Annotated in this window: 397 protein-coding genes, 4 tRNA genes, 7 pseudogenes and 1 riboswitch (2 of these 409 only partly in view); of the genes and pseudogenes, 191 read left to right on the plus strand and 217 right to left on the minus strand. The window is 40.4% G+C overall.

Features of this window, described 5'->3' with window-relative positions; genetic code table 11:
• Nucleotides 1-56, plus strand: the 3' end of a protein-coding gene (locus NSMS1_RS08560) for an IS5 family transposase (RefSeq protein ID WP_224085439.1). The gene continues 1,447 nt to the left of window position 1, outside the view; the window shows 56 of its 1,503 coding nt (coding positions 1,448-1,503); its start codon lies beyond the left edge, outside the window; it ends in the stop codon at nucleotides 54-56.
• Nucleotides 57-147: 91 nt separating this feature from the next.
• On the opposite strand, the gene NSMS1_RS08565 is transcribed toward NSMS1_RS08560, so the two are convergent.
• Together NSMS1_RS08565 and NSMS1_RS08570 are read right to left on the minus strand one after the other, a co-directional pair.
• The gene (locus tag NSMS1_RS08565; RefSeq protein WP_224092524.1) at nucleotides 148-564 is read right to left on the minus strand and encodes an HNH endonuclease; all 417 of its coding nucleotides are present in this window, start codon (nucleotides 562-564) and stop codon (nucleotides 148-150) included.
• 150 nt (nucleotides 565-714) lie between these two features.
• A complete protein-coding gene (locus NSMS1_RS08570) occupies nucleotides 715-969 on the minus strand; it encodes a hypothetical protein (protein WP_224092525.1) in 255 nt (84 codons plus the stop codon).
• Nucleotides 970-1,397: 428 nt separating this feature from the next.
• Here NSMS1_RS08570 and NSMS1_RS08575 point away from each other — a divergent pair, with 428 nt between their 5' ends.
• On the plus strand, nucleotides 1,398-3,458 hold the full coding sequence (locus NSMS1_RS08575; RefSeq protein WP_224092527.1) for a tetratricopeptide repeat protein: 2,061 nt from the start codon (nucleotides 1,398-1,400) through the stop codon (nucleotides 3,456-3,458).
• Between the two features lie 12 nt (nucleotides 3,459-3,470).
• Here NSMS1_RS08575 and NSMS1_RS08580 read toward each other — a convergent pair whose 3' ends face one another.
• Together NSMS1_RS08580 and NSMS1_RS08585 are read right to left on the minus strand one after the other, a co-directional pair.
• Nucleotides 3,471-7,217: a HEAT repeat domain-containing protein gene (locus NSMS1_RS08580; protein ID WP_224092529.1), complete on the minus strand. Its 3,747-nt coding sequence runs from the start codon at nucleotides 7,215-7,217 to the stop codon at nucleotides 3,471-3,473.
• 139 nt (nucleotides 7,218-7,356) lie between these two features.
• Entirely contained in the window at nucleotides 7,357-8,103 is a 747-nt protein-coding gene (locus tag NSMS1_RS08585) for a Uma2 family endonuclease (RefSeq protein ID WP_224092531.1), read from the minus strand.
• A 317-nt stretch (nucleotides 8,104-8,420) separates the two neighbouring features.
• Here NSMS1_RS08585 and serA point away from each other — a divergent pair, with 317 nt between their 5' ends.
• The 3 genes from serA to prmA all read left to right on the plus strand — a co-directional run bounded on the left by serA (nucleotide 8,421) and on the right by prmA (nucleotide 11,221).
• Nucleotides 8,421-10,001 carry a phosphoglycerate dehydrogenase gene (serA, locus tag NSMS1_RS08590; protein WP_224092533.1) on the plus strand — a complete coding sequence of 527 codons (1,581 nt, stop codon included), beginning with the start codon at nucleotides 8,421-8,423 and terminating at the stop codon, nucleotides 9,999-10,001.
• A 129-nt stretch (nucleotides 10,002-10,130) separates the two neighbouring features.
• On the plus strand, nucleotides 10,131-10,298 hold the full coding sequence (locus NSMS1_RS08595; protein ID WP_224092535.1) for a hypothetical protein: 168 nt from the start codon (nucleotides 10,131-10,133) through the stop codon (nucleotides 10,296-10,298).
• A 2-nt stretch (nucleotides 10,299-10,300) separates the two neighbouring features.
• A complete protein-coding gene (gene prmA, locus NSMS1_RS08600; protein ID WP_224092538.1) occupies nucleotides 10,301-11,221 on the plus strand; it encodes a 50S ribosomal protein L11 methyltransferase in 921 nt (306 codons plus the stop codon).
• Nucleotides 11,222-11,282: 61 nt separating this feature from the next.
• Here the strand turns inward: prmA and NSMS1_RS08605 are convergent, their stop codons facing one another.
• From NSMS1_RS08605 to NSMS1_RS08625, 5 genes are all read right to left on the minus strand, one after another.
• Nucleotides 11,283-11,990: a response regulator transcription factor gene (locus tag NSMS1_RS08605; RefSeq protein WP_224092540.1), complete on the minus strand. Its 708-nt coding sequence runs from the start codon at nucleotides 11,988-11,990 to the stop codon at nucleotides 11,283-11,285.
• Between the two features lie 248 nt (nucleotides 11,991-12,238).
• Nucleotides 12,239-14,998 carry an ABC transporter substrate-binding protein gene (locus NSMS1_RS08610; protein WP_224092541.1) on the minus strand — a complete coding sequence of 920 codons (2,760 nt, stop codon included), beginning with the start codon at nucleotides 14,996-14,998 and terminating at the stop codon, nucleotides 12,239-12,241.
• 87 nt (nucleotides 14,999-15,085) lie between these two features.
• Nucleotides 15,086-16,156 carry a DUF1822 family protein gene (locus NSMS1_RS08615; RefSeq protein WP_224092542.1) on the minus strand — a complete coding sequence of 357 codons (1,071 nt, stop codon included), beginning with the start codon at nucleotides 16,154-16,156 and terminating at the stop codon, nucleotides 15,086-15,088.
• 34 nt (nucleotides 16,157-16,190) lie between these two features.
• Nucleotides 16,191-16,913 carry a hypothetical protein gene (locus tag NSMS1_RS08620; protein ID WP_224092543.1) on the minus strand — a complete coding sequence of 241 codons (723 nt, stop codon included), beginning with the start codon at nucleotides 16,911-16,913 and terminating at the stop codon, nucleotides 16,191-16,193.
• A gap of 423 nt (nucleotides 16,914-17,336) precedes the next feature.
• The gene (locus NSMS1_RS08625) at nucleotides 17,337-18,635 is read right to left on the minus strand and encodes a dicarboxylate/amino acid:cation symporter (protein WP_224092544.1); all 1,299 of its coding nucleotides are present in this window, start codon (nucleotides 18,633-18,635) and stop codon (nucleotides 17,337-17,339) included.
• A gap of 170 nt (nucleotides 18,636-18,805) precedes the next feature.
• Between NSMS1_RS08625 and NSMS1_RS08630 the strand changes: the two genes are divergently transcribed.
• On the plus strand, nucleotides 18,806-21,436 hold the full coding sequence (locus NSMS1_RS08630) for a DNA polymerase III subunit alpha (RefSeq protein ID WP_224092545.1): 2,631 nt from the start codon (nucleotides 18,806-18,808) through the stop codon (nucleotides 21,434-21,436).
• Nucleotides 21,437-21,698: 262 nt separating this feature from the next.
• Here NSMS1_RS08630 and NSMS1_RS08635 read toward each other — a convergent pair whose 3' ends face one another.
• Both NSMS1_RS08635 and def read right to left on the minus strand, forming a co-directional pair.
• Nucleotides 21,699-21,902, minus strand: a complete 204-nt coding sequence (locus NSMS1_RS08635) for a hypothetical protein (protein ID WP_224092546.1) — start codon at nucleotides 21,900-21,902, stop codon at nucleotides 21,699-21,701.
• 12 nt (nucleotides 21,903-21,914) lie between these two features.
• On the minus strand, nucleotides 21,915-22,478 hold the full coding sequence (def, locus tag NSMS1_RS08640) for a peptide deformylase (protein WP_224092548.1): 564 nt from the start codon (nucleotides 22,476-22,478) through the stop codon (nucleotides 21,915-21,917).
• Between the two features lie 576 nt (nucleotides 22,479-23,054).
• On the opposite strand from def, the gene NSMS1_RS08645 reads away from it, so the two are divergent.
• On the plus strand, nucleotides 23,055-23,537 hold the full coding sequence (locus NSMS1_RS08645) for a PD-(D/E)XK nuclease superfamily protein (RefSeq protein ID WP_224092550.1): 483 nt from the start codon (nucleotides 23,055-23,057) through the stop codon (nucleotides 23,535-23,537).
• Here the strand turns inward: NSMS1_RS08645 and NSMS1_RS08650 are convergent.
• Complete coding sequence (locus NSMS1_RS08650; RefSeq protein WP_224092552.1) at nucleotides 23,534-24,361, minus strand: DNA adenine methylase; 828 nt, start codon at nucleotides 24,359-24,361, stop codon at nucleotides 23,534-23,536. The two genes, NSMS1_RS08645 and NSMS1_RS08650, sit on opposite strands and share 4 nt — an antisense overlap.
• A gap of 167 nt (nucleotides 24,362-24,528) precedes the next feature.
• On the opposite strand from NSMS1_RS08650, the gene NSMS1_RS08655 reads away from it, so the two are divergent.
• The 3 genes from NSMS1_RS08655 (at nucleotide 24,529) to NSMS1_RS08665 (ending at nucleotide 26,666) form a co-directional block, all read left to right on the plus strand.
• Complete coding sequence (locus NSMS1_RS08655; RefSeq protein WP_067771504.1) at nucleotides 24,529-24,735, plus strand: DUF751 family protein; 207 nt, start codon at nucleotides 24,529-24,531, stop codon at nucleotides 24,733-24,735.
• Between the two features lie 90 nt (nucleotides 24,736-24,825).
• Entirely contained in the window at nucleotides 24,826-25,230 is a 405-nt protein-coding gene (gene rbfA / locus NSMS1_RS08660) for a 30S ribosome-binding factor RbfA (protein ID WP_224092554.1), read from the plus strand.
• A gap of 1,199 nt (nucleotides 25,231-26,429) precedes the next feature.
• Nucleotides 26,430-26,666, plus strand: a complete 237-nt coding sequence (locus NSMS1_RS08665) for a DUF4327 family protein (RefSeq protein WP_067771501.1) — start codon at nucleotides 26,430-26,432, stop codon at nucleotides 26,664-26,666.
• A 484-nt stretch (nucleotides 26,667-27,150) separates the two neighbouring features.
• Here NSMS1_RS08665 and NSMS1_RS08670 read toward each other — a convergent pair whose 3' ends face one another.
• Nucleotides 27,151-27,867 (minus strand): ROK family protein, encoded by a 717-nt coding sequence (locus NSMS1_RS08670; protein WP_224092556.1) that lies wholly within the window; start codon nucleotides 27,865-27,867, stop codon nucleotides 27,151-27,153.
• A 201-nt stretch (nucleotides 27,868-28,068) separates the two neighbouring features.
• On the opposite strand from NSMS1_RS08670, the gene NSMS1_RS08675 reads away from it, so the two are divergent.
• Both NSMS1_RS08675 and NSMS1_RS08680 read left to right on the plus strand, forming a co-directional pair.
• Nucleotides 28,069-28,935, plus strand: coding sequence for a TIGR02452 family protein (locus tag NSMS1_RS08675; protein ID WP_224092557.1), 867 nt, complete (start codon nucleotides 28,069-28,071; stop codon nucleotides 28,933-28,935).
• Between the two features lie 117 nt (nucleotides 28,936-29,052).
• Nucleotides 29,053-29,856, plus strand: coding sequence for a creatininase family protein (locus NSMS1_RS08680; protein WP_224092558.1), 804 nt, complete (start codon nucleotides 29,053-29,055; stop codon nucleotides 29,854-29,856).
• Between the two features lie 111 nt (nucleotides 29,857-29,967).
• Here the strand turns inward: NSMS1_RS08680 and lepB are convergent, their stop codons facing one another.
• The 4 genes from lepB to modA all read right to left on the minus strand — a co-directional run bounded on the left by lepB (nucleotide 29,968) and on the right by modA (nucleotide 32,681).
• Entirely contained in the window at nucleotides 29,968-30,540 is a 573-nt protein-coding gene (gene lepB / locus NSMS1_RS08685) for a signal peptidase I (RefSeq protein ID WP_224092559.1), read from the minus strand.
• A gap of 251 nt (nucleotides 30,541-30,791) precedes the next feature.
• Nucleotides 30,792-31,070 (minus strand): hypothetical protein, encoded by a 279-nt coding sequence (locus tag NSMS1_RS08690; protein WP_224092560.1) that lies wholly within the window; start codon nucleotides 31,068-31,070, stop codon nucleotides 30,792-30,794.
• 6 nt (nucleotides 31,071-31,076) lie between these two features.
• Nucleotides 31,077-31,568: a hypothetical protein gene (locus tag NSMS1_RS08695; RefSeq protein ID WP_224092561.1), complete on the minus strand. Its 492-nt coding sequence runs from the start codon at nucleotides 31,566-31,568 to the stop codon at nucleotides 31,077-31,079.
• Between the two features lie 315 nt (nucleotides 31,569-31,883).
• A complete protein-coding gene (modA, locus tag NSMS1_RS08700; RefSeq protein WP_224092562.1) occupies nucleotides 31,884-32,681 on the minus strand; it encodes a molybdate ABC transporter substrate-binding protein in 798 nt (265 codons plus the stop codon).
• Nucleotides 32,682-32,779: 98 nt separating this feature from the next.
• Here modA and NSMS1_RS08705 point away from each other — a divergent pair, with 98 nt between their 5' ends.
• From NSMS1_RS08705 to NSMS1_RS08715, 3 genes are all read left to right on the plus strand, one after another.
• Nucleotides 32,780-33,226 (plus strand): molybdopterin-binding protein, encoded by a 447-nt coding sequence (locus NSMS1_RS08705; protein WP_224092563.1) that lies wholly within the window; start codon nucleotides 32,780-32,782, stop codon nucleotides 33,224-33,226.
• Between the two features lie 201 nt (nucleotides 33,227-33,427).
• Nucleotides 33,428-33,814, plus strand: a complete 387-nt coding sequence (locus NSMS1_RS08710; protein WP_224092565.1) for a DUF760 domain-containing protein — start codon at nucleotides 33,428-33,430, stop codon at nucleotides 33,812-33,814.
• A gap of 305 nt (nucleotides 33,815-34,119) precedes the next feature.
• Entirely contained in the window at nucleotides 34,120-36,456 is a 2,337-nt protein-coding gene (locus NSMS1_RS08715; protein ID WP_224092567.1) for a response regulator, read from the plus strand.
• A 108-nt stretch (nucleotides 36,457-36,564) separates the two neighbouring features.
• On the opposite strand, the gene NSMS1_RS08720 is transcribed toward NSMS1_RS08715, so the two are convergent.
• The 6 genes from NSMS1_RS08720 to NSMS1_RS08745 form a co-directional block, all read right to left on the minus strand.
• Complete coding sequence (locus NSMS1_RS08720) at nucleotides 36,565-37,170, minus strand: DUF4360 domain-containing protein (RefSeq protein WP_224092568.1); 606 nt, start codon at nucleotides 37,168-37,170, stop codon at nucleotides 36,565-36,567.
• Between the two features lie 701 nt (nucleotides 37,171-37,871).
• Nucleotides 37,872-38,552, minus strand: a complete 681-nt coding sequence (locus tag NSMS1_RS08725) for an antibiotic biosynthesis monooxygenase (RefSeq protein WP_224092569.1) — start codon at nucleotides 38,550-38,552, stop codon at nucleotides 37,872-37,874.
• A 95-nt stretch (nucleotides 38,553-38,647) separates the two neighbouring features.
• Nucleotides 38,648-39,550, minus strand: a complete 903-nt coding sequence (locus NSMS1_RS08730) for a helix-turn-helix domain-containing protein (protein WP_224092570.1) — start codon at nucleotides 39,548-39,550, stop codon at nucleotides 38,648-38,650.
• Nucleotides 39,551-39,761: 211 nt separating this feature from the next.
• Nucleotides 39,762-40,112 (minus strand): DUF1257 domain-containing protein, encoded by a 351-nt coding sequence (locus tag NSMS1_RS08735; RefSeq protein ID WP_011321426.1) that lies wholly within the window; start codon nucleotides 40,110-40,112, stop codon nucleotides 39,762-39,764.
• A 141-nt stretch (nucleotides 40,113-40,253) separates the two neighbouring features.
• Nucleotides 40,254-41,762 (minus strand): AAA family ATPase, encoded by a 1,509-nt coding sequence (locus NSMS1_RS08740; RefSeq protein ID WP_224092571.1) that lies wholly within the window; start codon nucleotides 41,760-41,762, stop codon nucleotides 40,254-40,256.
• A gap of 88 nt (nucleotides 41,763-41,850) precedes the next feature.
• The gene (locus NSMS1_RS08745) at nucleotides 41,851-42,198 is read right to left on the minus strand and encodes a hypothetical protein (protein ID WP_224092572.1); all 348 of its coding nucleotides are present in this window, start codon (nucleotides 42,196-42,198) and stop codon (nucleotides 41,851-41,853) included.
• A gap of 333 nt (nucleotides 42,199-42,531) precedes the next feature.
• Here NSMS1_RS08745 and NSMS1_RS08750 point away from each other — a divergent pair, with 333 nt between their 5' ends.
• From NSMS1_RS08750 to NSMS1_RS08770, 5 genes are all read left to right on the plus strand, one after another.
• A complete protein-coding gene (locus NSMS1_RS08750) occupies nucleotides 42,532-43,017 on the plus strand; it encodes a hypothetical protein (protein ID WP_224092573.1) in 486 nt (161 codons plus the stop codon).
• A gap of 291 nt (nucleotides 43,018-43,308) precedes the next feature.
• On the plus strand, nucleotides 43,309-44,463 hold the full coding sequence (locus tag NSMS1_RS08755; protein WP_224092575.1) for an NAD-dependent epimerase/dehydratase family protein: 1,155 nt from the start codon (nucleotides 43,309-43,311) through the stop codon (nucleotides 44,461-44,463).
• A gap of 245 nt (nucleotides 44,464-44,708) precedes the next feature.
• Entirely contained in the window at nucleotides 44,709-45,845 is a 1,137-nt protein-coding gene (locus NSMS1_RS08760) for a glycosyltransferase family 4 protein (protein ID WP_224092577.1), read from the plus strand.
• Between the two features lie 122 nt (nucleotides 45,846-45,967).
• Nucleotides 45,968-48,547 (plus strand): GAF domain-containing protein, encoded by a 2,580-nt coding sequence (locus NSMS1_RS08765; protein WP_224092579.1) that lies wholly within the window; start codon nucleotides 45,968-45,970, stop codon nucleotides 48,545-48,547.
• 61 nt (nucleotides 48,548-48,608) lie between these two features.
• Nucleotides 48,609-49,355 carry a creatininase family protein gene (locus NSMS1_RS08770; RefSeq protein WP_224092580.1) on the plus strand — a complete coding sequence of 249 codons (747 nt, stop codon included), beginning with the start codon at nucleotides 48,609-48,611 and terminating at the stop codon, nucleotides 49,353-49,355.
• Nucleotides 49,356-49,588: 233 nt separating this feature from the next.
• Here the strand turns inward: NSMS1_RS08770 and NSMS1_RS08775 are convergent, their stop codons facing one another.
• Nucleotides 49,589-51,631 carry an elongation factor G gene (locus NSMS1_RS08775; protein ID WP_224092581.1) on the minus strand — a complete coding sequence of 681 codons (2,043 nt, stop codon included), beginning with the start codon at nucleotides 51,629-51,631 and terminating at the stop codon, nucleotides 49,589-49,591.
• 305 nt (nucleotides 51,632-51,936) lie between these two features.
• Between NSMS1_RS08775 and NSMS1_RS08780 the strand changes: the two genes are divergently transcribed.
• Nucleotides 51,937-52,896 (plus strand): tetratricopeptide repeat protein, encoded by a 960-nt coding sequence (locus NSMS1_RS08780; RefSeq protein WP_224092582.1) that lies wholly within the window; start codon nucleotides 51,937-51,939, stop codon nucleotides 52,894-52,896.
• A 176-nt stretch (nucleotides 52,897-53,072) separates the two neighbouring features.
• Here the strand turns inward: NSMS1_RS08780 and hemB are convergent, their stop codons facing one another.
• Nucleotides 53,073-54,053 carry a porphobilinogen synthase gene (gene hemB, locus NSMS1_RS08785; protein ID WP_224092583.1) on the minus strand — a complete coding sequence of 327 codons (981 nt, stop codon included), beginning with the start codon at nucleotides 54,051-54,053 and terminating at the stop codon, nucleotides 53,073-53,075.
• A 695-nt stretch (nucleotides 54,054-54,748) separates the two neighbouring features.
• Between hemB and prfC the strand changes: the two genes are divergently transcribed.
• From prfC to NSMS1_RS08800, 3 genes are all read left to right on the plus strand, one after another.
• Nucleotides 54,749-56,377: a peptide chain release factor 3 gene (gene prfC / locus NSMS1_RS08790; RefSeq protein WP_224092584.1), complete on the plus strand. Its 1,629-nt coding sequence runs from the start codon at nucleotides 54,749-54,751 to the stop codon at nucleotides 56,375-56,377.
• A 162-nt stretch (nucleotides 56,378-56,539) separates the two neighbouring features.
• Nucleotides 56,540-58,723, plus strand: a complete 2,184-nt coding sequence (locus NSMS1_RS08795) for a M48 family metalloprotease (RefSeq protein WP_224092585.1) — start codon at nucleotides 56,540-56,542, stop codon at nucleotides 58,721-58,723.
• An 842-nt stretch (nucleotides 58,724-59,565) separates the two neighbouring features.
• The gene (locus NSMS1_RS08800) at nucleotides 59,566-60,066 is read left to right on the plus strand and encodes an RNA recognition motif domain-containing protein (RefSeq protein ID WP_224092587.1); all 501 of its coding nucleotides are present in this window, start codon (nucleotides 59,566-59,568) and stop codon (nucleotides 60,064-60,066) included.
• Between the two features lie 542 nt (nucleotides 60,067-60,608).
• Here NSMS1_RS08800 and NSMS1_RS08805 read toward each other — a convergent pair.
• A complete protein-coding gene (locus tag NSMS1_RS08805; protein WP_224092589.1) occupies nucleotides 60,609-62,864 on the minus strand; it encodes a RelA/SpoT family protein in 2,256 nt (751 codons plus the stop codon).
• 285 nt (nucleotides 62,865-63,149) lie between these two features.
• Between NSMS1_RS08805 and patD the strand changes: the two genes are divergently transcribed.
• The gene (gene patD / locus NSMS1_RS08810; protein ID WP_224092590.1) at nucleotides 63,150-63,494 is read left to right on the plus strand and encodes a heterocyst frequency control protein PatD; all 345 of its coding nucleotides are present in this window, start codon (nucleotides 63,150-63,152) and stop codon (nucleotides 63,492-63,494) included.
• 50 nt (nucleotides 63,495-63,544) lie between these two features.
• Here the strand turns inward: patD and NSMS1_RS08815 are convergent, their stop codons facing one another.
• On the minus strand, nucleotides 63,545-64,156 hold the full coding sequence (locus NSMS1_RS08815; protein ID WP_224092591.1) for a TetR/AcrR family transcriptional regulator: 612 nt from the start codon (nucleotides 64,154-64,156) through the stop codon (nucleotides 63,545-63,547).
• Between the two features lie 160 nt (nucleotides 64,157-64,316).
• Between NSMS1_RS08815 and NSMS1_RS08820 the strand changes: the two genes are divergently transcribed.
• On the plus strand, nucleotides 64,317-65,906 hold the full coding sequence (locus NSMS1_RS08820; RefSeq protein WP_224092592.1) for a DHA2 family efflux MFS transporter permease subunit: 1,590 nt from the start codon (nucleotides 64,317-64,319) through the stop codon (nucleotides 65,904-65,906).
• A gap of 197 nt (nucleotides 65,907-66,103) precedes the next feature.
• Here NSMS1_RS08820 and NSMS1_RS08825 read toward each other — a convergent pair whose 3' ends face one another.
• Together NSMS1_RS08825 and NSMS1_RS08830 are read right to left on the minus strand one after the other, a co-directional pair.
• Nucleotides 66,104-66,487 carry an aspartyl protease gene (locus NSMS1_RS08825; protein WP_224092593.1) on the minus strand — a complete coding sequence of 128 codons (384 nt, stop codon included), beginning with the start codon at nucleotides 66,485-66,487 and terminating at the stop codon, nucleotides 66,104-66,106.
• Complete coding sequence (locus NSMS1_RS08830) at nucleotides 66,478-66,798, minus strand: hypothetical protein (protein ID WP_224092594.1); 321 nt, start codon at nucleotides 66,796-66,798, stop codon at nucleotides 66,478-66,480. The genes NSMS1_RS08825 and NSMS1_RS08830 overlap by 10 nt, the downstream gene beginning before the upstream one ends.
• A gap of 52 nt (nucleotides 66,799-66,850) precedes the next feature.
• Here NSMS1_RS08830 and NSMS1_RS08835 point away from each other — a divergent pair, with 52 nt between their 5' ends.
• Together NSMS1_RS08835 and NSMS1_RS08840 are read left to right on the plus strand one after the other, a co-directional pair.
• Nucleotides 66,851-67,045, plus strand: coding sequence for a hypothetical protein (locus NSMS1_RS08835; protein WP_224092595.1), 195 nt, complete (start codon nucleotides 66,851-66,853; stop codon nucleotides 67,043-67,045).
• A 119-nt stretch (nucleotides 67,046-67,164) separates the two neighbouring features.
• Nucleotides 67,165-68,817 carry a dipeptide ABC transporter ATP-binding protein gene (locus tag NSMS1_RS08840; RefSeq protein ID WP_224092596.1) on the plus strand — a complete coding sequence of 551 codons (1,653 nt, stop codon included), beginning with the start codon at nucleotides 67,165-67,167 and terminating at the stop codon, nucleotides 68,815-68,817.
• A gap of 55 nt (nucleotides 68,818-68,872) precedes the next feature.
• Here NSMS1_RS08840 and NSMS1_RS08845 read toward each other — a convergent pair whose 3' ends face one another.
• Complete coding sequence (locus NSMS1_RS08845; RefSeq protein ID WP_224092597.1) at nucleotides 68,873-69,790, minus strand: hypothetical protein; 918 nt, start codon at nucleotides 69,788-69,790, stop codon at nucleotides 68,873-68,875.
• Between the two features lie 385 nt (nucleotides 69,791-70,175).
• On the opposite strand from NSMS1_RS08845, the gene NSMS1_RS08850 reads away from it, so the two are divergent.
• Nucleotides 70,176-70,667, plus strand: a complete 492-nt coding sequence (locus tag NSMS1_RS08850) for a GNAT family N-acetyltransferase (protein ID WP_224092598.1) — start codon at nucleotides 70,176-70,178, stop codon at nucleotides 70,665-70,667.
• Nucleotides 70,668-70,704: 37 nt separating this feature from the next.
• On the opposite strand, the gene NSMS1_RS08855 is transcribed toward NSMS1_RS08850, so the two are convergent.
• The 5 genes from NSMS1_RS08855 to NSMS1_RS08875 form a co-directional block, all read right to left on the minus strand.
• On the minus strand, nucleotides 70,705-71,280 hold the full coding sequence (locus tag NSMS1_RS08855; protein WP_224092599.1) for a Uma2 family endonuclease: 576 nt from the start codon (nucleotides 71,278-71,280) through the stop codon (nucleotides 70,705-70,707).
• A gap of 127 nt (nucleotides 71,281-71,407) precedes the next feature.
• Nucleotides 71,408-72,973, minus strand: coding sequence for a glycosyltransferase family 39 protein (locus NSMS1_RS08860; protein WP_224092600.1), 1,566 nt, complete (start codon nucleotides 72,971-72,973; stop codon nucleotides 71,408-71,410).
• A 394-nt stretch (nucleotides 72,974-73,367) separates the two neighbouring features.
• Nucleotides 73,368-73,808: a hypothetical protein gene (locus NSMS1_RS08865; RefSeq protein WP_224092601.1), complete on the minus strand. Its 441-nt coding sequence runs from the start codon at nucleotides 73,806-73,808 to the stop codon at nucleotides 73,368-73,370.
• Between the two features lie 146 nt (nucleotides 73,809-73,954).
• Complete coding sequence (locus NSMS1_RS08870) at nucleotides 73,955-76,972, minus strand: valine--tRNA ligase (RefSeq protein ID WP_224092602.1); 3,018 nt, start codon at nucleotides 76,970-76,972, stop codon at nucleotides 73,955-73,957.
• Between the two features lie 62 nt (nucleotides 76,973-77,034).
• Nucleotides 77,035-78,033, minus strand: coding sequence for a putative 2-dehydropantoate 2-reductase (locus NSMS1_RS08875; protein ID WP_224092603.1), 999 nt, complete (start codon nucleotides 78,031-78,033; stop codon nucleotides 77,035-77,037).
• A gap of 160 nt (nucleotides 78,034-78,193) precedes the next feature.
• Here NSMS1_RS08875 and NSMS1_RS08880 point away from each other — a divergent pair, with 160 nt between their 5' ends.
• The 4 genes from NSMS1_RS08880 to psaI all read left to right on the plus strand — a co-directional run bounded on the left by NSMS1_RS08880 (nucleotide 78,194) and on the right by psaI (nucleotide 83,264).
• Nucleotides 78,194-78,595, plus strand: a complete 402-nt coding sequence (locus NSMS1_RS08880; protein ID WP_224095176.1) for a fasciclin domain-containing protein — start codon at nucleotides 78,194-78,196, stop codon at nucleotides 78,593-78,595.
• Nucleotides 78,596-78,943: 348 nt separating this feature from the next.
• Complete coding sequence (locus NSMS1_RS08885) at nucleotides 78,944-80,167, plus strand: M20 family metallopeptidase (RefSeq protein WP_224092604.1); 1,224 nt, start codon at nucleotides 78,944-78,946, stop codon at nucleotides 80,165-80,167.
• Nucleotides 80,168-80,393: 226 nt separating this feature from the next.
• Nucleotides 80,394-82,970, plus strand: a complete 2,577-nt coding sequence (locus tag NSMS1_RS08890; RefSeq protein ID WP_224092605.1) for a hypothetical protein — start codon at nucleotides 80,394-80,396, stop codon at nucleotides 82,968-82,970.
• Between the two features lie 153 nt (nucleotides 82,971-83,123).
• Entirely contained in the window at nucleotides 83,124-83,264 is a 141-nt protein-coding gene (psaI, locus tag NSMS1_RS08895) for a photosystem I reaction center subunit VIII (RefSeq protein ID WP_224092607.1), read from the plus strand.
• 177 nt (nucleotides 83,265-83,441) lie between these two features.
• Here psaI and NSMS1_RS08900 read toward each other — a convergent pair whose 3' ends face one another.
• From NSMS1_RS08900 to NSMS1_RS08925, 6 genes are all read right to left on the minus strand, one after another.
• On the minus strand, nucleotides 83,442-83,567 hold the full coding sequence (locus NSMS1_RS08900) for a photosystem II reaction center protein J (protein WP_224092611.1): 126 nt from the start codon (nucleotides 83,565-83,567) through the stop codon (nucleotides 83,442-83,444).
• 67 nt (nucleotides 83,568-83,634) lie between these two features.
• Nucleotides 83,635-83,754 carry a photosystem II reaction center protein L gene (locus NSMS1_RS08905; protein WP_010997988.1) on the minus strand — a complete coding sequence of 40 codons (120 nt, stop codon included), beginning with the start codon at nucleotides 83,752-83,754 and terminating at the stop codon, nucleotides 83,635-83,637.
• A 20-nt stretch (nucleotides 83,755-83,774) separates the two neighbouring features.
• Nucleotides 83,775-83,912, minus strand: coding sequence for a cytochrome b559 subunit beta (gene psbF, locus NSMS1_RS08910; RefSeq protein WP_011318656.1), 138 nt, complete (start codon nucleotides 83,910-83,912; stop codon nucleotides 83,775-83,777).
• 9 nt (nucleotides 83,913-83,921) lie between these two features.
• Nucleotides 83,922-84,170: a cytochrome b559 subunit alpha gene (gene psbE / locus NSMS1_RS08915; protein WP_224092614.1), complete on the minus strand. Its 249-nt coding sequence runs from the start codon at nucleotides 84,168-84,170 to the stop codon at nucleotides 83,922-83,924.
• 105 nt (nucleotides 84,171-84,275) lie between these two features.
• Nucleotides 84,276-85,298 (minus strand): photosynthesis system II assembly factor Ycf48, encoded by a 1,023-nt coding sequence (locus tag NSMS1_RS08920; protein WP_224092616.1) that lies wholly within the window; start codon nucleotides 85,296-85,298, stop codon nucleotides 84,276-84,278.
• Between the two features lie 154 nt (nucleotides 85,299-85,452).
• Nucleotides 85,453-85,788 carry a rubredoxin gene (locus tag NSMS1_RS08925; protein ID WP_224092617.1) on the minus strand — a complete coding sequence of 112 codons (336 nt, stop codon included), beginning with the start codon at nucleotides 85,786-85,788 and terminating at the stop codon, nucleotides 85,453-85,455.
• A gap of 195 nt (nucleotides 85,789-85,983) precedes the next feature.
• Between NSMS1_RS08925 and ndhC the strand changes: the two genes are divergently transcribed.
• The 5 genes from ndhC (at nucleotide 85,984) to NSMS1_RS08950 (ending at nucleotide 90,662) form a co-directional block, all read left to right on the plus strand.
• A complete protein-coding gene (gene ndhC / locus NSMS1_RS08930; RefSeq protein ID WP_067764642.1) occupies nucleotides 85,984-86,346 on the plus strand; it encodes a photosynthetic/respiratory NAD(P)H-quinone oxidoreductase subunit C in 363 nt (120 codons plus the stop codon).
• The gene (locus NSMS1_RS08935) at nucleotides 86,337-87,074 is read left to right on the plus strand and encodes an NADH dehydrogenase subunit K (RefSeq protein WP_067764639.1); all 738 of its coding nucleotides are present in this window, start codon (nucleotides 86,337-86,339) and stop codon (nucleotides 87,072-87,074) included. The genes ndhC and NSMS1_RS08935 overlap by 10 nt, the downstream gene beginning before the upstream one ends.
• Nucleotides 87,067-87,594: an NAD(P)H-quinone oxidoreductase subunit J gene (locus tag NSMS1_RS08940; protein ID WP_224092619.1), complete on the plus strand. Its 528-nt coding sequence runs from the start codon at nucleotides 87,067-87,069 to the stop codon at nucleotides 87,592-87,594. The genes NSMS1_RS08935 and NSMS1_RS08940 overlap by 8 nt, the downstream gene beginning before the upstream one ends.
• A gap of 157 nt (nucleotides 87,595-87,751) precedes the next feature.
• A complete protein-coding gene (locus NSMS1_RS08945) occupies nucleotides 87,752-89,044 on the plus strand; it encodes an ATP-binding protein (protein WP_224092621.1) in 1,293 nt (430 codons plus the stop codon).
• Entirely contained in the window at nucleotides 89,037-90,662 is a 1,626-nt protein-coding gene (locus tag NSMS1_RS08950; protein ID WP_224092624.1) for a tetratricopeptide repeat protein, read from the plus strand. Before NSMS1_RS08945 ends, NSMS1_RS08950 begins: the two co-directional genes overlap by 8 nt.
• A gap of 375 nt (nucleotides 90,663-91,037) precedes the next feature.
• On the opposite strand, the gene NSMS1_RS08955 is transcribed toward NSMS1_RS08950, so the two are convergent.
• Together NSMS1_RS08955 and NSMS1_RS08960 are read right to left on the minus strand one after the other, a co-directional pair.
• The gene (locus NSMS1_RS08955) at nucleotides 91,038-91,229 is read right to left on the minus strand and encodes a type II toxin-antitoxin system VapB family antitoxin (RefSeq protein WP_224092625.1); all 192 of its coding nucleotides are present in this window, start codon (nucleotides 91,227-91,229) and stop codon (nucleotides 91,038-91,040) included.
• Nucleotides 91,207-91,395, minus strand: a complete 189-nt coding sequence (locus NSMS1_RS08960; RefSeq protein WP_224092626.1) for a hypothetical protein — start codon at nucleotides 91,393-91,395, stop codon at nucleotides 91,207-91,209. Before NSMS1_RS08960 ends, NSMS1_RS08955 begins: the two co-directional genes overlap by 23 nt.
• A gap of 426 nt (nucleotides 91,396-91,821) precedes the next feature.
• On the opposite strand from NSMS1_RS08960, the gene NSMS1_RS08965 reads away from it, so the two are divergent.
• Nucleotides 91,822-92,703, plus strand: a complete 882-nt coding sequence (locus tag NSMS1_RS08965; protein ID WP_224092627.1) for a hypothetical protein — start codon at nucleotides 91,822-91,824, stop codon at nucleotides 92,701-92,703.
• A gap of 112 nt (nucleotides 92,704-92,815) precedes the next feature.
• On the opposite strand, the gene nadA is transcribed toward NSMS1_RS08965, so the two are convergent.
• Complete coding sequence (gene nadA / locus NSMS1_RS08970; RefSeq protein WP_224092628.1) at nucleotides 92,816-93,790, minus strand: quinolinate synthase NadA; 975 nt, start codon at nucleotides 93,788-93,790, stop codon at nucleotides 92,816-92,818.
• A 327-nt stretch (nucleotides 93,791-94,117) separates the two neighbouring features.
• On the opposite strand from nadA, the gene NSMS1_RS08975 reads away from it, so the two are divergent.
• From NSMS1_RS08975 to NSMS1_RS35445, 3 genes are all read left to right on the plus strand, one after another.
• Nucleotides 94,118-95,038: a TIGR04168 family protein gene (locus NSMS1_RS08975; protein WP_224092629.1), complete on the plus strand. Its 921-nt coding sequence runs from the start codon at nucleotides 94,118-94,120 to the stop codon at nucleotides 95,036-95,038.
• Between the two features lie 108 nt (nucleotides 95,039-95,146).
• A tRNA-Ser gene (locus NSMS1_RS08980) sits at nucleotides 95,147-95,231 on the plus strand.
• A gap of 215 nt (nucleotides 95,232-95,446) precedes the next feature.
• Nucleotides 95,447-95,845, plus strand: a complete 399-nt coding sequence (locus tag NSMS1_RS35445) for an HNH endonuclease signature motif containing protein (protein ID WP_224092630.1) — start codon at nucleotides 95,447-95,449, stop codon at nucleotides 95,843-95,845.
• On the opposite strand, the gene NSMS1_RS08990 is transcribed toward NSMS1_RS35445, so the two are convergent.
• Entirely contained in the window at nucleotides 95,823-97,163 is a 1,341-nt protein-coding gene (locus NSMS1_RS08990; protein ID WP_224086359.1) for a transposase, read from the minus strand. The genes NSMS1_RS35445 and NSMS1_RS08990 overlap by 23 nt on opposite strands.
• An 80-nt stretch (nucleotides 97,164-97,243) precedes the next feature.
• Here NSMS1_RS08990 and NSMS1_RS08995 point away from each other — a divergent pair, with 80 nt between their 5' ends.
• Entirely contained in the window at nucleotides 97,244-98,953 is a 1,710-nt protein-coding gene (locus NSMS1_RS08995) for a DEAD/DEAH box helicase (RefSeq protein WP_224092631.1), read from the plus strand.
• A complete protein-coding gene (locus NSMS1_RS09000) occupies nucleotides 98,920-99,690 on the plus strand; it encodes a hypothetical protein (RefSeq protein WP_224092632.1) in 771 nt (256 codons plus the stop codon). Before NSMS1_RS08995 ends, NSMS1_RS09000 begins: the two co-directional genes overlap by 34 nt.
• Before the next feature lie 55 nt (nucleotides 99,691-99,745).
• On the opposite strand, the gene mnmE is transcribed toward NSMS1_RS09000, so the two are convergent.
• The gene (gene mnmE / locus NSMS1_RS09005; RefSeq protein ID WP_224092634.1) at nucleotides 99,746-101,137 is read right to left on the minus strand and encodes a tRNA uridine-5-carboxymethylaminomethyl(34) synthesis GTPase MnmE; all 1,392 of its coding nucleotides are present in this window, start codon (nucleotides 101,135-101,137) and stop codon (nucleotides 99,746-99,748) included.
• 255 nt (nucleotides 101,138-101,392) lie between these two features.
• On the opposite strand from mnmE, the gene NSMS1_RS09010 reads away from it, so the two are divergent.
• Entirely contained in the window at nucleotides 101,393-101,590 is a 198-nt protein-coding gene (locus NSMS1_RS09010; RefSeq protein WP_067764614.1) for a hypothetical protein, read from the plus strand.
• A gap of 68 nt (nucleotides 101,591-101,658) precedes the next feature.
• On the opposite strand, the gene NSMS1_RS09015 is transcribed toward NSMS1_RS09010, so the two are convergent.
• Nucleotides 101,659-102,369 carry a Uma2 family endonuclease gene (locus NSMS1_RS09015; RefSeq protein WP_224092636.1) on the minus strand — a complete coding sequence of 237 codons (711 nt, stop codon included), beginning with the start codon at nucleotides 102,367-102,369 and terminating at the stop codon, nucleotides 101,659-101,661.
• A gap of 158 nt (nucleotides 102,370-102,527) precedes the next feature.
• The gene (rsmI, locus tag NSMS1_RS09020) at nucleotides 102,528-103,394 is read right to left on the minus strand and encodes a 16S rRNA (cytidine(1402)-2'-O)-methyltransferase (protein WP_224092637.1); all 867 of its coding nucleotides are present in this window, start codon (nucleotides 103,392-103,394) and stop codon (nucleotides 102,528-102,530) included.
• An 85-nt stretch (nucleotides 103,395-103,479) separates the two neighbouring features.
• Between rsmI and NSMS1_RS09025 the strand changes: the two genes are divergently transcribed.
• The 5 genes from NSMS1_RS09025 to NSMS1_RS09045 all read left to right on the plus strand — a co-directional run bounded on the left by NSMS1_RS09025 (nucleotide 103,480) and on the right by NSMS1_RS09045 (nucleotide 107,247).
• Entirely contained in the window at nucleotides 103,480-104,364 is an 885-nt protein-coding gene (locus NSMS1_RS09025) for a sugar kinase (RefSeq protein WP_224092638.1), read from the plus strand.
• Nucleotides 104,361-105,221, plus strand: a complete 861-nt coding sequence (locus NSMS1_RS09030) for a 3'(2'),5'-bisphosphate nucleotidase CysQ (RefSeq protein WP_224092639.1) — start codon at nucleotides 104,361-104,363, stop codon at nucleotides 105,219-105,221. The genes NSMS1_RS09025 and NSMS1_RS09030 overlap by 4 nt, the downstream gene beginning before the upstream one ends.
• Nucleotides 105,222-105,480: 259 nt before the next feature.
• Nucleotides 105,481-105,804: an RNA recognition motif domain-containing protein gene (locus NSMS1_RS09035; RefSeq protein WP_224092640.1), complete on the plus strand. Its 324-nt coding sequence runs from the start codon at nucleotides 105,481-105,483 to the stop codon at nucleotides 105,802-105,804.
• Between the two features lie 266 nt (nucleotides 105,805-106,070).
• The gene (gene rpsU, locus NSMS1_RS09040) at nucleotides 106,071-106,265 is read left to right on the plus strand and encodes a 30S ribosomal protein S21 (RefSeq protein ID WP_067764598.1); all 195 of its coding nucleotides are present in this window, start codon (nucleotides 106,071-106,073) and stop codon (nucleotides 106,263-106,265) included.
• A 283-nt stretch (nucleotides 106,266-106,548) separates the two neighbouring features.
• Nucleotides 106,549-107,247, plus strand: a complete 699-nt coding sequence (locus NSMS1_RS09045) for a hypothetical protein (RefSeq protein WP_317986586.1) — start codon at nucleotides 106,549-106,551, stop codon at nucleotides 107,245-107,247.
• 91 nt (nucleotides 107,248-107,338) lie between these two features.
• Here NSMS1_RS09045 and guaA read toward each other — a convergent pair whose 3' ends face one another.
• From guaA to NSMS1_RS09070, 5 genes are all read right to left on the minus strand, one after another.
• On the minus strand, nucleotides 107,339-108,961 hold the full coding sequence (gene guaA, locus NSMS1_RS09050; RefSeq protein WP_224092642.1) for a glutamine-hydrolyzing GMP synthase: 1,623 nt from the start codon (nucleotides 108,959-108,961) through the stop codon (nucleotides 107,339-107,341).
• 228 nt (nucleotides 108,962-109,189) lie between these two features.
• Nucleotides 109,190-110,305, minus strand: a complete 1,116-nt coding sequence (cbiD, locus tag NSMS1_RS09055) for a cobalt-precorrin-5B (C(1))-methyltransferase CbiD (protein WP_224092643.1) — start codon at nucleotides 110,303-110,305, stop codon at nucleotides 109,190-109,192.
• A 74-nt stretch (nucleotides 110,306-110,379) separates the two neighbouring features.
• Nucleotides 110,380-110,676, minus strand: coding sequence for a hypothetical protein (locus NSMS1_RS09060; protein WP_224092644.1), 297 nt, complete (start codon nucleotides 110,674-110,676; stop codon nucleotides 110,380-110,382).
• Nucleotides 110,677-110,714: 38 nt separating this feature from the next.
• Nucleotides 110,715-111,311 carry a DUF3177 family protein gene (locus tag NSMS1_RS09065; RefSeq protein WP_224092645.1) on the minus strand — a complete coding sequence of 199 codons (597 nt, stop codon included), beginning with the start codon at nucleotides 111,309-111,311 and terminating at the stop codon, nucleotides 110,715-110,717.
• Nucleotides 111,312-111,597: 286 nt separating this feature from the next.
• Nucleotides 111,598-111,834: a Calvin cycle protein CP12 gene (locus NSMS1_RS09070; RefSeq protein ID WP_224092646.1), complete on the minus strand. Its 237-nt coding sequence runs from the start codon at nucleotides 111,832-111,834 to the stop codon at nucleotides 111,598-111,600.
• 377 nt (nucleotides 111,835-112,211) lie between these two features.
• Here NSMS1_RS09070 and NSMS1_RS09075 point away from each other — a divergent pair, with 377 nt between their 5' ends.
• Entirely contained in the window at nucleotides 112,212-113,429 is a 1,218-nt protein-coding gene (locus NSMS1_RS09075; protein ID WP_224095177.1) for an FIST N-terminal domain-containing protein, read from the plus strand.
• 51 nt (nucleotides 113,430-113,480) lie between these two features.
• On the opposite strand, the gene NSMS1_RS09080 is transcribed toward NSMS1_RS09075, so the two are convergent.
• Nucleotides 113,481-114,644 carry a metallophosphoesterase family protein gene (locus tag NSMS1_RS09080; protein WP_224092648.1) on the minus strand — a complete coding sequence of 388 codons (1,164 nt, stop codon included), beginning with the start codon at nucleotides 114,642-114,644 and terminating at the stop codon, nucleotides 113,481-113,483.
• Nucleotides 114,645-115,007: 363 nt separating this feature from the next.
• Between NSMS1_RS09080 and NSMS1_RS09085 the strand changes: the two genes are divergently transcribed.
• Nucleotides 115,008-115,430, plus strand: a complete 423-nt coding sequence (locus NSMS1_RS09085) for a hypothetical protein (RefSeq protein WP_224092649.1) — start codon at nucleotides 115,008-115,010, stop codon at nucleotides 115,428-115,430.
• A complete protein-coding gene (locus NSMS1_RS09090; protein ID WP_224092650.1) occupies nucleotides 115,394-115,891 on the plus strand; it encodes a transposase in 498 nt (165 codons plus the stop codon). Before NSMS1_RS09085 ends, NSMS1_RS09090 begins: the two co-directional genes overlap by 37 nt.
• Nucleotides 115,892-116,015: 124 nt before the next feature.
• Here NSMS1_RS09090 and NSMS1_RS09095 read toward each other — a convergent pair whose 3' ends face one another.
• From NSMS1_RS09095 to NSMS1_RS09115, 5 genes are all read right to left on the minus strand, one after another.
• Entirely contained in the window at nucleotides 116,016-116,177 is a 162-nt protein-coding gene (locus tag NSMS1_RS09095; RefSeq protein ID WP_224092651.1) for a type II toxin-antitoxin system RelE/ParE family toxin, read from the minus strand.
• A complete protein-coding gene (locus tag NSMS1_RS09100) occupies nucleotides 116,174-116,431 on the minus strand; it encodes a type II toxin-antitoxin system ParD family antitoxin (RefSeq protein WP_224092652.1) in 258 nt (85 codons plus the stop codon). Before NSMS1_RS09100 ends, NSMS1_RS09095 begins: the two co-directional genes overlap by 4 nt.
• An 89-nt stretch (nucleotides 116,432-116,520) precedes the next feature.
• A complete protein-coding gene (locus tag NSMS1_RS09105) occupies nucleotides 116,521-117,456 on the minus strand; it encodes an alpha/beta fold hydrolase (RefSeq protein WP_224092653.1) in 936 nt (311 codons plus the stop codon).
• 171 nt (nucleotides 117,457-117,627) lie between these two features.
• Nucleotides 117,628-118,005: a DUF4112 domain-containing protein gene (locus NSMS1_RS09110; protein ID WP_224092654.1), complete on the minus strand. Its 378-nt coding sequence runs from the start codon at nucleotides 118,003-118,005 to the stop codon at nucleotides 117,628-117,630.
• An 84-nt stretch (nucleotides 118,006-118,089) separates the two neighbouring features.
• Complete coding sequence (locus tag NSMS1_RS09115; RefSeq protein WP_224092655.1) at nucleotides 118,090-118,992, minus strand: YihY/virulence factor BrkB family protein; 903 nt, start codon at nucleotides 118,990-118,992, stop codon at nucleotides 118,090-118,092.
• Between the two features lie 175 nt (nucleotides 118,993-119,167).
• Here NSMS1_RS09115 and NSMS1_RS09120 point away from each other — a divergent pair, with 175 nt between their 5' ends.
• The gene (locus NSMS1_RS09120) at nucleotides 119,168-119,389 is read left to right on the plus strand and encodes a helix-turn-helix domain-containing protein (RefSeq protein ID WP_224092657.1); all 222 of its coding nucleotides are present in this window, start codon (nucleotides 119,168-119,170) and stop codon (nucleotides 119,387-119,389) included.
• Entirely contained in the window at nucleotides 119,389-120,276 is an 888-nt protein-coding gene (locus NSMS1_RS09125; RefSeq protein WP_224092658.1) for a hypothetical protein, read from the plus strand. Before NSMS1_RS09120 ends, NSMS1_RS09125 begins: the two co-directional genes overlap by 1 nt.
• Here NSMS1_RS09125 and NSMS1_RS09130 read toward each other — a convergent pair.
• Complete coding sequence (locus tag NSMS1_RS09130; protein ID WP_224092659.1) at nucleotides 120,273-121,148, minus strand: DNA adenine methylase; 876 nt, start codon at nucleotides 121,146-121,148, stop codon at nucleotides 120,273-120,275. The two genes, NSMS1_RS09125 and NSMS1_RS09130, sit on opposite strands and share 4 nt — an antisense overlap.
• Before the next feature lie 206 nt (nucleotides 121,149-121,354).
• On the opposite strand from NSMS1_RS09130, the gene NSMS1_RS09135 reads away from it, so the two are divergent.
• The gene (locus tag NSMS1_RS09135; protein ID WP_224092660.1) at nucleotides 121,355-121,831 is read left to right on the plus strand and encodes a hypothetical protein; all 477 of its coding nucleotides are present in this window, start codon (nucleotides 121,355-121,357) and stop codon (nucleotides 121,829-121,831) included.
• Between the two features lie 18 nt (nucleotides 121,832-121,849).
• On the opposite strand, the gene NSMS1_RS09140 is transcribed toward NSMS1_RS09135, so the two are convergent.
• On the minus strand, nucleotides 121,850-122,551 hold the full coding sequence (locus NSMS1_RS09140; protein ID WP_224092661.1) for an ATP-dependent Zn protease: 702 nt from the start codon (nucleotides 122,549-122,551) through the stop codon (nucleotides 121,850-121,852).
• Between the two features lie 170 nt (nucleotides 122,552-122,721).
• Between NSMS1_RS09140 and NSMS1_RS09145 the strand changes: the two genes are divergently transcribed.
• On the plus strand, nucleotides 122,722-123,918 hold the full coding sequence (locus tag NSMS1_RS09145; RefSeq protein ID WP_224095178.1) for a DUF4336 domain-containing protein: 1,197 nt from the start codon (nucleotides 122,722-122,724) through the stop codon (nucleotides 123,916-123,918).
• A 52-nt stretch (nucleotides 123,919-123,970) separates the two neighbouring features.
• Here NSMS1_RS09145 and NSMS1_RS09150 read toward each other — a convergent pair whose 3' ends face one another.
• The 7 genes from NSMS1_RS09150 to NSMS1_RS09180 all read right to left on the minus strand — a co-directional run bounded on the left by NSMS1_RS09150 (nucleotide 123,971) and on the right by NSMS1_RS09180 (nucleotide 135,773).
• Entirely contained in the window at nucleotides 123,971-127,489 is a 3,519-nt protein-coding gene (locus NSMS1_RS09150) for a hybrid sensor histidine kinase/response regulator (protein ID WP_224092662.1), read from the minus strand.
• A gap of 94 nt (nucleotides 127,490-127,583) precedes the next feature.
• The gene (locus NSMS1_RS09155) at nucleotides 127,584-130,886 is read right to left on the minus strand and encodes a GAF domain-containing protein (protein ID WP_224092663.1); all 3,303 of its coding nucleotides are present in this window, start codon (nucleotides 130,884-130,886) and stop codon (nucleotides 127,584-127,586) included.
• 207 nt (nucleotides 130,887-131,093) lie between these two features.
• On the minus strand, nucleotides 131,094-131,567 hold the full coding sequence (locus NSMS1_RS09160; RefSeq protein WP_224092665.1) for a chemotaxis protein CheW: 474 nt from the start codon (nucleotides 131,565-131,567) through the stop codon (nucleotides 131,094-131,096).
• A gap of 43 nt (nucleotides 131,568-131,610) precedes the next feature.
• Complete coding sequence (locus NSMS1_RS09165) at nucleotides 131,611-131,973, minus strand: response regulator transcription factor (RefSeq protein ID WP_224092666.1); 363 nt, start codon at nucleotides 131,971-131,973, stop codon at nucleotides 131,611-131,613.
• Between the two features lie 432 nt (nucleotides 131,974-132,405).
• Nucleotides 132,406-133,617, minus strand: a complete 1,212-nt coding sequence (locus NSMS1_RS09170) for a response regulator (RefSeq protein WP_224092667.1) — start codon at nucleotides 133,615-133,617, stop codon at nucleotides 132,406-132,408.
• Between the two features lie 968 nt (nucleotides 133,618-134,585).
• Nucleotides 134,586-134,659: transfer RNA gene (locus NSMS1_RS09175), tRNA-Met, on the minus strand.
• A gap of 331 nt (nucleotides 134,660-134,990) precedes the next feature.
• On the minus strand, nucleotides 134,991-135,773 hold the full coding sequence (locus NSMS1_RS09180; protein WP_224092668.1) for a class I SAM-dependent methyltransferase: 783 nt from the start codon (nucleotides 135,771-135,773) through the stop codon (nucleotides 134,991-134,993).
• 181 nt (nucleotides 135,774-135,954) lie between these two features.
• A riboswitch (cobalamin riboswitch) is annotated at nucleotides 135,955-136,085 on the plus strand.
• A gap of 39 nt (nucleotides 136,086-136,124) precedes the next feature.
• Here NSMS1_RS09180 and cobG point away from each other — a divergent pair.
• The 3 genes and pseudogenes from cobG to NSMS1_RS09195 form a co-directional block, all read left to right on the plus strand.
• Nucleotides 136,125-137,534 (plus strand): annotated as a pseudogene (cobG, locus tag NSMS1_RS09185) (precorrin-3B synthase); the annotation flags it as partial.
• A 24-nt stretch (nucleotides 137,535-137,558) separates the two neighbouring features.
• Nucleotides 137,559-138,185, plus strand: a complete 627-nt coding sequence (locus tag NSMS1_RS09190) for a precorrin-8X methylmutase (RefSeq protein WP_224095179.1) — start codon at nucleotides 137,559-137,561, stop codon at nucleotides 138,183-138,185.
• A 2-nt stretch (nucleotides 138,186-138,187) separates the two neighbouring features.
• Entirely contained in the window at nucleotides 138,188-138,889 is a 702-nt protein-coding gene (locus NSMS1_RS09195; RefSeq protein WP_224092669.1) for a precorrin-2 C(20)-methyltransferase, read from the plus strand.
• A gap of 14 nt (nucleotides 138,890-138,903) precedes the next feature.
• Here the strand turns inward: NSMS1_RS09195 and NSMS1_RS09200 are convergent, their stop codons facing one another.
• Nucleotides 138,904-140,325, minus strand: coding sequence for an FAD-dependent oxidoreductase (locus NSMS1_RS09200; RefSeq protein ID WP_224092670.1), 1,422 nt, complete (start codon nucleotides 140,323-140,325; stop codon nucleotides 138,904-138,906).
• 386 nt (nucleotides 140,326-140,711) lie between these two features.
• Here NSMS1_RS09200 and NSMS1_RS09205 point away from each other — a divergent pair, with 386 nt between their 5' ends.
• Nucleotides 140,712-142,259 (plus strand): mercuric reductase, encoded by a 1,548-nt coding sequence (locus NSMS1_RS09205; RefSeq protein WP_224092671.1) that lies wholly within the window; start codon nucleotides 140,712-140,714, stop codon nucleotides 142,257-142,259.
• 64 nt (nucleotides 142,260-142,323) lie between these two features.
• On the opposite strand, the gene NSMS1_RS09210 is transcribed toward NSMS1_RS09205, so the two are convergent.
• Entirely contained in the window at nucleotides 142,324-144,783 is a 2,460-nt protein-coding gene (locus NSMS1_RS09210) for a putative bifunctional diguanylate cyclase/phosphodiesterase (RefSeq protein WP_224092674.1), read from the minus strand.
• A 483-nt stretch (nucleotides 144,784-145,266) separates the two neighbouring features.
• Here NSMS1_RS09210 and NSMS1_RS09215 point away from each other — a divergent pair, with 483 nt between their 5' ends.
• Complete coding sequence (locus NSMS1_RS09215) at nucleotides 145,267-145,956, plus strand: SDR family NAD(P)-dependent oxidoreductase (protein ID WP_224092675.1); 690 nt, start codon at nucleotides 145,267-145,269, stop codon at nucleotides 145,954-145,956.
• 106 nt (nucleotides 145,957-146,062) lie between these two features.
• Here the strand turns inward: NSMS1_RS09215 and NSMS1_RS09220 are convergent, their stop codons facing one another.
• Nucleotides 146,063-146,443, minus strand: coding sequence for a hypothetical protein (locus NSMS1_RS09220; protein ID WP_224092676.1), 381 nt, complete (start codon nucleotides 146,441-146,443; stop codon nucleotides 146,063-146,065).
• 119 nt (nucleotides 146,444-146,562) lie between these two features.
• Between NSMS1_RS09220 and NSMS1_RS09225 the strand changes: the two genes are divergently transcribed.
• The gene (locus tag NSMS1_RS09225) at nucleotides 146,563-147,261 is read left to right on the plus strand and encodes a glutathione binding-like protein (RefSeq protein ID WP_224092677.1); all 699 of its coding nucleotides are present in this window, start codon (nucleotides 146,563-146,565) and stop codon (nucleotides 147,259-147,261) included.
• A gap of 103 nt (nucleotides 147,262-147,364) precedes the next feature.
• Nucleotides 147,365-148,528 (plus strand): MFS transporter, encoded by a 1,164-nt coding sequence (locus NSMS1_RS09230; RefSeq protein WP_224092678.1) that lies wholly within the window; start codon nucleotides 147,365-147,367, stop codon nucleotides 148,526-148,528.
• A 207-nt stretch (nucleotides 148,529-148,735) separates the two neighbouring features.
• Here the strand turns inward: NSMS1_RS09230 and NSMS1_RS09235 are convergent, their stop codons facing one another.
• Nucleotides 148,736-149,440 carry a mobilization protein gene (locus NSMS1_RS09235; RefSeq protein ID WP_224092679.1) on the minus strand — a complete coding sequence of 235 codons (705 nt, stop codon included), beginning with the start codon at nucleotides 149,438-149,440 and terminating at the stop codon, nucleotides 148,736-148,738.
• 24 nt (nucleotides 149,441-149,464) lie between these two features.
• Nucleotides 149,465-149,962: a hypothetical protein gene (locus tag NSMS1_RS09240; RefSeq protein ID WP_224092680.1), complete on the minus strand. Its 498-nt coding sequence runs from the start codon at nucleotides 149,960-149,962 to the stop codon at nucleotides 149,465-149,467.
• Nucleotides 149,963-150,252: 290 nt separating this feature from the next.
• Between NSMS1_RS09240 and NSMS1_RS09245 the strand changes: the two genes are divergently transcribed.
• Nucleotides 150,253-150,744, plus strand: a complete 492-nt coding sequence (locus NSMS1_RS09245; RefSeq protein WP_224092681.1) for an orange carotenoid protein N-terminal domain-containing protein — start codon at nucleotides 150,253-150,255, stop codon at nucleotides 150,742-150,744.
• A gap of 392 nt (nucleotides 150,745-151,136) precedes the next feature.
• On the opposite strand, the gene NSMS1_RS09250 is transcribed toward NSMS1_RS09245, so the two are convergent.
• Both NSMS1_RS09250 and NSMS1_RS09255 read right to left on the minus strand, forming a co-directional pair.
• Nucleotides 151,137-151,469 carry a hypothetical protein gene (locus NSMS1_RS09250; RefSeq protein ID WP_224092683.1) on the minus strand — a complete coding sequence of 111 codons (333 nt, stop codon included), beginning with the start codon at nucleotides 151,467-151,469 and terminating at the stop codon, nucleotides 151,137-151,139.
• A 399-nt stretch (nucleotides 151,470-151,868) separates the two neighbouring features.
• On the minus strand, nucleotides 151,869-153,269 hold the full coding sequence (locus NSMS1_RS09255; protein WP_224092684.1) for a sugar porter family MFS transporter: 1,401 nt from the start codon (nucleotides 153,267-153,269) through the stop codon (nucleotides 151,869-151,871).
• A gap of 358 nt (nucleotides 153,270-153,627) precedes the next feature.
• Between NSMS1_RS09255 and NSMS1_RS09260 the strand changes: the two genes are divergently transcribed.
• Both NSMS1_RS09260 and NSMS1_RS09265 read left to right on the plus strand, forming a co-directional pair.
• Entirely contained in the window at nucleotides 153,628-154,233 is a 606-nt protein-coding gene (locus NSMS1_RS09260; protein ID WP_224095180.1) for an anthranilate synthase component II, read from the plus strand.
• The gene (locus tag NSMS1_RS09265) at nucleotides 154,233-155,000 is read left to right on the plus strand and encodes an MBL fold metallo-hydrolase (RefSeq protein ID WP_224092686.1); all 768 of its coding nucleotides are present in this window, start codon (nucleotides 154,233-154,235) and stop codon (nucleotides 154,998-155,000) included. Before NSMS1_RS09260 ends, NSMS1_RS09265 begins: the two co-directional genes overlap by 1 nt.
• 102 nt (nucleotides 155,001-155,102) lie before the next feature.
• On the opposite strand, the gene NSMS1_RS09270 is transcribed toward NSMS1_RS09265, so the two are convergent.
• Nucleotides 155,103-156,329 carry an FG-GAP repeat domain-containing protein gene (locus NSMS1_RS09270; protein WP_224092687.1) on the minus strand — a complete coding sequence of 409 codons (1,227 nt, stop codon included), beginning with the start codon at nucleotides 156,327-156,329 and terminating at the stop codon, nucleotides 155,103-155,105.
• A 340-nt stretch (nucleotides 156,330-156,669) separates the two neighbouring features.
• Nucleotides 156,670-156,816: a hypothetical protein gene (locus tag NSMS1_RS09275; RefSeq protein WP_224092688.1), complete on the minus strand. Its 147-nt coding sequence runs from the start codon at nucleotides 156,814-156,816 to the stop codon at nucleotides 156,670-156,672.
• Nucleotides 156,817-157,174: 358 nt separating this feature from the next.
• On the opposite strand from NSMS1_RS09275, the gene pepP reads away from it, so the two are divergent.
• A complete protein-coding gene (gene pepP / locus NSMS1_RS09280; RefSeq protein WP_224092689.1) occupies nucleotides 157,175-158,485 on the plus strand; it encodes a Xaa-Pro aminopeptidase in 1,311 nt (436 codons plus the stop codon).
• Nucleotides 158,486-158,741: 256 nt separating this feature from the next.
• Nucleotides 158,742-159,302 (plus strand): thermonuclease family protein, encoded by a 561-nt coding sequence (locus NSMS1_RS09285; RefSeq protein WP_224092690.1) that lies wholly within the window; start codon nucleotides 158,742-158,744, stop codon nucleotides 159,300-159,302.
• Between the two features lie 42 nt (nucleotides 159,303-159,344).
• On the opposite strand, the gene NSMS1_RS09290 is transcribed toward NSMS1_RS09285, so the two are convergent.
• Nucleotides 159,345-159,800, minus strand: a complete 456-nt coding sequence (locus NSMS1_RS09290) for a response regulator (RefSeq protein WP_224095181.1) — start codon at nucleotides 159,798-159,800, stop codon at nucleotides 159,345-159,347.
• Nucleotides 159,801-160,744: 944 nt separating this feature from the next.
• On the opposite strand from NSMS1_RS09290, the gene NSMS1_RS09295 reads away from it, so the two are divergent.
• From NSMS1_RS09295 to NSMS1_RS09310, 4 genes are all read left to right on the plus strand, one after another.
• Nucleotides 160,745-161,947 carry an AAA family ATPase gene (locus NSMS1_RS09295; RefSeq protein WP_224092691.1) on the plus strand — a complete coding sequence of 401 codons (1,203 nt, stop codon included), beginning with the start codon at nucleotides 160,745-160,747 and terminating at the stop codon, nucleotides 161,945-161,947.
• 68 nt (nucleotides 161,948-162,015) lie between these two features.
• Nucleotides 162,016-162,852, plus strand: coding sequence for a GNAT family N-acetyltransferase (locus NSMS1_RS09300; RefSeq protein ID WP_224092692.1), 837 nt, complete (start codon nucleotides 162,016-162,018; stop codon nucleotides 162,850-162,852).
• 33 nt (nucleotides 162,853-162,885) lie between these two features.
• Nucleotides 162,886-163,845, plus strand: coding sequence for a threo-3-hydroxy-L-aspartate ammonia-lyase (locus NSMS1_RS09305; protein ID WP_224092694.1), 960 nt, complete (start codon nucleotides 162,886-162,888; stop codon nucleotides 163,843-163,845).
• Between the two features lie 134 nt (nucleotides 163,846-163,979).
• Nucleotides 163,980-165,242, plus strand: coding sequence for an amino acid permease (locus NSMS1_RS09310; RefSeq protein ID WP_224092696.1), 1,263 nt, complete (start codon nucleotides 163,980-163,982; stop codon nucleotides 165,240-165,242).
• A 61-nt stretch (nucleotides 165,243-165,303) separates the two neighbouring features.
• Here NSMS1_RS09310 and NSMS1_RS09315 read toward each other — a convergent pair whose 3' ends face one another.
• The gene (locus tag NSMS1_RS09315; RefSeq protein WP_224092698.1) at nucleotides 165,304-166,701 is read right to left on the minus strand and encodes a hypothetical protein; all 1,398 of its coding nucleotides are present in this window, start codon (nucleotides 166,699-166,701) and stop codon (nucleotides 165,304-165,306) included.
• A gap of 185 nt (nucleotides 166,702-166,886) precedes the next feature.
• On the minus strand, nucleotides 166,887-168,956 hold the full coding sequence (locus tag NSMS1_RS09320) for a prolyl oligopeptidase family serine peptidase (RefSeq protein ID WP_224092700.1): 2,070 nt from the start codon (nucleotides 168,954-168,956) through the stop codon (nucleotides 166,887-166,889).
• A 230-nt stretch (nucleotides 168,957-169,186) separates the two neighbouring features.
• On the opposite strand from NSMS1_RS09320, the gene NSMS1_RS35045 reads away from it, so the two are divergent.
• The 3 genes from NSMS1_RS35045 (at nucleotide 169,187) to NSMS1_RS09330 (ending at nucleotide 170,054) form a co-directional block, all read left to right on the plus strand.
• Nucleotides 169,187-169,315 (plus strand): hypothetical protein, encoded by a 129-nt coding sequence (locus NSMS1_RS35045; RefSeq protein WP_263432566.1) that lies wholly within the window; start codon nucleotides 169,187-169,189, stop codon nucleotides 169,313-169,315.
• Nucleotides 169,275-169,541: a hypothetical protein gene (locus tag NSMS1_RS09325; protein ID WP_224092702.1), complete on the plus strand. Its 267-nt coding sequence runs from the start codon at nucleotides 169,275-169,277 to the stop codon at nucleotides 169,539-169,541. The genes NSMS1_RS35045 and NSMS1_RS09325 overlap by 41 nt, the downstream gene beginning before the upstream one ends.
• A 306-nt stretch (nucleotides 169,542-169,847) precedes the next feature.
• Nucleotides 169,848-170,054 (plus strand): hypothetical protein, encoded by a 207-nt coding sequence (locus NSMS1_RS09330; RefSeq protein ID WP_224092704.1) that lies wholly within the window; start codon nucleotides 169,848-169,850, stop codon nucleotides 170,052-170,054.
• Nucleotides 170,055-170,212: 158 nt separating this feature from the next.
• Here NSMS1_RS09330 and NSMS1_RS09335 read toward each other — a convergent pair whose 3' ends face one another.
• The gene (locus tag NSMS1_RS09335) at nucleotides 170,213-172,510 is read right to left on the minus strand and encodes an IMS domain-containing protein (RefSeq protein WP_224092707.1); all 2,298 of its coding nucleotides are present in this window, start codon (nucleotides 172,508-172,510) and stop codon (nucleotides 170,213-170,215) included.
• A gap of 859 nt (nucleotides 172,511-173,369) precedes the next feature.
• Here NSMS1_RS09335 and pdhA point away from each other — a divergent pair.
• The 6 genes from pdhA (at nucleotide 173,370) to NSMS1_RS09365 (ending at nucleotide 179,830) form a co-directional block, all read left to right on the plus strand.
• On the plus strand, nucleotides 173,370-174,404 hold the full coding sequence (gene pdhA / locus NSMS1_RS09340; RefSeq protein ID WP_224092708.1) for a pyruvate dehydrogenase (acetyl-transferring) E1 component subunit alpha: 1,035 nt from the start codon (nucleotides 173,370-173,372) through the stop codon (nucleotides 174,402-174,404).
• 128 nt (nucleotides 174,405-174,532) lie between these two features.
• Nucleotides 174,533-175,402 (plus strand): aldose epimerase, encoded by an 870-nt coding sequence (locus NSMS1_RS09345; RefSeq protein WP_224092709.1) that lies wholly within the window; start codon nucleotides 174,533-174,535, stop codon nucleotides 175,400-175,402.
• Nucleotides 175,403-175,463: 61 nt separating this feature from the next.
• Nucleotides 175,464-175,535: transfer RNA gene (locus NSMS1_RS09350), tRNA-Lys, on the plus strand.
• 304 nt (nucleotides 175,536-175,839) lie between these two features.
• Nucleotides 175,840-176,562 (plus strand): hypothetical protein, encoded by a 723-nt coding sequence (locus NSMS1_RS09355; protein ID WP_224092710.1) that lies wholly within the window; start codon nucleotides 175,840-175,842, stop codon nucleotides 176,560-176,562.
• A gap of 33 nt (nucleotides 176,563-176,595) precedes the next feature.
• The gene (locus tag NSMS1_RS09360) at nucleotides 176,596-178,458 is read left to right on the plus strand and encodes a hypothetical protein (protein ID WP_224092711.1); all 1,863 of its coding nucleotides are present in this window, start codon (nucleotides 176,596-176,598) and stop codon (nucleotides 178,456-178,458) included.
• A 10-nt stretch (nucleotides 178,459-178,468) separates the two neighbouring features.
• Nucleotides 178,469-179,830 (plus strand): DUF1802 family protein, encoded by a 1,362-nt coding sequence (locus NSMS1_RS09365; protein ID WP_224092712.1) that lies wholly within the window; start codon nucleotides 178,469-178,471, stop codon nucleotides 179,828-179,830.
• Here the strand turns inward: NSMS1_RS09365 and NSMS1_RS09370 are convergent.
• From NSMS1_RS09370 to NSMS1_RS09380, 3 genes are all read right to left on the minus strand, one after another.
• Nucleotides 179,827-180,938 (minus strand): IS630 family transposase gene (locus tag NSMS1_RS09370; protein ID WP_411908649.1). Its coding sequence is split into 2 segments (ribosomal slippage): nucleotides 179,827-180,518 and nucleotides 180,518-180,938, totalling 1,113 coding nucleotides; the frame shifts between segments, so codons are not numbered across the junction. The two genes, NSMS1_RS09365 and NSMS1_RS09370, sit on opposite strands and share 4 nt — an antisense overlap.
• A gap of 290 nt (nucleotides 180,939-181,228) precedes the next feature.
• Nucleotides 181,229-181,627, minus strand: coding sequence for a translation initiation factor (locus tag NSMS1_RS09375; protein ID WP_224092713.1), 399 nt, complete (start codon nucleotides 181,625-181,627; stop codon nucleotides 181,229-181,231).
• 32 nt (nucleotides 181,628-181,659) lie between these two features.
• Complete coding sequence (locus NSMS1_RS09380; protein WP_224092714.1) at nucleotides 181,660-182,154, minus strand: hypothetical protein; 495 nt, start codon at nucleotides 182,152-182,154, stop codon at nucleotides 181,660-181,662.
• Nucleotides 182,155-182,639: 485 nt separating this feature from the next.
• Between NSMS1_RS09380 and NSMS1_RS09385 the strand changes: the two genes are divergently transcribed.
• From NSMS1_RS09385 to NSMS1_RS09400, 4 genes are all read left to right on the plus strand, one after another.
• Nucleotides 182,640-183,293: a Nif11-like leader peptide family natural product precursor gene (locus NSMS1_RS09385; protein ID WP_224092715.1), complete on the plus strand. Its 654-nt coding sequence runs from the start codon at nucleotides 182,640-182,642 to the stop codon at nucleotides 183,291-183,293.
• A gap of 136 nt (nucleotides 183,294-183,429) precedes the next feature.
• A complete protein-coding gene (locus NSMS1_RS09390; protein WP_224092716.1) occupies nucleotides 183,430-184,941 on the plus strand; it encodes an AAA family ATPase in 1,512 nt (503 codons plus the stop codon).
• A gap of 88 nt (nucleotides 184,942-185,029) precedes the next feature.
• Entirely contained in the window at nucleotides 185,030-185,503 is a 474-nt protein-coding gene (locus tag NSMS1_RS09395; RefSeq protein WP_224092717.1) for an SH3 domain-containing protein, read from the plus strand.
• Between the two features lie 425 nt (nucleotides 185,504-185,928).
• Nucleotides 185,929-187,215 carry a peptidoglycan-binding domain-containing protein gene (locus tag NSMS1_RS09400; protein ID WP_224092718.1) on the plus strand — a complete coding sequence of 429 codons (1,287 nt, stop codon included), beginning with the start codon at nucleotides 185,929-185,931 and terminating at the stop codon, nucleotides 187,213-187,215.
• Between the two features lie 5 nt (nucleotides 187,216-187,220).
• Here NSMS1_RS09400 and NSMS1_RS09405 read toward each other — a convergent pair whose 3' ends face one another.
• On the minus strand, nucleotides 187,221-188,561 hold the full coding sequence (locus tag NSMS1_RS09405) for a transposase (RefSeq protein ID WP_224086359.1): 1,341 nt from the start codon (nucleotides 188,559-188,561) through the stop codon (nucleotides 187,221-187,223).
• Between the two features lie 461 nt (nucleotides 188,562-189,022).
• Here NSMS1_RS09405 and NSMS1_RS09410 point away from each other — a divergent pair, with 461 nt between their 5' ends.
• Nucleotides 189,023-190,549 (plus strand): phytoene desaturase family protein, encoded by a 1,527-nt coding sequence (locus tag NSMS1_RS09410; RefSeq protein WP_224092719.1) that lies wholly within the window; start codon nucleotides 189,023-189,025, stop codon nucleotides 190,547-190,549.
• 188 nt (nucleotides 190,550-190,737) lie between these two features.
• On the opposite strand, the gene NSMS1_RS09415 is transcribed toward NSMS1_RS09410, so the two are convergent.
• From NSMS1_RS09415 to sbcC, 4 genes and pseudogenes are all read right to left on the minus strand, one after another.
• A complete protein-coding gene (locus NSMS1_RS09415; protein WP_224092720.1) occupies nucleotides 190,738-191,316 on the minus strand; it encodes a TetR/AcrR family transcriptional regulator in 579 nt (192 codons plus the stop codon).
• 2 nt (nucleotides 191,317-191,318) lie between these two features.
• A complete protein-coding gene (locus tag NSMS1_RS09420) occupies nucleotides 191,319-192,164 on the minus strand; it encodes an alpha/beta fold hydrolase (protein WP_224092721.1) in 846 nt (281 codons plus the stop codon).
• A gap of 46 nt (nucleotides 192,165-192,210) precedes the next feature.
• Nucleotides 192,211-192,969 (minus strand): annotated as a pseudogene (locus NSMS1_RS09425) (transposase).
• A gap of 21 nt (nucleotides 192,970-192,990) precedes the next feature.
• Nucleotides 192,991-196,017: an AAA family ATPase gene (sbcC, locus tag NSMS1_RS09430; protein ID WP_224092722.1), complete on the minus strand. Its 3,027-nt coding sequence runs from the start codon at nucleotides 196,015-196,017 to the stop codon at nucleotides 192,991-192,993.
• A gap of 366 nt (nucleotides 196,018-196,383) precedes the next feature.
• Between sbcC and NSMS1_RS09435 the strand changes: the two genes are divergently transcribed.
• Entirely contained in the window at nucleotides 196,384-200,598 is a 4,215-nt protein-coding gene (locus NSMS1_RS09435) for a PAS domain S-box protein (protein WP_224092723.1), read from the plus strand.
• Between the two features lie 137 nt (nucleotides 200,599-200,735).
• Complete coding sequence (locus NSMS1_RS09440) at nucleotides 200,736-201,431, plus strand: conjugal transfer protein TrbI (protein ID WP_224092725.1); 696 nt, start codon at nucleotides 200,736-200,738, stop codon at nucleotides 201,429-201,431.
• A gap of 157 nt (nucleotides 201,432-201,588) precedes the next feature.
• Here the strand turns inward: NSMS1_RS09440 and NSMS1_RS09445 are convergent, their stop codons facing one another.
• Entirely contained in the window at nucleotides 201,589-202,200 is a 612-nt protein-coding gene (locus NSMS1_RS09445) for a hypothetical protein (RefSeq protein ID WP_224092727.1), read from the minus strand.
• Between the two features lie 151 nt (nucleotides 202,201-202,351).
• Nucleotides 202,352-203,854: an IS5 family transposase gene (locus NSMS1_RS09450; RefSeq protein WP_224085439.1), complete on the minus strand. Its 1,503-nt coding sequence runs from the start codon at nucleotides 203,852-203,854 to the stop codon at nucleotides 202,352-202,354.
• Nucleotides 203,855-204,005: 151 nt separating this feature from the next.
• On the opposite strand from NSMS1_RS09450, the gene NSMS1_RS09455 reads away from it, so the two are divergent.
• From NSMS1_RS09455 to NSMS1_RS09470, 4 genes are all read left to right on the plus strand, one after another.
• Nucleotides 204,006-204,416 (plus strand): hypothetical protein, encoded by a 411-nt coding sequence (locus NSMS1_RS09455; RefSeq protein ID WP_224092729.1) that lies wholly within the window; start codon nucleotides 204,006-204,008, stop codon nucleotides 204,414-204,416.
• 141 nt (nucleotides 204,417-204,557) lie between these two features.
• Nucleotides 204,558-206,525, plus strand: a complete 1,968-nt coding sequence (locus NSMS1_RS09460) for an ArnT family glycosyltransferase (protein ID WP_224092730.1) — start codon at nucleotides 204,558-204,560, stop codon at nucleotides 206,523-206,525.
• Between the two features lie 328 nt (nucleotides 206,526-206,853).
• On the plus strand, nucleotides 206,854-207,516 hold the full coding sequence (locus tag NSMS1_RS09465; RefSeq protein ID WP_224092731.1) for a TVP38/TMEM64 family protein: 663 nt from the start codon (nucleotides 206,854-206,856) through the stop codon (nucleotides 207,514-207,516).
• Nucleotides 207,517-207,528: 12 nt separating this feature from the next.
• A complete protein-coding gene (locus tag NSMS1_RS09470) occupies nucleotides 207,529-208,518 on the plus strand; it encodes a glycosyltransferase family 2 protein (protein ID WP_224092732.1) in 990 nt (329 codons plus the stop codon).
• 190 nt (nucleotides 208,519-208,708) lie between these two features.
• Here NSMS1_RS09470 and NSMS1_RS09475 read toward each other — a convergent pair whose 3' ends face one another.
• Nucleotides 208,709-209,725 (minus strand): ribose-phosphate pyrophosphokinase, encoded by a 1,017-nt coding sequence (locus tag NSMS1_RS09475; RefSeq protein WP_224092733.1) that lies wholly within the window; start codon nucleotides 209,723-209,725, stop codon nucleotides 208,709-208,711.
• Between the two features lie 1,343 nt (nucleotides 209,726-211,068).
• Here NSMS1_RS09475 and NSMS1_RS09480 point away from each other — a divergent pair.
• The 3 genes from NSMS1_RS09480 (at nucleotide 211,069) to NSMS1_RS09490 (ending at nucleotide 214,674) form a co-directional block, all read left to right on the plus strand.
• Entirely contained in the window at nucleotides 211,069-212,754 is a 1,686-nt protein-coding gene (locus tag NSMS1_RS09480) for a serine/threonine-protein kinase (protein WP_224092734.1), read from the plus strand.
• Between the two features lie 285 nt (nucleotides 212,755-213,039).
• On the plus strand, nucleotides 213,040-213,717 hold the full coding sequence (bioD, locus tag NSMS1_RS09485) for a dethiobiotin synthase (protein ID WP_224092735.1): 678 nt from the start codon (nucleotides 213,040-213,042) through the stop codon (nucleotides 213,715-213,717).
• 165 nt (nucleotides 213,718-213,882) lie between these two features.
• A complete protein-coding gene (locus tag NSMS1_RS09490; RefSeq protein ID WP_224092737.1) occupies nucleotides 213,883-214,674 on the plus strand; it encodes a Uma2 family endonuclease in 792 nt (263 codons plus the stop codon).
• Nucleotides 214,675-214,880: 206 nt separating this feature from the next.
• Here NSMS1_RS09490 and ftsH3 read toward each other — a convergent pair whose 3' ends face one another.
• The 3 genes from ftsH3 to NSMS1_RS09505 form a co-directional block, all read right to left on the minus strand.
• Entirely contained in the window at nucleotides 214,881-216,722 is a 1,842-nt protein-coding gene (ftsH3, locus tag NSMS1_RS09495; RefSeq protein ID WP_224092738.1) for an ATP-dependent zinc metalloprotease FtsH3, read from the minus strand.
• 87 nt (nucleotides 216,723-216,809) lie between these two features.
• Nucleotides 216,810-217,601 carry an aminotransferase class IV gene (locus NSMS1_RS09500; protein ID WP_224092739.1) on the minus strand — a complete coding sequence of 264 codons (792 nt, stop codon included), beginning with the start codon at nucleotides 217,599-217,601 and terminating at the stop codon, nucleotides 216,810-216,812.
• 85 nt (nucleotides 217,602-217,686) lie between these two features.
• Complete coding sequence (locus NSMS1_RS09505) at nucleotides 217,687-218,472, minus strand: hypothetical protein (RefSeq protein WP_224092740.1); 786 nt, start codon at nucleotides 218,470-218,472, stop codon at nucleotides 217,687-217,689.
• A 358-nt stretch (nucleotides 218,473-218,830) separates the two neighbouring features.
• Between NSMS1_RS09505 and NSMS1_RS09510 the strand changes: the two genes are divergently transcribed.
• The 3 genes from NSMS1_RS09510 to NSMS1_RS09520 all read left to right on the plus strand — a co-directional run bounded on the left by NSMS1_RS09510 (nucleotide 218,831) and on the right by NSMS1_RS09520 (nucleotide 221,261).
• Nucleotides 218,831-219,292, plus strand: coding sequence for a hypothetical protein (locus NSMS1_RS09510; RefSeq protein ID WP_224092742.1), 462 nt, complete (start codon nucleotides 218,831-218,833; stop codon nucleotides 219,290-219,292).
• 99 nt (nucleotides 219,293-219,391) lie between these two features.
• Nucleotides 219,392-220,303 (plus strand): hypothetical protein, encoded by a 912-nt coding sequence (locus NSMS1_RS09515; RefSeq protein ID WP_224092744.1) that lies wholly within the window; start codon nucleotides 219,392-219,394, stop codon nucleotides 220,301-220,303.
• Nucleotides 220,290-221,261, plus strand: coding sequence for a hypothetical protein (locus tag NSMS1_RS09520; protein ID WP_224092747.1), 972 nt, complete (start codon nucleotides 220,290-220,292; stop codon nucleotides 221,259-221,261). The genes NSMS1_RS09515 and NSMS1_RS09520 overlap by 14 nt, the downstream gene beginning before the upstream one ends.
• Nucleotides 221,262-221,367: 106 nt before the next feature.
• Here the strand turns inward: NSMS1_RS09520 and NSMS1_RS09525 are convergent, their stop codons facing one another.
• Nucleotides 221,368-222,585, minus strand: a complete 1,218-nt coding sequence (locus NSMS1_RS09525) for an acetate kinase (protein ID WP_224092749.1) — start codon at nucleotides 222,583-222,585, stop codon at nucleotides 221,368-221,370.
• A gap of 100 nt (nucleotides 222,586-222,685) precedes the next feature.
• Here NSMS1_RS09525 and NSMS1_RS09530 point away from each other — a divergent pair, with 100 nt between their 5' ends.
• Both NSMS1_RS09530 and NSMS1_RS09535 read left to right on the plus strand, forming a co-directional pair.
• The gene (locus NSMS1_RS09530; RefSeq protein WP_224092750.1) at nucleotides 222,686-223,048 is read left to right on the plus strand and encodes a hypothetical protein; all 363 of its coding nucleotides are present in this window, start codon (nucleotides 222,686-222,688) and stop codon (nucleotides 223,046-223,048) included.
• Nucleotides 223,049-223,548: 500 nt separating this feature from the next.
• The gene (locus NSMS1_RS09535; protein ID WP_224092751.1) at nucleotides 223,549-223,713 is read left to right on the plus strand and encodes a hypothetical protein; all 165 of its coding nucleotides are present in this window, start codon (nucleotides 223,549-223,551) and stop codon (nucleotides 223,711-223,713) included.
• A 45-nt stretch (nucleotides 223,714-223,758) separates the two neighbouring features.
• Here NSMS1_RS09535 and NSMS1_RS09540 read toward each other — a convergent pair whose 3' ends face one another.
• The 4 genes from NSMS1_RS09540 to NSMS1_RS09555 all read right to left on the minus strand — a co-directional run bounded on the left by NSMS1_RS09540 (nucleotide 223,759) and on the right by NSMS1_RS09555 (nucleotide 228,545).
• On the minus strand, nucleotides 223,759-224,757 hold the full coding sequence (locus NSMS1_RS09540; RefSeq protein ID WP_224092752.1) for a transaldolase: 999 nt from the start codon (nucleotides 224,755-224,757) through the stop codon (nucleotides 223,759-223,761).
• Nucleotides 224,758-224,994: 237 nt separating this feature from the next.
• On the minus strand, nucleotides 224,995-226,425 hold the full coding sequence (gene pyk, locus NSMS1_RS09545; protein ID WP_224092753.1) for a pyruvate kinase: 1,431 nt from the start codon (nucleotides 226,423-226,425) through the stop codon (nucleotides 224,995-224,997).
• A gap of 204 nt (nucleotides 226,426-226,629) precedes the next feature.
• The gene (gene gap / locus NSMS1_RS09550) at nucleotides 226,630-227,661 is read right to left on the minus strand and encodes a type I glyceraldehyde-3-phosphate dehydrogenase (protein WP_224092754.1); all 1,032 of its coding nucleotides are present in this window, start codon (nucleotides 227,659-227,661) and stop codon (nucleotides 226,630-226,632) included.
• 353 nt (nucleotides 227,662-228,014) lie between these two features.
• A complete protein-coding gene (locus NSMS1_RS09555; RefSeq protein WP_224092755.1) occupies nucleotides 228,015-228,545 on the minus strand; it encodes an orange carotenoid protein N-terminal domain-containing protein in 531 nt (176 codons plus the stop codon).
• Nucleotides 228,546-228,765: 220 nt separating this feature from the next.
• On the opposite strand from NSMS1_RS09555, the gene NSMS1_RS09560 reads away from it, so the two are divergent.
• Nucleotides 228,766-229,140, plus strand: a complete 375-nt coding sequence (locus NSMS1_RS09560) for a hypothetical protein (protein WP_224092756.1) — start codon at nucleotides 228,766-228,768, stop codon at nucleotides 229,138-229,140.
• Nucleotides 229,141-229,295: 155 nt separating this feature from the next.
• Here NSMS1_RS09560 and NSMS1_RS09565 read toward each other — a convergent pair whose 3' ends face one another.
• The 4 genes from NSMS1_RS09565 to queG all read right to left on the minus strand — a co-directional run bounded on the left by NSMS1_RS09565 (nucleotide 229,296) and on the right by queG (nucleotide 233,669).
• Complete coding sequence (locus NSMS1_RS09565) at nucleotides 229,296-230,909, minus strand: alkaline phosphatase D family protein (protein ID WP_411908671.1); 1,614 nt, start codon at nucleotides 230,907-230,909, stop codon at nucleotides 229,296-229,298.
• Between the two features lie 330 nt (nucleotides 230,910-231,239).
• Nucleotides 231,240-231,791, minus strand: coding sequence for a PEP-CTERM sorting domain-containing protein (locus NSMS1_RS09570; protein WP_224092757.1), 552 nt, complete (start codon nucleotides 231,789-231,791; stop codon nucleotides 231,240-231,242).
• 293 nt (nucleotides 231,792-232,084) lie between these two features.
• Nucleotides 232,085-232,720 carry an HAD-IA family hydrolase gene (locus tag NSMS1_RS09575; RefSeq protein ID WP_224092758.1) on the minus strand — a complete coding sequence of 212 codons (636 nt, stop codon included), beginning with the start codon at nucleotides 232,718-232,720 and terminating at the stop codon, nucleotides 232,085-232,087.
• Nucleotides 232,695-233,669, minus strand: coding sequence for a tRNA epoxyqueuosine(34) reductase QueG (gene queG, locus NSMS1_RS09580; RefSeq protein ID WP_224092759.1), 975 nt, complete (start codon nucleotides 233,667-233,669; stop codon nucleotides 232,695-232,697). The genes NSMS1_RS09575 and queG overlap by 26 nt, the downstream gene beginning before the upstream one ends.
• Nucleotides 233,670-233,884: 215 nt before the next feature.
• On the opposite strand from queG, the gene NSMS1_RS09585 reads away from it, so the two are divergent.
• Together NSMS1_RS09585 and NSMS1_RS09590 are read left to right on the plus strand one after the other, a co-directional pair.
• Nucleotides 233,885-234,403 (plus strand): orange carotenoid protein N-terminal domain-containing protein, encoded by a 519-nt coding sequence (locus NSMS1_RS09585; RefSeq protein WP_224092760.1) that lies wholly within the window; start codon nucleotides 233,885-233,887, stop codon nucleotides 234,401-234,403.
• Between the two features lie 497 nt (nucleotides 234,404-234,900).
• Nucleotides 234,901-235,320, plus strand: coding sequence for a ketosteroid isomerase family protein (locus NSMS1_RS09590; protein ID WP_224092761.1), 420 nt, complete (start codon nucleotides 234,901-234,903; stop codon nucleotides 235,318-235,320).
• A 147-nt stretch (nucleotides 235,321-235,467) separates the two neighbouring features.
• Here NSMS1_RS09590 and NSMS1_RS09595 read toward each other — a convergent pair whose 3' ends face one another.
• On the minus strand, nucleotides 235,468-235,902 hold the full coding sequence (locus NSMS1_RS09595; protein ID WP_224092763.1) for a hypothetical protein: 435 nt from the start codon (nucleotides 235,900-235,902) through the stop codon (nucleotides 235,468-235,470).
• A 346-nt stretch (nucleotides 235,903-236,248) separates the two neighbouring features.
• Nucleotides 236,249-236,509 (minus strand): annotated as a pseudogene (locus NSMS1_RS09600) (transposase); the annotation flags it as partial.
• A gap of 505 nt (nucleotides 236,510-237,014) precedes the next feature.
• Between NSMS1_RS09600 and NSMS1_RS09605 the strand changes: the two are divergent.
• The 3 genes from NSMS1_RS09605 to NSMS1_RS09615 all read left to right on the plus strand — a co-directional run bounded on the left by NSMS1_RS09605 (nucleotide 237,015) and on the right by NSMS1_RS09615 (nucleotide 240,812).
• The gene (locus NSMS1_RS09605; RefSeq protein WP_224092765.1) at nucleotides 237,015-237,893 is read left to right on the plus strand and encodes a lipid kinase; all 879 of its coding nucleotides are present in this window, start codon (nucleotides 237,015-237,017) and stop codon (nucleotides 237,891-237,893) included.
• Between the two features lie 213 nt (nucleotides 237,894-238,106).
• Nucleotides 238,107-238,739, plus strand: coding sequence for an exopolysaccharide biosynthesis protein (locus tag NSMS1_RS09610; RefSeq protein WP_224092767.1), 633 nt, complete (start codon nucleotides 238,107-238,109; stop codon nucleotides 238,737-238,739).
• Between the two features lie 348 nt (nucleotides 238,740-239,087).
• On the plus strand, nucleotides 239,088-240,812 hold the full coding sequence (locus NSMS1_RS09615; protein WP_224092769.1) for an MHYT domain-containing protein: 1,725 nt from the start codon (nucleotides 239,088-239,090) through the stop codon (nucleotides 240,810-240,812).
• 251 nt (nucleotides 240,813-241,063) lie between these two features.
• Here the strand turns inward: NSMS1_RS09615 and NSMS1_RS09620 are convergent, their stop codons facing one another.
• The gene (locus NSMS1_RS09620; protein WP_224092650.1) at nucleotides 241,064-241,561 is read right to left on the minus strand and encodes a transposase; all 498 of its coding nucleotides are present in this window, start codon (nucleotides 241,559-241,561) and stop codon (nucleotides 241,064-241,066) included.
• Nucleotides 241,525-241,782: a hypothetical protein gene (locus tag NSMS1_RS09625; RefSeq protein ID WP_224092771.1), complete on the minus strand. Its 258-nt coding sequence runs from the start codon at nucleotides 241,780-241,782 to the stop codon at nucleotides 241,525-241,527. Before NSMS1_RS09625 ends, NSMS1_RS09620 begins: the two co-directional genes overlap by 37 nt.
• A 160-nt stretch (nucleotides 241,783-241,942) precedes the next feature.
• On the opposite strand from NSMS1_RS09625, the gene NSMS1_RS09630 reads away from it, so the two are divergent.
• Both NSMS1_RS09630 and NSMS1_RS09635 read left to right on the plus strand, forming a co-directional pair.
• A complete protein-coding gene (locus NSMS1_RS09630; RefSeq protein WP_224085439.1) occupies nucleotides 241,943-243,445 on the plus strand; it encodes an IS5 family transposase in 1,503 nt (500 codons plus the stop codon).
• A gap of 372 nt (nucleotides 243,446-243,817) precedes the next feature.
• Nucleotides 243,818-245,125, plus strand: a complete 1,308-nt coding sequence (locus NSMS1_RS09635; RefSeq protein WP_224087574.1) for an NF041680 family putative transposase — start codon at nucleotides 243,818-243,820, stop codon at nucleotides 245,123-245,125.
• 263 nt (nucleotides 245,126-245,388) lie between these two features.
• On the opposite strand, the gene crtH is transcribed toward NSMS1_RS09635, so the two are convergent.
• On the minus strand, nucleotides 245,389-246,915 hold the full coding sequence (gene crtH / locus NSMS1_RS09640) for a carotenoid isomerase (RefSeq protein ID WP_224092773.1): 1,527 nt from the start codon (nucleotides 246,913-246,915) through the stop codon (nucleotides 245,389-245,391).
• 419 nt (nucleotides 246,916-247,334) lie between these two features.
• Here crtH and upp point away from each other — a divergent pair, with 419 nt between their 5' ends.
• From upp to NSMS1_RS09655, 3 genes are all read left to right on the plus strand, one after another.
• Nucleotides 247,335-247,985 (plus strand): uracil phosphoribosyltransferase, encoded by a 651-nt coding sequence (gene upp, locus NSMS1_RS09645; protein ID WP_224092775.1) that lies wholly within the window; start codon nucleotides 247,335-247,337, stop codon nucleotides 247,983-247,985.
• A gap of 64 nt (nucleotides 247,986-248,049) precedes the next feature.
• Nucleotides 248,050-248,382 carry a hypothetical protein gene (locus tag NSMS1_RS09650; RefSeq protein WP_224092777.1) on the plus strand — a complete coding sequence of 111 codons (333 nt, stop codon included), beginning with the start codon at nucleotides 248,050-248,052 and terminating at the stop codon, nucleotides 248,380-248,382.
• A 170-nt stretch (nucleotides 248,383-248,552) separates the two neighbouring features.
• A complete protein-coding gene (locus NSMS1_RS09655; protein WP_224092780.1) occupies nucleotides 248,553-248,831 on the plus strand; it encodes a YggT family protein in 279 nt (92 codons plus the stop codon).
• 83 nt (nucleotides 248,832-248,914) lie between these two features.
• Here the strand turns inward: NSMS1_RS09655 and NSMS1_RS09660 are convergent, their stop codons facing one another.
• Both NSMS1_RS09660 and NSMS1_RS09665 read right to left on the minus strand, forming a co-directional pair.
• Nucleotides 248,915-249,403, minus strand: coding sequence for a biotin carboxylase (locus tag NSMS1_RS09660; protein ID WP_224092782.1), 489 nt, complete (start codon nucleotides 249,401-249,403; stop codon nucleotides 248,915-248,917).
• Nucleotides 249,404-249,438: 35 nt separating this feature from the next.
• On the minus strand, nucleotides 249,439-249,942 hold the full coding sequence (locus NSMS1_RS09665; RefSeq protein WP_224092784.1) for a GNAT family N-acetyltransferase: 504 nt from the start codon (nucleotides 249,940-249,942) through the stop codon (nucleotides 249,439-249,441).
• 173 nt (nucleotides 249,943-250,115) lie between these two features.
• On the opposite strand from NSMS1_RS09665, the gene NSMS1_RS09670 reads away from it, so the two are divergent.
• From NSMS1_RS09670 to NSMS1_RS09680, 3 genes are all read left to right on the plus strand, one after another.
• Nucleotides 250,116-250,310, plus strand: a complete 195-nt coding sequence (locus tag NSMS1_RS09670) for a hypothetical protein (protein WP_224092785.1) — start codon at nucleotides 250,116-250,118, stop codon at nucleotides 250,308-250,310.
• A gap of 396 nt (nucleotides 250,311-250,706) precedes the next feature.
• Nucleotides 250,707-254,396, plus strand: a complete 3,690-nt coding sequence (locus NSMS1_RS09675) for a PAS domain-containing protein (protein ID WP_224092786.1) — start codon at nucleotides 250,707-250,709, stop codon at nucleotides 254,394-254,396.
• 63 nt (nucleotides 254,397-254,459) lie between these two features.
• Nucleotides 254,460-255,530, plus strand: a complete 1,071-nt coding sequence (locus NSMS1_RS09680) for a hybrid sensor histidine kinase/response regulator (RefSeq protein WP_224092787.1) — start codon at nucleotides 254,460-254,462, stop codon at nucleotides 255,528-255,530.
• 100 nt (nucleotides 255,531-255,630) lie between these two features.
• Here the strand turns inward: NSMS1_RS09680 and NSMS1_RS09685 are convergent, their stop codons facing one another.
• The 4 genes from NSMS1_RS09685 to NSMS1_RS09700 form a co-directional block, all read right to left on the minus strand.
• Entirely contained in the window at nucleotides 255,631-256,290 is a 660-nt protein-coding gene (locus NSMS1_RS09685; protein WP_224095183.1) for an HAD-IA family hydrolase, read from the minus strand.
• Nucleotides 256,291-256,392: 102 nt separating this feature from the next.
• A complete protein-coding gene (locus tag NSMS1_RS09690) occupies nucleotides 256,393-257,622 on the minus strand; it encodes an NAD(P)/FAD-dependent oxidoreductase (RefSeq protein WP_224092789.1) in 1,230 nt (409 codons plus the stop codon).
• Between the two features lie 41 nt (nucleotides 257,623-257,663).
• On the minus strand, nucleotides 257,664-258,236 hold the full coding sequence (locus NSMS1_RS09695) for a GNAT family N-acetyltransferase (protein WP_224092792.1): 573 nt from the start codon (nucleotides 258,234-258,236) through the stop codon (nucleotides 257,664-257,666).
• Nucleotides 258,237-258,386: 150 nt separating this feature from the next.
• Complete coding sequence (locus NSMS1_RS09700) at nucleotides 258,387-258,632, minus strand: ChaB family protein (protein ID WP_224092795.1); 246 nt, start codon at nucleotides 258,630-258,632, stop codon at nucleotides 258,387-258,389.
• Between the two features lie 407 nt (nucleotides 258,633-259,039).
• On the opposite strand from NSMS1_RS09700, the gene NSMS1_RS09705 reads away from it, so the two are divergent.
• Entirely contained in the window at nucleotides 259,040-260,098 is a 1,059-nt protein-coding gene (locus NSMS1_RS09705; protein ID WP_224092797.1) for a J domain-containing protein, read from the plus strand.
• A 128-nt stretch (nucleotides 260,099-260,226) separates the two neighbouring features.
• Here NSMS1_RS09705 and NSMS1_RS09710 read toward each other — a convergent pair whose 3' ends face one another.
• On the minus strand, nucleotides 260,227-260,370 hold the full coding sequence (locus NSMS1_RS09710) for a hypothetical protein (RefSeq protein WP_224092798.1): 144 nt from the start codon (nucleotides 260,368-260,370) through the stop codon (nucleotides 260,227-260,229).
• On the minus strand, nucleotides 260,343-260,825 hold the full coding sequence (locus tag NSMS1_RS09715; RefSeq protein ID WP_224092799.1) for a helix-turn-helix domain-containing protein: 483 nt from the start codon (nucleotides 260,823-260,825) through the stop codon (nucleotides 260,343-260,345). Before NSMS1_RS09715 ends, NSMS1_RS09710 begins: the two co-directional genes overlap by 28 nt.
• Nucleotides 260,826-260,852: 27 nt before the next feature.
• Between NSMS1_RS09715 and NSMS1_RS09720 the strand changes: the two genes are divergently transcribed.
• Nucleotides 260,853-261,248, plus strand: coding sequence for a hypothetical protein (locus NSMS1_RS09720; protein ID WP_224092800.1), 396 nt, complete (start codon nucleotides 260,853-260,855; stop codon nucleotides 261,246-261,248).
• 21 nt (nucleotides 261,249-261,269) lie between these two features.
• Here the strand turns inward: NSMS1_RS09720 and NSMS1_RS09725 are convergent.
• A pseudogene (locus NSMS1_RS09725) lies at nucleotides 261,270-262,062 on the minus strand (IS5 family transposase).
• A gap of 72 nt (nucleotides 262,063-262,134) precedes the next feature.
• Between NSMS1_RS09725 and NSMS1_RS09730 the strand changes: the two are divergent.
• Nucleotides 262,135-262,950 (plus strand): annotated as a pseudogene (locus tag NSMS1_RS09730) (S41 family peptidase); the annotation flags it as partial.
• A 92-nt stretch (nucleotides 262,951-263,042) separates the two neighbouring features.
• Complete coding sequence (locus tag NSMS1_RS09735) at nucleotides 263,043-263,813, plus strand: hypothetical protein (protein WP_224092801.1); 771 nt, start codon at nucleotides 263,043-263,045, stop codon at nucleotides 263,811-263,813.
• Between the two features lie 137 nt (nucleotides 263,814-263,950).
• Here the strand turns inward: NSMS1_RS09735 and NSMS1_RS09740 are convergent, their stop codons facing one another.
• A complete protein-coding gene (locus NSMS1_RS09740; protein ID WP_224092803.1) occupies nucleotides 263,951-265,480 on the minus strand; it encodes a YifB family Mg chelatase-like AAA ATPase in 1,530 nt (509 codons plus the stop codon).
• A gap of 67 nt (nucleotides 265,481-265,547) precedes the next feature.
• Here NSMS1_RS09740 and NSMS1_RS09745 point away from each other — a divergent pair, with 67 nt between their 5' ends.
• Both NSMS1_RS09745 and psbA read left to right on the plus strand, forming a co-directional pair.
• The gene (locus tag NSMS1_RS09745; protein ID WP_224095184.1) at nucleotides 265,548-265,898 is read left to right on the plus strand and encodes a histidine triad nucleotide-binding protein; all 351 of its coding nucleotides are present in this window, start codon (nucleotides 265,548-265,550) and stop codon (nucleotides 265,896-265,898) included.
• Between the two features lie 173 nt (nucleotides 265,899-266,071).
• Nucleotides 266,072-267,154 (plus strand): photosystem II q(b) protein, encoded by a 1,083-nt coding sequence (gene psbA / locus NSMS1_RS09750; RefSeq protein WP_224092805.1) that lies wholly within the window; start codon nucleotides 266,072-266,074, stop codon nucleotides 267,152-267,154.
• A gap of 142 nt (nucleotides 267,155-267,296) precedes the next feature.
• Here psbA and NSMS1_RS09755 read toward each other — a convergent pair whose 3' ends face one another.
• Nucleotides 267,297-268,550, minus strand: coding sequence for a bifunctional folylpolyglutamate synthase/dihydrofolate synthase (locus NSMS1_RS09755; protein ID WP_224092807.1), 1,254 nt, complete (start codon nucleotides 268,548-268,550; stop codon nucleotides 267,297-267,299).
• A gap of 117 nt (nucleotides 268,551-268,667) precedes the next feature.
• Here NSMS1_RS09755 and NSMS1_RS09760 point away from each other — a divergent pair, with 117 nt between their 5' ends.
• Complete coding sequence (locus NSMS1_RS09760) at nucleotides 268,668-269,858, plus strand: transposase (RefSeq protein ID WP_224091739.1); 1,191 nt, start codon at nucleotides 268,668-268,670, stop codon at nucleotides 269,856-269,858.
• Between the two features lie 152 nt (nucleotides 269,859-270,010).
• Here the strand turns inward: NSMS1_RS09760 and NSMS1_RS09765 are convergent, their stop codons facing one another.
• Nucleotides 270,011-270,136, minus strand: a complete 126-nt coding sequence (locus NSMS1_RS09765; RefSeq protein ID WP_224092809.1) for a photosystem II protein Y — start codon at nucleotides 270,134-270,136, stop codon at nucleotides 270,011-270,013.
• A 413-nt stretch (nucleotides 270,137-270,549) separates the two neighbouring features.
• On the opposite strand from NSMS1_RS09765, the gene NSMS1_RS09770 reads away from it, so the two are divergent.
• The 4 genes from NSMS1_RS09770 to NSMS1_RS09785 all read left to right on the plus strand — a co-directional run bounded on the left by NSMS1_RS09770 (nucleotide 270,550) and on the right by NSMS1_RS09785 (nucleotide 274,786).
• Nucleotides 270,550-273,399: a PAS domain S-box protein gene (locus NSMS1_RS09770; protein ID WP_224095185.1), complete on the plus strand. Its 2,850-nt coding sequence runs from the start codon at nucleotides 270,550-270,552 to the stop codon at nucleotides 273,397-273,399.
• 54 nt (nucleotides 273,400-273,453) lie between these two features.
• Nucleotides 273,454-273,834 carry a response regulator gene (locus NSMS1_RS09775; protein ID WP_224092811.1) on the plus strand — a complete coding sequence of 127 codons (381 nt, stop codon included), beginning with the start codon at nucleotides 273,454-273,456 and terminating at the stop codon, nucleotides 273,832-273,834.
• 221 nt (nucleotides 273,835-274,055) lie between these two features.
• Entirely contained in the window at nucleotides 274,056-274,493 is a 438-nt protein-coding gene (locus NSMS1_RS09780) for a hypothetical protein (RefSeq protein ID WP_224092812.1), read from the plus strand.
• Nucleotides 274,490-274,786 carry a Mo-dependent nitrogenase C-terminal domain-containing protein gene (locus tag NSMS1_RS09785; protein ID WP_224092813.1) on the plus strand — a complete coding sequence of 99 codons (297 nt, stop codon included), beginning with the start codon at nucleotides 274,490-274,492 and terminating at the stop codon, nucleotides 274,784-274,786. The genes NSMS1_RS09780 and NSMS1_RS09785 overlap by 4 nt, the downstream gene beginning before the upstream one ends.
• An 86-nt stretch (nucleotides 274,787-274,872) precedes the next feature.
• On the opposite strand, the gene NSMS1_RS09790 is transcribed toward NSMS1_RS09785, so the two are convergent.
• The 3 genes from NSMS1_RS09790 to NSMS1_RS09800 form a co-directional block, all read right to left on the minus strand.
• Nucleotides 274,873-276,228, minus strand: a complete 1,356-nt coding sequence (locus tag NSMS1_RS09790; protein WP_224092814.1) for a UDP-N-acetylmuramoyl-tripeptide--D-alanyl-D-alanine ligase — start codon at nucleotides 276,226-276,228, stop codon at nucleotides 274,873-274,875.
• A 145-nt stretch (nucleotides 276,229-276,373) separates the two neighbouring features.
• Nucleotides 276,374-276,829, minus strand: coding sequence for a tellurite resistance TerB family protein (locus NSMS1_RS09795; protein ID WP_224092815.1), 456 nt, complete (start codon nucleotides 276,827-276,829; stop codon nucleotides 276,374-276,376).
• A 172-nt stretch (nucleotides 276,830-277,001) separates the two neighbouring features.
• Nucleotides 277,002-277,139, minus strand: coding sequence for a hypothetical protein (locus NSMS1_RS09800; RefSeq protein ID WP_224092816.1), 138 nt, complete (start codon nucleotides 277,137-277,139; stop codon nucleotides 277,002-277,004).
• 686 nt (nucleotides 277,140-277,825) lie between these two features.
• Here NSMS1_RS09800 and rfbB point away from each other — a divergent pair.
• Both rfbB and NSMS1_RS09810 read left to right on the plus strand, forming a co-directional pair.
• Nucleotides 277,826-278,923 (plus strand): dTDP-glucose 4,6-dehydratase, encoded by a 1,098-nt coding sequence (gene rfbB / locus NSMS1_RS09805; RefSeq protein ID WP_411908672.1) that lies wholly within the window; start codon nucleotides 277,826-277,828, stop codon nucleotides 278,921-278,923.
• A gap of 333 nt (nucleotides 278,924-279,256) precedes the next feature.
• The gene (locus NSMS1_RS09810) at nucleotides 279,257-279,937 is read left to right on the plus strand and encodes a PEP-CTERM sorting domain-containing protein (RefSeq protein ID WP_224092817.1); all 681 of its coding nucleotides are present in this window, start codon (nucleotides 279,257-279,259) and stop codon (nucleotides 279,935-279,937) included.
• Between the two features lie 153 nt (nucleotides 279,938-280,090).
• On the opposite strand, the gene ylqF is transcribed toward NSMS1_RS09810, so the two are convergent.
• The 5 genes from ylqF to rpsO form a co-directional block, all read right to left on the minus strand.
• A complete protein-coding gene (ylqF, locus tag NSMS1_RS09815) occupies nucleotides 280,091-280,972 on the minus strand; it encodes a ribosome biogenesis GTPase YlqF (protein ID WP_224092818.1) in 882 nt (293 codons plus the stop codon).
• 40 nt (nucleotides 280,973-281,012) lie between these two features.
• The gene (locus tag NSMS1_RS09820; protein WP_224092820.1) at nucleotides 281,013-281,429 is read right to left on the minus strand and encodes a VOC family protein; all 417 of its coding nucleotides are present in this window, start codon (nucleotides 281,427-281,429) and stop codon (nucleotides 281,013-281,015) included.
• Nucleotides 281,430-281,595: 166 nt separating this feature from the next.
• Nucleotides 281,596-282,657: a 3-deoxy-7-phosphoheptulonate synthase gene (aroF, locus tag NSMS1_RS09825; RefSeq protein ID WP_224092822.1), complete on the minus strand. Its 1,062-nt coding sequence runs from the start codon at nucleotides 282,655-282,657 to the stop codon at nucleotides 281,596-281,598.
• A 325-nt stretch (nucleotides 282,658-282,982) separates the two neighbouring features.
• Entirely contained in the window at nucleotides 282,983-283,453 is a 471-nt protein-coding gene (locus NSMS1_RS09830; RefSeq protein WP_224092823.1) for a PAM68 family protein, read from the minus strand.
• A 12-nt stretch (nucleotides 283,454-283,465) separates the two neighbouring features.
• Nucleotides 283,466-283,735, minus strand: a complete 270-nt coding sequence (gene rpsO, locus NSMS1_RS09835) for a 30S ribosomal protein S15 (RefSeq protein WP_067763439.1) — start codon at nucleotides 283,733-283,735, stop codon at nucleotides 283,466-283,468.
• A gap of 213 nt (nucleotides 283,736-283,948) precedes the next feature.
• On the opposite strand from rpsO, the gene NSMS1_RS09840 reads away from it, so the two are divergent.
• A complete protein-coding gene (locus NSMS1_RS09840) occupies nucleotides 283,949-284,881 on the plus strand; it encodes an alpha/beta fold hydrolase (protein ID WP_224092825.1) in 933 nt (310 codons plus the stop codon).
• Nucleotides 284,882-284,894: 13 nt separating this feature from the next.
• On the opposite strand, the gene NSMS1_RS09845 is transcribed toward NSMS1_RS09840, so the two are convergent.
• Nucleotides 284,895-285,254, minus strand: coding sequence for a BON domain-containing protein (locus tag NSMS1_RS09845; protein WP_224092827.1), 360 nt, complete (start codon nucleotides 285,252-285,254; stop codon nucleotides 284,895-284,897).
• A gap of 319 nt (nucleotides 285,255-285,573) precedes the next feature.
• Between NSMS1_RS09845 and ilvN the strand changes: the two genes are divergently transcribed.
• Entirely contained in the window at nucleotides 285,574-286,095 is a 522-nt protein-coding gene (gene ilvN / locus NSMS1_RS09850) for an acetolactate synthase small subunit (protein ID WP_224095187.1), read from the plus strand.
• A 124-nt stretch (nucleotides 286,096-286,219) separates the two neighbouring features.
• Here ilvN and NSMS1_RS09855 read toward each other — a convergent pair whose 3' ends face one another.
• A complete protein-coding gene (locus NSMS1_RS09855; protein ID WP_224092829.1) occupies nucleotides 286,220-286,603 on the minus strand; it encodes a hypothetical protein in 384 nt (127 codons plus the stop codon).
• A gap of 1,070 nt (nucleotides 286,604-287,673) precedes the next feature.
• On the opposite strand from NSMS1_RS09855, the gene NSMS1_RS09860 reads away from it, so the two are divergent.
• Nucleotides 287,674-289,236 (plus strand): phytoene desaturase family protein, encoded by a 1,563-nt coding sequence (locus NSMS1_RS09860; protein WP_224092831.1) that lies wholly within the window; start codon nucleotides 287,674-287,676, stop codon nucleotides 289,234-289,236.
• A 114-nt stretch (nucleotides 289,237-289,350) separates the two neighbouring features.
• On the opposite strand, the gene NSMS1_RS09865 is transcribed toward NSMS1_RS09860, so the two are convergent.
• Nucleotides 289,351-293,514, minus strand: a complete 4,164-nt coding sequence (locus NSMS1_RS09865; RefSeq protein ID WP_224092832.1) for a HEAT repeat domain-containing protein — start codon at nucleotides 293,512-293,514, stop codon at nucleotides 289,351-289,353.
• A gap of 219 nt (nucleotides 293,515-293,733) precedes the next feature.
• Entirely contained in the window at nucleotides 293,734-294,063 is a 330-nt protein-coding gene (locus tag NSMS1_RS09870) for a hypothetical protein (protein WP_224092833.1), read from the minus strand.
• Nucleotides 294,064-294,176: 113 nt separating this feature from the next.
• Here NSMS1_RS09870 and NSMS1_RS09875 point away from each other — a divergent pair, with 113 nt between their 5' ends.
• A complete protein-coding gene (locus NSMS1_RS09875; RefSeq protein WP_224092834.1) occupies nucleotides 294,177-294,680 on the plus strand; it encodes a hypothetical protein in 504 nt (167 codons plus the stop codon).
• A 243-nt stretch (nucleotides 294,681-294,923) separates the two neighbouring features.
• On the opposite strand, the gene NSMS1_RS09880 is transcribed toward NSMS1_RS09875, so the two are convergent.
• The 4 genes from NSMS1_RS09880 to NSMS1_RS09895 form a co-directional block, all read right to left on the minus strand.
• Nucleotides 294,924-296,564: a tetratricopeptide repeat protein gene (locus NSMS1_RS09880; RefSeq protein WP_224092835.1), complete on the minus strand. Its 1,641-nt coding sequence runs from the start codon at nucleotides 296,562-296,564 to the stop codon at nucleotides 294,924-294,926.
• Complete coding sequence (locus NSMS1_RS09885; protein ID WP_224092836.1) at nucleotides 296,527-296,697, minus strand: hypothetical protein; 171 nt, start codon at nucleotides 296,695-296,697, stop codon at nucleotides 296,527-296,529. The genes NSMS1_RS09880 and NSMS1_RS09885 overlap by 38 nt, the downstream gene beginning before the upstream one ends.
• A 16-nt stretch (nucleotides 296,698-296,713) precedes the next feature.
• Nucleotides 296,714-297,280 carry a phycobiliprotein lyase gene (locus NSMS1_RS09890; protein ID WP_224092837.1) on the minus strand — a complete coding sequence of 189 codons (567 nt, stop codon included), beginning with the start codon at nucleotides 297,278-297,280 and terminating at the stop codon, nucleotides 296,714-296,716.
• Nucleotides 297,281-297,451: 171 nt separating this feature from the next.
• Nucleotides 297,452-298,135, minus strand: a complete 684-nt coding sequence (locus NSMS1_RS09895) for a HEAT repeat domain-containing protein (RefSeq protein ID WP_224092838.1) — start codon at nucleotides 298,133-298,135, stop codon at nucleotides 297,452-297,454.
• Nucleotides 298,136-298,358: 223 nt separating this feature from the next.
• Between NSMS1_RS09895 and NSMS1_RS09900 the strand changes: the two genes are divergently transcribed.
• Nucleotides 298,359-298,910 carry a ferritin-like domain-containing protein gene (locus tag NSMS1_RS09900; RefSeq protein WP_224092839.1) on the plus strand — a complete coding sequence of 184 codons (552 nt, stop codon included), beginning with the start codon at nucleotides 298,359-298,361 and terminating at the stop codon, nucleotides 298,908-298,910.
• Nucleotides 298,911-299,040: 130 nt separating this feature from the next.
• Here NSMS1_RS09900 and NSMS1_RS09905 read toward each other — a convergent pair whose 3' ends face one another.
• The 10 genes from NSMS1_RS09905 to NSMS1_RS09950 form a co-directional block, all read right to left on the minus strand.
• Nucleotides 299,041-299,640, minus strand: coding sequence for a DJ-1/PfpI family protein (locus NSMS1_RS09905; RefSeq protein ID WP_224092840.1), 600 nt, complete (start codon nucleotides 299,638-299,640; stop codon nucleotides 299,041-299,043).
• A gap of 154 nt (nucleotides 299,641-299,794) precedes the next feature.
• Nucleotides 299,795-300,256 (minus strand): nitrate reductase associated protein, encoded by a 462-nt coding sequence (locus NSMS1_RS09910; protein WP_224092842.1) that lies wholly within the window; start codon nucleotides 300,254-300,256, stop codon nucleotides 299,795-299,797.
• Between the two features lie 47 nt (nucleotides 300,257-300,303).
• Nucleotides 300,304-300,753 (minus strand): phosphate-starvation-inducible PsiE family protein, encoded by a 450-nt coding sequence (locus NSMS1_RS09915; RefSeq protein ID WP_224092844.1) that lies wholly within the window; start codon nucleotides 300,751-300,753, stop codon nucleotides 300,304-300,306.
• 247 nt (nucleotides 300,754-301,000) lie between these two features.
• The gene (locus NSMS1_RS09920) at nucleotides 301,001-303,184 is read right to left on the minus strand and encodes a molybdopterin oxidoreductase family protein (RefSeq protein ID WP_224092846.1); all 2,184 of its coding nucleotides are present in this window, start codon (nucleotides 303,182-303,184) and stop codon (nucleotides 301,001-301,003) included.
• Nucleotides 303,185-303,272: 88 nt separating this feature from the next.
• Nucleotides 303,273-304,772, minus strand: a complete 1,500-nt coding sequence (locus NSMS1_RS09925; RefSeq protein ID WP_224092848.1) for a NarK family nitrate/nitrite MFS transporter — start codon at nucleotides 304,770-304,772, stop codon at nucleotides 303,273-303,275.
• A gap of 56 nt (nucleotides 304,773-304,828) precedes the next feature.
• Entirely contained in the window at nucleotides 304,829-305,659 is an 831-nt protein-coding gene (locus tag NSMS1_RS09930; protein WP_224092849.1) for a nitrate ABC transporter ATP-binding protein, read from the minus strand.
• Between the two features lie 118 nt (nucleotides 305,660-305,777).
• Nucleotides 305,778-307,751: a nitrate ABC transporter ATP-binding protein gene (locus NSMS1_RS09935; RefSeq protein WP_224092850.1), complete on the minus strand. Its 1,974-nt coding sequence runs from the start codon at nucleotides 307,749-307,751 to the stop codon at nucleotides 305,778-305,780.
• Nucleotides 307,752-307,849: 98 nt separating this feature from the next.
• Nucleotides 307,850-308,689 (minus strand): nitrate ABC transporter permease, encoded by an 840-nt coding sequence (gene ntrB / locus NSMS1_RS09940; RefSeq protein ID WP_224092851.1) that lies wholly within the window; start codon nucleotides 308,687-308,689, stop codon nucleotides 307,850-307,852.
• 96 nt (nucleotides 308,690-308,785) lie between these two features.
• Nucleotides 308,786-310,108, minus strand: coding sequence for a CmpA/NrtA family ABC transporter substrate-binding protein (locus tag NSMS1_RS09945; RefSeq protein ID WP_224092852.1), 1,323 nt, complete (start codon nucleotides 310,106-310,108; stop codon nucleotides 308,786-308,788).
• 76 nt (nucleotides 310,109-310,184) lie between these two features.
• Nucleotides 310,185-311,771 (minus strand): ferredoxin--nitrite reductase, encoded by a 1,587-nt coding sequence (locus NSMS1_RS09950; RefSeq protein ID WP_224092853.1) that lies wholly within the window; start codon nucleotides 311,769-311,771, stop codon nucleotides 310,185-310,187.
• 590 nt (nucleotides 311,772-312,361) lie between these two features.
• On the opposite strand from NSMS1_RS09950, the gene NSMS1_RS09955 reads away from it, so the two are divergent.
• The 7 genes from NSMS1_RS09955 (at nucleotide 312,362) to NSMS1_RS09985 (ending at nucleotide 320,440) form a co-directional block, all read left to right on the plus strand.
• Nucleotides 312,362-312,781, plus strand: coding sequence for a ubiquinol-cytochrome c reductase iron-sulfur subunit (locus tag NSMS1_RS09955; protein ID WP_224092854.1), 420 nt, complete (start codon nucleotides 312,362-312,364; stop codon nucleotides 312,779-312,781).
• A gap of 133 nt (nucleotides 312,782-312,914) precedes the next feature.
• Nucleotides 312,915-314,111, plus strand: coding sequence for a HEAT repeat domain-containing protein (locus tag NSMS1_RS09960; protein WP_224092856.1), 1,197 nt, complete (start codon nucleotides 312,915-312,917; stop codon nucleotides 314,109-314,111).
• A 417-nt stretch (nucleotides 314,112-314,528) separates the two neighbouring features.
• A complete protein-coding gene (locus NSMS1_RS09965; RefSeq protein WP_224092857.1) occupies nucleotides 314,529-316,394 on the plus strand; it encodes an iron uptake porin in 1,866 nt (621 codons plus the stop codon).
• Nucleotides 316,395-316,599: 205 nt separating this feature from the next.
• Nucleotides 316,600-317,538: a LysR family transcriptional regulator gene (locus NSMS1_RS09970; protein ID WP_224092858.1), complete on the plus strand. Its 939-nt coding sequence runs from the start codon at nucleotides 316,600-316,602 to the stop codon at nucleotides 317,536-317,538.
• Nucleotides 317,539-317,713: 175 nt separating this feature from the next.
• Nucleotides 317,714-318,820 carry an anthranilate phosphoribosyltransferase family protein gene (locus NSMS1_RS09975; RefSeq protein WP_224092859.1) on the plus strand — a complete coding sequence of 369 codons (1,107 nt, stop codon included), beginning with the start codon at nucleotides 317,714-317,716 and terminating at the stop codon, nucleotides 318,818-318,820.
• 306 nt (nucleotides 318,821-319,126) lie between these two features.
• Nucleotides 319,127-319,810, plus strand: a complete 684-nt coding sequence (locus NSMS1_RS09980) for a uracil-DNA glycosylase family protein (protein WP_224092860.1) — start codon at nucleotides 319,127-319,129, stop codon at nucleotides 319,808-319,810.
• Nucleotides 319,811-320,008: 198 nt separating this feature from the next.
• Nucleotides 320,009-320,440, plus strand: coding sequence for a DUF4332 domain-containing protein (locus NSMS1_RS09985; RefSeq protein ID WP_224092861.1), 432 nt, complete (start codon nucleotides 320,009-320,011; stop codon nucleotides 320,438-320,440).
• A 32-nt stretch (nucleotides 320,441-320,472) separates the two neighbouring features.
• Here NSMS1_RS09985 and NSMS1_RS09990 read toward each other — a convergent pair whose 3' ends face one another.
• Nucleotides 320,473-321,087 (minus strand): TetR/AcrR family transcriptional regulator, encoded by a 615-nt coding sequence (locus tag NSMS1_RS09990; protein WP_224092862.1) that lies wholly within the window; start codon nucleotides 321,085-321,087, stop codon nucleotides 320,473-320,475.
• Between the two features lie 151 nt (nucleotides 321,088-321,238).
• On the opposite strand from NSMS1_RS09990, the gene NSMS1_RS09995 reads away from it, so the two are divergent.
• The 3 genes from NSMS1_RS09995 (at nucleotide 321,239) to NSMS1_RS10005 (ending at nucleotide 325,376) form a co-directional block, all read left to right on the plus strand.
• Nucleotides 321,239-322,825 (plus strand): M16 family metallopeptidase, encoded by a 1,587-nt coding sequence (locus NSMS1_RS09995; RefSeq protein ID WP_224092863.1) that lies wholly within the window; start codon nucleotides 321,239-321,241, stop codon nucleotides 322,823-322,825.
• Nucleotides 322,826-322,862: 37 nt separating this feature from the next.
• Nucleotides 322,863-324,353 (plus strand): M16 family metallopeptidase, encoded by a 1,491-nt coding sequence (locus tag NSMS1_RS10000; protein ID WP_224092864.1) that lies wholly within the window; start codon nucleotides 322,863-322,865, stop codon nucleotides 324,351-324,353.
• Between the two features lie 168 nt (nucleotides 324,354-324,521).
• Nucleotides 324,522-325,376 (plus strand): mechanosensitive ion channel family protein, encoded by an 855-nt coding sequence (locus NSMS1_RS10005; RefSeq protein WP_224092865.1) that lies wholly within the window; start codon nucleotides 324,522-324,524, stop codon nucleotides 325,374-325,376.
• Between the two features lie 147 nt (nucleotides 325,377-325,523).
• Here the strand turns inward: NSMS1_RS10005 and NSMS1_RS10010 are convergent, their stop codons facing one another.
• Complete coding sequence (locus tag NSMS1_RS10010) at nucleotides 325,524-327,026, minus strand: IS5 family transposase (RefSeq protein ID WP_224085439.1); 1,503 nt, start codon at nucleotides 327,024-327,026, stop codon at nucleotides 325,524-325,526.
• 391 nt (nucleotides 327,027-327,417) lie between these two features.
• On the opposite strand from NSMS1_RS10010, the gene NSMS1_RS10015 reads away from it, so the two are divergent.
• The 5 genes from NSMS1_RS10015 to NSMS1_RS10035 all read left to right on the plus strand — a co-directional run bounded on the left by NSMS1_RS10015 (nucleotide 327,418) and on the right by NSMS1_RS10035 (nucleotide 330,240).
• The gene (locus tag NSMS1_RS10015) at nucleotides 327,418-328,272 is read left to right on the plus strand and encodes a mechanosensitive ion channel family protein (RefSeq protein WP_224092866.1); all 855 of its coding nucleotides are present in this window, start codon (nucleotides 327,418-327,420) and stop codon (nucleotides 328,270-328,272) included.
• A gap of 38 nt (nucleotides 328,273-328,310) precedes the next feature.
• Entirely contained in the window at nucleotides 328,311-328,508 is a 198-nt protein-coding gene (locus NSMS1_RS10020; RefSeq protein WP_224092867.1) for a hypothetical protein, read from the plus strand.
• Between the two features lie 202 nt (nucleotides 328,509-328,710).
• Nucleotides 328,711-329,418 (plus strand): Uma2 family endonuclease, encoded by a 708-nt coding sequence (locus NSMS1_RS10025; RefSeq protein ID WP_224092868.1) that lies wholly within the window; start codon nucleotides 328,711-328,713, stop codon nucleotides 329,416-329,418.
• A 184-nt stretch (nucleotides 329,419-329,602) separates the two neighbouring features.
• Entirely contained in the window at nucleotides 329,603-329,839 is a 237-nt protein-coding gene (locus NSMS1_RS10030) for a hypothetical protein (RefSeq protein ID WP_224092869.1), read from the plus strand.
• On the plus strand, nucleotides 329,839-330,240 hold the full coding sequence (locus NSMS1_RS10035) for a type II toxin-antitoxin system VapC family toxin (protein WP_224092871.1): 402 nt from the start codon (nucleotides 329,839-329,841) through the stop codon (nucleotides 330,238-330,240). The genes NSMS1_RS10030 and NSMS1_RS10035 overlap by 1 nt, the downstream gene beginning before the upstream one ends.
• 43 nt (nucleotides 330,241-330,283) lie before the next feature.
• Here NSMS1_RS10035 and NSMS1_RS10040 read toward each other — a convergent pair whose 3' ends face one another.
• Both NSMS1_RS10040 and uvrA read right to left on the minus strand, forming a co-directional pair.
• Complete coding sequence (locus tag NSMS1_RS10040) at nucleotides 330,284-330,700, minus strand: GNAT family N-acetyltransferase (protein WP_224092872.1); 417 nt, start codon at nucleotides 330,698-330,700, stop codon at nucleotides 330,284-330,286.
• Between the two features lie 63 nt (nucleotides 330,701-330,763).
• Nucleotides 330,764-333,649, minus strand: a complete 2,886-nt coding sequence (uvrA, locus tag NSMS1_RS10045; protein WP_224092873.1) for an excinuclease ABC subunit UvrA — start codon at nucleotides 333,647-333,649, stop codon at nucleotides 330,764-330,766.
• Nucleotides 333,650-334,035: 386 nt separating this feature from the next.
• Here uvrA and NSMS1_RS10050 point away from each other — a divergent pair, with 386 nt between their 5' ends.
• Together NSMS1_RS10050 and NSMS1_RS10055 are read left to right on the plus strand one after the other, a co-directional pair.
• Nucleotides 334,036-335,457, plus strand: coding sequence for an efflux RND transporter periplasmic adaptor subunit (locus NSMS1_RS10050; protein ID WP_224092874.1), 1,422 nt, complete (start codon nucleotides 334,036-334,038; stop codon nucleotides 335,455-335,457).
• A gap of 2 nt (nucleotides 335,458-335,459) precedes the next feature.
• On the plus strand, nucleotides 335,460-338,690 hold the full coding sequence (locus tag NSMS1_RS10055) for an efflux RND transporter permease subunit (RefSeq protein ID WP_224092875.1): 3,231 nt from the start codon (nucleotides 335,460-335,462) through the stop codon (nucleotides 338,688-338,690).
• A gap of 205 nt (nucleotides 338,691-338,895) precedes the next feature.
• Here NSMS1_RS10055 and hemF read toward each other — a convergent pair whose 3' ends face one another.
• A complete protein-coding gene (hemF, locus tag NSMS1_RS10060; protein WP_224092876.1) occupies nucleotides 338,896-339,954 on the minus strand; it encodes an oxygen-dependent coproporphyrinogen oxidase in 1,059 nt (352 codons plus the stop codon).
• A 254-nt stretch (nucleotides 339,955-340,208) separates the two neighbouring features.
• Here hemF and acsF point away from each other — a divergent pair, with 254 nt between their 5' ends.
• Entirely contained in the window at nucleotides 340,209-341,264 is a 1,056-nt protein-coding gene (acsF, locus tag NSMS1_RS10065) for a magnesium-protoporphyrin IX monomethyl ester (oxidative) cyclase (RefSeq protein ID WP_224092877.1), read from the plus strand.
• Nucleotides 341,265-341,306: 42 nt separating this feature from the next.
• On the opposite strand, the gene NSMS1_RS10070 is transcribed toward acsF, so the two are convergent.
• From NSMS1_RS10070 to NSMS1_RS10080, 3 genes are all read right to left on the minus strand, one after another.
• Nucleotides 341,307-342,110 (minus strand): SGNH/GDSL hydrolase family protein, encoded by an 804-nt coding sequence (locus tag NSMS1_RS10070; protein ID WP_224092878.1) that lies wholly within the window; start codon nucleotides 342,108-342,110, stop codon nucleotides 341,307-341,309.
• 160 nt (nucleotides 342,111-342,270) lie between these two features.
• Complete coding sequence (locus tag NSMS1_RS10075) at nucleotides 342,271-342,468, minus strand: hypothetical protein (protein WP_224092879.1); 198 nt, start codon at nucleotides 342,466-342,468, stop codon at nucleotides 342,271-342,273.
• Nucleotides 342,469-342,648: 180 nt separating this feature from the next.
• Entirely contained in the window at nucleotides 342,649-343,470 is an 822-nt protein-coding gene (locus NSMS1_RS10080; protein WP_224092880.1) for an HAD family hydrolase, read from the minus strand.
• Between the two features lie 104 nt (nucleotides 343,471-343,574).
• Here NSMS1_RS10080 and NSMS1_RS10085 point away from each other — a divergent pair, with 104 nt between their 5' ends.
• Nucleotides 343,575-344,375 (plus strand): hypothetical protein, encoded by an 801-nt coding sequence (locus tag NSMS1_RS10085; RefSeq protein ID WP_224092881.1) that lies wholly within the window; start codon nucleotides 343,575-343,577, stop codon nucleotides 344,373-344,375.
• Nucleotides 344,376-344,700: 325 nt separating this feature from the next.
• Here the strand turns inward: NSMS1_RS10085 and NSMS1_RS10090 are convergent.
• The 15 genes from NSMS1_RS10090 to NSMS1_RS10155 form a co-directional block, all read right to left on the minus strand.
• A protein-coding gene (locus NSMS1_RS10090; RefSeq protein ID WP_224092882.1) for an IS630 family transposase occupies nucleotides 344,701-345,755 on the minus strand; the annotation gives its coding sequence in 2 pieces (ribosomal slippage) (nucleotides 344,701-345,360 and nucleotides 345,363-345,755; 1,053 coding nt in all).
• A gap of 97 nt (nucleotides 345,756-345,852) precedes the next feature.
• On the minus strand, nucleotides 345,853-347,505 hold the full coding sequence (locus NSMS1_RS10095) for a hypothetical protein (protein WP_224092883.1): 1,653 nt from the start codon (nucleotides 347,503-347,505) through the stop codon (nucleotides 345,853-345,855).
• Nucleotides 347,506-347,783: 278 nt separating this feature from the next.
• Nucleotides 347,784-348,518, minus strand: a complete 735-nt coding sequence (locus NSMS1_RS10100; protein ID WP_224092884.1) for a DevA family ABC transporter ATP-binding protein — start codon at nucleotides 348,516-348,518, stop codon at nucleotides 347,784-347,786.
• Between the two features lie 128 nt (nucleotides 348,519-348,646).
• Nucleotides 348,647-349,804, minus strand: coding sequence for an ABC transporter permease DevC (gene devC, locus NSMS1_RS10105; protein ID WP_224092885.1), 1,158 nt, complete (start codon nucleotides 349,802-349,804; stop codon nucleotides 348,647-348,649).
• A 116-nt stretch (nucleotides 349,805-349,920) separates the two neighbouring features.
• The gene (locus tag NSMS1_RS10110) at nucleotides 349,921-351,345 is read right to left on the minus strand and encodes an HlyD family efflux transporter periplasmic adaptor subunit (protein ID WP_224092886.1); all 1,425 of its coding nucleotides are present in this window, start codon (nucleotides 351,343-351,345) and stop codon (nucleotides 349,921-349,923) included.
• Nucleotides 351,346-352,062: 717 nt separating this feature from the next.
• Nucleotides 352,063-352,518, minus strand: coding sequence for a GFA family protein (locus NSMS1_RS10115; protein ID WP_224092887.1), 456 nt, complete (start codon nucleotides 352,516-352,518; stop codon nucleotides 352,063-352,065).
• Nucleotides 352,519-352,555: 37 nt separating this feature from the next.
• Nucleotides 352,556-353,602 (minus strand): S-methyl-5-thioribose-1-phosphate isomerase, encoded by a 1,047-nt coding sequence (gene mtnA, locus NSMS1_RS10120; RefSeq protein ID WP_224092888.1) that lies wholly within the window; start codon nucleotides 353,600-353,602, stop codon nucleotides 352,556-352,558.
• 117 nt (nucleotides 353,603-353,719) lie between these two features.
• A complete protein-coding gene (locus tag NSMS1_RS10125; protein WP_224092890.1) occupies nucleotides 353,720-354,619 on the minus strand; it encodes an MBL fold metallo-hydrolase in 900 nt (299 codons plus the stop codon).
• A gap of 11 nt (nucleotides 354,620-354,630) precedes the next feature.
• Complete coding sequence (panD, locus tag NSMS1_RS10130; protein ID WP_224092892.1) at nucleotides 354,631-355,014, minus strand: aspartate 1-decarboxylase; 384 nt, start codon at nucleotides 355,012-355,014, stop codon at nucleotides 354,631-354,633.
• A 148-nt stretch (nucleotides 355,015-355,162) separates the two neighbouring features.
• Nucleotides 355,163-355,672 (minus strand): inorganic diphosphatase, encoded by a 510-nt coding sequence (locus tag NSMS1_RS10135; protein WP_224092894.1) that lies wholly within the window; start codon nucleotides 355,670-355,672, stop codon nucleotides 355,163-355,165.
• A gap of 111 nt (nucleotides 355,673-355,783) precedes the next feature.
• Nucleotides 355,784-356,152 carry a dihydroneopterin aldolase gene (gene folB / locus NSMS1_RS10140; RefSeq protein WP_224092896.1) on the minus strand — a complete coding sequence of 123 codons (369 nt, stop codon included), beginning with the start codon at nucleotides 356,150-356,152 and terminating at the stop codon, nucleotides 355,784-355,786.
• 100 nt (nucleotides 356,153-356,252) lie between these two features.
• The gene (locus tag NSMS1_RS10145) at nucleotides 356,253-357,140 is read right to left on the minus strand and encodes a hypothetical protein (RefSeq protein ID WP_224092897.1); all 888 of its coding nucleotides are present in this window, start codon (nucleotides 357,138-357,140) and stop codon (nucleotides 356,253-356,255) included.
• A 78-nt stretch (nucleotides 357,141-357,218) separates the two neighbouring features.
• The gene (locus NSMS1_RS10150; protein ID WP_224092899.1) at nucleotides 357,219-357,728 is read right to left on the minus strand and encodes a hypothetical protein; all 510 of its coding nucleotides are present in this window, start codon (nucleotides 357,726-357,728) and stop codon (nucleotides 357,219-357,221) included.
• An 83-nt stretch (nucleotides 357,729-357,811) separates the two neighbouring features.
• Nucleotides 357,812-357,946: a hypothetical protein gene (locus NSMS1_RS35050; RefSeq protein WP_263432567.1), complete on the minus strand. Its 135-nt coding sequence runs from the start codon at nucleotides 357,944-357,946 to the stop codon at nucleotides 357,812-357,814.
• A gap of 3 nt (nucleotides 357,947-357,949) precedes the next feature.
• Nucleotides 357,950-358,609: a class I SAM-dependent methyltransferase gene (locus tag NSMS1_RS10155; protein ID WP_224092901.1), complete on the minus strand. Its 660-nt coding sequence runs from the start codon at nucleotides 358,607-358,609 to the stop codon at nucleotides 357,950-357,952.
• 104 nt (nucleotides 358,610-358,713) lie between these two features.
• Here NSMS1_RS10155 and NSMS1_RS10160 point away from each other — a divergent pair, with 104 nt between their 5' ends.
• The 5 genes from NSMS1_RS10160 to NSMS1_RS10180 all read left to right on the plus strand — a co-directional run bounded on the left by NSMS1_RS10160 (nucleotide 358,714) and on the right by NSMS1_RS10180 (nucleotide 365,646).
• Nucleotides 358,714-360,339: an ArnT family glycosyltransferase gene (locus NSMS1_RS10160; RefSeq protein WP_224092903.1), complete on the plus strand. Its 1,626-nt coding sequence runs from the start codon at nucleotides 358,714-358,716 to the stop codon at nucleotides 360,337-360,339.
• A 138-nt stretch (nucleotides 360,340-360,477) separates the two neighbouring features.
• A complete protein-coding gene (locus tag NSMS1_RS10165) occupies nucleotides 360,478-360,945 on the plus strand; it encodes a MarR family winged helix-turn-helix transcriptional regulator (protein ID WP_224092905.1) in 468 nt (155 codons plus the stop codon).
• Between the two features lie 150 nt (nucleotides 360,946-361,095).
• Nucleotides 361,096-362,577, plus strand: coding sequence for an HlyD family secretion protein (locus tag NSMS1_RS10170; protein WP_224092907.1), 1,482 nt, complete (start codon nucleotides 361,096-361,098; stop codon nucleotides 362,575-362,577).
• Nucleotides 362,578-362,693: 116 nt separating this feature from the next.
• Complete coding sequence (locus NSMS1_RS10175) at nucleotides 362,694-363,971, plus strand: MFS transporter (protein ID WP_224092909.1); 1,278 nt, start codon at nucleotides 362,694-362,696, stop codon at nucleotides 363,969-363,971.
• A 79-nt stretch (nucleotides 363,972-364,050) separates the two neighbouring features.
• Nucleotides 364,051-365,646 carry a DHA2 family efflux MFS transporter permease subunit gene (locus NSMS1_RS10180; RefSeq protein WP_224092911.1) on the plus strand — a complete coding sequence of 532 codons (1,596 nt, stop codon included), beginning with the start codon at nucleotides 364,051-364,053 and terminating at the stop codon, nucleotides 365,644-365,646.
• 108 nt (nucleotides 365,647-365,754) lie between these two features.
• On the opposite strand, the gene NSMS1_RS10185 is transcribed toward NSMS1_RS10180, so the two are convergent.
• Complete coding sequence (locus NSMS1_RS10185) at nucleotides 365,755-366,456, minus strand: M23 family metallopeptidase (protein ID WP_224092913.1); 702 nt, start codon at nucleotides 366,454-366,456, stop codon at nucleotides 365,755-365,757.
• Between the two features lie 488 nt (nucleotides 366,457-366,944).
• Here NSMS1_RS10185 and NSMS1_RS10190 point away from each other — a divergent pair, with 488 nt between their 5' ends.
• Nucleotides 366,945-367,331, plus strand: a complete 387-nt coding sequence (locus NSMS1_RS10190) for a hypothetical protein (RefSeq protein WP_224095188.1) — start codon at nucleotides 366,945-366,947, stop codon at nucleotides 367,329-367,331.
• 75 nt (nucleotides 367,332-367,406) lie between these two features.
• Nucleotides 367,407-368,461 (plus strand): IS630 family transposase gene (locus tag NSMS1_RS10195; RefSeq protein ID WP_224085966.1). Its coding sequence is split into 2 segments (ribosomal slippage): nucleotides 367,407-367,799 and nucleotides 367,802-368,461, totalling 1,053 coding nucleotides; the frame shifts between segments, so codons are not numbered across the junction.
• A 317-nt stretch (nucleotides 368,462-368,778) separates the two neighbouring features.
• On the opposite strand, the gene NSMS1_RS10200 is transcribed toward NSMS1_RS10195, so the two are convergent.
• A complete protein-coding gene (locus NSMS1_RS10200; RefSeq protein ID WP_224092915.1) occupies nucleotides 368,779-370,035 on the minus strand; it encodes a lipid-A-disaccharide synthase in 1,257 nt (418 codons plus the stop codon).
• A 172-nt stretch (nucleotides 370,036-370,207) separates the two neighbouring features.
• Here NSMS1_RS10200 and NSMS1_RS10205 point away from each other — a divergent pair, with 172 nt between their 5' ends.
• Nucleotides 370,208-370,978 (plus strand): hypothetical protein, encoded by a 771-nt coding sequence (locus tag NSMS1_RS10205; RefSeq protein ID WP_224092917.1) that lies wholly within the window; start codon nucleotides 370,208-370,210, stop codon nucleotides 370,976-370,978.
• 8 nt (nucleotides 370,979-370,986) lie between these two features.
• On the opposite strand, the gene NSMS1_RS10210 is transcribed toward NSMS1_RS10205, so the two are convergent.
• Nucleotides 370,987-372,540, minus strand: coding sequence for a metallophosphoesterase family protein (locus NSMS1_RS10210; protein WP_224092919.1), 1,554 nt, complete (start codon nucleotides 372,538-372,540; stop codon nucleotides 370,987-370,989).
• Between the two features lie 154 nt (nucleotides 372,541-372,694).
• On the minus strand, nucleotides 372,695-373,666 hold the full coding sequence (locus tag NSMS1_RS10215; RefSeq protein WP_224092922.1) for a YegS/Rv2252/BmrU family lipid kinase: 972 nt from the start codon (nucleotides 373,664-373,666) through the stop codon (nucleotides 372,695-372,697).
• 284 nt (nucleotides 373,667-373,950) lie between these two features.
• On the opposite strand from NSMS1_RS10215, the gene NSMS1_RS10220 reads away from it, so the two are divergent.
• The 3 genes from NSMS1_RS10220 (at nucleotide 373,951) to NSMS1_RS10230 (ending at nucleotide 376,390) form a co-directional block, all read left to right on the plus strand.
• The gene (locus tag NSMS1_RS10220; RefSeq protein ID WP_317986587.1) at nucleotides 373,951-374,286 is read left to right on the plus strand and encodes a lysozyme inhibitor LprI family protein; all 336 of its coding nucleotides are present in this window, start codon (nucleotides 373,951-373,953) and stop codon (nucleotides 374,284-374,286) included.
• Between the two features lie 239 nt (nucleotides 374,287-374,525).
• Nucleotides 374,526-375,497, plus strand: coding sequence for a hydroxymethylbilane synthase (gene hemC / locus NSMS1_RS10225; RefSeq protein WP_224092926.1), 972 nt, complete (start codon nucleotides 374,526-374,528; stop codon nucleotides 375,495-375,497).
• A 176-nt stretch (nucleotides 375,498-375,673) separates the two neighbouring features.
• Nucleotides 375,674-376,390 (plus strand): hypothetical protein, encoded by a 717-nt coding sequence (locus NSMS1_RS10230; RefSeq protein WP_224092927.1) that lies wholly within the window; start codon nucleotides 375,674-375,676, stop codon nucleotides 376,388-376,390.
• Between the two features lie 52 nt (nucleotides 376,391-376,442).
• On the opposite strand, the gene NSMS1_RS10235 is transcribed toward NSMS1_RS10230, so the two are convergent.
• The gene (locus NSMS1_RS10235) at nucleotides 376,443-377,381 is read right to left on the minus strand and encodes an alpha/beta fold hydrolase (RefSeq protein WP_224092928.1); all 939 of its coding nucleotides are present in this window, start codon (nucleotides 377,379-377,381) and stop codon (nucleotides 376,443-376,445) included.
• Nucleotides 377,382-377,539: 158 nt separating this feature from the next.
• On the opposite strand from NSMS1_RS10235, the gene NSMS1_RS10240 reads away from it, so the two are divergent.
• Nucleotides 377,540-378,433, plus strand: a complete 894-nt coding sequence (locus tag NSMS1_RS10240; RefSeq protein WP_224095189.1) for a shikimate dehydrogenase — start codon at nucleotides 377,540-377,542, stop codon at nucleotides 378,431-378,433.
• A gap of 281 nt (nucleotides 378,434-378,714) precedes the next feature.
• Nucleotides 378,715-382,251, plus strand: a complete 3,537-nt coding sequence (locus NSMS1_RS10245) for an NACHT domain-containing protein (protein ID WP_224092929.1) — start codon at nucleotides 378,715-378,717, stop codon at nucleotides 382,249-382,251.
• 70 nt (nucleotides 382,252-382,321) lie between these two features.
• Here NSMS1_RS10245 and NSMS1_RS10250 read toward each other — a convergent pair whose 3' ends face one another.
• A complete protein-coding gene (locus NSMS1_RS10250) occupies nucleotides 382,322-382,921 on the minus strand; it encodes a hypothetical protein (protein WP_224092930.1) in 600 nt (199 codons plus the stop codon).
• 207 nt (nucleotides 382,922-383,128) lie between these two features.
• Here NSMS1_RS10250 and NSMS1_RS10255 point away from each other — a divergent pair, with 207 nt between their 5' ends.
• On the plus strand, nucleotides 383,129-383,905 hold the full coding sequence (locus NSMS1_RS10255; protein ID WP_224092931.1) for an SDR family NAD(P)-dependent oxidoreductase: 777 nt from the start codon (nucleotides 383,129-383,131) through the stop codon (nucleotides 383,903-383,905).
• Nucleotides 383,906-384,020: 115 nt separating this feature from the next.
• On the opposite strand, the gene NSMS1_RS10260 is transcribed toward NSMS1_RS10255, so the two are convergent.
• The 8 genes from NSMS1_RS10260 to NSMS1_RS10295 form a co-directional block, all read right to left on the minus strand.
• Nucleotides 384,021-385,523: an IS5 family transposase gene (locus tag NSMS1_RS10260; RefSeq protein ID WP_224085439.1), complete on the minus strand. Its 1,503-nt coding sequence runs from the start codon at nucleotides 385,521-385,523 to the stop codon at nucleotides 384,021-384,023.
• 119 nt (nucleotides 385,524-385,642) lie between these two features.
• Nucleotides 385,643-386,422 (minus strand): photosystem II S4 domain protein, encoded by a 780-nt coding sequence (locus NSMS1_RS10265; RefSeq protein WP_224092932.1) that lies wholly within the window; start codon nucleotides 386,420-386,422, stop codon nucleotides 385,643-385,645.
• 149 nt (nucleotides 386,423-386,571) lie between these two features.
• Nucleotides 386,572-387,078 carry a hypothetical protein gene (locus tag NSMS1_RS10270; RefSeq protein ID WP_224092934.1) on the minus strand — a complete coding sequence of 169 codons (507 nt, stop codon included), beginning with the start codon at nucleotides 387,076-387,078 and terminating at the stop codon, nucleotides 386,572-386,574.
• Between the two features lie 164 nt (nucleotides 387,079-387,242).
• Nucleotides 387,243-387,620: a hypothetical protein gene (locus tag NSMS1_RS10275; protein WP_224092936.1), complete on the minus strand. Its 378-nt coding sequence runs from the start codon at nucleotides 387,618-387,620 to the stop codon at nucleotides 387,243-387,245.
• 252 nt (nucleotides 387,621-387,872) lie between these two features.
• Complete coding sequence (locus NSMS1_RS10280; protein WP_224092938.1) at nucleotides 387,873-390,035, minus strand: TolC family protein; 2,163 nt, start codon at nucleotides 390,033-390,035, stop codon at nucleotides 387,873-387,875.
• Nucleotides 390,036-390,139: 104 nt separating this feature from the next.
• Nucleotides 390,140-391,699: a circadian clock protein KaiC gene (gene kaiC / locus NSMS1_RS10285; RefSeq protein WP_224092940.1), complete on the minus strand. Its 1,560-nt coding sequence runs from the start codon at nucleotides 391,697-391,699 to the stop codon at nucleotides 390,140-390,142.
• Between the two features lie 73 nt (nucleotides 391,700-391,772).
• On the minus strand, nucleotides 391,773-392,099 hold the full coding sequence (kaiB, locus tag NSMS1_RS10290; RefSeq protein ID WP_067763282.1) for a circadian clock protein KaiB: 327 nt from the start codon (nucleotides 392,097-392,099) through the stop codon (nucleotides 391,773-391,775).
• Between the two features lie 105 nt (nucleotides 392,100-392,204).
• Complete coding sequence (locus NSMS1_RS10295) at nucleotides 392,205-392,513, minus strand: circadian clock protein KaiA (protein WP_411908673.1); 309 nt, start codon at nucleotides 392,511-392,513, stop codon at nucleotides 392,205-392,207.
• Nucleotides 392,514-393,406: 893 nt separating this feature from the next.
• Here NSMS1_RS10295 and NSMS1_RS10300 point away from each other — a divergent pair.
• Entirely contained in the window at nucleotides 393,407-396,622 is a 3,216-nt protein-coding gene (locus NSMS1_RS10300; RefSeq protein ID WP_224092942.1) for an ATP-binding protein, read from the plus strand.
• 76 nt (nucleotides 396,623-396,698) lie between these two features.
• Here the strand turns inward: NSMS1_RS10300 and NSMS1_RS10305 are convergent.
• Nucleotides 396,699-397,001: pseudogene (locus NSMS1_RS10305) on the minus strand (UDP-glucose 4-epimerase GalE); the annotation flags it as partial.
• Between the two features lie 589 nt (nucleotides 397,002-397,590).
• Here NSMS1_RS10305 and NSMS1_RS10310 point away from each other — a divergent pair.
• The 9 genes and pseudogenes from NSMS1_RS10310 (at nucleotide 397,591) to NSMS1_RS10350 (ending at nucleotide 409,912) form a co-directional block, all read left to right on the plus strand.
• A pseudogene (locus NSMS1_RS10310) lies at nucleotides 397,591-398,383 on the plus strand (IS5 family transposase).
• A gap of 636 nt (nucleotides 398,384-399,019) precedes the next feature.
• Nucleotides 399,020-399,844: a glycosyltransferase family 2 protein gene (locus NSMS1_RS10315; RefSeq protein ID WP_224092943.1), complete on the plus strand. Its 825-nt coding sequence runs from the start codon at nucleotides 399,020-399,022 to the stop codon at nucleotides 399,842-399,844.
• A gap of 94 nt (nucleotides 399,845-399,938) precedes the next feature.
• On the plus strand, nucleotides 399,939-401,168 hold the full coding sequence (locus tag NSMS1_RS10320; RefSeq protein WP_224092945.1) for a glycosyltransferase family 4 protein: 1,230 nt from the start codon (nucleotides 399,939-399,941) through the stop codon (nucleotides 401,166-401,168).
• A gap of 221 nt (nucleotides 401,169-401,389) precedes the next feature.
• A complete protein-coding gene (locus NSMS1_RS10325) occupies nucleotides 401,390-402,916 on the plus strand; it encodes an efflux RND transporter periplasmic adaptor subunit (protein ID WP_224092946.1) in 1,527 nt (508 codons plus the stop codon).
• Between the two features lie 3 nt (nucleotides 402,917-402,919).
• Nucleotides 402,920-404,263 carry a tetratricopeptide repeat protein gene (locus NSMS1_RS10330; RefSeq protein ID WP_224092947.1) on the plus strand — a complete coding sequence of 448 codons (1,344 nt, stop codon included), beginning with the start codon at nucleotides 402,920-402,922 and terminating at the stop codon, nucleotides 404,261-404,263.
• 2 nt (nucleotides 404,264-404,265) lie between these two features.
• Nucleotides 404,266-407,568, plus strand: coding sequence for an ArnT family glycosyltransferase (locus tag NSMS1_RS10335; protein ID WP_224092948.1), 3,303 nt, complete (start codon nucleotides 404,266-404,268; stop codon nucleotides 407,566-407,568).
• A 61-nt stretch (nucleotides 407,569-407,629) separates the two neighbouring features.
• Complete coding sequence (locus NSMS1_RS10340; RefSeq protein WP_224092949.1) at nucleotides 407,630-408,598, plus strand: lysylphosphatidylglycerol synthase transmembrane domain-containing protein; 969 nt, start codon at nucleotides 407,630-407,632, stop codon at nucleotides 408,596-408,598.
• Between the two features lie 5 nt (nucleotides 408,599-408,603).
• Nucleotides 408,604-409,719: a hypothetical protein gene (locus NSMS1_RS10345; RefSeq protein ID WP_224092950.1), complete on the plus strand. Its 1,116-nt coding sequence runs from the start codon at nucleotides 408,604-408,606 to the stop codon at nucleotides 409,717-409,719.
• 4 nt (nucleotides 409,720-409,723) lie between these two features.
• Nucleotides 409,724-409,912, plus strand: a complete 189-nt coding sequence (locus NSMS1_RS10350) for a type II toxin-antitoxin system HicB family antitoxin (RefSeq protein ID WP_224092951.1) — start codon at nucleotides 409,724-409,726, stop codon at nucleotides 409,910-409,912.
• Between the two features lie 29 nt (nucleotides 409,913-409,941).
• Here the strand turns inward: NSMS1_RS10350 and NSMS1_RS10355 are convergent, their stop codons facing one another.
• The 4 genes from NSMS1_RS10355 to NSMS1_RS10370 form a co-directional block, all read right to left on the minus strand.
• Nucleotides 409,942-410,148, minus strand: a complete 207-nt coding sequence (locus NSMS1_RS10355) for a hypothetical protein (protein WP_224092952.1) — start codon at nucleotides 410,146-410,148, stop codon at nucleotides 409,942-409,944.
• 14 nt (nucleotides 410,149-410,162) lie between these two features.
• Nucleotides 410,163-411,044 carry an SMP-30/gluconolactonase/LRE family protein gene (locus NSMS1_RS10360; RefSeq protein ID WP_224092954.1) on the minus strand — a complete coding sequence of 294 codons (882 nt, stop codon included), beginning with the start codon at nucleotides 411,042-411,044 and terminating at the stop codon, nucleotides 410,163-410,165.
• A gap of 526 nt (nucleotides 411,045-411,570) precedes the next feature.
• The gene (locus NSMS1_RS10365) at nucleotides 411,571-413,487 is read right to left on the minus strand and encodes an ArnT family glycosyltransferase (RefSeq protein WP_224092955.1); all 1,917 of its coding nucleotides are present in this window, start codon (nucleotides 413,485-413,487) and stop codon (nucleotides 411,571-411,573) included.
• A gap of 153 nt (nucleotides 413,488-413,640) precedes the next feature.
• Nucleotides 413,641-414,252 (minus strand): hypothetical protein, encoded by a 612-nt coding sequence (locus tag NSMS1_RS10370; protein WP_224092957.1) that lies wholly within the window; start codon nucleotides 414,250-414,252, stop codon nucleotides 413,641-413,643.
• A 516-nt stretch (nucleotides 414,253-414,768) separates the two neighbouring features.
• On the opposite strand from NSMS1_RS10370, the gene NSMS1_RS10375 reads away from it, so the two are divergent.
• Complete coding sequence (locus tag NSMS1_RS10375) at nucleotides 414,769-415,101, plus strand: DUF565 domain-containing protein (RefSeq protein ID WP_224092959.1); 333 nt, start codon at nucleotides 414,769-414,771, stop codon at nucleotides 415,099-415,101.
• A 29-nt stretch (nucleotides 415,102-415,130) separates the two neighbouring features.
• Nucleotides 415,131-416,117 carry a glycerate kinase gene (locus NSMS1_RS10380; RefSeq protein WP_224092962.1) on the plus strand — a complete coding sequence of 329 codons (987 nt, stop codon included), beginning with the start codon at nucleotides 415,131-415,133 and terminating at the stop codon, nucleotides 416,115-416,117.
• A gap of 24 nt (nucleotides 416,118-416,141) precedes the next feature.
• Here the strand turns inward: NSMS1_RS10380 and NSMS1_RS10385 are convergent, their stop codons facing one another.
• The 4 genes from NSMS1_RS10385 to NSMS1_RS10400 form a co-directional block, all read right to left on the minus strand.
• Nucleotides 416,142-417,143, minus strand: coding sequence for a PleD family two-component system response regulator (locus NSMS1_RS10385; protein ID WP_224092965.1), 1,002 nt, complete (start codon nucleotides 417,141-417,143; stop codon nucleotides 416,142-416,144).
• Entirely contained in the window at nucleotides 417,140-422,491 is a 5,352-nt protein-coding gene (locus NSMS1_RS10390) for a PAS domain S-box protein (RefSeq protein ID WP_224092966.1), read from the minus strand. Before NSMS1_RS10390 ends, NSMS1_RS10385 begins: the two co-directional genes overlap by 4 nt.
• Nucleotides 422,492-423,016: 525 nt before the next feature.
• Nucleotides 423,017-423,814, minus strand: a complete 798-nt coding sequence (locus NSMS1_RS10395) for a hypothetical protein (RefSeq protein WP_224092967.1) — start codon at nucleotides 423,812-423,814, stop codon at nucleotides 423,017-423,019.
• A 248-nt stretch (nucleotides 423,815-424,062) separates the two neighbouring features.
• The gene (locus NSMS1_RS10400; protein WP_224092969.1) at nucleotides 424,063-424,425 is read right to left on the minus strand and encodes a four-helix bundle copper-binding protein; all 363 of its coding nucleotides are present in this window, start codon (nucleotides 424,423-424,425) and stop codon (nucleotides 424,063-424,065) included.
• A 1,088-nt stretch (nucleotides 424,426-425,513) separates the two neighbouring features.
• Here NSMS1_RS10400 and NSMS1_RS10405 point away from each other — a divergent pair.
• The 3 genes from NSMS1_RS10405 to NSMS1_RS10415 are packed head-to-tail and all read left to right on the plus strand — an operon-like array spanning nucleotide 425,514 to nucleotide 427,739.
• Nucleotides 425,514-426,092: a COP23 domain-containing protein gene (locus tag NSMS1_RS10405; RefSeq protein WP_224092971.1), complete on the plus strand. Its 579-nt coding sequence runs from the start codon at nucleotides 425,514-425,516 to the stop codon at nucleotides 426,090-426,092.
• Nucleotide 426,093: 1 nt separating this feature from the next.
• Entirely contained in the window at nucleotides 426,094-426,867 is a 774-nt protein-coding gene (locus NSMS1_RS10410; RefSeq protein ID WP_224092972.1) for a serine protease, read from the plus strand.
• An 11-nt stretch (nucleotides 426,868-426,878) separates the two neighbouring features.
• Nucleotides 426,879-427,739, plus strand: a complete 861-nt coding sequence (locus NSMS1_RS10415; protein ID WP_224092973.1) for a serine protease — start codon at nucleotides 426,879-426,881, stop codon at nucleotides 427,737-427,739.
• A gap of 99 nt (nucleotides 427,740-427,838) precedes the next feature.
• Here NSMS1_RS10415 and NSMS1_RS10420 read toward each other — a convergent pair whose 3' ends face one another.
• The 11 genes from NSMS1_RS10420 to rimI all read right to left on the minus strand — a co-directional run bounded on the left by NSMS1_RS10420 (nucleotide 427,839) and on the right by rimI (nucleotide 434,485).
• Nucleotides 427,839-428,207 carry an aspartyl protease gene (locus NSMS1_RS10420; protein ID WP_224092975.1) on the minus strand — a complete coding sequence of 123 codons (369 nt, stop codon included), beginning with the start codon at nucleotides 428,205-428,207 and terminating at the stop codon, nucleotides 427,839-427,841.
• Nucleotides 428,204-428,521, minus strand: coding sequence for a hypothetical protein (locus tag NSMS1_RS10425; RefSeq protein WP_224092977.1), 318 nt, complete (start codon nucleotides 428,519-428,521; stop codon nucleotides 428,204-428,206). Before NSMS1_RS10425 ends, NSMS1_RS10420 begins: the two co-directional genes overlap by 4 nt.
• Nucleotides 428,522-428,631: 110 nt before the next feature.
• Entirely contained in the window at nucleotides 428,632-428,922 is a 291-nt protein-coding gene (locus NSMS1_RS10430) for a DUF3349 domain-containing protein (RefSeq protein WP_224092979.1), read from the minus strand.
• A gap of 44 nt (nucleotides 428,923-428,966) precedes the next feature.
• Nucleotides 428,967-429,179, minus strand: coding sequence for a hypothetical protein (locus tag NSMS1_RS10435; RefSeq protein WP_317986599.1), 213 nt, complete (start codon nucleotides 429,177-429,179; stop codon nucleotides 428,967-428,969).
• A 54-nt stretch (nucleotides 429,180-429,233) separates the two neighbouring features.
• On the minus strand, nucleotides 429,234-429,416 hold the full coding sequence (locus NSMS1_RS10440; RefSeq protein ID WP_224092983.1) for a hypothetical protein: 183 nt from the start codon (nucleotides 429,414-429,416) through the stop codon (nucleotides 429,234-429,236).
• A 3-nt stretch (nucleotides 429,417-429,419) separates the two neighbouring features.
• Nucleotides 429,420-429,512 carry an Rpn family recombination-promoting nuclease/putative transposase gene (locus tag NSMS1_RS35320; RefSeq protein WP_224095190.1) on the minus strand — a complete coding sequence of 31 codons (93 nt, stop codon included), beginning with the start codon at nucleotides 429,510-429,512 and terminating at the stop codon, nucleotides 429,420-429,422.
• An 86-nt stretch (nucleotides 429,513-429,598) separates the two neighbouring features.
• A complete protein-coding gene (locus NSMS1_RS35325) occupies nucleotides 429,599-430,147 on the minus strand; it encodes a DUF6887 family protein (RefSeq protein WP_317986588.1) in 549 nt (182 codons plus the stop codon).
• A 14-nt stretch (nucleotides 430,148-430,161) separates the two neighbouring features.
• Nucleotides 430,162-430,332: a DUF6888 family protein gene (locus tag NSMS1_RS10455; RefSeq protein WP_224092985.1), complete on the minus strand. Its 171-nt coding sequence runs from the start codon at nucleotides 430,330-430,332 to the stop codon at nucleotides 430,162-430,164.
• Nucleotides 430,333-430,509: 177 nt separating this feature from the next.
• Nucleotides 430,510-430,827: a hypothetical protein gene (locus NSMS1_RS10460; protein ID WP_224092987.1), complete on the minus strand. Its 318-nt coding sequence runs from the start codon at nucleotides 430,825-430,827 to the stop codon at nucleotides 430,510-430,512.
• Nucleotides 430,828-430,974: 147 nt separating this feature from the next.
• Complete coding sequence (locus NSMS1_RS10465) at nucleotides 430,975-433,446, minus strand: ATP-dependent Clp protease ATP-binding subunit (protein WP_224095191.1); 2,472 nt, start codon at nucleotides 433,444-433,446, stop codon at nucleotides 430,975-430,977.
• 490 nt (nucleotides 433,447-433,936) lie between these two features.
• A complete protein-coding gene (gene rimI, locus NSMS1_RS10470; RefSeq protein WP_224092988.1) occupies nucleotides 433,937-434,485 on the minus strand; it encodes a ribosomal protein S18-alanine N-acetyltransferase in 549 nt (182 codons plus the stop codon).
• 93 nt (nucleotides 434,486-434,578) lie between these two features.
• Here rimI and lysA point away from each other — a divergent pair, with 93 nt between their 5' ends.
• From lysA to NSMS1_RS10485, 3 genes are all read left to right on the plus strand, one after another.
• The gene (lysA, locus tag NSMS1_RS10475; RefSeq protein ID WP_224092990.1) at nucleotides 434,579-435,973 is read left to right on the plus strand and encodes a diaminopimelate decarboxylase; all 1,395 of its coding nucleotides are present in this window, start codon (nucleotides 434,579-434,581) and stop codon (nucleotides 435,971-435,973) included.
• 132 nt (nucleotides 435,974-436,105) lie between these two features.
• Nucleotides 436,106-437,062, plus strand: a complete 957-nt coding sequence (gene cdaA, locus NSMS1_RS10480; protein ID WP_224092991.1) for a diadenylate cyclase CdaA — start codon at nucleotides 436,106-436,108, stop codon at nucleotides 437,060-437,062.
• A complete protein-coding gene (locus NSMS1_RS10485; RefSeq protein WP_224092993.1) occupies nucleotides 437,059-437,808 on the plus strand; it encodes an isoprenyl transferase in 750 nt (249 codons plus the stop codon). Before cdaA ends, NSMS1_RS10485 begins: the two co-directional genes overlap by 4 nt.
• 79 nt (nucleotides 437,809-437,887) lie before the next feature.
• Here NSMS1_RS10485 and NSMS1_RS10490 read toward each other — a convergent pair whose 3' ends face one another.
• Entirely contained in the window at nucleotides 437,888-438,160 is a 273-nt protein-coding gene (locus tag NSMS1_RS10490) for a DUF3143 domain-containing protein (RefSeq protein WP_224092995.1), read from the minus strand.
• Nucleotides 438,161-438,205: 45 nt separating this feature from the next.
• Nucleotides 438,206-438,718 (minus strand): J domain-containing protein, encoded by a 513-nt coding sequence (locus NSMS1_RS10495; protein WP_224095192.1) that lies wholly within the window; start codon nucleotides 438,716-438,718, stop codon nucleotides 438,206-438,208.
• Between the two features lie 466 nt (nucleotides 438,719-439,184).
• On the opposite strand from NSMS1_RS10495, the gene NSMS1_RS10500 reads away from it, so the two are divergent.
• The gene (locus NSMS1_RS10500; protein ID WP_224092997.1) at nucleotides 439,185-440,369 is read left to right on the plus strand and encodes an FtsW/RodA/SpoVE family cell cycle protein; all 1,185 of its coding nucleotides are present in this window, start codon (nucleotides 439,185-439,187) and stop codon (nucleotides 440,367-440,369) included.
• Between the two features lie 6 nt (nucleotides 440,370-440,375).
• On the opposite strand, the gene NSMS1_RS10505 is transcribed toward NSMS1_RS10500, so the two are convergent.
• The 3 genes from NSMS1_RS10505 to ubiE form a co-directional block, all read right to left on the minus strand.
• Nucleotides 440,376-441,272, minus strand: coding sequence for a bile acid:sodium symporter family protein (locus NSMS1_RS10505; RefSeq protein WP_224092999.1), 897 nt, complete (start codon nucleotides 441,270-441,272; stop codon nucleotides 440,376-440,378).
• A 96-nt stretch (nucleotides 441,273-441,368) separates the two neighbouring features.
• On the minus strand, nucleotides 441,369-442,610 hold the full coding sequence (locus tag NSMS1_RS10510; RefSeq protein ID WP_224093001.1) for a DUF445 domain-containing protein: 1,242 nt from the start codon (nucleotides 442,608-442,610) through the stop codon (nucleotides 441,369-441,371).
• 82 nt (nucleotides 442,611-442,692) lie between these two features.
• On the minus strand, nucleotides 442,693-443,382 hold the full coding sequence (gene ubiE / locus NSMS1_RS10515; RefSeq protein ID WP_224093003.1) for a bifunctional demethylmenaquinone methyltransferase/2-methoxy-6-polyprenyl-1,4-benzoquinol methylase UbiE: 690 nt from the start codon (nucleotides 443,380-443,382) through the stop codon (nucleotides 442,693-442,695).
• 198 nt (nucleotides 443,383-443,580) lie between these two features.
• On the opposite strand from ubiE, the gene NSMS1_RS10520 reads away from it, so the two are divergent.
• A complete protein-coding gene (locus NSMS1_RS10520) occupies nucleotides 443,581-444,330 on the plus strand; it encodes a CPBP family intramembrane glutamic endopeptidase (protein ID WP_224093004.1) in 750 nt (249 codons plus the stop codon).
• A gap of 107 nt (nucleotides 444,331-444,437) precedes the next feature.
• Here the strand turns inward: NSMS1_RS10520 and NSMS1_RS10525 are convergent, their stop codons facing one another.
• Nucleotides 444,438-445,382, minus strand: a complete 945-nt coding sequence (locus tag NSMS1_RS10525) for a response regulator (RefSeq protein ID WP_224093005.1) — start codon at nucleotides 445,380-445,382, stop codon at nucleotides 444,438-444,440.
• Nucleotides 445,383-445,722: 340 nt separating this feature from the next.
• Between NSMS1_RS10525 and NSMS1_RS10530 the strand changes: the two genes are divergently transcribed.
• From NSMS1_RS10530 to NSMS1_RS10540, 3 genes are all read left to right on the plus strand, one after another.
• On the plus strand, nucleotides 445,723-446,808 hold the full coding sequence (locus NSMS1_RS10530; RefSeq protein WP_224093006.1) for a RuBisCO accumulation factor 1: 1,086 nt from the start codon (nucleotides 445,723-445,725) through the stop codon (nucleotides 446,806-446,808).
• A 336-nt stretch (nucleotides 446,809-447,144) separates the two neighbouring features.
• Entirely contained in the window at nucleotides 447,145-448,485 is a 1,341-nt protein-coding gene (locus tag NSMS1_RS10535; RefSeq protein WP_224093007.1) for an IS982 family transposase, read from the plus strand.
• A gap of 194 nt (nucleotides 448,486-448,679) precedes the next feature.
• Nucleotides 448,680-450,182: an IS5 family transposase gene (locus NSMS1_RS10540; protein ID WP_224085439.1), complete on the plus strand. Its 1,503-nt coding sequence runs from the start codon at nucleotides 448,680-448,682 to the stop codon at nucleotides 450,180-450,182.
• A gap of 49 nt (nucleotides 450,183-450,231) precedes the next feature.
• Here NSMS1_RS10540 and NSMS1_RS10545 read toward each other — a convergent pair whose 3' ends face one another.
• Both NSMS1_RS10545 and NSMS1_RS10550 read right to left on the minus strand, forming a co-directional pair.
• Nucleotides 450,232-451,440, minus strand: a complete 1,209-nt coding sequence (locus NSMS1_RS10545; protein WP_224093008.1) for an SUMF1/EgtB/PvdO family nonheme iron enzyme — start codon at nucleotides 451,438-451,440, stop codon at nucleotides 450,232-450,234.
• A 97-nt stretch (nucleotides 451,441-451,537) separates the two neighbouring features.
• Nucleotides 451,538-453,223 carry a glycosyltransferase family 39 protein gene (locus NSMS1_RS10550; RefSeq protein ID WP_224093009.1) on the minus strand — a complete coding sequence of 562 codons (1,686 nt, stop codon included), beginning with the start codon at nucleotides 453,221-453,223 and terminating at the stop codon, nucleotides 451,538-451,540.
• A gap of 186 nt (nucleotides 453,224-453,409) precedes the next feature.
• On the opposite strand from NSMS1_RS10550, the gene NSMS1_RS10555 reads away from it, so the two are divergent.
• Nucleotides 453,410-455,839, plus strand: a complete 2,430-nt coding sequence (locus NSMS1_RS10555) for an ATP-dependent helicase (protein WP_224093010.1) — start codon at nucleotides 453,410-453,412, stop codon at nucleotides 455,837-455,839.
• Nucleotides 455,840-456,273: 434 nt separating this feature from the next.
• On the opposite strand, the gene NSMS1_RS10560 is transcribed toward NSMS1_RS10555, so the two are convergent.
• Nucleotides 456,274-456,537 carry a DUF3493 domain-containing protein gene (locus tag NSMS1_RS10560; protein ID WP_224093012.1) on the minus strand — a complete coding sequence of 88 codons (264 nt, stop codon included), beginning with the start codon at nucleotides 456,535-456,537 and terminating at the stop codon, nucleotides 456,274-456,276.
• A 33-nt stretch (nucleotides 456,538-456,570) separates the two neighbouring features.
• Here NSMS1_RS10560 and NSMS1_RS10565 point away from each other — a divergent pair.
• Nucleotides 456,571-456,642: transfer RNA gene (locus NSMS1_RS10565), tRNA-Thr, on the plus strand.
• 1 nt (nucleotide 456,643) lies between these two features.
• On the opposite strand, the gene NSMS1_RS10570 is transcribed toward NSMS1_RS10565, so the two are convergent.
• The 4 genes from NSMS1_RS10570 to NSMS1_RS10585 all read right to left on the minus strand — a co-directional run.
• Nucleotides 456,644-457,687, minus strand: coding sequence for a M42 family metallopeptidase (locus tag NSMS1_RS10570; RefSeq protein WP_224093014.1), 1,044 nt, complete (start codon nucleotides 457,685-457,687; stop codon nucleotides 456,644-456,646).
• Between the two features lie 116 nt (nucleotides 457,688-457,803).
• Entirely contained in the window at nucleotides 457,804-458,853 is a 1,050-nt protein-coding gene (locus NSMS1_RS10575) for an SGNH/GDSL hydrolase family protein (protein WP_224093016.1), read from the minus strand.
• 246 nt (nucleotides 458,854-459,099) lie between these two features.
• On the minus strand, nucleotides 459,100-460,464 hold the full coding sequence (locus tag NSMS1_RS10580) for an S-layer homology domain-containing protein (protein ID WP_224093019.1): 1,365 nt from the start codon (nucleotides 460,462-460,464) through the stop codon (nucleotides 459,100-459,102).
• A gap of 132 nt (nucleotides 460,465-460,596) precedes the next feature.
• A protein-coding gene (locus tag NSMS1_RS10585) for an LPS biosynthesis glycosyltransferase (protein ID WP_224093021.1) crosses the window boundary here: on the minus strand, nucleotides 460,597-461,373 show its 3' portion. The gene runs 72 nt beyond the window's last position; 777 of the gene's 849 nt are visible here — the last part of the coding sequence; the start codon falls outside the window, past its right edge; the stop codon is at nucleotides 460,597-460,599.

Here is a 461,373-nt window from a genome sequence, read left to right on the forward strand (position 1 = left end):
AAACTGATATTTCATTAAACCTTAAACAACAAAAACTTATCTTTTTTCTGGACTGACTACTTAATCAATTTTTCTCTTCCTTTGAAATGACTTTTTCAGCAAGCCCTATATAATTCCCATCTGTGACAACAAATGCACAAAATCACTCTATTTACTGATTCGTTTTAGTGCTGATGCTGATGGATACTGACCAGACAGGATTAAAACTTGACGTTCTATAATCCGCTCATCAGCGTTAAAATCCAAAATGCGAGATGTTACTTCTCCAATATCTGTGAGAGGTTGAATTACAGCCTCATCTAATTGAAAATGTTCCCCCCAAAAGTCTCTACGGGGGTTAAAAAACCGTACAAGTTCTCCTGTACGCCAATTAATTGAGCCTAAATCAGTTCCTTTTTGTAAATTACAGAAAACACAGGCATAACAGAGATTCTCTGGTGTTGTGGAACCACCATGTTTTACGCTGATTATATGGTCAACTTGAAAACTCAAACCGTCTGCTTCAGGGATTAAGCAATACTCACACAGACAATCAGAACGATTAATAACTATAGCGTTTCCCATTCTGCTTAGGTACAAAATCACCCCTCCCCAACCCTCCCCTTGGCAAGGGGAGGGTGCGCGATAGCGCGGGTGGGGTGTATTTCATGTGCTTGGGAATTGCTATAAACGCCGGAGTTCTATACTAATATAAGGACTTGACACTGGAAATACCTACTCTGCCTTGATATACTGGTGAGCTTTTGCTTTTGCTAATCTCATAATATGTTCTAATGTCAAGAAATGATTTAATTCTTTTTTCTCATCTGGTGTAATCTCGCCCATTTTATGTTGATAAACCAGATATTCCAAACGCTCTTTAGCTACTGCTGATAGTTGAAAATTGACAACACTTTGAGGAGTAGTACCAGCAGCAATAAAATCTATAATTTCGTCGTAGACTTTTGCTGTATTTATAGATGTAGTCATATATTTACCTCTTTAATCTGAATATACTACTTTTATAGCTTTCCTTAGCTTAGTGAGATATTGGTAAAAATAATTAAACACAGATGTTGGCGCAGCCTTTGCTACGCAACGCTACCGCGATCCCGCAGGGTACGCAGATAAATTTGTAACTTAGCAGATTAGAAAACCCTATAACGGTTTGTCTAAGCTAAATACTCTGGCGATAAGTAGAAATCCTCCGCGTTCCTCTGCGCTAACCTCCGCGCCCCTACCGAAGTTTGCTCAACGGGGGGAACCCCCGCACCGCAACTTCTCTCTGCGTTTAAAAAGGATAACTTTGTACCTCACTTACTCAGAAATGAATTAATCCTAAAATTATTTCAATGTTTCTACTCAAATCAGAGTGTTCTTGAGGGATAATAAATACACTTGCCCACATAAGCACCGTTATGACCTGCTGTTTAAATTCAGCTTGCCACAACCCACCCCATCCTGATGGCGTAAACTTTTGCTTTAACTGCGGGGTTCCCTTAATAGTGCTAAGAAACCGCTATCGTCCGATTAAATCAATAGGTGGCGGCGGTTTTGGTAAAACTTATTTGGCGGAAGACATCGACAAACTCAATGAACCTTGCGTTATTAAACAATTTGCGCCGCAAGTGCAGGGAACAGCTTCTCTCAACAAAGCTACAGAACTATTTGAGCAAGAAGCCAAGCGACTGCAACAATTAGGCAAACATCCGCAAATACCTACCCTGTTGGCGTATTTTAACGAAGATAATCGCCTGTATTTGGTGCAAGAATTTATTGAAGGGCAGAATTTATCCATAGAATTACAACAGCAGGGCATTTTCAGCGAGCATAAAGTCAGAGAATTATTACTAGATTTGTTGGATATTCTGACAACCGTTCATCGACAGCAAGTTATTCACCGCGATATCAAGCCAGAGAATATCATTCGTCGCAATGATGGGAAGGTGGTATTAATTGACTTCGGTGCATCTAAGCAACTGACAGCAACAGTAGTTACACAAGTCGGAACAAGCATCGGTTCTTTTGGTTATGCGCCTCTGGAACAAATGCAGGGAGGGGAAGCTTATCCAGCCAGTGATTTATATAGTGTCGGTGCAACTTGCTTTCACTTGTTGAGTGGTATTCATCCTTGGGAATTGTGGAAACGACAAGGCTATGGTTGGGTTGCAAGTTGGCGACAGCATTTGCAACAACCAATAAGTCAGCATTTAGCAAGTGTACTAGATAAGTTGCTGCAAGAAGAATTTCATCAACGTTATCACTCGGCTACAGAAGTTTTACAAGCGTTAAATTTCCAACCGCTACCACCAACTCAGCCTATTATACCGCCAGTTAATTTTCCGCCACTACCACCAACTCAACCTATTATAGTTCCAGATAATTCACCACCCCGGACAAAAAAATCTATCCCTCTGTATCTGCTGGTAATTCCTTTAATTTTATTAATGGGTGCAGGTACAATTTATTTACCAGGGCTGGTCAATAGTTTAAAAGTAGAACAGAAAAGTGCTGATACCTTCTACAACGAAGGAGTAGAAAAATACAACAATAAAGATTTGACTGGTGCAATTGAAAATTATACTCAAGCTATCAAAATTAATCCTAATCTGGCAGTAGCATACAACGATCGCGGTTTAGCTCGTTACGATTTAGGAGATAAGCAAACAGCAATTGAAGATTATACCCAAGCCATCAAAACTGATCCTAATCTGGCAGTAGCTTATTATAATCGCGGTCTAGCTCGTTATGATTTAGGTGATAAACAAACAGCAATTGAAGATTATACCCAAGCGGTGACAATTAATCCTAACAATGCCAATGGTTACTACAATCGGGGTTTAGCTCGCTATGAATTAGGAGATAAGCAAGCGGCTATTGCAGACTACACCCAAGCTATCAAAGTTGATCCTGACTATGCCAATGCTTATTACAATCGGGGTTTAGCTCGATATGATTTAGGGGATAAGCAAACGGCTATTGAAGATTTCACTCAAGCGATCGCAATTAAACCAGAATATGCTAACGCTTATATTGGCAGGGGTTTAGCTCGTTCTGATTTAGGGAATAAGCAAGCAGCGATCGCAGATTACACCGAAGCCATCAGAGTTAATCCCAACTCCGCACTAGCATACTATAACCGGGGTATTGATAAATCGGATTCAGGAGATAAGCAAGGAGCGATCGCAGATTATACCCAATCGATTAAACTTAATCCCAACGATGCAGATAGTTACTACAATCGGGGTAAAGAGCGCGGTAGTTTAGGAGATAGACGAGGAGCGATTGAAGATTATACGCAAGCGATCGCTGTTAATCCCAACTATGCTAATGCTTACTACAATCGGGGTGATGCTCAGTCTAATTTAGGCAATAAACAAGCTGCTATAGAAGATTTTCGTAAAGCTGCTGATTTGTATCAGCAACAAGGAAAACAGCGCGAATATCAAGATGCTCTTAATCGGGTTAGAGAACTGTAGAAATAGCTTTAATTAATTTATAATTCGTAATTCATTTAACTTTTTCTGTGCATACTCCCGCACCTTCTCATCTGGGTCATTCTCTGCTCTGTCGCGCAACAGTGGTAAAGTCTGGGGATGTTGGGGATATTGTTTGACAATTATCTCCAATGCAACGCGCCGGGGATTTGGCTTAAAATCATTATGGCTACCCTTAAAGTTGTCCTTGGCTGCACAGTTATAGTAGGTTTCAAAAAGTTCAGGCTGAGATTTGTAAGCCTTGGCTAATTCATTCACTGCTGTCCCTCGCACATCCCAATGATTATCAGCAGTGGCGCGTTGTTGGAGAATGGTTTTGGTGGTGGGGTCATTCTTGTAAGCCTGGGCTAATTGTGCGACGGCTGTCCCTCGCACATCCTCATGATTATCAGCAGTGGCGAGTTGTTGGAGAATGGTTTTGGTGGTGGGGTCATCCTTGTAAGCCTGGGCTAATTGTTGGACTGCTGTCCGTCGCACATCCTCATGATTATCAGTAGTGGCGCGTTGTTGGAGAATGGTTTGGGTGGTGGTGTCATCCTTGTAAGCCTGGGCTAATTGTTGGACTGCTGTCCGTCGCGCATACCTATCATTATCAGCAGTGGCGAGTTGTTGGAGAATGGTTTTGGTGGTGGGGTCATCCTTGTAAGCCTGGGCTAATTGTTCGACTGCTGTCTCTCGCACATTCTTATCATTATCAGTAGTGGCGAGTTGTTGGAGAATGGTTTTGGTGGTGGGGTCATCCTTGTAAGCCTGGGCTAATTGTTCGACTGCTGTCCATCGCACATATTTGTCATCATCAGCAGTGGCGAGTTGTTGGAGAAAGGTTTTGGTGGTAGAGTCATCCTTGTAAGCCTGCACTAATTGTTCGACTGCTGTCCATCGCACACCCGAATCATCATCAGCAGTGGCGAGTTGTTGGAGAAAGGTTTTGGTGGTGGGGTCATCCTTGTAAGCCTGGGCTAATTGTTCGACTGCTGTCCGTCGCGCATACCTATCATTATCAGCAGTGGCGCGTTGTTGGAGAATGGTTTTGGTGGTGGGGTCATCCTTGTAAGCCTGGGCTAATTGTTGGACTGCTGTCCGTCGCGCATACCTATCATTATCAGCAGTGGCGAGTTGTTGGAGAAAGGTTTTGGTGGTGGGGTCATCCTTGTAAGCCTGGGCTAATTGTTCAACTGCTGTCTCTCGCACACCCGAATCATTATCAGTAGTGGCGCGTTGTTGGAGAATGGTTTTGGTGGTGGGGTCATCCTTGTAAGCCTGGGCTAATTGTGCGACTGCTGTCTCTCGCACACCCGAATCATTATCAGTAGTGGCGCGTTGTTGGAGAATGGTTTTGGTGGTGGGGTCATCCTTGTAAGCCTGGGCTAATTGTGCGACTGCTGTCCCTCGCACACCCGAATCATTATCAGTAGTGGCGCGTTGTTGGAGAAAGGTTTTGGTGGTGGGGTCATCTTGCCAAGTTTTGGCAATTGCTGTGACTGCTTGAGTGCGAATTTCTCTTACTAGCTGAATTTCTATGTCATCGTAGAGAGGGCGAGAATAATACCAGAGGTCATATTTAATTAAATCTTCTAACTTATTCTGTAATTGATTAGCTATTGTGACAATCTTTGAGCGATGTTTCACTTCCATCAGACACTTAGCTGCTAAAAAGAGATTGGTAAATTTCTTCTCCTCACCATCCTGACCCATTAAATAATCAATAATCCCACCAACAAACCTGGCATCAATCATGCCAGCAATTAATAGTAATACCTCATGCCAACTTTCATTTTCCCAATATTTGCCAAAAACCTCTTTCTTAAGCTGTTCAATGTTCAGCGTTTGCGTTTCTTTAAACTGCCAGACAAACTCCCAAGCACAGAAATATTCCAAAAAACTCCGATGGACAAAAGCATAGTAATCAGCACCAAGGAAACATAACATGAAGTTACGAGTCCGCAGTTGGTCAATTATTCGCTGTGCGGCTTTTTTGGGTTGATTAATATCTAACTCTTCTTGTAAATATTTAGTCAGAATCTTGATTAAATTATCTTCACTAATAACATTCCCAGCTACATCTACACCACTAGTTTGCATAGCGTAGGCAACTTGACGCAGCATAGCTTGTTTCTCTTTATCATCGATACTCAATTTATCTTCTTCTAAAGCACGTTCTACATCCCATTTATGCAGCAATACCCGTGAAGCTTGATTATAAAGTTCTGGTCTATCTCTGGGTAGTTCTTGACTAAGATTAAGAATTGCCATCATAGTCAGTAACAGAGGATTCCCTGCTAGTTCGGCAATGGCTTTTGATTCTTTAATTACTTTTTGTAGTCGCCCTTGTTTGACATCTTTTTCCTCTTTCTCACTAGGATTAAAAACCCTTTCATGCCAACGCCCAATAAAATCTGTAATCTGTTCTGAATCTAAATCCTCCAAACGAAAATGTCTAAATTCCGCATCTTGTAATGGTTGTGTTACATAGCCAATAATCCGAGAAGTGACAATTACTTGTACATCTGGATATTCGTTAGTAAAGCGATGAATACAAGTAATTACTTCCTCTCGCTTCTTAGGGTCAAAGATTTCATCTAATCCATCAAACATAACTAAAGCATTACCTGCCTTTAGTTGTTCATGCAGTTGATGCTGATTAAGATGAAAAAAACAGTTGGGAGCGTGATCATAAAATTCTAGAAAATTATCACATTTTCCCTCGATGCGATCGCGCATATAACTGTTCAACTCGATAAGCAAGGGAATAGGCAGAGAAAAATCTTTCCGCGTTAAAGTTTCCTCAACCCATTTTAATGCTAAGTAATGCAATAATGTAGACTTACCAGAACCAGGATCACCTAAAATAACTAGATAATTTTTTGATGACTTTTCTTGCACAACATCTAATACTGAGCGTATCGGTTGTTGAAGGCAATTACGTTTATAGCGATCTAACTCTTCTTGCCAGTTGTCTAAATCAATTTTTGCATCTAATCCTCTATTTTCGTGCAATTGGCGGAGATAAACTTTAGGTAGTTCTGGCAACACTTGAGAAACTTCGCGCACATTTTGAGTAATAAAAATTTGCCACAAATTAATTCTAAAATCAGAAGCTTTTTTCTCTAAGCGATACAGCTTTAAATTAATGTAACGCTCACGAATAGCTTCTATATATTTGGCTAAATCAAATCCTGTCGTAATCCTCCGGTCTTCTTTTAACAATTTGAGAATTTCTTCAAGTCGCTGTCCTAATAAGATACTGCGTAGTTCCGATGATTCTCTAATAATTTGTTTACATTGTGCCAGATAATTTTCTGTAATCAATTGCCAGTTAAAGTTAACTGGCATAGCTGGTAAATTAAGCTGATACCAAAGCTTTGCAAGTTCTTGATAATCTAGAGAATCACAATCGTCATTAAAAGCTTTACCTAAAATTTCTTTAACAGATTTATTATCTATAAACGTCTTTAGCGGTTTAGCAAGTTTTTTAATGTCTGCTTCCAATACTTTGCGAAGCTTCAATTCATCTTCTACAATTTGCAAAAATTCTTTTAGTGCTTTAATAATAGCTTTTTGTAGTGGCTCTTTCTCAAATAGCGCTATAGGTACGTTATTAAAACGGTCTTTGAAAAAATCTTTGAGGTAGTCTTTGCCTAAATCTTGAGCAAATTCCTTAATATTTTCCTGAGTGAAAATAGTTTTAAAAAGTAGCCCAACCGCATTAGTTGCTATCCACCCCAAGATAATTTCCGCCATAAGACTCGTGTTGCTTTAGTGTTTAACTACAAGTATAAACACCAACATTAACAAAAATTGCGGATATTACGGTGATTTAAATCAGATTAGCGTGAAGCGATCGCCGAAATTGATACAGTTGATTGTGAGCGATCGTAATTCATTCTTCACCCAAATTATCAGGATCTATCCCTAAAGCACGTAATCTTTCCGCTAACTGTTGCGCCCGTTGCGCTTCTTGCTGTGCTTGTTGTTGGGCTAATTGCGCTTGTTGTTGTGCTGCTTGCACCTGTTGTTGCGCCTGTTTAATCTGTTCTTCTGGTGTCAGGTAACGCTGTCCTTGTTGGTCATACCAATACATCCACTCCCGCGTTACTCCGCAATAATTACCCCTTTCACAACCAATTCCTAAACCAATTTCTGGTAGCCAAACTGGGTTTCCTGTTTGCAGTTCATATTTACCATTAACTAATTTATGTACTTCTAAACGTGGTTTACGGCGGCGGTGAGAAGAATAAATGACGTAATAAAGTACACCCAAAGCGGCATAATCATTTAATTTATCGCTGTATTCTTTGCGATATTTTGGCGAAACCACTTCTAACACAAAAATGGGAACTACTTTTTCATCCCATAGCACATAACTGGGACGCAGTTCCTCATCGTAAAATCTTTCTACGCCAAGACTTAAAAAGCCATCGGGAACGATCGCAGGTTCATCGGGGTGATAATAAACACCCATATCCACCCCAAAAAACCAATCCATGCGTTCCGCCCAAAGAATCAGCAGAATAGCTTTAAGTAAACCGGGGATGAGTTCTTGCAGTTCATTATCCACTGGCGCATCATCAGAGTCGGGTAGTTCGTCGGCTGAAGGTAAGTAACTTGGCAGATTCAAATTTAACATGACTCGTTACACCAAATCTTCTACGCCAGTGTTTTTATAAGCATTATAGCTTTAGTCAGTTGTCAGTTGACAGTTGTTATTCTTCCTTGTCTCCCCCCTCTCCCTCATCTCCCTCATCTCTCTCATCTCCCCCACTCCCAACTCCCAACTCCCCACTCCCAACATCAGAGTCCCAACTCTGATATGCTCTATTACATGGTGTGAGTGAAGGTTAAGTTGTTATTAAAACACAGATTTTTTTGCTGAATTGTAACGAATAAATACTACACTAAAAAGTCTTGTGCAGCAAAACTTGTCACTATATAAATGATGTAATTATGTCTAAGGTTCTCGTCTCCGATCCTATTGACCAGGCTGGCATTGACATTCTCTCGCAAGTCGCTACTGTTGATGTCAAAACAGGTCTTAAACCAGCAGAATTAATAGAAATTATTGGTGAGTATGATGCGTTAATGATTCGTTCTGGTACGCGCGTTACTCAAGAAATCATTGAAGCAGGTACGCAACTCAAAATCATCGGTCGTGCCGGTGTGGGTGTGGATAATGTGGATGTTCCGGCTGCTACCCGTCGAGGAATTGTTGTCGTCAATTCCCCAGAAGGTAACACCATCGCCGCCGCCGAACACGCCCTAGCAATGATGCTGTCTTTATCTCGCCACATCCCCGATGCTAATGCTTCCGTCAAGCGCGGTGAGTGGGATCGTAAAACTTTCGTAGGTGCGGAAGTTTACAAAAAAACTCTAGGGGTTGTCGGCTTGGGCAAGATTGGTTCCCATGTGGCGACAGTAGCCAAAGCAATGGGGATGAAGTTGTTGGCTTTCGATCCCTTTATCTCTACAGAACGGGCAGAACAGCTAGGTTGTCAGTTGGTAGATTTAGATTTGCTGATGCAGCAATCTGACTACATTACCTTGCACATCCCCAAAACCCCGGAAACCACTCACCTAATTAACGCCAACACTTTGGCAAAAATGAAACCCACCGCCAGAATTATTAACTGCGCCCGTGGTGGCATCATTGATGAAGCAGCCTTAGCCGCAGCGATTAAAGAAGGGAAAATTGCGGGTGCAGCGTTGGATGTGTTCGAGTCAGAACCTTTGGGTGAGTCTGACTTACGCTCAATTGGTAAAGATATTATCCTCACACCTCACTTAGGCGCATCCACCACAGAAGCCCAGGTAAATGTGGCAATAGATGTAGCCGAACAAATCCGCGATGTACTTTTGGGTTTTCCAGCACGTTCCGCCGTCAACATCCCCGGACTCGGCCCCGATGTGTTGGAAGAACTCAAGCCTTATATGGAACTAGCCGAAACCTTGGGTAAATTAGTAGGACAGTTAGCAGGTGGACGAGTAGAACTACTTACCGTTCGCTTACAAGGAGAACTTGCTACTAATAAGAGTCAGCCTCTAGTAATTGCTTCTCTCAAAGGACTACTTCATCAAGCCTTGCGGGAACGGGTAAATTACGTCAACGCTAATATAGAAGCCAAAGAACGGGGTATTCGCGTCATCGAAACCCGCGACGCTTCCGCCCGTGACTATGCTGGTTCTTTACGTCTAGAAGCTACCGGAACCTTGGGAACTCATTCTGTGACTGGTGCATTGTTAGGCGAGAAGGAAATTCACCTCACTGACGTTGACGGCTTCCCCATTAACGTTCCCCCCAGTAAATATATGCTGTTTACCTTGCACCGTGATATGCCAGGAATTATTGGCAAACTCGGTTCCTTACTAGGTAGCTTTAATGTCAATATTGCTAGTATGCAGGTAGGGCGGAAAATCGTCCGTGGTGATGCTGTCATGGCTCTTAGCATCGATGATCCCTTACCAGATGGCATTTTGGCGGAAATTACCAAAGTACCGGGAATCCGCGACGCATATACAGTAACTCTATAAGAGTAGTGAGTGCTGAGTTATGAGTGCTGAGTGCTGAGTATTGAGTAGTGAGTGCTGAGTCAAGGAAAAAGTTAAGAGTGGAGAGTTAATAATAAACTTGATAACTCATCCTATTTAACATTCGTTCCTTTGATTACTCAAAACTCAGCACTGGTTAAACACCCTACTACCAAACTTCAGCATTCAACACTACTCATCACTCAGCACTCAGCACTACTCATCACTCAGCACTCAGCACTCAGCACTACTCATCACTCAGCACTCAGCACTCAGCACTACTCATCACTCAGCACTTAGACATGGCAAACACTTGGTGGGAATTACAGATTTTATGTGAACCAGCGCTAGAAGACTCGGTTTCTTGGCGACTGGAAGATTTTGGTTGTCGTGGGACAGCTAGTGAGAGTAAAGGTGAGTCTTTTTTAGTTAAGGGTTATTTACCAGTATTTCAAGCGCAGTTATTAGATTTGGCGGCGTTGGGGTTGTGGTTGCAACAAGATGCACTGTGTATCGGATTATCTGCGCCTAGCTTGACTTGGCAACTAATTGATGAAGAAGATTGGGCAAGTAGTTGGAAACAATATTGGCATCCACAGGAAATAGGCGATCGCTTTCTTATTAACCCAGCTTGGCTACCATTACCCGAAAACTCCGACAGGTTAGTCATTCGTCTCGACCCTGGTGTAGCTTTTGGTACAGGCAACCATGCAACCACTCAACTCTGTTTAGAATCTCTGGAAATGCGGTTGGGTGAAGTTCCTAAATCTTTTCTCAGTCAAGGTGGTAAACAAGAATCTGTCATAATTGCGGATATTGGGTGCGGTTCTGGTATCCTTGGCGTAGGTGCAGTGTTATTAGGTGCGGAAAAAGTCTATGCTGTAGATACTGACCCTTTAGCAGTACAATCAACCTTCAGTAATCGCGCCCTCAATGATGTCAGCCCAGAACGCTTAGTTCCCGCCGAGGGTAGCGTAGACATTTTAAAGAAACTAATTGAACGCCCTGTAGATGGTATTGTCTGCAATATTTTAGCTGACGTAATCATTCAATTAGTACCAGAAATTAGCGAAATATCTAAACCTAGTACCTGGGCTATTTTTAGCGGGATTTTAGTTGAGCAATCTAGCTCTGTTGCTGAGGCTTTGGCAAAACATGGTTGGGTAGTAGCTACTATGTGGAAGCGCAAAGAATGGTGTTGTTTAAATGCTAGGCGTTCTTAATAGATAAAACTTGTAGTAAAAATTTAGTCTTGAATGGATCAAGCTAAATCGTTATTACAAATTAATCAATTAAGCCTGCTTCTCTAGCCCGTATTTTAGTCACAATTCTGATGTTTTTCCCCTGATTTCTTAACTCATGACAATCAATCCCTAGAGCTTCTTGCAATGTGTCCCAGTGGTTACGAACTGTGCGTTCTGATACACAAATTTGGGCGGCGATCGCTTTATCTTGTAATCCCTCGTTAAAGGCTAGTCTGAGTAGTTGTAATATTTCTGGTTTAATATTTAATTTCTCATAGATGGCTGGATATAAATAGACATCTGTAATATCTTTAATACAAGTAAATCCTTGTAATGCTCCATCTATTCTTAGAAGCATTTCTTTGCTAGTAATATTTTTATCAGCAATGACAAAACCACCTTGATGCTTATCGATAGCTGGTTTAATTTGAACTAATCTTTTTATATAAGGGCTTTGCACAAGAATGTTCAATTTAGGATAGTTTTGCATCACTTCCTGCAAAAAATTAATTCCTGTATGAGTCTGTGCTTTTTTTCCTTGTGTATCTGGTAGAGAAATATCTGTAATTAAGAGATGAGGCTGTAAATTTGATATTTGATTAATAGCATCATTAGCTGTTTGTGCAATGCTAATTTTAGCATCAGGATATTGCTGTTTTATCAGTTCAGATGTTCCAGCAAGACAAATATCAGAACCATCGACTAAAACTATTTGTAATGATGTATTCTTTACTAAAAATTGGTTCATATTTCCACCCCAAGATGATTAATTAGAGAGTAATACCAATTGGGAGAAAGAAGGTGACAGATTGGTATTACTCCATCTATGAAATTCAAAATATTGTTATCCTTCCAAGGGATTATCGTCAGCCAAAGTGAAAAATATTATTTTTGTTATTAAAGTTTACAATCAAGGTTAACTATGACAACATTTTAGCCTTGCCACACTACTACTTAATGTTTACTATCTCTGAGTGCAACTTGCTCTAACTACTTTTAATTCTGGCAAGGAGCATTTTCCGTATCTTTGACCAAATCAAACTTTAAATTTTTATTAACAGTAAAGATGGGTTGTTGAGTGAGTTCTTTGCGATCGCCTCTACTATCAAAACTTATTTTTAGTCCTTTAATAGTAGTGCTAGATGCTGCTGTTTCAGGTTTATTAGCTGTTTGGGCTAATTTTTCTTTTATCTGTTGTCGATTCACAGATGTACCAGACAGTTCAATAGCTTTTAAAATTGCTGTCACAGCATCAAATGATAAAGCCATTCGTCCATTCAAATCCCCACCCCAATATTGACGAATTTGTTGAGCGAATGCTGCTGCACTACACTGTTTGGGATGCCAGTCATCTGCTATAAATAGTCGATTAACTGTGGCATTTTGAGTTTTATTAATAGCTTCTTGGAGATATAAGGTATTTGCCCCTAAAATGGGCTTTTCTCCTCTATTTAGTTTGATAATATCAATAGCTTTGTCCCAGGCTGTATTATTGTTAGTTCTGCCATCGGGTAATAATACTAGCGCATCTGCATCTTTAACCTGGGGTGGTAGTTGACTAGTGTCGAATTTGGGGTCGGATAAATCAAAGCTACTAATTATACGTCCATTAAATTCGTTTGTGACAATATCATTAAACTGAGCAAACAAATCTCTGCTAAACAACTCTTGACTATTATAAAAAACAACTACTTTTGGCTGAGGTTTGTTAAGCCCATCTGGCTTGACTAGATATTCTACCAGACTACGTGCTTCGATTCGACTTGATGAAGTGGTACGGAAAAATACTTTATTGATATCGCCGCAGTCTGGGTCAGTTCTCATATTAACTAAGGTGCTAGTAGGAGAAATAACCACTAACTCATTCGGGGAATAAATTTTCAAAGCTGCACAAGTATTCGGAGAGGTGAAGTGTCCCACCACAGCCAGAATTTTCTTATCCTCAGAAAGTTTTTGGGCAATTTGCTGGGACTGAGAAGGCTGATTTTGATCATTAGCAATCACAACTTGTAAGTTTATACCTTGTTTGACTGCTATATCTTGAGCTTGAGCAACGCCAGCTAACATATCAAATCCAGCATTGTCATTTAATGGTGCAGCAACAGCAATTTTATAAATTGGCAAATTAGGGTTATTGGTATGCCGAAGATACGCAAAAGCATTATTACGGTAGATCAGACTTTCGGGATCTTTTGTGACGCGGCTAGGTAGTTCTTCAAAACTATTGACTGCATCAGCAAATTTCCCTTCAGAAAATGCTTTAATTCCTATCTCTTTGAGTGATAAATATTGTTCATTTAGTTTGACTAAGCTATTATCAATCAGCATTTTTTCACCAGAGCTAATAAAGTTACTGATATTAACTACAGGTTTTGGTGAAGGATTAGTGGAAATAGAGTCTGGTGGTGTACAGGTTGAAGAAAAAAGCTGACATTGGTTGATTTTTACTAAGGTAGGTATAGCGAGTCCGAGGAAAGCAACTAACCCAAACATAATCCGCAGACGCAAGGATATAGAACGCCAGCGCAAGAGAAATGCTAGTTCCTTTCTTTGAGGAGTTGGTTGAGGAGGTAAAATAGTTTGCTCGGTTACTATACTTTTATCTGGCTCAATGCTTGGGTCATGTTTTGTATTATCCGGCCAAACAAACTCAGGCTGATTGGGATTAAGACCAGCAACCGGTAGCCAAGTAGCAGCCGGAAATTTTCCTTGTAAAGCTTCCAGGCGATCGCGTGCTTTACGCACTGCCAAACATAAGGGTGTACCTTGAGAAAATTCTCGCAGAAAGTAGAGCAAAAATTGATAAGCAATCCGATCTGGGACGGGTTCTCGCATGACTATGACCGCCGGAATATTTAATTGTCCTAAAAAGTCGGCAATTTTTAAGCCATCACAAGAATTAAAAATTGCTAATTTCAGACCCTTTGTTACAGCACTGGTTAAGCGTTGCCGTAATGTATGTAAAGGGATAAATTTACCTTCACTAATTTGAATCTGTCCACCTACTCCCTCACTTGATGAGTGGCCAGCAAAGAATAAAATTTGCCATTCTTGATCAAATAATAGATGAGAAAGAGTGTCTTCATCTGGTTCAAATTTTTTAGTAATTTCCGCTCCACGCTGTTTTAATAGTTCTAATGCGGCTTCATCTTCTTCTAGTTGTAAGCCTCCTTGAGAACTACCAAAAATAGCTAAAACTTTCACTGGTGCTTCGAGGGCGGGAACACGCTTACGAAATCCAGTGAATAAGGCAAACTCAGCATTTTTCAGTCTTGTAAATAAATCCCATGTATGCCAAGGAATGCGGCGGAGAATTTCATTTTGGTCATCATTTTCTGTCTGACATCTAATAATAATCGGGATGGATTGGTCGTTGTGGATTCTGGTGTTGGCGAGAATGCGATCGCGCAAGCTATTGAATGTGTTATTTTTAAACCAGACGCGACAAAATGTCTCTAGCTCTTCGGCCCTATGTTTCCACGTTTCCAGAGTAGCCATGTCTACGTTAGTTACCTGTGCTGGAACAGCTTGTAGTTTACGACTATTCTCCAGGGAAATATTTTGCCAATCCCTATATAATTGTGGCATTTCCGGTGCAGCCGGAATGTTAGGTAAATCATCATCTTCCCTAACTGTCACACCATCTTCTAAAATCCGTAACTTCATAGAAAAACCTGCATCGAAGCTACCGTGACTAATCTCAAGTACGACAGTGACATTTTCATGGGGGTAAGGTTTAGAGGATGATAGCACCATAACCAAGACAGAGATTAGGGAGTGAGGAATTTATTTATTTAGATAAGCATGATTCTGTAAAAATACGCAACGTCAATTTCTGATCACTTAAATAATAAAATCCTCTGTAAAGCTGGCATCATCAAGAACAACGCGCACACTAAAGCGATCGCCCATGTCCGCCGTAAACTTAAACTGTATATAAGCATCTTTTTGGCGTGATTCCACTTCAAAAAACAGATTACCTATCTCATCTAGTCCGATTAGCTTTAACCCAGCAGGCAAATGAGACTGTTTTTGTGAAGGGTACAACCTCAACAAAATTAACATTCTGCCATCCGATTTAGGCAAAATCCCCACTATCAAAACTATAGCCTGACCCAACAGATAAATCCCTAAATCCTTGGCACTAATTACAGGACAAGCTGGATGTTTGGGATTTAACTCCCATAACAATTCCGCCGATTGCCAACGAATTTCATCATCGGGAGTGGTTTGGATGAGATTTACTAAAGCTTCTTGAAGATTGAGATGATTAGGAAGCACTCCATGATTAGATTGTCGATAGTAGAGTTGTTCCACCTGTTGGCGAATGAGAAAATCACTGCGTTGTGGTTCAAATTCTTTCATGAACTTGGGCCAGTTTTTAGGAGGCCGCCAATCATATTCAAAGGTGTGTTTGAGCCAATGACTTAATTGCACCATTGCTTGTGGTTGTGGTGATGAGGTCAAACACTCTAGTAAGACATCAAGGGTTTGAAAATAACTACGTGGTAGTTCTGCGACACAAACAGATTCTACAAATCCTACAACTTGTGCCTCTTTGTAAGGTTCATCCAGATCAATCATCACATAACCCAACCGTTCTGACCATACTTCCGGGGGTATGTAACATTTGCGATCGCTCTTACTCAGACAACGACACTCTAAAAAACTTTGCAAACTAGGAATATATAAATCTGCAATATTTTCTAGTTGTTGTTCTAGAGGATTCCAGCTATGACTAGCTGTTAAATCTGTATCAATCCCCAGCATTTGCAAAAAACGCTGCGTCACTAATACAGCTAAAGTGTTACAGTAGACTTGTTGCGATCGCTCTTGTGTTAACTGCTGTTGAGCAAACTCGTAAGCTTGCTGACGGTCGGCAGCAGTAATCGCAATTGTAATTGGTTCCATCATGATGTATAAGAAAAATATTCAACTTTGCGCCAGATTATTTAGATAACAATTGTTTAAAAATAGGGAAACACCGCATTTTACAAAATCTCTTTAGTGTAGCTGCTTCAACTTGATAACTTTGAGCTAAAGCATTCCAAGAAAACTCTCCTGAACTATGCAACTTCTGCAAGATATGAATCAATAAAAATTGACAGTTGATATCAGGACGATGCTGCATTCGACAATTACGCAGATGTGCATGATTCTTTACTAACTCAAGCCATTCTTGGATAGTTTCATGCCAACGTTCAGGTTCAGGCGCAGGTGGATAAATCCATTCATCATCTTCCTCGTCTGTAGAAAGATGTAAGCGTCTTTTTTGTTCTTTATCTTGTTCCCGAATTACATCTAAAATTCTGAATTTTAGCCTTTGGTTAAACCAAGTAACAAAGCTACCTTTTTCGGGAACATATGCTAGACACATTTCCTTGTTAAACCATTCCCAGGTGCGCGATAAAGCTTCTTCATAAATATCAGGCGATAGGTTTCCACCTCCAGACCAAATTAATCTAGAACATTTCATCATCTCAATAATTAAATTCTTGGCTTGAGTGGCCAGTTTGGGATCATCAGTTTGACACGCTTGTGTAAATATCCACTGACGCGCCGGAATATCACTCATGATTTGCTGAAGTTTTTGAGGTTGCTGTAATAGCTTGGCTTTGGCAACAGGATTACTTAAAGCCGCTTGCAACCAACGAATAAATTCATTAGACATAGAGGTTATCCAGACCCAATTAATTTAGGTTTGAATATCATCACAGCACCCCTCCCTAAAGCTATCTGAAGGGTTATCGCAGTCGGAGGGTCAGGAATTATCTATTCTTTACAAAAGTTTATTTAAAAGCTCTAATGCCAAGACTAAATTAAGTAAGTCGGTGGGAAAAAACAAAGCTAAGTTAAGAAAGGTAAACAAGGCTATAACCCTCTTCCCTTCTCCGCAGTTGCTCCACTTGGGCAAAGCCCAAGACCGCACTGCTCTCTGCCTCCTGCCTTGCCATAGCGATAATTTTTAACACTGAGCTACTTAGGATCATAAATATAATTATTGTGGTGTGGGCATCCTGCCCGCACCGGACAGGCAAGATGCCTGTCCCACAAGCCGTTTCAGAAATAAAATCGGATTTATCAGTACGCAACGCTACTGCAAATCGTTAGTGTATTCAGAACTACGTGGCTTTTTCCCATCTAACAAAGCACTGACTGTCATATCACCCATAACATTGATAGCAGTGCGGCAACGATCTAAAAACCAATCTACGGTTACAAGCAAAGCTATATACTCAGTAGGCAAGCCGACGGAGGTAAATACCAAAGTCATTGTTACTAATCCCGCATTAGGAATACCAGCCGCCCCTACCGATGCGAAGATGGATGTAAGAACAACAATTAACTGCTGTCCTAAGTTTAAATGCTGCCCAATTACCTGCGAAATATATAATGCAGACATTGCTTCGTAAAGGGCAGTACCATCATTGTTGAAGTTTGCCCCCACCAGTGCGCCTAAAGATGCGGAAGATTCTCTTAAACCAATTTTGCTTTGCAACACTTCAAAGGTGATGGGCATAGCAACGGTGGAGGATGAAGTTGAAAAAGCCGTCAGGAAGGCATCTGTACCACCAGCTAAAAATTTGAGGGGATTTACCCAAGAACCAATTTTAACCCTTGACAGGTAATAGGCAGCTTGTAATAACAGCGCTATCAGCACCGCTACAATAAAGGCTGCCAAAGATTGGAAGGGGGCAAAGCCTTTTTCGGCTACAGTTTTAGCAACGATACCGAAGACGGCGAAAGGAATTAGGGCAATTACCCAGTTAAGGATACGAATTACCGCTTCAAACAAAATTGCGATCGCATCTTCTACGGGTTGGTAAGCATTCTTACCTTGAGCAATTTGCTCTGATTTTAAGCCCCGTAGGACAATGCCAAAACACAGGGCAATCACAATTAATTGAATCACATTGTTATCTACCAGTGGCTTGAGGATAGCCTCTGGTACAGCATCTTTTACTAGCCCCCACGGGTCAAGACTTTGACCTACAATCGTTGTTTGTGGTTTAGCTAAACCTCCCCAAGTTCCAGGGCGTAAAATATTAGCCACTAAAAGTCCGATGACTATCGCTACAGTAGTATTAGTTAACAACAGTACTGCTAATCGTCGTCCGGCTGTACCTGGGATATTGGTAGTCATAAAGGTATGCAGCACTGCTACCAAAATCAAAGGCGTAGCTAAGGCGCGGAGGGCTTTGAGTATCAGTTCAGCAGGAATTGCCAAATTGGTAATTAATGCCGCATTGCTGGGGTTGGGATTGCCTGCACCTAGTGCTATGCCTAAAGCAACAGCTAGTACCAAAGCAATGACAATTTGTAACGTGAGAGGGATACGTTTCCACCAAGGGCGTGTGGTTTCAGGCGGATGATTACTCTCTGGTTGACTCATGCTGAATGTAGGATAAATGATAGGTAAATAAAAATCATGTATTTAATCAGACATCACTTGCGGAAGTGAAATTTCCGTAAAAGCGTTAATCTAAGATTCCGTTGCTAGATAAAATCTGACTCACAAGACATCATCAGGGAAATATTGTGGGTTAGTGCTGGGAGAGAGATATGTCCTTTGTACCTTTACATATTCATAGTGATTACAGTCTGCTGGATGGGGCCAGTCAGCTACCAGAATTGATTGATCAGGCGATCGCATTGGGTATGAAAGCGATCGCAATTACCGATCACGGGGTCATGTACGGTGCTGTCGAACTGCTGAAAATTTGCCGCAGTAAAAATATTAAGCCAATCATTGGCAACGAAATGTATATAATTAACGGCGATATTGAAAAACAAGAACGCCGTCCTAAATATCATCAAGTTGTTTTAGCAAAAAATACTAAAGGATATAAAAATTTAGTTAAATTAACTACACTTTCTCACCTCAAAGGTGTGCAAGGTAAAGGTATTTTTTCTCGTCCTTGTATTAATAAAGAATTACTACAACAATATCACGAAGGATTAATTGTCACCAGTGCTTGTTTAGGTGGAGAAATACCCCAAGCTATCCTTAGTGGTAGACCAGATGCAGCTCGGAAAGTTGCCAAATGGTATAAGGATGTGTTTGGTGATGATTTCTATTTAGAAATTCAAGACCACGGTTCCCAAGAAGACCGAATTGTTAATGTTGAAATTATTAGAATAGCTCAAGAATTAGACATTAAATTTATCGCCACAAATGACTCCCATTTTATTTCTTGTTTTGACGTAGAAGCCCACGATGCGTTGTTATGTATTCAAACAGGCAAACTCATCAGTGAAGAAAATAGAATGCGCTATAGCGGTACAGAATATCTCAAATCTGGTGCAGATATGAAACTGCTATTTCGTGACCATTTAAGCGATGATGTTATCGCCCAAGCCATAGCGACAACAGAAGAAGTTGCCGATAAAGTCGAGCCTTACAATATCATGGGTGAGCCTCGGATTCCTAACTACCCAATTCCTTCTGGTCACACTACTGATACTTATGTTGAAGAAGTAGCTTGGCAAGGTCTTTTAGATAGATTAAATCGCAAATCTCGTAGCGAAGTTGAACAAGTCTACAAAGAAAGGCTGGAATATGAACTAAAAATGCTGCAACAGATGGGATTTTCTGCCTACTTTTTAGTAGTGTGGGATTACATCAAATTTGCAAGAGATAATAACATTCCTGTGGGGCCAGGGCGTGGTTCGGCGGCGGGTTCATTGGTCGCTTACTCAATGGGAATTACCAATATTGACCCGGTACATCATGGGTTACTATTCGAGCGATTTTTAAACCCCGAACGTAAATCCATGCCTGATATCGATACAGATTTCTGCATTGAACAACGGGATAAAGTTATTGAGTATGTAACAGAAAAGTACGGTAAAGAAAGAGTAGCCCAAATTATTACTTTTAACCGTCTAACTTCCAAAGCAGTTTTAAAAGATGTCGCCAGAGTATTAAATATTCCCTATGGGGAAGCTGACAAAATGGCGAAATTAATACCTGTGGTGCGGGGTAAACCAACCAAACTTAAGGTGATGATTTCTGATGATACCCCAGAACCAGAGTTTAAAGAAAAGTATGATAACGACCCCAGAGTTCGCCATTGGCTTGATATGGCGATGCGAATTGAGGGAACTAACAAAACTTTTGGTGTTCACGCCGCCGGTGTAGTAATTTCTGCGGAACCTTTAGATGAAATCGTCCCATTACAAAAGAATAATGACGGTTCTGTAATTACTCAGTATTTCATGGAAGACCTAGAATCAATGGGTTTGTTGAAAATGGACTTTTTAGGTTTAAAAAACCTCACCATGATTCAAAAAACTATTGATTTAATTGAAGAAAAGCACGGCTTTAGAATTGATCCTTATGAAATTACTAATACAGAACGTAAGGCGCAAAAAATCTTAGCCAAAGGTGAATATAAAACTTTGCCTAAAGATGTACAAAAGACTTATGAACTTTTAGAGTCTGGGGAATTAGAAGGGATATTTCAGTTAGAATCTTCCGGGATGAAGCAAATAGTCAGAGATTTAAAACCTTCTAATATAGAAGACATTTCTTCTATCTTGGCATTGTATCGACCAGGCCCGTTAGATGCAGGATTAATTCCTAAGTTTATTAACCGTAAACATGGTAGAGAAACTATTGATTATGAAAGCCAGCTTTTAGAACCGATATTAAATGAAACCTACGGAATTATGGTCTACCAAGAGCAGATTATGAAAATTGCTCAAGACATGGCTGGTTATTCTTTAGGACAAGCTGACTTGCTGCGCCGCGCTATGGGTAAAAAGAAAGTTTCGGAGATGCAGAAGCAGCAGGAAAAATTTATTGATGGTTCTACTAAAAATGGTGTGAGAAAGCAAGTAGCTGAGAAGCTATTTGATGATATGTTGAAGTTTGCTGAATATTGTTTAAGCTATGATACCGAAGTTTTAACAGTTGAATATGGCTTTTTACCTATTGGCGAAATTGTTGAAAAAAATATTGAATGCAGAGTATTTAGTGTTGATAGTAATGGTATTGTTTACACTCAATCTATTGCCCAATGGCATAATCGGGGACAACAGGAAGTATTTGAATATTGTTTAGAAGACGGTTCAGTCATTCGGGCAACAAAAGACCATAAATTTATGACTCAAGACGGACAAATGTTGCCAATTGATGAGATATTTGAGCGGGAGTTAGATTTGTTACAGGTGAAAAGCCTACCGCACTAACTGCCACAGCAGAAGGCAGTCGCTATGAAACAAGTTTCACAACCGAGAATGAAAGAAGGCTAAGTATTTTTACTCAGTATGATCTGAACGCGCTGCTTGTGCTAACAGCAGTTTCAACTCATGAGGAAAATACCAGTGTTTTCTTGATGTTGTCTGCTTTGTATGGTTGTAGTCAGGAGCGAGTGACAACTGACAAATAAAAGGTGAAAGGAATGAATCTTGCCTTATGACCCACTCTTTCACCTTTTTATGTACCTGATGCTTATTTAATGTTAGCCTTTGCATCCCTCACTGCGGCAAGAAAAAATAATCCAGTTAGAGGAATACTCAAACCAAGGATAATTGCCGTTGTTTGGAAGCCTAAATCTGGCTGTCCGTAACTGAGTTCAAATACAGAACCAACAGCCGCGATCGCTGTTATACAAGAGCCAGCCAGAAATAATCCGCTTTTTGGAGTTAAATACACTACTAAACCACCCTATGCTACTGGTTTCACAGCTTGATACGAGAAGCCATTTTTAGATAACTCCTGTGCCAAAGTCAAGGAATTATCTACACGGTCTACAAATACTACACCGTTGAGGTGATCCATCTCGTGTTGAATACAGCGTCCCAGTAAGTCGCCTGCTTTTAATGTTTGAGGACGACCATTTTCATCTTTATAGGAAACTTCTACCACTTCAGGGCGTTTGACATCCATATACACACCGGGAATGCTCAAACAGCCTTCTTGTGCAGTACAGATTTCCCGACTTACCTGTTTAATCGTGGGGTTAATTAATACCAGTGGCGGATTTTCTGGATTATCAGGTTCGCAATCGATGACAATTAGTTGTTTATTAACGCCTACCTGGGGTGCAGCCAACCCAATGCCATCATTGCTGTACATTGTTTGCAGCATATCGCGGATTAATTGGCGGATCTCATCGTCTACTTTTGTGATCCGCTTGGCTGGTTGACGCAGTGCGCGATCGCCTAAATAGTGGAGTTGCAAAGGTGGATTTTTTAACTTTTTTTTCTCAACAGCAATTTCAGAAGGCATGACTTTAGACGGCTAGATTGTGCAAATTCAGGGTAACTGAAACTTTTACTTTTCTATATTCTAAGACGCTTCACATGAATGAAGGGTCAACAGCACCAAGTTAATGAATGATTTTACATAATTCAGAAAATAGTAAGTTTGCGACTTTGGAGATCAACTTACCTTGAATACGGCATTTAAGATGCGTTCACGCCCATCAAGAGTGGCTAAAAGCACTGCTGGGAGAGAGCCAACAAGAAGAAAATGAATTTATCCAAGAGTCAAACCAGATAAAAAGCAACATTTATCATCTGGTAACTCGCAAAGGTGAAGATAACTTAACTCAGACTCAATCAAACCTTTCTGCCTATATGGATGAGGGCGGTTTTGATGTTCTGGCGATCGCATTCGGAGAATATTTATAAAGTAAATCTTAAGTACGGTGCATTAGGCGCTTCTATCAGATTTTTTATGAGAACTTATAGTCAAAGTCTACGCCTAACTCACCCTACAATAATTTTATTTTTACCGTCTATTTACTCCTGACTTTAGGTAATTCTAAGATTAAGAAAGATTTTTAAAATAATCAGGATAAATATGACTCAGGGCGGAAGAGCAGTTACGTCTGGTAACGTTTTAGAAAACACTGTAGAAGGAGCTTTATTAGGTCATAGGTATATCCAAGTAGGAGCCAACTTACCAAAAAAACAACGCCTTGGATGCCTTGTAAGTTCAAATACTGTATTAAAACAGTATGCAAAACAGGTGTACATTGGAAAGGGAATATACGGCAGCGATATATATGTAGATTTTTATATTATGGGTGTTCCCTCACTTCCTTCAGGGCTGATTATTGAATGTAAATGGCAGCAAACCAGTGGTTCTGTAGACGAAAAACTACCTTATCTCAACTTAAATATTGACAATTGCTATCCTACACAAGCAATTGTATTAATTGATGGTGGAGGAATGAAACCACAAGCAATATCGTGGTTAAAAACACAAGTCGGCTTAAATACAAATTTGCTTGCAGTTCAAGATTTAAAAAGTTTTTTTATTTGGGCTAACAATAATCTCTAATATGAAGTAACTAAAACTTCAGTAATTTTTCCTCTTTTTTGAATATTTGAATTAATTGACCGCGCTGCTGATATGGTATGAATATTGAAGCTGCTATAAAGAGTACGAATAAAATTACAGTCTGAATTAGATAACATAACTTTAACACCTCTCTCTGATAATTCTTTGAATGTGTCTCTTAGTTTAATTTGCTGAGTTTCTGAAAATGAATAACTACTATAAGCTGTAAAATAACTTGTATCGCTGATAGGATAATAAGGGGGATCAAAAAACACAAAATCATCACTATTTGTAGCATTATTCAACACTTCTGCAAAATCTGCCTGCTTAATTTCTGAGGTAGAAAGTAGACCAGAAGCTCCTCTGAGCAAATCTTCTTGACAAATATTAGGATTTTTATAGTTTCCTACAGGGACATTAAATTTACCTTGCGAATTAACTCTATAAAGACCGTTATAACAAGTTTTATTAAGATAAATAAATCTGGCCGCCTGTTCCAACTCATTATCAACGGTTTTTCCGCGAATACTATAGTAATACTCTCTATTATGTTTACTCTTATGCTCCTGTAAAAGAGAAATCAATTCCTCAACGCGATCGCGCACGCAGCAATAAGTAGTAATTAGCTCAGAATTAATATCAGTTAAAACAGATTTCTTTGGTTGTAGATAAAAAAATAAAGCACCACCACCTAAGAATGGCTCATAATAAGATTGATAGTTCTTAGGTAAATATGGCAGATATTGTGGAATTAACCTGTTTTTACCCCCAGCCCACTTTAAAAAGGGACGTGGGCAAGTTTCTTTGGGGATTTGGCTGACCATCGCAACGAGACTAAGCTATAGGCTACTAAAATATAGCAAATATAGCAAATATAGCTAACGAAGCATATTTTATATTAATTGCGTATTTTCCAGCGCGATATATTACAATTATGTTGATAAGTAAAACAAAACAAACGTAAGTATATAATAAGGCAGCCCCAATAAAAATGTTTGACGGATTCTGGGATAACGTTTTTCGCTACCCACGCTATTTGATTTCTATTGTATTAGGTATTTTCCTTAACACTTTTGCCCCACTATTCCCATTATTGAAACGTCCAGTTACCTTAATCGCCGTTCTCGGTTTGCTTGTAGGCGGACTGGCTTTCATTACCTTTACACTAAGAGCCATGCTTGGCTTAGGTACAATTTAGAAAGGACATCTCTTATGCCACGTTTCGGTGCTGTCCTTTCTAACTGAAATTTATGTTGTTGTCGAACCTCTGTGAGGAGGGAAAGTTATTATGGCTACAAATCGCCGCGTCTCCCGTGTTGCTGAATTAATTAAACGGGAAGTTAGCCAAATGCTAATTAACGGGATTAAAGATGATCGTGTTGGTACAGGTATGGTCAGCGTTACAGATGTAGATGTTTCTGGAGATTTACAACACGCCAAAATCTACGTCAGTATCTATGGCACAGAAGAAGCCAAAGCAGAAACGATGGCTGGGTTAAAATCCGCTACAGGTTTTGTCCGCAGCGAACTAGGTGCGCGAGTTAGGTTACGCCGTACCCCAGAAGTAACTTTTATTGAAGACCGTTCGATAGAACGGGGAACAAAAGTACTATCGCTATTGAACAAGTTGGAAAATGAGCGATCGCCTGACAATATACCAGCCGCAGATGAATCGTTAGAAGATGACGAGTAATTTCAGGTACTAAAGACTGGAAATAAATTTTTAACTCATTGCCTAAATCATCCGCCGCTATTAAGCAGAAGTAATTTCGTTGCCTCTGTTTTAATTTGTTCAATCTAATCCCAATTCAAAAAATATTTGCAACACATCCGTTATCTGTAGTAGCAGCGTACATCTGTACTCCTTACTACCCATGTATCTCCATGTTTTATGAAAAAGAATACAGGAGTCAGGAGTCAGAATGACTGCTGTGCGAATGGCGGATGAATATTGGACTAAAACCTCGTCCCTTGTGGACGAGGTAGAGGTTGAAACTTTTACTAAAACACCATCCCTTTATGGGTGGTGTATTCTGACTCCTTTTTATTCACATAACAATCAGGGGTGAGAACCCCTAAAACCTTAGTTGTTAGTGATGTTACGATCTAACTACCTTGGTATTTATGCTGTTAATAGGTTCACTGACAAAAAAGTTCTGATATTAAACATAATTTAATAATTCCTTGAATTTACTTAAGTAAAGTTATGTCATGGAACTATGACGTATGTAATATTTGTAACAAAGGCAGTTTTGGAGTTATGCCGTAGGTGGGATATGTCTCTATCTAGCTACTGTTACTCTAGAGGGATGTTTCTGAAGCCGGACTGAGGTTGAGCTTCCAGAATCAATGACTACGCATAACATCACCACCCATCACTGATAAATTACAAGCCGCTTTAAGAAATTATTAACTTATGGCACATGTTTAGTAATCCTAGTGTACGTTAGCCTTAATCAAGCAACAGTTTATACCGTTATTATTGAATAACTGTTGGGTTTGCTTAACTCAGCATTTATATAAATGCTTTATTTCAATAATTTTTGCCTTTTGTCATCTACCTCCATAAAACATTTTCTTTTACCAAATCTTGTCTTAAGGCGGATGCAGCAGGAGTTAGTATATTTTGTTGAAGTTGATGACTAATCGCTTATTGAACAAGTTAACTTAGCAACCTCAATACCTTTTCGCTTGATACTTTTGGAACTAATGTCAGGAAATTTTGACATTCTTAATATTTCTTTAAATAATTTGAGGATGTCTAGCGTCAAAATGAAAATAGTTCCGTATAGTAAAATACAAAAATCCAAGCGTCAGTCCAATCCTTGTCATGTTTGTTCCCCATAATTTGGTGGGAACACTAAGTTAAATGTAAATTTGTGAGCAAAAACCATGAGTGTGAATACGGTGTCCTCTATCAATTACTACTCTTTGGACGTAATTCAGGACGAAGCACGCCGACTAGTAGAAAAAGGAATGGTTAGCAGACAACAGCCTATCTATACACTCTGCCAATATATTCCTGCTAGAGAGTGGGTTTGTGTAGAGTGTGAGTTAGAGAAATGTGATTTCTTACTACGCGATCGCATTGGCGACCTCATAGGTCGAGAACAATGGGACAACGACTAATCCGCAATTCATCAATACTTGTGATTTTGGATTGGGAGTTTACTCCTCAATGACTAAATTTGGCAAACAAGACTTCAGTTCCCAATCTGAGGGATAATCTCTGGTTTTAACAACTCCGTCCCGATCCAAAATCCTCTGTTATCCGTTTTCTACAAGTTTTGCAGTTTTATGAGTGCCTAAAAACAAAGTTTTGAGTAGATTACCTCTAATAACTCGATTAAATTATTTAAATTCTCTGACAGGAGCAGTTTTCTATATTCAACTGCTCCTGTAATTTATCAGAGGATATTCTCAAGTGCTGAGTTATGTTAGCAGTAGCAGGGCGTTCAGCCAGTGCTGAGTCTGAGCCTAGATTATTGTCTACTTACCTTTACATTTACTTTATAAATAGCCTCTCAAACTATTGTCAGGTGGGCATCTTGCCCGCCCTTGTTATACAAATTGAAGTGTAACAGCTTATCATCTTTTGAATTTTGAATTGACTTTACCTTTTCTCATCTCGCCACAAAGCAATACCACCTAATAACCCAGTAATATTAGGAATGAGTTTGACATTTAAAGGTAGCTGAAAATTTACCTTGACGGCTTCACCACCGCCGATATAGAGGTAATCATAATTAAACAACCGTTGCAAAGATGCGATCGCCTTTTCTAAACGACGGTTCCATTTCTTCTCACCAATTTTCTCTAATGCTGCCCTGCCTAGCTGTTCTTCGTAAGTTTCCCGCTTGCGAAACTGATGATGTCCCATTTCCATATTCGGTACTAATTTACCATCCACAAATAAGGCAGAACCAAACCCTGTCCCCAAGGTAATCACCAATTCCACACCCTTACCCTTAATCGCACCAAAGCCTTGCATATCTGCATCATTAATCACCCGTACAGGTTTATTTAAACGTTGCGACAGCGCCGTTTCTAAATCAAAACCAATCCAATCTGAATGTAAATTCACAGCCGTTTCCGTGACTCCATCCCTTACCACACCAGGAAAACCCACAGAAACCCGATGAAATTCACCTTGGGCAGCAGCTAACACTACAATGGCATTAATCACAACTTCTGGTGTTGCAGGTTGGGGTGTATCCACACGCGCCCTTTCTGTGACTGGGTTTCCTGTAATATCCAAAACTAAAGCTTTGACACCACTACCACCAATATCAACCGATAAGGTGCGAATTGAACCATTATCTTCAACCATTGAGAATTTACCTTTTTGATAGGAATTGGGAAACAGGAACTAGAAATAAAGAGTGCAGATCAGTAAACAATCAATTACTGATACCAATTTAATATGAAGCTGTATAGAAAAGGACTTCTAAATTAAAGTTGCCAAGGAAAACAGAGATACACTTGACATGCTTGTATTAACTTGTAGTATTGTAGTATATAGATAAAAGCCATGTCAGCCAAAAGTGCAGAGATAACACCAATGAGACGAATTGCTATTGCCGAAGATACTCTAAAAATTCTTAACATTGGTAGCTATATCTGTCCTCATGGCAATCAAGTTTATATCACTCATGAATTAGAATACTGTTTGCATTCAACGAAGTGCTACAGCCCCAAAAATCTAGCTGAGATTGAATCTAGGGTACGGAATAGCCTTCCTTGTTTCCCACATACTGAGTTTGAAGTCAGAAATGAGACAACATTAATGGGAGCCGAACGCACAGTCAAAAGCGGAAAGTTTCACAAAGTTGGTGTGTTGAATTTTGCTTCTGCTAAAAACCCAGGAGGAGGATTTCTCAAAGGAGCGCAAGCCCAAGAAGAAAGTTTAGCCAGAAGTTCAGCACTCTACAAAAGCCAGTTGAAATGCCCTGAATATTATAGTTTCCATCGCAGTGAGCGATCGCTTTTGTACTCAGATTGGATGATTTACTCTCCTAGTTGCCCAGTGTTCAAAAACGATGATGGCGAACTATTAGCACAACCCTATGTTGTAGATTTCATCACTAGCCCAGCACCAAATGCTGGCATGATTCAAAAAAACCAACATCACCTCAGCGATAAAATACCCGAAGTTCTTACTAGTCGGACATCGAAACTTCTGAGTTTGGCAGCAGAACAAGGATGCGATGGTTTAATTTTAGGCGCTTGGGGATGTGGAGTCTTTAAAAATGATCCAGTAATAGTTGCCCAAACATTTGCAGATTTTTTATTACCAGGAGGTCATTTTTGGGGCAGATTTAAAAGTGTGACTTTTTCTGTGCTTGACAATAGCAAACAACAAGTTATTTTTACAGAGTTTGAAAATAGATTTTCTTAATTAACTGCTAGAAATGAGTTGAATAAACATTATTTTAAAAACTTTTTTCTGTATAAATTTATATTAAATTAATATAAAGAGTACAGATTTTAATCATACCCACTTTTTAATCCCCAAATGCACAGTTTCATTCCCCCAGAACGATTTTTTCCTTACCTCACCTGGACGGAAATTGAGGAAATGCCCAATAAGGAGAATGTCGTTATTATCCAACCAGTAGGGGCAATTGAACAACATGGCCCCCATCTACCCTTAATTGTTGATGCTGCTATTGGTGCAGGAGTTTTGGGGAAAGCTCTATCCAAGCTGGAGGCTGACATTCCTGCTTATGCCTTACCTACTCTTTATTATGGTAAATCTAATGAACACTGGCATTTCCCAGGAACAATAACCTTAAGTACGGAAACACTGACATCCATAATTATGGAAGTAGGGGAAAGTATCTATCGCGCAGGGTTTAGAAAGTTCGTGTTAATGAACTCCCACGGAGGACAACCCCAAGTCATGCAAATGGCGGCGCGAGATTTACACGTAAAATATAGCGACTTTGCCGTATTCCCGTTATTTACTTGGCGTGTACCCCATATAACTAAGGAATTGTTAACACCCAAGGAAGCAACACAAGGAATGCACGCCGGAGATGCAGAAACTAGTATCATGCTGGCAATTTTGCCAGATCAGGTAAGACTAGATAAAGCTGTTGCAGAATATCCTCCAGAACAACCAGCCGCTAGTTTATTAAGTTGGGAAGGTAAATTACCCGTAGCCTGGGTAACAAAAGATATTAGTAAAAGTGGTGTAATTGGTGATGCGACAACCGCAACTAGAGAAAAAGGCGATCGCATTTTAGAATCTGTTTCTGATGGTTGGGTAGAAGTAATCAAGGAAATTTACGCCTTTCGTCCACCACAGGGGAGATGAGGGAGAAGGGGAGCTTCACCATTGCGATCGCTATTCGTTACCCTAATATTAATCCACAAATATTTTTGCAATAAATTACACTTTTGTCTAAGTAAATTCTCTAAGTCGTGCTTAAACTCCCCCAAATCTATCAATTGGCCAAAAGCGAAATATTGCCCTACCAATAATATTCTCCTTGGGTAAAAAGCCCCAGTAGCGGGAGTCATTACTATTGTTGCGGTTGTCTCCCATCACAAAAAACTGGTTTTCTGGGACTTGAACTGGTGAAAATGGTTGATTAGGTGGTTCAGCAATGTAGTCTTCTGGTAATGGTTGTCCATTAAGATAGACTTTGCCATTACTAACACTGATAATTTCTCCTGGTAAACCAATAACCCGCTTGATAAATGCTTGGTCTTTGGAATATCCCCGGCTTTGGAGTTCTGGGGGTGGCTGAAAAACGACTATATCCCCCGTTCTTGGCTCCTGAAAATGGTAAGAAACTTTTTCTACTACCAAGCGATCGCCTTCGTATAAAGTAGGAACCATAGACTCAGAGGGTATGTAGCGGGGTTCGGCAACAAAAGTCCGAATTAATATAGCTAAACATAAAGCGATCGCAATCAGAGTTAAATTTTCTTGCCAACCACGCCATGCTTTTGACGGCGCAGCAGCTTGTTTCGTCTCACTTTCCTGAGTAGTCATAGACTGTTTCAGCCAATTGAATTAATAAAACAAATACTTTGATTATTCTATTAGGACTTACGCTATCAAAGTTAATAGGCAAAAATAAGGTGAAGGAGAAGTGGAAGCAAGGAAAATCACTATGGGCTTTTAACAGTTAACTGATATTCCTCTTGTATCCCCCTTTGAAGACAAAGTTCCAAACTTTGTCTGATATGGAAATCCGATTTGATTTCTAAAAACAATTGGCTGTAGGACGCATAGCGCCCCTACTAAAAATTCGCCTGATAATATTGCTCAATTGCACCCACAGCAGTTAATAATGGTGAATCTAAAGGTTCAACCCAATCAGCTACTTCACGCGCTAAACCAAGCGTTGAGGTTCCATCTGAGGGTTCAAGCTGACCAACTAAAGCTTTAGTTTTGATTGATTGCAGAACGCTAATTACATTATTCAACCGCTCTGGGTTGGCTAGTTGAGTACGCATCGGCTCTGCTATGGTCAGCGCTTGGTCTATGAGCTTGAGGAAGTTTTCAGTCTTGGTTTCCATGAAATTTTATTGGCAAGTAAAATCTTTAACAACTAGATTTTCCCCCTCAACCCATTTGATATTGGGGTCTCTTGTATCCTTAATAAAGGTTTGTTGACCTCCTCCTGGATAACATTGCGCGGGGTTTTGCGGAGCAACAATACCTTGATAAACTACTGTACCAGCTGGCAGGGTAACTCTGAGAATAGTAGTAGCTTTATTGCCCCAAGATTGATTGAGAGCTAAATTTCTAATTACTTCTACGTTTGTTTTGTATAAGTTTCTAGTTAAGTATCTACCGTATTTGTTTGTACTATCACTATAGTAGCGATAAAAGGTATGAGGCTTTTTTAGTGTGACTTCCTTACATTTAGAGTTGAGGAAAGTAACTGCAATTTCTGTTGGTAGAGGACAGGACGCGGCGACTTCTTGAGCAATAACTCTAGGTGTAGTAAATGGAGGTGTAGAGATGCCAATAACGCTTAAACCAATTGTGAGCGATAGTGATGGAAATTTCATAGAGACCCTTCTTAACGAACTGTAGGCAAATACGCCCATAGTAAACTTTGCTACTATGGGTTGTTTTAGTTAAACTAGCATTGTCGGCTGGCAAAAGTCTTGTATGATTTGAGGGCGACAAGGATGAATCACACAATTTCAAGAAACACTGTACAGGCAAAATTATGTGATTTTACTTAAATAAATATAAATTTAAACTTTTTATACAATTATATATATTGTTAAAAACAAGTTAATAACATAATGCCTTTAATAAAGGGGCTTATAAATGTAAGCCCCTTTCTGCACAATAGCGAAAATATTATTTATTTTTATCTATGGCAAAATAAACCCGTATTTGCGTAGTACAGCCTTGGCTTGACCGCTAGTAGCTAAATATTGGGTAAATTCCTTAGCTGCTTCCACATTTTTACTACTTTTGATTACTGCTAAAGGATAAATAATAGCAGAGTGATATTTTTCATCAGCAGCAACTACAGCTTTTACCTTGTCAGAAATCTTGGCATCAGTGGCGTAAACCAAACCCGCATCAGCATTACCACTCTCTACCGAAGCTAAAACTTGACGGACATTATTAGCATAGACTAGCTTCGACTTGATTTGAGGCAAGAGCTTTAACTTCTGCAATACTTGTTCTGCATATTGTCCAGCCGGGACGCTTCTAGGTTCACCGATCGCAATTTTCTTAACACTGTCATTTCTTAAATTGAAGAAACTAGTAATACCAGTTGTATTCCTTGGCACAACTAATACTAGACGGTTCTTTGCTATGATACTTCGTGTACCGGATACTAGCAGTCCCTTCTGTTCTAAAGCGTCTACTTGTCTTTTGGCAGCAGATATAAAAATATCTGTTGGCGCACCTTGTTCAATTTGCTGCTGCAAGGCACCGGATGCGCCAAAGTTAAAATTAATGTTGACATTGGGCTTACTCTGCTGATACAGAGGCTTAATTTCTTCGAGTGCATCCTTTAAACTAGCAGCCGCAGAAACTAGTAGACTAACGTTTGATTGCGCTACTACAGGAGCAGGTGTAAAAAATGGTAAGCCAACTGCCAAAAATAAACTAGCAATTGCTGTACCAATAAAGGCGAGAAGGTTTCTTCGTTTCATGGCAAACCGTGTTTAGATAGACTCTTCTTCAGGGGATGGAGCTTGGTAGGATCGTACTTAAGACAATTCCGATATGTACCAACCTAATTGGTAACATTATGCCAAGAAAAGAACAAGGATGGATCACTTTTCAAACATCAGAAGAGGAGCGCAAAATTTTAGAAGAGTTTTGTCAGCAGTCTCAACGCACTAAAACTGAGATTCTGCGGGAACTCGTGCGTGGACTCAATCAACCCCCACCGCCGCAAAAATCAATACCAACCAAACAGGCGCTAAAGTCAGAAAAAGAAGCTGCTGAAACTTGGGAATTAGAAGTTGCTAGTTCCAAAAGACCATTAAAAGTTAGTTCTCGTAACATTCTCAAAGGAGTTGTCAAAAAAGTAGTCACTGGCGCAGTTAACAGCGAGGTGACATTAGAAATTGTTCATAGAGTTGAATTAACCTCAATTATCACTAGGATGTCAGCCGAGGAGTTAGAACTAACTGAGGGTGCAGAAGCTTATGCAGTGATTAAGTCTAACGATATTGTGATCGCCAGAGAATAGAGACTGGGGAACTTTAGATTTTAGATTTTGGATTCAACAATCCAAAATTTAAAATCGTAAATTTAAGATTTAAAGCGAACTTATCACTGTCATTTGTTTTAGCGGGATAACCTGTCCTTTAAAGTTCGGTTATGCGAACTATGTAATATAAATTAAATTGCTAAATTAATTGATAGTTGAACAATATTTGAGATAGTTATCATGAGTAATGATTCCCATCGAAATCCAGAGTATTTTGCTAATGAAGCACTGAACAATAATGGGCTATGGGAATATGTGCAATCGATGAGTCCTCAGACTGTCAAACAGTTATCTAAACCTGGTTCAAGAGAAGTATTGCAATTAATTCAACGTGCTGTTGTGGCTACTTTGGGTAATTTGCCCTATGAGAGTTTTAACACAACTATTACTACCAGCCGTGATGAGTTGGGTAAGCTTTTAGGATCGGCAATGGTGGATGGGTATTTTTTACGCAATGTAGAGCAGCGTCTAGAGTTGGAAAAATCATTTTTACCCTCTAGTGATGACACCTCAACTCATTTTTATTTAACAGGTGAAACCTCAGTCAATGATGAGTTAGACAAGTAAATTTAAAGTACATAATATCTAACAAAACTCTATACCCTTGTGGATAGAGTTTTTATTTAGGCGATCGCCTACAGTGGCGCGGAGCATCGTCGCCATTAATTCATTTACAGCGTATACAATATAGTAAGTTATTAAATATACTCTCTGATTGTTACCATAAGGCAAATGTTTATATTTACGAAGGTAAGCAGATTGACTGCTTGAAGATACGCTAGTCTTAAACTGTTAATTTACAAAAACTCACATATCTCAATTATTTAGTTTTCGCAATTAATAATCAGTAATAATTGCGGTTATCTGCCGCCATGAGAATTTTATTGGTAGAAGATGACGAACTGATAGGCGAATTACTTGTTAAATCACTAACAAGTCAGCACTATACTGTGGATTTCGCTCAAGATGGGCAGGAAGGTTGGGATTTAGCGGAATTATATACCTATGACTTGATTTTGCTAGATTTAATCCTGCCTAAACTGGATGGAATTAGCTTTTGTCGTCGGTTACGAGCAGCTGGTAATCAAACACCAATTCTCTTGTTAACTGCTCAAGACACCAGCACTATCAAGGTGAAAGGATTAGATGCTGGAGCGGATGATTATGTGGCTAAACCTTTTGATTTTCAAGAATTGTTAGCTAGAATCAGGGCTTTACTACGTCGTGGTGGTTCAGCATTACCGCCTCTATTGGAGTGGAATAACCTGCGACTTGATCCTAGTACATGCGAAGTCACCTGTGATGAAAAACTCTTACATTTAACGCCTAAAGAATATGGCTTACTAGAACTATTTCTCCGCAACAGCCACCGGATTTTTAGCTGTAGTGCTTTAATAGACCATTTATGGTCATTTGAAGAACCACCCACAGAAGATACAGTCAGATCCCACATTAAAGGATTGCGGCAAAAGCTCAAAGCATCAGGAGTAGCAGGAGATCCCATTGATACAGTTTATGGAATTGGGTATCGGCTAAAGCCGGCGCAGGTAGTAGACAAAGAGGAATCAACTACAGAGAAAGTTACAGCAAATGCTTCCGCCGCCAGCCAAGTGGAAAGTGGGGTGACAAAAATCTGGGGGGAAGTAGTAGAGAAAATTGAGGAGCGAGTAGCGGTAATTGAGCAAGCTTCTAGTAAGTTGTTACAAAATAAAGCTAGTGAGGAAATACGGTCAAAAGCCAAACTAGAGGCTCACAAGTTAGTTGGTTCTTTGGGTATGTTTGGCTCTGATGAGGGTTCCCGCCTAGCTCAAGAAATTGAATCTTTGTTAGATAATGGCAAAGCACTAAAACCTGCTGCTAAAAAGCAATTAGGGCAAGTGGTAGGAGCATTGCGCCAAGAATTACAAAATCTCAAATCAGGGTCTAAATTAGTATCGTTACCAGTTGAATCAGCAGCAGATGATCGCCCTTTAGTCTTAATTATTGATCAAGACCAAAAATTTGCTGAGGAAGTAGCCAAGGAGATCAACAATCAAGGTTTGAGGGTGGAAATTGCGTCAGATGCGATCGCCTCTAAACAATTGATAGCAAAAAATAGTCCCAACTTTGTCTTACTCGACCTTTCCACCACGGACAATCCCGACAACTCTCTCAATTTGTTAGCAGAACTGAGCAACCGTACTCCGCCAATACCCGTGGTAGTCTTAACTGCTGAGGACAGCTTACTCGACCGGGTGAAAGTTGCTCATTTGGGTGGAAGGGGAATTTTACTCAAACCTGTCACTCCATCTCAAGTCTTAGAAACCGTCAACCAAACACTACAACAATCCCACACGACTGAAGCACGGGTGATGATTGTAGATGATGACCCACAAATATTAACAGCACTCCAAGCTTTACTTAGTCCTTGGGGAATAAAGGTTTATACCCTCGACGATCCCCAAAAGTTTTTAGCAGCAATGCAATATGCAAAGCCAGAACTGTTAATTATAGATATGGAAATGGCAGGAATAAGCGGTGTAGAGTTATGCCAAATTGCTCGTAAACAACCCCAATGGACTAGTTTACCAATTCTTTTTCTGACCACTCATAACGATACTGCAACTAGACATCAAATATTCGCTGTCGGCGCGGATGATTATATAAATAAACCAATTGTCGAACCAGAACTATTAGCCAGGATTCTCAACCGCCTAGAACGCACACGCTGGTTACGGAGTTTAGCAGAAATCGACACGCTCACATTTGTAGCAAATCGTCGCAAATCTACCCAGGAATTAAATAAGCATCTTCAATGGAGTGAAACTCATAACAAGCCCTTCAGCTTGGCTATTGTAGAATTAGACGACCTGAAGCAAATTAATTACACCTACGGGCATGAAGTGGGCGATCGCGTTTTATCCAGACTCGGAGAAATATTAAAGCATAACTTTCATAACCAGGATGTAGTCGGACGTTGGGGTGGTACGGAGTTTGTTGTAGGTATGCCCGTGATGACTAAACATGAAGCAGTCAGAAGACTAGTGGAAATACTGAAAGAATTTCGCCAAATCAAATTTACTGGTACTAATCATCAGTCCTTTCATGCCACCTTTAGCGCCGCAGTTGTGGTATATCCCCAAGATGGGGACAAACTTGAAGCGCTTTACCAAGCTGCTGACGCACTTCTCAAGCAAGCCAAGGTGGGTGGTAGAAATCGGGTTTTTTAATTTGTTAACCTATCAGGGGTGGTACGCCCCTATCTATTAGGCATCTTGTAAAATGCGATCAAACCTTTGCAAAGCGAAGAGTTGATTAGCTCCTCGCTTTGAAATGGGCTAACGGCACTGACGATATTTGATGTAGTAAACCAAACCACGATGGGAAAGGTCAAAAGAGTCAACAGTAGCTACCCCTTGACCACTAGCAGTCATTGCAGCATTAACCCGCATATTTACGCTGTCACCACAACTTGACCAGACATCAGCCACAGTTGCTAATTCATCTCGGACGTTGTAGTCTGTTTCGCCTCTAAATGTTCTAGAAAAAACAGGCCCACGCTGACCTGCAAAGAAGTATTCTGCTCTGAGTCTGCCGATTGTAGAGGGAGCTACATAGCCTCGATAATCAGCATCGTAGAGGGAGATTTGAAAGCCTTGAGGAACCTTAATAGGAATGCTCATGTTACAGCTTTTACGCCTTTCTGCTGACTTATTTCCCTCAGCTATAAACTTATCAAATAGAATGGTTAGCTCTTGACCATCAGGACTGACGCTAACGCTAGCAGATCCTTCAGGGCAACCGTTACCACCATATCCTGCGCCTAGTATTTCAACTTTACTGTTGGCAAGGGCAGGGCCTACGGAAGCTGTAATTAATGTAGCCGCAGCCAAAAAAGCTTGAACACAATTAATAGATGTTTTTGTGAACTTTAGAGTATTCATTACTCACCTGACTTTAGTGTGTTGAACACTATTAGATTCAAATTTGTTGTGGGGTGTTCCTGAAAAATGAGATAAAAAAGTTTCCCAAATATATTTAGTTTCAAAACCGAGATTATATATGCTTCTTGAGCTTTGATTACGGATTTGTTACATTTCAAGGTTTGAAAGATAGCTATTTTTATAGCTAAATATGTTAAGTTTAATTATTTTAAAAATGAACTGCTTACCTATGGTAAAAAGCTTTTTAAAACAAGGATAGCAAGCAAAAACTCCACCTCAAATCATCGAAAAAATAGGTGAAATAATTATTGCAAATATATTATGTATGCAAACTAAAATTTTACCAACCATAATTTACTGAATGGTTGATAATATAATCAATACAAAACTCAATTTCTTAAGTTAGAAGAAGTTGATGATTTATCAAATAATAGATAAATCAATAAGGGATTTAGCTTACAGAATTAAATAATTAGCTGTCTACAATTAGTAGTGTTCCGACTAATTAATCGTAATTCCTAACTTCTGAGTTTTTGGTCAAGCTGTTAATATTCAATATATACTTACATATTGACTAAGAATTTTCGTCTATGTTCCCGCGAAATTACGTAAGCAATTGGCTAACATCTGCGGTAGGCGATCGCCTACCTTCAAAAGTTAAGGGTAGGTTGTGAGTCTACCCCTTGTGACTTTTTAATTTGTCACTGTACAACTAACCTGTGAGCATCGGCTGCGAAAGAAACTTCGTAGAGATGGGTTTCAATCCTGTCACACGCACCTTCAAGAAGGCTCATCAATGGCTCATGTTGAGTCAATACATCAGCAATAGTGTGCGATGCTGAAGCCTTCCACTGGGTGTAGTTCAAAATACGAGTGCCATCAAGACTACGGTGAAGACTCATCGAAACAAAACCAGCTTGCTGCTTTGCAAAAGAACAGAGTTCTTGCTTCAAAGTCTCTAATGCTTGCTGCTGGTGTGGCGGTTTAGTTGAGAAGAGACTAATCAACGTCACAACTCCATTTTGAGGCTCAATGATAGCTTGTTGTCCGACAGCAAAAGCAACTTCGTAGTATCGTAGATCCATCTTGACGTTTAGTGCCTGGTATCGAGCAAATCCTGCCATGATTTCTGGGTTTTCATGAATCACTTCGCTTGATCGTTGATCCGTCCACTGCACGTAATTTACAACACTGACTCCATCCAGACTACGATGAAAATTAGCATTGAGAAATCCAGGCTGCTTTCGTATTGAGGAATCGGTCTGTGATTTAAGCACATCAAGCAAGGCTTGCTGATTTTCAGGGGCAATCGTGAACACATTGATAAACGTCGTAATCCCACTGTTAACTTGAATGGTTGCGGGAAGATAATGAGTTGGCATTGAAAGTTCTCCTAAGTTACTGCCCTGAGTGTAGCGATCGCATCAAGACAAAACTTTCCTGTCTTTGCTCAAACTATGCTGCTTTTGCTCTAACTTTATTGCTGATTTCGATAATACTTAGGTGTTGTACCAGTGATGCGACGAAATAGTCGTGTAAACGCACTAGGTGTAGCAAAACCAACTTGGAGCGCAATATCTGTGATAGGTAATTGGCTGTGCCGTAGTAACTGCTTCGCCCGGTCAAGCCGTTGTCTTGTGATGTACTGATGAGGAGCGACTCCGGTTGATTGCTTAAACTGGCGGCAGAAGTGGTACAAACTCATCCCCAATGCCTCAGCAACTTGAGCCAGCGTAAACGATTGATCTAAGTGGGACTCAATAAAATCCAGGGCTTGAGTCAATTTGTATTTTGGTAAACCTCCAAGATTTGATGGTAAATAAGCTTTCCAAGCCACATGATTTTGCAGCAACTGTGCAACTAATGCAGTTGCCAACGAGTCTCCAAAGAAAGTGCCAACTGGATGTCCCGCAAGCAAGTCAGAATGTAGCGACACTGCAATTTGTTGAATCAAGGGATCAAATATGGCAACCTTTGGAATTAATTCAATTTGGTCTGCTCTAATAGATTCATGAGCAATTTGCTCGAAAAACTGGGGAGAGATTCCCAGTAGGGAAAACTCGGCTTCTTGTTGCCAGAACGACCAATAGCTTACCCCGGTGGGAATAATTAAAATCTCACCACCTTGATAATGGTGCTGATGTAACTGATTGTCTAAGCGATGTTCTACCGGAACTGAGTATCCAGGACTTGTTATGCCAATCAAATGCTGTGTCCATTGATGGGTTGGCGACTCATAAGTGAAATGATGGTAATGGGAGAAAAAGAGTCCATGCCACTGAGCCGATTGGCTTGAGCCTACAGGATGACAAGAAATTACTTGTTCTACACTCTGGGAACAAGTTAAATCTGCAATCAAAGTTTTCTGTTTGAAACTCATCCGCTTGGATTTGCTGTAACTCCCGCATACCTTAGCTTAATTCCTGAGTCTGTACCTCCCTCTCAAGTATTGCATTGCGAATTTAGCCCTAAGCAAACCTTATAGCAATTCAAAATTAGGAAAGTAGTTTCAAATACTGTGCATAAAAAAAGCGGGCTAACCGCTATGACTTGGTTAACCCGTGCAGCTTTGGGAACGCGCAGAGAAATTGTTATTGCAATACTAATTTCACGTTGGCGTTTTGTAGACCGCGCTGTTTTACTTCAGCCAAGGTTTTGTTAACAGCGTATTTTTGATTGATGGAGTTGATTAACTCGGTTTGGTTGTGCTTTTTAGCAACACCCCACAGGTCAGCGATGAGGTCGAAGGAACCATCGCTGTTGCGAGACCAACCTAAGTCATATTCGCCGTCCAAAACTGCAACGATGTCGGAACGAACGCGCTGACCATTGTAACCACGAACATCAGCTTCAGTCTTTACTGAGATGCCCAGGTCGCGCAAAGAAGCTTTGAGGATTTCAGCATCGGTGATTTTGGTGCGAAGAGTGCTAAAGTGAGACATTTGGGTTTCCTCCAGTGAGAAGATTGAGAAAAAGGACAACGTTTGTTTTTAGGGAAGCCGCGCATATTTGGGAACGGCTTTTTTCTCGTAACTGCTAGCTTTGGGGGCTAGCCTTTCCCCTTGGGTAGCAAGGGAAAGCTTTTAGAACTCCATGCGCTGGTATTCAGCGACGGAGGATGCTGCGGGTCTTGCCCTCTGTCTAGCCCAGTCACGTAGGGCCGTTACCTGTTCTTGCATCGTGCGAGACAGTGGCAATGTAGCTTTGAGCGCAGCAATAATATCTAGTTGGGTGAACTCGCGGTCTTGGGCAAATGCTTCATACATTGCCGCAACAAGCGCTTGTTCAATTTCTGCTCCAGAAAATCCGTCTGACATCTTGGCGAGTTGCTCCAAATCAAACCTAGAGATGTCTTCACGACGTTTATTCAGGTGGATCTTGAATATATCACTCCTTTCTTCAGGTGTGGGCAGATCCACAAAGAAAATTTCATCAAAACGACCCTTCCTCAAAAATTCTCCAGGTAGCCGTTCTACACGGTTGGCTGTCGCCATGACAAACACTGGAGATTTTTTCTCCTGCATCCATGTGAGGAAAGACCCAAATATTCTGCTAGATGTACCGCCATCTGAGTCACCAGAACCAGCGCTACCAGCAAATGATTTATCTAATTCGTCAATGAACAGAATCGCTGGTGAGATAGATTCTGCTGTTTTCAGGGCATTACGCAGATTAGCTTCACTTCGCCCCACCATTGAACCGTCGTAAACTCGCCCCATATCCAAACGCAACAGGGGTAAACCCCACAGGCGGGATGTTGTCTTGGCGATTAATGATTTACCACAACCAGGAACACCTAAAATTAACATCCCTTTTGGTTGGGGTAGACCATACTCTCTAGCTCTTTCTGTAAACGCATTTGAGCGTTGTTTGAGCCATTTCTTTAATTCTTCTAAGCCACCTACAGCGTCTATGGTTTCATCTTCTTCGATGTATTCTAGAATACCATTACGCCGGATGAGTTGCTTTTTCTCAGATAGAACTATGTCTACTTCTTCTTCGGTCAAGCGCCCGGTGGTTACTTGGGCTTTGCGATACACTTTCTCAGCTTCATCTTTAGTTAAGCCTAAAGCTGCTTTGAGAAGTTTTTCCCGCGCGTCTGTAGTTAAGCGTCTACCACGATTTTGATCTAAATGGTGAGTTAAAACTTTGTTTAACTCAGACATGTCGGGTAATTGGAAATCTAATACGACTACTTCTTTTTCTAGTTCTATGGGTACTTGCTGCATCGGTGACATCAAAATGATGTTCTTTTGCGTACCTTTGAAGCTAGCGATCGCATCACGTAACGACCTTGTAATCGGGGCAGCATCAATAAAGGGATGTAAATCTTTAAAAATAAAAATACCAGGTTCTTTCTGCCGTATAACCCAATCGATCGCCGCTTCTGGCGAACCAGTGTTGTGTGGGTTAGCTCTGGGTTGACCATACTCCACGATGCCATGAGTTACTGTCCAAACATACAGTCGGCGTTGGGGCCTTAACATTTGGGCGATTGTGGAAATTGCCTGCTCTGCCCGCTCTTCCTCGGAGGTCACAAGGTAGATTAGTGGGTATTGAGCTTGGATGAGAATATTGAGCTCTTCTTTCATAAATCGACCTGCTTGAGACCCTAGTACAGTAAAGACATCGTTTCGTTTGTGACAACAACCGAATTATGATTTCCTTTCTAATTCGTATCTAGCAAGGAACCAATTCTTCCTCACCCTTGGGATGGGTTTCTGCTTCCGTCATTTCATCAATGGGAAGATGCTCTTGACCGACTAATCCAGGTTGATTTCCTAAATTAATCAATTCCCCATCACGTAATACCAATGAACTTTCACAAGTGGGACATGAATATACTCGATGAGTTCGTCCGTATGTTGAAGCCTCTAATTCCTCAACTAAATGTGGGTTAGCTAAGTAGAAACCAAGAGCGCGTTCAGCTAAATCTGACATGTGTTCAGAATCAATTGCTGAACGAATCTTCAGCTTCTTGTGCAGTTCAGGCGATAGATATAACGTAACCTTTTGCTTAGTTTGCATATAACTTTTCAATGGCCTTACCCGGGTATGTATATTACGGTATCGATTGCCAGCTTGGTTGTCAAGCCAGTAAGACGCTTTGACGGCTATTTTGTCATACTTCTTTACAATTGACGTAAAGTTGTTACAAATAACGTCGAAGTCTTATGTTATCTATAAAACTAAACCTAAATAAGTTTTGTATAAAATCAAATGGCTAATATATTGCCTGCAATGGTTTATATGTATATCTTTTTGGTTTCAGAAATGAGAGAAATAACAATAAATATTGTAGTAATAAAACATAGAATAACTGTATTTATTTATACTTTTTCGAGAAAAGCTCTAAAAGGAATGTTTAATGGCAAAGCATTTTGTCTTTTAGCGTTTTCCTTAACATTGTGGGCTTGTAGTACGCCCATCTTAGATATCACCAGTATTCGTTGGAAAACTTATAGCAATTCACGCTACGGCTTTGAGTTCCCCTATCCCAGCAACTGGAATCCCTTAAATGCGCCTACAAATGATGATGGAATTGCTTTTGTCTCACCCAAAAATAGCGACGTAGAAATTCGCGGCTGGGCAAGTAATCAGTTATCGAAACCCATTAATGGAGATGGAGAGAGCGAAACATCAGGTAGCTATAACTTTCAAACTACTCAAGGCTTAAGGGGATGGCTGTTAGTAGAAACAGGGAACACTGTTAGTTCTATGAAGTTGACATTGAATCAGAATCAGGTAGAGTACCACTGGCAAGGCAAAAGCCCAAGTCAAGATTTTGCTAACTACCATCCTTTGTTCTATTACATTGCCCAGCAGTATAGGGTGACGGGGAGATGAGGGACATAATATTCTTTAGTAACTAAAACTCATATAAGTGAGTCGGTGAGAAAAAACAAAACTAAGTTAAGAAAGGTAAACAAAGCTATAACCCTCTTCCCTTCTGCCTCCTGCCTTGCCATAGCGATAATTTTTAACACTGAGCTACTTATCTTTCTTCTCCTACTCCCCCTACTTCCCTTACTCCCTCATCTTCCCCCACTCCCCATTCGAGTACATCCACCAGAATGATGAGTGAGCGGGTACAGAAAACTGGTAGATTTAGCTAACAACGAGTATCAACTGGTGAAAATGAAAGTCCTAGTTATTGGTGGTGATGGGTATTGCGGTTGGGCAACCGCACTTTATCTTTCCAGTCGTGGTTATGAAGTTGGAATATTAGATAGTTTGGTGCGTCGGCACTGGGATAATGAACTGGGTATCGAAACTCTGACTCCGATCGCACCAATTCAGCAACGTCTCCAGCGCTGGCAGGATTTAACTGGCAAATCTATAGACCTGTTTGTTGGTGATATTACCAACTATGAATTTCTCCAGAAAGCGTTGCACAAATTTGAACCAAATGCCATTGTTCATTTTGGTGAACAACGTTCAGCGCCATTTTCGATGATTGATCGTGAACACGCAGTTCTGACCCAAGTCAATAATGTTGTGGGTACATTGAACTTGCTGTATGCCATGAAGGAAGATTTCCCCGACTGTCACCTAGTAAAGTTGGGAACGATGGGGGAATACGGCACACCTAATATTGATATTGAAGAAGGCTACATCACCATTGAACACAATGGGCGCAAGGATACTCTACCTTATCCTAAGCAGCCCGGTTCGATGTATCACTTGAGTAAAGTTCATGACAGCCATAACATCCATTTTGCTTGCCGGATTTGGGGATTACGGGCAACAGATTTAAACCAAGGTGTGGTTTACGGCGTTCTCACCGAAGAAACGGGGATGGACGAACTGTTGATTAACCGCCTAGATTACGATGGTGTGTTTGGTACAGCGTTGAATCGTTTCTGTATTCAAGCGGCGATTGGTCATCCCTTGACTGTTTACGGTAAAGGTGGGCAAACACGGGGATTCTTGGATATTCGGGATACTGTGCGGTGTATTGAATTAGCGATCGCCAATCCTGCAAATGCAGGCGAGTTCCGCGTATTTAACCAATTTACCGAACTATTTAGCGTTGGCGACTTGGCATTAATGGTGAAAAAAGCCGGGAATGCTTTGGGGTTGAATGTAGAAATCAACAACCTAGCTAATCCCAGAATCGAGAAAGAAGAACATTACTTCAACGCTAAAAATACTAAATTGCTTGATTTAGGTCTACAGCCTCACTATCTATCTGATTCTCTGCTTGATTCTTTGCTAAACTTTGCTGTTAAGTATCAACAACGAGTTGATCAAAAGCAAATTTTACCCAAAGTCTCTTGGCATAGAAGTTAATGAATGTACGGGTTTAAAAGTAGAGGGGTGTAACGGTGTAAGGGTAGAATTTACTTTTATTCTTACTTCCATACACCCTATACTTTTTTTCAGGCATTCGCTTAGAGCAAAAGCAAATAATAAAGCAATCAAACCTTAATTCTGACCTTACAGAATTGATTACGCCACGCAAGACAGTTTACTCTGTTGTAGATCCCAAAATTCAACAGCATTTGGGATTACCTGCTGGGATTGAATAATTTTGTATGAAAATTGCCCTATTTACCGAAACTTTTTTACCTAAAGTTGACGGCATTGTGACACGCCTGCGCCACACCGTTGACCATCTACAACGTTTGGGAAATCAAGTGTTAGTGGTTGCCCCTGATGGGGGAATTACGGAACATAAAGGAGCGAAAGTTTACGGGGTTAGTGGCTTTCCCTTACCCTTGTATCCAGAGTTAAAAATGGCGCTTCCTCGTCCATCTATTGGTTACGCCTTAGAAGATTTTCGACCAGATATTATTCATGTTGTCAATCCGGCAGTTTTGGGTTTGTCAGGTATTTTTTACAGCAAAGTCCAGAAAATTCCCCTAGTAGCTTCTTACCATACCCATTTACCCCAATATCTCCAGCATTACGGCTTGGGGATGCTTGAGGGGTTGTTGTGGGAACTGTTAAAAGGGGCGCATAACCAAGCAGCTTTAAATCTTTGTACTTCTACGGCGATGGTGGAAGAACTATCAGCGCATGGTATCGAACGAGTAGATTTGTGGCAAAGAGGCGTTGATACAGAATTATTTCAGCCTGAATTAGCAAGTGTAGAGATGCGATCGCGCCTCACAAAAAATCATCCTGAAAGCCCCCTATTATTGTATGTAGGTCGCCTTTCCGCAGAAAAAGAAATTGAGCGGATCAAACCCATATTAGAAGCAATTCCCCAAGCGCGATTAGCATTGGTAGGAGACGGACCCCACCGCCAAGCATTAGAAAAACATTTCGCTCTTACAAATACTAATTTTGTCGGTTATCTGATGGGAACTGAATTAGGTGCTGCTTTTGCCAGTGCTGATGCTTTCATCTTTCCATCCCGTACAGAAACACTTGGTTTAGTATTACTAGAAGCAATGGCGGCTGGCTGTCCTGTAGTAGCAGCCCGTTCTGGTGGTATCCCTGATATTGTCACAGATGGGGTAAATGGTTATCTATTTGACCCGAAAGCCGACATTCAAGATGCCATTAACGCTACTATCCGCCTTTTGGAAAACCAACAAGAACGTGATAACATCCGGCAAAACGCTCGTAGAGAAGCAGAAAAGTGGGGATGGGCAGCTGCTACACGCCAGTTACAGGACTATTATCAAAAGGTAATATTTGCGGAAAAGTTGACAAAAGTTAGTTAATTGTTGACTGTTGACCGTTGACTGGGAGAGTGGAGGAAGCAGTAGAAAATAACTAACAATTGACCAATGACCAATGACCAATGACCAATGACTAATGACCAATGACTAATGACCAATAAAACATGACTCTTCCTAACCCTGGTAGCGTTTTGGCTTCATTAACAGAATTGACTCAAGTTAATCGGACTCATGGTCTATTGCGTCGGGTTAAAGACCTTTCTGTTAACGAATTTGTTTGCTTACTAGATTTTATTACTGCTGAGTTTCAACAATTTCTCAGGGCAATTGAACTCATTAATAATGAGGCTCTAGAGAATATGTTGGAGAAAGTTTTAGAAGCAATTACACTCAAAATTGGTCAAATTCTCCAAGCAGAATATACAGCTATTTTTTTGGTTGATTATGATAAAGGTCAGTTGTGGTCAAAAGTACCACAGGATAATGGAGCGAAATTTCTAGAAATTCGGACACCCATTACTGTAGGTATTCCAGGTCATGTTGCCAGCACTGGTCAATATCTAAATATTTCTGAAACTGCTACTCATCCTCTGTTTAGTCCAGAGTTAGAAAAACAAATGGGCTATAAAATTCATAATATTTTATGTATGCCTGTTGTTAGTAGTAAAAATCAGGTTGTAGCAGTGGTACAACTGGCAAATAAGGCGGGAAATATACCTTTTAATCAAGATGATGAGGAGTGTTTTCGAGACTTTGCAGCTTCTATTGGGATTATTTTAGAAACCTGTCAATCTTTTTATGTTGCAGCACGTAATCAACGGGGGGCTACAGCGCTTTTACGTGCTACACAAACACTAGGGCAAAGTTTAGATTTGGAAGCGACCTTGCAAATAGTGATGGAACAGGCACGCATTTTAATGCAGGCCGATCGCAGCACTTTGTTCTTGTATCGTAAAGAGATGGGAGAACTGTGGACTAAGGTAGCCGCCGCAGCAGATACGTCGAATTTAATGGAAATCCGTATGCCTGCTAACCGGGGTATTGTGGGTTATGTAGCATCTACGGGACAGGCACTAAATATTCCTGATGCTTATAAAGACCCACGTTTTGACCCGTCAACAGATAGAAAAACAGGTTATTTAACTCGCAATATTTTATGTTTACCAGTGTTTAATTCTGCTAATGAATTAATAGGTGTGACACAGTTAATTAATAAGCAGCAAGGAAGTTTTACTGCTTCTGATGAAGAATTTATGCGGGCTTTTAATATTCAGGCAGGAATTGCTTTAGAAAATGCTCGTTTATTTGAAAATGTCCTATTAGAAAAGCAATATCAAAAAGATATTTTGCAGAGTTTGTCTGATGCTGTAATTTCTACAGATATGGCAGGCAGAATTGTTACTATTAACGACGCAGCATTAGAATTATTAGGTTGTCCTTTAGGAGATGCTAATAATAAAGGTAATAAAATACTGTGGGAACAAAATTTAATTGGTCGCCTAGTTTGGGAGGTTGTACCAATTGATAATCTACAAATGCGCTTGGAAGATAGTTTAAAAAGTGGTGCAAAACATTATGTGCCAGAGCAAAGTTTGACGGTAGGAATTTATCAATTACTAAATGCTGAAGGTAGGGGTTTACATGAAACTCATGACCATTATATTTTGACAGTGCGCGATCGCACTAACCCAGATATTTTTCTTCCCTGGAATTTACCGCAAACTCCCCAGTCGAAGTTTCTCACCCCAGACGAGGTAAAAATCTTAGAACGTAGTATTAACCTTACCGTCAACCCCTTGACTAACCCAGAAGGCGGTGTGCGCGGTGGCTTGGTGGTTTTGGAAGATATCAGCCAAGAAAAACGCCTGAAAAGTACTATGTATCGCTACCTCACACCCCATGTAGCTGAACAAGTCATGGCTTTGGGCGAAGATGCGTTGATGGTAGGCGAACGCAAGGATGTGACTGTTTTATTTTCCGATATCCGAGGCTACACTACACTTACAGAAAGTTTAGGTGCGGCTGAGGTTGTATCACTGCTGAACCAGTATTTTGAAACAATGGTTGAAGCGGTTTTTAACTATGAAGGTACTTTAGATAAATTTATTGGTGATGCTTTAATGGCTGTCTTTGGTGCGCCGCTACCATTAACAGAAAATCATGCTTGGCAAGCGGTACAGTCAGCTTTAGATATGCGTCAACGTTTGCAGGAGTTTAATCAACGGCGCATCATTCAGGCACAACCACAAATTAAAATTGGTATTGGTATCAGTTCGGGGGAAGTAGTTTCTGGTAATATCGGTTCCCACAAACGCATGGATTACACTGTTATTGGGGATGGTGTCAATTTAAGTTCGCGTTTGGAAACTGTCACCAAAGAATATGGTTGCGACATAATTATCAGCGAATCTACTTACCAACTGTGCTGCGATCGCATTTGGGTACGTCAGTTAGATAAAATCCGTGTGAAGGGTAAAAACCAAGCTGTTAATATATACGAGTTAATCAGCGATCGCCATACTCCCCTTGATGCCAACACGCAAGACTTTCTCTTTCATTATCATACGGGTAGGACTGCTTATCTAGCTGGAAATTTTGCCCAGGCGATCGCTTATTTTGAGTTAGCTAAATATCTTCGTCCCACAGACCAAGCTGTTAATATTCATTTAGAACGCGCCTACAATTATCAAAAAACACCTCCTCCCGATGATTGGGATGGTGTGTGGGTAATTGCGGCAAAGTAGGGATAACAATTCAAAAATTAAGCAAATACACAAAATCAACTATTTTCCTAAAAAGTAAAAAATGCTACTACATTTAAGCACATGGCAGGAAGTTGAAACCTATTTGCAAACATCTACAGGAATTATTTTGCCTATTGGTTCGACTGAACAGCATGGGCCAACGGGTTTAATTGGTACTGATGCAATTTGTGCAGAAGCGATCGCGCGTGGTGTGGGTGAAGCAACTGGGGCGATCGTTGGGCCTACAATCAATGTGGGGATGGCATTACATCATACGGCTTTTCCTGGAACTATCAGTTTGCGTCCCAGCACTTTAATTCTGGTGGTGCGAGATTATGTAACTAGTCTTGCCAAAGTTGGTTTTACTAAATTCTGCTTTATTAACGGACATGGCGGTAATATTGCCACCCTAAAAGCCGCATTTTCGGAAACATACGTCTATTTAGAAGATTTGCAGATTCCTAATGCTCACAAGGTACAATGCCAAGTAGCTAACTGGTTTATGTGCAGTTCGGTATACAAGCTGGCTAAAGAATTGTATGGCGATCAAGAAGGTTCTCACGCTACCCCTAGCGAAGTCGCAGTCACCCAATATGTTTACCCAGAAGTAATCAAGCAAGCACCTCTTACACCAGAAGTAGCCAAGGGACATAGAATTTATGGTGCTACTGATTTTAGATTGCATTACCCAGATGGACGTATGGGTTCTAATCCCGCTTTAGCAACACCAGAACATGGTAAGCAATTTTATGATTTAGCGGTGAAAGAACTGAGTAATGGGTATCTAGAATTTTTGAGTGCAGAATGAGGAAATAAACAACTCATTAAGGCTTTGTTGCATGAATCGATGTGTTGCAAAGATTTTTTGAATCGGTATAAGTCTCACTTTCTTAATTTTGAATTTTTAATTGGTATGAGAACCACTATATATGAACGGTAGAGTTGTACTTATTAACATTCCCAGTTCCCAGCCAAAAAAATGGAGTGATAAATATTACCACTCCAAAGATTCTGAATAGAGGAGACATTTGTTAACTGATATTACTTGCCATTACCGTTATTACTATGACCGTTACTAGCAAGCACTTTTTCAGCAAGCTTTTCTGGGACTTCTTGCAGGTGATCATAAGCCCAATGGAAGGAACCAACGCCGAGAGTGAGCGATCGCAGCTCTACAATAAAGTTCTGCATCTCTGCTTGTGGCAAGTAAGCTGTGATATTATCCCAACCTTGCCAATCTTGTCTGCCTTCGTAGCCTAAAATCTGCCCCCGTCTACCACTCAGCAATTGCAGCACCTTAGAGGTAAATTCGCTGGGTGTGGTCACTTCTACCCGCAAAATTGGCTCTAATAAGGTGGGTTGAGCTTGGGGTATCCCTGTTTGCATTGCCAAACGGGCGGCTTGTTTGAAGGCTTGTTCGGAACTATCAACGGTGTGATAGGAACCGTTGGTTAATGTCACCGACACATCCACCACTGGGAAGCCTAAAGGCCCGTGTACTAGAAATTCCCGCACACCCGTTTCTACCCCAGGAATGTACTGTCTGGGAACTACACCGCCAACGATAGTTTCCTTAAAGTTGAAGCCTTCGCCCCGTGGTAAAGGTTTAATATCTAAGAACACATCACCGAATTGTCCATGTCCACCGCTTTGATGTTTGTAGCGTCCATGTACTGAAGTGACGGGTTTACGGATGGTTTCTTTATAAGGTACTTGTGGCAGATGGGTAGACATGGCTAGGTTATACTTGCGGCGCAGTCTATCGAGGGCGACTTGCAAATGTATTTCACCTTGTCCCCATAAGATAACCTCATGGGTATCACCATGCTGTTCCCAAGCCAGAGAAGGGTCTTCTTCTAATAATTTGGTGATAGCGCTGCTGAGTTTGACTTCATCGTTGCGCTTTTCGGGGGTGATAGCTAGGGCGTACACTGGTTCCAAATGTTCGGCTTTGGCTAATTCCGCCGGACGTTCGGTAGAGATGGTATCACCAGTTTTGATTCCTTCTAAACGGCTGAGGGCGACAATTTCACCCGCATTAGCTTCATTTAACGACTGTTGCTGTTGTCCCATGAGGCGATAAATACCACCAGCACGCACACCGTTGAGGACGATACCATCGGTGAGCTTACCTTGCCATACCCGCACTAGGGAGAGTTTACCACCTTGGGGTGTGTAAAAGGTTTTCAATACTTGGGCTATGGGTGTATTGCTGGGTTTACCTTTGAGGCGACGGGCGGCTGTGGTTTCTGGTTCGGGAGACTCTCGCAGTAAAGCTTCTAATAAAGGTCTGACACCATAATCTTGTTCAGCTACACCAAAGAAGACGGGGACTACTAAATCAGCCCCTAATTCCATTTTTAAATCTTTGAGGATTTCTTCTTGGGGTGGTTCAATATCTTCTAATAGTTCTTCCAATAAGTGGTCATCAAAATTTGCTAAAGCTTCGAGCATTTCTGCTCGTGCGGTATGTTCTTCTTCTTTAAGATGTTCTGGGAAGGGAATAGGATCAGCAGGTGCGCCAGGATGATATTGATAGGCTTGTTCACTCACCATATCGATGAAGCCGGTGAGTTGTTCCCCTAGCATGATGGGGTATTGATGCGCTACTAATGGACGGCTGGAAACTGCTTTGAGGGCGTGTAATGTTTCGAGGACATGAATATTTGCTCGATCCATTTTATTCACAAAGACAAGATGGGGAATTTCCCAGTCGTCTAGGAACTTAAATAGAGGAGCGAGGGTGAGGACTCTTTCACGTATTGGTTCACAAACTACAATTGCCGCATCAACACCCATCAAAGCATTATATGTTTCTTGAGCAAATTCAACGCTACCTGGGCAATCTATAAAGGTAAAACGGATATCATTATACTCGGCGCAAGCGGTACTAATTTCTACACTCATGTGGCGATCGCGCGATTCTGTTGCGCTATCCCCAACTGTGTTACTATCCTTAACGCTGCCTTTGCGAGTAATCGCTCCTGTAACAAATAATAAGCTTTCTAGTAATGTTGTTTTTCCACTTAAATAAGGGCCGACAATGGCAACATTCCGCGAACCTAATCTGACTTTTTCGCTCATAAAACCTCCCTTGCGGTAAGCTTCTCTACCGCATAGCCCTGTTTATTACGCTTGTCAGTTATCAGTTAACAGTTAACTGACAAAATTTCAGAGATGGATAATTTTTGCATTATCTTCTCCTTAATTTGTCATTATCCTTCCTTTAATCAATGTCAAAAAAAATTGTAGTTTCTCGTAAGATTTATTTTAAGAAAGATTAAGCGATACGAACTTTAATGCAGAATCTAAAATTTTTGTTAAAACTTAATTTTTAATGTCAGTTTATTTGAAGTAAAAAGAGCAAAATTGTTGTGAGTTGCCCACTAATGAGATTATCATTTTTTAGATATCGCTTAACAGCACTGCTGAGTTTGGTATTGCTAGGCGCAAGCTTGACACCTGTCAACGCAAATATCCCTACTATTCCAAAACTGTTGGCACAATATAGTTTACCAACAGCCACAACCTTATTAAATCAGGGATTACAAGCTATTCAAGCAGGCAGATTCCAAGATGCGATCGCAGCCTTTCAACAAGCCGCTCAATTAGATCCTACCTTAGCCCCAGCCCATTACAACCTGGGTTTAGCACTGCGGCAAACCGGACAACTACAACCAGCCGCCGACGCATTCTATCGTGCTACCCAAAGTGATCCCAACTTTGCTTTAGCCTATGCTAATTTAGGCGGTGCATTATTGGAAGGTAATAATTTACAACAAGCTAACGATTATTTACAACGCGCTTTAGAGCTAGATCCAACATTGGGTTTTGCCCATTATAACTTAGGGCTAGTCAGACAACAGCAACAAAATTGGGAAGGTGCGATCGCCTCTTTTAAAAAAGCATCACAATATAGTAAAAATGCCCCCGAACCTCATTATCATTTGGGGATATGTTATTTACAACAAGGTAAACTAAAAGAAGCTCAAAATGCTTTTAATCAAGCCGTCAAAATTAATCCTAAATATCCAGAAGCTCATTATAATTTAGGCGTTATCTCCTTTAATCAAGGCAATTCCCAAGCAGCATTAGCAGCATTTAGAAAATCAGCCGAAGCTAATCCTAATTATCCCAATGCTTATTACGGTGCAGGTTTAGCTTTTATGCAGTTAAAGCAATATAACGAAGCTACAAAAGTATTGAATTACGCTAAAAATTTATATAACACCCAAAACAATCCACAATGGGCAAAAAATGCCGAACAAATGTTACAACAAGTACAAAAATTTAATTCCCAACAACGCGGAAATAAAATTCAAAATTCAAAATTCAAAATTCAAAATTAGCTGCTGAATGTATTGTCTATATTGCGTTAATTTATCCATTGATTAATTAGAAATTAACAATCTCACGCCAAGACGCAAAAACCAAAAAAACACTTTGCGCCTACCCTTCCCTACGGGACGCTACCGCGAACGGGAACGCCTTACGGCGAATGCGTCTTGGCGTGAGAAAAATCACCCTACTGCAACCAACGTGCAGCATCTTTAGCGTGATAAGTCAAAATCAAATCTGCACCAGCACGCTTAAACCCAATCAGAGTTTCCATTACCACGCGCTGTTCATCAATCCAACCATTCAACGCCGCAGCTTTCACCATAGAATACTCACCAGAGACGTTGTAAGCAGCCACAGGTAAATTACTCGCTTCCTTTACCCGCCAGATAATGTCCATGTAAGCCAAAGCTGGTTTCACCATCAACATATCAGCGCCTTCGGCGATATCCAATTCAATTTCCTTGATGGCTTCACGGGAGTTACCTGGGTCCATTTGGTAAGTTCTGCGATCGCCAAATTGTGGTGTAGAATCAGCTGCATCTCTAAATGGGCCATAATAAGCCGAAGCATACTTAGCAGCATAGGACAAAATCGGCGTGTCTTGGAATCCCGCTTCATCCAAACCAGCACGAATTGCTTGCACAAAGCCATCCATCATCCCAGAAGGGGCTATAATATCCGCACCAGCTTTGGCTTGAGACACGGCTGTTTTCTTCAATAATTCTAGAGTGGGGTCGTTTAATACTCGTCCTGTCAAATCACCCACTTGCAAATAACCACAATGACCGTGACTGGTGTACTCACATAGACAAGTATCAGCAATCACAATCAAATCGGGAACGGCTTCTTTTACCGCAGTTGCAGCTTTCTGAACGATACCGCAATCATGCCAAGCACCAGTAGCATCTGTATCCTTATCTACGGGAATACCAAAGAGAATAATTGCGGGAATGCCTAAATCGTAAACTTCCTTAGCCTCTTCCACAATTTTATCTACCGAGAGTTGGTAGACTCCAGGCATAGATTTTACTTCATTAGCAATTCCTTCACCGGGAACAGCAAACAACGGATAGATCAAATCATTGGTAGTCAATACAGTCTCGCGTACCATGCGGCGTAATTGGGGATGAGTACGCAAACGACGAGGGCGATGTGTTGGAAACATAAATTTATGTAAAGAATAACAATGGTATGGACACAAAACAAAGCGTCACAAAAGTCTGACGAAACTCCGTTGTTGTCGGACAGACTACGAAAAGTGCTTAACTGTCCTTTGCCCTACTCTGCATGAAGTTGTGGGGCAATTTTGTATTTTACCGCGCGATCGCGGTCAATTGTTAGTGACAAAAGCAACTGAGAATTTGTCCAGCTTGGTAGGCATCCGTATTACATCACAAAAATTGAGAATTTTATAAGTTGAATTATCAAGAACAAAGACAATTGAGATTTGACCAAATCTTCAACCATCTACTTTTAAGTTCTCAACTTTTGGGATATATTTATGATAATTTTTATTAAAAAAAAGTAATAATTAAAGTATGGGTGACTAATTTCCTGATTTTCTGCAAACAAGAAATCTACCCACAACTTCAGTGCATCTAGACTGTAAATATCATTCCATAAAACCAAAGATTAAAGTGCGGTTGATTTGATGATTTAGCTTTTTCTTAAACACAATTAAAGCTTGTTAATTTCTCTGTGCCTAACGTACCTCCGTGGTTAAAAAAGTCACTTTTTACCACAGAGACACAAAAAGGAAGATGCTTTCCTAGCATGAGCATCGTTGTTTTAAGATAAAAAGACTCGCTAAAGTAGAAAAAAATTAAGTTAAGTTACGTAACGAGGAAAGCAATATAGTTTATGTCAACTGAAATTCAGACGGAACTCCACCAAGCAGTTGAGCTTCGCCGCAATTTTGCTATTATCTCTCACCCTGACGCTGGTAAAACCACGCTGACAGAAAAATTACTGTTGTACGGGGGTGCGATTCACGAAGCTGGTGCGGTGAAAGCCCGTCGCGCCCAACGTAAGGCGACTTCGGACTGGATGGCAATGGAACAACAACGGGGTATTTCCATTACATCTACAGTATTACAGTTTGAGTACGAAAATTGCCAGATTAATTTACTCGATACACCCGGACACCAAGATTTTAGTGAAGACACTTATCGCACCTTGGCGGCGGCTGATAATGCCGTAATGTTGATTGATGCGGCTAAGGGTTTGGAACCGCAAACCCGTAAGTTATTTGAGGTATGTAAATTAAAGGGTTTACCGATTTTTACATTTGTAAATAAACTCGACCGTCCAGGGCGGGAACCGTTGGAATTATTGGACGAGATTGAAAAAGAATTAGGGTTACAGACCTACGCTGTAAATTGGCCGATTGGCATGGGCGATCGCTTTAAAGGAGTATTTGATCGTCACAAGCAACAAATCCACCTATTTGAACGTAGCGCCCACGGTAGCAAGGAAGCCCGTGATACAACTGTAGAATTAGGCGACCCTAGAATTGAAGAACTATTAGAACAGGATTTATACTACCAACTGAAAAACGACCTGGAACTTTTAGAAGGTGTCGGCCCGGAACTAGACTTAGATTTAGTGCATCAAGGAAAAATGACACCTGTTTTCTTTGGTAGTGCTATGACGAACTTTGGGGTTGAGTTATTCCTGAAGTACTTTCTAGAGTATGCCTTAAAACCAGGAGTCCACGTTAGTAGTATTGGTGAAGTAGAGCCTACCTATCCAGAGTTTTCTGGTTTTGTCTTTAAACTGCAAGCCAACATGGACCCTAAACACCGCGATCGCGTTGCTTTTATCCGGGTCTGCACTGGTAAGTTTGAAAAAGATATGACAGTTAATCATGCCCGAACTGGTAAAGTTGTCCGCCTATCGCGTCCACAAAAACTCTTTGCCCAAGAACGGGAATCGATTGATGTAGCTTATCCAGGTGATGTAATTGGTTTGAACAATCCAGGTGTTTTTGCGATCGGCGATACAATTTACACGGGTCAAAAGCTGGAATATGAAGGGATTCCGTATTTTTCGCCAGAATTATTTGCGACATTACGCAACCCCAACCCCTCCAAATTTAAGCAATTTCAGAAAGGCATCTCCGAATTGCGCGAAGAGGGTGCAGTGCAAATTATGTACTCAGTTGATGAAGCCAAGCGCGACCCAATTATGGCAGCTGTGGGTCAGCTGCAATTCGAGGTGGTGCAGTTTCGCTTACAAAACGAGTATGGTGTAGAAACTATTCTGGAACTTCTACCCTACAGCGTCGCCCGTTGGGTCGAAGGTGGTTGGGAAGCTTTGAATAAAGTGGGGCGTATTTTCAACACCACCACAGTCAAAGACAGCATGAACCGCCCAGTTTTACTGTTCCGCAACGAGTGGAACTGTCAACAGTTACAGGGAGATCATCCAGAGTTAAAACTCAGCGCGATCGCCCCAGTTTTTTCTAGCCAAACCACAGTTGCAGAGTAATTCAGCAGATAGGTTAGGAAATTTTGAGAGCAAGAAGTTAGAAACAGTAATATTTTTACCTCCTGCCTCCAGCCTCCATTCGGCTAGAAATCACTGGCATTTAAGATCCGCACTGTTGCATCACCATAGATCAATTAGCAGAGATGGAGTGCCAGAATTTCTATGCCTTCACATACTGAATCGGCTTTAGAGGCTGGTTTAGCTGCCCTCAAGCAGGGAAATTATCAATCAGCGATCGCTCAACTAGAACCTATAGCCACAAATCAGAGTAACGGCAATGCCAGCCTACAAGCAAAGGTAGGTTTAGTCATGGCTTATGCACGCTGTGGCGAACTCAAAAAAGCGATCGCCTTGTGTCAGACGCTGACAGAAAGCCAAAACCCCAAAGTGAAAGACTGGGCCAATGTAGCGTTGACACATTTAACCAAAAAGCGAAAACCCAGTCAAAAATCACAAAACAATCATCAGCCAGCCGCCGATAATTCTCAAGCAGCAACTAGCCAGTTAGGTTACTCGTCAACTGTAACATCTGTAGGCTTGCAAAATAGATATGTAGGCAACAATGGATTATTAAATTCCAGTTACACCCAACCTAAAGAATTTGGCATTTATTGGCGACAAGCAAAACGCGCCAAAGTTTGGCAACCATTAAAAAAGCCTAACCTCTTACCCTTGCGGTTGCTGGCAGCAGGCACATTCATGGCTTTGTTTTGGGTGCTGCGAGGAATCATTAACTTCGTCATGGCAAGCATTAACATCACTTTAGTTAATTTGCCATACTTAGAACCAATTCAACTTTTATATCGAGATCCTACTCAACTAATCTTGGCATTATTGTTCATTGCGATCGCCATATCACCTTGGTTATTAGATTGGTTACTCGCTTATTTTTATAATCAGCAAGAGTTATCAAAAGATATTTTATCTAACTACAGCCGGGAAACGCCCCGTGTCTTGCATCGTTACTGCCAACAAAAACATTGGCCATCACCCCAATTACGGATTTTGCCTATAGCTGCACCCATAGCCTTTACATATGGTAATTTACCTCGCAACGCCAGAATTGTAGTTAGTCAAGGGTTATTAGAACAGCTTGCAGATGATGAAATTGCTACTATCTACTCTACCCAACTAGGACAGATTACTAACAGAGATTTTGTCCTCATGTCCTTGGTAATGCTAATCACGCTGCCAATTTACCAGCTTTATCGACAAATTGCGGCATGGGCAGACAAATTTGCCAAAGGTGTATTTCATTGGCCGTTTACCGTTGCTTCTAGTTTGGTTTATCTGCTCTGGTGTGTGCTTACTGGTACAGCTATACTATACTCACGTTTTAGACCTTACCATAGCGATCGCCTAGCTGCTGAAGTTACTGGTAATCCCAATGCTTTGATACGTGCATTGCTGAAAATTAACATCGGTATTGCGGCTGATATTAACAAAGAAGAACAGACTAGTAGTTTATTAGAAAGCTTAAATATCTTATTGCCAGTAAGTTATCAACAAAGCATTTCTTTAGGAAGTATTGCCGGACATCTCAACTTTGAATCGATGTTGATGTGGGATAGCGTTAATCCCTACCGCCGATGGTTGACAATAAATAATACTCATCCTTTAATTGGCGATCGCATCCGTAAACTTTGCCTCATCGCCCAACATTGGCATATAGATCCAGAAGTCCACATAACCAGTCAACAATCACTCAGCGAAAAGACACTACAAGTAACTCAGCAATCATTCTTATTACAAATCGCACCTTTTTTAAGCATTCCTGTAGGTTGTGTTTTTGCTGGATTGATTTGGGTAGGTTGGCAAACGGCCTTTACATTGAGGTTTATCAACTTGAAGTGGATTTACGAAGATTTGTCATTCGTCACAGGCTGCTTACTCATATGCTTCAGCATTGGTGTAATCATCAGGATGAACGCCTTCTTTCCCGATATCAAACCCAGTAGCGTCCAAACCGACCATCAACTGCCCTACCTGTTAACAAATCCTTCCAGCCTGCCCATAGATAGTATTCCCGTGCAGTTTGTCGGCAGGTTAATAGGTCGTCCAGGACTGAGTAACTTTCTATCCCAAGACTTAATTCTCCAATCCAGCACAGGCTTAGTCAAACTACACCATGTTTCCTGGTTAGGACAACCTATCAATCCCCAAGATTTAGTGGGTAGGCAAATTATTGTTACAGGTTGGTTCCGCCGAGGTGCAACACCCTGGATTGACATCCAAAGCATCCAAACCCAAAGCGGCAAAACCATTCATAGCCCTCATCCTATCTGGTCTACCGTTTTAGCCGTCGCCGCCCAAGCTTGGGGAGCCTATATTTTCCTCGTTGGGTAGGAGATAGGAGATGAGGGAGAGTAAAGATGCAGGGGGGCAGGGGAAAAAATCTTCTCCCTAGCCTCTTCTGCTTTTTGACTGTGGACTATGGACTAATGACTATGGACTAATGACAAAAATGTAAAGAAAGGTTGCGATTTAATTTACAAAATGTTAAATTTTAAAAATAAATAATAAGCAGTCAAAGTAAGGCAGCTAACAACCTTAGTTAAATTTATCTGGCTGCTTGCGCCAATTTATTTATGTTATATCCTCCCAACACAGCAGCAAATCGACCAGCCACAGGCTGGTTTTTGTTTCTTTATCAAATACAGACAATATCTACTCGGTGTGAGCAAATTAACAAAAGCTTCTTGCCAAAGAAAGAAAATTTATATTGCAACGTAGATTGAAAGCAATTGGAATATAAACATATTATTTTTCTTTCCTTATCCTCTGTTACCTCTCCCCTATCCCCTAATCTCAGTCATTTATGCTACGATTTCCTAATGCTATTGCTAAAAAAGTGTATGATGAACTAGCTACGTAGAAAATACCGTGATAATGTAAGGAGTGGTATTTAACTCTGCGGGCAAGGGCAGAAAAAATTTTACTGTAGTTTTAAGCAGTAAAATAATAAATTTACAACTTTTAGAATTAAGGTGGTAGTAGTTGGGCGTTGGTACGCTCTATGATTAAACAAGCTTGATCCCAACAAAAACTGTATTGTATAAGTTGACAGTTTGGAGTTAAAAAATTGGTTTACGGCAGTCTTGGTCAATAGTACATAAAAGTCAAAGCCAAGCAATGATTTATTGCCTTGCCATGTTCACCATGTTCATCCAACTCTGGAGGTATAGTTCATGTCCGTTCGCCTATACATAGGCAATTTGCCAAAAGAAGAAATAGATCGTCAAGAATTGCAAGCTGTTTTTGCCGCAGAGGGCGATGCTGTGACGACTAAACTCATCAAAGACCGCAAAACTGGTAAATGCCGTGGTTTTGGGTTTTTGACAGTCAATAATGATGAACAAGCTGACCAAATTATTGAAAAATATAATGGTCAAATGTTCAAAGAAACACCTATTAAGTTAGAAAAAGCCTTACCTCGCACAAAAGGCGATGAAGGCGAAGAGCAAGCGGCCCCTAAACCGGCAAGTGCCTCTAGTGGTCATCCTGCTCCTAACACTAACAAAGAAGGCAGCCGTCGTGATAAAGGTTCTAAGAAGTCTCGGCGCGGCGGTGGCCATCGTGAAACTACGACGACTACAACTAATGATTCAGATGCTATTCGTCCCGATCCACGTTGGGCTTCTGAGTTAGAAAAGCTCAAGCAAATACTAGCAGCCCAAGCTACAAATTAAGTGAGCAGCAGGAAAAATTAAAAATTAAAAGTTATAACCTTTTGATTTTTAATTTTTAATTGCTAATTGATCACTATTAACTACCCTAATGGTTAACTATGACCATTTTTGTGAGTGCAATGACCTATGCACCATCGTAGTCTATTGATACTTTTGGGAAAATATTGGGTTAATCTATCTAGTTTAAGTTCACTAGGTATTACCAATAATTTCTGTTAAAAGCTGCGAATACCTACGTCGGGGCATGGCTTATTGCACTTGTTCAAATAATTGTTTTATCTTCCAGAGTCAGAAGCATCAGGGTGAAGGCAAGGTAAAATGCCTCGTCGACTCGAATCAATTTTATTTACTTACCTATAGCCACAATAGATAACAGTAAAAGTTAAATAATTAATCTACCCCTAGAGTTTCATCAGGCATTGATTAAGCTTTAGGGGATTTTATTGGGGTTGGTCAATAGTCATTAGTCATTAGTCCATAGTCCATAGTCCATAGTCCATAGTCCATAGTCAAAAGACTGTTGACTGTTGACTATTGACCTCTTACTCATCAATTTGACCGACACGGCGGATATTGAGGATGTCGCTCATTTTTTTGATTTGGATGAAGACTTGCTCTAATTGTGGGCGATCGCGTATATCTATACCCAAGTCCATTAAGGCTGGTTGGTTAACGGCTGTTTTCACTTGGGCATAACGGACATTAATACCTTGGTCGCTGAGTCGGGATAAAATGTCTTTTAATACTCCCACACGGTCTAGAGCTTCAATTTGGATGTTCACGGGGTAAGTTTGCGGACGACCTCTATTTTCTGCGGCTGGGTTCCAACTGACTGGGACTAAGCGATCGCATTCCACAGTTTCCAAATTATTACATCCTTGGCGATGAATGGAAATTCCCCTACCTCGTGTGACTACCCCAATAATTGGTTCACCAGGGAGGGGTGTACAACAACCAGCCAGATGATACACTAACCCTTCTACGCCTACGATTGGTGAATCTGTAGCACGGGTGATAGGTGTAGGTGCTTTGGTTGTGGATGACTCTTTTGGTAACAGGATAGGGGTATCTACCACTGGCTGTTGGGACTTGACCACTTCCCGCCAGCGATTTAACACTAGGTTTAAGGTGATTTCGCCATAACCTAAGCCTGCAAGTAAATCTTCACAACTGTGATAGTTACACTTTTCGGAAACAGTCTGCATTGCTTCTGATTTCAGTAGACTATCTAAACCAGTTTTACCTAATTCTTTCTCTAATAATTCTCGACCACGCGCCACATTTTCTTCCCGGCGCGATCGCTTATACCATTGTTTGATACGATACTTCGCTGCTGAAGTTCTGACGAAGTTGAGCCAATCTAGGCTAGGATGACTGTTCTTTTGAGTGAGAATTTCTACAATATCGCCATTCTGTAGTCTAGTTGATAAGGGAACCATCCGTCCATTTACTCGCGCTCCTGAGCAGTGGTTGCCGACTTCTGTGTGAATATGATAGGCAAAATCTATAGTAGTAGCACCAGGGCTTAAAGGTATTACATCCCCTTTGGGCGTGAATACATAAACATCATCTTCAAATAAGTTATCTTTAACGCTATCTAAATATTCTTGCGCGTCTTTTAGGTCACTTTGCCATTCTAATAATTGACGTAACCAAGTAAACTTCTCATCGGATGTGGTTAACTGAGTATTAGAACCGCCTGTTTCCTTATACTTCCAATGGGCGGCAATCCCGTATTCAGCAATTCTGTGCATTTCTATTGTGCGAATTTGCACTTCCAATGGACGACCAGTTAAACCGATAACTCCTGTATGTAGCGACTGATAACGGTTAGGTTTGGGTAGTCCAATGTAATCTTTAAATCTACCAGGAATGGGGCGGAAAGCATCGTGTACTATTGCTAAAGCCCGGTAACATTCCTCATTTGTCTCAACAATAATCCGTAGCGCCGCTAAATCGTAAATTTCACTAAATTCTTTTTGTTGTCGCTGCATCTTTTGGTAAATACTGTAAAGATGCTTGGGACGACCACTAATATCTAAACATCGGATGCCAGCTTGCTGGAGGCGATCGCGTAAAATTGTTGTAGCTTTGACTAATTTTTCTTCCCGTGCGTCCCGTTTCTCTGATACATACTTTTGTATCTGTCGAAACGCTTCCGGTTCTAAATACTTAAATGCTAAATCTTCTAATTCCCACTTAATACGCCAAATACCCAAACGATTGGCTAAAGGTGCGAAGATATCCCTTGTTTCCTGGGCTGAACGGCGACGGCTATCTTCTGACATATATTGCAGAGTTCGCATATTATGCAAACGGTCTGCCAATTTCACCACAATTACCCGAATATCTTGCGCCATTGCCAAAAACATCCGTCGGAAGTTTTCAGCTTGACTTTCTTTTTTACTAGTGAAATTAATTTTAGAAAGCTTAGTGACACCCTCGACTAACTGCCTAACTTCCGGGCCGAAACGCTCTTCTATTTCCTCAATTGTGACATCTGTATCTTCAACTACATCATGAAGAAATCCAGCTGCTATCATAGCAGGACTGCCCCCTAAATCGCGTATTAGCCCAGCTACAGCGATGGGGTGACTAATATATAGTTCTCCAGATTTGCGATACTGCCCGTTATGTAGTTGGTAAGCAAAATCAAATGCCCGACAGATTAAAGTGTTATCACTAGATATTCGGTCATCTTCTGCTTTGCTGCCGTAAGTTGATGAATCCCGCAAACATTTCTTCAGCCATTCTGGAAGGCTAAGATCGGTTGGGGAACTAATAGCGATGCTGCTCATACAATAGAAGAGGTGATCGGTGGATAGTTGAGAATGGATGCAATTAACAGCATCTTGCGATGGAGATGCTGTTACCCTGATCAGGGCAGTATTAACTGTGTGACGTACCCTATGAGACTATAGTAGTGGTCTATTTAGGGTTTAAAAAAAAGTAAGTTTGAAAAAATGTATATTGCAAACACAGCCCCAGTACAATACTTGAGGCTGGTGATGCTGATAATAGCCCGTAATGGTTTATTGTATAAATAAATTTCTTGACATTAATACTATCGTAAATAGCAATAGATGTCTTTAAATCTTGAAAAATATCAGAGTCTAGTAATATTACTAGATGAGTTACGTCAGGGGATCATCACACAAATTGATATTGTAGAAGTGCGTCAGCGCCTAACTGCGTTAAAGCAATTGTTTGGTCAGGAAATTGCACCTGTAGCTGAGGACGATTGGCGTATCCAGTCTTATAAAACGGAAATTAGCAAACAATTACGTCTTTTAGAGGTAGATGTCATGTTTCTGCAAGGGGCGCGACAACCCACAACGGCACAAACAAGACTCAATGTAATTAGCGATCGCCTTAATACTTTAATTCAATACTGCGATGCGATACTGCAACAAAATACACAGGAATAGGCAGTTGACAGTTGTTATTCTCCTCTCCTCCCTCATCCCTCTCATCTCCCTCATCTCCCCACTCCCCACTCCCCACTCCCCACTCCCTTCATTAAAACTTGCATCGTCCGACGCATATAGGTTTCTAATGGTTCTGTTGTCGGTTGAAAAATCAGAGCGTAATAGAGAGAGCCGCTTAAGAGGTTGATAATTAAATCAATGTCGGCATCTGGTTTAATTTCTTGTCTGGACTTAGCCCGTTTTAGTATTGTAGCAAAGGCTTCGCGTCTGGGTTTAGTGTATTTTGCCCAGTAGAGTTGAGCAAATTGGGGGTTGTTGGATGCAGTGCTGATGATGAGGGCGAGTGTTTGTCTGCCTAAGTGACTAAATATTTTTTGGGACATATCATCAAGGAGAATATCCATATCCCCCCAAAAACTACCAGTGTCGGGTATTTGGATATCTTCTCTAAGGCTTTCAATGGCATCGGCTACTAATTCTTCTTTGGAATTGTAGCGTCTATAAATGGTTGTTTTACCCACGCCAGCACGAGAAGCGATCGCTTCTATGCTCATGCTTTGATACCCTACTTCGGCGAGTAAATCTAGGGTAGCTTGCAAAATTGCTTGGTCTGCTTGGGTGCTTCTGGGTCGTCCTGAAGGATTTTGGATCTGCTTGTTCATGAATCTATCATGCCTTAGCAGGATTCTAATTTTTTCTGCCAATTTATCCTTGACTGCTTAAATACGATACGCTACTGTAGCGTATATATATTTAACTTTTCTTTATATCTGTAAACCCAAGGTTAATTGCCAAGGCTACAGTAATCATCTGGTAGAAAAAATGGCTAGTATTTCCAAAGCATCTACTGTTAACGCATCGGGCTATGTCCAGGGGCCTTTAAAATGGGCGATCGCCTTTTCGGCTTCCTTGGGGGCAATTTTGGAGGTGATAGATACCAGCATCGTCAACGTAGCGCTGACGGATATGCAGGCTAGTTTAGGGGCGACTGTGAGCGAAATTGGTTGGGTGGTAACAGGATATGCGATCGCTAACGTTGTCTTAATTCCCTTATCCGCTTGGTTAGGTGATTACTTTGGTAAAAAAAGCTACTTCATATTTTCCCTAATAGGGTTTACCATCGCCTCAGTATTGTGTGGGTTATCCTTCAATCTGCCCATGTTGGTGATTTCTCGCATTTTGCAAGGATTGTGTGGTGGTGGTTTACTAGCCAAAGCCCAAGCAATTCTTTTTGAAACATTTTCCCCAGAAGAACAAGGTTTAGCACAAGCTGTATTTGGCGTAGGTGTAATAGCAGGGCCAGCAATAGGCCCCACTTTAGGAGGTTTTTTAGTTGATGGTTTAGGCTGGCAGTGGATTTTCTTTGTCAACATTCCCTTCGGAATCTTAGCAGTAGCGATGTCTTGGATGTTTCTACCTAAAGATAAACCTAAAAATAAAGCACGCAATCATTCTGTTGACTGGTTAGGAATTGGGTTGTTGATTGTAGCTGTTGGCTGTATGCAAACCGTATTGGAGGAAGGAGAGAAAGAAGAGTGGTTTTCTTCCGGTTTCATTACGAGTTTAGCCATTGCTAGCGTCATCGGTTTGGCTTTGTTTATTTGGTGGGAGTTGAAAACAGCGTATCCTGCTGTTGATTTAAGAGTTTTACGCCACCGTTCCTTAGCGGCTGGAAGCTTTTTATCAGCCCTTGTAGGTATGGGTTTGTATGGCGCATTATTTGTAGTGCCAATTTTTACTCAAAGTATATTGCAATTTACAGCAAGTCAGACAGGATGGTTATTAGCACCAGGGGCGTTAGCATCAGCGATTGTGATGGTGATGTTAGGCAAATTATCTACTAAAGTTGATGCCCGAATCTTAATTGCGATCGGTGCTGTGGGAACTGCGTCCGTCATGTTTGACTTATCAAAGCTGACAATAGATACCGGAACTGATGATTTATTTTGGCCTTTAATATGGCGTGGGGCGTTTACAGTTTTAATGTTTCTGCCGTTAAGTTTAGCAACTCTCGGCCCCTTGCCCAAACAAGATATTTCTGCTGGTTCAGGATTTTACAACCTCACCCGACAACTAGGCGGTAGTATTGGCATTGCTCTACTTACCACCGTACTGGATAAACGCGAAGCTTTTCACCAAGCAATTCTATCAGCGAACCTCAGCCCTTACAATGCCGAAACAAATGAACGTCTTAATATGTTACAAGGTGCATTACAAGCACAAGGTATAGATGCAGCCACAGCCGGACAACAAGCACTAGCCTTACTTCAGCAAACTGTAAATACTCAAGCGGCTGTTTTGTCGTTTGCAGATATCTTTCGTGTCGTTGGGGTGGCGTTCCTCTGTTCCTTACCCCTGTTATTATTCTTAGGCAAAGGCGGCGCAGGAGCAAAAGCACCTGTAGGACATTAAGGTAAATGAAGAAAAAGGTACTTAAAGAGCAGTAATAAGTTACACATTACTATTGTTTGGGAATACTGAGAATTAGGGTAGAGGATTGGTGCAAATTCTTAAATGAGAGATTGTTTTAGCCTTTGCCTTAAAATAGAGTATTTCCTGGGTGTAAGTGTTTTGAATACCTATACCCCCTATATAGACAGAAGTTGTAGTTAGTTTGGTTGTAAAGTTTCTAAAGTCAAGATTCCTTGAGGTTTATTAACAATAAGTTGCATAATGTCCAACCACGCAGAACCCATTAAAGTATCGGGAATATTATCTCCAACATGAACAGGAATAGCAAACTCAGTAGCATCAATGATGACTCTGCCTTCATACAAATTGAACTGTCCTTCACCGCGTGCAGTTGTCATAGAAATTTGGGCAGCAATTCTTAACCACTCCAAGGCTTCTAAGTCTTGGGTGTTAATGGCTAACCATCCAGCCGTAAAGCCAGTATCAAACAAAGCTTCGACAGAAAACATATCTCCATTAGCAGCAACCAATTGGATCTCAAACCATAACTCACCATTATCTCCAAAATAACCTACACCCATAATCTGCCACAAGTTCCAGTATCATTTAGTCGAAAGATAGTTAGCTTCATATGGGTATCGCTATAAGAATGACGAATTTTTTGGCTTAGTCCTATTAAAGTTTGATCAATTAAATAATTTTCACTGTCAGGGTCAATAGCAATAAACCAGTTATAATGCTTCTCTATTAACTGCTCTCTTAGGCGATCGAAAATAACACGACATCGTATGGCAAGAGTATTACTCTGTTCTTGACGACGGTTAAGTTCTTCTGGGGTGATAGCAGATGCTGGTAGGATACGGCTACGGCGAGGTTGGGAAACTTGAGTCATATTAAAGATAAGTGCTTGTGTACCTTGATTATGGCGTGATACGTTGCAGATTTTGGCAGAACACATTTTACCCAAGGAAAAAAAGACCAAATTAGTTAATTTACTTCAGTATTGGATTGATGAAGATGATACTGAGGAACAGAAAGAGACTGGAGAGTATTTAATTCAAGCTCTGGACGAAGATAGATTATCAAATCGTCAGTTATTTCCTGTTGAGTTAAAGGGTGTAACTTGGTTAGTCGGGTAATATTTTTGAATGCAGTACAGCCCAGCGATTTCATTACCTCGAACAGCTATTTAAAGAATTTGATACACTAGCTTAAATTTAAAAATATCTAAGCTAGTGGCTTTGGGCTGATAACTATTATGAGTAAAGAATTATTTTGTATAGAAAATTTGCGTGTCGCCTATCCGCAGCGTCGTGGGGAAGAACTACGGTGGGCCATTGATGATGTATCTTTTACCTTACAACCAGGGGAAAGGATGGGTTTGGTGGGTGAATCTGGTTGTGGTAAATCTACCTTGGGACGGGCGGCAATGCGTTTATTGCCAGCTTCTAGCCAGGTGGAAGGACGGGTATTATTTCAGGGTAAATCGGTATTTGATTTAACTGTACCTCAGTTGCGGAAGTTCCGGGGGGAGGCTGTAGCATTAATTTTCCAAGACCCAATGACGCGGCTTGACCCGTTGATGACGATTGGCAATCATTGTATTGAAACTTTACAAGCACACTCACCAGAGTTATCAGCGAAGGAAGCTAAGGAAAAGGCGCTGGCGACTTTGGAGAAGGTGAAAATACCTGCTAGTCGTTGGAATCAGTACCCCCATGAGTTTAGCGGAGGAATGCGGCAAAGGGTAGCGATCGCTCTCGCTCTCCTCCTCAACCCTAAGTTAATTGTCGCGGATGAACCCACCACTAGTTTAGATGTCACGGTTTCTGCTCAGATACTACAAGAGTTAACCCGTCTGTGTAGTGAGGAAAATATGGCGCTGTTGCTAATTTCTCACGATTTGGCAATGGTGGCTGAGTATTGTGACCGTATTGGTGTGATGTATAACGGCAAGATGGTCGAAATGGGTGCTACTGAGTCGGTGTTTAGAAACCCCCAACATGAATATACGCGATCGCTCTTACAAGCAGCTCTGCATATCCAAGCAGTAGATGAGGGGAGTCAGGATTTAGGCTTGGGGAGTGCGGATACAACTCAAACTCCCATCCTGCGGATTACGGAACTGAAGCAACACTATACTATTGAGCCTAATTTTATAGAACGCTTGTTTAAGGCGGAAAGTCAGACAATTAAGGCTGTAGATGGGATTAATTTAGAACTATATCCTGGGGAAATTTTGGGTTTAGTGGGTGAATCTGGATGTGGTAAGAGTACGCTTTCACGGACAATTTTGCAGTTAATTCGTCCGACATCTGGCAAAGTTGAGTTTTTAGGTCAAGATTTAACTCGGTTATCGCGTCAAGAAATTCGCGCTTCCCGGCGACAAATTCAAATGGTCTTCCAAGATCCCCATGCTTGTCTCAACCCTGCGATGACGGTAGGAGAAAGTATTGCTGACCCCCTATTAATACACAACCTAGCTGATGCGGCTAAGGCTAAAGAACAAGTTTTATGGATGTTGCAAAAGGTAGGCTTAACACCACCAGAAGTTTATTACCAGCGTTACCCATCCGATTTATCTGGGGGACAACAGCAAAGAGTGGCGATCGCTCGTGCTTTGATTACTCGTCCTAAAATGTTAATCTGCGATGAACCTGTGAGTATGTTGGATGCGAGTGTCCAGTCGCAGGTGCTGGATTTGATGTTACAGTTAAAAGAAGAATTTGAGTTAACTTACTTGTTTATTACTCATGACTTGTGGTTAGCGAGGTTTTTGTGCGATCGTATTGCGGTGATGCACGGGGGTAAAATTGTCGAACTTGGCCCCACCAAACAGATTTTCGCTAATCCACAACATCCATATACTCAAACTCTTTTAGCTGCTGCACCTCTACTCGCCAGAGCTTAATAGAATCAAAATAAAGAGTTAGCTACTCTTGCCTAACTCTTAATTCCTACTACTTTTAATTACTACCTTCCAACAATTTAACTCTGTCGCCACTTGAACCATATAATTCCACAAATCTTTTGAAAAGCTGCATATTAGCTTGTTTAGAAAATTTGCTCAATTTGAACAAACGTTCTATATTGACTTCAGTCAGATTACGTAAATAAGGCAAGTCTTCAAACAAAGTTAAACAAGAAGCAAAGTGTAATAAAACTTGCAACAGTGGTTTAGGCCAGCCTAAGTCACTGTAAATTTCAATAAATAAATGGTGTTCCCTTTCATTTAAAGGAAAAGCATAAAATATGACAGTGATTCTTTTATTGTCATAAACGGGAATACTCAACTCAACAGTATAAGGAGTGTGCAATATCAAATCCACTTCTACTATAGGTTGTCGCCAAATTCTCAAAGCATTGATGGGCGAATCTAAAAGTGTACTAAATTTGATAACTCCGCCAAATCTTGTTGGTTGAAACTCACTAACACTCAAAACTCGCAAGTTATTCAAACTAAATTTGTGAATAGTTTCTAGATGCTTCAGGTTTAGTAGATGGTAAATTTGGCAAAGATAAGGGAAGGGTAAAATATACTCCTGGCTAATCATGTGCCGTTTTTTAAGCTCAAACCTATCAGTTGGATTTGTACATAATAAACCTGTATCATCATTAGGTTGAGTTTCTGGTTTTAAATAAATCCAACTGATAAAGAAGAAAGTTGTCGTCAGAAGTTGGAAAATTTCTTGTGCAGATATATAACTATCAGCAAATGCAGACATACTTCTGTCTGTTATACCAAAAATCCAAGAGGGAATGCCAATTAGCCAAATCCCCGATTTTAGTTTATTTATAAATTGATAAACTTCTAATTCTATGGAAGTATTTGCTTCTTGTTGATCTTCTATATGGTGGATATCTTTAGATAGATTATCAGTCATATTGATTAAATTTAATTGTTCATTCTTCTCCTATGTTAATGAAAGTTAATATGTATATACTCTGCCTCTGGCTGGAAAATTATATTTTTAATGTTCTAATTCTGAAGAAGGGTTATTTTCAAAAAATAAAACTATGGACAGAGGAAGTACATCAAATACATTTACATCTACTGGTAAAAATATTAAGTATATTTATCTGAAAAATATACAAAAAACCATTAAAACGCAAATTTCAAAAGGTAATATTTGAACTTTTTTCAGTTTAGAAGTATGTTAAGCACTGATAATCAACTTATAAAGATCACTGTGCAAGGTATAGAATTATTGTTATTAAAGCTATATTATTTGTAAGGATTTTCTCAAAATTATTTGCCAACGGATAGTCATGGCCATTCGTCATGCAATTGCAACTGATTTACCTGCTATTGTAGCTATTTATAATGCTGCTGTGCCTAGCCGCATGGCAACTGCTGATTTGGAACCAGTATCTGTGGAAAGTCGTTTGGCTTGGTTTGGTGGGCGATCGCCTACTCAACGTCCCCTTTGGGTAATCGAACAAGAGGGAGTAATAGCTGGATGGTTGAGTTTCCAATCATTTTACGGCAGGCCAGCCTACGTTTCAACGGCTGAACTCAGTATTTACATCTCGCCATCTTTTCACCGTTGTGGGTTGGGTAAACAATTGCTAGCTAAAGCAATTCAAGAAAGCCCAAATTTAGGTTTAAAAACTCTATTAGGATTTATTTTCGCTCACAATCAACCTAGCTTAAAGCTGTTTGCAACTTTTGGATTTCAACAATGGGGACATTTACCCCAAGTTGCAGACTTGGATGGAATGGAACGTGATTTAGTAATTATGGGATTACGAATTAATTGAGTTTGAGCTCTTTTATTAGTTATAAAATTGTCATTCACTACCAAATCGGTTCCAAGTTCAGTACAAACCCATTTAAAACTTCTTCCCCTGATACTGTAGTAGGTGATTCCAAAATCTCAACCTCTCTACCTTCCCTGTAAATCATTACTTGGCGTAATTTACGATTAATTAAAAGACCTAACTGTACACCGTTATCTATGTATTCTTTCATTTTTTCTTGAGTTACTTTTAAACTGTCAGTTGGTGAAAGTAACTCAATTACAAAATCAGGACATATAGGGGGAAACTTTTCTTTTTGTTCTTGTGTTAGGGTATTCCATCGCGCCAACTTTATCCAAGCTGCATCAGGAGAACGATCTGCACCATTGGGTAATTTGAAACAAGTCGAGGAATCAAAGGCAATCCCTGTACCATCTGCATCAGTCCAATTCATTACTTGTTGAGTTATTCTCGCATTTTTATTGCCAGTTTCTCCCCCTGTAGGTGGCATAATAATTAATTCTCCCTTAGCAGTGCGTTCAAACCTCAAGTCACTGTTCGCTCGACATAGCTGGAAAAACTGCTCATCTGTTAGTTCTAAGACAGATTGGAGATTAACTGTTAAAGCATTCATGATGATATCTCTTCTGGAAATATTAAATCAATATAGACACTATTTTACCCTCTTTATTTCTGACTCATGCCTATAAAAATGGTGTGCATTGCCTCATAACAGTAAAACAACACGGTGACTGAAGTTTTCAAAACTTTTTAATCTCAAATAGTTTAGCTTGTGGGAAAGTTTTAACTAATGTATATTTAGCTTCTAGCTTTTTAAGTATTTTTGGTAAGGCTTCTAGAACAAAAACAGTATCAAAACCATTGGGAATTGTTAGATCATCTTGAATCAGTTTAAACTTAGTGTCTGAGTCAACTAAGTAGCTCATGGAAAATGCCCGATCCAAATTTGTACATAAAACTAATGGGTTATTAGCTGAACTGATTATTTTTGAGACTTTAGGAAAATTAGGACTACCAAAAGCATTCCAAGATGGTGCTTGAGAAATTACCAAACAAGAATTGATACCACACAAGATAAAAACTGACAGTACAAATTGTCCCCATCGCCTGTGTGAAGCTTGACTCGCTGTTAACCAACTACCAATTGAATAGGCAACTATGAGTTCGATGGCTAGGGCAAAAGGTATTAAGTAACGTATCCGGGTAGTAATAGAACTACCACTGATCAAGTCTTTTACCATCAAGCTAACGCCTGCGGTAATTGCCAATGCTAAAAGGAAGTTTCTAATTCTTCTCGGTGCATATTGACAGAGAGTATAGAGAGATATTGCAGCGATCCCTAATATAATTGGAGCAAAGAACCATTGCACTGCTTTAAAAAAGTTAGGAGAGTAATAGGGATTGTATAAATCCCAAAATAGACTCTGTATTCCTTTTATCCAAGCATTAATTAATGCTAAAGCAGAGCTTCTCCCTGCAACTTGCCCAACCGAATATCCCAACATACTAGAATTAACAAAAGCCCATAACCAAGGTAGGAACATTAGTGTACTGATTCCTAATGTTAATAAAAAAGGAATTATATTTTTTAGATTATTTAATTTGCTTTCAATTAAAACATAGACTACATGAGCTACTAAAACAAATCCAAACAACACATTAGAGTAAAGACCAATGACAACACTTAATCCATAAATTACCCACCAAAATATATTTTGAACACGCATTGATTTTAGTAGACATGCACATGCAATTACAGTAGTAGCTATTAAAATACTGTAAGGTCGTATGACTTGAGCATATTGCAAATGAAAAGGTGAAATTGCAAGAATTACCACCGTCACTAATGCGGTAGTTCTGGATGCGAATAATTCGACACCTAACCAATAAGTTGCTGCTAATGCAATTACACTAAATAAAGCTGTTAAACTTCTTTGAATAATGAGCGTGTTATCAGTCCAATTGTTGAACAGATATGACCATAGAATTGTCAAAATTGGATATAATGGAGGAAATACATAGATTTTGTTAATTACTTGTGTAATTGATTGAGTTAAAGATTTATTTGGATCAATAGATAAATATTTCTTAATTTCCTCGGTACTTAAAATAGAACCATCAAAATTACTATAGGCTTGAGAGTGTTGTCCATAGATATAGGTAGATGAGTAGGTTTCATCAAAAGAGTAAACTTTCTGATCAAGGTGATAAAACCTCAAAAATATACCTATAATTAATGAAAAAATAGCTAATGTTAGTAACCAATTAGGAATTTTATAATGTTCTTTCAATGTTTGATTTGCCATAAAGGAAAATTTAAAAAAATCTAGTTCGCATTATTTAAACTTGAAACAGAAGTAGAGGATGTTGTTACATAGCGCTACACACTATCTTGATATCAAAGACTGTGTGTTAGTCTATGAAATAACACACCATACATTTTATATTTTTTATGTTCACCTAATTAAATTGGCAAACACAAAACTTTATACTAAGCCAAAATTAATTAAATCAGATAAAATTTCTAGGTTTAAGATTTGTCTGTGATACTTAATTCTAGTGATTTAGCAATGGGCGCTGTGAAAGTTAGCTTGATTAATTATTTAAAACTGTTAATTAATTATATTGGATAGATAATATTTTTCACTAAATTTAAAACGAACAATGATAAAACTTAAAAATCATTTCTATTTTTTTAGTTCAAGCTTCACTATTGTCTCCTTCATATCCATTTCTATTACGTTTAAGGCTTTCTTCTAAAGCTTGAATTTGCTCACGACGAGCTTCTAATTCTAAAGTACGGCGTGCTAAGTCTTGATTTTGTAAAGTTAGAGATTGCCGCCATTCCTCTGCTCTTTCTACTTCTTGTTGCAACAATTCTGGAGTCATACCTGTACTAAGATAAGTTTGTATGATGCTTAGTATCCAGTTACTAGCATCTTCTATCTTCTCAATATCACCTTTAGAAGAAAGTTCGACTAAAACTAGTAAATTTTCGCTCATGGTGTTGCCTTTACCCAGGAGGATAAAAGCTTCTTCAGGAATTATTGTCCAGAGATAATCGGCTTCTTGTCGAGCTAATAAGCGTAATTGGTACTGGTCTAAAAATTCATTTTTATGTACCTGGGCTAGATATAGCATGATCTTATTTTTGCTTTCATTTTAGATTTTAATTTTATATAGTGTTGTTAACTTTTAATTTTTGAAGAACTTTCTGTTTGAAAAGGTAATGAGATTTTATATTTCTCATTACCTTCTGCACCTATGCTAAACCAAGTAGGTATTGTCTACTGCAACTCTTGAAGACGGGTGTGTAAAATCTCCAATTGTTTTTCTGCCTCGGCTAAAGCTTCTCTTGTAGCTTTTACTACGTCATCAGGCGCTTTATCTACAAACTTGGGATTACTTAACCTGCCTTTAAGAGATTGCGCCTCAGTTTCTAGTTTGCTGATACTCTTATTGAGTTTGGCTTGTAAGGTTTCGATATCTACTACCCCAGCTAAGGGAATAACTACCTGTACAGTCCCAACTACACCAGCTATGGATTTCTCCGATTTCTCTGCTTCTTGGAGTGGTTGCATTGTAGTCTCAGAAAGAGGTTTATCCGTTGGTGGGGCAAATAATTTAGCAAGGAATCGTTGTCTAGCCTGGGCAGATAGTAAGGTACGGCTGACAAACCAAGCTGTATAAACCAAACCCACAGTCTCAAAGAAAGCCCCAAAAATAGGCACATTCTCAACGGTATTGGCTATAGCAAAAGCCACTCGAACCAATACAAGCCCAAGGATAATTAAGCCAATTGTTTTTAAACCCTTGAGTGGTTTCTTCTCGGTAACGGTTGACGGCTGTTGTCCACCAGCAATAGTCAAAGCCTCTACCTTAGCTAAATCTTTAATATAAAATTGTCCAGCCGTGAGAATTTGCCGTTCTGATTCACTATCTGTTTGTAAATTGGCAATAATTCTTGCCCCTGGCTTTACTTCCGCCTCAGCACGTAAGTTACGAATGGTGCGAATAGTGCCAATTAGCAGTGCAAACTGTGTTTCCAACGTTGGGTTGATCAAGTTTGCGTCTGCTTGGGGGTAAGGCTGTAAGGCTAAAGTTTGACTAGAGTTGGCGGGTTGCTGGGTGAGAGTCTGCCAAATCTCCTCGGTAATGTGCGGCATAAAGGGATGGAGTAGCTTTAAAATCCCTTCCAATACATAGGCAAGGGTTTGTTGGGCTATACGGCGTGATGCTGGGTCTGAGTCTTGTTGCAATCTGGATTTTACCAGTTCAATATACCAGTCGCAGAAATCACCCCAAATAAATTCGTAAATACCCTTGGCTGCTTCCCCTAAACCGTAATTATCGATGTAGTTGGTAGTTTGTTTGATAACTTGATGATAGCGGGAAATAATCCAGCGATCGCTTAATTCAGTCGCCTTTGGTTCACCTAATTGTGCAGGGGTTTGTCCATCCAAATTCATCATCACAAACCGCGCCGCATTCCACAACTTATTTGCAAAATTACGGGATGCTTCTACCGATGGTGATTCATCTTTTTTCCGGTCATACTCCAAGCGGATATCTTGACCAGCACCAGCCACTTCTTTAACCAAGGTGTAGCGGAGGGCATCAGTACCATATTTATCAATCAGTAACAGTGGGTCAATCCCATTGTTAGCCGTCTTCGACATCTTTTTATTATTTTCATCCCGCACCAAACCGTGGATGTAAACTGTCTGGAAGGGCATAGTTTCTGTAAAATGCCCAGCCATCATCGTCATCCTCGCTACCCAGAAAAAGATGATGTCAAAGCCTGTAACTAAGGTAGTAGTAGGATAGTATTTAGCTAAATCGGGTGTTTGTTCTGGCCAGCCTAAAGTAGAGAAAGGCCACAGCCCTGAAGAAAACCAAGTATCTAAGACATCAGGGTCTTGTTCTAACTGCACATTCTCGCCAAATTGGGCTTTAGCCTTATCCCAGGCTTCATCGGTAGATTTGGCTACTACAAAAGGTGTGGTATCGGTAATTTGTCCATTAGTTTCACTCACCGCATACCATGCGGGGATTTGATGACCCCACCATAATTGCCGAGAAATACACCAATCTCGCAAGCTAACTAACCAATCACGATAAACCTTTGTCCAACGTGCTGGAACAAACTCTGGACTATTTTTTTGGTCGAGAAAATCTAACGCCTTATCTGCTAAGGGGCGAATTTTCACAAACCACTGAGTAGAAAGTAGTGGTTCGATGGGTACTTTACCGCGATCGCTATAAGGCACGGTATGCTTATAATCTTCCACCTTCACCAGCACACCGTCTGCTTCGAGGCGCGATACTACATTCTTTCTCGCCACAAAGCGGTCTTGTCCGGCAAACTCCCCGCCATTAGCGTTAACAGTACCATCTTTATTGAGGATGTTAATAAAGGGCAGATTGTGACGCTTACCCATTTCAAAATCGTTGAGGTCATGGGCGGGAGTCACCTTAACGCAACCTGTGCCGAAAGTGGGGTCAACTAACTCATCACCAATGATAGGAATTTCCCGTTGCATAATTGGCAGAGTCAAGGTTTTGCCAATCAGATGCTTATATCTATCATCATCGGGATTAACCGCTACAGCCGTATCACCCAGCATCGTCTCTGGTCGAGTCGTCGCTACTTCCACATAACCAGAACCATCACTCAGGGGATAGCGGAAATGCCAAAGATTACCCTCAACCTCTTTTGATTCCACCTCTACATCAGACACCGCCGATTGAGTAGCCGGACACCAGTTGACCAAATATTCCCCACGATAAATCAACCCTTCATCGTAGAGACTGGCAAAAGCTTCAACTACAGCCCTTGATAAACCATCATCCAGAGTAAACCTCTCCCGCGACCAATCAACCGAAACACCCAAGCGTCGCAACTGATTAACAATTGTTCCTCCTGACTCCGCCTTCCAATTCCAAGAACGTTTGAGAAACTCCTCCCGTCCCAACTCTTGACGAGTTTTACCCTCGCTTTTGAGTTGTCTTTCGAGAATCGTATGTACTGCAATACTGGCGTGGTCAGTTCCCGGTAGCCACAAGGTATTACGCCCTTGCATTCGGTGATAACGTACCAACACATCAATCAACGCACTTTCAAAAGCGTGACCCATGTGCAGACTACCAGTCACATTTGGCGGCGGAATCACGACACAATAAGGTTCACCACCCTTACTAGGGTCAGCTTTGTAGACTTGGTTTTCCTCCCAGAATTTTTGCCACTTCGCCTCAGTGGTAAAAGGATCATAAAGACTGGGAAGGTTGGGAATAGTTGCGGTCATTCTGGGAAATTTCACTAAGGAAGGACTCTAATAAATTTTGCCACAGGGATGGGGAGTAGGGATTAGGGAGTAGGGGGAGATGAGGAAGATGTGGGAGAGTAACTGTTGACTGTTGACTGTTGACTAATGACTAATCTCCTATCCAAAAACTTGAGTTGATGATACAAACAGCTAATTTGTGGTAAGTTTACACCCAAGGCTTGGGCTTTGCGTAATGGGTTGCCAACAATTGCTTCTACTTCTAAAGGACGGCACTCATCATAGTCGATTTTCATGCTAGTCCGATAAGGCTTCATTTTGACGGTGTAATCAAGCATGGTTTGCATAAAGCTATCGGGAATTGTCCGCCCCATACTATTCGCCCCAGCTTGGACTTCGCGCATTATCTGTTCCACTAATATCCGAGTGTATGTATCTGCCATTAACTCGTCAGTTCTAGCATTGAGAACCACAGATAACCCATTGTAGGGGATGTTCCACATGAGTTTCTTCCAGCGCCCTAATAATAAGTCTGTACTTAATTCAATTTCAATTCCAGCCGCTTGAAAATCATTGCCAATTTGCTGCATCCTATCTGTAATACCTGTAGCTGCATACCCCTCAATATATTCACCCAAAGTTATATGACCATAATCTAAGTGCCGAATGTGTCCTGCGCCTACCTTATTGGAACACAAAAAGCACAAACCACCGATTACATGAACTTTGCCAACAATTTTGGTGATTTCTTCTTCGATCCCTAACCCATTCTGTAAGACTAAAACTACACCATTATCTTTGACGACAGGCGGTAATAACTTGGCTAGCAAGTGATTTTGCGTTGTTTTCAGTGCTACTACTACCACATCACATTGCGGGATTTTTGCCACATCGTTATAAGCGTTAACTTGGGGTAAAGTAAAATCACCGTCTTTAGACTCGACAATTAAACCATGTTGACTAACTTGTTCATAGTCACTTTTGAGTAAAAAGTGGACATCTAAACCAGCTTTTTGCAATTTAGCACCATAATATCCGCCTAATGCACCAGTTCCTAAGACGGCGTACTTGCCTTCATACATAAATTATCTGCCAATATTTTTCGATAATTATCATAAAGCAGTGTCTACAAACAAGCTGCTTTGGAAATTATCCTACAGTCATATTTTCATCCACTTTTTGTGATAAAAATTAAAACAGTTTTATAATTTAAAATCCTTGGCAGAGATTGAGGTAGAACACATGGCTGATATTGTTGATATCGCAGTTAGTAATGATGGTTTCTCAACCCTAGTAACAGCTGTAAAAGCTGCTGGTTTAGTAGAAACATTAAAGAGTCCAGGCCCCTTTACCGTCTTTGCACCCAATGACGCTGCTTTTGCTAAATTACCACCAGGAACTATACAAACTTTGGTGCAGAATATTCCTCAATTAACAAGAATTTTAAAATTTCATGTCGTTCCCGGTAAGCTCAAGCAAGCTGACTTAGCCAAGCTTGGTACAGTTACATCCGTTGAAGGTTCACCTATTAGAATCGATTGTTCTGACGGTTTTGAAGTGAAGAATGCCACGGTTTTAGCTGCTGATATCGAAGCTGATAACGGCGTAATTCACGTTATTGATACTGTGATTTTGATGGGCTAATTTTGGCTTAAATAAGTATTAGCGAATTTTGGATTTTGGATTACTTCTAATCTAGAATCCAAAAGTTTTATATATGGGGTGTTTGCCTTTTGTTTCTCATGTTGGGTTGAATGAGAGTTTTTTTAAAGGCAGAGGAATGCGGAGGTTAGCGCAGAGAAAAGTTCTGGGGTAGGGTTAGCCCGATCTAGGAAACTGTTCAAGACAGTCCCTATAAAACAAGTTTCACAGCCAATCATGAAAGAGAGGTAAGCATTTTTACTCAGCACTTTTAAGTTAGAGGGTCGCAGAGTTTTTGCAATAACGATAAACTGAGAAAATGACCTACGTTATCTACCTAAGTTAGTCGTAATGGTTTCCACCTTTCCTAATCCCGCTTCTGTTGACTTATCTCGTGTGCGATTAGCCATCCGTTCATTGCAACCCCAGTTGGTAGAGTGGCGGCGGCGACTGCATCAAAAACCAGAGTTGGGTTTTCAAGAAAAACTCACGGCTGAGTTTGTCTCACAAAACTTACAAGAATGGGGAATTGAGCATCAAATAGGTATCGCTCAAACTGGAATAGTGGCTATTATCAAAGGCGAAAAATCACCCAGTTCTCGCACTTTGGCAATTCGCGCTGATATGGATGCTTTGCCAATTCAAGAACTCAACGAAGTACCTTATTGTTCACAACATGATGGGGTGATGCACGCCTGCGGACATGACGGACATACGGCGATCGCTCTCGGCACGGCTTATTATTTACAACAGCATCGGCAAGACTTCGCCGGAACTGTAAAAATCATCTTCCAGCCTGCGGAGGAAGGGCCTGGGGGTGCAAAACCGATGATTGAGGCTGGGGTACTGAAAAATCCTGATGTTGATGCCATCATTGGTTTACACCTGTGGAATAATTTGCCTTTGGGAACTGTCGGTGTCCGCAGTGGTGCGTTGATGGCGGCTGTGGAATTATTTGACTGTACAATTTTTGGCAAAGGTGGACATGGAGCCATACCCCATCAAACTGTAGATTCTGTGGTAGTGGCTGCTCAAATTGTCACCGCCTTACAAACTATCGTCGCACGGAATGTCAACCCCATCGATTCAGCTGTGGTAACAGTAGGCGCACTCCACGCTGGCACTACCCATAATGTAATTGCTGATACTGCTACCATGAAAGGGACTATCAGGTATTTTAACCCTGCATTCCAAGGCTTTTTTAAACAACGGGTAGAACAGATTATTGCGGGTATCTGCCAAAGTCATGGTGCTAAGTATGACTTTAAATATACAGAACTGTATCCGCCAGTGATTAACGATGCGACTATGGCTGAGTTGGTGCGATCGCAAGCGGAAGCAGTGATTGAAACTCCCATTGGTATTGTCCCTGAATGTCAAACAATGGGTGGAGAGGATATGTCTTTCTTCTTGCAAGAGGTTCCTGGTTGTTATTTCTTCCTTGGTTCCGCTAACCCAGAAAAAGATTTAGCCTATCCCCACCATCACCCCCGATTCGATTTTGATGAAACCGCTTTACCTATGGGTGTAGAAATATTCGTGCGTTGTGTCGAAAAGTTCTTTAGCAGGGGATAGAGGGTCTAGGATGTCAGTAAACAGTTAATACAACCTGATAATTGTTTACTGATTGACTCCTCAGCTTCTTGATTTAGTAAAATTATTATTCAGATTGACTTCTTTATATTGTCTGAATCAAAACATTATATTACAGTGATGCAATTACATATTGCTGAGGTAAACTTGCTAGAAAAATAATGCAAAATCTTACTCAGCTGCTTTACAGCCTGGGGCATCATTGACAATGGAACACTGGCAATTTCTGATTCAGAAGCAAGGCGATCGCTCTTGGCACGCCTTGGAATCGCCAAACACAGAAATCGTAGAAGGTCGATATCGAGTTTTGGCCCGTTCTAACCTTCGTAACCAAGATGTGGAAGTACGTGTAACTTACTTTTCCACTCAGGAAGTCCCGCCAAAACGACGGATTCAAAAGCGATTGCGGCGCACGAACTCTGAAGGTTTAATGGCGGTAATTCCTTTTACGCACCTCAAACCCGGTGTTTGGGAATTACGCTGCTCTGGCGATTTGATATCAGATATCCTGGGTAAATCCTGGCAATACGGTGTTCAACTGCAAGTGAAATCTCCCTCAGCAGAAGAGATTGAGCCAGTATTAGAAGTAGAAGATAATTTACCAATAAATTCAGATTCTATATCCGAGCAAACAAACTCAGATTCTATATCTGAGGAAAATCCGCCATCAGGTTATGAGGTAGAACTGGTAATAACTCAAGAGAGTTACTTTATAGACCAAGATGGTGCGTCAATTGATGAGCCTGTAAATCCTGTATGGGTGAAAGGGGAAACGGCGGAGCAAATCTTACAAAATATGATTGATTTAGCTTTGCCTTCTCCTGAATCTTTGTTAGAAGACATCAAAGTTGAAGATTCACCACAAGAGGAACAACAGCTTCCCCTATTGCTGACGCTGGATCGAGAAACATATATTACTCGCTGGGGACATTTACTCAATATTCATGGGAGTGTAGAGTTACAGAAAGATGGTGAAACCTTCAATATCGAAAATCTCTACGGTTTGGAACTGCGAATAGAATTGCGATCGCCTCTAAGTTCAGAGGTATTAACTCAAATACGTCAATCTTTAGGCGACAAATCCTTACCTTTAACAATTCGTTCCACAATTAATGTCCCGGTTGACTGTGAATCTAAGCTAATTTTGGCAGATATAAATCTGTATGGATCAGTAACTCATCATGGTGAAGTAAGGCTATTAGCTAGTCATTCCTTCACAATTACAGCAGATGTCGCTGATTTGTTAGCAGTGAAAAACGCGGTTCAAGCCAGCTTAGTAGAAGCACAAAATGACACTACATCAACCGCACCGACGGCTGAACCTACCTCCAGCATTGACTTAGAACTGTTCAATCTAGTTAAAACCCCGCCACCAATTGCAGCACCAACATATCCATTGGTAAACATACCTCTACCAGAGGCAATTGATCCACAATCGCTCAAAAAACAGATAGATTTACGGATACCACAATTACCAAGATTACCGGAAACTCCTATAGAAGCACCTGCAACAGATGATTTAGTCGAAGAACCAAGCTTAGATATTCCTTTGTTGGAACCAGAGGCGACAAACGTTCCTCTCACCCCCGCTCCCATCGACTTAGATAAGTTGGTAATAAAATCTAAAAAGTCGCGTTCCGGTAGCAGTTTACCTTACTTAAAACGTTTGCCAACCGAATCTAGTGTTAACGAAGTCATAACAAGCGAAGTTACAGAAGAATTATTTGACTCAGTTGCGGAAGAATTACCACAGGTTGATGTTGTAAACACTGAACCTGAAACGCATTTAGAAGAAGCGCCTAGTGATACCCAAGTTTCAGAAGAACCTGTTCTTGAAGAAGAGATTGAACCAACACCAGAAGTAGTTGCAGCCATAGAAACAGAAGAAGTGGTTGATGATACATCAACTACAGAACCCGTAGCAACTTCTCTAACAGAATTAGATGAGAATATAACTCAAAGAATATCTATCGCTCCACCACGTCCCCATTACTCGCCTCTCATCCGCAAGTGGATGGAAAGTCAAGGGTACACCTTACCTGAGATGTTCATGGATACTGATGAGGTTCCCCAGGAGCAGGTAACACCAGAACCACCACCTACCATTTCCCCAACTCCTGAGACTCCAGACTTGGAGGATAGCTTACCCCCACCCCCAGAGGTAGAAATAGAACCACTGGAACTAGAATTAGTCCCACCACCAGGAATAGAAAATCAGCTATTCGTGGAAATAGAGGAAGTCCCTCCAGAATCAACGGTGTTAGAACCTGAACTACCACCCACAGAACCTATCCCCACACCATTAACTCGGATAGAACAAGAAATTGTTTTAGATGATAGCGATGATGAGGCGGAATCAGATGCAAACAATGGTAACTCAACCAAAGACCAAGCAACCGAAACAGCACCAGAAAATCTCGAACCTTTACCGACTCCTCAACTGTATGTACCCGATGGAGAACTAGTTGCGGGTAAATTAACTAGGGTAAGAGTAGAGTTACCACAAGTATCTCCCCAAGTGGCGGTCAAATTGTGGATGGAAGATTGCCAAACTCGTTGGTTACTAGATGGCCCCCACTTACTTACAGAGTTACTACCGAACTCGTCAGGTAATGTAGAAGTAATGACTCAACTTAACATTCCCTTCGGCTGCTTAGAGATTCGCATAGAAGCGATCGCACTCAACACCGTTACACAACAGGAAAGCCACAAAGTCACCATCATCAAACCTGTAATTCCCCCCGATTTACCCAATGTCAGCCTCAGTGACATCCTGGGTTTGTAAACAGTGAACAGTTATCAGTTATCAGTTATTGGTGAACACAACCTGACAACTGACAACTCGCCAGTGTTAAAAATCTTGAGAATTTAAAAAAATTGACTAATTTTGCAGTAAGCTCGTCTTGAATTGTAGTGTGATTTAAAAGGAAAATTTACTATGGTTTCAACACTTTTTCCTCATTTGTTCGCTTACAGCACCTTCTTACCCTCTATATTAGTTCCCACCGTTGGACTAATTTTGCCTGCTGTAACCTTCGCTTATTTGTTCCTATACATTGAAAGCGAAGACCTTGTGTAGTCTAAGCAAAGATAAGGGGTAATAGGTAATTTAATGCTAAATTTTTTACTTATTATCTATTATCAAATCTTCAGACAAGCGATTTGAAAGTTACACATTAGAATACCGCCTACCTGATTAAAGATAGGCGGTTTTTTAATGCTGTTTTCTAAACAAGGGCTAGAAAATTCAGACTATTTATAATGAAGAACCGATCCCAGCGTAGGCTCCATAAAAGAAAATGCCTACAACTGTAATTACACCTAAACCTGCGATCGTAGCGACGACCCACAGAGGTATTCTCCCACCGCTTCCAGCAGACACAGCTTTTCCTCCCTTAACAACGAATCAACACAGGTTGAATAAACAAAAATTCAAAACAGAGTTCCAGTTAGTTAAAGAAGTAACTGGAGAATAGAATACCTAGAACAAAAACGAGTAATAGTCCTAGATAAAGTGAAGTCCGGTTAAGTTCAACCGGTTGGTTATTAGGATTGGGCGTTCTTTCCATGATTTACTCCTAGTGTGGAACTAGCGTTGAATAAACTGCATTGAGGCGATCGCGCCCAAGAAGAATACAGTAGGTACAGCTAGAGTGTGAACTGCCAGCCATCTGACTGTAAAAATAGGATAGGTAACTGGTTGATTGATGTTATTGCCGCTAGTCATGATTTCCAACTACTTTCCAATAAATTCTTCAACTTTCTTTTTCGCTTCAAAGCGATTGTCCACAATGGGCAGTTCTTGCCTTGTTTGTGTGTAATACTCATCAGGACGAGGAGTACCAAACACATCATAGGCTAGCCCGGTGCTAACAAATAACCAACCAGCAATAAATAGTGCTGGAATGGTGATGCTGTGAATTACCCAGTAACGAACACTGGTGATGATATCGGAAAACGGACGTTCTCCAGTAGTCCCTGACATTGAGATCCCCTACCTTCAGAATGATTGTTATTGAGTTTATTATCCTACAAAGTTAAGAAAGAGTTACAAGTTGCAACTTTCTTCTCATAAAAGTAGGATAAATACCTATGCAGTTGGCTCGGTTTTAGCAGCCTTCGCAACTTCGGGTTGGTATTTTAGTAAAACACCGCGATCGCCAATCACAAAACCTTGATCTGGCTTGAGAAAGACAATTTTATAGAAATTAGCTGCTACTTCCTCTACATCCCGGTCTTTTTCCCAGGTTTTGCCGCCATCGGTACTCACCAACAAATTAGCACTACCACCACTAACCCATAGTTCATTGGGTGTGCGATAAGCCATATCCAGCAAACCCCAGCTAGTGGAAAGTTCGGGATTTGTCGCTTCTAACCACTCATCTATTTTTTCTGGGTCGCTAAACTGTACCTGGCCACCCCTAGCGAGTAACCACAACTGCCCATCCTGAGAAAAGCCCATATTTTCTACACGGCGGGAACTGTTGCGGTTATGAGGAACCCAAGCATTTTGTCCTGGTTCCCAAGTGGAGTAAAAGCTACCCTTAGCGGAAACAGCAACATACTTACCATCACTAGAACGTTCCAAGTTCCGTACTACCCCTACAGCCGCCTCTACTTGGGCTTTCCAATTTTTGCCGCCATCAGTAGTTTTATAAATAGCGCCTACATCAGTTGCCATTTCCGCCGTGTTTGCCCCCAAAGCTTGCACAGCAATGGGATTACCAGGAAGCTTTTCACTTAGGGCAATACGTGACCAAGAACGACCTTCATCTGTAGTGTGTAGTAGTAGAGAAGGTTCACCAGCAATCCAGCCTTCCTTGCCAGAGAAACTTACCGAGTCAAAACGGTATCTATCATCATCTAAAGCCAAATTCAGTGGTTTCCAAGTATTTCCGCCATCATTGCTTTCTAAGAGAGTAGAGTTACTCCCAACTAAAAAACCATGTTGAGGATTTTCCGTGAACCCAATATCAAGTAATTTGGCTTCTGTTGGCACAGAAATAACTGCCCAAGGATTGTAGCTGGTAGAGGGAACCTTACTACAGCCAAAACACAAGAACACGACCATCAACAAAGCAAATATTTTTTGCCAACTTTTCACAATAACCATCGATTTTTAATTGTTTCTAAATTTGTGTAAGGTTTCTCTAGAAGGTTTACCTTATGCTGATTAGGGGAGTGGGGAGTAGGGAGTGGGGAGTGGGGGAGATTAGGGGGAAGGGGTAAAGGGAAAGGGAAAAAACCTTCTGCCTGCCTCCTGCCTCCTACTGCAACCCATAAAGACTAATAAAGAACAAGAACGCCAAAGCCAAAGCGCCAAAAATGAGAATATTTTTTTGCGCTGGGGTAAGTTTATTGACACCTAAACCATAACCAAGATTTTCTTTGAAACCGGAAGCTGTACCAGCCGGGCCGATATTGGTAAAAGCTGTTTTTTTCGCCGTGCAAACTGGACAGCGCCAATTAACTGGCAGTTCGGCAAAGGGTGTCCCTGGATCAATGTCATGCTTATCGTCACCCTTCTCTGGTTCGTAAACATAACCGCAGGCGCGACACTCAAAGCGGTCTAACACTGTATTTTCAACAGCTTGTTCGCTCATGGTTAAAGTCTCGCAGAAAAGAAATATTAAATATACGTTAAAAATTATGACATAACTGTTAGACTTTTCTATCACTTATAAAAATGATTCAAATACTTCAAATGCGTCTGTTGACCAGATTTGGGAAAACCTTAGAAGATATAATGTAAAAGAAAGTAACAGCCTAATTTACACTATAAGCGGTAGATATTCATTGTGTTTGTCCTTAGCGGTTACGAGTACCTACTAGGCTTCTTTATTATCTGTAGCCTAGTTCCTGCCTTAGCGCTTTCTGCGTCCAAGCTCCTACGACCAAAGGGTAATAGCCTGGAACGCCGCACCACCTATGAATCTGGTATGGAACCCATCGGGGGAGCCTGGATTCAGTTCAATATCCGTTACTATATGTTTGCCTTAGTCTTCGTCGTCTTTGACGTGGAAACTGTGTTCTTATATCCTTGGGCAGTTGCTTTCCACCGTCTGGGGCTATTGGCATTCATTGAAGCGCTGATTTTTATTGCAATTCTTGTAGTCGCCCTAGTTTACGCCTGGCGTAAAGGAGCTTTGGAATGGTCTTGAATCAAGATTTAACTACTCAGGACAAAGAGCGAATCATCAACCCAGTTGAGCGTCCTACAGTCACTCAAGACCTTTCGGAAAACGTCATTTTAACCACGGTTGATGACCTCTACAACTGGGCTAGACTTTCGAGTCTGTGGCCTTTGTTATTTGGTACAGCTTGCTGCTTTATTGAGTTTGCAGCACTTATCGGTTCTCGTTTCGACTTTGACCGCTTCGGACTCATTCCCCGTTCTAGTCCTCGTCAAGCCGATTTGATTATCACAGCCGGCACTATCACCATGAAGATGGCTCCTCAATTGGTGCGTCTTTATGAACAAATGCCCGAACCTAAGTATGTAATCGCTATGGGCGCTTGCACAATTACAGGCGGGATGTTCAGTGTTGATTCACCTACAGCCGTGCGTGGTGTTGACAAGTTAATTCCTGTGGATGTCTACTTACCCGGTTGTCCTCCCCGTCCCGAAGCAATTATCGACGCAATTATTAAGTTGCGGAAGAAGATTGCTAACGATTCGATGCAGGAACGGAGTCAAATCAAACAAACCCACCGTTTCTACAGCACGACTCATAACTTGAAGCCAGTGCCAGAAATATTAACTGGCAAGTATATGCAGTCGGATACTCGGTTCAATCCACCAAAAGAATTGGCAGAAGCTATCGGTCTTCCTGTTCCCCCAGCACTGCTGACATCACAAACTCAGAAGGAGGAACAGAAACGTGGCTGATGAAGAATTAAAACCAGTACCAGCAGCAGAAAAGGCTATAGTGCCATCTGGGCAGGTTTCTCAGTGGCTGTCAGAAAATGGTTTTGCCCATGAGTCTTTGGAAGCTGACAAAAACGGTGTAGAGATAATTAAAGTAGAAGCAGATTTTTTGCTTCCTATCGCTACAGCTTTGTATGCTTACGGGTTTAACTATCTCCAGTTTCAAGGCGGTATCGACCTCGGCCCCGGACAGGATTTGGTGAGCGTGTATCACCTAATTAAAGTCGGTGATAATGCTGATAAACCACAAGAAGTGCGGGTGAAGGTGTTCTTACCACGGGAGAATCCTGTAGTGCCTTCAGTCTACTGGATTTGGAAAACCGCAGACTGGCAAGAACGCGAATCTTACGATATGCTCGGCATCATCTACGAAGGACACCCCAACTTGAAGCGTATCTTAATGCCAGAGGATTGGGTAGGTTGGCCTTTACGTAAGGATTACATCTCACCTGATTTCTACGAGTTGCAGGACGCTTATTAGGCTGAGTGCTGAATTGTCTCATCTTTCACCCCTTTCCGGCGGCGGAGAGGGGTAATGTTTTTTGGGGATGGTTAGGATGGGGGAAAAGGGAAGTTTAGCGGTGGGGCTGGATGGGTGATGATATATATGTAGTAAAAATATTATTTTGTAAGAATCAATGTCTCAGGAATTATTAAAATCTTTTCAGGAAGCTTATAGTAACCTCGAATTGTTTCCATTAATGCAAGAAAAAGAAATGGCGCAGTTTCGAGTAGATTATGGAGATGATTTAATAGCGGATTTAATTCAATTAGTCGAAGACAGCCCGAATGGTGACGGGAAGATTATATTTACCGGGCATCGGGGATGTGGGAAGTCTTCTTTGTTGGCTGAGTTTAGTAGACAAATTCAGGAAAAGTATTTTGTAGTTTTATTTTCTATTGCTGACACTATTGAAATGTCGGCTGTTAATCATGTGAATATTCTCTTTGCGATCGCTCTTAATTTAATGTACGAAGCAGAGGCACGCAAGGTAGCAATTCCTAAAAGTACAAAAGAACAAATTTATGGGTGGTTTGCAACTCGCACTCGTACTGAAGAACGTAATTTTCAGGCTGAGGCTGAGTTGGGATTTGATTTGCTTAGTTTGCTAAAAACTAAATTAAAAGCTGATGCGACAGTTAGAGATGAAATTAAGCAAGAATTTGAACGCAAGATATCAGATTTAGTTGCCCGGATTAATGAAATTGCTGCATTGGTTAAATCTGCAACTCAAAAAGAAATTTTAGTTATTATTGATGATTTAGATAAATTAGACTTGGGCAGAGTTAACGATATTTATCGAGATAATATTAAAGCTCTTTTTCAACCTAATTTTCAGATTATTTATACTATTCCTATTGCCGTACTTCGGGAAACTTTTATCAGCACAATTATTACTACAGAAACCAATGACCAAATTGTAGTAATGCCAGTTCTCAAGATTTTTGAGAAGGGTAAAAATCGTCTACCTGATTCGCATCCTCGGATTGAAGCACAAAACCTGCTTTGTGAAATATTACAAAAACGAATTGCCAGCGATTTGCTAGAAAAGTCAACAGCAGAGAAACTTGTTGTTCAAAGTGGCGGTGTATTGAGAGAGTTAATTAGAATAGCTAATGAGTGTTGCCGGATTTGTTTACGACTTATTAGACGCAAGCCAGGTGATAAAGTTGTAATTGATGACAGTATTTTAGAACAAGCAATTAATAAAATTCGCAATGATTTCTCTATTCGTTTAGGAAAAGCTGATTTTGAAATCTTGCAAAGCACTTATGAGAATTTTATGCCGGATGATCCAAAGCAACCGGAGTTTTTAGATTTACTGCATGGGTTGTATGTTTTGGAATATCGGAATGATGAAACTTGGTATGATGTTCACCCCATTCTTGTTGAAACTCTGAGACGCAGGGGGTTGATTAATAATGAATGAAGATTTATTAGTAGATGAAGAAAATCGAGATGCTTATGATGATTTGATTGTTTCCATTGAAGCTAAAGCACATCGATTAAATTTGCTAATTGCCGTTTGTGATGATGCTAGTTATCGTGATGAGATTATTGCTCAGTATGAAGCAGAATTAGAGCCAGAAATACCTTGCTATCGCGTAAAATTAGCAAGGGGTGAGCCGAGTTTGACGGCTGCTATTTCTCAATTGGTATCAAATGAAGAGTATTTGCGTCAACATCATCCAGCAGTAATTACTGTGACTGGTGCAGAACAGCTTTATTTTCTCAAGCTGGAGAATGAGCGTTCAGAACAAGAGATTTTTTTCGGTTACTTACAGTGGACTAGGGAAGCGTTAAGGGAATTTCCTTTTGCTATAGTTCTCTGGGTGACTAATCAGATATTAGGTGATTTGATGAAGAAAGCACCTGATTTTTGGAGTTGGCGCAATGGTGTCTTTCGGTTTGTATCTAGAAGAAAAAACACTATTTCTGGTAGAGAATTAGAGCCGATTCGCTTTGCTTTCAATGGTAATGAGTTTTCAAGCTTTGATGATGATAATGATTATTTATTACCCATAGAAGATTTGCAAAGATTTATTCGAGATATTGAACAGCGAGGAATTAAAGATGCGACTTTAGCGACTTTGTACTTTACCTTAGGGGATATTTATAGAAAAAGACTCAATCGTGGTGAGTGTCAGGATTATAAACAAGAGCAGGAATTAGGAATTGAGTATTTAAGTAAGGCTGTGGAACTGCAACAACAGTTAGGTTTAGAGAAAGATTTAGCTACCAGCCTCAACAACTTGGCTGGACTCTACTATTCCCAAGGACGCTACGACCAAGCTGAACCTTTGTATCTCCAAGCTTTAGAACTGACAAAACGCCTGCTGGGAGACAATCATTCCTCAGTCGCCACCAGCTTCAACAACTTGGCTGGACTCTACTATTCCCAAGGACGCTACGACCAAGCTGAACCTTTGTATCTCCAAGCTTTAGAACTGACAAAACGCCTGCTGGGAGACAATCATCCCGATGTCGCCCGAAGCCTCAACAACTTGGCTGGACTCTACCAATCCCAAGGACGCTACGACCAAGCTGAAACTTTGTATCTCCAAGCTTTAGAACTCTATAAACGCCTGCTGGGAGACAATCATCCCTCAGTCGCCCAAAGCCTCAATAACTTGGCTGCACTCTACAAATCCCAAGGACGCTACGACCAAGCTGAACCTTTGTATCTTCAAGCTTTAGAACTCTATAAACGCCTGCTGGGAGACAATCATCCCGATGTCGCCACCAGCCTCAACAACTTGGCTGCACTCTACAAATCCCAAGGACACTATGACCAAGCTGAACCTTTGTATCTCCAAGCTTTAGAACTGAGAAAACGCCTACTGGGAGACAATCATCCCTCAGTCGCCACCAGCCTCAACAACTTGGCTGGACTCTACAAATCCCAAGGACGCTACGACCAAGCTGAACCTTTGTATCTCCAAGCTTTGGATATTTTAGAGCAACAGTTAGGAGTAGATCATCCAAATACTGTGACTGTGCGTAAAAATTTAGCAATTTTACGCGATTCTCTCAACTCACAACAGTAAAATTTACCTTCCCAATCTCATCAATCAAGCTTTGAACTCGAAGTTTCTTGTTCTGAACTCGAAGTTTCTTGTTTCAAATAAGAACATTCCTATTTCAAGTGAGAATGTTCTTGTTCTAAATGAGAACATTCTGGTTTTACGTGAGAATGTTCTTGTTCTGAATGAGAACATTTCTATTTCAAGTGAGAATATTCTTGTTTTGAGGTGGAATGGTAAGGTTGTGAATGCGATCGCTCTCTGTTTTTACTCAAAGTTTTGTGTTCTGAGGTGGAATCATGGAGTTATGGAGGCGATCGCTCCACCTTTGAACTTAAGCTTTATATGTTGGTGGAAACGGTGAGTAAACCAAGATGTTGAACAAATGGTAAGAAATCTTTATCTCGTTCTTATCTCTTCAAGATTGCTTTCCCATTTGAGTTTGCCTCTATAATTCTTAATTTTTTCTTGTTGCTTTAATTTAATCAATGTCTTCAGCCCAAGTTCAATTACGTCTTGTTTATTCTGAAGTCCTGTTACATTTATTGCTTCTTCTATCAGCTTTTCATTAATAATGAAATCCTCTTTCATAGAAACTGTCCTTGTATATTAGAGATATTGTAATATAGCCTTTATTCAATGTTCTGAGGCGAATGATGAGGTTGCAGAGGCGATCGCATCCAAACTCGAAATTTTGTGTACTAACTGGAATAATGGGGTTACGAGAGCGATCGCTCATAAGAGACTTGGAAATCACGGTTATGCGTAAGTAATAATACGCATGTACCTTACATCTGTGTATAACTAATATAGTTTGTCATCTACCTTGCGGAATATTCATCAGACAAGTAAAGTAATCCCGAAGGTTAACAAAGTCATTAAAAAAGGCAATAATAACAGGGAAACTGGCAGATATAACGGTCAGTGAGATAATTTAAGGAAAAATGGAAGGCGTTAAGTGTTGACCCTGATGTTGTTTATTTTTTGTTAAGTATGATTGTAATGCGGTAAATCTAGAGCTTCCTAGCTATAAGTATAAGGAGTCTAGATTTTTAAGATTTCATGTGACAACCACATCTATTTACTCGTAAAATCGAAGACAAGGTAAAGTTCAGTAGAACACCAACCTAATATTATGATCCTTTTAAAAAAATCAGGGTTTAAAGCTATTACTAAATCTCCAATGGTTGATCGGATAAACGATATCGCTTGGCAAGCTCACCAAGGTAGCGTCGCGGCGATTATTCAAGTGTTAAACGACAAGCTCACCAAATCCGGTGTAAGAATCAGGGCAGTTTTTGCTGATGGTGTCTTACAACTATTGTGTGAAGCGTCTCAGGAGGAACAACTTGAGCAGTCTAGCCTAGTGGAGCAAATCCAGCGTATTCTGGAATCGATTGCACCGCGTAATATTCGCCGCATCAAGATTAACAGCCGCATTGTGCGAGAACAGCAGTTACTTTGGTTGACAGAACTTGAGCGCGATGATCAATTACTCTGGACACAGGAAATTACCCTTGCTCAACCAAATGTCCTCAAGCGACTACTTAAGGATATTCAAGAAGCACAAGCTGAACTGGGACAATCAAACTTACCCGACTACTCGCCACTGAATAACAAAATCAAACCGAAGAAAGTTTCTCCAGTGAAGTTGCGATCGGCATTTGCTTTATGCTTATTGCTATCACTAGGTTGGATTTTTTATAGTCAGTTCGGCGAACAACTAAAAAATTTAGTACAGTTCGACAATAAAAACTCTTTAGCTACAGCCAACACTAACGAGAAAGAATCAGGCGTTTTGAGCAATAGTTTCAATACTGGCGCTGCTAACGATTCTGATGATTTTGCTGCGGCTGTGCGGCTTGCCAATCAAGCTTCAGCAGCAGGTAAAGTGGCTAAAAATTCAACTCAATGGTTGGAATTGGCTGCTATGTGGCAACGTGCTTCAGATTTAATGAAGGCTGTTCCGCCTGCTCACAGCCGTTATCAGGAAGCTAAAATACGGACTCAGCTATATAAGAAATATAGTGAGGCGGCGCAAAAAGAGGCTACTAAATCTCAATGATCAGCGCACAGAGAATGTTTATATCTCAAAATTGGGAAAACAGAGTTGATATAAAAAATGGGGAAATTTTATCTCCCCATTTAGTTTGTAAATAAATATAATTTTTAATTGACTAATTACTCATTTCTAACATCCGTTGAATTGGTCGCAGAGCGGCGATGCGGATGTGTTCTGGCATGATAATTTCAGGAGTACGGTTTTTCATTGCCCAGTAGAGTTTTTCTAGGGTATTTAACCGCATAAATGGACATTCGTTACAAGCGCAGTTATTGATTGGTGGCGCAGGGATGAATTGCTTGTGCGGTGCGAGTTTTTGCATTTGGTGAATAATGCCTGGCTCGGTAGCAACGATAAACTCTTGGCTGGGGCTGGTTTGGCAATATTTGAGTAAAGCTGCTGTCGAGCCGATAAAACTAGCGTGACGCAAGACGCTACTTTCACATTCTGGGTGAGCGATCGCCTCTGCTTGGGGATGGGCAACTTTTAGTTGTACAATCTTCTTCTCGGAGAAGGTTTCATGCACCATGCAGCTACCTTGCCACAGCACCATTTCCCGTCCCGTCTGTTCCATGACGTAGCGTCCCAAATTTTTGTCAGGAGCAAATATAATCGGCTGTTCTTTGGGGATTTGCTGCACAATCTTCACAGCGTTGGAACTGGTGCAGATAATATCGCTCATCGCCTTGATTTCGGCCGTACAGTTAATATAAGACACTACTAAATGATTGGGATGTGCAGCTTTAAAGGCGGCAAATTCATCTGGTGGACAGCTATCTGCTAGGGAACAACCAGCCGTTACATCAGGTAACAGCACTAATTTATCGGGGTTGAGAATCTTCGCCGTCTCCGCCATAAAGTGAACACCAGCAAAGACAATCACATCTGCATTAGTCTTTTCTGCGGCTCTAGCTAGTTGTAATGAGTCGCCGATAAAGTCTGCAATATCTTGAATATCTGGTTCTTGATAATAATGCGCCAAAATAACCGCGTTGAGTTCTTTTTTCAAACTTTCAATAGCGGCAAATAAATCTAGTGGTAGTCCACCCGGTTGAGTCTGTTCCCGTTGAGCAAAAGCAGTGGTAAACACAGTTAGGTTACTTTTTATTACAAATTTTGTCTGGTAAATTAATTATAGTAGTTTTTACCAAAAATAGATGGAGATTCATACCCCTAAATAGTTAAAACTTACACACAAAATTGATCATTTGAGCGCTTAAGCCTTATCCCTTCATGCAGCTACGAATATCACAGCGTCTTGGAGCAAACTTTATAAAGGTCAAAAGAACAAATATAGGAGTATTGACATTTTGGTTATTTATACCCTTACATTCCTTGTCTCAACTCATAAACCTTAAAACAGTGTCAAAATCCGGCTGAGTTTCCTATGCTGGATATATACGGCAAGGAAAGCGGCATGACCAGTCAAAAATCTCAATCAAAAATACTGAAAATTGCTGTAGTTGGAGATATCCACGACCAGTGGGAAGTAGAAGATGGTATTGCACTCAAGCATCTGGGTGTTGATTTAGTCCTATTTGTAGGGGATTTTGGGAATGAGTCGGTGGAAGTGGTAAGAGCGATCGCTTCAGTGAATATTCCCAAAGCCGCAATTATGGGCAACCATGATGCTTGGTACTCGGCTACAGAATGGGGACGAAAAAAATGTCCCTATGATCGCACCAAGGAAAACTGGGTACAGGAACAATTAGATTTACTAGGTTCAGCCCATGTGGGTTACAGTAAGTTAGATTTTCCCCAATGGAATCTGACAGTAGTGGGTGGTCGTCCTTTTACCTGGGGTGGTCATGAATGGCGATTTGCTGACATCTGTAAACAGCGTTACGGTGTAGCAGATTTGGAAGAATCAGCACAAAGAATATTTGCATCGGTGAAAAGTGCAGCCTGTGATACGATTATCTTTCTTGGTCATAACGGGCCGAGTGGATTAGGCGATCGCCCAGAAGACCCCTGCGGTAAAGATTGGCATCCCATAGGCGGCGACTTTGGCGACCCAGATTTAGCCGAGGCAATTTCTCTGGCGATAACGACTGGTAAACAGATAGCCTTGGTGACTTTTGGTCATATGCACCATACTTTACGGTACACCAAAACAGAATTGAGAAAACCCATCTTTAGAAGCCCAGAGGGGATATTTTACCTTAACGCCGCCAGTGTGCCAAGGATTATAGAAGGTGAAAACGGCAAACTGCGGAACTTTTCGCTAGTTTCCATAGAGGCGGGTGAGGTGACACAAGCTTCTTTAGTTTGGGTAGGCGAAGATTTTCAGGTTGCAAAAGAGGAGGTGTTATTTGAGCGATCGGCTAGTGTATCGTAAATATTCGCCTTCAGTAGTACCATCTGCGTAGATGATAAGCTATAGTATTATCTGTCAGCTTTAGTGCAAGCCGATAAATTAGGGGTCAGCCAAGCTAGACAGTTATTTGGAGAGGTGGCAGAGTGGTCGAATGCGTCCGACTTGAAATCGGATGAAGTGAAAACTTCCGGGAGTTCGAATCTCCCCCTCTCCGTTGTAGGAATTAAGATTACTTTATTATTTGTTGGGTAAAACATAAGGTATTGATTGCACAGTAAACATACTGAGCAATATTCTGCTAAATTAACAACTAGTTGGCAATCGTCCCCTAATTGGGCTTTCCATAACTAAATGCGTCAAAATAGAGGTGTTTTCAGAACACTTGTACTATTATAATTTATGTAGGTTCAATACTGGAGGAGTTTTTAGATGGTAAAAGAGAGTCGTTTCCTCCGGTCGAAACGACTACGCGCCAGCCTCTGGTATGCGGCTGATGGAAAGTGTCAACTGTGCGGGTGCGATATGCCTTCTGATTGGCATGCAGATCATATTGTTCGGTGGGCTGAAACTTACCGAACTAATGTTCATGAAATGCAGGCATTATGCCCTCAATGCCATTACATAAAAACCGCACAAGAGAATAGAAACATGACAACGGCCAAGCAACTGGACTTATTTTCGCAAACTTCCCATCAGCAGTTGAACCTAAGAAAGCACCAAGCCGAGTTTTTAGAGATATGTAAACTTATTAAGGCAGGGCAACCTATTAAAAAAATACTCATGTTAGTTCAATACCTTAGCCAATTTACGAGGGTTCAACGCCTGTAGAAACGTTATGAATACGTCCCAAAGAAGTAAGTTTGGCAAAAATCTGAGTTAATAAAATAGGCTCAGGTATTTCGGGAAGCATTTTTAAAATTTCACGGACATATCGAAAACCACGATAGTGAGCCTTAAGGTCAAGGATGCCGGAGTCGGGATTAAGGAGACGAAAATCCGCGAGAAGATGATGGGATAAGTTGACCATAAAGAATGCTAGATTAGCAGCATTAGTTACAGCAGTTTGACTTAAGTTCATAAAATCTTCCAATCCCCAAAATTGCTTGGCATCTCGAAAATTGAATTCGATCTGAAAGCGTAGCTTGTAGTAGTCAATTATTTTTTCAGATGACAATTTTAGATCACTAGAAAATAGAATTACATGACTACGAGCATGAGTTTTAAGATTGGTTTTGACGAGAATAACTACATTTAGAGATTGGGCAAATTCTTTGTGAAGTAATGTAACTTGATAAACGTCAGTTTGGATATCATCATCAACGGTACTTTGACATAAATACTTCTTAGGTATGTTGTTGTAGTCAATTTTGTCTCCGTATTTACGACGAGAGCGACTATTGGGGTCAGGGTGTTGATAAGGTATATATAATGCTGAATCAGAGCGAAGCTTAGAAATTATATGCAAGTTAACTTGACGAGCCATCTGCAAGGCATTATTATTCCCAAAGTGTCCATCCAATACTAAGTAAGTAAGGGGAATAAATTTAGCTAATAACTTAAATAGCGACTTAATCATCTTCTGAATTCTGAGTAATTCAGATGTGAGAACTACCTGGGTTTTATTCTTGTTTTTACTTCCCTTTGGTCGCCCACGCCCACGTTTTTCTTGCGGTTTTATTTCTTTGGTTGGTGACGAGCTACTTTTTTCTATATCGCTCTTTATCACCTGTTCTATCTGAATCGGAAACGAGTGCCTTTGCTCAACACTGACTAATGATAATGTAAAAAAAGATAGCCCTGATATGGGTTTACCAGCCAGGCTAGAAAAAAATCTATCCAGTCCATAAGTTTGTTTTCCTGATTTACTTATCACAACTTCATCTCCCGCTAGCAAATATATCTCATTCGGACGAAATAAATGCTTGTGAAAGAATAACCAAAACAATGTCGCCCAAGGTATTACCGTATGAAAGAATCTCAACATCGTTCGATAACTGCCACCACTACCTGTCCAACGAGAAATTCCCAACATCGTCACTCGGCCACTCATTGCTAACATGGCCAGGATTATCTGGTTCAATTGCCGCATCGTCGTAGCGTTTATCTGCGGCAGGAGGCATTGCAGGAGTGATAAGATATCGGGCATGGGTTGATTGTGGCTTTTGAGTTGTCGTTTGGGAAGACAATAACTCTACTACATCAGCCCTCTCTCTTCACCCTCTTATTTTGGCTAAGGTATTGTTAGTTACACCAGGAGGTGGTAAAAGCTTAATTCCAGTAATTGCTGCGGCGCAACTAATTCCGAATAAACCTTTTCAGGGAGGTTTTCATGGAACTATTGCTGATGCAATATGTTGGATAGTTCCAAGACGAAATTTACAAAGGCAAGGAGAAGAAAATTTTGATGATGTGTTTTTTAAACAACACTTAGCTCATCAACACAGAGTGATGGCTAATAATAACGAACCTAACCCATGCAAAGGAATGTCAGGGTATGTAGCTACCTACCAAGCAATAGCAGCTAACCCCGACCTTCATGCTCATGAGTTTCGGCGCAAGCGCTACATTCTGGTATTGGATGAGTTTCATCATGTTGAAGAGGGAGGAATTTGGCATCGAGTCTTACAACCATTAGTAGATGAAGCTGTTTTACTAATTCTTGTAACAGGAACCCATGTGCGCGGAGATCGTAAGCAGATTGCCTTTATGCCTTATAAACAAACTTCTGCTGGTATTCTTCCTAATCTTTCTAGCAATGAACATACAACCGTCCTTCAGTATACACGTAGCCAAGCTCTTAGAGAAGGAGCTATAGTTCCTCTTCATTTTGAGTGGGGAGATGGAGAGGCTGAGTGGATTGATGAAACAGGACAGAAATGTTCAGTAGATAGTCTTGCAGAAGCTGGAGATTATAGAAGTATAGCACTTCAAACAGCCCTTAGTACAGGATATGCTCGTCAGCTATTAAAAAACTGTGTTGAAAATTGGCAACTATATAAAAAAATAAACAACCCCCGTTCTAAGTTACTTGTACTTGCACCATCAATTTCAACAGCTAACCAATATCTTGACTGGTTGAAAGAGCTAGGAATTAGCACGGCTGTAAAAGCAACAAGTGAAGAATCGAAAGAAGCGCAATCTGCAATTAAGCGATTCAAGAAAGATTACAAACTCAACGATTTAAAAGCAGTTGATGTTTTAGTAACTGTGGCAATGGCATATGAAGGACTTGATGTTCCAGCAATTACCCACGTTGCTTGCTTAACTAATATTAGAAGTGAACCTTGGTTAGAACAGTCATGGGCAAGAGCCGCTAGAGTTGATAGAAAAGCAGGAGAACTAAAGAAATTAGGATTAATTTATATTCCCGATGATCAGTTAGCTCGTCAGTGTGTTGAACGAATTATTACAGAACAAGAGGTTGTTTTAAAAGAAAAGGAGCAAAAGGAAAGAAAAAGTTCTGATGCTAGTAATGGTAGTAATGAAGAGAATAGCAATTTACAACGTAATAATTCTATTATTCCGTTAAATTCAAACTTGACACGGTTAAGTGCATCTGATTTAAGTACTGGAGAATCTGTTGATTATTTCGAGACAGAAATAATTCAATCAGCTGCACAGAAATTTGGAATTAGTAGCAGCACAATTAATTTAAAACATTTTATAGAAACTTACAATTTACGACTCATTAATAAAGATTTAGAAAATGCAGATTTCACTCCAGAAGAGTCTTTAACTGGTAGTGAAGAATTAAATATTATGCGTAAAAAGATTGAGGATTATGTACGCAGTTACGCGAGAAAAAGTGGGAAAAGTCCAAAATTTTTTAATGGAGAAATCGTCGGATATTTTGGTAAAACTCGCCAATCAATGGAAGTAGAAGAATTGAGGAAAGTGTGGGCATGGCTACAAAGGAAATATCCAATAACACATTAAAAGATCACATAAAGACTTTAGGTAATGCAGGTGATCTAACAGCTATACCGGGTTCACTATCCTGGGCTATTGCTGTTAGATTAGAGATGCAGGCAGTGCTACATGATGCCATATTTAATGCTCAACAGTTAAAAGCGTGGCGTGACTTGATGAAAGAATATCATGGCTATCAGCAATTGGTTGATGAAGATGGAAATTCTTTTAAGTCTTATGAAGAATTGTGCAATGCACAGCCACCGTTTGGATTGGGTTGTGAATCATCGGATATTGACAAAATTATTAAAGACCTAGAATTAGCTGATTCAAAGACTTTTCAGCTAGACAATTTACCATTTAAGCAAGGAGGAAATCCAAAAGGGTATTTACAAAGATTTTCTCAGGTAGTAGAGGCTTGCCCAGATAATCAGCCAATCAATGTTGAAAAAATTAGGGAAGTATTGAGCCTTGCATACAGCAAAGCACACCTTTGGCGAAAACGGTGGCATGAATTGGGTTGGATTGAGGTATTACCCGGTAAAAAACGTGGCTACTATCAGATTACAGAAGAGGGACGAAAAGCAGTTAGAGATTGGCTAGACAAAGCACCATCTGCTACTTTCAAAGGTGGATTATGGTTGAATATACCTCGTCATAACTCCAAGAAAGCAGCAGAGCAGATAATTAAAGCTTACGACTGTGAGCAATTACAAGAATTATATAGTTTAATTGGTAACTCACTAAATCAAGACTTGGTTTAAACTATTTGCTTGCTAATTGATTTTTAGAGACTGCGACAGATCACTATTCACATTTCTACTTTCCTATACAGAACCTACTAAAAATTCTATCAAGCACTGACTCTGTTACCTCTTCCCCTGTGATTTCTCCCAGCGCATGAATTGCACCGCGTAAATCAATTGTCCAAAAATCCAGGGGTAGCTGCTGGGTAATTGTGGCTTTCACTTGTTCTAGAGAAATTTTCGCTTGAGTCAAGGCTGCGGCTTGTCTTTGATTAATGGCTAAATCCATATCAGCAGCTTGGACTTTTCCAGCTTGAACTATTTCTAAAATTGCCGTTTCTAACGCATCAACACCTTGTTTTTGGGCTGCGGCTGTGTGAACAATTTGATTAATATTTGGCGGATATTCTAAGGCTGAAATCAATTGTTTATCTACTAAATCAATCTTATTCATCACGAGAATTAACGGACGGTGTTTTACCTGTTCATAAATTTCTTGGTCGCCAGTCGTCCAAGCTGTGGCTGCGTCGATGGTGAACAAGACTAAATCGGCGGTGTTGGCGGCTTGACGCGATCGCTCTACGCCTATCTTTTCTACTTGGTCGCTGGTTTCCCTAATCCCTGCTGTATCTAGCACCTGTACCGGAATACCACCCACGACTAACTGGGATTCTACAACGTCGCGGGTTGTGCCGGGTAAGTCGGTGACAATGGCGCGATCGCTCTGGCTCCAAGCATTCAACAAGCTGGATTTTCCCACATTCGGACGACCGACAATAGCCACTTTTAACCCAGTCCGCAACAGTTCACCTTTATCTTTAGTTGCTAATAACTGAGAAATTTCTGCGGCGATGTTCTCTATATCTGATATGATGGCTTTATCATCCAAAGGTGGTAAATCTTCCTCAAAATCGATTCTCGCCTCAATTTCCGCGAGAATATCCAAACAGTTAGCGCGTAACTGGCGGATGGGATGAGCTAATTTACCTTGTAAGCCAGCTAAAGCCGTTTGTGCAGCTTGGGGCGATCGCGCTCCCACCAAATCAGCAATACTCTCAGCTTGGGTTAAATCTAGTCTGCCATTCAAAAATGCTCTGAGGGTAAATTCCCCCGGTTGAGCTAGTCTAGCACCGCTTTCCAGACATAGTTGCAATACATGCTGCACCGCCATAATCCCGCCGTGGCAATGGAACTCTACCACATCTTCGCGGGTGTAGGAACGGGGTGCTTTCATGATGAGCAACAACGCCTCATCAACAACTTGACGGGTTTGGGGATGGCGAATGTAACCGTAGAGAATGCGGTGACTTTCCCAAACTTGCTTACCAGGAGCAGAAAACAAAGTTTGTGCGATCGCTATTGCCTGAGAACCAGACACCCGCACAATACCCACACTACCTTGTTGAGGGACAATAGCAGTTGCGATCGCCGCAATAGTTCCAGTAATAGCTAATAGTTCAGTCATTGGTCATTGGTCATTAGTCCATAGTCCAGAGTCAACAGTCCATAGTCATTAGTTATTTTCTTCTGCTCCCTCATCTCCCGGTTGGTGAGCGCAGTCGTTCGCGTTAGCGTCTCTGAAAGAGAACCACATCTTCCCTTACTCCCCACTCCCCAACATTGTAAAATGGTAGATATTTAGACTTATTTCATCCTAACTGACAAGGTAGAATTTACCTGGAGGGTAGAGAAAAAAACCCTTAGTAGAGAGGAATGGACTGTGGAGCAGAAAATTAACTGCGCTCAAGCTTGCGTTAACGGTTGTGTTCTAGGGGATAAGTGTCCGAACATTGAGTTTAGAGAGGCTACTTCTCAATTCATTGCCGAGACATCTTTAGATCAAATGTTGCAAATGGCGGAAGAACGTCTGCGGAAGAAAATGTCGGAACCGCCTAAATGGGTTCTTCCTGAAGATTAATTTCAGTTATCAGTTTTCAGTAAACAGTTATCAGCTTATGTTCACTAATAACTGTTTACTGTTCACTGTTAAATTGTATCTGGATCTATATTCAATTCTCGCAGCTTCGCCATCAAGCGATCGCTGCGTTCTTTTTCTCTGTCAGCACGTTCCCTTTCTTGGTCAGCACGTTCTTTTTCTTGCTGTGCAGTTTCTTCCGGTGTGGTAACTAACTCCCCTTCAGCAGTATAGAACCGTAAAGTTCGCTGATAAATCCCTAAATATAACTCTAGTTGCTGACTCCATAACCAACCTTGGGAATTTGCTTCGATTGGTTGATACTTACCAGCCATCAACACAAAGCCAGCAAACTCTAGAGTATCTGGGTCAAACCAGAAATACTCTGGTGTACGGAATGTGTCTTGATAAATTTGCTTTTTTAAATCCCTATCAGTGGTGGCAGTTGAGTCTGATAACACTTCTACAATTACATTAGGATACTTGCCATCTTCTTGCCAAACAACCCAACTTTTACGCGGACGGCGTTGGATTCCCAGAACTACAAAAAAATCTGGGCCGCGAAAATTTTCTGACTTACGTTGATTCGGGCTATAGTAAATAGTCAGATTACCAGCAGCAAAAAAATCTTGGCGGTCTTGCCACCACCATTCTAAACACTTCAGTAGCAGTATTAATTGTTGTAGATGTAAAGAACTTTCCAAAGGCGGCTCGTCACTGTATATATCTCCTGGAGGAAAAATAACATTTTCTTGGGTAACAAAATCTTCAGTGACAGACATAAGCAGTTAAAAATAAACAAAAATTTTGATGATAAATCTGCTGATTCTCAGGAATGTCTAAATTAAAAGCAAGTTAGTTTAGCTGTAGGTGTCCTAGTTTTATAAGTTTAGCCTAACAATAAAAAAACATGTTTTAAGAACAACTGACCACTAACAACTTATTGCGCATCTTCAGTATCCACAACTATAGAAAGTGCTAGTTGATAAACTTGGCGACGGTTTAAGGAAGTGTATTTTGCTAGTTGACGGCTGGCTTGAGAACGCGATATTCCTTGACTAATTAATTGTTGCAATTCGGATTTTAATTGTTCTTCTGTAAGTTGAGTTTGGCTGGGTGGTTTTCCTGCTACTAAGATTGTATATTCGCCTTGGGGTTCTCGTTGTTGATAATGGGCGATCGCATCCTCAATACTCCCCCGCCAAAATTCCTCATATAATTTAGTTAACTCCCTTGCCAGAACAATTTGGCGATCGCTTCCCCAGACTTCTGCTAAATCTTGTAAAGTTTCTCGTAAACGATGCGGCGATTCATAGAAAATTAAAGTACGGCTTTCTGTATCTAAAACCTCTAAATATTCTCGTCTTTGTTGACTCTTAGTTGGGAGAAAACCCTCAAACACAAACCTATCTGTTGGTAGTCCAGCCGCACTTAAGGCTGTAATTGCTGCACTTGCACCAGGAATAGGCACTACAGATATTCCCGCTTCAACACAAGCTTTAACCAGTTCGTAACCAGGGTCAGAAATTCCCGGCATACCTGCATCACTCACCAAAGCGATCGCTTTACCACTGTGCAAATACTCTAATAATTCTGGGATACGACTGGTACGATTATGCTCATGGTAACTGATTTGCGGTGTTTTCACTTGCAAATGTTGAAGTAACTTCCCCGTGTGGCGGGTATCTTCCGCCGCAATCAAATCTACATTTTGCAAAATCCGCACCGCCCGAAAGGTGATATCCTCCAAATTACCAATCGGTGTACCAACTATATATAGTGTGCTTGGTTTGGGATCTGTCTGCATTGAATCAATTCAAAATTCAAAATTCAAAATTCAAAAACTATCAGGGACTATTGACTATTGACTATTGACTGTGGACTAATGACAAATGACAAATCATGGTTTATTCGTGGGTTTGGTGACATTAGATTTTATCTATTTAGCTGAATCTGCGCCTCAAAATAATCAAAAATTAGTGGCGACTGACTACACTGTAGCAGCAGGCGGCCCTGCTACTAACGCGGCTGTGACTTTTAGTTATTTAGGTAATCAAGCTACTGTTTTGGGTGTGGTTGGTTCGCATCCAATGACGCAACTAATTCGGAGTGATTTGGAAAAATATCAAGTTGCGATCGCTGACCTTGATCCTACTATTAATACACCACCGCCTGTATCTTCAATTATTGTCACCCAGTCTACGGGAGAACGGGCTGTTATTTCTATCAATGCTGTCAAAACTCAAGCCGATGGTGAATCTATCCCAGCAGATATTTTAGATAATATTGATATCGTGCTAATTGATGGGCATCAAATGAGTGTAGGTTATGTCATAGCGCAAATGGCTAAAACCAAAAATATACCTGTGGTAATTGATGGTGGTAGTTGGAAACCTGGATTTAATCAAATCTTACCATTAGTTGATTATGCCGTTTGCTCTGCTAATTTTTATCCTCCTAGCTGTAGTTCTAGTGAGGAGGTTTTCACCTATCTCTACGGCTTGGGTATTCCCCACATCGCCATTACCCACGGTGAAAAATCTATTGAATATCTAAATAGCGGTCAACGTGGTACTGTAGTTGTACCTTCTATTACACCAGTTGACACACTAGGGGCTGGAGACATTTTTCACGGTGCTTTTTGCCATTACATATTACAAAATTACACCTCATCTTCCTCCATTTCCCATTTCCCCGAAGCCTTAGAGAAAGCTAGTAAAATTGCTGCTAATGCTTGTAAACTTTTTGGTACGCGCCGTTGGATGGATGTAAAATGAAAGACTTACAAGAAATACTGGCGATCGCTCGTACTGTTGGGTGGGGTGCAGCCGAAATATTACAATCCTACTATCACGGCACAGCAGAAGATACAAATCTTGATGTGCAGTATAAGCAAAATGAGCCTGTGACAGTTGCCGATGTCAAAGTCAGCCAATATATCTTACACGAACTACAAGCAGCTTTAGGAACAGAAGAGTTTGCTTACATTAGTGAAGAAACGTATAAATCAGGATTTAATCACAATACAACCGATTGGGTGTGGATAATCGACCCATTAGACGGGACACGCGACTTTATTGAAAAAACTGGAGACTATGCGGTTCACATTGCTTTAGTTAAAGAACATCGGCCAGTTTTAGCAGTAGTAGCCATCCCAGAAGCAAGAAAATTGTATTACGCAATTAAAAATGGTGGTACATTTGTAGAAACTCGCACAGATTCGCATCCATTACAAATATCATTTAACCAGACAAGTAAGCGTCTAGAAGACTTAACAATAGTTGTCAGCCGTTCTCACCGTAATCAGAGATTAGAGTATTTATTAACACATTTACCTATCCATCATCAGAAATCTGTAGGTAGCGTAGGTTGCAAAATCGCCACCATCTTAGAACAACAAGCCGACCTTTACATTTCGCTTTCAGGTAAGTCTGCACCTAAAGACTGGGACATAGCAGCACCAGAATTAATTTTAACAGAAGCAGGCGGTAAATTCACATACTTTGACGGTACTTCATTACAATACAATACAGGGGATATTAATCAGTGGGGTGGTTTACTAGCTAGTAACGACCAGTATCATGAAAAACTGTGCCAAGAAGCGGAAAAATTGTTAGTACAATTTGAGACGTGATATAAAATATGGTTTAACTTAGATTAACTTAAATAGACTAAATGACTTGCCCGTAGAGCTATAAAATGTAATCTTAGCCGTAAGCCCAGAACAATTACAAATTGCCAAATACTAAGCCATGTTAAGTTCTACCAACATTTAGCAGCTGTGCTATAGTTGAGTCTATAAGAATTATTTTCGGCTGAGTGACTCATTTTGATTTATGAAAGGTATCTCTCCGAATTTAACTCTCTACATTTCCTGAATTCGGAGACATTGTATGTCAATTTACATCGGTAACTTATCCTACCAAGTTACAGAAGAAGACCTAAAGCTGGCCTTCGCAGAGTACGGAAAAGTTAGCCGCGTTCAGTTACCAACCGACCGTGAAACAGGTCGTCCTCGTGGTTTTGCTTTTGTGGAAATGGAAACAGAAGCTCAAGAGACTGCTGCCATTGAAGCACTTGATGGTGCTGAATGGATGGGGCGCGATTTAAAAGTAAATAAAGCTAAACCCCGTGAAGAAAGAAGCGCTCCCCGTGGTGGTGGTGGCGGCGGTTGGGGTAATAATAACCGTGGTGGTGGTAATCGCCGCAGTTACTAAAGCCTGGCTGAAACATAACCTTTTGAGTCGCCAGCAGATAAAGCAAAGGCTCGAATCTGCTGGATTGTTTTTTGTTTTGTTTCCGGTCTTCAACTAGAAGACTTACGTATAAAAAACAAAAATTAAAAATTTGTTTAAGGGTGCAGGGGTTATAGGGGTGTAAGGCTACAGGCGTTCGTACACCCCTAAGACTTCACACCCTTTCAGAGTGCAAGGTTTCCTTGCGTGAGTCTTAAACTATTCATCCATCAAGAGGAGGAATGAGAATGACACAAGTAGTTTTAGGAGAGAATGAAGGAATTGAGTCAGCGTTACGGAGGTTTAAACGGGAAGTTTCCAAAGCTGGAATTTTCCAAGATATGAGAAAAAAGCGCCACTTTGAAACACCGTTAGAAAAAGAAAAGCGTAAAGCAGTGGCCAGACATAAACAAAATCGTCGAAACCACACTCGCTTCAGATAAGCCTCACATATTTAGGCATATATCATTAAGCAACACCGCTAGTTTCATAAGTCGAACATAATTCAAGTAAGGACGCAGCCACTGCCGTGTCCTTACAATAGTAGGTATTAAATCATCCATATTTGAGATTTATTGTCAATACTCAACACATATCATCGAATTTCTTGCACAGTGGCAAAGTATTGTAGATAGAATTAATCTGCAATCTTTGCTGGGGATATTCAGGAAAATGTTACGTGTTTATCATTTGATAATAGGTGTTATTTTACTAATTTTAATACCAGTGGGAGCAAGATTTCTTTTCCCCAATTTGTTTGTCAATCAAGATACACCATCGAATACTGTTCCTACACCGACAAAAACAGCTACCCCCTCAAAACAAAGCAGTGTAAATCAAGCAAATGCTTGGCAGAAACTGTTAGGTAGCACTTCTGCACCCAGCAATTGGCAAGTTATACCTTGTGCAACAGAAGCAACTTTATTGTGTGTTACTTCTCAAGGTAAGGATTTGGGTACAGTTGAAGTTATTATTTATGCTTTAAAAGATAATCCCAATTTTCAGAAACATTTAATAGAAGTTGGTATTTCTGGGAGTTCCGCAGCAGATTTGCAAAATCCTCAGTTTCAAAACAAACTTACCAACGCACTCCAAGCTTGGGTGGCGGACTCGTACAGTAGATTTACTAAAGATCATCAAACTAAATATGCCAATAATAGTGCTTTCTCAACTTATCCACTGCAACAAGTAACAGTTGGGAAACTTCCAGGAATGCGTTATGGTTTTGTCAGACTCAAGCCAGACGGTGGTATACAAGAGCAATATATTGGTTATGTTACATCTGATGCGACTCAGTTGTACGTAATTACCACATCATTTAATTCCAGCTTATCTAAAGGGAAATTTGATAACTTGGCAAATTTGGCGATTTTTCAACCATACTTATCAGCGATCGCCGAAAACTTAAACCTGCCTACTAAATAAAAATTTTAACATCACAAAATGGAGAAATCACCATCAACTAAAAAGGTGGGCATTGCCCACCCTACCTATCAAAACATCTGGATAAATTCTCTTATTCCCATTCTATGGTTCCGGGTGGCTTAGAGGTAATATCAAACACCACGCGGTTAACACCTTTGACTTCGTTGACAATTCTGTTAGAAATTGCCTCAAGCACATCATAAGGTACACGCGCCCAGTCAGCAGTCATACCATCTTCGCTCTTGACAATACGCAATACAACTGGGTAAGCATAGGTGCGTTGATCACCCATTACACCTACGCTACGAATTGGTAATAATACTGCGAATGCTTGCCAATATTCGTTATACAAACCACGTTGGTTAATTTCCTGGCGCACAATTAAATCAGCATCGCGGAGAATGTTTAATCTTTCGGCGGTGACTTCTCCCAAAATGCGAATAGCTAAACCAGGGCCGGGGAATGGTTGGCGTTGAACAATTTCTTCTGGTAAGCCAATAGATCGTCCAACCTTACGTACTTCATCTTTAAATAATTTCCGCAGAGGTTCGACTAGTTTAAATCTCAAGTCTTTGGGTAATCCACCGACGTTGTGATGGCTTTTAATTTTTACTGCTACCCGTTCACCGGTTTGGGGATCAACATTAGTATCGGCTGATTCGATGACATCTGGGTAAAGTGTACCTTGAGCCAGATAGTCAAAGGGGCCAAGTTCTTTGGATGTTTCTTCAAATGTGCGGATAAATTCGTGTCCGATTCGACGGCGTTTTTCTTCTGGGTCTGTAACGCCGACCATGATATCCAAAAAGCGATCGCGGGCGTTAACATACTCCACAGGAATGTGAAACTGTTCTTGGAACAACTTCACCAACCTTTCCGGCTCATACTTCCGCATAAAGCCTTGGTCGATAAATACACAAGTCAACTGGTCGCCAATGGCTTTGTGCAGTAAGAAGGCGAGGGTAGAAGAATCCACACCACCAGAAAGCGCCAACAATACTCGCTTATCTCCAACCTTAGCCCGAATTTCCCGAATTGATTCTTCTACAAAGGCGGCTGTCGTCCAGGTGGGTTCACACTCGCAGATGTGATAAACAAAGTTGCGAATTAAGGCTAAACCACCAATTGAATGCACTACTTCCGGGTGAAACTGGACACCATAAAGCTTTTTCTCGTGGTCGGCAACGGCGGCACAGGGAGTATTATCTGTATGTGCTAATACCTCAAAGCCTGGAGGCATTTTTGTCACTGAGTCGCCATGACTCATCCACATGGTTGTGCCATCTTCGACGTTTGTTAACAAGTCTGTGGGGTCATCAATATATAATGCAGCTTTGCCGTATTCACCCCGGTCAGCTTTGGCTACTTCTCCACCGAGTTGATTGACCATCAACTGCATTCCATAGCAAACACCTAAAACGGGAATACCTAAATTCCAAATTTCTGGGTCACAATGGGGAGCGCGATCGCTATAAACTGAACTAGGGCCACCAGAGAGAATGATTCCCTTGGGACTAAGTTTGCGCAACTGTTCTGCCGGGGTGCGATAAGACAAGACCTCAGAGTATACTTGAGTCTCGCGGATACGCCGAGCAATCAGTTCCGAATATTGAGAGCCGAAGTCTAATATGACAATGATTTGACGCTCAAGCCGCCCGAACTCTTCTACTGGTTGAGGGGCTTGTTCGGTTAGTAGAGTCACCGCTGTATTCATAATATGGAGAAAGTGTGAGTCTGGTGGTAGATGGTTTCTGTGGGTTCTGAATATAAACACCATTTTCAGCTTGTTGAGGCTGATAAATGGTGAATTAATCCTTAACAAACGCTAGGTAAAATGCGTTTGTACTTTTCATTGCGGCAGGGTATTAAAAGCTATAAATTACACTACAGTCGCTATTGATTAATTTATTTAGTTGGATTATTTATGATTATTTATAATAAATTAACATAAATTTCCCATTAAGTTACAAGCAGTTTTGCTCTTCACAATAATTTTGCGATCGCGGTCAAACAAAATCGAGCCGCAGATTGTGGTATCTTGACCTCTGCTGCTATGACTTTGAATATATTCTTGACTACGCACGTCGATAGTTTCGGCGATCGCGCTATAAACTCGATTTATCCAATCACTACCTGTAGAATCATCTAAGGATTTGAGGTGTTTGAGTGCAGCTTCAGCCGTCGGAGAGTGAAACACAACTTCTATATCTTGTGGACTCAAACCTGCTAAAGCACAGTGTGCCGCTAAAACTTCTCGCCGTCCATCAGCTAGGTGATGGTGGGTGTGAAAAATCCCTGCGGCTAGTTTCATTAACTTCCCATGATAGCCAAATAACAAAATTTCCTGGACACCCAAGGCATCAGCTTCGACTAACATCGGCCCTAGCCAATTTGCAGTTTTCACTAATTTCTCAGGATTAATGCCAATTTTTCTTGCCAAATCTAAACCATTCTCGCCAATGCAAAATACCAAACTTGTAAATAAACTAGCTTTTTGTTGCAATTCGCTCAAAAAAGCATCAAGTTGGGCTGGGGAACTCAAAGGTTGAGAAATACCTGTGGTTCCGAGTAAAGACAATCCTTCCACAACCCCGAAAGCAGAATTGGAAGTACGCACCGCGAGCGATCGCCCTTCCGGTAAGATAATAGTAACAATAATTCTTTCGTCTGCGCTTAGTAATCTAGTTAAATTTTCTCGCAATAATTTTTTAGCATAACTATAAATAGCAGCTTGGTTATTAGCGTTGGTTTGCTTGCCAATACCTTCGCCGCCCTTAATAGTTATTTGTTCACCCTCAACACCGCCCCATTCCACCAAAGCCCAAATCGGTGTATCTCTTGTTAAATCAAGATTATCACCCGGATCAGATCGAGTAATAGCCAAAGCCATATTTTCTGATAAACCTGCCACCTGTTCCACAGGTATTTCCGCAAATCGTGCAGGTTCAATCAAATCAACCGACACAACTTTTACAGGTTGACGCTGACGTAACCAATGCAAAGCTGCAATTGCAGCCGCACAAGCAAAAACAGGTAAAGTATAGCCGGAATTAGTCATTAGTTATTAGTCATTAGTCCATAGTCCATAGTCAACAGTCAGTGTTTTTCTCCCTCTGCTCGTCTGCTTCCCAATTAAACTCCCACTTCTGCGAGAATACTTTCCATCGCTTCCCAAGAAATTTCGCGTTCAATGTAACGGGGTGATTCAGGATTGTAAGGGCTGGCGATGCGATCTATACTAACAACCTTTGCCTCGTCGGGAATTACTGGTACATCAGGATCAAATGCAGTTGAACGCATCAAGGAACTAGAGAAACCTTTGAATATGGCTACTTTGTCTTGTTCGTCGCCGATTTCCACAGTTACTAATAAAACTTCTTGTGGACGTTTGATGGTGTATTGTTCTAACCGCTTGCCAATAGGATTCATTTTGAAAGCTGAAAATTGAGAGTTGGGCAATGTATAAATTACTGTGGTGTAGCCGAGCGTCCCTGCTTGCCGAGCTTAACTAATACAAAGTAAGTAAGGTATAGTACATATATGATTAAACCAACGATACCCAAAAAACCGAGAAAACCGGGTTTGCTATTGAAGTGGAAGTAATCTTTATACACTAAGGGCGCTTCAAACCAGACACTACAAGTAGGATTCTGCCCAACATTCCCAGAAAAAGCACAACCCACAAAAGGAATGAAAGCTATAGTTCCTAAAATAGAATAAATAGTAACAGCCCAACGCCAAGAAGCAAAAGCGAGTTTTAAGGCTCCACTTGGTTGATACTCAATTTCATCATTGAGATCCACCCAAAACCACAGAGAGATGGGAATGAGGATTTGTCCAATTAAGCCAGAGATAAAACTCACTGGATACTGAGCAATCATTAAATAGATAGTGACTACTAATAGGCTGGAGACTCGCCAGTAAATAGTTAATAACTTTTGTATTCCCTCTGCTTGTTGCACATAAGCCCAAATCAACAGAATTAAGGGAATAAGCATCAAAAATAATACTGCCAGACGGTAATCAATCCAGACTAACTGACGAAACCAAACGCCATTTTGCATAATTAATTGTGGGTTATTCAAGAATACGGGCTAATTTGTTGTCATATTGTGGGTTGCAAAAAAACAAGCAACGCTCAGAACATGATCATCAATATTTTGCACCTACTGTAGCAAATTGTCTAAGAACTGCCTCATCTACAAATTTGTAAATAAAAGCTCAACACGCCTAAAATTGCGTAATTCTTAGGGTTAAATGCTGCGGAAGCCGCTTAAACAGAGGTTAAAAACACTAAGTTAATCAAGTCTGGTTGCTTGTCTGTAAGAAAAAAGTTTACAAAGTTAATTTTTATTCATCATAAACGCGGCACTCAGCAGCTTCTGGATTATCATCACAGTACTGTTCTAGAGAATTTTTTTTCTTTTCTAGGCGCTGGTGGGAAGCTTCAGCTTGCAGTTCTTCAACTGCATCCCAAGCCGCAGCACATTCGGCTGAGTTGCTACCTGAAGCATCACAGACGGCACGAGCTTGTTCTACTTCTTCCTGGATTTGGTCTTGAAGACCTTTTGCTTGAGTATCAGTCATTGGCTTTAGTCTCGTTGTGTGTTGATAATAACAGTATAGAAAAGTTGCAAAAATTTCTATTTTTCGTTCTATCAATCACCATTCTACCTAATGAGTTGCATCAGCTAGTTGCGTGAGTTAATGTATACATTAAAATTACGACAAAGAAGAGTGCTGGGTGCTGGGTGCTGAGGAATGAGTTAAAGGACGGGGCTATTTGTGGTAAAGAAGTAATTAAGAGGTCAGAGTAGGGAAGATTAAGAAGATAGGCGAATGTGGTTTTAGCTCCCACACAATGGGAAAATAAATACTACTTATTACTGATAACCCGAAACTCAGCACGCGCTAAACGCACCGCTACCGCTAACAAAACTCAGCACTCAGCACTCATAAAACTCATGGCAGACCGAATGCAGTGGGCAAATGCCCTATCAACCCGCCCTTCTTTAGAAGCAGCTATTACAGATGTAGTACAACGGGCTACCTCATCATTAACAGCGCCTGCGGATTTGGGGATAGTGTTCATTTCTTCTGCTTTTGCTAGTGAGTATTCGCGGGTTTTACCGCTTTTGGCTGAAAAACTTTCTGTACCCGTGTTGATTGGGTGTAGTGGTGGTGGTGTAATTGGGACGGGTGCTACTGGGCAAACTCAAGAACTAGAAGCCCAAGCAGCAATTAGTTTAACTCTGGCACACTTACCAGGTGTAAATTTACAGGTATTTCATGTTGTGGGCGAGGAATTACCCGATTTAGATAGTCCTCCAGATACGTGGATTAATTTGATTGGCTTACCACCATCACCAACGCCTCAGTTTATTTTGCTATCAAGTGCTTTCTCGTCAGGAATTAATGATTTATTACAAGGGCTAGATTTTGCTTATCCCGGTTCAGTAATTTTAGGTGGACAAGCTAGCGCCGGGGGAATGGGTAGCCGTTTGGCTTTGTTTTGTAATGGTAGCCTGTACCGTGAGGGTACGGTGGGTTTGGCGTTGAGTGGCAACATTGTTTTAGAAACTATCGTGGCGCAGGGATGTAGGCCAATTGGTGAACCAATGCAAGTCACGAAATCTGAACGCAATATTATTTTGGAATTGGATGAAAAAGTGCCGTTGGTGGTGTTGCGAGATTTAATTGCCAGCTTGAGTGAACAAGAACGCGCTTTAGCACAGCACTCTCTGTTTGTTGGTGTGGCGATGGATGAATTTAAGCTATCTCTACAGCAAGGAGACTTCCTCATTCGTAGTATTTTAGGGGTAGATCCTGCCGGTGGTGCGATCGCTATCGGTGATCTCGTCCGTCCTGGCCAACGCCTACAATTCCACCTGCGAGATGCTCAAGCCTCCGCCGAAGAACTACAATTTCTTTTAGAACGGTATCAAACACAGCCTCAATTCGACAACTCTGCTGTCGGCGCTTTGATGTTTTCCTGTGTAGGACGCGGTGAAGGACTCTACGGCAAACCTAACTTTGATTCTGAGCTATTTAAACGCTACATCCAAGATATTCCAGTCGGTGGCTTTTTCTGTGGTGGCGAAATCGGCCCAGTCGGTGGTAGAACTTTTCTACATGGTTACACATCCGTCTTTGGGATTTGCCGAGAGTCAGGAGACAGTTGACAGTTGACAGTTGACAGTTGACAATTGACAATTTTTTCTGCCCTACTCCCCCTACTTCCTCATCTCCCCCCACTCCCAACTCCCAACTCCCAACTCCCCACTCCCAACTCCCAACTCCCGACTTCCCACCCTGTCCAACAACAGCGTGCTATTGTTATCAATCAAAGTGGCGGCGCTGTAGGTTTGGATGTAATGGCGTATTTTTTGGGGAAAGTGCGGGTAGTCTAATACTGCATCACCATCGGCGATGGTTGCCCAAAAGTCACGCAAGGTTGGTGCTAGTTCTTGGGCTTGGGCTAATGGTAAGTTGAGGGGAGAGAGGGTAAGTAGTTTGACTAAAAAGGGAAAGGAGCGATCGCCCATCCACTCCCGTGATAATTGTTGTAAGTTAGGAAAATCTGGGACTGATTGGACTCGATGGGACAGGATTTGCAACCATTCTTTACCCTGACGATCGCGATGGAACTCTAAAACTCGATAAGGGTGAGGATAGCTGACTAAAGAGCCTGTTGTAATATCATACACACCATCAGCACAAGCCACATCTTGGACGTGTAAGTGACCAGTAAATACTAGGTTTACCCCATAACGTTGTAATAGTTGCACTACTTCTGGTGCATTTTCCAACATATAGCGGGATGCCATCGGGTGGCGAGATTGATGGGGCAAATGTTCCACTACGTTGTGATGCACCATCACTAATACCAACTCATCAACTGCTGCGGCTAGTACATCTTCTAACCATTGCAGTTGTTGGGTATCTAAACGCCCCACTTGCTGACCTTCTTCATTAAAGAAGTTAGAATTTAATCCAATTAACCTGACTCCAGGTAATAATTGCTGGGTATAGTAAAGTTCATTAGTATCTTGATAACCAAACTTGCGGTAATACTTCGGAAAATCAGCAAAAGCAATTGATTGTTGATTCGCCGCTACTACAGGAACGTCATGATTACCCGGTACAACGTAAGTTGGAAAAGGTAATTTAGATAAGCGTTGTTGCAACCAGATATGGTTTTCTGGTTCGCCGTGTTGAGTTAAATCTCCTGGGAGTAAAAGAAAATCTAAATCAAGTTGTGTTAAATGTTCTATGGCGCTTTCAAAAGCTGGGATACCCACTTCTACCAAGTGAAATCGGCTAGGATGATCCCAGATTGTGTGAGAAAGCGCGATGTGTAAGTCGCTGACTACAGCAAAGCGAAAATTTAGCACCATTGATTTCCAAAAATTGTTAGAAACAGTAATTTAAACAAGCCTTTTTTACAAAGTATAACCTTTGCTCTGCTCACTTGCTTACGTGTGGCTTGTCTTAATATTTGTAAATATTCATAGAAATAGTCAGATTAGCAGTAATTGACTTAATTAAACTACCAGTTAGATTTCGATTTATTCTTAGTAGATGAGAAACTATTTTTTCCAGTAATTTTAGGAGATAAACTAGGTATTATAATTGCCGAGCAATCATTGAAAACAAATATAGTTAATATTAACCCAAGTTGCTAGTTACTCTCTTCCGAAAGATGACATAGGGGTAAAGAAACAAGAAAATCCCTCCAGACAGAGAATTAGGAGGGATATATGTTAAATGAAATAGTTACCATCTATTCTGTCATAGATGACCTGTTGAAGGCGATCGGACATGATGAAGATAGTCGTTGTGAAATGAGCGATGGAGAAATTATCACAACGGCAATAATCGCAGCTATGTACTTTGGTGGTAATCACAGTCAGACTTGCAGCTATATGAAAGACCATAATTTGATACCACGAATGTTAGAAAAATCACGATTTAATCGGCGATTACACAAAGTCTCGATGTTAATCAACGATTTATTTCATCAAGTAGGAATGGCACTCAAAGAGATTAGTGAAGATACGGAATATCTTTTAGACTCATTTCCGGTGCCGATATGTGACCCTACGGGTTCGCCACTTCCTACAACGGGGGGAACCCCCGCAACGGAGTGGCTCATAATATTCGCATCTTTAATGCGAAATTGATTCAATCAGAAGAATATCGGGGTTATATTGCATCGAAGAAACGTTATTTTTATGGAGTGAGAGTACAGTTATTAACCACCAAAACAGGTATTCCGGTGGAATTTGTGTTCATGCCAGCTAGCGCGACAGATATACGGGGATTGGGAGCTTTACCCTTGAATTTACTACCAGGGAGCCAAGTTTATGCCGATTGTGCCTATCTTGATTACACTGTAGAAGATGACTTGATTGAAACTAGTCAAATCTCGATGCAAGTCATGCGAAAAATTAACTCTAAACGCCAAGATGCACCGTGGATTCAATACATTAAACAGTCTATTCGTCATTACATTGAAACTGTATTTAGCGGCATTACTAGGCGCTTTCACAAATCTATTCATGCGGTAACATTTGAAGGGTTTTTACTGAAGTTACAAGCTTTTATTTTTGCTTATACTCTGCAACAAGCTTTTATTGACTAAGTTGTAAATGTTACTTCATCTTCAACTACACTGAATATTTCAGATTGCATTTTCATGGTGATTGTAGTTCGGACAATCCCTCATTTACTGTGCCTACACTTTCCATATCCTCTTTTATCTTCTATTACCCGCAACTTTGGTTATTAGGGAAACTAGCTAACAGTTTACACTTGGCACGAATGTCATCAAAAAGCTTAGAGGCTGCTTTTGGGTTACTCCGAGCAACATATTCACAAATTTCATTTAAATCTTCAATTGCTACCTCTGAAAGTGAATAATTATTCATTCAGAATATTCCTCAGCAATTAAACGAATTTTTTCTTGTAACCTAGCAAATACAACTTCGCCATCAGTTACTTGTCCTGCTGCAATTTGTTCAGTTCCTACAACTATTTTCTGCCATAATTCTTCAAGTCTCTGCTCTCTGTCTTGTAGCAGTTTAAAGGCTTCATTGATGACATCATCTGCACTAGCAAATCTACCACTTGCCAACTGTGCCTGAATAAATTGCTCTAGTTCTGGTTTAATTTGGATGTACATATCTATTTGTACCTTTTTAATTCTGATTTGATACTATTTTAGTACCAAAGCAATACTGATATAGTGCCTCTAGTTCCTGTACTGCTTTTTCACACAAAATTAGTCTGTTGCAAAAATTTCAAAATTGCTTGGTTTACCACTTTAGCTGAACCAGTAGAAGCATCATGATAGCAGTTTTCTAAAATTTGAAATTGAGAGTTAGGTAAGTGTTGATGCAATTTCTCCCCATGACTCACCGGAAACCAACTATCTTTATCACCCCATAAAATTAGTGTAGGTGACTCAATAGAACTCAAATTTTTCTGAATCTGAGTTAGCATATTAGGTTTATTTGCTTGCCAATTCTCAATTTCTTTGGCTGCTATTTGTAATTCCTCAGCAACTTTTACCAAAGTACCAGGAATCTCAACAAAGGGATAAGTAATCCAGTAAACATCCTCTTGAGTTAAGATTGATGGATCAAATAATACTTTACGCCTTTCTATTGCCATGATTTCCTTAACTAATGGCGCAAATAAATAAGCTAGACGTAAGGAGTCTATTGTTTGCAATAATTCAATAGGAATTTGAGACAATATCGACATTGCCCAATGTGGTAATTGTTCTGCAAAAATTGGCGCATTAATTACTACTAAACGCCCAACTAATTCAGGGCTTTTTTGTGCTAAGGCAAGAGCCACTAATCCACCTAACGATTCAGCCACAATTACTGCTGGTTCATCACATAACTCTTGAATTATGCGCTCTAATTCAATAACTTGATGCCCACTTTTCTCTCGACGGAAACAAGGTTTATCAGAAAAACCGAAGCCTTTAGCATCTACACAAATAACTCGAAAATACTTAGATAATGGAGCGACACTGTAACGCCAATTATAGCTCCAACTACCCATACCGTGTAATAGAAATAATGGTCTACCTGTACCTTTTTCACCGTATGCAATTTGTACAGGATATCCATGAACATCACTAATTATCAGACTTTGCCGCCCTTTGGGGAAAGTTTCTTGCCACCAATCTTTCATGTCTTTGCTTAAAGAGTGATCTCAACACTCGTTAAGGCATTCTACAGCAGAAATATGGGAAGTGGGGAGAGTTGGTTCGACTTCGCTCACCAACCGGAAGTGGGGGAGCAGAAGAGCAGGGGAGAATAAATTTTGACTATGGACTAATGACTAATGACTAATAACTAATAACTAATTCCCATTTAAGTACTTTTCTATTAGCTTAATGTTGTAGTGATTCGCTGTCCAGGCAAAGTCAAACAGGTCGCCGATGATGGGGAAACTGCCTATCAAACTGTCAATAATGATATTGACTATCATGCGGTTCAATATATTTTTAGGCACACCCAGCCGCGAAGCTTCAAAGACTATGTAGCAAGAAAGAATTAAACCTAAAGCGTCGCCACCAATAGGTATAATTCCTATGATTGGGTCTAAACCCATAGCTATCGGTGTACCGGGAATTTTGATTACTGTATCTAACAAGCGGCTTACTTGACGTAGGCGTTTTATAGTGGCTGCTTGAGTATTAGTGTCAATATAAGAGAATTTAGGAGAAGATTCAGGCATTCAGGCGATCGCTCGTTTTTAGAAATAAAATTGCTCAATATCTTACAGCTATTTGGTGATTTTTCACAGTCGTAACTATACTTATTAATGAACCTCTTGTACAAAGTTACGGGGTTTTTTCGCCTGCATATCTTGACCCACAGTCACATTTAATTGGTCGCCTATTAATAAAACAGCAGAACTCATCCACAGCCACAGCATCAACACTATCACTGTCCCTACAGCACCGTAAACTTTGTTATAGTTACCAAAGTTTGCTACATACAAGCGAAATAAACCAGATAAAATTGCCCAGAAAACGGCTGCAATTATTGCTCCTGGCATAATTGGTGTGCCTTGATTCCAAACACTAGGGCCGTAACGATAAATAAAACTAAATGCTATAGCCATAATTCCTAAAGCTAAAGGCCAACGCAGTAATTGCCAAAGGTGCAACAAGAATATTAAAGAATTATTTTCATTCACCACAATTGCTAACAAGAAGTCACTAATAAACACCAAAAAAGAAGCCAGTACCAAAAGTAAAATAGTACCTATCGTTAATCCTAAAGAGACAAGTCTGGCTTTCCAAAATGGGCGTATTTTATCTTGAGGGATTTGATGAATTTGATCAAAGGCTGTCATTGCAGTATTGATTGCACCAGAAGCTGTCCAAAGGGCAATGACAAAACTTAACGAAAATAAGCCGCTATTTTGAGAATGGGCAATTTCTTGACTAGCAAAATCCCTAATCAATCCCATCGCTTCCTCTGGTACAACTTGGCTTAATTGTCCTGCCATTTGCTTGAATGTTTCCTGTAAGGAGTCTGCAAATAAACCAATGGCTGTAAGTACTGTAAGAATTGCCGGAAATAAAGATAACATCGCGTTAAAGGCAATTTCTGAGGCCAGTCCCAAAAGTCGTCTTTCAGTTGTCCTAATATAAGTTTTCTGGAGTGTACGCCAATTGACATGACGAAAGAAGCGAACAAAACGAGGCAACGGCATAATTTGAGTGATGGCAAAGGATTTACTCTAATTTGCCAGATTTATTGCCGCGATCGCATCTACCGTAACACTGGTTAATTTCTGATAAGTTTGACACTAATGCTAACTATAGTATGTAGAACTTTAGTATGCAGCCGTTTACTACTATGTTTAGTTATGTCTTGATCAAATTTATATGAAAACGGAAATATTAAAAAAATTTGGTCAAAGAGTAAGAGAGGAAAGATTAAAAATGGGTCTCTCTCAGGAAGAATTAGCGGAAAAAGCAGGTCTTCACAGAACTTATATAGGCATGATTGAAAGAGCTGAAAAGAACATTACCTTAATTAATATTGGAAAAATTGCTATAGCTTTAGCAATTAGTATTGAGGATTTATTAAAAGGAGTTAGCGAATAGTGAATATTTCTGAGGAAGAGAAATGGATTAATGAAATTCGTCAATATTGTCGCTCTTTAAATATATCAACTAGTGATTTATATAAAATAGTCACTGATTTAAAGGTCGCTCCTATGATTCGTGGGAAAGCATTTGAGTTTTCCCTGCACTCTAAGTTGGTACAACTTTTACCTGCTGAAGATTGGACTGTGACTAAACCTGTAATTAATGCACAGACTGGAACCCACGATATTGATATTATGGTTAGGCATAATAGAACAGGAAAAATTATATCAGTAGAATGTAAATTAGCTGGGAAAGGAATGTTTAATGTCGCTAAAAGCTCAAAAACTGGATTTTATAAAAAAGGCGATTATTTAATCAAGGTTAAGTGTATGCGATCGCGTACAACTAAAACACCCGAAAAAGTTAACTCAATGTCAAAAAAGCTTGGGGTAAGTCCTGAAATGTTTCTTGCTCATAGCGATCAATATAGAGCAACAAGCTTTGATGTAGTTGCAACTTCTATAGGAAATGCGTTTTATGAAACATTAGAAGACAACGATGGTAATCTAATGTACAAGTTTGAACCTAGTGAAAAAGGTATGCAGTTTATACAAAGACTCAAACCTTCTGCCAATGATGAAGAATTTTTACAAGAATTTGTGTACAACAAAGTATACCTTGCTTGTTCATTAGATATTACAGTAGCTAACGATAGCGGAGTAATATGTAACAAACAAGCTTGTATAGATAAGCATAGTTGTGGTTTTATTCCTAATTATCCGATCATTAATTATGGAAATATGGAAGAATTACCATCAGAGATTATTCCTAGCCCTCAAAATGGTTGGGTAGAGATAGAGAAATGTCTTCCTTTTTTTGAAAGTCTTTTAGAGAGAATTTAAAAACTTATTACTAGTTGCTTTGGCTCTTGAGATAATTCAGCATTAGAGTCATAGTTTAATATGAAAATCTCCTTACCTTTATAGCGTTCTCCTTTAAAATTGTCCTCTTTTTTCTGACCTTTTTTTTGATCATCTGTTCTATTTATTGTATAGTTCCATTCCTTATCATGTATTTCTATTGCCCATTCATATAAATCTCTAACTTCAGTACTGTTATCGTAAGTTAGAAGGAATTTAATTCTATCATTATGTTTTTTGAGTATACTACAGAGCCTATAGTGATCATCTATTGAAAAGGAGTGTGTGTAAAACTTATCTTGGTCTGCATTAAAATAAGGAGGATCAATAAATAAAAAAGTGTTATCAGGTACGGTTGATATCACTTTTTCAAAATCAAAGCAGGTAATCTCAACATTCTGAAGCTTTTCTGAAGTTCGTAGGATATTTCTAGGCCAGTTTTCTGGACGCATACTGTACTTGTCACCATAACCCCAATAGCAGTTTTGCGGCTTCATTATACCTGAGTAAGATGTTCTATTGAGATAAAACCAACGTGCTGCTTCTTCCAATTTATTTTGCGGTTTAAAATCATTTTTATAATATGAATGCCTTTCTTTAGTTGCTTTCTCCCCACTTAAATATTGAATTAGCTTGTCTGGTGTATCTCTAATGATTAAATATGTATTTATGAGCGCCACATCAATATCATTTAACCAATTTTTATTTACCTTCTCTTTTGCAAAGAAGATAGAACCTCCTCCAGCAAAAGGTTCTACATAGTATGAGTGAAAAGGTATATGTTTAAGTATCAGACTACGTGCATAAAATTTTCCGCCAGCATAGCGAAAAGGTGAGTTTATCGGCTTATTCATGATCATTCAGTTAGACAAGTTTAATAGTTAAGATGCTAACTATAGTATACATAATTAAAAGTTGTCAAGATTGTAGATAAATATGCGATTGCTTTATATGGAGAAGAAGTTATACTTTGTTTATTTCATTAGCCAATTAACTAAAACTGGCTATTAAAGAATAGTTGACTTTGTATAATTCAACAGTAGAGGAAATAAGTAAATAAATGCCAGAAAATATTGAAGTTGGTCAACACTTAACCCAACAGTGGTTAACGGAAATCCAAACACTCAAGCAACAGTTAATCGAACAGCAACAAGAACGTGATGCTGCTTGGGAAAGTGCTGAGAAGTGGCGCAAACTATATAACACAGAAGCAGAACAACGTCGCACAGATGCAGACTTTTTTCGTCAAACGATCGCATCTCTCAAAACCGAAATTCAGCAACTCAAGGGGATTGATGGACAAACCTTACCTGATGCTAAAACTAGCGTGGGTGTGCAGCAAGAATTGTCACAAATACGTAGTGTAGAAGAATTGAAAGCTAAACTGGTTGATGTGATTAAAGAACGCGATCGCTTACGCCAAGCGTTGAAAACTGAACAAGAAAACCACGCCCAAAGCCGTAAAAGCCTTACCACAGCTTTGGGTGATGCAATAGATAGCTTGGCACGGGAAAGAGTAAAGGGAAATGGTGAGTAAAATATATTACTGCTAAACCTAAGCAACCTTACTCTCTGTTTCCATTTGAGCATCGGCGATCGCTTTTTGGCAATCAGCGATTGTTGCCCTTTGGCGTATGGCTTGGGTTAAGGCTTGGTAACTCAACCAGTTGTCTTGAATTAAGGTTTTCGCTTGGAGAATGTGGAACCGTTGTTTTTGCTGACAAAGGGACTCAGAAAAACCCAAAAGTCTGAAAACATTTGCTAGTTTCCTTCTATCATCATTCCCACCTTCAATACGCTCAAAAACTAAAGTTTCCGCAGCAATTCCTGCCATCAAAATAGTACAGTAGCGTTCCAGCGTTTGATGGCTGATTTTGCCTTGTTCTAACTGAGAGCCTAATTCAGTATCATTCAAAGAAATACTACCTTGCCCGGCTTGTCCTTGTCTCCAAGCCTCCCAGGCGCTGAGAGTGTAACCTGTAACGGGAATCCCCAACAAGTGAGCTACAAGAAAGTGTCCAGCTTCGTGGTGAATAATGCGATCGCGGTATTGCGGTGAAAAACCCGCAACCCAATCTATAAAGATAGTACCGCCCTTACCTTGCAAGCTGAAACTATCAAAAGTGGCTACACCCAAAATTGTAAAGGTAGCAAGTGCTGGAATTGTCGGTGATAAATTAATTAACGGCCCCAATAGAGCCGATAAAGTCATAACAAAGACAGATATTGCAACTAAATTAAAAGCAGTTTGGTTCATAGTGATTTAGTCATTAGTCATTAGTCATTAGTCCATAGTTATTCTCCCTCACTTCCCCATCTCCCCCCACTCACCCTAGCCAAATCTCTCTTAATATTAAGGGAAGCACTATGCTCACTCAACCTTCCTAATGCTAGAAATTGATCAGCAGCTTGCAGTGGGCAATAATGATGAACTTACAACCACACTCACACAATCATCGTCCTCAAGATTGGGCTTGGCCGTTTTGGCCGGCTTTACCGCTTTATCCGTATGGGAGAAGGCGCACAGTTTGCCGGGAGATAGTTAAAGATACTATCTGGACATTCGACCAAGTTCAAGGGGTTCTATATACGGTAGTGCCGATTAGGATGTCGGTAATTAAGCTGAATGCTGGTGGATTGCTGGTTTATGCACCCGTTGCTCCTACTAAGGAGTGTGTACGATTGGTAAATGAGTTAGTCGCCAAGCACGGCGAAGTTAAGTATATAGTTCTGCCTACCAGTTCTGGACTTGAGCATAAAATATTTGTTGGCCCCTTTGCAAGAAAGTTTCCCCAAGCACAGGTGTTTGTGGCTCCGCATCAGTGGAGTTTTCCGTTTAATTTGCCCCTGAGTTGGTTAGGGTTTCCACAAAAACGTACTCAAGTTTTACCAGAAGATTCTCGTCAAACTCCCTTCGCGGATGAGTTTGATTATGCAGTATTAGATATTAATCTGGGACGGGGTTCTTTTGTCGAGGTGGCATTTTTACATAAGCGATCGCACACTCTACTTGTAACTGATTCCATATTATCTATATCAGCAGAACCACCAGAAATTTTACAGTTAGAACCTTATCCCCTATTATTTCACGCCAGGGATAATGCCCTCCAACCCATCGAAGATACCCCAGCTAATCGTCGCCAAGGATGGCAGCGTATCGCCCTATTTGCTATTTACTTTCGTCCCAATGCCTTGGGATTAACAGGGTTAGGGGAGATGTGGCGCGACGCACTCAAAGCACCAGATCATTCCCCAAAAGCATACTTCGGTTTTTTCCCCTTTCGCTGGCAAGAAAATTGGCAACAATCATTTACAGCCTTATCTGCCAATGGACGACCATTTGTTGCTCCCATTTTACAAGTTCTCATTCTGCCTCAAGCCCCAAAACAAGTCCTGAACTGGGCTGAGACAGTAGCAAAATGGAATTTTCAACAAATTATTGCTTGTCACTTTGATGCACCATTTGCTTGCACTCCAGAACAATTCCGTCAAGCATTTAGTTTTCTAGATAAGAACGCGCATAACGACAATCAAAATCTGTTACCAGAAGATTTGAAATTTATTAAAGAACTGGAAGCAAATTTACTGAAGCAAGGTATTGCAACACCACCAAGGGAGAAGTAGTTAGTTGACAGTTGACAGTTTTTCTCCCTCATCTTCCCCACTCCTCACTTCTTCAAACTGTAAGTAATCGATTCAAATCTGCCTTTGCTGAATTAATTAAATTTTCCACAATTGCAATCAAATCATGCTCTAGATAAGGTTTGGATATATAAGCTTTTGCACCTAATTCTTGAGCAAGTTGGCGATGCTTTTCGGCACTGCGGGAGGTGAGAATGATGACGGGAATTTTGATGTATTTGGGGTTTTGTTGAACATGAGTTAAGAACTCAAACCCATTCATCCGTGGCATTTCTAAATCAGAAACTACGAGTTGAATTTCTGGGTGGCGTTGTAATTGTTCTAAAGCTTCAACACCGTTTTGGGCTTGTATGACTTGATAACCAGCTTTTTGCAGAGTCAGGGATAGAGTTTGCCGTAAACTAATGGCATCATCCACTACTAAAATTACTTGATTATTTTTGGGAACGGAAGCTGATAATAAAGGTAGTGATGGGCTTGGTTCTGATGCTGATAAGGTTTGTTGATTGCCAGAATCAGCTTTTGGCAAGACAGAAGTATCTAATGTGGCTTCCATCTCTACCGACTCTAACAGTAAAGCACCATCAATCACTAACATGAGGTTGCCATTAGCTAAACTACTACAACCATAAACGTATTTAGGAGGTGCGATCGCATTCCCTAAAGGTCTAATTACTAATTCTTGTTCACCAATAATTTGGTCAACTTGTAAAGCAAAAGTACCTTGATTCCGCCTTAGCATTAATACAGGATGATTCATTGCTTCTGTATGATGCTCAGGTAGTAAATTATTTACACTCAAATTATTAAATAAACTACCATTGTAAGCCATCAACTCTGAAAGGTGATACAAACTCACCATTGTATCTTCATTCCCGGTATCCCAATGTAAGACTCGTTTGCCTTCAAATTCTTTAATTTGTTGTGCTGTAGGAATAACTATTTTCTCAATGCTATCCAATAGTAGAGCATAGATAACACCTCCAGCTTGCACCAGCATTAATTGATCGGTAGTCATAGAAAAGGGTATTTTAAGAATAAATTTTGTGCCTTGATTGGGCAAAGTTTGTACAGCAATTGAGCCATTAAGTGCTTGCAGTTGAGAACGGACAATATCTAAACCCATCCCACGTCCAGACAATTCACTGACTTTTTCCGCAGTGCTAAAACCAGGTGAAAACATGAACTCCAAAAGTTCAGAATCATTGATTTGTGCTAAATATCCTTTAGATTCTTCCTGGGATGGGATTAAATTTAGTTCAACCGCTTTTTTGCGAATGCTATCTAACTTTAATCCTTGCCCATCATCCTGGACTTCTATAATTGTTTGGCTACTTTGACGGTAAGCGCAGATTTCAATTACGCCTTGTTCTGGTTTACCACGTTCACGGCGAATGTGTGGTGGTTCAATACCATGATCAAAAGCATTGCGTATTAGGTGTAATAAGGGATCGTATAGCTTTTCGGCGATCGCTTTATCTATTAGTACCTCTGTACCGTTAAATCTTAAGTCTACTTGTTTGTGGTAAACAGCATTCAGATTTTTTACCATCTGCGGGAAGCGGCTGAGAATGCTTTCTAAAGGTAACATTCTCACTTCCACTAGGTTATCTATCAAACTGAAAGCTAAACTTTGCTTTTTATCGCTAAGTTGATTAGCTTGCTTGAGAAGTAAATCAATCGATTCTGTAGCTTCTTGTAGTTGTGATGTTTCTTCTAGCGCTTCGTGTAAAGTTAAATGAAATTCTGTATAAGCATCCATTTCTAATGGATCAAAATCAACCGAGGCAAAGCTTTGTTTGTATTGTGCTGCTATTTGTCTTTGTAGTGGTAAATCTCGGAGTTGATTTAATGTTTCTTGATGCTTGCTTAGTCGCAATAATAACTGCTCAATAATTTCCCGGATTTGTTCATCATTTAACGTGCGCCTCTTTTGATGAATGAGTAATTCACTTGCTAAATAGTTAATGCGTTCTAATCCTTCGACATCCACCCGCACAGATGCGGCTTTATGATTCTTTCTGATTTGTGAGTTTTTAATTATTTGTTCATTAACCCCATCACCAGATATTTCTGTAATGTCTGTAGTTGATGGTTGACTCACTACTAAAGATGTTGATGATTCGGCAACTTCATTAGGTTCTACTTGCTGTTCAACTTGCGTCTCATCTTCATTAGCATCTCCTCCCCAGATTGCTTCTAACAAAATCTCATTGGTGTTAGATGCCGAAGTTAATATTTCTTTAAAAACAAGTAGTTTTTGTAATTTAGGGTTCTCAATCCAATTTTTCTCATTGGCTGTAACAGGCGGATGCTGCTTATATTCTCTAGCTACCGAACCAATTTTATTGTGTAAATCTTTGATAATTAAAATATTGTTGGCAGCTTTTGTAATTGAATATTGAAATTTGACAACTGCTAACAGAATGATTAAAACAATACCTTGGCGATAAAGACAAACATTGTTGCTATCACCTTTATTACGGACAAATTGTAAAAAGTTATGTACCCAAGCTTCAATATATTCAGATGAACTAGCAAACTCATGATTTATCAGTAGTAAATCCCAAGTTAATGATGACTCTGGTACACCTATTTCGTGGTTAAACCAGCCAAAAATATAATGAACTACCTTTAAATATAATTTGGCAGTTGTTGGTTTAATACACTCATCTTTATTAGTTCCTGCTGTGGTTAAAAACTGGTAGAATTGTTCTTGATTAGCTAAAAATTGCGAGTTTGATACTTTAGATAGCTGTTCTGTAGCAGGTAAAGCTAGTTGCTTTAAAGCGGTAGAAGCCTTACCGCCATGAGTGCGATCGCCTGCTAAAATATCTTGCTGTGCTTGTAAAAAATCTGCATAAGCAGCCTCAGTAATTTGCCGTGCTTGGTTAGGGTTGGCTTGCAAAGCTGTTAAAGTTGTTTGGGCAATTTCTCCAAAACCAGGCAAATTTAAAGACTCAGCCAAGCCAATAAATACTTCCGCTTGAGCAGTTAAAAAATCTACTAATTGTGTATTATCTTTTATATTCTTAAGAGCTTCTGATATACTTTCTAAACGTTCCTTGACACCTGCTTCAAAAATAGATTTAACAATATCAAATCCTAATTCTTCAGATGTAGGTATATGAGCATCATTGCCAAAATCATCACCTAATTTTTCTTGTAGTTTCGCAAATATCGTAGAAGCCCTTTGTAATATTTCTTCTTCGTTGATAATATTACCATTTAATTCCGCAGTTAATGCCAGATGCAAGCATTCATATGCTGCAAATAAGAGTGTTTGTAAATCACCATCTATATTTATATTCGGATTATATAAAGCCTTAAATACATCTTCTAAAGAATGGGCGATCATTTGAATTGTTTTTAGCCCAACAGTAGCCGCACCGCCCTTAATTGTATGGGTAGCTCGCATTAAGTTATGCACTTTAACCGTGCTATGACTTTCTACAAGACTAAATAATTCTTGCTCGATAGTTTGAATTAACTCTGGGGCTTCTGCTAAAAAATAGATATAGCCTTGTTCACGAATTTCAGTATCAGTAATCATAATTCTGAGAATGGGGAGTGGTGAGTGGTGAGTGGGGAGTGGCGAGGAAGGAGTTTTATCTGCCTTTTGCTCCCTACTCCCTAATTCCTCGCTATTAATTCACTTTGAACTTACCAGCAGCAGCTAACAAATCATGTGCCATTCCTGATAAATCTTGGAAGACAGTAGCAATATCTTGTGATTCAGCAAAAGTTTTGTTGGCAATTTCTGCTACATCGTTCATTGAATTTGTTACTAATACAGATTGCCCCATTTGTTTTTGCGTAGCATCGGTAATTCGTTGAATTAATTGACTAATTTCGGCAGTTGCAGAAACGATCGCATTTAAGTTTTGTCTGGTTTCACTGACGAAGTTCGTTCCTTCCACTACCTGCTGAATCCCGGCTTCCATCGCCACTGCTACTTCTCCTGTTTCCTCCTGAATCTCTTGGACTAATTTTTCGATTTCGATGGTGGCGGCGGCTGACTGGCGAGACAAGGAACGGACTTCATCGGCTACTACTGCGAAGCCTTTACCATATTCACCTGCGCGAGTCGCTTCAATGGCGGCGTTCAAAGCTAGGACGTTGGTTTGAGTGGCGAAACTACTAATCAAGTTCACCACTTTAGAGATTTTCTGTGAAGATTCACTCAGACGCTTAATCTTTTTACTGGTTTGGGCAACGGTTTCGCGTATTGCTTGGATGGCTTGTACAGTTAAGTTCATCGCCGCATCGCCAGATTCTACAGTTCGGTTGGCTTGTTGCACTGCTACCTGTACCAATTCGGCGCTAGATACTACAGCTTGGGTAGAGTCTAGCATTCGTTGAATTTCGCCTAAAGCGATATTGATTTCGTCTGACTGTTGTTTCGCTAAGTTATTTAAGCCGGCGAGGGAAGAATTACTTTCAACGGAGGTTTGCGCCACTTGTTGCGAAGCTGTTTGCATTTGTAGGACAAGTTGGCGTAAGGCTTGCAAGGTGTTATTGTAAGCGTCGGCAATTGTGCCTAGTTCGTCCTCGGTGATGGGGGCGCGGACTGTTAAATCACCATTCAAAGCTGGACGTACAGCTAATAATAGTTGAATAGAACGTTGTTGCAGTAACTCCTTGGCTGCTTTTTCCCGTTCTGCGGCTTCGGCTAACTGTGCTGATTGGGCTTGCAGTTTTTGTAGATATTCAGTTTGTTGTAATGCTAACCCTAATTGGTCGCCAATTCTGGCTAAGAGGGTGACTTGTGATTCTTCCCATTCACGAGGACTGGAGTTTTGATAGGCTGCGAGTAATCCCCATAATTCTTCGCCAAAGAAGATAGGCACAATTACATAAGCTTTAACTTCAAACTGTTCTAAGATTTCTACATGACAGGGAGAATGTCCTACTTTATAGATATCATTAACAACAAAGTTTTCGCCTTTAGCATATCTACCACCTTGAGTTTCTTGGAGGTGGGTGTCTTCCCAAACAGTCCTGATATCTGGGCCTACAAGTTTCACCCAACCACCACCCGCAGATTCGGCAATAAATTCGCCACTCCAATCAGGATTGAAGCGATAAACAGCTACGCGATCGCTTCTTAATAATTGTCGTACTTCTAGGGTAGTGATTTTGAAAATCTCATCCAAATCTACAGCTTGGCGGATGCGGTTAACTAGCTTTGTGAAGGCTTTTTCCAATTCAGCTATCTGAGCAATTTTCTCAGATTTGACTCTCACCTGTTCTATATAATCTAACTGAGCTTTGGCTAGGCTAAATTGTGAAGCAATCTGATTTAAGAAGTTGACTTCCCAAGGTTGCCATTCACGGGAACCAGAGTTTTGATATGCTGCCAACAAGCCCCATAGTTTTTCACCGAAAAAGATAGGCACAATAATGTAAGCTCTAGCTTCAAACTGTTCTAATATTTCGATGTGGCAGGGTGCTAAACCAATTGTATAAATATCGTTAACAACAAAGTTTTCACCTCTGACGTAACGACCACCTTTTGTTTCTTGCAGATAGGTATCATCCAAAACGGTTTTAATATCGGGGCCTACCAATTTTGTCCAACCACTACCCACTGACTCAGCCACAAACTCGCCACCCCAGTCAGGACTAAAGCGGTAAACAGCCACGCGATCGCATCTTAATGATTGGCGGACTTCTTGAGTTGTAGTTTTAAAAATACTATCTACATCTGTAGCTTGGCGAATACGGTTAACTATCTTGGTAAAGATTTTTTCTTGTTCAGCAATCTGCATGAGTTGTTCAGATTGCAAGCGTAATTGTTCTAAATATTCTGCATGGGAAATAGCTACACCAAATTGCAAACCAACTTGAGTTAAAAAGCTAATTTCCCACTCTTGCCATTCACGGGAGCCAGAGTTTTGATAAGCTGCGAGTAAGCCCCATAATTCTTCTCCTGCAAATACAGGAGCTATCATATAAGCTTTAACATCAAACTGTTCTAAGATTTCTATATGGCAGGAGAAGTGACCTACTTTATAAATATCGTTAACGACAAAACTCTCTCCTTTGGCGTAACGTCCTCCCTTGGTTTCTTGTAAGTGAGTGTCTTCCCAAACCATTTTATAATCGGGAGTGACTACTTTTACCCAACCATTACCTACAGATTCGGCGATAAATTGACCACTCCAGTCAGGATTGAAGCGATATACACCCACGCGATCGCATTTTAATAATTGACGAATTTCTTGGGTAGTCGTTTGGAAAATTTTATCGATGTCGTGTACTCGTAAAATTTTATCGATAACTTTAGAAACCGATTGTTTAGCTTGGTTTTGTAGTTTTAATTGATGTTGAAATTCAAAACTCTGCAATCGATAAGTTAACTCTGTACTAATTTGTGTGAGGAGAGTAATTTCTGTTTCTTGCCATTGTCTTTGGCTAACACAACTATTAACCACCAGTAAACCCCAAACTTTACCACCTACAACGATTGGTAAAGTCAAACTTGCTTTAATTTGGAATTTCTCTAATAGTTGTTTTTGATAAGGTGTGAATTGAATTTGTTCAACATCATCAATTATGATTGGCTCTACATAATCTTTACTGGTTTGTAAACCAAAGGTAATTCCTGGTAGAATTTCCCCCAGAGTTGGTGTCCAACCGAAGCTTCTAGATTCAGCCACAACAGTTCCAGATTCCTGGGAATTGAACTGATAAATTAAGACGCGATCGCTAGATATTTTCTCTCTAACTTTAGCAGCCGTCACTTTTACCACTGCATCCCAATCAGATACTTGGCGCATCTGAGTAATGATATCTTGTAATTGCTGCCGCCAAAGTTTTACCTCTTGGGCGATCGCGTTATTTTCTGATGTTGTTTTTTGATAATTATTAACTAAATTTTGATTCTCTAATGGAGCAATTGTAGTGCTTTGCTCATTCTCATTACTGTGATGATATGCAATTGTCATTTGATTAACCTCAAATTTTTAATTAACTGTGGAAATGTTGCCAATAAATGATAAATTTATATTTATAGCAGTCGCCAGATAGATAAAAATATCAACCAATATTTTCTGCTACAGATACATACTTATTAGCAAATATCCCTGCTGGGCAGGAATTTATTTTGGGATGAATTAACTTCAAACCCAAAACTTAAAATTATCTGGCTAAGATTAATTATGTGTATTCCATAAAGGAGAGTGAATAATAGCACTAGCATCTAAATTGAACATCATTCTCTCATCACTATTAAGAAAATATCCTTGCAAGAAAGAAGAAATTGATGCTGAGAATAATTCAGCAGATGGTGCTTTCATTTGACTATTATCTAGGAACTCAATATCCATCATTTGCCGGACTAAGACTCCTAAATACTTACCCTCATCCTCCAGCACAATTGCCATCATTTTTGCTAGAAAATTGGTGTTATGTGATAACGGCGGATAGCCTAACATTTCTTCTAAATCGACTAACCACAACATTTCTCCGCGCCAATTATACGCGCCTAAAACGCAACTTGGCATTTGGGGAACGCCACATATGTCCACCAAAGATACTGGTAAAACTTCTGTAATATTCTGTAAAGAAATCACTGCTGTATCTTTGATTCCCAAATTAAAGCTTAAAAATTTTTGCTGACTTTCCAAATTTTTACCCTTTAATTTATTTAATATTTGTTTATTATTGGCATTATTTACAGAGCTTTTTAAGAGTTAAGGTTAGCTCTTCCTGACTGATTGGCTTAGAAAGATAAGCTTCAGCACCTAGCATATTTCCCCAAGTTTTATCTACATCACTATTTTTGGTTGAGCAAAAAACAACAGGAATGCTGCTAGTATTAGGATTATTTTTCAATTCTCGACAAATTTCAAATCCACTTTTTCCTGGTAAAATGACATCAAGAAATATTAAATCTGGCTTGGTTTTGTCTAATTTTGCTTGTGCTTCTTCGCTACTAGTAGCACTAATGACAGAATAGCCAGCTTGCTGTAAATAACGGCTTAATACTTCGCGATCAGTTAAGCCATCTTCAATAACTAAAACAGTACTCATGGAAACTCCCTATAAAATCGTTTCAGCTAATCTACCAAATTCAAGTATGCACCTAAGCCGAGTTAATCTTGGCTGACATTTTGTTATAATTTTGATACTTTGTGGTTAAATCTGGCTCAGAAAAAATACGTATCCTTCAGATTTTATAAGCTGAAATTTACTTGTTAATTGCAAATAATTGTGTACCAGATTTAAAGATAATTAATTTTGCTCAGTAAGTTGTTATTACCAGTCAGAAATATGATTACATCACTAAGCCTCTTGCACAAATAATTTAGCGATCACAATAAATTACTTCAAGAGTTATTTTTTTGCGTTCTCCTTTGCGCCTACCCTGCGGGTTCCGCTTAAGCGGTATGCGTGAGCCTTTCACTAATACTTTCAGCAACACCAAAGTATTTATGCAAGAGGTCTATTAATTAGGGTCATTTTTTAATGACATACTTCCAAATGCGATCCAGTTTTAATTGTGGGCGCTGCTTGTACGGGTAAATATTTACGGATAATACTCATTACCCTATCTGCTGCTACGGGTTTAGTGAGAAAATCTGTAGAGCCGACTACCTTGGCACGGACTCGATCTAAAAGACCATCATTTCCCGTGAGGATGACTACTGGTGTGTTGGCAAAAGTAGAAATACGCCGCAACTGGGTGCAAATTTCATAACCACTGGCAACTGGCATGACTAAATCAAGAAAGATTAGGTCTGGTTTCTCTTGGATCAGAACTGGTAGAGCTTGGATAGCGTCCTGAATCTTGATAAACTTCATACCGTTAGCAGTAATAATATCCTCAAGCATCTTGCAGACTTGAGGGCTATCATCCACGCAAGCAATAACGGGAGCCTTAGATTTTTTAGATTGTGCAGGGGTAGGGGTAGCGGGACTTTCTACAACATTGAGAGGTAAGTCGGGTAGTTCCACCAATTCAATAATTCCTTTGAGGACGTAGGGAAGCAAAGAACGGGAGACTGGCAAAACATTCTGCCTCATTTTGGCAGCTAGTTCTCGCAGTGTAGATTTGCCATTAATTAGGGTAACGAAGTTTTTGTAAACAGATGGACTGACATGTTCTTGCAGTTGTTCTGGTCTACGAATTATCGGTGCTAAGTCTGGAAATACATTGGTCAAGCCAGCTTCTGACCACAATTTCCAAGTGTCTAGCATCTGTTTCATCGATACATCTGCGCTGGTGAAACTCATGGGTGTCTCCAGCACAACTTGTTGATTGCGTTCTACACGAAGTGTAGTGCCAGAGGCATCGGAACTAATAGAGATAAAATTACTCTGCTGGGCTAGGTCAAACAACAGTTCAGTTATGGTGTTTTCAACAACAGCATGAACTTGTTCTCGTTGAATTTTCTGTTTTTTATACAGAATTTCCAACAAACGATAATCCCAATAATTCATTGAGATATCTTGTTGACGTAGCTGCATTTTCTCAACATCGATTTGAGGACAATGTTGATTCATCAGCCTGCGCCAACGACGAAAAGGATGAGTTCCGCTTGTAGCCCAAACTATCCTACCTAGCCGATAATAAAAAGTCCATTGATGCCCTTTTGGACTAGTAATATTTAACTGACCGTTATATTGGAGTTGGGTACAAGTTCTAAATTCGTTAAGTACGTTATTTGATACCATCGGTTCCGGGTGGTTGGTACTTGATACTTGTGTTATGAAAAATCAGCCTTAACAAAGCCCAAATTAATTAAGTTGTTAGTTGTAACAGAATGTATAAGTCAAAAAAATATTTGACTTATATAGTAACTAAAAACTAAAAACACTATGATAGCTTTACACATGAATTATTTTTTGTTAAAAATATAATTCATAAGTCTTTGTTGCCACCAAAACTATTTCACTTTTTAGTTAAACAATATTGTTATAATTCAGCACCCCAAAACATAAATCAATATCTTTAGTAACTTATTATTTTAGATACTTTTAATTTAATTTATATCCGTATAATTTCTGATTTTCGGTTAAGCAAAAAATGTTATGTTTCAGCAATTTTGTTGATCAGCAAATTCAGGATTAAGTTAATAATTATTAATATTAATAATTATTTAATTTGAATTAGATATCTTTCAAATAAATCAAGCAAGTATCAAGCAAACACTTAAAGAAGAGAGTGGTTGGAAAATTTAGGTTTTCCAGTAAGGGACTTCCAACTAAAAAATATTCCATAACTGTGCCGGCAAGAGAACAGGGAGAAAAAACAGTATACTTTTCCCATACATAACTCAAGTAGACTGTATGCCCTTTGTTTCTTAGGGGTGGAAAGGTAATAGTCAACTTTGTATTTGTCTAAGGTAGGGCCAAAGTAACCAGCTATCATAGCTAACTCTATCTGCCTTGCTTTGATCTCAGCCGCCACTCTTCCTTCATAGGTATCAGCTAGACTCAAAGATAAGTATTTCTGATCGCCATTAAATAAACCTCTAGGACATCTTAATCTAAGATAAGATAACCTTTAAATACTTCAATACTAACTTTCATAATAATCCTCTGACTATTTTGCATAGTCATTGGAGCCTTAAAACACATGTTTAGCTACCAAGACTGTTAGTGATTGAAAGGTGAAACCTTTACATAGGTTACTTTTTTAATGGCTCAGGTCTGACTTGAACAGACGACCCCAGGCTTATGAGTCCCGTGCTCTAACCAACTGAGCTACTGAGCCTTAGTTTTTCACATATTTCTTAATATAGCTGAAAATTTTCTTTTTGTCTAGTCCCTGAGAAATTTGATTTTCTGTATCTTTTTAATGATCCTATTACGCTCAAAGCTGGGCGTATCCGAGAGTCGGGGGTTTTGAACACCTACACCTTTATTACAACCATTGATTCTTCGTTATTTATGCGTCATACCAATTCAAAATTAAGAAAGTAATACGTAGCACAGGTTTGGGCGTTTGCATCTGTATCAGATTTTTTGTGAAATGGTATAAGAAGGTTTGAGCCTATTGCACTTTTATTTGCATAGTTTGTTTTTTCCACGCCGTTCTACTTGAGTTATTGGTTCTTATCTACAATAATAAATAAATAATCACCTTCATCATGTTTATATTTCTGTATTACTTCTTTTATGAATCCTGAATTAATATCCGTTGCTAATTTTTGGCATCCATGAGTAATTTCATCTACAGAAGCTAACATAGAGAAAGTAGAAATACCAGCACGTATATTTGCATCTAAATAAAATTCAGGACGATGTTTTCCACTATATAAAAATAAATCTTGTAAGTCTTGATGAATAGAGTAAGGCTCAATTTGTATAGAATTAAAACTAACCTCTTCTAAAGCGGATTTGACAGATGATAAACTTGGCATTTGCTGAGATGCTTGACTTATGGCTTCAGGAAAATACTCTATTAACCAATAATTCTGTATTTGTTCTGGTGTAGCTGTAAATAACACAAATTTACCGTTTGCCAAGACCCTGTGAATTTCTTGAAATGCTGAAACTAGATCGGCAAAATGATGAATAGCTAAAGTGCATACTACACCAGAAAAAAATTGATTAGCGTAAGGTAAATTCTCCACAGTAGCAACCAACCAATCAACAGTATGACTCTTCTTTTTTGCAGCATCAATCATGAGGCTGGATTGGTCTATTCCTCGCCAAACTCCGCCAAACTCGGCTAAAGCGACTGTATAGTTACCTGTGCCACAAGCTACATCTAAATACAAATCATTAGGCTTGATTTGTAAATGTTGGGCTAATCGAGAAGTTATATAAGGATCAGCACGACGAGTTAAATCATACCCCTTACTAATTTGCTCATAAATGGCCATGTGTTTGAGTCTCACAAATTAATCGAGTTTAGAAGAAGGTAATGTGCTTCTTTTTTGATGATTTCCAGACAAAACAATAACAAACTTTTGATTTGTGTCAGGATAATATTCATTCTAATTAACAAAGATTATCAAGTTAATGAAAAATATGAAGCAGTCAATATTATGACCAGCTACTCATGCTAGATTACTAAGGCTTGGTGTTGGGAAACTCCGGTGAGATTCCGGGGCTGTGCCGCAACTGTAATGTAAAGGCCAAAGAAATTTTCTTTTGACTTTCCGAGTCAGAATGCCAATTCCAAGTGTATACAGTCACTCCCTGCGTCGCACGGGGAAGGAGTTCTAGTTTTGTTGCCCGCTTTTACACCTTGTCCTGGCTTATTTTATGCCACACCTGCCCAAGATGGGATTTTATCTCGGATGAGAATACCAGGTGGCATTATTAATAGTAAACAATGTGAGGCGATCGCAGATATAGCAGACCAGTACGGTGGCAGTTATATCGATGTGACAAATCGCGCCAATATCCAAATTCGGGAAATTCAAGAAAAGATAGATTCTTCAGTTCTGCAAGAATTACAAGATTTGGGCTTGGGTTCTAGCAATACAGGCGTAGACCAAATCAGGAATATTATGACCAGTCCTACGACTGGTATTGATCCTCAAGAATTAATTGATACCCGTCCCTTCGTTACAAGCTGGGACAAATACATCAGTGAACATTCTGCTTTGTCAGGACTGTCGGCAAAATTTAGCGTCTGTTTTGATGGTGGTGGGTTAGTTTCGGTATGCGATCGCCCCAACGATATCACTTTTGCTGCTGTTTTGCTAGATGGTAGGGTTTACTTCCGCCTGTGTCTTAGTATGGGTGCAAAGGGAAACCCACCCGTTGACACTAGAATTTTATTATCCCCAGAGGAATGCTTACCAGTCTTAACAGTCTTGGCTGACGTTTATTTAGCTCATAGTGATACTAACAGTAAACGCAAGCCCCGGCTGCGAGAAGTAATTAATACTATAGGTTTAAATAGTTATCTCCAACAAGTCGAGGAACGCTTACCCATTTCCTTAAATTGCTCCCCATCTTCCCCATCTCCATCATCTCCCCCATACCACCACATCGGCATTCATCCCCAACGCCAAACAGGCTTATATTACATAGGTCTTGTCTTACTCCTTGGTCGTTTAGAAACTAAACAGTTAAGAGGTTTAGCTGATTTATCTACTAAATATGGCAAAGGAAACCTCAGATTAACACCTTGGCAGAATTTGCTGTTAACAGACATTCCCAAACAGTGGCTTACTGATGTTCAGAATCAAATTGTTGGGTTAGGATTAGATTTCTCACCCACGAATATTAAAAGTGGATTGGTAGCTTGTTCGGGAAACCAAGGTTGTGCTGCTGCTGCTACTGATACTAAAAGTCATGCGTTGGCATTAGCAGATTATTTACAATCTCGTATTACCTTAGAACGTCCAATCAATATCCACTTTAGCGGTTGTGAGAAATCCTGCGCCCAACACAACAACAGCGATATTACGTTACTTGGCGTTAATTACGAGAATGAGGAAAGATATCAAGTGTACGTGGGTGAAGGTGACAGCAAAAATAAATTTGGTCATCAACTTTATCAAGATATAACTGTTGCTGAAATGCCTACACTCATGGAAAGAATGCTTGAGTTGTATAAAAGCCAACAATTAAATCCTGATGAATCCTTTGGTAAATTCACTCATCGAGTTGGACTTACCCGACTAAAACAGTTATTATCTCGCCCAAATCCCATGTCTGATTATATCCGCGATGCCAATGAAATCTACCGTAATTCCTTTGCTATCATCCGGTCGGAAGCAAACCTAGATATCTTACCGCCAGATATTGCTAAGGTTGCTGTTCGCCTCATCCATGCTTGTGGGATGACGGATATTGTTACAGATTTGGGATATTCCTCAATGTTGGCGCAGTCGGGAAGGGCTGCACTAGAAGCAGGCGCACCGATTTTATGTGATTGTCGCATGGTAGCTAATGGGGTGACGAGGCGGCGTTTACCAGCAAACAATGAAGTTATTTGCACCTTGAATGAACCCCAAGTACCAGAACTAGCGCAAAAGTTGGGGAATACCCGGTCGGCGGCGGCTTTGGAATTGTGGAAACCATACCTACAAGGTGCAGTTGTCGCCATTGGTAATGCGCCTACAGCTTTGTTTCGCCTGTTGGAAATGTTAGATGCTGGATACCCCAAACCTGCGGTAATCTTAGGCTTTCCTGTGGGGTTTGTGGGTGCGGCTGAATCAAAAGCAGCATTGGCAGCAGATAGCCGGAATGTACCATTTATGACTTTACACGGTCGGCGGGGTGGAAGTGCGATCGCCGCCGCCGCAGTTAACGCCCTGGCAACGGAGGAAGAATAATCATGAATAAAGGTCGTCTCTACGGGGTTGGTGTCGGGCCAGGAGACCCCGAACTATTGACTATTAAAGCATTACGGCTGATACAGTCTGTTCCTGTGATTGCCTATCAATCAGCCACAGATAAACAGAGTATAGCGCGAGCGATCGCCTCTCCTTATTTAACAGATCAACAAATCGAAGTTTCCTTTCACCTCCCCCGTGCCTTAGAACCAGAAAAAGCCAAAGAAATCTACGACAAGGAAGTAGAACCCATAGCCGAACATCTCGCAGCCGGACGGGATGTAGTAGTGTTGTGTGAAGGCGACCCGTTTTTTTACGGTTCCTTTATGTATGTATTCACACGCTTATCTGAACAGTACCAAACAGAAGTCGTCCCTGGTGTATCTTCCTTAATGGCCTGTCCTGTATCCTTGGGTGTTCCCTTCACCTACTACAACGATATTCTTACCGTTCTACCTGCGCCTCTCCCCGCCGAAGAACTCACCACCCAATTATTAACCACCGATGCAGCCGCCATTATGAAATTAGGTAGGCATTTTTCCAAAGTGCGAGATATCTTACATCAATTGGGATTAGCATCACGGGCATTGTATATCGAGCGGGCAACAATGGCACAGCAGAGGATTTTACCTTTAGATGAGGTTGATCCAGATGAAGTGCCTTATTTTGCGATGATTGTTATACCTAGTAAAAATCGGTTGTAGCAGCTTGATCAAACTTAAGCAAAAGTCTCTAATATTTGGCTAAAGTCACGTTTGTAAAGCGTTTGACTATAATTTTGCCAGTCTACATCTGAAGAGTAAGGTAATCTTTTTAATGTAGCCTGCTGCACATACGCCATTAATGGACGACGTAGCGATTCATATTTTTGGAAAGCTGTTTCTACAGCCTGTCTATTATCCCAGTGATTATCTTTGGCAATTTTAGCAATTAATGTAGAGACAACTAGCGCATCCTCTAAGCCTTGGTTAGCACCTTGAGCCATAAATGGCGGCATTCCATGTGCTGCATCACCAGCTAATACAACTCGTCCAGCACTCCAAGTTGGTTGAATACTTGTATCTGAACTAGTCACACGATGAATATAATATGGACGCTTTTGTATATTACTAGCTGGACATATACGTACTAATTCCTTCAACGTATCAGGGAATTGTGCTTTTTCAAGTGCTTGTACAGTTAACTTTTGCAAATTACTACCATACTGATTTTGTATAGATTCCAAAGCCATAGGTAAATGTATAACATAACCAAATTTACCATTAGCTCTGTGGAATAATAATATCCTCGTATCCTGCATCTCACCAACCGCATTTTTAGACATTTCATCATGACAAACAGTAGTAATTGGTGAGCCTTGCAAAAATTTATCTTCGAGTTCCGTGGCTAGTTCTTTCTGGACATCAATAGTATCTTGAGAAAATATGGCTGCAAACCCAGAATATTCTGGTTTGGCAAAATCTTGATCAGGACTATCTTTATAAATAATTTTGCGAATTGTCGAGTTAATGCCGTCTGCGCCAACAAGTATTTTAGCTCGGAAAGATTTACCAACTGATTGCGGAGAATCCACTTGTGATTTTTCCGAATTAACGTCCTGCCAATGAGCATAAGGATTAATCTCTAATATTGCATCAGATACACAATCTATTCGCACACATCTATTCTCTAACTCATCTGCAAGATGAATACAACGGTGATTAGCTTTCACCATATCTTCAGGAAATAAGCTTCTTAAAACTGTCTGTAAATTGTACCAAGAAATTGATACTCGACCTTCACCATACTCTTGATACCAATTATCAAATTCAAGAGAAATTGAGCGAATTATCTCACCTTGCAAATTTCTATAATGCCATTTATGTAAAGTGTCAGCTTTTTTTGGATCTGTATTTGATGATTGAGAAATAGAAAAAGTTACACTAGCTTTTTTTACTGCTTCATAAGCATCATCATCTAAATACTTGAGTGATTTTAATCCATTAGGCAGAAGATCCAAACCTTGCCCAACTTGACGAAAAGCGCGAGTTTGGTCTAGTACAATAATATTTTCAATACCTCGCTTGCGTAAGCCAATAGCTGTAGCCAAACCAACAGGGCCAGCACCAACTATCATAACGTCGTATATATGTCTACTCATAGATGTAAAAACAATTAGATTAATTGAAAATAGAGTTCTTTATGGCTATTTCTTGACTTGATTTTTATTGTGACATATTAGTAGCTAGAAAAAATGATTTCATCTTGGTGGAGTGAAAAGTGAAAATCAGGAAATACCCTTGATACTAGAAATGTTAAATGTAAAATAAATGTAATATCAATATCCACAAATTATGTTAGACTTCTGAAAATATATTGATTTTATTAGTAACAAATTACACAAAAATTATGGTAAAAATATCCGTTTCCTAATATTTAATACCAATTGTTTAACATTCCACAATATCTTTAAACTTTTAAAGCTAGATTCTGTCTAATCGTAATTATTAATTACTATGACACCTAAAACACCCAAGAGGATTTCTCATGTCTAACTCCGAACTAGATAGAGTCATTGTTCGCCCTGTGGATGAGTATAATCAGAGATTGGTTGCTTATGTACATCCGTCTAATTGGGTAAATCCTCAACCTGCGGATACTTATGATTTGGTAGTTATTGGCGCGGGAACGGCTGGCTTAGTTGTGGCGGCTGGTGCGGCGGGGTTGGGTTTGGGTTTAAAGGTGGCTTTGATTGAAAAATATCTCATGGGTGGAGATTGCCTAAATTTAGGTTGTGTACCTTCTAAAACTATTATTCGCTCTGCGCGAGTGGTTGGGGAAATTAGCAATGCCAAAAATTTGGGGGTAAACGTTTCTAAGCAGATTAATATTGATTTTCCCGCAGTTATGGCGAGGATGCGCCGGGTGAGAGCAGGAATTAGTCATCATGACTCGGCTGAACGCTTTGCATCAATGGGAATTGATGTTTTCTTGGGTAGTGGTAAATTTACTAACAGCAACACCGTAGATGTAGCTGGTAAAACGCTGAAATTTAAAAAGGCTGTGATTGCTACTGGCGCAAGGGCAGCAAAACCTACAATTAGGGGAATTGAACAAGCGGGATATTTAACTAATGAGACGGTTTTTTCTCTCATTCAAAAACCGGAAAAGTTAGCGGTAATTGGTGGCGGCCCTATTGGTTGCGAATTGGCGCAAGTCTTCCGGCGTTTGGGAAGTGAGGTAGTGCTGATTCATAGCGGTTCCCATGTCTTGAATAAAGAAGATGCTGAGGCGGCGCAAATAGTCCAACAGGCGTTAATTCGTGATGGGATTCGCTTGATATTAAATGCCAAGGTAGAAGAAGTAGTCACAGTAACAGAGGGTAAACGGTTGTACTTTTGCGCTAACGGGTGTCGTGATTCTGTGACGGTAGATGAAATATTAGTTGGTGCAGGCCGATCGCCTAATGTGGAAGGATTGAATTTAGAAGCTGTCGGGGTAGAATACGATCAGCGCTTGGGTGTAAAGGTTAATGATTACCTGCAAACAACAAACCCCAAGATTTACGCAGCAGGCGATATCTGCATGGACTGGAAATTTACCCACGCAGCCGATGCAGCCGCCAGAATTGTGATTAAAAATGCCCTATTTTCTCCCTTTGGCTTAGGAAGGTCAAAACTTAGTAGTTTAGTAATGCCTTGGGTAACATATACTGACCCAGAAATTGCCCATGTGGGAATGTATGAACGCCAAGCCAAAGAATTGGGTATTGATGTAGAGACAATTAAGATACCTTTTAGTAGTGTAGACAGAGCGATCGCAGATGCTCAAGAAGAAGGTTTGCTCAAAATTCACCACAAGAAAGGCTCAGATAAAATCCTTGGTGCTACCATTGTCGCCGCTCACGCCGGAGAGATGATCTCCGAAGTCACCACAGCAATTGTTAACAATGTAGGTTTAAGCAAGTTAAGTAACGTAATTCATCCTTATCCTACTCAAGCAGAAGCCATTAAAAAAGCCGCCGACAATTATCGCCGTACACTTCTAACACCAAGAACGAAAAAACTTTTGGGATTTTTAACAAAATTATCTTAATTAGTCATTAGTCATTAGTCAACAGTCAACAGTCAACAGTCAACAGTCAACAGTCAACAGTCAACTAACTAATTAACGCACCTGCTTCTGAACTAGGTAAGGGACGAGAGAAAAAGTAGCCTTGAACAGACTCACAACCTAACTTACTTAAAAGTGTTACTTGTTCTTGTGTTTCTACACCTTCAGCGATCGCTGTCATACCTAGTTTATGTGCCAACGCGATGATAATCTCGATAATTTCTAGATTTCGGTTATCACTAGTCATTGGTTCAACGAAGGAACGGTCAATTTTTAACACACTAACTGGAAAACTAGAAAGGCGACCTAAAGAAGAATAACCTGTACCAAAATCATCAATTAATATCTCAATACCTAATTCTCGCAGTTGTATAAGTGTGGCAGTTGCTTCATCACTATTTTCAGCAATTACACCTTCGGTAATTTCTAAGGCTAAAGCACTAGAATCAAGACCTGTTGAGTCTAAAATTTGCTGAATCTGTTCGATCAAATTTGGCTGGGAAAATTGTCTGGCGCAGAGATTAACACTTATTTTCCTTAATGAATTGTGAGGATGGCTTACTTGCCAAGCCTGCATCTGGCGACACGCTTCATACAGCACCCAGTAACCAATCTCGACAATTAGTCCAGTTTCTTCCATTAAGGGAACAAAATCTCTAGGATTAAGTAAACCACGCTCTGGATGTTGCCAGCGTAGCAGTGCTTCAAAACCTAAAATATCGCCACTAACGAGTGAAACAATTGGTTGATAATAAACTAGAAACTCTTGGTGTGCCAATGCTCGACGCAAATCAGCCTCTAACTGCAACCGCATCAAAGCATTAGCATACATATCTCTATTAAATAAGGCGTAGCGCGATTTTCCCAAAGCTTTGGCTCGATACATTGCCGTATCAGCATCTCTGAGCAGCTGTTCTGGATGGTCGTAGTTGACAGTTGAACTTAGGGCAATACCAATACTTGCACTGGTGAATACTTCTTGTCCATCCAAATTCAAGGGTAATTTTAATTCTTGTTTTATTCGCTCTGCTACTCTGATTGCATCTGAGACATCTTGTATATTTTCTAGTAGGATAGTAAACTCATCGCCCCCCAGCCGTGCGGCTATATCTGTAGCGCGAATACAAACTCCTAATCTTTGAGCAACAGCAATTAAAAATTGATCTCCTTTAATGTGTCCCAGACTATCGTTAATCACCTTAAATCGATCCAAATCCAGAAACAAGACAGCAAATAAATAATCCTTCTGCCGTTTAGTTTGCTGGAGGGCGTGTTGTAGATGTTCCATGAACAGAGCGCGATTTGCTAAACCTGTCAGCCCATCATAAAAAGCATTTTGCCGCAATTGCGCTTCTGCTTGCTTGCGCTGTGTAACATCAAACGCTGTACTAATTACGAGACTTCTGCCGTCGGGTAATTTTCCCAAGGGTGCAGAGTAAAAATCCCAGATGCGTGTCTCACCAGTGCTAATTCTAATAGTGTATTCACCTTCTGCAATTCGCTTATCAAGACTATATAAGCGGTTCATCTCTAATTGCACCTGTTCTCGATGCTCACCATAAGCTTTTTGAGTCCAATCTGCAACTGTCCTGATTTCGTCGATACTGTATCCGGTAATATCTGTCCAAACATGATTAATTAGTAAGACTTCTCCATCTTCGGCGTGCAACATCATTGGCAAAGGTGCATCAAATATCGCTCGCCGAAATCTAGTTTCACTCTGATGTAAAGCTTCTGAGGCATAAGCAATTCTCAATGCTTCCTCTATTTTTTTCCGCTTGATCTCTAAGCTATCTAATCCTTTAGCATAGTACCAAATTAAGCCAATAAAAGCGGCGACATTACCAGTTACATGGAGACTCAAGCCAAAGGCATAATCGAACCATGCCATTTTCACGCCAACTAATGCCAAGTATCCTAAGCAAAAAGGAATAGCGATCGCAGCTGGCAGTAGCATTCTCGCCGTCATTCCGCCTACACTATCACTGATGACTAAACCCATAAAACCCTCGGACGGGGCTACCAGTAAGACACCAACCGAGAGTAGGAAAAAAGTTATACCTGTGTGAATTGCAGTGTGCGTCAAAGATGACAACCCCAATAACAGTTTGACTCCGTAAATATAGCCAATCACGACCTGTAGGGATGTTAAACTAGTTACAAATGTCAATAATTGTATTTGCCGATAACGAGTACTTCTAGAAGCACAGAGCCATAATGCACAACCAATTAAGCTAAAATTGAGTGCTGATACTGGTGATATTCGACCAGGGTAATTAGGGGTATTTGACCCACTTTGGCTGATAACTTTTAGTTGATGGGAAAATAGCAGTTGATCAATTCCCCAATTCCAGCCAAATAAATATTGACTAAGGGTAAGTAAGCCTAATAGTGCGATCGCTATAGCCAATATCTGAGCTATTCGACGCTGATTTTTTTTCGTTGAATGAAGGAAATTTAATGATAAACCAGACAAAATAAAACCTAACGCAGTGTTAGGTTTCATCGTTGCCCACGCTTGAGAGATGCTTTTAAGAACTGTAATATCAAAGTACCAGCCTAACAGTACAGCACAACCTAGTAAAGTAACAAATATACTTATAAACTTTGAGACGTTATTTAGCACATTAATAAGATTAAGCTTTAACTGATAGATGGGCATAAAGACTAATTTTTCACTTAGCAAAGTAACAATATTTAGCCACTATCTTCAACTATCTCAAAGTATATACTTTGACATCCTACTAAAGTAGGATGACGTAATACTAAATTGTAATGGTTATTATTGAGGTTAAGAGCAATTTTGATATCATCAAATTATGTTTTACTTGAAGTATTCTAGCGATTTGATTAGTAAAAATTCTTAATATAAAATATAAACTCAAAATCTGTATAAGTCCTGACCAATACAGACACAGAGTAAAAGCAAATGCTATCTGAGGCATATATGCTGGCTAAAAATTAATCATAATCAAGGAAAATGCTACTTATGCCAACAACAGCCCTGATAGTAGGAGCGGGTACTGGGCTTAGTGCCTCAATAGCTCGCTTGTTTGCTCAAGAAGGATTTAAAGTAGCTTTAGCTGCTCGGCAAATAGATAAACTTGCACAGTTAAGTAATGAAATTGGAGCAGTGAGTTTTGCTACCGACACTACTAAACCAGATGAAGTCAAGCAGTTATTTATTGACGTTGACAATAAATTAGGTTCTCCCAACGTTGTTGTATACAACCCTAGTTGGCGAGTGCGGGGGCCGTTGATTGAGCTAGACCCTGGTGATGTAGCGAAAACCTTAGAAGTTTCTGCTTATGGAGGCTTTCTAGTAGCCCAAGAGGCCGCCAAAAGAATGTTACAACAAGGCAGTGGCGCTATCTTCTTTACTGGAGCCTCAGCCAGCGTCAAAGGATATCCCCACTCAGCACCCTTTGCAATGGGTAAATTTGCCCTACGTGGTTTAGCTCAGAGCATTGCCAGAGAACTTGCACCCCAGAATATTCACGTAGCCCACTTTGTTATAGATCGCGCGATTCGCTCTACATCTCGCCTTGACCCAGCAGACAACCCTGATAGTACCCTAGATCCAGATGCGATCGCTCAAACCTACCTCAACATCCTCCGTCAACCCCGCAGTGCTTGGACATGGGAAATAGAACTGCGTCCTTGGATTGAAAAGTTTTAGAAGATGAGGGAGTCGGGGGAGTGGGGGAAGAAAAATGAATTATTTGTTGAGTAACCAAAAACATTTTTCTCCCTCATCTCCCTCATCTCCCCCTACTCCATACTCCCTACTCCCCAACCTCCCCAAATCTTCTCTGCAAGGCTAACCAATCCTCAGCCTGCATAATTAATTTGGAGACAGGTAAGCGTTTCCATTCGCCGTCTTGTTTGAGCAATATCTTTTTATGAACGATTTTTACGTCTTCAGGAGCATTGAAACTGTAGATGCGTTGTGGCCATCCTAAAGGAGTATGAATAATGAACTGGTTCGGTTGAATCGTCACATAAGGTTTATGCCAATATCCCCAGCCTAGCAAAATGATAATTGCGCCAATGATGATGCTAAAGGTAAATTGACCTCTTACCAGGAGAATGCTACCCAAAACTAGATTTAATAAGCCTAAAGGCATGAACAAATAGCTCACAGTTTTGTTGTAATGCAGTCTCATCGTTGAGTTCTCATTTGCTCATAATTTTCTGATCAAAGATAACAGCCTGACAAAGCAATAGTCAGGAGTAGAACAAGGCAAAATTTAGGTGCAAAAACACACACAATCGGAGAGTAACTATGATTGACCTTTATTACTGGACAACTCCCAACGGTCACAAAATTACTATTTTTTTAGAAGAAGTCGGTTTACCTTACAACATCATCCCGATAAATATTGGTGCTGGCGACCAATTCCAGCCAGAGTTTCTCAAAATTTCCCCCAATAATCGTATCCCTGCAATTGTTGACCATGAACCACCAGATGGGGGCGAACCGATTTCTGTGTTTGAGTCTGGGGCTATTTTGCTTTATTTGGCAGAAAAAACCGGAAAGTTAATGTCTGAGAATTTGCGCACTCGCACAGAAGTTTTACAATGGCTATTCTGGCAAATGGCTGGACTAGGGCCAATGGCTGGACAAAACCATCACTTCAATAGATATGCGCCAGAAAAGATTGAGTACGCCATTAACCGCTACGTCAACGAAACAGCACGTTTATATGCAGTATTAAATAAACGACTTGCAGACAGAGAATTTGTAGCAGGTCATTATTCCATTGCCGATATCGCCGCCTATCCTTGGATAGTGCCACATGAAAGCCAAAACCAAAACCTAGAAGACTTCCCCAACCTCAAGCGCTGGTTTGAAGCCATTAAAGCACGCCCAGCTGTAATTCGCGCCTATGAGAAAGCAGAAGCCTTTAAAAACCAAGCATTAGATATCGAGAAATCCCGTAATCTTTTGTTTAATCAATCAGCAAATACCGTACAGAGATGAGAGAAAGGGGAGTAGGGAGTGGGGAAGGGGAAAGGGGAAAGGGAAAAATTAAATCCTTTACTCCTTACCTTTTCCCTTCCTGTTGACTAATGACTAATGACTAATGACTAAACCATCTGTTTCATTAGGATTGCTGGGTGCAGCAGCTTTTATGGTAATTGCTGATGTACGGGTGATTGATCCTTTGCTACACATTATTGCTGAAGAATTTGGGGTGGGAGTGGGGAGTGCGGCTGTGATTGTTTCGGCGTACACCATTCCTTATGGTTTGTTTCAATTGGTGTATGGGCCATTGGGCGATCGCATCGGTAAACTCAAGGTAATTACAGCAGCACTCGCAGCTTTTGCTGTAGGAACGGCTTTATGTGCTTTTGTCTCTAATATTGTCTTACTTACCTTACTGCGGTTCTTAACAGGGATGTTTGCGGCGGGAATTATCCCTGTGACTCTAGCTTACATCGGTGATAATTTCCCCTATGCAGAACGGCAAACAGCCATTGGTAAGTACTTGAGTGCGCTGGTACTAGGACAAATTCTTGGTGGTAGTTTAGGGGGAATTTTTGGGGAATATCTCAGTTGGCGCGATATTTTTCTAGTTTTCGGGGTGGTTTCTCTAGTAATTGCAGGTATCCTATGGCGAGGAACACGCCACTTGAAGGAAAAACATTCGCAAACTCGGCTAGGTTGGAACACATTTAAACCTTACTATCAACTATTGACTAAACCTGTAGCGCAGACTGTGATTATTGGGGTATTTGTGGAGGGTTTTTGTTTGTTTGGAGCATTTGCTTATGTTGGCGCATTCCTCCGCGACAGATATGATTTACCCTATGTGGCCATTGGTTTTATGTTGAGTGGCTTTGGTATTGGGGGATTAATTTACAGCCGTTGTGTGCAGTGGCTAGTAAGGCGCTTGGGGGAAATTGGTTTGATGGGTGTAGGCGGAATTTTAATGTCTATCTGCTTTTTAGGAATTGCGCTTTTACCCAACTGGGGATTTTTCATTCCCTTGAGTGTGTTGATGGGGTTAGGTTTTTATATGATGCACAGCACACTGCAAACCCAAGCCACAGAATTAGCACCAGAAGCTAGAGGTACTGCGGTTTCCTTGTTTGCCTTTAATTTATTTATTGGTCAAGGAATTGGTGCGGCGGTGTTTGGCAGAGTTGTAGATAATTATGGTTATGTTCCCTGCTTTATTATCGCTGGAGTTGCGATCGCTTTTCTTGGCTTGTGGCTAGTTCAACGCAAGAAAAATCATATTTAGTAAAAGCATCATAAAAATCTCTAAAAAAAAATCTCCTCTGTACTAACAGAGGAGTTAGTCAAAGCTGTTTAATTCAAAATCCAAAATATAAAATTGGTATTATAGCCGTAGTCAGATACGTTAGGACATTTCCAAAGCCTGAATGCTAGAAGTAGTAAGACTTTCCCTCCTGCCTCCTGCCTTCTGCCTTCTGCTATACCTTCTACATCACTTAACTTCTTCATACCAAATACCAACGTTTTCAAAAGCCGAATACGCAAGCTTAAGAAAATTGATTACTCGCTGTTTACTAATAATCCCAAATTCCTTATACTCTCTTGCATCCGCAAAAGATAATCTGTGCTGGTCTATTATATTTCTTTCTTTATACGCCAGTTTTGGAAAATCTATTGCCTTAATATTATATTTTTTTACTATTTCTTGTATTGTGGCATCTGAGTTTACGTGTTCCCAGTCATCGCATAAACCTAAATTTCTCACCAACACATGAGGAATTTTTCCCTCATAAGCACTTACAGACTGCTTAAATAGATTTAGACTGTCATATCCTCCTGTTGATACAAACCATTTACAAAAATCTACTCCTTGAGCTTCTCCCAGTTCAATTAAATGGTTTTTCTCAATCCATCCCTTAACCGCTCTATGAGATTGTGCGGCTAAATTAGCAATTACTGTCTTATTCATTGCTATTTCAAATATCTTATCTGCCTTATCAGCGTGTCTTTCTTCCTCTGTAAACACTGCATACTGACATATCCCTTTGTACACCCCAGCTACATCTGGATTTGACCTATCTGTTTCTACAGGTACAAACGGCATATTCTTATCTAGACAATACTGAATCATTGTTCTAGCTACTAGAGACTTTCCTACTCCTCCCTTTTCTCCGTCTATCAAATGGATTCTTGGCATATTTGCACCTCTCTATTTTTAGACCTAGTATTGATTAAATTCATTTACAATATCATCCTTTGGTTGAGATTCACTGGTAGTTCGTCGCCTAGTGCTTCTACCTGCTCTCCCAGATGGCTTTTTCTCTCGTGTTACTGATTGCTCTTTTTGATTGCTATCAGCCGTTTTCACGACTTTTACATTTTCGGTTGCTGCTGGTACATTTTCAGGTACTAACTCAGTCTGTTTAACTTTAAGTGACGTTCCTCCTCGCTGACGATTAGATTTTTGCTTATCAACCTCATTCAAGTATTGCTTAAGCGTAGCTGCGGAAATCTTGATTTCCTGCTTTGCAAGTATCTCTGATAAATCTGTATAACTGTAACCTTTCTGCAAAGCCGATTGTAATTTCTCGCGTAGAAAATAAATACTTTCCCGCAACGATAACTCATCTTTGGCTTTTTCTTCTAGCTTCTCTAGTTCTGATAGAGTTGTCTGAAGTTTATCAAGAGGAATCTTTTGTCCCGTCTTTATACGTGCCATCTATTCTGCTACTGGTCAAAATTTTACTCATGTTAACACTGCTTTCAATTAGCATCTACTGCTATCTCACCTATTAACCAAACTTTACCTTATGAGGACTTATGCACTGAGGTTATCTATGGTTTGTACCTCTATACCCTTGGCTAAACCCTGATGCTTCGTTTTCATGCGTAAGTCCTACCTATATTCCTCTTTTCGGTTGAGCTACTTATGTCTTGGGTAGGGTTAAACACCTATTGCCTCTTTGTTACGGTTGCTAGTGACATTGATTAATAGCAACCGCAATCATTATGACTTTTACACAAACAGGTGACCAAACGATTCGTGAATACGTCCAATCATGGCAGAATTTGGATGCAGACGAACAGCTAGCTTTGTTCTGGTTTGTCTACAAAGAAATGGGACATTCCATTACACCAGCCGCTCCAGGTGCTAGTACTGTTTCTCCCGAAATTGCCGAAGGTTTATTCAATCAAGTCAAAGAATTAGACCACGAAGCGCAATTGCAACTACAACGCGACTTGATTAACAATGTAGATACTCAACTGACCCGTGAATATGGCTCAATTGGCGATACCACTAAGCTGCTATTCTGGTATCGTTTATCTCAAGGTATGGATGAAGGCACTATCGTTTCTTTCCCTGCTGACTACAAACTTTCTGCGGAATCTCAACGACTGTTTGAAAGAATCAAAGGTTTAGAATTTCAGCAGCAAATCACTCTTTTCCGCGATTACGTTTCCCCAATGGGTGCAGAAGCAAAACCCGGCGCAGAAATTTAGGCTAACGTTAACTAATAGCTGATTTCTCGCACAAATTGACCCCCCTAAATTCCTTTAAAAAAGCTACGGTGTACACACAAATTGTCATACACTTGGGTTTTACTGCCTTCATTCCCCATTGCAAAGTGTGGAAATAGAAGAATTAAATTCCCTCCCCTTAAGAAAGCTACGGTGTACACACAAGTCTGACAACCTACTCCCACAACGTTTTGATCCTCCTACAACATAGAGATGTATGTACACCGTAGCCTTAAGAAAGGGGAGAGTTAGAGAAAGGTAATACCAGATTCATCAACTACTTTCATAGTTGTGTACCTGTAGCTTAAAAAAAGGGAAGATGCTAAATTCTTTTGATAGAGCTTAAAAGCATTTAATAATTTATAGAAAATCTTTTAAGAAAACTGTTGATACTCTAGAAAGACAGAGATATTGCCGTCATAAGTATCTATAATCTTTTCGGCAACATTTTTTAAATCTGATAGATTACTATTAAAACAATCTATCAAAATGCCCCAATCGTCTTCATGAAGACTAAATAAGCCCATTCCTGAAAGAATCTGCCTTATCTGTTTCTGACTAGAAACTTCTTCATTTGCAATATTAATACTACTCTTAAAATTAAGAATATTAGGTAGATTTAACACTATGCCAGTATTTTCAAATTGCTGGTCTTGTAAAGTTAATTTACCTAATTGAAAAGTTGTTATTTCTTTATCGCTACGCATTAAATATAATTATCCTGTTTACATAAATTAATGAGGAAAGTATATTCAGTTTTGGACAACAGTTTTGCCAAAATCTGAGCCAAGGTAGATCAATATACTAAGACATTTAACTACTTCGTTTTTGTCAATTAGCAATTTCTTTACCAAAAATTAATTTATGGTTAATTAACCTAATCACAACTATAGATTATGTTGCAGATGACAATGTAAAAATTAACAAAAAGCAAAAAGTACAACTTTTACTAACAGACAGAAGTGGTTACACATCTAAGTTATACATATTTATCATATCTTGTAGGCTGTTAAAGGTTGACAGTTATATTGTCAACCTAAAGCAGCTAGTTCTTTTTGTGACACGCAAGCGTTAGCGCGACCCCGTAGAGTATTACGTACTAGGGGTTACATATCCTCTAATTCAATACCTTTGGTTTCTCTAATAAAGAAAAGAACGAAAAAGAGTGAGATAGCCGCCGCAATTGTATATATTCCGTAGGCAGCACCCAAGCCAAAATATTGTAGTATGGGAGGGAATGTTGTGGAAACAAGAAAATTCGCTATCCATTGCATAGCAGCCGCAACAGAAAGTGCAGCAGCGCGAATCTGGTTATTAAACATTTCTCCTAACAGTACCCAGGTGACTGGCCCCCAGGAGAAACCGAAGCAAAATACATAAAGGTTGGCGGCAATCAGCGCGAAAATACCTGCATTTCCGGTTAGGCTAGGATTGCCAGCAGCATCAACAGAAGCTCTGCTAAACATAGAAGCCATTGTTCCCAAGGTCAACGTCATCCCTATTGACCCTAAAATCAACAGGGGTTTGCGACCAAATTTATCGACAAAGGCGATCGCAATTAATGTAGTAAGAATATTTACACCCCCTGTAATCACTGTAATTGTTAGGGAATCCTTTTCTGAAAAGCCCACTGCACGCCACAAAACGCTGCTGTAGTAGAAAATGACATTAATACCAACGAATTGCTGAAGTAGAGATATACCAATACCCACCCAAACAATTGGCAGAAGTCCGCCACTTCTGCTTAAAAGGTCAGAAAATTTAGGCTGACGTTCCCGCATTACCGTTTGGCGAATTTCGGCAATTTTTGCCATGACGTTACCTCCAAGAATCTTAGAGAGAACGTTAGCTGCTTCTGGTTCTCGTCCTTGAGCAACTAGGTAGCGGGGAGATTCGGGAATCATTAAAGCGGCCATTCCATACAGTACAGCTGGGGGAATTTCTGTCCAAAACATCCACCGCCAAGCAGCAATGCCAAATAAAAATGGTGCTTCCGCCGAACCTGCTGTCACAGCAATAAAGTAATCGCAAAGCAGGGAAATAAAAATTCCTACAACGATCGCTAGTTGTTGCAGAGATCCCAACCTACCGCGTAAATTGCTCGGAGAACACTCGGCAATGTAAGCTGGGGCAATCACACTAGCAGCACCAACCGCCAACCCACCTAATAGTCGCCAAAAGATAAAGTCCCAAATAGTAAAGGCAATTCCAGAGCCAATGCCACTGATAGTAAACAACACCGAAGCTACTAGCATTGCCTTAACTCGACCATATCTATCGGCAATCTTCCCGGCATAAAAAGCTCCTATGGCAGAGCCTAACAATGCCAGCGATACAGCAAGTCCAGTCAGCACACTATTAGCATTAAAAGTTTTGGATAAAGCCGCAACTGCACCGTTGATCACTGCGGTATCAAAACCAAACAAAAAGCCACCTAAAGCAGCAGCACCCGCAATCAAAATGACATAAAAGGTGTTGGATTTACGACGTTCTGTAGTAAAGGTCATATTTTATATTTTTTAATTTTTAGGGGACTAAGGAAGTTAGTAAATGCACTGCGATCGCTTTTTTCTTCACATTGATTTACAATCTCAGTAAAAAGACTGGGAAAGATGGAGTATATGTGTAGAAAAGTTAACGATGAGAAAACTCTTCCTTAATCCTGCCCTTCGTATCCCGCCTTATACCATCTCCTAGCGATAGATATTCACATCAATCTATCTTCTGGTGGCTTTCAATACTGAGTAAAAATTACTAGATTTTAATTTTAGGCTCCTGGTTTACTTTTTCTCAGATAGCGTTTACACAGATGCAAATCTAGTGAAAACTAAACATGGTGAGCATAGTAACCTGGAGCTAAAAGCGGTGATTATAGTTATTGATAATTACGACAGCTTTACATACAATCTGGTGCAGTATTTGGGGGAACTGGCATCTGAGTTTCCCATAGCATCGGATATACGAGTTTTTCGCAACGATAAGATAACGCTGGAGGAAATTCAGGCGCTAAATCCTGATGCGATCGTCATTTCTCCTGGGCCTGGTCGTCCAGAGGATGCAGGCATATCTTTAAAATTAATTGCCCAACTCGGCACTAACTTACCAATTCTAGGCGTATGTTTAGGACACCAGAGTATTGGTCAGGTGTTTGGTGGTAATATTGTCTCTGCTCCAGAGTTAATGCACGGCAAAACTTCTCAGGTAACTCATACTGGGGTCGGGGTGTTTCAAGGATTAGAAAATCCAATGATTGCCACCAGATATCACAGTCTAGTAATTGACCGCCAGACCTGTCCCGAAGTGTTAGAAATTACTGCTTGGGTGGATGATGGTACGATTATGGGAGTGAGACACCGGAACTATCCGCACATTCAAGGAGTCCAATTTCATCCAGAGAGTGTTCTCACATCTTCAGGAAAGCAGTTACTGCGAAATTTTCTCCAACAGTTACAGAGTTACGAGATTAGTTAATGAAAAGACGACAGTTGCTAGGCTATGCTGGGGCGGGATTAGCCACAGCTTTTGTCTCTAACCTTGGTTCCCATCTCCCGGCTGATGCCCAATCTAGCGGTTTAGGGGTGCAATGGTTGGGTCATACCAGTTTCCTATTTACTGGTGGTGGGGCGAGGATTCTTGTCAATCCCTTCCGCACAATTGGCTGTACAGCGCGTTACCGTCCACCAAAAGTTACAGCAGATTTAGTATTAATTAGTAGTCAATTGTTAGATGAAGGGGCAGTTGAAGGATTACCAAGTAATCCTCGACTTGTCTATGAACCCGGAGTTTATGAATTTAAAGGTATAAAACTTCAAGGAATTGCGATCGCCCACGATCGCAAGGGTGGCAAACGGTTTGGCATGAATACGGCTTGGAAATGGACACAAGGCGGGGTGAACATCCTCCATTTGGGTGGGGCGGCTGCACCTATTTCTATTGAGCAAAAAATCCTCATGGGGCGACCTGATGTCTTATTCATCCCCGTAGGTGGTAGCGATAAAGCTTACAATGCTCAAGAGGCCAAGCAAGCCATTGAGATATTAAATCCCAAACTTATAGTTCCCACCCATTACCGCACACAAGCTGCTGATCCTGCCGCTTGCGACATCGCCCCGCTAGACGAATTTCTGTCTTTAATGCAGGGCGTAACTGTGCGTCGTAGTAATAATGACAGTATTAATATTACTTCTGGCAATTTGCCTGATAGTAGTACGATTCAAGTTTTAAGTTATAAGTTTTGATTTAAGACTAGGGCTAGGGATGAGAAGTTAGGGATGGAGGATGGGGAATATTATCCCCCTTGTCTTCCCACTCCCCACTCCCTACTCCCTACTCCCTACTTTCTAAGCAGTGTACCACTCTGGAGTCAGAGGATTGGCAATCTGAGTTTCGCTGGCTCTTGTTCCATCCATAGTCCAGAGAGTGTCTGTACCAGTTGTCTGATCACGCCAGTAAATATCAGTCTTACCATCACCGTTGTAATCGCCAAGGTTTGGAGTAGAAGCTGCACCATTGCTGGCGAGGAAGGCTTCACTGCTAACGTTGCCTCCATCCATCAACCAAGCAGTATTCGCACCACTTGTAGTATTGTGCCAGAGGATATCGGTCTTGCCGTCACCGTTGAAGTCGCCGATGTTGGCAGTCCAATCAGAACCCTGATTATTTAATGTACTTTCGCTGGTGAGGATACCATTCATTGTCCAAATCTTGTTCTCACCGGTGCTAGCATTGCGCCAGAGAATATCTGTTTTGAAATCACCGTTGAAATCGCCAAGGGTGTAAGTCCAAGCAGCGTCTTGTGATTGGAGATCATACTCAGTGGCTTGTGCGCCATCCATGAACCAAGCCTTATTTTCACCAGTGGTTGTATTTCTCCAGAAAACATCACTCTTACCGTTTCCATCGAAATCAACGATGGTAGGAGTGAAGGCGGCATCTGTAGTATCTAAAACGTTAGCGCTAACAACGGTTGTACCATCCATTGTCCATATAGCATTTTGACCAGTGCTGGCATTATGCCAGAAAATATCAGTCTTGCGATCGCCATTAAAATCGCCAATGCTGGGAGTCCAACCTGGATCAACTGTATCTAACTTCACAAAGCTAGAAACTTTAGTTCCATCCATTAAGGCAATATCATTTTCACCTGTGTTGTTATTCCGCAACAGGAAGTCTGTCTTACCATCACTGTTAAAGTCAGCAATTTTATAAGACCAACTGTTGAGGTCATACTGTCCTAGAGAAGCTTCTTCTAAAGTGTTTGCTCCATCCATTAACCTAATTCTAATTTCACCTGTTTGAGTATTTACCCAAACTTTATCTGCTTTACCATCGCCGTTAAAATCAGGTGAAATTGCGGCGCTGGTTAAGTAAGGATTAGGATTAGGATTCTGACTTACTCCAGGAATTTGTATTGGTAAATCAGAGGTGATTGATGAATAACTACTACTAGTATTAGTAGTAAAGCTTGGGGTGGAAAGTTCCGTTGAAAGAGATGATAATAAAGAGTTTGTTTTTTGCAAAGATAAACCAAATGCGTCTGTTCTGGACTGGCTGTTTGTGTCTGGCATGATGATTTTCTTAAACTTCTTCTCTTCAAAGTTTTAGCTTATATCAATCCTCTGCTTCTGTTAGTTAATAACATTTTCTAAATTAGAATATTAGGCTTTTATCACTTTGATTTTTCTAAAAATATCAAGATTTGCATATATTTGTTTTGAGCTTATTTTAGTGATTTTTTAGAAAAACACAAGATTAGAATGAACAATCATAAAAATATTTTTCTGTTTATTCATATGTCAATTTGCCAAGACAATTAGAATAAATTTTCCTATTATTTATTAATAAAAATGTTTTCCAAGAACAGACAAGTCCATAATATAGCGTTTCCTATTCTGGTTAGGTACAAAATCACCCCTGCCCTTGGCAAGGGGAGCCACTGCGTTGTGGAGCCAGTTGCGTGGGCGGGTTTCCCGACTTGAGCAAACTGGCGTGGGATTCCCCCCGTTGTAGCAAGTGGCGTGAGGGTGCGCGATAGCGCGGGTGGGGGTATTTCATGTGCTTGGGAATTGCTATATACAGTAGTGATATTCTGCTTGCAGCACAAGGCTATGGGTTTTGCGGCAGAAGTTTTCAACTTTTGAAAGCTAAATATCTTGCTTTTTGTATCTCATTTACTTGCAAACTGCTGTAAATGATTTTTGCTGTGAAAAATCGTGATTTACTTATTAGGGAAATGTACATCAATATTTCTTGACTAATTAAGAGTTAATCTAATACTTGTGAAATTACCCTGGTCATTCTTCAATTTATTCTTGCTAAAATACTTAAAATATCTGCTATTGAAAGATGGTGAAATGACGATTCATTATTGTCAAAAAGTGTAAAATAATACGATAAAATTAAAAGAATACTTATGCAGACAGAATATCGGCAGCGTCGTGAGCAATTAATGGCAAAAATCGGGAATGGAACAGCCATTTTTCGTAGTGCGCCAATGGCAGTGATGCACAATGATGTGGAATATGCTTATCGTCAAGACAGCGACTTTTTCTATTTGACTGGTTTTAACGAACCGCAAGCTGTGGCTGTGTTAGCACCACATCATCAAGAACATCGGTTTATATTGTTTGTCCAACCCAAGGATCGGGAAAAAGAGGTTTGGAGTGGTTATGTCTGTGGGGTAGATGCAGCTAAAGAAATTTACGGTGCAGATGAAGCTTACCCCATATCTGAATTAGATGAAAAATTACCCCAGTATCTAGAAAAAGCCGATCGCCTTTATTACCATTTAGGACGCGATCGCAATTTTAACGATACTATTCTCAGCCATTATCAAAAACTGCTGCGAACATATCCCAGACGCGGAACGGGGCCAATAGCCATAGAAGATACCAGCACCATCCTACATGGCATGAGGCTAATTAAAAGTGAATCAGAGTTAGCACACATGCGTCAAGCAGCAGCGATCGCCACCGAAGCACACAACCGCGCCATGCAGTTCGCCGCACCAGGACGTTTTGAGTACGAAGTGCAGGCGGAAATTGAACATATATTCCGGCTGCGGGGTGCAATGGGGCCTGCTTATCCCTCAATTGTGGCTTCTGGTGCGAATGCTTGCGTTCTCCACTACATCGAAAATACCCGAAAGATGCAGGATGGAGATTTACTACTAATTGATGCTGGTTGTGCCTACGATTATTACAACTCAGATATTACCCGCACATTTCCAGTCAGTGGTAAGTTTACGCCAGAACAGAAAACACTATATGAAATTGTACTTGAAGCGCAAAAACAAGCGATCGCTCAAGTAAAACCAGGTAACACCTTTAAAGCTGTACATGATACAGCCGTGCGCGTTATCACAGAAGGTTTAGTAGAACTAGGTATTCTCCAGGGTGAAGTAGATAAGATAATTGAGGAAGAAAAATATAAGCCTTACTATATGCACCGTACTAGTCACTGGCTAGGTTTGGATGTGCATGATGTAGGCGTTTATCAACACGGTGAGGATAAACCGCAGATTTTACAACCAGGGCAAGTTTTAACAGTAGAACCTGGATTGTATATTGTCCCAGATACAAAGTTAGCAGAAGACCAACCAGCAACAGACCCGCGTTGGGTGGGGATTGGTATTCGCATTGAAGATGATGTATTGGTAACACCTACAGGACATGAGGTGTTAACGGCTGGAGTTCCCAAGGAAGTGGCTGAAGTGGAACGTTAAAAGGGAGATGAGGGAGATGAGGCAATACGGTTCGGATAAGCATTTTGAACTAATAATTGGTTTAGGGAAAAGGTTAAAGGGTAAGGGTTAAAGGTTTTTTCTTCCCTTTTCCCCTTCGCCTTTCCCCTTTAACCGAACCGTATTGGGAGATGAGGGAGATGAGGAGGATGAGGGAGATTTATAACTCAGTACTCTCTACTCTCTACTCATAACTCAGCACTCTCTACTCAGCACTGAATAATGACATAAGGATGAAATGAATAGCTTGATTAAAAAATTACTGATTTCCGTCAGTGTAGGAATGATTTTATTATGTTTGATGGGTTGTGAGCGCTTTTTTGGTGCGACTGGGGATTTGGTAGAACGAGTTAGTGACGGTGATACTCTAGTTGTTAAGGATAATGAGGGGAATAAGGTTACTGTCCGGTTTGCTTGTGTAGATGCACCAGAAATTGCTCATACTAATAAAGAGAAGCAAAGTAAACGCTCTAGAGATCGCGATCAATTTAGTTGGGGTGAGAAAGCACAAGCACGGGTGCAAGAATTGGTGAAACAAGCAGGCGATCGCGTTACCTTAAATATTACTGATAGCGATCGTTATGGGCGTAAGGTTGCTGAGGTACGGCTGAAAGATGGTACTCTTGTACAACAAATATTAATACAGGAAGGTTTAGCTAAAGTCTACCGTCCTTATTTAAACAGATGTCCTAGCAAAGAGATAGTGCAGCAAGCTGAGGCTAAAGCCCAACAACAAAAATTAGGGATTTGGGGAGATCCTAAATTTGTCAATCCTTGGGAATATCGTAGCTTAAAATGACTAGCTGCCATAAATTAATAACATAAACCAGAAACAGACTCTCTAGTCTGAACATAGTTGATAAGCTGAATGTAAATCAAATTTATCACACAAGATTTTATTTATTACTGCTTCTAATTCCTCAATCAAGTATGGTTTGCAGATGTAATCATCAAAACCTGCACTCATAATTGTTTGTTTATCTTTTTGACCAGCTAAAGCTGTGACAGCCACTACGGGAATATGTTTAGTTAAAGGTTGTTCTTTAAGCTGACGTACAACCTCAAGCCCATTTAGGCCTGGTAGTAAAATATCCAACATAATTAGATCAGGTTGGTACTCTTTTGCCACCAGTACAGTTGCAAAACTGTCTTTTTGGCATATGTATCTACAGCCAAGTGACTCAAGCGTATAACTAATAAGCAATAGACTGTCATCATGATCCTCAACAGCCAAAACTAAAGGCTGCTGAGAGTATTGCTTGTTTTCCTCACTTATTAGTAAATTTGTAAGATACATTTCTTCTCCAGGGATGCCATTGAAATTTCTGTTCATTCTTGTACAAACAGGCAAAATATCCATAACCAGAACAGGCTAGAGCTAACTTTTGAGGCTGGCTTATATTGTGCTGTGGCTAATTTAGACACTTGTATCGAACTGGTAGGCAGGTACAAGAACTTTATTTTAGTCAGTCGGTCATATATCTACGGATTGATTATACGCAAACCTACAGAAATATTTCCTGCTAACTTCATGATAACTTGTTATACAAAATCCTGCTTCACTGTGCCATCCTTAGTGTTATTGATTCTCATATAAATTAAAGCTACATCCTTAGCAGTAATAACACTACCTAACTTATACTAAATATTACCTGAAGTACTGAATTGTAGCTTCACAGTCAGCCGCTTTGATAAAAGATGATTACTTATTGACCTTTTGTAGTACTCGTAATACAATTTAACTACATGCAAATGATGATAATCACTACTATTCAGGGAAAGCAGTGAAAAGCTTAAGATTTAAAGTTTTGATTGGCTTTTACATTTCATGCCAGTTTATTTAGTCTATCCCTGATCTGCGATCGCCTCACACCAAAAGAGGTAAATATCCAATCCAGTAGAATATTTACCAACTTTGCCATTCAATACTAGTGAGCATAACCAGAAAAATCAACACTGAGAATCTCTAGAATTTTTTCATTTTTCATTAAAAATACACGATGTCAGCAGGAAATAATCACTACCAAACAATTAGTGAGATAAAATATCCAATTAATGGATTTAATCAATTCACCTTACCGTATCACCTGTGTAACCAATACGCTTATTTAAGCTTTGAGCTTTGGTATTCGTGCCACTACGAGCAAGCAACTTATTTTTATTTATATACCAGTATATTTTAATTCAATAGAGTCGAGCAATTTTTAAAATAAATAGAACCTACCTACTATTTAAAGCAATATGGAATTTGATTACTTTAGAAGCAATGATAATAATCATAATAATCAAAATCGGCAAAATTTACTAGCTAGTGGTTGGCGACCATTGAACCGAGACTTAGACTGGGGCTTTTTATGGCAACTATTACATAGTGATACAAGAGAATTAACGCAAAAATCCTTAAATGTTGCTAGTAATCTTACTGAAATTTTGGGTAGGAAAAATTATACGTGGTGGGCTAATGTATTAAGTTTAGTATCGGAAAATACACGCTACGAAATCGAAAAATATTGGAATTATATAACTCCTGATCCACAATCACCAGACCATCGATATAAGGACGTTTTAAGTACAGAAACGCCTATACTACAATTTGTTAGCCGCAATAGTATTCCTATTGATTATGTTCTCAATAGATTGCAAGAAATTACTGTCTTGCGTCTCTTAGCATTATTAGATCGTCCCAATATCATTACTCAATATCATTCAGAAAGAGATTTTTATTATCCTGTAGAAAAGTTTATTAATTGGGAACGTATAGACGTTATCAATACAGTTTACGCTTATTGGTCACAACACGATGTTTGGCTACAAGCTGAAACTTACGATCGCGGACGGCGACAATATACTATCATGTCGAGAAATTTATCGCCATTAGTTAACAAAGCCACTCAAGATTTAGCTGTGATGCTGAGTGGTTATCAAAGCCGTGTGGGAAAAGTTTTTAGTCAATTTCCCATCCGCACTTTTCCCGCAGATATTCAAAGTTTTACTGATACAGTACAGCAAGCTATTCTCAATCAAAATCAGCTAGCAGTTGTAGTCCACGGAGAACCGGGAACAGGAAAAACTGCCTGGACACAAGCTGTAGCCAAAGAAATTCTTGTACCTTTAGGATATGTGATTTTTATTTTAGATCACGATGCTATTACTAACTTTGTCCCACCAACCTATTTAGAACGAATTTGCATTATTATCAATGAGGCGGATAATTTAGCACAAAATCGTGCTTCAGAAGTAGCTCAATATAGCAACAAAACAGAGCATATTTTAAGTTTATTAGATGGAACACTATACCAAAGTGTCATTGATGAAGCTGGGATTCATCTCAAGCAGCGTTTAGTTGTGTTGATGACTTGCAACACCACAGAAAGATTAGATCCGGCAATGTTAAGAAAGGGGAGAGTGGATTTAATGTATGAATTTACTCAACGCTATGTCTAGTATTGAGAATGAACATGATTACCAAAAAATAACCTGATAAAACACTTTTGAGAACGATGAAACCGGAGATGAAAGTTTATAAATTTACAGATACAGGTCAGTTTTATCAAAGAGTAAAAGATTACTTATTGAAGCAGGAAGCATTACATAATTTATTACTAGGAATCTGTGATGGCTTGATTCATAATCCAGAAAGATTCCTAGAAACACCTTATTTAGTAACTGTAGAGAAAGAGGATAACATTATAGGCGTGGCGATGAGAACGCCACCGCGAAATTTATTATTATCGCAATTTCAAGATATAACAGCTATTCCATTATTAACTCAAGATGTACATTCTGTATTTCCATCATTGCCAGGAGTAACCGCCCCTAAATACGAATCAGAAAACTTTGCTTTAGCTTGGTCTTCATTAACTAATCAAACTTATCAACTAAAGGTAGCATTACGAGCTTTTCAACTAGAAAAAGTTCAGCAAATCCCCTCCGCTAGAGGTTATTTACGCCAAGCTGTACAAGAAGATAAAGAGCTTTTAGTAAGATGGTATCAAGATTTTTACTTAGAAGCCCTTCATGAAACTGTATTGGATGCACAACAGTGGGCTATGTGGATTTTACAAAAAGGTAGAGCCTACTTATGGCAAGATGAAAGTCCTGTATCTATTACCTGTAGCGGTAGCTTAACACCTAATGGTGTACGCATAAATATGGTATACACTCCACCAGAGTACCGCCGTCGGGGTTATGCCAGCGCTAGTGTAGCGGCGTTGAGTCAATCTTTACTCAACAAAGGACATCAATTCTGTTTTTTGTTTACTGATTTAGCTAACCCTACTGCTAACCACATTTACCAAAATATTGGCTACCAACCTGTAGGCGATTGGCATGAATACTCTTTAGGTTGAGAATAAATAGCAATATGTTTCACAATGCTATTAATGTCACCATCTAACACCGTCAGCATAAATGATATACAAACTGCTCAACAGCGCCTTACAGATATTGCCCATCGCACGCCTGTATTGACTTCTCAGACTGTGAACGATCGCACTCACAGCGAGGTATTCTTCAAATGTGAGAATTTTCAACGCACTGGGGCTTTTAAATTTAGGGGTGCGTATAATGCACTGGCACAGCTATCACCAGCGCAAAAAGACAAAGGTGTGCTGACTTTCTCATCAGGAAATCATGGACAAGCGATCGCCTTAGCAGGTAAGTTACTCAACATCCCGACAACTGTTGTCATGCCTGATGATGCACCAACAGTCAAGCAAACAGCCACCAAAAGCTACGGTGCAGAGATAATTTTATACAACAGGCAACAAACCAATCGTGAAGAACTAGCCCAAAATCTGGCAAGCGATCGCGCCTTAACTCTAATTCCTCCCTACGATCATCCGCATGTAATTGCTGGACAAGGTACAGCCGCTTTAGAACTAGTGCAAGAAGTCGGAGAATTAGACTTACTGTTAGTTTGTTGTGGCGGTGGGGGATTAATTTCCGGTTGTGCGATCGCAGCTAAAGCCCTTTTACCTAATGTGCGCGTCATTGGCGTAGAACCAGCACTAGCCGATGATGCCACCCGTTCTTTCTACACCCAAACTCTCCAAACCGTCACAAATCCTAATACAATCGCCGATGGTGCGCGTACTCCCTATCTTGGGAAAATTACCTTTCCTCTGGTCTTACAACACGTTGATGATATGGTGACAGTCTCAGAGGAAGCAATTATTAACACCATGTTTTTCCTCTGGGAACGCATGAAAATTGTCGTTGAACCCACTGGAGTATTAGCAACCGCCGCTTTAATTGAAGGTATCATCACCGCACCAGGGAAGAGAGTTGGTGTAATTATCAGTGGGGGAAACGTCGATTTAACGCAATTTTGTCATTGGTAATTGGTAATTAGTCAATTAACACGCTAAATACCGCATATTCTCCGAGTTTGCTACAATATTTACTTAAATTAACAAAACTCAACTTTCTTAATTACGAATTACAAACTTGTACTGAGCGTAGCCGAAGTATTAGCATGATTGACCAACCAGAACCACGCTTGTTTTCTCGTCTCGAAATCGAGGGTAACAAATTAACCCATCAACCAGGTAGCGTGTTAGGTAGTACGGCATTAATTGCTGGGACAACCGTTGGTGCTGGTATTCTGGCATTACCTGCGGTGACAATGCCTTCTGGGATTGTGCCATCTACTGTATTACTGATAGCTATTTGGTTATACGCCTTAATCTCAGGACTGTTAATTGCAGAAGTCAGCTTAAACTCAATTCGTCTAGAGGGGCGTTTGAGTGTTGGCTTATTGGCAATGGTAGAACGTACCCTTGGTAAACTAGGAGCGAGAATTGCTGGTGGGGCGTATTTGTTTTTACATTATGCTTTATTAGTGGCTTATGTCACCCAAGGCGGAGATATTTTAATCTCTGCATTTGCCCAAGTATGGGGGATATCCGCAACGCCTACATGGCTGGGTGGAACAGTTTTTACGCTGTTATTTGGCAGCATCTTATATTTTGGACGAGAAAAGTTTGTCGAAAAATTAAATAGTGCTTTTGTTGCCATTGTGATTACGTCATTCTTTGGGTTGCTATTGTTAGGCGCAGGGCAAGTTAAAAGCGGACAGTTTTTAGTTCAAAATTGGAGTGCAGTGGGAAGTGCTGTATCTGTTATGTTGGTAGCACTTTTTTACCATAACGTTGTGCCTGTAGTAGTCACTCAACTAGAAGGAGATAGTCGCAAGATTCGCCAGTCTATTTTCTTGGGTTCAGCAATTCCCCTGGTTATGTTTTTGGCTTGGAATGCTGTAATTTTAGGTAGTGTCAGCCCAGATGTAATACAAAATGATGTGAATTTTGATCCATTGCAAATTCTCCGGGCTGGTGGTGCGGGAGAATGGTTAGGGGTATTGGTGTCTATCTTCTCCGAATTTGCGATCGCTACATCATTTATTGGCTTTGTTTACGGCTTACTCGATTTCTTCGAAGATATTTTTGTCCTCTCCCCAGGCGAACCGAATAAACGTTTATCGCTTTATTCCCTAATTCTCTTACCTCCTATGAGTTTAGGTGCGGTAAATACCCACATTTTCTTCACAGCACTAGATTTCGCTGGCACTTTCAGCATTTCTATCTTAGGTGGAATCATCCCAGCCTTGATGACTTGGAAACAACGCCAATCAAATCACCTTCAGCAAATCTTAGTTCCAGGGGGACGTTTAACACTGATAGCCATGATTGGAGTAACATCAGTTCTCATCATCAAACAAATTCTAGGTGGGGAGTGAGGGAGATGAGGGAGATGAGGGAGACAAGGGAGAAGAATTACTATGGACTGTTGATTAATGACTAATTACCCAATTTCCACAACCTCACCCCTTCTTCATCACTAGCCGCTAATGTTTTACCATCAGGGCTGAGTGCTAATTTACTAAATAAAAATTCCTTCTCATTTCTCCTACTTACTAATTGTTTACCAGTGCTAAGTTGCCAAACGTTTAAAGAATCACCATTACTGATGAGCGTTTGATTATCAGGACTAATTAATAAGTCTTTGACATCTCTAACATTAGGAATAGTTCTTAATACCTTTTTAGTTTTTAGATCCCATATTTGCAAATTGGCGTTTTGAGCAGTAATTAGGGTTTTTCCATCAGGTGCAATTGCTAAAGTAGTAACAAGTCTGGGTGTATCTCCGCCAAAAGATTCGAGCTTTTTCCCTGTATTAAGTTTCCGAAATTCTATTAAATTACTGTCCCCTCTTGGTGCAATTACTAGGGTTTCACCATTTGGGGTAATATCTACAGGAGTGTATGATGGGGAACTCTGTATTTGAGTGGGGATAGTATACAGCAACTTCCCACTGCTAATTTCCCAGATTCCTACATTCATATAATAGTTTTTATTTCTTTGAAAGCCAATTAGGTATTTACCATCAGGACTAAATTTGGCATATCTAGAACCTTCTAACCTTTTAATGATTTTGTTTGTTTCTAGTTCTCTAATTTGAATTTCTTCTTGTGCAGATGTTGCTATAGTTTTATTATCGTGACTAATAGCAAGCGCATCTATTGAAGTCTTAAAAATTGAAGAATCACCAGAGGAGTAGGGGAAAGTGTAGAGTAATTTACCCGTATCTATCTGCCAAACTCTAATAGCAGTAGAATTAGCAATTACCAATTTCTTCCCATCATGAGTAAATGCTAAATCACTGATTCTTTTATAGTATGAACCAAACTTCTGTTTATAACCAATAATTTTACCAATGGTGGGCAGAATATCTCGCTCCTGCCCAGTAGATTTCACAAACTGAAAAGGCAGTGGTGCTAGGCTGATATAAATTGAAACCACCGTAACGCTGTAGATGGCAATCAACCAGATAATTATAAATTTTTGTTTGAAGTAGGGAGCAAGCTGGAGTCTATAAATCCCACCTACCACAGCGCCAATAATAGAACCTGCTGGAATCAGCGTTATGATCGATAGAAGTAACCAAATAGTAGCTGTATATGTACTAGTATCATAAGTATAAGGAGAAGCAAGAATTGGTATCATCGCCAGTAATGTACCTAAACAGGAACCAAGTATGCTGGGGATAATGGTATTCTTTTTACTTCGGGCGATCGCGCCTACAATGAAACCAACAATACTACCAACTATCAATGCAATTACTATGCTCAATAAGGTTGCCTGTAGCAATTGCGGCAAAATAAAGTCAAATATAAATTCAAAGTTAATCAGATTCATGTAGATAAAGCAAACAATTTGAGTATTTGGTTTGGGTACGCGCTTGTATCAAAAGCTTAATGCCAGCATAACCATAACTTGTACTCAAATATGGCTGTTATTAGTATTAATTTAAACTTTAAAAGAGAACAGGTGAGAGGCAACTTAGACAAGCAAGCTATCACCTGTTTTCTATCCCCTTTTAACTACACTTCAACATCCAAAGTCCGCACTAAAAAAGCCCATTTATCTGCGGCTTCTTCGATAATTTTAGCAGTAGGTTTACCTGCACCATGTCCAGCTTTAGTTTCAATTCTAATTAACACTGGTGCATTGCCATTGTGTGCTGCTTGCAAAGCTGCGGCGAATTTGAAACTATGGGCGGGAACGACGCGATCGTCGTGATCTGCGGTAGTAATTAAAGTAGCTGGGTAAGCTGTACCTGGTTTGAGATTATGCAGTGGTGAATAAGCATAGAGTGCGGGAAACTCCTCTGGGTTTTCTGATGAACCATATTCAGCAGTCCAAGCCCAACCGATGGTAAATTTGTGGAATCGCAACATATCCATAACTCCCACGGCTGGTAAAGCTGCACCGAATAAATCAGGACGCTGAGTTATGCAAGCACCAACTAATAAACCGCCATTGCTACCGCCAGCGATCGCAAGTTTTGCAGGTTTTGTATAATTATTAGCAATTAGCCATTCAGCAGCAGCAATAAAATCATCAAAAACATTTTGCTTCTTATCCTTCATCCCTGCTTGATGCCATTCTTCACCATACTCTCCACCACCGCGTAAATTAGCCATCACATAAACACCACCCATTTCCATCCATACCAAATTACTTACAGAAAAGGTCGGTGTGAGAGAAATATTAAAACCTCCATAAGCATAGAGATAAGTAGGGTTATTGCCATTTAATTCAATACCCTTTTTGTGTGTAATAAACATAGGTACTTGTGTACCGTCTTTACCTGCATAAAATACTTGTTTAGTTTCGTAATCTTCAGGATTAAAATCAACTTTTGGTTGTCTAAAAAGTTCATTTTTTCCGGTTATCAAGTTGTAGCGATAAATAGTTCCTGGTGTTGTAAAACTAGTGAAGCTGTAAAAAGTTTCTGTGTCATAACGTTTACCATCAAAGCCACTCACAGAACCCAGCCCCGGCAATTCTACTTCCCGAATGAATGTACCATTGAGGTCAAATATTTTGATTTGCGAGTGAGCATCTTGTAAATAATCCCCAATCAACTGATTATTTAAAACACTCACACCTTCTAATGTTGCTTCAGCTTGAGGAATAATTTCTCGCCATGCTTCCTTATCTGGTTTTACAATATCAATGGCAATTACTCTACCCCTTGGCGCATCTAAATCAGTGCGGAAATAAAATACAGTTTCATCATGATCAATAAAATTGTAATTGGCTTCAAACTGACTAATTAGTTCTACAACTTCAGCATCAGGTTGAGTTAAATCTTTGTAGAAAACTAGATTTCTGGAATCAGTGCCTAACCAAACTGAAATGATCAAATAGCGGCCGTCCTCAGTTACACCACCATTAAAACCCCATTCTTTTTGGTCAAGGCGCTGGTAAATTAATATATCTTCGGATTGAGGTGTTCCCAATCGATGATAATAAAGCTTTTGATAATAGTTGACATCTTCTAACTTAGTCGCTACATTTGGCTCATCATAACGACTGTAGAAAAAACCTTGGTTATCACTTGTCCAAGATGCACCAGAAAATTTAATCCAATTGAGATGATCTGATAAATTTTCACCAGTTTCTATATCAAGAACTTTCCATTCTTGCCAATCAGAACCAGAAGTAGATAAACCATAAGCCAACAATTTACCATTATCACTAATCGCTAAACCCGAAAGGGCAACAGTACCATCGTCTGAAAGTTTGTTAGGGTCAAGTAAGACTCGTGGTTCACCATCAAGTGATTTTAAAGTATAAAGAACACTTTGATTTTGCAATCCATCATTTTTAAAATAAAAATAATTTTCCCCTTCCTTAAAGGGAATACCATATTTTTCATAGTCCCAAAGTTTGGTAAGACGCTGCTGAATTTTTTCTCTTACAGAAATCTCACCTAGATAAGCAAAAGTAATTTGATTTTCTGCTTCAATCCAAGCTTTAGTTTCCTCTGAGTCTGGGTCTTCTAACCAACGATAAGGATCTGCTATTAAATTACCGTGGTAATCATCAACTTGTTCACTCTTACGTGCTAGTGGATAATTCAATGTTCTTTTTGAGTAAGACATACTTTTACATCACAAATAAACAAGGTAAGGATTTTTATCCTGTTCATATAGTACCTACAAATATCAACCCAAGCCTTGAGGTAAGAACTCTTTCCAAAGAGTACCCTCAAGGGTACTACTGAAGCCCAAATAATCTTGTTACTATTCGGGCAATTTAATCAATCAGCCCTTCCCAACACACCAAGGTTGATGAAACGCTTGGACACACAAGACAAAGGAAAGAAATATTTATGCTAGACCAAGTTATTAATTGGAATAATGTATGTTTACAGTTAATTCGTGATAATGGTGGCGCTCCTGGGCCAATTTCTCGTACAGGTGCTATATTACACGCTAGTATTTTGCGTAATTTTTTTTGATACAGACAATGTTACCTTTACAGCAACTACTGAAGATCCTTCAGCCAGAGGTAATAATGGTATTAGAATTACACGCACATTCAATAGCTTTTCAGCCGCAGCTTTAGAAAATGGACGTAGCCGGGTTTATCTTGGGGTTCATTTTCAATGGGATGCAGATGCAGCTTATGTTTCTGGCACAAGACTAGCTGATTTTATCTACGAAAATTTGCTTGCATGTAATTAACTTTTAGTTGTATGTATTACACACTTTAACAATAATGATGTTAAGGTGTTTTTTTTACTAATTCTCATCTTGCAGATATAAAACACCATACTCATATAGCTGTAGCCACATAGGTTAAAATTTTTTCAAAGCTTCAATGTTGGTAATACTAAGACTTTTGCTTCTGCCTGCTGCTATATAAAGCCAGCACATCAGAAAAAGCTGCTTTTAGCTGTAAAATATGAGCCTATGCTTGTACAGTCGTCGTCAATCGTGTCCTTTGCCATAATAAATAGCTAAAGCGATAATGAGGCATACATCTGAGTAATGACAGACAACCAAGTCAAAATTCACCTACTTGTCGGTATCAGGGGGTTGACTTTACTGGTTTTCTACACAGAAACCGATTGCTGGCAGTTCCGGTTTCTCAGTTTGGGTGGTGCTGTATTTGGAGAACGCAAAATATATTTTACCGCCCAAGCAGCTGAACAAGCTGGGCGTGAATGGATTAACAAAGATTTTGAGGATAGGTAACAGGTGACAGAGTTAAAAGCCTTAATTGGTAATTGGTAATTGGGCATGGCACAAAGCAATTACCTTAAAAAAGGAATAAGCGCAAATAAGGATAATTAATCTTCTTGATTACGAATTACGTTAGCGTAGCGGGGCGTAGACCATTACGAATTATGAATTTAATTTATAGCTGCTGACATTTTCTGAATCCGCCATACATTGTCTTGACGAATTAATTCATAACGAACACGTAAGCTTTCATCAGAAGACTTCTTTTTTCGACCATTTTCATAAAATTGGGTGATTTCTCTCACTGTAGCTCCCACAGTAGCCCGATTTGGTTCTGTGTTTGATGTAATAACAGAGTCTATCTTGACGCTGTGTGCGTATTCACGATAGCGATCGCCTGCTTGCTCTTGCTGGGCAATTAGTCGCCATTGGGATAATGACGAACCAGTTAAAATCTCATTTAGGCTATCAATTTTATGTTCAGACCCTAAAGCAGTTGCTTTCGTAGATAGCCACTTCTCTACTACTTGTTGTGCAGTTTCTTCTGTAAGCAGCCCATCTAAAGTTTTGATTTGGGCATTTTTATCAGGAATTTCTATAGGTGGTTGATTTATTTGAATTGATAATGGCTCACCTTTGATAGTTGGTGACGGGAAAAACGCATTCTTTAACAATCCGAAAGTCGTTGAGACTATTAGCCAAAAAACTACTATCCCTCCCAAGGAAGCCAATGCTATCCACAATAATCTTGCCTGTCGGTTGATATTGCTACCCGAAGACTGACGTTGATGAATGCTGTGTCCTCGGTTAACAACTTCCTTGGGTTTCTTGCGTCTTCTGCGTTTAGTAGTTTGTCTCGGTGGAGCTTGATTATACCCGCTTGGCTGTTGAGGCGGTCTGGCGTATTCTCCAGGAATTTCTGGGGGATAGCCAGTATACGCAGGCTGAGGGGGTAAATTTTCTCTAGCTGCGGTAAAAGGGATAGGTTCTGGTCTTTTGTTATACGGGGTTTCTGGTAGTTCGGGATCAGGTGTTCTATTTTGCGGAAATTGCCGATTTGTTCCAGATGGATTAGGTAGGGGGGTTGCTGGTCTATTCGCTGGAGTCCGTCCTGGTGAATTAGGCTGAGAGAAAGATTGACGGTTAATTACAGACCATTCATTGGTAGTTTCCGCATCGTTGGGCAACGCTTCTAAGTACGCTTGTACTTGTGGATTAGCAAAGTAATCTTTGAGCGAAGCTTGCTGTCTGGACAGGTCGCGGAAATGAGGAAAAACTTCATTTTGTAGCCATTGTTCGGCATACAAGCACAATCCTGGCAGTAAATCGGGAGAATCCTGAGATTTTTCTCGAATTAATGCTAAAGCCTCGTATTCCTGACTCAGTTCTAAAGCACGAGTGGCTTCTTCTGTTTGCCCCAATAGCAAGGCACACAAGGATTGTTCTAAATGCACATCTTGCCGCTTAGACAGGCGCATCAGCATTTGCTTGGCTTGACGAATTAAAGCCGGCTGGCGTTGGGTAAAGCCTCTAGCCACTGAAGCGTACACAGCCAAGTATGTGGCGACAGCCGAGGGTCGTTTACTTTCGGCATCGAACAGCTTGTGTTGTTCTGCAACTGTTAAGTAGTGGCGTATTTGCTGGATGAATCGCAGGAAATCATCAATATTCAAGCCTGATTGATCGTTACCTGTACCATCAATGCCACCGCGATCGTCTAGGATGCTTTGTAACAAGTCCAGCCCTTGACGACGTTCTATAGTTTTTTCTTGAGGTAAGGCGAGTAATTCTAAAATCCGATAGGGACGCAGTTTGTACAGGTCAGCCTGAATTTCTGCTTGTACAGTGGGGAATATGCCCTCGTTGTACAGCATTTCCTGACCAGTTTCTAATGACACGGCTGCATTTTCGTAATAACCTTGCTGCCATTGTTCGCGCCCTAATTCTAAACAGGCAAGGGCGACGGTCAAGATAATATCTGGACGATCAGAACTGTCTGCAAGTTCTTCGGCTGACCGATGATAGCCATTTCTGCCGGATACTGCGCCGTTTTGATTACCTAAATAATTACGACCCAGCTTGAGTACGAGTTCGTATTCTCCTAACTCTTGCAGAATTAATAAAGCACCAACCAGTTCCTCTGAGGAAATCTCAACGCTGAGACTTTGGACATCGAAGTGACCATTGGCACTGTCGCCACGATTTTCTACCGCTACCTTGGATGTAGCGGGGTTTTCTGGGTCGTAGGCGTGAGAGAGATACAGCTGGTCGTAACTGCTGCGTTCCTTGGGATTTGATAAAACCACGTAAGCTTCTTCTATAAGTTGTTTACGGGAAGCAATTGCTGCTTGAGAATACTCCCGTCGTGGCAATTGAACAATGCGATCGCTGTATGCTTGTCGCAGTTGTTCATCACTTGCCGCTAACGGTAGACCTAAAATTCGGTAGTAATCTAGCGGAATACGCACAGCCTACTTCCCCTGCACCGTGATCAACATAATTCACCTAGACCAATCCAGGCTTGTAAAACCGTGCCATAATCATACGGTGAATAATACCGTGATGAACTTACACTATAAGTGTATATTGCAACAACTATTTTTGTATCTTTCCAAAAATTTGTGTCATATTTTAATCCTTATTTTTTAATTTTGCCTAGAAATAGTTGATATTTTGTTTAGTGCTTAGTATTTCTGCTGAAAATAAGTGTGATCAATAATTAATCACTATAAAATCAACATAATAACCATTGTTATGACTATAAATGTTGTGCTTAAAAGCAGATACAATATAACCCAGACTTCAGAAAATTTTCTGGTCATGTGGTTAAATATGCACCACTATTAAGGATAGATGCTGATAACAGAAAGAACAAGACTATATCATAACTATATTTTTATGGCAAGTATATAAATATATACTCAACACTATTTGGGACGATTTTCTCAAAATTGTTCATAGGTATGCAGAAACCAAGCTATTCTGGGTGATAGCCTATGAGCAGAAATTTAGATGAACAAGAATCAGATAAAGAATATAGTTATTAGGGTGAAATATTTCCAGATATAGCAGGAGATAGCTTCCAGGCTAGCAAGTAGCTTGTTATTTGTATTTAGCAATTAGCTTGTGTCCTTATTGATCTGCTTACTGCCATCAACGTTTGCAAAACCTAGAATACGCCTATTTACTGCATACTATTCTTTGTAGCTTTTTGTAATGTCAGAATGCAGGTTGTTGACTCTAGTAAACCAGACTAGAAAAAATTAGTCAGAGAACGACCTATTGAAAATGGTAAATTTCGTTTTTAGACAGGAATACTAAAAAATAATGGTTCAAGAACGCACATTACCTAAATTTGATACTGCCAACGCCAAAATCACCAAAGAAGAAGGACTGCTTTTATACGAAGACATGACTTTGGGGCGCTTTTTTGAAGATAAATGCGCTGAAATGTACTACAGGGGCAAAATGTTTGGTTTTGTCCACTTGTACAACGGGCAAGAGGCAGTTTCTACTGGCGTAATTCAAGCAATGCGACCAGGAGAAGATTTTGTCAGCAGTACCTACCGCGACCACGTTCATGCTTTGAGTGCTGGTGTCCCTGCTAGAGAAGTAATGGCAGAGTTATTTGGCAAAGCCACAGGTTGCAGCAAAGGGCGTGGTGGTTCCATGCACATGTTTTCTGCTGAACACGGCTTGTTAGGTGGTTATGCTTTCGTAGCAGAAGGGATTCCTGTAGCGGCTGGTGCAGCATTTCAAAGTAAATATCGCCGCGAAGTTTTAGGCGACCCCAACGCCGACCTAGTAACAGCTTGTTTCTTTGGTGATGGTGCGGCAAATAACGGTCAATTTTTTGAAACCCTGAATATGGCGGCGCTTTGGAAACTGCCAATTATTTTTGTGGTAGAAAATAATAAATGGGCGATCGGTATGGCTCACGAACGCGCCACATCAGACCCAGAAATTTACAAAAAAGCCAGCGTATTTAATATGGTTGGCGTAGAAGTAGACGGTATGGATGTATTAGCAGTGCGTGCAGTTGCTCAAGAAGCCGTAGCGCGTGCGCGTGCAGGAGAAGGCCCTACCTTAATTGAAGCCTTAACCTACCGTTTCCGTGGTCACTCCCTCGCAGACCCAGACGAACTGCGAAGCAAAGAGGAGAAAGAGTTCTGGTTCCCCCGCGACCCCATCAAGAAGCTTGGTAACTATTTAATCGAGCAGAACTTGGCAACTGAAGCCGAACTCAAAGCGATTGAACGCAAAATTCAAGATGTAATTGACGATGCGGTCAAGTTCGCTGAAAGCAGCCCAGAACCAGACCCCAGCGAATTGTATCGCTTTGTCTTTGCAGAAGACGAGTAGATCCAGGGGAGAGATAGGGGAGTAGGGGAAGTGGGGGGAGATAGGGAAGAATGTCTACTTATCATCTCCCTCATCTCCCACCCTACGGGAAGCAAGCTACATCTTTCTAACTTTAGAGGATTAAACCCGTGTTTAGTATTGCCATTCAACAGCAACAGTACAAAACCTATATCCTTTCTGATGAAACGACTGGTTCTCAACTGGAGGTTGTGCCAGAACGTGGGGGTATTATCACCCGTTGGCGCGTTGGTGGTGAGGAAATTCTCTACCTCGATGCTGAACGCTTCTCACATCCAGATTTGAGCGTTAGAGGTGGAGTGCCGATTTTATTTCCCATCTGCGGTAACATGCCTGGTAATGCTTACACCCTCAACGGTCAGCAGTACACTCTCAAACAACATGGCTTTGCCCGTGATTTGCCCTGGACAGTGGTTGAGCAAGCGACTAAGGACAATGCTGCACTAACGTTAGTTCTCAGTAGCAATGAGCAAACCAAAGCAGTTTATCCTTTTGATTTTCAGCTAGTGTTCACCTACGTACTACAAGGAAACACCCTAGAAATTCACCAGGAATATCAAAATCTTTCCAATACACAGTTGCCGTTTTCTTTTGGGTTCCATCCTTACTTCTTGATAGGGGATAAAAGCCAATTAGAGTTTGCTATTCCTTCTCAAGAGTATCAAGACCAGACCACGAAGGAAGTTCACCCTTTCAACGGCAGTTTTGACTTTAACCGTGATGAAATTGATTTTGCTTTTAATCACATTACTAGTCAGTCAGCGAGTGTTACAGACCATAGCCGCAAGCTAAAATTGACCTTAGACTCAGATGATGTTTTTTCAATGTTGGTATTTTGGACGCTGAAGGGCAAGGATTTCTACTGTCTAGAGCCTTGGAGCGCTCCCCGTAACTCTCTTAACACTGGCGAAAAGTTGACAGTGATAGAGCCAGCGTCTAGCTACAAAGCATCTGTAAGATTGTCGGCAAGTTTTTTCTAAAATTACTTGACAGTTCTCTTAATGATAGTGCTATAATTGGAAAGTTGCGAAACAAACTCAAGGGTCGCTAACTCAACGGTAGAGTACTCGGCTTTTAACCGATTAGTTCCGGGTTCGAATCCCGGGCGACCCATATATAACCAAATATATTAGCAGATGTTTTAAGCGTTACTGGTGTTCCTGCTTGTTTTCTTTTCACCTCACGCAAAGAGAAAGGTTGGCGATCGCTAGACATCTATTGCAAATACAGCTTTATCATTCAATATATTAGGAAAGCATTAGAAGCGATCGCTACATATTTTAGCTATTAATTGCTACATATAGAATGTGGAAAACATTTAATTATCAAGCTTACTAAATATACTCCTTTCCGCGCTTTTACTGCGCTTTTTCAGTAGTCAGCAAAACTATACTAGTTCTATTTGGTGGAACTATTTATGGTATCAAAAACTACTGGAATACAAAGTAAAGGAACTCAAGTAAAAACTCTGACTCTGCTTGCATTATGGGATTTAGGAGGCGCAAAGGCGGAAGTTAAGAAAAGCGACCTCACCAAGCGAGTTACACGGACTAAAGAAAAGGCAAAAGATTATCAGTTAGTTTTTGAGGAATTACAACAAACTGGTGCAATTGCGATCGCAACTAAAAACAGAGTAGCTAAGATTTCTCTCACTGATAAAGGTTTGCAAATCTTGGGTGATGGTTTAAAAAGCCAAGATTTTGAGTTTGCTGGACAACAAATTGGTACACCAGTGGCGAATGCGTTAGTTAAATGGATTCGTCAGATAGATGCTGTGGGAATTTCTCAGATTAATTCAGATAAGCAATCGAATCAAAGTGCTAAGGATGCGATGGTTTCCAAAAAATCGGAGGTCATCGCTTCTTATGACAAGTTTAAGTCAGTGGTGTTGGAAGTATACGGCAAGTTGAACTATGAGTACAACTTTAACCATCTAGTACCAATTTATCGGATTAGGAGAGCAGTAGGCGATCGTTTAAGCCGTACCCAGTTTAATGATTGGCTACTAGAAATGCAGGCTGACGATATTTTGCAGCTACAAGGCGGAAGTGTAGAAGATAGCGCACCCGACAAGATAGAAGATTCCATAACTACTGTATTAGATGGATTACGTTGCTACGCCAAATTGTTGAAAGTCTAATTTTTGCTTACTCACTATTAAATGTATAACGCCATGATTGCTACTACATCTACTATTGATGAACTAATTAAGAATCAGAATCCTTTTGCTGGTCATATTGTGGTCAGACCGCAGCAGATATGGGGGAAAAGTTACCCTGATGTTTCCTCAATTAATGCTCATGCTTCTAACGCTGTTTTTGATGCAGTTGAAAACATTCGTAATAGAAAGCGTGAAACTGTAGGCATCACAATAACTGCTGAGAAAGGATTAGGTAAAAGCCACATTATTAGTCGTATTCGTCATCGCTTGCAAGCAGAAGATAATACTTTATTTATCTACATGAGCAAGTATGACAACTTGAATCAAATCAACTATCAATTTCAACAAACTGTTGCTTCTAGCTTGAGAGCATTTGGCAATCAAAAAGTGATGCAATGGCAAGAAATAGCCGCAGCTTTAATTAATGATGCTAAAAAGTGTAATTATACACCACAGCAATACATCAGCAATATCTATCCAACTTGGTTAAACAAATACTCAAGTAGGACAATTGATAGCCTAACAGAAGCAGTTCTTAAAATTAAGCCTGATGTTAATAATCCTTATATAATCAGAGCTATTCTTTGGACTCTCTCTACAACACATGCTCATTATGCAACTTATTGGTTATCAGGTTTAGAAATAACTCCAACACAAGCTGATATATTAGGTTTACCTAATCCTAAAAATGAAGATCGGGAGGCTGAAGCATTAAGTAATGTACGGCAGATATTAGATATTACAAGCCATTATAGAGTTCCAGTGATTTGCTTCGATGAATTAGACAATACTAATATTTCCGATACAGGTTTTACAGCAGCACAAATTATTGCTTCTTTAGCAAAGGATTTATACAATAGCCTAAAGCAAGGTGTTTTATTACTATCAATGTATCCTAACACTTGGAATGAACAAATTAGGGTACTACCACAAGCTGAAGCAGTAATTGATAGACTATGTAGCGAACAAACAGATAGACAACCCATAACATTAAAATATCTTAATTCAGATGATATTATTGCTCTTGTTCAACAGTGGCTAAGAGACTTTTATCAAGAAAATAATCAAAATCCACCATATCCTCTCTATCCATTTGATGAAAGTAAACTTAAAGAACTGGGTAAGGGTAAACCTATTGTGAGATCAGTTCTAAAATGGTGTGCAGAAAATTTTACATCTTTTATACTTCCAGATGATAAAAAATCATCTTTACATCCTGTTCAATCATACTTTGATAGCGAGTTAACGAATGTTGAGACTTCTATTGATTCATTAATGGAAGAAGAAAAAACCATTAGTGATTCACTTCGTTTAGGATTTCGTAGCCTAATTGGTGAGACTGTAGAAGGAGTAACGATTTTAAGTATTGAGAATATACCAAATCAAGAACATATCGACTTCAAAATTATCGGTAATGATAAAAAAGTAAAAATTGGAGTAGATGTATTACAACAAGCAGGCGGTGGCTATGTAACAGCAGCTTTGAATAAACTTACTGATTATAGAAAGTTTCATTTAACTCGTGGTTGCTTAGTACGCTCAAAAAAAATTAATAATGCAGCAGTCTTAGCTAGACAACATTTGCAAAAACTATTACAAAAGCTAGGTGGAGAGTGGGTATTATTACAGGCTAAAGATATAAAACCTCTTTTGGCAATCTATTTCGTTTGGATTAATTGTAATAGTTATGGAATAACAGAGGAACAAATATTTGATTTTATTAAACAACAGGAGATAGCTATCAATAATCCTTTAATTCGAGAAATTCTGAGTGATCCTTCTGGGCAAGAACCTATTAATTTAACGGATGATGAATTACCTATGAGAATACCTCAAACAGTGTCTAGCGCAGATAGTATCGAACTAAACCTATAACTAACCAACAATGAGTCAGCTGTTTTCCATGCCGACAGCGCTGTGTTTACTTGCCCCTGAGATTGAAGCATTAATACAGGGGCGGACAATTGCAGCAATGTCTAAAATGTTTATTCGTCCTGGGCAAAAATTTTCTCTTTATCCTATTGAATCTTCAGGTAATGCACTGCCAATTGAGCAATACTATCATGTAAATTTATTGCCCATCTCCCAGACAACTGTTAAACAAAATACGTCTCAAACTGTCTCAATTCAAGCTTGGGCAAGGTGTGAACTTTGTCAAATTATAGATAAGACTAAACCGTTAAATGTTTTGTCCCAATTAACAATTTGGACACCAGAAGCATTTGAGACAATCATACAGAAACAAGGGAATATTTTTCTTGTTTACTTACGGGTTTATCATTTGTCTCAGGCGTGTGAAGTTGCATTTGATGATAGTTTTCAAGAAAAACTGGGTAAATTTGTGAGTTTACCTAATATCGCTGGTTCTGAGGATAAACCGATTTTAAGCGATCGCACTTTCGCACAACGCAAGCAGCAGCTAGAAAAACTAGAACCACCACAGCACCCAGAGTTAGAAGCATTGCAAACTGCTTTAACACAAATCTCTCATACTCACCCAGATGCGAAAGAACTAGATGATGATATCCGCAGATTTCTAGGTTGGAATAGTGATAAACCTGAAATCACACTCGATTCAGATTTAGTGTGGATTGAAAAAATAGCTGAAGTTGGCAATTCTAGTGATGGACAGACATTTGAAAAATTAGTGCGTCGAGGATTATTAAAATTAGGCTTTACTGGTTCAGGGATAAATCCAGATGCAACTGGCGGGGCTGGAGGTATGGATTTTTATGCTGAAACACCTTACCCCATCGTAGGAGAATGCAAAGCTACTAAAACAGAAAAGGTTTCTGATGGTACACCTGCACAATTACTAAAGATAGGTTTAAATCATCTAGATAACTTTCAGTATGAGCAAGCAGTAAAATTAATTGTTGCTGCTGGAGAACTTACTAATTTCGCCCTAAGAACTGCTACTAATCAAAAAATGAATGTAATTCGCCCTGAAACACTACAAAAGCTAGTTGAACTGCAAGCACACCATAAAAACTCTATAAATTTATTAGAAATGAAAGATTGTTTGCAAAAAGAGCCTTTTGGTTTAGCTGATGATAAAGTACAGTCTTATATTGATAAAGTTGAACAGAATATCAAATTGCGATCGCACATTATTCAAGTATTAAAAAACTATCTAGAGCGTACTAAATATGAAGGTGCTGGGGTTGAGTCACTTCATGCTGCCTATGTGACATCTAATAATACTCCTCCTTTGGAATCTAGTAGTCTGCCAAGACAACTTTGCTAGGTTAGAGTTGGATATAAACGCTGCATTTTTCGGCGAGCATCTTTGGTTTGGAAACCCCAATAGACACTGGCTTTTTGCTGATTACGTTGTTTCTCCCAAGCGGCAATCTCAGAAGTTAATGTTTCTGCATTAGGAATACGCCGTTCTAAACATTGGCGGGATAAAACAGATAATTCAATTTCTACTTGATTCAACCAAGAAGCGTGCTTAGGAGTATAGTGAAACTCTAATTTTTGAATAATTCGACGTGCTTCTTCTGGTGGAAAAACTTCATATAATGCGCTGGGAGTATGAATATTCAGGTTATCAACTACCAAACGAATAACATCAGCATCTTGGTAGCAAACATCTACTAAATTTTTCATCTGTTTAGCAAAATCGACTTTAGTTCGACGTTCTGTAACTTCGATATGCCGCCAACCTGCCAAGGGTTGAAAACACGCAAATAAATTTACTGTCCCGTTACGTTTATACTCGAAATCATAACGTTCAGGCTGCTCCGGCTCTGGTGGCAAAGGAAGTCTTACTTCTTCTACTAGTTGGTAGGGACGTTCATCAAAGCAGACTACAGGACGTTTAGGATCATAAGGCTCATTGTATAAATCCAACACATCTTCCATTCGGAAAACATATTCTGCGTTAACTTCAGGAATGCACCACTGTTGTTTTAACCACGGTTTGATTTCATTTTTTTTAAAGTTTGACGCACTGTTTCGTCCGAAATTGAATCTATGATACCAACGTTCACTAAATGATCCGCTAATAATTGCATTGTCCAACGTACTCTTCCAACTGGTGGATTGGAACAAGCAGTGGCAATTAAAAATGCTTCTTGTTTTTCATCTAACTTTTTAGGTTTTGGTGGATGAACTTCATCCTTTAAAGCAAAATCTAACCCCCCAATGACAAATTTTTCTCGTATTCGTTGCACTGTTGCAACATGCGCTCTAACTATGCTAGCGATCGCTTGATCCGTTTCTCCTTCAGAAGCCATTAGAAGAATGTTTGCACGGGTTATGGTTCTTGCTTTGTGTTTACCTTTTTTAATTATTGCTTGTAGCTGAGAAACTTCCTCTTCATTCAAGTCAACAATGTACTTTTTCGCCATGTTACACCCCGTTTTTGGCTATTTTACCAATTAGAGGTTTTACTTAGCAAAGTTACCTTGGCAGACTACTAGAGAATTACACGATATTTTGATAGAACTTTCATCACCATTAACAGGCTATATAGGAAGAGTTAAAGGGAAAGATTGGAGAAGCGATCGCTTTTACTACCTCCGTGATTTACCAATCAATACAAAATGAAACATCGCCCTCACTATCCCCACGCAAAAAAAGCAATAGCATATTTAGCTACTGCTTTGATAAATGACCAACGCATTATTTTTTATTAGTTTTAGCGTCCGTAACCGTATTCGTCTGCTGGGTCGCCATAGGGGTCTTCACTGGCGGGGCTGATATCACCGTAGTTTTGGTCAGCAGGGTCGCCGTAAGGATCTTGACTTGCAGGGGTTACATCGCCGTATGATTGATTAGCAGGGTCGCCATAAGGGTCTTGACTGGCTGGAGTTAAGTCACCGTAGTATTGACCGGCCGGGTCGCCGTATGGGTCTTGATTTGCTGGGGTGAAGTCGCCGTATGATTGATCAGCAGGGTCGCCGTATGGGTCTTGACTAGCTGGGGTTACTTCGCGATCAGAATAATAAGTATCACGATATTCTGAATCTTGATCATACTCGTCGTTGTTGGCTCCAGTTAAAAACTCTCTTGCTTTGTCAAAAAAGTTGTTTACCATAATTCATCTCCTGATTTTGGTTTTAATCGCATCTAGTATGCTGGAGCTTCCTGTGGCGCGAGATTTGTTAAATCACGACCTGTAGAGCGTCCGTTGTAGCCTTGAAAATCTCGATACTGTTGCGCTTGTGACTCTGGAACTCTAATTCCTCCCTGTGGTGGCGTTACCCAGTGAGGGCGACCTTGGTTATCGCGGTAGTAAACACGCCCGTTTTTGGACAAGTAATATTTTCCATTTGACCCTGTACCTTGGGCGTTCTTACGCTGTTGATACAAGTAGTACAAAGCAGCCGCACCAGCTAAAACTGCCACTTTCTGTCCTGTAGAAAACCCTCTTTTTGTTTGGGGTTGGTTGGGAGAGTTGGGATAATTTACATTTCTACCAACGGTGTCATCTACTGGCGGCGGTGGTGATGCTGTTCGAGAACCATTACCACAGCTGCTTAATAAAGGAACTGATAGCAATGCAGATAGCAATATAGCGGCTGGTAATGGGGCTTTCTTGTTGTGACGAAATGTTATGGACATTTATTTCAAAATTTCTTATTAATTACAAAAAATCTCTACTATCGTTGCCAACAATGTAAGTTTTCCATAATTAAAATTATTATGAAATGTTGAGAAAATTGACTCTCACTAATGAAGGAATCTGCATTCATCCTTGAGAAATATCTAGTGGTTAAGTCCAATAATTTCTCTATACCTAAAAGGTCGTAATCTTTTTTATATAAAACTACATATACTTATCTACATAAATTCAAAAATGTACTGATTGCTATACAATCTTTGTTACATAAGTTAATTTAGTCTAAATATAAATTTAGCGATCGCCACAATTTAATTCAAGTAGTTACCACTGCTAAGTTATTTTATTTACAAAAACAATTACTGATACTATGTGTGATTTCCTTGACATAACATTTTTCTTTATCACTGTCGAATATATAGGTTCGTATTGCTTACACTGAAACTTAATAATACTTTCAAAATATAAAGTTGAGGAATAATGAATTATGTATTTCCAAATATGGAATTTCTTCTTGAGAGAAGAGCAATATATTATCTGGAAAAATAAAATAAATCTTTACAATAAATTTGATAAAGTTATATGGCAGAAAATAGCTGACTTTTTTGCTTCTGTAGAGCAAGATTTTTTATTAAAAGCTAATTTAGGAGAAGCTGACAGCATTGCTCAGTTTATTTACTTAGCCATAGAAAGTGGATATGACATCACTTTAGAAGAACTTGCTTGGTTTTTGATCACCAGAAAACAGATTTGGAATTTATTTGATTTAGCCGAGAAAACACCATTGCTGAAAGAGCAATTATTATCAGCTAAGAATCCACAACAATTTGTTAAAGTAGCGGCTGATTATGATCATTATTTTTCTATAGATGAATTAGCTTGGCTGTTAACAGAAATTAAATCTTCTCCAGATTTAGTCTCAATTAACAATGGTGTTGGAGAAATTTTAACTGTATCTAATTACGGCAAAATTGAAATCAGTTATTGGATTTGGTTAGCAGAAGAATGGGGAATTGTACCGCCATTTTGTCATAGAATCCAATCAGCAGTCTCATTGCGCCAAAACTCTGATAATCCTTTCCTACCCGATCGCTGCTTTTTACCCAAGAGCTACTTTAATCAGCATCTTGTTTGTCATTAGTCAGTTGTCAGGTGATTTCCACTAGTTCACTGTTCACTGTCAACTGTCAACTGTCAACTCTCACGATTGAGATGGGATTTTGGTTAAAGAAAGTTGTACATTGCCATCAAGAGCAATTAACAACTGACCCCTATATATGAACTTTCGTGAAGAGTTTAAACTGCTGCTGAGAGCGCGTTACCCTTTAATTTACATTCCTACCTACGAGGAGGAACGGGTGGAAACGGCTATCCGCGAAGAAGCAGCTAATCAAGGTAATCGCCCTGTTTATACTTGGGATTTTGTTGACGGCTACCAAGGCAACCCTAATGATGTAGGATTTGGGCGGCGAAATCCCCTGCAAGCTTTGGAATTTTTAGAAAAATTACCAGCCTCAGCGCCAGCCGTCTTAATTTTGCGTGACTATCATCGCTTTTTGGATGATGTGGCGATCGCGCGTAAACTTCGCAACCTAGCCAGACTCCTCAAGTCGCAACCAAAAAATATCGTCTTACTATCGCCGCGTATCGCTATACCTGACGATTTAACGGAAATCTTAACAGTTGTGGAGTTTCCCTTACCTAACGCCCCAGAAATCAAAACAGAGATTGAACGTTTACTCCAAGCTACAGGTAATAATCTTTCTAACAAAGTCATAGATGACTTAGTGCGTTCTTGCCAAGGGCTATCTATGGAAAGGATTCGGCGGGTTTTAGCCAGAGCGATCGCATCTCATGGCGAATTGCAGCCAGAAGATGTAGATTTAGTTTTGGAGGAAAAACGCCAAACTATCCGCCAAACCCAAATCCTCGACTTTTACCCAGCCACAGAGCAGATTTCTGACATTGGTGGACTAGATAACCTCAAAGATTGGCTATTGCGTCGGGGTGGTTCTTTTAGCGATCGCGCCCGTCAATATGGCTTACCCCATCCACGGGGGTTATTATTAGTAGGGATTCAAGGTACTGGTAAATCCTTAACAGCAAAAGCGATCGCTCATCATTGGCATTTACCCCTACTACGCTTAGATGTCGGGCGATTATTTGGCGGTTTGGTGGGGGAATCAGAATCGCGTACCCGGCAAATGATTCAAGTAGCAGAAGCCCTCGCACCTTGTATTTTGTGGATTGATGAAATTGATAAAGCCTTTTCGGGACTGGGTAGTAAAGGTGATGCGGGAACTACCAGCCGCGTATTTGGTACATTTATTACTTGGTTAGCAGAAAAAACTTCCCCAGTGTTTGTTGTCGCCACCGCTAATAACATCCAAGCCTTACCACCAGAAATGTTGCGTAAAGGGCGGTTTGATGAAATTTTCTTTGTTGGTTTACCAACGCAAGAAGAAAGAAAAGCCATCTTTAACGTCCATTTATCCCGACTGCGCCCCCACAATTTGAAAAATTATGACATTGATCGGTTAGCATACGAAACACCAGATTTTTCTGGCGCAGAAATTGAGCAAACATTAATTGAAGCCATGCACATTGGCTTCAGTCAAAACCGTGATTTCACAACCGATGATATCTTAGAAGCCGCTAGCCAGATTATCCCCTTAGCACGCACAGCTGTAGAACAAATTCAGGAACTACAAGAATGGGCAGCAGCAGGGAGAGCGCGTCTAGCCTCAAAACAGAGTCCTTTAAGTGACACCTTCGGTAAACTACGCTAACAATATACAGTTGACAGTTGACAGTTGACTGTTATCTGTTGACTGTTGACTACGGACTAATGACTAATGACTAATGAGGTTTTAAATCATGTTTTCCGCCTTGCTTAAATTTATATTAGGAATATTATTAGCGATCGCAGTTTTATTAGGTGGCGGCGTTGCTGTGGGGTTGTACTTTTTCAACAGAACCTCCATGCCCCCTAGCAAGCCTATGTTCGCTAACGATAATCCCTTGCCCAAAGACTCAGATAGCAAACAAAAAAAGACAGAAGCTACTCCTACAGCTGAAGCTACACCGGAAGCTTCAGCTACGCCCACTCCCACCGAGAAAGCAGAAGAATTACCAAAAGGTGCTTATCGCGGAAAAATTACTTGGCCTCAAGGCGTAAGCTTGCGCTCTCAACCAAATCAAGACTCTGAACGTGTAGGTGGGGCTGGTTTGAACGAAAAAATTATTGTCTTAGAAGAAAGCCCGGATAAAGTTTGGAAAAAAGTGCGTGTTGAAAGTAGTAAAATAGAAGGTTGGACAAAAGTAGGTAATCTTGAAAAAGTGGAACAATAAATAATATCAACTCAAAATTATGACCACTTATCCTAATCCTCTATAAAGTCAACCTCTCTCCTAAACTCAGCGTTACTTTGCGCTGACCTCAGCGTTCCTCTGCGTTTCAAAAGAGTAGCGCTAAAGTTTGTCATTGGTCAATAGTCGATAGTTATTCTCCCTGCTGTCGTATCTAGAAGTGCAAGTATTACTTAAATTTGTTAACCTCCGCACAAGCCAACACTGAGGACATGGTATATTTTTCTCTATACGATAAGTGCAGACATAGTAAATATCTATAGATCAAAATCAATAATGATGTACTAAATTCATAAAATATTAAGTATTTTTGCCCGATTACCGGAAAAGAATCTGGCCGATTTGATTTTAATATTTGCAAAAATCCTGATCAGGGATTCCTCTACCTCAAAAAAAGCAGAACATCTATGGACACCCTCAGTTATTCTCATCTTGCTTCAATGTATGAAGCATCTGAAGATATAGATTTTATACCTATAAAAGTTAATCTGAGATTTTGGCAATGGCAGAAGCTGTCTAGTAGTGCAGCCATCAGACTCTTATCTGTAGCACTGACTATAAGTATTTTGGGCATAGCTGGAGAAGCTTTAGCCTTGCAACAAGTAGGCACTAAAGGCCCAGAAGTTGCCAATACTCAGAGATGTTTAAAACGATTAGGCTTTTTTAATGGCCCCGTCAACGGCAACTTTGCTAGTATCACTCGTAGCGCCGTAATTGGGTTTCAGCGTGCTAATAGGCTTACGGCTGATGGTGTTGTTGGTGTAGGTACACAAAGAGCTTTACAAAGAGCTTGCCGTACTGCTGCAACACCATCAACCAATACTAGCGGTGAATTGCGCTTGGATAGTAGAGGTGCAGCAGTTTCTCAACTACAAAAGAATTTACGGCAGTTAGGTTATTTTAACAGCCCAATCACTGGCTACTTTGGTACAGAAACTCAGCAAGCAGTCATCAGATTTCAACGTGCTAATCGTATACAGGCTCTTGGTATTGTGGGGAAACAAACTGCACAAGCCATCAGAAATGCTATCTATGGTGAAGGTGGGGAATATCAAGTACTTTCTGAAGGTAGCACAGGCCCGGATGTCATTAGATTGCAACAGCGTCTACGCCAGTTGGGTTATTTCAATGCTAATCCGACAGGGAGCTTTGGCGGTATTACCAAAGATGCCGTCATGGCGTTTCAACGCAATGCTGGTTTACCAATTACTGGAGTTGTGAATATTGCCACATGGAATGCTTTAGATGGTGTTTCTACTCCTAGTAGACCTAGTTTATCAACTCAACAGATTAGAGATTTACAGCAACGGCTACGGGATTTAGGTTATTTTAACGGCAATCCTACAGGCACTGTCGGCGCAATGACCAGAGATGCCATTGTCCGCTTTCAGCGTAACTATGGACTAACAGCCGATGGTATTGCTGATACTCAAATCCTACAGGTAGTAACCCAAGTTTGGGAAGGTAGATATGCTAATCAGCCAACTAGAGATTATCTCACTGTAGGCGATCGCGGTAACAATGTTAGAGCCGTACAACAGCGTTTGTCAGAACTAGGATTTTTTAACGGCAGTCCCGACGGTTATTTTGATGACTGGACTAGAACATCTGTAGTCGCATTCCAACAGTACTATCAACTCAATCCCACAGGCAATGTAGACTGGCAAACTTGGAATGCACTAACAATACCTTAGCCAATTTACGAGGGTTCAACGCCTGTAGAAACGTTATGAATACGTCCCAAAGAAGTAAGTTTGGCAAAAATCTGAGTTAATAAAATAGGCTCAGGTATTTCGGGAAGCATTTTTAAAATTTCACGGACATATCGAAAACCACGATAGTGAGCCTTAAGGTCAAGGATGCCGGAGTCGGGATTAAGGAGACGAAAATCCGCGAGAAGATGATGGGATAAGTTGACCATAAAGAATGCTAGATTAGCAGCATTAGTTACAGCAGTTTGACTTAAGTTCATAAAATCTTCCAATCCCCAAAATTGCTTGGCATCTCGAAAATTGAATTCGATCTGAAAGCGTAGCTTGTAGTAGTCAATTATTTTTTCAGATGACAATTTTAGATCACTAGAAAATAGAATTACATGACTACGAGCATGAGTTTTAAGATTGGTTTTGACGAGAATAACTACATTTAGAGATTGGGCAAATTCTTTGTGAAGTAATGTAACTTGATAAACGTCAGTTTGGATATCATCATCAACGGTACTTTGACATAAATACTTCTTAGGTATGTTGTTGTAGTCAATTTTGTCTCCGTATTTACGACGAGAGCGACTATTGGGGTCAGGGTGTTGATAAGGTATATATAATGCTGAATCAGAGCGAAGCTTAGAAATTATATGCAAGTTAACTTGACGAGCCATCTGCAAGGCATTATTATTCCCAAAGTGTCCATCCAATACTAAGTAAGTAAGGGGAATAAATTTAGCTAATAACTTAAATAGCGACTTAATCATCTTCTGAATTCTGAGTAATTCAGATGTGAGAACTACCTGGGTTTTATTCTTGTTTTTACTTCCCTTTGGTCGCCCACGCCCACGTTTTTCTTGCGGTTTTATTTCTTTGGTTGGTGACGAGCTACTTTTTTCTATATCGCTCTTTATCACCTGTTCTATCTGAATCGGAAACGAGTGCCTTTGCTCAACACTGACTAATGATAATGTAAAAAAAGATAGCCCTGATATGGGTTTACCAGCCAGGCTAGAAAAAAATCTATCCAGTCCATAAGTTTGTTTTCCTGATTTACTTATCACAACTTCATCTCCCGCTAGCAAATATATCTCATTCGGACGAAATAAATGCTTGTGAAAGAATAACCAAAACAATGTCGCCCAAGGTATTACCGTATGAAAGAATCTCAACATCGTTCGATAACTGCCACCACTACCTGTCCAACGAGAAATTCCCAACATCGTCACTCGGCCACTCATTGCTAACATGGCCAGGATTATCTGGTTCAATTGCCGCATCGTCGTAGCGTTTATCTGCGGCAGGAGGCATTGCAGGAGTGATAAGATATCGGGCATGGGTTGATTGTGGCTTTTGAGTTGTCGTTTGGGAAGACAATAACTCTACTACATCAGCCCTCTCTCTTCACCCTCTTATTTTGGCTAAGGTATTGCACTAAACATCAATAATGGTACTTCCATTAGCAATATTTCTAATAACTCTAGTAACAATCGCTACGTAGTTATAGTACCAATTCGCAATGGCAGCACCCTCAATCAAGTACGCCGTTATATACCCGATGCTTACACAGCCAAATCCAGCTTAGGAACCTTCGTCAACGCTGGCAGTTTTAGCGATCGCGCCTCCGCCGAAAGAACCTCCAGAATATTACGCTCTAATGGTTTGGATGCGAGAGTACAGTATTTTTAATTCGTAATGGGCTACGCCCCGCTACGCTAACGTAATTTGCGTACTGAGTGCTGAGGGAAAATAACTGTAGACTATGGACTGTTGACTATGGACTAATGACTAATAACCAATGACCGACATAATTGTAATTGGTAGCGGTATTGGGGGTTTGAGTTGTGCTGCTGTGTTGGCGCGTTATGGTTTTGATGTGACTGTTTGTGAAAGTCATAACATCGCTGGTGGCGCAGCACACAGTTTTGAGCGTCAAGGATTTAAGTTTGATTCAGGGCCTTCATTATACTCTGGGTTGTCTTATAGTCCTTCGGTTAACCCTCTACGACAAGTGCTAGATATAATTGGGGTTGATTTGCCATGTGTCACCTATGATACTTGGGGCTGTCGCTTACCAGAGGGTGATTTTAATACATCTGTTGGTGCAGAACAGTTTTGTGAAGTGTTGGCGAGGTTACGGGGTGGTGATGCTGTAGCTGAGTGGCGAAAGTTACAACGGGTGATGACACCATTAGCCCAAGCAGCGATCGCACTTCCTCCAGCTGCGTTACGCTGGGATTTAGGCGCGGCTTTAACTGTTGGCAAATTTGCCCCATCTCTAGCTAAACACGCTGCCAATTTTATTAAGTTGACGGGGCCTTTCTCTCGCATCATGGATGATGTTGTCCGTGACCCGTTTATTAATAATTGGCTGAACTTATTGTGCTTCCTTCTCTCAGGACTGCCTGCTGCTGATACTAACGCCGCAGAAGTGGCTTTTATGTTTGCCGATTGGTACAAGCCAGGGGTAGTTCTGGATTATCCTGTGGGTGGTAGTGGTGCTTTAGTCGATGCCCTTGTACAAGGGTTAGAAAAACATGGCGGGAAATTGCTTTTAAATAGTCATGTTGAGCAAATCTTAGTAGAAGGGAACAGGGCGGTTGGTATCAGGTTACGTGATGGGCGAGAAATTCGCTCTCGGAAGGCGGTTGTGTCTAATGCTTCGGTGTGGGATACGCTGAAGTTACTGCCTCAAGGTGCGTTACCAGAAAAATTTCGTAATCAACGCCAAGCAACGCCGGAATGTGACAGCTTTATGCACCTACACTTAGGTATTGATGCCCAAGGTTTATCCGCAAACTTGGCTTGTCATTATATTGTGGTGAATGATTGGGAATTGGGTATTACTGCACCGCAAAATGTCGTATTGGTATCCATTCCCTCAATTCTTGACCCATCACTTGCACCAGAAGGTAAGCATGTAATTCATGTATATACCCCTGGTAATGAACCTTATAAGATTTGGCAGGGGTTGGATAGGAAAAGTCAGGAATATGACCAATTAAAGCGATCGCGTGCCGAAGTCATGTGGCACGCTTTAGAAAGAATCATCCCCGACATCCGCAACCGTTGCGAAATCACTTTAGTTGGGACACCCCTTACCCACGAACGTTATTTACGCCGCCATCGTGGTTCCTACGGCCCAGCAATTTCCGCCGCCTCTGGTTTATTTCCATCTCACACCACACCCTTAAACGGGTTGATGTGCTGTGGTGATTCCACATTCCCCGGCATTGGTTTACCAGCCGTAGCCGCTAGTGGGATAATTGTTGCCAATACCTTAGCTCCAGTCAGTCAGCATTTGGCAATGTTGGCAGAAATATAGTTAAGTTTCACACTGTTATAACCCTCTTCTGTCAGTAACTCTACATCCATTGCCCCACTTACTTTTCAGGGTTTTCTTTTTTTATTCTTGTATTCAGAATAACCGGAAAGTGACATAAGAGGGTTAGGAGTAATAATTTTTTGAAACAGCGCCACCCGCAGCAACGCTTGGTAAATTGGCTGACGCTACTAAGTCTTATCGCTATGGAATTTGTGAAGAAATTCAATCAAACTTTCAATACCTAGTTCAAATGCTTCCTCAACATTGCCTCCCAAGCGGAATGCTCCTGCCAGTTCCATGTGGACAAAGCCGTGCGTAAATGCAACGACAATTCGAGCAGCACTGAGCGACTGCTCTTGGTTCACCCACTGCTCGATCGTCTGTAGTAAAGGAGCCACAGCAGTTGCACTCACCTTAGTATCCGGCTGCATCTCTGAGGAAAGACGAGAATAAAGTAATGGGTAGAGCGTTGAATGCTGATGTGCAAAAGCACGGTAAGCATTCATCATTGCTTGTAAATCATCTTTGAGATTGTGTCTTTGTGCTGCATCGGCTAAGGCTTGCCCTAGCTCAACGAGCATCGCTTCTAGAACAGCCTTGACAAGCTGTGATTTATTTTCGACGTGCTTATACAATGATGGCGCGCGAACGCCTAAAGAAGCCGCTACCATGTGCATGGACAGGTTTTCTAGTCCTTGAGTTTCTAACAAGTGTTGAGCGGTAAGGATAATTTCTGAATAAGATGTTTTGGCAGGAGCAGGACACATATTTAATCTTTGGCAGGAGGTGAATTTGACTGTAGCGTCTGATGAGCAAAGTCAAGCAGATGAGGCAAAAGACGCTCTGGCTGTTCCCGATGTGGGTAATGCCCAAGACCTTCGAGTAGGCGTACTTCATCTTGTGGCATCATCGATTTGAGCCAATCTGCCTCAGCTTGTGGATCATCATAATCTGGATCAGCCGTACCCAGAAAATCGAGAACAGGAAGTTGGATGGTGGTGAGATGAGCCGGATTGCGTCCTGTAAATGCCATTGACTTGAAAGCATGAAAACGGCCAGGTTCTCTCAGTTTAGCTTCCAGTCTAGCCACATAAGCATCGAGATCATTGGGGGGTGTGCAGGGATACAGCGAACGGTAGTACCAGCCCCAGGCTGAGATTCCCCAAGGTTGCATGAGCATCACTTGGAGAATCAAAGGCATCAACATCCCTTTGAACCCTGTAAATGGAACCCGGCGGATCGGACTCAATCCGACTAATCCTGCCACTCGTTCTGGGTGCTGTGCCGCAAAGTAGGCAGTGCTAGCACCGGAAATCGAACAGCCAATTAATAAAGCTTTCTCAATTTTCTCAGCATCCAGCACTCGTTCAATGTCACTCGCCAAAGTCACAACATCATACTTATCCCACCCTACAGAAGAATCGCCGTGACCGCGCAAATCAGCAACAATGACTCGAAAGCCTGCTTCCACAAGCACAGGGGCAAGGCGATCATATTCCTGGCGCAAGTCACCCATGCCTGGGAAGCATACGATTGGTGATCCACTCCCACCAACCTCATAAGCTAACTGCTCTCCATTGACGGTAGTTGTTTTGAATTGAAAATTTGCAATCATGACTGCCTCCTATGGCTAATTATGTTAGCCTTCAAGACTAATAATATTAGCCTTGAAGCGTGGTGTCAAGTCGGCAATCTTTTTTGAGGTGTTGCCACTCCAATTCAATTGGGTTCATTTCCGAGCAATATTTGGGTAAAAAGAACATGTACAAACCCATGTCTTCCCACTTTGACCATGATTGCTGAACTTCTTTACATCGATGTATTGGGCCGTTGTCCTGTACGATTACTCGGATGCGTCCTGTTTTTTGAGCTTCAGCAACTTCAAGCTCCATCATCTGTATATAAGATTGGTGTGAAACGCCGCCAATCACTAGACCATAAACAAAGCTAACTATTGGTTGAAGTAAACCAATGATGCTCAACCTTCGTCCCCGATGTGACTTTGTTCTAGACGTTTTTGCTGACCTCGAAAGTAATAGCTATAACTTGGCTCACTCCAAGCGCAAAACCCGGATTCATCTAGATATTTCAGGTCGATTTCTCCGGCCGCCGCAGACAATTCCAACATTTCTAAAAACACTATGTCAGCTTCCACCCACTTCTGTTTCTCTCCACGCCCTGCTTTTTCCCAAAGCCCCTCCACCCCTCGCTTTTCCCATCTATGCAACACTTCTGGCACTGTTTGGGCAGTCCAGTTAAAGTGATCCGCTATCTTCTCTACGTACCAACCATGTGTGTTCAATCTAATCACGGATGCTCTATCTTTCACTTTCTGGGGGTATATCTGCTGTTCTCAGGTTGAAAAGAGTTTTCTCTTGTTCTCTAGTCAGAAGTTTTTCGTAAGGAAAACAGTTTTTTATTAGGTATATACCTCTACTAAATTACGTTAACAACCTAACCTGCGACCCTTCTTGAGTCTTATTTACCTCAATTCTGGCTTGGAAGGCTTCTTTGAGGTGGGGCATGTGGGTGACGGTGAGGATGCAGGCGAAATCGTTGGCGATCGCATTTATGGCAGCAATAAGGCGATCGCATCCTTCGGCATCTTGTGTACCAAAGCCTTCATCGACAATTAACAGTTGCAAGGCGGCTCCTGCTCTTTGTGCTAGGAGTTTAGCTAAGGCTAAACGGATGGCAAAGTTAATTCTAAAGGCTTCCCCACCAGAGTAGGTTTCATAGGCTCTTGTACCTCTAGCATCGGCAATGACAATATCTAAGGTGTCGATGAGTTTGGCATTTTTCTTAGTAGATTTACTACCTTTACCTGCTCTTTGAGTAATAAATTGTACGTGCAGTTGATTTGCTGTTAACCTTGCCAAGAGTTGATTTGTCTCGGCTTCCAGTTGCGGTAACACGTTCTCAATCATCAGCGCTTGGATACCATTTTTACCAAATGCTTGCACTAATTCCTGATATACCCGATATTGTTGTTTGCAAGTTTGGTATTGTTCCTGCTGCTCCTCGTACTGAGTTTGTAACGCCTCTAGTTGATGCGCTAACTGTTCCAAACGTCCTAATTGGGCAATTTGTTCGTCTAGTTGTCGCCTTCTAGTGGCTAACTGCTGTTCTAAGGCTTGAATTTGCTCGATGGGGTTGGCATTTTGGGCTAATTGTTCAACAAGGCTGTCGATTTGGGTGGCGAGTTGTTGGCGTTCCTGTAATCTTGCGGTTCTAGACGCTTCTAGCTCTTGTAATCTCCCCTGGAGTTGGGGCTGCTGTTGTTGGGCTGATAATAGCTGCTGATATCGTAACTGCCAAGATTGCCCTTGACGAGCGGCTACACGCAGGTTGTTATGCTGTTCTGAACTATAGCCAATTTCTGCAATTTGCTGTTCCAAGGCTGCGATTTGTTGAGCATCTTCGGAATCTGTTTGCTCTTGCTGGATTCTGGTTTGTAATTGGCTAATTTGGCCTTGTAATTCTGGTTTACGCGCTGTGAGTGCGGCTAGGCGTTTGTTAGCATCTTTTATTTGCCCTTGCTTGATTTCTGCCCAGCGCCACCGTTCTACCTCACTTCGGGCGAGGGCATGGTCTTGCTCATTGTAATTTAATTTTTGCAGATGCTCTTGTAGTTGTCGCAGTTCGGCTTGTTGATCAAGGGCGTAATCACCAGCTTGGAGCGATCGCTCTAAGTGTTGTTTTTCGGCTGCCAACTGTTGTAATTGTTGTTCAGCATCGCTAGTTGATTGCAGTTGTGCAGCTAGTTGTCCTCTTTGCTCCCTTAAGGTATCGTAAACGTTTAATTTCTGAGCTATTTCCCGGTATTCCTGACGCAATAACTGAATTTCTCTATCAGAAACCGCCATCTGTTCCCGGAATACCCACAATTGCCCCTCAGTTTCCTTATACTCATCCTTGGTTTTATCTACAACCCGGTTCCAGTGATGCTCATCTAAAGGACGTTCACACAAGGGACAGATAGCGTCAGGAGTACGGAGCATTTGTAATTTCTGCTCTAATTCCCCCAATAATCTTTCATATTCTCGTTGTTGCGCTTGCAACCGCTCAATAAAGTGCCGTCTCTCATGCCCTTTTTCTTGAACACGTTGCAAATAAACCTTATCCTTCTCCATTTGATCAATCTGCATTGCCACTTCCACCACTGCTTGTTGCAGTTGGGGTTGGCGCTGGGAAGCCCTTTGCAGCTGATTTTCTGTAGCTTGTAGCTGTTCAAGGCGTGCAACTAAACCCGCGTGAACCCGATCTAAATGGCTTTGCAAATTTTGACGCTGTTGTAATAAGGGCGAAACCTGCATTTGCAACTCATCAAGATGAGCTAAATGGCGACGGGCGGCTGTAAGTTGGGATAGTGCTGCTTCTATTTCCCCTGATTTACTTAGGGTGTGTTGAATTTCTTGTTCTTGCTGTTGTAAAGCTTCCAGTTGTCCTTGGACTTGTTGGAGTTGCCTTTCTAGTTCGTGAATTTGCTTGGTTAACCGTTGCTGCTTTTGTTGGCGTAGGGATGTAGCGCGGGTGTGTTCCTCAAATTTGGCAGCATAGGCTTCTTCTTGAGCTTGCAGGCTTTGGTAATGGCTATAACCGTTGGTAATCTCCGCTTCGCGCTGCAAGATAGCTTCTAACTCTGCCAACTGCGTTCTTGCGGCTGACTGTTCTTGCTGGAGGCGATCGCAATCTTGGGTAAGATTTTGGTATTGTTGCCTAACAAAATTTAGTTGCTGTTCGGTATTTTGTCTTTGGTGTTGAATCACCTGCAAACTTTGCAATTTAATTGTCTCAAAGGCTTGCACCTGTTGCAGTTGATTAATTTGAACTTCTAATTCTGTCCTTTGAGCTTTGGTGTTTTCCCGTTGTTTAAGTTGCGTCTTAATCGACTCCAAAGAACGATCTAATTCTTCCGCCCTAATCTTAAATTGGCGTGATGACTCCTTGGCTCTTTCCTCCAATTCATCATATTGATTGAGTTTTAATAACTCCGCCAAAATCTCTTTACGTTCGCTGGGGCGTTTGAGCATAAATTCATCCGCCCGCCCTTGACGGAGGTAGGCAGAGTTAATAAAAGTATCGTAATCGAGCTTGATATGTTCTAATATCAAATCCTGAGTAGCTCGGACACCTTTACCAGTAATTGCTCGAAACCCAGAAGGTGTTTCGATTTGAAATTCTAGAACCCCGGAAGCACCCCGCACCCTTGAGCGAATTACACGATATTTTTGCTGATTATTTTGAAAAGTAAAATCAACTCTCACCTCTTTAGCACCAGCATGAATTACATCATCTTCAGCCGCCGCCCGACTTTCACCCCACAAAGCCCAAGTAATAGCTTCGAGGAGAGATGATTTACCGGCTCCATTAGAACCACAAATACAAGCCGTATGCAAACCACGAAAATCTACAGTTGCATCACGGTAACTCAGAAAGTTTTTAAGAACAAGTTGTACTGGGATCATTGAGGCTATAGCGCCACATCTACATAAATTGTTTCTTAACAAGCAGTACAGATGCACTGTATGTTAGTTTAACTAGGTAAATATCAGGTTTCTAGTGTTAAAGTCAGTAAATTTACGAAAATTAACAATATGAGAAATCTGTTTTCTCTAATTAGGTAAAATATGAAAATCCAGTTTTAATGAAGGAAAAGATTTTTGAATAGTTAATTTTGAAATCAGTGCAATATCAAAAATTGTTGCAACCAAACAAAAACTTTTCCCATTACCCACTTCTCTAAAACCCCCTACCCCAAATTTTAGAGAGACTGATACATTATGAAATTAAGCATTTAAGCAACCTAGATTTTTACTTACCCTGGCGAGTCTATGCTGTCTCACAAAAGACTGATTGTGTTCACTTTGGCTTGGCTAGTACTGGCGGTGATTGGATTTGTCGCCTTATACCAGGGTAAATCTTGTATTTCTTGGTTCCCTGTATCTAGATGGGCGATCGCTTTAACTCTTTGGCTAGAATTAATCGGGATCATTTTAGCGGGTATAGTTTTACTCATCAAAACTATAAGAGCAAATAATAACTGGACTTCTTTGATCGATTTAAGCCGAGTTAACCGTTCAATGACTGCCACCAACCAACAATTACAGGAAAGTGAAGGAAGTTTTCGCACGGCTGTAGGAAATATTTTAGATTGCTTTGGTGTTTACTCTGCCATCCGCGATCGCTCTGGGCAAATTGTCGATTTTCGCATCGAGTATGTTAACACTGCTGCCTGTGCCTGTAACGGCTGGACTTATGAAGCACAAATTGGTAAGGGACTGTGTGAAATCCTCCCCAACCATAAAGAATCCGGGCTATTTGCCGAATACTGTCAAGTGGTAGAGACTGGGCAAACTCTAGTAAAAGAAGAACTAATTTACGAAGATAATTACAACTCTCAACGTTTAGCGCGAGTTTTTAATATTCGGGCTGCTAAATATCAAGATGGCTTTGTAGTAAATTGGCAGGATGTAACTGAACGTCATCAAGCCCAAGAAACACTGCGTCGTCACCAGCAAGAGTTAGCCACATTAGTAGACAATGTTCCCGATGTCATCACACGCTTTGATACTAATTTACGCTACATCTACGCTAACTCTGTCCATGAAAGAATTACTGGCTTAAAGTCCGAAGCATTGATTGGTAAAACGCTGTCGGAAGTTTGGGGAGGTGAAGCCCTGGCTCCTCAATGGCAAGCGGTTCTACAAGAAGCCATCCGTACAGGGCAAAAACAAACCAGTGAATTTAGTTTCCCAGGAAACGATGGCATCAACCACTTTTACCAAATTCAACTTGTGCCAGAGTTTTCTTTGGAAGGCTCAGTTGCTTCTGTATTGACAGTCACCCGCGACATAACGAACGTTAAACAGACACAAGCAGCACTGCAAACTAATCAGGAACTAACCCGCACAGTTCTAGAAAACTTTCCTAATGGTGGTGTTTTTCTATTTGACGAGAACTTACGCTACATCCTGGTAGCAGGTCAAGGATTGGCAATGGTAGGAATGAACAAAGCAGACTTGGAAGGTAAAACTATTTGGGAAGCACTACCTCCAGAAACTAGCAATACTCTTGAGCAACCCTATCGCCAAGCTTTATTAGGACAGGATTCCCATTTTGAAGTGACCTATGACAATCATACTTATGATGTTCATGTTCTGCCTGTGAGGAACGAACATGGTCAAATTTTTGCTGGCATGGCAATTACTCAGGATATTACGGAACGCAAGCAAGTAGAAGTAAGATTACGACAGAAACGAGAAAGATTATATCTAGCACAATTAGCAGCAAAAATTGGTACTTTTGAATGGAATATTCAGACTAATACGAATATTTGGTCAAATGAATTAGAAGCACTCTACGGTTTACAGCCTGGAGAGTTCGGAGAAACTTATGAAGAATGGACGAGGTGGGTACATCCCGAAGATTTAGCCCAGGCGGAAGCAAGTGTAGCTAATGCTTTAAAAACAGGTGAGATGTTCACTGACTGGCGAGTGATTTGGAAAGATGGCAGTGTTCGCTGGCTTAATGCGAGAGCGCAGGTATTCTATGATGAGGAGGGTAAGCCCTTACGCATGATAGGAATTAATGTTGATGTCACTGAACAGCAAGCAGTTTTGCGTGAACAAAAATCTGCCCAAGCTGCTTTAAAAGAAAGTGAAGAACGCTTGCGTTTAGCCTTGAAAGCCGTCAATCAAGGACTTTATGATTTAAACATTCAAACTGGGGATGCAGTAGTTAGTCCAGAATACGCCCAGATGTTAGGATATGACCCCGATGAGTTCCAAGAAACAAATCTGGCGTGGCGCGATCGCCTGCATCCTGATGACAGAGAATTAGTGTATCGGGTTTACGAAGAATATGTTGCTGGCAAAACCGACGAGTATAGAGTAGAATTCAGACAACGCACCAAATCCGGCGATTGGTTATGGATTCTCTCCATTGGTAAAATAGTCGCTTGGGATGAGCAAGGTAATCCCCTGCGAATGCTGGGTACGCACACAGATATTACTAAGCGTAAGCAATCTGAAGTAGCCCTACAAGATGCCCTGCAATTGTTAAATCTCCACATAGATACTACCCCCTTGGCCGTGGTGCAATGGGATTGTCATCTGTGCGTTACCCGTTGGTCATCGGCGGCGGAAAAAATCTTTGGTTGGCAAGCAGAGGAGGTGTTAGGAAAGTACATCCACGACCTACACATGGTTTATGAGGAAGATATAGCAGTTGTTGCCCAAGTAAGCGATCGCCTCCTCAGTGGTCAAGAAGCGCAAATTATCCAATATAATCGCAACTATACCAAAGATGGCAAAGTAATTGATTGTGAATGGTACAACTCCACCATCAATGATGAGGGTGGTAGTGTAACTTCTGTACTTTCACTAGTTTTAGATGTAACTGAACGTACTAAAGCCGAACAAGCAATATGTGAAAGTGAATTAAAATTCCGCACCCTTGCCGACATTATGCCGCAGATGGTTTGGATTACCAGACCAGATGGTTATAATGAATATTTCAATCAACGTTGGTACGACTACACAGGCAAGACACTAGCACAAAGCAAAGGCGAAGGCTGGCAAAGTATTTTACATCCTGATGATTTGGCGCGTACCATTACTGTATGGCAAAATAGCCTACAAACTGGAAACAGTTATAATATAGAATATCGCTTACGTCGTAACGATGGTGAATACCGTTGGCATTTAGGAAAAGCCTTACCCTTACATGAGGAAGACGGTAAAATTGTCAATTGGTTTGGTTCCTGCACCGATATTCATGACCAAAAATTGGTAATTGAAGAACGGGCGCAAGCATTAGAGCGAGAACGGGCGGCACGAATAGAACTAGAAAGAGCCAGCCGGATGAAAGATGAGTTTTTGGCGATAGTATCCCACGAATTGCGATCGCCCCTCAACGGTATTTTAGGCTGGTCGCGCCTACTCCGCACCCGTAAACTACCACCAGACAAAATTGAGCAAGCATTAGAATCGATTGAGCGCAACGCCCAAGCCCAAACTCAGTTAATTGAAGACTTACTCGACATCTCTCGGATTATTCGCGGTAACATTCGCCTAAATCTCTGTCCCACCAGCTTAATTCCTGTAATTCAAGCAGCCTTAGACACAGTTAGACCTGTTGCTAATAGTAAATCAATTTTCATTGACTCTCAACTTGATGTTGATGTCAAAGTTTCAGGTGATCCAGAACGCCTACAGCAAATCGTTTGGAATCTCCTTTCTAACGCTGTTAAGTTCACTCCAGAAGGTGGACGAGTAGAAATCCGTCTAGAACAAACGGAAACTACTGTACAGATTCAGGTAATTGATACAGGCAAAGGTATTAGCCCTGAGTTTCTAGCCTATGTATTTGAACGTTTCCGCCAAGCAGACTCCACCACAACCAGAAATCAAGGAGGGCTGGGTTTAGGTTTAGCGATCGTGCGTAATTTAGTTGAAGTGCATAATGGTACAGTTTGCGTCGCCAGCGAAGGAGAAGGAAAAGGCGCAACATTTACAGTCGAGTTGCCAATTTTACCAACTTCCTTCAACATCACCGCAGAACAAATACTAATTCAACGGCAGACAGCCTGGGATACCAACATCCAAATCACCGGACTAAAAATTTTAGTAGTTGATGACGAGCCAGATACTAGGGAATTTATCCAAACCGCCTTAGAACAATACGGTGCAACCGTCACCACAGCCGCCTCCGCCCGTGAAGCTTTAGAACTATTGCCAATATTCAAACCTGACGTACTGTTAAGTGATATTGGTATGCCAGGTGAAGATGGTTATTCCCTAATTCGCACAATTAGAAGCCTACCACCAGAACAAGGCGGAAACGTCCCAGCCGCCTCCCTCACAGCCTACGCCAGACAAAGCGATCGCCTCCAAGCTCTAAGCGCCGGCTTTCAAATTCACATTCCCAAACCCATTGAGCCAATCCAGTTACTTAAGATTGTCGCCAGTCTGGCAGGGAGTAGGGAGTGGGGAGTGGGGGGAGATGAGGGAGATGAGGGAGATGGGGAAGCGAAGGAGAAAAAATAATAACTATGGACTATGGACTAATGACTAATAACTAATGACCAATAAAATATACCCATAGGCAGGTCTCAACAAAGTAAGAAACAATATCAGTAAAACATCGTCAAGAAATCTATAATTGCTGAGAACCCAAAAATATTATGACTAACTTAAATCGTTGGAAATCTGGAGCCGCCGCCCTTGTAGCATTAACAGTTACTACAAGTACTGTAACCCCTATGATTGCTTTTGCACCGGCAGCTAATGCGCAACTTCTTAATCAAAACCGGAGAGTTTCTATTCCTGCCGGCGTGAGTTTTCCTGTTACTTATGAGAAAGATCAAGTAGTTGTTAGCCGTGGTGAAACTGTATCTTTAACCTTGAAGATCGCTAACAATATTGTCGATAACAGTAGAAGAGTTTTAATTCCTGCTGGTACTGAAGTTGTGGGACAACTAGAGCCTGTATATTACAACGGTGGTTACTCACAAGATAGAAACGACCAAAATGATGTTAGAGGTGTAAGATTCGTAGCCAGAGAATTAGTTTATCCTTCCGGTAACAGACAATCAATTGATGCCAGTTCTCAAACTATCACCAGAGTAGAAAAAATTAGAAAAAATGATTCTGGTAAAATATTAACTGATGCTGCTATTGGTGCAGGTGCGGCTACTGCAATTTCTTTACTTACAGGTAATCGGAGAATTGAAGTTTTAGAACCTGTAGGTGGTGCAGCAGCAGGTGCTTTAGCTAGTGTATTACTGCGTAAAAAAGAAGTTGAGGTATTTGTAGTTAGACCACAACAAGATTTACGTTTGGCTCTAAATTCTAATTTGACAGTGGATACTTTCCGCTAATCATCCGCTCTAAAATTTGATTGTGAGTTTAATTATCTATATCTAGGCGATCGCACTGAAACTATATCTAAGCGATCGCTTAATTTTTGTCCAAAAAAGACGCAAATCCCCGACTTCGCAAAAAAGTTGGGGATTTAATACGATTAACATATACAGACTAACGATTTCGCAGTTCTGTTTCTAATTTGTCTAAGTCGGATTTCAGTAAAACAGTCATTTGTCCGGTGAAAGCTTTACCCCCTCGTGGTTGGGCAACTTCCAGCCAATAAGCATAGCGATCGCCCACTCTTACTTCTCCCTTCAAAGCTTCTCTAATGGGAGTTTTAGCCATCCGTGCTGAGTTAATTGCACTTTCGTCAGGATATTCATAAAGCACTTGGGCGCGTTTAAAGTCTTGATAAATATCCAAACCATAAATTATGCGCAAGGATTCTTGTAGACGCTCCAATGTCATACCATTGATGGCATCGTACATGGCAATGCGTTCACTACGAATTACACTCCTATCTTTGGTAAAAGCTACTCTACCTGGGGGTAATACAGAAGCTTGAAATGTAAATCGCTGGGCTGCTGTATCACTTTTCTGTACAAACAATTTCTCTCCTGCTCTGGGACGGAGAGTGGGATGAGCTTTAATCCAAGTACCAACTTCCTCTGTACTTTGTCCTGGTAACGCATCAGCTTGGGAGTTAGTCAACATTCCCACGCCCAGCCAGGAAATCAGAGAAAAGGGCAAAATTAAAAGGTTAAGCCGAAATTTTTTGAGCATTTTCCTATTGAGAACTCATAAGCAATTTCGCCACTGTGCCAACACAGAGGTAAACCTAGTTTTCCCATTTAACAGAAAAATTTACTCATTAAGTTTAAATAGGGCTTGCTGAAAAAGTCATTTCAAAGGAAGAGAAAAATTGATTAAGTAGTCAGTCCAGAAAAAAGATAAGTTTTTGTTGTTTAAGGTTTAATGAAATATCAGTTTCGATAATAGAAGAAGTAAAAAAAGACTCAGTTTTGAAAAATAGGCAAAAAAATACACAAAAAAGCCGTAATAGCAGAGTAGAAAGATTCATAACTAAAAAAGTTATGGCAATAGCGGTGAAAGAAGTATGAGGAAGTTTAGCCATAACTCTACCAAGGCTAAATCTTCGTTTACCTTGTCCAAACTTGCCCTCAATACAATTACGAATCCTTTCGTCATAAGCGGCTTGTTTCTTCTTTTCAGGGCTGACATTTTGGGGGGGTCTACCTAGTGGTGGGCCACTAATTCTAATTCCCCTTTCTTGACACCAAGCTCGATTCTCCCTCGTCCGATAAATCTTATCAACATGAACTGATTCAGGATAATATCCGGTGTAGTTTTTGTATGCTTCTACTTGTGATTTTAAGTCTCCTGATTCGTTAAAGTTGTCCCAACTAATATGGTCTAAAAATACATAGCCATCATAGTAACTAGCTGAAAACTTAGCCCCAAACTCTACTGTTCTCCCGGCTTTACCTCGGATAATCGGACGAATGTGTGGTTGGTTTAAACTGACAATGCGGTCTTGTATACTAATTTTTTGATTTTCATATAACCATAACTGTTGACGATAAACTTCTGCTACTACTAGCAACATCTTATATTGACTGTTGCTCAGTTTTAATAGTGACGCACCTAAATTTATTAGCTGCTGAATATGAGTTAAATTTCTGTTGATATATTGCAGTTGCTTTCTGATAGCTTTCCTTCTTTCTTTAACTGTTGGTTTTCTTTTCTTGGCTACTGCTAAATAATCCTTTCTTGCTTTGTTTCTGTAGGTTCTTGGTTTGTTGATATTTCTTACTAATAAGGACTTATATAATGTATCTATGATTGTTTCTGTTTGCTTTCTGGCTTGATTTAATAATCCTAAATCTGTCGGATAACTTATGTCTGCTGGCGCACAACTAGCATCTAATATTAATTTTCCTCTATTGGCTGGCTTACTTTTTGAATCCTCGACCTCTGGCTTTTTTGCTCTTACTTCTACCTCCTGTTTATTTTCTAACATCTTCCTGACTATTTCTTGATTGATTTTATTGACTAATTCTATATCTATCCTTTCTCTAAAATGAACTAGCATTGACGGGTCAAATGCAGATTCATTACTATATGCTGACATTCCTATAAAGTATTGCAGATACGGGTTCTCCCGAATTTGTTCTACTGTCTCTCTGTCACTTATTCCTAATTTTTCTTTAATTATTAATGCTCCCAACGCCATTCTAAATGTTTTGGCTGGCGCTCCCATTCTTGCTGAAAATATTTCTGCGTACTCTGCTTCAAATTTTGACCAAGGTATCATGTTCGCCATGATTACCCATCGGTTATCTGACGCTAGTTTTCCCCCAAAGGGTAGTTCAAAGTTTTCTGCTGCTTTTTCTTGCTTTTGCGCTCTTCGATACATTTTAACGCAACTTGCTACAAGGATTTTTACTTATCTTACCCTTTTTCTTTTCACCTTATTTTTCTTTCCTGACCCTGAAACTCTTCATTCTGCTATCTTTCGCCCTTATTCAGCCAGCCCTAAATATCAATGTTTTGCAGAAGTCATACAAGTGCTGGGAAAAGATTATATTTTGTGTGCTATTGCTAGTGATTTTGAAAAAGAATGGTCTATTAGTTCTAGAGATAAGGTTCATCAAACCACAGCTATTACCTACGCTTTCTTACGCCGTCCCAAGGCAATAATCATTTATAAACCTGGAGCCACCCCTCAAGAATTACTTGATTCACACTTGGAACTACGACAAAAAATGATACGTAATTTAAATATAGAATTACTACCTCTTACTTCTCTTGAAGATTATTTTGAGGGAAGTAGAAAATATAGAATCGAGCAAAAGCAAAGACTGTGGCGTAAAAGTATAATATTTGGCATGGTAGAGATGTGGCTTTTCTCCCTAAAGTCTCCAGAGCAAAAGTATCAATGGTTTGGAGATTATGCTCGGTTAGCCAGAAAGCAATAATCACTTTATAGCTCATTAAGGTATAACTCAAAGAGAATAAATTATGGGGTAAGTATTCAGCCTCATGCTTTATACTCACTTATAATTACTCAATGTGGAATACTCGATATTCACTTGGTAATGTGTGAGGTCTTATAGACGATGGCTGGACTGGTACTATTATCTTTAGCTATTCTTTGGGGAATTTTTCACAATCCTGAGCGAGATTGGCGTAGTTCTGTCTTATCAGCAGCAGTTTCCTGGGGTATAATACTAACTCTAACCACAGAAATTTTAAGCATTTTCCGACTAATAACATTTGGCTGGGTGTTAGCTTTGTGGCTGTTGATTAATTTTACCTTGGGATGGGTTTATTATCGCCTGATTAAATTAGGAAAGCGATCGCTCCATTTACCAACCATACCTCAAATAACTCCAATCTCACTAGTTTTATTAGCTGGAGTAGCTTTTATTGTTACCACTGTCACTATAATTGCGATCGTTGCACCGCCCAATAACTGGGATTCCATGACTTATCACATGGCGCGTGTCGTGCATTGGATACAAAATCGTAGTCTAGCTCATTATCCTACCTACTATTCTGCCCAATTAGTCCACCCACCTTTTGCAGAAATTGCTATCTTACATCTTCAAATTCTCAGTGGTGGAGATAGGTTTGCTAATTTAGTGCAAGTGTTTAGCATGATTGGCAGTATTATCGGTGCATCCTTAATTGCTAAACAATTAGGCGCAGATAAACGAGGACAGATTTTTGCTACTGTTTTCTGTGCAACTCTACCAATGGGTATCCTTCAGAGTTCTAGTACACAAAACGATTATGTAGTTTGTTTTTGGTTAGTGTGTTTAGCCCATTTTGTACTTTTAACTTTACCTTATAAAAATCCGCCTACACACTTAGTTTTAAGTATTGGTGCAAGTTGTGGATTAGCAATTTTCACTAAGAGTTCTGGTTATATTTTTGCTTTTCCTTTTATGGTTTGGCTTTTTGTTTGGTATATTAACCAGATGCGGTGGAAAATGTGGAAACCAGCCGTGATTGTGGCGGCTATTTTCTTTAGCTTAAATATCGGTCATTATCTACGTAATTTTGATTTATATGGCAATCCTATAGCAACAGCAGAATATTCTGTAGAATACAAAATAGAAATATACAGCTTACCCACCTTCATTTCTAATATTATTAGAAATCTTTCACTTCATAATGATATAGTAAGGCATTTAGGACTACAAGGTTTCATTACACCATTCACAGGTGTACTCACAAAGTTAGTTAAAATAATTCATGGTTTTTTGGGTGTAAATATGACCGACTCTCGGATCACACACCCGCCAAATTCTTATAATGGTGTACCAGGACTTTCCTTTGATGAAAACGTTGCTGGTAATCCCTTACATTTATTGTTGATTTTAATTGCCATAGCTATTTTTATTTTTTACGGAAAGCTAAGAAATAATAAAAAACTACTTGCTTATATAGTAGCTGTCACGGCTGGATTTTTGTTGTTATGTTGGATGCTAAAACTGCAACCATATCAAAGTCGTCATCATCTTTCATTATTCGTACTTTCTGGCGCTTTTGTCGGCACAGTCTTATGCAATATTTGGAACCGTTATCTAATTACTTTTTTAGCAGTGATATTATTGGTCACATCAATGCAGTTTGTATTTAACAACAAATACAGACCTATTGCTGCAACAAATAATATTTTTAATACAAGTAGAAATGAGCTTTATTTCACTAATCGTCCTCAATTAATTAAACCTTTTTTTGAGGCGACCGAATTTATCAAAACCACTACTTGTGCAGATGTTGGGTTGTCTTTAGGAGCAGAGAAAACGCCTTCTGCTCAGTATTGGGAATATCCTATCTGGATTCTATTAAAAAACAATAATAATCAAGTGATTAAATTCGGACACATTCTGAACCCTGCTAATTTGTCCGCAGTTAAATATCAGGTATATCCTTACAATCAATTTAAACCTTGTGCTATTCTCGCTATCAGACCAGGTAAAGAGCCTCCAGTAGAAGCAATGAATTTCAAAAATAGACAATATATAAAGGCATGGACATCAAATCCAATTACAGTGTTACTGCTGAATCCGTCTTGAAAAGTTGCTTACGGCGGGGAAACCCTTCCCTGAGAACTTTCCACAAACTTTAAAATCCAAAATGGGTATTACTTCATAAAGTAGCCCTAAATCTTCGTCAAAAATTAAATATCAATCCTCATATTTTGGCTACATAATTATGTAAATTTACTTTAGTAGAAGTGTTCATAAAGGTTCATTCGTTAACGAAATGTAGTAAATTTACAGTAATAAAAGTTACAAATTAAAAATGGTGTTTGCGATCGCCTTCCGCCTACGCACAGTGATGGTAAATTTTTTACAAAAATGTCCATCAAGTATCAGTTTAAACAACTAGGAGCCTGAACTGATGCTGAATGCTAAAACTAGTTTTGCTATACTGATGGCTGTGTGCCTGGTTGCTACATCGGTGACGGGGTATTTACTAGGGGGTGTTAATCCCGAACTGATTCAATCTTGGCTCAAAGCTGCGGGGATTTGGGCCCCTATCACTTATGTAGCTATATATGTGATAGCAACAATTTTGATTTTGCCATCAACAGCACTCAACTTAACAGGCGGAGCCATTTTTGGCGTTTGGATGGGGACATTCTGGACAAGTGTGGGAGCAATTATCGCCGCGATCGCTGCCTTTATATTTGCGCGGACAGTAGGGCGAGAAATTATTGCTCAAAAACTAGCAGGACGTTGGCAAGCCATAGATGCGGAAGTTAGACAGGGAGCAATCTTCTATATGTTTGCTATCCGCTTGATGCCTATCTTGCCCTATGGATTAGTTAATTTTGCCGCAGGTTTGACATCAATCAGCTTTAAGGATTACCTAATTGGCACAGCTTTAGGGACAGTACCCGGAATCTTGCCATTTGTCCTCTTGGGGAGTTCTGGCTTCAAAGCCATCCGTTCTGGTGAAATTTTACCAGTAGTAGGTGCTTTGGCTTTGATTGGGCTTCTGGTGGGCGGTTCCACTTGGTATCGTCGTCGTCGCTCTTTTCCATCTCGTAAAAAACCTTAACCTCGCTCAACTATGCCACCGAAATATTCTTTTATCGTCCCGATATACAACGAAGAAGAAACCATCGAAGAAATGTATCGCCGCATTTCTCAAGTGATGAATCAGATGGATGGTTCAGTCGAGTTGTGTTTGGTAAATGATGGTAGCCGCGATCGCTCTTTGAAAATGATGCGAGAATTACATCAAAAAGATCCTCGTGTTGTTTACCTCAGTCTCGCCAGAAATTTTGGTCATCAAATCGCCGTCACCGCAGGTTTGAATCATGTCCGGGGACAAGTAGTGGTTATTCTCGATGCCGATTTACAAGACCCGCCAGAATTAATTATGGAAATGGTGGAACTGTGGCAACAAGGATATCATATAGTTTATGCCCAACGAATCAAACGCCGCAAAGAAGGCTGGTTTAAACGCTTCACAGCCTATGCCTTTTATCGGATTCTCAAACGGTTGGCAGATGTAGACATTCCTACAGACACAGGGGATTTTTGCTTATTAGATCGCCAAGTTGTAGACGTACTCAACGCCATGCCAGAACGAAATCGTTACATCCGGGGATTACGTTCTTGGGTTGGTTTTAATCAAACAGCCGTTAGATTTGAGCGTGATCCGCGTTTTGCTGGTGATGTTAAATACACATTCCGTAAATCTTTTGCCTTGGCAATTAATGGAATAGTTTCTTTTTCAAAAATTCCGTTAAGGTTGTCAACTTATTTAGGCTTGTTAGCGGCTATAGTTTCACTGCTGATGTGTTTGCTGGTTCTGTATTGGCGGATTTTTACTCCCCATTCTCCCCTGACGGGAATTACCATTGTTTTAATAGCTATCTTCTTTTTAGGCGCTGTGCAATTAGTCAGTATTGGGATTTTGGGTGAGTATATCGGGCGAATTTATGAAGAAGTTAAACAAAGACCATTGTACACATTATCGGAAGTGAGCGGTTTTGAGCAGCCATATCCAGATGTTCCACAAAAATTAAATATTACTTCTTCCTCATCAAATTAGATTTTTTTGATGATTAATTGTTGACTGGTAATTGTTCAGTAACATTACTCATTACCGACCACCACGATATAAAACGTGCTTAAGCGTACATGATATAAAAATATGAAGCATGAAGTGAGGCACATGGCCTTCTTCATACTTCATATTATTTTTATTAAAGACTGTAACCTAAAAGACAGTCTTTTTTTAGTTAGCGGAACATACTACTTACAGATGTATCTTCATGAATCCGCCAGATGGTTTCTCCTAGTAAGTTAGCAACTGATAACACTACTAGTTGGGGAAAGCGATCGCTTTCTGGTATGGGTATTGTATTGGTGACAATTACTTCCTCAAACACGCCACTGGACAAACGCTCAACGGCTGGAGGAGAGAAAACTGCATGGGTAGCACAAGCATATACTTGACGCGCCCCTTCTTCACGTAACAACTTAGCGCCGGCGGCAATGGTTCCACCAGTATCGATCATGTCATCAACCAAAACTGCGGTTTTGCCTTTGACATCACCAATTACATTTAATACTTCGGCCACGTTGTGCGCCTGACGGCGTTTGTCAATAATTGCTAGTGGGGCATCATTGAGCTTTTTGGCAAATGCTCTTGCTCGCGCTACACCACCAACATCGGGAGAAACAACTACCAGATCATGCAGTTGTTTGCTTGCTATATAGTCTATAATGACTGGTGAACCGTAAACATGATCAAAGGGAATATCGAAATACCCCTGAATTTGAGCAGCGTGTAAATCCATTGCCAAGACACGGTTAGCACCAGCTTGAGTAATAAGGTTAGCAACCAACTTGGCAGTAATTGATTCTCTCCCTGCGGTTTTGCGGTCAGCACGAGCATAACCATAATAAGGAATTACTGCTGTTACCTGCCGTGCAGAAGCACGCCTACAGGCATCAACCATAATTAGTAATTCCATTAAGTGATCGTTAACTGGTTGACAACATGGTTGGATGAGGTAGACATCACAACCCCTGATCGATTCCTGAATTTGAACGTATAGTTCCCCATCCGCAAATCTTTTGCGAATCATAGGGCCTAAGTCCATACCCAGATAACGAGCTACTTCTTGAGAAAGTGGGATGTTAGAAGAGCCAGAAAACAGCCGCAGGCGATGATTTTCAGTCAGTCCTGTTGCAGTTGGCTGCAGTTTAAAAGTTGCAGAACTGAGCACAGCAGATCCTCGATGTGCATTCATGGCAATCTTAGCATTAGATATTTAGTAGATTTAACTGGACGAGAGTAAAAAAAACATCTGTGTGTTTTTTTGAAGCTTTCATAAGGACTTTAAATATTTCTCAATATAATCATCTGCTTATTTTTCGTTCCTTGCGACAAACAAAATATCATACAGATTAGCCTATGCCAGAACCTAGTGTGAACTCAGTTGATTAGTAGCACAACCAAGTTTTTGAGACTTGGATTGGCATACCAGAATACGCTATTAATTATATTGCTAACTCAAGTGTGATTATTCATCAGCTAGTTGATGTCACACTGTAGCAATTAAGAAATAGCATCATTAAACAAACAAATACATCAATATATTTGACTGCTCATGCAATATTCTGAGATATTGCCTCCAGAATTATAATATAAACTGACAAACTAAATTTTTGGTTGTCAATAGCCAAAATTTTTTTAGTTTAGAAAATCAGCTTTATTATCTCCTGCTTAGATTATAGTTTATGAGTTGCCAACTTAAATAGTGGAAATTCATATTTTGTCTAAGTCACAGTTTTTCAGAGGTTGAGTAATCAAAAGACGGTTAGTTATCCTTCAGCCCAGGCTCAAGGGTAGGAATGCAATGGTTCAAGAGCAGCCAAAATCATGGGCTAGGGGTTAAGCAAGCGCGATCGCTCAATTGAGAGCAAAGCAGCTAACTGCAAAATTCCTGGCTCTATTTTCTTAGCTTATTTCGATTGCTGAAGTATGTTTAAATGATTTTTTGCTATCTTCAAAAATAATTTTTTGAGTCTAGTGAACTGTGCTATCAATCTCAATGTCAGCCGTAATCATAAAACCGGATAAATTCTACCACGGCAATTAAAACCATCAATACCGTATTTTTATGAATTGAGAAATTTATTTTGTGCAGATTTTAGTCAATTACCACAATTTGTCCTTTGTAATTATCACATGACATTTTTCATTGATCATTTATAAGTCAAGCCAATAGTCAAAATTTTAGGCAGTAGGGAGTGGAGAGTAGGAAATAGGGATATCAAGGCAAGATTTTTTTATGAGTCAGTAATTTTATGAAGTGATGAGGGGAATGACCAATCTCGTGTTAGTACATATGTATTTATTTACTGTTTCCAGCTCCCTACTCATACAAATCAAATCGGCTTATTATAATAAGCGATAAACCGATCCAAAGTTTGCGTAGCGTTCCACAATCAGCATAGATAGAACACATTGCTTGCTAGTTTAGCTGCGGTGTAGGGTAGAATATCGCCGCAGGTAATGTTGTCGCCGCTTTGATTTATCTTGGTGGGTGACTACTTCCTCCTGAGTTGCCTTTACACTCTATTGATGACCATGCAACCACCAATTTTAATTGGCTCTGTCCTGCAAAATCGTTACCGCATCGTGCAAATTCTCGGACAAGGAGGATTTGGTAGAACCTACTTGGCGGAAGACCAGAGACGCTTTAACGAACTGTGTGCGATTAAGGAACTGATTCCGACACCGACAGCAACGTCCTCTTGGGAAAAGGCGCAAGAACTTTTCCACCGAGAGGCTGCTATTTTATATCAGATAGAAAATCCGCAAGTACCAAAATTCCGGGAAAAATTTGAGCAAGACCAGCGCTTATTCTTAGTACAGGATTATGTAGCTGGGAAAACTTATCGAGAACTGCTAACCCAACGCCAAACTGCTGGCCAAGCCTTTACTGAGCTAGAAGTATTACAATTAATCCGCTCATTGTTACCTGTGTTGGAACATATCCACGGGCGCGGTATTATCCACCGGGATATTTCTCCAGATAACATTATTTTGCGAGACAGCGATTCTAAGCCAGTTTTAATTGATTTTGGTGTGGTTAAAGAACTGGCGACTCGTTTGCAATCTCCAGACATGACAACACCACTTACTACGGTGGGGAAATTAGGCTACTCACCCAGTGAACAAATGCAAACAGGACGGGCTTATCCTAGTAGTGATTTGTATGCTTTAGCAGTCACAGCTATTGTTTTATTAACTGGTAAGGAAGCATCAGAATTATTTGATGAAAACCAACTAAGTTGGACTTGGCAAAGGTGGGTGAGGGTAAATCCAACCTTTGCTCAGATTTTAAACCGGATGTTGAGTTACACACCAGGCGATCGCTTCCAATCTGCGGCGGAAGTATCCCAAGCACTACTATCTATAGACCAACCTAATAACGGTGTTCCTTCACTCCCAGACCTTTCCCGTGTGCAGACGGTTGCAGTCGGTCGTCGTCCCGATGTTGTTCAGCCACCCCCACTTACACCAAACAAACCAGACCCCATAATTCCCCCCAGCCGTAGTAACTCAGTTTTAGATAATCCTTTGGCGTTGGGTGCTATAGGTAGTGCTGTAGTAATTTTGGCTGGCGTTGGTTCTTGGGCTTTAGTAAGTTCTATTCGCAGCCACTCATCATCGCGTCCAGGTGAAACCCCTCCACCGCAAAGTTTCCCTTCACCAGTGGTAACTGGGGGTACTACTTTTGCCACCCCAACAGCAGAACCAGTAATTTTAAACAAACGTCTCAATTTAGGGGCTACTAATACAGCTACAGTTACGGACAATATCCAAGCAAATCAAATTATTCAGTATAGTTTCTTTGGGCAAGCAGGAGATAAACTTACTACCTTTATTGATCAAAGTGATGGGGTGTTATTAACTGTTACTAGCAATCAACAGCCAATTGAGCCTAGCGCCCAACAAGTTACGAACTATGTAGGCACATTACCTAATACTGGCAGATATACGATTCGATTGACTCTCAATCCTGGAGTTGCAGCAAGTGACTATAGTTTGACTGTAGCAGTAGAAAAACCCATTCAAGCAACACCAACACCTACACTTACACCAACACCAACACCTACAGAAACGCCAACATTCATACCAACACCTATACCCACACCTACACTCACTCCAACACCTACACTCACTCCAACACCCACACCCACACCGACAGAAACACCCACACCGACAGAAACACCTACTTTATTTCCTGAACCACAAACTACACCGTAAATGTCATCCTAGACAGTGTATTACAATATTTTTGAGTTTTGAGTCCTAAAAATTTAGAAGTAATTTTTAGTTATTACAGGAGGCAGAGAAGCAGCGAAGAATAAACTAATGACAACTGATCGAATTTTAGATTTTAAATTTTGGATTTTGGGTTGAAGATTCAAAACCCAAATTTAACAAGGTATATTCGCGTAGTGTCTCGTAGGGAAGCCTCTAAATTCATTCGGGGAATAAATCTCAAATCCGTGCATTGTTTGACAACTGACAACTAACAACTAACAAAAATTGTTGAAATCACTACTAATTACGGGAACTGATACAGAAGCTGGCAAAACTGCTCTGACTACAGTTTTGGCAGCTTACTGTCAAAAATACTACCCTCAAGGCAGTTGGGGGATTATGAAACCAATTCAATCGGGAATTGGCGATCGCGAATGGTATCAAAACTTGTTTACACTAGAGCAGTCCACAGCAGAGATGACACCTCTGTACTTTAGTGCGCCTCTAGCACCCCCCATCGCCGCCGCCAAAGAAAATAGACAAGTGGATTTAGCTATAGTTTGGCAGACTTTAACCCAATTGCGATCGCGTCTTGATTTAGTATTAGTTGAAGCTGTAGGGGGGTTGGGTTCCCCCATAACTGACGAGTTAACAGTGGCAGATTTAGCTGGGGAATGGCGTTTGCCTACAGTATTGGTAGTACCAGTAAAATTAGGTTCTTTGGGTCATGCAGTTGCTAATGTAGCCTTAGCTAGACAAGCGCGAGTTGATCTCAAAGGTATTGTCTTGAACTGCACACAGCCTCGTTCTGAGGAAGAAATCGCCAACTTAACACCAAAAGAGTTAATTCAATCTTTGACTAATGTTCCGGTGTTAGGTTGTTTACCTTATGTAGATGACTTTTCTGATTTTGAGAAACTAGCGCAAATTGCCTCTAATTTAGATTTGGAAACACTAAAGTAAATATTAGGTAGGATGTGTTACGGCTATGAATCCAAGACGAATTTTGAATTGGTATTATGTATAAACTTGTTGGGCAATGCCCATCATACTGCTACTTACTAATTGCAAAAAGCGATCGCTCCCAATCAACTAAGATAGAAACAATCCCTGCAAAGACTGCATATCATGGTTGAGCAAGTTTTAATCAATGCTGATGATTACTCTGTACCAGATGCCAACCAGCTAATGACGGAAGATGATACACCTGTGGATAACTTTGCATCTGCCAGACAACAGCGCTTGTTAGTTGGTTCGCTTTATAGTTCTTTACAAGACCAGACATTTTTAGCTGAGGCTAATGTTGGTATTTATCATACCGATGGTGAAGCGGCGATCGTTCCTGACGTATTTATTAGTTTTGATGTCCAAACTCCTGAAAACTGGTGGGAAAAACAAAACCGATGCTATTTGGTGTGGAAGTTTGGCAAGGTTCCAGAAGTGGTGATTGAAATTGTCTCGAATAAAGAAGGTGAGGAACTAGGCAAGAAATTAAGAATTTATGAAAAAATGCGGGTTATTTACTATGTTGTGTACGACCCGACTCAGCAATTAGGAGAAAAGACACTGCGTGTTTATCAGCTAAATGGTAGATACTACAGGGAAACACAAGAAACTTGGTTAGAACAAGTTGGTTTAGGCGTGACTTTGTGGACTGGTGAATTTGAAGGCAGACAAGATAATTGGTTACGCTGGTGTTATCAAGATGGTAGTGTTTTAGCTACTGGTGATGAATTGGCGCAGAGGGAAAGGTTAGAAAAGGAACAAGCTCAACAGCTTGCTCAACAAGAGCGCTTAGAAAAGGAACAGGCTCAACAGCTTGCTCAACAAGAGCGTTTGGAAAAGGAACAGGCTCAACAACGCGCCCAATTATTAGCAGAAAGACTTTTATCTTTGGGTATTGATCCTGAGAATCTTTAATATTAGGACTTATACACAAAGGTTGTCTGTTAAGACTAGGTATAAGGGTTTTGAATAGCCAGATTCTCACACCCCTATAGCTTTGCCAAAACTATTAATTCTTGTTGTTCATGCGTAAGTTTTGAGCATAAAAAATGGGAGTAATTAACATAAAAATTACTCCCATTTTTTATTTCTCAGCACTTTAGTGCTGACTACAAACTTATCTAGGCAAACGCGGCGGTTTTTACGTCGTTATTTGCGAGGATTTCTTGCAGTTCATCAGCATCTACGGTTTCTTTATCAACCAGCATTTGCGCGATTTGGTCGAGGATGTGGCGGTTATTTACCAACACATCTTTAGCACGGGTGTAGGCTGTGTCTACTAATTTACGAACTTCTTCGTCAATGGAGGCGGCTGTTTCTTCGGAGAAATCACGTTCTGACATGATGTCACGACCGAGGAACATGTTTCCTTGTTGACGACCAAGGGCGACAGGGCCTAATTTATCGCTCATGCCAAAGCGGGTGATCATTTGACGGGCTACACGGGCTACTTGTTGTAAGTCGTTGGAAGCACCTGTGGTAACTTCTTCTTCACCAAAGATGATTTCTTCAGCAATACGACCACCCAAAGCTACGGCCATCTGGTTTTCCAGATAAGCGCGGCTGTATAAGCCTGTATCCATGCGGTCTTCGCTGGGGGTGAACCAAGTCAAACCACCAGCACGTCCGCGAGGGATGATGCTGATTTTTTGTACGGGGTCATAGTCGGGCATTAATGCACCAACTAAGGCGTGACCGGCTTCGTGGTAAGCTACCAAAACTTTGCGTTTTTCGCTCATTACACGGTCTTTCTTCTCTGGCCCAGCCAACACGCGATCAATCGCATCGTTGATTTCGTCCATTGAGATTTCGGTCAAGTTGCGTCTTGCTGCTAAGATTGCGGCTTCGTTTAGCAGGTTGGACAAATCTGCACCTGTGAAACCTGGGGTACGACGAGCGATTTTATCCAAGTCCACATCTTTCGCCAATGTTTTACCACGGGCATGGACTTTGAGGATTTCGCTACGTCCGGCGTAGTCAGGACGGTCAACAACGACTTGACGGTCAAAACGACCGGGACGCAATAGGGCGGCATCGAGTACGTCGGGACGGTTGGTAGCAGCGATAATGATGATGCCGGTGTTACCTTCAAAACCATCCATTTCGGTGAGTAACTGGTTGAGGGTTTGTTCCCGTTCGTCGTTACCACCACCTAAACCTGCACCCCGTTGACGACCTACTGCGTCAATTTCATCGATGAAGACGATACAGGGAGCGTTGGTTTTAGCTTGTTCAAACAAGTCGCGGACGCGGGAAGCACCCACACCAACAAACATTTCCACAAACTCAGAACCAGAGATGGAGAAGAAAGGTACGCCAGCTTCCCCTGCTACTGCACGCGCTAGGAGGGTTTTACCTGTACCTGGAGGCCCTACTAACAGCACTCCTTTAGGAATTTTTGCACCAATGGCGGTAAAGCGATCGGCGTTTTTGAGGAAGTCTACGACTTCGTTTAGTTCTAATTTGGCTTGGTCAATACCCGCAACGTCACCGAAGGTAACTTGGGTTTGAGGTTCCATTTGCACTCTTGCTTTGGATTTGCCAAAGTTCATGGCTTGGCTACCAGGCCCGCTTTGAGCGCGACGCAGCAAGAAGAATAAGCCCACAAGCAGCAATACAGGGAAGAATAAGCTACTTAATGCCTTAAACCAAAATCCCTCGTCGGTTTGGGGCAATACAGAAATATCAACGCCTTTTTGAGTAAGAGTATTGATTAATTCTGGGTCGTTGACTAAAGTAACAAGTTTTTTATTAGATCCATCTTTGGGTGTTACCAGCGCGGTAGAACGGTCTGCACTCAAGCTGACTCTTTCTACTTTGCCGCCTTCAACTGCTTGAATAAACTGGCTATAGCGCCATGACTCTTTATTTTGGGGTTGTTTTTCAAAAAAAGCTGTGCCAAGCGCAATTACAACTATAAATAGCAGCGCGTACAGCCCCGCATTTCTCCATCTTTTATTCACTGAGGTTTGTCCTCCCGTATTTTTGTGCGTAGGGCATTATGAGAATTATGTTAACTTATCTTAACGTATACCAAAATGATACATCTGTCATGCTAAGAATAGTTCTCTAAGTTTGTGTAACTTTGGATGGTAGGGATCATATTGTAACGATTCTGTTAGCTGATGAACGGTATGTATGGGCATAACTTCCACCACACTATTAGTGTAGGCGATCGCTTCAAAGTCTTTGACTAATTCAGATGTCCAAGCCTCCTCTACTACCAACTGTTGCTGGGTTTGCAGCCAGTCTATTAACTGCGATCGCCCAATTCCTGGTAAGATACCAGCCGTTAACGGTGGAGTCCACCATCTCCCATTCTGCCATCCCCAAAGGTTGCCTGTGGTGGTTTCAAGCCAATTTCCGGCAGTATTTACGAAAATTGCTTCTTGGGAATTAAGTATTGTGGCGTTAGTCTTAGCTATCCAAGCACTCAGGTAGTTCCCAGTTTTATGAGCAGGTAAACTCCGGTATAGTTCTGCTGTGGCTAGGGTGCAAGCTACGCCGTGCTTTTGCAGTTCTAATAAATTTTGGGGTAGATATCTACCTATAATCCATTCTCTCCCATCAGGAAACAAGGTGATTCTCAGGACAGGGAAATGGGTGAGGAGTTGTTCTGCACCTTCACGCACCCGGTTCCAGTCTGGTTGTTCCCAGGCGAAATAGTTTACAGAGGTGTAGAGGCGATCGCAATGAGCCTGCCAATTAGTTAAACTACTATCGAGCGAACCACCATACACTCGCAGCGTTGTAAATACCGTAGCGCCATACAACAACCCTGGATCATAAATATCTAACTCTATAGTTTGCGAATCAATTAATTTACCGTTATACCAGAACATTTAGGAGAGATGAGAGAGTGGGGGGAGATGAGGGAGATGAGGGAGAATAACTATGGACTATTGACTAATGACTGATGACTATTGACTAATCTTTTGGTGGAAATATAATCTGATTTAATCCCTCAGATGTCGTAACAACTTTTCCGCCCAATTTTTCAATAGCACTAATTGCTCTCTTACGGGTTGCATTATCAATCGGATTACTTAATATCATGCCCCAAGTAGAGATTTGGGCATATGTGCTATTAGGATTTTGTCTCAAAAAATTAGCAGTTCTTAAAGAAGTAAGCGCGACATATTTGCTTTCTTCATCTGTATACTTACTTGCCCAGTCTGCGGCTGTTGTGAAAGATTGTTGAGAAGCTTGAGCTTTACCTAAGAATAATAACTCATCAATTCCTTTATAACGCCAAACATAATATGATTTTTCTGGAACCTGTGGCTTTAAAGATTTTAAACCTTTTTGCATTAACGCTATAGAACGTTCTGGCATCCCGGCATAGAGAGAAATACTTGTAGAAAGGCTGATATAGGTTCCTAAAAATCTTGGGTCACGTTCTATAATCACCTCAAAATATTCTGGGCTTAAACTGTAACCTGTTCTAGCTCTTACATCGTCATCACCGAAGTATTGTAGAAAATTCAGATATGCCCAATTAGCCATTAAGTTATCATAGCCAAACGCTGGTGTCTTTTTGAGTAAATTAAGCCGCAGCTTCTCTACCTGAATTTCTCTTTCTAAGGTTGCTAAAGGAATATTTTTTTTATTCTTCAATAACCCTTGTAGTCTGGGAGATTGCATCCAACCAACGCTTAAGGCACATAAGCAGACTACACAAGGGGCCAGTATAGCTTGACGAGATATTACCATAATATTTCTAGCCTTATTTGATATAAGTAGTCTGCCCGTAAAAATATTTAACTTTATCATTCACCTTGATGAACCTGACACCCTAACAGGACTTACGCACTACGGTAGTCTGTTGAGACAGGGTGTTAAGGATGTAAGGGTATAGGGGTTTAAAAATCTATGAGTATAAATACACAGGAGAAGTTAGGTGTAAACTTTAAGTGTTATGTTATACTCCTAGCGAACAGACATGATCAAGCAAATTCAATGTTAATGTGTTAAATTTATTGAATTTTCTTAAATAAAACTCAGTAAAATTTGCCACATCACTTAGAATTGAAGCTTGTCTGTATTTACACTATTTATCGCCTAGCAGATCATGGAAATTACAGTTGCGGAAGGCTCAGTAAATAATAATCAGCTTGTGAAGTCTGAAAAGGATGATTTTAAATCAATCATCACCCATCTGGATTCTAATAATTTGGATGCTAATAGAATAATTGATGCCATTAAATCAGCGATCGCGGAAGTTGTAGAGTTGGAAATTACAACTTGGGTAGAGGAGCCATCAACACAATCTGATGAAGCAATACAAGAAATTACCAAAGTTGCTAAACCAGGAAATAGAATTTACACCAAAATTAATTTGATCAGTGGAGATATAGAAAACGAAGTTGGTAGTCAATTCTTAGCAAGCGGGCCATATGCAGAACTACTAAATTTTCACTTGGTTCAAGTGAAAGATAGTAGAGAAATCATGCAGAAGAATATAGAGAGCGTTCAGAAAATATATAGGATTCTCATGGAGATGTATAACTCGCGTAAGAGTGTGCAATTGTAAAGGTAAATTTTAGGTTTATTAGATAATCAATTTGCCTCAGCTTCTACTTAAAGGCATCAAATAATAACTAAATTTATCAGGAATTAAGAGGTAATTGTTATGCAGAATAGAACGTCAGCCACTGACAATATTCAAACTCTAGATACAGATAGAGGTACATTATCCAATGGTGTACGGGTAAAAAGAGATAGTCAACCCACAGATATTATTCAATCTAAATCTAGAGATTTATTAAATAAATTTGTTTCATCTGTACAAATATTAGTTGACGATATTACAGCCTTAGAAGTTAATACTATGGTTGTTTCTAATATTACAGGTAATAAATTTAATGCCTGGGAAGCATATCAAGAAATCTATTCTATAAATGATAAAGATTATTTTAGTGTAAAAGGAATACCCGAAGATAGCCCATTAAGAGCGCGTTATATAGATTTATTTGCTCAGATAGAAAGAGAATATTTTTATATAATTATTGAAAATGTAGAACTGAACAATCGGAAAGTAGAACAATATCATAAACGTTTACAATTATTAAAAGAAGTCAAAAAAGGCAATATAGTTGAATCTGATCCTCGATATGTAGAATTAGCTCGTCCTATATTACCTCCACCTACACCTGTAACTGATCAAGGAAATTCCGATAATCAAAATGAACGTCAACAAGAATGGGAAGAAAATCTTCAAGAGATTCAAGCTCTTTTGAGTAATGACAAATTTGTGCGCTCTCTGCGAAAAATTGCTGAACTCAAAGCTGCACTTGATGGTGGAGATGTGACGAGTTCGAGAACGGATACTATCTATGCTCAAACTGTGATGCAGTTGGATGGGGATATTATTACTCGCTATCATAAAGACTTGTTTGGCTTACCAGAAGAAACAAAAAATTTAATCCTGCGAGTCCACAATGAAGGAGTAGTTGCTGGTGAAAAGCAATGGCATGGCGTGTTAGATTTTATGATTAATTTGGTAAGAGATTTGGCAAATTTATCTATCAATGGACGACGATAATATTCAAACAGATAATTTTGCAGATGTTGCAGTTTCTATTTCCTTGCTAATTCCTCAAGGCGATAGTTTGCAGCTTCAGGTTGAGCAAAGTCATTATACTTTTTACCTAAATCAGCAAATTGTAGAACAAATTCAGCAAGCAAAAAATACGGGTACTGCTCTTGATATCCCGCCAAAAATTTTGTTGCCTTTATGGTATTACAGCTGCTTTAGTTATAATCTTGTATCAATAAAAGAGGAAAAAAATACTCAAAGTCAGCCTGTCACTAAGTCTTACATTGTTTTCATCATAAATATTTTTAAAGCCTTTTGGAATAAATCTCTACAACAGAAGGTTAGTTTACCAGTTGGGTTTACTTTTACTTCTTACTATCAGTCAAAGCCATTATCTTCTACTGATTATTTGCAACAAGACTGTGTTTTACAAAGTGTTATCTTATTTCATGGTGACATCTTGCACAAGATTAAGCAGGATTTTTTGCAAAATAATTTGGAGTGTCAAAAAATTGCTTCTGCTCACTATTGGCTGTCTGAACAAATTTTGAGTGCTTTGAGGAGTAAGTTAAATCTGTTAGTTTGGGAGCTATCGGCGCTAGTTACTAGCTTCTTTTTTACATGGAATATATTAGAGTATTTGAATAAAAATATTTTAGTATTTATTTTAATATGGCTATTTTTAACTGTGGTACTTGCATCTGCTCGTTATTTTATTGCTAAAGAATTACGAGCAGATAGAAATATTAAGTTTCAATATTTGAATTGGCTTTCATGGGGAATAACTTGTGTTATACCTATACTGTTTTTAACTAGTTTTAGTATTAGTAGAGGTTTAGTTAATATAGGTACTTTTTTATCGCCATTGATTGCTTCGCTTATACCTATAGGAGCTAGACGGATTCTTAGTTTTACTCTGCCCCGGTTGGCTAAGTTTATGATGCGGCGTATATTATCTGTGTAAGTGATTGAGGTTTAGATAAGAGTAATTACCCGCCATTCATGTAGCTTTATGTAGGAATACACGCCGATGAATTGTCAAATATTACACCCTGGCTACATATCAACTATTATCGTTTTAATAGATGCCAACATTGTTGTGCGATCGCCCAATCTTCTTGAGTATGAATAACTAACACCCGTACTGTAGAATCAGCAGTGGCGATATCTACATCAACTGGTTTATTTTGATTCTTCTCAGGGTCAAGTTTTAGCCCTAAAAATCCGAAGGCTTCGCAAGCAGCTTGGCGGATACCTGCGGACTTTTCCCCTGCGCCGGCTGTGAACACCAACACATCCAAACCACCCAAACTCGCCAGCATGGAACCGATACCAGAACGCAGGCGGTGGACATATATATCCCATGCTAATTGAGCGCGGTAGTTACCTTGGGCGATCGCTTCTATTACCTGGGGTAAGTCACTAGATACGCCAGAAATTCCGCGCAAACCAGAAGCTTTGTTTAAAACATAGTCTAATCTTTCGGCAGAATATTCCGATTGTCGCATTAAATGAATGATGATACCTGGGTCAATGGAACCGGAACGGCTACCCATCATCAACCCATCTAGGGGCGTGAAGCCCATTGTAGTATCAATACTGCGACCATTTTTTATTGCAGCTAAAGAACAGCCATTGCCGAGGTGACAGGTAATTATCCGCAGAGATGCCAAATCTTTACCTAGAATTTGGGCTGCACGAGCAGAACAGTATTGATGGCTGATACCATGAAATCCATAACGGCGAATACCTTGTTCTACCCATTCATAGGGGCCGGGATAGATGGCGGCTGCGTCGGGTAATGTGGCGTGGAAGCCAGTATCAAATACTGCAACTTGGGGGACATCGCCTAAGCTTTTTTCAATTGCTTGTATTCCTTCCAACGCGGCGGGGTTATGGGCTGGAGCGAGGTTGGATAACTTAGCGATCGCTTGTTTTACTTCCTCGTTGATAATTACACTATTACGGTAATTTTGCCCCCCATGTACCACTCGATGTCCTACCACATCAATTTCTGATAATTGACCGATAACTTTCGTCGCGCCACGGCTGAGAGTATACAGCATATAGGTGACATGAGCTTGACGAGAGTCGCCATAAATCGATTCATGCAGCGTTGCACCCTTGGCTGTTTTCACCTCAATTTCCGCCACACTCCTATCTTGAGTCCAATTAACTTTTCCCTCCCAAAGCGGCGGCGGTGCTTCACTCAAAAGTGCATCATCAGGAATTTCATACAAACAACTTTTTTGACTGCTAGAACCCGCATTTAATATTAGTACTTTCATTACTTTTACCTAATTTTGGTTTGTCGATTTTGGACTCTATGATTTCTGAATTTACAGTATTAATTAAATTTATTACCGATATTTTAGGACAAGCAAAAACGTGAACCGTTTCCAAAAGCTATCCTCAATCGCATTCTTGTTATTAGCTTTCATCTATCCGCCCAAGCTGGTTGAAGCTAAAGAAAATACTCAAAACAATGTTCTCAATGAGCAGAGTATTAATGCAGAAACAAACTTAGTTGAAGGTGCTAGCAAAGAGATTTTGCTTGCACATCGATACTATAGACAACGTTATCACAGACGGCGCGTAAGAAGTCATCATTATAGACGGCGCTATTATCATAGACCTTATTACAGGCATTACTATCGCCGAGGACGTTATTACGGTTACTATCGTCATGGAGGATGGGAACTTGTCCGTGATCGCCACGGAAGATTGCTCTATGATTGGCGAGGTTACTAATAATAACTACTTCTAATAACATTAATACTGTGCAGATAAATCAAGCCACATAAATAGATATTGGTAGATGAAAATGCTAAATGCAATTACTACCAATATCATAATAATTTAGTTTTTTATAAATTTCCTGATGATTTTTTAATTTCTTCATCCTTGCTAGGTTATGAAATTATTTATTTTTGATAAATTAGTAAATCTCATAAATATCATTCTTAAGATAGATATGTCCTTATAAATAAAATTTTATGTTTTTTATGAATATTGATTTATACTAAAATTCAACAAAATGAAAAGTTTTGCCAAACTATCTTCCATAGCATTATTGCTTTGTAGCTTAGTTTATCCACCTTTTTTGGCTGAGGCGAAAGCTACCACTAGCAGTAATAATCTTGAGCAAAAAAGCGTTGAAGTTGAGGCAAGCTTAATTAACAATCAAACCGAAGGTATTTTACTCGCTCAACGTCGTCCATATATACGCAGAAGATATATCCGCAACCCATATGTACGCAGAAGATATATCCGTAGAAGTACACGCGGAAGATACATCCGGCCAGTTGGGGGTAGAAGATACATCCGGCCAGTCAGGAGTAGAAGATATATCCGTCCAGTTAGGAGTAGAAGATATATCCGTGGCTACTAACTGCAACATTAGAGGCGAAGGGTAGGGAATAGAGGCTTTCAAACCTGTTCCCTATCCCCTAAGCTCAATGTTAATGACTTGCTACAACTTCCAAACGCGCTAATCTTTCTGCTAAAAGTGTTTCCAACTCTTCCAAAGCTTTAGTAAAGCCTTTGATACCTTCGTCTAATTTGTCATACGCCATGCGGTCAGCAGCGTGCATCTTGTCAAACGTAGCTTTATCAATGGAAATCTTTTCAATGTCAGACTTAGCAGCTTTAGCGGGATCTAGTTTGCGAGGTAGTTCACCAACCGTAGCTTGCAATTCACCCAACAAAGCTGGAGAAATTGTTAATAAATCGCTACCAGCCAATTCAGTAATTTCCCCAATGTTACGGAAACTAGCACCCATAACTTCGGTTTTGTAACCAAACTTCTTATAGTAGTTATAGATTTTGGTAACAGATAATACACCTGGGTCTTCTGCTGAGGGGTAGCTGTCCCGTCCAGTTTCTTTCTTGTACCAGTCAAGAATCCGACCAACGAAGGGGGAAATTAAGGTGATACCAGCTTCAGCACACGCGATCGCCTGATGCAGACCAAACAGCAATGTTAAGTTACAATGAATACCTTCTTTTTCCAGAACTTCCGCAGCTTTGATACCTTCCCAAGTAGAAGCAATTTTAATCAAAACACGTTCTGGGCCGATACCAGCCGCTTTATATTGAGCGATTAATTCCCTTGCTTTGGTAATAGTAGCTTCTGTATCGTAGGATAAACGGGCATCTACTTCTGTAGAAACGCGACCAGGAATAATTTGTAAAATCTTTAAACCGAAAGATACTGCCAAACGGTCAAAAGCCAAGGAAACAATTTGACCTTTAGTTGCGCCTGCACCTGCATCTTTTTTGGCTTGCAGTAAGGTTTGATCCACAATTTCCTGATACTCTGGCATTTTCGCGGCTGCGGTAATCAGAGAAGGATTGGTGGTTGCGTCGCGGGGTGTAAACTTTTCAATTGCTTGAATATCACCTGTATCAGCAACTACAACGGTCATTTCTCGCAATTGTTCTAGTAAGTTTTTAGTCATAATACTCCGTGAATTGATTTTGTTAAGACTTACGCTGGTATGTGAAGGTAGGCTATAGTAACCATTGCAATTGGACTATGGACTGCTTTACCTGCGTAAGTCCTCTTTGTTTAAGATTTACCCTATCCCCTCATCACACCCGTTTTCTTTCCTTAAAATTCTGATTTCGGCAATTATTCTTAACTATTGCCCAGTTCGGCTATAAAGGGCAGAAGCCTCAGATTTATTTTAGAAAGATTAGGCGGCGATCGGTTGTCCGATAGAATGCACTTTAATTAAACTAGTTGTGCCTGATTTACCAATTGGCACGCCAGAGGTAATAACTACCTTGTCACCTTCATGCACCAAACCTGTTCGCACGGCGGTGTTAACGACATTCGTAATCATTTCTTCCGCATTGTAGACTGGCGGAATTAGTAGAGGTTCTACACCCCAAGAGAGGGCTAACTGATGGTAGGCGGTTTCATCAGGAGTTAGAGCAAAAATGGGTGTACTGGGACGATATTTCGACACAAGTTTGGCTGTGCTTCCCGATGAAGTATTACACAGAATCGCTTTTGCCCCAGTTTCATAAGCTATGCGACAGACAGCTTCCGCAACAGATTCAGTCACACTCAAACCGCCAGCTTCATGTGTCCAGCAATTTTTACTGCCTTCTTGCAAAGACTTTTCTGTGGTCATGGCAATATCGTGCATAATCTGGACGGCGGCGATGGGGTACTCTCCCACAGCCGTTTCCCCAGACAACATGACTGCATCTGTACCATCAAGGATGGAGTTGGCAACGTCAGTCGCTTCTGCGCGGGTGGGGTCGGGGGCGCTAATCATCGACTCTAGCATTTGCGTTGCCGTAATTACTGGCTTACCCGCTCGGTTGCAACGGCGAATGATGTCCTTTTGAATCAGGGGAACCTCATGGATAGGCATTTCTACACCTAAATCACCACGGGCAATCATAATTGCGTCGGCAACCTCGATGATAGAATCAATTTGCTCAACTGCCTCTGGACGTTCAATTTTGGCAATCACCTTAATTGTTTTCCCAGCCGCTTCGATCATGCGTTGGGCTGGTTCGAGGTCGTATGGCGATCGCACAAAGGAAACCGCCACCCAGTCCACACCCAACTGAATCCCAAAACGCAAGTCCTGCAAGTCTTTTTCAGTGATGGAACTAACGGGTAAACGAGTGGCTGGGAGGTTAACCCCTTTGCGAGTAGAAACTACACCACCAATTTTGGCTATAGCCCGAATATGATCGGCATCGCGATCGGTGACAATCAACTTGACACGGCCATCATTAATTAAAATAGGTTCCCCAGGACGCACCATTGCAAATAAAGTCGGCAAAGGTAAAGGCAATTCATCCAGACTACTACCCTTTTCTTGTAGGACAAAAGTTACTTCCTTACCAGCCTCTACCATCAACCCTTCCGGCGGTAAAGTTCCCAAGCGAATCTTCGGGCCGCACAAGTCCTGCATAATTGCGATCGGCTTTTGTTTGTCAGCGCTGATTTGCCTTATATACTTGGCAGTTTGGGCGTGAAAATCATAAGCCCCATGAGAAAAATTCAGCCGTGCTACATTCATCCCAGCTTCCGCTAACGCTTCCAACCGTTCTGGTGCAGATGTAGCCGGGCCTACAGTACAAATGATTTTAGTTCGACGCATAGGTATTTGGGGAGGTGAGGAGATGAGGGGATGAGGGAGATGAGGGAGATGAGGGAGATGAGGGAGATTTAGCTTGCTTTCTTTTTCTACGCAACGTTACTGCAAACCTGTAGGTAGGAGATGAAGGAAGTATTACACTTACTTCCCCATCTCCCCCTACTTCCTCATCTCCCCCCACTCCCTCATCCCCCCTACTCCCTATTCTTAAACAGCAGCCAATTGTTCTTTCTGTACCATTGACAACATTAGGTCAACCACGCGATGGGAGTAACCCCACTCATTGTCATACCAAGCGACTACCTTGAAGAAGTTGGAGTTGAGTTCAATTCCTGCACCTGCGTCGAAGATGCTGGAATGACTATCACCTTGGAAGTCTGTAGAAACGACTTCTTCATCGGTATAACCTAAAATACCTGCTAACGAACCTTCAGCAGCTTGTTTCATTGCTGCACAGATTTCTTTATAGCTGGTGGCTTTGTTGGTCTTGAAGGTCAAATCAACTACGGAAACGTCTGGAGTGGGTACGCGGAAAGCCATACCAGTTAGCTTACCTTTCAACTCTGGTAACACCAGCGCTACTGCTTTGGCTGCACCTGTAGAGGAAGGAATAATATTTTGGGCTGCACCTCTACCACCGCGCCAGTCTTTTTTGCTGGGGCCGTCTACCGTGGGTTGGGTAGCAGTCATGGCGTGAACTGTGGTCATCAAGCCTTCGGCTAAACCAAAGTTGTCATTGATTACTTTAGCGATCGGTGCTAGGCAGTTGGTGGTACAACTAGCATTGGAAACAATCAAATCCTTGCTGGGGTCGAATAGATGGTGGTTAACTCCAACCAACAGTGTACGTACTCGCTCAGGGTCTTTTGTAGGGGCAGAAATGACGACGCGCTTTGCTCCTGCTTGTAGGTGTTTATATGCGCCTTCATAATCTGTAAACAACCCAGTCGATTCAACGACGTAATCAGCACCTAGTTTTCCCCAAGGTAATTCTGCTGGGTTTCTCACTGAGACACAGGGAATAAAATGCCCGTCGATGACAATACCATCGTCTTTGGCTTCAACCTGACTTTTTAACTTACCGTGAGTAGAGTCGTATTTTAATAAATAAGCCAGGTTATCGGATGGTACAAGGTCGTTAATACCCACAAAATCGATATTGGGGTTATTTAGACCTGCACGAAGCACAAGCCGCCCGATACGACCGAATCCATTGATACCAACTTTTAACTTCGCCAAAATTAACCTCCTATGATTTCGTCAATCTGGGCCTTTACCCTAGCTTTACAACTCTGCAAATAGCCAGGCGAATTTTAGTCTGACTGAGCTGATCGTGACAGCCCTAGACGCTTAAAGCCCAATTACTTGGCATCTTTTAATCTTTCAAATTAGAGGTTAAAAATCAGGAAGTAGTAGATTTACTTACAACTTAGAATATCTTGGTACATAGTAAATTATCTCTAAAAAAACTTTGTGTACCTCTGCGCTAACCTCCGCGTCCCTCTGCGTTAAAAGAACTTAATATTTGACACAGCTTCATAAACAAAAGGGAGAACTTAATTAAATTCTCCCTTCTGCCCTTTTCTACTTAATTAAAGACTTGATGTTTTACCAGTTTCTGCCTGTGTTTCTATTGGCTGAACGTCACTGTAACCCATTTCTCCAGCGATTGTACGGAATACAGACATTTGCTGCTCAAAATCTAATCCTTCAATTTGAGCTAGCAAGTCATTAGTCGCTTCATTTCCTTCATAATCATCGGGCATTCCGACGATTTCCTTTCCCATAGCTACAGCCCAAACATACCAAACTAACAATTGATTATTTTCTTTTAAAGCTCCATAAGCGCGAGAATATTCTGTATCTGCACCGTTTACAATATCCCGCATAATATTCAATTGTTCATCATGGGATAATTGAAAAAAGTTCCCTAATAAAAGTGGTGCTAATTCTGGTTCTGCGGCTGCGGGTGCTGCGGGAGTAATAGATTCACCCATTTCTTCATAAACAAAATAAAACCAAGCTAACTTAGCATCAGTATCTAATTTATTAAACGCATCTACTACACTTTGAGTTTCATTGCTTTGAGCTTGAGCCGTATTTTTATCGTAACTAGCAGTCATATTTTATCTCCGATTTAAACTTAAAAGATGTTAGAATAAGGGTTATCAGATTTAATAAGTTCTTATCTACCCTCGTGAGAAAGAATAAATTAAATTTATAATAAGTATTTATATCTATCTTTTAATAGAGGTCAGAATCTTTCTCAGGGTTACTAAGAAATAGCTATTTACCTTGTTACAATCACCGCAGCAATTAAAAAACTACTTTAAGGTGTTAGCTATGAGTGAAGAAATTAAACCAAATCCTAATCAAGCTCCTACCCATGATGCACAATTAGCTGCGGAAAATATAGCCAGTGGTGAAGAAAAAGCACCCAAGGTTGATTTTGATGCTGATTATGCGGCTGCACAGCAATTTAGTGTGAGTGAAATTGATCGCACAGGTGAAGGTGCTGCTGCGGCTGAGGCGGCTACTGGATCTCAATTTGAACTTTCTCAACCTGAAGAAACTAGAACCGAAGCTCAAGCAACAGGTAATCCTGATGATTATGTAGAATTAGCAAAAGAAGTTGGTGGTTCTAGAACTGAAGGAATAACCGAAGTTAGCGATGATTTGGTAAAACAAGCTTTAGAAAAAGGTCAACCTAAGAAATAGTTATTACATAGATTTGTCTTTAAGCTTTAGGCTTTTGTAGTTATATTAGCCAAGTCTTTTTACATAACAAAAATGGGGGAGTAGTTGAGTATACTCCCCTCTGTCATATCTAAACTATGTTTTTGCTTGCAACTATATTAGCTTTATCTTTGCATTTAGAGTGGCACTATCCCTGGAAGACCATCTTGAACTATAAAAGAAGCACGATTACTAATTGTGCCATTGGGGGTTGAGACAACATCTAACACCGGATAATCAGTTTGCCAAGTTGTGGGAGTTACAATACAGCGTACATAACCCCGTTGATTGTTGTAGAACTTGATGTGTGGGTTCTTTGGTAAATAAGTTTGAACTGCGAGGCTAGGTGTTGGGGAACCATTACCTCCAGAAGTAATTGAGGTACAAATAAATTCACTACCAAGAGTAGCAGAACTGGGATCATTGAAGTCGGCTTTAAGATCCATTGCCCAATTGTTATGAAGATCGCCTCCTAAAGAAATAACATTAGATGGCTTGCGATCGCCAATAAATTTAAGTAGGCGATCGCGGGAAGCTAGATAACCATCCCACTTATCCATACTAAAAGTTGGGACTTCTGTTGTACTAACGTTTCTCTGAGCAATGGGGACTTGTTGAGCAAGGATATTCCATTTTGCTGCTGATTTATCTAGCCCATCATACAACCAATCTTCTTGTGCTTTGCCAGTAATAGTTGCTTGTAAATCAAAATTTTCTCGACAACGCTCTTTAGTACCATCTCCACAAGGTTGATCTGTACGGTATTGACGAGTATCTAATACGTGGAATGTAACCAGATTACCAAAGTTCAACCGACGGTAAAGCTGCATATCAGGGCCTACTGGTTTGGAGAAGGGACGTAAAGGCATATGTTCGTAGTAGGCCTGATAAGCAACGGCTCTGCGTTGTAGAAAGATGGCTCTATCTTGGTCTGGCTCATTATCAAGTTCGGAAATATCGTCAGCGTAGTTGTTTTCTACTTCGTGGTCATCCCAGGTAAGAATCCAAGGGAAAGCTGCATGAGCTGCTTGGAGATTGGTGTCAGTTTTATAGAGGGCGTGACGGTTGCGGTAGGCTTCTAATGTGGTAATTTCAGGACTGTTGTGTTTTCTAGGGCTATTGACATTGGTAGTAATACCGCCCTCATAAATGTAATCCCCAACATGAACTACCAAGTCTAGGTCATCCTGAGCCATATATTTGTAAGCAGTATAGTACCCTTGCTCATAGTGCTGGCAAGATGCTAAAGCAAACTTGAGACGACTGGCAAAGCTACCAAGTGGAGGGAATGTACGAGTGCGACCAATTGGACTTGATTCATTAGCTACTAAGAACCGATACCAATACCAGGTATTTGGTATGAGTCCTTCAACTACCACACGCACTGAGTGAGCTAGTTCTGGTGTTGCTAGTACCGTACCTCTAGAGACAATTCGTCTCATCTGAGGATCGCTGGCTACCTCCCAACGAATTGGTACATTCACAGGTGGCATTCCACCACCATTTAAGGGTTCTGGTGCTAAACGTGTCCAAATTACTACACTGGTGTCGTAGGGATCACCTGATGCTACACCCAGCTTAAAAGGATAGTCGGAAAATCTGCCTGTAGCGATCGCTCTTTGATGAGGAAATTGGTTGGCGATCGCTAAACCTGTAAATGCTCCCGCCCCAAGAATTAAGTTACGTCTCTTGATTCTGCTCTGTAGTAATTGGCTAAAATTGAGGTTATTTACCATACCATCCTCACTCATAATTAGCTAGTAAGTTGAGGCATAGTAACAACTAATACGAAGAAGATATTGATAAGGCAATCTCAATAATAATTTCCTCATCAATATTAAATATGATATTTATTTTTATCATCCATGTATTAGATGTTATTTTGCCACGTAAAAATTACTGCTGAATTATTAATTCCTCATCAAGAAAATATTAATTAAAGTTTAAATTTTATCTAAAATCTATTTTTGATTTAAAAACAAAAAACAAGAATGACCTAAAAAATTACATTCTTGTTTTTATAGAGTATTCGTAAGTAATTAGGTCAACTTTATAATTTCCTCTTAGCGAAAGTAAAGTGTCTATACTTTAAGCTTTTTTATTGAACTTGGTTTTTTACTCAGCATTAAACCAACACCAAGAGCAATACCAGCACCAACAAAAGTGGTTGGTTCAGGAACTTGTGAATAAGTAACTGTCCCAGATACAATTTCTCCACCTGAAGATGTTGTTGAAAAAATAGTAAAATCCTCACCAGCGATTTCGTAGCGTATGGAGTTAGTAGGATTAGCTTGGTCATCAAATAGATAGCTTAATGCTAAAGACCTTCTCCCTGATGAAAAAATTGTTGAATATACAATGGGGAAATCAGGATAGTTTACATCATTTTTTTCAGTATAAACATTAGAATCACCATCAAATTGAAAGGAAAGCGATTTAACAATTGCTGTAGGATTAGCTGGATTATTTAAAGTTGAATTATCAAAAGTGAAAAATCCTTTACCTTTAGCTGTGGGACTTTCGACTGTGAAAGCATAATTAATAATTGCAGCAGATGCAGATTTGACATCTACAGTAGCAAACCCTAAGCTAAGACTAGCAGCAACAAGCACCACTTGTGGCACTAATTTCATCTCAGTTCTCCTCATGATAATTTTTGCAAGTTACAAAAACTGCAAAGTACAATAAATTGTTACCTTGAATTATTTTCAAAGTAATATCGCATCACTTTTGCAAATAGTGATGGAATTAATTATCTCTACTTAAGAGGCAAGAAACCCCTAATGGCTTCAGCCTTTATAATTCTCGATTCATCAGTTTAAGATGACTTTAATCAGAGGTAAAATAAAACATATTTTTTCAAAATATAAAAAATATAAAAATAGATTAATATTGTCTTTTGTATACAAATAAAGTATCTAAGCTATTAACTATTTTGTACAACCTCTAATAGTTCCCTTGGATGGTTAATTAAAAAATTAGGATTCTGCTTGGCTAATACTTCAGGAGAATTAAATCCCCAAGTTACGGCAATTACTTGGATATTCGCTTTTTTAGCAGCTTCGATATCTCTAGTTTCATCCCCAACATAAATAACAGCTTCAGGTTTGAAGTGTTTTTGTTTCAGCACACTATTAATGATGTTGGTTTTGCCAAAAATCGTCACGCCTGAATATATAAATTCAAATAAATTTTCTAAATCATTTATTTCCAAAAAAGCTGTAACATTATCTCTAGAGTTAGATGTAATAATTCCTAATTTATAATTACTTTGTTGTAAATCTAATAAAGCTTCTTTAATGCCGGGAATAGGTTTTAGCTCATGAATTTTATTCTTTAGTTCAGATTTAACCTTTTTGACTAAAAAAGGTATTTTAATCAGTGAAACCCCAGAATACTTAATAATTTCTCTTGATGAAAAGTTCCTGAGTAGAGTTAATTGTTCTGGCGTGATTTGTGCATAACCAAACTCATCTGCCAAGCGATTAGCAATACCGACGAGAGCATCTACAGTATCCGCAATCGTGCCGTCAAAATCAAAAATGATTACTTTTTGGGTCATTATTTCGCTTAGATGCGTCTAGATTAGCACGGGCATTCCGTCTTAACATTTCTGGCTTAATTCGCCTTAATGCTGATGCCGGAAATCGTTTATCCCATTCCTCGTCTGAGATTTGCGCTAATTCTATCAGCTTAGGCGCAATATTTTCGGGATATGGTTGAAAATCTACCACATCTGTGGTTTTAGCAAAACGCTGATTCCAAGGACAAACATCTTGGCAAATATCACAACCAGCTACCCAACCCTGCATCCGGGAGGCGATCGCCTGTGGTAATTCCTCTGCTCGATTCTCTATGGTATGATAAGCGATACAGCGATTGGCATCGACTACAAACGGTTGAGTAATCGCACCTGTAGGACAAGCATCTAAACAGCGAGTACAGCTACCACAGTGTTCTGTATGTGGGCGATCGCTCTCCAGTTCAATATTTGTTACTACTTCGCCTAAGAACACCCAAGAGCCATACTCCCTAGTAATTACATTACCATTTTTCGCTATCCAGCCAATCCCCGCTCGTTGCGCCCAGACTTTATCTTGTACGGGGCCTGTATCTGCATAGTAACGCGCTTGAATACCTGCATCTAATGATTGTAACCAACTAGTAAGAGTTTTGAGTTTCTTGTGCATCACCTTGTGATAGTCCCTACCCCAGCCATAACGGGAGATTTTGGCGTATTCTTCACCGTCGGGACGTTGTTGAGGAGTGTAGTAGTTGAGCGCCACACATATAAGCGATCGCGCTTCTGGCATGATTAAGCTGATATCATATCTTTTTGGGTTATTCATCCACTCCATATCAGCGTGATAACCCAGTTTTATCCATGCTTGCAGTTGTTCTGCTTCTGTGTTCTTACCTGCACTGACAGCAGCAATGCCTACTTTGTGAAAGCCAATCTCTATAGCTTTTTCTTTTATTACACTGCTATTAACTACGGTACAGTAGTTCATTTGTATAACCAATTGCCAAAATAGCGGCATTCTGATTATACATAAGTTAGTCAAGCCTTAAGTTCAATATTTCCTACTCAATCCATTTGTAAACTTTATTTGCGCTTTGTAAATTTATGATGCAATATGGTATGCGAGAGGACAAGCAACCCAGAGAGATGCAAGCCTCCCACTGATTCGCAGTAAACCTACAACCCATCGACTGTGGTGCAATCATGACATTCACTTCTGATTCCACTTCAACCCGTTTTTCTCAGACTTTCAATAACATCCAAACTGGTGATGCTGTTGCTTCTACCATTGCAGTTTTTCAAAGCCTCAGTGTAGATGACAAGTTGGCAGTATTGTGGTATGCCTACACTGAAATGGGACGATCTATTACTCCAGCCGCTACTGGTGCTGCTCGTTTACAATTAGCTGAAGGTTTATTAATTCAAATTAAGCAGATGTCTCATGCAGAACAACTACAAGTAATGCGTGACTTAGCTGCTAAGACAAATACTCAATTTTCTCGCTCATACGGCATTCTCAGCACTAATACAAAATTAGCTTTCTGGTACGAACTATCAGAATTAATGGTTAAGGGTTTTGTTGTACCTATGCCCGCAAACTATACAATATCCCGTGATGGCGCTCAAGTATTAGAAACAATTAAGGCATTAGATTTTGGTCAACAAATCACAGTTTTCCGCAGAATAGCGGCTGATATGGGTGTTGATCCCCTAGCTGATTAATATTATCTCAGTTTAAAGCATGAGACTGGCGTGTGGTTTCAATACGGTTCGGATAAGCATTTTGAACTAATAATTGGTTTAGGGAAAAGGTTAAAGGGTAAGGGTTAAAGGTTTTTTCTTCCCTTTTCCCTTCGCCTTTCCCCTTTAACCGAACCGTATTGTGTGTGGTTTGGTAATAGGTAATTGTTTAATACCATTACCTATTACCCATTACCAATTAAACCAACCATATTGTCAGCATTTAGCCAGACTTGATATAGCTTTAAATTTCCAACCTCAATGTCATACCAGTTTTAGTTCTCAGACTATAGTCTGGGAACTAAATCTTACTTGAGTAAGAGTTCTGTTATAGGTAATACAACCCTGTGGCAACTTTTTTTCTGTCTATTTTTAGCTTTTAATTGAGGTTCGTAGTTAGTGCTTTGGTGTTGCGAGAAGTGAGGACTAAAGTCCTGACTACAAGCTTAAAATTTATGCCTTAGTTACAGGTTATTTTTATGAAAGCTGCTGAATCTTTAGCCAATATCCAAACAGAAGTTATTGCAGGAATTACAGAAACAACAATTCTGCAATATTTCGCCACCCTCAACGCTGGAGAATTTACAGCAACGGCTGCATTGTTTGCTGATGATGGCGTGATGTATCCACCTTTTGAATCTGCTATGGTAGGGACAGATGCGATCGCTACCTACTTACAACAAGAAGCACAAGGTATTAAGGCTGATCCTCGTGAGGGGTTGGAGGAGGCGCTGGAAAATGGAGAGGTTCAAGTACAAGTTTCTGGCAAAGCACAAACTTCTTGGTGTGGTGTCAATGTTTTGTGGCAATTCATTCTTAACCAACAAAAGCAGATTACTTACACTAAAATCAAGCTCTTAGCTTCTCCACAAGAGTTAATGGCTTTGCGTCGTGAGTAGTAAATAATTCAAAGCTTCAATTTCTAACTATTGTGGGGTAGGCATTATGAGCGCCCTACAAATATAAAGGACGGGCAAGATGCCCATCCTACAAAACTCTTAAAATCTGCCAAAATTCTAAGAACTAGCTTTACACTCAACACTCTATTAAGTAATGCTTGCTGTTTGTAAGGAACGCAGCAACATTCTTCTTCCCAACTCAATATCGGATGGCGCACATTGCCAGTTAGGGTGTGCTGTCATTAACAAGCTGTCTAAACTCTCTTGATCAAACAAATGCCAAACAGGAGCATTGTTAATTGTGCTTTCTATGGCATAGCAGTTAATACCAACACAGTGAAGCTTGCAACTGCTAGCAATTCTCTCCAAAGTCATTGTTTCCCCAGGTTGCATAAGGCGAAACTGGCGAATAGCTTGCTTAAGTTCACTCATGCTAGAAACCATTAACCCTGGTAGAGCCAAGGTAAGATTTGAATCTCCGTTCACCTTAATCCAGTAGTGGCGACTGGGGTCTATTCCTTCTAACCAAGGTGATTCATCATCAAGGCGATAGCATGGTGATAAACAAAAGAAAGCTTCCATTGGTATCGGTAGAATTACAACTTTGGTTTCGACTTTCAGAAGATTTTTCGCCGCTCTATTGAAAATTTTACGTGGAGTTGCTTATATTTTTAGTATCTAATAACTTTTACCTATAAATCAAATAATGTTTGCAAAAGTTATTAATTTGCTTAATACTTCGTAATAGTTCTGGCTATGGAAACTCCAGGTAAGTACGCTTTGTCTCAATCACTTGGCACATCAAGAATGAGAAATTAGAGAATATAGATATAGAGATTTAGTATCTGTGTTAATTTATCGGGGCGATGGTCTACGACCGACCGTAGGTCATCGCTCTACTGTTAGAGACTATTTATAAAGTAAATCTTTAGGAGACAAGACGACGCAGCATAATCCTAGTCATAACAGCATATATGGCTGCTTCGCTCATTTCTGGGAGACGCTCATAATCTTTGCTGAGACGATGATACTGGTTAAACCAGCCAAATGTTCTTTCTACTACCCAACGTTTGGGAAGAATTTGAAATTTTGGCTCGGTACGTCGTATAACTTCAACGTGAGCTTGAATCATCAGCCAAACCGAAAGAGCAAATTTATCACCGTCATAACCGGAATCAACCCATAAGAGACTATTTATAAAGTAAATCTTAAGTAGGGTGTGTTAAGGCGTTAGGCGCTTCTGTGATTTATTTCGTGAAACATCATTTCCAAATGTGCGCCTAACACACCCTACAGTAATTTTATTTTTACTTTATAAATAACCTCTAAGCGATCGCTTCATATTAAATTTTATACAATATCTCTTTTTACCTAATTAATCTGCCTATAGATGCTGTTAATCAACTATTATCATCTAATTACGATAGGATAAACACACCTATTGCTTGATTGCATGAAATCAAGTTACATAGGTTGTAGCATTTACTAGCACTATAGGAAATATTTGTAGTTTATATAACTAAAAGTCTATATTACAAGAGTTAAGACTAAATATACTAAATTAAAATAGGCTGAACTTAGAAAATAAATATTGAAAATAAAGGTAAGCAGAATTTTTGTATCTCGCTTAATTTCTTTAAATCTGAACCAGAATATTCTCAGTACAAATTATAAACTACAAGTTACTAATTATTATGACTCTCCGCGCACTACTCTTAGTAAATCGTCATGCCCGCCAAGGGCAGGAACGTCTAGTAGAAGCAATTAATCAATTAAAAGCCCTCGATTTTCAATTAATTGAAGAATCAACAGAACATCCTAAACATCTTAATCAAATTATACATAAGTATAAAGATCAAGTTGATTTAGTAATAGTTGGGGGAGGCGACGGTACTTTGAATGCCGTCGTTGATGCTTTAGTAGAGACTCAATTACCCTTGGGAATTTTACCATTAGGAACTGCTAACGACTTAGCCAGAACTTTAGGAATTTCTAACTCATTATCTGAAGCTTGTAGAACAATTTCTCAAGGAGAATTAAGACGTATTGATTTAGGTTGGGTAAATGGTAAACACTTTTTCAACGTTGCCAGTATGGGATTAAGTGTAAAAATTACCCGTCAACTTACCAAAGAAGTTAAACGTCGCTGGGGTGTATTAGCTTATGCTGTCACAGCCGTGCAAGTTATTTGGAAATCTCGTCGTCCCTTTAGTGCAGAAATACGTACCAAAGATAGAGTCTTCCGTGTCAAAACCGTACAAATTGCCGTCGGTAACGGTCGCTATTATGGTGGTGGTATGGCCATAGTTCCCGATGCTAGTATTGATGACCAAAGATTAGACCTTTATAGTTTAGAAATTAATCATTGGTGGGAAATTATTACCTTATTACCTGCAATGCGAAATGGGCGACATATTCATCGACAAAATGTCCGCGCTCTGCACGGAAAAGAGTTTGAAATTTACACACAAAAACCACGCGCCATCAATACCGACGGTGAAATTACAACCTACACCCCTGCAAAGTTCAGCGTTATTCCTAAAGCTATAGCTGTATTAGTTCCACCTGTGTAGGGAATGGGGTAGATGTAGCTTGCTTCTCTAACGAGACGCTACGCGAACCCGAAGGGTGGGAGACAAGGAAGCAGGGGAGCAGAGAAGAAAAACTAATGACTGTTGACTAATGACTATGGACTAATGACTAATGACCAATGACTTGATATTGTAAGAAATAGTAGTGGGTGCATTTGTATTTCATATTTATGTAGTTAACTCAAGTGGGATACTGTGGGAGTTCACATCAACTCACGCCAAATACGTTTAAGTTTTTCCCAAGAAATTAAGTCACTGCTGCAACGGTTAGCCGAACAGCACCTAACACTTGGCGATATTTTGGCGGAAACTTCAGAACGAGGTTTTAGTTTAGTTATTGCATTATTAGTTTTGCCTTTCTTGTTTCCCATGCCCCCAGGAGCAGCCGGGCCTTTTGGTGCTGCTTGTTTGATATTATCGGTACAAATGGTTTTGGGTAGACGATCGCCTTGGCTACCTAAAAAAATCGCTCACTATAAATTTCCCCGTCCTTTTGCCCAATTTCTTCTACAAAATTTGCGGCGTGTCACTAAAGTGGTAGAGAAAATTGCTCGTCCCCGCTTAGGGAAAATCGCTCATCATCCTTTAACTTGGCGCATCAATGGTTTCTGTATCTCTTGGTTGACAATACTACTCATGTCACCCATTCCTTTAACTAACCCCATTCCCACTGTAGGCATTTTATTACTAGCGATCGCCACAATTGAATCTGATGGGTTATTAATTTGTATTAGCTATATCGTTACCACTTTAATTACAGCCATATTTGGATTTATTGGTTATGGCTTATGGTTGGCTCCTAGCATTTTGCCATCTATATTTAAGTAGATATGGAGTATTTAGATAATTAAAATAAGCTTAAAACCATTTAGTTTGCATAGTTGAATTAAATCAAACTCTTGTAGGCTGGGCATCATGAGCAGCCTAATTATGCAAATTACAAGTGTAATAACTCACTCTATAAAACATAAATTAAAGATTTATATAATTTTCACATTAATTTATTAGAAAAACTTTGCTAATTTAGAATTTATTAATTATTCACATTCTTAGACTGTGAAATTTGAGAAATTTACATTTCATCTGTCGTTACTAGCTTGTTGCGGGGAACAATATGTAAGGAGATTAAACAAATATGAGTTAAATCTACCTTAAAGGGAGCTAGGAATTAACTTGATGCTTCACGGTAATTATGATATTCGCCTTAGCTTATTTTCTATAGCTATTGCTATCCTCACCGCATACACTACACTTGATTTAGCCGGACGAGTAGCAGAAGCTAAATCACAAGAACGTTCTCGGTGGGTTGCTGGTGGGGCAATTACGATGGGAACAGGAATTTGGGCTATGCACTTTATTGCCATGTTAGCGTTTAGTCTGCCAGTTCCTATTTATTATGATTGGTTAATTGTCGTTGTATCAGTAATACCTGCAATTCTTGCCTCTGGGTTAGCCCTTTGTTTGATTAGCTTACCAGAAATTAAACTTTTTCAACTGTTAAGCGGTAGCGTACTCATGGGTGCAGGCATTAGTGCTATGCACTACATAGGTATGGCGGCTGTTCGCTTATCAGCAAAGGTATCCTATGATTTGAACATAGTTGTATTATCCATTGCGATCGCCATTCTCATCTCTTTAATTGCACTCTGGGTTGGGTTTAAGCTTCGAGCTGATACCACTTTCAAAGGCAAATTACTCAAGCTGGGGAGTGCAATTATACTAGGTGCTGCCATACCTTCCATGCACTACACAGGTATGATAGCTACTCATTTCTCCAATCCTCAAATCGTCAACACTACCACGGTTGATACAACCAGACCTCTTTGGATGGCTGGAATTGTCGGTTTAGTTACTGTATTTTTATTAGGTTGGACTTTGCTCATCTCATTTTTTAATAAAAAGTTGAGTGTTCAAATAGTTAAAACAGTAGTCCTTAAAGAAAATCAAGAACTTCTACAGCAAGCATTACAAAAACAAGCAGACCTGGCAAATTTAGCACAAACTCGCTCTGAAGAATTAGAAGCTGCTATGCTAGCACTTCAAACAACTCAATTACAATTTATTCAAGCCGAAAAAATGTCTTCATTAGGACAAATGGTTGCTGGAGTAGCCCACGAAATTAATAATCCTGTTAACTTTATTTACGGGAATTTATTCCATGTAGAAGCTTATATGCAGGAGCTTTTAGAGTTGGTTAATGCCTATCAACAACACTATCCCGATCCTGTACCAGAAATTCTACTTCTCACAAAATCTATTGATTTACAATTTTTGCAAGAAGATTTACTAAAAACTTTAGAATCAATCCAAGCAGGAGCTACAAGAATAAAACATATTGTTGAATCTTTACGTAATTTTTCTCGTCTAGACGAAGCAGAATTAAAGACTGTAGATATCCATGAAGGGCTAAATTCTACACTACTAATACTCAAAAATCGCCTGACAAATATAGAGGGTAATAGACCAGAAGTTACAGTAATTAAGAAATATGCCCAACTCCCACTAGTAAATTGTTATCCTGGACAATTAAATCAAGCCTTCTTTAATATTCTGGCAAATGCTATTGATGCTTTAGATGAAAAGTATAATAATAACACAAAATTAAATGCTATTTTTAAGCCCATCATTAGAATTACAACTAATATTCATCAAGAGAAATGGGTAAGTATTCAAATTTTTGATAATGGGTTTGGAATTAATGAAGAAGTTCAGCGTAAAATTTATGACCCTTTTTTTACAACTAAGCCAGTAGGCAAAGGTGTAGGCTTAGGTTTATCAATCAGCTACCAGATTATTATAGAAAAACATGGAGGTAAACTCAGTTGTTTATCGGCTTATGGTCAAGGGACTACTTTTAAAATTGAAATCCCCATAGATAATGCAATTGCTGCTAGTCAATAGGTTGAAAGTAAAAGCATGTTGAAATTCACTATTTAAAAGATTAGAATTTTCTATGCTTGTAAAAATATAATTTTGTAATTTAATTATAAAATACAAATGTTGCACTAATAACCAAAGTTGCGGGTAATAGAAGATAAAAGAGGATATGGAAAGTGTAGGCACAGTAAATGAGGGATTGTCCGAACTACAATCACCATGAAAATGCAATCTGAAATATTCAGTGTAGTTGAAGATGAAGTAACATTTACAACTTAGTCAATAAAAGCTTGTTGCAGAGTATAAGCAAAAATAAAAGCTTGTAACTTCAGTAAAAACCCTTCAAATGTTACCGCATGAATAGATTTGTGAAAGCGCCTAGTAATGCCGCTAAATACAGTTTCAATGTAATGACGAATAGACTGTTTAATGTATTGAATCCACGGTGCATCTTGGCGTTTAGAGTTAATTTTTCGCATGACTTGCATCGAGATTTGACTAGTTTCAATCAAGTCATCTTCTACAGTGTAATCAAGATAGGCACAATCGGCATAAACTTGGCTCCCTGGTAGTAAATTCAAGGGTAAAGCTCCCAATCCCCGTATATCTGTCGCGCTAGCTGGCATGAACACAAATTCCACCGGAATACCTGTTTTGGTGGTTAATAACTGTACTCTCACTCCATAAAAATAACGTTTCTTCGATGCAATATAACCCCGATATTCTTCTGATTGAATCAATTTCGCATTAAAGATGCGAATATTATGAGCCACTCCGTTGCGGGGGTTCCCCCCGTTGTAGGAAGTGGCGAACCCGTAGGGTCACATATCGGCACCGGAAATGAGTCTAAAAGATATTCCGTATCTTCACTAATCTCTTTGAGTGCCATTCCTACTTGATGAAATAAATCGTTGATTAACATCGAGACTTTGTGTAATCGCCGATTAAATCGTGATTTTTCTAACATTCGTGGTATCAAATTATGGTCTTTCATATAGCTGCAAGTCTGACTGTGATTACCACCAAAGTACATAGGGCTGGCTGAATAAGGGCGAAAGATAGCAGAATGAAGAGTTTCAGGGTCAGGAAAGAAAAATAAGGTGAAAAGAAAAAGGGTAAGATAAGTAAAAATCCTTGTAGCAAGTTGCGTTAAAATGTATCGAAGAGCGCAAAAGCAAGAAAAAGCAGCAGAAAACTTTGAACTACCCTTTGGGGGAAAACTAGCGTCAGATAACCGATGGGTAATCATGGCGAACATGATACCTTGGTCAAAATTTGAAGCAGAGTACGCAGAAATATTTTCAGCAAGAATGGGAGCGCCAGCCAAAACATTTAGAATGGCGTTGGGAGCATTAATAATTAAAGAAAAATTAGGAATAAGTGACAGAGAGACAGTAGAACAAATTCGGGAGAACCCGTATCTGCAATACTTTATAGGAATGTCAGCATATAGTAATGAATCTGCATTTGACCCGTCAATGCTAGTTCATTTTAGAGAAAGGATAGATATAGAATTAGTCAATAAAATCAATCAAGAAATAGTCAGGAAGATGTTAGAAAATAAACAGGAGGTAGAAGTAAGAGCAAAAAAGCCAGAGGTCGAGGATTCAAAAAGTAAGCCAGCCAATAGAGGAAAATTAATATTAGATGCTAGTTGTGCGCCAGCAGACATAAGTTATCCGACAGATTTAGGATTATTAAATCAAGCCAGAAAGCAAACAGAAACAATCATAGATACATTATATAAGTCCTTATTAGTAAGAAATATCAACAAACCAAGAACCTACAGAAACAAAGCAAGAAAGGATTATTTAGCAGTAGCCAAGAAAAGAAAACCAACAGTTAAAGAAAGAAGGAAAGCTATCAGAAAGCAACTGCAATATATCAACAGAAATTTAACTCATATTCAGCAGCTAATAAATTTAGGTGCGTCACTATTAAAACTGAGCAACAGTCAATATAAGATGTTGCTAGTAGTAGCAGAAGTTTATCGTCAACAGTTATGGTTATATGAAAATCAAAAAATTAGTATACAAGACCGCATTGTCAGTTTAAACCAACCACACATTCGTCCGATTATCCGAGGTAAAGCCGGGAGAACAGTAGAGTTTGGGGCTAAGTTTTCAGCTAGTTACTATGATGGCTATGTATTTTTAGACCATATTAGTTGGGACAACTTTAACGAATCAGGAGACTTAAAATCACAAGTAGAAGCATACAAAAACTACACCGGATATTATCCTGAATCAGTTCATGTTGATAAGATTTATCGGACGAGGGAGAATCGAGCTTGGTGTCAAGAAAGGGGAATTAGAATTAGTGGCCCACCACTAGGTAGACCCCCCCAAAATGTCAGCCCTGAAAAGAAGAAACAAGCCGCTTATGACGAAAGGATTCGTAATTGTATTGAGGGCAAGTTTGGACAAGGTAAACGAAGATTTAGCCTTGGTAGAGTTATGGCTAAACTTCCTCATACTTCTTTCACCGCTATTGCCATAACTTTTTTAGTTATGAATCTTTCTACTCTGCTATTACGGCTTTTTTGTGTATTTTTTTGCCTATTTTTCAAAACTGAGTCTTTTTTTACTTCTTCTATTATCGAAACTGATATTTCATTAAACCTTAAACAACAAAAACTTATCTTTTTTCTGGACTGACTACTTAATCAATTTTTCTCTTCCTTTGAAATGACTTTTTCAGCAAGCCCTACATAGCTGCGATTATTGCCGTTGTGATAATTTCTCCATCGCTCATTTCACAACGACTATCTTCATCATGTCCGATCGCCTTTAATAAGTCATCTATGACAGAATATATAGTAACTATTTCATTTAACATATATCCCTCCTAATTCTCTGTCTGGAGGGATTTTCTTGTTTCTTTACCCCTATGTCATCTTTCGGAAGAGAGTAACTACTGGAGTTTAGACTAAATAGCCGCGCGACGAAGAAAAAATAAGGGGTGTGCTTGAACACAGGCCCCTTATTAGCAGAACCTGAGAGAAGAACCACCAACTCTCATCTGCCAATATGAAACGTGCCAAATTAGAGGAATTTCGTCAAGCAGCTTATAATCATTTGGGAAGAGCGCATGATGCAACATTTGAACTGATGGATGCAGTATTGCTGACTCGGAACGCTTACAGTTTGGCAGATTTAGCGCTATCACCAGCATTTAGACGTAAGTGGTCAAGCATCTACGAAGCATTACAAGATAGCAGACCGCAGCGACAAAAATTGATGCAGTTATACATCAAACAGATGCCACAACAGGGTCGTCCGTTGTTAGCAGGCGACCACACAGGTTGGTCACGCCCAGATGCAGTAACTTTGCAGGAGAGGACAATTGAACACAGCAGTGTCACCATAGCCGCAAACAAACCAATTACCGTTGGTCAGGGATATAGTACCATTGCTTGGATACCAGAGGATTCGGTCAGTTGGGCGTTACCTTTGAGACATGAGCGAATTAGCAGTTGGGAAAACCCGATACAAAAGGCCACCTGGCAACTACAGCAAGTGTGTGAAAATTTACCAAATAGACCAATTACAGTTTGGGATAGTGAGTATGGCTGCGCTCCTTTTGTGTTGAAGACGAACAATATCAAAGCGGACATTCTGGTTCGTTTGCGTTCAAATCTTTGTTTATGGGGCGCACCACCACCATATTCTGGCAAAGGGCGACCCAGGAAACATGGTGACAAATTCAAACTCAATGAACCACTCACATGGAGTGAAGCCAATGAGACTATAGAAGTCAACCATCCTCAACTGGGACGGGTGAAGGTGAGCTTGTGGTTTAATTTACACTTTCATCAAACTGCGACACGCCCAATGTCGCTGATTCGAGTTGAGCGTCTGGATGCAGAAGGCAACCTACGTATATCAAAACCTTTATGGTTGGCTTGGGTGGGAGAAGAAATGCCACCACTAGAAGAAGTTTGGCCACTCTACCTCCGACGTTTTACTGTTGACCACTGGTATCGTTTTTTGAAGCAACGCTTGCACTGGACATTACCTAAATTGAGTAGTCCCAAGCAATGTGAGCGTTGGAGTGACCTCATGCCTCTGATGACTTGGGAATTGTGGTTGGCTCGTGATATCGTTGCTGATAACCCTTTACCTTGGCACAAATCATTAGACAATTTGACTCCTGGCAGAGTTGCTCAAGCAATGGGGAGCATTTTTGCGGTGATTGGTACTCCAGCCCGTTCGCCTAAACCTCGCGGAAAGTCTCCAGGCTGGAAACCAGGAAAACCACGACAACGTAGAATTCGCTATCCCATAGTCAAAAAAACTACAACTAAGCCCCGCAAGAAGCAACCAGAATCTGCTTAGTACCTTAGATTTTCATCTCTAAAGCCTGTTTCTTGTTGCTTAGTCTAAACTCCAGTAACTAGCAACTTGGGTTAATATGGGTAAAAGCTATGGAAGGCTTGTACCAAACCTTCGTGGTTTTGTTGTGGATGATTACATTATATTTTACTACCCAAGAGAAAATGGAATTAGTATTGCACGGGTTGCAAGTGGGTATCGTGATTTAGAATCCTTGTTCACAGATGAATAAAAAAGACTCACCCCTCGCCTCTAGTCTCCAGCCCCTACCCCCTTAACCCCAAATCTACGGCGATGCGGTGGGCGCAGGCGAAGCCAGAAAAGGCGACTGCGTTTAAACCCTGTCCGGGAAATGTACTATCTCCTACACAATAAAGCCCCTTAATAGCTGTACGGTTAAAAGGCATAGATAACAACCCCCGCAGTTTCCGCCTGGGTATAGGGCCATAAGTACCATCTTCTCTGCCCAAAAAGCGGCGATGGGTGCGGGGTGTGCCTACTTCCAAATAATCTAAACCTGCATCTAAGCCAGGAAAAATTTTCTCAAGTCTGTCAATAATGTGCCAAGCTGTCTCCTCTTTCTTGGCTTCGTACTTATCCCCAGCTAACCCTTGCCAATCATTTATCCAGTGGGGTGTAAAGGCATGAATTATATGATATCCCTCTGGGGCTAAATCGGGGTCGAGTAATGTGGGAATAGAGACAAACAGTGTGCCTTCTGGCTTTGTCATGTCTTGCCAGTTTTCCAAGATAATGTGATGGCATTCTGTACTCTGTGGCAAAACTGACTGTTTTACACCCATGTGTAGGCTGAAAAAGCTGGGCGATTTTTGATAATTCTGTTGCCATTTTTTCTCATTAGCTAGCATTTCATCTACAGGTAGCAATTTTTCAAAAGTATCCCACCGTGTAGCATTAGAAACTATCCTTTTGGCTCTATAAATTTCACCGTTAGTTAGTTGCACACCGACAGCACACCCTTTTTCGGTGATGATTTTTGTTACTTTGGCTTGATACTTAATTTTACCGCCTGCTTTTTCTAAACCTTCCACCAATTTTTGCGCAATTTGACCAACCCCGCCTTTGGGGTAATTGACACCCCCATAATGCCTGTCAGAAAAGACCATACCTGCATTTATCATAGGTGTCATGGCTGCTGGAACTACAGACCAGCAGTAGCATTCCATATCGATAAACTTTAATAATTCGGGATCTTTAAGGTAGCGACGGGCAACATCGCCAACATTTTGAGGTAGGTACTTAAGTAAACCTAGACACGCTAAAGGATGCTGTAAAAAAGCCTTTAGTAAATACTGGGGTTCCTCTAATGACAACAACTCCATGCTGTTGAGGCAATTAAATACTTGCCAGCATTCGTCATAAAAGCGACGTATCCCTTCTTGTTCATGAGGAAAGTAAGCAGCAAGATTTTGCAAAAATTTATCATAAACCCGATAAACTTTCAGGTTTAAGTTGTTGGGTAAGTGGTAGTGGATTTGTACAGGATCGGCGATCGCATCTACACTAGTATCGACTGCTTGTAAGGCACGGGTGAGTAAGTTCGTAGTCCCTGTGTTACCCAAACCAAAAATCATCGAAGCCCCAACATCAAATCGATAGCCTTGACGCTCAAAGTAACCAGCACTGCCACCAGGAATTACATAGCTCTCCAATACCAGCACTTTCGCCCCTTTAGCAACAAGCTGAGTAGCTGTTACTAGTCCGCCAATGCCAGAGCCTATGACAATCACATCAAACAAAGAATCTGGGGAGTTAGTCAAATTTACGGTCATAAACGCTGCATCACTATAATCAACCAGCCAAACCGTATTTCATAATACTTGTATTCAGCTAATGCTTACGCATTTTCCCTAAATTGTCCATATTTGGGCAATTTGAACATCAAAAATTTCTGAGTTTCTACCTACACAAAAAAGAGGGACGAGCCTGCTACCGCCGGCTAATCCCGTCTGCCGATCCTTAAAGAGAGGAGAACACTGACTAATAATATAACCCTGATTGAGAATACCTGTCAACTACTAATGCAAATCTTTTGCATTAAATTTAGATAGTTAGAATGCGATCGCCAACGGCGGGGCGTAGCCCATCGCTTTCTTTCAATCCAAAAACCCATATCAATTACGAATTACGAATTAAAAGACAGAGTATGATGATGTTTCAGTTCTCATAGAAAAAGTGGCGATATCCGGCTATGACGGTACAACTGCGTGTTTACGTTCCTCCCCATCCTCTAATTAAGCACTGGTTGGCAGTTGCCCGTGATGCTGCCACACCCTCAGTTCTGTTTCGTAGTGCTATCACCGAGTTGGGTAGATGGTTAACTTATGAAGCGGCACGGGAATGGTTGCCTACAGAAGATATAACAGTACAAACGCCCTTAGATGTCTGTCCGGGAACGGTAATTAATCCCCAAGTACCTGTGGCAGTTGTGCCGATTCTCCGGGCAGGGCTAGGGTTATTAGAAGGGGCGCAAACGGTATTGCCTTTGGCTTCAATTTACCACCTGGGCTTAGTTCGTAATGAGGAGACATTAGAAGCCTCATGTTACCTCAATAAATTACCAGATAAATTTCATCCCCAAACCAGAGTGTTAATTACCGATCCCATGCTGGCAACAGGGGGATCTATCATGACTGCTATGGCAGAATTAACACAACGTGGTGTAGACCCAACTTTAGTGAGAATTGTCTCTGTAGTAGCAGCGCCACCAGCTTTGCAAAAATTAAATGCAGCTTATTCTGGTTTAATAGTTTACACTGCCACAATCGATGAAACAGTTAATGACAAAGGGTTTATCATACCGGGATTGGGTGATGCAGGCGATCGCATTTTTGGGACATGAGCTAGTATGCAGCTAGGGAAGGAAAATAACTTAATTGATGTAAAAGTTGCTTCAAGGCGGTATTATGAGTCAGCGTGATGGTTTTGCTACGGGTTTTTTTGCAGGGGCAGTATTCGGCAGTGTAGTCGGCGGTATTTTAGGGGCGGTGATTGCTTCTAGGCGGGATGAAGAATTACCCGAAGACGGGAAAGACTTAATCAATGGTTCCGGCGAAAGTAAAAAAGTTTCCAGCAAACGTCGCCAAATGATATCTTCGGATGACGAGAACCAAGAAATGGAATTAACAAGGCGATCGCTAGAAGATAAAATTGCCCAGCTTAACGCCACCATAGACGAAGTAAGAAAGCATCTGGGAAATGTTAATGGTAGCCCCAGCCAGCCGTCAGGCGATCGCTGACTCAAAAAAGATGCTTAAATTAAGTTGTATTAGCAGGGTTTTTCAGTTCCTTACGTCCCATTGCTAGATAATGGCGGTTAACGCGGCAATGATCTACATACGTCCAAGCATAGACTAAATTAAAATCAAATAAGACCGCTTTTGACACTTAGCAGGAAACTAAACCATCAATGATTTTACTGATTCAGACACTGTTAACCTTTATCAACATTTACAGCACGTTGCTGATTATTCGCGTCCTCTTGACTTGGTTCCCCCAAATCAACTGGTACAATCAACCATTCGCCGCTTTAAGCCAAATTACTGACCCCTACCTAAATTTATTTCGCTCAATTATCCCTCCTTTGGGTGGGATGGATTTTTCCCCCATCCTGGCTTTTGTCGCACTTAGTTTGGTAAGCGGACTTCTCACCAACCCTTATCTTTTACGCTTGGTGGGAGCTTATTAACTCTGCAAGTGTTTGATCATCGATATAAATTAGGGTGGATTTAGCCACCCTAATCAAAATTTAAAATTATTTCTACTAAAACTCTACCTGCGAACTTGGGCGCTAAATCCAGAAGCTTTAAACTGCTTCAGTTGTAAAGGTAAGGGCTGATTTGCAGGTACAGAAATTCTCAATTCAAAATCACTAATTCCTGGTGGAACTTCAGCAATAGAACCTAGACGAGTACGGTTTTGGATTATAGGGTCATTATTCGCATCATAAATACGCCCGTAGATATCTGCATCGTAAACCGTCTTATATGTGCCATTCTCCGCTTTACCTTTAACGATAAAGCAATTAGCCGCCGCACTGCTATTACTAGTTACAGCACCCTTTGCCAGTGCTTCTGGACACTCTTGGTAAGACAAGTCAGATAGTTTAATTTGAGTTAACGCCATAGCTGGTGGAGTCCATATCCACGATATCAACACCAAAACGCAGGATATGATAATGGGTGCGATCGGTCGTAAATAGTCCCATCTAGCTAAAGGCTGAAAATTCAATATTATGCCTGTACTGTTTTTCTTTTTCATATCTGTATCAGGTAGCAAAGAAACATACTAAAACTTTATAACGGGGAGTGGGGAGTAGATAGTGGAGAATGGGACGCACTTCCCCGATACTGCATAAATACCACAGGAACTCTCAGCCACTTTTTAGCTAATTGAGAAATGCGGAATTTAGGCTGGAGTGATGTTGGTAATTCCTCAAAGACAATTGGTACAAAGCCAAAACCTTGGTAAAACTGCGCTAGTCGCTCACCAACACACTCTAGGTAAAGCGGTTGTGTTGCTGTGACAATGAGATGATGTATAAGAAATCTAGCTAAACCGCTACCTCTCCAAGCTGAAGTGACTACTAAACTACCAAGTTCTTGCGCTTGGGAAAAATTGCGTAACTGAGCGCAAGCCACGAGCTTTTCTTGGCATTGAATTAGCCAGAATTGTTGCCAGAGGAGTTGTGTAGGGTCAAGTATAGATGAAAACACTAACCAGCGAATTGACCAAATATCCTCAGAAGTTGCTCTACGAAGTTTACATCCAGGCGGTAATGAAAAGTTCTCTTTTTCCATGAATTACCTTGCTAGTTAGGTTTTTATGCCGTTTTGTCAATCATAGATAAGTAATACTACACAATACTTCTGATAGAGGCAGAAAAGAGCGATAACTGGATTTTAGATAGATGAAATTATTATGACTATTTTATTAAAGTGATTGCTAAGAATAAACAAAGGAGTATGAGTCTATGTCTGAAGAACAAAAGCAGAAATCTAACAGCCAGGATGCTACAGCTTCTGGCGGTTATCAAACTCCCATCAACGAAGAAATTCGCAAGACTGGTGCTGCGGTTGAATCTGATGCGAAAAACAGTGCTAAACCAGAGTCACCAGGTGAAGATAGCGTTGCAGGTAGCCCCAATCAAGGTACTGAATCACGTTAATGAGATGAAAGTTTTGTCATAGTATTTGCCTCAGCAAATATTAGTGCATTTGCCGTCTTTCAATAAATTCTTGAGTGGATGTATGCAGTAAAAAGCATATTTATCCACTTGATTTTTATATATAATCTACCTTTATGGTTAAATGCGTATAAATATATATAATTGCATTTAAAAATTAATTATTAATTGATATTAACTTAAAAATAAAAATAAGTAGCATTATTTAATTAAATTTCTTATTATAAATTTGGGCAAGATAGACTTAATAAATTCTATTTGCTTGGCTTAGTTTTTAGTTCCCTATTTCATCCATTTCATATTCGCCAAAAGTATTGTAAAAGGCGGTTCTGGAGTTCCAATTGCTTATGAAACAGATGGCATTTCTATTTTTAATTTATGAATCATCCCTTGGTTCGTACTATCCTACTAATTGATAGATGCGCTCAAGAGCGGGTAAAGTTAACTCGCTATTTGCAGCAAGACAGTCTGTGTACTTATCAAATTGTAGAATTTACGACGGCAAAAGAGGCGTTAATTTGGTGCTACCAGAAAACACCAGATGTCATTTTGCTTAATTTTGCTGTAGCTGATGAAGATAGTTTAGTTATTCTAGAGCAATTGTATCCATCTAAAGAGGAGGAAAAGCCAACTTCTCTTAGTAATCACCAGACTGCCATTATCTTTTTAATAGAACCAGAAAATAAACATCTTGCTCTCCAAGCAATGAAAAGCGGTGTTCAAGATTATCTCATCAAAAATCAGATTACACCGGAAATTTTGCAGCACGTAGTTCACCATGCCATCGAACGGATGTATTTGATGCAGGAGTTAGCGGAAACTAAGGCAACTTTGCAGGAGAGTGAAGAACGTTGGCAGTTAGCGGTAAATGGCAGCAATGATTGCATTTGGGACTGGAATGTAAAAACTAATCAAGTTTTTTTCTCGCCTCGCTGGAAGCAAATGCGGGGCTTTGCCGAGGATGAAATTACCTACAGCGTAGAAGAATGGATCAGCCGGATTCACCCAGAAGATCGCGATCGCATTATGACAGCTTTGGCTAATTATATTTATCACAAAACACCCTTCTTCCAAGAAGAATACCGAGTACAGCACAAAAATGGCTCTTATTTGTGGATTTTAGATCGGGGTCAGGCTTTATGGGATGAGCTAGGTAATGTAGTCAGGATGAGCGGTTCTCAAACAGATATTACCAAGCAAAAACAAACTGAGGAAGCATTACGTAAGAGTGAACACCGCTACGCAACATTGACAGAAGCAGCCCCAGTGGCAATTTTTCGGCTTGACTTGGCAGGTAACTGTATTTATGTCAACGATCGCTGGAGTGAGATGACTGGTAAACCAAGACAAACAGCTTTAGGCCAAGGATATATATACAGCATCCATCCCGAAGACCGCGATCGTCTCTTAAGCATGTGGTATGAAGTATTGGGGCAAAGAAAAACCTATCGAAACGAAGGCAGATTTCTCCGTGCTGATGGTAGCATTATTTGGTTCTACTTGCAGGTAATACCTGAAACAGACCCCAACGATAACATTGCTGGTTATGTCGGCACACTTACAGATATTAGCGAACAACAAGCTGCCCTGCGCGATCGCATAGAAGTTGAAGCACAGCTACGCAAGATTTCTGAACGCCTCACCTTGGCTGTCCGTTCAGGTGGGTTAGGTATTTGGGAATACGATTGTATTCAAGGAAAACTCATTTGGGATGAACGAATGTACGAATTGTACGGTATTCATCCTGCCGATTTTCAAGGTGATTTTAATGCTTGGTTTAACCTTGTGCATCCAGATGATCAGGAGTATATCTGGAAAACTACGGTAGAATTTTTAAACAAAAAACAAGAATATAATATAGAGTTCCGCATCGTTCAACCGAATGGCAAAATTTGTTTTATCAAAACTTATGGTCTTCTCAAACGCAATGAAAAAGGCTTACCTTTATGGATAATTGGTATCAACCTCGATATTACAAAACGTAAACAAGCTGAACAAGAACTCATCCGCAATCGAGATTTGCGAGAGGCAATTTTTAACGAATCCACTGATGCCCTGTTTTTGGTTGACCCAGTAACATTACTCACTTTAGATTGTAATCGCCGGGCAGTAGAGCTTTTCGAGGCAAATGACAAAACTGAATTAATTGGTATTGAAGGTAGAGTTCTCCAACGCCGCCCTTTTACTAGCAATGAAATAGATGCGATCGTTGCCCAAATTGATAATAAAGGTTTTTGGAGTAAAGAAATTGAATATGTAACTCGTCAAGGTAAAGTATTCTGGGGAAACATCGCTGCTAAACCCATTACTATAGCCGGCCGTACCTTAAATTTAGTCCGGGTAACAGATATTAATGAACGTAAACAAGCAGAAGAACAGCTTTGGCGAACAAACGAACAGCTTGCTAATACCAATGCCGAACTTGCCCGTGCTACTCGCCTAAAAGACGAATTTTTGGCAAATATGAGCCATGAATTGCGTACCCCCCTCAATGCCATTTTAGGTATGTCTGAAGGCTTTCTAGAAGGTGTATTTGGCTCGATTAATCAAAAACAAGAAAAAGCGATCGCCACCATCGAACGTAGCGGTAAACATCTCCTAGAACTAATCAATGACATCCTCGACTTGTCCAAAATCGAATCAGGCAAATTAGAACTACAAATTAGCAATGTTTCAGTTAGAAGCCTCTGTGATGGTAGTCTCACCTTCATCAAACAGATGGCATTGAAAAAAAATATTCGCCTGCAAACAGAAATTGACTCTCATATTGACACTATTCAAGTAGACGATCGCCGTTTGCGGCAAGTACTCATCAACCTCCTTAGCAACGCCGTCAAATTTACTCCAGAAGGGGGGAGTGTAACTCTCAAGGTTTGGTTAGTGGGAGATGAGGGAGTAGGGGGAGATGAGGGAGATGAGGGAGACAAGGAGATTTATTACTCCGCACAGGCTGAACACCCCGCTTCAGCTAATAGTACTCAGCACTCCCCACTCCCTACTCCCCATATCTGTTTCTGCGTCATCGACACCGGTATTGGGATCAAACCAGAAGACATAAGCAAATTATTTCAGCCTTTTACTCAACTTGATAGTAGTCTTAACCGTAACTACACGGGTACAGGTTTAGGTCTAGCACTGGTAAAAAGGATTGTATCTTTACATGGAGGAACAGTTTCAGTTAGTAGTGAAGTTGGCAAAGGTAGTTGTTTCAGTTTCCGCATTCCTTATTTATTCGGGAATGAATCTCTTAACAGACAAGTAACGATTACATCACCCAGCTATCGTTTACTTGCCAAGAATGCCCCAGTTTTAATCATCGAAGATTCTGTTCCAGCATCTGACCAAATCACTCGCTACCTGAGCGAAATGGAAATGCAGTTTGTTGTTTATCCAAAAGGTGAAGGAGCTGTAGAAGAAGCTCTAAGTCTTCAACCTGGACTAATTATTCTTGATTTGCAGTTACCTAACTTATCAGGTTGGGATATTCTCTCTCAAATCAAGCTTAACCCCCTCATTCAAGACATTCCAGTCATTATTACCTCAGTGGTTGATGAACCAATCAAGGGTTTAGCTCAAGGCGCTTTTGCTTATTTAGTAAAACCTATTACCCGTAATCAACTGCAAGCAACCTTAGACAGATTGCAAAGTCCTGAGAATACAAACTCGCTTGCTGTACCTGTAGTAGCAAAACCAGCTTTGAAAGCTCCTGTAATTCTACTAGCTGAGGATAACCAAGCAAATGTTGATACTATATCCGGGTATTTAGAAAGCCGAGGGTATGACCTCATATTTGCGGAGAATGGGCAGCAAGCTATTGATTTTGCTAAACAAAAATTCCCTAACTTAATCATTATGGATATTCAAATGCCAGGAATGAATGGATTAGAAGCTATACGTAGTTTGCGTAATGACCCACAATTTGTAAACGTGCCGATAATTGCCCTAACTGCACTAGCCATGCCAAGCGATCGCGCAGCTTGTCTAGCAGCCGGAGCCAATGAATATTTAACTAAGCCGATAAAACTCAAACAACTTGTATTAACAATACAACAACTTTTAAAACAGTGAACAGTGAACACAACCTGAAAACTGAAAACTAAAAACTTGTTAAAAAGGTAGGAAAAATTTTTCATGGAAACTCAGCCATCCATTTTAGTAATTGATGATGAACCAGATAACTTTGATGTTGTGGAAACATTGCTGGATGGCGAAAATTATCAGCTACATTATGCGCCTAGTGGTCAACAAGCGATCGCACGCCTTAATAGTTTTCAGCCAGATGTCATCCTATTAGATGTAATGATGCCTAATTTAGATGGGATGGAAGTCTGCCGACGCATCAAAGCTGATACTCAATGGCAGGCAGTACCAATTATTATGGTGACGGCATTAACGGCGAAAGAAGACTTAGCTCGATGTATCGCCGCAGGAGCAGATGATTTTATTAGTAAGCCTGTCAACAGTGTAGAGTTAAGAGCTAGAGTTCATTCTATGTTGCGAATTAAGCAACAGTACGATAACTTACAAGCTTTATTCAAATTGCAGGAAGACATGGTGAATATGATTGTCCATGACCTGCGGAATCCTCTTGCTAGTATTGTTTTGTCAACAGAAATCCTCAAGTTTCCTAACTTGCGACCAACTCAACAGCAACAAAAAATTGAGCAAATTGCGATCGCTACTCAACAACTACAAACCTTGATTGATAGTCTATTAATCATGGCCAAGTTAGAATCTAGTAAAATGGTACTTAATTACACAGAAATAGACCTGTGTGCTATTTGCATATCAGCTTTAGCAGATATTGAGGAAATTGCCGGACAAAGAAACCTCACCCTCATCAGCGAACTACCTGAACCGGGTGGCATTATTAAACTAGATGCAGCGATTTTCCGGCGTGTCCTGGATAATTTACTTTCCAATGCAATTAAATTCTCGTCAGCAAAAGCACAAGTAATTCTGAAAGCAGAGTATTTAGAAACAGGTATAAAAATCCAAGTGATCGATTCAGGTATGGGAATTGCTCAAGAACTAAAACAAAGCATTTTCGAGAAGTATGAAGTCGGTAATATAGTATCAGAAGTTTCTCAACTGGGGCTAGGACTAGCATTTTGTAAAATGGCGATCGAAGCCCATAACGGCACTATCACAGTTGAAGATAATTATCCCAAAGGCTCTATTTTCACAGTATATATTCCCTAGAAACTAGTATTTTTATAACAAATTAGAATAGGCAGATTCTTGAAGAAAAGTAAGCAGTTGTTAGCCAAATTCCAAACTATTACCAATTACCGATTACCAATTACCAATTACTATCAACCTCCCTATTAATCCAAACACCTCTTAATCCTGCTGCTTTAGCCCCTTGATAATCTTCTTCGATACTATCGCCGATATGCCATGCTTCGTCAGGAGAACAATGATGTTTTTCTAAAGCAACAGCAAAAATTTTCGGATCAGGTTTTGCCGCCCCAACTTGAGAGGAGATAGTCACAGAAGAAAAGTAATGACTTAAGCCTAACCCTTGCAAAACTGAGTAAAGGCGCGAATCAAAATTAGACAGCACGCCCAATTCAATGCCTATATGTTGCCAGTTACTTAAAGATTGCACAACATCAGGGTAGATTACCCAAGGTTCGGCAGTACCAAAATGAATATAAAGCTCACCAAAAAAACTGGAAAAATCAGAAAACTGCTGTATGACACCAGCAGTTTCAAACGTATTTAGGGCAATTTTACGCCACCATTCAAACTCACGCTGGGGTATATCTTCGATATCAGCATTGGGAAATATTGGTGGTGGAGATGCTTTAAAGCTTTGAATAAATGCCTTATCCACAATTTCCGGTGCAACTTCCACACCAAATTCCTGGGCTATTTGACTATAAACTTTACCGACACTACCCTTAACACCAAAGAGTGTCCCTACCGCATCGACAAAAATAACTTTCGGCCTTTCCATGTTAGTCATTGGTCATTAGTCCACAGTCCATAGTCCATAGTCAACAGTCCAAGGTTATTCTCCCCCGCACCCCTGCTCTTCTGCTTCCCCATTTCTTAGCCCCTAGTCTTTATTACCACTCTCATTCACAGCATCAACTGCTGAGTAGATTGTTTCTATAATAGGACGTACAAGCCAGTTAAAACCGACTTTAAGCTGATGATCTAGGGTTGGTAGTCTATATAAGTATGCAAGACGACGGGCAACGTAAGCTAAAGAACCATCTAATTTAATTCCCAAGCCTGTTAAGGTGGCATTATCTTTACCTAATGCCATCATCTCCCCTGATGATTGGTAACGGAAAGGCAAGAGGGGACGCTGAGTGATAGTAGCCCAGATATTCCAAGCCGCATAGTCTGCTTGTTGAAAAGCAGCTTGTGCAGTCGCAGGGACTTGTTGACCTTCAGCATCAAGACAGTCAGCTAAGTCTCCCAGCGCAAATATTTCTGGATGGTCAAGGACTTGAAGAGTTGGTGTAGTAGTGATTTGACCACGTTGATTTTGTTTGAAAGGCAGGTTTTTGACTACATTTGTTACCCTTGTCCCCACAGTCCAAATCACTAAATCTACGGGAATGATATCTACTTGATTTTTGTACTCTAGAGAGATAGTATCTGCCCCTATTGATTCAACTTTGGTTTCCAAATCAATAAACACACCTCTTGCATCTAAAGCCTTCTTAGCTGCTTCACGGTTAAAATCGGGTGATGTGCGTAAAATTTGGTCACTAACTTCTACTAAGCGGAAGCGTCCTCTTTCCCCTAGTCTGTCAGCTAATTTACAAGCTAACTCGACACCACTGTAACCAGCCCCAACAATTGCTACACGAATTTTTTCTAAATCTGACTCTTCTAATATACGCAGTCTTTCTTCTAAACGATATGTATCAGTAAGACTGCGGAAAGGATAAGCATAGGATGTTGCACCAGGAACTAAATCTAGTGGTGTTTCTCCACCCAGCGTCAAAACTAACTGGTTATAGGGGATTTCTGGGCCATCTTGCAGTTGTACCCGTTGCTGTTCGATATCAATACCAGAGACAACTGCTTGATAAAAGCGTACACCTGTACCTTCAAGAAGTTCGATAAATGGGGGAGCAATTTCCCAAGTTTGTAGTTCTCCGGTGAGTAATTCGTATAATAGCGGAGAAAATAGAAAGCGATCGCTCTGATCTACCAGCACAATTTCCGGTTTTTGTTGAGTTTCCCAAGGCAATTGGCTTAAACGCAAAGCTGTGTAGAGACCCCCAAAGCCTCCACCAAGGATTACAATTCTCGTAGTTTGTTCAGTCATGGATTATATAGGATATTCCATCCTAGCAAGGCAACTAACTCTCAGTGTAATGATTTATTGCCCTCAATGGCCATCAACCAGCAATCTGAGTACTTTCCTTCATGTAGTTCATGAGCGGGTAATAACTTAACCTTGACAAACCCAACTTTTTCATAACAGCGAATAGCACGGGTATTTTCAACACGGGGATCAATCACAACCTTATTAGCCAAAAATACTTCAAAAATATAGTTTACAGCTACTGTTAATATTTTTGACCCAACGCCCCGATTCCAAAAATTGGGTTCTCCAATAAACAAGTCAAGTGCATAGACATTATCAGTTTTTTCTAAACAATACGTTTGTTTATCTGCCTCTGGTAAGTCATCAAGCAAACAATACTGTAAATAACCGATTGTTATATTTTGATAATATATAAAGCAAGGTTTAACCGCATCATTGCCTCTTACCATCGGCTGATATGCTTCGATAATCCTTTCCAAATCAAAAGGATTGTCTCTACCTTCATAAAATTCTAAGACTCTCTCATCACTCAACCATTTCGCCATTAATTGATAATTCTCTACCTTGTCCTCCATCAGACGAATAGTAATTTCATCTTTTGCAACTAACATAAAAAATCGTAATTCGTAACATTTAGGTTTGTTACCACTGATATTATAATCAGCAGTCTTCCATTAATAGGAATGTCAACCCATCTATAACTGAATTACGAATTACGTTAGCAAAGCGGGGCGTAGCCCATTATGAATTACGAATTATCTTTAGTTACCACCAGTTGTGATAGCTTTATTGTGAGTTGCTGTATCTTTATCTTTTCTCTGCCATTGACCATCTTTTCCTGTTTCATACTCCATGCGCACGCTGTTCCAAGCGACATCACGTGCACCATTTTCACTCATACCGTCGCTTTGCGCTGCGTTGAAAGCCGCAAGAAAAATATTTTGACCATGTTCTGGTAACTGGTCTCTAATTTCTTGGGGTAATTCATTTACTTGTTGATAAGGCATAAATCCACTCCAAAAAGTCTATCTTTGGTTTATGCTAAAAGATAAGGCAATTAATTTACCTCTTTCTATGAGTAGAGATGTAAATTTACCATCCTTGGGGCTGAGTTCAATAATCTTCTCTAATCAGCCCATAATATTAAAAACAAGTCAATAATTTGTTAATGAATAGATGATGATGTTTAATTCTAACTTGGTTCTAATTTTTACCTATAGAACTATATGATTTGATAATTAAAAATTGAATATATAATTTTTTGTTAATGAAATATAATTATTAAACTAATAAATTTGAAATTATGTAATATTTTTTAACTGTTTGTTGGGTTTCATGTATTATCAAGAAGTGTATCCTGTGGACATTGATAAAAAATAAACTCTTTAAAACTTAAAATCAATCCGCATCTCCTATGCCTCGCAAAACCTCATCCACCACAAGTGCTGCTCAAACAAAACCATTAGCTCTCTCACAGCTACATATCCGCTTAGAAGGGTTAGAGAAAGAACACCAATCTTTACTTAAAAAAATCAAAAGAAAGCGATCTGAACTGCATAATTTTGTTGAAAATATGCGTTCATTAGCAACAGAGGTTTTTCAGAAAGCAACTCCTAGCTTTACAAAAATGTCAGAGCTAGATAAAGAAATTCATACTATGTTTGCAGAAATTTTTGCCACTAGGAAATTTGGTAAGCAAACTGAGAAAAAAGTAAAAGCAGTTTATCTTAATCTTCAGATGTCTGGAATCATTAGTCCTAAATTTGACACTGAAGACTCTGATCAAGAACTAGATGATATGTTTGGTAATTTCCAGCAGGAGCATGATTTTTCTCAAGAGAGCAATTCATACCATCATTACCGACAAGCACAAGGAGAAGCAGAATCTCCTTTCGGAACAAGAACCGATGAATCTAGAAAAATCCGTCAGACGTTCCTACGATTAGCAGAAATCTTTCACCCTGATAAGGTCAAAGATAGCGATACACAGATGAATCATACAGAAATCATGAAAGAAATTAATAAAGCATATCAAGAAGGAGATTTAGCAAGACTATTGGAAATAGAACAAAAACATAAGGTAGGAGAATTTATTGATAATAATAGTGAAGATGATTTAACTAGAAAGTGTAAGACGCTAGAACAGCAAAATGAAATTTTATTAACTCAGTATGAAAATTTAAAACGAGAACTACGTTTAGTGAAAAATACGCCAGAAGGTGCAATGGTTTCTGATTCGCGTAAAGCTACTAAAGTTGGTATTGACCCTATTGCTAAAATGGTAGAATCAATAGAGGTTCAAATTAATTTAGTTAGCGAAATTCGTAATTTTGTTGAGCAATTTAAAAATCAGAAGATAACTATTAAAGAGTTTCTGAATGGACCAGAAAGCTTATACTCGTTGAAACAGGAAATGATGGAAGACCTGCTTGAGCAAATGTTGTCAGAATTAGATGAGATAGTTGTCTTCTAAATTTAGAGAATAGGTTCCGTATTTTAATGAGGTATCTCTGTTTGAAGTCAGCATCTAGAAGCTAGACTATAAAAAATGGAGTGTACCTCATATTTTTAGGTAGTTTAAATGAAAGCATTTCGGCTTGTTTACCTTAAACGCCTACCTTTGGCACTTTGTATCAGTGTTTTCTTTTTGTTAAACCCTGATTCATCCATATACTTTAAATCGATTTCTCCAGCAGCAGCAGATAATTCCAACATCTCTAAGTCTGCCTGTTTGATTTGCTGCAATACTTTGTCTTGCTTTCCTTTGTGGCTTTTTCTAGTTCGCTTCCAAATGACCCCCTTTTTTTGAGTACCTGCCTTAACCAGTCAGGACTCAATTTCACGGAGCGTTCTTGCTCTAATTTTTGGGCTAATTGAACACTATTATATGTACGTGGTTCTTGCTCCAAGCATTTTTCTAAGAACGCCATGTCAGCTTCTGCCCACCTTGATTTTCCTCCCCGCCCTGCTTTCTCCCACAGTCCTTCTAGACCTTGTTTTTCCCATCTATGCAAAACTTCTCTTACTGTTTGGGCAGTCCAGTCAAAGTGATCTGCTATCTTCTCTACGTACCAACCATGTGCGCTTAATCTGATCACTTCGGCTCGGTCTTTCACTTTCTGGGGTACATCTGCCGTTCTCAGGTTGAACAAAATTTTATCTTGCTTAGGAGTCAGAAATACCCTTAAACGGCTGCCCATATCCCTGTTACCTTGGTAGACACATTTATGTATTTACTTATCTTTACACACTTTGGTTTTTTCACCTTGTTCTACTTAAACGATAATTTCTACGATCCTCAATTAAATGGAATTAATTGGGCAGTTATTAAGACCAAATATCGACCTCATGTAGAACGATCAAAGTCAGGTAAAGAGGTAGAAATTCTGTTTAATCAGATGTTATCTGAACTTAAAACTTCTCACACTCATTACTATACTCAAGATGAGCCTGCTTATTATCAGCTTCTAGGAATTTTCTATGCTAATGCTAAAAGTACAGATTTACCAAAGCGATTAAGAGAAATTTTTCCTAAAGGCAAATTTGAATACACTGGGATTGGTTTATTTACTAAAGACATCAATGGTAAAACTTTTGTCAGATCCATATTAGAGGATGTTTGAAAAGTTTTAGGAAGTCAAAAATTAAGCCAGTCGCTTCAGCATAATACGGATCATTGCAAGGTAGATAAAAGTTTCTGATGTTTCGGGCAATAATTCATAGTCTCTGACCAATCGGCGACATCCCATAAACCAACCAAAAGTGCGTTCCACCACCCAACGTTTTTTGAGCAAAACAAAGCCCTTAGTTTGCTCTGGTCGCAGCACAACCTGGACAATCCAGCGACAAAAATTCATAACCCATTGCATGAAAGGTTCTCCATCAAACCCACCATCAACCCAGATGGTTGTTAAGCGAGACTGTGGCTGAGATTGTTTGACTCGTTTGAGAACTTGTTGACCGCCAGCGCGCTCACCCACATTGGCAGCTAGCTGTGACCAAGACTCGTAGCACTAATCCCAAGGTATCAACTGTGATAAATCGCTTACGCCCTTTAATTTTCTTACCTGAATCAAAACCTACGTCTTGACTCACCATTGCCGCACTTTTAACACTTTGACTATCGATAATGGCTTCCGATGGATTCTTGTGTCGTTCCTGGTCTATTCGCACCCACTCCCTGAGACTGTCATGGATTAACAGCCACGTCCCATCTTTGCGCCAATTACGGAAATATGTGTACACTGTCTGCCAGGGCGGAAAGTCTCCTGGTAGCCCTCGCCATCTCACTCCTTCTACCAAAATATAGAAAATTGCATTGAGAACTTCCCACGTATCGACTTCACGCTTGCGTCCTCCTGGTTTTGCCTCTGGAATCAGCTCACTGAGAAATTCATATTGGTCACGGGTCAGATTGCTGGGGTATGCTTTACTCATGTCGCTCTCTCGGTGCTGTTTACTATTCATTTACAGCTTATACTGAGAGAGCTTTTTTACTACTTTCCCGACTTTTCAAACATCCTCTTAGATGATAGTCCTGCTCTTAAGGCTGGTTTAAAAGTAGGAGATGAAATTATTAGTGTTGATGGGAAAGAATATCAGCCTATCAGCTCTTTTGCTGGCAAAGCAGAACAAAAAGTGAGAATATTGATCCAGCGATCGCCACAATTAAGCAGTCGACAAGAAGTCGTTGTAGTGCCTAAAATATATAATGCTGGCACAATGTTTTTAGAAGCTCAAACCGCCAGTATTCAAGTAATCGAACAAGCAAATCGGAAAATTGGCTATGTTCATATCTGGTCAAATGCAGCCGATCAATATCAGCAAACACTCCAGGATGAACTTATATATGGTCGTCTAAAAAACGCAGACGGCTTAATTTTGGATTTGAGAGATGGATGGGGAGGTGGCGATATCAGTTACCTCAACATCTTTACGGCAGAAAAAACTCCCAGCTTAACCAGCGTTCAACGCAACGGCCGCCGCTATACTTATCATTACCAATGGAAAAAACCTGTAGTGATGCTAGTAAATGAAGGAAGCCGCAGTAGTAAAGAAATTCTTGCCTTTAACTTCCAACAAAATCAGATTGGCCCAGTCATTGGTACTAAAACAACAGGAGCAGTAGTTGGTGGTCGTCCCTATATTATGCAGGATGGCAGCTTGCTTTACTTAGCAGTTGCAGATGTCTTCCTCAATGGTGATCAGAGATTAGAAGGTAAGGGAGTTACCCCAGACATTGACGTTCCTTTTGCCCTAGAATACGCACAAGGAGCAGACCCACAAAAGCAGAAAGCAATAGAAACTGTATTAAAAGCATTGTGATTGTAAACGCTTAGTAATCTTGTTGAAATATTCAAAACCCAGTGTAAACTTATACGCAACAGAATAAACCTTTTAAATAAACATAGCGCCTTATGTCAATTATTGCGCTGAGAGCATGGTATCTTCAGGATTATGAGCCGATTTCTGAACTCGAAAAACGTCCGCCAGATATTCGCCTTAGTAAAAAAAGCTTACTGAGAGCAGCATTGCGTGCGGACTTTTTAGAAGACAGTGATGAAGTGAAACGTTCAATTTGGTTTGGGCGTTATCTAGAGGGAGAGAACGTGGAATTTTACATTGAAGGTAGTGGTGGTTATTGTGTAGCTAACATCGACCTAATCAGTCATGAAATTTACTTCACCAAGCAAACAGTTTTAGCTCAGTTAGATCCGACAATTTTCTTATCCTATCAAACCGAGTATGCCGAAGCTACTGAAGTTCTCAGGGAAGGACTGCAAAAAAGCTTAGAAACATTGAACTTGCGATCGCGCCTTCCACTGACACTAGTAGAATCATCCCGTCCTAAAGACGCACCCCAACGTCTAAATCGTACTATCCTCAGAAAACTACGCAAAAGCTTGTTGTTTATTGCGGATACTACACCCATCGCTAGTGTTGATGCTAAGGACGCACAACAATTAATTCCTAGTCCCAATGTATGTATAGAAATTGGCTACGCCATTCAAAGCAAGCGAACAGAACAAATCCTATTAGTACATCAACAACGGCCAGAGTATGACGGAAGATTCCCTTTCGACTTACCCACACAACAAATATTGCCCTTTCGAGACAGCAAAGAACTAAATAAAATTCTCACAGGAGCAATCAAAACCCAACTAACAAGATTTAAATTGTTTTCTTAAAAAAAGCAGGTGACAGTTGACAGGTTAAAAACCCTACCAAATAACACCAATTCTCAAAATTCGTCAGCAGATACAAATCATAAAATTCAGCCCAAGTCTGGATTTCTCAATTGTGAATTTTGAATTTTGAATTGTTACTACTGCATCCTGTCTATAGTACGGTACTGAATAGCCTCTGCCACATGATTAGGTTTTAACTCATCTTCCCCTGCTAAATCTGCAATAGTCCGAGCTACCTTCAGAATGCGATCGCTTGCTCTTGCAGATAAGCCCAACTTTCTAATTGCCGTTTCTAACAAGTTGCGCCCACTATCATCCAGGTTGCACCATTTCTGCATATGCCGACTTTGCATTTGGGCATTACAACGCAGATTTGATTCTTCTTGAAAACGGTTAATAGCGCGATCGCGTGCTTGTTGTACCCTCTCACGCACGGCCGCAGAAGTTTCTCCTGTCGGCTGTTGGGTTATTTCTTCTGGTTTCAGGCGATTAACTGCAACTTGCAAATCAATCCGATCCATCAACGGCCCGGAAAGCTTTCCCCAATACTGTTCTCGTTGTCTTGGCGAACATGTACACTGCTGGATGGTATCACCGTAGTAACCACAAGGACAGGGGTTAGTACTTGCTACTAAGGTAAACTGTGCAGGGAACATTACAGATTGTCTGGTGCGGGAAATAGTCACATAGCCATCTTCCAAAGGCTGGCGCAAAAATTCTAAAACATCACGTTTAAATTCTGTTAATTCATCGAGGAAAAGTACCCCTCGGTGTGATAAGGAAATTTCCCCAGGACGAGGAAAACTACCACCACCCACAAGAGAAGGCCCGGATGCTGAATGGTGAGGACTGCGAAAAGGGCGATCGCGCACTAAGCAACCACGGTTTTTTAATAAACCAGCCACTGAGTGAATCCGAGTTACTTCCAAAGCTTCAGTAAAACTCAGAGGTGGTAAGATACTAGGCAAACGTCGTGCCAGCATCGTTTTCCCACTTCCTGGAGGCCCGACAAAAATCAAATTATGTCCGCCTGCCGCAGCAATTTCTAAAGCGCGACGAGCATGAGCTTGTCCTTTTACGTCCTTTAAATCGGCGATCGCGTAAGATACTGATGTGATATCTTTTGATTCATCCAACTCTAAAGGTTTGTGCCGACCAGGATTATTTAATAAATCTACCACCTCCGACACATTCTTACAACCATACACAGCCAAACCCTGCACCACTGAAGCCTCTTGAGCATTATCCACAGGCACAACCAAACCAGCAATGCCCATTTTTTTGGCAGTAGCAGCAATAGGTAAAACCCCAGCAATAGGGCGTAAACTACCATCCAGAGAAACTTCACCCAAAAACAGATAATCACCCAACAAATCCGCCTTAACTTGCTCAGAAGCCGCTAAAATTCCCACACTAATAGGTAAATCGAAACAGGGGCCTTCCTTGCGTAAATCCGCCGGAGTCAGGTTAATCACAATTTTTCTCATCGGAAAAGCAAAACCTGCATTTTTGAGCGTTGCTTTCACCCTCTCTTTCGACTCCTGAACTGCTGAATCTGGTAGTCCCAAAACCACAATTCCCGGCAAACCCCCTGAAATATCGACTTCTACGCCCACTTTAACGGCATCGATGCCGACAATTGATGCACTCCAGACTCTAGCAAGCATTGGCTAAATATTTCTTATATAAACAGTAACCCTTTAGAATCTCTAGCAGATGAGTTGTAATAACCGCATGAGTGAAACCACAGAGACAATTTTCAGCAAAATCATTCGTCGAGAAATTCCCGCTAACATCGTTTATGAAGATGATTTAGCTTTAGCCTTCAAAGATGTTAATCCTCAAGCCCCAGTACACATTCTTGTAATTCCCAAGAAACCCATAGCCAAACTGTCTGATACTGAATCTGGGGATCATGCCCTTTTGGGACATCTTTTGCTAACTGTCAAGCGCGTTGCCGAACAAGCAGGACTCGAAAATGGCTATCGAGTTGTCATCAATAACGGTAATGATGGAGGACAAACAGTCTATCATCTACACATACATATTCTAGGTGGGCGGCCAATGGCATGGCCACCTGGTTGATATAACCAAATTGATCGCGTCACTAGACGCGATTAATAAGTAAAAATAATAACTTTTATAAAAATTACTTAATTAAAGTAGATTTACAAAACTCACACTTAACTCTAATGTAATAAGATGGGTAAGCATAGGTACTTACCTTAATACTAAAAATCCAAAGCAATCATAAAAAGATGACCACAGCCTTACAACAGCGCAGTAGCGCCAACGTATGGGAACGGTTCTGCAACTGGATCACCAGCACCGAAAACCGCATTTATGTAGGTTGGTTTGGTGTATTGATGATTCCTACATTGCTAGCCGCAACCACCTGCTTCATCATAGCCTTTGTCGCCGCACCCCCCGTAGACATTGATGGTATCCGTGAACCCGTAGCAGGTTCCTTGATCTACGGAAACAACATCATCTCAGGTGCAGTTGTACCCTCCTCCAACGCCATTGGTTTACACTTCTACCCAATTTGGGAAGCAGCATCCCTAGATGAGTGGTTGTACAACGGTGGCCCTTACCAATTGGTAGTATTCCACTTCCTCATCGGATGTGCTTGCTACTTAGGTCGTCAGTGGGAATTATCCTACCGCTTAGGTATGCGTCCTTGGATCTGCGTAGCATACTCTGCACCCTTGGCATCAGCAGCAGCAGTATTCTTGATCTACCCCATCGGACAAGGTTCCTTCTCTGACGGTATGCCCTTGGGTATCTCCGGTACATTCAACTTCATGATCGTGTTCCAAGCAGAACACAACATCCTCATGCACCCCTTCCACATGTTAGGTGTGGCTGGTGTATTTGGTGGTTCTTTGTTCAGTGCAATGCACGGAAGCTTGGTAACATCTTCCTTGGTTCGTGAAACAACCGAAACCGAATCCCAAAACTACGGTTACAAATTCGGACAAGAAGAAGAAACCTACAACATCGTAGCGGCACACGGTTACTTCGGACGCTTGATCTTCCAATACGCGAGCTTCAACAACTCCCGTTCCTTGCACTTCTTCCTAGCTGCATGGCCCGTAGTTGGTATCTGGTTCACCGCGTTGGGTGTCAGCACAATGGCGTTCAACCTCAACGGTTTCAACTTCAACCAGTCGATCATCGACTCACAAGGTCGTGTGATCAATACCTGGGCTGACATTATCAACCGCGCTAACTTGGGTATGGAAGTCATGCACGAGCGTAACGCTCACAACTTCCCCTTAGACTTGGCGGCTTCTGAAGTTACTCCTGTTGCTTTAACCGCTCCTGCTATTAACGGTTAATCTTTAAGTTTTAACTTGCATATCTTAGCGCTCTCTCCATTTGGAGGAGCGCTTTTTGTTTGTAGTAAATGGAATCAGATTTGAACGCAGATGAACGCGGATAAACGCAGATGAATAAGATATGTAAGGACTAAAGTCCTTACTAAGAACTGGTTCCTAAAAAGTGACCGATTAAGTATAAGGAACCGCATAAAACTACTAAATTATCTGTTGAATTAAATGCTGTGTCTAAAGCTAATGGCAAATCTGAGGAAGTTTGACAAAGACTTAATTGTGGACAGATATCACTAGCTAACTTGGCTAAATACTCTGTATCTGCTGAATTATTATCTGGTACTGGTACTAGATATAATTGGTCATCTGGTTTTAATAATGCTTGTAATATATCGGCATGGTCTTTAGTCGCTAACATTCCCATAATCCAAGTTACTGATTGACTATTTAATGTATCAATATAATCTCGTAAAACCTGAGCAGAGGCGGGATTATGAGCGCCATCAATTAATAATTTGTGGTGTTTCCAACTAATCCATTGCATTCTACCAGGCCATTTAGTTTTTGCTATACCGTTAACAATTTCTTCTTGAGAAATCTGCCAACCTTTCTGTTGCAAAACTTCTAAAGTTGCTAATGCTAAAGCGGAATTAGTTAGTTGAATCTGTCCCTGTAATGGTAGAGGGTATTTAATAGTTTTTGCTGTAAAAATACTTTGATATTCTGCTAATTTATCAGAAATTTGATGAGCGGGTTGAGGCAGAATTAAAGGACATTGTAATTCTTGAGTGCGCGATCGCACTACTTGTTCTGCATCCAATGGTAGCTTCCCAACCACAGCCGGACAACCACTTTTAAGAATCCCGGCTTTCTCCCCCGCAATATCAGCAACAGTCGGCCCCAATTGTTGCCAATGTTCACGACTAATCGAAGTTATCACCGTTACCAGAGGATCACAAATTACATTAGTAGCATCCAACCGTCCACCCAATCCTACTTCTATCACTGCCACATCGACTTGTTGCTGGGCGAAATATAACCAAGCTGCTGCTGTAATCACCTCAAATTGAGTGGGATACTCATCATCAAGGCTAATAGCCGCTTGCACTGTTAACAATAATTTACAAAAATCCTCGTGAGAAATTTGTTCTTCATTGATGCAAATACGTTCCGTCCAATCGACTAGATGAGGAGAAGTATACCGCCCTGTACGATAACCAGCCTCCGTTAATACCGAAGATAGATAAGCACAAACAGAACCTTTACCATTTGTACCAGCAACATGAATTACAGGCACTCGCTCATGAGGATTGCCAAGATTAGCTAACAATTTAACAATGCGCGAAAGTCCAAGATTAACGCCAAAATGGTGGAAGGGGAAAAGTAGGGTATCGATGTTCACAGAGTGGAGAGTGGGGGAGATGGGGCTGACAGGTGTAGGTTTTTTACAAGAGTGTGAGCATTCATTCACGCTTGACAGAAAATAAAAGCAGACTGACAAAGTGAAACAGAGGCTCAAATGCTGAAAAATGAGTACCTCAAACAATGGACAAATATAGTGTCACAGAAAATGCCACATCTGACGTTACCACAAGTGGTAGGGCTGGCAACATGGAGTTTTGGCATAGTGATGACAAGATCAAGTAGCTTGAGCAAAGTGTCAAAATTCATAGCTCAAGTCAACTCAGAAAAGGCAAATACAGTACGTCAAAGATTAAAAGAATGGTATGAGGAAGCCTCTGCCAAAAAAGGGCTTCATCGTCGGACTCTAGATGTAAGTAGTTGTTTTGCGCCATTGCTGTTATGGGTGATCAGTTTGCTACCTACCAATATCAAGCGTATTGCGCTAGCACTAGACGCAACCAGTATCGGCAATAAGTTTGTAGTCTTATCAGTAAACATACTCTTGGCGGGTTGTGGAATCCCGATAGCATGGTGTGTGGTCAAAGCACATGAGCCAGGAAGTTGGAAAGGGCATTGGCACAATCTGCTCACAGCAATCAAAGATGCCATCCCAACTGAGTTTGATGTCATAGTCACTGCTGACAGAGGACTGTATGCTTGTTGGTTGTATGAATTGATTGTGGCTGCTGGCTGGCATCCGTTTTTACGTATTAACCATCAAGGAACTTATCGCCTGCCATCTGGGAATACATGGCATCCACTAAAAGATGTGGTTTGTACCCCTGGAACATCTTGGTCAGGTCGAATTATTTGCTTTGTCACCAATCCCGTTGAATGTACATTGCTTGCCCGTTGGGATCTTGGTTACAAAGACCCTTGGTTGATTTTGACTGACCTTGAACCCACGAGCGCCTCTGCACTCTGGTACGGTTTACGTCCTTCTACAGAATGTGTTTATCGGGATGTCAAAGGAGATGGTTGGGATTGGCATCATACTCGTTTGCTCTCACCACAACGTGCTGAACGTTTGTGGTTAGCCATCGCTGTTGCCACTCTTTGGATGGTGATGCTGGGGGGCGAAGCGGAAAATCAATCTTCTCCCCCAACTCTCGAACAACTTCCACCTCGACATGTTGTCTTTTCTCAGCCTTTCCACCTTCATCCTCAGCGTCAGATTTCTTGTTTTTTGTTAGGCCTGTTGACCCTGATTGCTGATTTACTCAACCATCTTCCTATTCATCTTCCCAGTTGGAGTGCTTTTCCTCATACTCCTGTTGACGATTTCTTTTGCTTCAATTCCTCCTAATTGTAAAAAACCTACACCTGTCAGGGGAGATGGGGGAGATGGGGAAGATGAGGAGACAAGGGGCTATATCCCTATTCCCTAGCCTCCAGATTAAAACCGACTGCCTCGGTTAAGAGAACAGTCGGTTAAAAGTTAAAATTTTTAACTGAAATTTAAGCTTCTCTGTTTAAGAAGTTTTGCACTTGTCTTAAAGCAGCAGCACCGATGTTAAAAGCAGCCCAGCCAGCAGCAACTGCAATAGGTGCTAAAACGATCGCCACACGAAAATCAATATCCATATCTAGAACCCCTCTATCATGTAGAAATTAAATTTTTGTCAACTGCTCTCATTTTTATTTTTAGCTGAAGTGGACAATTTTTCTACATAGATTTGTAAAGAAAGATTAAATTTGTCAGTTGTCATTTGTCCATAGTCATTAGTTTTTCTCCTTTGTCTGCCTCATCTCGCGGTTGGTGAGCGCAGTCTTACCACATCTCCTACTCCTTACTTATGTACTCATTTCTACCGTCATTGCCTTTTGTCCCTCCTTGGCTAGTGTGGCTGCATGTTTTATTTGACAGCTTAATTGCCTTAGCGTATTATTCAATTGCTTTAACGTTGCTCTATTTTGCTAAGAAGCGGCAAGAATTTCCTTTTAAAATCATCTTTGTACTAGTTAGTGCTTTTATGGTGGCTTGTGGCACAGGCTACATGATAGATGTGTTGGCGCTTTGGCATCTTAGCTATTGGTTATCTGGGTTTATTAAAGCGATTACAGCAATTATTTCTCTGTACACAGCATTTGTATGCGTGAAGTTAGTGCCGAAAGCTTGGGAATTGCTGAGTTCAGTACATTCACAAGCCACAAATCAGAAACTGCAAGAGGCAATTGTTAATAGTGCTAATTACACAATTATTTCCACTACCACAGATGGGATAATTCTCACGTTTAATGCTACGGCGCAAAGGTGGCTAGGGTACACGGCTGAGGAAGTGATTGGTAAAACAACACCGGAGATTATCCACGACAAGAATGAAGTGGTGAAAGTAGCGCAAGAACTATCTCAAGAATTAGGTGTGACGATTGAACCAGGATTTGAGGTATTTGTCACTAAAGCGCGACAAGGACAAGTAGAGGAGCGGGAATGGTCTTATATTCGTAAAGATGGTTCCCGTTTCCCTGTGTTACTGTCTGCTACCCCGTTATACGACGCAGAAAATCATATAACAGGGTTTCTGGGTATTGGTAGTGATATCACCGCACGCAAAGCTACGGAAGCGGCGTTACGGGAAAGCGAAGACCGTTATGCGACCTTGGCGCAAACTGCACCAGTGGGAATCTTTCGTAATGATGCCTCTGGTCGTTGCATTTTTGTCAATGAAAGAGCGTGCAATTTAATCGGCTCACCACCAGAAGATGTACTTGGTGAAGGCTGGGTAAAGTCTTTACATCCAGACGATCGCCAGCGTATCGTGACTGAATGCAATCAAGCAGTAAAACAAAATACCCCCTTTCAAGCAGAGTATCGTTTTCTCCATGCTAATAATTCCACTATCTGGGTAATCTCACAAGCAATTCCTGAAAGGGGAACTAATGGAGAGGTGATAGGCTACATCGGTACAATGACTGATATTAGCGATCGCAAACGCACAGAAGAAGAACTCCTTCACCTGAGCCAAGCCTTGGAAAGTGCTGTTGAAGGTATTTCCCAGTTAGATACACAGGGACGTTACTTGAAGGTAAATCCCGCCTATGCCAAAATAACTGGTTACGAGCCAGAAGAAATGGTTGGTATGAACTGGGAAGTAACTGTCCACCCAGACGACCAAGAAAAGATGGTGACAGCCTATCAACAAATGCTCAAAAACGGCAAGGTGGAAATCGAAGCCAGAGCCATGCGTAAAGATGGGACGGCTTTTGATAAACAAGTGGTAATGGTGAAAGCCTATAACCAACAGCAGGAGTGTATTGGACATTACTGCTTTATGAAAGATATCAGCGATCGCCGGGAGGTGGAACGCCTCAAAGACGAATTTGTTTCCGTTGTCAGTCACGAACTACGTACCCCCTTAACATCCATTTCCGGTGCTTTAGACCTACTGGCCAGTGGTGTCCTACCAGCAGGCTCAGAAGACGCTCAACGCATGTTAAATATTGCTGCTAATAATACTGATAGGTTAGTGCGTCTCATCAATGACATTTTAGATATTGAACGCATTGAGTCAGGAAAAATCCAAATCACGCCCCAAGCCTGCAACGCTGCCGATTTAATGACTCAATCGGTAGAAGTGATTGAAGAAATGGCAGAGTTGGCAGGTGTTAAAATTTCCATGTCGCCTGTATCTGCAAACCTCTGGGCAGATCCCGACCGCATCATTCAAGTGTTGACCAATCTCCTCAGCAATGCAATTAAATTCTCATCTCCTGGTTCTACAGTTTGGCTGAATGCGGAAATAGAAAGTGGGAAGGACAATATTAGCAACGTTCCACACATCTTATTTAAAGTTAAAGATCAAGGCAGGGGTGTCCCAGCTGATAAACTTGAATCTATCTTTGAGCGTTTTGGACAAGTAGATGCTTCAGATTCCCGCCAAAAAGGGGGTACTGGTTTAGGTTTGGCGATTTGCCGCAGTATTTTACAGCATCATGGAGGGCAAATTTGGGCGGAAAGTTCCTTGGGAGAAGGTAGCACTTTCTTTTTTACCTTACCCACTTTTGCAAAGGAAGAGCGGGAAAGGGATGATTTTTTATATCTTCCTCATACCATCCCTGAGCATTGTACTAGCGCAACTCCGCCTTTAATACTTCTATGTGATGATGATCCTTCGGTACGCGATGTTGTACAAGTCATCCTGGAAAAGCAAGGTTATCGAGTTATGACGGTGGGATCAGGACAAGAAGCAGTAGAACAGGCGACAGTAAACCGACCTGATGCAATTATTCTCAACCTGATGATGCCACAGATGGACGGCTGGGAAACTTTAGCACTTCTCAAACAGCAGCCAGATATAAAGAATGTGCCAGTGATTATTCTGAGTGGTTTAGCCCCTAACAATAGTAAAGAACTTCCCCATGATGTCAGTGATTGGATTATTAAACCTCCAAATGTCAAGTTGCTGTGCCAAGCTTTAGAAAAAGCTACTGCTAAACAACTACCAGCCATTAAGGTATTAGTTGTAGAAGATGACCCAGATTTAGCACAATTACTCATAGCTATGTTCAATCGTCATGGCACTTCTACCTTCCATGCTCAAACAGGACGGGAAGCCATACAACTGAGCCAAAATCTCATTCCTGACTTATTAGTATTAGATTTGGGCTTACCAGAGTGTGACGGTTTTTCTGTGGTTGATTGGTTACGGCAGTATCAGCGTTTATCTCATGTACCTTTAGTAGTGTACACAGCCCGCGATTTAGATGAAAGCGATCGCCAAAGACTAAAACTAGGACAAACCCTATTCCTCACCAAAGGACGCATTAACCCCCAAGAATTTGAACAGCGAGTCATTAACCTACTCAACCGTGTGATTTTTAGGGGAGTAGAGAGTGCTGAGTGCTAAGTGCTGAGTGGGGGAGACAAGGGAGAATAATAACTGTCAACTGTCAACTGTTTTATGACTACCAAACGCATTCTCATCATTGATGATGAATATGATATTCGGGCTGTGGCTGAACTTGCTTTGAAAGCGGTGGGTGCATGGGAAGTATCCACGGCTGCTTCTGGTATTGAGGGAGTAGCAAAAGCATCTGCCGAACAACCGGATGTCATCCTTTTAGATGTGATGATGCCAGATATGGACGGAATCTCCACTTTTCAAGCTTTGCAAGCCAATCCTGTTACTCAGGCAATTCCTGTAATTTTGCTGACGGCAAAGGTACAAGCCGCCGAACAGAGGCGGTTTGCGGAATTGGGAGTGAGAGCCATCATTACTAAACCCTTCAAAGCGATGAAATTACCTGCTCAGGTTGCGGCTGCTATAGATTGGTCAAATTAAAAAAATATCTATCTTTAGACGTATCTCCACAAGTTCTGCATTTTTGGGGTCTAAAGTTAGAAGCAACTAGGAAATCAACAGTTTGAAAGTAGTTTTCTCGATTGGGTAGTGAGTTAATACCTATTACCCATACTTCTTTTTCAAGATAAGAGATTTACCTGAGTTCCTAGTAATCGATAAGTCAATTAATTGTTTTTTATTACATCTATAAACTGAGAAAAATGAAAGACTTAGAATTATTCCACTTCCATCTTGAAAGAGCAGTTTATATTTTAAAGTTCCAAGACAAAAGACTTATAGAAACTTGGATACATCAACTACATCTTAATTTAGATGCTGACTATATAGAATCTTGCTTAACAGCAGCAATTTTAGAATTATCAACTACTAATCCTGAAACATTTCACTGGATTTTTGATAAGTTATCTGATTGGAAGCCTTGTAGTCAGTTACTAGAGTCTATTACTAGATTCGCACTCAAGAAGCTTATCCAAAAAGGGTTTATGCCCGGACATGAATTTAGTTTTACTGCTGATAAGAAAATATTACTCAATGAAAATGCCAAAGCAGTAATTTTGAAAGATACTGCCAAAACAGACAGTCTCTTACTAGAAAAAGTCTTATTAACTCCCCAACAAATGTACGTTCTCACAACATGATGTCTACTATCACAGTTACATTTATCTCTGTACTCAATCTACTACTGCAACCCATCCGCCAGTGGTTGGAATCTTTAGAAATTGCCAGTCCCAAATTAGCGCGTCGAATTTGTACACTTATTCCTGCTAGCTGTCCATTTGAACGAGAAATTAAAGTAGGCGATCGCACTCTCATTCACATCCCACCCCTATGTAAACTCAATCCTCTTTACGAACAGTTAGTCGAAATCCGATTTAAAGCCTTAATGTATTTAGCAGACGAATGTGGAGAAGATGTCACGCAGTTTTGCTAACTCAACAAAAAAGAAGACTATGGATACCTTGTAAGGGCGTACATCTGTACGCCTTTACTATTAAGGGTTAACCGTCAATAAGTTCTCTAATTGGAGAACTCCGCTCTCAACTGACTTACTACCCGATCTAACCCCACGGAATGGGCAGCTTTGAATAATAAACGATCGCCCCTCTGCACAAATGTTTTCAATCGAGCGACTAAATCAGCATGAGTGGCAAAGCATTCTGAGGGAACACCATCGGCACTTTTAGCGATCGCTTCCGCATCTTCACCATCAACTAACACTAATAAGCCGTCTAGCTTGAGGTTACGTACAGTCTCACCTACTCTTTGGTGTAACTGCGCTGAACGCTCGCCTAATTCTTTCATCGCCCCTAACACCGCAATCTTCCGCTTTCCTGGTGTATCGGCTAATAACTGCAATGCTGCTAACATCGCTTCTGGTGCAGCATTATAAGTCTCATCTAAGATTATCACATCATTGGGCAAACTAAAACGTTGCGATCGCCCTGTTGGCATATTTACTGTTACACCAGCTTGCAAGCTCGACCATTCAATCCCCAAAACCTTTGCCACTGCTAAGGCTGCTAGGTAATTAGTAGCGTTGTGACGACCAGGTAAAGGTAAAGGTAGCTGCAATCCTGCTACTTCTAAGGTGGCATTATCAACAAGGGAGCCGTGAATATTTCCACCAGACAAGCCATAGGTTAATACTTCCCCTGACCAAACCTTTGCCGCCGTAGCCATGAGTAAAGGGTTATCGTGGTTAAGAATAGCGACGCTATCCTTGGGCATTTCGGATAATAACTCACATTTTGCCTCAGCAATCGCCGCTTCTGAACCCAGTAACTCAATATGTGCTGTGCCAACGTTGGTAATCACCCCAACAGTGGGACGGGCGATTTGTGTAAGTTCGGCAATTTGTCCTCTACCCCGCATTGCCATTTCGATAACAGCGTAGTCGTGCGCCTCAGTCAGTTCAAGAAGGGTTTTCGGTACACCAATCTCGTTATTGTAGTTACCGTAAGTTTTGTGGACTTTACCTTTTGTTGCCAACACTGCGGCAATCAGTTCTTTCGTAGTGGTTTTACCTACCGAACCCGTTACCCCAATCACGGGTATATCGAAGCGATCGCGCCACCATCTACCCAGTTGTTGATAAGCTTCTAGGGAGTTCTTAACCTGGAAGACAGGTAGCCCCGGATTTTCATAGTCATAATCAACGATAGCGGCGATCGCACCATTAGCGATCGCACTAGGGACAAACTCATGTCCATCAAATTTTTCTCCCCGGAAAGCCAGAAAAACTTCCCCAGGTTTTAAAATCCGGGTATCAGTTTGGATACCACTACTGACCTGTGTCAATGCAGTTTCAGATAAATTTACAGGATTGGCTAAAAGAGCTTCAATTAGTTGATTTAAAGTAACAGACCAAGACATATAGAATTGAAAATAGTTTAGTTAGTTTACTCTTGCTGAGAACTGATTGCCACAAATAAACGTGCCAAAAAAGCTAATCTTCTTTGGCACACTCAGTATATAAGCTATTTGGTAATTATGACTGGCTCATCACCAAAAATAATTTTTAATCAGCTTGAATTTGGTTTTTGAGTAACATTGCTTGTAAAATTTTTGTTGCTATCTCAGGGTAAATACCCAGAGCTTGATATAAATCATTTAAAAAGTTTATTTCTTCTTCGTTAATATGGCTTTCACTTAAAACCAAATCACTGGACACAGCAAAAGCTGCTTCCCGTAAATCTGATGATAGAAATTCTTTAGCCAAATTAAATAGGGCGTTAAAACCGTCTCGCCGGAGAATTATAAATATCTTGTTACATATCTGGGCTATCGCATCTGTAGAGTAATTCCTCAAGGGTTTTGAACGAGACAATTCACCCAAGATAGAACGCTCTTGTGCATCAGATAAATAACCATCTGAGGCTGTTGCCAGTAAAACTATAGCAACAAAAGCTTCGGCGGAACTAAGTGACTCTGGGGCTTGGTTTTCTCTGCCCAGGAATGTGTCCAATAAATTCATAATAGTCGCTCCTGGTAGGGGTCTCAATAGCGGTACAGTTACCTGTCTGTTGTTGACTTACAGATGAGTCTGAATAGCTGTGAGACTGATATATTTAGTGTTCCCAGGATTTTTCAGTAGTGAACACTAGCACTCAATGGTTTGCGACTACAACTATGGATTTAATTGTGATTTATCGATGTCCAGTCTTCTCAATTGTTTCTATAACTGCCAAACCTATACCAGAACCTGCAATTAACAGTACTGCGGATACCAGAAAAGCATTGGTCAGAATGCGGAGGGCTTCATCAAAAAAAATGTAGGTGGTCATTTCTTCACCTTGAGAACTCTGTGCTGCTAGTACTATTTATTTCTCCACCTGCGGAGTCAGGGATTCCGTCGAGAAACTGCTAGCACTTGCATCTTAACAAAACTTTAGCTGTTTCAGTTTATGAAACAAATTATTTCTTTCTCAAGATTTGATGAAGTTTGCCACATTTTAGTTACAAATGATACTGAAAAAGTTTTTATGAGAATAAATCGATCTTTATATGACAGTTAATCTAGTCAAGTAAATGTAAAATACAATACTAATATGCTTAAAATCTGGCAATATTAGTAAACAGAAATAAATTCATCAAATTTGGTTTAAAGTGTTTATTTGGCTGGAATTTCTAGAATAGATTTTGAGGAAAATTACTGAAAAAAAATCAGTAAGGTAAATTTGGTTTTACATCCAAGTGATTATGAGAAAGAATTAAGAATTTATTTACAAAAATTATAAGTTTTCATCCTAAAGACAGAGGATTTTGTCTACGGTGAACATTATTCATTTGGGTTATTGTCAACTGTGGGGTAGTTTATCAAAGATTGGCTCGATGTTAATTGTAAAGATTTGTAAAAAATGCCGGAAAATATGTTATTCAACCAGAGAAGTATCAGCTTTCCGTAATCGTTGGTAAAGATATGTAAAACAGCCTGTAAAGGACTTATTGAACTAGCTGCAACACAACTGACATGAGCATTGATATTCCAAAAATCACAACGGGAGTTGTAGCTGACTCACTCCCCGCTTTGACTTCATCTATCTTAATTACGGGTGGTGCAGGTTTTATTGGCTCAAATTTCGTCCATCATTGGTATGAGAATCACCCAAGCGAGCGCATGATTGTTTTAGATGCTCTTACCTATGCTGGCAATCGTCAAAACTTAGCCGATATACAAGGCAAAGCCAATTTAAGATTTGTCAAAGGGGATATTTGCGATCGCGCTTTGGTTGATAAGCTACTGGCAGAAGAGAGTATTAGTGCGATCGTTCATTTTGCGGCAGAATCTCATGTTGACCGCTCAATTGTTGCACCTGATGCCTTTATTCAGACAAATGTTGTTGGCACGTTTACTTTACTAGAAGCATTTCGCCATCATTGGGACAAACAAGGCAACCCAAACAACTATCGTTTCCTACACATCTCCACAGATGAAGTTTACGGTAGCCTTGACCCAGAAGACCCACCTTTCACAGAAACCACCCCTTACGCCCCCAACAGCCCCTATTCCGCATCAAAAGCTGGTAGTGATCATCTAGTACGGTCTTATCATCACACTTACGGTTTACCAACCTTAATTACAAATTGCTCAAATAACTACGGCCCTTATCATTTCCCCGAAAAATTAATTCCCTTAATATGTATCAACATCCTCTTAGGTAAGCCCTTACCTGTGTATGGAGATGGTTTGAATATTCGTGATTGGCTGCACGTTTGGGATCATTGCTGTGCATTGGATATTGTGATTCATCAAGGTAAACCAGGACAAACTTACAATATCGGTGGTAACAACGAAATCAAAAATATTGATCTCGTACAGATGATATGTAAGTTAATGGACGAATTAGCGCCCAATTTACCAGTTTCTCCTGCCAGTAAACTCATTACTTTTGTCAAAGACCGCCCCGGACATGATCGCCGTTATGCGATTAATGCGACAAAAATAAAAACAGAATTAGGCTGGGAACCTCAACAGACAATCTCCACTGGATTACGCCAAACTGTCGAGTGGTATGTAACTCATCGTTATTGGTGGGAATCAATTTTAGAGAAGTTAAAAGCTGATTAGAGGTGCTGTTAAATTAAATATTAAGTAGTAGCGTGGCAAGCCTAAAGTTGTGCATTAGTAAAAAATATAAACCTTAATCATCTGCGTTTATCTGCGTTCAATTTTTTCTAACTTTAATCCAACATTTTAGTCTAATTATCATACTTTTTACTCCTCAGACTTACCAAATTTATTGCAATTATCTAAAAATAATTCATTTAATATCAATTAATAAATCATTGATATAGTAAAAAATTAAATTTAAGATACTTTGTAACAGTTCCTTAAAACTCTGTCATTTCCTAATACACTTGGCAAATTTTATTCATCTCTACCGAACAAAAAAGGACAATTATGTTTGGTTCACGTAGCGGCTGGCTTGTTCCTGTAACGTTAACTTTATTCGGTTTAGGGACAAATTTACAATCTGCAAAAGCAGAGAATACTAATAACTATCAATTCAGTGTTGACTACTATACATCAGTTAAGTTAAATTTCGACTATAGACCAGACCTAAACATTGTCAGAGCAAATATTACAGGTGATAGTACCACACCTGCTCCTTATGGTTTAGATTTTTTTACTAGCAATACTTACGGTCAACTTCAGCCTAGCGATCCCCCAATCATCAAGTATAAATTTAACTCAGATCCTAGCGTATTTGGTTTACTAAATGAACCAAAACTTTTTGATGTTTACTATGGTAATGGAGAAAATAAATTATTTGGTAGAGCTAGTGATAGCGCTGAAATTAATCCTTCAGAAGGTACTATTAGAGGTGGTGGTACTATAACTATTTATGATGGAGAAGGTATATTTAAAAACGCTACAGGTACAATAAATTTTACCCAGGAAGATCCGTTTGATCCAACAGGGTCTAGCAGGGGATTGGCTAAACTTAATTTCAACTTGCAGACTCCACGGGAAGTTCCTGAACCAACAACAGCTACAACTTTAATTGGTATTGGTGTTGTTGCAGCAAGTTTGAGAATCAGAAAACATTACACTCAAAAGTTAAAAGTCCCTACAATTTGAAGATTTGTGTTTCAACTCATATCCCGCCTAGAAGTTAAATTTCCAGGTGGGATAATCAATGGACAGTTAACAATTGACAATTGACAATTATTTATTACTCAATAGAAATGATTATTAATTGTGATTGTGGCTAATTATTTTGTTCATCCAAATTTACTTCGGTGGTAACTCTAAAGGCAGGGTTCCTAATAAACCTTTGCGATAATCTGTTAACAATTGCCTAGCAGTTCTTTCTACATCACCCTTGAAACGATGTTCTGCTAAGGCGTGTAAATAACCTACTCCTGTGTGGGGTATAGGGTCAAGTTCATAACGTGAGTATAGAGGCGATTTTGGTAGTAACTCACCAGCTTGTTCTTCAAGAGAAGTGAGTAAATCTACCATTGCTGCTGCTACTAGCTGGTTGTCGTAAGCTGCTTGACCAATATCATCACAAATGGCTAGTTTGACGGCTGCTTCTTGATTGCCTAACCTACCAGGAATTACACCGGGAGCATCTAATAGTTCCAACTGGTCAGAAATTCTTACCCAACGTAGCTGACGTGTCACCCCAGGACGGGCAGCACTTTCTACGACTCGCTTATTTAACAAGCGATTAATCAAAGCTGATTTGCCAACGTTAGGAAAGCCAATCACCACAGCACGCACCGGACGAGGTAACATTCCCCGATCGCGTCTTCTTTGATTTAATTCTACACCAGCAGCTTGCGCAGCTTTTGCCACCGCCACTACACCTTGACCATGTTGTGCATTGGTAAAGAGGGGTGTTTCGTCACGGTTTTGAAAATAATTTACCCACTGCGATCGCACTGGTGCAGGTATCATATCCAAGCGATTGATTACCAAAATTCGCGTCTTACTTCCCACCCACTCATCTATTTGTGGATGATGAGTAGCCAAAGGAATCCGTGCGTCCCTAACCTCAAATACCACATCTACCCGCGATAGCTGTTCCTTGAGATTCTTTTCCGCCTTGGCAATATGCCCCGGATACCATTGAATTAAGTTTAATTTGTAGTTATCAGTTAAGCCCATAGTTGTTAGTTGACAGTTGACAGTTGACAGTTAACAGTTGTTACTCTTCTCCTGGCTCCTGCTTCTTGCCTTCGTAATTATTATCTGTACTAGCTTGATGTAAAATCAGACGGTTGCCGTCTGGGTCGTAGGCATAAATTTCTCTACCGTGGGAGGCGATCGCAATTTCTCCTGGTGGGGGATAACCTAAATTCGTAATATGTGCGATCGCACTTTCTAAGTTACTTACCTCTAAACATAAACTTACCTTACTTTTAGCCGCATTTTGAAATTCATATTCGTGAGTTTGTTTAGGTTTAAAAATTCCTAACCGCATCCCAGCAAGATTAAACTCAGCATACACATTCGGGATATTATTTATTGGCTGTTGTCCTAAAATGTTAGTATAAAAATTTACCAATTTATCAATATTGACTGTTGCCAGAGTTATCAATGCGGTTGTGTAGTTAATAGTCATTAGTCATTAGTCATTAGTCCACAGTCAATAGTTATTCTCCCACCCTGCGGGAAGCAAGCTACATCTCCCTCATCTTCCCCCACTCCCCACTCCCTTCCTAAAGCAAAAGGAGTATCTAGCGTGCTAAACACTCCTTCTTGTTGTTACTCAAATAATTGACTTATTCCTAATTTTGTGATAAAGCCATTGGTTGTGGCCAGCGTCCTACTGCTTTGCCGATGACGGCTAACTCTTGCATTAGGTTGTCGAAACGCTCTGGTGTCAGGGATTGTGGCCCGTCGGATAGGGCTTTTTTAGGATTGGGGTGTACTTCTATCATCAGGGAATCGCTACCAGCTGCGATCGCTGCCATAGCCATTGATGGCACAAACTCGGCCCAACCTGTACCATGACTGGGATCAATCATAATGGGTAGGTGAGTTAATTTCCGTAATACTGGTACGACAGATAAATCTAGAGTATTACGTGTATATTGACGGTCAAAAGTCCGAATACCCCGTTCGCATAAAATTACGTTGGGGTTGCCAGCAGCTAGAATATACTCGGCTGCCATTAACCAATCTTCGATAGTTGCAGCCATACCCCGCTTTAAAAGCACTGGTTTGGGTTGCGCTCCTACTTTTTTCAGCAGAGAGAAATTCTGCATATTTCTTGCGCCTACCTGGATGACATCAGCGACTTCTGTGATAATGTCCAGTTCCGCCGCGTCCATTACTTCGGTAATAATGCCCAAGCCGCTAGCTTCTCGTGCCTTTGTCAACAATTCCAATGCACTTTCGCCGTGTCCTTGAAAGGCGTAAGGGGAAGTACGAGGCTTATATGCACCACCGCGCAAAAACTTGGCTCCCGATGCCTTGACGCGCTGCGCCGTTTCAATGATCATTTCCTCATTTTCGACGGAACAGGGGCCAGCAACCACTACTAGAGGATGATGTTCACCAAAGATAACTGGGCCATCTGGTGTATTGACAATTACTTCCGAAGCTTCACCGTGACGATATTGGCGACTAGCTCGTTTATAAGGGAGTTCTACCCGTAATACTTGCTCAATCCAAGGGCTAACTTCTTGGATTTGTAGGGGATCTAAATCGGCGGTTTCTCCTACTAAACCAATTACTACTTTGTGTTTACCGATAATTTTTTCTGGTGTCAGTCCCCAATTAGTTAGTTCTTCACTAATACGGTTGATTTCCACTTCCGGGGAACCAACTTTCATCACTACTATCATATAAAAATCCTTAATTAATAATGATTAGTTTTCAGCCCATCGACTTTAAAGATTGCTGAGTAGGGAGTGCTGAGTCGGGAGTAACCAATTCTTCAATTTTGAATTGATTTGCCTCTTACATGTTAATTGCTGACCTTACCAATGATTTATAATAAGTATTTATAGTATAAAAAACAGAAGCGCTCAGTGCCTTTGTTACTACCTATTGGGTTAAGTGCTTGATAGTCATCACTTAGTAATGTTGAAGTTATGCAAATATAAACTTCAACATTGACTCCAACACTTACCCAACAAGAAAGTTATCTGAACACTTGAGCGCCGTTTTTCACGCCTTTTTTTGCCGCGTTTCGCGCCAACCTTCTACCATGCGTCCCCAGTTAGTACTAAGTTCACCTAAACCTAAAATACTACCCTCTCTTTCCACATCCCAAGAGGCAGATAGAACACCATAGGTTATTCCCAACACACCCAAACCAAAAAATCCCATATTCACCAATAAAACAGCGATGGGAGGTAGTTGGATGTGAGAATAAATAGCAAGCAAATAGCTAACAACTAGGGTAGTAATACCCAAAGCTGTAGGTATACCGCAGAATGCAGCTACGCGCCGAATCATTCTTTGGCTGACCACTTCAGGAATTGCCATCTCCTGTTTAGTGTACATTCGCTGCTTGTTATCTGATGTTTCAGTTTCTTTTAACTGTACTGCTGGCTTACTTGGAGCTTTTGCAGGTTTTTGGCGCTTTTTTTTCGGTTCAAAAGGCAAACGACTGCGTTCAGATTCTTCGGCAGGCATAAACAGTAGTCCCTATCCACGAATACCAAGACGACTAATCAAGGCTTGATATTTTTCCCGACTTTCTTGTTGCAAGTAAGCGAGAAGGCGCTTGCGATGACCAATAAGTTTTAACAAACCCCGGCGGGAAGAATGGTCTTTTTTATTAGCTTGTAAATGCTCACTGAGGCGGTTGATGCGCTCGGTTAGCATAGCGATTTGGACATCGGTAGAACCGGTGTCAGTTCCATGAACCTGGAAGTTATTAATTATTTCTTGTTTGCGCTGTTGCGTCAGAGCCATGATTGATTCAATTTATATTCGTTCTAAATGTATGCAGCAGTCTCTCATCATATCACAGCCATCAAGTTGTGTGGTAAATGTTGGGACGTAAGGACTGGGCAAGAGAATACCTATTTTTTAACCCCACATCTTGAAAATTGAAAGCTTCATCCCTAGTTTTACTTGATTAAGATGGAAAATAAGAACCTAAAATTGCAGAAAAACGGGGAGTCCATGACGGTACACTGGCAGGAAAGGGTTGGTAATCAACGGGATTGGATTTGGCGGGGGTGGCGGACTCGTTACACCTATATTCGCGCGAGTCAAAATGACAAAGTGAAAACCCCTCTGATTTTACTACATGGGTTTGGTGCTTCTATTGGGCATTGGCGGCATAATTTAGAGGTTTTAGGCGAATCTCATACTGTCTATGCGTTGGATATGCTTGGCTTTGGGGGTTCACAGAAAGCTCCAGCAAATTACAGTATTGAACTTTGGGTAGAGCAAGTTTACGATTTTTGGCAGGCTTTTGTCCGTCAACCAGTAGTATTGATAGGAAATTCTAATGGTTCTCTAATTTCTTTGGCGGCGGCGGCGGCTCATCCAGAAATGGTGAAGGGAATTGTGATGATGAGTTTACCAGATCCATCACTGGAGCAGGAAATGATTCCGCCCTTTTTGCGACCCGTAGTTAGGGGAATTAAAAATATTGTTGCTTCTCCAATATTTTTAAAGCCTGTGTTCTATTTTGTCCGCCGTCCCAGTGTTTTACGTCGTTGGGCTAGTCTTGCTTATGCTAATCCCGCAGCTATCACTGATGAATTGATAGATATTTTAGCCGGGCCTCCTCAAGATAGGGGATCAGCCCGTGCCTTTAGCGCCTTGTTTAAAGCGGCGATCGCTGTTAACTTTAGTCCTAGTGTCAAAGCTCTATTACCAAAACTAACAATCCCTATGTTGTTAATTTGGGGGCAGAAGGACAGATTTGTTCCACCCGTGTTGGCTAAACAATTCGCCCAATATAACGAAAAGTTAGAATTGCTCAATCTAGAGGATGTAGGGCATTGTCCTCATGATGAATGTCCAGAGCAAGTAAATCAAGCAATTTTAAATTGGATGGAAAAATCCTTGGGAGATTCCCAAAATTTAGTTATCTCCCAGAAATGATCAATCTGACAATTTAACCAATAGTTACTTGATTGGTATCAACAGATGTAGCACCACTGACAGAACGTGCTACAGAAATCATTTTATTCAGAATATCTTGGCTGGGAACTTTGCCTTTTAAAACTACGGTGCTACCAGTTTGAGCAACCCAAAGGGTATCTACATCATCAAGTTGTTGGTCTTGGTCAAACGCCAATGCTACCCGCTTTGCTAAACCACTTTGGTCATATTCTCCATTCAATCCTAAGCGTTCTGGGGGAATTGATTGAGTAGCGGTAGGTGCATTTGTAGAAGCTTGTGCTACTTGTGGCGCAGGATTTACTTGAGCATTTTGAGGTTTTTCCATGCCAAAAAGTCTTTTTAACCAACCCATAAATGCGGTTCTCCTGATTCAAGGTTTACAATATTCTTAAGATAAAATTTTGACAGGTATTTTACATCTGTCCTCCAAAAGATATTTCCTCTAAATGCCTTCTACTTTTAGATTGATTTGCTTTGTTTGACAATTGACAATTGACAGTTGACAGTTGACAGTTGACTAATGACCAATGACAACTAACAAAAATGCAGGTCTTAAGTTTAAAATAAGCTATACGACTTATAATTTATTCACCTAGTAAGCAGTACGTGTAGGATGGCAGTTAACTAATATTTGCGTTAGTTAAATGCTATCTGAGCCTGTTTTGGCAAAGATGAAACATACTCTTTCAGTTCTCGTAGAAGATGAAGCGGGGGTTCTGTCCCGCATTGCTAGTTTATTCGCTCGTCGTGGCTTTAATATAGAAAGCCTGGCTGTTGGTTCGGGGGAGGAGGGCGGTGTTTCCCGCATTACAATGGTTGTACCTGGTGACGATCGCGTGATTGAACAACTCACTAAGCAACTATACAAGCTGGTAAACGTTCTCAAAGTACAGGATATAACAGAAACTCCCTGCGTGGAGCGAGAATTGATGCTCGTCAAAGTGAACGCGACAAGCTCTAACCGTTCAGAAGTCATCGGACTAGCGCAAATTTTCCGAGCGCGAGTAGTTGATGTGGCGGAAGATTCCTTGACTTTGGAAGTTGTCGGCGACCCTGGTAAGATGGTGGCGATCGTCCAGGTACTACAAAAGTTTGGTATTAGGGAAATTGCCCGTACTGGTAAAATTGCCCTTACTCGTGAATCTGGGGTTAATACTGAGTTACTTAAATCATTGGAAGCTAAGGTTTCGTAAGATTGAGTTACTTCACTTGTTCCCAGTCATTGGACTGGGAATTTTTATGTCTATTTTGCTTTGGGTGTTGTTCGTCATTAGTCATTAGTCATTAGTTAAAGCTTCCCTTCACTTTTTTATCTGTCTAGAAAAAATGTTTAGAATCAATATTGTCTTTCTTCGGTAGATATTCAGAACAGCTTTTAGCTTCCTCAGTCATGACAACACAAGGCTGTACCGCACACTTCAAATAATGATTATGAGAATAAAACTGGCAGTTTTTACAGGGCAATTGATGTGAGCCTTTAACTGTAAAAACCATTTTATTTTCTATAATTGAACGAACTTTTCGTAAAATTACAAAAAATATTACCCAGCTAAAAACTAGTCCTACAGGAGTTAAAGATATAGCCAGATCAGGAAAATTTATATGATTTGAATGAGTGTTTTGTTGCTGAGTTTCTGTATGAGTAATTTGATTATTACTCGTATTTATAATTTTAGATTGATTCTTTACCTCAGATAACATATGATTGACCCTTGCTAACATATAGCATTTTCTTTTTATTGGCGAGTTTAACTTGAGCTAACATAATATTTATTACTAAACTAAATTACTGCTTTAGTAATAGAAACTTAATTTGTATTCAAGGTTATATTTTTAATCCCTATACTTATAAAGTATTAGCATAGGTGTCAGGCTAAGTAATGAAGAACTTTTAATCACCTTAATTATATGTTTAACAAAATATAGTTTTCTCTATCTCTGCCGATAGTTTTGCTTAATGTTTTGATAAGGTATATCTAAAGGTATATTTTAAGAAATTATTTTTGTCAACGTCTATTTATAATCAAACTTATTAAAAAATATTTTATATACGTTGTATTAAATAAATTTTATACTTTTATTAAAGATCATTAGATTTTAGATATAAAAACGATAGATTTTGATTTTTATTTAGATATTTATTCAAAAATAAGTTGTTTGTAATTGTGGACACAGATTTATCTCCCTAAACCTCCTGATAAAAGCTCTGTGATATACATAAACCAAGATTTTGTAGCTGAGTGATGGGTATTAGCTTTGGTTTAACATACCTTATAGCATAATAGGTCTAAAATGTTGCATTAGTTAACTAACGATATAAGTCTAAGCTAAGATACTGTTAAGAATTTAGGAGTGCATTATACTACTAGGACAGTAAGACTTAAATTGAGCGATCGCAACTATAATTCACAATCAAATTTTGGCAAAATACATAAATAAATCAATATTTGTATTCAGAGGTATCCTGTCAGAATACTACGCAAACAGACATAAACAAAAACTAAAGTTTTAAAAATTTGGACTAAACTTGTACTTTATTCATTGTTATTTTTATAATTAATTGTATATAGATTTCATATGCTTGTAGCACTTGTATAAGCAGTTAAGATCAAGCATACATACCAGAATAGGACTCTGCAATTTAAAATTATTCCGGTTTTTCAACGAGATTTAGTGAAAACTGCAAAAACAGCATTCGCATAACAACAAAAAGCCTAAAAGATAAAAAACATCAGTGAAATCAAGAGCAATCAAGATTTCAGGAGGGGAAGATGGAAATCTTTGATTATGTAATTCTGGGAGCAGGCTTAGGTGGATTAGCAACGGCTGCTTGTTTAACTAAGCAGGGATATAATGTAGCAGTTTTGGAGAAACATTATTTACCCGGTGGTTGCTGTCATACTTTTGAGTATGGCGAATACAATTTTTGTGCGGATGTACATTATATTTCTCAGTGTGGTTCTGGTCAGACAATTGCACAATTTCTCAACTATATTGATCAAGATATCCCCTTTAATAGTCTTGATCCAGACTGCATAGATCGCGTAATCACACCAACAGCCGATTTTAGAATCCCTTTAGGCTGGGAAAGTCTCCGATACAGGTTACTAAGTAACTTCCCCGAAGAAAGCAATGCTATTAACCGCTACTGTAATGAAATTCAGCAACTCCATCAAGAAATCCGTAATTTAGGGCGGGAAGTACGCTGGTTTGACCAAAAATGGTCTGACTGGTTAAAGTTACCCAGATATTTTAATCTTTTTAAGAAGCGGAATTGGACTCTGCAAGATTTGTATAACTATGTCGGATTATCGCCCAAACTCCAAGCTGTACTTGCTGGACAAAGTGGCGACTACGGACTACCACCCGCAGAAATTGCCTTACTTACCCACACGTCCCTAGTTTGGGACTATTCTGAAGGTGCTTATTATCCTAAATATCACTTCAAGCACCTAGTTGATACCATTGTCGAAACGATTACCGCAGGTGGTGGCGTAATTGCTTATGCTACTACAGTTCAGCATATTCAAGTCAGTGGTGGCAAAGTACATACTGTAATGGCCGATGGTAAAATTTACCGTGCTACCAAAGCCTATATTAGTGACCTCGATCCTAAATTAACAGTAGAGTTAATGCACGATGGGGAAGCCATCAGCGCCAAAGAAAGACAACGGCTAACTGGTTATGAATACTCAGCTAGTGCTTTTAATATTTACTTAGGTTTAGATGAACGCTTTGAACCCCAACGTTACGGCATTGGTAACTGGAATATTTGGTATTATCCCACCGGAGACTTAAATAGAGAATATCAGCAACAATTGCAAGGTGACTTTAGCAACCCGTGGATTTTCCTTTCCTGTCCAACACTGAAATCAGATCAACCAGGGATGGCTCCACCCGGACATCATGTTTTGGAAATTGCTACTGTCTGTCCTTATGAACCTTTTGCACACCTGTATACAAATGACTCTGCTGCTTATAAAGCCAAAAAGCGAGAGGTGTACCAGCAAATTATGAACAGTGTGCGGGATATAGTCCCAGATGTTGATCATTACGTCAGGATGAAAGTTTACGGCACACCTACAACTAGCGAATATTATCTAGGACAACCGCAGGGTAATATATATGGGGCGAAGTTAGTACCCAGGCAAGTTGGGTTAAATCGCATAGGGTATAAGACAGAATTACCTAACTTGTTTTTGGTGGGTGCAAGTGCTGGGTATCCTAGTGTTCCTGGTGTTATTGGTAATGGGATGGATGTTGTCGAGTTGTTGACGGGGGAGACTGTGCGGAGGAAAACCACTGCATCTACGCGGTTGGTTGCGGTGAAGTGAAGATAAAACCCTTAATTTTTCTCTGTGTCTCTGTGTCTCCGTGGTATGTATTTGTAACCACAGAGTCACAGAGGCACAGAGTAGTAGGGTGGGCAGTGCAGCGCCTTATCATAGCTATAGCTGAAATTCGTAGTAAGGTAATGGATTTTGTCCTGCACCCATGAGCCATCTTGCATCGGGTTTCCAAGTGCCGTTGAGTTCTTCGCGGCGACGAGTATATACAGTCAGTTTTTTGTCTTCAAACTTTAGTAGGTTGTATTGCCAGGGATAACCAGGGTTAAGTTCCTTTGTGGGTGCGCCGAAGGTTCCTGCACAAATGATATCCAGCTTACGTCCACTTGCACTCATATCGTATTTGTAAAGGCTGTTTTCAGCTTTGTGTATATGACCATGAACAGCAAAACGGAAGTTTGCTTGTGCTAACTGTTCCATAAAACCATGATCTTTAATGCGATCGTCCCAGGCACTATTTAAAGGATGATGCCATACTGCTATTTTGAGGCAGTTTTTATATTTTTGGTTGCTGCGAATTTCTGTGAGGGCTTTGGTGAGTGCATTCATGTTAATGCTGGCACGGGATTTGTAATGATGATCCAATTGCCAAGCCGAGTTTAACCCTAGTATGAGTAGGTTTTGGTTGGGGAAATGGTCTAGGGTGAATTGTTGGTCATAGTCTAGGGGATAGGGTTGGTTTTTGATGGTTTGGTAGAAGTTGCAGAAGTTTTCAAAGCGTTGTTTGTATTTTTCTTCCTCTCGCAGGCGAATGACACTGGCACTTTCTTCAATATATTCACCTTCTTTCAGTTCTCCCTTATACTTTTTACGGTCAATTAATTGGTAAGCGTCTTCTGCAAGTTCCCAGTTGAGGTCATGATTACCCGGAACGATGATACTTTGCTCAAGTTGGAGTTTGAAATCTTTGCAGAAGTTGTGTAGGAATTGTTGGGCTGCTGCGTATTCGTCGGGGGTGGATTTGTTGGCGATGTCGCCGGAGAGAATGAGGGCATCAAGGTGACGGATATGGAGATCGTCTTGCAAATCCATTGCCAGTTGATTAGACCAGCGTAGGGCTTGGTCAGGTGTGCCGAAGTGCAAGTCTGAGAGGTGGAGGATGTGCATTAGGGAAGTTTTGATTGGCTGGGATGGGGGAAGATATAGTTGGGGTTTTGGTTCAGTGAGGCATCTATAGTATTGACAGTTTTCTTGTATTGCTTCCAATGCTTGTAGTGCATAACGCAGCGTATCTCCATTATTTGCTGCTACAAATTTTTCATCTTCCAGCAGCTTTGTAAGTTTATCTAAAGCTGCTTCTGATTTGATTTGTCCCAGGGCATCTGCCGCACTCCTACGCACAGCGAAGTCTTCATCTTCTAGTAACTTAATTAGCCCAGGAATCGCTGCATCTGATTTGATTTCTCCCAGGGCAGATGCCGCACTATCACGCACAGAGGAGTCTTCATCTTCTAGTAACTTAATTAGCCCAGGAATCGCTGCATCTGATTTGATTTCTCCCAGGGCAGATGCCGCACTATCACGCACAGAGGAGTCTTCATCTTCTAGTAACTTAATTAGCCCAGGAATCGCCGCATCTGATTTGATTTCTCCCAGGGCAGATGCCGCACTCCTACGCACAGAGGATTCTTCATCTTCTAGTAACTTAATTAGCCCAGGGATCGCCGCATCTGATTTGATTTCTCCCAGGGCATCTGCCGCACTCCTACGCACAGAGGATTCTTCATCTTCTAGTAACTTAATTAGCCCAGGAATCGCTGCATCTGATTTGATTTTTACCAGGGCAGATGCCGCACTATCACGCACATATGAGTCTTCATCTTCTAATAACTTAATTAGCCCAGGAATCGCTGCATCTGATTTGATTTTTACCAGGGCAGATGCCGCACTAGAACGCACATATGAGTCTTCATCTTCTAGTAACTTAATTAGCCCAGGAATCGCTGCATCTAATTTGATTTCTCCCAGGGCAGATGCCGCACTATAACGCACAGAGGATTCTTCATCTTCTAGTAATTGAATTAGCCCAGGAATCGCCGCATCTGATTTGATTTCTCCCAGGGCAGATGCCGCACTATAACGCACAGAGGAGTCTTCATCTTCTAGTAACTTAATTAGCCCAGGAATCGCCGCATCTGATTTGATTTCTCCCAGGGCATCTGCCGCACTCCTACGCACAGAGGATTCTTCATCTTCTAGTAACTTAATTAGCCCAGGGATCGCTGCTTCTGATTTGATCTTTTCCAGAGCAGATGCCGCATTATAACGTATACTCCAATTTTCATTTTTTAGCAATTGAATTAGTCCAGGAATCGCCGCATCTGATTTGATTTTTCCCAGGGCAATTGCCGCACTAGCCCATACAGGCTCGTCATGTTCTAGTAATTGAATTAGCCCAGGAATCGCCGCTTCTGATTTGATTTCTCCCAGGGCAGATGCCGCACTAGAACGCACAGAGAAGTCTTCATGTTCTAGTAATTGAATTAGCCTAGGAATCGCCGCATCTGATTTGATTTCTCTCAGGGCATATGCCGCACTATAACGCACATCTGAGTCTTCATCTTCTAGTAACTTAATTAGCCCAGGAATCGCTGCTTCTGATTTGATTTCTCCCAGGGCAGATGCCGCACTATCACGCACATCTGAGTCTTCATCTTCTAGTAACTTAATTAGCCCAGGAATCGCTGCTTCTGATTTGATTTCTCCCAGGGCAGATGCCGCACTATCACGCACAGAGGAGTCTTCATTTTCTAGTAACTTATTGAGATGAGAAACGGCTTGGTAAGATTTTGTTAAACCTAAAAGCTGGATTTTAAATAGTAGAGGAATTCCTAACTCAGCAACTAAATTAATTGTCGGCTGTTGTAACTCTGGCTTTACTGCACCTGCTAACTTTGCTCCTAACTGCCAATCTACCTCTAAGGCTAACTTCACCACTCGCGCCGCCTGCGCTTCATCATCCACCAATTCCAGCATTAATTTCAGGGGTTCAGTCCATTTCAAGTAATTCAAATACTCTCGCTGAAGACAGTCATCATTAAGGTTTGGTAACTGCTTGAGCAAACATTCGGCGGTGTAATATTCCTGAATTAGTTGGTGGCGAAATTCAATTTGGTCATTTGCCCCAAGTTGAATTAAGTGATGGTTGAGTAAGTCTTGCAGCCAGTTTAAAGCTCTGTCGCGTGGTTTATCAAATTGCTCATCTCGCAAAAACTGGGTTAAAACTTCCTCGGCTTCTGACTTGGGTATAGCGACATTCAATTCTGTCAGCTTATCCCCTTTGGTCATGGAGAATGCCAAATGTTTTAATAATGAGAACCACCACCGCCGAGACTCATCTGTAACTGGAATACCTTGGCACAATTTAACTTCATAGCTTTGGGTAAAGTGGCGGAACACTAAACCCAAATTCGGCGGGATGTCTCCTGTAGCTTGAAACAATGAACACAGCATCCACAACAGCAACGGCGTTTCCCCAAACTCCCGCAACCTGTCGCCTAAGTTCTGCAACATCTGCTCACCCTGTTGTGGTGGCAAATAGGCGCGGACAAACTGCTGCATCTGTTCTGCTGTCAGGGGTTGCATTTCCAGCTTCTTAGTAATACCCAAATCACCCCCCACGCCTAAATCCCGCGTGGTGAATATCATGGGCGTGGTTTTTTGGTAGTCTTGCCGGAATTTATATAAATCTCGTCGCGCTGCTTCTGAGGGTAATTCGTTAATCCCATCTACTAGCAGCAAAAATTGCCCGTCAAACAGCAGTTGTTCTATGGTTGCAGTCTCCAGTAGTAGGCGATGGCGTTTCAAGAAATCCCGAACCAAGTCTAGGACTGAGGTTTTGTGATAGCGTAACTCTACTAGGATGGGGATGATCCCCCCTACCCCCCTTAAAAAGGGGGGTTTTGAAGATTTGGCTTCCCCCCTTTGTAAGGGGGGATTGAGGGGGGATCTTACCTTTTTCGTTTCTTCCAGCAACAACCGCAACAACGCCGTTGATTTTCCCGAACCAGGCCGCCCTACTAGCAAGACGTGTTCTTGAGCATACTTCCGCAACCCTGCCAGTACATCTAAACGCTCAACTTTCTCCTCGACTTCGCTCCTGTCTTCCTTGGCAGATTGTACCGTCTGCACCATAAAATCTAAGAGTAGGTGCGATCGCTTCTGCTCAATTCGCTCTTGTCCCACTACATCGGTCAGCGTGTAAACATTCCACCATTGGTCATAATCATTACATAGCGATTCGAGGTAGTTATTCCAGTTAATCATGCTGTGCAGAATTGGGAGATGCTGATTGTGAGGATGGAGGCAAAGGGAAAGGGCAAGGTTATTTTACTATGGCTGATTTTCAAGTTATTTGTATTTTAAGGCTTAGTTTGATTTACTGATTCAAATTGTAACTAATACTAATTTTCTATGAAGTTACACCAAATATATTGATGTAGAGACGTTGTAGAAACGGTATGAATTATTTGAGTTTAAATGTTCTCAAGTGAGGTTCTGAACCTCATCGTCGAGTATCAGAACTCCGTCAACGAGTATTTTTTCTTCGTCGTTGAGTATCAGAACTTCGTCGGCGAGTATTTTTTCCTCATTGTCGAGTATTAGACCTCCGTCAACGAGTATTTTTTTTTCGTCGTCAAGTATCAGAACTTCGTCAACGAGTATTTTTTCTTCGTCGTCGAGTATCAGAACTCCGTCAACGAGTATTTTTTCTTCGTCGTCAAGTATCAGAACTTCGTCAAAGAGTATTTTTTCCTCGTCATCGAGTATCAGAACTCCGTCAACGAGTATTTTTTCCTCGTCTGTTAGCCCCAAATGACTATAAATCCTCTCTACACAGATAAAACCAACCTTTGGGGCTTTCTATTTCTTCTGAATTACAAATTAAAATTATGTTAATTTCATCTCAGTGAACTCTACCATCATCAATGTCTAACCCATTACCAACGGAAACCCAAGCCCAACCCCTCAGCGAGTATGAATTAGACTTACTGAAGCAGGAATATTTCTTTCTACAAAATACTATCGAAGACTACAACAAGCAAATTTGGGTAATCAAAGCACTAGGAATTACTGGGACTGGTGGTGTTTTAGCATTAATGTTACAGCAAAAAACCAACGCCAGCGCGATCGCCCTCATTGGTTGCACAATTCCTCTATTTTTTTGGGTTCTTGAAAGTCAATGGAAACACTTTCAGCGTGGTTTCTATCCCCGCGTTAACCAAATTGAGTTTATTCTCACCAATACATATCAGTTAAAAGCCCCTGCTATCTACACCAGTTGGTCGCAAACCCATAAACGCAACACCAACCCCAAACGTAAAGGTTATCTTTGGGACGGACTATTAAATCGTAGTGTCTTTATCAGCTACGTTTTAGAAATAGCTTTTCTCTTGGTCATGGCAGTGATTGCGCCTATTATTTGGAAGTAGGAAACTTGCTAATTTAATTGTCCTTGAACATCACTACTGGCTTGAAAGTGGGGAGTGGAAAGTAGGGAATAGGGAATGTGGAAAATACCACTTTCATGTTTAGTTTTGAGATTTTCCCGTGATTGACTGGTTTGTCAATTAATTCGCTAATATTCGCTGCCAAATCCTGACTTTTTGCTAGTGATAAAACTTTGTGGCTAAAGTTTGATACAAATAAACCGCAGAGAAGAATAAAAACCTATTTTAAAAATTTAAAATATCAATAGATTCTTCTATTTCTAATTCTAAAATTCTTTCTCTTGTATCTTTAAGAGCTTCTAATTTACCTTCTTGCCGATATATCTCTGCTGCTTTTTGGAAGTCGGCGATCGCAGCTTGTTTATCTTTTATTTCTGAGCGCACATTACCACGGTTATAATAAGCGTCAGCGTAATTGGAATTAATTTGAATTGCTTGGGTGTAATCTGCGATCGCTCCTTCTTCATCCCCTAAATCATAACGTGCGTTACCACGGTTATAATAAGCATCGGCAGCATGGGGATTAATTTGGATTGCCTGGGTATAATCTTCAATTGCTCCTACATAATCGCCAATATCGGCACGAGCATTACCGCGATTTTTGTAAGCGTTGGCATCATGAGGATTAATTTTAATTGTCTGGGTAAATCCTGATTGTGTGCCTAATAAATAACGGGATATTCCCCGACTTTTGTAGATATCTGCATATTGGGGATTAATTTTAATTGCCTGGGTGTAGTCTTCAATCGCTCCTTGATTATCACCTAAATGAGAGCGTGCCTCTGCTCGGTTGCGATAAACCACAGCAGCATGGGGATTGATTCTAATTGCTTGGGTGTAATCTTCAATTGCCGCTTCATAAGCTGCGAGTTGTGATAGAGCTAAACCCCGTTTATGGTAAGATTTGGCATCGTGGAGATTAATATTTATAGCTTGAGAATAATCGGCGATCGCTTGCTCATAATCCCCCAACTGGTAATAAGCTAACCCCCGTTTATAATACAGTTCTGCATCATATTTATTTAGTTGTAAAGCTTGAGTGTAATTATTAATAGATGCAGTATATTCTCCTTTAGCAAAACACTCATCACCAATTTTTGTATAATCTGAGTTTACTTCTTCTTGCTGTGGATAAGATAAAATATTTTTAGTATTAGTAAAGGCTGGTTGAATAGAGTAGTTTTTATTTATTTTAGTTGATAATGAAGGTTGCGGTTCGTACTGGTAAATTGGCTGTGCTTGCTGGAAATGATGATTAATTACAGACGCTTGCAAGTTTTCTAAATATCCCCATAAACCACCACCATAAAGTAATTGCTCTATCCCAAATGATATTTTTCCAGTCTTCAATTTGATCATTTGCGTAGGCAAAAACCCAGCTAATAATAAATGATATGCCGATTGTGCTTCGTTAACATCTTCTTGAATAAAAATGCAAACTACCACTGCATTTTTTTCTACTTCCTCGGCACTAATTGACCATCTTACCCTATCAATATTGCCGTGACGCGATTTTACTTCAATACCAATCGCCGGGTTAGCCGTTAGAGTAAAATCTATCTTGCCATCGCCACCAATTCGTTTCTCGTAATCGACTTCTGTAATTAAATCAGCTAAACGTTCTTTGACAACTTCCTCACCCAATTTCCCCTTGAGGTAGCTAATAAAAACATCACGCACAGGAGAAACCCGCTTATATTTCTCAGCCATCTGCCAGCAAAAGTTCCGAAGAGTTTTTAACCTTTCGCCAGAGATAACTGTTAACTCACTATATTGACCTTCTATTTCGCAATGCAATAGACAACCAGACGATAACCTCTTAATAAAATCAGACTGTAGCGATCGCAGTAGCGTAATCCAGTCCATTTATAGTTTTGCGGATTTCTTGATGAGATTGTCTTATTTTATCCCGATGTTGCCAACTAGGGATTAACAATTCAAAATTCAAAAATAAGTTTGTCAGTGAACAGTTAGTTAACATTCCCTGATAACTGTTCACTGTTCACTGATTAAGCCTAACTCGACGCAGAATTAGCAGCCTCCGCAGCTTGCGCCGCAGCCGGACTACCACCCATGCGAATCTCGGAGGTAAAAGAAGCCATGCTAAAACCGCCAAACCGCTTTAAGACACTGACTCGCATCCGTAAATTGGGGCTAGCAAACCATAAACGTTCCTCAGACCACATAGTCTCATACTCGGTAGTGAGAGTTAAAGCGCCATCATCACCCATCTTGTAACGTCCAGCAACAGGCGCTTTCTCGGCATAACCCATTTCCCGCAATAGTCTACCTTCTTTGGGATTATCGGTATCTGGTACAGTCACTAATACCGTAGATCCTGTATGTTTTTCTTCATCCCATTCCATTGTGCCGTTCCAGCTAACTCTTGCACCGCAGGAAGCAGCACTAGCGGGTACTTCATACAATTCGCACAGTTTGATTACCTCTGGGTGATCTGCTGGTAGTGTCTCAATTACCAGATCAGATTTGCCATCTTCAGATTGCTTAAAGGCTAAATGATGGCTGGTACGATGAGAAAACCACTTGCCTGCACTCAATTCAAAAAATTCTTCAATATTCATAACTGAAATTACCCTGAGGCTAAATTCTCAAAATGCCACTTATTATTATTAAAAGCTAGCATGGGACTTGATAGGCTAATGTTGTTTTAATTTGTTTATTTAGATTTTCTCAACCTCTTGTGGGGTGAGCAACATAAGCGCCCATGCTATGCAGGTTAAATCTGGAAAAACCTATTGACCTTCAGTACCCATTTCCTCAAGCCGTTTAACACCAATTCTTGCAGCTTCCGCAACATTGGGATGATTGTCTTTTTCTAAGTATTTCAACGCTGATAAACTTTTAGCTGTGGGAAGATTAGTCAAAGCTTCAGCCAGCCGTTGTCTAACTAACCAATCTTCTGATTGGGCAAAGCGTAGAATACTATCAACCGACTCAATCGCTTTAATTTCTCCTAAAGCAGAGATGGCTGCTTGTTGTATGACTTCTTCCTTGCTATCTAATGCTTGCAGCAAGACTTGGCGGGCGCGTAAATCTTTGAGATTACCAAGAGAAACAGCAGCGCTAAAGCGGACTAGCCAATCGGTGTCCTCATAAAATGCTCGTGACAGAATTTCTAAGGCTCTATTATCACCTAAATACCCTAAAGCACCAGCAGCATCAGCCCTAATTCCATAATCTGGGTCATTTTGCAGTATTTCCGTCAAAATCGCATAACATTCGTCTGTCTGCTTGATGCCTAGCGCAAATATTGCCATCGATCGCAGCTGCAAAGATTCGTCGCCCAATACCTTTTTAATTAGAGGTACAGCATCTTCAGCCGGCACATTTCGCAAATTAGCGAGAGCTACCATGCGATCGCGTAAATTTGGACTTTCTAACTGAGTAGAAATTTCCTGCAATTGTGAAACAGTCATGGGTTAGCACATTTTTAAGCTATCTTTACTTTACTTTACCTGATGTCTCATCTTGGTTTGTATAGTGTTCAGGAATTGAAGTAGAGTATTTACCGCCCAAGTAAAATAATATGTATTTTTCTTCACATGTAGAATTAACAATCAGTTGTACCTAAAGTATGACGGAAGCCTCAACTGACGAATATAGGGTAGAAGGGACAAACCGAAGTTCAGGAGAAGAACGATGGTTCAACTAAGCGAACGTCCAGGGACTACCAGAATCACCAACTTACAAGAAAAATTAATCTACGAAGTTGGTGCTATGTATGATGCTGAAAATCGTTTCTGGGAAGCCCAGCAGACAATGTTGCAGTGTTGTCAAAATAGTCAACTTAGGTCTTTGCTTGAAACTCACATCCGCGAAACAGAACAGCAAATTCGGAATTTAGAACAAGTATTCCAAACTTTGGGAAAACAACCATTGCGGGTTACTTGTGATGCTGCGGCTGGACTGGTAAGTGATGGTCAAAAACTAATGCTGTTAGCTTCCGAAAATCCCCAAATTCTCAGCCTGGGATTAGCGGGTAGTCAAGCTAAAGTGGAACAGTTAGAAATTGCCTGCTATCGTGGTTTGATTCGAGCGGCAGAGCAGATGGGACAGCATGAAGTAGTAAATTTACTAAGGCAAAACTTGCAGCAGGAAGAGCAAACCGCCCAAAAAATTGAACAACATCTGCCGCAGTTAATTCAAGAAGCACAGTCAGCCGGTAGTTCCAAGGCTGCTAAATCTCGCTAGTGTAATGCTAGGTAAACGTAAGGAAAGACTTTAAGATTACATCCTATGGCAGCACTGCAATACTGCAATATTGATGTAAATAAAACCCCGCTTATTTAACGGGGTTTTGTTTTTCAGCGTCTCAGTTTGATTAGACCCTAACTACTTCTTGATGCTCTATCCTTGTTCCTAATACTTTCAAAAATTCTGCTAACCAACGAGGATGAGCAGGCCAAGCTGGTGCGGTGACTAAATTACCATCAACAATAGCTTCATCTACAGGAATTTGTACATAATTTCCACCCGCACTCCGCACATCTGGGCCACAAGCAGGATAAGCAGTACAACTCTTGCCACGTAATACGTCCGCCGCCGCCAAAAGTTGTAAACCGTGACAAATAGCAGCAATCGGCTTATTAGCTTGGGCAAAATGGCGAGTAATGTCTAATACCTTTTGATTGAGGCGGATATATTCGGGTGCGCGTCCACCAGGGACAACTAAAGCATCGTAATCTTCCGGTTTAACTTCTGCAAATGTAGCGTTTAGGGTAAAGTTATGACCGGGTTTTTCACTATAAGTCTGGTCTCCCTCAAAATCGTGAACTGCTGTGCGAATTTTGTCACCAGCCTGCTTATCTGGACAAACTGCATGGACTGTATGTCCTACCATTTGCAAAGCTTGAAAAGGAACCATTACCTCGTAATCTTCTACATAGTCCCCAACAAGAAACAAGATTTTCTTCCCAGTCATATACTTCTATCCTTTTTTAATTGTAAATTATCAGTATTTAATACATCAGCAATTCAACTAAATGTTATTCAAATAGTCTATCTGAAACCAGAGTAATTCGTAAATTTTTACACATCAAGGGTAAGAGTCGAGCCAAATAACTTTTGACTATGGACTAATGACTATTGACTAAATTAAATTCTGCGATCGCTTTGGGAAAATTATGGTTTTCGTGTCCAGAACGGCTGAGTTTAATCAAGGCAAAACGTTGTAGGGTTGTTAAGTTTGCCCACTGCGACAAAGTAATAGTTAGACCTATTTCTTGAGCTTTATCCTGAATACTATCTGGTACAGTGCTAGAGTTTAACCAAGCTGGCTCAGGTTCGATGGGTAAATTTGTAGGTGGTGTGCCAGTATTTTTGATAATTAATTGCTGGAGATATTCCTGGTAAGCTTGAATTTCTGTTACTGTAGAGCAAGGTAATTTGACTAAAGCCCCTCGTTCAACTTGAGTCATATGATTCCAATCAGATAATTTTAACTTAATACCACAGGTATCTAGTTTATAACGTACCTGCATAGGTATGCAGCGTAGAGAATCAACAAAGTCGGCTTCAAATTTAAAAAAAACAGTCATAGTTTAGAACTTAAAATTATATTTTAATTAATACTTTCTATATTTTATTACCTAGAGTTACTAGAACGAATTATTAAATAACTAATTGAAAGAGCTAAAATAGCTACACCCAAACCAATAATATCAAGACCTTTTACTTTTTCTAAGTCAAGTATAATAATTTTTCTGGCAACAGCTATTAAAGAAGTAACAATTACTAATTCAACCTGAAAAACGTGTTTTTTCAGGTAAGCAGTAATATTTTCTAAAATTTCTAAAGCGATTAAAATATTTAAAAATAAACCAAAAACCTTAAATAAAGTAGTGTTGATTTTTCCGTATGGGACAGTAAAAACTTCTTTAACGATAAAAGTTCCTAAATCAACGATCGCCACTAAAATTACAAGCACCATGAAAATAGAAAGAACTTTAGAGACTATCACCTCTACATTTTCAATGGCGTGCATGAAGTTTTCGTCTTTTGTCCAACCAAAAAGTTGCCTAATTAACCTTTTCATAACCTGCACCCCAGTTCTCAGTAAGCTTTATAACCCAAAATAAAAATCCTCTAGATTAATCTATAGGATTCATTGATATTACTATGACGAAATAATTATTTCGTTATTTGTTTTTATGTTTAGTTATGTAAAGGTTTTAGTTAAACACCAAAACTCAGAACAAATATAGTTAGTTTATGAGAAATCATAATCGTAACTATTGATTAATATCTATTGATGAAACTATTAAAAACCCATATCTAGCAGCTTACCATTGTGAGGACTGGAGTTGATAATTTTGGGCGGGAATTTCTACCGAAATTGGTATTAGTTGGACTGCACAGGCTTTTAACTCTGGTTGGAGTGAATCAGGGCAAGATTCAGGATGAGTGAGGGCGTTAGCTTCGGCATTGTCTGCCCAAAGTGTACCCCAGTGCATGGGGACAAAAACTGTACCGGGTGCGATCGCCTTTGTCACTTTAGCAGGAAACTTGGCGCTACCACGACGCGATCGCACTTCTATCACTTGGTGATCAGCAATTGCTAACTTCGCTGCATCACGAGGATGAATTTCTATAAATGGTTCGGGGTGCATCGAGCGAATTTTTTCAATCCGACCCGTGCGCGTTTGTGTATGCCAATGTCCGTATAAACGTCCAGTTGTTAAGACAAAGGGATAATTAGGATCTGGTGGTTCCGCCAAGCCTTTAGAATAATACGCCCCAAATCTAGCCCGACCATCAGGCGTGTGAAAGCGTAAGTCAGTATAAAGTCTTTTGCTGTTGTCCCTACTCCCCATTTCTGGATGCGGCCATTGGGTGGGGCCTTGCGCCTGTAATTGTTCGTGACTAATACCAGACATATCACAAGGACGACCCTTGGTTAGTTGGACAAACTCGGCGTAGACTTGGGCTGAGTTGGTAAAAGGAAACTTGTCAGCGAACCCTAATCTGCGTCCAACTTCCGCAAAAATTTCCCAATCTGGTTTAGTTTCTCGTGGTGGTTGGCGGAAGGCTTGACACAAGGTAACGCGGCGTTCTGAGTTAGTCATGATACCAGTTTTTTCTCCCCACTGAGCCGCAGGGAGAAGCACATGAGCATAAGCAGCCGTTTCTGTGGGATAGTAAGCATCTTGGTAGATTGTGAAAGGCGATCGCAATAATGCTTTTTTCGTCCGTTCTAAATCTGGCATACTTACAGCTGGGTTAGTAGCTGCAATCCACAATACCCCCACATTACCACTTTCCAAACCTGTAATCATATCCCAAGCTGTTAACCCAGGATGAGGCGAAATTTGCCCAGGCTTTAATCCCCAGAATTGTTCTATCTCTGCACGATGTTCGGGATTTTTTATCAACCGATAACCGGGTAACAAATGGGCTAAACCGCCAGCTTCCCGCCCTCCCATTGCGTTGGGTTGTCCGGTAAGGGAGAAAGGCCCCGCTCCTGGTTTACCGATTTGTCCCGTCATCAAGTGCAGATTGATAATCGTTCTTACCTTAGCTGTCCCTTCACTCGATTGGTTCACACCCATCGACCACATTGATAATACACGCTGCGACTCTCCCCAATAACGGGCGGCTGTTTCCAAATCTTCAATGCTGATACCACATTGACGGGCTACAACTTCTGGGGAATAGTGGCGAATTACCTCGGCGTAAGCCGAAAAATCACGGGTACAGTCATCGATGAAACCCACATCTATCATCTGCCAGCGCATCAATAAATGGGCAATACCATTTAACAAGTCGATATCTGTACCGGGATTTATTGCTAAATGTAAATCGGCGGCTTCGGCGGTGGGTGTGCGTCGGGGATCGACCACAATCATTTTTACCTTGCGGTTTTTGCGGTGATACTTTTCCAGACGGTTAAAAACGATGGGGTGACATTCGGCGGTGTTAGTTCCAATTAAAAATGCACAGTCGGTTAACTCCAAGTCTTCGTAGCAGCAGGGAGGCCCGTCAGCACCAAAACTTTGGATATACCCAGACACCGCACTGGACATACATAAGCGGGAGTTAGCATCGAAGTTGTTACTACCCAAACAACCTTTCATTAATTTTTGGGCTAGGTAGTAATCTTCAGTTTGAAACTGACCAGAACCATACATACATATAGCTTCTGACCCTTGGTTGAAGCGCACAGTGTGAATGCGTTTGGTGATGAGGTCAAAAGCTTCATCCCAACTGACACGGCGGAACTCCTGATCCAAAGACTCGCGCACCATTGGGTAATGTAATCTATTTTTATCCAAAGATTCAGCGATCGTTGCGCCTTTAACGCACACCATACCCTGACTAGATGGGTGGGCTTTATCGCCACGTACTCGCCATATCGGATTTCCTTGACTATCTCGATTAGTGGCTTTGTTGGCTTGGGCTGGTGGTGATACTTCTAATCCACAGCCGACACCACAATAAGGACATAGGGTTTTGGTAAATTCACTCATGTTTTTCTCACGCATTCAGCAAAGCTGTTCTCGAAGAGTAGGCGCAAAGTCGCAAAGAATATTGAGTAAAAAGTTCGTAGTAAGGACTTTAGTCCTCTGCTAAGAATGCAGGATTTTGAGAAGGATTTGCTAATTCACTTTCGGAAGTTCCAGCGAAAGAACCTTGAGGTTCTTTGAGGAAGAAGCCACACATAAATGCACAAATTAAAGCAGCTATACCCATTGTTGTGAATAGGGTAGGTGCATCGGTGAGGCTGAAGATAGTGAGATAAACTACGCCACCAAAATTACCGTAAGCGCCAACGTTTCCGGCGATTTGTCCGGTGACTTCTTTCTTAATTAAAGGAACGATACTATAAGTTGCACCACAGCCAGCTTGTGCAAAGTAGGCGGCGAACATAGTTACAGCGATCGCAAAAGGAATCGGCCAGTTACCATTAATAAAATGTGCTGTTAAATAACTTACACCAATCCCAGCACTAATGATTGTCATCGTCCATTTACGAGAGCCAAATTTATCAGAAATCAAGCCACCGCTAGGACGAGAAACTAAGTTAAGAAACGGATATGTAGCCGCAATCATCCCAGCGACTACGTGTTCTAAAGCAAAGGTTTTTTCAAAGAAGGCGGGTAGCATGGAAACTACTGCCAATTCACTACCGAAGTTAGTTACATAGGTCAACTCAAGCAACGCAACTTGTCCGAATTGATAGCGTTGGGATGCTGGGTAAGTTCGTTTACCAATAAGTAATTCCTTATTGACTTGATAAGCTTTATATGTTTGATAAACAAACAACCCAGCTAATAGAAACCAGACCAAATACATCTGGCTAATTGTGAAAAAGTGAATATTTTTCTGTGCTAACCGCCAAGCTAATAAACCCAAAGCAAAGATTAAACCAAAATTGGAAATCAGCATTGCCCAGAAGCTTTTAATGCTGGTGACTTCCAACGCACCATTTTTCTTAGGTCTTTTGTAAGTTTTGCCTGGGGGTGTATCTTGGACGCTATTGTAATAGATTACGCCGTAGATAGCGGCAATAATACCAGTAAGAGCGATCGCTAAACGCCAATTAGAAGTACCACCCGCTAAAAAGCCTGTAGCCACCGCAATCATTGGTAGGGCAAATTCTGCACCAAATGCACCAAAATTACCCCAACCACCATAAATCCCCTGTGCAATTCCCATCTCTTTCGGGGAGAACCATTCCGCCACCATGCGGATACCCACAACAAACCCAGAACCTACAATCCCCATCAACAGGCGACTGATAACTAACTGATTAAAGTCTTGGGAGAAGGCTGTTGCTAAACAAGGAACCGCCGCAAACATCAGTAGGATAGAGTAGGTTTTGCGCGGGCCGAATTTATCTAGTAGCATCCCGATAATCAGCCGCGCCGGAATTGTGAGTGCGAGGTTGCAAATACCTAAAGTTTTAATTTGCTCAGGTAATAGATGTAACTCTTTACCGATAGTAGTTGCAAAGGGAGCAAAGTTAAACCAACAGACAAAGGTAAGGAAGAAGGCAAACCAAGTCTGGTGTAAGATGCGGTAGCGATCCCTGATGGAAAATAATTGTCTCAGCATTTTATTTTTCCCGATTGTTGACTGCTGACTGTTGACTGTTGACTATGGACTAATGACTACTCATTATGTGCAAAGCGGTTATACAAGAAATCTAAGGCGTAGTTTCGTAGGTTGTAGTATGCGGGGTCTTCCATGATGCGGCGGCGGTTGCGAGGACGGGCGAAGGGAATATCGAGGATTTCGCCGATTTGGGCGGCTGGGCCGTTGGTCATCATCACAACTCTGTCGGCGAGGAAAAGCGCCTCATCGATGTCGTGGGTAATCATCAATACGGTGACTTGGTGGTCACTCCAGATTTGTAGAAGTTCTTCTTGTAATTCTTCTTTAGTAATTGCGTCTAATGCGCCGAAGGGTTCATCAAGGATTAAGACTTGTGGGCGGATGGATAAAGCACGGGCGATCGCAACTCGTTGTTTCATCCCGCCAGAGATTTGGCTGGGTTTTTTGTCTGCGGCTTCTGTTAAGCCCACCATTGCTAAATGTTCTCTAACAATGGCGCGTTTTTCGGCTTGGGGTTTGTTGGGGAATACTGCATCTACGGCTAGGTAAACGTTCTCGAAGACAGTTAGCCAAGGGAGTAAGCAGTAGTTTTGGAATACCATCATCCGGTCTGGGCCTGGTTCGGTGATGGGTTGGTCTTGGAGGAGGACTACGCCCTCACTGGGGGTATTAAACCCGGAAATCATGTTGAGTAGAGTTGATTTACCGCAGCCTGAGTGACCGATTAAGCAAACAAATTCGCCTTCACGAACGTTGAGGTCTATTCCATCGAGGACGGTGTAGGGGCCTTCGGGGGTGGGGTAGATTTTGCTTACGCCTTCGACTACTAGGAAGTTGTCTTTTTGGGTTTGTGGTTTGGTTTGGTTATTTTTGTTGATTATTTGCATATTATTTGGCTTTGTTATATGGATTTATGATTTTTAACGCGGAGGGGCGCTGAGGTTAGCGCGGAGGGGCGCGGAGAGGGAGGAAGAGAGGAGAAAACTATGGACTGTTGACTATTGACTAAATAAAGACTTCTTCTATACGGATTTGGCGTTTGATTTCTAAGCCTTTGAGGTATTCTAGGGGGTCTGAGGGGTTGAAGGTTTTGCCGTCGAATAGGTGAATGGGGTCGTCTTCGCCAATGTCGAGTAGTCCGAGGTCACGGGCGGCTGCGCCGAATATGTCTGTGCGGCAAACTCTTTCAATGACTTCTACCCAGTTTTTGGGGAATGGTGTTAAACCCCAGCGTGCCATTTGTGTGACCATCCACAAAATTTCGGTGCGGTTGGGGTAGTTGGTTTGATTGAGGTAAAACTGGTTATAGGCTGTGAGTTCTTGGGGTTGTGTACCGTCTCCGCGATCGTAGGGGTCGGTGAAACCAGGGCGGATATAGGCGGGATTTGTATCTAAATATTCGGGACGGCAAAGTAATTCGAGGATTTCTTCACGGTTGCGTATGTCGTCACAGTATTTACACGCTTCTAGTAATGCTTTGACGAGGTTTAGGTAGGTTTCTGGATACTGTTGCGCCCATTCTTCCCGCACTCCCAAGACTTGTTTCGGTTGTCCTGACCAAATTTCTAAAGCGGTGGCGGCAACAAAGCCTAAGTCTTGACGCACTGCTTGGTAGTTCCAAGGTTCTCCCGCACAATAACCATCGATGTTTCCGGCTTGGAGTTGGGCTACCATTTGGTTTGGAGGAATGACTGTTAAACTCACATCTCTATCGGGGTCTATGCCACCAGCCGCTAACCAGTAACGCAAAATTAAGTTCTGCATAGAGGCGGGGTGAACTACTCCCAATGTGAGGATTTGGTCAGGGGAAGTGTTAATTGCGGCTCTTAAGTCAGCCAAGGTTCTTACGCCTTGATGATATAGTCTTTTACTAAAAGTGATGGCGTTAGCGTTGCGAGAAATGTTTAAGGCGTTGACTACAGGAATAGGTTTTTGATCGCCTGCGCCTAAAGTTAGGGCTAAGGGCATTCCCGCCACCATTTGGGCTGCATCTAATCTGCCAGAAATCACACCTTGCGATATTTCTTGCCAGTCGTTGGCGCGGTTGAGGGTGACATGATTTAAGCCATACTTGGCAAAGAAGCCTTTCTCTTGGGCGACAATTAGAGGTGCTGCATCAGTCAGAGGCATAAAGCCAATTTCGAGGACGGCTTTTGAGGTTGCAGGTGTTGTTGAGGTTTGCTGAAGCTTGCGTTTCTTCGCCTGCTTTTGTTGGTTGAGGAAATAAATTATTTCATTGCGGAGATTATAGTAACTTGGATGTTTAACAACTTCTAAACGCTGACGGGGACGGGGGATAGGAACTTCTAGAATTTGACCGATGTGGGCTTCTGGGCCGTTGGTTAGCATGACGACGCGATCGCTTAACAACAATGCTTCATCCACATCATGCGTCACCATCACGCAAGTAATGCGATGTTCATTGCAGATTTTCATCAGTTGTTCCTGCAAACTTCCCCTAGTCAAAGCATCTAACGCACCAAAGGGTTCATCTAACAGCAACAACTTGGGACGAGTAGCCAAAGCACGGGCGATCGCTACCCGTTGTTTCATCCCCCCAGATAACTCACTAGGACGTTTATTCGCTGCTAGGCGCAGTCCCACCATATCGATATGTTCTTCAATAATTCCCCGGCGTTCACCCTTAGATTTACCTTGATAAACCTCATCCACAGCCAAGGCGATATTGTCCCGTACAGTTAACCAAGGAAGCAAAGAATAATTTTGAAAAACCACCATGCGATCGGGGCTAGGTTCTTTAATTTCCCGCCCTTCCAAAGTCACACCGCCAATACTCGCCCTATCCAACCCAGCAATGATATTTAGTAAAGTAGACTTACCACAACCAGAGTGTCCAATTAAAGAAACAAACTCGCCTTGTTTAATTTTTAATTCAATATTTTTCAGGGCAATATATTTACCACCATTAGGCAGTTCAAAAATCCGATCAACGTGGTCAACTTCAACAAAAGTAGTCATTAGTAATTAGTCCTTAGTCAATAGTCAATAGTCCAGAATTATTCTCTCTCTGCGCCCCTCCGCGCTAAACTCCGCGCCCCTCTGCGTTCCACTCTTAACTACTTCTGATCCGCAACAACCTTACTAGCAACAAACCCAACTAATCTATCCAGAAACAACCCAACCAAACCAACATAAATAAGCGCCAAAATAATCTCACTCAAATTAGTTTCCGTCGTCGTGTTGTAAGCATCCCAAATAAACGAACCAATGCCCACACCACCAACTAACATTTCTGCAGCTACAATTGCCAACCAAGACAGACCAATCCCAATTCGTAAGCCTGTAAAAATATAAGGAACAGTGGCGGGAAAGACAATTTTAAAGAAGTATTTGGGCCCCTTGAGACGTAAAACTTTGGCTACATTAATGTAGTCTTGAGGAATTTGTTGTACACCGACTGTAGTGTTGAGGAGAATCGGCCAAATTGAAGTAATGAAAATTACGAAAATTGCTGAAGGGTTAGCTTGTTGAAATGCTGCTAAAGAAATAGGTAGCCAAGCTAGAGGCGGTACAGTCCTTAATACTTGGAAAATGGGGTCTACAGCATTGTAGACTAATGGATTAACACCGATTAAAATACCTAGTGTAATGCCTGCGATCGCAGCTAAGGAAAAACCTAAACCTACCCTACCCAAACTACTGAGGATTTGCCATCCCAAACCTTTATCACTTTCACCATTATCGAAGAATGGATGAATAATAAAAGGGTCAAAGGTTTCTGAAAAAGTTTCTATCGGCCCTGGTAATTTAAAGTTAGGGTTTAAACAAAGTAATTGCCAAATAACTAGAAAAATTGCTAACGCTACTAGAGGTGGTACAATTTTTGTCCAAAATAATTTATTAAAAGCTTTTTGAGACTTTCTTATCTTAACTCGATTTCCTAAAGTAGCTGTCATTTTCCTATTCCTAAAGTATATATTATTTTGTCCGTAGTAAGAGCTTTAGCCTTTTCTTATTCCTCTAAGGACTAAAGTCCTTACTAAAAACTTTAATTAAACTTTTTTGATCTTCAAACTATTCAAATATTCTTCTGGTTTCTCTGGGTCAAATTTAACGCCATCAAAAAATGTTTCAATTCCGCGAGAAGTGCTTGAAGGAATTTCTGCATCAGCTACATTAATTGCTTTTGCTGCTTTCTTCCACAAGTCTTCCTTATTAACTTGATTAACAATGTCTTGCACTTTAGTATCTTTTGGTAAGTAACCCCAGCGAATTTCCTCAGTTAAAAACCAAGTATCATGACTCTTATAAGGATAGGAAGCATTATCTGCCCAGAATTTCATGCGATGAGCAAATTCTTTTTCGGTGCGCCCATCACCATAATCAATATTTCCTTTAGACCTTTCTAAAATATCTGCGGCGGCAACATTTAAGTATTTCCGGTCAGAAATGATTTTACACATTTCTTCTTTATTTTCTGCTTTATCACACCATTGTTGTGCTTCTAAAATCGCCATCAAAATTGCTTGTGCAGCGTTGGGATTTTTATCAACCCAGTCTTGACGCATCGCAAAGGCTTTTTCTGGGTGGTCTTTCCATAATTCGCCTGTAACTAAAGCCGAGTAACCTAATTTTTGGCTAACTAATTGAGCGTTCCAAGGTTCTCCTACACAGAAAGCATCTACTGTACCAACTTTCATATTGGCTACCATTTGTGGTGGTGGTACAGGTTCTAAAACCACATCTTGGTCGGGGTTAATACCGCCAGCCGCTAACCAATAGCGCATCCATAAATCATGTGTTCCGCCAGGAAAGGTAATACCAGCTTTCCAAGCTTTCTTATCAGCTTTAGCTTTGGCTGCGGTTTCTTTTAAGCCTTTGCTTTCTAAATTGACTTTCAAGTCTTTATACTTTTCTGCAACCGAGATAGCTTGACCGTTAGTATTTAATCTAGCCAATATATACATTGGCACTTTATCGTTAATGGTCATCAAGTATGGCATGGGGCTAAGAATATGTGCGCCATCAATACCATCACCAGAAGAACCAATTTTTAAGTTATCGCGGGTGACAGGCCAAGATTTCTGCTTGATGACTTCCATATCAGTCATGCCATATTTGGCAAAGAAGCCTTTTTCTTTAGCAATAATTAGGGGTGCAGCATCAGTTAGAGGAATAAATCCTAACTTGGCTTTGGTAGTTTCTACTTTCGGTGCTTTAGTAGATGTAACGTTGGCGGCTGGGTTGGCTGAAGGTGCTTGTTCTCCTGTGGATGTTGATTGAGAATTGTTGGAAGTGCAAGCATGAGCAAAAATAGAAACCGCAGCCGCCGCGCCTGTGGTGAAAATAAATTTTCTTCTGGAAACGTGTGTCATTTTTCTTGTGTAAGTTGTTAATTCGTCAGTTGTCAGCCGTCAGTTGTTTTTCTCTACACCCCTATATCCCTACTAGCTATTTGGGTTTAGCGCCGAAGTTTTGGATGAGTAAGTCTCGTAAAACTGGCTGTAAGTCTTCACAGGGGATGCCTTTTTGAACGCAGCTACCTAAATGTGCGTCTTTGCCGACTTTGCCACCCATATAGATGTCAACGCCTTCGACAGGTTTGCCATCTTTACGGGCTTTGGTTCCCATGAGGCCGATGTCTGCAACTTGGGGTTGTCCGCAAGAGTTGGGACAGCCTGTCCAATGGATGCGGACTGGACGAGTGAATGTGAGTTCATCTTCCAAGGCTTTGATCATTTCTGAGGCGCGGTTTTTGGTTTCGATGAGGGCGAAGTTGCAAAACTGTGCGCCTGTGCAAGAAACTAGCGATCGCGTTAACATTCCCGGATCGATGGAAAATCTCTCTAGCAAGGGATCTGTTAACAATGTTTGTAACCGCGAGTCGGGAATGTTAGGAATAATCACGTTCTGTTCAACAGTCATGCGGATTTCGCCGCTACCGTAAACATCGGCTAATCTGGCAAGTTCAAACATATCCTCGGCATACAACCTACCTACAGGTATGTGTAAGCCCACATAGTTCAATCCCTCTTGCTTCTGTTTATAAACTCCGATGTGGTCGCGCTTTTCCCAATCGATTTCGTCTTTGGGTGCGGCGTTTAGTAAGGATTTACCTAGACGCTGTTCAACTTCGGAGCGGAACTTCTCTATACCCCACTCATCAATCAACCACATCAAACGAGACTTCAAACGATTAGCTCTTGAGCCGTTATCCCGATAGACTTCTAACACCGCCTTACATATAGCTACAACTTCTTCTGGTGTAACCCAAACATTCAAGGGGATCGCCGCTTCACAACGTTTAGCGGAAAAGAAGCCACCCACCAGGACGTTAAATCCAAAGACTTTTTGAGGTGTTGGCGATTTGTCAGGGTTCCCTAATATCCAATCTCCATTGACTTCTTTGAATGCTGGGACGAAGGCTAAATCGTTGATTTCTGCATGGACTGAATTGTCGCGTCCACCAGCGATCGCAATATTAAATTTGCGAGGTAAATTAGTAAATTCGGGATTACCTTCTCCTTTATTGGTAAGTAAATCCTGAATTTGCTGCACCAATTCGCGGGTGTCATACAACTCATCCGCATCCAACCCGGCTACGGGATCACCTGTGATGTTGCGGATGTTGTCCATTCCAGATTGCACACTGGTTAAACCCACGGCGTGAAATTTATTGAAGATATCTGGTAAATCTTCAATTCTGATCCCACGTAATTGAATATTCTGTCTGGTTGTAATATCAGCGTTACCGTCATCTCCGTAACGCTGCACCACTTCGGCTAAAACACGCATCTGATCGCTAGTGAGAATACCATTAGGCATCCGCATCCGCATCATGAACTTACCGGGAGTGACTGGACGAAAGAATACACCCACCCACTTCAGGCGATGATCCCGGTCTGTTTCGTCCATTGCTTCCCATCCGAGAGAGGCAATTTTATCTATTTCTAACTTGATAGCCAGTCCGTCCTTTTCAGCTTTGAATTTCTCAAACTTATTCAGACTGGCTTTGGCGGTAGTTGCTGTGTCTGTCATAACCCGGTTCTCATAAATTACTAAATCATCTGAAACTGGCGAAGCTATTTACTCAACATCAATCAGCCCGTAGTTTGTTGGGTAATCTACGAGGGTTTAATAATGAAATATTTATTTAGGTTTAATTACTTGTACTCAAGAGCGTTTTAGAATAATTTTCTTGCTATTTCAATTACCGGCACGCCGCCTATAGTTAATTGAATGCAGTTGGAGTTATAGGTAATCTTTTACATTGGCTCAATTTGTCAAGAGGTTTATTTGAATGTTTATGTAACAATTTCGATACTTCTAAGGTTATGTTGGGATTTCATGTAAAATAGTATAAGTAGCTACAAAATTATAGTAATAATCCCTAAATCGAATAGTTAATATGCGTTTTCTGCATTACACTTACTAAATAAGTAGTGCAAAATGCTTGCAAACCATTGCTACGTCTTGCATACAGATTTTTACTGACTCTAGTTTAATTCCCTAGTCTTTTCATGAGCGATGAGAGAGACAAGGAAGCAGAGAAGCAGAGGAGCAGAAGGAGACGATGATTATTAACTCCTGCTTTTTGACTATTGACTAATAACTAATAACTAATAACTATGAAACGTAGAGATTTTATTAATTGGGTGGGTTTGGGTTTGATAGCGAGTAGCTTACCTGTAGCGATCGCAGCTTGTACTTCTGGGCAGACAACATCCACCGCAAAATCTACAGGCTGGGAAACAGTTGGTACTGTTACAGACTTAGATAAATCCGGTCAACTACTAAACGAAAATTCCCCCATTGGCCCGGTGTTGGTAGTCGGTACATCAAAAGAAAATCTTGTTGCTGTTAACCCCGCCTGCACCCACAAAGGCTGCACAGTTGGATGGAAAGCCGAAGCCAAAAAATTTGTTTGCCCATGTCATGGCTCAGAATTTGGAATTGATGGTAAAGTTCAAAAAGAACCAGCTACAGAACCACTCAAAACTTACGCCGCCAAGATTGAGGGTAGTTCAGTCGTAGTTAGACAAAGTTAAGCAACTAGGGTTTAGGGATTAGAGACTAGAGGCTAGTATTTTTTACGTAGCACTTTCAGCCGGGAAGCAATAGCAGAAATTACCATCCCACTCCCTACTCCCCACTCCCCATTCCCTTTTAATTGAAATTACTGTGAATAATATCAGTCAACTTTTGGCGCAGGCACAGGCAGCCTATTATGCAGGTGATTGGTCATCATTGATTCACTATCTGCAACAGCTGATTTTGGTCGGGAAGGATGAAGCTGATCCAAAATATCTTTTAGAATTGTCACTTTCTGCGTTGGAAATGGGCGATTTTCAACAACGCTGGGATATTACCAAGGTGTTAATCAGTTTGGGAAGTATTGCCATCAATCCCTTGATTGAACTTTTAGAAGATGACGAAGCAGAGGATGAATTGCGCTGGTTTGCTGCCAGAATTTTGGGCGAGTTTTCCCATCCAGATGTAATAAATCCTTTGGTGGAATTTTTGCGGGTAAATGAAAATGAGGAATTGAGGGCGATCGCAGCATCTTCTTTGGCACAATTAGGAACTGTAGCTATTCCCAAACTTAGCGAATTGTTAAAAGATGAAAATACCAGGCTTTTGGCAGTGCGATCGCTGGCTTACGTCCGCCGTACAGAAACTATCAACCCTTTATTAACTGTGGTGCAAGATCATCAAGCCGCAGTCCGCGCCGCCGCTTTAGAAGCCCTCAGTAGTTTTCACGATGAACGTGTAGCACCTGTATTATTAAATGCTTTGAATGATTTAGCCGCACCTGTAAGACGCGCTGCAATTATCGGTTTAAGTTATCGTCCGGGATTATCTGCCCAACTAGATTTGATTAGGAAAATACAGCCACATCTTTATGATTTTAATATTGAGGTTTGCTGTGTAGCTGCCGTTGCCCTTGCCCGGATGGGTGATGATGCTGCCCAACACCTATTTCAAGTATTGGTATCGCCCCATACACCAATTACATTACAACTAGAAATCATCCGCGCCTTGAATTGGTTAGAGTCACTAACAGGACTGGAGTATTTACAACAAGCACTAAATCAACTCACCTCAGCAACACTTTGGCAAGAAATTGTTACTGTTTTAGGACGGGTACAAAAGCCGGAGTTAAAAACACCAGCCACAGAAATTATTTTACAGATGTTACAAGCACCACATCCTGCGACAAAAATTAACAGTGTGAAAAGTGCGATCGCTCTATCTTTGGGCCAGTTGGGTTGTCCGCAAGCCACAGAACTATTAAACCAGATGCAGGAAGATCCAGATGAGTTTGTCAGACTACATGCGATCGCTGCACTTAAAAAACTCACCCCTTCTTTGGCATAGAGTAGGGAACAGAGAACAGACTTAACAGTCTTTAATGATTGTGAGCCTGTTCCATGTAGCGTAGCTGATAGTCAAAATTAAGGCTCAAAAAAATCGATACATATTGATGTGGTGTTTGTCTTCTACCAAACACTAGAATTTTGCATAAGTAATAGCTTTATTTAATATATAAGAGCTATAAGATTTATCAATAAGCTTTAATGTGATTTTTCCCCCGAAATAGTATTTACTAGAATTTAACCCTTGCGATAAATATCTCGATGAATATCTATGTATTGATAAGTTAATGCGGCGAATTAAATTCCTGAGATTTAAAGTGAATAATATTAGTTTCCTAACTACACTTTAAATTTACTTATCAAATATATTTAAACATCGACATAAATTTTTTCTACATTACATATATCTGGAGTCATCATGGCAAAATATCTACTAGCCTCTGCTGGTGGAGCAGCTTTCTTATGGTTATTTTATGGTTTGTTCCCTGTACAAGCCACTACTAATTCATTATTAGAAATAGATAAATCTGTTGAAAAAAGTAGTATTACTGCCCCAAAATCTGCTATTGCTGAAGCCAATTTAGCTGATGCTAATGAGCAACAATTGCCAGTAACTAATGTAGTTAAACAAGAGTCTGATACAACCAATCAACAGCCACAAACACAAAATTCAACATCAGATGAATTTGCACAAGTAACATCCGTATCGCAGTTATCAGATGTACAGCCTACTGATTGGGCTTTCCAAGCACTACAATCTTTAGTTGAGCGCTATGGTTGTATCGCTGGTTATCCCAACCGTACCTATCGCGGTAATCGAGCGATGACTCGTTATGAGTTTGCGGCTGGTTTAAATGCTTGTCTAGACAGAATCAACGAACTCATCGCTACTGCAACGGGTGATTTAGTCAGAAAAGAAGATTTAGCAACCTTACAAAAACTACAAGAACAATTTGCGGCAGAATTAGCCACTTTGCGGGGTCGAGTCGATGCTTTAGAAGCCCGGACAACAGAATTAGAAGCCAATCAGTTTTCGACTACGACAAAACTCAATGGTGAAGCAATTATCGCTGGTATTGGTGCTACTGGCGGCGCTCCTGGTAGGAATGATTCTAATATCATCCTAGTAAACAGAGTGCGGTTAAATCTCACCACTAGCTTTACAGGTAAAGATACATTAATCACAGGCTTGCAAGCCTACAACTTTTTAGGTGGAGCCGATGGTAGTGGTAGCTTACAACAAAGTTTAGGACTAGCTTCACCTATTTTAAGTGCTAGTAGCGCTCGTACTAGTTTTGAACCACAGTTTCCAGGTCTCAACGTTAAGGACTTATCTCCAGTAGGAGCGAATAGTGTACAACTGTACAAGTTACTGTATATTTTCCCTGTTGCAGATAAGTTAACCTTATTTGCGGGAACTGCGGCGGAAACATCAGATGCTTTTCCAGCAATTACACCTTTTTCTGGTGAGGGACAAGAATCAATTTCTCGCTTCGGCAATTTGAATCCTGTCTTACGTGTTTCTGGTGGGACTTCTGGTACTGGTTTAGCATCGGCTGCGGGATTTATTTATACTTTCTCTCCCAGTTTAGATTTTCGTGCCTTATACGGTAGCGTTAACGCCAACTTGCCACAAAAATCTCCAAATGAGGCAATAGCAGGATCGGGAATATCTACCACACCTTTAGGAGGTGGCTTATTCAGTGGTAGTAGCGTTATTGCAGCACAGTTAACCTTTAAACCCACCCGTGACATTGATATTGGTTTAAACTATGCCAACAGCTATCACGAAATCAATATTTTAGGCACAGGACTAATTAGGAGTGATATCAATGCTTTAGCTCTACCTGGCTCGCCGAGTGATATACCAGTCAAGCTCAACTCTGTAGGTGGTACTCTTACTTGGCGATTCTCTCCTAAGATTGCTTTGTCTGGCTACGGTGCAGCTATCTTTGTTGATGATTCTTCTAACAGGGTTAATGCTTCTACGACCTTTACAAGTTGGATGGTAGGGCTTCACTTTAGAGATTTATTGCAATCAGGTAGTAGTGCGGGGCTTCTGTTTGGTCAGCCACTTTACCGTACAGATGCAAGTGGTGATGCTCGACTGACTCCAGATGGTGAAACTCGCGCTACTCCTTACCATTTGGAAGCCTATTATCGCTTCAAGGTCAGCGATAACATTAGCATCACCCCAGGCGCATTTGTTCTCTTCAACCCAGAGGGTGACAGCAGAAACGACACCACAACTGTAGGCGTATTGCGGACTACGTTTACTTTCTAGAAGGTAAAAAGAGGGGGGAGACAAGGGAGAAACCCACCCCTAGCCCCTCCCAGGAGGAATAACTACGGAATATAGACTGTTGACTATGGACTAATGACTAATGACTAATGACTAATAACCAAATATGTAGCGAAATCTACTAAATTATGGAACGAAATCGGGTACTTTAATTCAATGCCATAAATGTAATTCAGGCTACATACCAATGCGACTAGAGCAGTTGCAAGCTTTTTTGGCGATCGCAGAAACCGGCAGCTTTCAAAAGGCTGCTGGTAAATGTGGTGTCACCCAATCTACTATCAGTCGGCAAATTCAGTCACTAGAAGCAGATTTAGGTGTAGAACTGTTTCACAGAACGAATCAAGCTAAGTTGACTTTAGGCGGCGAACGCTTACTTCCCCGCGCCCGGAAAATTTGTCAAGAGTGGGAAACGGCTACACAAGAGTTAGCAGATTTAATCGCTGGGAAGCAGCCAGAGTTGTGTATCGCTGCGATTCATTCTCTTTGTGGTTCTTATTTACCACCAGTATTACAAAAGTTTTGCCGTGATTTTCCTGAAGTACAATTGCGGGTAACATCTTTGGGAAGCGATCGCGCTCTGAAAGTCCTCAAAGATGGTTTAGTAGACTTAGCAATTGTCATGAATAATCGCTTTCTTACCACTGCAAGGGAAATGGTGGTTGAAGTTTTGTATGATGAAGCGATAGAAGTTTTAATTGCCGCCAATCATCCTTTAGCTCAATATGAGCGTGTACCTTGGTCAGAATTGATACGTTATCCTCAAGTGGTTTTTAAAGATGGTTATGGGATGCAGCGTCTAGTCCAAGACAAATTTGAGCGACTAGAAGCCACACTACAAGCAGCTTTAGAAGTTAATACCTTAGATGCTTTTCGGGGAGTAGTGCGCCAAGGAGAATTAATCGCCTTACTCCCCACTTCTGCATTATTAGAAGCACGCCTTGACCCCACCTTAGCAGTGCGTCCCCTAGCTAACAACGCATTACCAGACAATTCTGGCTTGACTCGTCGCGTAGTTATGGTGACAACTCAAGATCGGTTACAAATTCCCCCCATTAAACATTTTTGGCAACTAGTTAGGGAAAATATTCCCCCACTAATGGAGCAGCAGCGATCGGCATCGTGAAGTTATGATTAGTCAAAAGTCCATAGTCCATAGTCCATAGTCTATAGTTCAAAACCTTTTTCTTAGCTGTTGACTGTGAAGCAGTCGGAGTCTTGGCGGTTCCCGTCGAGTCCGAACTGCTGAACCCGGAGGGTTGACTGTTGACTGTTGACTGTTGACTAATGACTAGTGACTTATGAGTATTTTATTCAGGGATTTGCTGAAAAAAGTAGGAAGTGGTAACCACACGGGAGAAAATTTAACCCGTGCTGAAGCTTTCAGCGCTACTAAAATGATGTTATTAGGTGAGGCTACACCAGCCCAGATAGGCGCGTTTTTAATTGCTCACCGCATCAAACGTCCTACTGGGGAAGAATTAGCAGGAATGTTGGACGCATTTGCCCAATTGGGGCCAAAACTAAAACCAATCGCCTCCCCAAATCCACCGATAGTTTTTGGTATACCTTATGATGGTAGGACACGCACTGCACCCATCAGCCCGATAACAGCGTTATTACTGTCAGCCGTGGGACAACCAGTGGTAATGCACGGAGGCGATCGCTTACCAACCAAATACGGTTTACCATTAATAGAAATCTGGCAAGGATTAGGAGTAAACTGGTCTACCTTGTCATTAGAACAAGCTCAATCAGTCTTTGCACAAACTGGAATTGGCTTTGTCTATACACCACAACACTTTCCTTTAAATAATACTATCTGGGAATACCGTGACCAACTCGGCAAGCGTCCACCATTCGCCACAATGGAATTGATTTGGTGTCCTTATGCTGGTGATGCTCATGTAATTGCTGGATATGTTCATCCACCTACAGAAGGAATGTTCCAGGTAGCATTACAACTGCGGGGGGTAAATAAATTTACCTTGGTGAAGGGATTAGAAGGCAGTTGTGATTTACCACGCGATCGCACAGCTATCATTAGTTTATCTTCAGCATCCCCGGAGCTAGAAAGAGTTTTTCTTTTAGCCCATGATTACGGCTTTACTAACAAAAATGTACCTTTGGGTAGCACTGAAGAATTGCTAACTCAAATACAAGATGTTTTTGCTGGGAATACTAATGAGTTACAGCAAACAGCCTTGTGGAATGGTGGGTTTTACCTGTGGCGCTGTGGAATTTGTGCGGATATGCGATCGGGTATTGCTCAGGCGGAGGAATTACTCAAGAGTGGGGTAGTAGCGGCAAAATTACAACAAATAACTCAGCTAATTACTTCAATATCACAAACAAATTTAGATAATCGGTTTCTGGAGTCAGAGCAGAAAGTTAATGTTACCTCATAGCTAGAATTAGTTGGTTGAGTGGGTAAAGCCAACACATTTAGAGTATATAACTCATACTAAGTTGCGTTCAAGCATAATATTCCTACTCCCTATTCCCTACTCCCAACTCGCAGCCCAAGTTACTATCTTTGGCTGCGACTCGGTATCAACTTCATCTTGCTGTATTACTCCCCAAATTCACTGATACAATAAAAATCTAATCAATATCAGTGTTCAGTAACAATATTTGTCTGAGAAATATCATACACAAACTACTGCCTATTACCTCAGACATTGACTGCTACTGTGCCAATTATCCAGATTTTCATGAGTAGCGAAATTCAACTCAGTCTCTTTAACGAAGATTCAAACTCTGACCAAAAAGAGCTGATTCCCACAGATGCCAAAATTCCCGTTCCCCCCGGAACCTATACAAATTTGACCGAGTTAGCCCAACACTGTAATCAGTGCCAGCGTTGTGAATTGGGCAGTACCCGTACTCATGCTGTTGTGGGACGGGGTAATCTGAAAGCACCCATCATGGTTGTAGGAGAAGCACCTGGTCAAAATGAGGACGAAACAGGTCTACCATTTGTCGGCAGATCAGGTCAGTTGCTAGAAAAAATTCTAGCTTCAGTCAACTTGACCACGGAACAAGATGTATATATTGCCAATATTAATAAATGTCGTCCACCAAACAACCGGGTTCCTACTCCTAATGAAATGGCTGCTTGTTTACCATATTTACTAGAACAGATACGCCTTGTTGATCCGAAAATTATCTTATTAACAGGTGCAACATCTGTCAAAGGACTGACTGGTGATAAACGCGCCATTACCAAGATTCGTGGTCAGTGGATAGAGTGGGAAGGACGTTTATGTATGCCGATTTTCCATCCATCTTACTTATTACGTAACCCTTCTAAAGAACAAGGCAGTCCCAAATGGTTAATGTGGCAAGATATAAAAGAAGTACGTGCCAAGTACGATGAAATTAAATCAAGTAATTGAATAGAATAGGTTGAAGTCAAGATTAAACCTGATTTTATCTAAGCTCGATTTTGATCTATAAATACTTTCTGTAGGGGCGCAAATCTGTACGCCTCTACAGATAATGGATGTGTTGCAAAGATTTTTTGAATTGGTATAACCCATGCGTTTTCAAAATTAAGAGGCAGAATAGATAAATAAACTTATACTCTATTCCTGATGCCTACTAAAAATACAACTATTTCTGGTTGTGACTGGCCAATTGATCAGTTACCCGGATTAAGCCATGAAGAACAATCCCAACTGCAAAATTGTGGGATTAAAACTACAACTGGACTATGCAAACAAGGTAAAACTTTAGAATCTAGGCTCGCTTTGGCTAATAAATTACAGGTGCATATTCAGTATGTAAACAAATGGATAGCCTTAGCAGATTTAGCCAGGATTCCTAGTGTCGGAACACAATATTGTGGGCTGTTACTCCACGCTGGCGTTATTTCTGTGGTGCAGTTAGCGGAAATTCCCACTCATAGATTGCACAAGCAAATTTTGCGCTTGCAGGTGGCAACTATGCAGCGCCGTGATTTGTGTCCAGCCATTGAGTTAGTGCAGCAATGGAGTCAACAAGCGAAAATGGTCATTGGTTGTTAGTCAACAGTCAACAGTCAACAGGTGATTCCACCTTAATCTTTCGCCAATACGCCGTTAAGGAAGATATCCGCAAGACCTTCTGCCATTTGCTGCATTTGTTGGGGTGAAGCGTCTGGCTGCATGAGAGTATTGTTAGAGAAACCAGCGATCGCAAACATTCCCAGGAAAACTTTAGCGACTAAATTTGCATCCATTTGGCGATAAATGCCTTTATCCATAGCAGTTTGGAAGAAGGCTTCGGCAACATCGGTCATTTTCACGATAACTTCTGTTTGGATGCGATCGCGCAAGTCTGGGTGGAATTGCACTTCCATGAAGCAAACCTTCATTAGATCGGCATTTTTGTGCAAATTCCACATCCTGCGGCGCATTACCTGAGCAACAGCCTTATAACTGCCCATTTCGCTCAATTCGGTGAGCAAATCTGTGAGGATATCTATCCAACCACCCGTTGCGACTTCTACCAAAATCGCTTTTTTGTTAGGAAAATGACGAAATAAAGTCCCTTCCGCTACGCCGGCTGCTTGTGCTAAATCACGGGTAGTAGTACCATCAAAGCCTTGAGCGGCAAATAACTTCAGCGCGGCTTGTAAAATGCGCGAGCGTGTCTGCGCCTCGGAAGGTGGAGAAGAATTAAAAACTCGCATATTAGTTATTGTAAAATCTCCGAAACATTACTTGTAGCATTATTGTCTACTGTCAGGGGCAAAAAGCACAGAAAGCTTAATACAAGATTAACGCTCTCATTGTTGGTTGACCTGCTGCTAAGGTAGTGAAAATCTCTTTTATTTGTTGCTTATGAATCAATCTAGTCGTTCAATATCCCGGCGGCTGTTGGCAATTTTGTTAGTAACGGTCGTTCTTTGGTGGGGGTGGACACCAAAAATCGCGTTAGCACAAACGCCAACTACTCTCCAACCCAGTAAAACACCAACTTCAAAAGTTCAAACTTCGATTCAACCTTATTTAGATCGAGTAATTAAGGAGTTGACGGAGTTCCGATTAGATAATGGTATGAAGTTTATTGTCTTAGAACGCCATCAAGCACCTGTAGTTTCTTTTCTCACCTACGCTAATGTCGGCGGTGTGGATGAACCAGATGGAAAAACAGGTGTGGCTCACTTTCTAGAGCATTTGGCGTTCAAAGGCACTACACGCATCGGTACGGTTAACTATCAAGCAGAAAAACCTTTACTTGAGCGTTTAGAACAGTTAGACACACAAATTAGAGCCGCAAAAGCCAATGGTAAGCAAGATGATGTTGCTAGGTTGCAAGCGACTTTTAAGGAAGTAGAATCACAAGCAGCTAAATTAGTCAAGCAAAATGAACTAGGACAAATTGTCGAACAAGCTGGGGGTGTAGGTTTAAACGCTACTACTACCACAGAGGCGACACGTTACTTTTACAGCTTTCCCTCCAATAAGTTGGAACTTTGGATGTCTCTAGAATCAGACCGATTTCTTGACCCTGTAATTCGCCGGGAATTTTATAAAGAAAAAGATGTAATTTTAGAAGAACGACGAATGCGGGTGGAAAATTCACCTGTCGGCTTGATGGTGGAGAAATTTATCGATACCGCTTACAAAGTTCATCCTTATAGACGACCTGTCATTGGTTACGACCAAGACATTCGTAACCTCACGCCAGAGGATGTACAAAAGTTTTTTGCGACTTACTACGTACCTAGTAATATCACTATTGCTGTTGTTGGAGATGTCAACCCAACTGAGGTAAAAAAACTAGCACAAACCTACTTTGGACGTTATAAAGCCGCACCTAAACCACAGTCAAAAATAAAAATCGAACCACAGCAGACTCAAACCAGAGAAGTGACTGTAGAATTACCTTCTCAACCTTGGTATTTTGAAGGTTATCACCGCCCAGCAATCACACATCCTGATAATGCTGCGTATGAAATTATTGGTGCTTTGTTAAGTAATGGGCGCACATCACGGCTGTATAAGTCTTTAGTTGAGCAAAAGCGTTTAGCCTTAAATGCTCAAGGTTTTAGTGGTTTCCCAGGTGATAAATATCCCAACCTGATGCTATTTTATGCTCGCACATCTCCCGGTCATACAGTTGATGAGTTAGCGGTAGCTTTAGGTCAAGAAATTGACAAGCTGAAAACGGAACCAGTCTCGGCTACTGAGTTAGAAAGGGTAAAAACACAAGCTAGGGCAGGATTGGTACGCAGCCTTGATTCTAATATGGGCATGGCACAACAACTTTTAGAATTTGAAGTAAAAACTGGTTCTTGGCGGAATTTGTTTAAGCAATTAGATGAAATTATTGCTGTGACTCCTGCGGATATCCAACGAGTGGCAAAGGCAACTTTTACACCAGAAAATCGAACAGTTGGCAAGTTGTTGCCTAAGAAAGCATAAACAATACACCGCAGAGATTAGGAGATAAGCAACAGATATGCAGAGGCTTAAACAATTCAAAATGGGTAAAGGTAAGAGATTGATTTATGGCTTAGTGGCTGTTTTTGCTTTTTTGACTGTCACTTTTAACTTTTCCCTCTCGGCGACAGCAGCAGCCAAACACTACACCCAGTTGCAGTTTGCACCTTTACCTGAGATTAAGTTACCCAAGTACGAACGGTTTGTGCTGCAAAATGGCTTGGTTGTGTATTTGATGGAGGATCATGAACTACCTTTAATCGGTGGTACAGCAATGGTACGGACTGGGAGTCGCTGGGAACCAGCAGATAAGGTGGGGTTGGCTGCTTTAACAGGCGTAGTCATGCGGACTGGTGGCACTAAACAGCGTTCAGGCGATGATCTCAATCAAATATTAGAGCAACGAGCCGCATCTGTAGAAGTGAGTATTGGTGAAGCTTCAGGTAGTGCTAGTTTTGACTCATTAACTGAAGATACCGAAACAGTGTTTGGGTTGTTTGCAGAAGTTCTGCGAGAACCAGTATTTGCCCAAGAAAAACTAGATTTAGTGAAAACTCAAGCTAAGGGGGGGATTGCCCGGCGAAATGATGACCCCGATGATATAGCAAGTAGAGAATTTCGTAAGTTGATTTATGGCAATGATAGCCCCTATGCACGGATTACAGAATATGCCACAGTAGATGCGATCGCCCGTGAAGACTTGGTACAGTTCCATCAAAAGTATTTCCACCCCAATAATATGATTTTGGGGATTGTGGGGGATTTTGAACCGCAAAAAATGCGATCGCTTATTCAAGCTAAGTTAGGTAATTGGGTGCGTAATCCCAAATTCACTAAACCAACTGTACCAGAGGCATCCTCAGTCAATAAAGGCGGAGTATTTTTCGTCAACCAACCCCAACTTACCCAAAGTAGTGTATTAATTGGGCATTTGGGTGGCCAATTCAATAATCCAGATTATGCAGCCTTAGATGTATTGAACGGCGTGTTAAATGGCTTTGGTGGACGCTTATTTAATGAAGTGCGATCGCGTCAAGGTTTAGCCTACTCTGTATATGGTTCATGGAGTCCACGCTTTGACTATCCGGGAATGTTTATTGCTGGTGGACAAACCCGTTCTGATGCTACCGTGCAGTTTGTCAAAGCCTTACAAGCCGAGATTAAGCGTATCCAGTCCCAACCAGTAACAGCAGAAGAATTAGCCCGTGCTAGAGAGTCTACACTTAATTCTTTTGTATTCAACTTTCAAGACCCCGCCCAAACTTTATCGCGGTTAATGCGCTATGAGTATTATGGTTATCCCGCAGATTTTCTCTTTCGCTATCAAAAAGCTGTAGCCGCAACCACAGCCGCCGATGTGCAGAGAGTAGCCAAGCAATACCTCAAACCAGATAATTTCGTAACTTTGGTAGTAGGAAATCAAACTGCTATTCAGCCACCGTTAACTCAGTTAGCCGCCCAGGTAACACCAATTGATGTGACTATTCCTAGCCCACAAGCGCGGAATTGAAGGAGAAAGTTGACAGTGGACAGTTGAAAGTTGACAGTTGAGAGGTTACTTCCACTGTCCACTCCCTACTCCCTTCAGTAATACTAAAGATTAAAAAAAAATATTTATACGAGATTTTGAGGAAATTTCTATTATCTTGTTTGATAAACACCGAAATAAGATAAAGTTATGAAATTTCAAGAAATCGGTCAAGTTGCCTTGGCACTTTTAACCCAGTTTGGGCTAAAAGTAATAGGTGCGATAGCTCTGTGGATTATTGCACAAAAGTTAATTGATTTTGCCATCAAGTTAATACGCCGTAGTTTTCGCAGCCAGAATATTGAGCCAACGCTGATTAATTATGTATTAAATATTATTTCTGTCACCTTGAGAATTGTGCTAATTGTAGCCATTCTCGGCTTTTTTGGTGTAGAAACAACTTCTTTTGCAGCATTATTAGCAGCAGCCGGTGTAGCTATTGGTGCAGCATGGGGCGGACTTCTGGCTAACTTTGCGGCTGGCGCGTTTTTAATTATTTTCCGTCCTTTCAAAGTCGGTGATTTTATTACCGCCGCCGGAGTGACAGGAACAGTTACAGAAATAGGATTGTTTACCACGGATATTACTACGCCTGATAATGTGTTAACAATTGTGGCGAATAACAAAATATTTGCTGATAATATCCAGAATTTCTCGGCTAATCCTTTCCGGCGCGTTGATTTGCTGGCACAACTACATCATGATGTTGATCATAATCAGGCGATCTCACTTTTAAAAGCCAGAATTAGTCAAATTCCCAATGTAGTTACTAACCCAGCACCAGATGTAGAAATTCTTACTTTTACTTTGGCAGGGCCAGTATTAGCTGTGCGTCCGTATTGTAATAATGAACATTATTGGCAAGTGTATTTCGACACAAATAAAGCCATCCGCGAAACTTTTGGTGAAGCTGGATATCCAATTCCTGAACAACGTTACGCCTTTAATTTTCCATCAGAAAATGGCACAAGTTCCGTTATTCCTCCATCTGTAATCAATTCATAATCAGGCAATTACTTTTTAATTGTCGTATTTTTCTCAAAAATCAACTAATAATTTACAAAAAGGTAAGTCATTCCATGACTTACCTTTTTACTATTTAGGGCTTGCTGAAAAAGTCATTTCAAAGGAAGAGAAAAATTGATTAAGTAGTCAGTCCAGAAAAAAGATAAGTTTTTGTTGTTTAAGGTTTAATGAAATATCAGTTTCGATAATAGAAGAAGTAAAAAAAGACTCAGTTTTGAAAAATAGGCAAAAAAATACACAAAAAAGCCGTAATAGCAGAGTAGAAAGATTCATAACTAAAAAAGTTATGGCAATAGCGGTGAAAGAAGTATGAGGAAGTTTAGCCATAACTCTACCAAGGCTAAATCTTCGTTTACCTTGTCCAAACTTGCCCTCAATACAATTACGAATCCTTTCGTCATAAGCGGCTTGTTTCTTCTTTTCAGGGCTGACATTTTGGGGGGGTCTACCTAGTGGTGGGCCACTAATTCTAATTCCCCTTTCTTGACACCAAGCTCGATTCTCCCTCGTCCGATAAATCTTATCAACATGAACTGATTCAGGATAATATCCGGTGTAGTTTTTGTATGCTTCTACTTGTGATTTTAAGTCTCCTGATTCGTTAAAGTTGTCCCAACTAATATGGTCTAAAAATACATAGCCATCATAGTAACTAGCTGAAAACTTAGCCCCAAACTCTACTGTTCTCCCGGCTTTACCTCGGATAATCGGACGAATGTGTGGTTGGTTTAAACTGACAATGCGGTCTTGTATACTAATTTTTTGATTTTCATATAACCATAACTGTTGACGATAAACTTCTGCTACTACTAGCAACATCTTATATTGACTGTTGCTCAGTTTTAATAGTGACGCACCTAAATTTATTAGCTGCTGAATATGAGTTAAATTTCTGTTGATATATTGCAGTTGCTTTCTGATAGCTTTCCTTCTTTCTTTAACTGTTGGTTTTCTTTTCTTGGCTACTGCTAAATAATCCTTTCTTGCTTTGTTTCTGTAGGTTCTTGGTTTGTTGATATTTCTTACTAATAAGGACTTATATAATGTATCTATGATTGTTTCTGTTTGCTTTCTGGCTTGATTTAATAATCCTAAATCTGTCGGATAACTTATGTCTGCTGGCGCACAACTAGCATCTAATATTAATTTTCCTCTATTGGCTGGCTTACTTTTTGAATCCTCGACCTCTGGCTTTTTTGCTCTTACTTCTACCTCCTGTTTATTTTCTAACATCTTCCTGACTATTTCTTGATTGATTTTATTGACTAATTCTATATCTATCCTTTCTCTAAAATGAACTAGCATTGACGGGTCAAATGCAGATTCATTACTATATGCTGACATTCCTATAAAGTATTGCAGATACGGGTTCTCCCGAATTTGTTCTACTGTCTCTCTGTCACTTATTCCTAATTTTTCTTTAATTATTAATGCTCCCAACGCCATTCTAAATGTTTTGGCTGGCGCTCCCATTCTTGCTGAAAATATTTCTGCGTACTCTGCTTCAAATTTTGACCAAGGTATCATGTTCGCCATGATTACCCATCGGTTATCTGACGCTAGTTTTCCCCCAAAGGGTAGTTCAAAGTTTTCTGCTGCTTTTTCTTGCTTTTGCGCTCTTCGATACATTTTAACGCAACTTGCTACAAGGATTTTTACTTATCTTACCCTTTTTCTTTTCACCTTATTTTTCTTTCCTGACCCTGAAACTCTTCATTCTGCTATCTTTCGCCCTTATTCAGCCAGCCCTATTTATTATCTGTGATACCGTTTCACTTTAATATTGATACACATAGGCAGCAGGGAAAACGAATTAGAGATTTATCATGTGTATCATGTATTTCGTGAATTGGTATGACTCTGTTTCTCTATGTTTTAAAGTCACTACAGAGACAAAGAGAACCTATCTTAAGAAGGAGGAGAGTTTATCAGCTTATTCTCAATATTATGTCAGTACAAAATAAATATTTTGTTGAACTGACTGTTTTTTCTAAAAAGCATAATAAATAGAGAAAAACTGATGAATATACCTGCAATTAGTCAAGTTGCTCTTGCTCTTTTAATCCAATTCGGGCTGAGAGTTTTAGGCGCGATCGCCCTTTGGATTGTTGCTCAATGGTTAATTGATTTTGGTTTAAAATTATTGCGTCGCGCTTTTCGTAGTAGACAAGTCGAACCGACATTAATTAACTATATTGTGAATATAGCAGCCGTTTTACTAAGAATTGTTTTAATTGTAGCAATTCTGGGCTTTTTCGGCATAGAAACTACTTCCTTCGCTGCATTATTAGCGGCTGCGGGTATAGCCATCGGTGCAGCTTGGAGTGGACTTTTAGCTAACTTTGCGGCTGGTGCATTTTTGATTATTTTTCGTCCATTTGCAGTTGGCGACACCATCACAGCCGCAGGTGTTACTGGAATAGTAGAAGAAATAGGATTATTTACAACAACAATAAATACATTAGATAATGTCAGAACAATTGTTGGTAATAATAAAATATTTGCTGACAATATCCAAAACTTTTCTGCCAATCCTTACCGCCGCGTAGACTTAGAAGCGCAACTTCATCATAGTGTTGATCATGAAGATGCAATTAGGCGATTAAAAGAAAGAATTAGCCAAATTCCTCATGTATTAAATAATCCTGTGCCAGATGTAGAAATATTAGACTTCAACTTAGCAGGGCCACTACTAGCAGTGCGTCCTTATTGCCATAATGAACATTACTGGCAAGTTTATTTTGCTACGAATAAAGCCATCCGCGAAACTTTTGGTGCTGCTGGATATCCTGTACCCGAACAAAACTACAGGTTTATAGAAGCATCACGGGATGGAACATCAGCTAGTGTGGCACAACGCACATCTTTGGGCTAGAGTGTGCGATAATAAATGTATATACCCATTTACTTGATATGTCTTCTTTTTCTTGCGCTAGTTGTGCAGTTGTTCTGAACCAACAACAGACGCAAAATACATCGTATCAAAACCAATGTCAGGATGATTCCGTTAACCACCCTGAAAGTGTAGACAAAACTTGTACTGTGGTGGAAAATGGTAGGGTTGTAGTTAAACCATTGCCGCCACAAGGTAATGATAAGGCTGAGGCTTAGTCTGATTTAATATTGCTGTGGCATGGCTACGTGAATGTATGAATATACGTCATGCTGATATGAAGTTACAATGAGATTGTGCAGAAATTTATGAGTGGTAAGACAAAACTTACTCATGAACAAGCAGAAGGTTTAGAAAAGTTTTTTCATATTGAAGCAGGTTTATTTAGATCAAGCGATCGCTCTTTTCTAGGATGGGTAAATGGTTAGAGAATACTCACCGCAAACACAAGCCAATTCACCCCAAGAACATCTACCCCCGCTTCAAAGTGGCGATCGCCTAACTCGTCCCGAGTTTGAACGGCTTTATGCTGCTGATACCCATGCCAAAAAAGCCGAACTGATTGAAGGAATCGTTTACGTGGCTTCACCCTTAAGACATCAACAGCATGGTAAACCCCATAGTCGAGTAATAACTTGGTTAGGAGTCTACCAATCATTAACTCCTGGTGTTGACTTAAGTGATGCCCCAACTGTGAGGCTTGATTTGGATAACGAACCACAACCGGATGCAGTATTATTCATTGAACCAGATGCAGGCGGACAGACTCGATTGAGTGACGATGGTTATATTGAAGGTGCGCCTGAGTTAATTGTCGAAATAGCCGCAAGTAGTGCTGCAATTGATAGGGGTAGCAAAAAGCAGGTTTACCGCCGTAACGGGGTGCTGGAGTATGTAATCTGGCAATCTTACGAGAATCAACTGGAATGGTTTTACGTGATTGATGGTGACTATCGATTGCTATCTCCTGATGCAGATGGTATTATTCGCTCTCAAGTATTTCCAGGTTTGTGGTTAGCAGTAGAAGCATTGCTGAATAATCAGATGGCGCAGGTATTGAAAGTATTGCAGTTAGGGTTAAATTCACCTGAACATAGTGATTTTGTGCAGAAATTGGCAAACAGGTGAAGATGCGATCGCTTTCTCTAAATAAACCTACATCAACATGAAAAAACTTGATTCTAGGCGATCGCATCTTCTGAGCAACCGTTAGTATGGATTAAGTAAGGCAGTGATACTTAGTTTAAATCGGATCATAAACAAGCTTTAAGTAGTAATGATAAGCTTTTAATCAGGGCTAAGGTCAGGAATAATGGAGAAAGCAGTAACACTAGAAGATGCTCTTAAATTGGTGAAGCAACTTTCATTAGTAGATAAGATACGCTTAATTGAACAAGTTGCACCTCAAATTGAAAAAGAGTTGATAACGGTTCAGCCAAAACAGCGAATTTCCTTAAGAGGATTGTGGAAGGGTAATCAAGTAACAGAATCAGATATTGCTGAAATCAGACAGCAAATGTGGTCAAACTTCCCCCGCGATGATTTTTAATGTCTGATTTAGTAACTGATACCCATGCTTTGATTTGGTATCTAGAAGATAGCCAGAAACTTAGCTATGCTGCTAACCAAGCTTTTGAAAGATGCGATCGCGGTGAAATTGTTATTTATATTCCTACGATTTGTCTTGTAGAAATTGTTTATTTGCAAGAGAAAGGGCGTATATCAGCACAAATGAAGACTCAGCTAGATGCTGCGTTAATAGCTAACAATAGTGGGTTAATTCTGGCGAATCTTACAGATGAGGTAGTCACAGCATTGGCAACAATACCACGAGATATTGTTCCTGATATGCCTGACAGAATTATTGTAGCTACCGCCAAGCATTTGGGTTTACCCTTAATTAGTCGAGACTCCAAGATAACTACATCTGGGATAAATATTATTTGGTAACTTGAATGTTTTGAAAGTTGAACACCTTTACTATATTTTTTAACTAAATATCGAAATTATCATATATCCACATCGGCTTAACATTATCAGCTAAACGAAAACCTACTTTCTCATAAAATGAAGTAGCATTATCAACAGAAAGTAGAATTTGTTGATGAAAATATGAGTATTTCTGTTTTAAGCGATGAATAATTTCACGCCCAATACCACAACGTTGATACGCAGGTAGTACCAATAAATGAGGATAGTAAACTACAAGCGCCCCATCTGAAATAGCATTTCCTAAACCTACAAGAATATCTTTATACCATGCAGAAATCACAATTTCACTGTTGGATAAGGCGAATAACAACTTCTCTGGTTTTTTGGCAGATGACCAACCACACTGGCTATAAAGGTAAATAACTTGTTCAGGTGGAAGATCAGAATTTTCTCGAAACTCAATTTCTTGAATATTCATTTTCGGCAAAGGTTTTTATTTGACTATCACTCATGCACGCTCTTATCTTTATTTAGACGAAGATTAATTTACCGCCGCCGGATATTGTTGTAATACCTGCTGCAAATATTGCCCAGTATAAGAACGGGAATTTTTTGCAACTTCTTCTGGTGTCCCAACTGCAATAATTTCTCCTCCCTTATCGCCACCGTCTGGCCCCAAATCTATCACCCAATCAGCACAACGAATCACATCCAAGTTGTGTTCAATTACTAAAATTGAGTTACCCTTATCCACCAATCTTTGCAACACATCTAATAACTTATGGACATCATAAAACGATAAGCCTGTCGTGGGTTCATCGATTAAATATAGTGTCTTACCTGTAGCGCGGCGAGATAATTCTGTGGCTAATTTCACCCGTTGCGCTTCACCACCAGATAATGTAGTTGCAGGTTGTCCAAGCTGGACGTAACCCAAGCCGACATCAAATAAGGTTTGCAACCTTGTCACAGCTTTGGGAATGTTTTGGAAGAAATCTAAACTCTCCTCAACAGTCATGTTGAGAACGTCAGAAATAGATTTATCCTTATATTTCACTTGCAAGGTTTCGCGGTTGTATCTTGCACCTTTACAAACTTCGCACTGTACGTAAACATCAGGGAGAAAGTTCATTTCAATGACATTTACACCCTGTCCGCTACAACCTTCACAGCGTCCGCCTTTAACGTTGAAAGAAAATTGTCCGGGTTTGTAACCTCTGGCTTTGGCTTCTATTGTTTGCGAAAATACATCCCGAATAACATCAAAAACACCTGTGTAAGTTGCAGGGTTAGAACGTGGTGTGCGGCCGATGGGTGACTGGTCGATGACAATGGCTTTATCAACTGCATTTAAACCTTGAATTTTATCTAAATCTTTAGGTAATGGAACTTTTTTAGTGAGATGATGTTGTAGTGATGGGTAAAGTAATTCGTTAATTAATGTTGATTTCCCAGAACCAGAAACACCTGTTACCGCTACAAGTTTACCTAAAGGAATTTCGACATCGATATTTCTTAGATTGTTGCGATAGGCATTTTTAATTATTAGACTACGACCATTACCTTCTCTGCGTTCTGCTGGTGTATGGATGACCCTGCGTCCTGATAAGTATGCACCAGTCAGAGATTTTTCTGCTGCTAATAAATCCTCTAAACCACCTTGAGAAATAATATTACCGCCGTGAATACCTGCACCGGGGCCAATATCAACTAAGTAATCGGCGGCACGGATTGTTTCTTCATCGTGTTCGACTACGATTAAGGTATTACCTAAATCGCGTAATTTGATTAAAGTTTTTAACAATCTGCCGTTATCTCTTTGATGTAAACCAATGCTTGGTTCATCTAAAACGTAGAGAACTCCTGTTAAGCCGGAACCAATTTGTGTGGCGAGGCGGATACGTTGGGCTTCCCCACCAGAAAGGGTCATGGCTGCCCGGTCTAAGGTAAGATAATCTAAGCCGACATCTAACAAAAATTGCAATCTAGCTTTAACTTCTCGCAAAACTAAATCGGCAATTTTCATCTGCCGATCGCTCATTTTTAACTGCTCTGTTCTCTCCCGGCAATCCCGAATCGATACTCCAGTTAAATCTAATATATTATATTGTCCTAACTTCACAGACAGAGCTTCTGGTTTTAGCCGTTTTCCCTTGCACACTTCACAAGGTTGGTCGATTAAATATTGCTCTAATTTCTGCTTAACTAATTCTGAACCGCCCTCATATTGGCGTTGTAAAATTGGCAGTACACCTTTAAACTGGGGTGTCTTTTGGTTATCTTTCCCTTCCGGTTTCTCCCCATACAAAATGATTTGCTGTTGTTCTGGTGTCAGCTTATGCCACTGAATTTGCAACTCAAAATTATGAGTCTGTCCCAAACTGTATAGTAGTTCTAAATAATAGGAATTTTCTTTTTCTGACCAAGGTGCGATCGCCGCGTATACTGGTGCATCAGGGTCAGGTATTACCAACTCTGGCGAAAATCTGCGTAAAGTTCCAAGACCGTGACAGTTGGGACAAGCGCCGTAGGGGGAGTTAAAGGAGAACAAGCGCGGTGATAACTCCTCCATTACCGCACCATGTTCAGGACAGGCGAAGTTTTCGGAAAAGACTAATTCTTCTTCTTTTGCTTCTGGGTTGTCGGAAGCTGGACTAATCAGGATGTTTGCAATACCACTAGACTGCTTTAAGCACGTAGATAAAGAGTCTACTAAACGTTCTTGTAGACCGTCTTTTTTCACCAAGCGGTCAATGACTACTTCAATTGTATGGGTAATATTTTTATCCAACTCAATCGAATCGGACAGTTCCCGGACTTCGCCATTAACCCGCACCCGGACAAAACCTTGGGAAGCCAAACTAGATAACGTCTTGCGATGAGTTCCTTTCTTACCCCGCACCACAGGCGCGAGAATTTGGAACTTTGTCCGGTCTGGTAGTTCCATAATTCTATCAACCATCTCATCGATAGTTTGGGGTGCAATACAGCGATCGCATATGGGACAATGGGGTTCACCAGCCCGACCAAACAACAGTCGCAGATAGTCGTAAATTTCTGTCACCGTTCCCACTGTGGAACGGGGGTTATGAGATGTAGATTTCTGATCAATGGAAATTGCGGGACTTAAACCCTCAATGGCTTCTACATCAGGTTTATCTAATTGTCCTAAAAATTGTCTGGCGTAGGCGCTAAGAGATTCCACATAACGCCGTTGACCTTCAGCGAAAATCGTATCAAATGCCAGAGAAGATTTACCCGACCCTGATACACCAGTAAACACAATCAGGCGATCGCGTGGCAACTCCAAGTCAATATTCTTCAGATTATGCTGTCTCGCACCCCGAATCCTAATGGTATTCTGGCTGTTGTGATTAGTGTAGGGAAGATGTCCATTTAAGGATGCGGCTAACTTATTATCTGACATATAGACCAAGTGATAAAGTGAGGCAGCGCGAAACAGTTTTTAATAATACTATTTTTCCTATGGTAATAGTAGAACAATCGTACTGTTTTAGGTGGGGATTGCCCAATATTTATACCTTGATTCCCAATCTGAAATAATTCCATCTCTTTGGGTAGATTTTTCTGACTAAAAGGTGATTTTTTAGGCTTTGTAGTATTATAATTACGAAATTATTAGCATTCTAATTGTTAGGCTGACTAACAATAATGGTTACTCAAGCATAATTAACCACATCTGTCTGAGAAAAAAGCAATGGCGCAAGCATCCGCCATAGGTGTTCGCCTGGGTGATAAATAGCTAAACGCCGTCTTGATCCAAATCTAATTGATATTAGTTGTTTAGTTTATATGCAAACGCGCAAGGCTTTTTTGAAACTCGCCCAACATCCGCTTTCTGGTAGTAAATTCTGGCTACTAATGCTAGGGCTAGGTTACTTATGTACTGCTTGTGCAGCTTCTGAAGCACAATCCAATGGAAAAGACACTGCTAAAAAACGACCTATACCTGTGGTAGTCGCTAGTGCCGTACAAAAGACAGTTCCCCTACTTGTACAAGCTACAGGCACAGTAGAAGCATATTCTACAGTAGATGTCAAGTCTAAAGTTGGGGGGCAACTCATGGGTGTGTACTTTCGCCAAGGACAAAACGTCAAGAAAGGCGATTTACTGTTTACCATTGATTCTCGCTCCCTGCAAGCTGCACTCATGCAGGCTCAAGCCAACAAAGCCAAAGATGTGGCGCAAGTACAACAAGCACAAGCTAATTTAGCCAAAGCGCAAGCGCAGGTACGGCAAGCACAAGCCAATGTGGAGAAAGCCCAAGCCCAAGTCAAACAAGCACAAGCCGACGTTACTAAGGATGTAGCTCAATATACTAACGCCAACGTCCAGGCTCAACGCTATGCCAGTTTGCTGAAAGAAGGGGCAATTAGTAAGGAGCAAGCAGAACAGTATCAAACCACAGCTAATGCTCAACAAGCAACAGTTTCATCCAGCCAAAGCGGTGTAAGTAACGCTCAAGCTGCGGTTGTCGCCGCCCAAGCCGATGTGGAAACTGCCAAAGCTGGTGTTGCGGCTGCCCAAGCAGATGTGGAAAATGCCAAAGCATTGGTAGCCGCAGACCAAGCCGCCATAGATAATGCTAAAGTCCAGCTATCCTATGCTTCTATTTACTCCCCTATTAACGGGCGTACTGGTAGCTTAAAGGTGAACCAAGGCAATTTAGTCAAAGCCGATGCCGACGATCCTCTCATTACTATTAGCCAGATTCGGCCGATTTATGTCACATTTTCTCTTCCCCAAAGGTTGTTACCAGACCTAAAGAAATACAGTGCTGACCACAAACTAGAAGTAGATGCTTTACCGAGTAAAGATAGAGGCAAACCAGTCAAAGGGGAACTGAGTTTTGTCGATAGTGGTGTGAATCCCCAAACAGGCACTATTCAAATTAAAGCCACCTTTACTAATGATAGCGATCGCCTAGTTCCAGGGCAATTCGTCAACGTAGTCTTAAAATTAACTGAGCAACCCAGTGCAATTACTGTACCCGCCCCAGCCGTGCAGCCAGGACAAAAAGGACAGTTTGTTTACGTAGTCAAACCCAACAAAATCGCCGAAATGCGTCCTGTGACTGTAGGTGACACTGTTGGCAGTGAAACAGTTATCCAACAGGGATTAAAAGCGGGTGAACAAGTGGTTATAGATGGGCAATTCAATCTAGTACCAGGGGCTACGGTGCAGGTAAAACCAGCAGTAGGAACTAGGAAGTAATCATGAACATTTCCGAAATATTTATCCGTCGCCCAGTCATGACGGTATTAGTCATGGTTGGGGTGTTGATATTTGGGCTGATGAGTTACACCATGTTACCCGTCAGCGACCTGCCCAATGTAGATTTTCCCTCAATTCAGGTAACGGCTAATCTACCAGGAGCCAACCCGGAAACAATGGCTTCTTCCGTGGCTACACCCCTAGAACAGCAATTTTCCAGCATAGCCGGCTTGAGTTCCATGAACTCGACCAGTTCCTTGGGAACTACACAAATTACCTTGCAATTCGACCTGAGTCGGCAGATAGATGGGGCGGCACAGGATGTACAGGCGGCAATATCCAAGGCGGCCAAGCAGTTGCCGACAAATATGCCTAACCCCCCATCTTATCGCAAGGTAAACCCAGCAGACCAACCAATCCTCTACATCTCGCTTAATTCCGAGATTCTGCCCCTATCAACCGTAGATAAATATGCAGAAACTCTATTGGCACAGCGCCTATCGATGGTGGATGGGGTGGCGCAGGTGCAGGTATATGGTTCTCAAAAGTACGCAGTCAGGGTGCAATTAGATCCAGAATCTCTTAGTGCCAAAGGTATAGGTGTAGATGAAGTAGCGACAGCGATCGCTCAAGGTAACGTCAACCTACCAACTGGTACACTGTACGGTAGTAAACAAAATTTTACCATCCAAGCCAATGGGCAATTAAATGATGCCGCCAGCTATCGTTCCTTAGTTGTCACTTATCGCAATGGTGCGCCAGTGCTGTTAGGAGAAATAGCCCAAGTTCTGGATAGTGTGGAGAACGATAAGATAGCGAGTTGGTTTTTTCCTGATAAGGGAGAGAAAGAACCAAAGAAAAATGCTGGTGTGAGGGCGATGGTATTGGCAATTCAAAAGCAGCCAGGAACTAATACCGTTGCTGTAGTGGAAGCAATTAAGAAGCTACTACCAGATTTTCGCAAACAAATTCCGGCTGCTGTGAACATGGAAATCCTGTATGACCGATCGCAAGTAATTCGAGAATCGGTGGATGATGTCCAGTTTACTCTGCTACTGACCATCGCCTTAGTTGTCTTGGTAATATTTTTATTCCTTCGCAACCTATCAGCAACAATTATTCCCAGTTTGGCAGTTCCCCTATCCTTGGTAGCTACCTTTGGGATCATGCTGCTGTTGGGTTTCTCTTTAGATAACCTATCTTTAATGGCGTTGACTCTCTCTGTGGGTTTCGTGGTAGACGATGCTGTCGTTATGTTAGAGAACATTGTCCGTCACATGGAAATGGGAGAAAGCCGATTTGAGGCGGCGTTAAATGCTTCGAGAGAGATTGGTTTTACTATCTTATCCATGACCATTTCTCTAGTTGCCGTCTTCATTCCCGTTCTCTTTATGAGTGGGATATTAGGCAGACTATTCCGCGAATTTGCCATGACAATTAGCGTGGCAATTCTCATTTCTGGGGTGATTTCCCTCAGCTTGACACCTATGTTATGTTCCCGCTTCCTACGTCCACCCCATCATCAAGGAGATGGGGGAGAGGGGGAAGTAGGGGGAGAAATTGATGAGTCAAATCATCCTGCTAATCTCAAACATCAAAGTGCAAGCAAACAAAACTGGACGACTCGCCTATATAACTTAAGTGAAAGCTTCTTTGATAAATTACTCGGTGCTTACGATTGGAGTTTAAAACTCTCGTTGAAATACCATCGCACAACGATGGTGATTTCCGCAGCCATTGTGGTGGCGACGGTGTATTTATTTATGATCGTTCCTAAAGGGTTTATTCCTAGCGCCGATGTCGGACAAATCACCGCCAACATCCAAGCTGCCGAAGATATCTCCTTTAATGAAATGGTAAAACATCAACAGGCAGTTGCGGCGATCGCTTATAAAGATCCCAATGTGGCGGCTGTTAACTCCAGTGTGGGTGCTGGGGGGCCAAACCTTAGCGCCAACGCTGGACGAATTTTTCTCAAACTCAAAGAACGTAACCATCGCCAACTAGGTGCAGATGATATTGTCCAAGAACTCCGTCCCAAATTATCCCGCATTCCTGGGGTGAAAGTTTTCTTACAAAATCCCCCAGCCATCAACATTGGTGGACAACAAACAAAAGCCCAGTATCAATTTACCCTGCAAAGCCCCAACGTCCAAGAACTTTATCAATACGCCCCTAGCTTAGAAAAGAAACTCCGCGCTTTAGAAGACTTGCAAGATGTCAACAGTGATTTGCAAATCAAAAATCCCCAATTACGAGTCAACATCAACCGTGATTTAGCTTCTACTTTAGGCTTAACAGCCGATCAAATCGAAACAGCTTTGAGTAACGCTTATGGTACTCGCCAAGTTTCCACAATTTACGCCTCTGATAGTCAATATCAAGTAATTATGGGTGTAGAACCCAAATATCAAGACAATCCTCAAGCCTTAGATTTACTTTCCATCCGTTCACCCAATGGACAACTTGTACCCCTCAACGCCGTCGCCACCGTCACCAAAGATGTGGGGCCGTTGACAGTCAACCACACAGGACAACTAGCTTCTGTTACCATCTCCTTCAACCTCAAACCAGGAGTTTCATTAGGTAACGTCACCAGTAAAATTGCAGACATCGCCAGACAAGCCTTGCCAGCTACCATTAGTACAGGCTTCCAAGGTTCAGCCCAGGCATTTCAATCTTCCATTCAAGGTTTAGGATGGTTACTATTAGTAGCGATTTTCGTTATCTATATTGTCTTAGGTATTCTCTACGAAAACTTTATCCATCCCTTAACTATTCTTTCTAGTTTGCCCTCTGCGGGTTTCGGTGCATTACTGACGCTGCTAATATTTCATGTTGACTTAAATATTTACGCTTTCGTCGGTATCATCTTGTTAATTGGGATTGTGAAAAAGAACGGTATCATGATGGTTGACTTTGCCGTTGTCGCTCGTCAAGAAGGCAAAAGTCCTTATGATGCTATCTACGAAGCTTGCTTAGTCAGATTTCGCCCCATTATGATGACGACGATGGCAGCATTGATGGGAACCTTACCCATTGCTTTAGGTTTTGGTGCAGGTGCAGATACCCGTCGTCCTCTCGGTTTAGCCGTGGTAGGAGGGTTATTATTCTCCCAATTCCTCACCCTCTATTTAACGCCTGTGTTTTACACGTACATGGAATCTTGGCAAACATATTTGAAAAAACGCAACTGGCGTAAATCTGCAAAAGCTAATTCTCCAGTGGCTTAATATCATTTTTGGCGTTGCTGAATCAAGGGATGATTCTTGTAGGGTAGGCATCCTGCCTGCCCTGAAATACATAGTAAAATCATCCCGCAAATATGCAACGCCTCATTTTTGAACCCCAAGAATCAGGTGATTCTAATGCAATATTTTAGCCTTGCCGCGCCAATACATACTTCAACTTTTTCAGAAATCAAATCGGACTACCATATTACCAATTGGTTTGATTTACCCAATCTTGTGGTTGCAGGAAAAACTCAGTTAACTGTGCTTCTGGTGTACCTGGTTCTGGTTCGTAGCAGTATTCCCAGCGTGCTAGAGGAGGTAAAGACATCAAAATAGATTCTGTGCGTCCGTTGGTTTGCAGACCAAAAACCGTCCCTCGGTCATACACTAGGTTAAACTCGACGTAGCGACCCCGACGGTAAAGCTGAAATAGAGTATGGCGATCGCCATACTCTATTTCCTGCCGCCGTTCTACAATTGGTACATAAGCTGGTAAAAATGCCTTGCCGCAAGACTGCACAAACGCAAATATGTCTTCCCAGTTGCGGGATACATTCCCCACTTGTTGGCTGTAAGCTGCTGCGGCACTATCTACTTGAGAACCCACATAAAGCTTACCACTAGCATCTTGATAATCAAAGAAAATACCGCCAATGCCTCGTTGTTCTCGGCGATGTTGCAAGTAGAAGTATTCATCACACCAACGTTTGTAGGTGGGATAATACTCTGGATGATGGGCATCACAAGCATTTTTATGAGTTTGGTGAAAATGAATAGCATCCTCTGCAAAAGGATAGTAGGGAGTTAAATCAGCCCCACCACCAAACCACCATATAGAACCCGCTTCAAAGTAGCGGTAGTTGAGGTGTACCGTTGGCACATATGGGTTACGAGGATGCAGCACCATTGAGGTTCCCGTGGCAAAAAACTCTTGTCCAGCCGCTTCTGGACGTTGTGCCACAATAGCTGCTGGTAAACCCTTACCCCACACTGCGGAGAAATTTACACCACCTTGTTCAAACACTCGCCCTTCTCTAATTACACGGGTACGTCCTTCGCCGCCTCCCTCTCTTTGCCAATAATCTTGGTGAAAGCGTGCTTCTCCATCAAGCTGTTCTAAGGCTGTGCAAATCTCGTCCTGTAAGTTCTGCATGAACTGTTGCACTCGCTGCCGTGAATCCTGGGGTATGTTGTTGGTGGGTGATGTTGGTAATACTGTGTGATTTGCAGATTCTTGCAGAGAATTATCGAAATGACGAACCATGTTCAAACCTCTCAAACTCTAAGTCAGGGTATTTACGCTAATTAATCACTTTATAGTTATGTAGTTAAATTAAATGAGAAAAGTTTCAAAACTTAATAAATCATCTCCAACCGAGTTCTCAAAGCCTTATTTTGATTACCTTATGTGAAACATCGCCAAATTTGCTGAAGGATTGTAAAGAGGACTAGCGTAAATAACTCTACTTATTATAACTTGATAGCTATGAAATTATTTACTTAATTACCGTATTACGTATGGTTAACACCTTACCCAAAACAGAAACAAAAACCCCCAGCAAAGAAACTATACTTACGCCCCGGTTTTATACCACGGATTTTGAAAAAGCCGCCAACCTAGATTTATCTGCTCAAGAAGCGCAACTACAAGCGATGTTGGCAGAAATGCGAGCAGACTACAACCGCCACCATTTTGTCCGGGATGAAACCTTTGAACAGTCCTGGGAACACATTGACGGCGAAACAAGGCAAGCCTTTATTAATTATTTAGAACGCTCTTGCATTTCTGAGTTCTCCGGCTTCTTGTTGTTTAAGGAATTATCCCGCAAGCTGAAAGAACGTAGCCCACTGTTAGCAGAGATATTCCAACTGATGGCGCGTGATGAAGCCCGCCACGCCGGATTTTTGAACAAAGCAATGGGCGATTTTAAACTCTCCCTAGATTTAGCGAAGGTAACTAAAACCCGCACATATACATTTTTCCCCATTGAATGGGTACTCTACACCGTCTACCTATCAGAAAAAATCGGCTATTGGCGTTACATCATTATCTATAGACATTTAGAAAAGTACCCAGAAAATCAGTTTTACCCCATCTTCCGCTACTTTGAAAGTTGGTGTCAGGACGAAAACCGCCACGGAGATATATTCAAGGCACTTTTACGTTCTCAACCGCAACTATGGAAAACTTGGAAAGCTAGGCTATGGAGTCGCTTTTTTCTGCTATCGGTATTTGCAACTCATACGATGACAGTTCATGAACGCGCTGGTTTTTACAAATCATTGGGACTAGATGCTACAGAATTTGACCATCAAGTTGTACAAAACACTAACGAAACGGCAGGACGGGCTTTTCCTGTCATGTTGAATACTGAACATCCCCAATTCTTCCCTCGGCTGCAATGCTGCGCTGGTTACAATATGCAGATTTCTGAAATTGAGCGTAGTTCTCAGCCTAAATTTATAAAGCTAATTCGTAAACTACCTTTGATAGCAGCAATTATCTGGAATCTTTTGTTGGTTTACCTCATCAAACCCATTAACACTGAAACTTTGCGAGAAACCGTGCGTTAGGTTGGTGAAGTTGACGGTTAATAGTTAACCGTCAACCGTTAACTATTTCTTCTCTTGTATTACTTTCGTCAGAGCATTAGTCCATTGTTCAGCCATAAACTGATTACCCTCATTATTCAGGTGCAGACCATCATTTTGAAAAATATTACTTTGACGCAAACGAGCAAGTATAGCGGCGTGCATATCTAAGAAATATATTCGTTTCTTTTGTGCAGATAGTCGTGTCACAAGTTGCTGGAGAAATTCGTTAGTTGTAGTTTTAGTTTGATTTGTATCTTTCCCTTTATCAATATTCCACTTAAAGGGGGGAATAGACGCAATTACAATAGATGCTTTGGGACGTACAGCATAAATATTATCAATAATTCCTTGGAGTGATTCTTTCAAAGAGCCAGAGGTATCATCACCCCTCTCTTTACTGCCAAAAAAATCATTAGTTCCAATCATAATTAAAACTATATCTGGCTTAGTGGATTCAACCCAATTGCGAACACTTCCTGGTTGCTTTTCCCAAGCTGGTAAACGAACATTTGCTCCTGGTTTCTGCAAAACCTGTGCTGCTGACCAACCTCCATGACATTCATTGTCTGAGTCTTTATATGTTCCGTCTTTTTTAGTTCCTACCCAATCTATTTTAGCTCCGAATTTAGTACGCTCTACTGCATTACGCAATGCTGTAATATTATTCGCACATAGAGAGTCTCCCAGAGACATAACTTTAACTTTGCTATTTGCATTAGCAGAGTTAGTTGGTAAGCAAGCTGGCATTAATAAAGCTAAACTTAGACTAATTAATTTACGCGGAAATTTTCTCATAATATAGACTTGAATTTTAATATTATTCATAATAGTTCTAGTAGGTAGCAATCAGGTGAATAAATAGTAGTATCATGGGGATAAAAATAATGCGATAAAAGTCTAAACCCATAAATATATTTTTGCTAATGGTTAGCGCAATTTAATTGGGAATGCTTGCGATCGCCTTTATCCACTCATGTCCACTGCATCAAAACAACGGTCTTAGCACCTGATATAACAAGACAACTACTATCGGTGCAACAATGGGAATTAAGACTATTAATGCCCATTTATCAAAGCGTAGCTCTTGACCTTCGGATTTCATAAGAGCAATTACACCAACTATTCCTATGGCTATCCAGAGACAGCCAAAAATGATAAATATGGTAAATGCTGAGTCTTGCATTATTTTTTATGGTCAGTTATCAGTTACTTGTGACTTTATCTTAAATCACATTCAAAAAGAATATTATCTTTTATGTATATGAATTAAAAATCTCTCTAAGGTATAGAAATTTAGTAGCTAACTCAGAATTAACATGAATTTACTTTCTATTTCCTAGAAGTTCTACAAGGAATCGTGAATTTATCTATCCCGACTCTCTACTTTTAAAATATAACTACACAACTCACAAAATCCTTCCCCCTCAGCCGTACTTGTTACATAAGTAGGTAGATAATGCAATTGATTTACATATTTCATTACATTAGCTACACCTACAGAAATCGGAAAATAACGCCTATCAAATAAACTCTCATCATTAGGGCTATCTCCAACAGTGACAACCTCGTCTGGAGAATAATTAGGAAAATATTCTTGCAAAACTTTTGTTAGGGCGATCGCTTTTTCCTGTCCTTGTGGTTTGATATGACATTGAACATTACTGTAAGTAAATCCCCAACCCATTTCTTGACAGATATTACCCATAATCTGTAGTTCATCTGGAGTTAAATTAGCTACATCAAATGTCCAGTCTGTGATGCGAAAGCGATTATCACCAGATTCTTCAATTTGCGGAAATTTCAGTTTTAACTGCTGAAAAACTACAGCTAAATCTTGCCGATGCTGAGTTACATCAGTAATAGACGTTAATAATACTGGTTGCTCACTACCAGAAGGGTAGAACAAACCCCCATTTTCCGCTATGGCTCCGACTACTGGCATCAAGCTACTAAGTCCATTCACCCAACCCGCCGAACGTCCAGTGACAATTAATACTTGAATCCCAGCAGCCATTAAATCTTCTAAGGCTTGCAATACAGCAGCCGAAAATTTTCCTTGCTTAGTCAGAGTACCATCCATATCTGTGGCAATGAAGCGAATTTTTCCCAAAGTAGCGATCGCATCTGAGGAAATTTCTTGCAAATTTAGAGGATGCCGAGGCGTAACATTTGGATTTGTGTACATATGCGGTTGGAGAAGGCTCTAAAAAATACCAATAATACAGTAATGTACAAGCCAAAATTTGGGAATCCTAAAAGTAAGTAGTCAACTTTTTTTATTTCCTCACTATGCTAACTCCCATACTTCTTGCCCAAACCTCATCGGCTAAGACGAAAAAGACGATTCAGCAAGAACCCAAAAACCAATCTCAAAGTTCGCCTGTTTTGCTGGCGACTTCTGGAGGCTTACTTTTAGCTTTAATCGCTCTAGGTGTTTATGGTAGGCTCCAAATGAAAAATCTGGAGAAACAGCTAAAGTTTGAAAAATTCCGTGCCAGAGAACTAGAGAAAAAATTTAAACTTGCTCTAGAAACTATCCGCAAAATGGAAACTAATCCCGACTTGGTAAACTCGCGGGACTTTAACCTCGATTATCTGCGGATGCGGATGTCAGAGGAAGTATTTCATTTTGCTATTCTCAACCAAATAAAAATTAGAGTTAAAGATAAAATATCTCAAGCTTTGCGTCCTAATCAAGCTAACCAAGGTAGTGTAGGGATTGCTAACACGACTGGACGACAAGTTGACGAAATTTTTGATGTGGAGTATGAAACAGGGACTCCTCCAAACACTGCCAAAAGGGTACTGTTCCGCATTCAAGTACGCTTAATGAAATTACCAACCCAGGCAACTTCAGCGACTATTAGCCAAATTATTGACTGTATTGAAACTTACCTTAGCCCAATGGATGATGAGGATACATGGCAACCAACCATTCAAGGGCGAATTGCGCATATGCACTGGGATCAAAAGGCTAAACCAACACCTTTACTGGTGTTAGAACAGTCTAATGATGGCGTTAATGTAACTTTCCGTACAAGTCGCCAAGGAAATGCTCCCGCATCACAGAAGCAGTCTGGAGTTAAATAATTCTGTTCTACTCAGGCATAATTATGGTGTGTATGAAAAGACATAGCAACGGACATATTGGTTAGGACATCACAATTATATTTTGCTCTCAAGGGAACAGAAAACAGAGAACAGCGAAATGTCCTAACAATTTTGGCGACTACTATAACTACAAGGTCAAAAATCAATTATTACCCTTGTTGCACAAATGGATCTAGTTGCTATCAGTACTTTTCACGCGCCCTAAAGCTATTCATGTTAAGTAAATTAATGCGTGTAACTATACTTATTCTTCTGCTTTGTATAAGTAAGTCGTGGTGAAAATTTATAAGTATGTAACAAACAATTAAGCAGAAGAATAAGAGTTAAATTTTACACGTTTTGTACTGTAGTTTCTCTTTTCACCTTTTCTTTGAACTCCATCAATGACAGCATAAGCAAGGTCTAATTCGTCATCAAAAGTTTTCGAGGCAAGTTCATCTTTTTTAAGGTGTTGCCACTCTAATTCAATGGGATTCATTTCTGAACAATATTTGGGTAAAAAGAAGATGTACAAACCCATGTCTTCCCACTTTGACCATAATTGCTGAACCTCTTTACACCGATGTATCGGGCCGTTGTCCTGCACGATGACTCTGATGCGTCCTGATTGTTTGGCTTCTGCTGCTTCAAGCTCCATCATTTGGATATAGGATTTGCGTGAAACGCCGCCAATCACCAAACCGTACACAAAGCTAATTAGGGGTTGAAGGAACCCAATAATACTTAACCTTCGCCCCCTACGTTTACTTTGCTCCAAGCGTTTTTGCTGTCCTCGAAAGTAATAACTGTAACTGGGTTCACTCCAGGCACAAAACCCTGATTCATCCATATACTTTAAATCGATTTCTCCAGCAGCAGCAGATAATTCCAACATCTCTAAGTCTGCCTGTTTGATTTGCTGCAATACTTTGTCTTGCTTTCCTTTGTGGCTTTTTCTAGTTCGCTTCCAAATGACCCCCTTTTTTTGAGTACCTGCCTTAACCAGTCAGGACTCAATTTCACGGAGCGTTCTTGCTCTAATTTTTGGGCTAATTGAACACTATTATATGTACGTGGTTCTTGCTCCAAGCATTTTTCTAAGAACGCCATGTCAGCTTCTGCCCACCTTGATTTTCCTCCCCGCCCTGCTTTCTCCCACAGTCCTTCTAGACCTTGTTTTTCCCATCTATGCAAAACTTCTCTTACTGTTTGGGCAGTCCAGTCAAAGTGATCTGCTATCTTCTCTACGTACCAACCATGTGCGCTTAATCTGATCACTTCGGCTCGGTCTTTCACTTTCTGGGGTACATCTGCCGTTCTCAGGTTGAACAGAATTTTATCTTGCTTAGGAGTCAGAAATACCCTTAAACGGCTGCCCATATCCCTGTTACCTTGGTAAACACATTTATGTATTTACTTATCTTTACACACTTTGGTTTTTTCACCTTGTTCTACTTAGTATAAAAATTTATCTTGTCTAAATTTGTGAAGGTATAAATTTATATTCCGATAAGATATACGCCTTTTTATCTTGATAAGATAATGGCTGACCAAATTCAGATGATAAAATATCCAAAAAAGTTTTAGACTTTTCCCAATTATTTACAAAAAATAGCTCATGACTCATTATCAAAGCAATTTTGATAGTAACTTGGCTTTTTATTTCGGATTTAATTGCCAGTAATAAATTTTTATAATCCTCTTGTTTGAGAGTTAAATCGATCCTACTAACAACAAAAATTTCTTTTGATTGTTCCTTATCCAGAGAGAATAATTTATTTCTAATATCTGACTTTAACTTTTCACTGTCATTAGTAAACCATACCACTAGATGATTATCTTCTGGAATCTGTTCTAAATAGTATTTGACTGTACTTGCAATATATCCAGGATAAATTATCACTGGGTTATTAGCTTGCCATTGAGATTCTATTAAATTAGCAACTGGTTTATAATATTCTACTGGTTGATACGCTTGGAAACTTACCCAATTAAATGTAAAAATTCCAGTTAATATAGTCAATAATATAATAGATATTTTTTTTATATACTTGATTTTTATTGATGTAATTTGTAAAACTAAAAATCCTATAAAAGGTACAATTCCAGGTAAAATTATTCGATAGAAGAAAATATGTGTTTTAATTAATGAGTAAATGATAATTTCTAGCCAAAAAACTAAAGCAGCAAGAATAAAAGGATAATTATTTTTCCATTGTCCAAAAAATAATGCCATAGTGAGTAGGGCAAAAAATATAAATACAATAATATTATCAGTATTAGAATGAAAAAATAAATTCGATAACCCAAACAGATATTTTGTTGTGGAAGATAATAGTTCCCAAGAAAGGGGAGGCATCCACCAATCTATTGTCCTTTGAGTCAAAGTAGTTAAATAAATAAAATAAAAAAATGAAAATATTAGACAAGGTATAGCTAGAGATAAAATCAACTTATTCCAATAAACATCTTTTTTCTCCAAAATTGTCATTAAAATTATAAATAAAGCAATAGGAGGTACTAGCATAATACCTACTAATTGAACTGATGTAGCTAATGACAAGCCTAAAGTCAAGCCAACATACGCAAATGATTTTTCTGGCTTAGATGCAATACGAGAAGCAAAGAAAAATGCAATTACTGTAGCAAACACAAGTAATGAGTAGAGCCTAATTTCCTGTGAATATCGCAGTATTATCGGTAGAGTAGCAAAGTAAACACCTCCTAAAATACTAGCTACAGAAGAATATTGTTTAAGCCACTTCATTAAAACAATAAGTGAGCCAATATCAAAAATTATGGAAAGCAAACGACAAAATTCTTCACTCGCATTTATTTTTGTCCAAAAATAAAGCAAGATAAAATATAAAGGTGGTTTGTCATAATCTCTTAACGAAATAATTAATTTGATAATGTTAAAATCTTTATCCCAGCGAAAGGAAAAAGATTCATCAATCCACATTCCACGATCTAAACCAATGAAACGAAGAATTAAAGCTAATATTAAAATTAATACTAGGGCATAAGGGTAGAAATTGTTTATTTCTAAATTATGGGAATCCCTGATTTTTTCCATAATTTTTATAAAATCCTGTATATCAGAGCGAGAAATAGGCTGTAAGTCATACACCCCTAAAATCTGGGTGTTAAAATAATGAAAAATGGCTAGGCATCAGTATACAGGAATCAGATTTTATTTTTGAAGAAATTTTAGTATCTGTAGGGTTGGCAATGGTCAACGCTACTTGCGCGATTGTTGGGAAACCCTTCAATGTAGGGCTTCCCCTCCGCAATATTTCCACAATTAAGTATGAATCCTATAGTAGTATCTTGATAGTAGATATACTATTGCTCTTACGTTACAAAGTAATTTGACACGATGTTGAGAATTATGACAAATCACATAAGTTAGGGCTTTTCACTCCACGCACCCGTGTCATAACTGACGATCGCAGTTTGGGAATCACGAGCGAGTATACCGTCTTCCATATCGACGATGCGATCGGCTATGTCTAGAATACGGTTGTCGTGAGTAACTAATAATATAGATGTGCCTTGGTCTTTAGCTAGACGCTGCATAATTTCTACGACATCGCGTCCTGATTGTTTATCTAGGGCGGCTGTTGGTTCGTCTGCTAGTACCAAGGGCGGATTATTGACTAGGGCGCGAGCGATCGCAACTCTTTGTTTTTGTCCACCGGAAAGATTGTCTGGGTAATAATCAACGCGGTTTTCTAAACCTACGGCTGTCAACATTGCTTCTGATTTGGCGATTGCATCTCCTTGGGAAATATGCTCGTTTAACTCCACCGCCATCTGCACATTTTGTCTTGCAGTCAGAAAATTTAGCAGGTTGTGAGCCTGAAAAATGTAACCAATACTACGACGAATTTGCACCAGTTTATTCTGGCTAGCGCCTGCTAACTCTACACCTAAAAATTGCAAACTCCCTTCTTGAACTGAGCGCAAGCCACCAATTAAGCTTAGTAATGTAGTCTTACCTGAACCCGATGGCCCCGTCATAATGACAATTTCTCCGGGGTAAATTTCTAGGTTAATATCAAATAAAATTTGCCTTTTGAGTGCGCCTTTGCCATAGTAATGATTGAGATTTTTAATGGCAATTACAGCTTCTTGTCTCATAATATTTAGTGTTGCTAATAGTGAATAGTTCCGAGACGGAACTGTAGTGCCTCAAACAATTCAAAATTTAAAATCCAAAATTCAAAATTAATTTTACTTCCATAGTTTTTCCATTATCCATTACTTTTTTAGAAAATATCTGCTGGGTCGGCGGAGCGTAATTTACGGACAGCGATCGCACCAGAAACAAAACACATAATTATAGTGAGAACTAGAACCGTAATAGCGCGATCATAACTCATAAAAACTGGTAATAATGTAGCATCTCTAGCAATTTGATAGAGGAACATGGCAAATAGCCATCCAGGTATATAACCTAAGCAAGCTAATAAAAATGCTTCTTGTAAAATTACAGTTAATAGATATTTTTGTGTATATCCTATGGCTTTTAAAGTAGCATATTCAGATAAATGATCAGCAACTTCTGTATAGAGAATTTGATAAACAATTACAGTCCCAACAATAAAACCCATAACTGTTCCTAAGCTAAAAATAAAGCCGATAGCTGTACTACTCGCCCAATAATTACGCTCAAAATCGATAAATTCCTGTTTGGTTAAGACATTTATATCTTGAGGTAAATAACTGCGTAATTCTTGAGTAACAGCTTCGGCATTTGCTCCTGGCTTTAATCTAATCAAGCCAATATCAATTAACCCTTGCCGCCTGATAGGAAATAGGCGTAAGAAGTTCACATCACTAGTAATTAAATTACCGTCTGCTCCAAAAGATGCACCCAAGGTAAATAGCCCAACAACATTAACTCGCCTACGTCTTACTTCTGCATAAATACTCTGTCCTTTGTCGAAATTATCAGCAATAGGTCCGTATTCTTGTCTGGAAGAACGGTCAAATAAAACAGTGTCAGGAAGTTTGAGCTTATCTAAATTTTCTTGAACTCCTTGCAAATTAAATATATTAGTTTCTGGATTGATACCAAAAACTAAAATACTCCGAGTCTTCCCAGTATATGGATTTTTCCAAACAGAGTAATCCAAATATATAGGATGGACAGATTGGACAGATGGTAGTTCTAAAGCTTTATACAAACGCCGTTGCGAAAAGCCTTTCATAGCAAGGACGGCGTTTGATTGTTTATTAATTAAAACAATATCGCCTTGCAAACTTGTGTGTAAGCGCACATTACTATAGTACAGAGCATCGCGGAAACCTAGCTGCATAAACATGAGGATGTCAGCAAAGGCAATTCCAGCGAGGGCGACGGCTAGGCGCGTTTTTTCGCGGGTTAATTGTAGCCAAGATAGAGGTATTCTTTTACGGTTCATTCCCTTAAATGTGATACCAAATTGGCATAGGTTTTCTTGATTCAAAATGCTGGAATAGACAATGAATCAAGGCTTTAAATCCAAAATCCAAAATCTAAAATCCAAAATTGGTATGATTAGTTATTAATTTCAACTAATACCTTGGCGTAAGTTAAACCAGAAACTTTCTGACTATCTTCTGGGGTTAAACTAATTTTGACCTCTACAACTCTGGCATCAACATCAGCTGCTGGGTCTGTATTTAAGACATCCTTCTTACCGATTTTCCTGCCGATTTCGGTGACGGTTCCTTTGATTTCACCGTTAAAGGCTCCGTTATCGCTGCTGGCTGTGACAGTTTGACCTATGCGAACTCGACTAATACTATCTTCAGGAACTTCGGCAATAATCATCATTTGGTCGGTTTGTCCCATTTCCGCAATACCATCGGCGGTAATGGCTTCACCAGCTTTGGTGTAGATTTTGAGGATTTCTCCAGCCGATGGTGCTTGAATGTAGCTTAATTTTAAATCGGCTTCGGCTTTTCTAAGACTAGCGATCGCATTACTCACTTGAGCTTGAGCCACCTGCACATCTGTCGGGCTAACTTCCACCAATTTTTTGAGTTTGGCTTTTTCTTCCTCAATTTGTCTTTGTAAGGTGGCGATGGTTTTGTCGCGGGTAGCCGTAGCTTCAATTAGCTGCTGTTGCAAAGTGGTTAAGGTTTTTACCTGATTAGCTCTAGCCTCAGCAATTTGCTGTCTCAGAGTTCCTAGTGCTTGTCTCAAGGCGGCTTGGCTTTCAATTACCTGCTGATTTGCCGTAACTGCATTCAACCGTCTATTATCTCGTTCTTGCTGAGAAATTGCCCCTTGGCTGTACAAGAAATCATACCGTCCAGCGTCAACTTGGGCATTACGTTGTTGGGCTTTGATGCGGTCTAAGGAAGCTCTTAAACTAGATTGCTGTCCACTCAATTCTGCTTCCAAACGACTAACTGAAGCTTGTTGAGCCACTTTCTCTGCACTTAACTGTGCAGCTATCCGAGCAATGGTTGCTTGTTGAGACTCCCTCTCACCAATTAATTGCGCCTGTAAACGAGCAATCACGGCTGATTGAGCTTGAATATCTCTGGGAGAACCGACCCTCACCTGAGCTAAATTAGCACGGGATTCGAGTACCTTGGCTTTCGCTTCTTCCACCGCCGCTAACAGGGTATCGTGATTATCTAAAATTGCTATCACTTGACCCGTCCTCACACGTTCTCCCTCTTTCACAAAGACTTGCTTAACTCGTGATGCTGATTGTAATCCCCCCACCGGAGCCGAAAGTTTAATTACTTCCCCTTGCGGTTCTAAACTTCCTACAGCACTAACATTAGTAATTACCGGCTTTATAGGTACGGATGGGCCTAGCCTTTTGATTTGCTCAAATTTAGCTGTAGCTAGTAACCCCGCAGCCACGGCCACTGGTAGGGCTACAGCAAGACCCCACCAAATCTTAGGTTGTTCTAGATCAAGTTGCTGCTCTCTTGACCTACGTTCTTCTGTCACCCTTGACATGGTTTTTTGTCCGTTTATCTGAATTTTGCTGAAGAAAGTAATACCAATTTAAAATTCAAAAAGCGAGATTTTTTAAGTTACTCACCTTAAAACTGTTGTTAAAATTTGCACAATTGGTATAACAATAAAGCAGGAGGTAGAAGCAAATAAAAGTTTGTTTATTAAACTTTTTTCACCACAATGGAAAAGTTTCAACAAACAAAATTAACTTCAGCCTGAGAATTAGCTAAAGTTCAGTACCTGATAAATATTTAGCTCAACAGCTTTTTTAAATGGCGAGGAATTATGTTCCGCCTTTGGCGATCGCCAATAGCAGCCTATGAGGGTTAGATGCAAAATTACTGATAAGTAGATTGGTACAAATAAAGTTCACTTCTTATGCTGTCAGTTTGACTATGCAGATAGGTTTTATTTTGGCAAAAATTTTCCCTATTTTCTGCAACTTACATGACTTTATTTGCTTTTTTCAAGAAAATCTATCGTAAGTTTTATAAAACCGATTTATGAAGCTAGATTTTGTGCCATAAAATAACATTATCATACGAGACTTAAACTAAATTTTGTAAATTCACCCCATCAAACTTTGCCACATAGATTTTATATTCCTCTGTTTGAGTTAAATGTAACTAAATCTACAGATGGAAAGTAAAATTTTTAACTATTGCTAGTAGTGAGTACAGCATTTTTTACAAAAACATAGAAAGTAAAATTAAAAATTTATGAACGCTGTTGTGTCCATTTTTGCCATAATAGATGCACATCATCTGGTTGCCCATCATAGTTAAGCATTTGCTCAGAAATCTCTACCCAAGGTTGAGCATTACGTGTCCAAAGATTACCAACTGGATGTAACCAAGTTGTATCATCTAGCGTTCCTGGCTTAATATTAATAGTCTCTGGACTGTAAGCCCGCTCATGAAATAATCGTGTCCCGCAGTCACCGCAAAACCAGTTTTTAACTTCACGTCCACTATCAGCTTTGCGAGTCCAGACTTTTGGTTGTCCTTGAGTAATAACAAAAGCATTTTTGGCTACAGTTAAAGACATACCAAAAGCACTGGAGGATTGTTTTTGACATTCTTTACAATGGCACACATAAAGAGTTAGCGGTTCAGCACGAATTTCATAGCGAATTTGTCCGCATTGACAACCGCCACTGTATAGAAAACTCATAAGTTTTCTCTCTATACTTTAATAAATCCTAAGAATATTATCTCGCTACTGGTTGTATTTTTGCATTGGCTAAATTACCAGGAGCAAATGCACCAGTCTCTGTAATAATTGCTGTAATTAAATTAGCTGGAGTGGCATCAAAAGCTGGGTTATAAAATTCCACACCTTGCGGTGTCAAAATAGTATCCCCAACTTGATAAATTTCCACAGAATCGCGTTCCTCAATAGGAATTTGACTACCATCAGATAATTCAAAATCGATAGTAGAAAGAGGCGCAGCCACAAAGAAAGGAACATTATGAGCTTTAGCAACTATTGCTAAACTGTAAGTACCAATTTTGTTTGCAGTATCACCATTAGCAGCAATTCTATCAGCACCGACAACAACAGCATCAATTAAGCCCTGCTGCATACAATGGGCTGCCATATTATCAGTAATTAAGGTAACAGGAATACCTTCCTGCACACATTCCCAGGTGGTGAGTTTTGCCCCTTGCAACCGAGGACGGGTTTCATCAGCAAACAAACGTTCTAAACGTCCCTCGCGCCAAGCTGAACGCACAACCCCCAAGGCTGTACCGTACCCGGCTGTAGCTAAAGCGCCGGCATTGCAATGAGTAAGTAGTGTGAGTTTATGTGGTGTTTTAGGTAATACAGCCAAGCCATTATCCCCGATCGCCTGACAAGTTTGCAAATCTTCCGCCTGGATAGCTTGGGCTGTTTGTAAAAGATTTTCCTTGATTTCGGCAACTGTTCCTAAACTTTCATGGGCAGTTTTCAACATCCGACTAATTGCCCAAAATAAATTGACGGCTGTAGGACGAGTTGCTCGTAATAACTGAGCCACTTTGTCTAATTGTTGCAAAAATTCATGGCGTTCTCTTGTCTCAATTTCCCTCGCGCCTAAATACATCCCATAAGCCGCAGCCACACCAATAGCCGGCGCACCCCGAACAATCATGGTTTTAATCGCCCGTGCCATATCTTCGCTACAGTGAATTTCTACAACCTTATACTCATTGGGTAAAAGGGTTTGGTCGATTAGGAGAACTGAGTTATTTTGCCAAACTACTGGATAAATCATAGTGGGGAGTACTAAGTGCTGAGTCAGTATTTCTTAATGCGCGAATTTTGAATTGGTATCAGTTCTTGCCTAAATAATTTTTGGAAAGCATATAATTATTACTTTTAAATAAGCTGCTTATACAACAGGTAGCACCAAACCTTCGCAAGCCAGTAAGGCGTTAGAAAAATTAGCCTGAACCTCTTTTGCTACTTGGTCGAGGAAATCATCATGATCATCTGGGTGGTGATGGGAAATAATTAACTTTTTTACCCCTGCTTTCTGAGACATTTCTACAGCCGCTTGCCAAAGTAAATCAGCTGACTCGTGATCATGAGATGTTGGGGGTGTATAAGTGGCGTTAGCAATTAGCAAATCAACATCTTGAATAATTTGCAAAATTTGCTCTTTTTCTTCTTGTTCAGCACTCACGTTTATATCTGTTACGTAGGCAACACTATAGTTTTGCCATGTAACGCGATAGCCGATGGAACGCTGAGTTTGATTAATCAATGCTGTGGTAATAGTGACATCATCTAGTTTGATTTCACTGTTAGGCATTACGTGGTAAAATTGCAATTCCGACTGCATAGCCTGTAAAGGATAAGGAAAGTGGGGTTGCAGCATCTGGTCGCACAGACATTGTTTAATTGAGGCTCCATTAGAGGCAGCACCACCGTAAATATGAAAGCGATTCTCCGCAATAAAAGCTGGCGCAAAAAAGGGAAACCCTTGGATGCGATTAGATTGAGAATTGGTAAAAAATAAATGGGCTTCTAGCGGTTGTTGTAAATGCTGCCAAGCCTTACCCAATAGCCGTAAACCCGTACCACCATCGAAAATTAGCCGTTTACCAGCCACTTGCACTTCAACACAAGCAGTATTACCACCATAACGGCTAGTACTACCGCTTGGGGTGGGGATTAATCCCCTAACACCCCAGAACTGGATAATAAATTTACTAGCGAGGCTACTTAGGTTACTAGTAGACTCATCATTTAGGTAGCCTTGGGAACCTGACAGCTCAATATTTGTCATTTTCTTTGAATTTAGACCCTACTGAGCAGGTCATCATAGCGCCGCACCTCTAAGGGTCGGTTTTTTTCATCTACAATGACTACCGTTGGAGTGTAATTTTTTAACTCCTCCGATGTAAACTGCCCGTAAGTCATTATAATCACGCGATCGCCTATAATGCCTAGACGGGCGGCAGCCCCATTTAGCTCAATAATTCCAGAATGCGCTGGAGCCGCGATCGCATAAGTAATAAAACGCTGTCCATTGGCATTATTCACTACTTGCACTTGCTCATAGGGCAGAATGCCAGCCTTCTCTAACAAGACCTCATCAATGCTGATACTACCCACATAATTGATGTTTGCCCCTGTGAGAGTACAATTATGAATTTTTGCCAAAAGGAGGGTACGTTGCATTTTAGTTAAAAATTCTCCAGCAATAGTTTCACTTAGTCAATTATGGACTATGGAAGCAGGAGGCAGGAGGCAGGAGGCAGGAGGCAGTGGTTAAAAGCTTATTCCTTTTCCCTTTCCCTACTCCCCACTCCCTACTCCCCACTCCCCATTATCTGTAAGCTTGAATTGACTTATCTACTAAAGCTTTTACTTTATCAACATCTTGCCAACCGAGAATTTCAGTTACTTTTTTTTCTAAATTTTTGTAACTACGGAAAAACTCAGCTATTTCATCTAAGCGGTGTGGGGCTATGTCATTCAAAGATTTTACATGAGCGTAACGGGGGTCTTTAGCGGGTACTGCGAGAATTTTCTCATCGCGATCGCCACCGTCAACCATTTCCAAAAAGCCAATTGGTCTGGCAGCAATGACACAACCAGGGAAGGTAGGCTCATCAATAATCACCATACCATCTAAGGGATCGCCATCATCAGCTAGAGTATTCGGGACAAAGCCGTAATCGTAAGGATACTTGACTGAAGAATATAGTACTCGGTCTAGGGCAAAGGCTTCTAGGTCTTTATCAAATTCGTATTTATTTTGGCTACCACCGGCAATTTCAATAAGAATGTTGATGATACCGGGTTTGGGTTGTGCTGGAATACGGGATAAGTCCACAAAAAACTCCTGATACTAACTAAAAGGTATTGGGGACATACTCCCCGTGTAGAATTTTATGGCCAAGATGGACACCTTCCCAAAGTATTTATTTAAGTAGTCAGTTGACAGTTATGCTTGCAACCTAGTTCTAGTCAGTTCAATGCTGATTTTGCCGCCAAAGTCAGGAATGGGGGCAGCGGGTTTGGTGACTATAACTTGCAGTTGTGTGACTTGATCGCACTGCTCGATAATGGAATCAGCGATCGCACCTGCTAATCTTTCTATAAGGGCAAACTTAGAAGTTTTCACCAAATCTTTGATTAAGCTAATGACGCTGCGATAATCTAGTGTATCGGCGATCGCATCGCTCTTAGCAACCGTAGATAAATCTAACCATAATTTGACATCTACCTCAAACCACTGCCCTAATACCTGTTCCTCTGGTAAATAACCAGTGTAGCCATAGCAGCGAATCCCCGTTAAGTGAATGCAGTCCATCTCAAATTCTGCCTCTGCAACTTAATTAATATATCAGGGATTGGGAAGGGGGAATTTTACAGGTAATAGCAAAGGTAGATATTCGCTATTACCTGTGAGTCTAAATCTCAGCGACAGCTCGTTCTATCAAACGTCTGGCCAGGGTTTGTGTACCTGTGTGTTCGTAGTAATTAGTGGCTACATCCAAGAAAGCAGCCAAATAATCTAACTTGTCATCCGCGACATCCAAAAAGCTATTCAAATTATGAGCTACTTTTTGAGGAGTTAGATTATTGGCACTTACAAGGCCACTCATCCAACCTTTAACGGAATCAAAACTTTCACCGATAAAGTTAAGTTTACTACCAGCATTATTACCGGGTATCACATCTTTGATACCTTGAAAAGTTGAGTTATTTTCTAACTCTTGAGGATTGGTTTGACTGATGGTAGACATGGCTGTGTTGATAAAATTGGGGCCTAAAGGTATCAAACCATCAACACAAACTAAAGCTACCATACGAATTAGTGATTCACCGCTATATTCTCCTAAAGAGGCGACAAAATCACCAATACTATCCCCAGGAATACCATTAATTTGACAGAAAGCTACCAATTCAGCCACTAATTTCAAACATAAATCTATAGTTTGAGCTTTGTCGGCTTTGGGTGTAATCGAGTTTAAGAAACCTAACAAGGGAATTTTCTCACCAACTTTATTCGCTAATGCAGCAGTACCCAAAGCTTTATCTGTACCATCAACAGTTTGATAAAGCCACAATGCTGTTTGATATCCTTGGGAGCGGTCATTAAAGAGATAGATTGCTCGTTCGCCGATTTGCTGAATTAAGCTTTCGTCGGTTTCACCAGTGACAGTTTTGATAGTATTCACAAAGCCAACAGTATTTTGCCATTCACCTGGGGCGACAAAATCTAAGGCGTTGAGTAGGGAGACGGTTAAACCACTAGTTGGTAGTTGATCTACTAACTCAAAAATGGGTTTGCTCACAATAATTTCCTTATATTTTAGGGTTGGAAACGCAGAGGTACGCAAAGGTACGGGGAGAGTTTGTTATGAGTGTAGGATTTATTTGAGTTTGGCTAGTCCGTCGAGATTAAATTTTTCTAACCAATCTGCGCGATCGCTTGCTGTAAATGATGGAGAGCGAGACAATACTTTTACTTGATATTTCCCCACTAAAACGGCTGTTTGCGTATTACCTACTTCTACAGCCGGATAACCGCCAATTTTCTTGGTGCTGTTAGAAAATTTTGCGGCGGCTGTGGGTAAGCTACTCGTATCAGAAATTGATAATAAAGCTAAATCTTTGCCACCTTTTTTCAACTTGGCTTCAGCAAAACCTTTCTTCTCTTGGGTATAAACTCGCTGATATCCAGCTTCTTCACTAGGGAAAAATTTATTAAATTCACTACCTTGAGTAGCCGTTTTCGCTACTGCTTGACCTTTTTTCTGACGAGTACTTTCCTGCTGTACTTGGTCAAAACGTCCTGGTGCTTTAGGTGTACAGGCTGTAGTCAGTAGTAAAACCGCTAACAATACAGCTGCTAAAATTCTACGCGCACGGAAAAATTTCATGTCTACTCCTAATGCTTAAGCCTTGAGGCAATTATCGGTGCTGCTGTTAGTTGATGCTAATAAAATTTACTTTTTGATCCAATTCAGTGGGGAGTGGGAGGTGGGGGAGATGTGGTGTGGCTAAACGCCACGCTCCGCGTAGCTTGTTTCCACGGAGTGGTACGGCTACGCTCACCAACCGGGAGTGGGGGGAGATGAGGAAGAATAATAACTGTCAACTGTCAACTGTCAATTGTCAACTGCTTATGAGCGATCGCAGCATAAAACGGATCACCACCAGGCGCACCTAACCATTGCAAGATATTTGGTATTGTTGCTTTTCTGGCGATAATTTCTGGTGTGCTAAATCCTGGTACGGATGCAAAGTAGCGTTTAACTAACTCTAAACGTCCGGGTTCGGAAGCATCGCGCCAAGCTTGAATCGCTTTTTGATAGAACATGCGGTTAGAAAAGCTGATAATCGCCACACCACCGGGTTTGAGGATGCGGTGAATCTCAGAAAATACTGCTTCTGGATATTGTATATACTGTACAGACACACAATTAAGAACTGCATCAAATTCTTGATCGGGGAGAGGTAAACCTGGATTTTCGTTGAGGTTCTGCACAAAATAATGATTGAGGCGCGGATTACGTTCTAGTTCCTCAGCGTTGAGTCCGTGTCCTTCTACGTGAGCAAAGTTTATTTCTTCTGGTAGATGCGAAACCCAACTACTCATCAAGTCTAATATGCGTGTATTGGGTTGCAGTTTTTCTCTGTATAAACCCGTCAACTGTTGAATAAAACCTTCATCAACATGAGTAACGAAGCGGGGATAAGCATAAAATAGATTGTCGTCTGTATCGTCTAATTTTAAACGTTGGTCTGGTTTTAATAACATAAGTGCCTGTATGGGAAACTTGTGTAACTTTTAGTTTTCTTGGAAAGAAATACTCTTTACATATTTTAATAAAGTTCAGGTTCATCAACCCATTCAGTGTTTTAATGTCGTATAAATCACAATCTTTACACTCCGTTTGGCGGCAGTTCACCTTATCAGCCGCTTTTCCCTACGTTAGTTTGCTGATTTGGACAGTCCCCTTGTTACTATTCACTTCTGGGCAAAATAGTTTAATCGCCCATGATGAAGGACTTTACGCTTGGCGTGCGCGTCTTATTATTGACACTGGTGATTGGATAGCCGGTTGGGGAATTAATCACCACAAGACTCCCGGCCCTTATTGGTTAATTGCTAGTTTTTATGAGCTATTTGGAGTCAATGAATTTAGTGTGAGATTTCCTAGCCTTATTTTTGGGATTCTTTGCCTATTACTTGTGTATGAAATCGGCAAAGTTATTCTGAATAAAAACTTAGCTTGGCTAGCTACAGCAATTTTGAGTGTGGAATTTCTTTGGTTGCAATATTGCCGTATTGGTAATCCCGATATACCAATGATTTTCTGCGTACTTTTAGCTATTTATTCATTGATTAAATCTGAATTAAATCTCAAACATCGGTACTTGTTTGGCTTTATTGCTGGATTAACTTTGGGTTTAGGATTCTTGATTAGGAGTTTTGTAATTGTTCTGCCAACAATAGCTTTATTACCTTATTTAATATTAGAAAATCGTCGTCATCGTCATTTAACTAACCCTTGGTTATATGTAGGCATAATTGTAGGTTTTTTGCCTACATTGGTTTGGTCATGGTTGAATTGGCAACTTGACAAAAATAATAGTTTCGCTCCTTTAGTAGCATTTGTATTGCAATCTAGTTCTGAGGAACGTGATGGAAATGGAGTAATATTTTATTTCTGGAATATTGCTTTAAAAGCATTTCCTTGGCCATTCTTTGGACTTTTAGGATTATTTTTAGTTTGTCGTCGTCCGCTACCTCGTTATAATTTGATATTAGTTGGATTTCCCCTAATTTTATTTACAGAACTCACTATTTTCTCCACCCGTCTATCTCACTATGCTCTTTGTCTTTATCCTTTTATTGCTTTACTAGCGGCTGTCGGTTTAGATTGGTTAGGTAATATTTTTGAGCAAGGATATACAAAAAGCAAACCCTTATGGAAAAAGAGTAATATTCCACTTATTATTAGTTATACCAGTGGTTTATTAGGGATTTTATTCTTATTAGCAGCCATAATTGCCTTAATCTGGGGTGGAGTCTATCGCAATTATGCAGTTATATGTTTAGTTGTTGGCTTAAGCTGGTTTATTGTGCCTACAGTTTGGATTAGCCGCCATAAATTAGGAATCAAATCCATCACTTCTAGTTATTGGATAGCAGGCTGGCTAATTCCTTGCTGGTTAGCTTTGGCGTTGATTGGCAGTTTTGGTTTATTAAGTGACTATAATCCTGCTTATCGCACCTTTGTACAAAAACCAGCGATCGCTTCTATCTTAAAAAACTACCCCGTTCATTTTGTCAAGGTGCAAGATAAAAAGTCTGTGCTAATTTTCTTCTACACTCCTATTCACGGACAAGAAGTAGATACAATTGCTCAACTACCACCCTCCAGTTATGCTTGGGTAAATAAAAATAATGTCCCCGAAATAACCAAACCACACCGCGTTATCGGAGAACTACAGCAATATCAGCTGGTGCAGTTACTTCAGTAGAGATGAGGGAGTGGGGGGAGATAAGGGAGGTGAGGGAGTGGGAGAGAATGACTAATAAAAACTGTCAACTGATAAATGACTATTGACTAATGACTATTGACCCATCTATAATAAATATTACGCACGCGAAGTAATTAAATGATTGCTCAACCCGATCATCCTCCTGCTTCAGAGTCATGGCAGCAATATCTGGCTCCTTACAGCATGGGTTACAGAATCAAAATCCTTTCTCAACTTCTGACTCGGAAGTTTACTGAGAGATTGGAACCTTTTGGGTTGACTCCGTTTCACTGGTTAGTTTTATGCTGTCTGTGGCAGGAAGATGGGTTGCCTACTTCAAGTATTGGCGACAAACTCAAGCAAGTAGGCGGTACGCTGACTGGTGTACTTGACCGGATGGAAGAACGGGGTTTAGTGCGTCGGGAACGGGATGTACACGATCGCCGGATCTGGCGAATTTGGCTGACTGATGCAGGTAAAGAATTGGAACGTGTGTTACCTCCTATTTCTGCCGAGTTATGTGATGAGGCAATGCAAGGAATTACTTCTGCCGAACGTGAGATATTTTCTCAACTTTTAAATCGCGCGATCGCTAACCTCTCTTAAGGTATTGTCATTAATCACCCATCAGGGTGAAGAAATATAAAGCATTTTGGCGGAATAATATTACGCATACTAAAGAACAGCGAGAAAATCTCTAATAACTGAATATTACGGGTTCTAAACATTATTAATTTTATAAGCGAGTAGACCATCATGGCAGGCAATAACTTAAACGGATTAAACGGACGCAAATCCCGGACTGTAATTATTGAAAAAGAAGTGGTTGAGCCAGAAAAGCTCAATACAGCCACGATTGAAGCGCCAGTAAAAACACCAGAGACAGAAGCACCACAGGCAGAAACACCGGAGGAAATAAAAGAAACTCCCAAGAAATCCAAAAAGCCAATGAAGTTAATCTTGGCGGGTTTGGGTATAGGTGCGATCGCCGCAGGTGGATTTGGCTATCACTATTGGCAGTATGCTTCTACCCATCAAGAAACAGATAACGCGACTGTCGTCGGAAATATTCACCAAGTTAGCAGTAAAATACCTGGAACTATTGAGCAGGTATTGGTGAATGATAACCAAGTAGTACAACCAGGGCAATTGCTAGTCAAGCTTGATCCACGAGATTATCAAGTCAAGGTACAACAAGCGCAAGCATCATTGGAAAATGCCCAGCGCCAAGCCCAAGCCGCCCAGGCAAATATTGCTCTATCCTCTGGAACTAGCACAGGTAAAACAGCCCAAGCCCAAGGTGATGTGAGTAGTGCTACAGCTGCGATCGCCACAGCCCAAGCAGCCGTCAAAGAAGCCCAAGCTGGTATCCCAGCCGCTCAAGCAGAAGTCAAACTCGCCCAAGCTGGGATTCCTGCGGCCCAAGCGCAAGTAGCCCAAGCTAACGCTAACTTAGAAAAAGCCCAAGCTGATTTCAACCGCTACCAAAGCTTGTATCAAGAAGGAGCAATTCCCCGCCAACAGTTAGATACAGCTAGAGCCGCTTATGATGTAGCTGTAGCGCAAAAAAATGCGGCTTTACAAGGCGTAGAACAAGCCAGAGCCAGATTAGCATCGGCACAAGTTGGTGTAGCCAAAGCGCAATCGCAGTTAGCACAAGCCCAAGAAAACGTCACCAATGCCCAAGCTAAATTAGCCGCGTCTCAAGGTGGATTACAACAAGCTACCGCCAGTGGACAGGATACCGCAGTTAAACGTAGCCAATATGAAGCTGCAAGAGCTGCGATCGCCCAAGCCCAAGCTTCGCTCAACGATGCACAATTGCAGCTATCCTACACCAACATTACAGCCCCCAGTGCCGGACGGGTAGGTAAGAAAACGGCGGAAGTAGGGAACCGCATTCAAGCTGGAACCCCCTTAATGGCAATTGTGGACAACAATTATTGGCTAGTTGCCAACTTCAAAGAAACTCAACTAGAAAACATGCGGACAGGACAACCAGTAGAGATTAAGCTGGATGCCTTCCCCCATCACACCTTTGCAGGTAGAGTTGATAGTATTTCTCCTGCATCTGGCGCACAATTTGCCCTTTTACCACCTGATAACGCTACGGGTAACTTTACCAAAGTTGTCCAACGCATCCCAGTCAAGATAATTTTTGACCAAAAGAGTATCCAAGGATACGCCCCACGGATTACACCAGGGATGTCTGCTGAGGTTACTGTTGATGTTAAGTAATGAAGTGAGGCAGTTGACAATTGACAGTTGTTATTTCCCACTTCCTGTTCTTCTCCTGGGAGGGGTTAGGGGTGGGTTTGTCCCTCGTTTCCCCCATCTTCACCACTCCTCGCCCTATGAATCCAAAAACGTGGCTGCAACTACCGGCTTTCAGGTCAAAAAATTATCGACTGTTTTTTGCTGGTCAGGGAATTTCTCTGATTGGTACATGGATGACCCAACTAGCTACAGTTTGGCTAGTTTATCGCTTAACTAATTCCCCCTTAATGCTAGGGGTTGTAGGATTTACCAGCCAAATTCCTAGCTTCTTCCTCGCACCTTTTGGGGGAGTATTTGTTGATAGATTTTCGCGGTATCGTACCTTAATTGGGACGCAGATATTAGCGATGTTTCAGTCGTTAGCGTTGGCTGTATTGACTTTGACTGGTGTGATTCAAATTTGGCACATTATAGTTTTAAGTTTAGTACAGGGTTTTATTAACGCCTTAGATGCACCAGCTAGACAAGCGTTTGTACCTGAATTGGTGGAACGCCGAGAAGATTTAGCTAATGCGATCGCCATCAATTCAACTATGATTAACGGGGCGCGATTAATCGGCCCAGCTATTGGTGGTTTGTTAATTGCTAGGGTTGGTGTAGCCTATTGTTTTTTAATTGATGGTTTGAGTTATATTGCCGTCATCGCTGGCTTATTGGCAATGACAGTTAAGCCCTGGAAAGAGAATAAAGTTAATGGTAATCCTTTGCAGCAAGTTAAAGAAGGATTTATCTATGCTTTTAGCTTTCCACCAATCAGGGCAATTTTATTACTATCAACTTTAGTTAGTTTGATGGGGTTACAGAACACTATTCTCGTTCCTATTTTTGCCGAAACTATCCTCAAAGGTGGGGCGGAGAGTTTAGGATTTTTGATGGCAGCTTCGGGATTAGGTGCTTTATCTGGTGGGATTTATTTAGCCACACGTAAAACTATTTTAGGCATTGGTAAATTAATTGCGATCGCTCCAGCAGTTTTAGGCGTTGGACTCATTGCTTTTGCTATTTCTAGATATCTACCCCTTTCGTTATTTACGATGTTATTTGTTGGTTTAGGCACAATTTTACAGATAGCTGCCAGCAATACATTTTTGCAAACAATTGTGGAAGATGACAAGCGTGGTAGATTGATGAGCTTATATACCATGTCATTTTTAGGCATGATACCTGTAGGTAACTTATTAGGTGGTGCATTAGCTAATCGTATCGGCGCTCCTAACACGTTAATTATTGATGGTATAGCTTGTATTGTTGGGTCTGTTCTTTTCTATAGGGAATTACCAACTTTGAGGAAGTTAGTAATGCCTTTGTATGAGAAAAAGGGAGTGATTGCAGCAGCGAAAACAACTAGAGTCTGATAGAGAGCGATTTATTGCTCATATTGATGATGGTAAAGGCTAAAGTCTTGTTATAAACTCTATAAGATTAATAAATGATATGAATAATACAGACGCAATGCGTCAGGCAGGGAAAAATACTAATGTACCGCCAAATCATGTACCTTTTAGAACATGGGTTGGGGTTCTAGCTAGTATGCTGGGCGCATTCATGGCGGTGTTAGATATTCAAATTACTAATGCTTCATTACAAGATATCCAAGCGAGTTTAGGCGCAACTTTAGAAGAAGGCTCTTGGATTTCTACTGCTTATTTAGTAGCAGAAATAATAGTTATACCTTTAACTGGTTGGTTATCAAGAGTATTTTCTCTACGCCGTTATTTATTAGTTAATACTGCTTTATTTATATTCTTTTCGATCTGCTGTGCTTGGGCGTGGAACCTTAACTCCATGATTCTTTTCCGTGCCTTACAAGGCTTTTGTGGTGGGGTATTGATTCCTTCAGCAATGACGGTAGTTCTGACAAAATTGCCCCCAGCAAAGCAAGCAGTTGGATTAGCTGCATTTGCCATTACAGCAGTTTTTGCTCCATCTGTCGGCCCGACATTAGGCGGTTGGTTAACGGAAAATTATGGTTGGGAATATAACTTTTATATTAACGTAGTTCCGGGAATATTAATGTTGGCTGGAATTTGGTATGGTATTGCCCAAGATAAACCCCAATTACAACTATTAAAACAGGGTGATTGGTGGGGGATTGGTTCTATGGCAATTGGCTTAGGTTCCCTGCAAGTTGTATTAGAAGAAGGTAGTCGTAAAGATTGGTTTGGTTCACAACTTATAGTCCGTTTGAGTATATTAGCAGCAATTTTCTTAACTCTATTTTTTATTATTGAATTAACTCGCAAGCAACCATTTATTAATTTGCGAATAATACGTTATCGTAACTTTGGTTTAGCGAGTATTGTAAATGTTTCTTTGGGTATAGGTTTATATGGTTCGATTTATATTTTACCGTTATATCTTGCCCAAATTCAACAATATAATGCGTTGCAAATTGGGGAAGTTTTAATTTGGGCTGGTATGCCTCAATTATTGATTATTCCTTTTATTCCTAAATTGATGCAACGCATTGATGTCCGTTTTATGGTGGCCTTGGGGGTAACTTTATTTGCTATTAGTGCATTCATGAACTCAGGAATGACTAATCAAACAGGGTTAGACCAATTAAGGTGGTCGCAGCTTGTCAGAGCGATGGGACAACCTTTAATTATGGTTCCTTTAACCTCAGTTGCTACGACTGGTCTAGATCCTAAAGAAGCAGGTTCAGCCAGTGGTTTATTTAATATGATGCGAAATCTGGGCGGTTCTATGGGGATTGCTGTTTTAGCAACTTTATTAACTAATAGAGAGCAATTTCACTCGAATAGATTAGGTGATGCAGTATCTTTGTACAATCCAGATACACAGCAACGCATCGAACAAATGACGCAATATTTTGTTAGTAGAGGTGCTGATTTAAGCACTGCGCAAAATCAGGCGATCGCATCCATATCAAATGTAGTCCGCCGCGAAGCTTATGTAATGGCATTTAATGATTGTTTTTACTTTATTGGACTGGCTTTACTGCTAAGTGGTATCGCAGTTTTATTCTTCAAAAAAGTGAAAGCAACAGGTGGTGCTGTTGCCCACTAAATTTTGAAAATTAGTAATAGGTAATCGGTCATAGGTAATGGGAAATTTTGACAAGTTGCAGGTGTTCATATCCCCGACTCTTTAAAAAAGTCCGGGATCTATGACCTATCAATAACCAACATTACCGCTATTTTTTCCTGGTTGAATAATTACTTGTGATTGTTGAATGTTGACTCTTCCACGGACTCTAGCAACTTGTTGTTGAGAAAACATTTCTCGTAACACCATTGCCGGGTCTACATAGTTGTTAGCGTACTTTAAACCCCAATGCAGATGCGGCCCAGTTGTACGTCCGGTCATTCCTACTCTACCTATTCTCGCTCCGGTAGGTATTATTTGACCTTCCCAAATTTGAATGCCACCTGCGCGGTCAATTAAAAAACGCCTACCATTGGCACTATCAACATATCCTTCCATGTGGCAATAGGTGTGTTCCCATTCACCTGATTTGATGACAACGTGCGTACCACAAGCAGTTTTATCACCTACTTTAATAACTGTCCCCGCCCACCAATTACGAATATAGCTACCTTGGGGAGCAGCAATATCTAAGCCACTGTGAAATTCCCAACCATTACCGCCAGTAGCAGAAGGACGATAGCCAAAAGCAGAAGTATAAGATTGAAAGTTCTCTACAGGAAAAGAAGCTGCTAACCAACCATTACCACTTGTAGCTATTGTGTTGGATTGGGTTTCTCTGGCTATAACAACTTCGGCTTTAGGGAATAGAGTCATAAAACCCAGAATATTTAAACCCAACGCTAAGAGTGTAGCTCCCGAAAGTGCTACTTTTCCCTGTCTATAAATCATTATTTTATTCCTCAAGCCACCTAGTACAATCAAGTCAAATTTCTATGAATTTTTAATGAAAAACAAATCAAAACTAATCACAAAATTTATATTTATCTGATGCAGTAAATGGTTGTTTTTGGCTTACAGGAATTTTCATGTACGTATATACTGAAAAATTTCTACATATTTAGTCAAATAGCTTAAGATATAAAGGTCTAAGCTGTCAATTTTATCTCAATTAATTGTTCTATAAGCTGTTAAAAAACGTTTAGCAACAGGACGTTAGTTATGTAAAATACAATGTTTATGCTAAATACTTACGCATCTACGTAGTTGAGTCACAAGTTATAGCGAAAACATTTAAGATAGTACTTCAGGAGGCTTATTTCAAAAGATAGTTGCCAATTACTCAAAATATTGTTAGTTTTTATGCTTAAAATTGCTGAATATGTCGATTGACCTCAGACCAAGTGTCAAGGCGACGATTTGCAGGACGACCTCAAGCCATGCTGACTGAAATTTTCCCTTTCTCTTTTAAATTGAATACGATCGCCATCGCCGGAGCAAGTTTATGGTCTTTGGCGCTATATCTAGGTTTTTTCCCGGTGAGCGAATGGGTAATCGAACAACTCAACCGTTGGTTTAACTTTGCCGAGCGATCGCTGTATACCAGTAACACAGAATTTGAAAAAACTCGCAAAGCTAGAGAAGCCCAAAACGCCTTTTACGCCTCACTATTTAGTATTGTGCCGTTTCTTTTGATTGGCAGCCTATGCAATTGGGGTGTGGAAATTAGCTTAGGGCGTAGTTGGGCTATCAGCATGGGCTTACTAGCCTGTATGGGTTGCGGCATTTATGAACTAGGAAGGCGTGATGGGCAATCTCCAGATTAAGTAGAACAAGGTGAAAAAACCAAAGTGTGTAAAGATAAGTAAATACATAAATGTGTCTACCAAGGTAACAGGGATATGGGCAGCCGTTTAAGGGTATTTCTGACTCCTAAGCAAGATAAAATTTTGTTCAACCTGAGAACGGCAGATGTACCCCAGAAAGTGAAAGACCGAGCCGAAGTGATCAGATTAAGCGCACATGGTTGGTACGTAGAGAAGATAGCAGATCACTTTGACTGGACTGCCCAAACAGTAAGAGAAGTTTTGCATAGATGGGAAAAACAAGGTCTAGAAGGACTGTGGGAGAAAGCAGGGCGGGGAGGAAAATCAAGGTGGGCAGAAGCTGACATGGCGTTCTTAGAAAAATGCTTGGAGCAAGAACCACGTACATATAATAGTGTTCAATTAGCCCAAAAATTAGAGCAAGAACGCTCCGTGAAATTGAGTCCTGACTGGTTAAGGCAGGTACTCAAAAAAAGGGGGTCATTTGGAAGCGAACTAGAAAAAGCCACAAAGGAAAGCAAGACAAAGTATTGCAGCAAATCAAACAGGCAGACTTAGAGATGTTGGAATTATCTGCTGCTGCTGGAGAAATCGATTTAAAGTATATGGATGAATCAGGGTTTTGTGCCTGGAGTGAACCCAGTTACAGTTACTACTTCCGAGGTCAGCAAAAACGCCTGGAGCAGAGTAAGCGTCGGGGTCGAAGGTTAAGTATTATTGGGTTTCTTCAACCCCTAATTAGTTTTGTGTACGGTCTAGTGATTGGTGGCGTTTCACGCAAATCCTATATTCAAATGATGGAGCTTGAAGCACTTGAAGCCCAAAAAGCAGGTCGTATCAGAGTCATCGTTCAGGACAACGGCCCGATACATCGGTGCAAAGAAGTTCAGCAATTATGGACAAAGTGGGAAGAGATGGGTTTGTACATCTTCTTTTTACCTAAATATTGCTCAGAGATGAATCCAATTGAATTGGAGTGGCAACACCTGAAAAAAAATGAACTAGCTTCTCAAAGTTTTGAGGATGAATTAGACCTTGCCTATGCTGTCATTGATGGAGTTCAAAATAGAGGAGAAAAGGGAAACTACAGTACGCAACGTGTAAAATTTAACTCTTATTCTTCTGCTTAATTCTTTGTTACATACTTATAAATTTTCTCCACGACTTACTTACCCGTTTTTATATCATCAAGTATTGTCTCTATGCTTTCATCCACTACAGGATAAAAAAAGGAAATAGTTCATCCTGCCAAATACGAGCTTTTCCCTGTAAGCCTAAATCAATAGTTTTCATAGTTATTCAATTCCCCAAGCTTTTCTCCAATTTTTATTAAAATCTTCTGGATAAGCCTTAATTACTTCGGGATGATACAAGCTGTACGGTGAAACACCATATACTTAAAAATGTGAAATTTTTGCAGAAAGTATCAAAAAGCTCTATTCAAAAATCATAAACTTTTTATCTCTTCTTCTACCAAATTTGCTAACTTTTCGGCTGCGCCGCCTTCACCACGAACACGGCGGAGTTTTGTTCGTATGTCTTCTAATTTTTCTGGATTATTCAAGTAATCGACAACCATTTCCCCAACTTCTTGAGGCTGGAGTTTACCTACAAGTTCTGGGACTATTTCTTCCTGCGCCCAGATGTTAGGCCACGCTAATAAACCTTTGCGTCTGAGAAAAAACCAATTGATAATTTTGGCAAAGGTTGAACCCACACCAGGTAAATTTGCCAATAACCCTGGTAAACCATCCCAAGAACGCATGGCATCAAGTTGTTGTGTAGGTAGCAAAACAATCATTGGCACACCTAAAGCACCTAACTCGGCAGTGTTTGCGCCTACGGTAGTTAAACAAATACTGCATTGGGATAATAAGTTATGAGCAGGATTCTCTTGCCATAACTCTACAATTAAGCCACTGCCTGTTTTTAAAAGTGGTTGATGATTTTCCTCTAAGAAAATTAAAGAAGCGCCAGAGGAATGAAAAGTTTCGACAAATGGATTTTTTTGAGCATCGGCAAAACTGACTAAAGTTTGTAAATCCAAAGTCGGTGCTACGGGAATCACAAACTTAGTTTGGGGGATTTTGCTGTGAATGTATTCTGCGATCGCTAAAGTTAAAGGTACACCTTGAGCTAATTTAGCAGCTTTTGACCCTGGTAAAATACCGATGGTAGGGGAGTGGGGAGTGGGAAGTGGGGAGTGGGGAGCAGAAGATTTGGCTTCTAGCATGAGATCGCCGACAACGGTGAATTTGTGCGCGTATTTGGGAGAAACTTTGGCGGCGACTTGGGGTTTCATGACTGCGAAGCTATCAATTAAGTTATGCCATCTAGCTTCCCACTCGGCGTAAACTACTGTGCGGTATCCAAGTTTTTTGCCGATGACTACAGGGAAAATCTGGTCGCCTCCCAGGAAAATAACTACACCTTGGCTCCTCCAATCCCAATTTTCCTGAGTTCTGCCCCATAGCAAAAATTGCCAGAAATGTTCTGCTGATTGTACTCGGTCTACTTCGGGATAGGAAAGGGCGATCGCCGCTTCTTTGCCACTAGCATTAGGACAAGGTGACAAAACTACAGAAATTCTCACATGTTCACGGTCATCACCTAATTTTTCTCGCAATGCTTTGACTACAGGACGCACCCAAGTTGTAATTTCTCCAGGGCCGTTGGACAGAATAAGAATGTCTATGGGACTCATGGGTCTAACTCATCCTCAACAGTTTTAGAGGCAAGTTCATATTTTCAAATTGATGGTATTGGTTGAATTTTAAGATAATTCATCTTCATGTCACTTCTTTTAGCTGAAAATGAAGGATAAGCTTAACTGCTCTTAGTAAATTAGATGACTACTAAGCAAGATGGAGAAGTTTATGACTTTAACAATCAATAAATATGTTCCTATTATTGCCACAAAATTGGCAATTATCGCTTCAATGATAGTTTTACCTTTACCAACTAAAGCAGTAACATTGGTAACTGAGCGTGTAACATTGAAGGCTAATGACCAACTTGATTGGTTGAGTTTGGGTAAAGTATTAAATCCCTTAGCTTTCAACCCTGCGGATTTTCTGCCTAACTCATTTTCCGCTACATCTGAGGGTGGATTAGGGTTGAGGGTAGACATTCCATCGGTTGCGCGTGTCACTCCACCATTTGTCTTTAAAACCACTCTTCCACCTAATGGTATTCCCACAAATTTTGCCGACGGTGATTTGATTTTACTTACTGGTTTGCGTCCAGGTACGTTTCCGGCTATTGGCAACCCAGGCCCTTTGAGTATTACTTTTAAAAAACCTGTTCTTGGTGCGGGAACTCAAATATCTGTAGATGATATTTCAAAATATACTTTATTTGTTTCCGCTTTTGATCAAACAAATACCTTGCTAGATACCTTCTCAATCCAAGGTACTTCCTCAGTAGAACTGGATAATTCAGCACAATTTATTGGCGTTCGTAGCAACATACCCAATATCTCACGACTCGTTTTTAGTAGTTCTGAGCCTAACCGTGCTTTTGGCATTAATAGGGTCAGCATTGTTGCAGCAGTTCCCGAATCATTTTCTACCTTGGCTATATTAGCTTTTGGCGTTTCAGGCATTGTTTTGAAACCAAGGCAACATACTGGAAAACGCCTGATATGAATTACAAATTAAATCACCAATGGTTTAAGTACAGAATTGTGCCACTGGCGCTGATACCAATCTGCTACTAAAGGACGGACAATAAATTTAGGTTGCTCATCGCCTTTAACATCGATACGCAAACAGGAATAGGGACGATGTTTGTGTGAACCTTGACCGTTGCGACCGACATAAAGATGCGATCGCGCAATCAATTGTCCATCTTCAATTAAATCTGCACCTTCTGGACGTTGGCGACGCAGGCTATAGCCACTCCCACCGCAGACTATCCAGTGCATATTGCGATCGCCATGTCCAGTGTTGAACGTTTGCAGGTACTCTAAACAGTGAGCGTGACCATTCAATACTAAATCTACTAAAGGACGACCTTGATTGCTGTCGCCTATCTCCTGCGCGACTGCATCTAGGACATCACGTAGGCGGCTGCGAATTACTAGTGTCTGTGATTGTAGCCATTTGGTGGCTTCGGTGACGTAAGGAGGATGATGGAAGTAAATAATCCTTCCCCGCACTTGGGGGTTATTCCACGATGCAATTAATCTTTGCTTTAACCAGTCTAGTTGTTCGGTGTCAGTCTGCGCTGGTTGAGAATCTTTATTTAATTGTTTATCGATATCAACAATAATTTCTTCAATTTGAGACACATTGGAGTGTATATCATCTAAACGTTCCGCTTCGCTGGGGTTGTCTGGGTTCAATTTCGCAGAAGTCTCTATCATTTGCATCTTCTCGCGTTCTAATTCTTCCCGACGCTGAGATAGAAAATTGCGATCGCTATCACCTTTTTTTGTAGCGGGTAAAGGTTCTGGATCGTTAAATGTATTAGAATCTAGGGCAAAAAAATCTATATCACCGTAGCGAAAAGTGTAATACCGATTTGGTAGGCGAGTGAATTTTCCTGGTTGGTAAGCTAGACCAAGACCTGTATCTGTCTTAGCTGTGTAATACTTGTCTAAATGACGGGAGAACTCACCGGGTAATTGTCGTAGGTACTGATAATCGAGAAAAGCTTTAGCATAAGCATCACCCGTACCCGAACCATGAAAGCCGACATCTATATCTAAACGCGATCGCAACAACGACCGAATCGGCCAAGTAGAAATAGATACTAAACTTAATAAGGTGGGTAACTCATAATAATCGTGGTTTCCCGGTACAGGAAGAATCGGTAACTGAAAAACCATCTTGTCGTAAGCAATTTGTCGTGGGTTCTCTCCACCTACAATCAACTCACGATAAGGCTCGATAAAATTGGGTTTGTAGTATTCACTCGACCCCACCAAATAAATAACATCGCCAGTATGTAGCAGAAAACGGCATTCCTGATGGTGAGGAAACATCAATTCCGCAACTTGGCGTTGGGGGTTGTGTCCTCGGTGTTTCCCAGAACCACTATCACCCACAACTAAAAAAGAAAATTCCCTATCTCCAGCTTTACCATCCTCAATTTCCAGCCGAGTTTGGTCAATATTGCGCTCTAGTATTAACGGGTCTTGCCATCGTACCCGTTGCTTCATCTTACTGATTTTCTTCGCTATTGCTGGATCAGATACTAGTTTCAATACTACTTACTCCTAAATTTTCGACAAGAAGGGATGAGGGGGATGAGCGAGATGAGGAAGAGTTAGATATAGCTTTAGCTTTTTACAGAGTAGAAGACAAAGTAGTTACAATTTCTTCCTCATCTCCCCCTACTCCCCCATCTCCCCCCTTTTCCTACTCACCCTCTGATTCCTTGAGTTCAATCACTAAATTGGGTAGTCCGTCTAGTTTTTCTACAAGTTCCTCTTCTGGGACTGTGGCGACAAAAACCTTTAAGGCGGCTGGTAGACACTTAATATCTACCGGAGTTGTACCTACTACCTCACCATCAATGACGACTTTTTGCGGTGGGTCTGTGGTGATTTTAAATTCTCTTGCTCGTAGATAACCGATGTCATCTCGCTCGGCGGCGCTTTTAGAAGACGCTGTTTGAAATAGATGATAAGTAGCTGCGATCGCACCTGCTTTGCTATTAGGCGCTACGATAGTTAAATCAAGTAATCCATCATCATAAACAATCCCGGCTGGCCCCTGAGCCAGAACTGAAGTCGGAGGTGCAGCATTCGCCACAGTTACCGCCGCCGCCGTGGTTTTAATAATTTTGTCTGGCGTTTCGATTTCTACATCAAAACTTTCCAACTCGCGTAATTCTTGCACACCTGCTAGAACATACGCCAACATCCCAAACCGTTTTTTCGATTCCCGATCAGCCCTTTCGACAGTTTCCGCCTCAAAACCTATACCTGTCAACAATATCATCGGTAAATCATTGCAATAAGCAACGTCTACATTGTGTGTTACTCCTTGCAAAATTGTCTTACAAGCGGACTCAATTGTGTCAGGGATGCCTAAAGCTGTGGCGAAAGCATTAGCCGTACCCCGTGATATCACTCCCAAAGGAATCTCACTACCAATCACAGCCACAGCCGCCGCCGATAATGTCCCATCCCCTCCAGAAGCGATGATAGCTTCTACACCCCGCTCTACAGCTTCTCGTGCTAATTGGTCTGCACCGACTTCTTCTGTAGTCAGGTAAATATCGAGATCCATTTCTGGTTCTAATAATGCGCGAATCTCTGCTAAATCTGTTTCTGGATTCCCCTGACCAGCAACTGGATTAAAAATAAGGCAAGCGGAACGATTCATATATATGGAATATCAGTTGCGATGGCGCTTCACTTAGTGTAGTTGTTCGCTTAAGTAACAATTTATTCATAGCATTTTTTGCACATCATTTCTTCTGTCTGGTGGTAGGTTTGGACAGTTGACAGTTAACAGTTGACAGTTGTTATTCTCCCCCTACTCCCTCATCTCCCCCCACTCCCTCATCTCCCCCCACTCCCTCATCTCCCCCACCCCAAATCATGAAAACACCTCTCTACCCCTCTTTTCTCCTCGCTTGCAGCATTTTGGTTTTCCCAACTGCGACAATGGCAAAACCGACATTGGTAGCGCAAAAGCTGAATTGTAATCTGCCACAAACTCAACTGGAAATTAATCGCTGTTCTCAATTGGCTTATGAAAATGCTGATAAAAAGTTGAATCAAGCTTATAAACAATTATTGCCAAAGTTAAAACGTCCTAGACAGCAAAAGTTAATTGCTGCACAGCAAGCATGGATTAAATTTCGTGATACTAGCTGTGAGTTTGAGCGAAGCGGTTATGAAGGGGGAAGCATTGCGCCTAGTGTTTATCTCAATTGCTTAGAAAAGTTAACAAAACAACGTACTCAACAATTACAAGAATATCTTCAACCAGACAGGTAAAAACTCTAAATTATATTTAGGTTTGTTGGTGATTAATCATTTTTTTCTACCATTACCCATTACCCATTACCCATTACCTATTACCCCGATGCAATGTTGAGGAATTATAACTAATGTAAAACTCTGTAAACAAAGACCAAAAAAAACTTAATTTGCATCCTACCGCACCAATCAGATTGTCACCCACTGCGGTAGTCTAGATGAGAGTGAAATTATCGCCTGGTTTGACATATTGTTTTATGACTTCAGTTGTTTCCAGTGCTAAACGCACAATTCGTATTGGTTCTCGCAAAAGTCAACTCGCTCTAGTTCAGACATACTGGGTTAGAGAGCAATTACAAAACAGTTTCCCAGATATCAATTTTGAAGTCCACACCATGTCTACCCAAGGCGACAAAATCCTTGATGTAGCACTAGCCAAAATCGGCGATAAAGGACTGTTCACCAAAGAACTAGAAGTGGGAATGCTGAATGAGGAGATTGACTTTGCTGTTCATTCCCTGAAAGATTTGCCAACCAACTTACCAGAAGGGTTAGCACTAGCCGCTATTACAGAACGAGAAAATCCTGCTGATGCGCTAGTAGTGCATGAAAAGTTTAAAGATAAGCAAATTGATACTCTCCCCGCAGGCGCGGTGGTGGGAACATCTTCTTTAAGACGCTTGGCACAGTTACGTCACAAATTCCCCCACTTGACATTTAAAGATGTACGAGGAAATTTGAATACACGGTTAGCTAAATTAGATGCTGGTGAGTATGATGCTCTAATTTTAGCGGCTGCGGGATTGCAACGTTTGGGTATGGGCGATCGCATTCACCAAGTCATCCCTAAAGAAATATCCCTCCACGCTGTTGGACAAGGTGCTTTGGGAATAGAGTGTCGTGCTGATGATGCTGAGTTGATATCACTACTTAAAGCCATTGAACACCCCGAAACACGCGATCGCTGTCTAGCAGAACGCTCTTTTTTACGCAGTTTAGAGGGCGGTTGTCAAGTTCCTATAGGTGTAAATACAGAAATTAATGGTGATGAATTAACACTCACAGGTGTAGTTGCCAGCGTAGATGGACAGAACATAGTTAAAGACACCATTTCCGGCGCTGCTAGTGATGCGGAAGCAATTGGTAAACAATTAGCCGAACGCCTACGCGAACAGGGAGCGCAAGAAATTTTAGAGGTCATTTTTGCAGAAATTCAACGTGGTTCTTAACAGGGGTATGTGGGTGTAGGAGTATAGCGCAAAGTCTGGGCGGAGGTTTCCTCCGATCAGAACTTTGTAAGAGAAGGGTGTAAAGGTTTTGAACGCCTGCACTTTTATTCCTTACTTCCTGTCCCCAGTCTTAACAGATAATCTTGATGCGTCATATTTTCTGGTAGGGGCAGGTAATGAGCCAACATAATTTTTTGAAGAATATTGTATTAGCAATATTCCTAGCTAGTTTTTCCTTATCCTGTGAAACAAAGGTTAGCGAAAGGACAGAATCAGGTAAGGCTGTAGGACAGGAACAGACACCACCCCAGGTTAGCTACGGTGACTTAATTATTAAAGAGCAATCAGATTATTTAATGATTCCAGTAAATGCTAATGGAAAGAATCAGGAGCAAAAATTCAGTTTAGATTCATCCCGTTATGATAAACGAGATTACACGCTACTTTATAACCTCATTTTTTATCATAAACAAACTGGTGAAAGTCATATTCTATTAGATAAAAAAGCAATTATTAACTCATATGATTTATTAGAAGCAAAAATCACCGATAAACCTGTAACAAGAGCGTGGTTTTATCAAATCATTGACCAAGATACTAATAAGGATAAAAACCTTAATCAAGAAGATGCTGTGATTGGTTACATCTCTGATTTATCTGGAAAGAATCTCATACAAGTCACACCCAACAATACTAAAATCATTAATTGGGTAGTTTTGCCGAGCCAAAAAGCAATATTTATTAAAATTATCAAAGATTCTGATAATGATAATAAATTTACCGGAGCAGATAAAACTAACTTTGTCAGAGTTAGCTTAGAAAAGCCCAGTATCGGTACAGAAATTATTAGTGAACAGATAGAGCAAATAGTTAAGTCATATATCATTAAATAGATAATAAGTATTTAGATTCCTGACTGTTAATCAGGTCAGGAATCATATTTTCCTACTGAGAAATTGACAAAACCCAATCTCTTAAAAGCGGGTTTACCTGATTTGGAACTTCATCATGAGGACAATGACCAGCCTGAAGAAAATGTTCTGTAAGTTCTGGATAATATAGGCGAAATTTTTGAGAACGTTCTTTAGCATTCATCCAAGGATCAGCTTCACCCCATAAGAGTAATAGCGGACAAGTTAATTGCTTTAATAACACATCAACTTTTTCCCCTTTAGGACTGCTAAAAACTGAGACAAACACATCCAACGCGCCCTCATCGTAAGCAGGACGGGCAAGTTCTTCTACTAATTGGTCTGTGACTGCACTTTTGTCAAGATACACTTTTTCTAAAGTTTGGCGAATTACCCAACCTTGACGCACGTATTGAAATAATAAAAATTGTGCTAAAGGTTGTTGAAACATCCACTTAACACTATCACCCAAAAGTTTTTGTAAAGGAGACTGTTGCTTGGGAGGTTGAATTTGCGATTTTAAAGTTTCTGGTTCTGATGTGGATTCAGTTTCGCTAAATGGCCCGGCGCTATTAAGTAAAACTACACCAACCGCGCTTTCAGGACGTTGAGATGCAGTACATAAGCAAGCATAACCACCGAGAGAGTTACCCGCTAATACTGCTTTTTCACCAATGACTTCACTAATAAAATCATGCAGTTGGTCACGCCACAAATCACCGCTATACTGCAAATTGGGTTTAGCCGATCGCCCAAAACCTAAAAGGTCGATGGCAAATACCTCAAAATCATTGCACAATCCTGTGATATTCTTACGCCAGTGGTCTGTAGAAGCACCAAAGCCATGTACCAACAACAACGGCGGACGCTGCGATCGCTTTTCCCCCGCACGCACGTAGTAAATTTTATGCCCTCGCCATTGCCAGTATTGCCCAGGTATTGGATTTGTTGAGGTAACTGTAGTTGCCTGCATATTCCTAAGAAATGTTAAGTAGCCTTTAATAATTGTAGAGTAGGTACTGGGAAGTGGGGGGATGAGAGAGAGGAGGAGATGAGGGAGATAAGGGAGAATAACTATGGACTATGGACTAATGACTAATGACTAATGACTAATGACTAATGACCAAAACAATGATTACAGGCAAAACTAAACTATTAGGGGTAATTGGACATCCGGTGGAACATTCGCTGTCACCGGTGATGCACAATGCAGCTTTAGGACAATTGGGATTGGACTATGTGTATCTACCCTTTCCCATAGCACCGGATAATTTAGAGGTGGCGATCGCGGGTTTGGCTAGTATTGGTGTAGTCGGGTTTAGTGTGACTATTCCCCATAAACAAGCTATTATTCCCTTGCTTGACGAAATTAGTCCCGTTGCTCAAGCTATTGGTGCGGTAAATACTGTTACCCGTCGAGGTAATCAATGGGTGGGAACGAATACGGATATAGAAGGGTTTATCTCTCCTTTGCAAACTACCTATCAGCAAGATTGGAGTCAGAAAGTTGCTGTAATTTTAGGCAATGGTGGCGCTGCTAGGGCTGTGGTTGCAGGTTGTCATCAACTGGGTTTTCCAGAAATTCATGTAGTAGGGCGCAATGTACAACGCTTAGAAGAATTTCGTCACAGTTGGGAAAATTCAACCATTGGCGAGAATTTACAAGTCCATAGCTGGGATCACTTAGCAAAACTTATTCCCCAAGCCAACCTCTTGGTAAATACTACGCCGATAGGGATGTATCCTAAAATCGATGAGTCGCCTTTAAGTACACAGGAATTGGTAAATTTACCAGCAGGTGCGTTGACCTCTGGTCTGTCGCAGACCATCGCTTATGATTTAATTTATATTCCGCAACCTACGCAATTTCTCCACAAAGCACACCAACAAGGTGCAATTGCTATAGACGGTTTAGAAATGTTAGTTCAGCAAGGTGTCGCTGCTTTAAAAATCTGGCTACAGCAGGACAATATACCTGTGGATGTCATGCGTCAAGCATTGAAAAATCAACTAGGTTTGGGGTAATTAATGTGTCTGCAATGTCGGTATTTCTGGCATTGCTGATTGAAAATATGAATTAGCCGCATACGGCTAAAGCCGAACCCGCAGGGTAGGCGCAAATCAAACCTATAATGTTGCTTTTGTGGCGGTTGTGTATTTTAGATGCAGCTAGCTATCGCCCAACGATAAATTGTAGCTAATACTACATCAGTTTTGATAGTGATAATATTGTATTTCTTAATATATTGTTAATTTTTGGGAGAAATGGGCAATTCAGCTTTGTATAAATTACATTAAAAATCAAGTTGTCTATTGTAATCATACTCATGGCTGTAGTGCGATCGCTTCTTTCCATCCTCTGCCCTGCTATGGCAAAAATCATACTTTCTAGTTGGCTGAAAGATAATTCGTTAGGGAAGGCAACCGGAGATGAGATAGTAGACAAGCTGAAAGATTTTATTTTTAACCCCAGTGAGCAAGAAAAGACGCAGAGAAGCATTGAAAAGATTGCCCAGCAAATAGTGACACAGGTACAGCCGATTTTTGACTTGGAAGCAGCAAGCCTCAGTCAAGACAGCCGGACAGCAATTCAATTTGAAATTGTGGAAACATTACGTCAGGCTGAGGTAACAAGTGAATTGCTAATGAGTTTTAGCCTGGATAGAAAATTATTAACAATTAATCTTCGCAATGCTTATCCAGAGGCTTGCAAACACTTTAGCCGTAATGAAACTGCTCTTTATGAGCGGATGTTAGAAGAAGTCAGTCGCGGCATCATTGAAGTAGCACCAGAATTGCAAGGTTTTACACTTGCAGCAACTACAGAGACTTTAGAACGACTAGAAGTAATTATTAACGATTTACAGGGATCGCGGCAACAGTATCAACGAGAAAAAACTGAGTTTGAGAGGAAATATCGTCAAGCCATTATCCGCGAACTAGATCGGATGGAGATGTTCGGTTTGCCTAAAATGAACAGTATCACTGCTCAACAAAGTCTGAGCAAAGCTTACGTTACTTTGTCAGCTACAAGGGACGGACGAGATGAGCAGAATAAAGAGGCGGAAATTATCAGTAGAAGGCTGACGGAGGAAATAGCCGTTCAGGTTCAACAGGAGGAGAACAACAGTTCACGCAGTTCTCCAGTTGATGAAACATTGGCTTCCTGCCGAAAGATAGTGATTCGAGGTGAGGCTGGGGCTGGTAAAAGTACACTTCTTCAATGGCTAGCAGTGCGTGCTGCCAAGCAGGACTTTCCTTCTTCTTTAGCGCCTTGGAATCGACTGATACCATTTTTTATCCGCTTAAGGTCTTTAGTAGATAAAGGTTTTCCAACACCAGAAGAGTTTCCAAAACTCATTGCCCCTAACATTGCTGATATGATGCCCAAGGGATGGGTACACCAATGCCTTGATGCTGGATATGCCTTGGTATTAATTGACGGGGTAGATGAACTGCCACGACAGCAGCGTCAAGATTTTTTTGAGGCTCTGACTCGTCTAGTAGCAGACTTCCCTTATGCACGTTATATTGTCACATCTCGTCCTGCTGGGCTGAAGGACAGTCAAGGGGAAACTTGGCAGGAGTGGGAAACTTGGACAGAGCAAGCAGAGTTTCTCAATCTGTCTCTACGGTCGATGAGTCCAAGTAATATTGAGCAGTTTGTTACTCAGTGGCATGAGGCTCTGGCTGCTGCTAAACGCCCAGAAGACCAACGGATAGACTTGCCCAAAAAAGGAAGCGACTTGCAGCGCCTACTCCGTCAACGCCCTGAGTTGCGGCGACTGGCGACTACACCATTATTGTGTGCGATGATTTGTGCGTTGCATCGAGATCGTGGTGAAAACTTACCTACAGAACGTATCAAGCTTTACCAAGAATGTATTGATATGTTGTTAAACAGCCGCGATCGCGGTCGTGAAATCAAACTAGAACTTGATGACTCTTACCCAAGGGGTTTATCCGATAGTCAGAAGATGGCTTTGATTCAGTCTTTTGCTTATTGGATGATGAGTAATAATTATTCTGACGTTGACATAAGCCGAGTTGATGAACACTTCCAGAAACGTTTAAAACTGATGAACCTTCCCGAACAAGTGACTGGGCAACAAATACGCGCCCTGTTTGTAGAGAGAGCGGCACTCTTACGAGAACCAGTCATAGGGAAAATTGATTTTGCACACCGCACCTTTCAAGAATTTCTGGCAGCACAGGCAGCACTAAATGAAGATAGTCTCAATGTATTACTAAGAGAAGCTGACAATGATCAATGGAGAGAAGCAATTATTGTTGCGGCGGGGCTAGGCCGCCCAAGGGAGCAGAAAGAACTGCTACAAAAATTGGTTCAGATGGGGAACGAAAGACCAGATAAACGTCATTATTTGCATTTGTTAGCTGTGGCTTGTTTGGAAACAACCGTAGAACTTGATCCTCAAGTGCGTACTGAAGTGCTTAAACAGGCTCAGGCTTTGTTACCTCCCAAAGATGATGACGAGGTGTTAATGGTGACTAGGGCTGGAGATGCGATCGTCCCCTTGCTTGCACCAAATCCAAACTATTCTGAGGTGGAAACTGATCGGTGTGTGGATGCTTTAGCTAAGATTGGTAGTTCTGCTGCTATGGAAATTTTGGCTGATTATGCAAAAGATACTCGTTATAAATTGATTGGCGAATTAGGCAGAGCTTGGGATGCTTTTGACCGTAGCACTTATGCTTCTAAAGTTTTGTCTCACCTCAATGAAGTTTATGTTCCTAATTTAAGGAACTGGGAAGGATTTGAACATCTTCAGCATATTAACAAACTAAGCATAGAAACGCTATCTTTAAAAGATTTGAGTCCACTGCAAGAGCTTACCAATCTCACCCAATTAGAAATATCGGAAGCAGATGAAGTATGTAATCTAACAGCATTAGAAAAAAATCCTAGATTGACTAACCTATTATTAGGAAATTTTTTCAAAAACAAGATTTTCAGGTTAGATACTAATCATTTAGCGAAAATTAATAATTTAAATTATCTATATCTATCTAATGTAGAGATTAATGAAATTAGCGAAATTTGTCAGCTTTTCAGACTTTCTGAGCTAATTTTAGAACGATTAGAAATAAGAGATATTAGCCCTTTAGCACAACTACCAAATTTAGTAAGCTTGGGGATTTTTGACACATATGGCTCTTTAGACTTAAAATTTCCGAATACATTTAATAACCTTGCTTGCCTTTACCTAGCGCACACGGGCATCAGTAATCTAGATTTACTAAGTAATGTTAGTAATCTAAAAAGCTTGAGTATTTTAGAAGATAGTATCAGTGATTTAAGCCCCCTTGCCAACTTGAATCAACTAAGTAAATTAAGTATAGGTGCAGTAATTTACAGGAATGGAGGCCGATTTAGTTATTGTAGGGAAATTAATGTTAAAAGTTGTTTGGATAAACTTTATAATCTAACAGATTTAAGACTAAATGGAACGGGAATAAACGACATTAGTCTACTAGTTTCTCTTCCAAATCTCTCTAATTTAATACTTAATGAAAACAACATTCATGACCTAAACCCCTTGGCAAGCCTCCCCAATCTTATTAGTCTAAGCATATCCGAACCAAATGTCAGAGACATTAGCCCTCTTGTGAATTGTCAGAGTTTACGTAGACTATATTTAGGTGCATTTGAGATGCCATATGGAAGACGTAGTTCCTTTTACGAAAAAACGCCTATTACTGATATTAGCCCGCTTGCTAACCTTCCTCATCTCACAGAATTGGTTCTAGGAGATACAGATGTTACCGACCTTAGCCCACTAGAAGGATTACCAAACCTTAAGATTGAAATCCTAAAAGACTAACAGATAAAAAATCTACAAAAATAAAAGTTTTTATGTTTAAGTGACTATTCGCTCAAACATCAAGCCTTAACTACATCTTCGGCCAGCGCCAATTATACCGATTCCAATCATAAACGCCCTGAATTTCATACTCAGAACCATTTTGGAAGCGCAAAACGCAGTTAGTAGAAGCGTTAATTTCGTTAATCTGAATGACTGTAGAAAGAAACCATTCGCGTTTGCAGGGGCCATCATCTTGCACCCATTCCCATAAGGCGTTGGAAACTTCAATGCGATCGCCTATTCTCAGTTTCAGTGCATCACCAAAATGAGCATACTTGTCAAAATGATAAGACTCAATCCGGTTTAACCACTGCAACCCATACCGTTCTCGAATAAACTGCACATTTCCTGAGTCTTGGTTATGCAGCCAGTCGTTGAGTAACTGTACCTTCCAAGTGCGATTTTGTTGTTCTTCTGTTTTCACAAATGTTAAAAATATTTCTAATTCCTCTGGTGTCAGTTCATCCAAGGGATTAAGAATATCTAACTTACCAGACGAAGATTGCCGTTGAATCTCCTCCACCAATTGCAGTAATATCTGTTTCTGCTGATCAGTGAGAGGACAGCTAGCCGCATCACAACGCTTAAAAGCATTTTGTAAAACCGTAGCAATCTCATCTGGAGTCATAACTTAATTGCGATCACAAGTATGATTTCATAATTATTACAAAAGTAAATAAAAGTGATTAGTTTTTAGTCATTAGTCATTAGTCCATAGTCAAAAAGCAGAAAAGACTAGGAAGAAGATTTTTCCCCTGCCCCCCTGCCTCTTTCTCTCCCTCAAATACTTTTGTTAAAATTTATATGTGTAATAAGAAAGTCTTTATTATCTATAATGTCAACTGCTCTAATTACGGGTGCATCTGGTGGTATTGGTAAAGCTTTTGCTCAAGAACTAGCTGCACGTCAAACAAATCTTGTGCTTGTGGCGCGTTCAGAAGCGAAACTTCATCAATTAGCACAAGAACTACAACAGCAATACAAAATCCAAGTAGATGTAGTAGTTCAAGATTTAACCGAACCAGATGCGGCGACGGCTGTCTTTGATGCCACCATAAGTAAGGGATTGACAATTGATACATTAATTAATAATGCTGGTTTTGGCGACTACGGTGATTTTGCTAAAAGCGATCGCACTAGGCAAGTAAAGATTGTCCAATTGAACGTTGCCGCATTGGTAGATTTAACCCATAGATTTTTGACTCCCATGCGTCAACGCGGTTCAGGAAGCATTATTAACGTCGCTTCAATTGCAGGCTTTCAACCAATACCATATCTTTCTGTTTATGCTGCCAGTAAAGCTTTTATCGTTAGTTTTAGTGAAGCTTTATGGGCAGAAAATCGCCCGTACAATATTCGTGTTTTAGTTACCTGTCCAGGCCCCACAGAAACAGACTTTTTTACAGAAGCTAATTTTCCCCAAGCATTAGCAGAAACTACAAATAAAGTTATGGCTTGTAAAGAAGTGGTACTTCAGTCACTCAAAGCCCTAGAAAATGGGCAACCTACAGTAATAGTCAGTGATACTAGCACACAATTTAGAAGCGCAGTAGCTAGACTCGTCCCACGCAAAACTTTGTTAAGTCTTTTGGCGAGGCATTTTAAGAGTTGACAGGTGACAGTTGTTAGCTCATTTCCACTGTCAATTGTCAATTGTCAATTGTTCACTACTACATAGGGCTTGCTGAAAAAGTCATTTCAAAGGAAGAGAAAAATTGATTAAGTAGTCAGTCCAGAAAAAAGATAAGTTTTTGTTGTTTAAGGTTTAATGAAATATCAGTTTCGATAATAGAAGAAGTAAAAAAAGACTCAGTTTTGAAAAATAGGCAAAAAAATACACAAAAAAGCCGTAATAGCAGAGTAGAAAGATTCATAACTAAAAAAGTTATGGCAATAGCGGTGAAAGAAGTATGAGGAAGTTTAGCCATAACTCTACCAAGGCTAAATCTTCGTTTACCTTGTCCAAACTTGCCCTCAATACAATTACGAATCCTTTCGTCATAAGCGGCTTGTTTCTTCTTTTCAGGGCTGACATTTTGGGGGGGTCTACCTAGTGGTGGGCCACTAATTCTAATTCCCCTTTCTTGACACCAAGCTCGATTCTCCCTCGTCCGATAAATCTTATCAACATGAACTGATTCAGGATAATATCCGGTGTAGTTTTTGTATGCTTCTACTTGTGATTTTAAGTCTCCTGATTCGTTAAAGTTGTCCCAACTAATATGGTCTAAAAATACATAGCCATCATAGTAACTAGCTGAAAACTTAGCCCCAAACTCTACTGTTCTCCCGGCTTTACCTCGGATAATCGGACGAATGTGTGGTTGGTTTAAACTGACAATGCGGTCTTGTATACTAATTTTTTGATTTTCATATAACCATAACTGTTGACGATAAACTTCTGCTACTACTAGCAACATCTTATATTGACTGTTGCTCAGTTTTAATAGTGACGCACCTAAATTTATTAGCTGCTGAATATGAGTTAAATTTCTGTTGATATATTGCAGTTGCTTTCTGATAGCTTTCCTTCTTTCTTTAACTGTTGGTTTTCTTTTCTTGGCTACTGCTAAATAATCCTTTCTTGCTTTGTTTCTGTAGGTTCTTGGTTTGTTGATATTTCTTACTAATAAGGACTTATATAATGTATCTATGATTGTTTCTGTTTGCTTTCTGGCTTGATTTAATAATCCTAAATCTGTCGGATAACTTATGTCTGCTGGCGCACAACTAGCATCTAATATTAATTTTCCTCTATTGGCTGGCTTACTTTTTGAATCCTCGACCTCTGGCTTTTTTGCTCTTACTTCTACCTCCTGTTTATTTTCTAACATCTTCCTGACTATTTCTTGATTGATTTTATTGACTAATTCTATATCTATCCTTTCTCTAAAATGAACTAGCATTGACGGGTCAAATGCAGATTCATTACTATATGCTGACATTCCTATAAAGTATTGCAGATACGGGTTCTCCCGAATTTGTTCTACTGTCTCTCTGTCACTTATTCCTAATTTTTCTTTAATTATTAATGCTCCCAACGCCATTCTAAATGTTTTGGCTGGCGCTCCCATTCTTGCTGAAAATATTTCTGCGTACTCTGCTTCAAATTTTGACCAAGGTATCATGTTCGCCATGATTACCCATCGGTTATCTGACGCTAGTTTTCCCCCAAAGGGTAGTTCAAAGTTTTCTGCTGCTTTTTCTTGCTTTTGCGCTCTTCGATACATTTTAACGCAACTTGCTACAAGGATTTTTACTTATCTTACCCTTTTTCTTTTCACCTTATTTTTCTTTCCTGACCCTGAAACTCTTCATTCTGCTATCTTTCGCCCTTATTCAGCCAGCCCTACATATACCTAGTTAATTGCACACGGTAACGGTCTTTTTTGGTGACAGCAATGTCGCCTACTTCTAAGCGTCCTTTACCGCGAATGGCAATTAAGTCGCCTGATTTAACTTGAGAACTGGCTTGGGTAACTTCTTTCCAATTGACACGCACATCACCTGTATCAATTAAGTCTACCATTTTGTTGCGAGACATACCAAAACCAGCAGAGGCGATCGCATCCAGCCGCAAGGAAGCTTCTACTGTAGTTAATTCTTTCTTCTTGGGTTCCCTGACTTTTAACTCAGCCAAATCGATAGCTTGAGCTTTTACAGGAACCGAACGCACTTGTTTAAGATTAAATTCTAGAAATTCTGCTAACTCAGGAACTACAATTGCTTGTGCGCCGCGTTCACCCAATACGATAATATCGCCAGTTTTCTCTCTGACGATTCCCGTTCCTAACATTGCGCCTAAAAAGTCGCGGTGAGTTGCTGAATCAAATAAGAAATTTCCCGCGATTTCTAGCACTGTCAGACTAACTTGGGATTGATCTAAGGGTAACTCAGCACGAGCGATCGCTAATCTTTGGCGTTCTGCTTGCGGATATCCACCCCAAGCTACTATTTGCACTTCTGTTAGCCTACTAAACACTCGTTGAATTTCTACCAATTCTGGGGGGGACAGAAAATCTGTCAACACCACTTCCCAAGTTTTAATTGCTTGCTCTGCTTGGTCAATTACACGAGCTATACTATCTCGATTTTCAACACCCTTTAAAAGTTCTTCTCGTGGCAACATTTTAAATAGTCATTAGTTATTAGTCATTAGTCCATAGTCAAAAGTCCAAGGTTATTCTCCCCTACTCCCACCCTACGGGTTCGCGTAGAGTCTGTCTCCGACACGCTACGCGAACGTAAGAGAAGCAAGCTACATCTCCCTCATCTCCCTCACACCGGAGTACTGTCAGCATAACCTTGGATATTTTCTGGCTCAAACTGGCGTAATATCTTTGTTGCTTGGCGCGAAAGAGCGTCTGAACCTTGAACTACAATTAAGTACTTTCCTGCATCCAAGCGGTTACGGTAGGGTAAAGCATCACCACCACCAACAACTAAGCCTACTCCACCGCCAACAACCACACCACCCAAAGCGCCGCTAGCAGCACCTAAAAGACCACCGATAACATGATTACCAATTTCACCCGCCCAAGCAAAGGTGTTCAAACCAGTGATAAGACTAAAGGTGAAACCAGCAAAAAAGCCAAATGGTACTAACCAGAGCGACATGAGCTTCGCTTGCTTTCTAGCTTGGAGGTTGGGATCAACTAAGCCATACTCATCAGCAGTTTTATAACCTCTACCTAAGATGGTACTATTGATGCCTTCTCTTTCTAAGGCTAAGTAAGCAGCTTCTGCTTGGATACGGTCTGGTAATACGGCAACAAGGTAATTCATTGATAGAAAAATTCATCTGATAAAATTTTCGCCCTTACTAACAGGGTATCAGTCCTTGTTCGATCAATGATGAGTCTTGAGTAGTGTTAGCGGAAGCGGCGCGTTTAGCGCGTGCTGAGTAGTGAGTAAGTATTTTACTTGGAACCAGGAACTCAGCACTGATTTTACTTAAGCGCATCTAAAGGCTCACAAAAGTTGTCTACACCTTGCTTAAGAATATATAGCAAGACTGGTGTTGCCAAAATTTTGGGAAATGTGGGCATTGTTTGGAGATGTGCGAGCATTTTCGTAATGGAGCCGTTGAGCAAATCATTACGAAATTCTTGTTCGCAAATTACAGCACGCCACTTTCTCGCCAAAGCATCTAACCACTCGGCGTTAGCTCGTTCTGGTTCTTGTCCTGCTTTGATGGCTAGCGTCATCGCTGCATCTTCTAAATCTCCTTCGCAGTCCTCAATTAAGTCCAAAGCCTCCATCGCTCCCAGGTCATCTGCCAACTGAGAGCGAAATAGTGCTATTTCTTGTGATGTAACTGTAGTCATGGGTAAGTAATCAGTAGTACTAATAAGTCAATAGTCTATAGTCCATAGTTTATAGGTAGTTGACAGTTGACAGTGAGGCAGTCGGAGTCTTCTCTACGAGAGGCTACGCCAAGGCGGTTCCCGTCGAGTCCGAACTGCCGTTCTCCGAAGGAGTTCTCGTTCGCGTCAGCGTCTCCAAAGGAGAAGAGTACCCGGAGGGTTGACAGTTAACTGTTAACAGTTGACTAATAACTAATGACCAATGACTAATCATTACTGAACAGCCAATGCTCTAGAAGTAACAGCACGTTGTAGGTCAGCTAAGGCACGGTTGTAATTGAGAATTGCTTGAACTCTGTTACCCTCAGCTTGTGTTAAATCATTTTCTGCGTTAATTACATCTGTTTGAGTACCTACACCAGCTTGGAAACGCAAACGTGCTAGCCGCAGCGATTCTCTAGCTTGTTCTAAGGCAACATTGGCAGTTTGTACGTTCTCTAGATTGGAGCGTTGGTTTGTAAAGGCTTGTTCTACTTGGAAGCGAACTTGGTCACGTTGACTAGCAAATTGAGTTTCGGCGATCGCAATATTTGCCCTGGCTTGATCGGCTCTAGCTCTGGATGCTCCACCATCGTACAAGTTTAAGGTCGCTCTAAGTCCAACGGAATAACCATCAGTCACACCAACGCTATCATCAAATTGATCGAGCAGGTTATAGTTAGCCACAAAGCTAATTTGTGGCCCTAAGTTGGCCAGTGCTTCTCTGCGCTGTTGTTCGCTAATGTTCCTTTGTGCTAGTTGTTGTTGCAGTTCGGGACGGTTTTGATAGGCGAGGATGATGCTTTGTTCTAGAGTTTGGTTCCACAGACCTGCTAATTGCACAGGGTCGGCTGCACTAATATTTGTCGATTGTGGGACGCTTAACAGAGTTGCCAATTGACGACGGTTAATTTGCTGCTGTGCCAGGTTATTGGTGAGCTGTTGGGTGTTATTGGCTAAGTTTACTTGCGATCGCAACACATCAAACCTTGTCCCTACCCCAGCTCTTTCTAAAGCCTCTGCATCTCGCAAACTAGCCTGGGCATTTTCTACTGCCGAGCGAGCAATACGTACTTGCTCATCTGCTTGTTGCAAGTCGTAATATGCTCTAGTTACACTCAAGCGAATTTCTTCAGACTGGCGCTCTACGTCCAACTGTTGAAAGCGCAATTGCTCCTCGGCCTGTTGAATGGTAGCGTTCCGTCTTCCAGACGTAAACAAGTCATAGGTTAATTGAGCTTGACCATTGAAGCCTGTACTCGGTTCATCCCTGCTCGTCGCCACTCCTCCCTGCTTTGTAGCAAGTTCATTCGACAACTGACTGCTTGCAGACTGGCTACGGGTAATATCACTGCTGAGAGACAAATTAGGCAATAAAGCTGCTTGTGCCTCCCTTAAGGCTGCTTGAGTGCGTTGCAGTTGCAACAGCGAAACCTGTAAATCCCGATTGTTCCGCCTTGCCAGTTCCAGAGCCTGTGCCAATGTAATCGGCTGAGTTTCCTGGATTGTCACTTCCCCTGGTTTGGTAGGAAACTGTAACGGATTAGCGTTAGGCAGCAGATTTTGTGGCACTTCTACTTTACCTGGCGGTGTAGGAGTAATTATCGGCTGAGTGTTGGCTGGCGCTGTTTGGGTTGACTCAGGATTAACTGTAGGTGCTTGAGTATTGGCTGGCGCTGTTTGAGTTGGTTCAGGAGTTACAACTGGGTTTGGTGTTGTAGTGTTCCCCTGAGCTATCTCCATCGGTGTCAATCTGTTTAGCTGGCAATTTTGTAGTGAGCAACTACTAATTGCTAGTAGCTTTGCTGCTCCCTCATACCTTGCTGTTACTGGTAAAACCGTTGATAACTGAGTTTTTAGCCTTTCTGGCGATGCTGAACTTGGTAAATTAGACAGGGAGAATGTCTGTTGTGCAGCCGATGAATTTGTAAATGTAGTAGAAGCTGCTTTTGCTACTAATTCTGGTTGAGATATCCCTGAGCGAATTTGTTTTTTTTGCTTGGGAGAAAGTTTTTGTTTTAGCCGTTGAGCAAGAGTCCGATCTGATTTAGAGTTAGGAAGTTTACCTTCATTTTGTCGAGACTTTTGTTCTTTATCGATACCAGTATTTTCTGTCAAGATTACTGGGTGATTGCGACTACTTAAAAATTGCAAATTCGCTGTAGTCACACCAGAATTGTGAATGATGTCTGGAAAGATTTCGACTTTAGCATTTGGCGGTTGTGTTTCAATTTTGCCAACTAGCAATTTTTGACTATTTTGATTAGTCACAGCACTAGAAGTAGGCACAATTTGTACATTGCCAAATTTCATTGCTTCAGCCACGGCTGGCTGAGTCGTCAATACTGCTGCTGTTACACCAGGTAAGAAACTATAGAATAACTGTTGTCCTTTCACCGCATCCCCTCACACGAAAATCAATCTGGCGGCAGAAAACTTTTCTTCACCACAGAATATAGCACGATACTAAATTTTAAGAGGAATATAGTACGATACCAAACTTAGGAATCGGAACCCTGTTTGTCTTCAAAACGTCTGACGATGCGAGATAGTTCCGCCTTTTCGTCAAAACTAACGCGGGTAGGAGCGCCACTGACAATTCTTTCGTAGTTACGGAAAGAGTCTTTGATTTCTGGCCCATCTGCCGTAATATTATATTCTCTAATTCCTTTATCGTGCCAGGAACCTCTCATCTTAAATACGTTAATTGCTCTTGACATTTCTCCGCGAATTTCTACGTACTGTAACATTAAGATTGTGTCGGTGATTGTAGAGATATGGGAATCGGTAATTGAATGCGATCCCATAAATTGGTCTGTAGTATTGGTAAAGAAACCAGTTATTTCTTCCTGTTTGGCATAACCTGTAACGCCAATTACAAACTGACGAAAGGCATTATTACTTACACCCCTAGCTAATGCTGACAGAGAATCAATGGCAATACGCGAGGGTTTAAAATGAGCAATTTCTGATTTAATAATTTGTAGGTGGTCTTCTAAACCAGTTGATTCAGGATAGGTACAAATAATTTTAAGTAAACCTTGGCTTTCTAATTCCTCAAAATCAATACCCCAAGAGTAAGCATTGCGAGATAGTTGAGCGCGTGACTCTTCATAAGCAAATAAGATGGCTCGCTCATTACTGACGCAGCCATTTTGTAAGAATTTACTTACTAACAGGGTTTTACCTGTACCTGTTGCACCTGTGGCGAGAATAATTGAATCTTTGAAGAAACCGCCACCACACATTTGATCTAAAGTTGTCACCCCAGAAGAAACGCGAATATTAGAAGACCTTTGAGTCAAGCGCATAGCTCCCAAAGGAAAGATATTTACACCTTCATTAGTAATGGTGAAAGGATATTCACCTTTCATGTGAGTCGTACCCCGCAATTTTAAAATTTCAATGGTGCGGCGGCGACGTTCTCCTTCTAAAACGTTACGGGCGATTACCACATTATCAGAAACAAATTCTTCCACACCAAAAGAAGCTACTGGCCCGTATTCTTCACCCCGTTCCGTGGTAATTATAGTGGTGACATTGAGTTGTTTAAGACGCGCTACTAAGCGAAAAATCTCTCGCCGGACTACTCCCACTGCTTCATACTGCTGAAATACGGCGGTAATTGAGTCGATAGATACCCGTTTGGCTTTATATTTACGGATTGCATACTGCAAACGCTCAATTAATGCGGAAAGGTCGAAATTGCCCACAATATCTTGCCCTTCCGGGTCTGGGGAGGCATCGAGAATAAATAATTTACCCTCATTAATTAGGCGTTGTAAATTCCAACCAAATATATGAGCATTCTTGATGATGTCGCTCGGAGATTCTTCAAAGGTAACAAAGACTCCAGGTTCGTCAAAATAGGTGATGCCGTTAAAGAGAAACTGTAGAGATAATAAAGTTTTGCCTGTACCGGAAGTTCCACTGACTAAAGTAGTTCTACCAGCTGGTAATCCGCCATGACTAATATCGTCAAAGCCTTCGATCATTGTGCGAATTTTTTCTACACCATTACCTGGTGTATTGTTCTGTTCCTGTTGCTCGTTGTCACTCATCGGTTGTTAATAATAGGCTTATGCCCAGTTTTTATATGACTAAAGTTGGTAAATTATTTTTAACATTTCAAGATTAAAGATTACTTTGGGCTTCCCAATCTTCTTCTGTTAGTTCTTCATACAATAAATCTAAACCAATTAGCACTCTTTCCCGGTCGGAAAGATCACCGATAATTTTGCGGACTGGCGGCGGCAAAATTTTAGATAATGTCGGTGTGGCTAATATTTTATCTTCTTCTGCTAACTGGGGGTTTTTCAGGACATCAATAACTTTTAAAGCATAAATACCTTTAAATTCCTGTTCTAAAATGTTTTTGAGCGTCTTCAAGGCTCGGACAGAATTGGGGGTGTTGCCTGCGACGTAAAGCTTGAGGACGTATGTCTTTCTGGCTTTATTCATAAAAAAAGAAGATAGAAGTCAACATTTTAATATTAGAGGCTATTCATAAATTTTGTATTCAAATACGTTTTGTCTTGGTCACTACTTTATTTGGCATAACTTGTACTATTTAAAAACTGCACCTCTGTAGGTTTCACAAAGATGAGCTAGGATGTCTATAAGAGTTAAACGATAATCTATCAAAGTTTCATCACCTCTACCCTCCAAACGTAGCTGATGGGAAAATTCATCAATCAGTTCCATATGAATTTCTATAATTTCTGGCACAGGAATATTAGCACAAAATACTCCATTGACAAATTTATCAATTTTTTCTTGTAGTGCTTTGTCTGTAGTAAAGTAACTTAAAAGTATCTGGCGATAATCTGATCTGATTTGCTCTAATAATACTCGCCGATCAACCTCTTGAGTCATGTGCTGACAAACCTGTTGTGCTTTTTGCTTTTGGCATCTATATAAATAAGGGGATTTACTAGTAAAATTTCCATTAGTCCGTAATTGTGAGCGTTCCCAGAGATAGTAAATTCTTGTAACAGTGGCAAAAAATAGAGACAAGAGCTATACGTAAAGCTTTACAGACCAAATTTGAACTCCGCAACGATTTGCTTGATACTGTACTAGTAGCTAGCTTTGGCAGAGGATCTAAATTTTCTTTAACATCTCGTTGGAAAATCAATATTAATAGTAGCATTTACATACTTGTATATTTTTACTATCGCCATAACCCAGCAAAGGATGAAAATTATTGAGAATAATTGAGATTTCTTAAATTAAGAGTGCCACTACTTCAAAATACATATATGTAAATATCCACTCAATCACCTAACTAGGAGTAAATGAGAAGAAAAATTACAGTTGTCAAAAGTACACTATTTAATTCAAGACTTACACATGTATATCTATCCAAATAGGGATTTATTCAATTGCTCCTTAATAAGATACTTGAACGAAAATAAAGTATTGTCGCGTTCTCAATCATTATAATTCCTCAAGGTTCTAAAGCGAATGTTTGGAGCCATAATTGTCTTAGCTGTCACTATCGATCAAAAATTGAAACGCTTGTAGAAACTGGTGGGTTAATTCTGCCAGAGTTCTCAGGAGCAGAAAAAATGCCCCGCTCCAAAACTAGTGACTTCAAACAGTAGTGTTCGAGAGAAGTAAATCTATTGTTTCAATAGTGTTTAAGCTGTACCAAAATCGCTAACACGAGTCTTCTTAGAGGATATTGCTTTTGGCAGTCACACTATCTGCGTATTTGCTGATGGTGTAGCCACAGGCTTTCATAGGAAGAATGACCCCCAAAGCTTATGTCAATGCTACAGTGTCCGCTTGATGAATTTCTAGCAAACGTAAACAGTTGCTCAGAAATAAGTACTCTGGCAATGGTGCTAGAGATTTTTGAGCAAAAGCAATGCGATCGCTTGGTAATAGTAAATGAACAGCAACGCCCCATTGGGTTGCTGCACTCTGGGCAGCTAGCACAAAAGTTTTTAGCAGCCACAGGTAATAGATTATTTTTAAACTTACAACAGCCACTGTCAACCTTTAGTCAAGCCCTAATTGAACCAATACAAATATTACCAGCCAGCTATAGTGTAGAGCAATTAACCCTATTTTGGCGTTATCACCAAGCCCAGAATGCGGAGTATGCGCTAGTAGATGACGATGGTAAGCTTTTAGGAGTGCTAAATAGCGTGCGTCTATTGGCATTATTAGCTCAGGAACAAACAACCAATAGTCTCAATTCCCCTAAATCATATATAGATACTAATGATATCGACTCTGGGTTGAAGCGTTCGCCAACGATGGGTGGAACGTCCCTGCCAAGAAATAACCAACTCCAACCACTAGTTCAGTTATTAGAAAGTCTACCTTGGCCTTTGATGCTACAAACGGCTACGGGTGAAGTATTAACGCAAAATTTGGCTTGGTGGCAACAATTAGGGGTATTGAAAGACCCAGAAGGAATACGCCAACAAGTCGAAGGGATATTAGCAACCACTAGAATTAAGCAACCAGAATATGCAGGGCAAAAAACTGTAGCGGCCGCAAATTATAGTAAAGGTTACGACTCAGTAGCAGAAGATTTAGCCCAAATCCCAACTACAGGGTTGCTACCCCTATCACCCTATGAACCAAGCGTAAGTACAAAAACTGAGTCCAATCGCTGCTTTTTAGATCACCAACTCAATACTTGTACCTGCGTTGTGGAAGTGCAGAACGGACAGGAGCGAGTATGGCAGTTTGTCAAAATTCCCCTAGAGAATACTGAACTAAAATTGCCTAATAGCGATGATTTATGGCTGGTGTTGGCAACTGATGTCACAGAACAGCAGCAACTTTGTAAAGAACTAGCTGCCAAAAATGCCGACCTCATCCAATTGAATCGTTTAAAGGATGAATTTTTAGCTTGTATCAGTCACGAACTCAAGACCCCGTTAACAGCAGTTTTGGGTTTATCTAGATTGTTGGTAGACCAGCAGTTGGGAGAACTCAACGAACGCCAAGCCCGTTATGCAGGACTGATTCATCAAAGCGGTCGCCATCTGATGAGCGTGGTGAATGACATTTTGGATTTAACCAGGATGGAAACAGGGCAGATGGAACTAACCCTCGTCCCTGTGAATATTCGCGCTGTGTGCGATCGCGCTCTTTTGGAAGCCAAAGCGATCCATAATCAAACTAGTAAAACCGCCACGGCTGTTAACTCATCCACTCCAGAATTTACCCTATCAATGGAGACGGATTTAGAACAGATAGTCGCAGATGAATTACGCTTGCGACAAATGCTGGTTCATCTATTATCTAACGCCTTCAAATTCACAGAAATATCTGGTGAAATTGGTTTGCGGGTGAGTCGTTGGGAAGGGTGGATTGCCTTTACAGTGTGGGATACAGGTATTGGTATTCCCGAACATCAGCAACACCTCATCTTCCAGAAGTTCCAGCAACTAGAAAATCCCCTCACCCGTCAGTTTGAAGGTACTGGTTTAGGACTAGTCTTAACTAGGGCTTTAGCCCGTCTCCACGGTGGCGATGTCAGCTTTTTGTCGCGGGAAGGTAAAGGTAGTCAATTTACCTTGCTATTACCACCAAGCCCACCTAGTTCTAGTTTTACTGATTCAGAAGTAGGTAGAGAAAATGTTTCTAACCCTAGCAGCAAAACTCGTAATCGAGCAACACCTACTGGACAAAATCAACCTGTCTCTTGCCAAAGGTTAGTGCTAGTAGTTGAAGCAGTAGCCAGATACATAGAAGATTTAACAGACCAACTCAAAGCTTTAGGTTATCGGGTAGTAATTGCCCGTTCTGGAACAGAAGCTGTAGAAAAAGCGCGGCGTTTACAACCGACAGCCATCTTTTTGAACCCCCTATTACCCTTGTTGTCTGGTTGGGATGTGTTGACCTTGCTCAAATCTGATGGTGCAACTCATCATATTCCTGTAATTGTGACAGCTACAGGCGCAGAAAAAGAACTAGCTTTTGCTAACCGCGCAGATGGTTTCTTAAGTTTACCAGTGGAACAACCATCGCTCACACCATTGTTAGATAAATTATGTGGTAAACCAATGGTGCAGTCGCAAGGTTTAGACTCTAGTGAAACGACTGCATCCAAAAAAACCCTGCGGATTCTTAGATTAGTTGATGCCGAATTGGAATCTATTAATCCCCATCCCTCACTGCAAGAACATCGCGTGATTGAAGTAGACGATTTAGACCAAGCAGAACTTTTAGCTAGAGTTTGGCAGTTTGATGTCATTTTATTGGATGTAGAAACTGTTGTAGCCCAAACTTACATACAACAGTTAACTCACCATCCCCGACTAGCAGCTTTACCATTAGTAACTTGTGATGTTGAGACAACCCTGGCTGCTTCCCAAATTCCTGGACTTTCGGTTTTTCCTTGTTTAACCCCAATAGGTAAAGATTATAAGGATGGGTTAAAACAGGGTAAAGACCCACTATTATCAGTGCTACAAATTGCTTCTGGCGTTTGCTATCCCCCAAGCATCTTTGTAGTAGATTTAGTCATGTTGGAAGACTTACCACAAACCAGACGTAAATCCGCTAAAAGTGACGGCACAGAGAAAAACACAGCATTTGCTCAGGAAGTGGCACAACGGGGAACCGAATGGTTCCAAGCTTTGATTCAGTATTTACACACGGCTGGCTTAAAGGCAACAATGGCACGCCATTGGGCAGAAGTATTACAACAAATTCGCCACCACAGCATAGATTTGCTACTCATTTGTTTAGGTGAGTCAACTATCCATCCAGAAGTGGTGAAAGCATTACAAGCACTACCGGATTTACCATTCGATTTGCCGCCCATTTTAATTATTGACCAACGATTAAATAGCAGTAGAGTTACTTCTGCTAGTAAGCTTAGTCATAGCAAAAAGCAAGAATCACCTATTACGAGTGCTATAAAAGCGATCGCTACTCAAATTGTTCCTCGTTCTATCTCAATGGAAGACTTGCTTACTCAGATTCATCAAAATCTGAGATTGAATGAAAAATAAATCCTAAATTCTATTATTTAAGGGTTAAAAACTGGGGAATAGAACTTTATCACTACTCCCCACTCAGCATTTTTTTCTAAGCAACTCCAGCCAATGAATTTGCGTATAAACCTTGCTGACGCATTTCCCATGCGAGAGTGAAGTAGACGATTTGATCTAAATCATTATATTTAGGTTGCCATCCTAAAACTTGGCGAATTTTATCAGCACAAGCTATTACACAAGCAGGATCACCAGAACGGCGATCGGTTTCAATCACAGGAAAATCCTTACCGGAAATGACCTTCACCCGTTCAATTACTTGCCGCACGCTGTAACCTTGTCCATAACCACAATTGAAAATTTGGCTTTTCTCACCTTGTTGTAGATAAGCCATAGCAGCTTATCAACACTACTATTAGTGAAATTTTAGCATGAGAATTTATAGCTAATAATCCCTAAATAAAGGTAGTGATATTTTCAGTATCTCTTTCTAGGCTCAACGGTCAATATATTCATCAAGAAAATGATTGAACTGACTCATCTACCAATGCATTATTCGCCATCACTTTAAATTAAGATGCGTTTGCCCTGATTATGACCCAAGTTTAGGACGGTTTATCTATAAAGATGCGTTCCCTTTATTGTCAGGGCTTGAGAAATATTTACAGGTAGTTATTAGTCATCTGGTGATTATTCTAGCCTTATGCAGAAATACTTATGCACAAAGACATTATTGACAGAATTTGCTTATTTCTAGCTTATGACAAATATTTTAAGACTATGTAAGTAGCTCAGTGTTAAAAATTATCGCTATGGCAAGGCAGGAGGCAAAAGGGAAGAGGGTTATAGCTTTGTTTACTTTTCTTAACTTAGTTTTGTTTTTTCCACCGACTTACTAAGAGGATGTTTGAAAAGTCGGGAAAGTAGTAAAAAAGCTCTCTCAGTATAAGCTGTAAATGAATAGTAAACAGCACCGAGAGAGCGACATGAGTAAAGCATACCCCAGCAATCTGACCCGTGACCAATATGAATTTCTCAGTGAGCTGATTCCAGAGGCAAAACCAGGAGGACGCAAGCGTGAAGTCGATACGTGGGAAGTTCTCAATGCAATTTTCTATATTTTGGTAGAAGGAGTGAGATGGCGAGGGCTACCAGGAGACTTTCCGCCCTGGCAGACAGTGTACACATATTTCCGTAATTGGCGCAAAGATGGGACGTGGCTGTTAATCCATGACAGTCTCAGGGAGTGGGTGCGAATAGACCAGGAACGACACAAGAATCCATCGGAAGCCATTATCGATAGTCAAAGTGTTAAAAGTGCGGCAATGGTGAGTCAAGACGTAGGTTTTGATTCAGGTAAGAAAATTAAAGGGCGTAAGCGATTTATCACAGTTGATACCTTGGGATTAGTGCTACGAGTCTTGGTCACAGCTAGCTGCCAATGTGGGTGAGCGCGCTGGCGGTCAACAAGTTCTCAAACGAGTCAAACAATCTCAGCCACAGTCTCGCTTAACAACCATCTGGGTTGATGGTGGGTTTGATGGAGAACCTTTCATGCAATGGGTTATGAATTTTTGTCGCTGGATTGTCCAGGTTGTGCTGCGACCAGAGCAAACTAAGGGCTTTGTTTTGCTCAAAAAACGTTGGGTGGTGGAACGCACTTTTGGTTGGTTTATGGGATGTCGCCGATTGGTCAGAGACTATGAATTATTGCCCGAAACATCAGAAACTTTTATCTACCTTGCAATGATCCGTATTATGCTGAAGCGACTGGCTTAATTTTTGACTTCCTAAAACTTTTCAAACATCCTCTTACACTATTTTCCTTTGCAAGATATACTTGGTATTTTTTTACTCAAAATATTAATAGTTTTGTATTATTTATTTTTGGATTTAGTAATAAACTTCAGCAATAGTACTTAAAAAAAATAGAAAATCTTATTTTATAAAGAAAAAAACATAATTAATACCAATATTAATCACGTCAAGGAAAATTGTTTATTTATATAAGTAAATATAAAAAATCAATAGAAATACTGGTTTGCTTTTTTACTTATGTGAAATATATTAATGAAGAGATAAGGACTCTTCTGTACCTGTTATGCTAAAAGCTTTTACAAATAAGTATAAAATCCTTATTTGGCAATAATAGCAGACTTGTCTTTACTATTTGAGTCTTAGCCTTAGCACTGAAATTGAGTCTAGGGTCTCTTGTAAGCTTTGATTTAAAGGGATAATTGCGTAGTTCAATTAAATTTGAATTATAACATCTACCAAAGAAATGAAGTAAGTAATTTTAGATAAAAAAATATCAAAAATGTTTTGATATTTTCGTTTTTGATAGTTTTTGTTTTTGATGACTTGGCTGTAAATAGCATTTTAAAAAACAACAGATTGTCTTTGAGGTAGCCAATAATGGTTAATTTAATTACTGAAAGCTTATTGGGAAGTTCACTTTTAAAGCAAGAATCACCGTTGCTTAATTATTCAATTAGCATAGTTATTCCCTGCCTGAACGAAGAAGGTAATTTGGAACGTCTCTTCCTCAATATAGAAGAAACTTTTGAGGATATGGGCTTTAGCTTACCAGTTCTAGTAGTTGATGATGGCAGCACAGATAATAGCTATCAAATTCTCAAACAAATAAGTGAAACACGCGACTATTTGACTATTGTTCGTCATCCCCAAAGGCTTGGTGTAGCTAGAGTATGGAAAACAGCATTAGATTACGTCCAAACTGATTGGATATTTTGGGGACAAGCAGACTTAGAGTCAGATCCCAGAACTGACATCCCATTGCTGTTAAAAGCTTGTGTACCAGGGGTAGATGCAGTTGCTGGTTGGCGGCAGAAACGGGGTGATGGTAAGGTTTTCGCTTCTAAAATTGCCAATACCACTTGTCGCTTACTCTTTGATTTAAAGATCCACGACATGAACTGGATCAAACTGGTTCGTCGTGATTTACTAGTAAATCTGCCAATAGAAACAATTACCCATCGCTACTTATTGGCAGTATTAGCAGCACAAGGATATAACGTTACAGAAGTTGCTACACCTTGGCATCCTCGATACTCTGGAACCAGCAAGTTTGGCAAAAAGCGTCTTTTGACTTCAACTATTGATTTTGTCAAATTATGGTGGTGGTTTCAAACTGAAGGTCGTCTAATTAATCGACAGCAACAGAAAAGCACTGATTCAGTCATAAACTATGCTGGTGTTGTTCAACAGGAAATAGTCTAGCTAATTCAGCTATCTATAAATAAACCCAGAGAGAGTTTGTCCTTGTTCTCCTGGGTTTGATTTTTACCTCAAATTTAGTAAGTTTTTCATATCTATGAGTATTGAAGGTAAACACATTCTTGTTGTTACTTCCGTATATCCCATAACTACTGATGGTAATCATGGTGCTTTTGTACGAGAAGCAATTTTACGCTTGCAAGAAACAGGAGCTAAATTTACAGTATTCGCTCCTGCTTATGAAGGTTCTACAAGCCATGTATTAGACGGGGTAAAAGTATATCGCTTTCGCTACTGCCCAAAACGTTTTGAGAATTTGGCAAGAGATGGCGCTCCTACCAAGTTGCAGAGACAGCCACTCTATTTGTTAGCTGCTGTTTTATATATCTTGTTAGGTACGTTGCAATTACTTTGGCTATGCTGCAAGGAAAAGCCAAATTTACTCCAGATCCATTGGCCTTTTCCGCACGGTTTAATGGCTTTACCTGCCAGCATCTTATTCGGTATTCCGATGGTGTTTAGTTTCCACGGAGCCGAACTTATGTTAGCAAATAAGTTTGGTTTTGTAACACATATTCTCCGTTGGTTACTACCTATCGCTAAAGGTGTGACAGCTAATTCTTCTTTTACCAACGGATTGATTCGTAAAATTTATGATGGGCCTGTTACCGTTATCCCTTACGGTATGACTATCAAGCCGAAGCCACCTAAAAAACGTTCACCAGAGGAAGTGCCTAAGCTTTTGTTTGTCGGAAGGTTAGATGAACGTAAGGGTTTGCGATATTTATTGGCATCTCTACCTTTAGTCTTAGCTAAATATCCTGTGCGTTTACGCATTGTGGGCAAAGGTATTCTCGAAGATGAAATTAAATTACAGTGCCAAGCACTGAATCTAAATGGCATAGTTGATTTCCTTGGCTTTGTCACCAAAGAAGAATTAGCTGATGAGTATGCTGGATGTGACATGTTTGTATTACCCGCAATTGTAGATAGCAAGGGCGATACTGAAGGCTTAGGAATTGTGATGATAGAAGCTTTAGCTCACCAAAAGCCTGTAATTGCCAGTGCTGTAGGGGGAATTGTCGATGTCATCCATTCTGGAACTACTGGATTACTAGTACCAGAGAAAGATCCAAAAGCTTTAGCTCAAGCGATATTGAGTTTATTATCGAATCCCATCAAAGCTCAAAAAATGGGTCAAGAAGGTTTAGCAGATATACAAGTTCGGTTTAATTGGTTTCGTATTACTCCTATGTGGCAGAAAGTATTTGCTAACGCATTGGCTAACGGTGTGATGGAAAAAGATGCTCAAACTATTACCTCTTAATTTTTGCTGATAAATGATAATTGTTAATTTTTTGGAGATTGTTAGTTTGTTGACTATTTAGGGAATATTAACTGGTGTGCAAAAGATGTAAATAATTCCAATCCTGAATTACAGCTTATTACTATTCTGTTTTGTCAAGGGTCTCAAATAGTATCTACCAAGTTCTGTTTAAGTGCATATTTCAAGGAAATTCTGCAATTAACTCTAGGTTTTGACAAAATATGACCCAATTATCTTCAATTCTCAATCGTGGGATTCTCACTAGTTTTGTAATCGCTCCTTTAGGTGTGATGGGGATTTTAAGCTTTACTGTACTTCTCCCAGCCCTTAAAGACCCAAGCTCAAGATTTTACTCTTCGGGCTTTGGTTATCCAGCTTTACAACGTATAGCTGGCAAACCTATCAAAGTAGAAACTGCATTAGTAGCATCAAAAAGTTTAGAGGATGATTTAGCCGCTCCTGGTGAATCTTTTGCTATGCAGCAGGTAGATGTTCGTTCTTTGCTCTCAGGCCCTATAGAAAAAGTTTTCGTTGAGGAAGGACAATGGGTGCATCGAGGTCAACCTCTGCTTCAGTTACAAAAGGCTTCTTTTGAAAATCAAGTAAATACAGCTCGTAATAACCTTACTATTGCACAAAAGAATCTTGAGACTGTGCAGAACTCGGTAGCAGAAAGGTTATTAGCCTTGAAAGAGAATGTGAGGTCTGCTCAAGATAGGTTTTATGCAGCTAAAACTAGACTGGGAAAAATTGATCAATTGGCAGATCAGGAATTAGATAATAATGTCAAGGCTGCTCAGGTAAGGCTAGCCACAGCAGAAGAGAAACTAAAACAAATTCAAATTTTAGCTCGGCAGGGAGCAATTTCTAAGTTTCAGCTCTATGATATGCAAGATACCTATGCCACTCGCAAACGAGAATTAGTAGCTGCCCAACAGGGGATAATTGGTACACAAAGTCAGCAATTTACCAACCAAGATTTCTACATTTCTCGCCAAAATGACTTGATTTCTGCTCAACAAACTTTGACGTTAGCCCAGCAGACATTAGATAAAGATGTGAAAAACGCTCAACTCGCAGTTGATAACAGAAGGATCGAATTACAAGAAGCTCTGACAAATCTAAGTAGAACAACGATTTACGCCAGTACTGATGGTTTAGTTAGTCAGGTAAATATCCATGCTGGTGAAATAGCAGATGCACGCGGTCGTGATGCTTTAGTAACTTTAACTCAAAATGTTGTATTTAAGGCTTATATTGATCAAGCCAGGCTTAATGCAGTTAAAGTAGGCGACAAAGCAACAGTCCGTTTAGTAGCATACCCTGGACGTACTTTTGAAGGGCGGGTGATCCAGCTTAATCCAACTGTAGAAACTAATGCAACTAAGCCAACTAAAGTGGGTATTGACCGACAATATACCTATTCTGTTTGGGTGGCTGTTGATAATTTGCAAATGCCTCCTGGTTTACAGGGTTATGTTCAGTTCGCTAATCTAACAAGAACAGCTTTAGTCATTCCAGAAAGTTCTGTGACTCATTTATCGGCTGGTGAAGGCATGGTGATGGTTAACGAAGCTGGTAAGGCTGTTGTGAGGAAAGTCAAACTAGGAAGAACTTTTGACAATCAACGTGAAGTTTTAGCCGGCTTGAAGCCTGGGGAGCAAGTAGTAGTATCTTCTTTAGCTTTAAATCCAGGCGATCGCCTGGAAAATAAATCTGCATTACCAACGATCGCCGAGAGACACTAAAAGATGAATCAAGGTAGTTGGTTTATTCGAGAAAGAATTACTCTATTAATTGGCTCCGTATTTCTACTATCAGGAGCCGTATTTCCTTGGTATTGTTTACCTCCACAAACCTTAGATGTATTCGGGACTAACCTATTTTGGGCTAATGCTGGCAGATTGTTGTTGGGTGTGTTTGCGATCGCCAGTTTCACTTACACTTTCATATTTCCGATTCAGCAAGCCCCACGCTTAGTTTTTTGGGGTGCATTACTACCTATATTACTTTTTCCTTATTTCATCACAACTTGGTCGCCTGCCGTCTCTTTCATCGCCGCAGAATACTACAATCGAGGAGAAGAAGTTTCTTCTCATGTTGAAAACAATTTTTCCGAAGTTCAGGCACAGTGGAAACAAAATATACTTTTGGATAATCCAGATATTCCTGCTTCTACTTTTGGCATGAAAATTGAGGATAGCCGATTTTTTCAACTACCATCATGGGATAAAGTTATCCTTGAAGGATTTGGCTATAAAAATAGTTTTTTCGCTTTAATTGGCAAAGGTTGGGGCTTTGCCTTAATTGGCGGGATGATTACTTTAATGGGTCTTTATCTGGCATTGATACAGCAGGGACTAAATCTACTAATTCAGGACATGAAAGTATTAGCACCTGTGACTGTACTCGTATGCGCTGTAATTATAGGTTCTCAAATTTATTGTAATATTGCTAACTATCAATTAAATGTTCAGTTTGCCAAAGGTGAATATTCTCAAGTTGTCAATGCTAGCAAAGTTTTAACCAGATTTTATCCAGCTTTGAAGGGAGATGAAGAATTTTTAGAGCGTCTAGCGAAAGCGGAGTTATATACAGATAACATCGAGCCTGGATTACTGAATTTCATCCAGGGGTTAGAGAATTATAAAAATAGTAACTTCCTAGAAGCTGAGAGATATTTAAAACAATCATTAAATAGTCAACCTCACAGCTTTTTAGTTAGAGGTTATTTAGTTGCGGCTTTACTCAATCAAGGTGTTAACTATTTTAACGAGCCTAACACTAAAAATGCGGGAACAGCCGCCGACATTTTTGAAAAAGCATTAAATATATTTCCTGGTCATGTTGAGGCTTTGTATGACTTGATGTTAGCCAGAGTCGTCAACGGAGAATTTCAAAAATCGGCGGAAGTCGCCAAACAAATTATCAATGGACAAAAGTATCTTCAGGAACCGGGAATTGGTTTAATGGGTCAAGCTTATGTCCATCTAACTTGGGCTGAATATCAAAACGGTAATATTGACAAGACTTGGGAGAGGTATCGTCAGTCAGTTGACACCAAGGCTTGGGATGAATCAGGAGTAGGGGAATAATTATGATGCAGCGATCGCAGCATTGGTTGCCATTAGGGTTGATACTAGCGTTAGGATTATTGTTAGGAAGTTTGATGTTTTCCATTTGGGAAGTAATCCCTACCCCTGTAGAGCGCGTGAATTGGTCACAACAAGCCCAATGGATTGCACCTCAAACACCTACTTATCGTTTTTATCTACGTAATACCTTTAATTTACCTGATAATGCCACAGCAGCTTGGCTACGTATAAGTGCTGATAATGACTTTACTTTATATGTAAATGGAAGACGTATAGCCAAAGAAAACAGTGTTCTCAACAATTCTCTAGGACTGGGTGCAGGGCTGAAAATGCCTTTTCAAAATATTAATGATAGTAATCCCTATAAAACTAAGACATCAGTTAATTACTTACTTGCAAGTTCTAACGACTGGAAACTAACAGCATATGTAGACATAACTCGTCATCTGCGCCCAGGTAAAAATGTTATTGCCCTAGAAATTCAACAAGGGAAAACCAATCCGCGTGTAGTTGTTGAAGGGGAAGTTTATCCCACAGAGGATGCTACACCTATTAGTTTGTCAACTGGAGAAACTACTTGGCGAGTTTCTAATTTATCAGAAACTCGTCAATCTCTCCAATGGTATGACCGAGATTTCGCCGATGAAAATTGGTCAGAAGCTAAAACACTCGGTTCGGTTCGAGAAGCTACTTACAGTCGTTTAAGTAAAAACTTATTTGACCGCCCTCTACAGGGAAATTTGATTACAGGAAACCAAAGTCCTCAAGGGCAAGTATGGCTGAGAGGTAACTGGCAAATCCCCATAGACAAAATTTCTCATGCTTATATAAGATTTGCGGCTGAGGGTGCATATTCTCTGTTACTCAATGGCAATCTTATTAATAATTATCGAACCGAGAACGGCGATCAGTTGCATTTATTAGAAGTAACAAAGTTTCTTCAACCCGGAAATAATACATTAGCTGTCAGCTTAGTTAGTCCCTTAAATACAGTATTAACGGGGACTAACTCACTCAACTCTAATGGTATTCTGAATTTCTTTTTAGATGGGTGGGTGGAAACAGAAACAGGTGCAATTATTGGCGAAATTGCTACAGATAATACTTGGACAGCATTAAATCAACCTGTACCTGGATGGGCAAAAGGAGTAGGTGAAGCACAACCTGTTAAACTTTTAGGTTTACCTCAACCAGAAGATTTCCAACGCAACTTTGAAGGTAACGCCTATTTACTTAATTATCCTAATTACCTATGGCATCAAAGCCTTTGGTTAATAGGAGGAGTTATCTTTGCAACTATTTATGCTTCACTTTTAGGTTTATGGCTGGGATATGGAAATCGGTGGTGGGATAACTTTGTTGCAGGTTCTGCAATACTCTCACCAAGCACTCTATTTTTAGCTGCTATTGGTTTACTCAAACATCGCTTTGCAGAATCAGAAGTTGGTTTACTATTTGCCCAGCCGCAAAGCAACTATGTCATCTTGTGTGGATTTACAGCCATAATTATATTGACATTAATTTACAGCCGTACAAAGAAAAACATTAATAGATTACCTCTATCTTTCATTTGGTTCTCGCTAGGTTTAGTAGGCTGTGTTAGTTTCAGCTTGGCATCAGGTGGAAATGTCTTGCTTGTGTTTAGTTTAGGGTTGGTAGCAGCAATTATTGCTTACATCTCCGTTTGGATACAAAGACGCGGGCGATCGCCAATTCTACTATTACAGGATAAGTTTAATGTTATACAGCAGAAATGGCCTATTTGGGGTGAGTGGCTATTTCTCATCCTGATTGTCAGTGTAGGGTTTGGGTTGAGGGTATATAACCTTGGTTTAATAGATTTAGATTCTGATGAAAATACTTCTCTAGACGCTGCCAGAGGTATCCTCCGCACTGGCGCACCTATAGCCACCTCTGGTATTTGGTATACTCGTGGGCCTTTTTATCACTATTTGTTAGCTCTGTGGTTAAGAGTAGTAGGAGATTCTATAGTTAATGCTCGCTTGCTATCTGCAATTTGGGGTACAGCTACTCTAATTTTAGTCTATATTCTTGCTCGACAACTGACTGGAAAGATTTGGATTGCTCTACTAGTAACAGCAATTTTAGCTATCAACCCTTGGGAACTTTGGTATTCAAGAAATATCCGTTTTTATCAGGCTTTACAATGCCTGACTATGGCATCTTTCTGGTCGTTCTACAAGGGCTTTATAGAAAAATCTGGCAGGGGTTATCAGTACATTTTCTTTATGGCTTTAACTTTAACTTTATTAACTCAAGAAATTAGCCTCACTTTATTGCCCGTATTTTTGATTGGTTTCCTTTGTTTTTACCGCCCCTTTAACTTATCACAAGACTGGCACATTATCTTAGGCAGTGTAGTTACTTTAGCGATTTTCATTTATAACCTTGGTTTTGCTGCTATTCGCCTTTTAACTCCTTTAGCTGCAATATCTGATAGTACAGCTAGTTATCTAAGGTTACACTTTTCTGATGTCACAGTATTAATTGCTAATCTCTTTCAAGGTGCTGACAGACTGCAAACTCTTTATACAGCTTTCTTTGTAGTAGGATTTATTTATTTTATTAGTCAATACAACTATAAATTATGCTTTCTATTTTTTGGTACTCTGATTCAAATTTTGATGATAACTATTCTTTGTTATCAGTTAGATGAACGCTATGTCTATGGAATTTATCCATTGTTTATATTTTTAGCTATTTATAGTGCAATTACTGTTGTAAGAAGTTGTGGTGATAAATTACAGTTGATTCTTGATAATTTAGTTCCAATAAAAGCGATTAGCTTAGTTGTTGCTTTGATTATATTGTTTATAAATATACAACCAGCTAGAGTATTAGCTGGGTATAATGAGGCTATCAATAAGCGGAATACATCAATATTTGAATACATCCAAAATTATAAACAGCAATCTGATGTAGTTATTTCACCTCTACCATCTTTAGCAGTTATTAAATTAGGTAAACTTGATTACTTTTTAATGGGTAATCGCTATTTTGATGCTGTTTATTGGCGACAAGGAAAGTTAGTTGACCGTTGGGCAGGTGCAACAGTAATTAGTAATTTAGACCAATTAAATCATGTTTTGCAAAACTCCCAACGTGTATGGATTCATTTGGAAGATAGTAGAGAAGGTAGATTCAGGCGTGAAACTTGGTCATATATGGAAACTTTAGGAAAACCAGTTATAGATAGTTTCGGCACTCGTTTGCGGCTTTGGCAACCAGAAGATGGATTACCAAAACGTATAGCAAATAAAGGTAAGGATCTAGGGGCTTATTAAGCTATAAACCTGTATTAAGTGACTGATGAATACAGGTTTATGTTTTTTCAATTGAAAAAATATGAAAATAAAACAAAACACATTCATTAAAACAACTGTAAGTATTGGTCTACTTGCTTTTGTATTTACTCGCATCGATTTTACTCAAGCTTGGACTCAGTTTAAACATTTATCTTTACCCTTTATTGTCCTAGCTTTGGTCTATTACACTGGTTGCCAACTGTTGAGTTGCTGGCGCTGGCAGGTTGTACTTAATTCGAGTGGTCATTCAGCACCAATAAGCAGTTTACTGAACAGCTATTTTGCGGGGATGTTTCTGAATATTTTTTTGCCAGGTGCGCTTGGGGGTGATGTATATCGCGTTTATCGAGTTGCTCAAGTCACTCAGGATTCAGAAGTGGCAATTGTATCTGTATTTTTAGAAAGGTTTACCGGATTAGCTGCTTTATCTGCTTTAGCTTTAATTGGTTTACCTCCTGCGTTTAAATTAATAGGACGTTGGGATATTATTTTATTATTTCTTGCTTGTGTAGGCGCTTTAGTAGGAGCAGTTCTACTTATATCTAGCCCAAAACTATTAATGTTAGCTGAACCTTGGTTAGAAAAGTTACGCCTTGGTAAGATAGCCACCCGTTTTGCTAAAATTCAAATTCTCTTGCGAAAATTTGCCCAGCATCGTACAGCACTAGTTGTATCTATGGGGTTATCAATGTTGTTGCAATTAGCTATAGTTTATTACCACTACCTTGTGGCACAACAGTTAAAAATCCCTATTTCTTATTTACAACTTTTAGTATTCATTCCCATTATTGTAGTAGTTACCTTGCTGCCAATATCTTTAGGGGGTCTGGGTTTAAAAGAAGGTTTATGGATTTACCTATTCAATCGTATTGGCTTAACTACAGAACAGGCTCTACTTTTATCCCTCACAATTACAGCTTTAAGTTGGCTGTTGAGTTTGCCAGGAGCATTAATTTTGCTGTTGGACTCAACAGGATTCCAATTAGCAAGGCAAGGAAAAATGGAGTAAGTCAAATGCTGAAAAGTCAATATATAGCAGCTTGGTTAGTTGCAGTATCCTTGTCGCTGATGACAAGCCCTAGTATTGTACTGACACAAGAAAATAAGAACTCTCTTAATAGCCAGTTTGAGATAGAGTCAAGTACAAAACAAAGTAATCAATCTCGGTTTCAATTATCGCAAAAAACTGATTTTGAGAACGAATCAACTGATTTAATCGCTAATGTTCTCTACCGAGGTTTGTCGGGGCGTTACAGATCAATAATGCCTAATGGTGCTAATGGTGCTAACGTCCTTTGGGTGCATAATAAGGCAAAACGTTGGTATATTGAAGAGCAAAGATATGGGGAAGATTTGGTTATTGGTGGGTTGATTAAGAATGATCCACAAGCCATCGAGGCGGGATTTAAGATGTTTGATTGGGGATTTGCCTATCAAGTTGATGACGGCAGTTTTTTTATGACGGGCGATCGCTTCCATAGTACATCTTTCTTTGTACAAGCTGTAGCTCGTAGTCTTTTAGTAATACAACAATCCCCATATTCTCAAAAGTATGCTGCCCAAGTAGCTAAATATAAGCCTTTGGTGCATCGTGCGGCGCGATGGATGATTTTGCCAAATGTTTGGAAAGTAGGCATCAGACGTAACAAGCCATACACCCATCGCCGTTACTTAGTGGCTGCGGCTTTAGGATTAACAGGTAAACTAACTGGCGATCAAGAATTGATTAACTATAGTCGTAAGTCCATTCAAGAAGGCTTATCTCTGCAACGTCCTGATGGTGTTAACCCAGAAAAAGGTGGTCATGATAGTAGTTATCAGATGGTAGGCGTAGTTTATGCCCAGCGATGGGTGATGTACTTTCCCCATGATCCCATAACGCCCAAACTTGTAGCGATGATCAATAAATCTTTGTTATGGCAACAAACTAGAATGTTGCCTTCTGGAGAAATTAGCGCTGAGGATAATACGCGCACTGCTGGACAGGAAAAAGGACGCTCTGGCAAAGTAAAAGGTATAGATAGAAAGTCAGCCCTACGTGCCTTTGCTTATTGGGCATCTGTTACAGGGAATCAACAATGGGAAGAAACCGCCCTGAAGATAACTAAGTTTTACTATAAAATTCCATAAATTTTTGGAAGACCACAAATATATTGTTAGCTTACCTGAATTTGGCTCATACGCACATACTCATGGTGACACTTATACTGATGCGTTGAAAAATGGTGAGGAGGTCTTGGAACTTTTGATTGAGGATTATCAAGCACAAGAAAAACGGCTACCAGAACCTCTTACCGATAACTTTTCCTTCGTTGCAAGTTAACGACTTAAAATTTTATAAATACTTAGATGTTAGGGTATAGGGTGTAAGACTAAATTTGTAATACTTCGACTACGCTCAGTACAAGTTCGTAATGTGTCGTAATTGATAATTTGAGTTTGTTTAAAAGCGATGGTGTTCTGTTCACTACAGGCGATCGCAATCCTTACAGGAATGATACTAACTAACAAAAGTGCGATCGCTAAAACTAACCATTTCCATCCCAGTTGGCGTTTCATGAAAGTAGATAGACTTAAACAATTGAATTAAAACTATAGCTGGGTAATCCAATCGTATTAGTCTCAACCGCAAATAAGTCACCAGAGTAGAAACTTTTTTCAATCTCCTCCTCACTCAACCCCACCGAAGCACTTGTAATATACAACGTCCGCAAATCCTCACCGCCAAAAGTGCAACTAGTGGGACGCTGCACTGGTAGCTTTATACGCGATATTTCCTTACCTTCATGGTTAAAGCAAATCACACACCAGCCATCCCACATGGCTGACCAAATATTACCCTGACTATCTATCGCCATCCCATCAGGATAAAAAGATTCACCGGTTAAATCTACAAATATGCGGCGATCGCTAATTTTACCCGTCACGGCATCAAAGTTATAAGCATAAATTTTTTGCTGTGGAGAATCAGTTAAGTAAAATGTCTGTTGATCAGGACTCCAGCCTAAGCCGTTAGAAATCGTCAATCCCGTTTCCATCAGGTGCAAAGAACCGTCGGGATCGTAACGATAAAGGTTAGCTTCAGGTTTACCAAGAGACAAAGAACCGAACCAAAAACGTCCTTGGTGATCGCATTTCCCATCGTTAAAACGATTATTTGGCTTATCGGCTTCAATCTGGATAATCGGTATGACCTCACCATTATCTAAATTGAGAAACGTCAAACCATGACGCTGCGCCATAATCAAGCGATTTGTTCCAGCCAGAGCGATCGCACCAACAACATCTCCTACATCAAAATGTAAAGTCTCCCCAGCCACAGGATTAAATCTGTTTACATGATGATTATAAATATCAACCCAATACAACCATTGATGAGTCGAGTCCCATATCGGCCCTTCTCCTAAACGAGCGCGAGCAAACAACACATTTTTGAATTGATAGTCACTCTGCATATTTCAAAAATAATCCTTTGATGATTGCGCTGCTTTTGTAGGGACTCTTAAATTGACGATATCTTCTTGGATTTTTTGATCAGCTTGTACTGCATATATCTCTCTGCAACAAACTGACAAGGCTATTAGCTGGGTCATTAAGTGCTGAAGTTTCGCTTAATATATTAGCGATCGCTTCATTTAAACTATTTTGTAATTCTATTGATGTGCTAAGACCGCCATCACTACCAACTTCTACATTTACTCCAGGTGTAGGTTCCGCAGGTGTTTGAGCATCATCTGAGCCAAAAGTTTTAAATTATTACTTTTGATATTTATCCGTATTTGATCCATCTCATCTTCCAAAGTCAAAAATTTTACGAAAACATGACTGCAATTTATACGTAAAATCTCTGGTAAATAGTAATATCGCGGGAACATCACTAATCTTATATTTTACCAGAGTGAAAGGTTCGGCTCACCTAAGAAGATTGAGTCATAGGGATACACAGATGTGTGTCCCTAAAAATGAAATAAAAACTTTGATTTAAGAGAGCTTCACCTTTTCTTGCTTCATCTTTTTGAAATTAATCCGAGTCAATTGGTAAGCACCTTTAATATCTATATTTTCGTAATTATCTGGTGATAAATCCATTTTGAAAAAGTTTTTCTTGTTAGTCACCATTAACAGTGAAGATGGCTTAACTTCTTGATTCGCTACATTGTGAATATGTTCTAAGCCTTTTTCAGTTGAAGGGATAAAATTGATATTTTTGTGGCTATAAAAAACTACAGTTGGCTTTTTGAAACCAACCATCATGACTTCTTCTGTTGGTTGTTTTACTTGGTCGATAACGGAAGATAATTGCCTTAATGGTAGTTGACGCTCTTGATCCATTAAAAACATAGCTGGCATAGTCACAAAAATCAGAAATACCACAAATGCCAACAAGTTAACACCGACAATGGAATGCCAGTAACGACGTAAAATTAAAAAGGCAATAGAAATTGCTGCTACTAGCCAAAGCCAACCAGAGATAGTAGATAAACCAACATCCTGTAAATTTTGCCGGAAGTCTGGTGCAGCTTCATCATAACCCAGCAAGTTATAAATGTGAAATGATGCCACTGCTAATGCGCTTAAAAATATGACATTTACCCAACTACTAACCTGTAAAAGAGAAGATGGATAAGTAATAGATATTTTGCTTGTTTGTTCACTACCAGGAAACAAATCACTCCACAAAAATGCAACTAAAATAGCGGCGGCTGGGATTAAAGGTAAGACATAGCTTGGTAGCTTGGTAACGGCAATTGTAAAAAAACTAAAGACACTAATAAACCAAATACAGGCAAATAAACCCAACTGTTGAGAGCGTGCTTGATTGCGCCAGTGCGATCGCTGCCAGAACTTCAATCTGAAAATTGCTAAAGGCAAGTAGATTGAGTATGGGGCGAAAAGCAGTAATACTATCACAAAATAAAAATACCAAGGAGCTGAGTGACCATTAACGACCTCTGTAAAACGCTCCACATTGTGATATCCGAAAAAAGAATTAATATAACTTTCACCATTACGCCAAATTACCAGCGCATACCAGGGAATAGATAAACCCAAGATAATTATGATCCCCAAAAATAGGCGCATCTCTCGCAGCACTGTTCGCAACTGCCCCAAATACAGCAAGAACGCCAAAATGATGATCCCCGGTAAAACAATACCCACCGGCCCCTTAGTCAAAATTGCCCCAGCCGTTAATACGTAACAAGCCAAGTACCAGTTATTGGGGAGTAGGGAGTGGGGAGTGGGGGGAGATGAGGGAGTGGAGGAAGAGGATAATTCACTGCTGCCTCCTGCCTCCTGCCTTCTGCCTCCTGCCTCCTGCCCATCTGTTGCGTATCCCAAGAAAAAACATAACAAGGCACAGGCCATGCAGCCAGTCAGCAACATATCGGAAACACCAGTTCTTCCCCAAACAATCATTTGAGGATTGAGCGCCATGACACCTGCGGCTACAGCAGCTGTTAAGTAGCGGCGAGTTGGGAGCGTCACTTGTTCCAACTCATCTTTTTTGGCTAAAGACCACTGTACAGTGTAAAAACCTAATGCTACCAGTCCTACGGCTGCTAAGGCTGAAGGAAGCCGCACGGCCCATTCGTTCACACCAAACACAGCATAGGCGATCGCTTGACACCAATAAAGTAAAGCTGGCTTATCAAAACGAGTCTGTCCGTTAAAATATGGCGTGATCCAATCACCCGTCAATAGCATTTGCCGGGAAGCTTCCGCAAATAGTGGCTCTGTTTCGTCAACCAAGCCAATACTGCCCAAATGCCATCCATAGCCTATCCAACCAATTAGAATTAACCACAGAATTGAGACAGTCACAGCAAGGGCTGGACGTTTTGCTATATTATTGAACCACCGCTCAACAGCGTTAGGAACGCTCAAGTTTAACCTCATTTGTCAATAGTCATTAGTCATTGGTCAATAGTCATCAGTCAAGAGTTATTGCTTCTGTGACTGCGAACTACTAACTTTTTATATGTTGCACTAATCATAAGTCGTTACAGGGCTATGTTTTGTTCTTGAGTATTTGTACTTTTTTACTGTTGACTACGGACTAATGACTAACACCCACTCTTGACTTTGTGAGTTCCACGTAGGTTGAGATGTCTCACCAACGACATAAGGCCCCCAATAGCGCCGGGAACCATCTTGGGCAAAGGCTACTAAAACATCCCCTTTTTCTAGTTTCAGGTTGCCAATTGGCAGGGAGAGAACTAAGCCTTTTGTACTCCCTTCTTGGGGATCAAAATCCCAATGTGCCGGAATTTCCGCCTGTTTATCACTTAAACCTTTATTACCTACTTGTCTAGCTAGTAATGCCAAGCGCACAGGTTGATTGGTTTGATTGCTCATCCGCAATTTTCCGGGAAGTCTGCCTTTATCGGCTAAAGCCTGACGTGCGGCGAGGATAGAATTTGTTTGGTTCTCTTTACGTACTATTGAGTCTGTAATTATTGGTGTTGTATTAGTAACTTCAGTAGAGTTAGTTGTTAGTGTCGAATTACTTTCGGATTTGGGAGTATCACTAGATATATCTGAGGGTGTATTTGAATTTGTAGTTTCAAATGATAGTGTCATTCCCCAACAACCTGCTAGTAGCCCCAGCAGACCCAAGGCACACACTGTCACGGCTGCGTGACGATAGACTGAAGCTTTCATATTGATATTAGAAATAATTATTTTTGTAGGCTTGTCCAAATACTAGCCTATTCTTACTATAGATAATCAAAGAAAATTACGTATTTCTGGGGTATGGATTTCTGTAGATATTGGTTGAGGAATGTAGCGTATATATCATTTTTCGCAAAAATAGCCAGCATGAATAATCACTTAGCTCATGATCTGAACGAATGCTGAGAAATTGAGCTTATAACATAAGCATTGTATAAAATTTATAGAATACAAGTAATTTAAAATACATAAAAAATATATTTACACAGAGAACTATTTCGGTATTTTTTTGAGTTTAAGTAATTTGAGACACAATGGCTCATGCTTTAAAACACAATTTTGAGCAACAGTAGAATATTTACATTTGTTAATATTCTGTCTTTAGTTATCTTTGTCTGTATGGCTAGTAATATATCAAAGATCAAGTTCTTTGTGGGTATTCCGATATTTTATACTAGATGGAAACTATTTTTCGGACTGCCAATCATTCCAGAAGCCTGATCGATGCAAAATACTCGACTTAACAATTTATTTGATGCTATTGCTAGGCAGTTGGGGCAATTGTTTCTCAATCCTTGGCGGCGATTGTCCCTACTATTACTTAGTTTTCTGTTCGGATTTTTTCTAGGTACAGCAGTTTCTACCACAGCAGGTCAAAGGGCTGAACTAGATATTGTCATAGCTGCCTTCTTAGTATTTTTAACAGAAATTACTAGTAGAATATTTTACAATCGAAATTTTTTCGCTAGCCGATCGCTCTTAGTAGAAGCACTCAACATTCTTAAAGTAGGTTTCACATACAGCTTGTTTATTGAAGCCTTTAAACTGGGATCTTAAGAGTGAGCGAGTAGGAGTACCGCGCAGTCATGGAATTTAGGCAACAGGAAGCGTTAGCGGATACCTTAAGGGCTAAAACCTTCGGGATCACATCGGCAAATGTAGAGGAAAAGATGCAAGAGCGATCGCATCTTTTACAAGCAGTGCTACCTGCTTTTAATCAGTTCTGCCAAACAAGCCTGCATATTGCCCCAGAACAAATGTTACCCGTATTGTGGGATTTGTGGCTACCACTGGGCATGAAAATAGCTGCACAACGTCAACAATTAAAACGTCCCTTCATTCAAGGAATTTTAGGTAGTCAAGGAACGGGGAAAACTACAATGTCCCTGGTGATTGAGTTAATTCTCCAGCAGTTGGGATACCGTACCTTAAGTTTATCTTTAGACGATTTGTATAAAACCTATAGCGATCGCCTAGCCTTATTAGAACATGATCCCCGCTTAATTTGGCGTGGCCCACCAGGAACCCATGATATTGACTTAGGCTTAGATGTACTCGAACAAATCCGCCAAGGAAAAAGCCCGATAACTGTTCCCCGCTTTGATAAATCTGCACATGCGGGTGCAGGCGATCGCACTAACCCAGATATCATCACCGGAGTCGATATTGTCATTTTTGAAGGATGGTTTGTTGGTGTGCGCCCAATTAATCCTGACTTATTTGATTGCGCCCCACCGCCAATTGTCACTGATGCAGATAAAACCTTTGCTCGTGATATGAATCATCAGCTAACTAAATATTTACCATTGTGGGAGAAATTAGACAGTTTAATTTTGTTATATCCGATTGATTACCGTTGTTCTTTGGCATGGCGCAAACAAGCCGAACAAAAAATGATTGCTGCTGGTAAATCAGGTATGACAGATGCACAAATAGAAGATTTTGTCAATTACTTTTGGCGATCGCTACATCCAGAATTATTTATTAAACCTTTGTCTCAATCAGCAGAAATTGTAGATTTAGTTATAGAGGTTCACCCTGATCATTCATTTGGGAAAGTCTATCAGCCGTAATTCGTGATTAAGGAAATAGATTTTTCATGTTCTAACCTCTCCCCTGTTCCCTGAATTTAAAATGTAAACAGGAGATGATATTTGTTTAATGTATTGTTGACAGCGATCGCGTCCTTTGGTTTTGGCTTGGTATAATGCGCGATCAGCTGCGTCAATGATTTCTTGAAAATCAGAGTTCGGCACAGGAATTTCTGTTGCTACGCCAGCACTAACTGTGACACAAGTGTGAGCTTGAGAAGTTATATGGGGAATTGCAAGTTCTCGTACAGCCGTGCAGATTCTAGTTGCTAAATGAATCGCTCCGTCCGCATACGTTGTTGGTAGAATCACGGCAAATTCTTCACCGCCATAACGAGCGACAACATCACCAGGACGATTAACAGTTTCTTGGATAGTTTTGGCTACTAATTGTAAACAGCGATCGCCTGCTCGATGCCCATAAGTATCGTTGTAAGCTTTGAAAAAATCGACATCGCAAAGAATCAGCGATAACGGTAGTTGATTTCGCGCCATGCGTTGCCATTCTTGAGCGCAATATTCTTCAAATCTGCGGCGATTGGCTACTTGAGTTAACTCATCAATTGCTACCAACCTTTGCAATTCTAGGTTAGCAGCTTCTAGCTTTTGTTGGAGATGAGATTGCTGAATTAGTCGTTTGACTCTTTGACGCAAAACCGGCCAATGAATCGGTTTAGTTACATAATCAATGGCTCCCACCTCAAATGCACGGTCAACTGATTCTTGATCCTCTAATCCCGTAATCATTAAAACTGGAGTATATTTACCATTATCTAGTGATTGCAAATAAGTACAACACTCAAAGCCATCGAGATCGGGCATGATTGCATCCAGTAGGACAATATCAGGTTGCCGCTCTTGGAAAATATTTAAAGCCTCTCTACCATTTTCCGCCTCTACTGTCTGATAGCCTTCACGTTGTAGAGATAGGCGTAGCTGCGCTCGGATGAATGGTTCATCATCAACAATGAGGACTAGGGATTGGTCTTGTGGAACCACCGTGTTCATGATTTCTCCTTGTTAATTTCTCTGTGCAGAGCTATTTGAACTAGTTCATACTCTTGACGTAATTGTGAGCCTAGTTCCACGCAACCGCTTAAATTGCTACTGCGTCCTCTGGTTTCTAGCTGTTTACACAGTTGTGTTAAAAAAACTGCTCCAACCGATCCACTGCTAGATTTCAGCTTGTGTGCTGTTTTCCATAGAGCCTGAGCATCATTAGATGCGATCGCTATATCTATCTCCCCGATTAGTTTAGGAGATTCAGTAAGATAACAATTGATTAATTCAGCAAATGCTACCTGATTCTCTCCTAACATATCCCGTAATGCTTGTAAAACATTTGCATCCATTGTGGCAAATTTTAAATCATGAAGCTCCGTAATTGATTGAGTTTGGCTACTAATTGTTGAATGTGTTTTTTCTATATCAATACTTAAATGGTGGCATTTTCTGAGTGCTTTGGCTAACTCTTCCATTTGTAGGGGTTTGCTGAGGTAGTCATCCATACCAGCCGCTAAACAAGCTTGGCGATCGCCCCTCATGGCATTAGCTGTCATGGCAATAATATATGGACGAGAACCAGAACTCCAATTTTGCGAAATGATTTGGCTGGCTCTCAATCCATCCATTTCTGGCATATTCACATCCATCAATACCACATCATAGGCTTGATGCTGCAAAGCTTCTAATACTTTTAATCCATTAGCCACCACATCTGCTCGATAACCTAATTTTTTCAGCATGAGTAGGGCGACTTTTTGATTTATCACTATATCTTCAGCTAACAAAATTCTTAAAGGTCTTTGTTCTGCCAATGATGAATCGATGTTGAGAGTATCAACCGACTGGCTGTTAGTGCGAATTAGTTGATTGTTTAGAGTAGATATCAAAACATTGTAGAGTTGGGACTGTTTAATGGGTTTACTCAAACAAGCAGCAAATTCAATATCACTGACATTAGTATTTGGTTGACCCCAAGAGCTAACAATTACCACGGGTAGGTATTGATCATGAGGACGCTGACGAATTTGACGTACTAGGGAAAGACCATCTATTTCTGGGCTGCGCATATCTAAAATGGCAACATCAAAAGGCATTCCTTGATCAATTACAGCTAAAGCTTCAGCACCGGAGCGGACAGTATATGTTTCCATCTGCCAAAGTTCGGCTTGTAATTTCAAAATCTGGAGACTAGCAGGATGATCATCCACAATTAACAACCGCTTACCGATTAGCTGTACTGGAGAACTCATGGCAGTTTCTAAGCCTGAATAGGCAACCACTGGCACAGTCATAGAAAAATAAAAGGTAGAACCCGTAGAAGTAGATGAATCTGGGTTTCTAACTTGCCAATCAGAGGGAGGATTTCCACCCACACAGCCCCGACTTTCTACCCAAAGATGACCCCTCATCATCTCGCCTAATCTTTTGCTAATCACCAGCCCTAAACCAGTTCCGCCATATTTGCGAGTCATGGAAGCATCAGCTTGAACAAATGGTTGAAATAACCTTTCCATTACCTCCGGGGCAATCCCAATACCTGTATCTTTGATGGTAAAGAGGAGTTCGCAGCAGTTTTTGGCATTTTGGCTAGGCGATGACTGGCTACGCACTGAGATAACAACTTCTCCTTCGTGGGTAAATTTAATAGCATTATTAATCAGATTTGTCAGTATTTGCCGTAGACGAGTGACATCGCCAATAATTTGGGAAGGCACTTGGGGATGGATTAAGTAAGCTAGTTCAATATCTTTTTGGGCTGCTTTAGCGGCTAAAAGGTCAATAACTTGTTCTATACAAGTTCTCACCTCGAAAGGTTCTTGTTCTAGTTCTAACTTACCAGATTCAATTTTAGAAAAATCTAGAATGTCATTAATAATACTCAACAAAGCATCACTACTCGTCAGAACTGTTTCTACAAAGTCACGCTGTTGCGATGTCAAGTCAGTTTCTAATAGTAGTTCCGTCATGCCGATAACAGCGTTCATGGGGGTACGGATTTCATGGCTCATCATGGCCAGAAATTCACTTTTTGCCCGATTAGCTGTTTCTGCGGCACGTTTAGCCTGCTCTAAGGCAAAATTCTTCAGGGTGAGTTCTTCTCGTTGTTTGGTTTCTTGTTCTAATAACTGGGCTTGGGCTAAGGCTATACCTAATTGAGCGGCGACTGCTTCTAGTAAAGCAATTTCCTCAGTCGTCCACTGGCGAAAATGGTCACACTGATGGAGACAAATAGCTCCATTTGGTTCTCCTTGGTAAGAAGTGCGGACGGCAAGTATAGATTTTACACTGATTTGACAACAGCTAGGGACTACTAATTGCAGTGAAGAATCGCTGCGAACATCACCAGAGGTATAAGCGATCGCTTGATCTTGGGACATTAACTGTAGAATGTGGCTATCTTCAACCGTGGAAAAGTCCCATTTCTGCATTGAACAATCAGCAGCATGACGATATTGGGCAACTATAGGAATACGTGATTCGGGATGAGTAATATAAGAATGTATTAGACAGCGATCAACTGCAAAGGCTTGTCCAATTTGTGTCGCAGCAGTTTCAAAAATTTCCTGACTATCTAGGCTTTGACGAATCTTTTGGGTAATTTGTTCTAATAATAGAGTGCGGTGTAATTGTTGCTGTAAGGCTTCTTGCGCTTGTACTCGTTCGGTAATATCTTTGATTGAGCCAACCATCCGCACCGGATTACCCTGCTGATCACGTTGGGCGATCGCATGTACCAATACCCACTTATAACTACCATCGTTGCAACGCAAACGATATTCCACTACATAACTTGGAATTTTACCCTCAAGACAATCTTGCTTAACCGCCATAACTCGTTCCAAATCATCGGGATGAATGCGGCTAATGCAATCTTGATGATCAGCAATGGGATGATAGTTTACTTCTTTAACTAGTTCCGCCCACCGTGCAGAGCGAAAAGTTTCATCAGTGGTAATGTCCCAATCCCAAATAGCGTCTTGATTACCTTCAATAACTAATTGCCAACGTTCTTCACTTTTTCTCAAGGCAGTTTCTGCTTGTTTATGTTCGGTAATATCAACCGCAATCCCGCCAATGAGGGATTCCTCTGGTTTACTGGCTATGGGAAATTTATAAACTAAAAAATCTCGCACTGTACCATCAGCACAGGGGATCTGTTCTACAACGTCAATCACTTGGTTAGTACGAGCAACCGTTTGGATGGTTTCGAGGAATGTTTGGGCAAATTCTTGTTCATAAATATCAAAAATATTTTTGCCAATTAATTCTCTCGTCGGTATTTGAAAAGTAAGTAGGTAAGTTTCACTAACATAAATAATTGTGCCGTTCGCATCTGTAATCCAAGCTGGTGTAGGACTATGATTCATGAATGCTTGAAAACGTTCTTCGCTACGCCTGAGCAATAATTCAGCGTGTTTGTGTTCGGTGATGTCACGATTGACGCTAATCATTGCCACGGATTGCCCTGCTTCATCTTGTACAACTACTATAGTTGTCTCACAAATACCTTCACTACCGTCTTTGCGAACAAAGTTATTTTCGCCTGACCAACGCCCTTGTTTGATCATATCTGCGATCGCTGTGGCATTCAATTTGGCTGTTTGTGCCGATTTATTCAAAAAACTAGGAGTTTGTCCGAGAACGTCTGCTTTACTATAACCAAACATCCGCTCGGCAGCAGGATTCCAGTCTAGAATTTGTCTTTGCAAGTCAGTAATAATCACACCATCATACATATTCTCAAAGGTGAGGGCTTGCCGCCTCAGTGCCAGTTCTGCTTGCTGGCGTTCGCGTAGCGCAGCTTGCTGTTCGCTAATATCGGTTTGAATACCAATAAAATGGGTGACGTTGCCATTTTCTTCATATATGGGAGAGATACTTAATTGATTCCAAAACAAACTGCCATCTTTGCGATAATTCCGCAGAATTACTTGACAATCTTTACCTGTTTCTAATGCTGATTTGATTTCGGCGATCGCACTTTGTTCGACATCTTCCCCTTGTAAAAAACGACAGTTGCGTCCAATCACCTCTTTTGCTTTATAGCCTGTAATTTTCTCAAAGGCAGAGTTAACATAAATCACTGGGTAATTGGGGAGTTTAGCATCAGCAATGATTACCCCACTACTAATAGCAGCTAACGCCCGCTCCCGCAGCCTCAAAGTTTCTTCCACTAGCTTGAGGTCGGTAATATCAAACATAAACCCGCGCAACATCACAGGAGTTCCATCAACCTGGACTACATTCACAATGTCGCGCAGCCATACAACTCTGCCATCTGCGGCCAACATTCTATATTCAAATTCGAGGTTTTCTCCTGTATTGGTAGCTTCCCGACAAAAGTTTACTGCCCAATCTCGATCATCGGGATGCAGATGATTAATCCAAAAGTCTTGTTTGTACCATTCGGCTACAGGATAGGCCAAAATAGTTTCTGCTTGGGGACCTACATAGATAAAACGCCAAGTTTTTAAGTCTAATTCCCAAGGGATGACTTTGACTGTTTCGAGTAACTCTCGCAGACGGGTTTCGCTATTGCGCAAGGCGATTTCTGTGTGAGTTTGTTGTTCGATTGTGTTAGCTAGTTCTCGGTTAATTCTGCCAATTTCAAGATTGTTGAGTCTAGAAGCTTGAGCAAAATAAATTAATAAAATGATGACCCCAGCATTAATCGTGCCACCTATCAATACAAATGTGGGTAGTGGTGAGAATAGATTCTCCAATAGTTGTGGAGTAGGGGAAATCTGTAATTGCCAATTAATTCCGTAAAAATCAATATTAACCTCTTGTCGCCAAGATGACTGTATTGATAATTGTGTATCTTGGCTATAAATCAGTTCTTTGTTATCAAATATCCTAATTGTGTACCCTGGCGGTTTGTGTAGAGATGAATTAAAGAATGGTTGAATGGGAAAAACCCCTAAGATTGCACCACTAAATTTATTTCTTTTCTTGATGGGTACACAAATTAATAATTCCTGCTTGTTTTGGACGGGGTTAACTATTTGGACTACTGTAGTTTCGTGCTTGTTTTGTGGTGCAATGGAAATTGACTGTTTTAGTGATGCTTCTTCTTGAGCGAAAGAGACAGCTTGCAATACCTGCCATGATGAGTCAAGCAATTGGAGTGATTTATATCCTTGATCATCGCTTAGATAGGAGCTTGCTTCTATTCCCCAATGTGTTTGTGACGGACTGTTGTGCCTTTCCCAATGTCGTGCTAGATGTTCCAGTGACAAAACACGAGTATTAAGTTGTGTTAATACTTCAGTTTTTGTGGCGATCGCTTGTTGTTGAATCAGTTGTTGAATATTGATTTGCTCTTCGGCTTTCAGTCTCAGCCACAGCATCAACACTATACAAAGAATTATTATACCAATTAAGAACGGCAGCAACTTTCGTTCACTAAATAACTTCACTGAATAACATCGGTGATATTTATGCTGCCTATTCACTTATTGCCCCTCCATCGCTGAGACATCAGCGCCATTACTAATTACTAACTTTTTAGTTGTATGTCAAGACAAATACCAAAAGCAACAGAATATTTACTTGTATTATTTTTATAAACTTCTTTAAGCACTAAATTTTGGACAACTCCAATGTTTTCTACAAAAATCTAAAAAAATTGTAAAAAAATAGTAATTTATATTGTGTATATTCACAATCAAATTTTATTTAACTTTAATATTTAAATAATTGTGATTAAATCTTATCTAACAAATATACAATTAACATGCAGCAAATAACATACTAAAAACCACCAAAAATCAAGTATGAGTCATATATAATAACAACTGAATTTATTTTATAGTCAAAGTTTGTAGTAATGATTTAGCCCTGAAAAAAGGACTAAATCATTACTACAAACTCAACTATTCTATTTCTTCGCAGCGAATCAATAACTTTTCCATCGCCTCTGCTAAAGAAATTAAATCGCTCCAAGAAGAACCACTAACTAAACTTTGGGCGTGTGCTAATCTGTTGCGTAATTGTTCAGCTGATTTTAAGAAGCGTTCACCAGAACGTTTTGATTTGAGTTCTAGTTGTTCTAGAAGTTGTGGTTGATGTAATACTAACTCTCGCTTGTCACAAAACTGGAGGTAATCTAATAAATCTGTGGCTTCGTTTCTTTCTTGACTTTCTTTCCATAGCCGTTGTGCAGCTTCTAAACGCTCAGATTTCAGAAAATTCTGCCAAGAATCTTGGGGATAATAAAGTCGTACCAACCTAAGTAGGTTCATTTCCAGCAAAGTCACTAAACCAAATAGCAGCATCCTCACAGGTGCTTTCTGCAAGTCACCACAAGTAATAATGCCACTTACTTGATTACAGTCGAGGACAAATAAACGTGGATTTCGTTGTAAAACGGGTAGCAACTTCATTAACGGTGTGGAAATTGCAATCAGTTCCTTGGGATGAAACACACGCTGATAGTCACCGCACTTACCAGATTTAGCCTGCATTAAACTAGAGCGTTCAACGTAGCCAGTGATAGTCTCTCCCGTTTCTACACCAACTACATCGAAATCTTGCGATCGCATCCAGCCTAACACCTCTGTCACTTCAGCCTCTGCTGGTACAGCTTTTAGAGGTTCTGCCACATATTCAATTGTGATATTGTTCTCAAATAACCCCCGCAAGTCTTGAGAACGGGATTTTAAGTGTTTCATCTACATAATTCGTAATTCGTAATTCGTAATCGTCTGCAACAAGGCTTGCGCCTACGTAATTCGTAATTACGAATTTAACCTGAATTGCTCATTGTCGTGGCTATTTAAACAACACTCTTACCTTCTTCCTCATCTCCCTCATCTCCCTCATCTCTCCCACTCCCTCCCTTTAAACTTCAAGCGCCCAGACTAAACAGCCTGAGCGCTTGAATGTTAGGTTGCAGATAAAATTCTGCTAAGTTATGGAATTAAGCAGGCATCATTTGCATGGATCTGCAAGCTTCTGCACATTTGCGGCAAGCCATTGCACAATCCATCATCATTTGATCATCGCTCATTTGTTCGCACATCATGGCACAGCGATCGCACATTTCCGCGCAAAGCATACAAGTGCGTCCCATAAATTCGGAACCGCCCATCATCATATTCATACACATCATGCACATTTCTGAACAATCACGCATCATGCTCATCATGCCCATATCCATGTGCATACCGCCTTTGCTCATGCAGTAAGTCATGGTTTCCATACACATTTTATGACAGTCCATACAAGCTTTCATGCAGGCTTGCATTTCGGCAGTCATCATTTCAGTCATCATCATCATCATAGGAAATACCTCGTGATTTATTGATGTGTTAGTTGCCCTTTATCAAGGCTTACCTACAACATTAATCCTATCCTTTTAAGGAGTCAATACTGCTTAATTTTATGGAATTTATAAGCCGACTTACCCGATAGAATTACTGGCTTTTCAGTTCTAATCTACAGTTATTTAGGGGTATTTTCCTAGAAAATCTTACCAACTACAGCTTTCAAACACCGAAAGTAAAGTAGGCTTTATATAAGCCAAGATAATTTACTGCCAATAAGGGACATTAAAGCTAAATATTCCTCAAAGCAAAGTCATATTTTTTTGACAAAATTATTCTTAAAGATTTATTACGTTAAATAAAAATAAACTTTGTTTAAGAGATATCAGACTTGGGCTAGATGTTGGGAAATATAATTTTAAAAAAGTTAATTAAAAGCCAGCTTTAAGGTTACTAATAGTTGCTAAGTTAGCGATATATTCGTTTGAATAATATTATAAAAGCGCCTTATGATATGGTGCGATCGCCTGATATATCCAATATTTTCAGATCACTTAATCTATAGCTCATCAATTCTTCCCAAACCACCTTCCATCAACTGGATAGTCAATTCATACCCATTCAATAAAGCAGTTCCCAACAGAGGCCGTCTTCCTGTCGCTAAGACACGCACTACTTTTTCTTCGCCATTCCAGAGAATGGTAGCTCGATGTAAGGGTATATCTCAATACGGTTCGGTTAAAGGGGAAAGGCGAAGGGGAAAAGGGAAGAAAAAACCTTTAACCCTTACCCTTTAACCTTTTCCCTAAACCAATTATTAGTTCAAAATGCTTATCCGAACCGTATTGGGGTATATCTATACGAACGATTATCAGCTAAATTTGCAGGCATATCATATGGGAATGGCAAACCCATCAAAGCGATTCGTTTGCTGATGAACTTCATCCACGGGTTACTGGTAAATCTTGATAATTGATGTTTAATACACTACTAGTTTTACATCATCTACGTATTTAACTAATATTTACGGAATCGGAAAAAGTAAAGTGGTATCTTATATCTACTTGAATTAAGTAGTTTTCACTATTAAAAGCAAAGGACTATTATGAAGCACTCAGGATTGACAACTATTCTCACAAGCAGCGCGATCGCGATCAGTGCATTAGCAACTCTACAACAACCAAGCAGGGCAGATTATACAAAAGGTTTTTATTGTGACACTTCCACAGGTCAACCAGTCACAGTGTACCGCAATGCTAGTGGTGGTCTAGAACCCTGGATTCGCTGGACTTCTGAGTTCTTTAGAAAAAGTGGTTACAACTCTGTTGACAGATGTCGAGAAGTCAGTGGTCGGTTAGAAACTTACCGCCAGCAAAAGAGCTTAAGATTTATCACTGTAGGTATCATCAATCGCCAGAGAGTAGTTTGCACCGCCAGTCAAGTAAATGGTCGTTGTGAAGGACTCATTTTCACCCTCAAACCTGGACAAGACGCAGTAAAAACACTGGTAAACCTTTTAGCTTGGCGTGAAGGTCAAGCAGGAACACCTTCACTTTATGAAAGTGGTGAAATTCCTTACATTGATGTCAGCAGTCGCTTGGATAGTAATACAACTCCAGTTGTTTCTCCTAACAATTCTCAACCAACACAACAACCTCCTTCTACTACAGGTAGGGAACTATAAAATGCGATTAGTGCGGGGATTATGGCGATTACGATGGCTGGGTATCGGCATGGTTTTACTCATTGCTTATCCGCCAATTTGTTTAGCGGAAACTCGTCCTTTGATAACAACCAAACTTACCAAGCCAAAAATCGAACAAATCGCCCGCCAAACAACAGTTCGCATTTTCACTGGTACAGCATCAGGTTCAGGTGTAATTGTTCAGCGTCAAGGCGAAATTTATACTGTACTTACGAATTGGCACGTAGTTGGATTGAGTGAAAAACTCACAATTATGACCTGTGATGGTCGCCGATATTTCCCTATTACTAACAATTTTGTGCAAGTAGGGAAAGCAGATATGGCGATCGTCCAATTCAGGAGTGCGACTCCGTACCGCACCGCCACGATTCATCCCCAACCTGTTACCCCTGGTGAACCTTTATATACAGCCGGATTTCCCATGTATACCCAATATCAGGTAGAGACAACTTTTGATCAAGGTATTCAAGGATTTCGCCTGACTCAAGGAATAGTATCTCTGGTTTTACCCAAATCCCTCGATCAAGGATATCGCTTAGGGTACACCAATGATATCAGCATCGGCATGAGTGGCGGGCCAATTTTTAACCAATACGGTTTACTAGTAGGAATTAACGGACGCTTAAAAAACCGCGACCCAGATTTTGGCGTTTATACCTTTGAAGATAACACTTCCCCACATCCAGAATTATTAAAGCAAATGGTTCGTTCTAGTTGGGGCATACCAATAACTACATATTTACAATTAAAGTAGGAAAATTAATTATGAATCGTTTTTATAACTTACCAAGTGTACTTATGGGAACAGCAGTAGTTGCCAGTGTAGTGATTACTCAGCCTGTGTTTGCCCAATCTGCAAAAGACGTAGCTAAAGTAGCAATTCCTACCACTGTACAAATTAATAACACCCTCAGTCCTGGTGATAGTGGTTCTGGGGTAATTATTGCTAAAAATGGCAATACTTATACTGTGTTAACCGCCAATCATGTTGTCAAAAATCCTAATTCAGAATATATAATTCGCACCTATAACGGCAAAGAATATACTGTGACAACAGTACAAAGCTTGTCAGGAAAACCAGGAAGTCTTGATTTAGCGATCGCCAAATTTGAAAGCAAAGATGATTTAGCGATCGCACCCTTAGCAAATTCTGATGAAACAAGTATTGGTTCGGGTATTTATGTTTCTGGTTATCCCTTACCCGCCAAAGGGGGAACAGAACGAGAATATGCTTTTACTAACGGACAAGTCACTAATATCCGTCCTAGCAATAACGAAGGCTACACTATGCGATATGACGCTGTAACCCGCCGAGGGATGAGTGGTGGCCCAGTATTTGATGTTTCTGGTCGCGTAGTAGGTATTCACGGTCAAGGTGACACTGTAGGGACAGTACAAAACGAAGCTGGCGGAAGAAATGAAGAAGTGAAAACAGGTTTAAATTCGGCAATTCCTAGTAATACCGTTCTCGCATCTATATCTGATAAATCTGGCATGAAGTTTGATAATAAACCACCAGCAAATGTCGATGCAGAGAAAGTTTCACAAAACGATGTCAACAACTGGGTTAATGATATTGCTAAAGGAATTGTTAGTGATGTAATTCGCAGAATCTTACCGTTTTAATCTTACTGTAGTGGTTGCCACAAGATTTTTATTTTGTGGCGATCGCACATTCATTCTAGAAGATATAATTTGACGATTATTTTTAATAATAAATTCGCTTCAGCCTAAAGTTAATATACCTGCTGAAAAATTCACTGATAGCGGCAATATTTTCAACCACTGCAAACCCAATAAAGGCTCAGAAATACCTTCACCAGCTAAAACAGGAACAATATACTCCTGTCCATCCAATCTTACTTTACCTTCATATATATCAAAGAATGCTTCTCCCCTTGCCATTTGCATAATTTTATCCCTTTCAATTAAGCGCCACCCAATACTTTCAGCATCTTGTACATCAAGCGCCAACCAACCTGATGTAAATCCTGTATCTAACAAAACTTCAATAGGATACCTATCTTCATCAGATGAAATAATTTCTATCTCAAAAATTAACTCTCCAAGTTCACCAAACTCACCTGAAATCATATCCGTCCACAAGCACCTGTTTCATTGAGACGGAATGTAACTAGCCAACCAGTAGGATATTTCTCTCTCGCTTGTTTTTCAGCTACATTGTCATCTACATCAATAAAATAATCGCCACTGTTTGGTTCAATGACAATAAACCAGTTGTAATGTTCACTTATTAATTGCGGACGCACCCTATCAAAAACAATACGCGCTTTTTGACAACGAGCATTTCTTTCATCTCTCCGTCTAGCTAATTCTTCAGGTGGTAGGGTAAATTCTGGAAAGATTCTTCCAGGTTGACGACGGCGCACGGGTTTTGTGTTAGTCATATTCCTAGTTCCTTTATAGCGAAGCGATCGCCTACTCATTCTACAAGCTTTTTACTGAGGATATGGTTGAGCGATCGCACTTACCCATTCAAGGTAAATAACATATATAATCATTCTTCTAGCCACTGTTGATAACCACAGCTAAGTAAATTATTTTTTAAATTAGCAACAGCTTCAGCTTTAAGAATATCAATTGACTGTACTCGATATACATCGTTAAGTACCACGCTATATTCTTTACCAAGGTAACAAGCAATTACTTCTGTTAAGTTCCTATCTGACATCTCCTCACCTAGTAAAGCTAAAAGTGGTTCATAATCTTGTGCTTCAATACCATTAGGGAAAGCACATTGAATTAATTTATAAGTGCTTTGTAGATGAGGCGGAATAGTTAGCTGCATAATTAATTACCTGTTAGGGGAAAAGGTGAATGACTATATCGCGCCTAATAGAGCCTAGTCGATGGGTTTAGTTCAACTAATTCCGTAGCCAATAATCTACCTTCGATTGGTTCATACTCATCTTCTAGTAACCATGATTTTGCTGCTTCATAATTACTACTAGAAAATACAATCTTATAACCCTGTGCTGGGTCATAAATTTGACAGTTTTGCTTACTATCACAGAGTAATAAAACAATGTATGGAGGAGAAAACATAGGATCTATCCATACCTCTGTAAATTCCCAATTATTCTTCACTTAGTCTTTGTATCAGTTATAACTTGCAGCTTCTCTGACTATTTCCACATCTAGTTTTAATTTTTCTGCTATTTGCTGAATACTCAATCCCAACTCCAGTAAAATAGGAACCATTTTCAACTTAGTCTGTAGTTCGCCTTCTTCAAACGCTTCTTGATAAACTTTAGTATCTTTAATCAAGTCTACATTTAACATGACTTATAATTCCTCACGGCTTAAATTAGGAAACTTATAGATAAAGATTTTCTCTATAAATTCTAAAACTTTTTTTGTATGAGATTGTCTGTTAATTCTTCCCTAGCTTTTTCAATTAATTGAGCCAAATGTAGATTATATTCTTGTATTCCAGCTAAAAGCCAATTCTTACACTACCACTTTTAAACTCTTTGTAAAGAAAAAATAACAACGGTTGCTGATTTAGTTGTCCAAACAAACAAGTTTTGTTTATCAATATCCAAATCAATCGCTACTGCTTCTATTTGCTGGATAGTATTATCTTGATCTCTATATTTTAATAAGGTAGTAAATTGACAGATGTCTACACTTGGTTCGTTGATGATCAATTCTACTGGTTGACTAAGTTGATCAGGTTTCCACCCAGCTATTCCAGTAATCTTTATATTATCTATATAATATTTTCTTACTTTTTTACTATCCAAATTGTTCCACCACTCAGTAATTCTCTGAGCTTGTTCTTGATATTTCTTTGTGTTGTTGCAGTACCAACGAATAGAATTTTGACTATACTTAATTGCTTCTATAACTTTTTCTTCCCAATTTTCATCATTAGGATGTATTGTGTTCATTCTGCCTTCAGCTTTTGAGCGGTCTACATAGGCATAAAAAGCTTCAGTATCTTCTCGGTGTGTGAGAACATAATGACGTAGTTCATCGAGATTCATATCTTGATACTTAGCTAAAGTCATGCTCTATCCTCCAATTACTTATATTCTCCACTCGGTTCAATCTCGAACTCTAGATTTTCTCCTGCTAGTACATATAAATTACCTGTTCGTTCATCCATTCTCACCAAGTCTATACTTTTATATATTTTAGTCAGTTGATAACAAATTCTATAAAGTGTTTGAGTTTGTTCGTTTGTGGGTTTCATTTACCCTATGCTTAATATTTTGATTATAGAGGTTAATAATAATCATAATATCTGGAATGATACAAAAAACATAAAGTCTATCATTGCTATGTGAAAACATAGATGGGGTGAGTTGAGAAACAAAAAAGCAATATCTTATTTCTTAGATTTCTCTGTCTCTCAACTAAATTTATAACTTTAAAAAGATTGATATTGTTGAAATACTGACTCAATCTTTTTTCTTAAATCAGCTAAAGTAAGAGCATTATAACCATTTCGAGCAACTATATATTGTTCTAATAGTAATTTATCTATCTCGTTTTCACACTTGATCAAACCATAACTCCTAATCTCTGATAGTAAAAATCTAATTCCACAATTCAACCCAAATTCTATGAAAGGAGGATAAAACCTAGTATGTCCTGAAGCATCAAGACTTACATAAAAGTCAAACCTTCCTATAAATTCCTTTGAAGTCATTCGCTTATCTTGATCAAAGGTTGCTTGATGAACCATACTGATACTCATACCTATTAGTTTCCTTATAGAATGGAACTTATTAAACCCACTCTAGCCATAACCGACAACAAGACAAAAGCGGTAGAGAAATGTATCCTCTACCGCTTGCTAAATTTTATTTGAGAATTAAATTCCCAACTTTAACTATGACTCAACACCTTGGGGTAATAATTCCCGACGCTGTTGAGAACTAACTTGGACAGTGCCGTTTTCATCAACATCAACAAAGGCGACATCGCCATCTTTGATGCGACCAGAAAGAATTTCTTCGGCGAGGCTATCTTCCAGCAAGCGCATAATGGCGCGGCGTAATGGTCTTGCGCCGTAGCTGGGGCTGTAGCCTTCTTCGATAAGTCTGTCTTTGAAGCGATCGCTTACTTCTAAAGTTATACCTTTTTCTGTCAAGCGACCAAATACTTCTTTGAGCATGATATCCGCAATCTCGGTAACTTCTGCCTTGCTCAACTGACGGAAGACGATAATCTCATCTAGACGGTTGAGGAACTCAGGACGGAAGTATTGCTTCAATTCTTCGTTCACCAAGGAGCGAATACGGTTGTATTGCGATTCGCTTTGGTTGTCGGCGAACTCAAAACCGATACCGCCGCCACCTTTCTCGATTACCTTGGAACCGATGTTGGATGTCAAAATCAGCAAGGTATTCTTGAAGTCAACGGTGCGTCCTTTGGCATCTGTTAACCGACCGTCTTCTAAAATTTGCAGCAGCATATTGAAGACATCGGGGTGGGCTTTTTCGATTTCGTCGAACAGTACCACAGTGTAAGGACGACGGCGTACAGCTTCGGTTAATTGTCCACCTTCGTTATAACCAACGTAACCTGGAGGCGAACCAATCAACTTACTGACGGTGTGACGTTCCATGTACTCGGACATATCCAAGCGGATCATCGCTTCCTCGGAACCGAAGAAGTATGAAGCCAAGGATTTCGCCAACTCGGTTTTACCTACACCAGTCGGCCCGGAGAAGACAAAGCTTGCTATGGGTCGGTTGGGGTTCTTCAAACCAACACGAGCGCGACGAATGGCTCGTGAAACTGCTTTTACCGCATCTTCTTGACCGATTAAGCGCTGGTGCAAGGTGTCTTCCATGTGCAGCAGCTTTTCGGATTCAGATTCGGTCAGCTTGTTGACGGGAACGCCTGTCCAAGAAGCAACGATGTGCGCAATATCTTCCTCGGTTACTACAGGCTCTTCACCTTCTGTACCAGAAGCATTGGTCTTACTTTGGGCGATCGCGCGAATTTCGGCTTTGATTTCCATTTCGCGATCGCGCAGTTCCCCGGCTCTATCAAAGTCTTGGGAACGGACAGCATCATCTTTTTCTTTTAAGATTTGGCGCAGTTCTTTATCTAACTCTTTGGCTGCGGGGGGCAGTTGGGAGTTGATCAACCGCACACGAGAACCAGCTTCATCAACCAAGTCGATGGCTTTGTCTGGCAGATAGCGATCGCTAATATAACGATCAGATAATTTCGCTGCCGCGACTAAAGCTTCGTCGGAGATTTTCAGCTTGTGGTGTTGCTCGTAGCGATCGCGCAAACCATATAAAATTTCTATTGTTTCATCGACGGTAGGTTCACCGACCATCACAGGCTGGAAGCGCCGCTCTAACGCTGCGTCTCGTTCGATGTGCTTGCGGTACTCATCTAAGGTTGTCGCCCCGATACATTGCAATTCACCTCTCGCCAAAGCTGGTTTGAGGATATTTGCCGCATCAATTGCGCCTTCCGCCGCACCTGCACCAATGAGGGTGTGTACTTCGTCTATTACAAGAATTACATTACCCGCTTGACGAATCTCGTCCATGATTTTCTTCAAGCGTTCTTCAAATTCACCCCGGTACTTGGTTCCAGCGACCAACAAACCGATATCTAGGGTTACTACACGCTTATCTTCGAGGATGTCGGGGACATCTTTGTTAGCGATACGAGATGCTAGACCTTCGGCGATCGCGGTTTTACCAACCCCAGGTTCACCAATCAATACTGGGTTATTTTTTGTCCGGCGGCCTAAGATTTGGATTACACGCTCGATTTCCTTGGCGCGTCCCACCACAGGATCGAGCTTGTTATCTGTGGCCATTTGAGTCAGGTTAGAGCCAAATTCATCCAATGTTGGTGTTTTGGTGCGTCCAGATTGCCCTGTCGCTGAAACCTCGGCGGTTTCTCCCAACATCCGAATAACTTGGGTTCTTACCTTAGATAGATCCACCCCAAGATTTTCCAGCACCCTGGCTGCCACACCTTCCCCTTCCCGGATCAGGCCCAACAGCAGATGCTCGGTGCCAATGTAGTTATGCCCTAATTGGCGCGCTTCTTCTAGGGATAGTTCTAGAACCCGCTTTGCCCGTGGCGTAAACGGAATTTCCACGGCCACAAAGCCCGAACCCCGGCCTATGATTTTTTCTACTTCGATGCGAGCATCTTTGAGATTGACTCCCATTGATTTCAGCACCTTGGCCGCAACTCCCGTACCTTCCCCGATCAAACCCAAGAGGATTTGCTCGGTTCCAACGAAGTTGTGACCTAAACGGCGGGCCTCTTCTTGGGCCAGCATGATTACTTTAATGGCTTTTTCTGTGAAGCGTTCAAACATGGCATTTTTCCCATCACCTGCGTCGTGCCGGTACGCTGATTTTAGCACAGGCTAAGAGTTTGGATGTCTGTATCCAAAGATAATTAGCATCCAAGAGCTATCACACAAGTTGACGGCGTGATTAATATTCATTTATTAGTGCTGCCCTGCCAATATTACTGAGGAGAGAGAATTTATCAGCATTTTTGGGCTTGAATAATTTGCAGCCAAAGATTAAATTGGCTATTTTTATGAACGGTCACAAATATTCATTGTTAGCACAAGTGATGTACTAATATCAAGATTTTTTCTCGTTCAATATCTTATTTAAAACTTTATCAATTTCAAGATTAAATATTCTGATGATTCAAATTCAGGAAAATTAGATTATTTTTTATTAACTTAGTTGTTTTCAATATGGACAACCAAGTAAAGATGTGTATTAGGAAATGGGGAGTAGGGAGTGGGGAGTGGGGAGTGGGGAAATTAGGGAGATGAGGGAGAACAACTGTCAACTGTCAACTGACCAATGACTATTGGCTAATTCATACCGAATAATAGTTTCCCAATATTGTAATTTCTTTTGAAACTGGGGATATTGCAAATCGGGGAGCCAAAGAATTAGAGCATCTTCGCCATTATCTTGGTAATAACCGCGTCGCCTGCCTGCGGTTTGGAACTCAAATTTTTGGTATAAAGATATTGCGGCTAAATTAGAAGCGCGAACTTCGAGGGTGGCGCGTTCTAAACCGCGATCGCAAGCTGTTTGGAGGAGAAAATATAATAAAGCTTGTCCCAAACCTTGATGATGATATTGGGGATGAACGGCAACAATTGTGATATGGGCTTCTTCTAAAATTGACCAAAAACACCCCATCCCTAATAACTTGACGCTGGAGTGGGGAGAAAATAAACCAAGTAAATCACTATTGGGACTATCCAACTCTCTTTGGTAGCCCTCCATAGTCCAAAGCCCACCAAAACAGGCTTGATCCAGTTCTAGGATTGCAGTTAAATCCTCTGAGGTGAGGGTTTTAAGTTCTAAGCTCGATAAGATCACTTTTAACTTGGATAAGAATACAAACCCTTTGTAAACTGGGATTGGGACAATTAATTCACGCCCGTAATTTGAGCAAGGACAACTTATATAGTTATGGTATCAACTCACCCGGTTGGGGTTCAAAATGCTGGGACTCAGTATTTACCCGAACAAAACACAAATACTCATATTTCGCCCAATCAGGAACTATTACCTTTAACTGCCAAAATTAACAGTCAAGGAAACCTAGAAATTGGTGGGTGTGATGTCACAACTCTAGTTGAACAGTTTGGTTCACCTTTATATATATTAGATGAAGAAACTCTCAGAACAGCTTGTCAGCAATATCGAGATAGTTTCCAAAAGTATTATCCTGGCGAATCCCAAGTATTGTATGCTTCCAAAGCATGGAATTGTTTAGCTGTTTGTGCGATCGCAGGCTCAGAGGGTTTAGGAATTGATGTAGTTTCCGGTGGTGAACTCTACACTGCACTAACGGCTGGTGTGAATCCCGCAAAAATTTACCTCCACGGTAATAATAAATCTTTAGAAGAACTACGTCTAGCGATAGATGCAGATGTAACTATTGTGGTAGATAACTGGTACGAATTGCGTACCTTGGCAAGTTTAGCTCAAGCAGAACAGCCAATTCGGATTATGTTGCGGCTGACTCCGGGGATTGAATGTCATACCCACGAGTACATCCGCACAGGACATCTGGATAGTAAATTTGGTTTTGATCCTAACGACTTGGATGATGTTTTCCAGTTTGTGAGTCAGCAACCAAATTTAAACTGTGTAGGCTTACACGCTCATATTGGTTCCCAAATTTTTGAGCGCCAACCCCATCGGGATTTAGCGGCTGTCATGGTGCAGTGGTTGCGCGATGCTAATAAATACGGCTTGAATGTCACCGAATTAAATATTGGCGGTGGTTTGGGAATCAAGTACGTAGAATCAGACGATCCACCAAGTATTGATGAGTGGGTGAAGGCGATTTGTGAAGTAGTACAACAAGCTTGTGCAGCCGAAAATTTGCCTTTACCAAAACTACTGTCCGAACCAGGGCGATCGCTCATTGCCACAAGCTGCGTTACCGCTTACACTATTGGTTCAACTAAAACAATACCAGATATCCGTACCTACGTTTCTATTGACGGAGGTATGTCTGATAACCCACGCCCAATTACCTATCAGTCGGTTTATCGGGCAGTAATTGCCAATAAATTGTCTGCTCCCCATACCCAAACAGTAACTGTCGCGGGTAAGCATTGTGAATCAGGAGATATTCTGATTAAAAATGCCCAACTGCCAAAAACTGAACCAGGGGATATTCTCGTAGTTATGGCAACTGGTGCATACAATTACAGTATGGCCTCTAACTATAACCGCCTACCCCGACCGGCAGCAGTTGTAGTGGCAAACGGCGAAGCAAACTTAATTTTGCAACGCGAAACCTATCAAGACTTAATTCGACAAGATCGTCTACCGGAAAGATTGAAGAATTAGTCAATAAGTCCATAGTCCACAGTCAATAGTCCATAGAGCAATCTCTGTAACTAATGACTATGGACTAATGACTAATGACTAATGACTAATGACTAATGACTAATGACTAATGACTATTAGAATCCAGATGTCATGAAAGATTGGTGGAAGCAATGGCTGGCAAACCTGGGATGGTCACAGTCCTTGCTGCTGGGGACTCTGGATATTGTATTGGTGTTGGTGCTGACCTACATGATACTGGTGATCATTAATGAGCGCCGGACTTTGTGGTTGGTGCGAGGATTTATTGTGTTAATGCTGGCTTCAGCGCTTAGTGGCAGGTTTGGTTTACCCCTGCTAAATTTTGTTTTGGAAAAATTGGTGATTGGCTGTGCTGTAGCAATGGCAGTTGCTTTACAGTCAGAATTTCGCCGCTTTTTGGAACAATTAGGGCGTGGAGAATTTCGCCAATTATTGCAACCAGCCAATCTGACTATTCCCAAGTCTGATAATGTAATTGAAGAAATTGTCGAAGCGGTTAAAGAACTTTCAAAAAACCGCATCGGAGCTTTATTAATATTGGAAACTACTGGCCCCATCGATGAACGAGATTTTTCTGTACCTGGCGTAAAACTCAACGCCGATGTTTCTAAAGAACTGATACAGACAATCTTTCAACCGAAAACTTTGCTACATGATGGGGCAACATTAATTCGTGGCTCAAGGATCATATCTTCGGGTATAATTTTACCGCTTTCGGGACGCACAGCCTCGCGCCAGTTGGGAACACGCCATCGGGCAGCAATGGGAATTACTGAGCGAGTCGAAAATTGTATATGTGTCGTTGTATCAGAAGAAACGGGTTCTATTTCCCTAGCGGAAAGGGGAACTCTAAATAGACCACTGACAATTAGGAAGCTCAAAGAGTCATTAGAGGCTCGATTATCTCCGATAGTAGATCGGGAAGCTGTCGCTCCTGGGTTGTTCAGTTTGGGTCGTCAGGTTAGTGATCAGGCACTAGCACTGGTTTCACGTTTACCACTTCTTCGACGCGCTACGCATAATTTACTTTCCCGTAGGGACAAGACCGCTTCTCGAGATAAAAAATGACAATACAACAAACTGAACTGCTACAATTACCATCTGATTTAAAACGAGAATTGCTACCCAAACACGTTGCAGTAATTATGGATGGCAACGGTCGATGGGCAAAACGTCAAGGTCTACCCCGAATTATGGGTCATAAGCGAGGAGTAGATGCGCTCAAGGATCTCCTGCGTTGCTGTAGAGACTGGGGAATTGGTGCGCTAACAGCCTATGCTTTTTCTACAGAAAATTGGAAAAGACCGCAGGAAGAAGTTGATTTTTTGATGACTCTGTTCCAGCGAGTTTTGCGTCAAGAACTGCGGGAGATGATCGAGGAAAACGTACAAATTCAGTTTGTGGGGAATTTAGCAGCTTTACCGCGATCGCTGCAAGAAGAAATTTCCCGTTCTATGGAAGAAACTAAAAATAATCGTGGTATTCGCTTCTCGGTTGCTACCAATTATGGAGGACGGCAAGAGATTCTACAAGCTTGCCGAGCGATCGCGCAAAAAGTCCAGCAAGGTCTGCTTCAGCCAGATGAAATTAATGAAGAAGTATTTGAACGCCATCTATACACAGCCGGAATTGACGACCCAGACTTATTAATTCGCACGAGTGGCGAAATGCGCCTTTCCAATTTCTTACTATGGCAGATGGCTTATGGAGAAATTTACATTACCGATACTCTCTGGCCAGATTTCGACCGCGCCGAGTTTCACCGCGCCTTGTGTGCTTATCAGCAGAGAGAACGGCGGTTTGGGAAAGTGTAGAACAAGGGGAGTAGGGAGTAGGGAATGGGGAGTGGTGAATTTTCCCTACTCTCCACTCCGCACTCACCACTCCCCATTTTCAAGGGCCAGAAAACACTGCTTGTTCAATATCTTCCCGACTAAGGGAATATTTAAACGCGCGTTGAATATCTTGTCCGTTTTCCCCAGCTTGGATGTAGCGGACGACAATTTGCTCGATATCTAGCCACAGTTCAGCTTGCCAACTGGGACGTTGTACACGCCAACAGTGAAGTTGTGTATCATCTTGTTGACAACCTTGGTCTTTTAGCCATTGTTCAATTTGGGGCAGAGGATGACTATATAAGGGGGTATTAGAAGGAATCAGAGACATAAATTAATTCAAAATTCAAAACTTGTACTGAGCTTGTCAAAGTATTCAAAATGAGCTAAAAACTTGTAATAAATAGAGAATAGGCTGTTGTATTGTAGCTGTTGATGGTGGTATCGATTGGGGAAAGAGTGAATCACCACGGATAAAGGCGACGGTAACTGCTAGCAATAGACAACCAACAAAAGTTAAGCCGAGAATAAATAAGGCAAAGATTTCGCCAGAGGAGAGGGGGCGATCGCTAGCATCAAGATAAGCTGATTTTGAGTAGTCGTAGTTGTATGAGACAGGACGATTCAAATCAGGTGGTGCTTGAATTACCCCAAAACGAGAATAACCGATTTTTAAGTCGTAATTTAAACGCCTATCTGGATTACTTAAGGTAGCGTAGGCTTCGTTAATCTGCTGAAATTTGGACGTAGCTACAGCAGCAGGCAATTCCGTAGTATCTGGATGATATCGTTTGCTCAGTTCACGATAAGCACGGCGGATGTCGATGACCGATGCTGAAGGATGCAGCCCTAGCAAGGAATAGTATGTAGGGTCACTGCTTTTCGGCATTGCACCGTTTTGATTCACGGCTGTCTGATTCACTTTGTAATCAAGTTTTTTCTAATATTGTAAACCCGTTACGAGCCAGGAATGTCATAGAACTTTAGGCAGACAACCATAATCAAACTACGATAAATTTTCATGCTTGAGTGCATTCTCTACTCAATGACCAAGGCGCAGACATCGAATTATCAAGCGTTTAAGCTTATTCTAGAGCCAGGCGAAATTGAAAATCCAACATCTAATCCAACATCTATAAGAACTTTCATTGATAGTTTAAGCGTTGCATCATAGTACGAATTATGAGTTATAAGTTATGAGTGTTACACCTAACTATGACTTATGTACAAAAATTCTTTGTTCAGATTAGGTGTAAGGGGGTAAGGTTATAGGGGTATTTAAGTGATTTCAAAATCTACACCCACCTCTACACCTCCAAAATCGTCAGTTCTACTAACTTTACCTGTACTGAATCGTGAAGCTACGCAGCCTGATTCCATTTTTTGATGATTCTGTCTCCACTTGGGCATTAGAAGCGCGGTTGTTGCGCTGGTTAACATTTATTTGGTTGTTCGTCGGTTTAACAATCCTATTTTCAGCGTCTTATGTAGTGGCTGATGTCCGTCAAGGGGACGGCTTGTATTATTTTAAGCGACAAGTCCTCTGGGTTATAGCCTCACTCATCGGCTTTAACATTATTGTTAATCGACCTCTACAAAAAATTCTCAATGTCTCTCATTGGCTACTAGGACTATTTTTAATCTTAATTTTTGTTACCCTCATCCCAGGATTGGGTAAAAAAGCGTTCGATGCAGCGAGGTGGATAGCCCTTGGCCCCATTCCTATACAACCATCGGAACTGATTAAACCCTTTTTAGTCTTACAGAGTGCCAGACTATTTGGACAGTGGGAACGGTTGACTTGGCGAGTGCGTTTAACTTGGTTAGGGATTTTTGGTTTAGTAATTTTAGGTATCCTGGCCCAGCCTAACTTGAGTACAGCCTCACTCTGCGGTATGACTATCTGGTTAATAGCCCTAGCAGGCGGTATACCTTATCAGTATTTAGCAGGAACAGCGATCGGTGGATTTCTGTTAGGCTTACTCAGTATTAGCATCAAAGAATATCAACGCAGACGGGTATTGTCATTTCTCAACCCTTGGGCAGATGCTACAGGAGATGGTTATCAATTAGTACAAAGTCTTTTAGCCGTGGGTTCTGGTAGAACTTGGGGTGCTGGATTTGGCATGTCCCAACAAAAGCTATTCTATTTACCAATTCAGGACACTGACTTTATTTTTGCTGTATTCGCTGAAGAATTTGGTTTTATCGGCAGTATAGTTTTGCTAACACTCTTAGCACTATTCGCTACTTTAGGACTGGTAATAGCCTTGAAGGCCAAAAATTCTGTCCACAGATTAGTAGCGATGGGTGTGACGATTATCATGGTAGGGCAATCATTATTACATGTTGCCGTAGCCACAGGCGCATTACCCACAACAGGCTTACCCTTGCCTATGTTTAGCTACGGTGGTAATTCTATGATTGCCAGCTTAATAGGTGCAGGTTTGTTAATTCGCGTAGCTAGAGAAAGTAGCGAAGCTGAAGTTTTACCATTACGCAGACCGCAATTTCAAAGTAAACGTCCGCGTCGATTATAAGGGAATTTAAGCCTTGCCAATTAAATTCTTAGTAAGAGAGTTAGTTGTGGATAGTTTTCTGCCATAGTATATTGCTGCTAAACCAGTCAAATACATAAATAAGCCATAAATCGCGGCAGGAATTGCCATATCCTCGTTCTTGATTAGTCCAGCCGTAATAGCGATCGCTAGCGTACCATTTTGGATGCCTACTTCAATCGCAATGCAAATTTGCTGAGGAATGTTGAGTTGGAATAGTTTACTCACCAACCATCCTGACAGGATGGCGAGGATATTCAAAATTACTACACCCAAACCGACTTGCACAATAAAATTAGGCAGGCGGCTCCATTCCCGAATTAAGATGAGTAAAATAATTAAAGCCAAAAATGCGATCGCCAAACGATTTGTCGCTTTTTCTAAGCGTAAGGCAGTTTCGGGAAAGATACGCTTGATATACATTCCCAATGCGATCGGCACAATTGTAATTAAAAATATTTGTAGCATTGTCGAACCCACAGGTAGCGCTATCGCTGCTGTTTGTCCTAAAAAATGCTGAAGTGCCAAATTTGCAAATACAGGAATTGTAAATATTGTAATAATACTGCTGACAACTGTAAGTGTTACTGATAGTGCCACATCCCCATTAGCCAGGTAGGTAACCATATTCGATGAAGGGCCACCAGGACACAGGGCTAATATTACCAATCCCACTGCAATTTGTGGCTGCATTGGCACAAATTTAGCAATTAAAAAACCGATAATTGGTAAAATAATTATCTGGGTGACTGAACCAATAGCCACTGCTTTAGGATATTTAGTGACACGCTTAAAGTCCTCTAGCTGCAAAGATAGCCCCATCCCTAGCATGATAATTGCCAGTGCTAGAGGTAAAATCACATTAGTAAACAAATTTGCCTGCATAAACTGGAGATAAACCCTAAAACTGCAATATCTTGAAATATATGAGCAGTTTACAGTAGTTTGTCATCCAGATTGCTAAGTCATACCAATTAGGAATTAAAATGACTGTTGATTAAAAATTAACAATCCTGTTTGTAATAGTCCCACAACAAACCCTAAAATTCCACCTAAAGTCACAATGGCTTGTAATTCATTTTTGACAATCCCTTCAATTCCTGCTTCTAAATCAGCCGGAGAAGTTGATTTTACACGGTCAACAATTACTTGGTCTATTGACAAGATAGGGATTACTTGAGCAACAATCACTTCTAAATCTTTTTCTAAATATCGTTCTAAAATCAGAGCTAATTCTTTACTAACAACTTCTAAAGAACTTATCACTACAGGTGAAGTACTCAGACGATTTAACAGTAACTCGGCGATGTGTACCCAATTTACTGAGTCTGTTAATCCTTGGAGTAAATCGCTACCGCTAGTCTGGATATAGTGGCGGACGGTTTCACGGGTAGTTTTTCGTAGTTGTCTAACTGTACCAATTGGGAGATTTTGCAGTGTTAAATTCTGAAAGATTCTCTTGAAGCGATCGCGCATCTGCAAATCTTGAGTTAACTCTTTTAAACGATTATTAGTAGCTTCTTTTTCATCTAAACAAAAAGTACGTAGTCTGGTTAATGTATTCCGCAAACCAAATAAATTGGCAACTACCCAATAAGTACCACTAGTTTTTTCCCGAAAGCTTTCATCAATAATTTGGATTGTGCGATCGGTTAAAAAATCTATAATCGTTTGTCGGATAACGTCTGGGGGTATAACGACTTCTAATAACCAATCAGCTAGTCTATTTGCCTGTTCTTCACTTAGTTGCAATTCTAGTAATACTTGGTCAAAAATTTGATTGATTTGTACTTCTAAGAAATCATCTTTTCTGGCCAAAACTTTCAGCAGGCGTGGTAAAGATTCTCCCAGCAAATCACGCAAAATTCCGGCAACAATTTTAGCACTTTTTTGGTTGGTATCATTTTTAATTTGGTCTATAGCCAGTTGCAGCAACCAAAGAATTGCCCCTTGTACCCGTTCGGTTTCTAATAAACGCCGTGCCAATTTTTGCAACTCATCAGGTGTGAGTAGCGACCCCATGATTGTATTAGAAATATTTTTTGCCAAACGTTCCTGGTTAGCAGGAATCAAGCCAGGGGTAAATGGAACTCTTCGTCCGCCAATATAAATTGCTCGATAGGGACGAAATAGCATTTTGATGGCTATATCATTTGTGAAATAGCCAATAATTCCACCCAGTACTGGGGGCGATACATACAGCCAAAGATGTGACCAATCCACTGTTTTTTAGATGAGGAATGGGTACTGGGGATTAGATACTAGGCAATAGTTTGTCTATTACCAATTACCAATTACCAATTACCTATTTAATAATTGTCAATACTCCCATCATACCGTTCGCAATGGGATAGTGTGTGGCTGAGGTAAAACCAACTTGGTAGGCTATCTCTACTTGTTCTTTACCGTTGGGGAAGCGGTCTAAGCTGGGGCTAATGTAAGCGTACTCCTCTTTCACCCCCAGGCGATCGGCTAGTGGCACAACTACATTGTCTAGATACCACTGCTGAAAAGTGCGGAGTTTTTGATTATAGGGGCGATGGAAATCTAAAATTGCGGCTTTTGCCCCAGGTTTGAGAACACGATGTAATTCTTGCAGGCTACGAGGAATATCTGTAACATTTCTTAATCCATAGCCCATCGTCGCAGCATCAAATTGATTGTTATTAAATGGTAAATTCAGCACATCGGCTTCTACCCAGGAAATATTGGGTTGGGGGTATTGGGTTTGGGAGCGTTGTTTGGCAGCTTCTAACAGGTTGGGTGAGAAATCCACACCATACACTTTTCCTGTTGAACCTATCCGCCGTGCTAGACGCAAGGCTAAGTCACCGCTTCCGCAACATAAATCTAGACAAGTATCTCCTGGTTTAGCTGCACTCCATTTAATAGCCATTTCTTTCCAAATGCGGTGTTGTCCTAAACTTAACCAATCATTCAATTGGTCATAGACAGGAGCGATACGGTCAAAAATGGCACGGATGTCGTTTGTCATTGGTCAATAGTTATTAGTCATTAGTCCATAGTCCATAGTCTATAGTCAACTGGTAAAATTAAGTTAATCTGTTGGATGGGATATCCTAGCTGTTTAAATAGTGATAATATGTGTATTGTTGGTAACGCTGATTTAATTATTTGTTACTGATAACCTGTTGCCAACTATATTGTTAGTTATTAGCCATATTTAATATCAATGAAGTTGTTTACAATTTTATGGCTGACAGGCATGGCGGGTATTATCTCTCTTTGGTGGATGGAATTACCTATTCCTGAAGGTGAAGAATTAAAGATGCCTTTGTGGCAGATTAAATTGCTTTCCTTGACTTCACCAACTATTCTTTTATCTGTTGCTGTATTAATTGGTGTTTTTTTAGCTCATCAAGTGGGATTATCTGCACCTTTTATAGAAGCATTAACTCAAGGAAATTCAGCAAGTTTAGCTATTCAGCCTCAAGTGATTCCAGGGATTATTGGCGGTTTGATAGGTGGTGTTCTATTGGTAGCTATCCAGTGGTTTGCCAAGTTATTTCTCCCCTCAGATTTTCTAACAAAGGCTGAAGCACTTTCAGGAAATACGCCCCTTGTGACTCGTATTTTATATGGAGGTATTACCGAAGAGTTATTGCTGAGATGGGGAATGATGACTCTTTTAGTGTGGATAGGCTGGCACGTTCTTTCCCAAGGGCATGGTAAACCATCTACATTATGTTTTGTAGTAGCGATCGCACTGTCATCTCTCCTTTTTGCCTTGGGTCATTTACCCCTTGCTTTTCTAATAACAAAACAGCTAACAACTTCAGTAATTGCTTATGTAATTATCGGTAATTCAGTTTTTGGTTTAATAGCAGGTTATCTCTACTGGCGCAAAGGTCTAGAAGCCGCAATCATATCTCATATGCTTGTTCATGTTGTTATGGTAACAGCCGCACGTTTAGTCCAATAACCAATCTAGTCAGCTACACTTAATTTATTATCGGCTTCTTGCATATCGTTAGATATTCTCAAACAAATAGTCAACAGTCCTGACTATTGACTATTGACTATTGACTATTAACTACAGCGACTACTCGTTAGAGCGATCGCTACTAGTTGCGCTGATAAATGGATGAGGTTTAATTCATCTTCCCGTAGTGAGCCTGGTTGTTGCCACTGGAGAGATAATACACCTAACATATCGTTGCGGTAGGTAATAGGAATCACCACATGGGCTTGGATACCATGCTCTTGATAGTAAGTTACACTCGCTAGGTTGGGGTCTTTAGCAGCATTGACTGTCACCTGAATTTGTCCTGAAGCGATCGCTGCGGTTGTCAGGGGGTCTTGATTTAACCAATTTTTGAGAGTTGTTTCACTGCTATAAAAACCTTGTACTGTGCTGAGTGTTTTGCCTTCTAGCATTTGTAAAATACAGGCATCGGCACAGAAACTTTCAGCAAATGCAGTAGCAATGGGTGTTAAGGTTTCTTCTAAACTCTTTGCTGCTTGTGTTACCTGTACCAAAACCGTTAATAATGACATTTGAGCGTTGGCACGGCGCAATTCTTCTGTCCGTTGCTTGAGCAAATCATAGGTTTCGGCTGCTCTCTGCACAACAGCTTTCAGTTCGCTAGGGTCCCAAGGCTTAGTAATATACTTGTAAACTTGCCCAGCGTTAATTGCCTCTACTAAGTCTTCAATGTCGGTAAAGCCGGTAAGAATAATTCTGACGGTATCGGGAAACTGAGGTACAGTTTTACTCAAAAACTCAGTTCCCTTCATTTCCGGCATACGCTGATCGGAGATAATAACTGCTACTTCTCCCTCAGATGCTAAAATTTCTAAGGCATTTATCCCACTATCAGCTTTGAGAACTTGGAAATCTCGCCGGAAAGTGCGATAAAGCAAATCTAGATTATCTGGCTCATCATCAACTACTAATATTTTCAGTTTTTTTGCTCGTTCTAGAGTTGCTACTTGTCGACGACTAGCTTGAATATCGCTGACACCATTAGTCATAAGGTTCTACCCATAAATTTTTTTATATTGTTATATTCCTTACAAGCTTAGTAGATTATTTCAGCCAAGCCTTGCGGGTAATTGCGGATATAGTTTATGTTGCTCTGATGAGGAATTTGTAACTCAAAAATTTATTTGACGGTAGGGTGTAGAGATAGTTGGCTGTTAAAGATTACAATAAGATTTGCTGATACAGTATAAAGTTAGTCGCATCAACCAAAATTTCAACTCTATAAGTTAGGTCAATGCTCGTTTAAATTACGTCCTATTTATCAAGTGAAAATTCTACGCTGTTAGCGTTTGGCTTATACATAACTCTACAAAATTTTGAATTGCAATTATGACTGACTTCACACCCAACGCTCCCAATCCTGAGAATGTACCTACTGAATTGGCACAAGAACTGCTGCGAAAACTAAGGCAAAAACAAGGTAACTGGGTGGAATGGGGTCAAGCGATCGCCTATTTACAAAAATCTGGTTACAATCCTCAAGAGATTTTTGAAGCTACAGGATTTGAGCCAGTTCAACAAAATCAGGTGGTTGTAGGCTCTCAAGTTTATAATTCTATAGAAAAAGTGGGAGCATCAGAGGCTACACGCGCTTATTATGCTACTAGGGGGAGTGATGTTTTATATGAACTACGTTTGCTCACTCAAGAAGAAAGAGCAGCTGCGGCTGAGTTAACTTTTACCCATAAACTAGATTTGGAAGAAGCACGGGAAGTAGCCAAGGCGATTAAAGATTTTTCCCGCTTCCGTACCTTACCAGAAGGATTTACTGACCATCCTGGGGATGCAGTAGCCTATCAAACTTGGAAATTAGCACGACAATACACAGATTTACAAGAGCGATCGCGTCTCATTGCCAAAGGTTTACGATTTGCTCATAGTCCATCAGCTAGGAAACAAATCGAACAGTTATTAATTGATTTTACCGTTGTTTCCCAGCGTCCTGCCCCTATTCCTCCGTTTTACCGCTTTGATACAGAGGACGAGTTACCCAGGATGGTTCCGGTAGCAGGTGAGTTACCTTTAAAAGCGCAAGAACTGCAAGAAGTTCCTCTAGTTGAAGAAATTGAACCATTTCGCATAGTTAAATTTGCTGGCGAACAGGCTTGGGTGGCTTTACCGGGTTGGCGAGTACTGTTAGCCGCAGAAGATCCAGTGACAATTTTAGCAACTAGCGATCGCTTCCCTAATCAAAACCAAGCACAGCCAGGGCCAATCCTAGTGGTTGTAGATCGTTCTCAGCGTGAATGGAATGATTTTAGTTACTTTGTAGTAGATAACGGTGGTGAATTAGATTTTCAGTGGTTTGAAACTCAACCAGAACTACCCATATTAGGGAAAGTAATTATTATTGTTCGTCCTCGGAAAATTTTGGATGAGAATGTAACTAAAGATTCCTGGCAAATTGATGAATAGGTAACGGGGGAAGATGAGGACAGAGCAAGCGCATTATAAAGTGGCACAACAAGGGTTGACTTTGAAGCAAATATATAGATTAAACCTCTTAATTGATTTTCCTCATTTATGAGCCGCACTCAAAACTACATGATAATGATAATCAAAGTTGCTAAGAGGGAGATTACGTTATTAAATTAACGTGAGTTCGATGAGAGAAGAAAGCCAGAAAGCTAGTATAAAAAGGAATTGGCGAACAAGGAAATCAAAGAACAGTAAAATTTATGGCAAGAGGGTGAAAAAAACATAAAAAAGACCGAGACTAAAAAATATCATTACAAAATCAGGGTCTCGGCTATGTCTACTATTGTATCTCGCCTCGATATTACACAAGTATTCTGTGATGTAGATGATTTCTGTAAACAGTGGGAACAGTTATGGCAAGTGATCCCACAGCTACCATCGATAACAGGAGAACGTCGTAGTCGCTCAAGGATGAGCATATCGGAAGTGATGACAATAGTCATTGCCTTTCATGGTAGTGGATATCGAACATTTAAGGAATTTTATACATTGCACGTACTACCTGGTTGGCGTGGGGCATTTCCCAACTTGGTGAGCTACAACAGATTTGTAGAATTGATGCCGTGGTGCTTAATGCTGTTGTGCTGCTTTTTGCATACAAGGACAGGAGAAATTACGGGAATTAGTTTTATTGATTCAACGCCTATTAATGTGTGCCATAATTGCCGCGCCCATGCACATAAAGTATTTAAAGGATTAGTAAATTGGGGCAAAAACTCGGTCGGTTGGCACTTCGGATTCAAACTTCATTTGATAATTAATGACCAAGGTGAATTGTTGGCATTTAAATTAACTTCTGCCAACGTAGATGACCGCAAGCCAGTGCCAGAAATGACTGAGGATTTGATTGGCAAACTGTTTGGTGATTTACATCTGAAGCTGATTGAATTAGATTTGCAATACGAATTAGAAGATAAAAAACAGCAAGAGCAAGAAAGGGATAGAGAAAATAGAAAGCAAAATAAAGAACGTGAAGCAATTGATAAGGCAAGACTGAGGGCAGAAGAGGCAGAAGAAAGAGAAAGACTTCATCAAAAAGAAATTGATAAAATAAGACAAGAGATAGTACAAGCTAAAGACGCAGAAAGAAAACAATTGGAGATGAAAATCCAGGAGTTAGAACGACTAGTTGCAGAAGATAGAAGTGACAGAGAAAATGCTCTATCTGAAACTAGAAGATTGAAATCAGGATATATTTATATAATTTCTAATATAGGTTCTCTTGGACGAGATATGTATCGAATTTGTATGACATCTCGTAGTCAAGAAGACTTATATATTAGAGAGATGAATCCCGCAGTTCCATTTCAATTTGACGTTCATTTTAAAATTTTCTCAGAGGATGCTGTAGATACATTACAGAAGTTACATCAACGTTTTGATGATAAAAGAGTGAATGTAGTTAATTCAAGAAGAGACTTTTTTCAAGTTTCAATAGATGAAATTGAGACAGCAGTTAAAGAAATTCAGAAAAAAAGTGGTGTATTTTTAAGAATAGATGAATTTGAAAAATATCCTCAAGCATATGAATATCGACAAACTCTATCTGTACGTAAAAAGCATCGGCTATCAAACACAAATGAGGAGTATTCAGAAGTAAATGAAATTGCTTAGTTTAAGTAATTTCATATTACAGTAAGCGAACAATTCTAAAACCAACATTGTTCAAGATTTCGCTTGCATAATTAGGGCTGGCTGAATAAGGGCGAAAGATAGCAGAATGAAGAGTTTCAGGGTCAGGAAAGAAAAATAAGGTGAAAAGAAAAAGGGTAAGATAAGTAAAAATCCTTGTAGCAAGTTGCGTTAAAATGTATCGAAGAGCGCAAAAGCAAGAAAAAGCAGCAGAAAACTTTGAACTACCCTTTGGGGGAAAACTAGCGTCAGATAACCGATGGGTAATCATGGCGAACATGATACCTTGGTCAAAATTTGAAGCAGAGTACGCAGAAATATTTTCAGCAAGAATGGGAGCGCCAGCCAAAACATTTAGAATGGCGTTGGGAGCATTAATAATTAAAGAAAAATTAGGAATAAGTGACAGAGAGACAGTAGAACAAATTCGGGAGAACCCGTATCTGCAATACTTTATAGGAATGTCAGCATATAGTAATGAATCTGCATTTGACCCGTCAATGCTAGTTCATTTTAGAGAAAGGATAGATATAGAATTAGTCAATAAAATCAATCAAGAAATAGTCAGGAAGATGTTAGAAAATAAACAGGAGGTAGAAGTAAGAGCAAAAAAGCCAGAGGTCGAGGATTCAAAAAGTAAGCCAGCCAATAGAGGAAAATTAATATTAGATGCTAGTTGTGCGCCAGCAGACATAAGTTATCCGACAGATTTAGGATTATTAAATCAAGCCAGAAAGCAAACAGAAACAATCATAGATACATTATATAAGTCCTTATTAGTAAGAAATATCAACAAACCAAGAACCTACAGAAACAAAGCAAGAAAGGATTATTTAGCAGTAGCCAAGAAAAGAAAACCAACAGTTAAAGAAAGAAGGAAAGCTATCAGAAAGCAACTGCAATATATCAACAGAAATTTAACTCATATTCAGCAGCTAATAAATTTAGGTGCGTCACTATTAAAACTGAGCAACAGTCAATATAAGATGTTGCTAGTAGTAGCAGAAGTTTATCGTCAACAGTTATGGTTATATGAAAATCAAAAAATTAGTATACAAGACCGCATTGTCAGTTTAAACCAACCACACATTCGTCCGATTATCCGAGGTAAAGCCGGGAGAACAGTAGAGTTTGGGGCTAAGTTTTCAGCTAGTTACTATGATGGCTATGTATTTTTAGACCATATTAGTTGGGACAACTTTAACGAATCAGGAGACTTAAAATCACAAGTAGAAGCATACAAAAACTACACCGGATATTATCCTGAATCAGTTCATGTTGATAAGATTTATCGGACGAGGGAGAATCGAGCTTGGTGTCAAGAAAGGGGAATTAGAATTAGTGGCCCACCACTAGGTAGACCCCCCCAAAATGTCAGCCCTGAAAAGAAGAAACAAGCCGCTTATGACGAAAGGATTCGTAATTGTATTGAGGGCAAGTTTGGACAAGGTAAACGAAGATTTAGCCTTGGTAGAGTTATGGCTAAACTTCCTCATACTTCTTTCACCGCTATTGCCATAACTTTTTTAGTTATGAATCTTTCTACTCTGCTATTACGGCTTTTTTGTGTATTTTTTTGCCTATTTTTCAAAACTGAGTCTTTTTTTACTTCTTCTATTATCGAAACTGATATTTCATTAAACCTTAAACAACAAAAACTTATCTTTTTTCTGGACTGACTACTTAATCAATTTTTCTCTTCCTTTGAAATGACTTTTTCAGCAAGCCCTAATTAAACTGGCGAAAACTAGAACGACATAAAAATGCTTCGCTACTCCATGAACCACCACGCATCACACGAATATTATTATCATTACTGTCTAGCCAAGCATCTCCGTTTGTAGGTGCTAGATCATAACTTTGATGCCAATTATCTAAGCACCATTCCCAAACTAACCCGTGCATATCGAACAATCCAAAAGAGTTAGCAAACTGAAAAAAGCCTACTTCTGTAGTTTTTTCACGATAAATCCCTTTAGGTTCTGAAAGATAGGGGTAACGACTATCATAATTAGCTACATTGAAGTTAATAGTTTGCCCAAAGTGAAAAGGGGTTGTAGTTCCAGCACGACAGGCATATTCCCACTCTGCTTCGCTAGGAAGACGGTACTTGTGACCTGTTTTTTGAGATAGTCGATCACAAAACTCAACAGCATCAAACCAGGAAACTTGGGTAACAGGGTGACTGTTACCTCCTTGACGTGATGGACGAAGCTTGAGTTTTTGACGAACTTCTGGCAAAGAAGCAATTTGTTTCCACTGTGTTTGTGTAATGGCGTATTTGCTAATAAAAAATGGTTTCACTGTGACTAAATGCTGAGGTCTTTCGTTTGAATATCGCCTTTTTTTTCCTTCTGCTTCCGGTGAACCCATCCAAAATTCTCCTCCAGGAATATAAACCATTTCCAATACAATCCCATTCCCAAGTTCTTCAGTTAAGTAGTAAGCTTGTTCTTGATGAGATTCTATTTCTTGGCCTTGAGAATTTATTGTAACCAAAGTAAATTCAAAAGCTTGACTTCCGGGGAATGATGAGACACCATTTTCTCCAATTATTTTCTCGAATATCTCTACTAAAGTTTCTCTTCCTCGCCAGTGATTTATTGCTGGTAATGGGGCGATTGGAGTCATCATGTCATATTTTGTTAGCAGCTTGTCTAAAAATTGTTGCTGCTGCACTCCCACAAAGTCTTTCAAAGTATTTAAGAAGCGCCCTAATGCTTCTTGGTCATAATTTAAACGTCCGTAATTAGATAGATAGCTGACTATCTCATTAACTGCTACAAAGGGCGCACCAGAAAGGTCAATCATTGGTGACAACTGTTTTAAATCTGCTAGCTCCAAAATTTGCTGACGCGATCGCTCTGTAGTTAGTTCTGGTATGTCTTTAAGAAGAGTTATCAGTTGTTTGCGGTCTTCAGCTTCTAGGTTGACCATATCTAGACTCTTTATTTACAAGGCAATAGTTAATTAAACTGAGGAAAATCTATTAAATTAGAGTAAAATTATACAATAGTTTGACATTAACTATGGACTATTGAATCCTTCCCTCACACCTATAAAGTTGATGGCGAACTCCTATACGGTAATGCTGTTGGGGGTCGAGTTGACAAACAGTTTGGTTAGACAACAACAATTGTTGAGGAAAACTCTGTCTTCTCATACCTCGTCCCACTACCCATAAATTCCGGGGAGATTTTACTGTCATGGGTAGTTGGGAAATTTTCTTCCAAATGGCATCTAAATTAGGATCTGGTGATAAAGCTACAAAATTATCAGGCTGGGAGTTTTGACTTCTAATTTGTTCTAGCGCAGATGCAATGCTAACTCCTAAAACTGCATCTTGGTAATTGCTATATATACTCACCAACATTACAGGTGATGATGGCTCTAAATTTAGGTTTTGTGCTATTCTGTCTGGTTGAAAAGGCTTTTGAAAAACTAAATTATAAACTACAAAAATACTACTTAGAAAACCAACAAAAGTAAAAATTAATACTTGTGAATTTTGGATTTTAAAATTAAAAGACCTTGAATTTTGATTTGTACTTAAACTTGCAGCTAATAACGCACAAAAGCCAGGATAGTAAACAAAGCTGTAACGCGGAACACTAGTAATATCTTTTTTTGTCAGATAGGCGATCGCTATCATTTCCAGTAATATAAAGCCAGTAAAACTTAAAAGTGTTAACGTAGGTAGATGAGTTGCTGGTTTTATCCATAGTTGCTTGAGTCCACGAAAAACTCGCCAACTTGCAAAAATAGCAAATGCAAGTATTAAAACTCCACTGATAATCACTACTATTAGAGGTTGATTTTCTATAGGTAAGAAAATCATCATTAATATCCAATTCATAAGAATTTGGTAGAAAGGCGAGATAATGCTCGGCGCATCTAACCAATTGGTTTCTGTTCTTTTGGCATGACTAAGAGTTATGAGCATCCAAGGCAAGAAACTCAGCACAACAATACCAATAGAAAAAAGTATTGTTAGGAAAAATTTTGACTTGCTAAATAATTGAAAATTATATAGTTTAATTAATATGAGTAAAGTGACAATCTCAGCAAAGAAAACGAATGCAAAAAAGTAGTGGATGTAAAATCCTATAATATTAACAACTATCCATAATAGCCATACCCATAATCGCCAGATTTCTTGAGCCAAATCTCGTTGAATCTGCATGAGTATCAGTAATGATAAACTAATAAAAAGCATGGGTAAGGTATAGTGCCGTGCTTCTTGAGAAAGGTAAACGGCAAAGGGAGATACCGCCATTAAGGCAGCAGCAATAATTCCTGATTTTGCAGAAAAGGCTATACGATTAACACCATAAATAGCAGCGATCGCACCTACACCAAACAAAGCTGGTAGCGATCGCAATTTGACTATCCAGTTTTCTCCTAACGGCGTTAACCATCCTAACCAATAGTGCATTACACAAAAAAATAGTGGCGGGTGGGTGGATTGACGAGCAATATTCTCGGCAATTTGTGAACAACTAACACCAGGACGGAAAGTAAAAATATTTTGTACTTGTTGTAGAGGAATTAGTACGTCTAACTGCAAATCTTGATAGTTATTACCTAAACTAAAGATGGCAGTAATCACTTCATCTAACCACAGTGGTTTTAAGTCCAAATGCCAAAAACGTAAAATAGTACCAACGACTAGCAACCCAAACAAAGCTAAATAATGCGAATAATGTCTGTAATTTGTCATAACAAAGATATGAGTCAATTAGAAAAAATAAATTTTTTGACATTAAGATAGGAGATAGAAAAAACAATAGTATTAACTTTTTAAGCTATTTATTTTATAGAATTGTTTTAGAATAGAAAATAGTAATACATATAAAAACACAAAGTCACAATCATCAAAGAAAGCTATTTTAAAACAGAATTTTATATGACAGATTCTAATATTACCGAAATACCGTCGGCATCTGTGCAAACAGAATTATCATTTGTTGCTAGCCTACAAGAAAAAATTGCAGCTATTCGTCACACTTTACGCCCAGGACAACAACAAATGGCAGACTGGCAATCAGGGCCTTTGGCGGTGTCGGCTGTACCAGGTGCGGGTAAATCTACTGGTATGGCGGCGGCGGCGGCAATTGCGATCGCTCGTCAGTATCAGCAGGCGGCCCAGTCAGCAAAATCTTCTCGTCGTCAGTTAGTAGTAGTCACTTTTACTCGTTCGGCAGCTGCCAATATTAAATCAAAAATTCGCTACTACCTTAAACAATTATCTTTACCTCAAACTGGTTTTGCCGTCTATACCCTACATGGTTTGGCTTTAAACATCGCCAGTCGTCATCCAGATTTATCAGGGTTAGAGTTAGAGAATGTTACCCTCATCACCCCCAACCAAAGCCATCGCTTTATTCGTACAGCAGTTGAACTATGGATTAATAATCACCCCAGATTATATTTGCGGTTATTAGAAGGACAACAATTTGATGGCGAAGAAACAGAAAGGTTACGCCGTCAGTCAGTTTTACGCACAGAAGTTTTACCAGATTTAGCAACTACAGTTATACACGAAGCCAAAAGTTCCGGTATATCACCAAATCAACTCAGACAATGGAGTCAACAAACTACCAACGCCTATGAGATTTTAACCATAGCGGCTGGATTGTATGAACAATATCAAGACCTAATGCGATCGCGCGACTTCATCGACTACGACGACATGATTTTAGCCGCCCTGCGTGTCCTAGAAAACGATAGCGCTCGCAGAATTGAGCAAAACCAAGTTTTTGCCGTTTTTGAAGATGAAGCCCAAGATTCCAGTCCATTGCAAACGCGACTGTTAGAGATTTTAGCCGCAGGAGCCAGGAAGCAGGAGGCAGAAGTCAGGAGGCAGGAGGCAGGAGGCAGAAGGCAGGAGGCAGAAGTTAATAATTATTTCCCCCACTCCCCACTCCCCACTCCCTACTCCCCAATTAACCTAGTCCGTGTTGGTGATCCTAATCAAGCGATTAACTCAACTTTCACCCCAGCAGATCCGATTTACTTTCGGGAATTTTGCCAAGAGTGCGATCGCTCCCATAAACTAGCAACAATGGATCAGGCTGGTCGTAGTACCGCCATGATTATTAACGCTGCTAACTTTGCTCTGGAATGGGTAAATAGTTTTTATGGGGCGAAAAATCAACAGTCTTCCCATCCTCCTATTTCTACCCCCTTTAGCCTGCAAAAAATCCGTCCGGTCAATTTAATTGATGTCAACCCTGTAGCTATAGGTAGAGGATTAGAACTGCATACACCCCGCGATATTTTTCAGACTGTGGAATTACTGTCTAAGAGGGTGGTGGAGTTATTCACCGAAGACATGGGTAAAAATGCGGCTGTGCTGGTGCGGGAAAATCGCCAAGGACGTTGGTTATCAGAAGCACTAGCGCCTATATGTAAAGAGCATAATATTACATTGTTTGATGTAGGAGAAAGCGATCGCCGTTCTCATGTTCCCCAAGAGATTTTGGCATTATTGCAATTTTGCGATCGCCCTCATTCTCCCGACTATCTCAAATCTGCCTTAGAAGTATTAGTAAAACGTCAATTAATCCCTACTCAAGACCTAAATGCACTTGCTAGTTTACCAGAAGAATTTTTGTATCCAGGCCCCTTAGCTGCACCCCAATCTGAACCAGTACAGAAAGCTTCGCACCTCTGTCGTAGTTTACTACGCGCTCGTTTAGAACTGCCTTTATATCAAATCATTTCTTTCCTCGCCCTGACATTAAATTACGACCAAGCAGAACTAGCCACAGCCGATAAACTTTCAGAACGGGTAAATAAACAAATAGCTGGTAGTAACTCGATGGGGGCTATGCTTTCCGCCTTAAGTGAAATTGTCAGTTCCGAAAGGTTTGAACCAGTAGAAACAGACGATGCAGAAGCGCGTTACACCCGTAATGGTCAATTGACTATTATTACCATGCACAAAGCCAAAGGACTAGATTGGAACTATGTGTTTATTCCCTTCCTCCATGAAAACTTAATTCCCGGTAGATTTTGGGTTCCGCCCCAAAGTCAGTTTTTGGGTGACTTTACCTTATCAGAAGTTGCCCGCGCTCAAATTCGTGCTGCACTCCACGGTGAAACCGAGATACCAGAAGTAACACCAGCTTGGGAACAAGCAAAACACCTCAAAACAGCCGAAGAATACCGTTTACTCTACGTAGCCATGACAAGAGCAAAACAACTATTGTGGATGTCTGCGGCACAAAAAGCTCCATTTACCTGGAGTAAACCAGAGAATTTACAAGAACAAGCTCCCTGTCCAGTATTTCCAGCATTAAAACGTCAGTTTCCTGAATGTGTAGTTTTGTAGGAGAAGCGAGGGCAAAACGCGATCGCTAGTACAGATAAGATGTAAGCTCATCCTAAAACCTCTATAGTAAAAGGTTTCCCAGTTTATCCCCTGTTCCCGAATATAAAAACTTCAAGCGCCAGACAAGTAAATACTCGAACTGGCGCTTGAAAGATTCTGGTTTTTTTTAACTTGGGGGTCTTTAAAATAGTTTGACCCCTTTTAAAAGGATGGACTTATATTCAGAGTCTTTATATTTGCTGACTCCGTTTGAACAATTACCAGTGTCTCAGAAAATTTTGAAATTCCTTAATTCCTAATATTTTCTTTATCTTTTCTCTCTTTATGTTTCAGAGTGTATCAAAATATCAATTTTCTTAAGAAGAATTACGATATATTAAACCCTGTTCCCTGCTCACCCCATATTTATCTACAAAATTAAGTATCTATACTCATTATTTTTTCCGTCTTTGTTCCCAACGCCAAAGAAAAATCATCAGTGTCACAATTCCTATTTGCAAAGCGAAATTTGGTAGAGCATTTTCCACATCTCGCCCAGCAAGGAGTTGAAAAAAGAAAATGAACGCGCCAATAAAGCCAGACGCACCGAAACCAACATAGAGAAATTGCCGCAGTCCACGATAGGGTGTTGCCATTCCTGCTTTAAGACGGGCATATTGTTCAGGGTCAAGGCGCTTTTGGGAATTAGGTTCCACCATAAGTAAATAATGCTATAATTCCTAATCGTATATGCCGATGTGGCTCAGTGGTAGAGCAGCTGATTCGTAATCAGCAGGCCGTGGGTTCAAATCCCATCATCGGCTTTTAATCAAATTCAGTTTCGCAAAAAGCTTTTAACAAATTAATACAGTTAGCAATTGCACCTAAATGAGCAATTTCATAACCATGAGTATTTTGAGTGGGAAAAGCTAAACAAGCTGCGCGTCCAACATGACCAAATTTCATAGCAATTGAAGCATCACTGCCAAAACCACTGAGGGTTGTTAGCTGTATTGGCATATTCAACTGCTTGGCACATTGGCGTAATTGTCTATTCAAACCCTCGTCATATATGCCATAGGCATCCTGAGACAACAGGACAGGATTTGCCTCATCTTTAACAGGATATTCTTCAGCTAATGGACAAATTTCTAAAGCAATTAAAGCATCTAATTGTTGATTTTGAGTAAAAAATAACGCCCCAATAGCACCAACTTCTTCTTTGGCGGAAGCTACTAAGTAAACATCAATTGCTGGCTCTTGTAAATATTGAGCTAAAGCCAATAAAATCGCTACTGATGCTTTGTTATCTAAAGTATAGCTGGCAATATAATCCTGTAATCTTACGGGGCGTTTGCGATGTTTGCCGATGACCATTCTTGTCCCTGGACGAATACCAGCCGCTTCTAATTCCTCAGTTGTGCGTTTGGTTTCGATCCAAGCATCTTCCCATTTAACTGGTGTATCTTCTTGCTGGATTTTCTGTGGTGACTCGTGGGAGACATGGCGAGAACCAAAGCTGAGAATACCGCTAATGGTTTCGCTGTCTCCTATTAAATCGACAACACCCTCGCCGTAAACCCAAGGGAAAGCACCACCAAGTTTGCGGACTTCTACTTTACCTGCATCACCGATATTTTTGACGATAGCGCCTATTTCATCTTTGTGGGCAGTGATAGCGATCGCTCTAGTGGAGTCTTTTCCAGGTATTTTGGCTATGATATTATCAGCGCGATCGCTCCACACTTGTACACCCAAAGCGGTAAATTTTTGTAGTAAATATTGGTTAATTTCTTCCTCTACACCACTAGGTGAATGATGCAGCACCAATTCTTCAATAATTTCAAATAATTGGTTGTAATTCCACATTAGTAAAGTTAAATCTAAAAATCAGTTTTGCTTGATCAACTATAGAACCCATTCTTAATTTTGAAATATAGGTAGGGTGGGCATTGCCCACCAAAACCATGATACGGTGGATGTGATTAATTTTTACTAGCCGTCAAAGCTAAATTTCTTCCAGTTAGTTTTGACCTTGTTTGTTTCCGCTTCAGCATTCCTGCCGCAGCCAAAGCACCAAAAGACAACATTCCTATTGTCATAGAAGGTTCAGGAACTGTAGAAAATGCTGCTGCCCCTAAGATGGCATGAGCGCGTGCTGTGGGATGAATTTCATCCCAAAATAAATATTCATCGGGATTTGCACAGATGGTTCCAGCAACCCTATCCAAACAAGGCTTATCTATAGTTTTAAAACCTAAGTTTTTGGCATTATTAAACAGAGGATTGACATCTAGAAGTTTAATATTTAAACCTAATGCTGGATTTTGGTTTAAATTGGCAATGAGTTGGGATAATCCCAGATTGTGTTGTTGGCTTAATGTATTGAGTTGGTGGGAAAAGCCGTTGAATTGGCTATCTATACCTAGTGCTAGGGGGGTATCTCCTAAGTTGGGCAAATTAGCAACTACGAAATTTTTTGCACCAACACTAGCTAAATCTAGTATGGCATCAGAGATATTCTTTAAGGTCGTATTAGGAGTAGTAAAAGGTGGGAAATCTAGGGATTGAGTAGGCAAGTAATCATTAGCACCAAACCAAACTGTGTAAAGGGCGTTTGGATCAGCTAGTTGAGGATTTTGACTCACTAAATATTTAAAAGTGCCAATCTCTTGGGGCAAAGATGGCAAACCTGTGGCGATCGTGTTTATGGGTGTGGTAGTTGCACCACCGAAGGCAAAATTAATACCACTATTGAGATTGCCACCAGTAGCAATCGGGGTGGGAGACTTGAGATTTAACTTTTGGGCTAGAATATCTGTCCAGTTAAGCCCGTTGCTAAAGCGTCCTTGAAAATAAGGAGGAGGAGGAAAACCAATACCTGTATTGGGATCTTTGGTGAAAGCAAATAAGTTACCATTGTCTGACAAACTATCACCGAATACATACAGTTTAGAAAAACTTGCAGCCGAAGCTTTTAGAGGCAACATAAAAGAAAAAGAAATCAAAGTTGCCGCTAATATTTTAATTTTCATGTTTGATGAATAAATGAGATTTTATTGTTGAGTTTGTTTGATAAAGTTACAAAAAAATCACAAGACCAACTAAGTTATTTTTTTACCTCAGCTATTCTTGATATTTTTACTTAAGTAACTTTACATAGACAACAATTAAGATATCAAGAAAAATCAGAGAGAAATATCAAGATTTTCAGTATTTTTTGCTACTCGGTTAATAGCTATCAAAAATGATGTTAGCGATCGCCTAAAATCAACCGTAGGTCATTGTGCTTGTTTTGCGGGTGATGTTTGCTTCAACTTGAGTGCATCAACAGCCGATATTCCCTCACCTTGTGAGCCGAAATACCATAAAGCCGCCGCCGCTTCTGCACGAGTTACGGGTTTTTTCGGTTGAAATAAGGTAGTGTAGCCAAATACCCGCCGAATATTTGCTTGTTCGCCATTTTGGAAATCTGCTAAAACTGCTCTTAAAGCTTTGGGGTCAATTTTCCCCACATCTTGGAAACCCCAAGTTTCCCGCACCGCATCCAAAGTAGCATTAGGTAAAGCTTGGCGAGTATCTAAAGGTAATTTCCACAAAATCAACTGTTCTCGTGTCAAAGGTGCATCAGGACGAAACAAAACGGCTGTCGCATCTCCAGATAAAGGGCTAGGTATTAAACCAGCTTCGGCTAATCCTTGAATGACGGGAAAATCTGGATTTTGTGGCGACACATCACTAAAAGCCGCTTGCGTACTTTCCCCAGCCAAACGAATCTGCTTTGCTGGGTTATTAGCATACATAGCATTATTAGCAGCCACTAACCAATGGGCATATTCTCGCCGAGTCACAATTTTTCCAGGTTCAAACTGGTTGCTAGAAATATTAGTTTTATTCCCCGAAGATGTGGAATTGAAAACCCCCAAAGCAGCTAAATCTTGGATATATTGCCGCAGTTGTTGCGGTGCTTTATTAATATCGTTAAATGTTGTGGCTGTCGCAGTGGTTGAATTATTAGGTGTATTAGTTGGCTGTGTTACCCAATTTGCTGGAGGTACTGGGCCGATAAACTGGGCATCACCACTTGTAGGAACATTAGATGATGCGGTAGCCGCAGCATTAGGAACGTACTTAATTTGTATTGCTGTAGATGTTTGGGGTTGATTTGCTGCGGCGTTAGTTACTGACTTAGGTTGAATTGATACCTTGACTAGCAAATCATTACGTCGGGCTTCAAAAGTCCCTTCTACATCATCAGTTGGCTGTTGCAAAATCTGCCAGTTGTTGGCTTGAAACTGGTTACGATAAAAGTTACTAATGAAGTTGCTGGGGTCTGAACTCAGCCAACGTGTTGATACTCGCTGTTCTCCACCACTAGCAGGAGTGATTTCCTGTAGTTGAGCATTTTGGTATATGGGTATATCCTTGGGAAAATCAGCAGGTAACTGGACTGTAGGCTGAGTTGGTGTCGGTTGGACTTCACTCTCCTTAGCCTCTCCAAAAACCACTTGATTACCTTGTAATCTTGGGTCTGCTGCTAGAGACTGTTCTAAGTTCTTAGCAGTTGGACTGTTAGCGCAGGCTGTTAATGAAGTCAACAAAACAGCCAAACTTAAGACTAAAGCAGGTCGTTTACTAGAAAGCACAGGAAATCACAAATCGCGTGTCAATTCCTACCCTAGCGCAGACGAGGGTTTTTTAGTCATTAGTCATTAGTCATTAGTCATTAGTCCATAGTCAAAAAACTTTATCTTTGACTGTGGACTGTGGACTGTTGACTAAAGCCTTAATGAAAATTGGCGTAACAAAGCAAATTTGATTAGCCTCATGGGGGTAGTGGAACCTTTGACGACTGGGGGACGTAAAAAGCGACCTACTGCTAAACGAGCAATTCCTTTGAGACGTGCTTGTAATCTGACGTTGAGAAAATTTCCTGTTCCACCCTGTTCACCAACGGCGTACAAAGGAGTAAAGGCGAGTTTACCGTAGAGGACATCAGCACGATGAACTTTACTGAGATTATTTTGCTTATGTTCTGGATTAGGTAAACCTCCATGTTCTCCATAGTTGCGCCAAGGAATATAGTTTTTAAGCTGGCGTTGGCGGAGAAATTTATCAATATCAGAATCCCAAGTCGAGTATTTAGTGGCTCCTATTTTTTCTGTAACTTCATCAGCTAGTTCTAATAGATAGGTAGCACTTTGTGGATTGACAATATATGCGACGGCAGAAGTGGAATACCCTTGAGCATAGCCTTCTGGTGAAACATGATAAACTTGCGGCGCACAAGTGTAAAGCCAGCTAATGCCAACATCAGTTTGATCGGGATTAAAAGGTAAGGGTAATTTACCAAAACCTATTACTGGCACAAAATCTGCTTCAATAATTAGGGTCGGTTTATCTGCTTGGGCGGCTCTTTCCCAGGCGTGGCGATGATTTAGTAAGCATAAATAACTGCGAGAAAAGTCTTTAAATTCTGGCTTACTTTCTTGGCGAAGAACTTCATAATCAAATTCTTCTTGTTTTAAGGTTACTTCTAATTGATCAGTTGCTTC

Origin of the sequence: Nostoc sp. MS1, assembly GCF_019976755.1 — a bacterium.
GTDB lineage: Bacteria > Cyanobacteriota > Cyanobacteriia > Cyanobacteriales > Nostocaceae > Trichormus.

Excerpts from the sequence above, each read along its gene's own strand:
- NSMS1_RS10520 (WP_224093004.1), top strand. The coding sequence starts at position 443,581 with ATGAAGTTGTTTACAATTTTATGGCTGACAGGCATGGCGGGTATTATC.
- NSMS1_RS08720 (WP_224092568.1), bottom strand. The coding sequence starts at position 37,170 with ATGAATACTCTAAAGTTCACAAAAACATCTATTAATTGTGTTCAAGCT.
- NSMS1_RS09595 (WP_224092763.1), bottom strand. The coding sequence starts at position 235,902 with ATGGAAGCTTTCTTTTGTTTATCACCATGCTATCGCCTTGATGATGAA.
- NSMS1_RS09190 (WP_224095179.1), top strand. The coding sequence starts at position 137,559 with ATGTCTGATTATATCCGCGATGCCAATGAAATCTACCGTAATTCCTTT.
- NSMS1_RS09320 (WP_224092700.1), bottom strand. The coding sequence starts at position 168,956 with ATGTCTTACTCAAAAAGAACATTGAATTATCCACTAGCACGTAAGAGT.
- NSMS1_RS09405 (WP_224086359.1), bottom strand. The coding sequence starts at position 188,561 with ATGCCCGATATCTTATCACTCCTGCAATGCCTCCTGCCGCAGATAAAC.
- NSMS1_RS09770 (WP_224095185.1), top strand. The coding sequence starts at position 270,550 with ATGATAGATGTGTTGGCGCTTTGGCATCTTAGCTATTGGTTATCTGGG.
- NSMS1_RS09115 (WP_224092655.1), bottom strand. The coding sequence starts at position 118,992 with ATGCCGTTGCCTCGTTTTGTTCGCTTCTTTCGTCATGTCAATTGGCGT.
- acsF (WP_224092877.1), top strand. The coding sequence starts at position 340,209 with ATGGTTAACACCTTACCCAAAACAGAAACAAAAACCCCCAGCAAAGAA.
- NSMS1_RS08650 (WP_224092552.1), bottom strand. The coding sequence starts at position 24,361 with ATGGTCAGCCAAATCCCCAAAGAAACTTGCCCACGTCCCTTTTTAAAG.
- rbfA (WP_224092554.1), top strand. The coding sequence starts at position 24,826 with ATGGCTACAAATCGCCGCGTCTCCCGTGTTGCTGAATTAATTAAACGG.
- NSMS1_RS09845 (WP_224092827.1), bottom strand. The coding sequence starts at position 285,254 with ATGGGTTGGTTAAAAAGACTTTTTGGCATGGAAAAACCTCAAAATGCT.
- NSMS1_RS09415 (WP_224092720.1), bottom strand. The coding sequence starts at position 191,316 with ATGTGTCCTGCTCCTGCCAAAACATCTTATTCAGAAATTATCCTTACC.
- NSMS1_RS10175 (WP_224092909.1), top strand. The coding sequence starts at position 362,694 with ATGAATCCAAAAACGTGGCTGCAACTACCGGCTTTCAGGTCAAAAAAT.
- NSMS1_RS10015 (WP_224092866.1), top strand. The coding sequence starts at position 327,418 with ATGAATATACCTGCAATTAGTCAAGTTGCTCTTGCTCTTTTAATCCAA.
- NSMS1_RS08565 (WP_224092524.1), bottom strand. The coding sequence starts at position 564 with ATGGGAAACGCTATAGTTATTAATCGTTCTGATTGTCTGTGTGAGTAT.
- NSMS1_RS10025 (WP_224092868.1), top strand. The coding sequence starts at position 328,711 with ATGGTTAGAGAATACTCACCGCAAACACAAGCCAATTCACCCCAAGAA.
- NSMS1_RS09085 (WP_224092649.1), top strand. The coding sequence starts at position 115,008 with ATGTTAAATGAAATAGTTACCATCTATTCTGTCATAGATGACCTGTTG.
- NSMS1_RS09270 (WP_224092687.1), bottom strand. The coding sequence starts at position 156,329 with ATGCCAGACACAAACAGCCAGTCCAGAACAGACGCATTTGGTTTATCT.
- NSMS1_RS09660 (WP_224092782.1), bottom strand. The coding sequence starts at position 249,403 with ATGAAAAAGAAAAACAGTACAGGCATAATATTGAATTTTCAGCCTTTA.
- NSMS1_RS10575 (WP_224093016.1), bottom strand. The coding sequence starts at position 458,853 with ATGAAAATTAAAATATTAGCGGCAACTTTGATTTCTTTTTCTTTTATG.
- lepB (WP_224092559.1), bottom strand. The coding sequence starts at position 30,540 with ATGACTACTCAGGAAAGTGAGACGAAACAAGCTGCTGCGCCGTCAAAA.
- NSMS1_RS09330 (WP_224092704.1), top strand. The coding sequence starts at position 169,848 with ATGACAGACAACCAAGTCAAAATTCACCTACTTGTCGGTATCAGGGGG.
- NSMS1_RS08675 (WP_224092557.1), top strand. The coding sequence starts at position 28,069 with ATGTCAGCCAAAAGTGCAGAGATAACACCAATGAGACGAATTGCTATT.
- NSMS1_RS35045 (WP_263432566.1), top strand. The coding sequence starts at position 169,187 with ATGCTAGACCAAGTTATTAATTGGAATAATGTATGTTTACAGTTAATT.
- NSMS1_RS10300 (WP_224092942.1), top strand. The coding sequence starts at position 393,407 with ATGTCAATGCTACAGTGTCCGCTTGATGAATTTCTAGCAAACGTAAAC.
- NSMS1_RS09680 (WP_224092787.1), top strand. The coding sequence starts at position 254,460 with ATGGAAACTCAGCCATCCATTTTAGTAATTGATGATGAACCAGATAAC.
- NSMS1_RS10505 (WP_224092999.1), bottom strand. The coding sequence starts at position 441,272 with ATGCAGGCAAATTTGTTTACTAATGTGATTTTACCTCTAGCACTGGCA.
- NSMS1_RS09435 (WP_224092723.1), top strand. The coding sequence starts at position 196,384 with ATGCTGTCTCACAAAAGACTGATTGTGTTCACTTTGGCTTGGCTAGTA.
- NSMS1_RS09365 (WP_224092712.1), top strand. The coding sequence starts at position 178,469 with ATGAGTCAGCTGTTTTCCATGCCGACAGCGCTGTGTTTACTTGCCCCT.
- NSMS1_RS09570 (WP_224092757.1), bottom strand. The coding sequence starts at position 231,791 with ATGAAATTAGTGCCACAAGTGGTGCTTGTTGCTGCTAGTCTTAGCTTA.
- NSMS1_RS09390 (WP_224092716.1), top strand. The coding sequence starts at position 183,430 with ATGAACTTTCGTGAAGAGTTTAAACTGCTGCTGAGAGCGCGTTACCCT.
- NSMS1_RS09785 (WP_224092813.1), top strand. The coding sequence starts at position 274,490 with ATGATGTCTACTATCACAGTTACATTTATCTCTGTACTCAATCTACTA.
- NSMS1_RS08710 (WP_224092565.1), top strand. The coding sequence starts at position 33,428 with ATGAGTAATGATTCCCATCGAAATCCAGAGTATTTTGCTAATGAAGCA.
- NSMS1_RS08920 (WP_224092616.1), bottom strand. The coding sequence starts at position 85,298 with ATGGTTATTGTGAAAAGTTGGCAAAAAATATTTGCTTTGTTGATGGTC.
- NSMS1_RS09445 (WP_224092727.1), bottom strand. The coding sequence starts at position 202,200 with ATGCTCAAAAAATTTCGGCTTAACCTTTTAATTTTGCCCTTTTCTCTG.
- NSMS1_RS10085 (WP_224092881.1), top strand. The coding sequence starts at position 343,575 with ATGCTAACTCCCATACTTCTTGCCCAAACCTCATCGGCTAAGACGAAA.
- NSMS1_RS09970 (WP_224092858.1), top strand. The coding sequence starts at position 316,600 with ATGCGACTAGAGCAGTTGCAAGCTTTTTTGGCGATCGCAGAAACCGGC.
- NSMS1_RS09905 (WP_224092840.1), bottom strand. The coding sequence starts at position 299,640 with ATGACTGGGAAGAAAATCTTGTTTCTTGTTGGGGACTATGTAGAAGAT.
- NSMS1_RS09180 (WP_224092668.1), bottom strand. The coding sequence starts at position 135,773 with ATGGCCATTTATGAGCAAATTAGTAAGGGGTATGATTTAACTCGTCGT.
- NSMS1_RS08845 (WP_224092597.1), bottom strand. The coding sequence starts at position 69,790 with ATGACTGATAATCTATCTAAAGATATCCACCATATAGAAGATCAACAA.
- NSMS1_RS10320 (WP_224092945.1), top strand. The coding sequence starts at position 399,939 with ATGAGTATTGAAGGTAAACACATTCTTGTTGTTACTTCCGTATATCCC.
- NSMS1_RS10385 (WP_224092965.1), bottom strand. The coding sequence starts at position 417,143 with ATGAACACGGTGGTTCCACAAGACCAATCCCTAGTCCTCATTGTTGAT.
- NSMS1_RS10220 (WP_317986587.1), top strand. The coding sequence starts at position 373,951 with ATGGCAAAACCGACATTGGTAGCGCAAAAGCTGAATTGTAATCTGCCA.
- NSMS1_RS08625 (WP_224092544.1), bottom strand. The coding sequence starts at position 18,635 with ATGAGTCAACCAGAGAGTAATCATCCGCCTGAAACCACACGCCCTTGG.
- NSMS1_RS10190 (WP_224095188.1), top strand. The coding sequence starts at position 366,945 with ATGCTGACTGAAATTTTCCCTTTCTCTTTTAAATTGAATACGATCGCC.
- NSMS1_RS10380 (WP_224092962.1), top strand. The coding sequence starts at position 415,131 with ATGGAATTTAGGCAACAGGAAGCGTTAGCGGATACCTTAAGGGCTAAA.
- NSMS1_RS09305 (WP_224092694.1), top strand. The coding sequence starts at position 162,886 with ATGTCACCATCTAACACCGTCAGCATAAATGATATACAAACTGCTCAA.
- NSMS1_RS08740 (WP_224092571.1), bottom strand. The coding sequence starts at position 41,762 with ATGAAAGAAGAGCTCAATATTCTCATCCAAGCTCAATACCCACTAATC.
- psbF (WP_011318656.1), bottom strand. The coding sequence starts at position 83,912 with ATGACTAGCGGCAATAACATCAATCAACCAGTTACCTATCCTATTTTT.
- NSMS1_RS09200 (WP_224092670.1), bottom strand. The coding sequence starts at position 140,325 with ATGAGTAGACATATATACGACGTTATGATAGTTGGTGCTGGCCCTGTT.
- NSMS1_RS10390 (WP_224092966.1), bottom strand. The coding sequence starts at position 422,491 with ATGCTGTGGCTGAGACTGAAAGCCGAAGAGCAAATCAATATTCAACAA.
- NSMS1_RS09240 (WP_224092680.1), bottom strand. The coding sequence starts at position 149,962 with ATGGCACGTATAAAGACGGGACAAAAGATTCCTCTTGATAAACTTCAG.
- NSMS1_RS08730 (WP_224092570.1), bottom strand. The coding sequence starts at position 39,550 with ATGAGTTTCAAACAGAAAACTTTGATTGCAGATTTAACTTGTTCCCAG.
- NSMS1_RS09585 (WP_224092760.1), top strand. The coding sequence starts at position 233,885 with ATGACATTCACTTCTGATTCCACTTCAACCCGTTTTTCTCAGACTTTC.
- NSMS1_RS09760 (WP_224091739.1), top strand. The coding sequence starts at position 268,668 with ATGCTGAAAAATGAGTACCTCAAACAATGGACAAATATAGTGTCACAG.
- NSMS1_RS08820 (WP_224092592.1), top strand. The coding sequence starts at position 64,317 with ATGGCTAGTATTTCCAAAGCATCTACTGTTAACGCATCGGGCTATGTC.
- rpsU (WP_067764598.1), top strand. The coding sequence starts at position 106,071 with ATGACACAAGTAGTTTTAGGAGAGAATGAAGGAATTGAGTCAGCGTTA.
- NSMS1_RS08765 (WP_224092579.1), top strand. The coding sequence starts at position 45,968 with ATGACTCTTCCTAACCCTGGTAGCGTTTTGGCTTCATTAACAGAATTG.
- NSMS1_RS09635 (WP_224087574.1), top strand. The coding sequence starts at position 243,818 with ATGAAACGTGCCAAATTAGAGGAATTTCGTCAAGCAGCTTATAATCAT.
- NSMS1_RS08705 (WP_224092563.1), top strand. The coding sequence starts at position 32,780 with ATGCCAAGAAAAGAACAAGGATGGATCACTTTTCAAACATCAGAAGAG.
- rsmI (WP_224092637.1), bottom strand. The coding sequence starts at position 103,394 with ATGCAGACAGATCCCAAACCAAGCACACTATATATAGTTGGTACACCG.
- guaA (WP_224092642.1), bottom strand. The coding sequence starts at position 108,961 with ATGAATACAGCGGTGACTCTACTAACCGAACAAGCCCCTCAACCAGTA.
- NSMS1_RS09780 (WP_224092812.1), top strand. The coding sequence starts at position 274,056 with ATGAAAGACTTAGAATTATTCCACTTCCATCTTGAAAGAGCAGTTTAT.
- NSMS1_RS08975 (WP_224092629.1), top strand. The coding sequence starts at position 94,118 with ATGACCAGTCAAAAATCTCAATCAAAAATACTGAAAATTGCTGTAGTT.
- NSMS1_RS09380 (WP_224092714.1), bottom strand. The coding sequence starts at position 182,154 with ATGTCCATAACATTTCGTCACAACAAGAAAGCCCCATTACCAGCCGCT.
- NSMS1_RS09920 (WP_224092846.1), bottom strand. The coding sequence starts at position 303,184 with ATGAGTGAATTTACCAAAACCCTATGTCCTTATTGTGGTGTCGGCTGT.
- NSMS1_RS08755 (WP_224092575.1), top strand. The coding sequence starts at position 43,309 with ATGAAAGTCCTAGTTATTGGTGGTGATGGGTATTGCGGTTGGGCAACC.
- NSMS1_RS10070 (WP_224092878.1), bottom strand. The coding sequence starts at position 342,110 with ATGAATAATATTAAAATTCAAGTCTATATTATGAGAAAATTTCCGCGT.
- NSMS1_RS10040 (WP_224092872.1), bottom strand. The coding sequence starts at position 330,700 with ATGAATATTCAAGAAATTGAGTTTCGAGAAAATTCTGATCTTCCACCT.
- NSMS1_RS10030 (WP_224092869.1), top strand. The coding sequence starts at position 329,603 with ATGGAGAAAGCAGTAACACTAGAAGATGCTCTTAAATTGGTGAAGCAA.
- NSMS1_RS09990 (WP_224092862.1), bottom strand. The coding sequence starts at position 321,087 with ATGCGAGTTTTTAATTCTTCTCCACCTTCCGAGGCGCAGACACGCTCG.
- NSMS1_RS09700 (WP_224092795.1), bottom strand. The coding sequence starts at position 258,632 with ATGCCTTATCAACAAGTAAATGAATTACCCCAAGAAATTAGAGACCAG.
- NSMS1_RS09575 (WP_224092758.1), bottom strand. The coding sequence starts at position 232,720 with ATGACCCAAAAAGTAATCATTTTTGATTTTGACGGCACGATTGCGGAT.
- NSMS1_RS10110 (WP_224092886.1), bottom strand. The coding sequence starts at position 351,345 with ATGTCAAGGGTGACAGAAGAACGTAGGTCAAGAGAGCAGCAACTTGAT.
- NSMS1_RS09995 (WP_224092863.1), top strand. The coding sequence starts at position 321,239 with ATGAATCAATCTAGTCGTTCAATATCCCGGCGGCTGTTGGCAATTTTG.
- NSMS1_RS08630 (WP_224092545.1), top strand. The coding sequence starts at position 18,806 with ATGTCCTTTGTACCTTTACATATTCATAGTGATTACAGTCTGCTGGAT.
- NSMS1_RS09880 (WP_224092835.1), bottom strand. The coding sequence starts at position 296,564 with ATGGACTGGATTACGCTACTGCGATCGCTACAGTCTGATTTTATTAAG.
- NSMS1_RS09460 (WP_224092730.1), top strand. The coding sequence starts at position 204,558 with ATGGCTGGACTGGTACTATTATCTTTAGCTATTCTTTGGGGAATTTTT.
- psaI (WP_224092607.1), top strand. The coding sequence starts at position 83,124 with ATGGTTTCAACACTTTTTCCTCATTTGTTCGCTTACAGCACCTTCTTA.
- NSMS1_RS08665 (WP_067771501.1), top strand. The coding sequence starts at position 26,430 with ATGAGTGTGAATACGGTGTCCTCTATCAATTACTACTCTTTGGACGTA.
- NSMS1_RS35445 (WP_224092630.1), top strand. The coding sequence starts at position 95,447 with ATGGTAAAAGAGAGTCGTTTCCTCCGGTCGAAACGACTACGCGCCAGC.
- NSMS1_RS08805 (WP_224092589.1), bottom strand. The coding sequence starts at position 62,864 with ATGAGCAGCATCGCTATTAGTTCCCCAACCGATCTTAGCCTTCCAGAA.
- NSMS1_RS09105 (WP_224092653.1), bottom strand. The coding sequence starts at position 117,456 with ATGAAAGATTGGTGGCAAGAAACTTTCCCCAAAGGGCGGCAAAGTCTG.
- NSMS1_RS10165 (WP_224092905.1), top strand. The coding sequence starts at position 360,478 with ATGATTGCTCAACCCGATCATCCTCCTGCTTCAGAGTCATGGCAGCAA.
- NSMS1_RS10355 (WP_224092952.1), bottom strand. The coding sequence starts at position 410,148 with ATGAAACGCCAACTGGGATGGAAATGGTTAGTTTTAGCGATCGCACTT.
- NSMS1_RS10330 (WP_224092947.1), top strand. The coding sequence starts at position 402,920 with ATGAATCAAGGTAGTTGGTTTATTCGAGAAAGAATTACTCTATTAATT.
- NSMS1_RS08840 (WP_224092596.1), top strand. The coding sequence starts at position 67,165 with ATGAGTAAAGAATTATTTTGTATAGAAAATTTGCGTGTCGCCTATCCG.
- NSMS1_RS09285 (WP_224092690.1), top strand. The coding sequence starts at position 158,742 with ATGAATAGCTTGATTAAAAAATTACTGATTTCCGTCAGTGTAGGAATG.
- NSMS1_RS09670 (WP_224092785.1), top strand. The coding sequence starts at position 250,116 with ATGTCTGAAGAACAAAAGCAGAAATCTAACAGCCAGGATGCTACAGCT.
- NSMS1_RS08880 (WP_224095176.1), top strand. The coding sequence starts at position 78,194 with ATGGCTGATATTGTTGATATCGCAGTTAGTAATGATGGTTTCTCAACC.
- NSMS1_RS10455 (WP_224092985.1), bottom strand. The coding sequence starts at position 430,332 with ATGAAACCCACAAACGAACAAACTCAAACACTTTATAGAATTTGTTAT.
- NSMS1_RS10360 (WP_224092954.1), bottom strand. The coding sequence starts at position 411,044 with ATGCAGAGTGACTATCAATTCAAAAATGTGTTGTTTGCTCGCGCTCGT.
- NSMS1_RS08715 (WP_224092567.1), top strand. The coding sequence starts at position 34,120 with ATGAGAATTTTATTGGTAGAAGATGACGAACTGATAGGCGAATTACTT.
- NSMS1_RS09705 (WP_224092797.1), top strand. The coding sequence starts at position 259,040 with ATGCCTCGCAAAACCTCATCCACCACAAGTGCTGCTCAAACAAAACCA.
- NSMS1_RS10215 (WP_224092922.1), bottom strand. The coding sequence starts at position 373,666 with ATGAATCGTTCCGCTTGCCTTATTTTTAATCCAGTTGCTGGTCAGGGG.
- rpsO (WP_067763439.1), bottom strand. The coding sequence starts at position 283,735 with ATGGCTCTGACGCAACAGCGCAAACAAGAAATAATTAATAACTTCCAG.
- NSMS1_RS09475 (WP_224092733.1), bottom strand. The coding sequence starts at position 209,725 with ATGAATGCACATCGAGGATCTGCTGTGCTCAGTTCTGCAACTTTTAAA.
- lysA (WP_224092990.1), top strand. The coding sequence starts at position 434,579 with ATGGTATCAACTCACCCGGTTGGGGTTCAAAATGCTGGGACTCAGTAT.
- NSMS1_RS10000 (WP_224092864.1), top strand. The coding sequence starts at position 322,863 with ATGCAGAGGCTTAAACAATTCAAAATGGGTAAAGGTAAGAGATTGATT.
- NSMS1_RS09385 (WP_224092715.1), top strand. The coding sequence starts at position 182,640 with ATGTATTTCCAAATATGGAATTTCTTCTTGAGAGAAGAGCAATATATT.
- ntrB (WP_224092851.1), bottom strand. The coding sequence starts at position 308,689 with ATGACAGCTACTTTAGGAAATCGAGTTAAGATAAGAAAGTCTCAAAAA.
- NSMS1_RS09855 (WP_224092829.1), bottom strand. The coding sequence starts at position 286,603 with ATGTTATCTGAGGTAAAGAATCAATCTAAAATTATAAATACGAGTAAT.
- NSMS1_RS10260 (WP_224085439.1), bottom strand. The coding sequence starts at position 385,523 with ATGTATCGAAGAGCGCAAAAGCAAGAAAAAGCAGCAGAAAACTTTGAA.
- NSMS1_RS10100 (WP_224092884.1), bottom strand. The coding sequence starts at position 348,518 with ATGAGACAAGAAGCTGTAATTGCCATTAAAAATCTCAATCATTACTAT.
- NSMS1_RS10295 (WP_411908673.1), bottom strand. The coding sequence starts at position 392,513 with ATGACTCAAGAGGTTGATCGGCGAGTATTATTAGAGCAAATCAGATCA.
- NSMS1_RS08925 (WP_224092617.1), bottom strand. The coding sequence starts at position 85,788 with ATGAGCGAACAAGCTGTTGAAAATACAGTGTTAGACCGCTTTGAGTGT.
- NSMS1_RS09520 (WP_224092747.1), top strand. The coding sequence starts at position 220,290 with ATGGACGACGATAATATTCAAACAGATAATTTTGCAGATGTTGCAGTT.
- NSMS1_RS10255 (WP_224092931.1), top strand. The coding sequence starts at position 383,129 with ATGTCAACTGCTCTAATTACGGGTGCATCTGGTGGTATTGGTAAAGCT.
- upp (WP_224092775.1), top strand. The coding sequence starts at position 247,335 with ATGACGGTACAACTGCGTGTTTACGTTCCTCCCCATCCTCTAATTAAG.
- prfC (WP_224092584.1), top strand. The coding sequence starts at position 54,749 with ATGTCAACTGAAATTCAGACGGAACTCCACCAAGCAGTTGAGCTTCGC.
- NSMS1_RS09420 (WP_224092721.1), bottom strand. The coding sequence starts at position 192,164 with ATGATTGCAAATTTTCAATTCAAAACAACTACCGTCAATGGAGAGCAG.
- NSMS1_RS10125 (WP_224092890.1), bottom strand. The coding sequence starts at position 354,619 with ATGACAAATATTGAGCTGTCAGGTTCCCAAGGCTACCTAAATGATGAG.
- patD (WP_224092590.1), top strand. The coding sequence starts at position 63,150 with ATGTCTTTAAATCTTGAAAAATATCAGAGTCTAGTAATATTACTAGAT.
- NSMS1_RS08725 (WP_224092569.1), bottom strand. The coding sequence starts at position 38,552 with ATGCCAACTCATTATCTTCCCGCAACCATTCAAGTTAACAGTGGGATT.
- NSMS1_RS09250 (WP_224092683.1), bottom strand. The coding sequence starts at position 151,469 with ATGCGTAGCGATAAAGAAATAACAACTTTTCAATTAGGTAAATTAACT.
- NSMS1_RS08580 (WP_224092529.1), bottom strand. The coding sequence starts at position 7,217 with ATGGCGGAAATTATCTTGGGGTGGATAGCAACTAATGCGGTTGGGCTA.
- NSMS1_RS09015 (WP_224092636.1), bottom strand. The coding sequence starts at position 102,369 with ATGTCTGTCACTGAAGATTTTGTTACCCAAGAAAATGTTATTTTTCCT.
- NSMS1_RS35325 (WP_317986588.1), bottom strand. The coding sequence starts at position 430,147 with ATGACTTTAGCTAAGTATCAAGATATGAATCTCGATGAACTACGTCAT.
- NSMS1_RS10485 (WP_224092993.1), top strand. The coding sequence starts at position 437,059 with ATGACAATACAACAAACTGAACTGCTACAATTACCATCTGATTTAAAA.
- NSMS1_RS10250 (WP_224092930.1), bottom strand. The coding sequence starts at position 382,921 with ATGACTCCAGATGAGATTGCTACGGTTTTACAAAATGCTTTTAAGCGT.
- NSMS1_RS08780 (WP_224092582.1), top strand. The coding sequence starts at position 51,937 with ATGAGATTATCATTTTTTAGATATCGCTTAACAGCACTGCTGAGTTTG.
- NSMS1_RS09065 (WP_224092645.1), bottom strand. The coding sequence starts at position 111,311 with ATGCAAAATGGCGTTTGGTTTCGTCAGTTAGTCTGGATTGATTACCGT.
- NSMS1_RS10490 (WP_224092995.1), bottom strand. The coding sequence starts at position 438,160 with ATGTCTCTGATTCCTTCTAATACCCCCTTATATAGTCATCCTCTGCCC.
- NSMS1_RS10415 (WP_224092973.1), top strand. The coding sequence starts at position 426,879 with ATGAATCGTTTTTATAACTTACCAAGTGTACTTATGGGAACAGCAGTA.
- NSMS1_RS08610 (WP_224092541.1), bottom strand. The coding sequence starts at position 14,998 with ATGGTGCTATCATCCTCTAAACCTTACCCCCATGAAAATGTCACTGTC.
- NSMS1_RS08575 (WP_224092527.1), top strand. The coding sequence starts at position 1,398 with ATGACCTGCTGTTTAAATTCAGCTTGCCACAACCCACCCCATCCTGAT.
- folB (WP_224092896.1), bottom strand. The coding sequence starts at position 356,152 with ATGGACTGCATTCACTTAACGGGGATTCGCTGCTATGGCTACACTGGT.
- NSMS1_RS09930 (WP_224092849.1), bottom strand. The coding sequence starts at position 305,659 with ATGCAAATAATCAACAAAAATAACCAAACCAAACCACAAACCCAAAAA.
- NSMS1_RS10430 (WP_224092979.1), bottom strand. The coding sequence starts at position 428,922 with ATGCAGCTAACTATTCCGCCTCATCTACAAAGCACTTATAAATTAATT.
- NSMS1_RS08965 (WP_224092627.1), top strand. The coding sequence starts at position 91,822 with ATGGTTGATCGGATAAACGATATCGCTTGGCAAGCTCACCAAGGTAGC.
- NSMS1_RS09675 (WP_224092786.1), top strand. The coding sequence starts at position 250,707 with ATGAATCATCCCTTGGTTCGTACTATCCTACTAATTGATAGATGCGCT.
- NSMS1_RS10265 (WP_224092932.1), bottom strand. The coding sequence starts at position 386,422 with ATGTTGCCACGAGAAGAACTTTTAAAGGGTGTTGAAAATCGAGATAGT.
- NSMS1_RS10115 (WP_224092887.1), bottom strand. The coding sequence starts at position 352,518 with ATGAGTTTTCTATACAGTGGCGGTTGTCAATGCGGACAAATTCGCTAT.
- NSMS1_RS09980 (WP_224092860.1), top strand. The coding sequence starts at position 319,127 with ATGAGTAGCGAAATTCAACTCAGTCTCTTTAACGAAGATTCAAACTCT.
- NSMS1_RS10370 (WP_224092957.1), bottom strand. The coding sequence starts at position 414,252 with ATGAAAGCTTCAGTCTATCGTCACGCAGCCGTGACAGTGTGTGCCTTG.
- NSMS1_RS08875 (WP_224092603.1), bottom strand. The coding sequence starts at position 78,033 with ATGTATGAAGGCAAGTACGCCGTCTTAGGAACTGGTGCATTAGGCGGA.
- NSMS1_RS08825 (WP_224092593.1), bottom strand. The coding sequence starts at position 66,487 with ATGGGTGTAGGTTATTTTGGAGATAATGGTGAGTTATGGTTTGAGATC.
- NSMS1_RS09650 (WP_224092777.1), top strand. The coding sequence starts at position 248,050 with ATGAGTCAGCGTGATGGTTTTGCTACGGGTTTTTTTGCAGGGGCAGTA.
- NSMS1_RS09790 (WP_224092814.1), bottom strand. The coding sequence starts at position 276,228 with ATGTCTTGGTCTGTTACTTTAAATCAACTAATTGAAGCTCTTTTAGCC.
- NSMS1_RS08745 (WP_224092572.1), bottom strand. The coding sequence starts at position 42,198 with ATGCAAACTAAGCAAAAGGTTACGTTATATCTATCGCCTGAACTGCAC.
- NSMS1_RS09720 (WP_224092800.1), top strand. The coding sequence starts at position 260,853 with ATGTATTTACTTATCTTTACACACTTTGGTTTTTTCACCTTGTTCTAC.
- NSMS1_RS09140 (WP_224092661.1), bottom strand. The coding sequence starts at position 122,551 with ATGAACCAAACTGCTTTTAATTTAGTTGCAATATCTGTCTTTGTTATG.
- NSMS1_RS09490 (WP_224092737.1), top strand. The coding sequence starts at position 213,883 with ATGGTTGAGCAAGTTTTAATCAATGCTGATGATTACTCTGTACCAGAT.
- NSMS1_RS09890 (WP_224092837.1), bottom strand. The coding sequence starts at position 297,280 with ATGAATATTGAAGAATTTTTTGAATTGAGTGCAGGCAAGTGGTTTTCT.
- NSMS1_RS10425 (WP_224092977.1), bottom strand. The coding sequence starts at position 428,521 with ATGACTAACACAAAACCCGTGCGCCGTCGTCAACCTGGAAGAATCTTT.
- NSMS1_RS09505 (WP_224092740.1), bottom strand. The coding sequence starts at position 218,472 with ATGGTAATATCTCGTCAAGCTATACTGGCCCCTTGTGTAGTCTGCTTA.
- NSMS1_RS08815 (WP_224092591.1), bottom strand. The coding sequence starts at position 64,156 with ATGAACAAGCAGATCCAAAATCCTTCAGGACGACCCAGAAGCACCCAA.
- NSMS1_RS09875 (WP_224092834.1), top strand. The coding sequence starts at position 294,177 with ATGTCTAACCCATTACCAACGGAAACCCAAGCCCAACCCCTCAGCGAG.
- aroF (WP_224092822.1), bottom strand. The coding sequence starts at position 282,657 with ATGATAGTAGTGATGAAAGTTGGTTCCCCGGAAGTGGAAATCAACCGT.
- NSMS1_RS09265 (WP_224092686.1), top strand. The coding sequence starts at position 154,233 with ATGAAAAGACGACAGTTGCTAGGCTATGCTGGGGCGGGATTAGCCACA.
- NSMS1_RS09900 (WP_224092839.1), top strand. The coding sequence starts at position 298,359 with ATGGTTCAACTAAGCGAACGTCCAGGGACTACCAGAATCACCAACTTA.
- NSMS1_RS09775 (WP_224092811.1), top strand. The coding sequence starts at position 273,454 with ATGACTACCAAACGCATTCTCATCATTGATGATGAATATGATATTCGG.
- NSMS1_RS09075 (WP_224095177.1), top strand. The coding sequence starts at position 112,212 with ATGGCAGACCGAATGCAGTGGGCAAATGCCCTATCAACCCGCCCTTCT.
- NSMS1_RS08570 (WP_224092525.1), bottom strand. The coding sequence starts at position 969 with ATGACTACATCTATAAATACAGCAAAAGTCTACGACGAAATTATAGAT.
- NSMS1_RS08750 (WP_224092573.1), top strand. The coding sequence starts at position 42,532 with ATGTTTAATGGCAAAGCATTTTGTCTTTTAGCGTTTTCCTTAACATTG.
- NSMS1_RS08670 (WP_224092556.1), bottom strand. The coding sequence starts at position 27,867 with ATGGTTGAAGATAATGGTTCAATTCGCACCTTATCGGTTGATATTGGT.
- NSMS1_RS09950 (WP_224092853.1), bottom strand. The coding sequence starts at position 311,771 with ATGACAGACACAGCAACTACCGCCAAAGCCAGTCTGAATAAGTTTGAG.
- NSMS1_RS09205 (WP_224092671.1), top strand. The coding sequence starts at position 140,712 with ATGTCTAACTCCGAACTAGATAGAGTCATTGTTCGCCCTGTGGATGAG.
- NSMS1_RS10550 (WP_224093009.1), bottom strand. The coding sequence starts at position 453,223 with ATGACAAATTACAGACATTATTCGCATTATTTAGCTTTGTTTGGGTTG.
- NSMS1_RS09840 (WP_224092825.1), top strand. The coding sequence starts at position 283,949 with ATGACGGTACACTGGCAGGAAAGGGTTGGTAATCAACGGGATTGGATT.
- NSMS1_RS08855 (WP_224092599.1), bottom strand. The coding sequence starts at position 71,280 with ATGAATGCTTTAACAGTTAATCTCCAATCTGTCTTAGAACTAACAGAT.
- NSMS1_RS09440 (WP_224092725.1), top strand. The coding sequence starts at position 200,736 with ATGACTAACTTAAATCGTTGGAAATCTGGAGCCGCCGCCCTTGTAGCA.
- NSMS1_RS09540 (WP_224092752.1), bottom strand. The coding sequence starts at position 224,757 with ATGACTAAAAACTTACTAGAACAATTGCGAGAAATGACCGTTGTAGTT.
- crtH (WP_224092773.1), bottom strand. The coding sequence starts at position 246,915 with ATGACCGTAAATTTGACTAACTCCCCAGATTCTTTGTTTGATGTGATT.
- NSMS1_RS09820 (WP_224092820.1), bottom strand. The coding sequence starts at position 281,429 with ATGACTATTAACTACACAACCGCATTGATAACTCTGGCAACAGTCAAT.
- NSMS1_RS09630 (WP_224085439.1), top strand. The coding sequence starts at position 241,943 with ATGTATCGAAGAGCGCAAAAGCAAGAAAAAGCAGCAGAAAACTTTGAA.
- hemC (WP_224092926.1), top strand. The coding sequence starts at position 374,526 with ATGACTTCAGTTGTTTCCAGTGCTAAACGCACAATTCGTATTGGTTCT.
- NSMS1_RS09925 (WP_224092848.1), bottom strand. The coding sequence starts at position 304,772 with ATGCTGAGACAATTATTTTCCATCAGGGATCGCTACCGCATCTTACAC.
- pepP (WP_224092689.1), top strand. The coding sequence starts at position 157,175 with ATGCAGACAGAATATCGGCAGCGTCGTGAGCAATTAATGGCAAAAATC.
- NSMS1_RS09795 (WP_224092815.1), bottom strand. The coding sequence starts at position 276,829 with ATGAATTTATTGGACACATTCCTGGGCAGAGAAAACCAAGCCCCAGAG.
- NSMS1_RS09170 (WP_224092667.1), bottom strand. The coding sequence starts at position 133,617 with ATGGTATCAAATAACGTACTTAACGAATTTAGAACTTGTACCCAACTC.
- NSMS1_RS09120 (WP_224092657.1), top strand. The coding sequence starts at position 119,168 with ATGAAAACGGAAATATTAAAAAAATTTGGTCAAAGAGTAAGAGAGGAA.
- NSMS1_RS09300 (WP_224092692.1), top strand. The coding sequence starts at position 162,016 with ATGAAAGTTTATAAATTTACAGATACAGGTCAGTTTTATCAAAGAGTA.
- NSMS1_RS08605 (WP_224092540.1), bottom strand. The coding sequence starts at position 11,990 with ATGAACCAATTTTTAGTAAAGAATACATCATTACAAATAGTTTTAGTC.
- NSMS1_RS09955 (WP_224092854.1), top strand. The coding sequence starts at position 312,362 with ATGAAACGTAGAGATTTTATTAATTGGGTGGGTTTGGGTTTGATAGCG.
- NSMS1_RS09480 (WP_224092734.1), top strand. The coding sequence starts at position 211,069 with ATGCAACCACCAATTTTAATTGGCTCTGTCCTGCAAAATCGTTACCGC.
- NSMS1_RS10035 (WP_224092871.1), top strand. The coding sequence starts at position 329,839 with ATGTCTGATTTAGTAACTGATACCCATGCTTTGATTTGGTATCTAGAA.
- NSMS1_RS10525 (WP_224093005.1), bottom strand. The coding sequence starts at position 445,382 with ATGACTAATGGTGTCAGCGATATTCAAGCTAGTCGTCGACAAGTAGCA.
- NSMS1_RS09255 (WP_224092684.1), bottom strand. The coding sequence starts at position 153,269 with ATGACCTTTACTACAGAACGTCGTAAATCCAACACCTTTTATGTCATT.
- NSMS1_RS09290 (WP_224095181.1), bottom strand. The coding sequence starts at position 159,800 with ATGTATCTTACAAATTTACTAATAAGTGAGGAAAACAAGCAATACTCT.
- NSMS1_RS09685 (WP_224095183.1), bottom strand. The coding sequence starts at position 256,290 with ATGGAAAGGCCGAAAGTTATTTTTGTCGATGCGGTAGGGACACTCTTT.
- NSMS1_RS09080 (WP_224092648.1), bottom strand. The coding sequence starts at position 114,644 with ATGGTGCTAAATTTTCGCTTTGCTGTAGTCAGCGACTTACACATCGCG.
- NSMS1_RS09740 (WP_224092803.1), bottom strand. The coding sequence starts at position 265,480 with ATGCTTGCTAGAGTCTGGAGTGCATCAATTGTCGGCATCGATGCCGTT.
- NSMS1_RS09830 (WP_224092823.1), bottom strand. The coding sequence starts at position 283,453 with ATGCCTGCCGAAGAATCTGAACGCAGTCGTTTGCCTTTTGAACCGAAA.
- NSMS1_RS09220 (WP_224092676.1), bottom strand. The coding sequence starts at position 146,443 with ATGAGACTGCATTACAACAAAACTGTGAGCTATTTGTTCATGCCTTTA.
- NSMS1_RS09025 (WP_224092638.1), top strand. The coding sequence starts at position 103,480 with ATGACAAATCATGGTTTATTCGTGGGTTTGGTGACATTAGATTTTATC.
- serA (WP_224092533.1), top strand. The coding sequence starts at position 8,421 with ATGTCTAAGGTTCTCGTCTCCGATCCTATTGACCAGGCTGGCATTGAC.
- NSMS1_RS09915 (WP_224092844.1), bottom strand. The coding sequence starts at position 300,753 with ATGAAAAGGTTAATTAGGCAACTTTTTGGTTGGACAAAAGACGAAAAC.
- NSMS1_RS10495 (WP_224095192.1), bottom strand. The coding sequence starts at position 438,718 with ATGCCGAAAAGCAGTGACCCTACATACTATTCCTTGCTAGGGCTGCAT.
- NSMS1_RS09555 (WP_224092755.1), bottom strand. The coding sequence starts at position 228,545 with ATGACTGCTAGTTACGATAAAAATACGGCTCAAGCTCAAAGCAATGAA.
- NSMS1_RS09400 (WP_224092718.1), top strand. The coding sequence starts at position 185,929 with ATGGACACCCTCAGTTATTCTCATCTTGCTTCAATGTATGAAGCATCT.
- NSMS1_RS09895 (WP_224092838.1), bottom strand. The coding sequence starts at position 298,135 with ATGACTGTTTCACAATTGCAGGAAATTTCTACTCAGTTAGAAAGTCCA.
- NSMS1_RS09315 (WP_224092698.1), bottom strand. The coding sequence starts at position 166,701 with ATGAATCTGATTAACTTTGAATTTATATTTGACTTTATTTTGCCGCAA.
- NSMS1_RS09470 (WP_224092732.1), top strand. The coding sequence starts at position 207,529 with ATGCCACCGAAATATTCTTTTATCGTCCCGATATACAACGAAGAAGAA.
- NSMS1_RS09135 (WP_224092660.1), top strand. The coding sequence starts at position 121,355 with ATGCCAGAAAATATTGAAGTTGGTCAACACTTAACCCAACAGTGGTTA.
- NSMS1_RS10400 (WP_224092969.1), bottom strand. The coding sequence starts at position 424,425 with ATGATGATGATGATGACTGAAATGATGACTGCCGAAATGCAAGCCTGC.
- NSMS1_RS09735 (WP_224092801.1), top strand. The coding sequence starts at position 263,043 with ATGTCAATTATTGCGCTGAGAGCATGGTATCTTCAGGATTATGAGCCG.
- NSMS1_RS09145 (WP_224095178.1), top strand. The coding sequence starts at position 122,722 with ATGAACTTACAACCACACTCACACAATCATCGTCCTCAAGATTGGGCT.
- NSMS1_RS08870 (WP_224092602.1), bottom strand. The coding sequence starts at position 76,972 with ATGACCGCAACTATTCCCAACCTTCCCAGTCTTTATGATCCTTTTACC.
- NSMS1_RS10050 (WP_224092874.1), top strand. The coding sequence starts at position 334,036 with ATGCAAACGCGCAAGGCTTTTTTGAAACTCGCCCAACATCCGCTTTCT.
- NSMS1_RS08990 (WP_224086359.1), bottom strand. The coding sequence starts at position 97,163 with ATGCCCGATATCTTATCACTCCTGCAATGCCTCCTGCCGCAGATAAAC.
- NSMS1_RS10170 (WP_224092907.1), top strand. The coding sequence starts at position 361,096 with ATGGCAGGCAATAACTTAAACGGATTAAACGGACGCAAATCCCGGACT.
- NSMS1_RS10315 (WP_224092943.1), top strand. The coding sequence starts at position 399,020 with ATGGTTAATTTAATTACTGAAAGCTTATTGGGAAGTTCACTTTTAAAG.
- NSMS1_RS08850 (WP_224092598.1), top strand. The coding sequence starts at position 70,176 with ATGGCCATTCGTCATGCAATTGCAACTGATTTACCTGCTATTGTAGCT.
- modA (WP_224092562.1), bottom strand. The coding sequence starts at position 32,681 with ATGAAACGAAGAAACCTTCTCGCCTTTATTGGTACAGCAATTGCTAGT.
- NSMS1_RS09210 (WP_224092674.1), bottom strand. The coding sequence starts at position 144,783 with ATGAAACCTAACACTGCGTTAGGTTTTATTTTGTCTGGTTTATCATTA.
- NSMS1_RS10410 (WP_224092972.1), top strand. The coding sequence starts at position 426,094 with ATGCGATTAGTGCGGGGATTATGGCGATTACGATGGCTGGGTATCGGC.
- NSMS1_RS09465 (WP_224092731.1), top strand. The coding sequence starts at position 206,854 with ATGCTGAATGCTAAAACTAGTTTTGCTATACTGATGGCTGTGTGCCTG.
- NSMS1_RS10205 (WP_224092917.1), top strand. The coding sequence starts at position 370,208 with ATGACTTTAACAATCAATAAATATGTTCCTATTATTGCCACAAAATTG.
- NSMS1_RS09000 (WP_224092632.1), top strand. The coding sequence starts at position 98,920 with ATGGCTACAAAGGAAATATCCAATAACACATTAAAAGATCACATAAAG.
- NSMS1_RS09590 (WP_224092761.1), top strand. The coding sequence starts at position 234,901 with ATGAAAGCTGCTGAATCTTTAGCCAATATCCAAACAGAAGTTATTGCA.
- NSMS1_RS09230 (WP_224092678.1), top strand. The coding sequence starts at position 147,365 with ATGACTAAACCATCTGTTTCATTAGGATTGCTGGGTGCAGCAGCTTTT.
- NSMS1_RS09165 (WP_224092666.1), bottom strand. The coding sequence starts at position 131,973 with ATGAGTACTGTTTTAGTTATTGAAGATGGCTTAACTGATCGCGAAGTA.
- NSMS1_RS09910 (WP_224092842.1), bottom strand. The coding sequence starts at position 300,256 with ATGACTGTTTTTTTTAAATTTGAAGCCGACTTTGTTGATTCTCTACGC.
- NSMS1_RS08865 (WP_224092601.1), bottom strand. The coding sequence starts at position 73,808 with ATGCTATATCTAGCCCAGGTACATAAAAATGAATTTTTAGACCAGTAC.
- sbcC (WP_224092722.1), bottom strand. The coding sequence starts at position 196,017 with ATGATCCCAGTACAACTTGTTCTTAAAAACTTTCTGAGTTACCGTGAT.
- devC (WP_224092885.1), bottom strand. The coding sequence starts at position 349,804 with ATGAACCGTAAAAGAATACCTCTATCTTGGCTACAATTAACCCGCGAA.
- NSMS1_RS09860 (WP_224092831.1), top strand. The coding sequence starts at position 287,674 with ATGGAAATCTTTGATTATGTAATTCTGGGAGCAGGCTTAGGTGGATTA.
- hemF (WP_224092876.1), bottom strand. The coding sequence starts at position 339,954 with ATGGTTCGTCATTTCGATAATTCTCTGCAAGAATCTGCAAATCACACA.
- NSMS1_RS08770 (WP_224092580.1), top strand. The coding sequence starts at position 48,609 with ATGCTACTACATTTAAGCACATGGCAGGAAGTTGAAACCTATTTGCAA.
- NSMS1_RS08585 (WP_224092531.1), bottom strand. The coding sequence starts at position 8,103 with ATGTTAAATTTGAATCTGCCAAGTTACTTACCTTCAGCCGACGAACTA.
- NSMS1_RS10275 (WP_224092936.1), bottom strand. The coding sequence starts at position 387,620 with ATGACTACAGTTACATCACAAGAAATAGCACTATTTCGCTCTCAGTTG.
- NSMS1_RS08760 (WP_224092577.1), top strand. The coding sequence starts at position 44,709 with ATGAAAATTGCCCTATTTACCGAAACTTTTTTACCTAAAGTTGACGGC.
- panD (WP_224092892.1), bottom strand. The coding sequence starts at position 355,014 with ATGCAACGTACCCTCCTTTTGGCAAAAATTCATAATTGTACTCTCACA.
- NSMS1_RS10180 (WP_224092911.1), top strand. The coding sequence starts at position 364,051 with ATGAATAATACAGACGCAATGCGTCAGGCAGGGAAAAATACTAATGTA.
- NSMS1_RS09945 (WP_224092852.1), bottom strand. The coding sequence starts at position 310,108 with ATGACACACGTTTCCAGAAGAAAATTTATTTTCACCACAGGCGCGGCG.
- NSMS1_RS10240 (WP_224095189.1), top strand. The coding sequence starts at position 377,540 with ATGATTACAGGCAAAACTAAACTATTAGGGGTAATTGGACATCCGGTG.
- NSMS1_RS09625 (WP_224092771.1), bottom strand. The coding sequence starts at position 241,782 with ATGAAAGACCATAATTTGATACCACGAATGTTAGAAAAATCACGATTT.
- NSMS1_RS09615 (WP_224092769.1), top strand. The coding sequence starts at position 239,088 with ATGCTTCACGGTAATTATGATATTCGCCTTAGCTTATTTTCTATAGCT.
- NSMS1_RS09565 (WP_411908671.1), bottom strand. The coding sequence starts at position 230,909 with ATGAGTGAGGATGGTATGGTAAATAACCTCAATTTTAGCCAATTACTA.
- NSMS1_RS08690 (WP_224092560.1), bottom strand. The coding sequence starts at position 31,070 with ATGGAAACCAAGACTGAAAACTTCCTCAAGCTCATAGACCAAGCGCTG.
- NSMS1_RS10570 (WP_224093014.1), bottom strand. The coding sequence starts at position 457,687 with ATGTGGAATTACAACCAATTATTTGAAATTATTGAAGAATTGGTGCTG.
- NSMS1_RS09070 (WP_224092646.1), bottom strand. The coding sequence starts at position 111,834 with ATGACTGATACTCAAGCAAAAGGTCTTCAAGACCAAATCCAGGAAGAA.
- NSMS1_RS09515 (WP_224092744.1), top strand. The coding sequence starts at position 219,392 with ATGCAGAATAGAACGTCAGCCACTGACAATATTCAAACTCTAGATACA.
- NSMS1_RS10540 (WP_224085439.1), top strand. The coding sequence starts at position 448,680 with ATGTATCGAAGAGCGCAAAAGCAAGAAAAAGCAGCAGAAAACTTTGAA.
- mtnA (WP_224092888.1), bottom strand. The coding sequence starts at position 353,602 with ATGATTTATCCAGTAGTTTGGCAAAATAACTCAGTTCTCCTAATCGAC.
- NSMS1_RS09130 (WP_224092659.1), bottom strand. The coding sequence starts at position 121,148 with ATGAATAAGCCGATAAACTCACCTTTTCGCTATGCTGGCGGAAAATTT.
- NSMS1_RS08680 (WP_224092558.1), top strand. The coding sequence starts at position 29,053 with ATGCACAGTTTCATTCCCCCAGAACGATTTTTTCCTTACCTCACCTGG.
- NSMS1_RS09560 (WP_224092756.1), top strand. The coding sequence starts at position 228,766 with ATGAGTGAAGAAATTAAACCAAATCCTAATCAAGCTCCTACCCATGAT.
- NSMS1_RS08955 (WP_224092625.1), bottom strand. The coding sequence starts at position 91,229 with ATGAAAGAGGATTTCATTATTAATGAAAAGCTGATAGAAGAAGCAATA.
- ylqF (WP_224092818.1), bottom strand. The coding sequence starts at position 280,972 with ATGGGCTTAACTGATAACTACAAATTAAACTTAATTCAATGGTATCCG.
- NSMS1_RS09745 (WP_224095184.1), top strand. The coding sequence starts at position 265,548 with ATGAGTGAAACCACAGAGACAATTTTCAGCAAAATCATTCGTCGAGAA.
- NSMS1_RS10185 (WP_224092913.1), bottom strand. The coding sequence starts at position 366,456 with ATGATTTATAGACAGGGAAAAGTAGCACTTTCGGGAGCTACACTCTTA.
- NSMS1_RS09295 (WP_224092691.1), top strand. The coding sequence starts at position 160,745 with ATGGAATTTGATTACTTTAGAAGCAATGATAATAATCATAATAATCAA.
- NSMS1_RS10375 (WP_224092959.1), top strand. The coding sequence starts at position 414,769 with ATGCAAAATACTCGACTTAACAATTTATTTGATGCTATTGCTAGGCAG.
- NSMS1_RS10230 (WP_224092927.1), top strand. The coding sequence starts at position 375,674 with ATGAGCCAACATAATTTTTTGAAGAATATTGTATTAGCAATATTCCTA.
- NSMS1_RS09715 (WP_224092799.1), bottom strand. The coding sequence starts at position 260,825 with ATGGGCAGCCGTTTAAGGGTATTTCTGACTCCTAAGCAAGATAAAATT.
- NSMS1_RS08655 (WP_067771504.1), top strand. The coding sequence starts at position 24,529 with ATGTTTGACGGATTCTGGGATAACGTTTTTCGCTACCCACGCTATTTG.
- NSMS1_RS08950 (WP_224092624.1), top strand. The coding sequence starts at position 89,037 with ATGAATGAAGATTTATTAGTAGATGAAGAAAATCGAGATGCTTATGAT.
- NSMS1_RS08890 (WP_224092605.1), top strand. The coding sequence starts at position 80,394 with ATGGAACACTGGCAATTTCTGATTCAGAAGCAAGGCGATCGCTCTTGG.
- NSMS1_RS10080 (WP_224092880.1), bottom strand. The coding sequence starts at position 343,470 with ATGTACACAAATCCAAATGTTACGCCTCGGCATCCTCTAAATTTGCAA.
- NSMS1_RS09865 (WP_224092832.1), bottom strand. The coding sequence starts at position 293,514 with ATGATTAACTGGAATAACTACCTCGAATCGCTATGTAATGATTATGAC.
- uvrA (WP_224092873.1), bottom strand. The coding sequence starts at position 333,649 with ATGTCAGATAATAAGTTAGCCGCATCCTTAAATGGACATCTTCCCTAC.
- NSMS1_RS09935 (WP_224092850.1), bottom strand. The coding sequence starts at position 307,751 with ATGACTACTTTTGTTGAAGTTGACCACGTTGATCGGATTTTTGAACTG.
- psbE (WP_224092614.1), bottom strand. The coding sequence starts at position 84,170 with ATGTCAGGGACTACTGGAGAACGTCCGTTTTCCGATATCATCACCAGT.
- cbiD (WP_224092643.1), bottom strand. The coding sequence starts at position 110,305 with ATGACTAATTCCGGCTATACTTTACCTGTTTTTGCTTGTGCGGCTGCA.
- rfbB (WP_411908672.1), top strand. The coding sequence starts at position 277,826 with ATGAGCATTGATATTCCAAAAATCACAACGGGAGTTGTAGCTGACTCA.
- NSMS1_RS09275 (WP_224092688.1), bottom strand. The coding sequence starts at position 156,816 with ATGAAATACCCCCACCCGCGCTATCGCGCACCCTCACGCCACTTGCTA.
- NSMS1_RS08795 (WP_224092585.1), top strand. The coding sequence starts at position 56,540 with ATGCCTTCACATACTGAATCGGCTTTAGAGGCTGGTTTAGCTGCCCTC.
- NSMS1_RS09360 (WP_224092711.1), top strand. The coding sequence starts at position 176,596 with ATGATTGCTACTACATCTACTATTGATGAACTAATTAAGAATCAGAAT.
- NSMS1_RS10005 (WP_224092865.1), top strand. The coding sequence starts at position 324,522 with ATGAAATTTCAAGAAATCGGTCAAGTTGCCTTGGCACTTTTAACCCAG.
- NSMS1_RS10365 (WP_224092955.1), bottom strand. The coding sequence starts at position 413,487 with ATGAGGTTAAACTTGAGCGTTCCTAACGCTGTTGAGCGGTGGTTCAAT.
- mnmE (WP_224092634.1), bottom strand. The coding sequence starts at position 101,137 with ATGACTGAACTATTAGCTATTACTGGAACTATTGCGGCGATCGCAACT.
- NSMS1_RS09060 (WP_224092644.1), bottom strand. The coding sequence starts at position 110,676 with ATGAATCCTATTGGCAAGCGGTTAGAACAATACACCATCAAACGTCCA.
- NSMS1_RS08905 (WP_010997988.1), bottom strand. The coding sequence starts at position 83,754 with ATGGAAAGAACGCCCAATCCTAATAACCAACCGGTTGAACTTAACCGG.
- NSMS1_RS09665 (WP_224092784.1), bottom strand. The coding sequence starts at position 249,942 with ATGGAAAAAGAGAACTTTTCATTACCGCCTGGATGTAAACTTCGTAGA.
- NSMS1_RS09690 (WP_224092789.1), bottom strand. The coding sequence starts at position 257,622 with ATGACTGAACAAACTACGAGAATTGTAATCCTTGGTGGAGGCTTTGGG.
- cdaA (WP_224092991.1), top strand. The coding sequence starts at position 436,106 with ATGAAAGATTGGTGGAAGCAATGGCTGGCAAACCTGGGATGGTCACAG.
- NSMS1_RS09525 (WP_224092749.1), bottom strand. The coding sequence starts at position 222,585 with ATGAAAGTACTAATATTAAATGCGGGTTCTAGCAGTCAAAAAAGTTGT.
- NSMS1_RS09100 (WP_224092652.1), bottom strand. The coding sequence starts at position 116,431 with ATGTACATCCAAATTAAACCAGAACTAGAGCAATTTATTCAGGCACAG.
- kaiC (WP_224092940.1), bottom strand. The coding sequence starts at position 391,699 with ATGAGTGACAACGAGCAACAGGAACAGAACAATACACCAGGTAATGGT.
- NSMS1_RS09965 (WP_224092857.1), top strand. The coding sequence starts at position 314,529 with ATGGCAAAATATCTACTAGCCTCTGCTGGTGGAGCAGCTTTCTTATGG.
- NSMS1_RS10345 (WP_224092950.1), top strand. The coding sequence starts at position 408,604 with ATGCTGAAAAGTCAATATATAGCAGCTTGGTTAGTTGCAGTATCCTTG.
- kaiB (WP_067763282.1), bottom strand. The coding sequence starts at position 392,099 with ATGAATAAAGCCAGAAAGACATACGTCCTCAAGCTTTACGTCGCAGGC.
- NSMS1_RS09095 (WP_224092651.1), bottom strand. The coding sequence starts at position 116,177 with ATGAATAATTATTCACTTTCAGAGGTAGCAATTGAAGATTTAAATGAA.
- NSMS1_RS08945 (WP_224092621.1), top strand. The coding sequence starts at position 87,752 with ATGTCTCAGGAATTATTAAAATCTTTTCAGGAAGCTTATAGTAACCTC.
- NSMS1_RS09245 (WP_224092681.1), top strand. The coding sequence starts at position 150,253 with ATGACTTTTACACAAACAGGTGACCAAACGATTCGTGAATACGTCCAA.
- NSMS1_RS10405 (WP_224092971.1), top strand. The coding sequence starts at position 425,514 with ATGAAGCACTCAGGATTGACAACTATTCTCACAAGCAGCGCGATCGCG.
- NSMS1_RS10555 (WP_224093010.1), top strand. The coding sequence starts at position 453,410 with ATGACAGATTCTAATATTACCGAAATACCGTCGGCATCTGTGCAAACA.
- NSMS1_RS09605 (WP_224092765.1), top strand. The coding sequence starts at position 237,015 with ATGACTCTCCGCGCACTACTCTTAGTAAATCGTCATGCCCGCCAAGGG.
- NSMS1_RS09450 (WP_224085439.1), bottom strand. The coding sequence starts at position 203,854 with ATGTATCGAAGAGCGCAAAAGCAAGAAAAAGCAGCAGAAAACTTTGAA.
- NSMS1_RS10530 (WP_224093006.1), top strand. The coding sequence starts at position 445,723 with ATGACTGACTTCACACCCAACGCTCCCAATCCTGAGAATGTACCTACT.
- NSMS1_RS09410 (WP_224092719.1), top strand. The coding sequence starts at position 189,023 with ATGACCGACATAATTGTAATTGGTAGCGGTATTGGGGGTTTGAGTTGT.
- queG (WP_224092759.1), bottom strand. The coding sequence starts at position 233,669 with ATGAACTACTGTACCGTAGTTAATAGCAGTGTAATAAAAGAAAAAGCT.
- NSMS1_RS08830 (WP_224092594.1), bottom strand. The coding sequence starts at position 66,798 with ATGACTCAAGTTTCCCAACCTCGCCGTAGCCGTATCCTACCAGCATCT.
- NSMS1_RS09375 (WP_224092713.1), bottom strand. The coding sequence starts at position 181,627 with ATGGTAAACAACTTTTTTGACAAAGCAAGAGAGTTTTTAACTGGAGCC.
- pdhA (WP_224092708.1), top strand. The coding sequence starts at position 173,370 with ATGGTTCAAGAACGCACATTACCTAAATTTGATACTGCCAACGCCAAA.
- NSMS1_RS10155 (WP_224092901.1), bottom strand. The coding sequence starts at position 358,609 with ATGTTATTAAAACCAGACCAACGTTTAAAATTAGACGATACAGACGAC.
- NSMS1_RS09155 (WP_224092663.1), bottom strand. The coding sequence starts at position 130,886 with ATGACAATTGCATATCATCACAGTAATGAGAATGAGCAAAGCACTACA.
- NSMS1_RS10010 (WP_224085439.1), bottom strand. The coding sequence starts at position 327,026 with ATGTATCGAAGAGCGCAAAAGCAAGAAAAAGCAGCAGAAAACTTTGAA.
- NSMS1_RS09695 (WP_224092792.1), bottom strand. The coding sequence starts at position 258,236 with ATGTTAGTTGCAAAAGATGAAATTACTATTCGTCTGATGGAGGACAAG.
- NSMS1_RS09985 (WP_224092861.1), top strand. The coding sequence starts at position 320,009 with ATGCCTACTAAAAATACAACTATTTCTGGTTGTGACTGGCCAATTGAT.
- NSMS1_RS08620 (WP_224092543.1), bottom strand. The coding sequence starts at position 16,913 with ATGTCTAATGAATTTATTCGTTGGTTGCAAGCGGCTTTAAGTAATCCT.
- NSMS1_RS10420 (WP_224092975.1), bottom strand. The coding sequence starts at position 428,207 with ATGATTTCAGGTGAGTTTGGTGAACTTGGAGAGTTAATTTTTGAGATA.
- ubiE (WP_224093003.1), bottom strand. The coding sequence starts at position 443,382 with ATGACAAACGACATCCGTGCCATTTTTGACCGTATCGCTCCTGTCTAT.
- NSMS1_RS08615 (WP_224092542.1), bottom strand. The coding sequence starts at position 16,156 with ATGATGGAACCAATTACAATTGCGATTACTGCTGCCGACCGTCAGCAA.
- NSMS1_RS09395 (WP_224092717.1), top strand. The coding sequence starts at position 185,030 with ATGTTTTCCGCCTTGCTTAAATTTATATTAGGAATATTATTAGCGATC.
- NSMS1_RS09150 (WP_224092662.1), bottom strand. The coding sequence starts at position 127,489 with ATGATTACTGATACTGAAATTCGTGAACAAGGCTATATCTATTTTTTA.
- NSMS1_RS10055 (WP_224092875.1), top strand. The coding sequence starts at position 335,460 with ATGAACATTTCCGAAATATTTATCCGTCGCCCAGTCATGACGGTATTA.
- NSMS1_RS10200 (WP_224092915.1), bottom strand. The coding sequence starts at position 370,035 with ATGAGTCCCATAGACATTCTTATTCTGTCCAACGGCCCTGGAGAAATT.
- NSMS1_RS10325 (WP_224092946.1), top strand. The coding sequence starts at position 401,390 with ATGACCCAATTATCTTCAATTCTCAATCGTGGGATTCTCACTAGTTTT.
- NSMS1_RS09510 (WP_224092742.1), top strand. The coding sequence starts at position 218,831 with ATGGAAATTACAGTTGCGGAAGGCTCAGTAAATAATAATCAGCTTGTG.
- NSMS1_RS10545 (WP_224093008.1), bottom strand. The coding sequence starts at position 451,440 with ATGGTCAACCTAGAAGCTGAAGACCGCAAACAACTGATAACTCTTCTT.
- NSMS1_RS08735 (WP_011321426.1), bottom strand. The coding sequence starts at position 40,112 with ATGTCTCACTTTAGCACTCTTCGCACCAAAATCACCGATGCTGAAATC.
- NSMS1_RS10335 (WP_224092948.1), top strand. The coding sequence starts at position 404,266 with ATGATGCAGCGATCGCAGCATTGGTTGCCATTAGGGTTGATACTAGCG.
- NSMS1_RS09235 (WP_224092679.1), bottom strand. The coding sequence starts at position 149,440 with ATGCCAAGAATCCATTTGATAGACGGAGAAAAGGGAGGAGTAGGAAAG.
- NSMS1_RS09215 (WP_224092675.1), top strand. The coding sequence starts at position 145,267 with ATGCCAACAACAGCCCTGATAGTAGGAGCGGGTACTGGGCTTAGTGCC.
- NSMS1_RS09110 (WP_224092654.1), bottom strand. The coding sequence starts at position 118,005 with ATGCCTGAATCTTCTCCTAAATTCTCTTATATTGACACTAATACTCAA.
- psbA (WP_224092805.1), top strand. The coding sequence starts at position 266,072 with ATGACCACAGCCTTACAACAGCGCAGTAGCGCCAACGTATGGGAACGG.
- pyk (WP_224092753.1), bottom strand. The coding sequence starts at position 226,425 with ATGCGTCGAACTAAAATCATTTGTACTGTAGGCCCGGCTACATCTGCA.
- NSMS1_RS09030 (WP_224092639.1), top strand. The coding sequence starts at position 104,361 with ATGAAAGACTTACAAGAAATACTGGCGATCGCTCGTACTGTTGGGTGG.
- NSMS1_RS09035 (WP_224092640.1), top strand. The coding sequence starts at position 105,481 with ATGTCAATTTACATCGGTAACTTATCCTACCAAGTTACAGAAGAAGAC.
- NSMS1_RS08885 (WP_224092604.1), top strand. The coding sequence starts at position 78,944 with ATGGTTTCCACCTTTCCTAATCCCGCTTCTGTTGACTTATCTCGTGTG.
- NSMS1_RS09535 (WP_224092751.1), top strand. The coding sequence starts at position 223,549 with ATGTACGCAGAAGATATATCCGTAGAAGTACACGCGGAAGATACATCC.
- NSMS1_RS10560 (WP_224093012.1), bottom strand. The coding sequence starts at position 456,537 with ATGGTGGAACCTAATTCCCAAAAGCGCCTTGACCCTGAACAATATGCC.
- NSMS1_RS10160 (WP_224092903.1), top strand. The coding sequence starts at position 358,714 with ATGTCGTATAAATCACAATCTTTACACTCCGTTTGGCGGCAGTTCACC.
- def (WP_224092548.1), bottom strand. The coding sequence starts at position 22,478 with ATGCCTTCTGAAATTGCTGTTGAGAAAAAAAAGTTAAAAAATCCACCT.
- NSMS1_RS09765 (WP_224092809.1), bottom strand. The coding sequence starts at position 270,136 with ATGGATATTGATTTTCGTGTGGCGATCGTTTTAGCACCTATTGCAGTT.
- hemB (WP_224092583.1), bottom strand. The coding sequence starts at position 54,053 with ATGTTTCCAACACATCGCCCTCGTCGTTTGCGTACTCATCCCCAATTA.
- NSMS1_RS09225 (WP_224092677.1), top strand. The coding sequence starts at position 146,563 with ATGATTGACCTTTATTACTGGACAACTCCCAACGGTCACAAAATTACT.
- NSMS1_RS08800 (WP_224092587.1), top strand. The coding sequence starts at position 59,566 with ATGTCCGTTCGCCTATACATAGGCAATTTGCCAAAAGAAGAAATAGAT.
- NSMS1_RS08860 (WP_224092600.1), bottom strand. The coding sequence starts at position 72,973 with ATGGCAAATCAAACATTGAAAGAACATTATAAAATTCCTAATTGGTTA.
- NSMS1_RS09310 (WP_224092696.1), top strand. The coding sequence starts at position 163,980 with ATGATTGACCAACCAGAACCACGCTTGTTTTCTCGTCTCGAAATCGAG.
- NSMS1_RS10465 (WP_224095191.1), bottom strand. The coding sequence starts at position 433,446 with ATGTTTGAACGCTTCACAGAAAAAGCCATTAAAGTAATCATGCTGGCC.
- NSMS1_RS08775 (WP_224092581.1), bottom strand. The coding sequence starts at position 51,631 with ATGAGCGAAAAAGTCAGATTAGGTTCGCGGAATGTTGCCATTGTCGGC.
- NSMS1_RS08695 (WP_224092561.1), bottom strand. The coding sequence starts at position 31,568 with ATGAAATTTCCATCACTATCGCTCACAATTGGTTTAAGCGTTATTGGC.
- NSMS1_RS09655 (WP_224092780.1), top strand. The coding sequence starts at position 248,553 with ATGATTTTACTGATTCAGACACTGTTAACCTTTATCAACATTTACAGC.
- NSMS1_RS10340 (WP_224092949.1), top strand. The coding sequence starts at position 407,630 with ATGAAAATAAAACAAAACACATTCATTAAAACAACTGTAAGTATTGGT.
- ilvN (WP_224095187.1), top strand. The coding sequence starts at position 285,574 with ATGAAACATACTCTTTCAGTTCTCGTAGAAGATGAAGCGGGGGTTCTG.
- NSMS1_RS09975 (WP_224092859.1), top strand. The coding sequence starts at position 317,714 with ATGAGTATTTTATTCAGGGATTTGCTGAAAAAAGTAGGAAGTGGTAAC.
- NSMS1_RS10535 (WP_224093007.1), top strand. The coding sequence starts at position 447,145 with ATGTCTACTATTGTATCTCGCCTCGATATTACACAAGTATTCTGTGAT.
- NSMS1_RS09800 (WP_224092816.1), bottom strand. The coding sequence starts at position 277,139 with ATGACCACCTACATTTTTTTTGATGAAGCCCTCCGCATTCTGACCAAT.
- prmA (WP_224092538.1), top strand. The coding sequence starts at position 10,301 with ATGGCAAACACTTGGTGGGAATTACAGATTTTATGTGAACCAGCGCTA.
- NSMS1_RS10075 (WP_224092879.1), bottom strand. The coding sequence starts at position 342,468 with ATGCAAGACTCAGCATTTACCATATTTATCATTTTTGGCTGTCTCTGG.
- NSMS1_RS08645 (WP_224092550.1), top strand. The coding sequence starts at position 23,055 with ATGACTCAGGGCGGAAGAGCAGTTACGTCTGGTAACGTTTTAGAAAAC.
- NSMS1_RS09355 (WP_224092710.1), top strand. The coding sequence starts at position 175,840 with ATGGTATCAAAAACTACTGGAATACAAAGTAAAGGAACTCAAGTAAAA.
- NSMS1_RS10270 (WP_224092934.1), bottom strand. The coding sequence starts at position 387,078 with ATGAATTACCTTGTTGCCGTATTACCAGACCGTATCCAAGCAGAAGCT.
- NSMS1_RS10435 (WP_317986599.1), bottom strand. The coding sequence starts at position 429,179 with ATGTTTTCTCCTCCATACATTGTTTTATTACTCTGTGATAGTAAGCAA.
- NSMS1_RS10440 (WP_224092983.1), bottom strand. The coding sequence starts at position 429,416 with ATGTTAAATGTAGACTTGATTAAAGATACTAAAGTTTATCAAGAAGCG.
- NSMS1_RS10460 (WP_224092987.1), bottom strand. The coding sequence starts at position 430,827 with ATGGTTCATCAAGCAACCTTTGATCAAGATAAGCGAATGACTTCAAAG.
- NSMS1_RS09195 (WP_224092669.1), top strand. The coding sequence starts at position 138,188 with ATGAATAAAGGTCGTCTCTACGGGGTTGGTGTCGGGCCAGGAGACCCC.
- NSMS1_RS10395 (WP_224092967.1), bottom strand. The coding sequence starts at position 423,814 with ATGAAACACTTAAAATCCCGTTCTCAAGACTTGCGGGGGTTATTTGAG.
- NSMS1_RS09500 (WP_224092739.1), bottom strand. The coding sequence starts at position 217,601 with ATGTTCTGGTATAACGGTAAATTAATTGATTCGCAAACTATAGAGTTA.
- NSMS1_RS10235 (WP_224092928.1), bottom strand. The coding sequence starts at position 377,381 with ATGCAGGCAACTACAGTTACCTCAACAAATCCAATACCTGGGCAATAC.
- NSMS1_RS10150 (WP_224092899.1), bottom strand. The coding sequence starts at position 357,728 with ATGAAATTTTTCCGTGCGCGTAGAATTTTAGCAGCTGTATTGTTAGCG.
- NSMS1_RS10020 (WP_224092867.1), top strand. The coding sequence starts at position 328,311 with ATGTCTTCTTTTTCTTGCGCTAGTTGTGCAGTTGTTCTGAACCAACAA.
- NSMS1_RS08935 (WP_067764639.1), top strand. The coding sequence starts at position 86,337 with ATGGTCTTGAATCAAGATTTAACTACTCAGGACAAAGAGCGAATCATC.
- NSMS1_RS09810 (WP_224092817.1), top strand. The coding sequence starts at position 279,257 with ATGTTTGGTTCACGTAGCGGCTGGCTTGTTCCTGTAACGTTAACTTTA.